396 protein-coding genes, 4 tRNA genes and 9 pseudogenes (2 of these 409 only partly in view) are annotated in these 461,373 nt (G+C 72.1%); 227 read left to right on the top strand and 182 right to left on the bottom strand.

Annotation, left to right across the window (positions count from 1 at the left end; genetic code table 11):
- The 3 genes from GA0070618_RS06900 to GA0070618_RS06885 all read right to left on the bottom strand — a co-directional run.
- Nucleotides 1-31, bottom strand: partial view of an HsdM family class I SAM-dependent methyltransferase gene (locus GA0070618_RS06900; RefSeq protein ID WP_231931638.1) — the 5' end (the start) only. It extends 1,652 nt beyond the left edge of the window; only the first 31 of its 1,683 coding nucleotides appear in the window; the start codon lies at nt 29-31; the stop codon falls past the left edge of the window.
- A gap of 628 nt (nt 32-659) precedes the next feature.
- On the bottom strand, nt 660-1,238 hold the full coding sequence (locus GA0070618_RS06890) for an HD domain-containing protein (protein WP_088980894.1): 579 nt from the start codon (nt 1,236-1,238) through the stop codon (nt 660-662).
- Entirely contained in the window at nt 1,235-2,365 is a 1,131-nt protein-coding gene (locus GA0070618_RS06885) for a helix-turn-helix domain-containing protein (RefSeq protein WP_088985338.1), read from the bottom strand. The genes GA0070618_RS06890 and GA0070618_RS06885 overlap by 4 nt, the downstream gene beginning before the upstream one ends.
- Nucleotides 2,366-2,771: 406 nt before the next feature.
- Between GA0070618_RS06885 and GA0070618_RS06875 the strand changes: the two genes are divergently transcribed.
- Nucleotides 2,772-3,980 carry a helix-turn-helix domain-containing protein gene (locus tag GA0070618_RS06875; protein ID WP_088980892.1) on the top strand — a complete coding sequence of 403 codons (1,209 nt, stop codon included), beginning with the start codon at nt 2,772-2,774 and terminating at the stop codon, nt 3,978-3,980.
- 434 nt (nt 3,981-4,414) lie between these two features.
- On the opposite strand, the gene GA0070618_RS06865 is transcribed toward GA0070618_RS06875, so the two are convergent.
- The gene (locus GA0070618_RS06865; protein ID WP_088980890.1) at nt 4,415-5,968 is read right to left on the bottom strand and encodes an alkaline phosphatase D family protein; all 1,554 of its coding nucleotides are present in this window, start codon (nt 5,966-5,968) and stop codon (nt 4,415-4,417) included.
- Nucleotides 5,969-6,213: 245 nt separating this feature from the next.
- On the opposite strand from GA0070618_RS06865, the gene GA0070618_RS06860 reads away from it, so the two are divergent.
- On the top strand, nt 6,214-6,564 hold the full coding sequence (locus tag GA0070618_RS06860; RefSeq protein ID WP_143740423.1) for a hypothetical protein: 351 nt from the start codon (nt 6,214-6,216) through the stop codon (nt 6,562-6,564).
- Between the two features lie 87 nt (nt 6,565-6,651).
- Here GA0070618_RS06860 and GA0070618_RS06855 read toward each other — a convergent pair whose 3' ends face one another.
- Nucleotides 6,652-7,728, bottom strand: coding sequence for a spore photoproduct lyase family protein (locus GA0070618_RS06855; RefSeq protein WP_088985337.1), 1,077 nt, complete (start codon nt 7,726-7,728; stop codon nt 6,652-6,654).
- Between the two features lie 114 nt (nt 7,729-7,842).
- On the opposite strand from GA0070618_RS06855, the gene GA0070618_RS06850 reads away from it, so the two are divergent.
- Together GA0070618_RS06850 and GA0070618_RS06845 are read left to right on the top strand one after the other, a co-directional pair.
- The gene (locus GA0070618_RS06850) at nt 7,843-8,598 is read left to right on the top strand and encodes a DNA-formamidopyrimidine glycosylase family protein (RefSeq protein ID WP_088980888.1); all 756 of its coding nucleotides are present in this window, start codon (nt 7,843-7,845) and stop codon (nt 8,596-8,598) included.
- Between the two features lie 116 nt (nt 8,599-8,714).
- The gene (locus tag GA0070618_RS06845) at nt 8,715-9,269 is read left to right on the top strand and encodes a sugar O-acetyltransferase (RefSeq protein WP_231931637.1); all 555 of its coding nucleotides are present in this window, start codon (nt 8,715-8,717) and stop codon (nt 9,267-9,269) included.
- Between the two features lie 65 nt (nt 9,270-9,334).
- On the opposite strand, the gene GA0070618_RS06840 is transcribed toward GA0070618_RS06845, so the two are convergent.
- Genes GA0070618_RS06840 through GA0070618_RS06835 form a run of 3 tightly spaced genes read right to left on the bottom strand, consistent with a single transcriptional unit; the run spans nt 9,335 to nt 12,068 of the window.
- Nucleotides 9,335-10,336 (bottom strand): LysR family transcriptional regulator, encoded by a 1,002-nt coding sequence (locus tag GA0070618_RS06840; RefSeq protein ID WP_231931636.1) that lies wholly within the window; start codon nt 10,334-10,336, stop codon nt 9,335-9,337.
- Nucleotides 10,329-10,463 carry a hypothetical protein gene (locus GA0070618_RS35145; RefSeq protein WP_269148478.1) on the bottom strand — a complete coding sequence of 45 codons (135 nt, stop codon included), beginning with the start codon at nt 10,461-10,463 and terminating at the stop codon, nt 10,329-10,331. Before GA0070618_RS35145 ends, GA0070618_RS06840 begins: the two co-directional genes overlap by 8 nt.
- Before the next feature lie 42 nt (nt 10,464-10,505).
- Nucleotides 10,506-12,068: a glycoside hydrolase family 43 protein gene (locus GA0070618_RS06835; protein ID WP_088980886.1), complete on the bottom strand. Its 1,563-nt coding sequence runs from the start codon at nt 12,066-12,068 to the stop codon at nt 10,506-10,508.
- Nucleotides 12,069-12,232: 164 nt separating this feature from the next.
- Here GA0070618_RS06835 and GA0070618_RS06830 point away from each other — a divergent pair, with 164 nt between their 5' ends.
- Nucleotides 12,233-12,841 carry a class I SAM-dependent methyltransferase gene (locus tag GA0070618_RS06830; RefSeq protein ID WP_088980885.1) on the top strand — a complete coding sequence of 203 codons (609 nt, stop codon included), beginning with the start codon at nt 12,233-12,235 and terminating at the stop codon, nt 12,839-12,841.
- A 22-nt stretch (nt 12,842-12,863) separates the two neighbouring features.
- Here GA0070618_RS06830 and GA0070618_RS06825 read toward each other — a convergent pair whose 3' ends face one another.
- Nucleotides 12,864-13,646: a M23 family metallopeptidase gene (locus GA0070618_RS06825; protein WP_157748922.1), complete on the bottom strand. Its 783-nt coding sequence runs from the start codon at nt 13,644-13,646 to the stop codon at nt 12,864-12,866.
- 292 nt (nt 13,647-13,938) lie between these two features.
- Between GA0070618_RS06825 and GA0070618_RS06820 the strand changes: the two genes are divergently transcribed.
- The 4 genes from GA0070618_RS06820 to GA0070618_RS06805 all read left to right on the top strand — a co-directional run bounded on the left by GA0070618_RS06820 (nt 13,939) and on the right by GA0070618_RS06805 (nt 21,480).
- On the top strand, nt 13,939-16,788 hold the full coding sequence (locus GA0070618_RS06820) for a BTAD domain-containing putative transcriptional regulator (RefSeq protein WP_170107910.1): 2,850 nt from the start codon (nt 13,939-13,941) through the stop codon (nt 16,786-16,788).
- 342 nt (nt 16,789-17,130) lie between these two features.
- Nucleotides 17,131-20,142 carry a hypothetical protein gene (locus tag GA0070618_RS06815; RefSeq protein WP_143740424.1) on the top strand — a complete coding sequence of 1,004 codons (3,012 nt, stop codon included), beginning with the start codon at nt 17,131-17,133 and terminating at the stop codon, nt 20,140-20,142.
- Nucleotides 20,143-20,348: 206 nt separating this feature from the next.
- Nucleotides 20,349-21,260, top strand: coding sequence for an SPFH domain-containing protein (locus GA0070618_RS06810; protein WP_170107911.1), 912 nt, complete (start codon nt 20,349-20,351; stop codon nt 21,258-21,260).
- A gap of 4 nt (nt 21,261-21,264) precedes the next feature.
- Entirely contained in the window at nt 21,265-21,480 is a 216-nt protein-coding gene (locus GA0070618_RS06805) for a type II toxin-antitoxin system antitoxin (RefSeq protein WP_088980881.1), read from the top strand.
- Between the two features lie 55 nt (nt 21,481-21,535).
- On the opposite strand, the gene GA0070618_RS06800 is transcribed toward GA0070618_RS06805, so the two are convergent.
- The 5 genes from GA0070618_RS06800 to GA0070618_RS06780 all read right to left on the bottom strand — a co-directional run bounded on the left by GA0070618_RS06800 (nt 21,536) and on the right by GA0070618_RS06780 (nt 26,746).
- A complete protein-coding gene (locus GA0070618_RS06800; protein WP_231931635.1) occupies nt 21,536-22,243 on the bottom strand; it encodes a hypothetical protein in 708 nt (235 codons plus the stop codon).
- On the bottom strand, nt 22,243-22,788 hold the full coding sequence (locus GA0070618_RS06795; RefSeq protein ID WP_088980880.1) for an RNA polymerase sigma factor: 546 nt from the start codon (nt 22,786-22,788) through the stop codon (nt 22,243-22,245). The genes GA0070618_RS06800 and GA0070618_RS06795 overlap by 1 nt, the downstream gene beginning before the upstream one ends.
- A gap of 187 nt (nt 22,789-22,975) precedes the next feature.
- Nucleotides 22,976-23,872: a hypothetical protein gene (locus GA0070618_RS06790; RefSeq protein WP_088980879.1), complete on the bottom strand. Its 897-nt coding sequence runs from the start codon at nt 23,870-23,872 to the stop codon at nt 22,976-22,978.
- A gap of 23 nt (nt 23,873-23,895) precedes the next feature.
- A complete protein-coding gene (locus tag GA0070618_RS06785; RefSeq protein WP_143740428.1) occupies nt 23,896-25,311 on the bottom strand; it encodes a hypothetical protein in 1,416 nt (471 codons plus the stop codon).
- 10 nt (nt 25,312-25,321) lie between these two features.
- Complete coding sequence (locus tag GA0070618_RS06780; protein WP_094978000.1) at nt 25,322-26,746, bottom strand: TolB-like translocation protein; 1,425 nt, start codon at nt 26,744-26,746, stop codon at nt 25,322-25,324.
- 684 nt (nt 26,747-27,430) lie between these two features.
- On the opposite strand from GA0070618_RS06780, the gene GA0070618_RS06775 reads away from it, so the two are divergent.
- The 3 genes from GA0070618_RS06775 to GA0070618_RS06765 all read left to right on the top strand — a co-directional run bounded on the left by GA0070618_RS06775 (nt 27,431) and on the right by GA0070618_RS06765 (nt 29,939).
- Nucleotides 27,431-28,414 carry a uroporphyrinogen decarboxylase/cobalamine-independent methonine synthase family protein gene (locus tag GA0070618_RS06775; RefSeq protein WP_088980876.1) on the top strand — a complete coding sequence of 328 codons (984 nt, stop codon included), beginning with the start codon at nt 27,431-27,433 and terminating at the stop codon, nt 28,412-28,414.
- 76 nt (nt 28,415-28,490) lie between these two features.
- A complete protein-coding gene (locus tag GA0070618_RS06770; RefSeq protein WP_231931634.1) occupies nt 28,491-29,174 on the top strand; it encodes an IS5 family transposase in 684 nt (227 codons plus the stop codon).
- Nucleotides 29,175-29,468: 294 nt separating this feature from the next.
- The gene (locus tag GA0070618_RS06765) at nt 29,469-29,939 is read left to right on the top strand and encodes a VOC family protein (protein WP_088980875.1); all 471 of its coding nucleotides are present in this window, start codon (nt 29,469-29,471) and stop codon (nt 29,937-29,939) included.
- Here the strand turns inward: GA0070618_RS06765 and GA0070618_RS06760 are convergent.
- The 4 genes and pseudogenes from GA0070618_RS06760 to GA0070618_RS06745 all read right to left on the bottom strand — a co-directional run bounded on the left by GA0070618_RS06760 (nt 29,908) and on the right by GA0070618_RS06745 (nt 35,206).
- Nucleotides 29,908-31,075, bottom strand: a pseudogene (locus tag GA0070618_RS06760) (IS3 family transposase). The gene GA0070618_RS06765 and the pseudogene GA0070618_RS06760 overlap by 32 nt on opposite strands.
- Before the next feature lie 431 nt (nt 31,076-31,506).
- Entirely contained in the window at nt 31,507-32,007 is a 501-nt protein-coding gene (locus GA0070618_RS06755; RefSeq protein WP_088980874.1) for a hypothetical protein, read from the bottom strand.
- Between the two features lie 111 nt (nt 32,008-32,118).
- Nucleotides 32,119-33,321, bottom strand: a complete 1,203-nt coding sequence (locus tag GA0070618_RS06750; RefSeq protein ID WP_088980873.1) for a NucA/NucB deoxyribonuclease domain-containing protein — start codon at nt 33,319-33,321, stop codon at nt 32,119-32,121.
- Nucleotides 33,322-33,388: 67 nt separating this feature from the next.
- Nucleotides 33,389-35,206, bottom strand: coding sequence for an RICIN domain-containing protein (locus tag GA0070618_RS06745; RefSeq protein WP_088980872.1), 1,818 nt, complete (start codon nt 35,204-35,206; stop codon nt 33,389-33,391).
- Between the two features lie 637 nt (nt 35,207-35,843).
- Here GA0070618_RS06745 and GA0070618_RS06740 point away from each other — a divergent pair.
- The 4 genes from GA0070618_RS06740 to GA0070618_RS06725 all read left to right on the top strand — a co-directional run bounded on the left by GA0070618_RS06740 (nt 35,844) and on the right by GA0070618_RS06725 (nt 38,910).
- A complete protein-coding gene (locus GA0070618_RS06740; RefSeq protein WP_088980871.1) occupies nt 35,844-36,674 on the top strand; it encodes an IS5 family transposase in 831 nt (276 codons plus the stop codon).
- Nucleotides 36,671-37,078 carry a hypothetical protein gene (locus GA0070618_RS06735; protein WP_088980870.1) on the top strand — a complete coding sequence of 136 codons (408 nt, stop codon included), beginning with the start codon at nt 36,671-36,673 and terminating at the stop codon, nt 37,076-37,078. Before GA0070618_RS06740 ends, GA0070618_RS06735 begins: the two co-directional genes overlap by 4 nt.
- A 256-nt stretch (nt 37,079-37,334) precedes the next feature.
- Nucleotides 37,335-37,410, top strand: a tRNA-Arg gene (locus tag GA0070618_RS06730).
- A gap of 1,218 nt (nt 37,411-38,628) precedes the next feature.
- Nucleotides 38,629-38,910 (top strand): hypothetical protein, encoded by a 282-nt coding sequence (locus GA0070618_RS06725; RefSeq protein WP_088980869.1) that lies wholly within the window; start codon nt 38,629-38,631, stop codon nt 38,908-38,910.
- A 391-nt stretch (nt 38,911-39,301) separates the two neighbouring features.
- Here the strand turns inward: GA0070618_RS06725 and GA0070618_RS06720 are convergent, their stop codons facing one another.
- Complete coding sequence (locus tag GA0070618_RS06720; RefSeq protein ID WP_143740507.1) at nt 39,302-39,613, bottom strand: hypothetical protein; 312 nt, start codon at nt 39,611-39,613, stop codon at nt 39,302-39,304.
- A 198-nt stretch (nt 39,614-39,811) separates the two neighbouring features.
- Entirely contained in the window at nt 39,812-40,111 is a 300-nt protein-coding gene (locus GA0070618_RS06715; RefSeq protein WP_088980867.1) for a hypothetical protein, read from the bottom strand.
- Between the two features lie 224 nt (nt 40,112-40,335).
- Here GA0070618_RS06715 and GA0070618_RS06710 point away from each other — a divergent pair, with 224 nt between their 5' ends.
- Nucleotides 40,336-42,309 carry an N-acetylmuramoyl-L-alanine amidase gene (locus GA0070618_RS06710; protein ID WP_088980866.1) on the top strand — a complete coding sequence of 658 codons (1,974 nt, stop codon included), beginning with the start codon at nt 40,336-40,338 and terminating at the stop codon, nt 42,307-42,309.
- Nucleotides 42,310-42,457: 148 nt separating this feature from the next.
- Here GA0070618_RS06710 and GA0070618_RS33925 read toward each other — a convergent pair whose 3' ends face one another.
- The 3 genes from GA0070618_RS33925 to GA0070618_RS34565 form a co-directional block, all read right to left on the bottom strand.
- Entirely contained in the window at nt 42,458-42,631 is a 174-nt protein-coding gene (locus GA0070618_RS33925) for a hypothetical protein (RefSeq protein WP_170107938.1), read from the bottom strand.
- Nucleotides 42,632-43,015: 384 nt separating this feature from the next.
- A complete protein-coding gene (locus GA0070618_RS06705; protein WP_088980865.1) occupies nt 43,016-43,594 on the bottom strand; it encodes an ATP-dependent Clp protease proteolytic subunit in 579 nt (192 codons plus the stop codon).
- A gap of 157 nt (nt 43,595-43,751) precedes the next feature.
- Nucleotides 43,752-44,273, bottom strand: coding sequence for a helix-turn-helix domain-containing protein (locus GA0070618_RS34565; RefSeq protein ID WP_231931633.1), 522 nt, complete (start codon nt 44,271-44,273; stop codon nt 43,752-43,754).
- A gap of 255 nt (nt 44,274-44,528) precedes the next feature.
- Here GA0070618_RS34565 and GA0070618_RS06695 point away from each other — a divergent pair, with 255 nt between their 5' ends.
- Entirely contained in the window at nt 44,529-45,542 is a 1,014-nt protein-coding gene (locus tag GA0070618_RS06695; protein ID WP_088980864.1) for a potassium channel family protein, read from the top strand.
- Nucleotides 45,543-45,773: 231 nt separating this feature from the next.
- Here the strand turns inward: GA0070618_RS06695 and GA0070618_RS06690 are convergent, their stop codons facing one another.
- The 3 genes from GA0070618_RS06690 to GA0070618_RS33315 all read right to left on the bottom strand — a co-directional run bounded on the left by GA0070618_RS06690 (nt 45,774) and on the right by GA0070618_RS33315 (nt 50,363).
- On the bottom strand, nt 45,774-46,808 hold the full coding sequence (locus tag GA0070618_RS06690) for a 2-oxoacid:ferredoxin oxidoreductase subunit beta (protein ID WP_088980863.1): 1,035 nt from the start codon (nt 46,806-46,808) through the stop codon (nt 45,774-45,776).
- On the bottom strand, nt 46,801-48,648 hold the full coding sequence (locus GA0070618_RS06685) for a 2-oxoacid:acceptor oxidoreductase subunit alpha (RefSeq protein WP_088980862.1): 1,848 nt from the start codon (nt 48,646-48,648) through the stop codon (nt 46,801-46,803). The genes GA0070618_RS06690 and GA0070618_RS06685 overlap by 8 nt, the downstream gene beginning before the upstream one ends.
- Before the next feature lie 296 nt (nt 48,649-48,944).
- A complete protein-coding gene (locus GA0070618_RS33315; RefSeq protein WP_143740510.1) occupies nt 48,945-50,363 on the bottom strand; it encodes a hypothetical protein in 1,419 nt (472 codons plus the stop codon).
- 123 nt (nt 50,364-50,486) lie between these two features.
- Here GA0070618_RS33315 and ndhC point away from each other — a divergent pair, with 123 nt between their 5' ends.
- Nucleotides 50,487-50,864, top strand: a complete 378-nt coding sequence (ndhC, locus tag GA0070618_RS06670; RefSeq protein WP_088980859.1) for an NADH-quinone oxidoreductase subunit A — start codon at nt 50,487-50,489, stop codon at nt 50,862-50,864.
- Between the two features lie 25 nt (nt 50,865-50,889).
- Here ndhC and folP read toward each other — a convergent pair whose 3' ends face one another.
- On the bottom strand, nt 50,890-51,759 hold the full coding sequence (gene folP / locus GA0070618_RS06665) for a dihydropteroate synthase (protein WP_088985333.1): 870 nt from the start codon (nt 51,757-51,759) through the stop codon (nt 50,890-50,892).
- A gap of 149 nt (nt 51,760-51,908) precedes the next feature.
- Here folP and GA0070618_RS06660 point away from each other — a divergent pair, with 149 nt between their 5' ends.
- Together GA0070618_RS06660 and GA0070618_RS06655 are read left to right on the top strand one after the other, a co-directional pair.
- Nucleotides 51,909-52,460 (top strand): DivIVA domain-containing protein, encoded by a 552-nt coding sequence (locus GA0070618_RS06660; RefSeq protein WP_088980858.1) that lies wholly within the window; start codon nt 51,909-51,911, stop codon nt 52,458-52,460.
- Complete coding sequence (locus GA0070618_RS06655; protein WP_088980857.1) at nt 52,457-52,954, top strand: SRPBCC family protein; 498 nt, start codon at nt 52,457-52,459, stop codon at nt 52,952-52,954. The genes GA0070618_RS06660 and GA0070618_RS06655 overlap by 4 nt, the downstream gene beginning before the upstream one ends.
- Before the next feature lie 16 nt (nt 52,955-52,970).
- Here GA0070618_RS06655 and GA0070618_RS06650 read toward each other — a convergent pair whose 3' ends face one another.
- The 3 genes from GA0070618_RS06650 to GA0070618_RS06640 form a co-directional block, all read right to left on the bottom strand.
- A complete protein-coding gene (locus GA0070618_RS06650) occupies nt 52,971-54,458 on the bottom strand; it encodes a UbiD family decarboxylase (protein ID WP_157748920.1) in 1,488 nt (495 codons plus the stop codon).
- 59 nt (nt 54,459-54,517) lie between these two features.
- Nucleotides 54,518-55,270 carry an HAD family hydrolase gene (locus GA0070618_RS06645; protein ID WP_157748919.1) on the bottom strand — a complete coding sequence of 251 codons (753 nt, stop codon included), beginning with the start codon at nt 55,268-55,270 and terminating at the stop codon, nt 54,518-54,520.
- Nucleotides 55,271-55,369: 99 nt separating this feature from the next.
- Nucleotides 55,370-55,795 carry a PPOX class F420-dependent oxidoreductase gene (locus tag GA0070618_RS06640; protein WP_088980854.1) on the bottom strand — a complete coding sequence of 142 codons (426 nt, stop codon included), beginning with the start codon at nt 55,793-55,795 and terminating at the stop codon, nt 55,370-55,372.
- Between the two features lie 530 nt (nt 55,796-56,325).
- On the opposite strand from GA0070618_RS06640, the gene GA0070618_RS06635 reads away from it, so the two are divergent.
- The 6 genes from GA0070618_RS06635 to GA0070618_RS06610 all read left to right on the top strand — a co-directional run bounded on the left by GA0070618_RS06635 (nt 56,326) and on the right by GA0070618_RS06610 (nt 60,618).
- Complete coding sequence (locus GA0070618_RS06635; protein WP_088980853.1) at nt 56,326-57,249, top strand: aminoglycoside phosphotransferase family protein; 924 nt, start codon at nt 56,326-56,328, stop codon at nt 57,247-57,249.
- A 239-nt stretch (nt 57,250-57,488) separates the two neighbouring features.
- Nucleotides 57,489-57,620 carry a hypothetical protein gene (locus tag GA0070618_RS35140; protein WP_269148477.1) on the top strand — a complete coding sequence of 44 codons (132 nt, stop codon included), beginning with the start codon at nt 57,489-57,491 and terminating at the stop codon, nt 57,618-57,620.
- Nucleotides 57,621-57,656: 36 nt separating this feature from the next.
- Nucleotides 57,657-58,517, top strand: coding sequence for an inositol monophosphatase family protein (locus tag GA0070618_RS06625; protein WP_197701729.1), 861 nt, complete (start codon nt 57,657-57,659; stop codon nt 58,515-58,517).
- A gap of 63 nt (nt 58,518-58,580) precedes the next feature.
- A complete protein-coding gene (locus tag GA0070618_RS06620; RefSeq protein WP_088980850.1) occupies nt 58,581-59,162 on the top strand; it encodes a DNA-3-methyladenine glycosylase I in 582 nt (193 codons plus the stop codon).
- Between the two features lie 4 nt (nt 59,163-59,166).
- The gene (locus tag GA0070618_RS06615; protein ID WP_088980849.1) at nt 59,167-59,760 is read left to right on the top strand and encodes a hypothetical protein; all 594 of its coding nucleotides are present in this window, start codon (nt 59,167-59,169) and stop codon (nt 59,758-59,760) included.
- Nucleotides 59,761-59,865: 105 nt separating this feature from the next.
- Complete coding sequence (locus GA0070618_RS06610; RefSeq protein ID WP_088980848.1) at nt 59,866-60,618, top strand: SDR family NAD(P)-dependent oxidoreductase; 753 nt, start codon at nt 59,866-59,868, stop codon at nt 60,616-60,618.
- A gap of 99 nt (nt 60,619-60,717) precedes the next feature.
- Here the strand turns inward: GA0070618_RS06610 and GA0070618_RS06605 are convergent, their stop codons facing one another.
- Nucleotides 60,718-61,509 (bottom strand): enoyl-CoA hydratase-related protein, encoded by a 792-nt coding sequence (locus GA0070618_RS06605; protein ID WP_088980847.1) that lies wholly within the window; start codon nt 61,507-61,509, stop codon nt 60,718-60,720.
- Nucleotides 61,510-61,513: 4 nt separating this feature from the next.
- A complete protein-coding gene (locus GA0070618_RS06600) occupies nt 61,514-62,332 on the bottom strand; it encodes a PaaX family transcriptional regulator (RefSeq protein WP_088980846.1) in 819 nt (272 codons plus the stop codon).
- Between the two features lie 191 nt (nt 62,333-62,523).
- On the opposite strand from GA0070618_RS06600, the gene GA0070618_RS06595 reads away from it, so the two are divergent.
- Together GA0070618_RS06595 and GA0070618_RS06590 are read left to right on the top strand one after the other, a co-directional pair.
- Nucleotides 62,524-62,691, top strand: a complete 168-nt coding sequence (locus tag GA0070618_RS06595) for a DUF3117 domain-containing protein (RefSeq protein ID WP_007455245.1) — start codon at nt 62,524-62,526, stop codon at nt 62,689-62,691.
- Between the two features lie 117 nt (nt 62,692-62,808).
- Nucleotides 62,809-64,275, top strand: coding sequence for a leucyl aminopeptidase family protein (locus GA0070618_RS06590; protein WP_088980845.1), 1,467 nt, complete (start codon nt 62,809-62,811; stop codon nt 64,273-64,275).
- A 118-nt stretch (nt 64,276-64,393) separates the two neighbouring features.
- Here the strand turns inward: GA0070618_RS06590 and GA0070618_RS06585 are convergent, their stop codons facing one another.
- Nucleotides 64,394-65,002, bottom strand: a complete 609-nt coding sequence (locus GA0070618_RS06585; RefSeq protein ID WP_088985332.1) for an O-methyltransferase — start codon at nt 65,000-65,002, stop codon at nt 64,394-64,396.
- 279 nt (nt 65,003-65,281) lie between these two features.
- Between GA0070618_RS06585 and GA0070618_RS06580 the strand changes: the two genes are divergently transcribed.
- Together GA0070618_RS06580 and GA0070618_RS06575 are read left to right on the top strand one after the other, a co-directional pair.
- Nucleotides 65,282-66,661 carry a S1C family serine protease gene (locus tag GA0070618_RS06580; RefSeq protein ID WP_088980844.1) on the top strand — a complete coding sequence of 460 codons (1,380 nt, stop codon included), beginning with the start codon at nt 65,282-65,284 and terminating at the stop codon, nt 66,659-66,661.
- Nucleotides 66,662-66,735: 74 nt separating this feature from the next.
- A complete protein-coding gene (locus GA0070618_RS06575) occupies nt 66,736-67,140 on the top strand; it encodes a Sec-independent protein translocase family protein (RefSeq protein WP_088980843.1) in 405 nt (134 codons plus the stop codon).
- Nucleotides 67,141-67,179: 39 nt separating this feature from the next.
- Here GA0070618_RS06575 and GA0070618_RS06570 read toward each other — a convergent pair whose 3' ends face one another.
- From GA0070618_RS06570 to GA0070618_RS06560, 3 genes and pseudogenes are all read right to left on the bottom strand, one after another.
- Entirely contained in the window at nt 67,180-68,328 is a 1,149-nt protein-coding gene (locus GA0070618_RS06570; RefSeq protein WP_088980842.1) for an Mrp/NBP35 family ATP-binding protein, read from the bottom strand.
- 126 nt (nt 68,329-68,454) lie between these two features.
- Entirely contained in the window at nt 68,455-69,027 is a 573-nt protein-coding gene (locus GA0070618_RS06565) for a DUF1003 domain-containing protein (protein ID WP_088985331.1), read from the bottom strand.
- Nucleotides 69,028-69,142: 115 nt separating this feature from the next.
- Nucleotides 69,143-70,378: pseudogene (locus GA0070618_RS06560) on the bottom strand (magnesium transporter MgtE N-terminal domain-containing protein); the annotation flags it as partial.
- Between the two features lie 33 nt (nt 70,379-70,411).
- Between GA0070618_RS06560 and GA0070618_RS06555 the strand changes: the two are divergent.
- The 3 genes from GA0070618_RS06555 (at nt 70,412) to GA0070618_RS06545 (ending at nt 73,087) form a co-directional block, all read left to right on the top strand.
- Nucleotides 70,412-71,281 carry a PhzF family phenazine biosynthesis protein gene (locus GA0070618_RS06555; RefSeq protein WP_088980841.1) on the top strand — a complete coding sequence of 290 codons (870 nt, stop codon included), beginning with the start codon at nt 70,412-70,414 and terminating at the stop codon, nt 71,279-71,281.
- 111 nt (nt 71,282-71,392) lie between these two features.
- Nucleotides 71,393-71,908, top strand: coding sequence for a hypothetical protein (locus GA0070618_RS06550; RefSeq protein ID WP_088980840.1), 516 nt, complete (start codon nt 71,393-71,395; stop codon nt 71,906-71,908).
- Nucleotides 71,909-72,109: 201 nt separating this feature from the next.
- Nucleotides 72,110-73,087, top strand: coding sequence for a DMT family transporter (locus GA0070618_RS06545; protein WP_088980839.1), 978 nt, complete (start codon nt 72,110-72,112; stop codon nt 73,085-73,087).
- A gap of 133 nt (nt 73,088-73,220) precedes the next feature.
- Here GA0070618_RS06545 and GA0070618_RS06540 read toward each other — a convergent pair whose 3' ends face one another.
- The gene (locus GA0070618_RS06540; protein WP_088980838.1) at nt 73,221-74,144 is read right to left on the bottom strand and encodes a sulfite exporter TauE/SafE family protein; all 924 of its coding nucleotides are present in this window, start codon (nt 74,142-74,144) and stop codon (nt 73,221-73,223) included.
- A gap of 825 nt (nt 74,145-74,969) precedes the next feature.
- Between GA0070618_RS06540 and GA0070618_RS06535 the strand changes: the two genes are divergently transcribed.
- The 12 genes from GA0070618_RS06535 to GA0070618_RS06475 all read left to right on the top strand — a co-directional run bounded on the left by GA0070618_RS06535 (nt 74,970) and on the right by GA0070618_RS06475 (nt 97,887).
- Nucleotides 74,970-82,613, top strand: a complete 7,644-nt coding sequence (locus GA0070618_RS06535) for a type I polyketide synthase (RefSeq protein WP_231931631.1) — start codon at nt 74,970-74,972, stop codon at nt 82,611-82,613.
- Nucleotides 82,614-82,618: 5 nt separating this feature from the next.
- A complete protein-coding gene (locus GA0070618_RS06525) occupies nt 82,619-87,415 on the top strand; it encodes a type I polyketide synthase (RefSeq protein ID WP_231931630.1) in 4,797 nt (1,598 codons plus the stop codon).
- Between the two features lie 39 nt (nt 87,416-87,454).
- Entirely contained in the window at nt 87,455-87,769 is a 315-nt protein-coding gene (locus GA0070618_RS06520) for an acyl carrier protein (RefSeq protein ID WP_088980837.1), read from the top strand.
- A gap of 2 nt (nt 87,770-87,771) precedes the next feature.
- Nucleotides 87,772-88,650, top strand: coding sequence for an alpha/beta fold hydrolase (locus GA0070618_RS06515; RefSeq protein WP_231931809.1), 879 nt, complete (start codon nt 87,772-87,774; stop codon nt 88,648-88,650).
- Between the two features lie 26 nt (nt 88,651-88,676).
- On the top strand, nt 88,677-89,636 hold the full coding sequence (locus GA0070618_RS06510) for a sulfotransferase (protein ID WP_088980835.1): 960 nt from the start codon (nt 88,677-88,679) through the stop codon (nt 89,634-89,636).
- 82 nt (nt 89,637-89,718) lie between these two features.
- Complete coding sequence (locus GA0070618_RS06505; RefSeq protein WP_231931629.1) at nt 89,719-91,536, top strand: hypothetical protein; 1,818 nt, start codon at nt 89,719-89,721, stop codon at nt 91,534-91,536.
- 139 nt (nt 91,537-91,675) lie between these two features.
- The gene (locus GA0070618_RS06500) at nt 91,676-92,764 is read left to right on the top strand and encodes an extracellular catalytic domain type 1 short-chain-length polyhydroxyalkanoate depolymerase (RefSeq protein WP_231931628.1); all 1,089 of its coding nucleotides are present in this window, start codon (nt 91,676-91,678) and stop codon (nt 92,762-92,764) included.
- Between the two features lie 39 nt (nt 92,765-92,803).
- Nucleotides 92,804-93,949 carry an ABC transporter ATP-binding protein gene (locus tag GA0070618_RS06495; protein ID WP_088980834.1) on the top strand — a complete coding sequence of 382 codons (1,146 nt, stop codon included), beginning with the start codon at nt 92,804-92,806 and terminating at the stop codon, nt 93,947-93,949.
- The gene (locus tag GA0070618_RS06490) at nt 93,946-94,767 is read left to right on the top strand and encodes an ABC transporter permease (RefSeq protein ID WP_088980833.1); all 822 of its coding nucleotides are present in this window, start codon (nt 93,946-93,948) and stop codon (nt 94,765-94,767) included. The genes GA0070618_RS06495 and GA0070618_RS06490 overlap by 4 nt, the downstream gene beginning before the upstream one ends.
- A 38-nt stretch (nt 94,768-94,805) precedes the next feature.
- Nucleotides 94,806-95,672 carry a 3'(2'),5'-bisphosphate nucleotidase CysQ gene (locus tag GA0070618_RS06485; RefSeq protein WP_088980832.1) on the top strand — a complete coding sequence of 289 codons (867 nt, stop codon included), beginning with the start codon at nt 94,806-94,808 and terminating at the stop codon, nt 95,670-95,672.
- Nucleotides 95,669-96,583, top strand: coding sequence for a sulfate adenylyltransferase subunit CysD (cysD, locus tag GA0070618_RS06480; protein WP_088980831.1), 915 nt, complete (start codon nt 95,669-95,671; stop codon nt 96,581-96,583). The genes GA0070618_RS06485 and cysD (GA0070618_RS06480) overlap by 4 nt, the downstream gene beginning before the upstream one ends.
- Nucleotides 96,583-97,887: a sulfate adenylyltransferase subunit 1 gene (locus GA0070618_RS06475; RefSeq protein WP_088980830.1), complete on the top strand. Its 1,305-nt coding sequence runs from the start codon at nt 96,583-96,585 to the stop codon at nt 97,885-97,887. Before cysD (GA0070618_RS06480) ends, GA0070618_RS06475 begins: the two co-directional genes overlap by 1 nt.
- A 115-nt stretch (nt 97,888-98,002) precedes the next feature.
- Here the strand turns inward: GA0070618_RS06475 and GA0070618_RS06470 are convergent, their stop codons facing one another.
- The gene (locus GA0070618_RS06470) at nt 98,003-98,824 is read right to left on the bottom strand and encodes an SDR family NAD(P)-dependent oxidoreductase (protein ID WP_170107934.1); all 822 of its coding nucleotides are present in this window, start codon (nt 98,822-98,824) and stop codon (nt 98,003-98,005) included.
- A 103-nt stretch (nt 98,825-98,927) separates the two neighbouring features.
- Here GA0070618_RS06470 and GA0070618_RS06465 point away from each other — a divergent pair.
- Nucleotides 98,928-99,883, top strand: a pseudogene (locus GA0070618_RS06465) (HpcH/HpaI aldolase/citrate lyase family protein).
- Nucleotides 99,884-99,941: 58 nt separating this feature from the next.
- Here the strand turns inward: GA0070618_RS06465 and GA0070618_RS06460 are convergent.
- Nucleotides 99,942-100,484 carry a DUF4190 domain-containing protein gene (locus GA0070618_RS06460; RefSeq protein WP_088980829.1) on the bottom strand — a complete coding sequence of 181 codons (543 nt, stop codon included), beginning with the start codon at nt 100,482-100,484 and terminating at the stop codon, nt 99,942-99,944.
- A 122-nt stretch (nt 100,485-100,606) separates the two neighbouring features.
- Between GA0070618_RS06460 and GA0070618_RS06455 the strand changes: the two genes are divergently transcribed.
- Nucleotides 100,607-101,509, top strand: a complete 903-nt coding sequence (locus GA0070618_RS06455; RefSeq protein ID WP_088980828.1) for an SDR family NAD(P)-dependent oxidoreductase — start codon at nt 100,607-100,609, stop codon at nt 101,507-101,509.
- 2 nt (nt 101,510-101,511) lie between these two features.
- Here the strand turns inward: GA0070618_RS06455 and GA0070618_RS34560 are convergent, their stop codons facing one another.
- The 3 genes from GA0070618_RS34560 to GA0070618_RS06440 all read right to left on the bottom strand — a co-directional run bounded on the left by GA0070618_RS34560 (nt 101,512) and on the right by GA0070618_RS06440 (nt 103,565).
- Nucleotides 101,512-101,886, bottom strand: a complete 375-nt coding sequence (locus GA0070618_RS34560) for a DUF4190 domain-containing protein (RefSeq protein WP_231931627.1) — start codon at nt 101,884-101,886, stop codon at nt 101,512-101,514.
- 526 nt (nt 101,887-102,412) lie between these two features.
- On the bottom strand, nt 102,413-102,817 hold the full coding sequence (locus GA0070618_RS06445; protein ID WP_088980826.1) for a CoA-binding protein: 405 nt from the start codon (nt 102,815-102,817) through the stop codon (nt 102,413-102,415).
- 22 nt (nt 102,818-102,839) lie between these two features.
- Nucleotides 102,840-103,565, bottom strand: coding sequence for a hypothetical protein (locus GA0070618_RS06440; protein WP_088980825.1), 726 nt, complete (start codon nt 103,563-103,565; stop codon nt 102,840-102,842).
- Between the two features lie 59 nt (nt 103,566-103,624).
- Between GA0070618_RS06440 and GA0070618_RS06435 the strand changes: the two genes are divergently transcribed.
- Nucleotides 103,625-104,044 (top strand): thiol-disulfide oxidoreductase DCC family protein, encoded by a 420-nt coding sequence (locus GA0070618_RS06435; protein WP_088980824.1) that lies wholly within the window; start codon nt 103,625-103,627, stop codon nt 104,042-104,044.
- Here the strand turns inward: GA0070618_RS06435 and GA0070618_RS06430 are convergent.
- The 3 genes from GA0070618_RS06430 to trxA all read right to left on the bottom strand — a co-directional run bounded on the left by GA0070618_RS06430 (nt 104,008) and on the right by trxA (nt 105,977).
- Nucleotides 104,008-104,946 (bottom strand): HTTM domain-containing protein, encoded by a 939-nt coding sequence (locus tag GA0070618_RS06430; RefSeq protein ID WP_143740488.1) that lies wholly within the window; start codon nt 104,944-104,946, stop codon nt 104,008-104,010. The genes GA0070618_RS06435 and GA0070618_RS06430 overlap by 37 nt on opposite strands.
- Entirely contained in the window at nt 104,943-105,383 is a 441-nt protein-coding gene (locus GA0070618_RS06425) for a hypothetical protein (protein WP_088985325.1), read from the bottom strand. The genes GA0070618_RS06430 and GA0070618_RS06425 overlap by 4 nt, the downstream gene beginning before the upstream one ends.
- Before the next feature lie 231 nt (nt 105,384-105,614).
- Nucleotides 105,615-105,977 (bottom strand): thioredoxin, encoded by a 363-nt coding sequence (gene trxA / locus GA0070618_RS06420; RefSeq protein WP_088980823.1) that lies wholly within the window; start codon nt 105,975-105,977, stop codon nt 105,615-105,617.
- A 737-nt stretch (nt 105,978-106,714) separates the two neighbouring features.
- Here trxA and GA0070618_RS06415 point away from each other — a divergent pair.
- The 10 genes from GA0070618_RS06415 (at nt 106,715) to GA0070618_RS06375 (ending at nt 114,632) form a co-directional block, all read left to right on the top strand.
- Complete coding sequence (locus GA0070618_RS06415) at nt 106,715-107,263, top strand: hypothetical protein (RefSeq protein ID WP_172900267.1); 549 nt, start codon at nt 106,715-106,717, stop codon at nt 107,261-107,263.
- A gap of 32 nt (nt 107,264-107,295) precedes the next feature.
- Complete coding sequence (locus GA0070618_RS06410; RefSeq protein ID WP_088980822.1) at nt 107,296-107,919, top strand: TrmH family RNA methyltransferase; 624 nt, start codon at nt 107,296-107,298, stop codon at nt 107,917-107,919.
- Between the two features lie 109 nt (nt 107,920-108,028).
- Nucleotides 108,029-108,712 carry a DUF6758 family protein gene (locus GA0070618_RS06405; protein WP_331253127.1) on the top strand — a complete coding sequence of 228 codons (684 nt, stop codon included), beginning with the start codon at nt 108,029-108,031 and terminating at the stop codon, nt 108,710-108,712.
- A gap of 133 nt (nt 108,713-108,845) precedes the next feature.
- Nucleotides 108,846-109,004: a hypothetical protein gene (locus GA0070618_RS33920; protein ID WP_170107933.1), complete on the top strand. Its 159-nt coding sequence runs from the start codon at nt 108,846-108,848 to the stop codon at nt 109,002-109,004.
- Between the two features lie 6 nt (nt 109,005-109,010).
- On the top strand, nt 109,011-109,886 hold the full coding sequence (locus tag GA0070618_RS06400) for a PH domain-containing protein (protein WP_088980820.1): 876 nt from the start codon (nt 109,011-109,013) through the stop codon (nt 109,884-109,886).
- A 97-nt stretch (nt 109,887-109,983) separates the two neighbouring features.
- Complete coding sequence (locus GA0070618_RS06395; RefSeq protein ID WP_088980819.1) at nt 109,984-110,733, top strand: SigE family RNA polymerase sigma factor; 750 nt, start codon at nt 109,984-109,986, stop codon at nt 110,731-110,733.
- Nucleotides 110,730-111,971 (top strand): hypothetical protein, encoded by a 1,242-nt coding sequence (locus GA0070618_RS06390; RefSeq protein WP_088980818.1) that lies wholly within the window; start codon nt 110,730-110,732, stop codon nt 111,969-111,971. The genes GA0070618_RS06395 and GA0070618_RS06390 overlap by 4 nt, the downstream gene beginning before the upstream one ends.
- A 69-nt stretch (nt 111,972-112,040) precedes the next feature.
- Nucleotides 112,041-112,922: a PHP domain-containing protein gene (locus tag GA0070618_RS06385; RefSeq protein WP_088980817.1), complete on the top strand. Its 882-nt coding sequence runs from the start codon at nt 112,041-112,043 to the stop codon at nt 112,920-112,922.
- 40 nt (nt 112,923-112,962) lie between these two features.
- Nucleotides 112,963-113,577 carry a MarC family protein gene (locus GA0070618_RS06380; protein ID WP_088980816.1) on the top strand — a complete coding sequence of 205 codons (615 nt, stop codon included), beginning with the start codon at nt 112,963-112,965 and terminating at the stop codon, nt 113,575-113,577.
- A gap of 215 nt (nt 113,578-113,792) precedes the next feature.
- Entirely contained in the window at nt 113,793-114,632 is an 840-nt protein-coding gene (locus GA0070618_RS06375; protein ID WP_088985323.1) for a RecB family exonuclease, read from the top strand.
- Nucleotides 114,633-114,662: 30 nt separating this feature from the next.
- Here the strand turns inward: GA0070618_RS06375 and GA0070618_RS06370 are convergent, their stop codons facing one another.
- Both GA0070618_RS06370 and GA0070618_RS06365 read right to left on the bottom strand, forming a co-directional pair.
- The gene (locus GA0070618_RS06370) at nt 114,663-115,526 is read right to left on the bottom strand and encodes an oxygenase MpaB family protein (protein ID WP_088980815.1); all 864 of its coding nucleotides are present in this window, start codon (nt 115,524-115,526) and stop codon (nt 114,663-114,665) included.
- Nucleotides 115,527-115,571: 45 nt separating this feature from the next.
- Nucleotides 115,572-116,000 carry a Fur family transcriptional regulator gene (locus GA0070618_RS06365; RefSeq protein WP_088980814.1) on the bottom strand — a complete coding sequence of 143 codons (429 nt, stop codon included), beginning with the start codon at nt 115,998-116,000 and terminating at the stop codon, nt 115,572-115,574.
- 180 nt (nt 116,001-116,180) lie between these two features.
- On the opposite strand from GA0070618_RS06365, the gene GA0070618_RS06360 reads away from it, so the two are divergent.
- Entirely contained in the window at nt 116,181-116,663 is a 483-nt protein-coding gene (locus GA0070618_RS06360) for a DUF2231 domain-containing protein (RefSeq protein ID WP_088980813.1), read from the top strand.
- A 94-nt stretch (nt 116,664-116,757) separates the two neighbouring features.
- On the opposite strand, the gene GA0070618_RS06355 is transcribed toward GA0070618_RS06360, so the two are convergent.
- Complete coding sequence (locus tag GA0070618_RS06355; protein WP_088980812.1) at nt 116,758-117,078, bottom strand: hypothetical protein; 321 nt, start codon at nt 117,076-117,078, stop codon at nt 116,758-116,760.
- Between the two features lie 168 nt (nt 117,079-117,246).
- Here GA0070618_RS06355 and GA0070618_RS06350 point away from each other — a divergent pair, with 168 nt between their 5' ends.
- Entirely contained in the window at nt 117,247-117,426 is a 180-nt protein-coding gene (locus GA0070618_RS06350) for a hypothetical protein (protein WP_088980811.1), read from the top strand.
- 54 nt (nt 117,427-117,480) lie between these two features.
- Here GA0070618_RS06350 and GA0070618_RS06345 read toward each other — a convergent pair whose 3' ends face one another.
- From GA0070618_RS06345 to GA0070618_RS06335, 3 genes are all read right to left on the bottom strand, one after another.
- Nucleotides 117,481-118,038 (bottom strand): flagellar biosynthesis protein FlgA, encoded by a 558-nt coding sequence (locus GA0070618_RS06345; RefSeq protein WP_088980810.1) that lies wholly within the window; start codon nt 118,036-118,038, stop codon nt 117,481-117,483.
- Between the two features lie 201 nt (nt 118,039-118,239).
- Nucleotides 118,240-118,623 carry an FmdB family zinc ribbon protein gene (locus GA0070618_RS06340; protein ID WP_088985322.1) on the bottom strand — a complete coding sequence of 128 codons (384 nt, stop codon included), beginning with the start codon at nt 118,621-118,623 and terminating at the stop codon, nt 118,240-118,242.
- Nucleotides 118,624-118,716: 93 nt separating this feature from the next.
- Complete coding sequence (locus GA0070618_RS06335; protein ID WP_088980809.1) at nt 118,717-119,334, bottom strand: 5-formyltetrahydrofolate cyclo-ligase; 618 nt, start codon at nt 119,332-119,334, stop codon at nt 118,717-118,719.
- An 82-nt stretch (nt 119,335-119,416) separates the two neighbouring features.
- Between GA0070618_RS06335 and GA0070618_RS06330 the strand changes: the two genes are divergently transcribed.
- From GA0070618_RS06330 to GA0070618_RS06305, 6 genes are all read left to right on the top strand, one after another.
- Nucleotides 119,417-121,597: a GGDEF domain-containing protein gene (locus GA0070618_RS06330; RefSeq protein ID WP_172900266.1), complete on the top strand. Its 2,181-nt coding sequence runs from the start codon at nt 119,417-119,419 to the stop codon at nt 121,595-121,597.
- Nucleotides 121,598-121,606: 9 nt separating this feature from the next.
- On the top strand, nt 121,607-122,569 hold the full coding sequence (locus tag GA0070618_RS06325; protein ID WP_088980807.1) for a UTP--glucose-1-phosphate uridylyltransferase: 963 nt from the start codon (nt 121,607-121,609) through the stop codon (nt 122,567-122,569).
- Nucleotides 122,566-123,882, top strand: coding sequence for a molybdopterin molybdotransferase MoeA (locus GA0070618_RS06320; protein ID WP_088980806.1), 1,317 nt, complete (start codon nt 122,566-122,568; stop codon nt 123,880-123,882). The genes GA0070618_RS06325 and GA0070618_RS06320 overlap by 4 nt, the downstream gene beginning before the upstream one ends.
- 115 nt (nt 123,883-123,997) lie before the next feature.
- Complete coding sequence (locus GA0070618_RS06315) at nt 123,998-124,642, top strand: GNAT family N-acetyltransferase (RefSeq protein WP_088985321.1); 645 nt, start codon at nt 123,998-124,000, stop codon at nt 124,640-124,642.
- A gap of 186 nt (nt 124,643-124,828) precedes the next feature.
- Nucleotides 124,829-125,695: a hypothetical protein gene (locus GA0070618_RS06310; protein ID WP_088980805.1), complete on the top strand. Its 867-nt coding sequence runs from the start codon at nt 124,829-124,831 to the stop codon at nt 125,693-125,695.
- A gap of 357 nt (nt 125,696-126,052) precedes the next feature.
- Nucleotides 126,053-126,129 (top strand) — tRNA-Ala (locus tag GA0070618_RS06305).
- A 29-nt stretch (nt 126,130-126,158) separates the two neighbouring features.
- Here the strand turns inward: GA0070618_RS06305 and GA0070618_RS06300 are convergent.
- Nucleotides 126,159-126,548: a tyrosine-type recombinase/integrase gene (locus tag GA0070618_RS06300; protein WP_231931626.1), complete on the bottom strand. Its 390-nt coding sequence runs from the start codon at nt 126,546-126,548 to the stop codon at nt 126,159-126,161.
- Between the two features lie 180 nt (nt 126,549-126,728).
- On the opposite strand from GA0070618_RS06300, the gene GA0070618_RS06295 reads away from it, so the two are divergent.
- Both GA0070618_RS06295 and GA0070618_RS06290 read left to right on the top strand, forming a co-directional pair.
- Nucleotides 126,729-127,523, top strand: coding sequence for an inositol monophosphatase family protein (locus tag GA0070618_RS06295; protein WP_088980804.1), 795 nt, complete (start codon nt 126,729-126,731; stop codon nt 127,521-127,523).
- 368 nt (nt 127,524-127,891) lie between these two features.
- Nucleotides 127,892-128,485 (top strand): hypothetical protein, encoded by a 594-nt coding sequence (locus GA0070618_RS06290; protein WP_143740487.1) that lies wholly within the window; start codon nt 127,892-127,894, stop codon nt 128,483-128,485.
- Between the two features lie 1,206 nt (nt 128,486-129,691).
- On the opposite strand, the gene GA0070618_RS06285 is transcribed toward GA0070618_RS06290, so the two are convergent.
- Both GA0070618_RS06285 and GA0070618_RS06280 read right to left on the bottom strand, forming a co-directional pair.
- The gene (locus GA0070618_RS06285; protein WP_143740485.1) at nt 129,692-130,123 is read right to left on the bottom strand and encodes a hypothetical protein; all 432 of its coding nucleotides are present in this window, start codon (nt 130,121-130,123) and stop codon (nt 129,692-129,694) included.
- Nucleotides 130,124-130,306: 183 nt separating this feature from the next.
- A complete protein-coding gene (locus GA0070618_RS06280; RefSeq protein WP_231931625.1) occupies nt 130,307-130,663 on the bottom strand; it encodes a lamin tail domain-containing protein in 357 nt (118 codons plus the stop codon).
- Between GA0070618_RS06280 and GA0070618_RS34555 the strand changes: the two genes are divergently transcribed.
- Both GA0070618_RS34555 and GA0070618_RS06275 read left to right on the top strand, forming a co-directional pair.
- Nucleotides 130,656-130,889, top strand: a complete 234-nt coding sequence (locus GA0070618_RS34555) for a hypothetical protein (protein ID WP_231931624.1) — start codon at nt 130,656-130,658, stop codon at nt 130,887-130,889. The genes GA0070618_RS06280 and GA0070618_RS34555 overlap by 8 nt on opposite strands.
- A gap of 281 nt (nt 130,890-131,170) precedes the next feature.
- Nucleotides 131,171-131,398, top strand: a pseudogene (locus GA0070618_RS06275) (cyclic-phosphate processing receiver domain-containing protein); the annotation flags it as partial.
- Nucleotides 131,399-131,432: 34 nt separating this feature from the next.
- Here GA0070618_RS06275 and GA0070618_RS06270 read toward each other — a convergent pair.
- Both GA0070618_RS06270 and GA0070618_RS06265 read right to left on the bottom strand, forming a co-directional pair.
- Nucleotides 131,433-132,173 (bottom strand): SAM-dependent methyltransferase, encoded by a 741-nt coding sequence (locus GA0070618_RS06270; RefSeq protein ID WP_088980800.1) that lies wholly within the window; start codon nt 132,171-132,173, stop codon nt 131,433-131,435.
- A 52-nt stretch (nt 132,174-132,225) separates the two neighbouring features.
- On the bottom strand, nt 132,226-132,645 hold the full coding sequence (locus GA0070618_RS06265; protein ID WP_088980799.1) for a VOC family protein: 420 nt from the start codon (nt 132,643-132,645) through the stop codon (nt 132,226-132,228).
- Nucleotides 132,646-132,846: 201 nt separating this feature from the next.
- On the opposite strand from GA0070618_RS06265, the gene GA0070618_RS06260 reads away from it, so the two are divergent.
- Nucleotides 132,847-133,749, top strand: a complete 903-nt coding sequence (locus tag GA0070618_RS06260; RefSeq protein WP_088985320.1) for a LysR family transcriptional regulator — start codon at nt 132,847-132,849, stop codon at nt 133,747-133,749.
- Nucleotides 133,750-133,933: 184 nt separating this feature from the next.
- Here GA0070618_RS06260 and GA0070618_RS06255 read toward each other — a convergent pair whose 3' ends face one another.
- Together GA0070618_RS06255 and GA0070618_RS06250 are read right to left on the bottom strand one after the other, a co-directional pair.
- A complete protein-coding gene (locus GA0070618_RS06255; protein ID WP_231931623.1) occupies nt 133,934-135,145 on the bottom strand; it encodes a S8 family peptidase in 1,212 nt (403 codons plus the stop codon).
- 127 nt (nt 135,146-135,272) lie between these two features.
- Complete coding sequence (locus GA0070618_RS06250) at nt 135,273-136,550, bottom strand: S8 family peptidase (RefSeq protein WP_088980798.1); 1,278 nt, start codon at nt 136,548-136,550, stop codon at nt 135,273-135,275.
- 318 nt (nt 136,551-136,868) lie between these two features.
- Here GA0070618_RS06250 and GA0070618_RS06245 point away from each other — a divergent pair, with 318 nt between their 5' ends.
- Nucleotides 136,869-137,270: a hypothetical protein gene (locus GA0070618_RS06245; protein WP_088980797.1), complete on the top strand. Its 402-nt coding sequence runs from the start codon at nt 136,869-136,871 to the stop codon at nt 137,268-137,270.
- Between the two features lie 78 nt (nt 137,271-137,348).
- On the opposite strand, the gene GA0070618_RS34220 is transcribed toward GA0070618_RS06245, so the two are convergent.
- From GA0070618_RS34220 to GA0070618_RS06215, 6 genes are all read right to left on the bottom strand, one after another.
- Nucleotides 137,349-138,026: a hypothetical protein gene (locus tag GA0070618_RS34220; protein ID WP_197701727.1), complete on the bottom strand. Its 678-nt coding sequence runs from the start codon at nt 138,024-138,026 to the stop codon at nt 137,349-137,351.
- A 324-nt stretch (nt 138,027-138,350) separates the two neighbouring features.
- Nucleotides 138,351-139,484, bottom strand: coding sequence for a DUF4352 domain-containing protein (locus GA0070618_RS33305; RefSeq protein ID WP_143740484.1), 1,134 nt, complete (start codon nt 139,482-139,484; stop codon nt 138,351-138,353).
- A gap of 193 nt (nt 139,485-139,677) precedes the next feature.
- Nucleotides 139,678-140,340: a 4'-phosphopantetheinyl transferase family protein gene (locus GA0070618_RS06230; protein ID WP_088985318.1), complete on the bottom strand. Its 663-nt coding sequence runs from the start codon at nt 140,338-140,340 to the stop codon at nt 139,678-139,680.
- A gap of 330 nt (nt 140,341-140,670) precedes the next feature.
- Nucleotides 140,671-141,324, bottom strand: coding sequence for an HNH endonuclease family protein (locus tag GA0070618_RS06225; RefSeq protein WP_088980794.1), 654 nt, complete (start codon nt 141,322-141,324; stop codon nt 140,671-140,673).
- Between the two features lie 431 nt (nt 141,325-141,755).
- On the bottom strand, nt 141,756-143,468 hold the full coding sequence (locus tag GA0070618_RS06220; RefSeq protein WP_414467563.1) for a dolichyl-phosphate-mannose--protein mannosyltransferase: 1,713 nt from the start codon (nt 143,466-143,468) through the stop codon (nt 141,756-141,758).
- Nucleotides 143,469-143,560: 92 nt separating this feature from the next.
- On the bottom strand, nt 143,561-144,256 hold the full coding sequence (locus tag GA0070618_RS06215; RefSeq protein ID WP_231931622.1) for a hypothetical protein: 696 nt from the start codon (nt 144,254-144,256) through the stop codon (nt 143,561-143,563).
- Between the two features lie 662 nt (nt 144,257-144,918).
- Between GA0070618_RS06215 and metG the strand changes: the two genes are divergently transcribed.
- Complete coding sequence (metG, locus tag GA0070618_RS06210; protein WP_088980792.1) at nt 144,919-146,721, top strand: methionine--tRNA ligase; 1,803 nt, start codon at nt 144,919-144,921, stop codon at nt 146,719-146,721.
- Nucleotides 146,722-146,815: 94 nt separating this feature from the next.
- On the opposite strand, the gene GA0070618_RS06205 is transcribed toward metG, so the two are convergent.
- Nucleotides 146,816-147,667, bottom strand: a complete 852-nt coding sequence (locus tag GA0070618_RS06205) for an alpha/beta fold hydrolase (RefSeq protein WP_088980791.1) — start codon at nt 147,665-147,667, stop codon at nt 146,816-146,818.
- 134 nt (nt 147,668-147,801) lie between these two features.
- On the bottom strand, nt 147,802-149,043 hold the full coding sequence (locus tag GA0070618_RS06200; protein ID WP_088980790.1) for a hypothetical protein: 1,242 nt from the start codon (nt 149,041-149,043) through the stop codon (nt 147,802-147,804).
- Between the two features lie 95 nt (nt 149,044-149,138).
- Here GA0070618_RS06200 and GA0070618_RS06195 point away from each other — a divergent pair, with 95 nt between their 5' ends.
- From GA0070618_RS06195 to GA0070618_RS06170, 6 genes are all read left to right on the top strand, one after another.
- Complete coding sequence (locus GA0070618_RS06195; protein WP_088980789.1) at nt 149,139-150,026, top strand: TatD family hydrolase; 888 nt, start codon at nt 149,139-149,141, stop codon at nt 150,024-150,026.
- 203 nt (nt 150,027-150,229) lie between these two features.
- The gene (rsmA, locus tag GA0070618_RS06190; RefSeq protein ID WP_088980788.1) at nt 150,230-151,102 is read left to right on the top strand and encodes a 16S rRNA (adenine(1518)-N(6)/adenine(1519)-N(6))-dimethyltransferase RsmA; all 873 of its coding nucleotides are present in this window, start codon (nt 150,230-150,232) and stop codon (nt 151,100-151,102) included.
- Between the two features lie 147 nt (nt 151,103-151,249).
- Nucleotides 151,250-152,200, top strand: coding sequence for a 4-(cytidine 5'-diphospho)-2-C-methyl-D-erythritol kinase (locus GA0070618_RS06185; protein WP_088980787.1), 951 nt, complete (start codon nt 151,250-151,252; stop codon nt 152,198-152,200).
- 165 nt (nt 152,201-152,365) lie between these two features.
- Nucleotides 152,366-154,165 carry an ABC-F family ATP-binding cassette domain-containing protein gene (locus GA0070618_RS06180; RefSeq protein WP_088980786.1) on the top strand — a complete coding sequence of 600 codons (1,800 nt, stop codon included), beginning with the start codon at nt 152,366-152,368 and terminating at the stop codon, nt 154,163-154,165.
- A 113-nt stretch (nt 154,166-154,278) separates the two neighbouring features.
- The gene (locus tag GA0070618_RS06175) at nt 154,279-154,734 is read left to right on the top strand and encodes a DUF4383 domain-containing protein (RefSeq protein ID WP_088980785.1); all 456 of its coding nucleotides are present in this window, start codon (nt 154,279-154,281) and stop codon (nt 154,732-154,734) included.
- Nucleotides 154,735-154,831: 97 nt separating this feature from the next.
- A complete protein-coding gene (locus GA0070618_RS06170) occupies nt 154,832-155,302 on the top strand; it encodes a DUF4383 domain-containing protein (RefSeq protein ID WP_088980784.1) in 471 nt (156 codons plus the stop codon).
- Between the two features lie 89 nt (nt 155,303-155,391).
- Here GA0070618_RS06170 and GA0070618_RS06165 read toward each other — a convergent pair whose 3' ends face one another.
- Nucleotides 155,392-156,081, bottom strand: a complete 690-nt coding sequence (locus GA0070618_RS06165) for a TetR/AcrR family transcriptional regulator (protein ID WP_088980783.1) — start codon at nt 156,079-156,081, stop codon at nt 155,392-155,394.
- 497 nt (nt 156,082-156,578) lie between these two features.
- Between GA0070618_RS06165 and GA0070618_RS06155 the strand changes: the two genes are divergently transcribed.
- The 9 genes from GA0070618_RS06155 to GA0070618_RS06115 all read left to right on the top strand — a co-directional run bounded on the left by GA0070618_RS06155 (nt 156,579) and on the right by GA0070618_RS06115 (nt 165,637).
- Nucleotides 156,579-156,649: transfer RNA gene (locus GA0070618_RS06155), tRNA-Gln, on the top strand.
- 73 nt (nt 156,650-156,722) lie between these two features.
- On the top strand, nt 156,723-158,249 hold the full coding sequence (gene glmU / locus GA0070618_RS06150) for a bifunctional UDP-N-acetylglucosamine diphosphorylase/glucosamine-1-phosphate N-acetyltransferase GlmU (RefSeq protein ID WP_088980781.1): 1,527 nt from the start codon (nt 156,723-156,725) through the stop codon (nt 158,247-158,249).
- 37 nt (nt 158,250-158,286) lie between these two features.
- On the top strand, nt 158,287-159,267 hold the full coding sequence (locus GA0070618_RS06145; protein WP_088980780.1) for a ribose-phosphate diphosphokinase: 981 nt from the start codon (nt 158,287-158,289) through the stop codon (nt 159,265-159,267).
- A 313-nt stretch (nt 159,268-159,580) separates the two neighbouring features.
- Nucleotides 159,581-160,270, top strand: coding sequence for a 50S ribosomal protein L25/general stress protein Ctc (locus GA0070618_RS06140; RefSeq protein WP_088980779.1), 690 nt, complete (start codon nt 159,581-159,583; stop codon nt 160,268-160,270).
- A gap of 118 nt (nt 160,271-160,388) precedes the next feature.
- Nucleotides 160,389-160,979: an aminoacyl-tRNA hydrolase gene (gene pth / locus GA0070618_RS06135; protein ID WP_088980778.1), complete on the top strand. Its 591-nt coding sequence runs from the start codon at nt 160,389-160,391 to the stop codon at nt 160,977-160,979.
- A gap of 86 nt (nt 160,980-161,065) precedes the next feature.
- Nucleotides 161,066-161,887, top strand: coding sequence for an inositol monophosphatase family protein (locus GA0070618_RS06130; protein WP_088980777.1), 822 nt, complete (start codon nt 161,066-161,068; stop codon nt 161,885-161,887).
- 73 nt (nt 161,888-161,960) lie between these two features.
- Nucleotides 161,961-162,872: a sulfate adenylyltransferase subunit CysD gene (cysD, locus tag GA0070618_RS06125; protein ID WP_088980776.1), complete on the top strand. Its 912-nt coding sequence runs from the start codon at nt 161,961-161,963 to the stop codon at nt 162,870-162,872.
- The gene (locus GA0070618_RS06120) at nt 162,872-164,167 is read left to right on the top strand and encodes a sulfate adenylyltransferase subunit 1 (protein WP_088980775.1); all 1,296 of its coding nucleotides are present in this window, start codon (nt 162,872-162,874) and stop codon (nt 164,165-164,167) included. The genes cysD (GA0070618_RS06125) and GA0070618_RS06120 overlap by 1 nt, the downstream gene beginning before the upstream one ends.
- A 378-nt stretch (nt 164,168-164,545) precedes the next feature.
- Nucleotides 164,546-165,637: a LacI family DNA-binding transcriptional regulator gene (locus tag GA0070618_RS06115; RefSeq protein WP_088980774.1), complete on the top strand. Its 1,092-nt coding sequence runs from the start codon at nt 164,546-164,548 to the stop codon at nt 165,635-165,637.
- A 54-nt stretch (nt 165,638-165,691) separates the two neighbouring features.
- Here the strand turns inward: GA0070618_RS06115 and GA0070618_RS06110 are convergent, their stop codons facing one another.
- The 5 genes from GA0070618_RS06110 to GA0070618_RS06090 are packed head-to-tail and all read right to left on the bottom strand — an operon-like array spanning nt 165,692 to nt 171,472.
- Nucleotides 165,692-166,534: a carbohydrate ABC transporter permease gene (locus GA0070618_RS06110; protein WP_088980773.1), complete on the bottom strand. Its 843-nt coding sequence runs from the start codon at nt 166,532-166,534 to the stop codon at nt 165,692-165,694.
- Nucleotides 166,524-167,471 carry a carbohydrate ABC transporter permease gene (locus GA0070618_RS06105; RefSeq protein WP_088980772.1) on the bottom strand — a complete coding sequence of 316 codons (948 nt, stop codon included), beginning with the start codon at nt 167,469-167,471 and terminating at the stop codon, nt 166,524-166,526. Before GA0070618_RS06105 ends, GA0070618_RS06110 begins: the two co-directional genes overlap by 11 nt.
- An 8-nt stretch (nt 167,472-167,479) precedes the next feature.
- Nucleotides 167,480-168,763: an ABC transporter substrate-binding protein gene (locus tag GA0070618_RS06100; RefSeq protein WP_088980771.1), complete on the bottom strand. Its 1,284-nt coding sequence runs from the start codon at nt 168,761-168,763 to the stop codon at nt 167,480-167,482.
- A gap of 27 nt (nt 168,764-168,790) precedes the next feature.
- Nucleotides 168,791-170,386 (bottom strand): FAD-dependent oxidoreductase, encoded by a 1,596-nt coding sequence (locus GA0070618_RS06095; RefSeq protein ID WP_088980770.1) that lies wholly within the window; start codon nt 170,384-170,386, stop codon nt 168,791-168,793.
- Nucleotides 170,387-170,425: 39 nt separating this feature from the next.
- Complete coding sequence (locus tag GA0070618_RS06090) at nt 170,426-171,472, bottom strand: LacI family DNA-binding transcriptional regulator (protein WP_088980769.1); 1,047 nt, start codon at nt 171,470-171,472, stop codon at nt 170,426-170,428.
- Between the two features lie 680 nt (nt 171,473-172,152).
- Between GA0070618_RS06090 and GA0070618_RS06085 the strand changes: the two genes are divergently transcribed.
- Nucleotides 172,153-175,107, top strand: a complete 2,955-nt coding sequence (locus GA0070618_RS06085) for a glycosyl hydrolase family 28-related protein (RefSeq protein ID WP_143740240.1) — start codon at nt 172,153-172,155, stop codon at nt 175,105-175,107.
- 99 nt (nt 175,108-175,206) lie between these two features.
- Here GA0070618_RS06085 and galK read toward each other — a convergent pair whose 3' ends face one another.
- Both galK and galE read right to left on the bottom strand, forming a co-directional pair.
- Nucleotides 175,207-176,424, bottom strand: a complete 1,218-nt coding sequence (gene galK, locus GA0070618_RS06080) for a galactokinase (protein WP_088980767.1) — start codon at nt 176,422-176,424, stop codon at nt 175,207-175,209.
- Complete coding sequence (gene galE, locus GA0070618_RS06075) at nt 176,421-177,404, bottom strand: UDP-glucose 4-epimerase GalE (RefSeq protein ID WP_088985316.1); 984 nt, start codon at nt 177,402-177,404, stop codon at nt 176,421-176,423. The genes galK and galE overlap by 4 nt, the downstream gene beginning before the upstream one ends.
- Before the next feature lie 283 nt (nt 177,405-177,687).
- Between galE and GA0070618_RS06070 the strand changes: the two genes are divergently transcribed.
- From GA0070618_RS06070 to GA0070618_RS06060, 3 genes are read left to right on the top strand one after another with little or no spacing between them, the layout of a single operon-like run.
- On the top strand, nt 177,688-178,680 hold the full coding sequence (locus tag GA0070618_RS06070; protein ID WP_231931806.1) for a hemolysin family protein: 993 nt from the start codon (nt 177,688-177,690) through the stop codon (nt 178,678-178,680).
- A 33-nt stretch (nt 178,681-178,713) separates the two neighbouring features.
- Nucleotides 178,714-179,739, top strand: a complete 1,026-nt coding sequence (gene trpS, locus GA0070618_RS06065; protein WP_088980765.1) for a tryptophan--tRNA ligase — start codon at nt 178,714-178,716, stop codon at nt 179,737-179,739.
- Nucleotides 179,740-179,749: 10 nt separating this feature from the next.
- A complete protein-coding gene (locus GA0070618_RS06060) occupies nt 179,750-180,349 on the top strand; it encodes a 2'-5' RNA ligase family protein (RefSeq protein ID WP_088980764.1) in 600 nt (199 codons plus the stop codon).
- A 93-nt stretch (nt 180,350-180,442) separates the two neighbouring features.
- Here the strand turns inward: GA0070618_RS06060 and GA0070618_RS06055 are convergent, their stop codons facing one another.
- Together GA0070618_RS06055 and GA0070618_RS06050 are read right to left on the bottom strand one after the other, a co-directional pair.
- Nucleotides 180,443-180,697, bottom strand: coding sequence for a hypothetical protein (locus GA0070618_RS06055; protein WP_088980763.1), 255 nt, complete (start codon nt 180,695-180,697; stop codon nt 180,443-180,445).
- Nucleotides 180,697-180,951, bottom strand: a complete 255-nt coding sequence (locus tag GA0070618_RS06050; RefSeq protein ID WP_414467598.1) for a DivIVA domain-containing protein — start codon at nt 180,949-180,951, stop codon at nt 180,697-180,699. The genes GA0070618_RS06055 and GA0070618_RS06050 overlap by 1 nt, the downstream gene beginning before the upstream one ends.
- Nucleotides 180,952-181,309: 358 nt before the next feature.
- On the opposite strand from GA0070618_RS06050, the gene GA0070618_RS06045 reads away from it, so the two are divergent.
- The 4 genes from GA0070618_RS06045 to GA0070618_RS06030 all read left to right on the top strand — a co-directional run bounded on the left by GA0070618_RS06045 (nt 181,310) and on the right by GA0070618_RS06030 (nt 184,496).
- Entirely contained in the window at nt 181,310-182,140 is an 831-nt protein-coding gene (locus GA0070618_RS06045) for a sigma-70 RNA polymerase sigma factor region 4 domain-containing protein (RefSeq protein ID WP_197701726.1), read from the top strand.
- 2 nt (nt 182,141-182,142) lie between these two features.
- The gene (locus GA0070618_RS06040) at nt 182,143-182,976 is read left to right on the top strand and encodes a protein phosphatase 2C domain-containing protein (RefSeq protein WP_088980760.1); all 834 of its coding nucleotides are present in this window, start codon (nt 182,143-182,145) and stop codon (nt 182,974-182,976) included.
- Between the two features lie 78 nt (nt 182,977-183,054).
- Nucleotides 183,055-183,990: a YihY/virulence factor BrkB family protein gene (locus GA0070618_RS06035; RefSeq protein WP_088980759.1), complete on the top strand. Its 936-nt coding sequence runs from the start codon at nt 183,055-183,057 to the stop codon at nt 183,988-183,990.
- Between the two features lie 62 nt (nt 183,991-184,052).
- Nucleotides 184,053-184,496: a hypothetical protein gene (locus GA0070618_RS06030; protein ID WP_088980758.1), complete on the top strand. Its 444-nt coding sequence runs from the start codon at nt 184,053-184,055 to the stop codon at nt 184,494-184,496.
- A 145-nt stretch (nt 184,497-184,641) separates the two neighbouring features.
- Here the strand turns inward: GA0070618_RS06030 and GA0070618_RS06025 are convergent, their stop codons facing one another.
- Together GA0070618_RS06025 and GA0070618_RS06020 are read right to left on the bottom strand one after the other, a co-directional pair.
- Nucleotides 184,642-186,285 (bottom strand): glycoside hydrolase family 13 protein, encoded by a 1,644-nt coding sequence (locus GA0070618_RS06025; protein WP_088980757.1) that lies wholly within the window; start codon nt 186,283-186,285, stop codon nt 184,642-184,644.
- 176 nt (nt 186,286-186,461) lie between these two features.
- Nucleotides 186,462-187,547: a LacI family DNA-binding transcriptional regulator gene (locus GA0070618_RS06020; protein WP_088980756.1), complete on the bottom strand. Its 1,086-nt coding sequence runs from the start codon at nt 187,545-187,547 to the stop codon at nt 186,462-186,464.
- A gap of 200 nt (nt 187,548-187,747) precedes the next feature.
- Between GA0070618_RS06020 and GA0070618_RS06015 the strand changes: the two genes are divergently transcribed.
- The 4 genes from GA0070618_RS06015 (at nt 187,748) to GA0070618_RS06000 (ending at nt 193,568) form a co-directional block, all read left to right on the top strand.
- On the top strand, nt 187,748-189,001 hold the full coding sequence (locus GA0070618_RS06015; protein ID WP_088980755.1) for a sugar ABC transporter substrate-binding protein: 1,254 nt from the start codon (nt 187,748-187,750) through the stop codon (nt 188,999-189,001).
- Nucleotides 189,001-190,641: an ABC transporter permease subunit gene (locus tag GA0070618_RS06010; protein ID WP_088980754.1), complete on the top strand. Its 1,641-nt coding sequence runs from the start codon at nt 189,001-189,003 to the stop codon at nt 190,639-190,641. Before GA0070618_RS06015 ends, GA0070618_RS06010 begins: the two co-directional genes overlap by 1 nt.
- Nucleotides 190,638-191,534 carry a sugar ABC transporter permease gene (locus GA0070618_RS06005; protein ID WP_088980753.1) on the top strand — a complete coding sequence of 299 codons (897 nt, stop codon included), beginning with the start codon at nt 190,638-190,640 and terminating at the stop codon, nt 191,532-191,534. Before GA0070618_RS06010 ends, GA0070618_RS06005 begins: the two co-directional genes overlap by 4 nt.
- A gap of 219 nt (nt 191,535-191,753) precedes the next feature.
- A complete protein-coding gene (locus GA0070618_RS06000) occupies nt 191,754-193,568 on the top strand; it encodes a glycoside hydrolase family 13 protein (RefSeq protein WP_088980752.1) in 1,815 nt (604 codons plus the stop codon).
- Nucleotides 193,569-193,618: 50 nt separating this feature from the next.
- Here GA0070618_RS06000 and GA0070618_RS05995 read toward each other — a convergent pair whose 3' ends face one another.
- Nucleotides 193,619-194,221 carry a TetR/AcrR family transcriptional regulator gene (locus GA0070618_RS05995; RefSeq protein WP_088980751.1) on the bottom strand — a complete coding sequence of 201 codons (603 nt, stop codon included), beginning with the start codon at nt 194,219-194,221 and terminating at the stop codon, nt 193,619-193,621.
- Between the two features lie 92 nt (nt 194,222-194,313).
- On the opposite strand from GA0070618_RS05995, the gene GA0070618_RS05990 reads away from it, so the two are divergent.
- The 9 genes from GA0070618_RS05990 to GA0070618_RS05950 all read left to right on the top strand — a co-directional run bounded on the left by GA0070618_RS05990 (nt 194,314) and on the right by GA0070618_RS05950 (nt 204,456).
- Nucleotides 194,314-195,318, top strand: coding sequence for a hypothetical protein (locus tag GA0070618_RS05990; protein ID WP_197701724.1), 1,005 nt, complete (start codon nt 194,314-194,316; stop codon nt 195,316-195,318).
- A gap of 127 nt (nt 195,319-195,445) precedes the next feature.
- Nucleotides 195,446-195,787 (top strand): hypothetical protein, encoded by a 342-nt coding sequence (locus GA0070618_RS05985; RefSeq protein ID WP_088985315.1) that lies wholly within the window; start codon nt 195,446-195,448, stop codon nt 195,785-195,787.
- A gap of 276 nt (nt 195,788-196,063) precedes the next feature.
- Complete coding sequence (locus tag GA0070618_RS05980) at nt 196,064-197,128, top strand: BMP family lipoprotein (RefSeq protein ID WP_088980750.1); 1,065 nt, start codon at nt 196,064-196,066, stop codon at nt 197,126-197,128.
- A gap of 171 nt (nt 197,129-197,299) precedes the next feature.
- A complete protein-coding gene (locus GA0070618_RS05975) occupies nt 197,300-198,883 on the top strand; it encodes an ABC transporter ATP-binding protein (RefSeq protein ID WP_331253153.1) in 1,584 nt (527 codons plus the stop codon).
- Nucleotides 198,880-200,223, top strand: a complete 1,344-nt coding sequence (locus GA0070618_RS05970) for an ABC transporter permease (RefSeq protein WP_088980748.1) — start codon at nt 198,880-198,882, stop codon at nt 200,221-200,223. Before GA0070618_RS05975 ends, GA0070618_RS05970 begins: the two co-directional genes overlap by 4 nt.
- 68 nt (nt 200,224-200,291) lie before the next feature.
- Nucleotides 200,292-201,572 carry an ABC transporter permease gene (locus GA0070618_RS05965; protein WP_088980747.1) on the top strand — a complete coding sequence of 427 codons (1,281 nt, stop codon included), beginning with the start codon at nt 200,292-200,294 and terminating at the stop codon, nt 201,570-201,572.
- A 179-nt stretch (nt 201,573-201,751) separates the two neighbouring features.
- Nucleotides 201,752-202,480, top strand: a complete 729-nt coding sequence (locus GA0070618_RS05960; protein WP_088980746.1) for a cytidine deaminase — start codon at nt 201,752-201,754, stop codon at nt 202,478-202,480.
- A complete protein-coding gene (locus GA0070618_RS05955; RefSeq protein WP_088980745.1) occupies nt 202,477-203,757 on the top strand; it encodes a thymidine phosphorylase in 1,281 nt (426 codons plus the stop codon). The genes GA0070618_RS05960 and GA0070618_RS05955 overlap by 4 nt, the downstream gene beginning before the upstream one ends.
- A 15-nt stretch (nt 203,758-203,772) precedes the next feature.
- Nucleotides 203,773-204,456: a DUF4272 domain-containing protein gene (locus GA0070618_RS05950; protein ID WP_088980744.1), complete on the top strand. Its 684-nt coding sequence runs from the start codon at nt 203,773-203,775 to the stop codon at nt 204,454-204,456.
- 131 nt (nt 204,457-204,587) lie between these two features.
- Here the strand turns inward: GA0070618_RS05950 and myrA are convergent, their stop codons facing one another.
- Nucleotides 204,588-205,475, bottom strand: coding sequence for a 23S rRNA (guanine(748)-N(1))-methyltransferase MyrA (gene myrA, locus GA0070618_RS05945; protein ID WP_088980743.1), 888 nt, complete (start codon nt 205,473-205,475; stop codon nt 204,588-204,590).
- Nucleotides 205,476-205,551: 76 nt separating this feature from the next.
- Between myrA and GA0070618_RS05940 the strand changes: the two genes are divergently transcribed.
- Nucleotides 205,552-206,391, top strand: coding sequence for an inositol monophosphatase family protein (locus GA0070618_RS05940; protein ID WP_088980742.1), 840 nt, complete (start codon nt 205,552-205,554; stop codon nt 206,389-206,391).
- Here the strand turns inward: GA0070618_RS05940 and GA0070618_RS05935 are convergent.
- The 4 genes from GA0070618_RS05935 to GA0070618_RS05920 are packed head-to-tail and all read right to left on the bottom strand — an operon-like array spanning nt 206,357 to nt 210,859.
- Nucleotides 206,357-207,616, bottom strand: a complete 1,260-nt coding sequence (locus tag GA0070618_RS05935; protein ID WP_088980741.1) for an MFS transporter — start codon at nt 207,614-207,616, stop codon at nt 206,357-206,359. The genes GA0070618_RS05940 and GA0070618_RS05935 overlap by 35 nt on opposite strands.
- The gene (locus GA0070618_RS05930) at nt 207,613-208,920 is read right to left on the bottom strand and encodes an amidohydrolase family protein (RefSeq protein ID WP_197701723.1); all 1,308 of its coding nucleotides are present in this window, start codon (nt 208,918-208,920) and stop codon (nt 207,613-207,615) included. Before GA0070618_RS05930 ends, GA0070618_RS05935 begins: the two co-directional genes overlap by 4 nt.
- Before the next feature lie 38 nt (nt 208,921-208,958).
- Nucleotides 208,959-209,558: a uracil phosphoribosyltransferase gene (locus GA0070618_RS05925; RefSeq protein ID WP_157748918.1), complete on the bottom strand. Its 600-nt coding sequence runs from the start codon at nt 209,556-209,558 to the stop codon at nt 208,959-208,961.
- 8 nt (nt 209,559-209,566) lie between these two features.
- Nucleotides 209,567-210,859 (bottom strand): 4Fe-4S cluster-binding domain-containing protein, encoded by a 1,293-nt coding sequence (locus tag GA0070618_RS05920; RefSeq protein ID WP_088980739.1) that lies wholly within the window; start codon nt 210,857-210,859, stop codon nt 209,567-209,569.
- A 337-nt stretch (nt 210,860-211,196) separates the two neighbouring features.
- On the opposite strand from GA0070618_RS05920, the gene GA0070618_RS05915 reads away from it, so the two are divergent.
- Nucleotides 211,197-212,276, top strand: a complete 1,080-nt coding sequence (locus GA0070618_RS05915) for an adenosine deaminase (RefSeq protein ID WP_088980738.1) — start codon at nt 211,197-211,199, stop codon at nt 212,274-212,276.
- A 27-nt stretch (nt 212,277-212,303) separates the two neighbouring features.
- Here GA0070618_RS05915 and GA0070618_RS05910 read toward each other — a convergent pair whose 3' ends face one another.
- Nucleotides 212,304-212,909 carry a uridine kinase family protein gene (locus GA0070618_RS05910; RefSeq protein ID WP_088980737.1) on the bottom strand — a complete coding sequence of 202 codons (606 nt, stop codon included), beginning with the start codon at nt 212,907-212,909 and terminating at the stop codon, nt 212,304-212,306.
- A 194-nt stretch (nt 212,910-213,103) separates the two neighbouring features.
- On the opposite strand from GA0070618_RS05910, the gene GA0070618_RS05905 reads away from it, so the two are divergent.
- The 4 genes from GA0070618_RS05905 (at nt 213,104) to GA0070618_RS05890 (ending at nt 217,963) form a co-directional block, all read left to right on the top strand.
- Nucleotides 213,104-216,484 (top strand): sensor histidine kinase, encoded by a 3,381-nt coding sequence (locus GA0070618_RS05905; protein ID WP_088980736.1) that lies wholly within the window; start codon nt 213,104-213,106, stop codon nt 216,482-216,484.
- Complete coding sequence (locus tag GA0070618_RS05900; RefSeq protein ID WP_067370442.1) at nt 216,481-216,885, top strand: roadblock/LC7 domain-containing protein; 405 nt, start codon at nt 216,481-216,483, stop codon at nt 216,883-216,885. The genes GA0070618_RS05905 and GA0070618_RS05900 overlap by 4 nt, the downstream gene beginning before the upstream one ends.
- Before the next feature lie 90 nt (nt 216,886-216,975).
- Nucleotides 216,976-217,365 (top strand): DUF742 domain-containing protein, encoded by a 390-nt coding sequence (locus GA0070618_RS05895; RefSeq protein ID WP_231931620.1) that lies wholly within the window; start codon nt 216,976-216,978, stop codon nt 217,363-217,365.
- 1 nt (nt 217,366) lies between these two features.
- On the top strand, nt 217,367-217,963 hold the full coding sequence (locus tag GA0070618_RS05890) for a GTP-binding protein (protein WP_088980735.1): 597 nt from the start codon (nt 217,367-217,369) through the stop codon (nt 217,961-217,963).
- A 674-nt stretch (nt 217,964-218,637) separates the two neighbouring features.
- Here GA0070618_RS05890 and GA0070618_RS05880 read toward each other — a convergent pair.
- Nucleotides 218,638-221,034, bottom strand: coding sequence for a transposase (locus GA0070618_RS05880; RefSeq protein ID WP_088980733.1), 2,397 nt, complete (start codon nt 221,032-221,034; stop codon nt 218,638-218,640).
- A 55-nt stretch (nt 221,035-221,089) separates the two neighbouring features.
- The gene (locus GA0070618_RS05875) at nt 221,090-222,088 is read right to left on the bottom strand and encodes a DNA primase (protein WP_088980732.1); all 999 of its coding nucleotides are present in this window, start codon (nt 222,086-222,088) and stop codon (nt 221,090-221,092) included.
- Nucleotides 222,089-222,166: 78 nt separating this feature from the next.
- Between GA0070618_RS05875 and GA0070618_RS05870 the strand changes: the two genes are divergently transcribed.
- Nucleotides 222,167-222,508 (top strand): PadR family transcriptional regulator, encoded by a 342-nt coding sequence (locus GA0070618_RS05870; protein WP_088980731.1) that lies wholly within the window; start codon nt 222,167-222,169, stop codon nt 222,506-222,508.
- Between the two features lie 99 nt (nt 222,509-222,607).
- Here the strand turns inward: GA0070618_RS05870 and cydC are convergent, their stop codons facing one another.
- The 9 genes from cydC to deoC form a co-directional block, all read right to left on the bottom strand.
- Entirely contained in the window at nt 222,608-224,404 is a 1,797-nt protein-coding gene (gene cydC / locus GA0070618_RS05865) for a thiol reductant ABC exporter subunit CydC (protein ID WP_088980730.1), read from the bottom strand.
- On the bottom strand, nt 224,401-226,221 hold the full coding sequence (gene cydD, locus GA0070618_RS05860) for a thiol reductant ABC exporter subunit CydD (RefSeq protein WP_088980729.1): 1,821 nt from the start codon (nt 226,219-226,221) through the stop codon (nt 224,401-224,403). Before cydD ends, cydC begins: the two co-directional genes overlap by 4 nt.
- 7 nt (nt 226,222-226,228) lie before the next feature.
- Entirely contained in the window at nt 226,229-227,236 is a 1,008-nt protein-coding gene (locus tag GA0070618_RS05855) for a cytochrome d ubiquinol oxidase subunit II (RefSeq protein WP_088980728.1), read from the bottom strand.
- 10 nt (nt 227,237-227,246) lie between these two features.
- Entirely contained in the window at nt 227,247-228,500 is a 1,254-nt protein-coding gene (locus GA0070618_RS05850) for a cytochrome ubiquinol oxidase subunit I (RefSeq protein ID WP_088980727.1), read from the bottom strand.
- Between the two features lie 154 nt (nt 228,501-228,654).
- Nucleotides 228,655-229,560, bottom strand: coding sequence for a M56 family metallopeptidase (locus GA0070618_RS05845; protein WP_088980726.1), 906 nt, complete (start codon nt 229,558-229,560; stop codon nt 228,655-228,657).
- Between the two features lie 10 nt (nt 229,561-229,570).
- The gene (locus tag GA0070618_RS05840) at nt 229,571-229,975 is read right to left on the bottom strand and encodes a BlaI/MecI/CopY family transcriptional regulator (RefSeq protein WP_088980725.1); all 405 of its coding nucleotides are present in this window, start codon (nt 229,973-229,975) and stop codon (nt 229,571-229,573) included.
- Nucleotides 229,976-230,175: 200 nt separating this feature from the next.
- Nucleotides 230,176-231,042: an aldehyde dehydrogenase family protein gene (locus tag GA0070618_RS05835; RefSeq protein WP_088980724.1), complete on the bottom strand. Its 867-nt coding sequence runs from the start codon at nt 231,040-231,042 to the stop codon at nt 230,176-230,178.
- Nucleotides 231,035-232,465, bottom strand: a complete 1,431-nt coding sequence (locus GA0070618_RS05830; RefSeq protein WP_088980723.1) for an aldehyde dehydrogenase family protein — start codon at nt 232,463-232,465, stop codon at nt 231,035-231,037. Before GA0070618_RS05830 ends, GA0070618_RS05835 begins: the two co-directional genes overlap by 8 nt.
- A 5-nt stretch (nt 232,466-232,470) precedes the next feature.
- Entirely contained in the window at nt 232,471-233,430 is a 960-nt protein-coding gene (deoC, locus tag GA0070618_RS05825; protein ID WP_088980722.1) for a deoxyribose-phosphate aldolase, read from the bottom strand.
- A 155-nt stretch (nt 233,431-233,585) separates the two neighbouring features.
- Between deoC and upp the strand changes: the two genes are divergently transcribed.
- Nucleotides 233,586-234,218: a uracil phosphoribosyltransferase gene (gene upp, locus GA0070618_RS05820; RefSeq protein WP_088980721.1), complete on the top strand. Its 633-nt coding sequence runs from the start codon at nt 233,586-233,588 to the stop codon at nt 234,216-234,218.
- 108 nt (nt 234,219-234,326) lie between these two features.
- Nucleotides 234,327-235,007 carry a GOLPH3/VPS74 family protein gene (locus GA0070618_RS05815; RefSeq protein ID WP_088980720.1) on the top strand — a complete coding sequence of 227 codons (681 nt, stop codon included), beginning with the start codon at nt 234,327-234,329 and terminating at the stop codon, nt 235,005-235,007.
- A gap of 83 nt (nt 235,008-235,090) precedes the next feature.
- On the opposite strand, the gene GA0070618_RS05810 is transcribed toward GA0070618_RS05815, so the two are convergent.
- Nucleotides 235,091-236,764 (bottom strand): phospho-sugar mutase, encoded by a 1,674-nt coding sequence (locus GA0070618_RS05810; protein ID WP_088980719.1) that lies wholly within the window; start codon nt 236,762-236,764, stop codon nt 235,091-235,093.
- A 47-nt stretch (nt 236,765-236,811) separates the two neighbouring features.
- A complete protein-coding gene (locus tag GA0070618_RS05805) occupies nt 236,812-239,013 on the bottom strand; it encodes a serine/threonine-protein kinase (RefSeq protein ID WP_088980718.1) in 2,202 nt (733 codons plus the stop codon).
- A gap of 207 nt (nt 239,014-239,220) precedes the next feature.
- Here GA0070618_RS05805 and GA0070618_RS05800 point away from each other — a divergent pair, with 207 nt between their 5' ends.
- Together GA0070618_RS05800 and GA0070618_RS05795 are read left to right on the top strand one after the other, a co-directional pair.
- Nucleotides 239,221-240,804: an acyl-CoA mutase large subunit family protein gene (locus tag GA0070618_RS05800; RefSeq protein WP_088980717.1), complete on the top strand. Its 1,584-nt coding sequence runs from the start codon at nt 239,221-239,223 to the stop codon at nt 240,802-240,804.
- 521 nt (nt 240,805-241,325) lie between these two features.
- Nucleotides 241,326-242,585: an amidohydrolase gene (locus GA0070618_RS05795; protein WP_088980716.1), complete on the top strand. Its 1,260-nt coding sequence runs from the start codon at nt 241,326-241,328 to the stop codon at nt 242,583-242,585.
- On the opposite strand, the gene GA0070618_RS05790 is transcribed toward GA0070618_RS05795, so the two are convergent.
- Nucleotides 242,560-243,660 (bottom strand): DUF4349 domain-containing protein, encoded by a 1,101-nt coding sequence (locus GA0070618_RS05790; RefSeq protein WP_088980715.1) that lies wholly within the window; start codon nt 243,658-243,660, stop codon nt 242,560-242,562. The two genes, GA0070618_RS05795 and GA0070618_RS05790, sit on opposite strands and share 26 nt — an antisense overlap.
- Before the next feature lie 144 nt (nt 243,661-243,804).
- Here GA0070618_RS05790 and GA0070618_RS05785 point away from each other — a divergent pair, with 144 nt between their 5' ends.
- The 3 genes from GA0070618_RS05785 to GA0070618_RS05775 are packed head-to-tail and all read left to right on the top strand — an operon-like array spanning nt 243,805 to nt 246,320.
- On the top strand, nt 243,805-244,437 hold the full coding sequence (locus tag GA0070618_RS05785) for an MBL fold metallo-hydrolase (protein ID WP_088980714.1): 633 nt from the start codon (nt 243,805-243,807) through the stop codon (nt 244,435-244,437).
- Between the two features lie 4 nt (nt 244,438-244,441).
- The gene (locus GA0070618_RS05780) at nt 244,442-245,512 is read left to right on the top strand and encodes a hypothetical protein (protein WP_088980713.1); all 1,071 of its coding nucleotides are present in this window, start codon (nt 244,442-244,444) and stop codon (nt 245,510-245,512) included.
- 43 nt (nt 245,513-245,555) lie between these two features.
- Complete coding sequence (locus tag GA0070618_RS05775) at nt 245,556-246,320, top strand: SCO6745 family protein (RefSeq protein ID WP_088980712.1); 765 nt, start codon at nt 245,556-245,558, stop codon at nt 246,318-246,320.
- A 134-nt stretch (nt 246,321-246,454) separates the two neighbouring features.
- Here the strand turns inward: GA0070618_RS05775 and GA0070618_RS05770 are convergent, their stop codons facing one another.
- Nucleotides 246,455-246,910: a gamma-glutamylcyclotransferase gene (locus GA0070618_RS05770; protein ID WP_088980711.1), complete on the bottom strand. Its 456-nt coding sequence runs from the start codon at nt 246,908-246,910 to the stop codon at nt 246,455-246,457.
- A 107-nt stretch (nt 246,911-247,017) separates the two neighbouring features.
- Between GA0070618_RS05770 and GA0070618_RS05765 the strand changes: the two genes are divergently transcribed.
- Entirely contained in the window at nt 247,018-248,421 is a 1,404-nt protein-coding gene (locus tag GA0070618_RS05765; protein ID WP_088980710.1) for an NAD(P)H-quinone dehydrogenase, read from the top strand.
- 18 nt (nt 248,422-248,439) lie between these two features.
- Here the strand turns inward: GA0070618_RS05765 and GA0070618_RS05760 are convergent, their stop codons facing one another.
- Nucleotides 248,440-249,063, bottom strand: a complete 624-nt coding sequence (locus GA0070618_RS05760) for a DedA family protein (RefSeq protein ID WP_231931619.1) — start codon at nt 249,061-249,063, stop codon at nt 248,440-248,442.
- A gap of 538 nt (nt 249,064-249,601) precedes the next feature.
- Between GA0070618_RS05760 and thrS the strand changes: the two genes are divergently transcribed.
- Nucleotides 249,602-250,867, top strand: a complete 1,266-nt coding sequence (gene thrS, locus GA0070618_RS05755; RefSeq protein WP_331253152.1) for a threonine--tRNA ligase — start codon at nt 249,602-249,604, stop codon at nt 250,865-250,867.
- A gap of 54 nt (nt 250,868-250,921) precedes the next feature.
- On the opposite strand, the gene GA0070618_RS05750 is transcribed toward thrS, so the two are convergent.
- The 5 genes from GA0070618_RS05750 to GA0070618_RS05730 form a co-directional block, all read right to left on the bottom strand.
- Nucleotides 250,922-253,003 (bottom strand): ABC transporter ATP-binding protein, encoded by a 2,082-nt coding sequence (locus GA0070618_RS05750; RefSeq protein ID WP_414467562.1) that lies wholly within the window; start codon nt 253,001-253,003, stop codon nt 250,922-250,924.
- The gene (locus GA0070618_RS05745) at nt 253,000-254,730 is read right to left on the bottom strand and encodes an ABC transporter ATP-binding protein (protein WP_088980706.1); all 1,731 of its coding nucleotides are present in this window, start codon (nt 254,728-254,730) and stop codon (nt 253,000-253,002) included. Before GA0070618_RS05745 ends, GA0070618_RS05750 begins: the two co-directional genes overlap by 4 nt.
- Nucleotides 254,724-255,242 (bottom strand): MarR family winged helix-turn-helix transcriptional regulator, encoded by a 519-nt coding sequence (locus tag GA0070618_RS05740; protein ID WP_088980705.1) that lies wholly within the window; start codon nt 255,240-255,242, stop codon nt 254,724-254,726. The genes GA0070618_RS05745 and GA0070618_RS05740 overlap by 7 nt, the downstream gene beginning before the upstream one ends.
- Nucleotides 255,243-255,354: 112 nt before the next feature.
- A complete protein-coding gene (locus GA0070618_RS05735; protein WP_088980704.1) occupies nt 255,355-256,794 on the bottom strand; it encodes a GuaB1 family IMP dehydrogenase-related protein in 1,440 nt (479 codons plus the stop codon).
- 136 nt (nt 256,795-256,930) lie between these two features.
- Complete coding sequence (locus GA0070618_RS05730) at nt 256,931-257,536, bottom strand: LysE/ArgO family amino acid transporter (RefSeq protein ID WP_088980703.1); 606 nt, start codon at nt 257,534-257,536, stop codon at nt 256,931-256,933.
- Between the two features lie 69 nt (nt 257,537-257,605).
- Between GA0070618_RS05730 and GA0070618_RS05725 the strand changes: the two genes are divergently transcribed.
- Entirely contained in the window at nt 257,606-258,502 is an 897-nt protein-coding gene (locus GA0070618_RS05725; RefSeq protein ID WP_088980702.1) for a LysR family transcriptional regulator ArgP, read from the top strand.
- A gap of 166 nt (nt 258,503-258,668) precedes the next feature.
- Here the strand turns inward: GA0070618_RS05725 and GA0070618_RS05720 are convergent, their stop codons facing one another.
- Entirely contained in the window at nt 258,669-260,420 is a 1,752-nt protein-coding gene (locus GA0070618_RS05720; RefSeq protein ID WP_088980701.1) for an acetyl/propionyl/methylcrotonyl-CoA carboxylase subunit alpha, read from the bottom strand.
- A 200-nt stretch (nt 260,421-260,620) separates the two neighbouring features.
- On the opposite strand from GA0070618_RS05720, the gene GA0070618_RS05715 reads away from it, so the two are divergent.
- Both GA0070618_RS05715 and GA0070618_RS05710 read left to right on the top strand, forming a co-directional pair.
- Nucleotides 260,621-261,580 (top strand): ATP-binding cassette domain-containing protein, encoded by a 960-nt coding sequence (locus tag GA0070618_RS05715; protein ID WP_088980700.1) that lies wholly within the window; start codon nt 260,621-260,623, stop codon nt 261,578-261,580.
- 18 nt (nt 261,581-261,598) lie between these two features.
- Entirely contained in the window at nt 261,599-262,354 is a 756-nt protein-coding gene (locus GA0070618_RS05710) for an ABC transporter permease (RefSeq protein WP_088980699.1), read from the top strand.
- A gap of 97 nt (nt 262,355-262,451) precedes the next feature.
- On the opposite strand, the gene GA0070618_RS05705 is transcribed toward GA0070618_RS05710, so the two are convergent.
- From GA0070618_RS05705 to GA0070618_RS05680, 6 genes are all read right to left on the bottom strand, one after another.
- Nucleotides 262,452-263,105 carry an O-methyltransferase gene (locus GA0070618_RS05705; RefSeq protein WP_088980698.1) on the bottom strand — a complete coding sequence of 218 codons (654 nt, stop codon included), beginning with the start codon at nt 263,103-263,105 and terminating at the stop codon, nt 262,452-262,454.
- A 52-nt stretch (nt 263,106-263,157) separates the two neighbouring features.
- Nucleotides 263,158-263,811, bottom strand: coding sequence for a Maf family protein (locus tag GA0070618_RS05700; RefSeq protein WP_231931618.1), 654 nt, complete (start codon nt 263,809-263,811; stop codon nt 263,158-263,160).
- Nucleotides 263,812-263,957: 146 nt separating this feature from the next.
- Complete coding sequence (gene mycP / locus GA0070618_RS05695) at nt 263,958-265,052, bottom strand: type VII secretion-associated serine protease mycosin (RefSeq protein WP_231931617.1); 1,095 nt, start codon at nt 265,050-265,052, stop codon at nt 263,958-263,960.
- A gap of 403 nt (nt 265,053-265,455) precedes the next feature.
- Nucleotides 265,456-266,445 carry a hypothetical protein gene (locus GA0070618_RS05690; protein WP_231931616.1) on the bottom strand — a complete coding sequence of 330 codons (990 nt, stop codon included), beginning with the start codon at nt 266,443-266,445 and terminating at the stop codon, nt 265,456-265,458.
- Nucleotides 266,442-266,906, bottom strand: coding sequence for a hypothetical protein (locus GA0070618_RS05685; RefSeq protein ID WP_088980697.1), 465 nt, complete (start codon nt 266,904-266,906; stop codon nt 266,442-266,444). Before GA0070618_RS05685 ends, GA0070618_RS05690 begins: the two co-directional genes overlap by 4 nt.
- A gap of 120 nt (nt 266,907-267,026) precedes the next feature.
- On the bottom strand, nt 267,027-267,248 hold the full coding sequence (locus GA0070618_RS05680) for an acyl-CoA carboxylase subunit epsilon (protein ID WP_088980696.1): 222 nt from the start codon (nt 267,246-267,248) through the stop codon (nt 267,027-267,029).
- Between the two features lie 92 nt (nt 267,249-267,340).
- Here GA0070618_RS05680 and GA0070618_RS05675 point away from each other — a divergent pair, with 92 nt between their 5' ends.
- Together GA0070618_RS05675 and GA0070618_RS05670 are read left to right on the top strand one after the other, a co-directional pair.
- The gene (locus GA0070618_RS05675; RefSeq protein WP_088980695.1) at nt 267,341-269,290 is read left to right on the top strand and encodes a serine/threonine-protein kinase; all 1,950 of its coding nucleotides are present in this window, start codon (nt 267,341-267,343) and stop codon (nt 269,288-269,290) included.
- A gap of 102 nt (nt 269,291-269,392) precedes the next feature.
- Nucleotides 269,393-269,650 (top strand): hypothetical protein, encoded by a 258-nt coding sequence (locus GA0070618_RS05670; protein ID WP_197701722.1) that lies wholly within the window; start codon nt 269,393-269,395, stop codon nt 269,648-269,650.
- Nucleotides 269,651-269,969: 319 nt separating this feature from the next.
- Here the strand turns inward: GA0070618_RS05670 and GA0070618_RS05660 are convergent, their stop codons facing one another.
- The gene (locus GA0070618_RS05660) at nt 269,970-270,521 is read right to left on the bottom strand and encodes a Uma2 family endonuclease (protein ID WP_088985310.1); all 552 of its coding nucleotides are present in this window, start codon (nt 270,519-270,521) and stop codon (nt 269,970-269,972) included.
- A gap of 112 nt (nt 270,522-270,633) precedes the next feature.
- On the opposite strand from GA0070618_RS05660, the gene GA0070618_RS05655 reads away from it, so the two are divergent.
- On the top strand, nt 270,634-271,377 hold the full coding sequence (locus tag GA0070618_RS05655) for a M50 family metallopeptidase (protein WP_088980694.1): 744 nt from the start codon (nt 270,634-270,636) through the stop codon (nt 271,375-271,377).
- A 79-nt stretch (nt 271,378-271,456) separates the two neighbouring features.
- On the opposite strand, the pseudogene GA0070618_RS34550 reads toward GA0070618_RS05655, so the two are convergent.
- A pseudogene (locus tag GA0070618_RS34550) lies at nt 271,457-271,790 on the bottom strand (GNAT family N-acetyltransferase); the annotation flags it as partial.
- Between the two features lie 105 nt (nt 271,791-271,895).
- On the opposite strand from GA0070618_RS34550, the gene GA0070618_RS05645 reads away from it, so the two are divergent.
- A complete protein-coding gene (locus GA0070618_RS05645; protein ID WP_088980693.1) occupies nt 271,896-272,396 on the top strand; it encodes a SigE family RNA polymerase sigma factor in 501 nt (166 codons plus the stop codon).
- Nucleotides 272,389-273,258 carry a hypothetical protein gene (locus tag GA0070618_RS05640; protein WP_088980692.1) on the top strand — a complete coding sequence of 290 codons (870 nt, stop codon included), beginning with the start codon at nt 272,389-272,391 and terminating at the stop codon, nt 273,256-273,258. Before GA0070618_RS05645 ends, GA0070618_RS05640 begins: the two co-directional genes overlap by 8 nt.
- 141 nt (nt 273,259-273,399) lie before the next feature.
- Here the strand turns inward: GA0070618_RS05640 and GA0070618_RS05635 are convergent, their stop codons facing one another.
- Complete coding sequence (locus GA0070618_RS05635; protein ID WP_088980691.1) at nt 273,400-274,983, bottom strand: acyl-CoA carboxylase subunit beta; 1,584 nt, start codon at nt 274,981-274,983, stop codon at nt 273,400-273,402.
- Nucleotides 274,984-275,094: 111 nt separating this feature from the next.
- Between GA0070618_RS05635 and GA0070618_RS05630 the strand changes: the two genes are divergently transcribed.
- Complete coding sequence (locus tag GA0070618_RS05630; protein ID WP_088980690.1) at nt 275,095-275,970, top strand: biotin--[acetyl-CoA-carboxylase] ligase; 876 nt, start codon at nt 275,095-275,097, stop codon at nt 275,968-275,970.
- A 116-nt stretch (nt 275,971-276,086) separates the two neighbouring features.
- Nucleotides 276,087-276,659: a PH domain-containing protein gene (locus GA0070618_RS05625; RefSeq protein ID WP_088980689.1), complete on the top strand. Its 573-nt coding sequence runs from the start codon at nt 276,087-276,089 to the stop codon at nt 276,657-276,659.
- Nucleotides 276,660-276,692: 33 nt separating this feature from the next.
- Here the strand turns inward: GA0070618_RS05625 and GA0070618_RS05620 are convergent, their stop codons facing one another.
- The 4 genes and pseudogenes from GA0070618_RS05620 to GA0070618_RS05605 all read right to left on the bottom strand — a co-directional run bounded on the left by GA0070618_RS05620 (nt 276,693) and on the right by GA0070618_RS05605 (nt 280,016).
- The gene (locus GA0070618_RS05620; protein ID WP_088980688.1) at nt 276,693-277,292 is read right to left on the bottom strand and encodes a signal peptidase II; all 600 of its coding nucleotides are present in this window, start codon (nt 277,290-277,292) and stop codon (nt 276,693-276,695) included.
- Nucleotides 277,293-277,390: 98 nt separating this feature from the next.
- On the bottom strand, nt 277,391-278,545 hold the full coding sequence (locus GA0070618_RS05615) for a MaoC/PaaZ C-terminal domain-containing protein (protein ID WP_197701721.1): 1,155 nt from the start codon (nt 278,543-278,545) through the stop codon (nt 277,391-277,393).
- A gap of 254 nt (nt 278,546-278,799) precedes the next feature.
- A pseudogene (locus GA0070618_RS05610) lies at nt 278,800-279,366 on the bottom strand (GtrA family protein); the annotation flags it as partial.
- A 62-nt stretch (nt 279,367-279,428) separates the two neighbouring features.
- Nucleotides 279,429-280,016, bottom strand: coding sequence for a GtrA family protein (locus tag GA0070618_RS05605; protein ID WP_172900261.1), 588 nt, complete (start codon nt 280,014-280,016; stop codon nt 279,429-279,431).
- A gap of 374 nt (nt 280,017-280,390) precedes the next feature.
- On the opposite strand from GA0070618_RS05605, the gene GA0070618_RS05600 reads away from it, so the two are divergent.
- The 5 genes from GA0070618_RS05600 to GA0070618_RS05580 all read left to right on the top strand — a co-directional run bounded on the left by GA0070618_RS05600 (nt 280,391) and on the right by GA0070618_RS05580 (nt 288,871).
- Complete coding sequence (locus GA0070618_RS05600) at nt 280,391-282,232, top strand: phosphoenolpyruvate carboxykinase (GTP) (RefSeq protein ID WP_088980686.1); 1,842 nt, start codon at nt 280,391-280,393, stop codon at nt 282,230-282,232.
- A 144-nt stretch (nt 282,233-282,376) separates the two neighbouring features.
- The gene (locus GA0070618_RS05595; protein WP_088980685.1) at nt 282,377-283,237 is read left to right on the top strand and encodes a hypothetical protein; all 861 of its coding nucleotides are present in this window, start codon (nt 282,377-282,379) and stop codon (nt 283,235-283,237) included.
- Complete coding sequence (locus GA0070618_RS05590; RefSeq protein ID WP_088980684.1) at nt 283,234-284,361, top strand: geranylgeranyl reductase family protein; 1,128 nt, start codon at nt 283,234-283,236, stop codon at nt 284,359-284,361. The genes GA0070618_RS05595 and GA0070618_RS05590 overlap by 4 nt, the downstream gene beginning before the upstream one ends.
- 46 nt (nt 284,362-284,407) lie before the next feature.
- Nucleotides 284,408-285,178, top strand: a complete 771-nt coding sequence (locus GA0070618_RS05585; RefSeq protein WP_088985307.1) for an isoprenyl transferase — start codon at nt 284,408-284,410, stop codon at nt 285,176-285,178.
- Between the two features lie 171 nt (nt 285,179-285,349).
- Entirely contained in the window at nt 285,350-288,871 is a 3,522-nt protein-coding gene (locus tag GA0070618_RS05580; RefSeq protein ID WP_143740239.1) for a ricin-type beta-trefoil lectin domain protein, read from the top strand.
- A gap of 175 nt (nt 288,872-289,046) precedes the next feature.
- Here GA0070618_RS05580 and otsB read toward each other — a convergent pair whose 3' ends face one another.
- The 3 genes from otsB to GA0070618_RS05565 all read right to left on the bottom strand — a co-directional run bounded on the left by otsB (nt 289,047) and on the right by GA0070618_RS05565 (nt 290,968).
- Nucleotides 289,047-289,871, bottom strand: a complete 825-nt coding sequence (otsB, locus tag GA0070618_RS05575) for a trehalose-phosphatase (protein WP_088980682.1) — start codon at nt 289,869-289,871, stop codon at nt 289,047-289,049.
- Between the two features lie 76 nt (nt 289,872-289,947).
- The gene (locus tag GA0070618_RS05570; RefSeq protein WP_088980681.1) at nt 289,948-290,301 is read right to left on the bottom strand and encodes a hypothetical protein; all 354 of its coding nucleotides are present in this window, start codon (nt 290,299-290,301) and stop codon (nt 289,948-289,950) included.
- A gap of 160 nt (nt 290,302-290,461) precedes the next feature.
- On the bottom strand, nt 290,462-290,968 hold the full coding sequence (locus GA0070618_RS05565) for a helix-turn-helix domain-containing protein (RefSeq protein ID WP_088980680.1): 507 nt from the start codon (nt 290,966-290,968) through the stop codon (nt 290,462-290,464).
- Between the two features lie 193 nt (nt 290,969-291,161).
- Here GA0070618_RS05565 and GA0070618_RS05560 point away from each other — a divergent pair, with 193 nt between their 5' ends.
- From GA0070618_RS05560 to GA0070618_RS05535, 6 genes are all read left to right on the top strand, one after another.
- Complete coding sequence (locus tag GA0070618_RS05560) at nt 291,162-291,506, top strand: hypothetical protein (RefSeq protein WP_088985306.1); 345 nt, start codon at nt 291,162-291,164, stop codon at nt 291,504-291,506.
- A 37-nt stretch (nt 291,507-291,543) separates the two neighbouring features.
- Nucleotides 291,544-291,984 carry a hypothetical protein gene (locus tag GA0070618_RS05555; protein ID WP_088980679.1) on the top strand — a complete coding sequence of 147 codons (441 nt, stop codon included), beginning with the start codon at nt 291,544-291,546 and terminating at the stop codon, nt 291,982-291,984.
- Nucleotides 291,985-292,444: 460 nt separating this feature from the next.
- Nucleotides 292,445-293,851 carry a PhoH family protein gene (locus GA0070618_RS05550; RefSeq protein WP_088980678.1) on the top strand — a complete coding sequence of 469 codons (1,407 nt, stop codon included), beginning with the start codon at nt 292,445-292,447 and terminating at the stop codon, nt 293,849-293,851.
- Between the two features lie 276 nt (nt 293,852-294,127).
- On the top strand, nt 294,128-294,826 hold the full coding sequence (locus GA0070618_RS05545) for an aggregation-promoting factor C-terminal-like domain-containing protein (RefSeq protein ID WP_088980677.1): 699 nt from the start codon (nt 294,128-294,130) through the stop codon (nt 294,824-294,826).
- 135 nt (nt 294,827-294,961) lie between these two features.
- The gene (locus GA0070618_RS05540; protein ID WP_088980676.1) at nt 294,962-295,603 is read left to right on the top strand and encodes a rhomboid family intramembrane serine protease; all 642 of its coding nucleotides are present in this window, start codon (nt 294,962-294,964) and stop codon (nt 295,601-295,603) included.
- Between the two features lie 96 nt (nt 295,604-295,699).
- Complete coding sequence (locus GA0070618_RS05535; RefSeq protein WP_088980675.1) at nt 295,700-296,668, top strand: NAD(P)/FAD-dependent oxidoreductase; 969 nt, start codon at nt 295,700-295,702, stop codon at nt 296,666-296,668.
- A gap of 14 nt (nt 296,669-296,682) precedes the next feature.
- Here the strand turns inward: GA0070618_RS05535 and GA0070618_RS05530 are convergent, their stop codons facing one another.
- Nucleotides 296,683-297,369 (bottom strand): TetR/AcrR family transcriptional regulator, encoded by a 687-nt coding sequence (locus GA0070618_RS05530; RefSeq protein ID WP_088980674.1) that lies wholly within the window; start codon nt 297,367-297,369, stop codon nt 296,683-296,685.
- A 142-nt stretch (nt 297,370-297,511) separates the two neighbouring features.
- Here GA0070618_RS05530 and GA0070618_RS05525 point away from each other — a divergent pair, with 142 nt between their 5' ends.
- Nucleotides 297,512-298,456 (top strand): NAD-dependent epimerase/dehydratase family protein, encoded by a 945-nt coding sequence (locus GA0070618_RS05525; protein WP_088980673.1) that lies wholly within the window; start codon nt 297,512-297,514, stop codon nt 298,454-298,456.
- 181 nt (nt 298,457-298,637) lie between these two features.
- On the opposite strand, the gene GA0070618_RS05520 is transcribed toward GA0070618_RS05525, so the two are convergent.
- Both GA0070618_RS05520 and glpX read right to left on the bottom strand, forming a co-directional pair.
- Nucleotides 298,638-299,579 (bottom strand): DMT family transporter, encoded by a 942-nt coding sequence (locus tag GA0070618_RS05520; RefSeq protein WP_088985305.1) that lies wholly within the window; start codon nt 299,577-299,579, stop codon nt 298,638-298,640.
- Between the two features lie 23 nt (nt 299,580-299,602).
- On the bottom strand, nt 299,603-300,634 hold the full coding sequence (gene glpX / locus GA0070618_RS05515) for a class II fructose-bisphosphatase (protein WP_088980672.1): 1,032 nt from the start codon (nt 300,632-300,634) through the stop codon (nt 299,603-299,605).
- Nucleotides 300,635-300,818: 184 nt separating this feature from the next.
- Here glpX and GA0070618_RS05510 point away from each other — a divergent pair, with 184 nt between their 5' ends.
- Entirely contained in the window at nt 300,819-301,454 is a 636-nt protein-coding gene (locus GA0070618_RS05510; protein ID WP_088980671.1) for a DUF4245 domain-containing protein, read from the top strand.
- A gap of 106 nt (nt 301,455-301,560) precedes the next feature.
- Nucleotides 301,561-302,385 carry a hypothetical protein gene (locus GA0070618_RS05505; protein WP_088980670.1) on the top strand — a complete coding sequence of 275 codons (825 nt, stop codon included), beginning with the start codon at nt 301,561-301,563 and terminating at the stop codon, nt 302,383-302,385.
- A gap of 49 nt (nt 302,386-302,434) precedes the next feature.
- Here GA0070618_RS05505 and GA0070618_RS05500 read toward each other — a convergent pair whose 3' ends face one another.
- Nucleotides 302,435-302,647 carry an exodeoxyribonuclease VII small subunit gene (locus GA0070618_RS05500; RefSeq protein ID WP_088980669.1) on the bottom strand — a complete coding sequence of 71 codons (213 nt, stop codon included), beginning with the start codon at nt 302,645-302,647 and terminating at the stop codon, nt 302,435-302,437.
- Nucleotides 302,648-302,672: 25 nt separating this feature from the next.
- Nucleotides 302,673-303,923 (bottom strand): exodeoxyribonuclease VII large subunit, encoded by a 1,251-nt coding sequence (xseA, locus tag GA0070618_RS05495; protein ID WP_197701720.1) that lies wholly within the window; start codon nt 303,921-303,923, stop codon nt 302,673-302,675.
- Between the two features lie 144 nt (nt 303,924-304,067).
- Here xseA and GA0070618_RS05490 point away from each other — a divergent pair, with 144 nt between their 5' ends.
- A complete protein-coding gene (locus GA0070618_RS05490; protein ID WP_088980667.1) occupies nt 304,068-305,057 on the top strand; it encodes a 4-hydroxy-3-methylbut-2-enyl diphosphate reductase in 990 nt (329 codons plus the stop codon).
- A gap of 57 nt (nt 305,058-305,114) precedes the next feature.
- Nucleotides 305,115-305,558 (top strand): hypothetical protein, encoded by a 444-nt coding sequence (locus tag GA0070618_RS05485; protein WP_088980666.1) that lies wholly within the window; start codon nt 305,115-305,117, stop codon nt 305,556-305,558.
- Nucleotides 305,559-305,768: 210 nt separating this feature from the next.
- Here GA0070618_RS05485 and GA0070618_RS05480 read toward each other — a convergent pair whose 3' ends face one another.
- The 4 genes from GA0070618_RS05480 to GA0070618_RS05470 all read right to left on the bottom strand — a co-directional run bounded on the left by GA0070618_RS05480 (nt 305,769) and on the right by GA0070618_RS05470 (nt 312,259).
- Nucleotides 305,769-309,062 (bottom strand): S8 family serine peptidase, encoded by a 3,294-nt coding sequence (locus GA0070618_RS05480; protein ID WP_088980665.1) that lies wholly within the window; start codon nt 309,060-309,062, stop codon nt 305,769-305,771.
- Nucleotides 309,063-309,299: 237 nt separating this feature from the next.
- Entirely contained in the window at nt 309,300-310,127 is an 828-nt protein-coding gene (locus tag GA0070618_RS33300) for a hypothetical protein (protein ID WP_143740238.1), read from the bottom strand.
- Between the two features lie 245 nt (nt 310,128-310,372).
- Complete coding sequence (locus GA0070618_RS33295) at nt 310,373-310,801, bottom strand: hypothetical protein (protein WP_231931613.1); 429 nt, start codon at nt 310,799-310,801, stop codon at nt 310,373-310,375.
- A gap of 312 nt (nt 310,802-311,113) precedes the next feature.
- On the bottom strand, nt 311,114-312,259 hold the full coding sequence (locus GA0070618_RS05470) for a DNA recombination protein RmuC (RefSeq protein ID WP_088980663.1): 1,146 nt from the start codon (nt 312,257-312,259) through the stop codon (nt 311,114-311,116).
- Nucleotides 312,260-312,313: 54 nt separating this feature from the next.
- On the opposite strand from GA0070618_RS05470, the pseudogene GA0070618_RS05465 reads away from it, so the two are divergent.
- Nucleotides 312,314-312,649 (top strand): annotated as a pseudogene (locus GA0070618_RS05465) (hypothetical protein); the annotation flags it as partial.
- A 126-nt stretch (nt 312,650-312,775) separates the two neighbouring features.
- Here GA0070618_RS05465 and ppc read toward each other — a convergent pair.
- On the bottom strand, nt 312,776-315,562 hold the full coding sequence (gene ppc / locus GA0070618_RS05460; protein WP_088980662.1) for a phosphoenolpyruvate carboxylase: 2,787 nt from the start codon (nt 315,560-315,562) through the stop codon (nt 312,776-312,778).
- 172 nt (nt 315,563-315,734) lie between these two features.
- Here ppc and GA0070618_RS05455 point away from each other — a divergent pair, with 172 nt between their 5' ends.
- Nucleotides 315,735-316,775, top strand: coding sequence for a S66 family peptidase (locus tag GA0070618_RS05455; protein WP_088980661.1), 1,041 nt, complete (start codon nt 315,735-315,737; stop codon nt 316,773-316,775).
- 135 nt (nt 316,776-316,910) lie between these two features.
- Here GA0070618_RS05455 and GA0070618_RS05450 read toward each other — a convergent pair whose 3' ends face one another.
- Both GA0070618_RS05450 and GA0070618_RS05445 read right to left on the bottom strand, forming a co-directional pair.
- A complete protein-coding gene (locus tag GA0070618_RS05450; RefSeq protein ID WP_088980660.1) occupies nt 316,911-317,147 on the bottom strand; it encodes a GntR family transcriptional regulator in 237 nt (78 codons plus the stop codon).
- Between the two features lie 82 nt (nt 317,148-317,229).
- On the bottom strand, nt 317,230-317,991 hold the full coding sequence (locus GA0070618_RS05445; protein WP_143740236.1) for a hypothetical protein: 762 nt from the start codon (nt 317,989-317,991) through the stop codon (nt 317,230-317,232).
- Nucleotides 317,992-318,228: 237 nt separating this feature from the next.
- Here GA0070618_RS05445 and mfd point away from each other — a divergent pair, with 237 nt between their 5' ends.
- The 4 genes and pseudogenes from mfd (at nt 318,229) to GA0070618_RS05425 (ending at nt 325,438) form a co-directional block, all read left to right on the top strand.
- The gene (mfd, locus tag GA0070618_RS05440; RefSeq protein WP_088985304.1) at nt 318,229-321,864 is read left to right on the top strand and encodes a transcription-repair coupling factor; all 3,636 of its coding nucleotides are present in this window, start codon (nt 318,229-318,231) and stop codon (nt 321,862-321,864) included.
- Nucleotides 321,865-321,914: 50 nt separating this feature from the next.
- Nucleotides 321,915-322,643, top strand: a complete 729-nt coding sequence (locus GA0070618_RS05435) for a hypothetical protein (protein WP_088985303.1) — start codon at nt 321,915-321,917, stop codon at nt 322,641-322,643.
- Between the two features lie 88 nt (nt 322,644-322,731).
- Complete coding sequence (locus GA0070618_RS05430; RefSeq protein ID WP_088980658.1) at nt 322,732-323,721, top strand: nucleoside triphosphate pyrophosphohydrolase; 990 nt, start codon at nt 322,732-322,734, stop codon at nt 323,719-323,721.
- A gap of 104 nt (nt 323,722-323,825) precedes the next feature.
- A pseudogene (locus GA0070618_RS05425) lies at nt 323,826-325,438 on the top strand (DUF885 domain-containing protein).
- Nucleotides 325,439-325,533: 95 nt separating this feature from the next.
- On the opposite strand, the gene GA0070618_RS05420 reads toward GA0070618_RS05425, so the two are convergent.
- Nucleotides 325,534-326,226: a hypothetical protein gene (locus tag GA0070618_RS05420; protein ID WP_088980657.1), complete on the bottom strand. Its 693-nt coding sequence runs from the start codon at nt 326,224-326,226 to the stop codon at nt 325,534-325,536.
- Between the two features lie 219 nt (nt 326,227-326,445).
- Here GA0070618_RS05420 and eno point away from each other — a divergent pair, with 219 nt between their 5' ends.
- The 10 genes from eno to GA0070618_RS05370 all read left to right on the top strand — a co-directional run bounded on the left by eno (nt 326,446) and on the right by GA0070618_RS05370 (nt 337,804).
- Nucleotides 326,446-327,729, top strand: a complete 1,284-nt coding sequence (eno, locus tag GA0070618_RS05415; protein ID WP_088980656.1) for a phosphopyruvate hydratase — start codon at nt 326,446-326,448, stop codon at nt 327,727-327,729.
- Between the two features lie 35 nt (nt 327,730-327,764).
- The gene (locus GA0070618_RS05410) at nt 327,765-328,403 is read left to right on the top strand and encodes an FtsB family cell division protein (RefSeq protein ID WP_088980655.1); all 639 of its coding nucleotides are present in this window, start codon (nt 327,765-327,767) and stop codon (nt 328,401-328,403) included.
- Between the two features lie 178 nt (nt 328,404-328,581).
- On the top strand, nt 328,582-329,139 hold the full coding sequence (locus tag GA0070618_RS05405) for a DUF501 domain-containing protein (protein ID WP_088980654.1): 558 nt from the start codon (nt 328,582-328,584) through the stop codon (nt 329,137-329,139).
- Nucleotides 329,136-329,648 carry an amino-acid N-acetyltransferase gene (locus tag GA0070618_RS05400; protein WP_088980653.1) on the top strand — a complete coding sequence of 171 codons (513 nt, stop codon included), beginning with the start codon at nt 329,136-329,138 and terminating at the stop codon, nt 329,646-329,648. The genes GA0070618_RS05405 and GA0070618_RS05400 overlap by 4 nt, the downstream gene beginning before the upstream one ends.
- Before the next feature lie 61 nt (nt 329,649-329,709).
- Nucleotides 329,710-331,047: a hypothetical protein gene (locus GA0070618_RS05395; protein ID WP_197701719.1), complete on the top strand. Its 1,338-nt coding sequence runs from the start codon at nt 329,710-329,712 to the stop codon at nt 331,045-331,047.
- Nucleotides 331,048-331,069: 22 nt separating this feature from the next.
- A complete protein-coding gene (locus GA0070618_RS05390; RefSeq protein WP_088985302.1) occupies nt 331,070-332,011 on the top strand; it encodes a Ppx/GppA phosphatase family protein in 942 nt (313 codons plus the stop codon).
- Between the two features lie 222 nt (nt 332,012-332,233).
- Complete coding sequence (locus GA0070618_RS05385; RefSeq protein WP_088980651.1) at nt 332,234-333,793, top strand: glycosyltransferase family 39 protein; 1,560 nt, start codon at nt 332,234-332,236, stop codon at nt 333,791-333,793.
- A 43-nt stretch (nt 333,794-333,836) separates the two neighbouring features.
- The gene (locus GA0070618_RS05380) at nt 333,837-335,162 is read left to right on the top strand and encodes a glycosyltransferase family 2 protein (protein WP_088980650.1); all 1,326 of its coding nucleotides are present in this window, start codon (nt 333,837-333,839) and stop codon (nt 335,160-335,162) included.
- Between the two features lie 37 nt (nt 335,163-335,199).
- Nucleotides 335,200-336,225 carry a glycoside hydrolase family 26 protein gene (locus GA0070618_RS05375; protein ID WP_088980649.1) on the top strand — a complete coding sequence of 342 codons (1,026 nt, stop codon included), beginning with the start codon at nt 335,200-335,202 and terminating at the stop codon, nt 336,223-336,225.
- 88 nt (nt 336,226-336,313) lie between these two features.
- The gene (locus GA0070618_RS05370; RefSeq protein ID WP_088980648.1) at nt 336,314-337,804 is read left to right on the top strand and encodes a glycoside hydrolase family protein; all 1,491 of its coding nucleotides are present in this window, start codon (nt 336,314-336,316) and stop codon (nt 337,802-337,804) included.
- Nucleotides 337,805-337,838: 34 nt separating this feature from the next.
- On the opposite strand, the gene mycP (GA0070618_RS05365) is transcribed toward GA0070618_RS05370, so the two are convergent.
- The gene (mycP, locus tag GA0070618_RS05365) at nt 337,839-338,996 is read right to left on the bottom strand and encodes a type VII secretion-associated serine protease mycosin (protein ID WP_088980647.1); all 1,158 of its coding nucleotides are present in this window, start codon (nt 338,994-338,996) and stop codon (nt 337,839-337,841) included.
- Between the two features lie 132 nt (nt 338,997-339,128).
- Between mycP (GA0070618_RS05365) and mycP (GA0070618_RS05360) the strand changes: the two genes are divergently transcribed.
- Entirely contained in the window at nt 339,129-340,418 is a 1,290-nt protein-coding gene (gene mycP, locus GA0070618_RS05360) for a type VII secretion-associated serine protease mycosin (RefSeq protein WP_269148475.1), read from the top strand.
- Between the two features lie 124 nt (nt 340,419-340,542).
- On the opposite strand, the gene GA0070618_RS35135 is transcribed toward mycP (GA0070618_RS05360), so the two are convergent.
- From GA0070618_RS35135 to GA0070618_RS05335, 5 genes are all read right to left on the bottom strand, one after another.
- Nucleotides 340,543-341,817 carry a WXG100 family type VII secretion target gene (locus tag GA0070618_RS35135; protein ID WP_143740234.1) on the bottom strand — a complete coding sequence of 425 codons (1,275 nt, stop codon included), beginning with the start codon at nt 341,815-341,817 and terminating at the stop codon, nt 340,543-340,545.
- A gap of 15 nt (nt 341,818-341,832) precedes the next feature.
- On the bottom strand, nt 341,833-342,393 hold the full coding sequence (locus GA0070618_RS05350) for a hypothetical protein (protein ID WP_088980645.1): 561 nt from the start codon (nt 342,391-342,393) through the stop codon (nt 341,833-341,835).
- 49 nt (nt 342,394-342,442) lie between these two features.
- The gene (mycP, locus tag GA0070618_RS05345) at nt 342,443-343,936 is read right to left on the bottom strand and encodes a type VII secretion-associated serine protease mycosin (protein WP_170107809.1); all 1,494 of its coding nucleotides are present in this window, start codon (nt 343,934-343,936) and stop codon (nt 342,443-342,445) included.
- A gap of 80 nt (nt 343,937-344,016) precedes the next feature.
- Nucleotides 344,017-344,295, bottom strand: coding sequence for a WXG100 family type VII secretion target (locus GA0070618_RS05340; RefSeq protein WP_088980644.1), 279 nt, complete (start codon nt 344,293-344,295; stop codon nt 344,017-344,019).
- 25 nt (nt 344,296-344,320) lie between these two features.
- A complete protein-coding gene (locus tag GA0070618_RS05335; protein WP_088980643.1) occupies nt 344,321-344,629 on the bottom strand; it encodes a WXG100 family type VII secretion target in 309 nt (102 codons plus the stop codon).
- 379 nt (nt 344,630-345,008) lie between these two features.
- Here GA0070618_RS05335 and GA0070618_RS05330 point away from each other — a divergent pair, with 379 nt between their 5' ends.
- Genes GA0070618_RS05330 through GA0070618_RS05320 form a run of 3 tightly spaced genes read left to right on the top strand, consistent with a single transcriptional unit; the run spans nt 345,009 to nt 346,494 of the window.
- A complete protein-coding gene (locus tag GA0070618_RS05330) occupies nt 345,009-345,314 on the top strand; it encodes a hypothetical protein (protein ID WP_088980642.1) in 306 nt (101 codons plus the stop codon).
- A gap of 46 nt (nt 345,315-345,360) precedes the next feature.
- On the top strand, nt 345,361-346,032 hold the full coding sequence (locus tag GA0070618_RS05325; protein ID WP_088980641.1) for a WXG100 family type VII secretion target: 672 nt from the start codon (nt 345,361-345,363) through the stop codon (nt 346,030-346,032).
- A 33-nt stretch (nt 346,033-346,065) separates the two neighbouring features.
- Complete coding sequence (locus tag GA0070618_RS05320; protein WP_088980640.1) at nt 346,066-346,494, top strand: YbaB/EbfC family nucleoid-associated protein; 429 nt, start codon at nt 346,066-346,068, stop codon at nt 346,492-346,494.
- 244 nt (nt 346,495-346,738) lie between these two features.
- Here GA0070618_RS05320 and eccCa read toward each other — a convergent pair whose 3' ends face one another.
- Complete coding sequence (gene eccCa / locus GA0070618_RS05315; RefSeq protein WP_088980639.1) at nt 346,739-350,692, bottom strand: type VII secretion protein EccCa; 3,954 nt, start codon at nt 350,690-350,692, stop codon at nt 346,739-346,741.
- A gap of 169 nt (nt 350,693-350,861) precedes the next feature.
- Here eccCa and eccD point away from each other — a divergent pair, with 169 nt between their 5' ends.
- Nucleotides 350,862-352,250 carry a type VII secretion integral membrane protein EccD gene (eccD, locus tag GA0070618_RS05310; RefSeq protein WP_231931804.1) on the top strand — a complete coding sequence of 463 codons (1,389 nt, stop codon included), beginning with the start codon at nt 350,862-350,864 and terminating at the stop codon, nt 352,248-352,250.
- Here the strand turns inward: eccD and GA0070618_RS05305 are convergent.
- The gene (locus GA0070618_RS05305; protein ID WP_088980638.1) at nt 352,240-353,412 is read right to left on the bottom strand and encodes a type VII secretion protein EccE; all 1,173 of its coding nucleotides are present in this window, start codon (nt 353,410-353,412) and stop codon (nt 352,240-352,242) included. The two genes, eccD and GA0070618_RS05305, sit on opposite strands and share 11 nt — an antisense overlap.
- Before the next feature lie 155 nt (nt 353,413-353,567).
- Here GA0070618_RS05305 and eccB point away from each other — a divergent pair, with 155 nt between their 5' ends.
- From eccB to GA0070618_RS05235, 14 genes are all read left to right on the top strand, one after another.
- Nucleotides 353,568-355,148 carry a type VII secretion protein EccB gene (eccB, locus tag GA0070618_RS05300; protein WP_088980637.1) on the top strand — a complete coding sequence of 527 codons (1,581 nt, stop codon included), beginning with the start codon at nt 353,568-353,570 and terminating at the stop codon, nt 355,146-355,148.
- 97 nt (nt 355,149-355,245) lie between these two features.
- Complete coding sequence (locus GA0070618_RS05295) at nt 355,246-355,614, top strand: hypothetical protein (protein ID WP_088980636.1); 369 nt, start codon at nt 355,246-355,248, stop codon at nt 355,612-355,614.
- Nucleotides 355,607-356,836: a WXG100 family type VII secretion target gene (locus GA0070618_RS05290; protein WP_088980635.1), complete on the top strand. Its 1,230-nt coding sequence runs from the start codon at nt 355,607-355,609 to the stop codon at nt 356,834-356,836. Before GA0070618_RS05295 ends, GA0070618_RS05290 begins: the two co-directional genes overlap by 8 nt.
- A 181-nt stretch (nt 356,837-357,017) precedes the next feature.
- Nucleotides 357,018-357,350, top strand: coding sequence for a PadR family transcriptional regulator (locus GA0070618_RS05285; RefSeq protein WP_088980634.1), 333 nt, complete (start codon nt 357,018-357,020; stop codon nt 357,348-357,350).
- Nucleotides 357,347-358,405 (top strand): HAAS signaling domain-containing protein, encoded by a 1,059-nt coding sequence (locus GA0070618_RS05280; RefSeq protein ID WP_088980633.1) that lies wholly within the window; start codon nt 357,347-357,349, stop codon nt 358,403-358,405. The genes GA0070618_RS05285 and GA0070618_RS05280 overlap by 4 nt, the downstream gene beginning before the upstream one ends.
- Nucleotides 358,406-358,543: 138 nt before the next feature.
- Nucleotides 358,544-359,215: an LppU/SCO3897 family protein gene (locus GA0070618_RS34540; protein ID WP_231931612.1), complete on the top strand. Its 672-nt coding sequence runs from the start codon at nt 358,544-358,546 to the stop codon at nt 359,213-359,215.
- Between the two features lie 144 nt (nt 359,216-359,359).
- Complete coding sequence (locus GA0070618_RS05270) at nt 359,360-360,046, top strand: dienelactone hydrolase family protein (protein ID WP_088980632.1); 687 nt, start codon at nt 359,360-359,362, stop codon at nt 360,044-360,046.
- Between the two features lie 19 nt (nt 360,047-360,065).
- Nucleotides 360,066-360,779: a uracil-DNA glycosylase gene (locus GA0070618_RS05265; RefSeq protein WP_088980631.1), complete on the top strand. Its 714-nt coding sequence runs from the start codon at nt 360,066-360,068 to the stop codon at nt 360,777-360,779.
- Between the two features lie 20 nt (nt 360,780-360,799).
- A complete protein-coding gene (locus GA0070618_RS05260) occupies nt 360,800-361,537 on the top strand; it encodes a DUF4129 domain-containing protein (RefSeq protein ID WP_088980630.1) in 738 nt (245 codons plus the stop codon).
- Nucleotides 361,534-362,124 (top strand): hypothetical protein, encoded by a 591-nt coding sequence (locus tag GA0070618_RS05255; protein ID WP_088980629.1) that lies wholly within the window; start codon nt 361,534-361,536, stop codon nt 362,122-362,124. The genes GA0070618_RS05260 and GA0070618_RS05255 overlap by 4 nt, the downstream gene beginning before the upstream one ends.
- Entirely contained in the window at nt 362,124-363,131 is a 1,008-nt protein-coding gene (locus GA0070618_RS05250; RefSeq protein ID WP_088980628.1) for an AAA family ATPase, read from the top strand. Before GA0070618_RS05255 ends, GA0070618_RS05250 begins: the two co-directional genes overlap by 1 nt.
- Nucleotides 363,128-364,507, top strand: a complete 1,380-nt coding sequence (locus tag GA0070618_RS05245) for a DUF58 domain-containing protein (RefSeq protein ID WP_088980627.1) — start codon at nt 363,128-363,130, stop codon at nt 364,505-364,507. The genes GA0070618_RS05250 and GA0070618_RS05245 overlap by 4 nt, the downstream gene beginning before the upstream one ends.
- Nucleotides 364,508-364,562: 55 nt before the next feature.
- On the top strand, nt 364,563-365,132 hold the full coding sequence (locus tag GA0070618_RS05240) for a hypothetical protein (RefSeq protein ID WP_088980626.1): 570 nt from the start codon (nt 364,563-364,565) through the stop codon (nt 365,130-365,132).
- A 103-nt stretch (nt 365,133-365,235) separates the two neighbouring features.
- Nucleotides 365,236-366,567 carry an NAD(P)/FAD-dependent oxidoreductase gene (locus GA0070618_RS05235; protein WP_088980625.1) on the top strand — a complete coding sequence of 444 codons (1,332 nt, stop codon included), beginning with the start codon at nt 365,236-365,238 and terminating at the stop codon, nt 366,565-366,567.
- Between the two features lie 98 nt (nt 366,568-366,665).
- On the opposite strand, the gene GA0070618_RS05230 is transcribed toward GA0070618_RS05235, so the two are convergent.
- Nucleotides 366,666-368,498, bottom strand: coding sequence for a hypothetical protein (locus tag GA0070618_RS05230; protein ID WP_231931611.1), 1,833 nt, complete (start codon nt 368,496-368,498; stop codon nt 366,666-366,668).
- Nucleotides 368,499-368,602: 104 nt separating this feature from the next.
- On the opposite strand from GA0070618_RS05230, the gene GA0070618_RS05225 reads away from it, so the two are divergent.
- The 3 genes from GA0070618_RS05225 (at nt 368,603) to GA0070618_RS05215 (ending at nt 370,241) form a co-directional block, all read left to right on the top strand.
- A tRNA-Leu gene (locus GA0070618_RS05225) sits at nt 368,603-368,686 on the top strand.
- 105 nt (nt 368,687-368,791) lie between these two features.
- The gene (locus GA0070618_RS05220; RefSeq protein WP_088980623.1) at nt 368,792-369,622 is read left to right on the top strand and encodes a Bax inhibitor-1/YccA family protein; all 831 of its coding nucleotides are present in this window, start codon (nt 368,792-368,794) and stop codon (nt 369,620-369,622) included.
- A 307-nt stretch (nt 369,623-369,929) separates the two neighbouring features.
- Entirely contained in the window at nt 369,930-370,241 is a 312-nt protein-coding gene (locus tag GA0070618_RS05215; protein ID WP_231931803.1) for a hypothetical protein, read from the top strand.
- A 26-nt stretch (nt 370,242-370,267) separates the two neighbouring features.
- Here GA0070618_RS05215 and GA0070618_RS05210 read toward each other — a convergent pair whose 3' ends face one another.
- The 3 genes and pseudogenes from GA0070618_RS05210 to GA0070618_RS05200 all read right to left on the bottom strand — a co-directional run.
- Complete coding sequence (locus GA0070618_RS05210; RefSeq protein WP_088980622.1) at nt 370,268-371,530, bottom strand: acetyl-CoA C-acetyltransferase; 1,263 nt, start codon at nt 371,528-371,530, stop codon at nt 370,268-370,270.
- A gap of 78 nt (nt 371,531-371,608) precedes the next feature.
- On the bottom strand, nt 371,609-372,412 hold the full coding sequence (locus GA0070618_RS05205) for an SGNH/GDSL hydrolase family protein (RefSeq protein ID WP_088980621.1): 804 nt from the start codon (nt 372,410-372,412) through the stop codon (nt 371,609-371,611).
- A 212-nt stretch (nt 372,413-372,624) separates the two neighbouring features.
- Nucleotides 372,625-373,611: pseudogene (locus GA0070618_RS05200) on the bottom strand (SGNH/GDSL hydrolase family protein); the annotation flags it as partial.
- A gap of 179 nt (nt 373,612-373,790) precedes the next feature.
- Between GA0070618_RS05200 and GA0070618_RS05195 the strand changes: the two are divergent.
- Together GA0070618_RS05195 and GA0070618_RS05190 are read left to right on the top strand one after the other, a co-directional pair.
- Nucleotides 373,791-374,147, top strand: coding sequence for a YkvA family protein (locus GA0070618_RS05195; protein WP_088980620.1), 357 nt, complete (start codon nt 373,791-373,793; stop codon nt 374,145-374,147).
- 74 nt (nt 374,148-374,221) lie between these two features.
- Nucleotides 374,222-375,592 (top strand): cystathionine beta-synthase, encoded by a 1,371-nt coding sequence (locus tag GA0070618_RS05190; protein WP_088980619.1) that lies wholly within the window; start codon nt 374,222-374,224, stop codon nt 375,590-375,592.
- A gap of 92 nt (nt 375,593-375,684) precedes the next feature.
- Here GA0070618_RS05190 and GA0070618_RS05185 read toward each other — a convergent pair whose 3' ends face one another.
- From GA0070618_RS05185 to msrA, 8 genes are all read right to left on the bottom strand, one after another.
- Nucleotides 375,685-375,936: a type II toxin-antitoxin system RelE family toxin gene (locus GA0070618_RS05185; protein ID WP_231931610.1), complete on the bottom strand. Its 252-nt coding sequence runs from the start codon at nt 375,934-375,936 to the stop codon at nt 375,685-375,687.
- A 59-nt stretch (nt 375,937-375,995) separates the two neighbouring features.
- Nucleotides 375,996-376,280: a type II toxin-antitoxin system Phd/YefM family antitoxin gene (locus GA0070618_RS05180; RefSeq protein ID WP_088980617.1), complete on the bottom strand. Its 285-nt coding sequence runs from the start codon at nt 376,278-376,280 to the stop codon at nt 375,996-375,998.
- Between the two features lie 134 nt (nt 376,281-376,414).
- A complete protein-coding gene (locus GA0070618_RS05175; RefSeq protein WP_088980616.1) occupies nt 376,415-376,933 on the bottom strand; it encodes a GNAT family N-acetyltransferase in 519 nt (172 codons plus the stop codon).
- On the bottom strand, nt 376,930-377,862 hold the full coding sequence (locus tag GA0070618_RS05170) for a ribonuclease Z (RefSeq protein ID WP_088980615.1): 933 nt from the start codon (nt 377,860-377,862) through the stop codon (nt 376,930-376,932). Before GA0070618_RS05170 ends, GA0070618_RS05175 begins: the two co-directional genes overlap by 4 nt.
- Before the next feature lie 318 nt (nt 377,863-378,180).
- A complete protein-coding gene (locus GA0070618_RS05165; RefSeq protein ID WP_088980614.1) occupies nt 378,181-379,386 on the bottom strand; it encodes an osmoprotectant NAGGN system M42 family peptidase in 1,206 nt (401 codons plus the stop codon).
- The gene (gene ngg, locus GA0070618_RS05160; protein WP_088980613.1) at nt 379,383-381,263 is read right to left on the bottom strand and encodes an N-acetylglutaminylglutamine synthetase; all 1,881 of its coding nucleotides are present in this window, start codon (nt 381,261-381,263) and stop codon (nt 379,383-379,385) included. Before ngg ends, GA0070618_RS05165 begins: the two co-directional genes overlap by 4 nt.
- 2 nt (nt 381,264-381,265) lie before the next feature.
- Entirely contained in the window at nt 381,266-383,050 is a 1,785-nt protein-coding gene (locus tag GA0070618_RS05155; protein ID WP_088980612.1) for an N-acetylglutaminylglutamine amidotransferase, read from the bottom strand.
- 387 nt (nt 383,051-383,437) lie between these two features.
- Nucleotides 383,438-384,100 (bottom strand): peptide-methionine (S)-S-oxide reductase MsrA, encoded by a 663-nt coding sequence (msrA, locus tag GA0070618_RS05150; protein WP_088980611.1) that lies wholly within the window; start codon nt 384,098-384,100, stop codon nt 383,438-383,440.
- 156 nt (nt 384,101-384,256) lie between these two features.
- Here msrA and GA0070618_RS05145 point away from each other — a divergent pair, with 156 nt between their 5' ends.
- Nucleotides 384,257-384,802 carry a GNAT family N-acetyltransferase gene (locus GA0070618_RS05145; protein WP_088980610.1) on the top strand — a complete coding sequence of 182 codons (546 nt, stop codon included), beginning with the start codon at nt 384,257-384,259 and terminating at the stop codon, nt 384,800-384,802.
- Here the strand turns inward: GA0070618_RS05145 and GA0070618_RS05140 are convergent.
- A complete protein-coding gene (locus GA0070618_RS05140) occupies nt 384,751-385,182 on the bottom strand; it encodes an HIT family protein (RefSeq protein WP_088980609.1) in 432 nt (143 codons plus the stop codon). The two genes, GA0070618_RS05145 and GA0070618_RS05140, sit on opposite strands and share 52 nt — an antisense overlap.
- Before the next feature lie 99 nt (nt 385,183-385,281).
- Between GA0070618_RS05140 and GA0070618_RS05135 the strand changes: the two genes are divergently transcribed.
- From GA0070618_RS05135 to ilvA, 4 genes are read left to right on the top strand one after another with little or no spacing between them, the layout of a single operon-like run.
- Nucleotides 385,282-386,424, top strand: a complete 1,143-nt coding sequence (locus GA0070618_RS05135) for a cystathionine gamma-synthase (protein WP_088980608.1) — start codon at nt 385,282-385,284, stop codon at nt 386,422-386,424.
- A gap of 16 nt (nt 386,425-386,440) precedes the next feature.
- A complete protein-coding gene (locus GA0070618_RS05130) occupies nt 386,441-387,850 on the top strand; it encodes an amidase (RefSeq protein WP_088980607.1) in 1,410 nt (469 codons plus the stop codon).
- A 52-nt stretch (nt 387,851-387,902) separates the two neighbouring features.
- Complete coding sequence (locus GA0070618_RS05125; protein ID WP_088980606.1) at nt 387,903-388,772, top strand: DUF4328 domain-containing protein; 870 nt, start codon at nt 387,903-387,905, stop codon at nt 388,770-388,772.
- Nucleotides 388,769-389,989 carry a threonine ammonia-lyase gene (gene ilvA, locus GA0070618_RS05120; protein WP_088980605.1) on the top strand — a complete coding sequence of 407 codons (1,221 nt, stop codon included), beginning with the start codon at nt 388,769-388,771 and terminating at the stop codon, nt 389,987-389,989. Before GA0070618_RS05125 ends, ilvA begins: the two co-directional genes overlap by 4 nt.
- A 118-nt stretch (nt 389,990-390,107) precedes the next feature.
- On the opposite strand, the gene greA is transcribed toward ilvA, so the two are convergent.
- Both greA and GA0070618_RS05110 read right to left on the bottom strand, forming a co-directional pair.
- Nucleotides 390,108-390,608, bottom strand: a complete 501-nt coding sequence (gene greA / locus GA0070618_RS05115; protein WP_088980604.1) for a transcription elongation factor GreA — start codon at nt 390,606-390,608, stop codon at nt 390,108-390,110.
- A 131-nt stretch (nt 390,609-390,739) separates the two neighbouring features.
- Nucleotides 390,740-391,174 carry a DUF4307 domain-containing protein gene (locus GA0070618_RS05110; protein ID WP_088980603.1) on the bottom strand — a complete coding sequence of 145 codons (435 nt, stop codon included), beginning with the start codon at nt 391,172-391,174 and terminating at the stop codon, nt 390,740-390,742.
- 204 nt (nt 391,175-391,378) lie between these two features.
- On the opposite strand from GA0070618_RS05110, the gene mca reads away from it, so the two are divergent.
- The 3 genes from mca (at nt 391,379) to GA0070618_RS05095 (ending at nt 395,314) form a co-directional block, all read left to right on the top strand.
- A complete protein-coding gene (mca, locus tag GA0070618_RS05105) occupies nt 391,379-392,260 on the top strand; it encodes a mycothiol conjugate amidase Mca (RefSeq protein WP_088980602.1) in 882 nt (293 codons plus the stop codon).
- Between the two features lie 48 nt (nt 392,261-392,308).
- Nucleotides 392,309-392,554 (top strand): hypothetical protein, encoded by a 246-nt coding sequence (locus GA0070618_RS05100; RefSeq protein WP_088980601.1) that lies wholly within the window; start codon nt 392,309-392,311, stop codon nt 392,552-392,554.
- Between the two features lie 228 nt (nt 392,555-392,782).
- Nucleotides 392,783-395,314, top strand: coding sequence for a putative bifunctional diguanylate cyclase/phosphodiesterase (locus GA0070618_RS05095; protein WP_088980600.1), 2,532 nt, complete (start codon nt 392,783-392,785; stop codon nt 395,312-395,314).
- 123 nt (nt 395,315-395,437) lie between these two features.
- On the opposite strand, the gene GA0070618_RS05090 is transcribed toward GA0070618_RS05095, so the two are convergent.
- From GA0070618_RS05090 to GA0070618_RS05075, 4 genes are all read right to left on the bottom strand, one after another.
- Nucleotides 395,438-396,469 (bottom strand): phosphatidylinositol-specific phospholipase C domain-containing protein, encoded by a 1,032-nt coding sequence (locus GA0070618_RS05090; protein WP_088980599.1) that lies wholly within the window; start codon nt 396,467-396,469, stop codon nt 395,438-395,440.
- A gap of 103 nt (nt 396,470-396,572) precedes the next feature.
- Nucleotides 396,573-397,277: an NUDIX hydrolase gene (locus GA0070618_RS05085; protein ID WP_269148474.1), complete on the bottom strand. Its 705-nt coding sequence runs from the start codon at nt 397,275-397,277 to the stop codon at nt 396,573-396,575.
- Nucleotides 397,278-397,323: 46 nt separating this feature from the next.
- The gene (locus GA0070618_RS05080; protein WP_088980597.1) at nt 397,324-398,160 is read right to left on the bottom strand and encodes a DUF5919 domain-containing protein; all 837 of its coding nucleotides are present in this window, start codon (nt 398,158-398,160) and stop codon (nt 397,324-397,326) included.
- Nucleotides 398,157-399,080: a 5'-methylthioadenosine/S-adenosylhomocysteine nucleosidase family protein gene (locus GA0070618_RS05075; RefSeq protein ID WP_088980596.1), complete on the bottom strand. Its 924-nt coding sequence runs from the start codon at nt 399,078-399,080 to the stop codon at nt 398,157-398,159. The genes GA0070618_RS05080 and GA0070618_RS05075 overlap by 4 nt, the downstream gene beginning before the upstream one ends.
- Before the next feature lie 570 nt (nt 399,081-399,650).
- On the opposite strand from GA0070618_RS05075, the gene GA0070618_RS05070 reads away from it, so the two are divergent.
- The 3 genes from GA0070618_RS05070 (at nt 399,651) to purE (ending at nt 403,555) form a co-directional block, all read left to right on the top strand.
- Nucleotides 399,651-401,690, top strand: coding sequence for a thioredoxin domain-containing protein (locus GA0070618_RS05070; protein ID WP_088985297.1), 2,040 nt, complete (start codon nt 399,651-399,653; stop codon nt 401,688-401,690).
- A 168-nt stretch (nt 401,691-401,858) separates the two neighbouring features.
- Nucleotides 401,859-403,019 (top strand): 5-(carboxyamino)imidazole ribonucleotide synthase, encoded by a 1,161-nt coding sequence (locus GA0070618_RS05065; protein ID WP_088980595.1) that lies wholly within the window; start codon nt 401,859-401,861, stop codon nt 403,017-403,019.
- 44 nt (nt 403,020-403,063) lie between these two features.
- Nucleotides 403,064-403,555, top strand: coding sequence for a 5-(carboxyamino)imidazole ribonucleotide mutase (gene purE, locus GA0070618_RS05060; protein WP_088985296.1), 492 nt, complete (start codon nt 403,064-403,066; stop codon nt 403,553-403,555).
- 236 nt (nt 403,556-403,791) lie between these two features.
- Here the strand turns inward: purE and GA0070618_RS05055 are convergent, their stop codons facing one another.
- Both GA0070618_RS05055 and GA0070618_RS05050 read right to left on the bottom strand, forming a co-directional pair.
- Nucleotides 403,792-408,735: an SCO7613 C-terminal domain-containing membrane protein gene (locus tag GA0070618_RS05055; RefSeq protein WP_088985295.1), complete on the bottom strand. Its 4,944-nt coding sequence runs from the start codon at nt 408,733-408,735 to the stop codon at nt 403,792-403,794.
- Between the two features lie 194 nt (nt 408,736-408,929).
- Nucleotides 408,930-410,357, bottom strand: coding sequence for a UDP-glucose dehydrogenase family protein (locus GA0070618_RS05050; RefSeq protein WP_088980594.1), 1,428 nt, complete (start codon nt 410,355-410,357; stop codon nt 408,930-408,932).
- Between the two features lie 243 nt (nt 410,358-410,600).
- On the opposite strand from GA0070618_RS05050, the gene GA0070618_RS05045 reads away from it, so the two are divergent.
- Nucleotides 410,601-411,764, top strand: a complete 1,164-nt coding sequence (locus GA0070618_RS05045) for an acyl-CoA dehydrogenase family protein (RefSeq protein ID WP_088980593.1) — start codon at nt 410,601-410,603, stop codon at nt 411,762-411,764.
- Here GA0070618_RS05045 and GA0070618_RS05040 read toward each other — a convergent pair.
- Nucleotides 411,736-413,079, bottom strand: coding sequence for an aKG-HExxH-type peptide beta-hydroxylase (locus tag GA0070618_RS05040; RefSeq protein ID WP_143740233.1), 1,344 nt, complete (start codon nt 413,077-413,079; stop codon nt 411,736-411,738). The genes GA0070618_RS05045 and GA0070618_RS05040 overlap by 29 nt on opposite strands.
- Nucleotides 413,080-413,249: 170 nt before the next feature.
- On the opposite strand from GA0070618_RS05040, the gene GA0070618_RS05035 reads away from it, so the two are divergent.
- The 4 genes from GA0070618_RS05035 to GA0070618_RS05020 are packed head-to-tail and all read left to right on the top strand — an operon-like array spanning nt 413,250 to nt 419,720.
- A complete protein-coding gene (locus GA0070618_RS05035) occupies nt 413,250-413,498 on the top strand; it encodes a hypothetical protein (RefSeq protein WP_143740232.1) in 249 nt (82 codons plus the stop codon).
- Nucleotides 413,499-413,525: 27 nt separating this feature from the next.
- A complete protein-coding gene (gene fxsT, locus GA0070618_RS05030; RefSeq protein ID WP_088980590.1) occupies nt 413,526-417,305 on the top strand; it encodes an FxSxx-COOH system tetratricopeptide repeat protein in 3,780 nt (1,259 codons plus the stop codon).
- The gene (locus tag GA0070618_RS05025) at nt 417,302-418,462 is read left to right on the top strand and encodes a hypothetical protein (RefSeq protein ID WP_088980589.1); all 1,161 of its coding nucleotides are present in this window, start codon (nt 417,302-417,304) and stop codon (nt 418,460-418,462) included. The genes fxsT and GA0070618_RS05025 overlap by 4 nt, the downstream gene beginning before the upstream one ends.
- 4 nt (nt 418,463-418,466) lie before the next feature.
- A complete protein-coding gene (locus GA0070618_RS05020; protein WP_088980588.1) occupies nt 418,467-419,720 on the top strand; it encodes a cation:proton antiporter in 1,254 nt (417 codons plus the stop codon).
- On the opposite strand, the gene GA0070618_RS05015 is transcribed toward GA0070618_RS05020, so the two are convergent.
- The 4 genes from GA0070618_RS05015 to GA0070618_RS05000 form a co-directional block, all read right to left on the bottom strand.
- Nucleotides 419,701-421,980, bottom strand: coding sequence for a BREX system ATP-binding domain-containing protein (locus GA0070618_RS05015; protein WP_088980587.1), 2,280 nt, complete (start codon nt 421,978-421,980; stop codon nt 419,701-419,703). The genes GA0070618_RS05020 and GA0070618_RS05015 overlap by 20 nt on opposite strands.
- The gene (locus GA0070618_RS05010) at nt 421,980-422,930 is read right to left on the bottom strand and encodes a hypothetical protein (protein ID WP_088980586.1); all 951 of its coding nucleotides are present in this window, start codon (nt 422,928-422,930) and stop codon (nt 421,980-421,982) included. The genes GA0070618_RS05015 and GA0070618_RS05010 overlap by 1 nt, the downstream gene beginning before the upstream one ends.
- Complete coding sequence (locus GA0070618_RS05005; RefSeq protein ID WP_157748917.1) at nt 422,927-423,760, bottom strand: hypothetical protein; 834 nt, start codon at nt 423,758-423,760, stop codon at nt 422,927-422,929. The genes GA0070618_RS05010 and GA0070618_RS05005 overlap by 4 nt, the downstream gene beginning before the upstream one ends.
- A gap of 213 nt (nt 423,761-423,973) precedes the next feature.
- On the bottom strand, nt 423,974-424,627 hold the full coding sequence (locus tag GA0070618_RS05000; protein ID WP_088980584.1) for a hypothetical protein: 654 nt from the start codon (nt 424,625-424,627) through the stop codon (nt 423,974-423,976).
- 23 nt (nt 424,628-424,650) lie between these two features.
- Between GA0070618_RS05000 and GA0070618_RS04995 the strand changes: the two genes are divergently transcribed.
- Nucleotides 424,651-425,169: an acyl-CoA thioesterase gene (locus GA0070618_RS04995; protein ID WP_088980583.1), complete on the top strand. Its 519-nt coding sequence runs from the start codon at nt 424,651-424,653 to the stop codon at nt 425,167-425,169.
- A gap of 216 nt (nt 425,170-425,385) precedes the next feature.
- Nucleotides 425,386-427,374, top strand: a complete 1,989-nt coding sequence (locus tag GA0070618_RS04990; protein WP_088980582.1) for an acetoacetate--CoA ligase — start codon at nt 425,386-425,388, stop codon at nt 427,372-427,374.
- A 95-nt stretch (nt 427,375-427,469) separates the two neighbouring features.
- On the opposite strand, the gene GA0070618_RS04985 is transcribed toward GA0070618_RS04990, so the two are convergent.
- From GA0070618_RS04985 to GA0070618_RS04975, 4 genes are all read right to left on the bottom strand, one after another.
- Nucleotides 427,470-428,690, bottom strand: a complete 1,221-nt coding sequence (locus GA0070618_RS04985) for a helix-turn-helix domain-containing protein (RefSeq protein ID WP_231931609.1) — start codon at nt 428,688-428,690, stop codon at nt 427,470-427,472.
- Nucleotides 428,687-428,836 (bottom strand): hypothetical protein, encoded by a 150-nt coding sequence (locus tag GA0070618_RS33910; protein ID WP_170107802.1) that lies wholly within the window; start codon nt 428,834-428,836, stop codon nt 428,687-428,689. Before GA0070618_RS33910 ends, GA0070618_RS04985 begins: the two co-directional genes overlap by 4 nt.
- A gap of 226 nt (nt 428,837-429,062) precedes the next feature.
- On the bottom strand, nt 429,063-429,872 hold the full coding sequence (locus GA0070618_RS04980) for a GntR family transcriptional regulator (protein ID WP_088980581.1): 810 nt from the start codon (nt 429,870-429,872) through the stop codon (nt 429,063-429,065).
- Between the two features lie 207 nt (nt 429,873-430,079).
- The gene (locus GA0070618_RS04975; RefSeq protein WP_088980580.1) at nt 430,080-430,760 is read right to left on the bottom strand and encodes a TIGR03089 family protein; all 681 of its coding nucleotides are present in this window, start codon (nt 430,758-430,760) and stop codon (nt 430,080-430,082) included.
- 137 nt (nt 430,761-430,897) lie between these two features.
- On the opposite strand from GA0070618_RS04975, the gene GA0070618_RS04970 reads away from it, so the two are divergent.
- Together GA0070618_RS04970 and GA0070618_RS04965 are read left to right on the top strand one after the other, a co-directional pair.
- Nucleotides 430,898-432,043 (top strand): glycosyltransferase family 4 protein, encoded by a 1,146-nt coding sequence (locus tag GA0070618_RS04970; protein ID WP_088980579.1) that lies wholly within the window; start codon nt 430,898-430,900, stop codon nt 432,041-432,043.
- 78 nt (nt 432,044-432,121) lie between these two features.
- Nucleotides 432,122-433,213, top strand: a complete 1,092-nt coding sequence (locus GA0070618_RS04965; protein ID WP_088985293.1) for a mannose-1-phosphate guanylyltransferase — start codon at nt 432,122-432,124, stop codon at nt 433,211-433,213.
- On the opposite strand, the gene GA0070618_RS04960 is transcribed toward GA0070618_RS04965, so the two are convergent.
- Entirely contained in the window at nt 433,182-433,880 is a 699-nt protein-coding gene (locus GA0070618_RS04960; protein WP_088980578.1) for an NUDIX hydrolase, read from the bottom strand. The two genes, GA0070618_RS04965 and GA0070618_RS04960, sit on opposite strands and share 32 nt — an antisense overlap.
- Nucleotides 433,881-433,919: 39 nt before the next feature.
- Here GA0070618_RS04960 and GA0070618_RS04955 point away from each other — a divergent pair, with 39 nt between their 5' ends.
- Together GA0070618_RS04955 and GA0070618_RS04950 are read left to right on the top strand one after the other, a co-directional pair.
- Complete coding sequence (locus GA0070618_RS04955) at nt 433,920-434,963, top strand: hypothetical protein (RefSeq protein WP_088980577.1); 1,044 nt, start codon at nt 433,920-433,922, stop codon at nt 434,961-434,963.
- Nucleotides 434,964-435,222: 259 nt separating this feature from the next.
- Nucleotides 435,223-436,212, top strand: coding sequence for an ArsR/SmtB family transcription factor (locus tag GA0070618_RS04950; RefSeq protein WP_088980576.1), 990 nt, complete (start codon nt 435,223-435,225; stop codon nt 436,210-436,212).
- Between the two features lie 80 nt (nt 436,213-436,292).
- On the opposite strand, the gene GA0070618_RS04945 is transcribed toward GA0070618_RS04950, so the two are convergent.
- A complete protein-coding gene (locus GA0070618_RS04945) occupies nt 436,293-437,381 on the bottom strand; it encodes a coenzyme F420-0:L-glutamate ligase (RefSeq protein ID WP_088980575.1) in 1,089 nt (362 codons plus the stop codon).
- The gene (gene cofD, locus GA0070618_RS04940; RefSeq protein WP_088985292.1) at nt 437,378-438,325 is read right to left on the bottom strand and encodes a 2-phospho-L-lactate transferase; all 948 of its coding nucleotides are present in this window, start codon (nt 438,323-438,325) and stop codon (nt 437,378-437,380) included. The genes GA0070618_RS04945 and cofD overlap by 4 nt, the downstream gene beginning before the upstream one ends.
- Before the next feature lie 101 nt (nt 438,326-438,426).
- Between cofD and GA0070618_RS04935 the strand changes: the two genes are divergently transcribed.
- The 3 genes from GA0070618_RS04935 to GA0070618_RS04925 all read left to right on the top strand — a co-directional run bounded on the left by GA0070618_RS04935 (nt 438,427) and on the right by GA0070618_RS04925 (nt 443,209).
- The gene (locus GA0070618_RS04935) at nt 438,427-439,518 is read left to right on the top strand and encodes a hypothetical protein (RefSeq protein WP_088980574.1); all 1,092 of its coding nucleotides are present in this window, start codon (nt 438,427-438,429) and stop codon (nt 439,516-439,518) included.
- 207 nt (nt 439,519-439,725) lie between these two features.
- Nucleotides 439,726-442,284: a bifunctional FO biosynthesis protein CofGH gene (locus GA0070618_RS04930; RefSeq protein WP_088980573.1), complete on the top strand. Its 2,559-nt coding sequence runs from the start codon at nt 439,726-439,728 to the stop codon at nt 442,282-442,284.
- A 667-nt stretch (nt 442,285-442,951) separates the two neighbouring features.
- A complete protein-coding gene (locus GA0070618_RS04925; RefSeq protein ID WP_088980572.1) occupies nt 442,952-443,209 on the top strand; it encodes a WhiB family transcriptional regulator in 258 nt (85 codons plus the stop codon).
- A 67-nt stretch (nt 443,210-443,276) separates the two neighbouring features.
- Here GA0070618_RS04925 and GA0070618_RS04920 read toward each other — a convergent pair whose 3' ends face one another.
- The gene (locus GA0070618_RS04920; protein ID WP_088980571.1) at nt 443,277-443,726 is read right to left on the bottom strand and encodes a metallopeptidase family protein; all 450 of its coding nucleotides are present in this window, start codon (nt 443,724-443,726) and stop codon (nt 443,277-443,279) included.
- A gap of 198 nt (nt 443,727-443,924) precedes the next feature.
- Between GA0070618_RS04920 and GA0070618_RS04915 the strand changes: the two genes are divergently transcribed.
- From GA0070618_RS04915 to GA0070618_RS04890, 6 genes are all read left to right on the top strand, one after another.
- Nucleotides 443,925-444,296, top strand: a complete 372-nt coding sequence (locus GA0070618_RS04915; protein WP_088980570.1) for a DUF3499 domain-containing protein — start codon at nt 443,925-443,927, stop codon at nt 444,294-444,296.
- A gap of 387 nt (nt 444,297-444,683) precedes the next feature.
- Nucleotides 444,684-445,868, top strand: coding sequence for a polyamine ABC transporter substrate-binding protein (locus tag GA0070618_RS04910; protein ID WP_088980569.1), 1,185 nt, complete (start codon nt 444,684-444,686; stop codon nt 445,866-445,868).
- Nucleotides 445,868-447,019, top strand: coding sequence for an ABC transporter ATP-binding protein (locus GA0070618_RS04905; protein ID WP_172900260.1), 1,152 nt, complete (start codon nt 445,868-445,870; stop codon nt 447,017-447,019). Before GA0070618_RS04910 ends, GA0070618_RS04905 begins: the two co-directional genes overlap by 1 nt.
- A 61-nt stretch (nt 447,020-447,080) precedes the next feature.
- On the top strand, nt 447,081-448,004 hold the full coding sequence (locus GA0070618_RS04900; protein ID WP_172900259.1) for an ABC transporter permease: 924 nt from the start codon (nt 447,081-447,083) through the stop codon (nt 448,002-448,004).
- A gap of 52 nt (nt 448,005-448,056) precedes the next feature.
- The gene (locus GA0070618_RS04895) at nt 448,057-448,866 is read left to right on the top strand and encodes an ABC transporter permease (protein ID WP_088980567.1); all 810 of its coding nucleotides are present in this window, start codon (nt 448,057-448,059) and stop codon (nt 448,864-448,866) included.
- Between the two features lie 61 nt (nt 448,867-448,927).
- The gene (locus tag GA0070618_RS04890; protein ID WP_088980566.1) at nt 448,928-449,602 is read left to right on the top strand and encodes a G5 domain-containing protein; all 675 of its coding nucleotides are present in this window, start codon (nt 448,928-448,930) and stop codon (nt 449,600-449,602) included.
- Between the two features lie 77 nt (nt 449,603-449,679).
- On the opposite strand, the gene GA0070618_RS04885 is transcribed toward GA0070618_RS04890, so the two are convergent.
- The 3 genes from GA0070618_RS04885 to GA0070618_RS04875 all read right to left on the bottom strand — a co-directional run bounded on the left by GA0070618_RS04885 (nt 449,680) and on the right by GA0070618_RS04875 (nt 453,055).
- Entirely contained in the window at nt 449,680-450,060 is a 381-nt protein-coding gene (locus GA0070618_RS04885; RefSeq protein WP_088985290.1) for a DUF779 domain-containing protein, read from the bottom strand.
- 143 nt (nt 450,061-450,203) lie between these two features.
- Nucleotides 450,204-451,709 (bottom strand): aldehyde dehydrogenase, encoded by a 1,506-nt coding sequence (gene adh / locus GA0070618_RS04880; RefSeq protein ID WP_088980565.1) that lies wholly within the window; start codon nt 451,707-451,709, stop codon nt 450,204-450,206.
- A gap of 44 nt (nt 451,710-451,753) precedes the next feature.
- Nucleotides 451,754-453,055, bottom strand: coding sequence for a sigma-54-dependent transcriptional regulator family protein (locus GA0070618_RS04875; RefSeq protein ID WP_088985289.1), 1,302 nt, complete (start codon nt 453,053-453,055; stop codon nt 451,754-451,756).
- A gap of 134 nt (nt 453,056-453,189) precedes the next feature.
- Between GA0070618_RS04875 and pglW the strand changes: the two genes are divergently transcribed.
- The gene (gene pglW, locus GA0070618_RS04870; protein ID WP_088980564.1) at nt 453,190-457,314 is read left to right on the top strand and encodes a BREX system serine/threonine kinase PglW; all 4,125 of its coding nucleotides are present in this window, start codon (nt 453,190-453,192) and stop codon (nt 457,312-457,314) included.
- 334 nt (nt 457,315-457,648) lie between these two features.
- A complete protein-coding gene (locus tag GA0070618_RS04865) occupies nt 457,649-458,461 on the top strand; it encodes a hypothetical protein (protein ID WP_143740230.1) in 813 nt (270 codons plus the stop codon).
- A gap of 89 nt (nt 458,462-458,550) precedes the next feature.
- On the opposite strand, the gene GA0070618_RS04860 is transcribed toward GA0070618_RS04865, so the two are convergent.
- Complete coding sequence (locus tag GA0070618_RS04860) at nt 458,551-459,321, bottom strand: DUF4352 domain-containing protein (RefSeq protein ID WP_231931608.1); 771 nt, start codon at nt 459,319-459,321, stop codon at nt 458,551-458,553.
- Nucleotides 459,322-459,636: 315 nt separating this feature from the next.
- Between GA0070618_RS04860 and GA0070618_RS04855 the strand changes: the two genes are divergently transcribed.
- Complete coding sequence (locus GA0070618_RS04855; RefSeq protein ID WP_088980561.1) at nt 459,637-460,914, top strand: DUF3696 domain-containing protein; 1,278 nt, start codon at nt 459,637-459,639, stop codon at nt 460,912-460,914.
- Nucleotides 460,904-461,373, top strand: partial view of a hypothetical protein gene (locus tag GA0070618_RS04850; protein WP_088980560.1) — the 5' portion only. Its footprint extends 373 nt past the window's final position; 470 of the gene's 843 nt are visible here — the first part of the coding sequence; the start codon lies at nt 460,904-460,906; its stop codon lies off the right edge, out of view. Before GA0070618_RS04855 ends, GA0070618_RS04850 begins: the two co-directional genes overlap by 11 nt.

Genomic DNA, 461,373 nt, shown 5'->3' with positions numbered 1-461,373 from the left:
GGGTTCGCTCGAGGCGAAGAGTCGAAGGCACCTCGAGACGATACGCCAACGATCACCATGCGTGCGGTCGCTGCCGCGACCTTGGCCTCCGTTTTGGTTGATCTTGGCGTAGGTGCCGCTCCCGCCGCACGTCCGCCTACGTAACTCCTCGGAATGACTCCATCACGCTGCGGCAGTGCCCGAGTGGGTGAGATGCGCCTGGCGTACCGGTCGGTGGCGGCCTCTGTGGGCAGCTGGGCCGGCCCGAGTATTCGATCAGCAGGGGCGCATCGGTGAGGCCGAGAGCGTCGAGGTCGGCGTCAGTCACCGACTTCTGTTCGGCGCGTGAGTGGGACAGCAGGTTCGCGGCAAGATCCCGCAGCCGGCTCGGCAGTTCGTGTCGAGCAGCAGCTTGCCAGTAAACGACGCCGCCAGGTACAGGTACGGAAGCGAGGTCGTCGCCGGCCAGCGCAGGCGGAAGCTTCGCCCATCGCAGCAGATCGTCACTAAACTGCACCGCAGCCGGGGTAGCGGCTGTGGTCCTCGGTGTACGACGGTCTTTGCCCGCCAATGTTGAACACCGGCAACCACCAATGATGTGAGCCCACGACGGGGCGCCTGCTACAGCGCCGGGAGTCGAAATCGTAGATCTCTGGGACCAACAACGGGCGAGGGGTCGGTTACTTCGGGTGCGGCGGCGGCGTGAGCCAGGCGAGGGGTTGTCCGGTCAGGGCGGCGTCGGCGAGGCGGTGCGCGGATGCGGTTTTGATTGCGGCGCGGGAGCTGTCGATCCAGCGTTGGAGGTTGTCGATGCCCTGGTGGCGGTATTCGACGGCTTGCACGAGGCATTCAAGTTTGTCGGCGTCGCGGGCGACGATGGCTTCGAGGGTTTCGCCGGCTTCGTATTCGGCGACGGCCGTGGTGATGGTGTCGGTGACGGCGGGTGGGCAGTCGGCGACCTGGTCTGCGGTGACGGTGGTGTTGGGTGCGGCGGTGAGGTAGCGCTTGGCGATGTGGGGGATGTCGGTGATGCGGGTTTCCTGGGTGTCGTGCAGGACGCAGAGCATCGTGACCCGGGCGGGGTCGGCTCCTTCCATGGCGGCGAGGATCATCCCGATCAGGGCGGTGCGGTGGGAGTGCTCGGCGATGGATTCGGGGTGCTTGACGCCGGCGAACCACCAGCCGGTTCGGGCCGCGCGTTTGAGGACGCCGGCCTCGAAGATGAACCTCATCGCGGCAGCATGCTGGTCGTCGCTCATCTGCCCGTCCCTGTGCCGGTGATTCCCTCTGTCCGCAGGCTGTAGACGATAGACGTTAGTTCCTGCCGGGACTGCGCGGAGATCCGGTCGCCGTCGAGGATGGCGACGGCGCGGTCGGCGAGGGTTTGTCCGGTGGTGGGGTGGTCGTGGACGAGTCCGCGTCGGGCGGTGAGCAGTGCCCACAGGTTGTGGATGTTGAGGTCTACGAAGGGGTGGTCGGCGTCGAGGCGTTCGACCAGGTGGCGCAGGAGTCGGGTGCCGCGCCAGTCGGTGATGGTCGTGGGCATGAAGGAGTCGTCGGGTTGGCGGTAGGGGATCTCGCCGACCCAGTACGCCGAGTAGTTGAGGGCGGCGCGCTGGCAGGCGTCGTCGGGGTGCGCGCGGGAGATGAAGTCCCGCAGTGGTTCGGGGTCTCCCTGGTTGGCCAGCGAGGTGACGACGGAGCGGGCGTCCGGCCACAGCGGTGACCAGGTACGGAAGGTGGTCACCCGATGTGTCTTGCGGGCGTTGCCCTGGGCGAGCCATGCGGCGGAGGCACCGGTGGGGTCCATGCCGGCGAGGAAGCATGCCTGCCGGTGGAGCAGCACGTTCGGGTGGCGCTGGTCTGCGGCGCGTTCGGCGAGGACGTGCAGGTTGGTGAAGAAGGCGTGTTGTTCCTCGGCGCAGAGGGTAGGGCCGGTGGCTACGGGCCCGCGTCGACGGTGGGGCGCGGGGAGGCTTCTGATGAAGGTGGGTGTCTGGCCGAGGACTGCCCAGAGGATCAGGTCGGACAGTCGGTGGGTGAGTACCGCGCATCCGAGCGGCTGCCCGGTGATGTCTGCCCCCTCGACTTTCGGACCGAGCAGGGCGGCGAGGATGGCATCGGCCTCGGCGGCGTCCGCGACGGCATCGAGCAGTATCGGGTTCGCCCCGAGGCTGCCGAGCCTCTGACGGATCCGGACGGCTTGACCGAGCGGGACGGCGAGGAACGGTCGCCGTCCTGACTCCCAGCTCTGGACGGTCGCGCGATCGACGCCGAGTTCCACGCCGAGCTGTTCCTGGGTCAGAGGTATGGATTCCCGAATGAGCTTCAGCAGGTAGCCGGTCACGTCGCCCCGCGTCGGTGCGGACCGTTCGAACTGCGTCATCGACATCCCTACGTTGACCGGCAGTCGACGTTTGCCGTCTTGGACAGCGACGTGAGGGAAGCCCTGACCAGCTCATTCGTACTGCGGGTGAGTCCAACGATCGCCGCTGTGATCGTAGCGTCACGGTTACTGAATGTGCCAGGTCTGGTCTGTTGACAGACCGGGCTGTTGCTCAGGGAGAGTGATGTTCGGTGACGACGCACGAGCCGGCTCCGCCACTGTGGACCTGCCGGGGCTGCGGTTGTTCTTGGCCCTGCCTCACTCGGAAACGGGAGTTGTTTGCCGAGTTCGACAAGGCTCGGGTGTCACTGTCGCTCTACCTCGGTGGGCAGTTGGTGCGGGCGGCGGAAGACTTGCCCTGGGTGCCCGCCGGGGTTCTGCACCACCGGTTCCTTGGCTGGGTCGGATGAGGGTGAACCGGCCGGAGGCTCTCCCGGTCGGCCGGCGGGTGGCGTACTGGCGGGTGCGGCGGAAGCTGTCGCAGCAGGTGTTCGCCGACCGGCTCGGCAAGTCCAAGAGTTGGGTGGACAAGATCGAGCGGGGTGTCCGCTCGCTGGACAAGGTGTCGACCCTCCAAGCCATCGCCGCTGTGCTGCGGGTCGACACGGCGGTGTTGCTGGGTCGGGATATTCACCCGGTCGAGGTGACCGAACGAGTCGAGGATGTGGAGCGAATCCGGGCGGCGTTGTCCCGGTACGAGATCCCGCTCGGCAGGCCGGCTGGACGCCGACCCGTCCTGCCTGTCGACCGGATGGCCCGAGAGGTCGCGCACGTGTGGACGACCTTCCAGTACGCCCGCTACCCGCAGGTCGTCGACCTGCTGCCAGACCTGCTGACCGACGCGCAGCGCACCCACGCCCACGATTCCGAGGCAGCCAGGGTGCCGCTGGTGGAGGCGTACCGGATCACCGCCGCACTGCTGGTGAAGCTCGGTGACGCTGACCTGGCGTGGCTGGCCGCCGATCGAGCGATGATCGCCGCCACGGGGGACCGGGTCCTGGTGGCTGCTGCTGCGGTGCAGCTCGGGCAGGTGCTACGCGAATCGGGGTGGGCGAGGGAGGCGACGTCGGCGATGCGGGCCGCCGCGTACCGGATCGCCCCACCCGTGATCGAGTACGGCAGCCCGATCGAGCTTTCCCTGTGTGGAACCCTGCTCGTCCAAGCCGCCCTGGCCGCCGCCCGCTACGGCGACGATGCTGCCGTTACCGAGTTGCTTGACGAGGCCGCCGACCTGGCCGAACGGGTCGGCGATGGCCAGGACCACCACCGCACCGGTTTCGGACCCACCGCCGTTGCCCTGGCCCGTGCCACCGCAGCCGTCGACCTGGGTGACGCCCGGGACGCGGTGACCTGGCACGAGAAGACCATCCAGCGGGGCGGCTGGCGGTGCCTGCCCGTCGAGCATCGCGCCGCGCACCTGGTCGACGCCGCCCGCGCCTATCTCGAAGTCGGCGACCCGGTCAACGCCGGCCGGGTACTGGTCGACGCCGCGCGGATCGCGCCAGCCGAGGTCCGCCATCGTCCCACCGCGCGGGACGTACTCGCCCAGGTTGCCCGCGACCCCGACGCGCCGGCCACGGTCACCCAGCTCGCCGACACCCTCGGGGTGGGCTGAACGGTGACCGGCCCGCACCTGTCCCTGGCCCAGATCCGCAACCGACTGATACTCACCGCCCGTGCCGTGCTCCGTCAGCACCGACCCGGGCCTGACGGCCGCTGCCCCATGTGCCGTACACCGGACTGCCCGGTGGCCACCGCCGCCCGCGACGTCCTCCGCACCGCCGAGGAAGCACAGCAGCACACCACAGCATCCGAGCTGACGACACGCGACCCGGACGACCCCCAGAAGGCCGGGTGACCTCGGACGACACCCGATCCGGCCGCCCGGCGGTGTCCAGTCGAGCGCCCTGATCCGGCCGGGTCCCCGGAATCCGGCCTGCGACGGGCCATCCAGGACACCGGGGCATCTACCGGGGTGCCCCGAGCAGTCCGGACGGAACGCCCGGTGCCGCGACCGTCCGTCCGGCCGCGGCACCGCGTCGACGGGACTCAGGCCGCCTGTGCCCCGGGCCGTCCGTCCTCCAGGACGTAGGACGCGCCCCGGCGTACCGGCGATCCGGCGTCGAGGACGTCGTCGACGAACCAGAGGTCGGCGGTCCACTGCTCCGGCGTCACCGTGCAGGACAGGTAGCCGCGCTGACGCCCGTTGTAGTACCGGACCTGCGGATTCTCCGGCAGCGCCGCCTCGAAGAGGTCGTTGTTGCCCTTCTCGCTCGTGATCGAGCTGCCGAGGAACTCGGTGGCGACCACCGGCGACGCCGGATCCGCGTCCAGGGTGATGTCGTTGACCATGGCGGCGTGCACGTCGCCGCTGAGCACCACCGGGTTGCGCGGCCGGCGCTGGTGGAGGAAGCCGGTGATGCGGGACCGGGCCGCCGGGTAGCCGTCCCACTTGTCGGTGTTGTAGAACTCGGCGTCCCCGGGTTCCATGTCGATCGCGGCGAAGTAGACCTGCTGGCCGATGACGTTCCACCGGGCCGACGAGGCGGCCAGGCCCGCCAGGAGCCACCGCTCCTGCTCCGGGCCGGTCATCGTACGCGCGACGTCGTACGCCGACGGCTTGAGGCGCTGGAAGGTCGGCCCGTCCTCCTGGGGGCTGCGGTACTGCCGGGTGTCCAGCAGGGTCAGCTGCGCCAGGTTGCCGTAGTCGAGCCGGCGGTACAACTGCATCGCGGGTCCCTGCGGCATGGAGGACCGGCGCAGCGGCAGGTGCTCGTAGTACGCCTGGAACGCCGCCGCCCGTCGCGGCAGGTACACCTCCGGCGTGCTGTTGCCGTCCGCGCCGAGGTCACCGGCGGCGTTGTTGACGACCTCGTGGTCGTCGGGCACGCAGAGGAACGGCGCGGCGGCGTGCGCGGCCTGGAGGTCCGGGTCGAGCCGGTACTGCGCGTGCCGGATCCGGTACTCCTCCAGGGTGCGGATCACCTTGAACGGCGCGTGTCTGCGGTCCGGCCCGGCGTTCGGGTTGGCCGCCCCGGCCGCCTCGTAGATGTAGTCGCCGAGGTGCAGCACCAGGTCGTGGTCGCCGGCGGCGAGGTGCCGGTAGGCGGCGTAGCGTCCGGCGGGAAGCGACTGGCAGGAGACCGCGGCGAGCGTCATCGACGTCACCGCCGCACCGGCAGCGGGGAAGGTGCGGGTCCGCCCGACGGGGCTGAGGTGCCGGCCGGCCCGGAAGCGGTAGTAGTAGACCCGGTCCGGCAGCAGGCCGCTCACCTCGACGTGCACCGAGTGCGCCCAGCCCGGCTCCGCCCGTACGCTGCCGGCGCGCACCACGTCGCCGAAGCGCTCGTCGGTGGCGACCTGCCAGTTCACCTGTACCGGAACCCCCGGCATGCCGCCGTCCGGGTCCAGCGGCGAAGGCGCCAGCCGGGTCCACAGCACCACCCCGTCGGGCGACGGGTCGCCGGAGGCGACGCCCAGCGTGAACGGGTCCGCCGGCAGGGGCACGGCGAGCGCCGGCCGCGCGGTGACCTGCGGGGCGACGAGGGCGGTGGCGACGGCCGCGCCGCCCCACCTCAACACGGACCGTCGGGTGACAGACATGCGGCTCCCATCGGATGATCTTTCGGGGACCTCGTCTGTCTAAGGGCCGCTGGTGACCATGTCCTGCCCCTACAGGTGAACGGCGTGCTCTCGGCCGCTGAACACTCCCAGGTCACTCGATCTTTCGGCGGTGGCGTGGCCGGCTCGGGGAGGGGAACGGTGTCCGCCCGGGATGCGTCGGACCGACGGTGGCTCCGGGAGGCCGAATGCGGGTGCGGTCGTTGGTTCTCTGTCCGTTGTTGTCGGTGTCCCTCGTCGCGGGGGCCTGCGCGGGAGATGGCGCACCCCCGGTCCCGTACGCGACGACGTCCCTGCCACCGCTGCGCGAGCTGCCCGCCGACGAGGCCCGACGGTACGAATCCCTGCCCTGGACGTTGGACTCGACCGACCCGAGCGGCACCGCCCTGACGGTGCGGGTACCCGGTGGGGCGTGCCGCCGGATCGAGGGCACCACGGTGCGGACGACCGCCACCACCGTTGTCGTCACGGTGCTCGGCGCGACCGGGGGGACGTGTTCGGCAGGAGGCGCGGCCGTCGTCCTGGTCAGGCTGCCGCAGCCGGTGGGGGACCGGTCGGTCGGGCCGCCCACCCCCTGATCACCGTGGCTGCGCCCGCCGGCACACGGCGCCGGTCACCAGCGGGCACTGCTGTGTCACCCGGTGCCCCGGCGGTGGGCCTCCGACTCAGAAGGCGTAGCGGATGCGGCAGTACGGGGTGCGGGCCGTGATCAGCTCGGTCAGCGCGGCGACGTAGCGGCCCTTGTGCCCAATCCGGTAGCGCACGTTCCAGCCGCCGGACTGCGACCGTTTGGGCTGCTGGAGGTCCGGGCGCCAGAGCACCTCCTCGGCCTTCGGGTGCCAGCCCAGGTTGACCTCGTGCAGCCGGTCGTTGTGGGTGAGGAAGACGACCTCGGCGGCGAGCTGTCCCTTGGCCCGGGGGCCGATCCCGGCGTCGAGTTGGTCGAGCAGCTCCGCCCAGTCGTCGAGCCAGCCGTCGCGTACCACCACCGGGCTGAAGTTGACGTGCACCTCGTAGCCGGCGGCGACGAAATCGTCGATGGCGGCGATCCGCTCGGCGACCGGTGAGGTGCGGATGTCGAGCAGCTTGGCGTCCCGGGCGGGCATCAGCGAGAACCGGATCCGGGTACGCCCGCGCGGGTCCCAGTCGAGCAGGTCCCGGTTGACGTGCTTGGTGGCGAAGCTGGCCTTCGCGCTGGGCAGGTCGCGGAAGCAGGCGACCAGGTCCCGGACGTTGTCGCTGACCCGGGCGTCCAGCGAGCAGTCGGAGTTCTCGCCGATGTCGTACACCCACGCGTGCGGGTCACACTGGTTCGGGGTGTCCTTCACGTCCTGCCGGGCCACGTGCCGGGACAGGTATCCGGTGATCCGCTCGATGTTGGCGAAGACGGTGACCGGGTTGCTGTAGCCCTTGCGTCGGGGGACGTAGCAGTAGGCGCACGCCATGGCGCAGCCGTTGGCGGTGGACGGGGCGATGAAGTCGGCGGAGCGGCCGTTCGGCCGGGCGGTGAGCGACTTTTTCACCCCGAGTACGAGGGTCTCGGTCTTGATCCGCACCCAGCGGGCCACGTTCGACTCGTCGCCGTACAGCTCGGGGATGCGGGTGTGGCTGTCGACCTCGACGCGCTCGGCGTCCGGGAACCGGGCCAGCACCTGCTGGCCGCGCGGAAGCGCGGCGGCCTCCGGCTCCACGAAGATCCGCCGGATGTCGAGCAGCCGGGAGTGCGGGACGACGTCAGTCACGAACCCGTACAACTACGGACCATCCATCCTCATTCCGCCGAAGGCCGAGGTTATCGGAGCGGTCGTGCCGGGTATGCGGCGCCATGCCCGCCGTGCCCTGCCCGGACCGCTGACATGCCCGAAGGGCACCTGGTCCACCGGTACGCCCGCGAACAGCACGCCGCACTCGCCGGGCAGGTGCTGGCCGTCTCCAGCCCGCAGGGCCGCTTCGACCCCGGCCCGTACGACGGACGGCGGCTGCGCGCGGTGGAGGCGTACGGCAAGCACCTGCTCTACCACCTGGACGACAGCCCGACCCTGCACGTGCACCTCGGCATGCGCGGGCTGTTCCTCCGGTACGACGACCCGGCCGCCGCCCCGCGTACCGGAGTGCGCCTCCGGTTGGTCGGCGTCAACGTCGCGTACGACCTGATCGCCCCGATCCGGTGCGAAGCGCTCCCGGCCGACGGCGAGCGGGCGCTGCGCGACTCGCTCGGGCCTGACCCGCTGCGCGCCGACGCCGACGCCGACCCGGCGGAGGCGGTGCGCCGGCTGGCCGCCGTGCGGGGCGCGGTCGGCGTCGCCGTGCTCGACCAGGCCGTCTGGGCCGGCATCGGTAACGCCTGGCGGGCCGAGCTGCTCTTCCTCGCCGGCCTCGACCCGGACACCCGGGGCGTGAGGGCACAGACGGCACAGGGGTTGTGGGACCTCGCGGTGCGGTACCTGGCCCTGGGTCGGGACGCCGGCCAGGTGGTCAGCGACCCGACCGCGCCGGACGAGCGGTGGGTGTACAAGCGGCCGGTGTGCCGACGGTGCGGCGCGCCCGTGCGGGTGTGGGAGCTGGGTGGCCGCTCGGCGTACGCCTGCCCGGTCGACCAGCCGCGCGCCTGATCCCGCCCGCCGGCTTCGACGAGGCTACGGCATCCGTGAACCTCACAACCGTTGGTTGTGGTGGCTGGCGTGTCGGTTGTTTGCTGCCTGGTCATGGCGTTTGGTGAGATCGTCACATGCCTGGTGCGACAACTCAGCGGATGTACGTCCAGACCCCGGAGTTCGCCCGCGTCGCGGAGCGGATCTATCAGGTCACCGACCTGACGTCGCGGTTGAACGTGCTGCCCTTCGGCGACGCGGAGGGACGCGCGGCACTGTTCGCGCAGATCTTCGCCGGGCCGCTTCCGGAGTCCGTGCGGATCTTTCCACCGTTCTTCACCGACTACGGCCTGCGCACCGAGTTCGCCGTGAACGTCTTCGTGAACCAGGGCTGCACGTTCCTGGACCAGGGCGGCATCCGGATCGGGGCCGGCGTGATGATCGGCCCGAAGACGAACCTCGTCACCTCCGGGCACCCGGTCCCACCGGCCCAGCGGCGCGAGTACACCGACGCGGCGCCGATCGTGCTGGAGGAGAACGTGTGGCTCGGTGCCGCCGTGACCGTCCTGCCGGGTGTCACGATCGGCCGCAACTCGGTGGTCGGCGCTGGGGCCGTGGTGACCAGGGACGTCGGGCCGAACACGCTCGTGACCGGCCCGGCGGCCGCCGAACGCAGGAGCTGGAACGCCTGAACCGGTGGGTCCGCGCCGAGCGTCCCGGCGCAGGCCCGCCGCAGGTGCCGTCCTTTGTGGTGCGGTCAGGGCGTGGCCGGCTCGGCCGCCCACACCGGGACCCAGGCATCGGTGGTGCGGTGGCGGTTCGGCACGGACGCGATGTGGCTGCGTAGCGCGGCCAGTCCCGGATGCGGGTTGTCGGTGTGCCAGACGAGGAAGTGCGGGTAGACCGGTGTGGGGTCGCGGACCGGGACACGGCGCAGGTCGTAGTCCTGCGGCCAGATCATGCGCGTCCGCTCACCGACCAGCGAGGTGAGCGTCGGTGAGTCGGCCAGCACGTCGAGAAGGTGGTCGGTGCCGAAATTGGGACCGATCCGTTCGATGGTGAGGCCGAACTCGGCGGCCAGGACGTCGTAGTAGGCGGCCCATTCGGTGCCGGGAACGATCCCGGGGATCCAGATCCGCAAGCCGGACAGGTCGGCCATGGTGACGTGGCGGGCGGCGGCGAGCGGGTGGGCCGGTCCGGTCAGCAGTTGGTGCGGGTCGTCCAGGACACGCGCGGCGCGAATGCCCGGCGGCAGCTCCTCCGGCGGTACGGTGACCGCCCGGAACGTCGCGTCGACCGTGCCGGCCTCGACGGCGGCGATCGCGGCGGCGGCGTCCGACTCGACCAGGGTCACCACGTCCAGCTCGGTCTCCGGTTGCGCCCGGTGGAAGTCGCGTAACAGGCCGGCCGGCCCGATCCGCCGGTTCAGCACGTCCACCCGCAACGCGCGCCGGCCGGGCCGGACCGAGCCGACGGCGCGCTCCGCGAGCCTCATCAGGTCGCGGGCGTGGGGCAGGAACGCCTGACCGTCGACGGTGAGGGAGGCACCCCGTGGCGCACGCGTGAACAGGCGCACCCCGAGGTCGCGTTCCAGTGCGGCGATGCGTTTGGACACCGCCTGCTGGCTCATCCGCAGGCGAGCGGCCGCCTCGCCGAAGTAGCGGTCGTCGACCACCGCGAGGAACGCCCGGACGGCACCCAGGTCGATGTCCGCGACAACTTGCGGTTGTGGCTCCTCGTCGTGCCGCTGCTCAGCCACTTCGACCTTCCGGTGGGGCGGTGCTCTCCCGGGCGGAGAGGGTGGTGGCCAGCTCCAGGCCGATCCGTGGCGTCCGCTCCCCGCGTCCGAGCGCGAGCGCCAGTTCGGTGGCGGTGGCGGTCAGCACGTCACGGGCCGGGTCGGATCGCCCTGCGGCCGGTGGGCCCGGTCAGGGGGCACGGTTGCTCTCCCCGGAGTCGGCGTAGTCGAACCAGTCGAAGTGGACGCTGCCGGCCGCCGCGTACATCCCGATCACGCGGCCGGTGAAGCCACCGGCGACCTCCGTCGACAGGTGCCGGCCGTCCAACTCGGCCAGCACGTCGAGGGTGCCGTCGGCCCGCTCGACGCCGAACCGGAGCGTGTCGGGCTCCTTGCCGGGATGCCAGTCGCCGGGGGACGGGGCGTGCACGTCGACCCGGAGCCGGACCGGACCGGCCGGGACCGGTCGGGTGGCCACCGTCGAGAGCACCGATCCGATCCGCGCGACCACCCGGACCTCGCCGTCGCCGACCTCGATCTCGTGGTGGTGGCGCTCGTCGAGGCGTACGGCGAGCCCGCCGCGTCCGCCGGCCGGGTCGACCAGCGTACGGGCCCGGCAGGAGAGGTGCTGCTGCCGACGGCCGACGAAGGTGACATCGCGCTCGTCCAGCGACGCGCCGCGCGCCCGCAGCGTGAGCCAGCCCGGCCGCTCGGTCAGCGACCAGACCTCGGCCGGCCGGGAGCGCAGCGAGACCCAGCGCGGGTGCAGGGACCCGGCGTCGAAGTCGTCCCGGGCCGGGGGCGCCGGCACGGGGCGGGCGGGCCACGGTGGCGCGGTCGTCACCGGGGTCACCCCGCCGACCACCGGCCAGCCGTTGACCCAGGTCACCGGGGCCAGGAACGTCTCCCGTCCGAGCACGTGCCAGCCGGGGGTGCCGCCCTGTGGCCGTACGCCGAGCAGCACCATCCACCACGACCCGTCGGCGGCCTCGACGAGGTCGCCGTGGCCGGTGTTCTGGATCGGACGGTTGGTGCCCCGGTGGGTCAGGATCGGGTTGTCCGGGCACGGCTCGTACGGCCCGTCGGGCGCCGACGCGCGGGCGATCGAGACGGCGTGCCCGCGCTCGGTGCCGCCCTCGGCGATCAGCAGGTACCAGTGCTCGCCGATCCGGTACAGGTGCGGCGCCTCCGGCGCCTGCGCGCCCGGTGGGCCGGACCACAACCGGCGCGGCGGCCCGAGCGCCCGCCCGGTGTACGGGTCGATGCGCACCTGCTCGATGCCGGCGTAGGTGCACCAGCAGTTGCCCTCGTCGTCCCAGGCCAGGTCGGGGTCGATGCCGGCGACGTCCGGCAGGCGGACCGGATCCGACCAGGGACCGGCCGGGTCCTCGGCGGTGACCAGCAGGTTGCCGCCGCCGTCCGCGACGTTGGTGACGATCAGCCAGAAGCGCCCGTCGTGGTGCCGCAACGTCGGCGCGTAGACGCCTCCGGAGGACGCCGTCGTCGCGGGCAGGACCAACTGGCCCGGCCGGTCCAGCACGTTGCCGATCTGCTCCCAGTGCACCAGGTCCCGGCTGTGGAAGAGGGGCACGCCGGGGAAGCACTCGAAGCTGGAACAGGCCAGGTAGTAGTCGTCGCCGACCCGGCACACGCTCGGGTCCGGGTGGAAGCCGGGGACCACCGGATTGGTGAACGTGCCGTCGGTCCAGCCGTCCGCGTTGGCCGTTGCCGTACGGGCCTGGGCCGGAGTCATCCGCTGCCTCCCTGCGCGCCCTGGGTCGAGAAAGTTACCAGGCCGCCACCACCTTCTGCAGCGGGACCCGCGTCACGTACCACATCACCAGGCCCCGTTCGTCGCACGCGCTGCCGGGGGCGGCTACGGCGTCAGGTGGCGTCCGGGGCTCGTATAGTCGCGCGGTGACCCTGGAGCGCGTGAGGCAGGCATACGGGTCCGTCGCGGATCTCTACATCGAGCTGTTCGGCACGAGCCAGCAGGTGCACGCCGACGACCTCGCCTTCATCGGGCGACACCTGTCGAACCGGTCCGGCACGGTGCTCGACCTGGGCTGTGGACCCGGCCACATCACCAACTACCTGCGTTCCCTGGGCGTCGACGCACAGGGGATCGACATGGTCCCCGAGTTCATCGCCCACGCACGGGCGGCCTACCCGGACGGCAGGTACCAGCTCGGGTCGCTGGAGAAGCTCGACGTGGCGAACCACTCCGTCGCCGGCATCCTGGCCTGGTACTCGTTGATCCACCTACCGTGGCAGCAGCTCGGGGGCGTGCTCGACGGGTTCCGGCGAGTGATGGCCCCGGCGGGGACGTTGGTGGTCGGCTTCTTCGACGGTGACGAGGTCGGCGCCTTCGACCACAAGGTCGTGACCGCCTATCGCTGGCCCGTCGAGGAGTTCTCGGCGCGGCTGGCGCGGGCCGGCTTCACGACGGTCGAGCATCGGCGGCGACCCGGCGACGGCACCCATCGGCCGCACGCCATGATCGCCGCGATCGCGGCCGACGGGTGAGGGAACCGGTGCCGGCGAGGGGTCAGGCCGGAACGTGCCCGTTGAGGTAGGCGTTGATCTGGTCGATCTCCAACTGGTTGAAGACCTCAGGCTGGGCGGCGGCCTGGTTCGAGTTGATGATCCGCTTGAACAGGTTGTAGTGCGCCATCGACCGCAGCCCGATGACGCGGTTGGGGGTGACCAGGTAGCCGGTGCCGCCGGTGCTCCAGATGAGGTACATCAGTCCGTCCTTGGTGAGAATTCCGGGTGGCTGTCCGGGCGCCCCGGCCAGCGGAGCGCCCGCGAGGATCGACTCGGGGTTGACTCTCGCCCCGTTCGGTTGGATGACCTCGAGGTGCAGGTGTGGACCGGTCGAGCGCCCGGTCGAACCGACGTTGCCGACGTGCTGCCCGGCGGCGACCTGGGCGCCCGTCCCCACCACGGGGGCCTCCCGCAGGTGCGCGTAGATGCTCCGCCAGCCGTCGGCGTGGGTGACGATCGCGTGGTGGCCGAAGCCGCTCGCGTTGTAGCTGACACCCGTCACCGTGCCTGCGGCGATCGACCGGGCCGGGTAGCCGAGGATCCCGGCGTAGCTGTAGTCCGTGCCGTTGTGCTGCCGGGTCTCGCCAGTGATCGGGTCCCGGCGGGGCCCGAACGGCGACGTGACCGGGACATGCTTGTCGAAGGGCCGGTTCCACCGGGGCGTGGCACCGTACGCCGCCTCCGCGAGCCACGCCTCCGGGATGACGCCGGCAGCGAGCGCGGCGGTGATCACCCCGAGCAGGTGGCGACGGTCGATCCGGTACGGCGACTGCCCGTCTTCCACCGCTGCTCCATCGGTTCGCCGCATGCGTTTCCTCGGTCACGTCGGGTCACGATCGCTCGGCGTGTCATGCGTGACTTCCAGCAACGACGACTCTCGATCGCAGGGGGTTTGGATCTTAAGTAGATCGATGCCCCTCCTGTCAAGGTCGTGGCTGCTCGGCTGTCCGGCCCGTACCCCAGCCGCACACCGCCCGGGAGCGTCTCATCAGCCGGACTGTCCATCCCTGATGGATCTCCAGGCGGCGCTGGTGGTGCCCGTAGCATCGTGTGCACCGGTGGGAGGTGGCGGGGACGTGGTGGACGTGCGAGTCGGGGTGCTCGGACCCATGGTGGCGACGGTCGACGGGCAACCGGTCGACCTGGGCGGCACCCGCCAGCGTGCGGTCCTGGCAGTGCTGCTGCTCGCCCGGCAACGGCTGGTGCCGGTCGAACGGATCATCGACCTGGTCTGGGCGGACACCAAGGCACCAGCACTGACCACTCTGTACGGCTACGTCAAGCAGCTGCGTCGGGCCCTCGACCCGGGGCGGAACGCCGGCCCGCAGGGCGAGCTGCTGGCCCGGCAGGGGCCGGGATACGTGCTGCGGCTGGCGGCGGACAACGTGGACGCGGAGCTCTTCGCCGGCCGGGTGGCTCTGGGCGTCCGGGCGTTGCGGCAGGGCGATCCGGCCGAGGCGCTCCACCTGCTCGACGAGGCGTTGGCCAGGTGGCGTGGCGAGCCGTACGCCGAGTTCGCCGGGTACGCCTTCGTGCAGCCCGAGGTGACCCGGCTGACCGGTCTGCGGCTGGACGCCGTCGAGGAGCGGTACGCCGCCCTGCTGGCGCTCGGTGAACACGCGGCTGTGGTCGGTGACCTGGCCGGGCACGCCGCCGAATACCCGTTCCGGGAACGCGGCCACGAGTTGTACGCCCTCGCCCTCTACCGGGCCGGCCGGCAGCGGGAGGCACTGGACGCCCTGCGTGCCGCCCGCGCGGTGTTCGCCGACGAACTGGGCCTCGACCCGGGGCCGGCGTTGCGGCACCTGGAGAGCGCGGTGCTGCGGCAGGATCCGGAGCTGGCCGGCCCGTCCGGGACGGCTGCGGTGACCGGGCCCGCCCCGACGCTGCCGGAGCGCACCCGCAACCTGCCGTTCGAGGTCAACCGGTTGCTGGACCGGCCCGGCGAGCGGGCCGCGGTGGACCGGATGCTCGGGCAGCACCGGCTGGTCACGTTGACCGGCCCCGGTGGGGTCGGCAAGACGACGCTGGCCCTTCAGGTGGCCCGGAGCCGACCGGACACCGACGGCCCGTGGCTGGTGGAGCTGGCCGGCCTGGGTGCACCGGAGCTACTGGTGGAGACCGTCGGGGCGGCGTTGGGCCTACCGGCGGTCGCGACGCTGGAGCAGCTCGCGACGGTACTCGGTGCGCGTGAACTGCTGCTGCTTCTCGACAACTGCGAACACCTGGTGGCCCCGGTCGGGACGGCGGTGGCCACGCTGCTGGCCCGGTGCGGCGGCTTGCGGGTCCTGGCGACCAGCCGCGAGCCGCTGCGGGTGGCGGGCGAGGCGGTGTTCGAGGTGCCGGTGCTCTCCGGCGAGCAGGCAGCGGAGCTGTTCGACCAGCGGGCGGCGGCGGTCGCGCCGGACTGGGCGCCCGGGCCGGGCGACCGGGAGAAGATCCGTACGATCTGCGCCGAACTGGACCGGCTACCGCTGGCCATCGAACTGGCGGCGGCACACTGCCAGGTGCTGTCGGTGGAGCAGATCGCCGGCGGGCTCGACGACCGGTTCGCGCTGCTGGCCGACGGCCCGACCGGCGTACCGGATCGGCATCGCAGCCTGGTGGACGCGGTGGACTGGAGCTACCACCTGCTCGACGCGGCGCAGCAACGGGTCTTCCGCTGGCTGAGCGTCTTCGGCGGCGGGTTCGACCTGGCGGCGGCCGGGGCCGTCGTCGGCGGGCCGGCGCTGGCCCCGGTCGCCGCGCTGGTCCGCAAGTCACTGGTGATGGTGGAGCCGGGCACCGATCCGCGCCGGTTCCGACTGCTGGAGACCCTCCGGCAGTACGGCCGCTCCCGGCTGGACCCGGCGGAGCTGGCCGCCGCGCAGGCCGCCCACCGGGACTGGGTGCTGCGGTACGCGGAGGAAGCCGAGCGGCAGGTCCGGGGCCCGGAATCGGGGGTGGTGCTGGCCGGCCTGGCGCAGCGGCAGGCCGAGATCCGGCTGGCGTTCGCCTCGGCGCTGGCGGCCGGTGACGGCCGGTACGCGCTGCGGCTGGGCGGGGCCCTGGCCATGTACTGGTACCGGACCGGGCAGATCGTCGAGGGGACCGGCTGGTTGCAGGCTGCGTCGGCGGCTGCCCCGGACGCCGAGCCGGGCGTACGGGCCCGCGCGCTGATCGGTCTGGGCGGGCTGGCGTACCTGGCCGGTGACCCGGCGGCTGCCGGCCGGTCTATGCGCGACGCGGTCGACGCCGCCGACGAGGCGGGGGACACCGTGACCGGGGCGCTGGCCCTGGCGTACCGGGCACTCTTCGAGACGGTGGCCGGCGTGACCGCCGTCCCGGACGCCATCGCCGATGCCGGCTCGGCAGTGGCGCTGGCCCGGCAGGTGGGGGAACCGGCGATCGAGGCGGAGGCCCTGTCGGCGTTGGGGATGCTGCGCCGGATCGCCGGCCAGGTCGACCGGGCGCGGGTCGACCTGGCGGAGTCCGTGCAGGTCGCGCGGCGCTGCGGGCACGGTTTCGTCGAGGCCTCGTCGTCCTGGTTGGCGATGAAGGTGGCTCTCGACCTGACCGATCCGGCCGGCGCGCTGGCTGCCGGGGTGTCCGTACTCGACCTGCTGGAACGCGACAGCGACGTCACCTCGTGGCTGGTCATCGTGCACACGGCCGCCGCGGCGCTGGCCGGTCTGGGCCGACCGGAGGACGGTGCCGCCCTGCTCGCGGCGGTGGAGCGGCACGGGTCCCGGTACGGCTTCGTGCCGGACCTGATGGACCCGGTGGACTCGCCCCGGCAGGTGGCGACCGTTCGGGAGGCGCTCACCGGGGAGCAGTGGGCCACCGCCCGGCAGCAGGGCTGGCAGCTCTCCCGGGACGAGGTGAATGCGCTGCTGCGCGTACACGCTCCCTGGCCGGGCGGTCCGGGCGGCCGGACCGTCGACTGAGGATCCCGTGCCCGGGGACCGGCACCCGGCCTCCCGGGTAGCGTGGGCCTGGCTTCCCGGGTAGCGTGGCACCGTCCGGTCGGCCCGATCCCGTCCGCCGGATGGCCCGACGCGTCCATCTGATGGACCCTCCGGCCCGGCGGTGGCCCGCAGCGGTAGCACCGGCCGGTGGGATCCCAGTGGGACCGTGCCGACTCCGGATCCCACCCGACTCCCATTGGCGTGCCTGACACTCGTTCCCGCCCACATCACTACGGGGGAAGACCTGTGTCACGAACAGCCGTGCCCGAGATCCGATATAGGAACCGCCGCCGCCGAGCCTTCTTCGGCCGGATGGTCGCCGTGGCGACCGCCGTGGTCGTCTCGCTGACCCTGGCCCAGCCGGTCCGCGCGGCCGGCGGGGTCGAGGTCAACAACCAGGAGTTGCAGAACCGGCTCTTCACCGCGTACGCCCGCCTGCACAACCCCGGCCCGAACGGGCTGCGGGACATGATGCTCAGCGCCGACCTCGTCGGGTACCGGGAGAAGAACCCGTACGCGACGACCGAGCAGCTGCACCAGCGGATGGCGTCCATGCGGTCCTGGTACGACCAGAACCTGACCGCCCAGGACCTGGAGCGGCCGGCGTTCGACTACGCCATGAAGCTGCTCAACCTGACCGCGCTGCATCCGGCTGGCGCGCAGGCCGCGCCGATCATCCGGGACCTGCTGGAGTCGACGATCGGCAAGGACATCAAGACCTGGGCGGTGACGTCCGACTACGTGGCGGGGAGCAAGTTCCAGCACACCGCCTTCAGTCAGCTCTACGCCATCCAGGACCTGATCTGGAGCCGGGTCAACCAGCGGGGCAGCATCGACAGCGCGTTCCGGGCGGCCTGGGACGGTGCCATCGGCGCCGGTATGAACATCAGCGCCAACGCGACCACCGACCAGTTGCTGGCCGACCCGGTCATCGCCACGAACGTCAACGTCCAGGCGTTGATGGACCAGCTGACCAACAGCACCGGGTACCTCCAGGAGGGGCAGGAGCAGCTCGCCGCCAAGCTCGAGCTGATCAGCGCCCAGAACGATGCCACGCTGGCGCTGATGAAGGAGCTGGACGCGAAGTACCCGGTCGCGCCGGGCGCACCGCGCCCCACCCTGGCCGAGCAGCAGAACCAGCGGGACCTCGCGGCCGAGCGGCAGAAGATCATCGACGGCGCGGCCACCGCCATCGAGATCCTCTCCACCCTGCTCGGCTTCGCCGACCCCCGGGCCGGCAAGATCGCCGCCGGCGTCGGCAAGGCGGCGGTCCAGGTCGCCACCGCGATCAACAACTTCATCCCGGCCGTGGCCGGTCTGGGTCTCGGAGAGGCCATCTTCTCGATGAGCACCCTCACCCTGACCGGGAACGTGCTGGGCGCCATCACCAGCGTGCTGCCGCTCTTCTCCGGGGTGCCGAGCCCGGAGCAGGTGATGCTGGACGAACTGGCCAAGATCCGGCAGGACATCGCCACGCTGAACACCAACATGCACAGCCGGTTCGACCGGTTGGAACAGGGCCTGACCAACCTGTACGGCGACATGATCAACCGGTTCGACGAGATGATGCGGTTGCAGAACGCCACGAACGCCCAGCTGGCGAACCTGGAGACGCAACTGCTGCGGCTCATGCCCCGGCTGGACATGTGGGGCGCCGAGATCATCAAGGGCCAGCAGGAGGACATCCTCTACGACACCAACCTGATGATGAACAAGTACATCGACTACGAGGAGCGGTACGGCCAGCCGATCCCCAGCTACAACGGTGGCGGGGACCGCTACACGGAGCCGGAGGGCATCCTCCGTACCGCCGCGACGACGCTCTCCACCCGGGCCCCGCTGACCGGCCCGAGCACCGGCTGGAGTACGACCGACCCGGTCCAGGCGCTGAACACCTGGGAGCCCAACGGCGCGCTCGGCTACCTGGAGTGGTACGCCGGCAACCAGTACGGGCTGCCCACCAGCAGTACGCTGACCAAGCCCAACCCGGCCACCTGGTCCTTCGCCGCCCGTGGCTACGGCGTGCTGGCCCTCCAGAACCCGGACTACGCCAAGCAGGTCTCGGCGACCGAGACCGCCCGGATCATCTCCACCGGGCAGGACATCCTGACCGTGAACCGGGCGCTGAGCAAGCCGAAGTCGACGCCGGGTGCCGACGGCAAGCGGACCAACGTGCTCTTCACCGGGCTGACCGCCGACTACCTGAACGCGGTCGGTGACCTGCGGCTCAAGCTCACCGCCGTGCGCAAGAAGTACAGCGACGACAAGGAGTACAACCTCTTCGGTCCGATCGACCAGGCGATGCCGGACGCCGGCAAGCTGACCGACCCGGCGGGCGTCCAGCCGTGCAACGGCGCGCCGGGGTACCTGAGCCGGCCGAACAACATCGCGCTGTCCTCGGCGCCGAGCGTGTTCGCCTTCGCCCAGTACGCCCACCCCGACAAGCCGAAGATGTCGCTCTGCTACGACGCCGGCATGGTCAACATCACGCGCAGCTCCACCACGAAGTTCTACATCACCAAGGCGAGCCTGCGGGTGCAGATGCGGCTGCGCGTGCAGTGGGGCAGCGAGGTGCGGGACTACCAGGTCCGGACCCTCACCACCCCGCTGGGCGAGACCTGCCGGGAGTACCGGGACACGGGTGAGTTCGCCTTCTGCTACGGGCTGGAGGACTACCTCGACAACTGGGACTCGGTCTACAAGCCGATGTTCGAGTCGGGTGCCACCTACTCGGGCAACGAGCAGGTCAACACGGACGTCCGGACCCGGATGACCAACTTCCTGGCCGGTCGGCAGGCGGCCTACTACGGCCAGGTGTACGACGATCTGAACAACGAGGCGTCGGACATCCACCGCAGCAACGCCGAGGTGACCAGGGTGGTGAAGCTGCTCAAGGCGTACACGCAGCTCGGCTTCGGCCGGACGCTCATGCAGGACGACCTGCTCAACGCGGCGCTGTTCGGCTCCGGCCGGATCGTCGGCGACGACAGTGACGCCAACATGGTCAAGGACACCTTCGCCACCGCCCTCGCGGCGTACGCGCACTGCAACGCACCTGCCCGGGGGGCGTCGTGCACGGCCGGTAACGGCGCCTTCGACCCGCTCGCCGGGCAGCGGCACCTGACCGACTGTGTGGCCGGCGGCTCGGAGGAGATGTGGGACCCGGTGGGCAACTGCATCGTGGCGAAGGCGAAGAGCCGGCACGGCCTGCTGACCGAGCGGTACGAGGCCGCGTCGGTGCGGATCGCCAACGGTGACTACGCCGAGGGGATGCCCGAGGTCGAGGCGGTCATCACCGGCCTGACCATGATCGACGCATCGGTCCGCGGCTGACCGACGGTCAGTCCGCCCGATCGGGTGGGCTGACCGGTCGCCGACCATGACGTGAGTCGTACCCCGGCCGGGGCGCCCCTGGTGGCGTCCCGGCCGGGCCGTTTCCGGCGGGTGCGGGACTTCCCTGGACATACGACATCCGGCCGCTTGTAAAAGTGATATCACATTGCTAACTTGATGCCCTCACTTCTCTGAGGGGGTCTCACGTGACACAACACCTCGACCTGCCCGCCCCGCAGGTACGCGAGCGCATCGCCCGGGACGCCTCGGGCTGGCCGGTCCTCGGCCTGTCCGTCCTGGTGTTCCTCCTGGGCGTCGCCGCCTTCGTCGTCGGCGTGCAGCAGGAGAACTCCACGGTCGTGACGAGCCTCGTCGGCGTCAGCGTCCTGTTGGTACTGGCCGCCCTGACTGCCCTGGCCGGGCTCACCGCCGTCGCGCCCGGCGAGGCCCGCGTCCTCCAGCTCCTCGGCCGCTACGCCGGAACCGTTCGCACCGACGGACTCCGCTGGGTCAACCCGCTCACCGCCCGGCGCAGGGTCTCCACCCGGATCCGTAACCACGAGAGCGACGTGCTCAAGGTCAACGACGCTGACGGCAACCCCATCGAGATCGCCGCCGTCGTCGTCTGGCAGGTCGAGGACACCGCCCGCGCCGTCTTCGAGGTCGACGACTTCATCGAGTTCGTCGCCATCCAGACCGAGACCGCCGTCCGGCACATCGCCAACAGCTACTCCTACGACTCCCACGACGCTGGCCAGATGTCTCTGCGCGACAACGCCGACGAGATCACCGCCCGGCTGTCGGAGGAGATCGGCGTACGTGTCGCCGCTGCGGGAGTGAAGATCATCGAATCCCGTCTGACCCGCCTCGCGTACTCACCCGAGATCGCCCACGCCATGCTCCGCAGACAACAGGCGAACGCCATCGTCGCGGCCCGTGCCCGCATCGTCGAAGGCGCGGTGGGTATGGTGGAGATGGCGCTGCTCCGCCTCGCCGAGAACCATGTCGTCGACCTCGACGAGGAACGTAAGGCCGCGATGGTCAGCAACCTGCTGGTGGTCCTCTGTGGCGACAGGGACGCCCAGCCCGTGGTCAACGCGGGCACACTCTACTCCTAGGCGCATGGCCACCGAACGGAAGAAACTCCTCCTCCGGCTGGATCCCGCCGTCCACGACGCACTCGCGCGCTGGGCCGGAGACGAACTCCGCAGCACGAACGCCCAGATCGAGTACCTCCTACGCAAGGCCCTCGCCGACGCCGGGCGCCTCCCCAGGGAAGTGGGGCAGATGCGCCGGCCCGGCCGGCCTCCCGCCACACCGGATCCGGAAGAGGAATGACGGGGGAGCACCCGACATTCCTCTTCCGGTGTCCGGCAGACGGTGCAGGACCTGCTCACTCTCGTGGCTGTGGCCAGGTGAAGCGAGTGGGACGCGGCCCGGGTCCGGTGAAGCGGGCGCTACCGAGCGTGCCGCTGATGGTGCAGGAGGTGGAACCAGTCGGTGCGAGGTACAGCAGCGTGTAGTCCACCTGCGTCGCCAGGTCGGAGTAGGTCGAGATGACCAGGCTGCTGCCTTCGGGAAACAGCTGCGGTCGCATCAGGTACCCGTCGAGGGAGGCCGGTTCGCCGCGCCGGTCCAGCTTGTTCAGGGCGTCGCTCGTCCGGTCCCGTTCCGCAGGACCAGCACAATAGCGGGTGGGCGGGCCGGACCCGACCTCCGTGGGCACGCCGGCCTGGCGGAGCTTGGCCGCGAGTGCACCCGCATCCTCCAGTTGTTCCCACCGCACCGTGAGTTCCACGGACCCGTCGGGCTTCGCGGTGACCGCATACGCGGCAGTGTGCCCGTCCGGTCCGCCGCTCCACACCGTCGACATCGCAACGCTGACCGCCACGGCCGTGGCGCCGCCGAACGCGATCCGCCGGCGCCATACCTGCCGCCTGGTGACGTGCCGCCGTTCCGGGACCGGCTCGGACCGTTCGGCGCTACCGGCCCGCGGTGTCGCGAGGATGCCGGCCAGCATCACCTGGGCCTGGGACGACTCCGGATCCACGCGCCAGCCGGCGGCGGGATCCGCGGCGCGCAATAGTCGGTCGCTCGTCATCACGATCCTCCTTCGTGAGCCAATGGGCGAAGCGCGGCATCCGCAGCCTCTCTGCCTGGTACGGGGTCCAACGCGGCCGCCAGCCGCCTCCGGGCGCGATACAGACGAACCTTGTACGCAGCGCGACTGCACCCCATCACCGTGGCAGCCGCGCTGGCGTCGAGGCCTTCCCAAGCGGCCAACCGCAGTGCCTCCTGGTCGCCCTCGGAAAGCTCGGCCAACGCGCGGCGCACTCTTACCTGGTCGACCATGAGATCGGCGTGGTCGGCCGCCACCATCTCGACGATCCCGCCCATCCGGGCAGCCAGCCTCGCCTGCCGGCCCCGACCCCGAATCTCGTTGCCAAGCAGGTGACGTGTCGTCGCGTACAGCCAGGGCAGCGGATCGTCGGCCGGCACATCGGCCATCCGCCGCCAGGCCACCAGAAATGCTTCACTGACAACGTCGGGCGCTCGGTCCTGTCCCACCCGGCGTGCTGCGTATCGCATGACGGCGCCGTAATGTCGTTGGAACAACTCCACGAATCTCGCCCGGTCGTCTTCCATGCCGACTCTGTTTCCACCTCAGCCACCGGGGTTACAGCCTGGCCGGAACCGCCAACTCGTTCGCGATCGTGGGCGGACGTCGGTACGACAACCGTTCGACGATCACGCAGACTTCCGGCCCTCGGTGAGAGCACTCCACCATCAGGCATCTCCGTGCCGGCAGCGGAAGCAGCCGGGCATGACCTGGTCAGTGCTGGGTGGGACGCGAAGGTTGCGGTGCCCCCGTGGTCGTTGGCCGGTCCCTTCCTCCGTCGACCGCGCCGGGGCGACGGAGGAAGTCGAGGAGTACGACCGCCAGGATCACAGCCTGGATCATCCAGCCGAGGTGGGTAGCACCTCGCACGCCCACGAACGTGTAGAAACCCCATGCCGGGTAGGCCGACTCGCCCGGCGACGCGAACAGGTAGGTTTCCACCGGCGTGGTCAGAACGGCGAGTGTGTTCGGAATCAGCAGCACGATACTCACCACCGCGCCGACGTTGACCAACTGCCGCACCTCCGGCGTGGTCGTTTCCGTTCGCCGATGGATCCTCCTGGTCAGGAGACTTCCCAGCAAGCCCCCTACGAGGAGCCCGGTAATGCTGAGTGCCGGGGCGAGGACGGGTTCGTCCCGGACGATCTCAAGGGTGGGAGCGGGGCGTGAGGCGAAGTCCGACGCGGGTAGGACGTACAGCAGCAGGCCGTCCTTGGCACCGACCAGACCGTCTGGGCCGGAGGTAGCGAGGACCTTCCAGCCGGCGGCGCGAAGCCGTTCCTGTGTCTCCGCCGTCGGTGGTAGCGGCGCGGCGAGCTGCACCTCGGTCGAGCCGAGATGGTAGTCGTCATCGCCGATGAGGAGCCTTACCACCGGATTGCTGTCCGGGGCTCCCTCGTGTTCGTAGTAGAACAACTTCGGGATCCGGACGACCTGCGCGATCCGTGCTCCGGGCAGGAGTTCGCCGGTGACTTCCCTCGCCTGTTCCTCCGTCGGCAGTGGCGGGGCGGACTGCCAGCCGAGCCAGGCACCGAGCATCGCCAAGGGGACTCCCACGGCGATCACCCCCACGGCCGCCAGAAGGAGCTTCAGCCGACGCCCGGCGATCACGTCACGCGTGGCGAGTGCAGTTCTCACAGTTGATCCTTCTCTGCGCGCCGGGTGCATTCTCGCTGCGGTGACGCCGCCTCCTTCGGTGTCATCACCGCGCCGTAGCGTGTGCCCTCTGGCGGCTGCCGGACAATCGGCGGTCCTGGCCGCGATGTCGTCGCCTGTCGCTTCCCAGCCGGTCCGAGCCGCCGAAATCGCCGGACCATGACCACCACCAGGGTGGTTGTCGCCAGCAGCGCGAGCGTGACCACACAGATCAGGATCTTGGTGTTCGGTCCGAGTCCGGTCGGTGGATGTCCACGCCGGATGGCCCCGCTGGCGATGAGGCCGCTCGCTACGTCCAGCGCCTGGACGCCGTCGACCGGGGTGGCGATCAGGACGCGTGGCTGCGCGCCGGGGTGTAGTGCGGTGACGTCGACCCGACTGACCCGGACCGAGTCGGTCATGCCGATGCCGGCTTCGAAGCCCACGACTTTCTCTGCCGGCTCGGGGTGGTACCGCGCGACCACGGCTTCGCCCTGCGGTGACCAGCCCATCAGGCGCAGCGCCGTCAGGTTCGCCTGTTCCGGCAGCACAGGCGCGGGCTGGTCCTGTCCGGTCACCGGATCAACGACATGTAGCCGCCAGCGCGACGGGTACGCCTCACCGGCGCAGCAGCGGCTCTGGGTGACCAGGGTCAGGCCACGACCGTCCGGGGTCCACGCCCCCTTACCGGCCAGTCGTGTGTCGTCGGGGACAGCGAACCGGCTGTGCTCCGTCCCGTCCACGTCCGCCACCACGACGGTGTTCCCCGACTGGTAGGCGAGGCGACGGCCGTCCGGGGCGAAGGCGACCACGAAGCCGTCGACCACGCTGCGCGGCTCCACGTCGGCGATCGTGGAGAGGCTGCCGGAGGTCAGGTTCACCAGGGCCAGCACGGCCCGGGTCACCCGGTACTCCTCCGCGCTGTCCGGCTGCACCACGTCCGCGCGGGTGGTCCCGAGCACCGCCAACTGGTCTCCCTGCGGGGACCAGGCCGCCGGCCCGATGGTCGCCACGCCCGACATCCGGGGTAGCCGTCGGCTCCGTCCGTCGCCGAGGTCGATGACCTGATCCGTCAGCGCGACCCGCGATCCGTCCGGAGACAGCAGCACGCGTTCGCCAGCACGGCCAAGCTCGTCGTCCCAGAACACCCGATACTCGTCACTACTGGCACCGACCGCCGCCACCGCGCCGTTGGCCTCACCCCACCACCACAACTCCGAGGTGAAGATCACCGACGCCCGCCCCAGCGGCCGTTTCCGCACCGAGTCGGTGCCCCACAGCGGTGCCGCCAACCGGTCCGGCACCGACCCAAGCCCGGGAGCGGCCGGACCTGCCGCCCGGATCGGTCCTACGAGCGGAAGGAACACCACAGCCGAGGCGAGGACAACAGCCACCGACAGCTTGCCGAGTCCCATTCCGAGGATCCTATGCCGCCCTGACTGTTCTGTTGCGGCGGCGTCTTCTGCGGAGAATCGAGTTCGTCAGCAATGCTCCGGCGATAAGCAGAGCCGCAGCGATGACCAGACCGAAAGCCTTGATGTACATCCGGTACTGCGGCCCGATGCCGCCGGGTGGCAGTTTGCCGGGATGGGTACGGCCGCTGGCGATCGCGTCGTCGGCGATGTCGACCCCGTGCATGGCTTCCCCCGTGCCGGATAGCAGTAGTCGGGTGTCGTCGTTGGTCAACGCCACCACGTCTGTTTCGTATTTTGTCCATGCGCCGTAGGTGATGCCGTCCTCGACGCCGAAGCCGACCACCTTGGCGCCGGGCTCGGGGCGGTAGCGGGCTACCACGGCTGCCCCGTCCGGTGCCCAGCCCAGCAGTCGTAGCGCGACCAGCCCTGCCTGTTCAGCGAAGGGCATCGTCGCCAGGTCCGCTCCGGTGCTGGCATCCACTACGCGCAGCTGCCATCTGGACTCGTACGGGTCACCGTCACAGCAGCGTCGCTGGGTCACCAGCGTCAGTCCGCGGCCGTCCGGTGTCCACGTGCCCTTGCCGGCGAGTTGGGTGCCCTCGGGCACGGTGAACCGGCTCCGCGCCTCACCGTCGACCGTCGTCACGGTAACGGTTCTCGCGGACTGGTAGGCGAGGATGCGTCCGTCCGGGCCGAACGCCGCGAGCCAGCCGTAGAAGAGGGTTCGTGGATCAAGATCGGCAATGGTGGTGAGCTGGTTGGTGGTGATCTCCCAGACTGCCAGCACCGCCCGGGTCTCGGTGTAGACCTCGACACCATTGGGCTGCCGTACGTACCGGCCATCGAAGCCGACAACCGCCAGCCGCCCACCATCCTTGGACCAGGCGACCGGGAAGGTTTCCTCGGTGCCACTGACCGACGGCAGGCGACGAACCTTTCCGGTACGCAGTTCCACCAGCTGATTGGCCATGGCCACGGTGCCGCCGTCGGCAGAGAGCAGTACCTCCTCGCCAGCCCGGCCGCCCCAGTCGTTGGAGAGCAGACGATATGGGTCGCTACCCACTGCGACTGCCGCCACCGAGCCCAGGCTCGGGGGCTCGTACCACCAGTTCTCGGCGGTGAAGATCAACGAGGCGGCGGGCACCGGGCGTCGTTGTACCGACCAGGCGCCCCACTGTGGGGTACCGACCCGGTCGGGCAAGGACAGGGATCCGGATACTCCGGCCACAGTCCCCACCGTTGCCGGTCGGGCCTGCCAGCCGACCAGCGGTGGTGCCACGATGACGCTGAGCATCAGTACCAGAACCACTGCGGCTGCGACGGTCGCCCGGTGCCGCCGCCGCAGGCCGGCTTCGGCGACCAGACCTTCGTACGAGACGTACGCCGGCACCCCGGCCGCGCTGTCCCGCATCGCCCCCGTCAGTTTGCTGTTCACCCGTCCACATCCTCGACAACCTGCGAATCCAACAGATGCGGTGCAACGAGACGAAGCCGTGCCAGACCCTCATGGCCGTATCGTTCGACTGCGCCAACGCTGCAGTTGGGTACCACGGCGACGTCAGCCTCGGCCAGATCCCGAAGGCCATGCCGGCTCCGGACCTGGCGAACCGACAGTTCACCGCTGCGGCATCGAATCGGCTGCGGGTCGCCGACGCTACCCGCATCCCTGAGGCCAAGGCGTGTTCTGGCTCGCCGTGGCGCGGGACGTCTTCTCCGACCGCATCGTGGGTTGGCACTGCCACGCCTCTTTACCTCGGCGGCACCGAACTCGCACTCACCACTGGCAGCACCCAACCTCCCCTGGGCGTGCCTGATCACCTGACTCGCACGACGGATATCATCGACATCGGTAGCTGCACCATTGGCGCCGGCTTGGCGCGACTCATCCGATGAGCGGCCGAAATGCAGATTACGCAACTGCGGCTGGATCTTGCTCGTGCCGCGTGGCGGGGCCGTGACGACCTTCCACCGCCTTGCTGGCCGGGCCGGCCATGCCGGCTGGAGGTCGCCAGCAGGTCGGGGCGCTGACCGGTTGGGGTGGAGGAAGGGGATAAGGGTGAAGAATAGACGGAGGACGCATCTGGTTGGCACCATCCCGGCCGAAAGCCCTCGGGGTGCGATGCAGTGGGCTCTGTCGCAGTTGGGGGACAGCCTCGACATGGTGCCCGACGGTGAGACGCACCGCCCGGATTGGGTGCTGCACATCGTGGAGGAGCTCCGCACTCATCCTGACTTCGAGTTGACGCGTGACGGCGACTGGTCGGACTACAGCAAGACACCAATGTTCAGGGTGCGTCGGGGCCACACGTTGCGAGGTGACGACATCAAGTTGGGCATCGAAGCAGCCTTCCGTGACAGCTATCCGATCTATCGAGAGCTGGCCGTGGCGCATGGCCGATCGGAGCTGCCGTTCCAGGTAGGCGTGCCGGGCGATCTCAATGTGGCGATGTTCGCCTTGGGCCCTGCTAGAGCGATTCGGCATCGAAGGGCGTTCACCGATGCGACGTTGCGCGAGATCCGCGCGATCCATGCCGAGGCTGGGGACCAGGTGGTGTTCCAGATCGAGGTACCGGCCGAGTTGGTTTTCGTGGCGAGTGTCCCGCGCTTCAGTCAGCCGGCTGTGGCGGGCTACTTGGCACGCGGGATCGCGGGCCTGGCTCGGCAGGCGCCCGAGGGCGCCCGCTTCGGCATCCACCTCTGCGTCGGAGACCTGCGACATCGGGCACTGGCGCGGATGAGGGATAGTGGCCCTCTGGTGCGCCTTGCCAACGCCATCGCGGCGAAGTGGCCTGCGGGTAGGCCGTTGGAATTCGTGCACGCACCGTTCTCCGCTGCGGTGGAGCCACCGCCCGTCAACCCTCGCTGGTACCGGCCGCTTGCGGGGCTCCGGCTTCCGACCACGACACGCTTCATCGCCGGCTGCGCGCATGAGCGCCAAGACCTCGCCGCCCAAGTCCACGTTCGCAACCTCATCGAGCGAATCGTCGGCCGCCAGGTGGACATCGCGACCAGCTGCGGCCTCGGGCGACGCGACCCTGCGGCGGCCGAACATGCGATGCGCCGCACAGCCGAGCTTGCCAGCAGCCCAGCGGCGACGGTGTGAGGCGGCAGCCGCGTCGACAATCTGCCAGGACGCCAAGCGGAGATGGCGCACCCCCACCGTCGTCCATCAAACCTGTGTGGATGGCCCGGTGGGCCCTGATCGCACCCCGCCTGAACGCCTGGCCCAGGCCCGCACCGAGGCCGGCGTCGGCGACCGCACCCCCACCCACGACCTACGCGACATCTTCGACGCCATTCTGTACGTCAACCGCACCGGCATCGCCTGGCGCTACCTACCCCACGACTTCCCGCCCCACCCGACGGTCTACGGCTACTTCGCCGCATGGAGCAAGGAAGGCATTTTCATCGAGCTGAACTACCAGCTCACCGGCCTCGTCCGCGATCACCGCGGCCGCACCATCGAACCCACCGCATCCATCACGGACAGCCAGAGCGTGAAGACCTCCACCAACGTTCCACTGGCCACCCAGGGCACCGACGGCGGCAAGAAGATCGTCGGCCGCGAACGCGGCGTCATCACCGACACCCTCGGCCTGTTCCTCGCCGTCATCGTCACCGCCGCCAGCGCCAGCGCCAGCGACAACGCCATCGGCATGGACCTGCTCGACCAGGCCACCACCACCTACCCCACCCTGACCAAGACCTGGGTCGACGCCGGATTCAAGAACCGCTCGCCGAACACGGCACCGCCCTCGGCGTCGGCGTCGACGCCAAAGGACCCACGCATCAAGGGCTTCGGCGTGGTCAAACGCCGATGGGTCGTCGAACGCACCCTCGGCTGGCTTATGCACCACCGCTGACTCGTCCGCGACTACGAAGCCCGACCCGACAACTCCGCCAGCATGATCACCATCGCCATGATCGACACCTTCGCCAAACGCCTCACCGACGAAACCACCCCAACCTGGCGAGACATCTGAACACGCATCACTCACAAAATACGTGAATCAGACGCCCTCTCAGGCCGCACCCGGCTGCTGACGTACCGCGGGCGACCACCGCGCAGCGTCCGACCGAAGAAACCTACGCGAGAAAAGTGTGCCAGCGCCGAAGGCGGGTAGGCAGCCGACCGGCGGGGACCGGGGGAGGCGTGGATGGCGAACGAGGCGCCGGACTACTTTCAGCCCGAGGGCGGGCTGGTGCTCACGCATCTGCTGATCGTGCGGGACGTGGACCGGTCACGGGAGTTCTATCAGCGGGTGCTGGGAGCCACGGTGGTGCGGGACCGCCAGCCGGCGATTCTGCGGTTCCACAACAGCTACATTGTGATCAACAGCGAGGGCGGTCCGACCGACGACAAGCCGGACGTACAGGCCCAGGCGCCGACAGCCTCGAACACCCTGAGCAGCGCGATGAACATCCGGGTCACGGACGTCCACGCTGTCTATGAGCAGTGGCGGTCCCGGGGTGGCGAGTTCCTGACCGAGCCGAAGGACCACGGCGTCGAGATCCGCTGCTACCTGCAGGATCCGGACGGCTACCTGATCGAGCTTGGCCAGGGCACCGGGATCCTCGCCGAGATGGGCCAGGCCGTCACGCGGCCTGACTGGCCGGTGGGTGCATGATGGTCTCGAATTCAACGGGGGTCAACCGGGACAGCGACCGCTGTCGACGACGACGGTGGTAGGTCCGTTCGATCCAGGTCACGATCGCGATTCGTAGTTGCTCGCGGGTGGCCCATGATCGCCGGTTGAGGACGTTGTTCTGTAGGAGTCCGAAGAAGGACTCCATGGCGGCGTTGTCGCCGGCGGCGCCGGCGCGGCCCATCGATCCGGCCATGTGGTGGCGGTTGAGGGCTCGGACGAACTTCCTGGATCGGAATTGGGATCCGCGTCGGTGTGCAGGATGCAGCCGTCCAGGCCGGCGCGTCTGGCGGCGGCGTTGTCCAGCGCGGTGACGGCCAGGCGGGACTTCATCCGAGAGTCGATGGAGTAGCCGACGATCCGGTGGGACCAGGCGTCCTTGATCGCGCAGAGGTAGAGCTTGCCCTCGGCGGTGTGGTGTTCGGTGATGTCGGCCAGCCACAGCCGGTTCGGGCCGTCGGCGGTGAAGTCCCGCTGGACCAGGTCGTCGTGCACCGGCGGTCCGGCCTTGCCGCCCTTGCCGCGACGCCTGCGTTTGCCGAAGGCGCTCCACCAGCCGTTACCGGAGCAGATCCGCCACGCGGTGCGATCAGCCATCGGCTGCCCAGCGTCGCGGGCCTCGTCGACCAGGAACCGGTAGCCGAATTCCGGATCGTCACGGTGAGCGTCGAACAACGCGTTGGCCCGATACGCCGCCACCTGCTCAGCGGTCGTGACGGGTCGGGCCTGCCACCGGTAGTAGGGCTGACGAGCGATCTTCAACACCCGGCACGTCACCGCCACGGGGATCCCGTCGGCGGCCAGCTCGCTCACGAGCGGGTAGAGCCTTTTCCCGGCAGATGCGCCTGCGACAAGTAGGCAGCCGCCCGACGCAGAACCTCGTTCTCCTGCTCCAACAACCTGATCCGCTTCCGCGCCTCCCGCAGCTCCGCCGACTCGCTGCTGGTGGTGCCGGACTTCACGCCGGCCTCAACGTCGGCCTGACGCAGCCACTTGAACAACGTCATAGGGTGCACCCCGAAGTCCTTCGCGATCTGCTCCACCGTCACGCCCGGCTCACGGTCACGAGCAACCCGAACGACGTCATCGCGGAACTCACGGGGGTACGGCTTGGGCACAACGATATCCTTCCAGCCCGCCGACAAGGCAAGCCAACTCAGATGTCACCTATCGGTGCAGCAGACCCGAGTACCGCCACCGGCATGAGCTACCAGCCGGGCAATCCCTGGCCTCCCCAGCGACACGACGGCGCTTCGCCGCCATGCCCCACATCCAATCCGGCAACTCAGCCTCGCGGGCCCTGGCGGAGCACCGTGACCCGGCCCAGGCAAGAGCCGCGAAACAGGCGACGATCGCCACCACTCACAGCAGCGAGTGAGCCGAGCACAGGAGGACGGAGTGGTCGCGTCGGCCCCGAATGTTGACGTGGCCCACGACCAAGACCGGACCCGGCTCATGGCAGCGGCTGTCCCTAACCCTTACGGCAACTCCTGTTGAAAACACGTATCGTTCAACACCAGCAGCGGCCGGTCGAGTTGCCGTAGAGGGATCACGCGGGCCGTAGCAAGATGCGGTATTCCTCGATACCCGCCCACTGCTCCCTCCACTCGATTGACTGCGGGGTAGGCATCGTCGCGAATTCCTCAGCTATCGACAGCGTCTGTGAAATCGCTTCATTGCGCCCTCGGTAGAGAACATCTACCTTGTAAATGCCCGGGTGGGGTAGCTCCATGACGACGGCGTTGCCGAAGCCATCGCCCATGTGGGCTTCGGCGCTAGGGAATGGAAGCTCGAACAAGAGTCTTTCCGTCCAGTCGCCCGGATTGGCTTCTGGTCTTTCGGTGTTGTGCAGCTCGATCACCGTGCGGATTTTCAGCATGTCCTGCGCACAGATGATGAAGATTTCGGCACCGTTGGATGCGGCTACGTGGTGCTGTGCTGCCGCGATGGCCTCACTGGTTCCCGCCTGGTCTGGCAGGGTGTAGTCGCGCACGGTCAAAGTTCTGTAGAGCGGAGCGAAGAGGAGTTCCTTGCGGCTCAGGGCAGCCATTGTTGTCCTTTGTTGCGCTGGCGGTGAGCGCCGGAAATTGTATCCGGTGCTCACCGCCAGGTTCAGTGGGTGTTGTGTGTGGATCCTATCCCTGCAGGTCTCCGGCTCAGGTCACGGGAGGCCGGCGCTGACGCGGACGTGGAATCCATCGCAGTTGAGGATCCTCTGTGTGCGGAAGAAGGCTGACAAGAGGCTGCCGGCATTCCCATTTTGAGTGCCGTCGATCGGTCGCGCTGATCCGTGCCATGCGCTCCAGTTGGGGTTTGAAGGCGCGCTGCCGTTGTCGTTGCCGCAGGTGATGCCAGAGGTGGAAGTGGCCGCGCCCTCGTAGGTCACCGCGAAGGGGTACTCGTCGCATTGGAGCCCTCCAGTGCTGTACTCGGGGCCCCAGATGGCTATGCAGGCTTTCCTGGCCTCATCCCGATTGAGATCGGAACGCGATCCCATGTGGCGATGCAGGGGCTGGCCGCCGACTTTCCCCGGCGGTGACTTGCCGAGGAAGCTCGGGAAGGTCCGGTAGGTTGAGTTGAGTGCGTCGTCAACGTGTATCGCCTCTTGCCGGTGATTGCTACCCGCGCTGCGGTCTAGCTCGAGAACGGGGGCGTGGTCCCGGAACACTGAGCCGTGCTGTGGAGCGCTCCCGATAGCCTGTCCAGCGGAGTCGTAGCGTGCCCGGGTGACTGCGATCGATTCGGTGTACTGGTTTGTTATGCCGTCCCGGTACTCTACTGTAATGGTCGTTGTGGCGGTCAGGTCGACGGTGAGGTAGGGTGCCGTCCCGGTGTCGTTGGTTGAAGTTGCGATGATTGGATTGAAGTAGGGCCTTTCATGCCATTCGGCGATTGAGTGCGATCGGTATGTTTCTCCTACGCAGTTGATGTTCGTCACGTTCTTGCAGCCGCTCATGTCAACGGTGATGTAGCCAAGCTCGTGATTGAGCTGCGGAGAGATCTTTACTTCTTCCAGGCTTAGTAGAATTTCGAATCTGCGCTCGGCGTACTGGGCGTATCCGAGAATCAAGTAATGGAACTGAATCTTGCCTCGGTACTCAAGCGTGTCCGCACGGTAGAGGTTAATCTCGCGTTCGTATATGTGGCACTGCTCGAAACGAGTTGGCGTCCAGCCTTGCGGTCTGGACGGCAGATCGCCTCCTTGCTCCCTACAAATTTTCTCCAGTTCAGCACCCTCGGCGACGGTAGCCGCGTTTACGGATGAGGCAGCCGATGCGGGCGACTGGGGTGCCGCTGTCACAAGTGTGAGAAGGGCGGTGAACGCCACCGCTAGCGTGCGGACTCTCATCGGTCGGTCCCTCATGGTGTCCCCTGCGTTATGTCGGTGTCGGGCATCAGATGGTCGTGGCCGGCAGAGTCGAAAGGCGCAGTCATCGCTGGCCTTGACAGCCGACACCGAGACACGCGTAGAGCAGGCGTTGGCTCGCCGCGTCGAAGACGGCGACGTAGCCGTCGTACGTGTTGGTGTTGGAAGCGGCCAACGAATGGACCCGCGCGGAAGAGGTCACCACATGCACCAGCTCATCTCGGGGAATCCCCTTGATCTGCGGGGTCGCCGCTGCCCGCTTCGTGGCGACCAGCGCGTCAGACACGTCACCGACCGTTCGGAAGGTTCTTCCAGCCTCACGAAGTGCCTGTTCGGCCGTCATCGGCGTGGTCTCCGAACGGCTCGGCTGGTTGTTGAGATTGTTAATATTGCAGACGAGCCGGGCGGAGACGCAGTCGGCCAGTCCTGGTACGCGGTCCAGGCAGTCAGTCGAACCACTCATCAGGCAGTCAGCCAAAGTACGCTGGTCAACACCGTTGTGAATTGCGGCCGCCGGTGCCGAAGATGGAGGTGGCCCGGCGGCCGTGGCAGCTGCGGTACCTGGCTTGCCGACACCGAATGAGTCAAGCACGGGCGGATCGGTGGACGTGGCACCGGCTACCGCCTTATAGGAGGAGGTAATGCAGTTCGGGGGAAGGTTCACCACGTCGTAGATCCAGTCCTCGTAGCGCGGTGGGGTGTCGCACTTCTTCGGCTCAGCCAAACCGATGTCGCTGAGGTAGGGCAAGCGCCACACCTGGTTTCCATCCAGCAACTGGGTCCTGTACCCGAATGGTTGGCTGGCCGTCACCGCGCGTGGATACCGGATGGCAGTGCCAGAGCGGGACAACCGCGTCGAGCCGCCTGCCTGGAGTGCGGTGGTAGCAACAGTGTTGTAGTCGTACAGCAGATCCCACTGGCCAGCGTCGCCATTGCCAAGCAGCATGAACGTGTGGTTGCGTTCGTCAGCGGTGTGGGACAGAGGTGCCTGCACAGGGCTCAGTTCGTGGTATTGCTCTGTACCGGAGTTGGCGTCCCACTCCATCCAGTAGGCCCCGTAAGAAACACTGCCTGTTGGCTGGACACTCCGATCAGCGCGTAGGCCGAACTCCACCCCAGTGGAGCCCTGGCTGCCGTCGGGCTTGAGCGGCCTCAACTGCGTGTAGTTCCTCACAGTGTTGCTGAGTACGTAGAGCTCAGGGTCAAGCCACGCCATGCTCAGCGGGTAGTGATGCCAGTTCGTGAACAGGCCCCGCATGCGACCGCTGCTTTGGATGGTGCACACCTCTGTCATCGTCCAGTCGCTACTACGGACGGTACAGTCATGAGGAGCAGGCCTGAGCTTCCAACGTTGTAACGCGCTGCCGTTGCAGACGGCCGTTGTCATCGACGCCCCAGAGTTGGGGTCGTTAAGCGTGGCCAAGCACTGCGAATTGCCGACGTTCACCAACGTCCACCCACCGTATGGATTGTCGAGTGGGGCACGCCACCGCTGTGAATTGGCCGTGCTGCAGTCGTTGATCACCAGACCCGCCGAGGTCCGATCGAGGCAGCGTGAACTCGCCACGTTGCGGATGCGGAAGGTGATTCCCGCAGTCGTGCTGGACGCTACGCGTTCCCACTGCCAACGCTGGGCGTCGACATTGGCGCCAGGAAGACCTACGCGATAGTTCCGTGCCCGGATCAGGGACCCAGCGGTGGTAGCGATCGCCTCCCACACCCTGGCGTCGCCCGGCGCTCCCACACCCACTGCCGTCGGTGCCGAGAACGCCGCTGCGGCCGGTTGAGCGGGCACGATCCAGAAGCCGAAAGCCATCATCATGGCAACCGCGTAGGCGAACGCTCGACGCCAGCGGCGGCCATCGTTCCAAGCCAGGCTCATCCCATGCTCCTAGCGCGCAACTCTCCACTGCCGTCGATCGATCTAGGGACGTGTTGGCAGACGTGCATGCAGGACTGATTCATTGTGGACCTCCCCGTGAGCGCAACCGTGATGGCGGTGCATGGCTTTGTGTCCTGACGTGCCGCCGACGCCGAGCGATCGGCAGCCCATCGAAGATCGATGATGCCGCCGCCCATGATGCACAAAGTGGCAAAATGGTCACGCTAGGGAGTTTGACCTGTGTGGTCGGTCCAGCCTGCCGGCTCCCACCTGCCAGCGGGCCTGGTGCGCCAAGGCAAGATCTGCGGGCTGATTGATCACGACTACCGTGAGTTGGAGATCGGCCCGCCTGAACCTCTCCTAGCCCGCGATTCCCCCGCCGAGCGCTGGCCCGGGGTCCGCGTAGTGCCCTGAGCCGGCGTTCGACGCCTGCGGGAGGTTGTCGCCAAGGCCCGTTCCTGCCGGCCTGCGGCTCGCGAGTCGGTGTAAGAGGCCGGTTCGAGGGCTTTTGATTTGATCTATGCTTTGCGTCCGGTTGAGGGTCCTTCAGCGGGTTCGCCACGGATAGCGGTCTCTCGATGTCGGGGAATGTGAATCCTGGTCGTGACCGTCGGGCGGTAGTGGCGTTAGGCCGTTCATGGGTGATCGGAAGCCGTACCCCAGCGATGTCACCGACGCGCAGTGGGCGTTGATCGGGCCGTTCCTGCGGGCGTGGAAGGCCAAGCGGGTCTCGGTGTCGGGGCATCAGGGTGACTACGACCTGCGGGAGATCGTGAACGCGATCCTCTACCAGAACCGGACCGGCTGTCAGTGGGCGTACCTGCCGCACGACCTGCCGCCGAAGTCCGCGACCTACTACTACTTCGCCCTGTGGCGGGACGACGGCACCGACCAGGCGATCCATGATCTGCTGCGCTGCCAGGCCAGGGAGAAGGCCGGCCGGACCGAGGATCCGACCGCGGTCGTGTTGGACAGCCAGTCGGTCCGGGCGGCGAACCATGTCCCGGCCGCCACGACCGGCAAGGACGCCGGCAAGAAGGTGTCCGGCCGCAAGCGCGCCCTGGCCGTGGACACCCTCGGTCTGGTCATCGCGGTCGTGGTGACCGCCGCCTCGGTCACCGACAACGCCATCGGCATCCGACTGCTCGACACAGTCGTCGAGCGCGCCCCGACGGTCACCCGGGCGTGGGTCGACGCCGGGTTCAAGCAGGACCTCGCGCTGCACGGCGCCGTCCTCGGGGTCGACGTCGAGGTCGTCAAACGATCCGACACCCGACCCGGGTTCGTGCCAGTACGCAAGCGGTGGATCGTCGAGCAGACCTACGGCACGTTGATGCTGCACCGCCGGCTCGTGCGCGAGTACGAGAGCCGCCCGGAATCGGCCGTGTCACGAACGTTGTGGGCGTCGATGGTCACCATCGTGCGCCGGCTGACCGGCACCAGCACACCGTCCTGGCGACACCGGTGAACCTCGCCGTAATCCTCGACCTGATCACCGCACGCGAAGCCACCGCCGATCAGGCCGCCGACCGGCTACGCGAGCAGATCACCGCCCTCACCGCCGACCTCGCCCGCATCGAGGGCGAGCTGGCTGACCTGAAGGTCACCCGCACCACGCTGCGCATCCTCACCGCCGCCGAGTTCACCGCCGATGACCCGACGATAGCCAGCGCCCCCTACCAGCAGATCCTGACGGTCCTCGACACCACGACCACCGGCATGCGGGCCAAGGACATCTGCCTCGCCCTCGGCGTCGACCCCATCCCGAAACACGTCGAGAGCGCCCGCGCGAAGCTCAAACGCATGGTCAAGCATCACGTCCTGACCGAGAACCAACCCGGAGTGTTCACCCTCACCCCGAAACGGACCTAACCTAACGAACCGGCCTCTAAGGGCGACACGCCAGATCTCGCCTGATGTGCGCGGTGTGTGCTCTCCAGCGGATGCCAACCCGGGTCAGCCCGTGCCCACACGCATCACCCCAGGGTGCCGTCGGTCGCAAACGGGGATTCGTGTGCTCGGGGTGTGGTCCTGGGCTGGGCGAACAGGGGTCCGGGTGACGTGGGCGAACGGGGGCCACTCCCTGCCACCCCAGGTGAACCCGCTGGTCGCTAGACTGGGCACTCGCGCCCTCGTAGCTCAGGGGATAGAGCATCGGTTTCCTAAACCGTGTGTCGCAGGTTCGAATCCTGCCGGGGGCACCAGCTCACAGCCTTGATCACCGATCATTGCTCCGGCTTCCGGGGCTTGCGTGTCCGCTGCGTGCCCGATCGCTTGGCGACCTTCGACCGGCTCACGTCCAGGTGCTGGGCGACCTCAGCGTCTCGGCCGTCGACGGCACCGCCAGTTCCCGGTTTCCGGGGCGGGGACGTGTCGGGTCATGCTAGCAGTCACCGGCCACCACCGAGGACGGCCCGCAGATCGACCCGGTCCGAGACGTCAAGGGCGACGACCGCCCATAGCCCTGCACGTTCCATAGGGGACTCGAGCGTTGACCTCGGTCGTCGTCCCCAGCGACACGAACACCCACTCGTTGCGTCCGCCGTGACCTGAGCAGGCGGTACATACCAACCAGGTCTGCCAACCCTCCTCGGTCTCGACCAGAATGGTGGATGGCTGATCCGACATGGCTTGGACTCCTTCGAATCGGTCACGGGGTCACGTCCGTTGCAGCGGACCGTGGCCCCACTTCTCTATGTGGCAGTCAACTCGTGACTACCGTTGGCTGGCGGGCCCCAGCGGCTGATCGCTGAGCGGGAGTAGCCGGTCAGCTCTGCGATGCGCCGGTAGGGCACCCCGACGGCTACCGCGTGCTGGACGCGGGGACGTAGCACCTCATCAACCTGCTCCAACTCCCGAAGCAGCCGACGACGCTCAGCCCCAAACCCGCAATCTTGCCTACGGCCGCTGCACGTTCGTGCTCGGGCAGGTCTGGCGCTGGAAGCAGGTCGTAGCGGTATCGCCCAGCGGTGAACGAGCGGCCCTCTGCGGAGATCGGCGTCTCGGACGCGTCCGGGGGTGTCTGCCGCTCACGTCGACGCTGGCGCTTGCCCATGTCCCGGCGATACATCACTTGTCCCAGCCGGGACAAGTTGTCCTCGATAGGTAGCGTTTGCCGAGCAGTTTCAGCAGACAGACGAGGCTGAGGCGGTGTTGTCTGATGCCGGGCTGGTCGCCTCGGAACGCTTCCTGTGACCTGTTGCCGAATTGACCTCTCAAGAATCAAGGCGGCCCGCAAGCGGCCCGCAGGCCGGCCGCGCTCGGCCTGCTGGCGGCGCAAGCGCCGGCATCGGCCGGCGCGCCGGCCCGATGTTGCGGACTGCGCCAGGTAGCCAAAACCGATGCCTCCGGCGGGGATCTTCGACAGAGATGGGCTTCAGGCAACGGGGCAACGCCGATAGACGCGAACATATAATGCGCCGATGACTACCCAGCCACAGACGGTGTGGGAGAACGCCGATGGCGTCCTCTCCGGCAGCACGGCATCGGTCCGAGCCGCCGCTATGCCACGCGGTGACCAGGTGTGTGGAGCCGTGACGCTTACGATCCGCGTGCCCGGGGGCTTCTTCCAAGTGGTGCCGCAGGACCAGTCCGGTGTCGCGACGATCCTGCTCAATCCCAATGAAGCTCGCGGCATCGCTGCTTGGCTGGACGAGGCGGCGCAAGCAGCAGACCGAGTAGGCCCGCCGCTGTACGAGAGCTAGGAGCAGAGCCGGCGACCTGGAGGACCCGGGTGACCGGCTCGGCACGTGCCCGTTGCGTGCCCGTTGCGTGCCCGTTGGGATGGGCGACGGCGGTCAACGGCGGTTAGCTCCAGGGCGTGGCTGCCGGCAGCGTGACGCAGGTCAAGCCAGGCTGTTGCCGAGCGACTTTCGCCTGTGTCCACACTTCCTAAACCGTGTGTCGCAGGTTCGAATCCTGCCGGGGGCACCAGGCCACAGCCTTTACCACCGATTACTGATCCGGTTCCCAGGGCTTCCGTTCGCCGCCTGTCCGACCACCTTCGCCCGGCTCACGTCGAGGTGTCGGGCGACCTCGGCGTCCCGGCCGTCGACGGCGCAGGCGGAGTGACGAGTCGTGGCTGGCTCGGAGTGATCAGGGCCGCGTTAGAGGTTTCACCACGTCTCGCCACAGCATGCCTGCCATCGCCTGCCGACGGGTCAGGTCCTGCGGCATCAGCCCACCTGCATACAACATGATCATGCCGGTGAGCGCGAGAACCACGCCGGGAAGCATGACGGCCACCGTGCAGCCGGCCAGCGCGGCTGTCAAGGCCGGAACGTCAACAAGCGTCGACGTCATCGTCAGCCCGCCCAGCACCAGGGCAACCGGATGGCAGCGAAAAGCCCATACGAGGAGGCGGTACGCCCTGGTGTGACGTAGCGGCAGAGCTTTCTTCTGGCGCACCGCTATGACCTACCCTCTTCGCTAGCGCGCGGCTGGACCGACGATCAGTATGTCGTTCCGGCCCCCGTTGGCGACGGCCCACGGCTGGGTCGCAGGTGGCCGGCGGGTAATGGGGGCTTGGCGTGCACTGGCGAGAAGCGTTGCCGTTGCTGGAGGGCAGCATACGCAGCTCCGCCACGGGTAACTTGACGTCGGCGGTCAGGCAAGGTCGGCGAGATGTTGCCGTGCCGTCGCCCGTTCGGCGGCGCACACCTCCGCGAGGTCGTCTGGCAGCGGCACGGCGAGACAGGACCGGAGCGTCTCGACGGCCTCCGTCCGCCGGCCCTGCTGGACCAGCAGCTCACCCAGGCAGCACAGGGCGGTCACCGCCGTCACGCTGTCGGCCGTCTCGGCGGATGACCCGGCTGCCTGGCGTAGCAGGGTCTCCCCTCCCTCGATGTCGCCGCGATCGAGCAGGTGAAGGGCTTTGGTCAGAAGCTGGCTGGCCGACAGGGGCATGCGTGGATGATCGCAGCTGCCGCCGTGCGCCCGGCCAGTGGCTTGTAGGCCGGAGTCCTTGCTGCGGAGCCGCCGTGACCGGTGCCGACGCAAGGGCTGATGGCCGTCCGGCCGTACCGCTGAAGCTTTCTTTCGTTAGGAGGCGACGCACCGAAGGGTATTGACCTCAGCCGATCGTCGGGTAAGGGTGGGCCTCGGAGCCATCAATACGATCGGGAGGCCCGATGCCCAGCGTGACGTCCCCGACGAGCAGACGCATCCTGCTCGCGGCCGTCGTGGCCGCTGCCACGGCGATCGTCCCCCTCACCACCACCCCGGCCGCCGCCGACCCGTCCGGCAGCCGGCAGCAGCAGTACGCCGCCGCGGCGGCGGAGTACGGCGTACCGGAGAGCGTGCTGCTCGGCGTCTCCTACCTGCAGTCCCGGTGGGACACCAACGCCGGCACGCCCAGCACCAGTGGCGGCTACGGCCCCATGCACCTGACCGACGCCGCGTACGTGGTGTCCCTGCCGGGGGGCAACCACCACGACGACGACGAGGACCCACGCGGCGACGACTCGCGTCCGGCACGCAAGGTCGACTCGGGCGGGGACGCACCGCCGGCCGGGTCGTTGCAGACCCTCGACGCCGCCGCCGTCCTCACCGGCAGCAGTGAGCAGGCGCTGCGTGGCGAGCCGACCGCCAACATCCGGGGCGGGGCGGCGCTGCTCGCGTCGTATCAGCGGGAACTGGCCGGTCCGACCGGGAGCGCGAGCGACCCGGCCGCCTGGTACGGCGCGGTGGCCCGCTATGCCGGCGCGGACAGCGCGGACGCGGCGGCGGCCTTCGCCAACGAGGTGTACCGGACGATCCGCGAGGGTGCGGACCGGACCACCGACGACGGTCAGCGGGTCACCCTGGCCCCGCACGCGGACCTGGTCCCGGCGACGTCCTGGCTGGACAAGCTCGGGCTGCGCAAGCTGGCCCGCCCGGACGGCCTGGAGTGCCCGGACGACATTTCCTGCGAGTGGATCCCGGCCCCGTACCAGGAGCTGGGTGGCGGCGACTACGGCAACCACGACCGCTCGGACCGGCCCGGCCGGCAGAAGATCGAGTACATCGTCATCCACGACACCGAGGGCAGCTACGCGGGCACGGTGCGGATGGTGCAGGACCCGACCTACGTGAGCTGGAACTACACGCTGCGCTCGGTCGACGGGCACATCGCCCAGCACGTGAAGAGCAAGGACGTCGCCTGGCACGCCGGCAACTGGTACGTCAACGCCAAGGCCATCGGTCTGGAGCACGAGGGCTTCGCCGCCCAGGGCACCTGGTACACCGAGGCGATGTACCGGACCTCGGCGAAGCTGGTGCGGCACCTGGCCACGCGGCTCGGCATCCCGATGGACCGGAACCACATCATCGGCCACGACAACGTCCCCGGCACGGTCGCGGCGAACGTGCGCGGCATGCACTGGGATCCGGGGCCGTACTGGGACTGGGACCACTACTTCGAGCTGATGAAGGCACCGGAGATCAACACCGGGACGCACCGGACCGGCCTGGTCCGGATCGAGCCGGACTTCGCCACCAACCGGCCGGCCTTCACCGGTTGTGTCACCGCCGGGGTGCCGTGCCCGTCACGCGGATCCTCCGCAGTGATCCTGCGCAACGCTCCCAGCCAGGACGCACCGCTGGTGAACGACATCGCCCTGCGTCCGGACGGCACGCCGAACACCATGCACATCTCCGACTACGGCGCGCGGGCGTCGACCGGCCAGACGTACGCGGTCGCGGACCGGCAGGGTGACTGGACGGCGATCTGGTACCTCGGCCAGAAGGCGTGGTTCCACAACCCGGCCGACGCGCCGACCGGGAAGTGGACCGTCGGCCTGGTCGCCACGCCCAAGCCGGGGAAGGCGACGATCCCGGTCTACGGGCGGGCGTACCCGGAGGAGGCGGCCTACCCGGCCGGCGTGCCGTACCAGACGATCTCGCCGCTCCAGTACACCCTCTCCGCCGGTCAGCGGTACGCCGTCGGCAACGTGCTGCCCAGCGAGTACTACCGGTCGTCCACCTTCGACGGCTCGACCCCGGGCGACTGGACGGTGATCCGGGGTGAGAAGCAGTATGTGCAGATCCAGTTCGGTCACCGGATCATGTTCGTGGACCGCGCCGACGTGGACCTGCTGCCCTCCGCCGTGGGAGCGCCCCGGTAGGCGTCCGGCCGATCGGAGGGTTCCCGGGCGGTGCCGGGAACCCTCCCCGCCGGGGCGGTCGGCACCGGGAACCCTGCCCGCCGGGGCGGGCGGTGCCGTTCGGAGGCATCGGGACGGCCCCGCGTCCCGGGGACGCGGGGCCTGCTGGTCAGCGGGCCAGGACGCCCACCAACGTCCCGATGCTGGCGACGATCGCGGCGATGATGGGGCCGAGCGCCTTGATGTACGCCAGGATGAGCCGGTGCCGTCCGTCGTGGTCGGTCGCGGGCTCGTCCTCGGAATCCGGCGTCTCGATGTCTGGCCCTTGAGGGGCTACAGTCAACACGACTCCTTCCGTTGCGTGCGGTCGAGTCGAATGCGGCGTCCGGTGCCAGCCGGGCGCCGCCTCTTTTGGGCGGCGCTGCGCCGTTCGACCGTTAGAGCATCCTCCCGCCGCGCAACTAGCACAAGGGTCGAATTTTCACTGTCGGGTAGGCGACAGTCCGATGAAACGGACTAAGAAAATTTCGGTTCAACTCCTTGCGTTACGCGAGATGCTCATGAAGTCGTACAGCGCAAGGTGACCGTCGCGTCACCGACGGTGGGGCGTCGCTTCGTGCGGGTCGAACCCTGGAGCGCAGAGCGCCGCCACCCTCGCGGTGGAGGGCGGCGGCGACGGTGGGACCGGTTCCCGCCGGCTGCCCCGTGCCGGCCGGCGGGGAACCGGTCAGTTCACGGGGAGCTGTCCGGCGTTCTCCAGCACCTGGTCGATCAGCCCGTACTCCCGGGCCTGCTCGGCGGTGAACCATCGGTCCCGGTCCGAGTCGCGGGTGATGTCAGCTAGGGAGTGGCCGCTGTGCTGGGCGATCAACTCCTGCATGGTGCGCTTGACGTGCAGCATGTTCTCGGCCTGGATGGTGATGTCGGCGGCCGTGCCGCCGAAGCCGCCGGAGGGCTGGTGCATCATGATCCGCGAGTGGGGGAGGGCGAACCGCTTGCCGGCCGCCCCGGTGCAGAGCAGGAACTGCCCCATCGAGCCGGCGAAGCCGAGCGCCAGGGTGGCCACGTCGTTCCTGACGTAGCGCATCGTGTCGTAGATGGCCAGACCGGCACTGACCGAGCCGCCCGGTGAGTTGATGTAGAGGAAGATGTCCCGCTCGGCGTCCTCGGCGGCGAGCAGCAGGATCTGTGCGCAGACCTGGTTGGCGGACGCCTCGGTCACCTCGGTGCCGAGGAAGACGATCCGCTCCCGCAGCAGCCGCTCGAAGACCTGGTCACCGAAGGACGGCTGGTTGACCTCCAACATGCGCACCGTGTATCCGATCGTCACCGTCGACCTCCCCGCGTAACTGCCGGCGGGCGGCGCGCACCACCCGGTGGACCGGCCCGTCAAGCGTGCGGGCGGGACGATCCATCGGACGAGGGTTTCTGCCGGCGGCGAATCTGCCGAGGGCAGAAGCCGGTCAGCAGCGGGGCGAGGGGCCGACGGCGAGCAGGACGCGGTGCTGGCCGACACCGCTCCGGACGGCCCGGGTGGCCCGCGCGGGGGCGCCGGCCCCGCGTCCGGTGGTCACGGCGGGACGGCGGCCGACCGCCGCCCGGGCGTTCGGGACCCGGCTCGTCGGGCAGGTGGATCCGCCCGCCGTCGGCCGGGCGGCCGGGGCGGGGCGGGGGCCGGTCGGGACGGGACGAGGGCCGGTCGGCAGCCGGCGGCCCGTCGGAACCCGGGGCGGCGTGACCGGGGTCCGGGGCTCCACCCGGCGCAGGTCGTCGCGCGCCTCCTCGAGCAGGTCGGAGAGGCGGATGCCGAGGGCCCGGCAGATCGCCGCGAGCACCTCCGACGAGGCCTCTTTGCGTCCCCGCTCGACCTCTGAGAGGTAGGGCACCGAGACGCCGGCCACCTCGGCGACCTCGCGCAGGGTGCGGCCCTGCCGGACGCGGAGCCGGCGCAGGACTCCACCGATCACCCGTCGTAGCAACGACATCCCGGCCTCCTCGTCGGTGGGCGGTATCCGACTCTGCTCATTGTGCCGGTTTCCGCCGGTTGCGGTGACCCGGCCGGCCTCGGTCGCCCCTGGCCGAGCCCGCCGGGCCTGCCGAGCCCGCCGGGTCCGCTGGGCCCGGGCGGTGCGGCGTCGGGCGGTGACGGGTGGGTACGTCGTCACCTGCCCGGCCGACCTTCTGCGTACCGGCTATGTTGTGCACGTGCAGGCGGTAGCGGAGGCGGGGCGGGCCCGACGGTGATTCATTTTCCCGCGCAGCGGCGGGGGCCGCTCAGCGCGCTCAGCCTGCGGCTGGCCGCCGCCGTCGCCCTGGTCTGCGCCGTGGTCGGCGTGGTCTACCTGGACCGCGCGGGCTACCGCGACGTCAACGAGGACGGCCTGACCCTCCTCGACTGCTTCTACTACGCGGTGGTCTCGCTCTCCACCACGGGCTACGGCGACATCACGCCGGCCTCGGACTCGGCCCGGCTGACCAACGTCCTCTTCGTCACGCCGGCCCGGGTGCTCTTCCTGATCATCCTGGTCGGCACCACCCTTGAAGTCCTGACCGAGCAGTACCGGACCGGCCGTCGGCTGAGCCGCTGGGGGAGAACCGTGAAGGATCACGTCATCATCTGCGGCTACGGCACCAAGGGCCGCAGCGCGATCTCCGCCCTGCTCGAGAACGGGCTGGACAAGTCCCGGATCGTCGTCGTGGAGCGCAGTGGCGCGGCGATCCGGCAGGCCACCTCGGCCGGGCTGGTCGCCATCGAGGGCTCCGCCACCCGGTCGACCGTCCTGAACGAGGCGCATGTCCGCAGCGCCAAGGCGGTGATCATCGCGACCGACAGCGACGACGCGTCCGTGCTGGTGGCGTTGACCGTCCGGCAGCTCACCGCCGGGCAGGTCCGGATCATCGCGGCGGTGCGGGAGGCGGAGAACGCGCCGTTGCTCAAGCAGAGCGGCGCCCACCACGTGATCGTCTCCTCGGCCACCGCCGGCCGGCTGCTGGGTCTCTCCACCTCGGCCCCGCCGCTGATCGACGTGGTGGAGGACCTGCTCACTCCCGGCCAGGGAATGGCTCTGGCGATGCGCTCCGCCGAGCGTTCCGAGGTGGGCCGATCCCCCCGCGAGTTGGAATCGTTGGTCATCGCCCTGGTACGTCGGGGCAAGGTGGTCACCCTGGCCGACAAGGCCGGCGCGGTCATCGAGACCGGCGACATGCTGGTGCACGTACGCGACGATCGTCCTCAGGCGACCGCCGCGCCCTGACCGGTCCCGGACCCCGAGGGTGCTCGTCGTCGGCGGCAGTCGCGGCCGAACGGCGAGCTGTACCGGTACGACACCGACGGCGCCCTTCGCGCCGGCGGGGCCAAGCTGATCGGCAGCGGCTGGGACTCCTTCAAACGGGTCTTCTGACCGGGCAGGTGGAACGGCCGGGGCCCGCAACCGATCGGTTGCGGGCCCCGGTCCTTGTTCTGCCGCCGGTGGTGGCGGGTCGGGTCAGAGGATCGTCCAGGTGTCTCCGCTGGCGAGGAGACCGGCGAGCTGCTGCTCCGGCGTTTCGGTGACCTTGGCCTTCGCCTCGGCGAGCTGCCCCTGCACCACGCTGTCGTAGGACGGCCGGTCCACCGAGCGGAACACGCCGATCGGGGTGTTCCGCAGGTCCGCCCCGGGCAGCCGGGACAGCGCGAAGGCGTACGCCGGGTCGGCGACCGTGGCGTCGTGCACGACGATCTGCTCGGCCGGGGTGGACGCGGTCTCCCGCACCTCCAGGCCGAAGCCGCCCGGCGGGTGCACCACGCAGAACCGGCCGTCCGCCCCGAACGTGATCGGCTGCCCGTGCTCCAGCCGGATCAGGTAGTCGTCGCGGGTGCCCGGCTCCTTGAGCTGGTCGAACGCGCCGTCGTTGAAGATGTTGCAGTTCTGGTAGATCTCGACGAACGCCGAGCCCTCATGCTCGGCGGCGGCCCGCAGCACCGACTGGAGGTGCTTGCGGTCGGAGTCGATGGTGCGGCCGACGAAGCTCGCCTCCGCGCCGAGAGCCAGCGAGATCGGGTTGAACGGCGCGTCCGCCGAGCCGGCCGGGGTCGACTTGGTGACCTTGCCGACCTCGGAGGTGGGGGAGTACTGCCCCTTGGTCAGCCCGTAGATCTTGTTGTTGAAGAGCAGGATCTTGAGGTTGACGTTGCGGCGCAGCGCGTGGATGAGGTGGTTGCCGCCGATGGAGAGGGCGTCGCCGTCGCCGGTGACCACCCAGACCGACAGGTCGGGCCGGCTGACCGACAGCCCGGTGGCGATCGCCGGGGCCCGGCCGTGGATCGAGTGCATCCCGTAGGTGTTCATGTAGTACGGGAAGCGCGAGGAACAACCGATGCCGGAGATGAAGACCGTTTTCTCGCGCGGGATCTTCAGTTCCGGCATGAACTGCTGCACGGCGGCGAGGATCGCGTAGTCACCGCAGCCGGGGCACCAGCGCACCTCCTGGTCGGACTTGAAGTCCTTGGCGGTGAGCTTGAGAGCGACGGGCTCAGACATTCTTCAGGACCTCTTCCAGCATCGTCTCCAGCTCCGCGGCGGTGAACGGCAGGCCCCGGACCTGGTTGTACGCGATCGCGTCGACCAGGTAGCGGCCCCGGATCACCTGGGCGAGCTGGCCCAGGTTCATCTCGGGGATGACCACGCGGTCGTAGGAGCGCAGCACCGTGCCGAGGTTCGCCGGCATCGGGGCGAGGTGCCGCAGGTGCGCCTGGGCGACGGAGAGCCCGCGCTGCCGCAGTCCCCGGCAGGCCGCGCCGATCGGCCCGTACGTCGAGCCCCAGCCGAGCACCAGCACCCGGGCGTCGCCGTCCGGGTCCTCCACCTCGACGTCCGGCACCGGGATGGTCTCGATGCGGGCGGCCCGGGTGCGGACCATGAAGTCGTGGTTGGTCGGGTCGTAGGAGATGTCGCCGGTTTTGTCGGCCTTCTCCAGGCCACCGATGCGGTGCTCCAGCCCGGGGGTGCCCGGGATCGCCCAGGGGCGGGCCAGGGTCTCCGGGTCGCGCAGGTACGGCAGGAAGCTCTTGCCGTCCTCGCCGTTGGGTTCGGTGGCGAACTCGACCCGCAGGTCGGGCAGGGAGTCCACCTCGGGCAGCAGCCACGGCTCGGAGCCGTTGGCGACGTAGTTGTCGGAGAGCAGCAGCACCGGGGTGCGGTAGGTCAGCGCGATCCGGGCGGCCTCGATGGCCGCGTGGAAGCAGTCCGAGGGCGACTTCGGGGCGATCACCGCGACCGGGGCTTCGCCGTGCCGGCCGTATAGGGCCATGTTCAGGTCGGCCTGCTCGGTCTTGGTGGGCATGCCGGTGGACGGGCCGGCCCGCTGCACGTCGACGATGACCAGGGGCAGCTCCAGCGCCACCGCGAGGGAGATCGTCTCGCTCTTGAGCGCGACGCCCGGACCGCTGGTGGTGGTGATGCCGAGCGCGCCGCCGTACGACGCGCCGAGCGCCGCGCCCACCGCCGCGATCTCGTCCTCGGCCTGCATGGTGACCACGCCGAAGCGCTTGTGCTTGCTCAGCTCGTGCAGGATGTCCGAGGCCGGGGTGATCGGGTAGGCCCCGAGGAAGACCGGCAGCCCCGAGCGGACCCCGGCGGCGACCAGCCCCAGCGAGAGGGCGGCGTTGCCGGTGATGTTGCGGTAGGTGCCGGGCTGCATCTTCGCCGGCTTGACTTCGTACCGCACGGAGAAGGAGTCGGTGGTCTCGCCGAAGTTCCAGCCGGCCTTGAAGGCGGCGATGTTCGCGGCGACCAGCTCGGGCCGCTTGGCGAACTTGCGCTCCAGGAACCGCAGCGTGGAGTCGTATGGCCGGGAGTACATCCAGGAGAGCAGGCCGAGGGCGAACATGTTCTTGGCCCGCTCGGCGTCCTTCTTCGAGACCGCCTGGTCGGCGAGCGCGCCGACCGTCATCGAGGTGAGCGCGACCGGGTGCACCACCCAGCCGGCCAGGGTGTCGTCCTCCAGCGGGTTGGCCTGGTAGCCGACCTTGGCCAGGTTGCGCTTGGTGAACTCGTCGGTGTTGACGATGATGTCCGCGCCCCGGGGCAGGTCGTGCAGGTTGGCCTTGAGGGCGGCGGGGTTCATCGCGACCAGCACGTTCGGCGCGTCACCCGGGGTGAGGATGTCGTAGTCGGCGAAGTGCACCTGGAAGCTGGACACCCCGGGCAGGGTGCCGGCGGGGGCCCGGATCTCGGCGGGGAAGTTCGGCAACGTGGAGATGTCGTTGCCGAGCTGGGCCGTCTCCGAGGTGAACCGGTCGCCGGTGAGTTGCATGCCGTCACCGGAGTCACCGGCGAACCGGATGACCACCCGGTCGAGTTGGCGGATCTGCTTGGTCACGCCTGCACCTCGTTTCGCGCGGTCCGGTCGCCCGGGCGGCCGAACCTGATGCTGGCCTCGCCTTGCCCGGCCACCTGACCTCCTTGGACGCACTGCTGGGGCGGGCCCTTCGGGAAACCGATGCGACCCGCTCCGCTCAACACCTAGGAGCCTACGTCGGGCAGGGGGTCCCACCGGGCCCGAGGTCCGTCGAATGGGACCGTCTCACCCCGCAAATTGTACGGTTTTGCGGGGTTTTGGGGCTAGGGCCGTAATCGAAATCACCGGTCGGGCATCCGTCACTCGATCGACGAAGATCACTTGGAGCTGTCGCCGGTTCCGGTCGCCCCACCCGGCGGTCCGGTCGACCGTCGACGCAGTGACGTGGTCGCCAGCGTCAGCGCGAGAGCCACCAGAAGACCGGAGACGACGATGAGGATGATCGCCGTCTGCTGCGCCGAACTCAATCCGTCGTCCGGGCCCGAACCTCTGGTCGAACCGGTGAGGACGCCCTGCGAGCCGGTCGGCTGGGGCACCCCGGCCACCGGGGTCAGCGCGGCGGCGGCGGTGATCCGGAAGCTCATCTGCACCCGGAGGCTCTGGCCGTGGCGCGGGTCGAGTTGGCCGACCGCGCCCCCGGAGAGCGGTGCCCGACGCTGCGCCTCCGGGGTCGCGACCACCGGCAGCCGCAGGACGGCCGTCCGGCCGGCCGCCACCGTCCCCGTGTCGCACCGGGTGCGCCCGGTGGCCGGTTGGGACGTGCAGCCGTCCGGTGGTCCGGTCACGCTCACGCCGTCGGGCAGGACCACCTCGACCAGGCCGGCCGCGTCCACCGCGCCGGTGTTGCCGAGCCGGACCTCCAGCGTGCTCGGCCCGCCACCGATGTCGAAGGCCACCTCGTCGGTCTCCAGCGCGATGCCGGGCACCGGCGGGCCGGGCGGGAAGAGGACCACGAAGCCCTCGTCGTCGCGGACCGGACCAGCCTCGTCCGGCGCGGTCGCGGTGACCGAGACGGTGCCGCCGAGCGGCATCTGCCGCCAGGCGTCCCCGCTGACCCGGACCCGGATCACGCTGCTGAACCGCGCGCCCGGCGCGGTCGTCCATGCACCGCACCGGTAGCTGCGGTCACCGGCCGGCGCGCACCCCGGCGTGCCGGCGTCGGTGACCCCCGCCGGCAGGGTGTACGCCAGACCGAGCTGGCCGGTCACGCCGCCGGTGTTGGTCACGGTGACCCGGAGGGTGGCCGTGGTGCTCGTCGCGTTCCAGTACCCGGCGGTCAGGTGGACGTCCCCGGTGGTGACCCGGACGCCGAGCCGGGCGGGGGCCGGCTGGCCCGGGGCGGACGCCGTCGGCGCGGAGTGGGTCGGCAGGGGCGGGGGCGTCGAGGTCCGGGTGGCGGTGGGCAGGGGTCCGGCAGTGGTAACCGTGGGTAGTGGATCGGGTGCGGCGGTGGTCGGCGGCGGTGGCGTCTCGCCCGGCGGCTCCTCGGTCGGCGGCGCGGTGGTGGGCGCCGGCTCGGTCGGGGCGGGTGGATCCGTCGGCGGCTCCGGGTCGCCGTTCTCGACCGGCTCGGTGACCGGCGCGTACGCCTGCCCGGCGGAGACCGGTGCGGCGGTGGCCAGGCGCGGGGACACGGCCGCCGCGGCGGCTCCGCCGACGGTCAGCGAGACCGACAGCGCGGCCACCACCCATCGGTGACGGAGGCGCTCACCGGGGCGTGCGTCGGGGCGCGTCATCTCTCCTCCGGTCACAGTGGGTGAGGGTTCATTATTCGGTAACAGTTGTCGCACGACACTGTTCCTCGGGGAAACAGTTGCGTAACGGGTTCGGTCGGCGGGTGGCCGGTAGGCTGTCGGATCGTGGGTGGATACCTGGGCTCGTACGCGACGCTCGGGCTGTTGCTGGCCGCGAGCGTCCTCTTCTTCGTAGTGGCGTTCTCCGCCAATCGGGTGTTACGTCCCGCCCGTCCGGCTGATCCCCCGGGCAAGCGCGCCAGCTATGAGTGCGGCCTCGACCCGGTGGGCGGCGACTGGGCCCAGATGCAGATCCGCTACTACGTCTACGCGTACCTGTACGTGCTCTTCGCCGTCGAGGCGGTCTTCCTCTTCCCCTGGGCGGTGGTCTTCGACCGGCCCGGATTCGGCCTGGTCACCGTCGCCGAGATGGGCATCTTCGTGGCCGTGCTGGCGCTCGGCATCCTCTACGCCTGGCGGCGGAACATTCTGCGCTGGACCTGACCGGCGACCGGCCGCGCGGTCCGGCTCAGGCCAGGCCGCGTCGGGTGAGGGTGGGCGGGCGGTCCCCCCGGATCGAGGCCACCATGTCCAGCACCCGCCGGGTCTGTCGCACCTGGTGCGCCCGGAACACCCGCGCGCCCAGCCAGGCCGACACGGCGGTGGCGGCGAGCGTCCCCTCCAGCCGTTCGGCCACCGGCAGGTCGAGGGTCTCGCCGACGAAGTCCTTGTTCGACAGGGCGACCAGCAGCGGCCACCCGGTCCCGGCCAGCTCGTCGAGCCGTCGGGTGATCTCCAGCGAGTGACGGGTGTTCTTGCCGAAGTCGTGCGCCGGGTCGATGAGGATGCCGTCGGCACGCACCCCGAGCGCCACCGCCCGGTCGGCCAGCCCGGTCACCGTGGTCAGCACGTCGGCCACCACGTCCTCGAAGGCGGCCCGATGCGGCCGGGTGCGCGGCGCCAGCCCACCGGCGTGCGAGCAGACCAGTCCCGCGCCGGTCTCGGCGGCGACCCGGGCCAACGCCGGATCCGCCCCGGACCAGGTGTCGTTGAGCAGGTCCGCCCCGGCGGCCACCGCCTCCACCGCCACCTCGGCCCGCCAGGTGTCGATCGAGATGACCACGTCCGGGAAGGCGCGGCGGACGGCGGCGATGGTGTCGACCGTACGGCGGATCTCCTCGGCGACGTCCACCTCGTCGCCGGGGCCGGCCTTCACCCCGCCGATGTCGATGATCTCGGCGCCCTCGGCTACCGCCCGCTCCACGGCCCGCAGGGCACTGTCGGCGGCGTAGGTCGCGCCCCGGTCGAAGAACGAGTCCGGGGTGCGGTTGACGATCGCCATCACCACCAGCTCGCCCGGGGCGAACGTACGCGCACCGAGCCGCAGCGTCCTGGCCATGTCGCCTCCCGAACCCCGCCCGTAACCGACCGTGCCGACGCTAGCCGGTCCGCCGCATGCCGGCGTGCCGAGGTCCCCGTCCGGGTTGATCGACGGCACGATGTGGTCCGGGGGTCGCCCGACGGCGATCGTCATGCCACGATCTGTGCATGGGTCAGCTTCTGCTCCTGCTGGTCGTGGCGTTGACCGTCGCGGCGGTGGTGTTCGGTGTGACGGTTCTGGTCACCGGTCGTGATCCGGGCCTGGTCCCGGTCGAGCCGGACGGTCGGGCGGTGCCGCTGCCCGGCGGTCGTCCGCTCGCCGAGCCGGACATCGGCGGGGTTCGTTTCGACACCGCACTGCGGGGGTACCGGATGGACCAGGTCGACCAGGCGTTGCGCCGGGCGGCCTACGACATCGGGTACAAGTCCGAGTTGATCGGGGTGCTGGAAGCGGAGGTCGCCGCCTTGCGGGAGGGACGTACGGCCGAGGCCGACGAACTGCGGGACACCCGACTGGCTTCCCTGGCCGGTGCCCCGGTCGCCGCCGACGGCACCCCGCCCGCCGGTCCCGTGCCGGCCGACGCGGACTCCCCGGCCGACACCGCCACCACCCCCGACGCCGGTGGGGGCACGGAGGAGGCCGGCGACACGGACGACGCCGGAACGGACCGCCGCCCGGCCGGCCAACCCGACGCGGTCGTACGGTCGGAGACGGCGTGAGCGCACCGGGAGGCTCGGAGGAGCTGCGGGAGGCCGCCCAGCCCGGCGCCGGCGAGGTCACCGCGACGGTGATCGTCGACGCGCCCGCCGAGCGGGTCTTCGCCGCCTTCACCGCGTGGGAACGCCAGTCGGAGTGGATCCCGTTCACCAGGGTTCGCGTCGTCGAGGGGGACGGCGGCGAGGGGAGCCTGATCGAGGCGGTCACCGCGATCGGGCCTGCCGCGCTCCGCGACGAGATGCGGGTGGTCCGGGTCGACGCGCCGTACGAGGTGGGTGTGGTGCACTGCGGGCGGCTGCTGCGCGGCCCTGGCGTGCTGCGCTGCACCCCGATGCAGGGCGGCCGGACCCAGGTGGTGTGGCACGAGTGGTTCCACCTGCCCGGTGGCGCGGCCGGGCGGGTCGCCTGGCCGGTGCTCTGGCCCGGCTCGAAGGTCAGCCTGACCGGGGCGCTGCGGAAGTTCGGCCGCCTCGTCGAACAGGGCCGCCTGCCCTGACCGGGCCAGGCGGGCGTCAGTCGGTCAACCTCTGTAGCACCCGCCGCTGCAGGTCCGGGGGAAAGTTGACGGAGAAGGCGGTGCTGCGCGGCGCTTTGTCTCCGATGGGCAGTAGGCAGTCCAACACTTCGACCGGACCGCGTGCCGCGCTGCGTTCCGCGTCCGAATAGAACACGACGCCGGCCGGGATCGGCTGGTCCATGACGATCACCCGGCCGGTGACCGGATGGCACCGGGTGGACCAGGCCCAGAGCAGGTCGCGCATGTCGGTGAGGTCGATGTCGTGGTCGACGACCATCAGCCTGTTGATCCACCATCCGGCGTGAGCGGCGTCCGGAGCCTTACAGACATCGAGGATGCGTCGCGCGAGGTCGATCGAGGTCAGCCCCGTGAGCTGCGCCCAGTCCGGAGAGACGCGAACGGCCAGCAGGGTGCAGGCGCTTTCTGGGACGACCCAGGCTGACATGGCTGGCAGGTTGACGCGACGCAACTCCTCCAGCAGGACAGCTGCGATTCCGGGGCCGCAGATCGTGTGGTCCTCGTCAACCGGTTTGCCAGCGCAGACGACGGGAAGGATCGGCTCGTCCCGGTGAGTGATCGCGGTGACGTGGTACACGGGGCGCTGTTTGCGTACATTCGGCAGATATCCGTGGTATTCGCCAGTAGGCCCCTCAAGCCAGGTCTCATCGTTGGCCAGGTAGCCCTCGATGACCAGCTCGGCAGATGCGGGAACCTCGAGATCCACGGTCTTGCAGCGCACGGTCTTCATCGGCTCGCCGAACAGTCCACCGAGGAAACCTGCTTCGTCCACCCCGTCGGGCAGCGGCATACCGCCGACGAACATCGCGCTTGGCTCGGGGCCCTGAACAAGTGCGAACGGCATCGGCTCACCGCGTTGCTGCCACATCCGACGGATCACGTTGTTGTGCTGGTTGGCACTGACGATGCCGGTCATCCGCTTGCCGTCGATCAGCATCGCCCGGGCGACCGACCAGTTCGTCCATTTCCGGTCCGGGCTGGCGACCACGAAGATGCCTATGGTGTTGACATAAGGGCCACCGTCTCCGACATGCAGCAACGGGCTCGGTAGACCCGTCAGGTCCGCCGCATCGCCGACCAGCACATTCTCCTGGCACGGCGCGTCGTCCACGACAACTGGTGCGATGGGCTCCCGGTGCATCGCCGCAGCGAGTACTTCGACGATGCGTCCGCCGGGGGTCGTCGGAGGCAGCCCGAGTGCGATCGCTACCCGGGCCATCCGGGTTTCGGCGGAGGAACTGTAAGCGAGGGGCGCCCCCGCCATGCGATACCCGCTGTGTCCGCGAATGTTGGTGAACAGCGGAACCGGTGCGCAGACCTCGCTGCTGTGGCGTGTGACCGCGCCGATTTCGAACGCAGTGTCCACCTCCCACTCGATCCTCCGCAGGTCTCCGAGCTCATCCAGACGGCCCAGGTATTCACGAAAGCTCCTGGGGCGGTCTTTCGGGGATGGGGGATCATCCATGGCGGGTTCTCCAATCATCTCTGTCTCCGGCAACTGGGCGGAACTGCTCGACAGCGACGTCAAACGGAGTGTGGCGCGAGCGGTTTCCGCCAATCCGGCCGACCTTGTCGTTGCGGAGGCGTTGCGGCCGGGCCGGAATCCAGCTCCAGCGTCGCAGCTAGCTGCCGGAGGTCGGTCAGCCCGTCTCCACCGGCACCGGACCTGTTGACCCACACACCAAGCAGGCCGGCCGCGTCGGCAGCAACTGCGTCTCCAAGCTTGTTGTCGCCCACATACGCGGTCACAGCCGGTGGGTACCCCAACGCCGCGCAGCCCGTGTGGAAGATGCGGGGGTGCGGTTTCGACACGCCCGCCGCGTCGACGCCGACAACACAGTTGAACCGGGAGAGCAGGCCGACCCGCTGGAGCTTGACCCGCGAAAAGGCGGTGTCGCTGTTGCTCACGATTCCCAAGGGCACGTTGCCCAGCGAGGCGAGCCCATCAAGGACATCGGGGAAGAGCCGCAGCGACGCTTCGTAACGCTCGCGATAACCCAGGAACCAGCGGTACGGATCACCCGTCGAGCGCACTTTCATCCAGGCAATCATGTCCTTTGCGAGCGAGCGCGCCTGCCCCACGTAGTCGGTTCGGCCGGCGAGGAAGCGCTTGAAGTGAAACTCCTGCAGCTCCCCGAACCTGGCCGCTGCAACATTGATATCGACCTCCACCCCTAGAGAGCGGAGGTAACTGACGATCCCGTCATACTCCGCACCTGCGTAGTCGATGAGCGTGTCGTCGACATCAAACAGCACTGCTCTTATCGTGCGTCGCACGTGCCCTCCTCGTATGGCGGCGTTGCCTGTGGAGTGGACGTCAGGCCGGCCGCCGCACGTGCCCTTCCTGTGCGGTGACGGTGCCTTGTGGAGCGGACGTCAGGCCCGCGAGAAGGTCTTCGTCGGGTTCACCCGAACCAAGACCCGCGTCTCGCCCGGCTGGGGGACCCAGTGCGTGCCGCGGTAAGCGAGCGACAGTTCGTCGATCAACTCCATCGCACCCTCAGGCGACATCGAGGCAGTGCCGCGTACTTCGATGTAGCTGCCCGGGACCTCCGGATCCCACGCCAGAAGGCTCACCCGGGGATTGATCAGCATGTAGCGGACCTTCAGCCGGTTCGCCGCTGTGGAGAACAGGAGCTGGCCATCGTCGAATTTGACCCACAGGGGACTGGACTGCGGCTGCCCGGCTGGACTCACTGTGGAAAGCGACGCGATGACCGGGGCCCGGAACAGGCGCGCCATCTTTTCCAGGTGCGAGGGAGCTACCGTGAGGCTGCCGTTCTTGAGTCTGGTGTCACCCATGAAAAGCTCCTCGTGCCCCTAGGTGCCAAGGGTGGCAACGTGCCTGTCTGGCCGTCAAGCACAGTGGGCATCGGCCCGCTGTCCCGGGCGGGCTCCCACGGTTCTCGACCATCTGCGCCCAGGCCAGTTCCCGTGCGGCAGAACGAGCCTGCCTCAACATCGTCAGGGTGGCAACGTCCATTATCGACAACGCCCGTCCGGTGGTCGAACCAGGCGGTGGGACCGGTAGCCCACCGCCTTCTGTGACGGGAGATTCCGACTTAGATCAGCACAAATTGTGCTGGTCTGCCATTTATCCATCTAGTATCGACGATTCCATCAATCAAGCGGAAAAGGCGACACATTTTCGGAGTCCTCGAATATCGGTGCCTGCCCGATGGAGCGCCTGCCTTACCGTTTCCGTGCGTGCCGAACACAGCGGGCGCCTTCCGGCGTCATCGACGTGACCCTGAGCGTTGCCCTCGCGGCAACGCGATGCGCGTGCGCATGGCGAAATCGCGGAAGCGTGGCGAACCGACAAGGAGCGTTTTATGGCACGGGTCCCGAACGACTCATTCGACGCAGAGCGCGCGTGGCTGATTCTGCGGGAGGCGTGCTCGACGAATCACGTGTGCACCTCCGGCGGGGAGTTGATCCGCCTCGGTGAGAACGCGGTTTTCTGGCTTTCCGCGCGAACTGTGGTGGCGCGAGTCGGGCGGGGGGACGCGCGCGCGGCCGAGGCCGAGCGAGAGATCAAGGTCGCCAGATGGCTGGCCGGGACGTCGGTTCCCACGGTTCGTCCGCTTGAGATAGCTCAGCCGCTGCGCGTCGGCGACCATTTCGTGACGCTGTGGGAGTCGGTGGGAGACGAGATCAGCTACGGCACCCCGGCGGAGTTGGCGTCCCTGCTCCGGCAGTTGCACGCTCTGGAACCGCCTGCCGACGTCGCGATGCCGCGTGCGGACCCGTTCCGCCGAGCGCATCGCTTTCTCGCGAACGCGACGGCGCTGGCCAACGAGGACAAGTTGTTCATCGGTGCTCTGCTGGACCGACTGGCGAACAGGTACACACGGCTGGCGTTCGCACTCCGGCCGGGTGTCGTCCATGGCGACGCGAATGTGTGCAACGTCTTCCGGGATCGCCGTGGCAGGCCGGTGCTGGGCGATCTGGGCACAGTGGCGGTGGGGCCGCGCGAGCTGGATCTCGTACCCGCCGCGCTCTACTACGACCGGCTCGGATGGCACTCGGTCGGCGAGTATCGGGAGTTCGCGGACAGTTACGGCTTCGACGTGCTCGACTGGCCTGGTTACGACCTGATGGCGGATGTCCTGGAAGTCGAGATGGTCACCTGGCTCGCGCAGAATGCGGGGCAGGACGAAAGGGCGGGGCAGGAGCTCGGCAACAGAGTCAGGACGTTGCGCACGGGATCCTCGCGAGCGCTGTGGGCGCCATTTCTCTGGCACCAGGATGGCTGAGGCAGGATTGGGCCTCCCGGCGCCGGCGCTCACGAGACGTGGCCACCGCCGTCTTGTCGGAAGCCTCGCCCTGCGTCGGCCCTCGCCCTGCCGCACCGTCCGTGACCGCGTCGTGACGACGAATGGATTCGTTGACAGGCCACAGGACCGCCGGTACAACTGACCAGCAGCGATGCTGGCCGGCAGGAAGGCCAAGCGAGCATTGGCTCTCGGGAACGCTCCGGTTCACGAAGATGGTCATGCCGGCTGCTCTGCTGCGGGCACTGCGCGACGGGACCGACGAGGTACATGTGGATCCTGACGTCGCGGTGCGGGCGCCGGCTTCGGTGCAGCGGATGATCGAGATCGGCACCCCAGGAGGCGGCGAGTGAGCGCTGTGTCTGCCGGAAAAGGACAGGGATACTTAGTTGCGTCAGCTCATGCCACGGCCTGATCCTGATGCGCTGTTGCCGGTCGCGCATGACGCCATCGACAAGGCAGTCGACTATGTCCTGACAAATCCCTTCACCGCTGTTCGGCAGAAGGACGCCCACGAGATCGTGACGGATGTCGACGTCGCCGTCGAACGCCTCGTGCACGCCGCGTTGTCCCAGGGGGCCACAGATATCGGCTTTCTCGGCGAGGAGACCGGCGCAGTGGGTGACCCCGACACCTACTGGGTGCTCGACCCCATCGACGGCACCACCAATTTCAGCCACGGTTTGCCGCTGAGCTCGATCTCGCTTGGCCTGGTGCACGACGGCTTTCCGATTCTCGGCGTGATCGCAGTGCCGTTCCTCGCGCGTCGGTACTGGGCCACGCGTGCTGGCGGTGCCTATCGCGACGGTGCGCGTCTACGGGTTTCCGCGACGGCCGATCTGTCCAAGGCGTTGGTTGCGCTCACCGATTACGGCGGACCCCAGCCGGAGATCGATGATCTGTTGTGCCGGGAGCTGGATCGCGAGTTGACCACTCGCGCCCAGGGGCTGCGCCGGTTGGGCTCGACGGCCATCGAACTGGCCTTCGTCGCAGAAGGTTCTCTCGATGCCAGCATCAGCATCTGGAACGGAACATGGGACACCGCGGCTGGCGCCGTCATCGCGCACGAAGCAGGTGCGGTCGTCATGGATGCTGACGGAAGCCCACACTCAACTCGATCACGGTGCGCCATTGCGGTTACCCCGGCACTGCGTGGCGCCATGTTGTCGGTTCTCGAGATCGTGCGCGGCACCCGCTACTGGCCGGTCGAGGCTGAGGACGTTTCGGCGCGCGATGGCGGAATCGCCTGATCGAAGGGACAGCCCGGCGGGCCGAGGCAACGGTCCGGAGCAGGGTGACCTACGGTGGATGCCGTGAACGACCTGGTGACCGGTGCCGACGGGCTGGCCCGCTGCGGTTGGGGTGCCGGCACCCCGGACTACGCGGCCTACCACGACGGGGAGTGGGGCCGACCGCTGCGCGGTGACGACGCGCTCTACGAGCGGATCACGCTGGAGGCGTTCCAGTCCGGCCTCTCCTGGCTGACCATCCTGCGCAAGCGCGCGGCGTTCCGGCGGGCCTTCGACGACTTCCGGATCACCACCGTCGCCGGCTACGGCGAGGCCGACGTGACCCGACTCCTCGGCGACGCGGGCATCGTCCGCAACCGGGCCAAGATCGAGGCGGCGATCGCCAACGCGCGGGCCGCGCTCGACCTGCCCGAGGGGCTCTCCGCGCTGCTCTGGTCCTTCGCGCCGCCCGCCCGGTCGATCCGGCCCGGCCGGCTGGCCGACGTGCCGGCGGTGACGCCGGAGTCGACCGCGTTGGCCAGGGCGCTCAAGAAGCACGGCTTCCGCTTCGTCGGGCCGACCACCGCGTACGCGTTGATGCAGGCCACCGGCATGGTCGACGACCACCTCGCCGGCTGTCACGTCGTCCTCGCCCCGGCGGCGTGATGGGATGACGGACATGACCGACACCGACCGCGCCTGGGCGGTGCTGTTGCCCGCCGACCGGTACGACGCCGAGCGGCTGGTCCACCACGACACGCTGGAGCTGACCGGGCTGGAGACCGCGCACCGGCCGGTTCCCGGCGACCCGGTCGCGGTGGTCGTCGACGGGGAACCGCCGTCGCTGGTCGCCCTCGGCCGCGTCGAGGCCGGCGTGGGGACCGAACCGGACCCGGACGACCCGGGCGCCGACGACGCGGAGACGCCGCTGGTGGTGACGTACGCCCGGCGGGTCTTCGACGAGCCGTTGCCGGTCGACAGGCTGGTGCTCGACGGCCCGGTCACCCCGCTCGCCGTCGACCGGTGGCGTGGCCTGGCCGACCGGCTCGGGCCACCGCCGCCCCGGCGGACCTGGCTGGTCAGCCTGGACCTGCCGATCGAGGCGGCCAACCCGGCCGAGGCGGTGCGGATCTTCTGGTCGTACGTGCACGAGCTGGGCCCCCGGGAACTGCCCGCGTACGTCTCGCCCAGCGGGGACGAACTGGCCATGCAGGCGTTCGTGCTGGGCGCCGAGGCCAACCAGGACCCGGAGGAGGACGACTAGCGTCCTGCGGCGCGGGTAACGGGCCGGTGCGGAGCCGGCGCGTCGCCGGCTTCCCAGTACGCGGCCTCGCGCCGGAAGCGCGTGGCGCGGGAAGAGGGGGCGCCGATGCGGTTCCAGGACAGGGTCGTCTTCGTCACCGGTGGCGCGTCCGGGCTGGGGGCCGCCGCCGCCCGGCGGTTCGCCGCCGAGGGGGCCCGCGTGGTGATCGCCGACATCGACACCGAAGGTGCCACACGGGTCGCGGCCGAGCTGCCGGACGCCGTGGCGGTGACCGTCGACACCGGTGACGCCAGCTCGGTCGAGCAGGGCGTCGCCGAGGCGGTCCAGCGGTACGGCCGGATCGACGTGATTTTCAACAACGCCGGCATCGACGGCAAACAGCAGCCACTGCACGAGATGGACCTGGACAACTGGGAGCGGGTCCGGCGGATCAACGGCGACGGTGTCTTCCACGTGCTCAAGTACGGCATCGAGGCGATGCTGCACGGTGGTGGCGGGGCGATCGTGAACACCTCGTCGACTACCGCGTTGGCGGCCCAGGAGAACATCTCGCCGTACACCTTCACCAAGGCCGGGATCGTCGGGCTGACCCGGTCGGCGGCCGTCGAGTACGCGGCGCGCGGCATCCGGATCAACGCGGTCGCCCCGACCGTGGTGATGACCCCGCTGGTCGAGCGTTTCATCGAGAACGCCCCGGACCCGGCGCAGATGCGCCGGGAGATGGAGTCGTTCAACCCGAAGCCCGGCATCCCCACCCCGGAGGACATCGCCGGGGTGGTCGCCTTCCTCGCCTCCGACGACGCCGCCTGGATCACCGGCCACACCGTCCCGATCGACGGCGGTTACGTTGCCCGCTGACTCATGACCCACTCTGATCGCGGCAGGTCGGGGTGCCCCGCGCCGGGTCGGGCCCGACCTGCCCCGATCCGGGAGCGCCCGACGGGGCGGGCGGGAGGCTCAGCGCCCCTCGTAGACCGGCTGCTCCTTGCGCACGAAGGCGTGGGTGGCGGCGCGGTGGTCGGCGGTGCCCCCGCAGATCGTCTGCGCCTGCGCCTCGGCGGCCAGCGCGTCGGCGAGCGTGCCCGCGTCGGCGATGGAAAGCTGGCGCTTGATCGCCCCGTACGCGACGGTCGGGCCGGCGGCCAGCCGGGCGGCGAGCTCCTGGGCGGTCGGCAGCACCTGCTCGTCGTCCGCCACGAGCTGGTTGAGCAGCCCCAGCTGCCGGGCCTCCTCGGCACCCACCGGCTCGGCCAGCATCAGCAGCTCGACCGCCTTGGCGTGACCGACCAGCCGGGGCAGGGTCCAGGAGGCGCCGGTGTCGGCGGCCAGCCCGACCTTGGCGAAGGCCATCAGGAACTTGGTCCTCGGCCCACCGATCCGGATGTCGGCGAGGAAGGCCAGCGACGCTCCGGCGCCGGCGGCCATGCCACGTACCGCCGCGACCACCGGCTTGGGCAGGTTGGCCAGGCGGGCGGCGATCGGGTTGTAGTGCGCGCCGACCGTGGCCAACGGGTCGCCCTTGGTCGACTCCAGGGTCTCCACGTGTTCCCGCAGGTCCTGGCCGGCGCTGAACTGCCCGCCCGCGCCGGCGAGCACCACCGCCCGGCAGGTCCGGTCGGTCTCCAGCTCGGCGAGGGTGTCGCGCAGGGCCTCCTTGAGCGCGACGTCGAGCGCGTTCATGGCCGTCGGGCGGTTCAGCGTCAGGGTGACGACGGCGTCGGTGCGGTCGACCAGGAGCGGCTCGGTCACGTGTCTAACGACCCTTCTGTCGTACGGCGCGGTGGCCCAGTTCGAGGCACTGCTCCACGTACCGGTCGGCGGCCGGGCGGAGCCGGGCCGCGTGTCGGTCGAAGAAACTGGCGGCGCTGGTGCCGGGCCAGCGCTCGGGCAGCAGGGCCGGGGGCAACTGCGGATCCTTGAACAGGAAGGTACGCCACGCGTGCACCAGTCGGAATCGTGCCGCGTACGCCTCCTCGTCGCCACTGCGTGCGTTGACCGTGGCCAGCAGGGGGCGCTGCTCGGCGACGAAGTCCTCGTACGCCTGGCCGATCTCGGCGAGGTCCCAGGCGCGACGGACCATGGCCACCGCGCCCGGCGTGCCGGCGGCGTGGGCGGCGCTGAACCGCTCGTACCGGACGCCGGCCTCGGCCAGCACGGCGTCGGTGTCCTCGGCCGCCCGGGTGGCGATCCAGGTCTGTTCGTCGAGGGTGCCGTAGCCGAGGAAACGCAGGGTCGTGGCGAGTCGCTGCCGCTCCCGGCGACCACTCGGCGCGTCGAGCACGATCAGGTCGAACCGGCCGTCCCAACCGGTCCGGGCGGTGCGGTAGATCCGGGACGCGGCCTCGTCGAGTCGGCGGGCCGCCTTCGGGGTGATCGCGTAGCCCGGTCCGGAGGCGAGTCGGAGCGGGTCCAACCAGCCCTGTCGCACCATCCGGGAGACCGCGGTACGCACGGCTGGGGGCGCGATACCGAGTGGTGCGAGCAGTTTGACCAGGGCGGCGACCGGTGCCCGGCCGCCCCGGGGACGGAGGTGGTCGCCGTACAGGTCGAAGAGTGCCGACCGTGCCTGCATGACCGCACATTGTGACAGGCCTACTCGGGATATGCTAGACGCTGTTACATCAATGCTGCTTCGGTTTGGGTCCGGCGGTGTTCATCAGGGAAAATCGTTGGTCAGCACCGCGCGTCGGCGCGTGGTGGGTTTAACGCGTAGTGGCTGTGGGGCAACCCACCGACCCTGGTGTAGGTCTGAGGGGAGACAACATGGCGGCGATGAAGCCGCGGACGGGCGACGGTCCGCTGGAGGTCACCAAGGAGGGCCGGGGCATCGTCATGCGGGTTCCGCTGGAGGGTGGTGGCCGGCTCGTCGTCGAGATGACTCCCGACGAGGCCAACGCGCTCGGTGACGCGTTGAAGGCAGCCGCCGGCTGATGGAGGAGTGGCCCGGGCGGCGTCCGCCGCCCGGGTGGTCCGGAAGAACCTGAGCCACCGGTACACCGGTGGCTCAGGCTCTTCGTGTCCTGAGAATCCCTGGAGGTACGGCAAAGCGTGCTGGACATCCGCCTGGTGACCGGTCCCGACCGGTTCGACACCCTCGTCCTACCTGTCCGAAGCGTCGAGGGGACGGACGCCCCGGCGGCGCTGGTCCCGACGGCGGCAACACTCTCCGACGACCTGGTCGCGGAGGCCACCGCGCTGGTGCCGGCGGCGGCACTGACCGGGGCCGCCGGTGAGACCCGGATCCACCTGCGCCCCCTGGCCACCCCCGTACGGCTGCTGCTGCTCGGCGTGGGCGACGGCGACGAAACCGGTTGGCGGGCCGCCGGGGCGGCGCTGGTGCGTGCCCTCGCGGAACAGAGCACCGCCACCGTGGCCCTGCCGGCCGACGCGCCGGCCGAGGCGGTACGCGGCCTGGCCGAGGGGGCGCTGCTGGCGTCCTACCGGTTCCGGCTGACCGACGCCGGCTCGACCCCCGCGTTGACCGGACTGGAGATCGCGGTCGCCGAGCCGGAGCGGTACGCTGCCGCGCTCGACACGGCCGGGACCACCGCCCGGATGACCTGTTTCGCCCGGGACCTGACCAACATGCCGTCGTCGGTGAAGAACCCGGAGTGGTTCGCCGACCAGGTCGCCGGGCTCGCCGCCGACCTGCCCGAGGTCGACCTGCGGGTCTGGCAGCCCGACGAGCTCGCCGAGGCGGGCTTCGGCGGCATCCTCGCCGTGGGCGGCGGCTCGGCCAAGGGGCCCCGCCTCGTCGAGCTGGGCTGGCACCCGGCCGGCGCGACGACGCACGTGGTGCTGGTCGGCAAGGGGATCACCTTCGACACCGGCGGCATCTCGATCAAGCCGTTGTCCGGCATGAAGCTGATGCGCAAGGACATGGCGGGGGCCGCCGCCGTGGTGGCCGCGACCCTCGGGGCCGCCGCGCTGCGCCTCCCCGTCCGGGTCACCGCCCTCGCGCCGCTGGCCGAGAACATGGTCTCCGGCTCGGCCTTCCGGCCGGGTGACGTGATCCAGCACTACGGCGGGCTGACCAGCGAGTCCACCAACTCCGACGCCGAGGGACGGTTGGTGCTCGCCGACGCGCTCGCGTACGCGGTGGACCGGCTCGCCCCCGACGTGCTGGTCGACCTGGCCACGCTCACCGGGGCGAACTCGATCGCGCTGGGCTCGCGGACCGCCGCGCTCTACACCGAGAACGACGGGCTGGCCGAGGCGTTGGTCTCCACCGCCGCCGAGGCGGGCGAGCGGTCCTGGCGGATGCCACTGGTGGGCGACTACGTGGAGTATCTCGGCAGCGACCTGGCCGACTTCTACAGCGCCCCGAACCGGGGCGCTGGCTCCGTGGTCGCCGCCCTGTACCTGCGGGAGTTCACCGGGGACCTGCGGGACCGCTGGGTGCATTTCGACATGTCCGCGCCCGCCTGGTCGTCCGACTCGAACGGGGAACTCGCCAAGGGCGCCACCGGCTGGGGCGTCCGGGGTCTGCTCCGCTGGCTGGCGACGCTGGCCTGAGTCGTCGGCTGCCGGTGCGGTTGGTTGCAGGGGGCCCTTCCTACCGTTTTTCGATGAGGAGGGGACCCCGGCAACCACCCGGAGCCGGTGGCGGATGGAGCGGGCGGCGGTGGGGCGGTCAGCAGCGGATGGCGGCGAGCAGGCCGTGGCCGACCGGGAGCAGGGCGGGCACCCACTCGTCCGACTCCCGGAGGGCCTTCATGGCCTCGCGCAGGGTCACCGTCTCCAGGTCGCGGGCGGCCGGGTCGCCGATCCGCCCGCCGGCCAGCGCGCCGTTGACGGCGAGCACCCCGCCCGGGCGGAGCAGCCGCAGCGCGGCCTCCACGCAGGCGCTCACCCCGGTCACCTCGGCATCGACGAACACCAGGTCGTACGCGCCGTCGGCGAGGCGGGGCAGCACGTCCAGGGCGCGACCGGTGATGATCCGGGTACGCCCCGCGGGGAAGCCGGCCTCGGCGAAGATCCGGCGGGCGATGCGCTGGTGCTCGATCTCCACGTCGATGGTGGTGAGCACGCCGTCGGCCCGCATGCCGCGCAGCAGCCAGATGCCGCTGACCCCGGTGCCGGTGCCGATCTCCACCACCGCCCGGGCGCTGCCGGCGGCGGCGAGCAGCCGCAGGGCGGCGCCGGCTCCGGTGGTCACCGCGTCGACGCCCACCTCCTCGGCGAGACTGCGGGCGGTGCGCAGGACGATGTCCTCGGCGACGTACGACTCGGCGAAATGCAGGGCCTGCGCCGTCGAACTGCCGGAACTGGCGGCCGTGGCGATGGGGCACCTCCGGGGCGGCGGGAGTGAATCGGGGCGGATTCGCGGTATGAGCCTAGAGGCGACGGTCGAGGGGCGCAGCCACGCGGTCGGGTCGGTGTGGTGTTCGCCGGTACGACCGCCGACCCGGGTCCGGGCATCCGTGCAATCCTGGATGGTGATCCCGTCCGTCGCGGCCGGGCCGGTGCCGCCGGCCCGCCCCCGGCGTACGGGGCTCGGGACGGACTGGGAGGCACCGACGTGACCGACGGCTGGGACTGGCGCCGGCCCGCCGCGAACGACTCCGCGCCGACGCGGCCACCGGTGGCCGGGGGAGCGCCGACGGGCGGTGCGTACGGGGGGCCGACGAACGGCGCGGGCGGTGCGTACGGGGCACCGACGCACGGTGCGGGCGGGTCGTACCCCACTACAGTTACCACCTCGCCGTGGTGGTCCGACGCGCTCGCCGACCCGTGGCGGGACCCGGCCGCGCCCACCGCCGTGGTGCTGCCGGCCGTGCCGGTACCGGGGACGGAACCGGAGCCGGTGGCCGACCCGGACACGCCCCGCCGACCGGTGCTGCGTCAGGTGCTGCTGATCGCCGTGGTCTCCGCGTTGCTCGCCGGCACGCTCGGCGGGGCACTGGGCTACACGTTCGCGGTGCGCGGTGGCGTGGGCGGGACGGTGCTCGGGGCCCAGTCGCAGGACCCGCCGGTGGCCGCCCAGCGCAAGCCCGATTCCCTGGCCGGGGTCGCCGCGCGGGTGCTGCCCAGCGTGGTCACCGTCCGGGTCGGTGGTGCCGCCGGCACCAGCGAGGGCTCGGGCTTCATCGCCAGCGCCGACGGCCACGTGATCACCAACGACCATGTGGTCGCCGGCGGCAACGGCCGGACGACCGTGATCTTCAACGACGGTTCCTCGGCCCCGGCCACCCTGGTCGGTCAGGATCCGGAATCCGACATCGCTGTCATCAAGGTCGCCCGGACCGGGCTGCGGCCGGTGGAGTTCGGCGACTCGGACGCCCTCGCGGTCGGCGACCCGGTGCTCGCCATCGGTTCGCCGCTCTCCCTGGCGAACACGGTCACCGCCGGCATCGTCAGCGCCCTGGACAGGACCATGCGGGCCGGTGAGCCGGGTGGACCGGTGCGCTACTACGCGGCGATCCAGACCGACGCCGCGGTCAACCACGGCAACTCCGGCGGCCCGCTGGTGGACGGCGCGGGGCGGGTCATCGGGGTGAACTCGACGATCAAGTCGTTGGTCTCCGACGGGCAGGAGGCCGGCAACATCGGTCTCGCCTTCGCCATCCCGATCAACCAGGCCAAGCGCATCACCCAGGACATCATCGGCACCGGCAAGGCCCGCCGCACGGTGATCGGCGCCGAGGTGCCCGGACCGGGTGCGGCCCCCGGCACCGGGGGCGTACGGCTGGTCACGGTCGAGCCCTCCGGGCCGGCGGCCGGGGCCGGGCTGAAGGCCGGGGACGTGATCCTCCGGCTCGCCGGGCGTCCGCTGTCCGAACCCACCGACCTGATCGCCCTGGTCCGCAAATTCGCCCCCGGTTCGGTGGTGACGGTCGAGTACCGGCGTGGATCGTCCCTGGACAGCGCATCGGTGACGCTCGCCGCAGACGCCAAGTAGGCGACGGCCACCCCCTCCCGGAAGCCCTCCGGCGTGCGTACGCTTGCCCGCAGATGCCGAGGAGGAGGTTGCGCGTGTTCGACAACCTGGGCGCGTTCGAGGTCGGTGCGCTGCTGCTGCTCGCGTTGCTGATCTTCGGCGACCGGCTGCCGGCGGTGATCAGCGACGGCCTGCGGATGGTGCGCAACCTGCGCAACATGGCCCGGAATGCCACCACCGACCTGAGCCGGGAGTTGGGCACCGACATCCAGCTGGAGGACCTGCATCCCAAGGCGTTCATCCGCAAGCACCTGCTCAGCGAGGAGGACGAGCAGGCGATCCGGAAGCCGTTGCAGGGCATCTACGACGACCTGCGCACCGACGTCACCGGCGTGCACCAGGAGCTGAAGGACGTGGCCGCCGCGACGGACCTGCGCTCCGGACCCGCCCCGGCCGCCACGCCGCCCCGGCCCCGCAGCTTCGACACCGACGCCACCTGACCCCCGGACCGCGAGACGGCGGGGGTCAGGTGGCGTCGGTCAGCGGCCGGCGGGCTTGAGCCCGAGGGGCTTTCCGAGCAGCGACTCACGGCGTACGGCCAGTCGGTCGGCGACCGCGTCCAGCGCCTTCGCAGCCGGGGCCGCCGGCTCGGCCAGCACGATCGGAGTGCCGGCGTCGCCGGCCTCACGGACCCGGGTGTCCAGCGGGATCTGCCCGAGCAGTGGCACCTGCGCGCCGATGGTCCGGGTCAGCGACTCGGCCACGGTCGTCCCGCCACCGGAACCGAAGACCTCCATCCGGGAGCCGTCCGGCAGCTCCAGCCAGGACATGTTCTCGATCACACCGACCACCCGCTGGTGGGTCTGGAGGGCGATCGCACCGGCCCGCTCGGCCACCTCGGCGGCGGCGGTCTGCGGGGTGGTGACCACCAGGATCTCCGCGTTCGGCAGCAGCTGGGCCAGGGAGATCGCCACGTCGCCGGTGCCCGGGGGCAGGTCGAGCAGGAGGACGTCCAGGTCGCCCCAGTAGACGTCGGCGAGGAACTGCTGCAACGCCCGGTGCAGCATCGGGCCGCGCCACACCACGGCGGCGTTGCCGGCGGTGAACATGCCGATCGAGATGACCTTCACGCCGTGGGACTGGGGCGGCATGATCATGTCTTCGACCCGGGTCGGACGGGCGTCCGCGCCGAGCATCCGGGGCACCGAGTGGCCGTAGATGTCCGCGTCGACCACACCGACGGAGAGCCCCCGGGCGGCGAGCGCCGCGGCGAGGTTGACCGTCACGCTGGACTTGCCGACGCCGCCCTTGCCACTGGCCACCGCGTACACCCGGGTCCGGGAGCCGGGCTGGGCGAACGGGATGACCGGTTCCTCGGTCGCGCCGCCGCCGCGCAGCTTCGCCTGGAGCGACTGCCGCTGCTCGGGGCTCATCACGCCGAACTCGATCTCCACACCGGTGACCCCGGGTACCGCCCCGACGGCGGCGGTGATGTCGGCGCGCAGCTTCTCCTTCAGCGGGCAGCCGGCAACGGTGAGCAGCAGCTCGACCCGGACGACGCCGTCGTCGCCGACGACCGCGGAGCGGACCATGCCGAGGTCGGTGATCGGCCGGCGGATCTCGGGGTCGTCGACGGTGGCCAGCGCGGCCTGGACGGCGTCGGAGACGGTGCTGACGGGTGCTGACATGCCGGCAATGCTACGTCGGCGACCCTTCGTGACCACGGGCAGCGGGGGCGGTGTGAGCGAGTCGGCGGCCCGCCGTGTGCCCCTGTCCGGTCGGCCGGAGCGGTTCCGGCGGCACCGGGTACGCGGTCAGCCCGCGTCCGGTTCGTCCCGGGGCTCGTCGAGGGGTTCGGGGCGCTGGCCGGACTTCTCCTGCTGCCGGCGTTCGAGCCGGTGGCGGCGCTGCTGTGCCTCGTCCAGCTCCTCGGCCAGTCGGGCCAGCTCGGAGCGGAGGAAGTCCCGGGTGGCGACCTCGCCCATGGCGATCCGCAGGGCGGCGATCTCCCGGGCGAGGTACTCGGTGTCCGCCTTCTGGGCGGTGGCGCGGCGGCGGTCCTCCTCCAGCGAGACCCGGTCCCGGTCGGCCTGCCGGTTCTGCGCGAGCAGGATCAGCGGGGCCGCGTAGGACGCCTGGAGGCTCAGCACCAGGGTCAGGAAGGTGAAGGTGTACGGGTCGAAGCGCAGGTGGGCCGGGGCCAGGGTGTTCCAGCCGAACCAGGCCGCGATCACCACCGTCATGTAGACGATGAAGTTGGCCGTGCCCATGCCCCGGGCGATCCCCTCGGACCAGCGTCCGAACGCCTCCGGGTCGAACCGGGGTAGCTTGATCTTGCGGGACTCCGCCGGCTGGTCCAGCCGTTCGGCGCGGCGCTGCTCAGCCATGCCCACCGTCCGTCAGCCGGTCCCCGGCCGGCGCTCCGGGCAACGGCCCACCGGGCAGGCTCACGTCCGGTGCGGCGGGCAGGTCCACGTCCGATGCGTCGGAGAGGTCCGCCGCCGCGTCCCGGTCCCGCCAGTCCCGGGGCAGGGAGTGGTCCAGCACGTCGTCCACGGTGACCGCGCCGACCAGCCGGTTGTTGCGGTCCACCACGGGCATGGCGACCAGGTCGTAGGTGGCCATCCGGCGGGTGATCTCCGGCAGGGGGGTGGTCTCCCGCAGCGGGTCGATGTCGTTGAGCACCACGCCGCCGAGCAGGTCGGCCGGGGGCTCCCGGAGCAGGCGCTGGAAGTGCACCATCCCCAGGTAGCGCCCGGTCGGGGTGGTCATCGGGGCCCGGGCGACGAAGACCTGCGCCGCCACGGCGGGCGAGAGCTGCGGCTCCCGGATCCGGGCCAGCGCCTCCGCGACGGTCGCGTCCGGCGGGAGGATGACCGGCTCGGAGGTCATCACGCTGCCCGCCGTGCCCGCGGTGTACTTCAGCAGTTGGCGTACCGGGTCGGCCTCGTCCGGTTCCATCAGGTCGAGCAGCACGTCCTGTTCCGGCGGGGGTAGCTCGTTGAGCAGGTCCGCGGCGTCGTCCGGGTCCATCTCCTCCAGCACGTCGGCGGCACGCTCCCGGCCCAGGGCGGAGAGGATCTCGACCTGGACGTGCTCGGGCAGTTCGCTGAGCACGTCCGCCAGGCGTTCGTCGTCCAGGGCCGCCGCCACCTCGTTGCGGCGCAGGTCGGGCAGGTCCTGAAGAGCGTTGGCGAGGTCGGCCGGGCGCATGTCCTCCAGGACGGCGAGGAGGTTGGCCGTGCCCCGGGTGTCGGCGAAGCCGGTGAGGCCCCGGACCTTCTCCCAGTCGACCTGGTGCAGGTGCCCCCGGCGGGTGAGCCGCCCGCTCTGCTCCCGGACCGCCACCCGGCTGAGCGACCACTCACCGCCCCGGTAGCACTCCATCGCCACGTCGACCACGGTGCCGGCCTGGCCGTTCGGATCGAGGTGCACCCGGCGGTCGAGCAGCTCGGAGAGGACCAGCAGCTCGTTGGGGCGCTTCTCGAAGCGGCGCAGGTTCAGCGTGCCGGTGCCGAGGACGACCGCCTCCGCGTCGAGCGAGGTGACCCGGTTGATGGAGAGGAAGATGCGCCGGCGCATCGGCATCTCGGCGACCAGTCCGACCACCTCGGGCGGGCGGTTGGTCGGCCGGAGCCGGGCCACCGCGTCGCGTACCCGCCCCACCTGGTCGCCGTTCGGGTCGAAGACGGCCACCCCGGCGAGTCGGGCGATGTAGACCCGGGTCGGCGTGCTCACGCCGACCAGCCTATGCGCCTAGTGTCTATCAACATGTCGACCTTGGCCTACGAGATCGTGGACGTCTTCACCGACCGCCCGTTCGCCGGCAACCCGCTGGCCGTGGTGTTCGGCGCGGAGGGGCTCGCCACCGAGCAGATGCAGACGCTCGCGCGGGAGTTCAACCTTTCCGAGACGGTGTTCGTGCTGCCCGCCACCCAGGTCGGCGCGACGTACCGGGCCCGGATCTTCACCCCGGCGGCGGAGCTGCCCTTCGCCGGACACCCGAGCGTGGGGGCGGCGGTGACCGCGTGCCGACGGGGCTGGTTCGACACGGGCCAGGTCACCCAGGAGTGCGGGGCGGGGGTGCTGCCGGTCGAGGTGACCGGGACGGGTGCCACGCTGTCCGGCGGGATGCCCACGCTGGGACCGGAACTGGACGTGGAACCGCTGCTGGAGGTGACCGGCCTGCGGGCCGCCGACCACGCCGGACCGGCGCCCCGGGTGGCCGGCTGCGGGCTGGAGTTCCCCTACCTGCCGGTCCGCCCGGACGCGTTGGCCCGCGCCCGGGTCGACGCGAGGGCGGCGGAGCGGTACGGAGTGGAGCATGTCAGCGTCTTCTCCTGGGACGCCGGTACGCAAACCGCCCGTTCCCGGGTCTTCGTGCCCGGCATGGGGGTTCCCGAGGATCCGGCCACCGGCTCGGCCGCCCTCGGCCTAGGCGTGTGGCTGGTCGCCAGCGGGCTGCTCCCCGGTGACCGGCGGTCGTCGTACACCGTCGAACAGGGCTACGAGCTGAACCGTCCGTCCGTGCTGACCTGCACGGTCACCGCGGCCGGCGGCGTCGCGCTGGGTGCCACGGTCAGCGGCCAGGTGATGCCGGTCGCCCGAGGCGAGATCAACGTTCCGCCCTTCCTCGGCTGACCCGCCCGGCCACGTGGACGGTGAGGTGGATCTCCTGAAGTACCCCGTCGACCCCGATCGGACGGCGGTCCGGCGGGCGTCCGGGGGCGGCGTAGGGCAGGATCTGCGGGTGTGAGCGACGAGGTGGAGGGGCGGGCGGCCACGCCCCTGGTCGACGAGGCGCTGAAGAAGGCCGCCGTGGCCTGGGTCCGGGTGCCGGACGGTCCGGCGCTCGCGCTCTGGTGCGTACCCCTGGAGGGCGCCCTGTTCGTGGTGAGCGGCCCGGGGGAGCAGACGGCGCCGGGCCTGGCCGGGGCGACGGAGGCCGAGGTGACCCTCCGGGGCGACCACGGCGGACGGATCGTGACGTTCCCGGCTCGGGTCTCTCGGGTGGAACCGGAGAGCGAACCGTGGGCCACGGTCGCCCCGGCGGTGGCCGGCAAGCGGCTCAACGCCTCGGGCTCCGTCACCGACCTGGTGCGCCGGTGGGCCACGGACGGCTGCGCGTTGAACCGGCTGGAGCCGGCGGGCACGCCGCTCGCCGGGTCCGCGTTGCCGGACGACTCCCTTGCCGAACCGCCCCGGGAGACCCCCGCCGTCCGGCAGACCCGTAAGCCCTTCCGCCTGCACCGGGTACGCCGCCGCTGACGCCGGCGTGGTCGACCGGAGCTGGTTCCGCCGGTCCCGCCGGTCGGGACGGTTCGGCTTACCACGCTGCTGCGTACGGTCGACCAGCTCAGAGCAGGGCTGGCGGTGACCGGACGCCGCAGGACGGTTCGGCCACCGGGCGCCGGCTGCGTCCGGTGCGCGCGTCCCGCCCCGACCGGCCCTGTGTGAGGATCGTCCTCCGTGCAGTCGTCACCGCCGCATCCGCCCCTCGACCCGCTGACCACCGGGGCGATCGTGCTGGCTGTCGCGGCGGTCTCCTCGTCGGCGCCGCTCATCGCGTTCGCGACCGCGCCCGCGCTGGCCATCGCCTTCTGGCGGAACCTCATCGCCACCGGTGTCATCGCACCGTGGTCGCTGGTCCGCCGCCGCGCCGAGTTCCGGATCCTGGCGTCGGACGCCGGGCGGCGCGAGGGCTGGTACTGCGTGCTCTCCGGGGTGGCGCTGGCGGCGCATTTCGCCACGTGGATGCCGAGCGCGCAGCTCACCTCGGTCGCCGCCGCGACCGCGCTGGGCGCCACCCAGCCGGTGTGGCAGGGGCTCATCGCCCGCTGGCAGGGCCGCCGGCTGCCGCGCACGGTGTGGGTCGGCATCGGCATCGCGGTGTCGGGTGCGGTGCTGGCCAGCGGCGCCGACATCGCCGTCTCCGGCCGGGCCTTCGCCGGCGACCTGCTGGCCATCGCGGGTGCGATCTTCATCGCCGGCTACACCGCCCTCGGCGAGCGGGCCCGCGCCACGCTGAGCACCACCACCTACACCACGATCTGCTACAGCGTCTGCGCGGCCGTCCTGCTGGTGGTCTGCCTGGCCGGCGGGGTGCCGCTCGGCGGGTACGACAGCGACACCTGGCTGGTGATCCTCGCGCTGGTCGCCGGGGCGCAGCTGCTCGGGCACTCGATGTTCAACTACGCGTTGCGCCGGGTCTCGGCCACCACCGTCAGCGTCCTGATCCTGCTGGAGGTGCCGGGGGCGGCGTTGCTCGGCTGGCTCTGGCTGGGGCAGTTCCCGCAGCCGCTCGCCCTGTCCGGTCTGGGTGTGCTGCTGGCCGGCACGGTCGTGGTGGTGCTGGGCGGGGCGCGGGCCGGCCGGCGGCCCCAGCCGGTGCCGTTGCCCGGGGAGGTGGGGCCGCCGCCGCCCGGTCGGGCCGGGCCGCCGGCCTGACGCGTCGCCCGCGCCCCTGCCGCCCCTCTGGGGCGCGGCACCGGGGTCGGCCGGGTCCCCGCCTACCTGGGTGACCCGGCCCGACCCCGGGGGCGACGCGTGCGCTCCGGCCTCAGGTGCTGGCCGGTCCTGGTCAGGAACTGACCTCGTCGGCCAGCCCGGCCCGTTCGGTGGGGGCGGGCGACGGCTCGTTCCGGGTGGCGAGGTACTGCCGGACCGACCAGACCACGGCTGCCGCCCAGGCCACCGTCACGATGGCGTAGCAGATGTACCGGACGGTGTCCGGGGCGTCGATCCACTCGCTGCGCAGCAGCGTACGGCCGTTGGTGAGGATGATCATGCCGCCGACCGCCGAGCCGAGCACCCGGGGTGGGACCTTCCGGACCAGCCACGCCGCGATCGGCGCGGCGGCCATGCCGCCGAGCAGCAGGGCGAGCACCCAGCCGTAGTCGATGTTCTGCGAGCCGAGCCCGAGCAGGAAGCCGAGGCTGGCGGCGACCGCCACCAGGAACTCGCTGGTGTCGATCGATCCGATGACCCGGCGCGGCTCCATCCGGCCGCTGGCGAGGATGGCGGGGGTGCCGACCGGGCCCCAGCCGCCCCCACCGGTGGCGTCGACGAATCCGGCGACCAGGCCCAGCGGGCCGAGGAACCGCTTGCGCAGCGGCAGCCCGACCCGGCCGGTGGGCAGGCCGGCGACGGTGAAGCGGATCAGCAGGTAGAGGCCGAGGGCGAGCAGGATCAGCGACATGATCGGCGCGGCCGCCGCGGTGGAGATGCTGGAGAGGAAGGTCGCGCCCAGGAAGGCCCCGAGGGCTCCCGGCACGCCGACCCGGCGCACCACCCGCCAGTCCACGTTGCCGAATCGCCAGTGGGCGGCACCGGAGACGAGTGTCGTGCCGATCTCGGCCAGGTGAACTGTGGCGGACGCGCTGGCGGCGCTGGTGTTGATGGCGAGCAGCAATGTGGTGGATGTCACTCCATAGGCCATCCCGAGACTGCCGTCAACAAGTTGGGCACCGAAGCCCACCAGGGCGAGCATGATGAGTTTACGCACTTTTAACCACCGATCATAAAGAGGTAATGAGAGTTAGCCGCCTGGACACGAGCGCGCTCCGGCAATCCCGTCGGGGCCGGAGGGTTGGCATTCGCGCTGGTGGCGGGGGTGTTGCCACGGTGGTGCGGCGAGTTTCGGGGGCGGATCGAACCGCCGAACGCCACACGTGGCGGTAAAACGATCGTTAAGGGTCGAATCGGTCGGCTGATGATCTGTGACACGAGCCACGTGTCATCAGGTGGGAGGCGGGGTGGGCGGCGCTGTCCCGGTGTCCCGGGATGCTCCTGCGGGTCTTCGGCCGGCCGAATCGGCAGGTGGTGGGCCGTCTTGGTCCGGCTGGTCAGGGCGTCGGGTCGTCCGGGTGCCTCACCTCGCTCTCGCGTAAGTCAGAGCAATTCGATAGGGAATGGCGGCTACGAGATGGAAAGGGATCGTCCACGGCTGCCGGTCGCTCTGACAAGAGCCCGTCCGGATATTGAGACAGGTTGATTCATCAACTGTCTCCCGTCAATGAGGCCCCTCGCGGGCCAGTTGTTTCGTGAGTAATTAACAACCTTCTTGCGGCCCGTTCCGGGTGCGCCTCTAGTGATCCTCGACCGGCTCTCGTCGGTTCTTCCTGGCAGCGGTTGAGGTAAATCCCGCCTGCTCGGTAGGAATTCTGAGACCGTCTCACGTTCGGGCTGGCGTTAATCATTCGGCAACAACCTGCCACTAGCTTGTTACGGAGCGCAACATCGATTCATGCGAATTCGGATCTGGTCACTCGCGGTTTGGCCGATCCAGCCCGTCGCAACGCGAGACCCTCGCGAACGAAGTGGGAGCCCGATGAGTACTGCAACGTACACGCGCGACCTCGTCATGGTCGTCAACCCCGGCGGCGCGGTAGAGCCCGCCCCGCGACTGGCCGCCGCCGCTCGCGTCGGCGGTGGGTTGGGAGTGTTGGACCTGGCGGGCGGCGACGACTGGGTGCTGCGCGCGCTCGTCCAGGCCGTCGCCTGGTCGTCGGGGCCGCTCGGGATACGGGTACCGGCCGGGTGCCAGGCCACGGTGGACGAGGTGGAACGCGTCGCGCCGGGTGGGGTCGACCTGGTCGTCCTGACCTCGGACTCCTCCTGGACGGTGGCCGAGGTGGCCCCGCGCTACCGGGTACTGGTCGAGGTGACCAGCCGGGACGAGGCGCACGCCGCAGCCGAGGCCGGCGCCCACGGCCTGATCGCCCGGGGTATGGAGGCCGGTGGGCGGGGCAGCGACCTCAGCTCGTTCGTCCTGCTCCAGCAACTCGTCGCCGACGAGACCCTGGACCTGCCGGTCTGGGTCGCCGGTGGCGTCGGCCCCCGCACCGCGGCCGCCTGCCTGGTCGGTGGGGCGGTCGGCGTCGTGCTGGACAGCCAGCTCGCGCTGATGCCCGAGTCCGAGCTGCCGACCGACGTGCAGAGCGCCATCCGGCGGATGGACGGCTCCGAGACGGTGCTGGTCGACGGGATCCGGGGAATCCGGCGCGGCGGCCCGCACGACGAGGACTCCGAGCTGGTGCCGATCGGCCAGGACGGCTGGCTCGCCAGCGTCTTCGCCGAGCGCTGGCCGGACACCGCCGCCGCCGTCCGGGGCATCCGGGCCATGATGCTCGACGCCGCCACCGACGACGCCGCCGGTGAGGTGCTGGCGCCGGGTTCGCCGCTGGCCGTGGACCTCGGCATCCGGGTGCCCGTCGCCCAGGGGCCGATGACCCGGGTCAGCGACGAGCCCGGCTTCGCCGCCGCCGTCGCCGAGGACGGCGGCATGCCCTTCGTCGCGCTCGCCCTCAACGGCGCGAAACAGACCCGCCGGATCCTCACCGAGACCGCCGCCCGGCTCGGCGACCGGCCCTGGGGCGTCGGCGTGCTCGGCTTCGCCCCCGAGGAGGTGCGCGAGGCGCAGCTGGAGATCATCCGCGAGCTGCGTCCCGCCTGCGCGATCATCGCCGGTGGCCGGCCCCCGCAGGCGAAGGCGTTGGAGCAGCAGGGGATCACCACGTTCCTGCACGTCCCGTCGCCGGGACTGCTGCGGCAATTCCTGCGCTCCGGGGCCCGCCGGTTCATCTTCGAGGGCGCCGAGTGCGGCGGCCACACCGGTCCCCGGGCCAGCTTCCCGCTCTGGGAGGCCCAGCTCATGGTGCTTGAGGAGTACCTCGACGCCGAACCCGACGCGGCCACGGCGCTCCAGGTCTTCTTCGCCGGCGGCATCCACGACGCCCGCTCGGCCGCGATGGTCGCCACCATGGCGTCGCCGCTGGCCCGCCGGGGCGCGCGGATCGGTGTGCTGATGGGCACCGCGTACCTCTTCACCGCCGAGGCGGTGGAACACAACGCGGTCCAGCCGCTCTTCCAGCGCGAGGCGATCGCCGCCGACCGGACCGCGCTGCTGGAGACCGCCCCCGGGCACGTCACCCGGTGCCTGCCCACCCCGTTCGTCGACGACTTCCACCGGGTCCGCGACGAGCTGCGCGAGTCCGGGGTGGAGAGCCGCGAGGCGTGGCAGGAACTCGAGAAGCTCAACATCGGCCGGGCCCGGATCGCCAGCAAGGGCATCGTCCGCGAGGGCGACACGCTGCGCTCGGTCGACGAGGACACGCAGGCCGCCGAGGGCATGTTCATGGCCGGACAGGTGGCGGTGCTGCGGGACAGCGCGACCACCATCGCCGGGCTGCACGACTCGGTCAGCGCGGGAGCCCGCGAGTACCACGGGAACAGCCTGGACGTGATCCGGGACCGGCTGGCGCCGCCCGCCGAGGTCGAGGACGCCCCCGCGCCGCTGGACATCGCGATCGTCGGGATGGCCTGCATCCTGCCCGGCTCGCCGGACCTGGAGAGCTTCTGGCGTACGGTGCTCAGCGGCGCGGACGCCGTCGGCGAGGTGCCCCCGCAGCGCTGGGACACCGACCTCTACTACGCCCCGGAGGTCGGCCCCGGGCAGACCGGCCGGATCAGCGTCTCCAAGTGGGGCGGCTTCATCGAGCCGGTGCCGTTCGACGCGATCGGCTACGGCATCCCCCCGGCCGCCCTGGCCAGCATCGACCCGACCCAGCTGCTCGCCCTGGAGATCTCCCACCGGGCACTGGTCGACGCCGGGTACGCGTACGACGCCCCGGGAGTCGACCACTCCCGCACCGGCGTGGTGTTCGGCGCGGAGGCCGGCAGCGACATGGGCCACGCGCAGACCCTGCGCACCATGCTTCCGGCGTACCTCGGCGACGTGCCCGCCGAGATGGAGGAACTGCTCCCCACGGTCACCGAGGACAGCTTCCCCGGCGTGCTGGCGAACGTGATCGCCGGCCGGGTGGCGAACCGGCTCGACCTGGGCGGTCCCAACTACACCATCGACGCGGCCTGCGCCTCGTCACTGGCCGCGATGGACGCCGCCTGCAAGGAGCTGGCCAGCGGCGACAGCGACATGATGATCTGCGGCGGCGCGGACCTGCACAACGGCATCAACGACTACCTGATGTTCACCTCCGCGCACGCGCTCTCGCCGACCGGCCGGTCCCGGCCGTTCGACTCGACCGGTGACGGCATCGCCCTCGGCGAGGGCGTCACCTGCATCGTGCTGAAGCGGCTCGCCGACGCCGAGCGGGACGGCGACCGGATCTACGCGGTGGTCAAGGGGCTCGGCGGCTCCAGCGACGGCCGTGCCCTCGGCCTCACCGCGCCCCGGACGGACGGGCAGCGCCGGGCCCTGGACCGGGCGTACCGCCGCAGCGGCATCTCGCCGCGCGAGGTCGGCCTGGTCGAGGCGCACGGCACCGGCACGGTGGTCGGCGACCGGACCGAACTGGAGACGCTCACCCGGATGTTCGCCGAGGCCGGCGCGGAGCCCGGAAGCTGCGCGCTCGGCTCGGTGAAGTCGCAGATCGGGCACACCAAGTGCGCCGCCGGCCTGGCCGGCGTGATCAAGGTGGCGCTCTCCCTCTACAACGGCATCCGCCCGCCGACCATCCACCTGGAACGGCCCAACCCGGCCTGGCACCCGGAGCAGAGCCCGTTCGCCTTCTACACCGAGGCCCGCCCCTGGGCGGCCCCGGCCCGGGAGCGGATCGCCGGGGTGAGCGCCTTCGGGTTCGGCGGCACCAACTTCCACACCGTGCTCGCCGCCTACGGTGACGCCCCGGAGCCCCGGCACGCCCGGCGCACCTGGCCGGCGGAACTGTTCTGCTTCCCCGGCGTCGACCGGGCCGCCGCCCACCAGGCGATCGTGCAGCTTGCCGACCGGCTGGCCGCCGACGGGGACCGGGACCGGCCCGGCCGCCTCGCCGAACTGGCCGCCCAGGTGGCCGGGGAGGCCGCCGGACGGCGGGGACCGACCCGGGTCGCGATCGTCGCCCGGGACGTGACCGAACTGGACACCCTGCTGCGGCGGGCCCTCGCCGGTGAGCACGACCCCGCCAAGGGACTGGTGCAACCGGCCGACGACGCCGACCCCGGCAAGGTGGCCTTCCTCTTCCCCGGCCAGGGCAGCCAGCGCCCCGGCGCGCTCGCCGAACTCTTCGTCACCTTCCCCGAGCTGCGGCACTACCTGGAACTGGACCGCGACGCGGCGGAGCTGCTCTTCCCGCCGACCGCCTTCGACCCGGCCAGCCGCAAGCGGCAGGAGGAACGGGTCCGGGACACCCGGGTCGCCCAGCCGGTGCTGGGCATCGGCGGCCTCGCCGTGGACCACCTGCTGCGCCGCCTCGGCGTCCGGCCGGACATGACCGGCGGGCACAGCTACGGCGAACTCGTCGGACTCTGCGTCGCCGGTGCGTTCGACGCCCGTACGCTGCTCGAACTCAGCCGGGAGCGGGCTGCGGCGATCCTCGGCGCGACCCCCGGCGAGGACCCGGGCACCATGGCCGCGGTCAGCGCCACGCCCGAGCAGGTCGCCCAGGTGCTGGCCAGCGCCGGGCTGACCAGCGAGGTGGTGCTCGCCAACCGGAACGCGCCGAAGCAGATCGTCATCTCCGGCCCGACCGCCAAGGTCGAGGCGGCGGTGGTGGCGCTCAAGGAGGCCCGTGTCTCGGCGAAGCTGATCCCGGTTGCCTGCGCCTTCCACAGCCCGCTGGTGGCCGGCGCGGTGGAGCGCTTCGCCGAGGTGCTCGCCGACCGGCGGATCAGCGAACCGCGCATCCCGGTCTGGTCCAACCTGACCGCCGCCCCCTACGTCGACAACCTCGACCAGCTCCGCCAGCAGCTCGCCGAGCAGATCGGGGAACCGGTCCGCTTCGTCGAGCAGATCGAGGCCATGTACGCCGCCGGTGCCCGCACCTTCGTCGAGGTCGGCCCCGGCCAGGTGCTCAGCAAGCTGGTGAAGGCGGTGCTCGGCGACCGGCCGTACCGGGCCGTCGCCACCGAGCGTGGACCGGCCGACGGACTGCGCGGATTCCTCATCTCGGTCGGCGAGATCGCCTGCGCCGGCGTGCCGGTCCGTACCGACTGGCTGTTCCACGGACGGGTCAGCGGCCGGCCCCGCGACGCCGCGCCGAACCGCCGTCCGGTCTGGACGGTCGACGGGCAACTCGTCCGCGACCAGAACGGCGACTGCCTCCCCGGCGGCATGACCCCTCCCCGAATCGTCAAGGAGTTGCCGATGAGCCCCTCGAACGGTGCCCACTCCCACGCCCCCGCCGCAGCCCCCGCGCCCGTCCCCGTCCAGCACGTCGTGCAGGACATCCGGGGCGAGCTGCTCGGCGAGTTCCTGCGGACCACCCGGGACATGATCGCCTCGCAGCGGGACATCATGCTCGCCTTCCTCGGTGACGGCGGCAGCGGCGGACGCCTGGTCTGGCAGCCGGCCGAACCGCACCGGACCGACGGGTACCCGAACGGCTCGGCGGTGGCTCCGGCCGCGCCCGTGCAGTACGCCCCGGCGCAGTTCGTCCCGGTGGCCGAGCCGGCGCCGGTCCCGGCGATGGCGGTCTCCACCAACGGCGGGTCCGCGACGACCGCGACGGCGACCACGTACGCCCCCGCGCCCGTCGCCCCGCCGGCACCCGCGCCGGCCGCCCCGGCCGGTCCCTCGCTGGCGGACTTTCAGAACGCGATCCTCGCCGTGATCAGTGAGCGGACGGGTTATCCGGTGGATCTGATCGAGTTGGATCTGGATCTTGAGGCGGATCTGTCGATCGACTCGATCAAGCGGGCTGAGGTGGCCGGTGAGGTCGCGTCGCGGCTGAGTCTCGCGGTGGAGGGTGACGAGTCGGAGCTGGAGGACCTGGTCAAGGCGCGCACCGTCCGCGCCATGGTCACCTGGCTCGACCAGCGGATGGGCAGCACCGCCGCCCCGGCCGCCGTCGCCGTGGCACCCGTGGCCGCGCCGGCCGCTCCGGCGGGTGGTGCGTCGTTGGCGGACTTCCAGGCCGCGATCCTGGCGGTGATCAGTGAGCGGACGGGTTATCCGGTGGATCTGATCGAGTTGGATCTGGATCTTGAGGCGGATCTGTCGATCGACTCGATCAAGCGGGCTGAGGTGGCCGGTGAGGTCGCGTCGCGGCTGGATCTCGCGGTGGAGGGTGACGAGTCGGAGCTGGAGGACCTGGTCAAGGCGCGCACCGTGCGGGCCATGGTCACCTGGCTCGAGGCGAAGATGTCCGCCACCGTCACGGTCTCCGCTCCGGTCGCCACCGCGCCCGCCGTCGCGGCTCCGGCCGTCCCGGCTGCTCCGGCGGGTGGTGCGTCGTTGGCGGACTTCCAGGCCGCGATCCTGGCGGTGATCAGTGAGCGGACGGGTTATCCGGTGGATCTGATCGAGTTGGATCTGGATCTTGAGGCGGATCTGTCGATCGACTCGATCAAGCGGGCTGAGGTGGCCGGTGAGGTCGCGTCGCGGCTGGATCTCGCGGTGGAGGGTGACGAGTCGGAGCTGGAGGACCTGGTCAAGGCGCGCACCGTGCGGGCCATGGTCACCTGGCTCGACCAGAAGATGAACGCCACGGCCGCCCCGGTCGAGGCTGCGCCGGCCCCCGCCCCGGCCGCGACCGAGGAACTGGCGAACCCCGGCATCCCGCCGAAGCGCCTGGTGCCCCGGGAGTCGGTCCGGCCCGCGTCCCTCGGCGACCCCGCCGAACTCCTCGCCGGCAAGCAGTTCCTGATCACCGGTGGCGGCGCGGTCGGGGCGTACCTGGCCGAGCTGCTCGGTGAGCACGGCGCGGGCGGCCAGCTCGGCGTCCTCGACAGCGAGCAGGCCGACCAGGGCTTCGACGGGTTCCTGTTGCTCGACGGGCTCACCCGCACCGAAGGACCCCTGCTGCCGTCGGTGTTCCCGCTGGTCAAGCGGGTGCTGGCGACCGGGCCGCGCTGGTTGATCGGCGCCGGCGCCCCGGCGGCCGGCGGCACCGCCGACGGCATGCCCGGCCTGTTCCGCACCATCGCCCGGGAGTACCCGGAGCTGACCGCCCGCTTCGTCGAGCTGGACGTCGAGACGGAACCGGAGGTCCTGGCCCGGCAGCTCCTCGACGAACTGCTGACCGTCGGCGAGGAGAAGCCCCCGGTGGTCGCCCGGCGTGGCGACGAGCGGTACGTCGCCGACCTGGTCCAGGTGGACCTGGGTGCGCTCGCCTCGCGGGGTGCCGGCCCGGCCGGTGAAGGAGCCTCGGAGGTCGCCGCGCTCGGCCTCAGCCACGAGTCGGTGGTCGTCCTGATCGGTGGGGCCCGGGGCATCACCCCCTGGTTCGCCCGTACCCTCGCCTCGGCCGGCCGGTGCCGGATCGAGCTGGTGGGCCGCACCCCCAGGCCGGCGGGTCCGGAGGACGCGGCGCTGGCCGCCGCCCGGGACAAGACCGAGCTGCGCGCCGCGCTGGTGAAGCAGGGGCTGCGCGCACCGGCCGAGATCGAGCGCCGGGCGCAGGCCATCATGGCCGGCCGGGAGGTCGAGGCGACCATCGCCGAGCTGACCGAACTCGGCGGCGAGGTGCGCTACCACACTCTCGACGTGCGGGACGCGGACGCGACGAAGGCCCTGCTCGCCGAGATCCACCAGCACCACGGTCGGCTCGACGGCCTGGTCTACGCGGCCGGCATCATCGAGGACAAGCTGATCGCCGAGAAGGACCCGGCGTCCTTCACCCGGGTCTTCGACGTCAAGGTCAACGGGGCCCGCGCGGTGCTCGCCGGTCTCGACGAGCTGCCCGACCAGCCGAAGTTCGTGGTCTTCTTCGGCAGCATCGCCGCCGCCTACGGCAACCGGGGCCAGTCCGACTACGCCGCCGCCAACGACGCCCTGGACACCATCGGCACCCGCTGGTCCACCCAGACCGGGATCCGCTGCCTGACCGTCCACTGGGGCCCGTGGGCCCCGGGCGCCGGCCACGGCGGCATGGTCACCGCCGAGCTGAGCCGGGAGTACGCCCGCCGCGGCATCGGCCTGATCGACCCGGAGGAGGGCGCGCTCAGCCTGCTCCGTGAGCTGGCCTGGGCCGAGCCGAGCGACACCTCCGTCGTCTACACCGCGTCGGGCTGGTGAGCGTCGTGACCAAGCCCGACCAGCAGATCGCGATCGTCGGTATGGCGGCGCTCATGCCCGGCGCCGCCGACCTGGACAGCTACTGGCGCAACCTGGTCGCCGGGGTGGACGCGATCACCGACGTCCCGGAGCACCGCTGGGACGAGGAGTTCTACGACCCGGAGCAGGCCCACCGGGCGGACCGGATGTACTGCCGGCGGGGTGGCTTCGTCGACGAGTACGCCACCTTCGAGCCGCTGAAGTTCGGCGTGATGCCCGCCTCGGTGCACGAGATCGAACCCGACCAGCTCATCACGCTGGAGGTGGCCGCGAAGGCCATCGACGACGCGGGCGGCCCGGACCGGCTCCCGTCGGGGGAGCGGGTCGGGGTGATCCTGGGCCGGGGCGGCATCCTCAGCCCCGCCCAGGCCCGGTACGCCCAGCGGGTCCGGATGTCCAGCCAGGTCATCAGCATCCTCCGGGAGCTGATCCCGGACGTCGACCCGGCCCGGCTGGAGATGCTCCGCAAGAAGTTCGACGAGCGGCTCGGCCCGTACCAGCCGGAGGGGACGATCGGCCTGGTGCCGAACCTGGCCGCCTCCCGGGTGGCGAACCGGCTCAACCTGCGCGGCCCGGCGTACACCATCGACGCGGCCTGCGCCTCGTCGCTGATCGCGGTCGACCAGGGCATCACCGAACTCCAGAACGGCCGGTTGGACGCGGTGCTCGCCGGCGGCGTGCACCACGTGCACGACATCAGCTTCTGGTCGGTGTTCAACCAGCTCCGGGCGCTGTCCCGGCAGGGCGAGATCCGGCCGTTCGACGCGAACGCCGACGGGCTGCTGATCGGCGAGGGCACCGGCATCGTGGTGCTCAAGCGGTACGCCGACGCGCTCCGCGACGGCGACCGGGTCTACGCGGTGATCCGGGGCAGCGGGGTCTCCAGCGACGGCAAGTCGGCGAGCATGTTCAACCCGGCGGTCTCCGGTCAGGTGCTGGCCATCGAGCGGGCCTGGGCGGCGGCCGGACTCGACCCGACCGCGCCGGACGCGGTGGGCCTGCTGGAGGCGCACGGCACCGGCACCCCCACCGGCGACGCGGCCGAGCTGACCACCATCGGGCAGACCTTCGGGGCGTACCGGGGCGGGCCGAAGCCGGTGATCGGCTCGGTGAAGTCGATGATCGGCCACACCATGCCGGCGGCTGGTGCCGCCGGCCTGATCAAGGCGACCCTCGCCGTCTACCGGGGCGTGCTCCTGCCCACCCTGCACTGCGACAACCCACGCGCCGAAATGGCCGGAACCCGGTTCGCGCCGATCACCGCCGCCCAGCCGTGGGAGAGCGACGGTCCGCGCCGGGCCGGGGTGAACGCCTTCGGTTTCGGCGGGATCAACGCCCACGTGATCGTCGAGCAGGTGACCGACTCGGCCGGGGTCGCCCTGCCGACGTCCGGGCTGACCGCGACGGCCGACGGGAAGGTCGTGGTGGACGAGCCGGACCAGGTCCTCTGGCTCGCCGCGCCGACCCCGGCCGCCCTGGCCGAACTGCTCGCCTCCGACGACGCGACGGTACGCCGGCTCGGCGCGGAGCGGGCCCAGGCCGCGCCCGGCCCGGTCGGCGACGCCGAACGTGTCCGGCTCGGCATCGTCAACCCCAGCGAGAAGCTGCTCACCGTGGCCCGCAAGACGGTGGCCCGGGGCCAGGCGTGGCGGGGCGGCCGGGACATCTGGTTCACCCCGGACCCGCTGCTGGCCGGCGGCGGCAAGCTCATCTCGGTCTTCCCCGGTCTGGAGGCGGAGTTCGCCCCGCGGACCACCGACCTGGCCGCCCACTTCGGGATGCCGAACCGCCCCTGGTCGATGGAGGACCTCGGGCAGCACGGCGCCGGCCTGATCGAGGTGGGCAAGATGCTGCACGAGGCGCTGCGCCGGATGAACGTGACGCCGGACGCGGTCGCCGGGCACAGCATCGGCGAGTGGACCGCCGCCGCGGTCAGCGGCCAGGCCGACGGGGCCAGCATGGACGAGTTCCTCGCCATGTTCAGCGCCGAGTCGGTGGAGATCTCCGGGTACGTCTTCGCCGCCGCCGCCACGGCGGCGGACCAGGTCACGCCCCTGCTGCCGGACTTCCCCGGGGTGGTGCTCTCGCACGACAACGCCCCACAGCAGTGCGTGGTCAACGGGCCGGAGGCCGAGGTCGACCGGCTGGTGGAGGTGCTGCGCGGGCGGAACGTCTTCTGCCAGAAGCTGCCCTTCAAGTCGGCGTTCCACACCCCGATCTTCGGCGACGGGCTCCGCTCGATCGGCGACGCGCTCGGCCGGCTGCGGGTGCAGCCGAGCCAGCTCCCGATCTGGTCGGGCACCCTGGCCGCGCCGTGCCCCGACGATCTCGACGAGGTCCGGCACCTGTTCATCCGGCACATGATGGAGCCGGTCTGGTTCCGGCAGACCGTCGCCAACATGTACGACGCCGGCTTCCGGGTCTTCCTCCAGGTCGGCGCCGGCCAGCTCGCCTCGCTCATCGACGACAACCTGCGCGGCAAGGACCACCTGGCGATCCCGGTGAACGTCTCGCACCGGGGCGGGCTCAACCAGCTCCGCCGGGTGGCGACCGCGCTCTGGGTGGAGGGCGGGTCGCCGGACCTGCGCGTCCTGTCCACCCCGGGCGGTCGCGCCCCGGTGGCGAAGAGCACCGTGGGCACCGGCAAGCGTGGTCCGACCATCAAGCTCGACCTGGGTGGACCGTTGGTCCGGCTCGGCGAGGACGCGGCCGGCATGCTCGGTCTCCCCACCCCGGGGAACGGATCTGCGGTCGCGGCGACGCCGACCGAGCCCGCCCAGCCCGCCGCACCGGCAGCGACCGGTGAGACCGCCGGGGCCCTGGCGGCGCTCAGTCAGCTCGCCGGCCACTCCCGGGCCGCCGCCGAACTCGCCGCCCTGCTCCGGGACACCGCCCAGGGCACGGCGAGCGTGCTGGCCCGGGCGGGCGGCACGGCCCCACCCGTCCAGCAGCGTCCGGCCGCACCGGCGACCCCGCCGGCCGCCGCTCCCCGGTCTCCCGTCGTGCCGCCGGCCGCCGCCCGCACCGGTGCCGCGCCGGCCGCCGCGCCCCGACCGGGCACCGCGCCGTCCGCCGCGCCACCGGCGCCGCCCCGGGCCGGCGTCCCGGCGGTCGCCCGTCCCGTCGCGCCGGCCGTCGCGCCGCAGCGACCGGCGACCCCGCCGGTTGCCCGCCCCGCCCCGGCCGCCAGCCGGGAGGTCGGTCGGGTCACCCTGCGGGTGTCCATCGAGACCATGCCGTACCTGCGGGACCACTGCTTCTTCGTGCAGCCGGACGACTGGCCGAACATCGAGGACCGCTGGCCGGTGGTGCCGGCGACCGCCCTGGTCCAGCACATGATGGACGCCGCCGAACAGCTGCTCCCCGGCCAGCGGGTGATCGAGGTGCACGACGCCAAGTTCAACCGTTGGCTGATCGCCGAACCGGCCCAGGACGTCGAGATCACCGTGCGGGAGGCCGGGGGGAACCGGTACACCTGCTCGATCGGCTCGTACGCCCGGGCCACCGTCGAGATGGGCGCCGCGTACCCGGAACCGACCGAGCAGCCCTGGACGCACGACCCGGCCACCGAGCGCCCGACCACGCTCCCCGCGGACGAGATGTACGCCGAGCGGCTGATGTTCCACGGCCCCCGGTTCCAGGGGGTCACCGCGATCCACGCCATCGGCGACATGCACGTGCGGGGCGTCGTGACCGCCCCGGTGCCGCCCGGCGCGCTGCTGGACAACGCGCTCCAGGTCATCGGCAACTGGCTGATCACCACGCAGCCGATCCGGACCGTGGCGCTGCCGGTCGGCCTCCGGAACGTCCAGTTCTTCGGGCCGCCCCCGCCGGCCGGGCGGGCGTTCGAGTGCGTCGCCCGGGTCCGTTCCATCGACGACGGGCAACTCGTCGCGGACACCCAGCTCAGCTACCAGGGGCGGGTCTGGGCGCAGATCAACGGCGCGGTGGACCGGCGTTTCGACAGCCACCCGCAGGCCCGGGTCGCGGAGCGCTTCCCGGAGCGGTACCCGATGTCGCAGTTCCAGCCGGAGGGCTGGACGATGGCCTTCGACTGCTGGACCGACCTGGTCACCCGGGGCATGGCCGCGCGGGGCATCCTCGGCGGCGCCGCCAACGCCGAGTACGAACGGCACCCGGCGAAGACCCGCAAGCAGTGGATGCTCGGCCGGATCGCGGCCAAGGACGCCGTCCGGGGCCGCCTCTGGGAGGACGGCCACACCGACATCTACCCGATCGAGCTGACCGTCGGCAACGACCCGTCGGGCCGCCCGTTCGTCCAGGCCCGGGAAGGCCGGGACTGGCGCGACTGCGACGTGTCGCTGGCGCACTGCCAGGAGATCGGCGTGGCCATCGCGAAGCCGCGTACCCCCGGGGAGCCGGTCGGCGGGCCGGGCGTCGGCATCGACGTCGCCGAGATCGCCGACCTGCCGGCGGGCTGCGCGCTCGACCCGGCGGAGACCGCGTTGCTGGCGTCGCTGGCCGGCGCGGACGCCGCCCGACGGCAGCTCTGGGCGACCCGCTTCCGGGCGGCCCGGGAGACGGTCGGCAAGGCGGAGGGCGTCGGCCCGGCCGGCGGCCCGCACCCGATCGTCGTCCGGGCGGCCACCGACGAGGCGCTGACCGTCGAGACGGCCGGTCGCACCTACCGGGTCGGCCACCGGGAGGTCGCCAACCCCGACGACCTGCCGCCCCGCCGCTACGTCGTGGCCTGGACCTGGGGTCCGGAGCCCGCCACCGCCCCCGGCGGAACCCGTTCCTGACCCCCGCACCGATCAGTCGAAACGCAAAGGAGCAACCCCATGTCCGCGACGCAGGCCAAGGTCCTCGCCGACATCACCCAGATGATCCACGCCGTGCTCGGTGACTTCGTGGCCGACCAGGAGATCACCATGGACACCACCTTCCGGGACGAGCTCGGCATGGAGAGCATCGACGTGGTCTCGCTCGCCGGCCGGCTCCAGACCCGGTACGGGGACACGGTCAACTTCGCGCACTTCGTCGCCAAGCTGGACCTGGAGAACGTCGCCGACCTGACCGTCGGGCACCTGGTCACGCACATCGCCGACGCGCTCGACGCGAAGGCCGGCGGCACGGTCGAGGTGGCCGCCCGGTGACCATGGTTCGGGCGAACGGGATCACGCTGCACGCGCAGCGCCTGGACCCGCCCCACCCGCCACCGGCGGACCGGTCCGCGTCGATGCCGACCGCCGTGCTGATCCACGGCATGGCCTCGGACACGATGGCGAGCTGGTACTTCACCCTCGCCGAGCCGCTGGCCACCGCCGGGTTCCCGGTGGTCCTGTACGACCTGCGCGGGCACGGGCGCAGCGACCGGCCCGCCACCGGGTACGCCCTCGCCGACTTCGTCGACGACCTGGCGGGACTGCTCACCGAGCTGGACGTGACCGGTCCGCTGCTGCTCTGCGGCAACTCCTTCGGCGGCACGATCGCCTTCGGGTACGCGGCGCGGCACCCGGACCGGGTCGCCGGCATCGTGGCGGTCGAGTCCGCTCCGCCCATCCCGGAGTGGATGGCCCGGGTGAAGGTCCGCCTCGCCCGGGTCGCCGACCGCCTGCCCCGGGAGGGCACGGTGGCCGAGATCGGGGTCCGGCGGGGGCGGCTCGCCGCCCGCCGGGCCGACGAGACCCGGCAGATGCTGACCACCACCACGCTCGCCGAGGAACTGCCGACCAGCGCGCTGCCGCCGGCCGACCGGCTGGCGGCCGTCGGCTGCCCGGTGCTCTGCCTCTACGGCGGCCGGTCGGCGGTGCACGAACTGGCCCCGAACGTCCGGCGGCTGCTTCCGCAGACCCGCTCGGTCGTTCTACCTGACGAGAAGCACACCGTCCTGATCGACCAGCCCGAGCAGGTACGCCGGCACGTCTTCGACTGGTTGGCCGCCGAGTGCGCGCTGCCGGTCGGGGCAGGGACGCCCGCCGAGCGCGGGGTCACCGTCGCCGGTGGGCTCACCGTCGACCACACCACCACCTCATGACCACGCAACGCGCAGGAGGACTCCCGATGGACACCCCGATCACCGGTCGGTCGATCATCATCAGCAGTGGACGGTGTGGGTCGACGCTCCTCTCCGACCTGATCGCGGAGGAGCCGGACACGCTCTCCGCCCAGGAGTTCTTCATGTCGGTGGCGCCCTGGGCGCGCAGCGCCGAGGTGATCACCGGGGCGGAGTACTGGGACGTGCTGTCCAGCCCCAAGGCGGAGCTGTCCACGCTGTTCCGGATCGGGCTGCCCCCGAAGGAGCTGCACTACCCGTCCACCGGCCGGTGGGGCGACCGGATGACCGAGCTGCCCCGGATCCTGGCGATCACCCTGTCGAAGGTCTCCGACGACCCGGACGCCCTCTTCGACGAGCTGGGCCGGCGGGTGCCCGACTTCCCCGAGCAGAGCGTGGCCCGGCACCACCAGGACTTCCTGGACCTGCTGGCCGTGCTGACCGGAAAGAAGCGCTGGGTGGAACGCTCCGGCGGCTCCAGCCACGTGGCGCCGTACCTGCTCCGGGGCTTCCCCGAGGCGAAGATCGTCTACCTGACCCGGGACTGGGAACCGACCGCGAAGTCGATGAGCCGGCACTCGTCGTTCCAGCTCATCCAGCTCCGGGTGGAGTTCCTCGGCCGCTGCGGGCTGGACCCGTTCCGGGTGCAGCCCGGCCAGGAGGTGCCGGCGGACATGGAGCAGTTCCTGCCGCACCGGCTGACCGCCGACGCGCTCCGCGAGCGCGGCCAGGACCTGCGCCGCTACCTCGGCCTCTGCGCGTTCATGGCGGCCCAGGCCGAGCAGGCGCTGGCCGACGAGAAGCCGGCCCACCTGTTGACGATGCGGTACGAGGAACTGGTCGCCGACCCGGTCGCCGAACTGGGCCGGCTCGGCCGCTTCCTCGACTTCGACAACCCGGAGACGTGGGCGGAGCAGGTTGCCGACCGGGTCGTCGACCCGTCCCGGGCCCGTCAGCCGGTCGGCTGACCGGACGTCGTCGAACCCCAGCCACGGTTCTGCCGTCCCGGCCGGAACCGTCTTTCGATAACCGGCACGAAAGCGAGACAGTGTGAAACCCATCCGGATCCACTCTCGGCGGCTCTGGGCGGCCGTCGCCGTACTGGGCCTCGGGGCCGCGCTGACAGCCCCGGCAACCGCGCTCGGCGCACCGACCGCCGAGGACGACCGGCACCACCAGCCGAAGCCGAACCCGCAGGTGATCGCGAAGGCCGAGCCGGACGAGTGCTTCGCGGGCGTCGGCCTCCCGTACCCGGCGGGCCCGCCGTGCGCCTCGGGGCAGGCCAAGGTGAACCAGGGGTACCTGTGGGGGATGACCCGGGCCGGCGAGAACCTCTGGTTCGGCACCGGCGCCAACGTCAACTGCCTCACCAGCGGACGGCAGTTGGGCAGCAACGAACCGGTCCTCAACGACGACTGGGTCTGCGAGTACCAGGAGAGCCAGGTCGTCAAGACCAACCCGCAGCTGCCGGGATACCTGGGTGACCACCGGATGCCCCGGTTCTACAGCTACGACACCAAGGCCAAGCAGCTCACCGAGAAGACCGCCCTGGTGACCGGTGCGGCCAAGGAACACTCGGACCGGCTGCGGAGCACGACCGGCATCCGGGCGGCCGGCAGCTTCGGCGGGGTGGCCCTGCTCGGTGGCCCGGCCATCGGCAAGAGCATCAACCTGTTCGCCTTCGACACCGACACCGGCACCTTCCTGGGCTCGCGGAACTTCCCCGAGTTCGGCAACATCCGGCACTTCACGGTCGCCGGAGACGCCCTGTACGCGGGCGTCGGCGTCGGCGCGAACGGTTCGCTGCGCGGTCACGTGCTGCGGTGGGTCGGCAGCAAGACCGACCCGTTCAACTTCCAGATCGTCGGCAACCTGCCGGCGCAGGCCGCCGACATCACCGTCCACGACGGGCGGATCGCCGTCAGCACCTGGCCCGGCTCGGACGGCGAGTTGAGCAGCGCCGCCGACGAGCCCGCCCCGCCGAGCAAGCTCGCCGCGGTCTGGACGAGCCCGGTGCTCGCCAAGGGCGCGCCCGGCCTCACCCCCGAGGACGCGGACAGCTGGCAGCAGGTCTGGGACGTCTCCGCGTACGAGCCGGATCCCGTGGTGGCCGCCGGCTACGGTCTGGGCGGTCTCGTCTCCTACCGTGGGTACCTCTACTGGGGCACCATGCACGTGCCGCTGAAGGCCACGAGGCAGCACCTGCTGGCCTACCCGCCGGCCACCGACGAGGCGAGGCAGGCGACGATCCAGAACACCCAGCGGGCGATCAGCATCTACCGGGGCAAGCGGCTGGGTGAGCGGGCGGAGAAGGTCGAGCTGCTCTACGGCGCGGCCGAGCTGCCCGCGTACGACCCGGCGGCGAACGGCGGCGCGGGCGCCTGGGCGAAGGTCTCCACCGGACAGACCCCGCTGTACGGCTCGTCCGGCTTCGGCAACCCGTACCTGAACTACACCTGGAAGATGGCGGTGGCCGGCGGCCGGCTCTACGTCGGCACGATGGACTGGAGCTACCTGGCCAAGGAACTCAGCCAGGAGGCCGCCGCGATGTCCGGCCTGTCGGTCGAGGCGGCCGCCGAGGCGCTCAGCGCTCCGTCGCTGGCGGCGGCGGCCGACGACGACCCGGCCCTGCCGGAGCCGGTCTACGGCGGCGACCTGCTGGTCTTCGAGTCCGCCAGCGAGCCCGCGAAGGTGGTCAGCGACTCCGGTGTCGGCAACTACCTCAACTACGGCATCCGCAACATGGTCACCGACGGCGCCACGCTCTACCTGGGCATGGCGAACCCGATGAACCTGCGGGCCGACCCGACCGACGACGTGCCCGAGGGTGGCTGGGAACTCATCCGGTACGACACCCGGGGCCGTTGACGCCCCGTCACGCCTCACCGGGTCCCGGCGGTGCTGCGCTCGCAGACCCCACCGCCGGGGCCCGACCCCGCCCGGAGTCCTTGCACGGTGCGTGGCAAGTCCTGACACTCCTCGAACATTTGTCAGTGAAAGTGGGCATATGATGCCTTTGACTGCCCGTCGCCGGGAGGCCACGACCTCCCGTCCTGCGGGTGCCCCGGGTGGCACCCGCCGGCTCCGCTCCCCGTCCCTGCTCGCCGGGTTCCTCGCCGCCCTGGTCGGACTGACCGGTGCCGTCGGGTGCACCGCCGACCGGCGTGACGACCGACGCGACGGCGACCGGGCGCCGGCACCGAACACCTCCACCGCGCCCGGGTCCGGCTCCGACGTGCCGACCGGGTCGAGCGCGCACACCCTCACCGTCGACGGTCGGGAACGCACCTACCGGCTGTACCGGCCGGCCTCGCTGGAGCTGACCGGTCCGGTGCCGCTGGTGGTCATGCTGCACGGCGCGGCCGGCACCGGCGAGCAGGCCGAGGAGGCGTACGGCTGGACCGAGGAGGCCGACCGGGGCGGCTTCGTGGTGGCCTTCCCGGACGGGGTGAAGCGGGCTTGGGCGGCCAGCGAACACTGCTGCGGCCAACCGGTCCGGCAGGGGGTCGACGACGTCGCCTTCGTCGAGGCGTTGGTCGGCACCCTCCGCGACCGGATGCCGGTGGACCCGGCCCGCACCTACGTCACCGGGATCTCCAACGGTGGGCTGCTGGCGTACCGGCTGGCCTGCGACACCGACCTCTTCGCCGCGGTCGGCGCGGTGGCGACCTCGCTGGCCGGCGAGTGCGCGTCGCCGGCACCGGTCAGCGTGCTGCACATCCACGGCCTGCGTGACGAGACCATGCCGTACCGGGGTGGTCCGGGCAAGCGTGACAACGACGGCACCGGACGCAACCCGGTGAAGATCGACGGGCCGCCGCTGACCGAGCTGATGGCGAAGTGGCGCGCGGTGGACGACTGCGCCGCGCCGACCGAGCGTGCCGACGGGCCGGTGACCCGGTCGACGTCGTCCTGCGCGCAGGGCCGCGCCGTCGACCTGATCACCATCGCCGACGCCGGTCACCAGTGGCCGGGCGGGAAGCCGAACCCCCGCGCCGAGCAACTCCTCGGCCTCGAACCCCCCTCGACCGCGTTGGACGCGACCGCGGAGATCTGGAAGTTCTTCGACGCGCACCCCCGACCGGCCGGCTCCTGACGCCGACCGGCACCCCGCACCCCCAGAACAGGAGAAGGCATGCCCAGCAGAGACGGTCCGGCGGTCGAGGTCGTCGATCTCGTCAAGTGCTACCCCCGGGCCACGACCAACGCCGTCGACGGACTGTCGTTCACCGTCGCGCCGGGCGAGACCTTCGGGCTGTTCGGGCCGAACGGGGCCGGAAAGTCGACCACCATCGGCATCCTCACCACGCGGCTGCGGGCCACCGGTGGCCGGGCCCTGGTCGGCGGCGTCGACGTCAGCCGGGACCCGGTCGGTGCCCGCGCCCACCTGGCGGTGGTGCCCCAGCACAACAACCTGGACCGCGCGCTGACCCCCCGGCAGAACCTCCTGTACCACGCCGCCTACCACGGGGTGCCCCGGCCCGAGGCCGAGGAACGGGCGAAGGAGCTGCTGGAACGCTTCGGCCTGGCCGAGCGCGCGGACCGCCGGATCGAGGCGTACTCGGGCGGGATGGCGCAGCGGCTCATGATCGCGCGGGCCTGGATGCACGAGCCCGAGGTGCTCTTCCTCGACGAGCCGACCAACGCGCTGGACCCGCAGACCCGGCTGCTGATCTGGAGCCGGATCCGGGAGATGCGCGAGCGGGGCGTCTCCATCGTGCTCACCACCCACGCCATGAACGACGCGGCCAACCTGGTCGACCGGGTGGGCATCGTGGACCACGGCAAGCTGCTCACCGTGGACACCCCGCAGAACCTCGTGCGGGGCCTGGCCGGGCAGGCCATCCTGGATCTCACGGTCACCCCGGCCGCCCGCGACGACGCCGACGAGGTCGTCGCCGCGCTGCGCGAGCTGGACGGCGTACGCAAGGCCGAACGGCGGCCGTTGCCCGTCGGCGCGGCTGGCGCAGCCGGTGCGGGTCGGGGTGCCGGCCTGGGCCCTGCGGGTCGGGCCGCACTCGCCAAGTTGGGACCGGGCGCGCTGGCGAAGCTCGCCGCCCGCGCCCGGGGCAACGGGAACGCGCCGACCGCTACCCTGTCTGCCGCAGGCGCCCAGGGCCGGATCCGGGTGCGCCTGCACCTCGCCACCGACCCCGCCAACCTGCTCGGCCCGACGCTGTCCCTGCTCACCGGCCGGTCGGCGGCGCTCAACGACATCCACATCGGCGAGCCGAGCCTGGAGGACGTCTTCATCGAACTCACCGGAAGGGACCCACGGTGACCGCCCTCGACACCCCCACCCCGGTACGCCGCGAGGTCCGGAACCGCCCACCCGCCGGCCGGGTCTTCCTCGCCCTGCTCCGCCGCGACCTACTGGTCACCGGCAAGGAGCTGTGGGTGATCCTGATCCAGGTCGGCATGACCCCGCTGTTCATGCTCTTCGTGTTCAGCCACATCCTCGGCGGCCAGGGCATCGTCGAGCGGTCGTTCGCCAACCTCTTCCTACCCGGCGTGATCGCGCTGGCCGCCCTCACCACCGCGCTGCAGAGCACCGCCCTGCCGCTGGTGAAGGAGTTCGGCTTCACCATGGAGATCGAGGACCGGCTGCTCGCGCCGCTTCCGACCAGCCTGGTCGCGGTGGGCAAGCTGGTGGTCGCCACCATCCGGGGCCTGCTCGCGGCGGTCCTGATGTACCCGCTCGGGGCCCTGGTGGTCGGCTCCGCGCCGTGGCGGCTGGAGGGCCTGCCGACCGCCCTGCTGGTGGCCCTGCTCGGTGCGTGGGTCGGCGGCGGCATCGGGATGACCCTCTCCACCATCCTCCCGATCCAGCGGATCAACGTCACCTTCTCGGTCATCGTCACGCCGATCATCTGGACCGGCTGCATCCACTACCCGTGGCCCCGCCTGGAGTCGATGCGCTGGTTCCAGGTGGTCACCGCCGCCAACCCGATGACGTACGTCTCGGAGGGTGTGCGGGGCGCGATGCTGCCCGACGTACCGCACATGCCGGCCTGGGTCTGCGTGCTGGTGCTGACCGGCATGGCGGTCGCCCTGACCTGGCTCAGCGTCCGGTCCTTCACCCGGCGGGCCGTCCAGTGACCGTGTCCACCGGCCCCGATCCCGCAGGAGGAGCGCACATGTCGATCAACCCACCGGAGTCCGACGGCGGGCTCGCCCAGTGGCTCGCGGCCCGCGCGGGCGAACTGCTGCTCGCGGTACGCGCCGAGCACGGTTACGCCGATCCGGCCGCGCTGAAGGCGGCCGGCGACCGGGCCTCCCACGAGTTCCTCCTCGCCGAGCTGGAACGCTGGCGGCCGACCGACACGGTGCTCTCCGAAGAGGACGACGACTCCCGCCGCTCGGTCACCGAGGGGGGTGGGCCGACCCGGCTGAACGCCGACCGGGTGTGGATCGTCGACCCGCTGGACGGGACCCGGGAGTTCTCCGAGGAGGGCCGTTCGGACTGGGCGGTGCACGTGGCGCTCTGGCACCGGCACGCCTCCACCCCGCACCGGTTGATCGCCGGGGCGGTGGGGTTGCCCGCCCAGGGACGCGTGTTGACCACGGAGTTCCCGTTGCGGTCGCGCACCGACCAGGCCGGCGACGGCCCGATCCGGCTGGCGGCGAGCCGGAGTCGTCCGCCTGCCTTCCTGACCGACCTGGCCGAGGAGATCGGTGCGGAGTTGGTGCCGATGGGGTCGGCGGGGGCGAAGATCGCGGCGGTGGTGACCGGTGAGGTGGACGCGTACATCCACGCCGGGGGGCAGTACGAGTGGGACTCGGCGGCCCCGGTGGCGGTCGCCACCGCGGCTGGCTTCCACGCCTGCCGGATCGACGGGACCGCGCTGCGCTACAACGAGGTGGACCCCCGCCTGCCCGACCTGCTGGTCTGCCGTCCGGATCTGGCCGCGCCGCTGCTGGAGGCCCTGAGCCGGCAGCTGTCGACGGCCGCCGCCGGGACGGCCGCACCGCAGACGTCCCTGCTCGGAAAGGAATCCCGATGAACGGCGGATCGGCGCAGTACCAGACCACCCACCTGGACGCCTTGGAGGCGGAGAGCATCTTCGTGATGCGTGAGGTGGTGGCGGAGATGGAGCGGCCGGTGCTGCTCTTCTCCGGGGGTAAGGACTCGATCGTGATGCTCCGGTTGGCGGAGAAGGCGTTCGCTCCGGCGAGCATTCCGTTTCCGGTGATGCATGTCGACACCGGTCACAACTTCCCGGAGGTGCTGGAGTACCGCGACCGGCGGGTCGACGAACTCGGCCTGCACCTCATCGTGGCCAGCGTGCCGGAGGCGCTGGTCCGGGGGCTGGTCACCGAACCGGCGGACGGCACCCGGAACCGGATCCAGACTCCGGTGCTTCTGGATGCGGTGGAGAAGCATCGGTTTGATGCGTTGTTCGGTGGGGCGCGTCGGGATGAGGAGAAGGCGCGGGCGAAGGAGCGGGTGTTTTCGTTCCGGGATGAGTTCGGGCAGTGGGATCCGAAGAATCAGCGTCCGGAGTTGTGGTCGTTGTACAACGGTCGGCATCATCCGGGTGAGTCGATTCGGGTGTTTCCGTTGTCGAATTGGACCGAGTTGGATGTGTGGCACTACATCGCTCGGGAGCGGATCGCCCTGCCGTCGATCTACTTCGCCCACGAACGCGAGGTGATCGAGCGGGACGGCATGCTCTACGCCGTCAACGAGTTCATCCAGCCCCGGGGGTCGGAGACGCCGTTCGTGGCGCGGGTCCGCTACCGGACGGTGGGTGACGCGTCGTGTACGGCTGCGGTCCGCTCGGATGCGGACACGGTGGAGAAGGTGATCGAGGAGGTCGGGGCGACCCGGATCACGGAGCGGGGTGCGACCCGGGGGGATGACCGGGTGAGTGAGGCCGCCATGGAGGACCGCAAGCGGGAGGGCTACTTCTGATGACCACCGACACCATGCCGCTGCTCGACAGTGATTCCGCGTTCCGGTCGATGGACCTGTTGCGGTTCGCCACGGCGGGCAGTGTGGACGACGGCAAGTCGACGTTGATCGGCCGTCTGCTGTATGACACGAAGTCGTTGTTCACGGATCAGTTGGAGGCGGTGGAGGCGGTTTCGGCTGCTCGTGGTGACGAGTACACGAACCTCGCCCTGTTGACGGATGGGTTGCGGGCGGAGCGGGAGCAGGGCATCACGATCGATGTCGCCTACCGGTATTTCGCCACCCCCAGGCGGAAGTTCATCATCGCCGACACTCCGGGGCACACCCAGTACACCCGGAACATGGTCACCGGCGCGTCCACGGCGGATCTCGCGTTGATTCTGGTCGACGCCCGGAAGGGTCTGGTTGAGCAGTCCCGCCGTCACGCGTTCCTGTGTTCCCTGTTGCGGGTGCCGCATCTGGTGTTGTGTGTGAACAAGATGGACCTGGTCGACTGGTCCCAGGAGGTGTTCGAGCAGATCGCCGACGAGTTCACCGCGTTCGCCGCGAAACTGGATGTTCCGGATCTGGCGGTGGTGCCGATCTCGGCGTTGAAGGGCGACAACATCGTCACCCGCTCGGAGAACACGCCCTGGTACGAAGGCCCCTCGTTGTTGCACCACCTGGAGCATGTGCACATCGCGTCGGACCGGAACCTCGTCGACGTCCGGTTCCCCGTGCAGTACGTCATCCGTCCCCAGTCCACGACGGTGACGGACTACCGGGGTTACGCGGGGCAGGTTTCCTCGGGGGTGTTGAAGCCGGGTGATGAGGTGATGGTCCTGCCGTCGGGGTTCACCTCCCGTATCGCGTCGGTGGAGACCGCTGACGGGCCGGTCGGGGAGGCGTTCCCGCCGATGTCCGTCACCGTCCGCTTGACCGATGAGATCGACATCTCCCGTGGGGACATGATCTGCCGGCCGAACAACGCTCCCACGCCGACGCAGGACATCGAAGCGATGGTGTGTTGGATGGACGAGACCCGACCGTTGCAGATCGGCGGCCGGTACACCATCAAACACACCACCCGCACCGCGCGGGCGATCGTGCGGGGATTGCACTACCGCCTGGATGTCAACACTCTGCACCGTGACGACACCGCGACCGAGTTGAAACTCAACGAGATCGGTCGGGTCCGGTTGCGGACCACGGTGCCGTTGCTCGCTGACGAGTACCGCCGTAACCGCACCACCGGCGGGTTCATCATCATCGACGAAGCCACCAACCGCACCGTCGCCGCCGCCATGATCGTCGAAACCACCTGAACCACCCGAACCACCAGTGGTTGCAGGGGACCCCTCCTCACCAGAAAACGGTAGGAAGGGCCCCCTGCAACCACCCCAAGCGCCGTTCGCCTCAGCCCGTGGACGTGACTCTGTCTCAGCCGCAGCCGACCGCCCGCGCACTGGCCTCCCAGAGCCGGGCGGCCAGCTGGCGGTCGGCGGCCTTCGGCAGCGGGCGGCGGGGCCGCCGGTCGGCGTAGTAGCCGCCGTCGACCAGCCGCGCGGGGTCCTCGTTGGCCAGCCAGACCAGCGTGTCCGCGCCCCGCTCCGGGCTTCGGAACGGCAGCATCCGCATGCCCAACGCCACCAGCCGGCTCTCGTTGCCGAAGCGGGTCCGCACCACGCCCGGGTGGAAGCAGTGTGCCGGCACATCCGGCCACCGGCGCGCGGCCTCGGCGGTGAACAGGATGTTCGCCTGCTTGCTGGTGCCGTACGCACGCATCGGGCGGTAGCGGCGCAGGGCGGCGTTCAGGTCGTCCGGGTCGAGCGCGCCGCTGCGGTGCGCTGCCGACGCGGTCACCACCATCCGGCCGATCCGGTCCCGGAGCAGGTTGCTCAGCAGGAACGGGGCCAGGTGGTTCGCCTGGATGGAGAGTTCGAAACCGTCGATCGTGGTCACCGGCTGCAACACGATGGCACCGGCGTTGTGGGCCAGCACGTCGATCCGGTCGTACGCGGCGCGGAGCCGCTCGGCCAGCCCGCGTACGTCGTCCAGCACCGCGAAGTCGGCCCGGAACAGGGCGGGCTGCTCGCCGCCTGCCTCCCGTACCCGCTCCCCGGCGGCGGTGAGCCGGGCCGGGTCGCGGCCGACCAGCACCACCTGGTCACCCCGGCGTGCCAGGGCCACGGCGGCGGCCAGGCCGATCCCCGAACTGGCACCGGTCACCACCACCAGTCGCCGCCGCGTGACCTCTTCCACAGGTGCGTTCTCCCGCGTCATGGCGCGAGGTTACCGTGACGTATCCGAGCCCCCGCGTCGTCACGTCCGCCGTCGTCGTCGGACGGGAAAAGGAGTGCAGTCGATGGCCGCAGTCGGGCGTCCCCGCCGGTCCTGCCTGGCGGTGCCGGGTTCCAGCGTCAAGATGCTCGGCAAGGCGCAGGGGCTCCCGGCCGACCAGGTCTTCCTCGACCTGGAGGACGCGGTCGCCCCGCTGGCGAAGCCGGACGCCCGGAAGAACGTCGTCGCCGTGCTCAACGAGGGCGACTGGGCCGGCAAGACCCGGGTGGTCCGGGTCAACGACCTCACCACCCCGTGGACGTACGGGACGTGATCGACGTGGTCGAGGGGGCCGGCGCCAACCTGGACTGCGTCATGCTGCCGAAGGTGCAGAACGCCGCCCAGGTCCAGTGGCTCGACCTCACCCTCACCCAGTTGGAGAGGACGCTCGGCCTCCCGGTCGGCCGGATCGGCATCGAGGCGCAGATCGAGAACGCCGCCGGCCTGGTCAACGTCGACGAGATCGCCGCCGCGTCGCCCCGGATCGAGACGATCATCTTCGGCCCGGCCGACTTCATGGCCTCGATCAACATGAGGTCGCTGACGGTCGGCGCGCTCATCCCGGACTATCCGGGCGACCCCTACCACTACATCCTGATGCGGATCCTGATGGCCGCCCGGACGCACGACAAGCAGGCCATCGACGGGCCCTTCCTCCAGATCCGCGACGTCGACGGTTTCCGCGAGGTGGCGAAGCGCTCCGCCGCGCTCGGCTTCGACGGCAAGTGGGTGCTGCACCCGGGCCAGATCGACGCCGCGAACGAGGTCTACTCCCCGGCCCAGGCCGACTACGACCACGCCGAGCTGATCCTCGACGCGTACCAGCACTACACCTCGGAGGCCGGCGGCCGGCTCGGCGCGGTGCTGCTCGGCGACGAGATGATCGACGAGGCGTCCCGCAAGATGGCGCTGGTGATCGCGGCGAAGGGGCGGGCCGCCGGGATGACCCGGACCTCCACCTTCACCCCGCCGACCGCCTGAGCGGCCCGGACGGTCGGAGGGCGCGGCCCGGACGCACCGGGCCGGCACCCGCCCCCGGTCAGTAGGTGCTGCTGCTCGACTGGGACACCACGAAGACGATGAACAGGACGTAGGCCACGATCGCCAGTCCGATGAGGCCGGTGAGCACCCAGCCGACGATGATGCCGGCCTTGGCCAGGCCGTCGCCGTCCTCGCCCCGTTCCCGGATCTGCCGCCGGGCGACGTGACCGAGGATCGCGCCGATCGGGGCCGTGATGCAGGAGGTGACCCCCAGCACGGACAGGATCAGCGACACCAGGGCGAGGCTGTTGGTCGGGCGGGCCGGCGGGTACGGGTAGACCGGGTAGCCCGCGGGCGGCGGGTAGCCCGCCGGAGCCGCGTAGCCCGCCGGTGGGTGGCCGGACGCCGGGTACGCCGGCACGGTGTAGGCGGGCACCGCGTACGGGTCGGCGACGGGCTGTGCCGGGGCGTACGGGTCGGGCCCGGTCGACTGCGCCGGCACGGGCGGATCGGCCATCGACCGGGTCGGGTCGAGCGGCGGGGCGGAGGACGGATCCGACCGGGCCGGGTCCTGCCACTCCGAGGGCGGGGGATAAGTCATGAGGTCTTCTTCTCCGTCGTGTCCTGGCTGCGCCGTCAGGGTAGTCACCCCGGGCGAAAGCCGAACATCGCGTTACCGGGTGCCGCGTTGCCCGGACCCTGCCGAGCGGGCAGGATCGCGGCATGGCGATTGACGCGCGTGCTGCGGACCGTTCCGGCCGATCCCGCCGGGACGTGAGCCGTCCGGGGGCGGCCCGACGGAGCCGTGGCCCCCTCCCGGCGGCACTGACCGACCAGGACGAGCCGGTGGCCCTGCCCGAGCCGGTGACCATGCGACTGGACGGGCGGGTGGCGCTGGTGACCGGTGCCGGCAGTCCGGACGGCATCGGGTACGCCACGGCCCGCCGGCTGACCGATCTCGGTGCCCGGGTCGCCATCGTCTCGACGACCCGGCGCATCCACGAGCGGGCCAGCGAACTCGGGGCCACCGGATTCGTCGCGGACCTCACCGACGAGGCCGAGGTCGGCGCGCTGGCCGACGCCGTCGCCGAGCAGCTCGGCGAGGTGGAGGTGCTGGTCAACAACGCGGGTCTGGCCAGCCGGGCCAGCCCGGAGGTGCTCCGCCCGGTGGCGCAGCTCAGCTACGACGAGTGGCGTACGGAGATCGACCGGAACCTGAACACCGCGTTCCTGTGCAGCCGGGCGTTCATCGGGGGGATGGCCGAGCGTGGCTGGGGGCGGATCGTGAACCTCGCGGCCACCGCCGGGGCGGTCAACGCCCTGCCGACCGAGGCGGCGTACTCGGCGGCCAAGGCGGGGGTGGTCGGGCTGACCCGGGCGCTGGCCATGGAGATGGTCGCCGACGGGGTGACGGTCAACGCGGTCGCCCCGGGGACCATCCACACCGCGGCGTCGACCGTGGCGGAGATCAGGCACGGCCTCGGCACCCCGGTCGGCCGCCCCGGTACGCCCGACGAGGTGGCCGCCGCGATCGTCTTCCTCTGCTCACCGGCCGCCTCGTACATCACCGGGCAGATGCTCGTGGTGGACGGCGGGAACAGCGTCCGGGAGGCGCAGTTCCGCTGACGTCAGGTGGTGGTGCCGCTGTTCGTGCCGGCCCACACCACCAGGCCGAGCCACCCGCAGCAGAACAGCAGGTAGAGCCCGGTGAAGACGTAGCTGAGGATCAGGCCCCACAGGGCGAGCTGCTCGCCCTGTTCGTGGGTCTGCCGGATCTGCTTACGGGCCATGTGTCCGAGGACGATGCCGACCGGAGAGAACACGAACGCGAAGACCAGCGAGAGGATGGCCATCACGTTCGTGTTTCCGCTGCTGGGGGGCGGTGGGCCGTACTGCCCGTACCCGGGCGGCGGCGTGTACGGCAACTGCTCGCCCCAGTGTGGCTGGTCGCCCTTGTGCGGCTGCTCGCCCCAACCCGGGCCGGACGGTGGCGGGTAACTCACGACTGCCCTCCTCGCCGCCCGTTGGCGGAACGGTCTCTCCTGCCGGACGCTAACAGTAGCGGTGAAGCTTTTCACAGGGATGCGTGGACCGGTCACCTTGGCCCGGCCGCATGCCGGGCAGGTACTGACCGAACGTTCAGTTGCCGCTCGGTAAGCCGTGGATCCCGGCGGCTGCTCCGGGAGTGCGGGCTCTGACCCGCGCCTCGCTGCCCCGCGTGCGGCCCGGTGGGGTCCCTAACGGGACGCTGTCGAGCTGCCCGCACAGACGGGGCAACACGCGCTCGCGTCCGTCGGCAGGGCAACCCCGCTGCGGTGCCGGCTGCGTGGTCCGATGGACGGGGCAGCTCCAAAGGGCCCGTCAGGTCATCTTCCGCTGCGGGCCGGATCGGGCCGCCCCGGCTGCGTGGTCCGACGGGCGGGGCAGGTCCAAAAGGCCCCGACAGGTGATGTCCCGCCACAGGCCGCTTTCAGCCCGGGTGGCCCCGAAGGCTGGACGCGTCGGTGCCGCCTCCCGCGTGGCGGTCGTTCAGCGGCGGGTGAGACCGGCGGCGGCCCGCTCGACGATCAGGCAGCGGTCCTCGACGTAGTCGATGCCCGCCTCCTCGGCGATCCGGCGGGCCTCGGGCGAGACGATCCCGAGCTGCAACCAGACCGCCGGCGCGCCGATGGCGACCGCCTCGCGGACCACCTCGACGGCGTCCTCGGCCGGACGGAAGACGTCGACCAGGTCCACCGGGTGCGGGATGTCGGCCAGGGACCGATACACCGGCTCCCCGAACAGCTCGTCGGCGGTCGGGTTGACCGGGATGATCCGCCAGCCGTACCGCTGCATCTGGGCCGGCACGCTGTGCGCGGCCTTGCGGGGGTCGCGGGACGCGCCCACGACGGCGATCACGGCGGCGTCGGCGAGGATCTGCTGGGCGGTACGCACCAGCCGACTGTAGCCCCGTCGCTCACTCCCCGCTGAGGGCCCGGCAGAGCCGGGCGTGCTCCGCCACCGTGCCGATGGCCGGGCGGTGAGCCGGATGGTCGAGGTAGTGGCGGATCGCGGCGGCGAGGAAATCCGGAGCCACGTCCACGTCGTGGGTGGGCAGCAGCTCCCGGTCCGTCCGCCGCCGCCGGCCGCCCTCCCGGCTCACCAGTTCGGGCCGGGCCAGGACCAGACGGAGCGCACGCGACTGCGCCGTCGGCAGGATCGGCTGCCCGGCCGCGAGGGCTGACCAGGGTACGAAGAACGTGCGTCGGGGTCGTCCGAAGCCGACGCCCTCCGGGCTGAGGTCGACCATCGGGACCTGTCGCCACCGGTCGACCACCACGAAGACGACCAACGCCATCGAGCCGACGACCAGCAGCCACCGGAACAGACCGAGTTCCCGCTCACCGCCGTACCGGACCAGTTGGAAGCAGAGCCAGGCGACGGCGAAGGCCGCGAAGGGCGCGGGGGCACGCGGTGGCGCGTACGTCACGACCGCGTCCGGGTCCACCCGCAGCGCAGCGCGGCTGGGGCCCCGGAAGAGCACCACCCCGGAGCCGACCAGCAGCAACAGCATCGGTACGACAGTGAGCAGACCGTCGTCACTCCTCGCCCGGACGAGGAGCCCCCAGGCCAGACCCAGCACGACCGCGCCGACCACGGTGATCCGTTGGCGGCGCAGGGCTCGGGTGATCACCGCGTGCATGCCCGCACGGTAGTGGCCCCGCACCAGCGCACCCCGGAGGCCGGGGGAGGATGGTTCACATGGAGAGGTCGACCTTCGTCTACGACGGGGACTGCGCGTTCTGCACCCGGTGCGCGGAGTTCATCGAGCGGCGTATCCCGACCGACGTCCGGGTGCTGCCCTGGCAGTTCGCGGAGCTGGCACCCCTCGGCCTGACCGCCGCCGAGTGCGAGGAGGCCGTGCAGTGGGTCGGCGCGGACGGCGGTCGCGCGGCCGGACCGGACGCGATCGCCCGGCTGCTCGGCACCAGCACCGTCGCCTGGCGGGCGGCGGGTGCGGTGCTGCGCCTGCCGCCGGTGCGCCTCGTGGCCTGGCCGGTGTACCGCTGGGTGGCCCGTAACCGGCACCGGCTGCCGGGCGGGACGGCGGCCTGCTCGCTGCCGCAGGAGGCCCGGGAGCGGCTCTACGGCCCGGCAGGTGGCCCGCCCACCACCGCCTGACCGGGATCGCCCACCACCGGGTCGGGCCCGGTCGCCGTCGTGCGCGCGGGGGCCGCCTCGGTCCGGCCTCCTCGGCGGGCCAGCCGACGCAGCAGGACGAGGGGACGGATCCGCTCCAGAGCCAGGAAGCTGGCCATCGCCACCAGGTGCGGCGCGAACGAGATGGTGATAGTCGCCATGGTGACCGCGTGGAACGAGTAGAAGAACCCGACCACCGTCGTGCGCCACCGGTCGGGCACGAGAAACACCACCGGGCTGAGCAGCTCGAAGGCCATGATCCCGAACTGCGCGGCGATCAGCAGGTAGGGCACCTGCGCGATCACGTCGGCCAGGTCGGTGCCCCGCCGGAGGATTGCGCGGGCCAGCACCGAGCCGGTCATCCAGTCGAGGCCGCCGAAGCGCAGCTTCGCCCAGGCCGCGAGGAAGTACGTGCAGACCACGGCGATCTGGGTCACCCGCAGCGCCCAGCCGCCCGCCTCGGTGCGGGTCGGGTCGCCGTGCCGTGCCCGTCCGGCGGTGGGGAGCACGGCGAGCGCCACCAGCAGGCCGAACCGGTCGTGGTCCACCTTGCCGTAGCTCATCGCGATGACCATCCAGTGCAGGTACAGCACGAAGACGGACCAGCCGAGCAGGCGGGGGGCCCGGCCGGTCGCGGCCAGCAGGGCGAGCGCGAGCAGCGTCCAGAAGATCCCGGTGATCAGCCATTCGGTGGGGGTGGGCAGGTGCAGCAGCCGGCTGACGAACAGCGGCCGGTACAGCTCACCCGGCACGCTGGCGTGGGTGCGCACCCAGGGGGTGAAGAAGACCAGGTCACCGGCGACGAAGAGGTAGACCAGGGTGCGGAAGGCGGCGATCCGGCCGCGCGGCACCGCCTCGGTCAGCCATCGGCCGAGGGCGGTCACCGGGCCGCCTCCCACCGGACCACCGTCTCGTCGACGTGCCGGCCGGTGGGGCGCCCGCCCTCGATGCCGTGCCAGCGCACCACGATCCGGACCTCGACCACCTCGGGCGCGCCGGGATGGCGGTCGGCGTAGGCGTCGGCGACCTCACGGAGCAGTTCCGGGTCGGCCTCGTACCGGCTCCGCTGGCCCTCGATCTCGGCGCGGCGGATGCCGGTGGCGTCCTGTCCCAGTTCGATCAGCGCGCCGGTCGCGTCGATCCCCTCGACCCGGGTGTCCGGAGCCGGTGTGTCGGAGGAGTCGCTGGTCGCGAACATCCGGAAGGGCCCGAACGGGAAGTGGTCGTCGGAACCGACGAGGGTGCCGGTGAGCAGCAGCGCGAGCCCGAGCGCGGTGGCGCCCAGCCGAACCGCCCGGCCCTGCGGGGTCAGAATCTCCATCGGATGGTGACGATACGGAATGTTCCGGCCGCGGGGGATCCCTCCGTCGTCCATCCCTGGCGGGCCGTGTCGTCAGGTGGTTGCAGGGGACCCCTCCTCGTCACCAGACGGTAGGAGGGAGCCCCTGCAACCACGCAACCACGCAGCCCTGCAACCACGCGTGCAGGCACCCGATCCCGGGCGCACGACAGCTCCGGACGGCGCGGGCCGTCCGGAGCCGGATGCGGTGGGTCAGTGCTGGTGCTCGGCCAGCTTCTTGCGAACGTCCGCCATGTCGAGCGCCTGAACCTGCTCGATCAGGTTCTCCAGGGCCGACTCGGGAAGCGCGCCGGGCTGCGCGAAGACGATCACCCCGTCGCGGATCGCCATGATGGTCGGGATCGACCGGATGTCGAACTGCGCGCCCAGGGCCTGCTGCGCCTCGGTGTCGACCTTGCCGAAGACGATGTCCGGGTGCTTCTCCGAGGCGCGCTCGTAGACCGGGGCGAACCGCTTGCACGGGCCGCACCACTCCGCCCAGAAGTCGACCAGGACGATCCCGTCCTGTCCGGTCACCTCGTCGAAGTTCGCCGTGGTCAGCTCAACGGTTGCCATTCCAGTCTCCGATCAGCGCGGATTACGTACGCCAGGTGGAACCAGGTGGGGTGACCCCGAATTCCCGGGAGCGTGGTGTCGAAACTCCACACCTGGCCAGTGAGATCGAAGCACGTCTGTTAACGGGTGGTGTGCCATCTGCACTTGCAGCCTGCACTTGCGTGACAAGCGGTGATGGGAGCGCTTCCAGGAAGATTGACGAGCGTGTCGCTCGACGTGTGATCGACGCCCTCTTGACAAGGGGGGATTCTAGCTGCGGTGATCGCTCCTCCGGTCGATCTCTGTCACTCTGCGTACTGTAACGAAAAGATAAATGTGACTTGCGTCTCTGTTCTGTGTTACATCTCGTGGGGCAGAATCTTTCCCATCAGAGCGTGGGCGGCGGGTGCCGGGGAGGGCCCCGCCGCTCATTGCGTCCGCACCCCTTCGGAGCTGCCTTAACCTTCGATAAGGCAGGCTGTGCCGAACGCCGTCGCCCTCACGTGAGGGGCCCCGGATGCAGTTGCGACCGGTGGCGTGGCCTCCGTGAAGACCCGGGGCACGCAAGCAGGACGGCAACCTGGTCTACGTCTTCCGCCGCCGGGCGATGGTCCCCAAGCGGGAGTGCGCGCCGGCGTCCGTCCCGGTGGGTGCCGACCCGGAGCGGCCCAGCTGTCCCGAACCCCGCTGACCCGGGCGGACACCCGGCTCCCGCCGCATCGGGGAGGTCCGGCGTCCGGTCGCCCGGTGGCCGGCATATGCTGGCGCCGGAGGTTCCCATGAGCCACTCCCTCGCCGGAGAGCCGCCCGCCGCCGGCCGTCGCGCCGCCCCGCTGACCACCGCCGCCTACTCCGCCACCGAGTGGGACCTGCTGACCGGGCTGCCCGGGCGGGTCGTGACCGTGGCCGCCGCCCCGGCCCCCGGCCGGCCGCCCCGTGGCGTCGCCGCCGGGCTCGCGGGACTGGAAGCGGTGGCCGCCGGACGGGCCTTCGACAGCGATCTGGTGCGCGCGGTGGTCGCCACCATCTACGCCCGGCACGACGAACCCGCTCCTCCCACTCGGACCGGTTGGGGGCGTCGACGCCGTGGACCGGCCCCGACCGACCCGGTGGTACTGCTCGCCGACTGCCGGACGGCCACCCGGGTGCTCCGCCGTCGCGCCGACCCGGCCGACTCGGCGGCGTACCGGCAGTGGGTGCAGTCGGTCGCGGCCCGGGTCTGCCGGGCGGACCCGGGTGGTGCCCCGCTCAGCCCGGTCGACCAGCGTCTCCTCGACCTGCTGGGAGTGGCGCTGGGTCTGCGCTGAGCCGGCGGGCGGGCACCGTACGCTGTGCCAGCGTGACCGGTGACCAGCTCGACGTCGGCGTGGGACCGTGGCCCGGGGATCCCCCCGACGACCCCCGCTACGACCCGGAGCTGCTCGCCGAGGGAGACCGGCGCAACGTGGTCGACCGGTACCGCTACTGGCGGCGGGAGGCCGTGGTCGAGGATCTGGACCGCCGCCGGCACGACTTCCACGTGGCGATCGAGAACTGGCAGCACGACTTCAACATCGGCACCGTGGTGCGCAACGCCAACGCCTTCCTCGCCGCCGAGGTGCACATCGTCGGGCGGCGGCGCTGGAACCGGCGCGGTGCCATGGTCACCGACCGCTACCAGCACGTCCGGCACCACGAGACGATCGAGGAGTTCGTCGCCTGGGCGGCCGGGCAGGGCCTGCCCGTGGTCGGCATCGACAACCTGCCCGGGTCCTGTCCGTTGGAGACCACCACGCTGCCCCGCCGCTGCGTGCTGCTCTTCGGGCAGGAGGGGCCGGGCCTCTCGGAGGCGGCCCGCGCCGCCTGCGGCCAGCTCTTCTCGATCGCCCAGTACGGCTCGACCCGGTCGATCAACGCCGGGGTGGCCAGCGGCATCGCGATGCACGCCTGGATCCGGGAGCACGCCGGCCCGCCCCCGGGCTGACCTGTGCTTTTGCCGGCCGTTACCAGGTCGGGGGCCGGACGTGACCGAAAAGGCCGCTCCGCTTGACGGGGTGGCGATCCGGGGTGACCGTGTGGATATGAGTGTTTCGGTGAGCTGTCCGCGGTGTGGCGGACCGGTACGGGGGCCGGACCTGATGCACACCGAGTCGCGTTGTCTGGCCTGCGGGCCGGTCCCCCCGTTGCACGTCCCGGAGCACATCGGTCCGGAGATCGTGTCGAGCGTGGTGGAGCGGATCACGGCCGGTCCGGTCGGGGACGCCCCGGCGGTCCCCCTCTGGTCCCCGTGGCCGCTGCCGCCCGGCTGGACCGTGACCGGAGTGGGCTGGGCCGGCGACGACCGCACCGGGGTCCGGGCCACCGTGATCGCCTGCGCCGGTCCCGCCCCGCTCGGCGGTGGCCCCGCCGACGTGGTCTTCGTCGCCGAGGAGCCCGGCGTGGGGCTCGGCACCCGCCTGGCCGGCACACCCGGTCCGGACCCGGGGCCCCGGCTCACCGAGGCGCTGGCCGATCCCGGCCCGGGACATCCCGGGCACGTGGCCACCGCGAAGATCCGGGTCGGCGGCCATCCCACTCCACTGTGGCTCGTCGATTCCTCGACGGATCGAAGCGCGTACGCCGGAGAGGCTCGGGGAATGTGGCTCCATGCGATAGCCTGGCCGGCGAGCGCGGGTCACCTCCTCGCGGAAGACGTCGTCCTCCACGACCTGACCGAGTGGACTCCGCCCGAGCTCGTGTACGGTGCGCCCTCTCCGTACCTGCACGGGAAGGCCTGATCAAGCAGCGAGGCTTGACAAGTCTCCCGGAATGCCGGAGAACTGACGCAGTATTCACCGTACGACACCTGACTGATACTCTGGGTGCCGCTGCGGTATGGGACCCGGCACCGCGCGAGAGGATGGGCCCGTCATGGTCAAGAAGGTCCTCACCTGGGCCGGAGTCGCGTTCTTGATTTTCTTCATCGCGTTCCAGCCCAACTCCGCCGCTGACGTCTTCAAGTCGCTCGGCGGGGGCATCATGGACATTGCGCAGGGCTTCGGCGACTTCTTCACCAACCTGTTCGCCTAGCCAGCGATGGGAAGCCCCTCCGGCCTGCCCCCCGACCCCGACGATCCCGACCGGGAGCGCCGGGAGCGCGACACGGAGCCCATCCCCCGGTACCGGGACGACGACCCGCCGCCGGGCTACGGCCCGGAGCGCGGCGAGCGCTCGTCCTATCCGGACGACGCCGGCTACCCGGTCGACGGGCCGCCCTATCCGGACGATGCCCGCTCCGGCCGCACGTGGGTCCGCGATCCGGAGGCCGAGTACCAGCCGCCGGTCTTCTCCGACGACGAGCTGGCCGGTCTCCGGGCGGACGCCGCCGGCTCGGCGCCGCGCCGGGTGCTGCCCCTGGAGGACGAGCCCAGCTCGCTGGTGGCCCGTTACCTCTTCCCCACCGAGCGGTACCGGGGCGAGTGGAAGCGGCACTGGATCCACCTCACCACCCCGATCCTCATCGGGGTGGCCGCGACCTTCGTCCTCGGCTACCTCTCCGGGGCGCTCGCCAACCGGAACATCGGGCCGCTGACCACCATCGCCGTGCTGCTCTGGTTCGCGGTGATGGGCTGGGTCGCGTGGAAGGTCGCGGACTGGTGGTACGACCGCTTCATCCTGACCAACAAACGGGTCATGGTGGTCAACGGCATCATCACCCGCAAGGTCGCGATGATGCCGCTGGCCCGGGTCACCGACATGAAGTACGAGCAGACCCCGACCGGCCGGGCCCTGAACTACGGCACCTTCGTGCTGGAGTCCGCGGGCCAGGACCAGGCACTCCGCGAGATCAAGAACCTGCCCAACCCGAACGAGCTCTACCTGCGTGTCGTCGAGGAGATGTACGAACCGCAGGCGGTCGAGGCGCGGTTGGGCAAGGAGGCCGACGAGGCGAAGGCGGACGACGGGGCGTAGGTGTTCGTCCGAACATCGGAGGAACACGCACCTATTTGCCGTCGACCCGGCCCTCCGGGCGTGGCAGCCTGCCATCTACAGGGGCGGGAGGTGGGCGGTGACCGGCAGGGACGGCCTGGAGGAGGAGTTCCGCGAGTTCGTCGCGGCCCGCTCCGGCGCCCTGCTACGGACCGCCTACCTGCTCGCCGGGGACTGGGCCACCGCCGAGGACCTGCTCCAGACCGCGCTGACCAAGACCTACCTGGCGTGGAAGCGCAACGGCGGGATCGACGCCGTGGAGCCGTACGCCCGGCGGGTGCTGGTCAACACCTCGACGAGCTGGTGGCGACGCCGCTGGCACGGCGAACGCCCCACCGAGGTGCTCCCCGAACGGGCCGCCACCGACGAGATCGAGCAGCAGCTCGACCGGGACCTGCTCTGGCGGCACCTGCGGGCCCTACCGGCCCGGCAGCGGGCGGTGCTGGTGCTCCGCTACTACGAGGACCTCTCCGAGGCGCAGACGGCGGCACTGCTCGGCATCTCCGTCGGGACGGTGAAGAGCCAGACCTCGCGGGCGCTGAACACGCTGCGCCGCCGGCTCGGCGACGAGGAGGCCCTCGACCTGTCCGCCCGAGCGGCCACCCCGGACGACACCGGGGCACCCGCCGGGCCGCCCGCCTCGGCGACGCGGGCCCGCGCGGTGCCGCGTACCCCGGCGCGGCCGGTGGCGCCGCGACCCGCCGCGGGCACCGGGGCCGGCGCCCCCGGGAACCCGGGTGTCGAGTCCCGGCCGGTGGCCCCCGTGTCCCCGGCCCGTCCGCCGGTGCTCGCCACGCCGCTGCCCGCGTCGACCGGGGAGCATCGGTGAACCGCCTCGACAACCCGCAGGGTGGTCCGCAGCGTCCATTCCGTGTGGCGCGGGAGGACCTGGAGCAGGCGTTGCGGGAGACCCTGGCCCGCCAGGCCGACACGCCCCGGCCGCTCGCGGTCGACCCGGCCGGTCAGGCGGTACGCCGCGCCGAGCGGCTGCAACGGCGACGGACCCTGACCGGGGTGGCCCTGGCCGCGGTCGCGACCGTGGCGGTCAGCACCGGCATGGCCCAGCTGAACACCGACCGCGCGCGCTACACCAGCCCGACCGTGGTGCTCGGTGACCCGGTCGGACCACCCGCCACGTCGACCGTGCCGTCGGTGCGCCTCGACGGGCCGGCCTTCGCGGGGCTGTCGCTGGTCGTCGGCTCCACCCTGGTCGTCGATGGCCGGGGAACGGACCTCGGTGGGATCGGCCCGGTCGAGCGGGGACTGCGCACCGGGGACGGCTGGCTGTTCGTCGGTACACCCGGCGCGGCCGGACGGACGGTCTGGGCGGTGGGGGGCAACGGCACCTCACGGGTGCTGCTCGCCGGGGCGGACGCGGTGGCGGTGGACCCGACCGGCCGGCGTCTCGCCTGGCGGGACGGGGCCGAACTCCTCGTCGCGTCGGTCGTCAACGGTCAACTGCTCCCGGGGCTGCGGACCCCGGTCCCCGAGTCGGCGGCGCCGGTCGGTTTCGTCGGTGACGACGTCCTGGTGCGGGTGCGTCCGGACCGGGCCGGCTTCGCCCTCTGGCGGGCCGACGGCAGCCCCTTCCAGGCCGGCGCGGACCGCAGGGTCCTCGACGTCTACGGCCGGCTGCCGGACGGACGGCTGGTCGCCCGGGTCACCGCGTCGCCCCGGCCGTGCCTGGCCCTGCTCGACCCGGCCCGCGCCCTGGCCGTCTCGGCCACCGGCTGCCCGGTGCCCGCGATCGGGGACGGGCCGGGATCGGTCTCCCCGGACGGGCGGTGGCTGCTGGTGAACGCCGCCGCCGACAGCCGGTCCGCCGAGACCACCGCCCTGCTGGTCGATCTCGCCACGGCCTTCGGCGCCGAGCCGGTGACCCGTCCGGTGGGGCCGGCGGTGGCCGGTCCGGCGGTGTGGCCGGCGGCCGAGGCCGCGTACCCGGCGGTCGACGGGACGCTGGTGCGGTTCGAGCCGGACCGGAACCCGGCGCGGGCCATCGCGGCCCTGGTGCCGGGGCTGCCGGCGGGCCTGCGCCCCGCGCTGGTCGCCGCGGCGTCCCGCTGACCGTCGTCGCCTCACTGCGGCGTCCCGCTGACCGTCGCCCGCGTCGCCGCAGCCGGTAGCGTCCGGATCGTGACTCCGCCTCCCTCGTCCGCCCCGCGCCGGATCGACCTGCACACCCACTCCACCGCCAGCGACGGCACGCTGACCCCGGCCGAGCTGGTGCGGGCCGCCGCCGAGGCCGGACTCGACGTGGTGGCGATCACCGACCACGACACCACCGCCGGGTGGGAGCCCGCGCTGCGGGCCCTGCCGCCGGGACTCACGCTCGTCCGGGGCGCGGAGATCTCCTGCCTGTGGAACGGGGTGCAGCCGGGTGTGTCGCTGCACCTGCTCGCGTACCTCTTCGATCCGGACTCCCCGGCGCTCGCCGCCGAGCTGGCCCGGGTGCGGGCCGCCCGGGAGATCCGTGGTCAGCGGATCGTCGAGCTGCTGCGGGCCGACGGGGTCGAGCTGGACTGGACGGAGATCCATACGGCGGCGGCCGGCGGCTCGATCGGCCGACCGCACATCGCGGCGGCGCTGATCCGGGCCGGGCTGGTGGCGACCACCACCGAGGCGTTCGGCCCGCAGTGGCTGGGCTGGCGGTACCGGGTCCCCAAACCCGACATCGACGTCTTCCGGGCGGTGGAGTTGGTCCGGGCGGCCGGTGGGGTGCCGGTCTTCGCCCACCCCCGGGCCAGCCGGCGGGGCCGGATCGTGCCGGACGAGCTGATCGTCGAGCTGGCCGAGGCGGGCCTGGCCGGGCTGGAGGCCGACCACGAGGACCACTCGCCGGCCGAGCGGGAGCACGTCCGGGCCCTCGCCGACCGGCTCGGGCTGGTCGTGACCGGGTCGTCGGACTTCCACGGCACGCACAAGACCGTCCGGCTGGGCGCCCACGTCACCAGCCCGCAGGCGTACGAGCGGATCGTCGCGCAGGCCACCGGGGTGGACCCGGTCGTTTCGGACTGACACTTCTGCGGCCCGCCCGGGGCGTGGCTACGGTGATCGAATGGACGCCAAGCTGTTCGGAGAGGTCTTCGTGACCCTGCTGGTCATCACCGACCCGCCGGGCATGATGCCGATCTTCCTCGCGCTCACCGGTCCGATGTCGGCCCGGGACCGAAACCGGGCGGCCTGGCAGGCGGTGGCGCTGGCCCTCGGCGTGATCGTGGTCTTCGCGGTGGCCGGGCAGACCCTCCTCGACTACCTGCACGTGGACCTGCCGGCCCTCCAGGCCGCCGGTGGGCTGCTGCTGGTGCTGGTCGCGCTGGAACTGCTCACCGGCAAGGCGGACGACCCCAGCCAGCAGTCCACCTCGAACATCGCCCTGGTGCCGCTGGGCACCCCGCTGCTGGCCGGCCCGGGCGCCATCGTGGCGACGATGCTCTTCGTGCAGCAGGCCGAGGGCGCGTCCGACGTCAGCGCCATCGCGGCGGCCATCGTCGCGGTGATGATCACCGTCTGGATCGTGCTCCGGTTCTCCGGCGGGATCGTCAAGGTGCTCCGACCCGGCGGGATCGAGGTGCTCACCCGGATCGCCGGTCTGCTGCTGGCCGCGATCGCCGTGCAGCTCATCGCGGACGCGATCGCCGCCTTCGTGACCCAGTACGCCGACCTGGCCTGACCCCCGCCGTCCACCGGCCCTCCGCCCGGGACGGCCCGGCGCGGCGGCCCCGCCGACCTTCGGCGCCCGTCCGACTCGCCGGTTTCCGACCTGTCGTACCGGGATGGCAGGATCGCGGGGTGCGACGTTCCCCAGCCGACCGGCCCGGCCGCGCCGCCGGAGGCCGTGCCCCCCGCCCCCGCGCCGGTGAGCCCGAGCAGCTCGGCTTCGCCGGCATGCCGGAGCGGCTCTTCGTCTGCACGCCGAGCAAGCTCGGGGCGTACGCCGACTGTCCCCGGCGCTACCGCTACTCCTACGTCGACCGTCCCGCCCCGCCGAAGGGGCCGCCGTGGGCACACAACTCGCTCGGCGCGAGCGTGCACACCGCCCTGAAGAACTGGTATGCCCTGCCCGTCGACCGGCGTCGCCCGGAGGCGCTGGCCGCCCTGCTCAAGGGCACCTGGGTCCGCGACGGCTACCGCGACGACGAGCAGGAACGGGTCGCCTACCGGCGGGCGCTGTCCTGGCTGGAGGCGTACGTCGACACCCTCGACCCGGCCGACGAGCCGGTCGGGGTGGAACGGACGGTGGCGGCGAAGACCGCCGTGCTGGCGCTCAACGGCCGCGCCGACCGGATCGACTCCCGCCCCGGCCCGGACGGCCCCGAGCTGGTCATCGTCGACTACAAGACCGGCCGCGCCGGGCAGGACGCCGACGACGCCCGGGGCTCCCAGGCGCTGGCCCTCTACGCGTACGCCGCCGAGCGGGTGTTCCGCCGGCCGTGCCGCCGGGTCGAGCTGCACCACCTGCCGACCGGCACGGTCGCCGCGCACGAGCACACCCCCGAGTCCCTCGCCCGGCAGGTCGGTCGGGCCGAGGACACCGCCCGGGACATCATGGCCGCCGAGCGGGCCGTCGCCGACGGGACCGAGCCCGACGAGGCGTTCCCCGCCCTCCCCGGCACGCACTGCGGCTGGTGCGACTACCGGCGGACCTGCCCCGACGGGGCGCAGGTCCCCGGCCGGGAGCCGTGGTCCGCCGTGGAGCGGCTCACCGAAGCCGCCCCCGGCGACTGACCCGGCGGGAGGCGGGCGTCGCCGGGCCCGTCAGCCCGGCAGAGCCGGGGCGGCGAGCCGGGCGGCGCGGGCCTTGGCCGCCTGCTGGAGCGGGCCCTCCCGGTAGCGCTGCGGCACGGCGGCCAGCGCCAGGCGCAACGCCCGCAGCCCCACCTCGGCGGAGAGGGCGGTGGTGGGCAGCCCGAGACCGCCGTAGAGCCGTCGGGCCCAGCCGGGCAGCAGGCCCAGCGCCGTACCGGCGACGCCGAAGTAGGCCCAGCGGGGCGGGCCGAGGGTGAGGCCGAGCCGCACCGGCAGGCTGAACCCACCGGGCAGCGGCGGGGCGGTGAGGAACAGCGCGGTCTCCGCCGCCTCCCGGGTCATCCGCAGCTCCGGGCGGATCCGCCGGTAGTACCCCGCCACCTCGGCGGCGGTGCCGGGGACGGTGTCCGGGTCCAGTCCGACCAGGGCCGCCGCCCGGCGCTGCTCGGTGTAGTAGCCGTCCACCTCGGCGTCGGTCAACGACAGCCCGGCCCGTCGGGCGGTGGTGACGAACGACTCGACCTCGGTGACGTGCACCCAGCGGAGGAGGTCCGGCTCGTCGACCCGGAACCGTTCCCCGCTGACCGGGTCGACGGCCCGGAGCCGGGCGTGCAGAGCCCGCAGCCGGCGGCCGGCCGCCTCCGCCTCGGCGGTGGTGCCGTAGATCGTGGTCGCCACGTAGGTGGCGGTGCGCAGCAGCCGTCCCCACGAGTCGCGGCGGTAGTTGCTGTTCTGTGCCACCCCGGCCATCGCCCGGGGGTGCAGGGCCTGGAGGTAGAGCGCCCGGAGGCCGGCGACGAGAAGGACGGGTTCCTCGTGCACCTTCCAGGTCACCGAGTCGGGACCGAAGAGACCGAGGTCGTCGGATTCCACCGGTCAAGAGTGCCACGCCCGTGGACGGGCCGCGCCCCCGCCGGATCAGACGTCGGCGCGACGGCGGGCCTGGCAGGCGGGGCAGAGCCCCCAGAAGGTCACCTCGGCCTCGTCGACCTCGAAGCCGTGCGCGGTGTTCGGGTCGAGGCAGGGGGCGCTGCCCACGGCGCAGTCGATGTCGGCGATGTCGCCGCAGCCCCGGCAGACCACGTGGTGGTGGTTGTCCCCGGCCCGCGCCTCGAACCGGGCGGGGCTGCCGGCCGGCTCGATCCGGCGGGACAGGCCGGCCCGGGAGAGCGCGCCGAGCACGTCGTAGACGGCCTGGGTGGAGACCGAGTCCAGCCGTTCGCGGACCCGCCGGGTGATCTCCTCGACCTCGAGGTGCCCGCCGGCGGCGAGGACGTCCAGGACGGCGAGCCGGGGTCGGGTGACCCGCAGGCCCTTCGACCTGAGCAGTTCCTCGGCACGGGACATGAACGCATCACAGCACGCCGCCCCGGGGGCGGCGAGCGGCCTCCGGGGACACGTGGCCCGGACCACAGCCCCAGGTCACCGTCGGTGGCATTGAACCGGTGTGGTGGCGGCCTGCGTGTATCCGGGCGGAACCCGGGCGCAACGTACGCTGGCGGGGCGCGAAACCATCGGAGGTGGCGGGTGTTCGAGAAGGTCGCGGGGTTGCCGGGACACGTCCTGGTCGTGCACGCCGTCGTGGTGTTCGTGCCGTTGCTGGCGCTGCTGGCCGTCGCCTACGGGGTGCTGCCCCGGTGGCGTGACCGCCTCGGTTGGGCGGTGGCGGCGCTGGCCGTGGTGACGCCGGTGGTCGCCTGGGTGGCGACCGAGTCCGGCGAGGCGTTCGAGCGAGTGCTCCGGGACGGCGGCTACCCGCCGGAGATCCTCTCCCAGGTCGAGACCCACGCCGCGTACGGCGACCGGCTGCTCTGGAGCACCGTGGCGCTGGCCGTCGTGGCGATCGCGCTGCTGCTGGCGACGAGCGGGCGGGCCCGCGCCCGGGCGCTGCCGTCCTGGCTGCCGGTGGTGCTGACGGTCGTGGCGGTCGGCCTGGCCGTGCTCGCGACGGTCTACGTCTACCTGACCGGCGAGACGGGTGCCCGCGCGGTCTGGGACGGCGTGGTCTGACCGGGGCCGGCGCCCCCACCCGGGCTCGACCCGTGGCCCCGGGAGCTGTTCGAGGCGGCCCGGACCGACGGGGCGAGCTACTGTCGGGCGCCGCTCAGAACAGCACCCGCGAGCAGATCAGGCAGATCACCCCCAGCAGCACCACCCCGACCACCGCTCCCACGACCTGGGTGACCCGCTGGGCCCGCTGTTCGGCGGCGTCCAGCGCGTCCGCGTCCTGCGGTGGGAGCCGGCGCGGCGGCGGGGCCTGCAGGTGTAGCGGGGGTCGCCAACCCGGCGGGGGCGCGGTGGTGGGCGGGGGACCGGTGTAGCCGCCGGCCGGCGGGGTGGCCGTCGGCGGTGGCGGCGGTGGCGTGGGCTCGCCGTCCGGCGGCCGACGCCAGTAGTCGTCCTCGGAACCGTGGGGCGTCGTCACGCCGTCCGACGCTACCGGGAGCCGGCGCGCGGCACCGGGACGCGGCTCGCGGAGACGACCGTGGCGGTGGCCGCGTGACCCGGGCCGGGGGCGACGTGGGGGCCGGAGCGGTGCCCGACCCGGCCGGCACCGGGCCGGTCGCCCCGCGCTCGGCTACGCTCTCTGCTCGTGAGCACGGAGGACCGGCGGCCGCACCCGCCCGGCGACGACGACCGCGTCGTCGACCTGGGCGACGACTTCGTGGTGCTGCCCGAACAGACCACCGACGACACCGACCGGGGGTGGGGCGAGGCCACCGGCGACAACGACGACCGGTTGCTCGCCGAGCGCCCGCCGCACTGGGACTGACGCCCCTGCCGCACCGGGACTGAGATCCGCCGCACCGGGACCGGGCGGGCCGCGTCAGCCGCGCACGATGACCGCGAACCGGCTGCCCTCCGGTTGCCCGACCACCCGTTCCGCCTGTGGCGGCGCGAGCGCCAGGTAGAGCGCGGACGAGCCGTCCAGGTCACCCGCGCCGACCACGTCGAGGACCAGCGCCCGGGAGGCGAGCAGGACGGTCGTGGCCGGTCCGGCGGCGGGCAGCGCCAGCAGGTCCACCCGGCTCCCCGGCCGGACGACGGCGAGGGCGGCCGGCTCGGCCAGGCGTACCGGCACGCCGACCGTGCCGCCGGGCAGCGGAAGCGCCCCACCGGTCCGGTCGTCGGTTCCCGCGTCGGCCACCACCGGGGGCGCGTCGTCCGGGGAGGAGGCCGGGGCGGGACCGGTCGGTGCGGAGGCCGTCGCGGCGGGAGCCGCGCCGGGGGCCGGATCGCAGCCGGGCGGGGCGTACAGGACGGTGGCGGCCAGGCCGAGGAGCGTGGCGACGAGCCCCGCCCGCAGCAGCGGGCCCGCGCCGGGCCGGCCCGGCCACCGGACCGGACGTAGTGACCGTTCGCCGACCGTGCGGCCGAAGCCCATGCCCGCCTCCCTCACCGGTGGTGGCGGCGTCGGGGCGGTCGAGCCGGCCCCGTCGTCGCCGTGTCGACGCGGGAACGCGTCGGGTCAGCAGGTTAGGCGGTGGGAAACGGCGACGCGGGCCGCCTGTGGACGACCCGCGTGCCTGTGGACGACGCCCGGCGGCGGAGTGGATCTGCTATGGCAGGGCCGCCGCCGGTGCGGTCAGGAGGAGGAGCTGGCGGCGGGGGCCTTGGCCGCCGACGAGCCGCCCGAGGAACCGCCCGACGACCCGCCGGAGCCGTTGCCGCCGGTCGTGCCGGAGGAGGACGACGAGGACGAGGAGGACGACGAGCCGGAGTCGCCGCCGGACGACCCGTTCGACGAGTCGGACTTGCCCGCCTTGCTGCCGGTCAGCGAGTCCGAACCCGAGGAGCGCGAGTCGGTGCGGTAGAAGCCGGAGCCCTTGAAGACGATGCCGACCGAGTTGAACATCTTGCGCAGCCGACCCGTACACGCCGGGCACTCGGTCAGCGGCTCGTCAGAGAAGGACTGCACCGCCTCGAGCTGGTGGCCGCACGCGGTGCAGGCGTACTGGTACGTGGGCACGTTCTCCTCCGGATCTGGCACGGCCTGTTGGCACTCGACCTGTTCGAGTGCCAATGGTGCGTCATCCGACCCGGGTTCGTCCAGCCGGGGCGGTCAAGGTGTGGTCAACTCCCGCAGCCCGCCGGTCGGCGTGACCACCGCCCGGACCGGCCGGTCGTGCGGCTCGGCGGGCAACCGGTCGACCAGTTCACCGTCGTGCAACAGGGCGACCGTCCACGCCCCGGCGGGCACCCGGGCCAGCGCCCGGTCGTACGATCCGCCGCCCCGACCGAGCCGGATCCCGCGCCGGTCCACCGCCAGCGCCGGCACCACCACCAGCTCCGCCCCGGCCACCGCCGCCCGCCCGAGCCGGGGGCCGGCCGGCTCCCGCATCCCCCGGCCCGCCGCGACCAGGCCCCCCGGACCGGTGTACCCGGCCCAGTCCAGGTCCAGGTCGTCGCGGAGCACCGGCAGCAGCAGCTCCGCCCCCGGCGGGAGCGTCGCACGCAGCAGCTCCGGCAGGTCGCCGCCCGGCTCGGAGCCCACCGGCACGTAAGCGGTGATCCGGCGCGGACGCAGCCGGCGTACCAGATCGACCAGCACGCCCCCGACGGCGGCTGCGGCGGCGGCCCGCTCGGCCACGCCCAGGGCCCGACGGCGCGCGAGCAGGTCAGCGCGGGTCTGCCGCTTCGTCCCGGTGGCCGCTTCCGCTTCATCAGAAAAATCCGTCACGCAACACTCCTGACGCAACGCTCGTCCAACGGTGCCGCTGTGTCAGCATCGCAGCATCGGGCGTAATACTTCCGGGGGAAGAGTGACGCTACGCGGGCGGTTGACCGCAGCCTTCCTCACGGTGGTGCTCGGTCCGGTCCTGCTCGGGGCGTTCTTCGTGGGCACCACCCTGGCCACGGTCGACCAGCGGCGCTCCACCGAACGGCTGGGACTGGCCGTCGGGGCCGTCCGGACCTCCGTCGACGCCCTCTGCCAGCAACTGCGTGCCGCCGCCGACGCGGTCGCGCTGGCCGGCGCGGACCCGGTCGGCCGGGCGGGCGCCGCCACCCAGGTGGTCAGCCGGGGACTCGCCGCCGCCGTCCTGGTCACCGACGTGACCGGGCGGGCCGTCTACACCACGCCCGGCGCGCCGGAGCGTCCCTGGCTGGACTGCGCCGGCACCCGCCGGCTCGACGGCCCGGTGCGGGCGCTCACCGCCGAGGTGGAGCTGCGCGACCGCGCCGGAGCCGAGCTGGGCCGGGTCGCCGCCGCCCACCTCGTCGACCCCGGCTTCGTGGCCCGGCTCGCCGCGGTCACCGGGGTCGAGGTCACCCTCACCGGCGACGCCGGCATCGTGCAGACCACCGAGGCGACCGGGGTACGCGACGAGGTGCTGGCCGCCGCCGCCCCGGCCGGCGACGACCGGGTCACCGGCACCGGGCACGGGCGGTACGTCCGCCGGGCCGGACCGGCCCCCGGCCAGCCGTTGCCCCTGGTCCTCTCCGTCCCCGGCGACCAGTCTCCGGGCCTGCACGCCGCCCTGGTCGCCGCGGTCCTGCTCGCCGGCCTCCTCGCCGTGCTCGCCGCCGCGCGGCTGGCCCGGGTCACCACCCGACCGCTGGCCGAGCTGGCGCACGCCGTCGACCGGGTCGCCCGGGGGGACCTGACCGTCCGGGTGCCGGTGCGCAGCTCCGACGAGATCGGCCGGCTGGCCGGCACGTTCAACCGGATGACCCGGGAGACCCAGTCCTACGTGGCCGCCCTGACCCGGAGCCGGGACCAGATGCGCGGCCACCTCACGGTGCTCGGCGACACCCTCGCCAGCACCCACGACCTGGACCGCATCCTGCGGGTCATCCTGCACAGCGCGATCGCGGCGACCGGCGCGCGGTCCGGCGCGGTGCTGCTGGTCGAGGAGGACGGCGTCCTCGTCGGGCGGTGCGTGACCGGCCCGGACGGCGACGAACCCACCGGAGAGCCGACCGCGCTGCGGGTGCCGGTGGGCAGTGGCATCGTGGGGACGGTGGCGGCCACCGGCGAGCCCCGGCGGGGGCGGGTCGAACCCGGCGACGGGCCGCCCGGCGGGGCGGACGGCCGGACGTACGTGGCGGTGCCCTTCGCCGCGCCCGGCGCGGCGGCCGACGTGCCCTGGCGCTCCGCTCCCACCGGCGAGGCCGCCCCCGGCACACTCGGCGTGCTGGTCCTCTACGACCGGCTCGGCGCGGACGGGTTCGACGACCACGACCTGGTGACCCTGCGGACGTTCGCCGGCCACGCGGCGGTGGCGGTGGAGAACGTCCGGGTGCACGAGGAGGCGCAACGGCTCTCGCTGACCGACCCGCTCACCGGGCTCTGGAACTACCGCTACCTGCGCGAGTCGATCCGCCGGGAAGTGGAACGGGCCAGCCGCTTCGGCCGGATGCTCAGCGTCCTCGCCCTGGACCTGGACCTGTTCAAGAAGGTCAACGACACGTACGGGCACGCCGTCGGCGACGCCGTGCTGGTCGAGTTCGCCCGCCGGGTGCGCGGCGAGATCCGTGAGGTGGACCTCGCCTTCCGGCAGGGCGGCGAGGAGTTCGTGCTGCTGCTGCCGGAGACCGACGCGCGGGGCGCGGCGATCGTGGCGGAACGGCTGGGGGCGGTGGTCCGGGACGGCCCGTTCGAGGCCGAGTCGCACTCGGGCGTGCCGGCGGCCACGTCCGTGCGGATCGCGGTGACCGTGTCGGTGGGCATCGCCGTCTACCCCGACCACGGCAGCACCGCGCAGCAGGTGCTCGACGCCGCCGACGACGCCCTGTACGCGGCGAAGGCGGCCGGCCGGGACACCTACCAGGTCGCCCCGGTGCCGGTCCGCCCCACCGCCGAGGAGATCACGGTGCGGGCGGCGGCGGTCCCGCCGGAGGACGGGATGCCCCGCGCCGGCGCCGGTGGAGGCGTGCGTCACGCCGCCGACGGCGGCGCGTCTTCCGGGCCACACCCGCCACGGCAGAGCCGTGGCCGATAGTCTCGCGACATGTCGGAGCAACCAGCGAATCCTTCAACGGCGCCCACCTCGACCGGCCGCCGGAGGGCGGTCAAGGCCGTCATCCCGGCCGCCGGTCTGGCCACCCGCTTCCTGCCTGCGACGAAGGCGGTGCCCAAGGAGCTGCTGCCGGTGGTCGACCGGCCGGTGTTGCAGTACATCGTCGAGGAGGCCACCGCAGCCGGGATCGGCGACGTCCTGCTGATCACCGGCCGGGGCAAGACCTCGATGGTCGACCACTTCGACCGCCGCCCCGACCTGGAGACGCGGCTGGAGGAGAAGGGCGACGCCGAGCGGCTGGCCGCCGTCCGCCGCCCCAGCGAGCTGGCCGAGATCTACACCTGCCGGCAGCCCGAGCAGCTCGGCCTCGGCCACGCCGTCGGGTACGCCGAGTCCCACGTCGGCGACCAGCCCTTCGCGGTGCTCCTCGGCGACGAGTTCGTCAAGCCGTCCGAGCCGCTGCTGCCGGCCATGTTGGAACTCCAGGCCCGCACCGGCGGCATCGTGCTCGCCTTCTTCGAGGTCGACCCGGCCGAGACCAAGCGGTACGGCATCGCCTCGGTGGAGCCGGCCGAGGCGGAGCTGACCGACGTCGGCGAGGTCGTCAAGGTCACCGGCATGGTGGAGAAGCCCAAGCCGGAGGATGCCCCGAGCAACCTCGCCGTCCTCGGCCGGTACGTCCTGCCCGCCACGATCTTCGACGCGATCCGGCGCACCGGGCCCGGCAGCGGCGGGGAGATCCAGCTCACCGACGCGATGGAGCTGCTGCGCAGCGAGGGCACACCGGTGCACGCCATCGTCTACCGGGGCACCCGCTACGACACGGGCATGCCCCTGGGCTACCTCCAGACCGTCGTGCAGATCGCCTGCGAACGGGAGGACCTGGGCGACGAGTTCCGCAAGTGGCTGGGGGAGTTCGTGGCCTCCGACGCGTCGGGCGGTCCTAGTACATGACCGCGACGGCCGACGCCGAGGCGGCCGCGAACGAGTTGACGCCGCTCGCCGACTACCTGGGCAGTGTGCTGCGCAGGTTACGCGCGCTGCCTCCGCTCGACCTCGACCTCACCCAGGCGTACGGCAACGTCCTCGCCGAGGACGTCGTCGCGCCGCACTCGTACCCGGCCTTCGACCAGGCCGCGGTCGACGGGTACGCGGCCCGCTGGGAGGACATCGGCTCCGGCACGGGCCGGGGCGTCGGGTACGCCCCGGGCCGCGCCGGCTCGCCGAGCGGCCGTACGGTCCGGCTGAACGTGGTCGGTGACCTCGGCGCGGCCAGTTGGCGGCCGGTCCGGCTCACCCCCGGCTCGTGCTTCTCGGTGGCGGCCGGCGCGCCGTTGCCGTCCGGCGCGGACGTGGTGGTCCCGGTGGAGTGGACCGACCAGGGCATGGCCGCCGTCGAGATCTTCCGCGTCCCCAAGCGCGGGTACGGCGTCCGCCGCGCCGGGGAGGAACTGCCCGCCGGCACGCTGCTCGCCCGCGCCGGCACGTACGTCTCCCCGGCCCTGGTCGCGGTCTTCGCCGCCACCGGCCTCGGGCACGTGGTGGTGCGGCCCAGCCCACGGGTGGTCATCGTGGCCACCGGTGACGAACTGGTCGACGTGGGCCGGGGCAGCCAGCCCGGTCAGGTGGTGGACGCCAACTCGCACGCGCTGACCGCCGCCGCCGCCGAGGTGGGCGCGCTGGCGTACCGGGTGGGTATCTGCGACGACGACCCGGAGGCGCTGCGCGGCCTGCTGGAGGACCAGACGCTGCGGGCCGACCTGATCATCACCACCGGCGGCACCGGCACCGGGCCGGGCGACATGGTCCGCCGGATCCTCACCCGGCGGGAGGGCGGCCGGGCCGGACCGGTCACCTTCACCGAGGTCGCCCTCTACCCCGGCACGGCCCTCGGATTCGGTACGGTCGGAGCCGAGGAGGTGCCGGTGGTCTGTCTGCCCGGTGAACCCGGTGCCGCGATGATCGGTTTCGAGGTGCTGGCCCGTCCCGCGATCAACCTGCTCGCCGGTGCGGAGCCGGTGTTTCGGCCGAGCGTCCGCGCGCACCTGCTGGAGACCATCACGTCCCCCGGCGGGCTGCGGGAGTTCCGTCCCGCGCACGTGGCCGAGCGGCGCGGCGGCGGCTACACCGTCCAGCCGCTGCCGGGCGGCCCGTTCACCCTCTCCGGACTGGCCGAGGCGAACGGCCTGATGGTGCTCGGCGAGCGGGTCACCACCGCCGCCGCCGGCTCCACCGTGGACGTGCTGCTGCTGGACCGTCGGCGGTGAGCGTGGACGGTGGGCCTCCGGGCATGGACGGTGGGCCCCCAGGTGTGGACGGTGGGCCTCCGGGTGTGGACGGTGGGCCTCCGGGTGTGGCCGTGGACGGAGGGTGGACCGGGCGATGACGTGGTTCGGCAACGCCCCCGGCTGGCCGGTCGTCCTCACCGACGGCCCGGTGACGCTCCGGCCGTACCGCCGCTCCGACGCGGCAGCCTGGTCGGAGGTCCGCCGGGCGAACCGTGACTGGCTGGCCCCCTGGGAGTCCTCGGTGCCCGGTCGCTGGGACGAGATGAACTCGCCCGCCGCGTTCCGCTACGTCCACCGTGACCAGCGCCGGTCCGCGCGGATCGGCGAGGGGATGCCGTTCGCGGTCTGCGTGGTCGAGGACGGGCGGGAGCGCCTGGTCGGGCACCTGAACATCGGCAACATCGTCCGGCGGGCGTTCTGCTCCGGCTACGTCGGCTACTGGGTGGACAGCCGGGTGGCGGGGCGCGGGGTGATTCCCACCGCGATGGCGCTCGCCGTCGACCACGCCTTCGGCCCCGGCGGGCTGCACCGGGTCGAGGTGAACATCCGTCCGGAGAATGGGCCGTCCCGCCGGGTGGTGGAGAAACTCGGCTTCCGCGAGGAGGCGCTGCACCGGCGGTACATGCACATCGACGGTGCGTGGCGCGACCACATCGGCTACGCGATGACCAGCGAGGAGGTGGCCGCCGAGGGCGGCCTGCTGGCCCGCTGGCACCGGGTACGCGCCGCCGCCGGATGATCTGTCCCACCGTCGGTAATCCGGCGCGGCGCACAATCTTCCTGCTCGGTCGCCCGTAACCTCAAGTAACTGCAAGCTGTGGCAAGCGCTGCGGTGGCCGCATGATCGGCGAAACGGGCGATGTCCGGTCGAAGATCCTGCGGCCGGCGCGCGAATGTCCGAACTTCGGTGACGGGAGGGGTGAGGGTGCCGACCTCGGTGCTCCTCGCCGTCCTCGCCGCCGCCGGCCTGCTGGCTCTCGCCCCGGCGCTCGTCCGCCGGTACGACGCCACCGAGCGGCTGGTGGCGGAGCGGGCGCAGTCGACGGCGCGGGTGCTCCAGCGCCGCCGGCGGCGTCGTACTGTGCCCGGACGCCGCCCGGTGAACCCGTCCCGCTCCCTGGTGGTCACGCTCGGTCCGGACGGCGCCGGCGGAACCACCACCACCGCGGCCACCTCCGCCTCCGCCGCTGCCCGCTCCGCGACGAACGCCGGCCCGGCCGCCGCGTCACCCGCCACCGGCCCGGCCGCCGACCCCCCGGGCACCACGCCCGGCCGGGGCGCCGGCCGCCGGTCCGGACGGCTGCGCGCCGTGCCCCCGGCCCCCGGACGTCCCCGCCGCCGCACGCCACGCCGGCAGCACGCCCCGGTGGTCTACCGCCGCCGCCGGGTGCTCGCCGCGCTGTTGCTGCTGAACTTCGTCGAGCTGATCGGCGTGGTCGTCGCCGGCCCCGGCTTCTGGATCAGCGTCTCGGTCACCGGCACCCTGCTCGTCGCGTACGTCGTCCACCTGCGGGCGCGGGCGGTGGCCGAGCGCCGTCGGCGGCGGGCGCAGGCCCGGGAGGCGGCCTGGCTGGCCGCCCGACAGGCCGAGGTACGCCGCGAGCAGGCCCGCCGCGCGGCGGCCCGCCGGGAGCAGCAGCGCCGCCTGGCGGCCCAGCGCGAGGCGGTACGGCGTACCGCCATGGGCCTGGACCGCCCCGACGACCTGCCGGCGGCGGCCAGCGGAGGCGGCTCGGTCTCCTACCGTCGCAGCGGTGGCCTGCGGGGCCGCCCCTACCAGTCCCGCCGCTGAGGGCTGCTCGGCCGGGACGCGGGCGTGGCCCGGTGGGCGGCGACCCGTGGACGGCGGGTGGTCGGGCCTCCTGGCGGGTCGAGTCCTGTCGCGTCGGCCCTCCGGCGGGTCGCGCCGTGCCAGGCGGGTGGTCGGGTAGTCGGCCCTTTAGAGCTGCCCGCACAGATGGGGCACCGGCCCGTGGCTGGGTGGTCGTCCGGGATCGTGGTGGCTTCCGGCCCCTCTGGGGGCCGTTTCCCACCACGCTCCCGGCTGAGAGGGGTGGGGCGATTCGCTCTCGGGGCGGGGAACCTGTTAGCCTTGTCGCCGGCCCGCCCGGTGAATGCCGGGTGGGACCGAAGCCGGTTCGCCGGTGGAGGGGCTGTGGCGCAGACCGGTAGCGCACCTCGTTCGCATCGAGGGGGTCAGGGGTTCAAATCCCCTCAGCTCCACCAACACCATCAATGGCCAGCGGAAACGCTGGTCATTGATCATTTGGGCGCAGATCCGGCACAACTCGGCCCGGAAGCCTCACCGCAGAGCGGCTACCCGCAGCCTCCCGAAGTGCCGTGCTGACGATGTTGCGACGCCGGTTCTTCTTCGGCCGCCAGTGCACGTACGTCTCCAGCATGATCCGCAAGCTGGAGTGGGGTAGGGCGTTCTGCACGTCGGTCGGGTCAGCACCCGAGGTGATCAGACGAGTAGCGAAGTAGTGCAGCAGAGAGTGAAAGGTGCCTTCCTCGGGCCACCCCGCCGCCCTCCGCCAACCACACCAAAGGTCCGACCAACGCTGATCATGAATCGGCTTGCCCTGTTCGTCGGTGAACAACAGCGAGACCGCCATAGCCGTCACGGTCAGGTCAAAGGCGGTCACTGCGGCGGTGTCCGCCGGGGGCCGGGTCCGAGACAAAGCCGACTCCGACACCGGGCACTGCTGGGGCATGTGTCGAAGCCGGTGTCAAGGCTTGGGCTTGATTCTCGCGTGCCGGAGTATGAGCAAAGCCACCGCCCGAATGGCGGGAATCGTCTCGTGGCAGGCCGTTACTCTCCCTGCGTGTCTATCGCGGATCATGACCTTGCCATTGCTGCGGCACAAGCTGGTGCTGCGGTAGTTCAGGCAGAATTTGGCAGCCCACTGACCCACTACGCCAAGGCCCCTGGCGACTTCGCCACCGAAGTCGATCTCGCTGCGGAAAGAGCCATTCTTGACCTTCTGCGCACCGCTCGACCCGGTGACGCGGTGCTGGGTGAGGAGACCGGGCACACCGGAGTCACACATGGCGAACGCACCTGGCTGGTCGACCCGCTCTGCGGAACCCTCAACTATGCCGCGCACACCACCATGGTGGCTGTCAACGTCGCCTTACGCATCAAGTCCGCGATCACGACCGGGGCCACCGCTGACCCATTCACCGGCGAAGTGTTCTGGACCGATCGACAGCAGGCATACCTACGCCGCAACGGCGACGATGAAAAGCTGACGCCCTCGGCCAAGACCCGGCTAGTCGACATCAACCTCGATCCGTTACCTGACACGCCAACGCTCCGGGCGACCGGGCTGCTCGCAGACGCTCAGTTCAACCAGCACTTCCGGCCGCGCGTGCTCTCCACGACGCTAGCCGTGGCATGGGTGGCCGCCGGACGCCGCGCTGCCTACCTCACCGCCGGCGATTTACGCGACAGCGTGCATTTCGCCGCAGGGATCGCGCTCTGCCAAGCTGCAGGATGCATCGTCACAGGAATCCACGGACAGCCATTGCACACCGGCGTTGGCGGACTGATCGCCGCCGCCGACGAAGCCACCCACGCGACCCTTCTGAACATGATCAGCCGTCACAAACGCGAGTGAAGGCACCCAGGGCGGCCGTGGTTATCGATGCTGACAGCATGATCATCGGGCGCAGATCCAGCACAACTGAGACCGGAAACCCCTGTAAGGCGTGAAGAGGCGTTGGGGGTCGCCGCCCTGGTCACGGGCCGGATCTGTCCGATTCGGGGCGATCTATCGACGGCGTTCGGCATTAGGGGCTCGAATCCCCTCAGCTCCACCCAGTTCAAAGGCCGTTTCCGCTAGCCGGAGACGGCCTTTTCGATCTTGTGCAGCAGCGGCGCTTCCAGGTGTCGAACTGATTCTGCGGCTTCGAGTCGATTATCTGACAGAGTGGTGGCGCAAGTCACGTGCCGAGAACAAGGATGGGCTGCTTCGATTGTCTGGACGTGAGGGCGGGCTCGATGCTGGGAGTTTCGCGGAAAGCACTGCAGCGCTCCTACCAGTGGTCTCCAGAGATCACAGATTCCTTTCCGGCCGGTGCTGAGCTGATCGACAAGTTCCTTACCCTGCGCCGGAGGCGCTACCGGCGGCTCGCAAGCTTGCACGTTGTCTGGTTCAAAGTAATTGGCGCGATCGAGATTGTTCTGAGTATCACGCTGCCCCTGTTGTTCGTCGTTCCGATCATGCGAGATGAACGTGCAAACTACGTCTTCCTCGCGGTGGTCAGTGTGGTGGTTGCTATAGCTGCTGGCCTTCGGAACTTCTACTCCTGGGATACGAACTGGCGACTGTACCGATCGCAGGAGTTCATTTTGGCCGGTATGGTTGCGCAGTGGGAGGTGGCCATGTTGCAGATCCTCCAGAGCGGATCACCCGACGCTCAACGGGCCGCGCTCGATGAGACCGCCTCTGTTCTTGCTGAGTTGACCGAGCTCTTTGATCACGAGAACAGCACGTTGTTCAACGCTGTCGTTCCACCGGAGAGTGTCAAGAAAAAGGTGCGGGCAGTCCATCCGCCAAACCCGCCGGTGGTGCCTTGATCAAGCTGCTTCTACAGCAGCCGACGCCTTGGCGCGTCCTGCTGACGCAGAGACGCCGACCGTGCCCGCCTACTCGATTCCTCGCAACCACCAGGGTAGGTCGGTCGTGCTGAACGGGTTGGGAAGTGTCTGGGCCTGCCAGGTCTGGTCAGCGCGGCTGACGACCTGCCGGAGATTTCGGCGAACGCGGTTCGGCAGCCGGCCCAGGGCGATCTCGATGGTCGTGCGGGGATGTAGCCAGTCCGCGCGCCAGTCGGCACACCCGTCATGCCAGGGAACCGTGTCAGCGTGGCGGGTTCGACGGAGCGGACCAATCCACTGGAGCACCGCTCCAGCGGCCCAGCCGTCCGGCCAGCCGAAGTGTCGATCGACCTTCCCCAGCGCACCCATCGCGGAGCCTGACAGCCCTGGCACGTTCGGGCGGAATTGCGGCCGTCGACGGTGGTGTCGGCGGAGACTACGTCGGACAGCGGCAGGCGGCCGGCGTGGCATGGGACTTCCTGGCCTGGTTGGTGCTGCTCATTATGCCGGGGACGGTCTTTCGTGTTGATGCCGGTGATATGGCCGGGTGACAGCCGTGACCCGGTGGGCGGGCCGTGCGGGCTACAGTCCGGCATCGTCCAGGACTCGGTACATCTGCCAGGCTGGCAGAGCGGAGTTGGCGGCGGTGTTGCGACCTCGGCGTCCTCGTCGCCGAGGAGCGTGTCGATCAGCCCGGCCCCGTCCACACCACGGTGGTAGGCAGCCGCCCGGCGCACGTAGACGTCCGGGTCGGCCACAAGCCGGGCGAGCAGGTGACCCGGCAGGTCGAGGTCCCTGAGCGCGACGCGCCGTACTGCTGGCTCGGTCCCGTCGATGAAGGTGCGCAGCCTTGCGCGAGGAAAGTTGGGGTGGTCGACCTGGGCTGGTAGACGCTTGTCTTCGTCGCCGAAGGTACGGACGAAGTCTTCCAGCACGGCTGTGGGTGCGTCCGGGCGTAGCGCGGCGTGGTGCCGGACCCTCCGATCCGGGTCGTGGTCGAGTCGTCTCCACGCATGCGGTGACAGGTCCGTGCTCTGCGCCAGGGCACGGCGGATGCAGCCTCCAGCGAGCCATCGACATCCTTGTGGAGCGGTACGAGCTTCTACGGCGGAGACGCGACCGGACGATTTCGATGCCTCCCGTGACGAGTACCGGGAGGGTGTCTACACCTGATCGGGTGGGTGACTAGCTGGGTGACGACCGGCACGTACCGGGGCGGGCGGGTGTGGACGCCTGGGGGACCGTCGCTGCAGTTCCCGGGAGTTGACCAGAGTGCGGAGTCGGTGGGTCCGATTCCGGCAAGAGTTCTGCGGCCTCGGCGGCCAGACGGTCGATCGTCTCGACGGGCATGAGGAAAGCGATATGCCAGGTCTCGTCGTCGTGGCCGATCAGGGCGGTGACGGTGTCGTCGTGGATGGCCCAGTGCACAGGTATGCCGGCGGCGTCGCCGATCTGCAATGCGCGTCGGGCGGACCAGTCGGCCTGGCGGATGGACCGCAGGCGGGCGAGTTCGCGGAGGTGGGCCCGGAAATGGAACTCCCACGACGCTGCTTGCAGCATCACCATGACGACGGCGGGATCATCATCGCTGCTGGGATGAATCGACGCGTTGGCCATCGACGACAGGATGGCAGACGCGGCCCGGTAGCGGGGACCGGGCCTGCGGTGCTCTTGATGCTGTCACTCAGAGCGGACTCCGCTGAGCCCACCACGCTCATCCACAGGGTCGGCGAGCAGACCCGACCGAGAACGCCGGCCCACCTGCTGGGCAGGCCGGCGCTCGGCGCGGAGCGCGGAGGGTCAGCAGTTGGTGTAACCGCTGCCCTTGCCCCAGCTGCAACTGTCGACGAGGCTGCCGGAGGAATTCCGCAGGTAGGCGGCGTCGCCGTCGTTGTTCCACACGTACCAGGAGCGGCCCCAGTAACGCTTGGTGCCGGCGTTGGTCCCCTTGCCGGTGTAGATGATGATGCTGTTTCCGGCGGCGACCTTGAAGTCGCTCGTGAACGAGTAGACGTAGCCCGCCTTGTCGCGGACGTAGTAGCCCTTCAGGTTGATGACCGTGCTGCGCTTGTTCGTCAGCCGGATGTACTCGCCGTTCAGGCTCGCATTGGAGCCGGTGTCGCTGCCCGGCGAGTCGTAGTAGACCTTCGTGATCATCACGGGCGGCGTGGCGGCCTGTGCTGGGCTGGCAGCAGCGAAGGCCCCGCCGACGGCAAAGGCGAGCGCCGACATCATGCTGATCCACCGTCTGGTCAAGCTGTCCCCCTGGGCTGGAAGTGACGAACCGAAGAACCTGATCACCGGCAAGAGCACAGTGGAATCACGTGGGCCAGAGCGTAACGACAAAGGACCTGCACCTCTGCGTCAGCGGGGGCGAACTTGACGTTTACGACCGGCCAGACCCCGCGATGTGACCTTCCGGGGATCAGCAGCAGACCGACCGGAGGGTCAGGGATCGACTACCGGCAGGCCGTTTGTGGCCCCTTGTCGGGTGGGGCACGGCGACATGGAGAAAACTGTTGCCGGCCCAATTCCGCGCCGTGCCGGTGCGGGTGTCTGTGGGGCGGCCGTATCCGGGAAAGATCGGGTCGTCTGGTGGCTCCGACGCCGGTACGGGCCCGATTTGCGGTGGCGGTGCGGAAACAAGGCGCGAAGGATGGCGCGGTGGTTACCGGAGAACAGCCCCATCTTGTGCTGGTCGACGACCTTCGGTCGTTCGTGGACGGCCGTGCGGCGCAGGTGGCGCGCACCAGTGCGGCCGGTATCGAGGTGTTGGAGCGCCATCGCGGACATCGGCTGGACGAGCTGTGGCTGGATCACGACCTCGGCGGGGACGACACGATCTGGCCGGTCTTCGAGGTGCTGGAGAAGGCTGCGTTCGAGGAGCAGCCGGGGTTCGCGTGGCCTCTCGTGACGACCGGGCAGGTCAGTGGCCGAGGACGAGATAGGCGAAACCGAGAACGCCCCGGTAAACGCCGACGTACTGGCGTAACTGGGTGTCGAGTTCGTCGCGGATGCCGGTCGCCCGAGGGTCGTCGGGATGCGCGAGCAACCATTCCTGCCGGCCCGCCCGCCACGTGGCCTCGAAGTCGTCCCATTCCCGCTGGTCGGCGGTGCTGAGGTGCAGCACCCGCCAGCCTGACGCCCGTGCCTGCTCGACGAGATCCGCCAGCGTCATGGTCTGGTCGCCGAAGATCTCCTTGGCCTCGGCCGTGGGCGGACGCTCCCAGAATCCGTCACCGAACAGGAGACGGCCGCCCGGCGACACGAGTCCGGTGAGCGCGTCGAGGGCGGCAGCCGAGCCACCGAAGGCGTGCGACGCGCCGACGCACAGCACCCGGTCTGCCGGCTCCTGCCAGGCGGATGCTTCCCGGTCCACGAAGGTCACCCGCGTGTCCAACGACCGTTCGGCGGCGAGCGCGCGGCCCCGGGCGAGAGCCGCGTGGTTCGTGTCGACACCGGTGCCTGTCGTCGAGGACGTGCCCGCGCCGCCGGTGGCGACCGCCCGGAGGAGCAGTTCACCCCAACCGCATCCGAGGTCCAGCACCCGGGCGCCCTCGGGGATGGTGAGCCGGTCGAGGAGCAGGGCGGCGTGCTCCTCGGACAGCGGCGCGTTCCACCGCATGTGTGCGTAGCGCGCGGCGGCAAGGTCGTCGGGGGAGGTCATCGATGCAGTTTGCCGGGTTCCCGAGCGACCGCGCGACGGGTTTCGCCGGTGTTCAGGCGAGGTCCTCGACGGTGGCCTTGTCCTCGTCTGAGAGTTGGTCCTGGGGGTACCAGCGCAGTTCGACGGTGTTGCCGTCCGGGTCGCGGACGTAGAGCGACTCGCCGTCGCCCCGCGCGCCGAACCGGGGACCGGGGCCGTCGACGACGTCGAACAGGCCGGAGTCGACCACCGTCTGCCAGTCGAGCGGCTCCACCACCAGGCAGAGATGGTCCAGCGTCGACGTGCCGTCGCCGCGTACCAGGTCGATGATGGTCTCCGCGTTGACCCGGACCGACGGGAACGGGGCCGTCCCGGCCCGCCACTCGGCGACCCGGACCGGCTCCAGCCCGAGCCGTCCGCAGTAGAAGTCCAAGGCCTGTTCCACGTCGTGCACGCGGACCACCAGGTGGTCGAAGGCCGTCACTCGGAGCATGGTGTTACCTCATCTTCAGGTCGCGGGTCAGGTGGGTTGACGAGTTCCACTGTTCGCCCTGCCGGCCCGGGCACCAAGACCCGATCACGCTACGATCGTTTAGCAGGAGTAAACGGCGGGTCGGTGAGGGGCGGTCGGGTGGAAGAGACGCCGGGCGGTGCCGGAGGGGATCCGGGCACCACCGTGCCGGGCGGACTGCCACTGGAACGGCACGAGGTCGAGATCTTCCTGACCCTCGCCGAGGAGCTGCACTTCGGCCGTACTGCCGAACGCCTCCGGGTCACCACCGGGCGGATCAGCCAGGTGATCAGGAAGCTGGAACGCCGGATCGGCGCACCGCTCTTCGCGCGGACCAGCCGCGTCGTGCGGCTCACCCCGATCGGCCGGCAGTTGGCGGACGACCTGACGCCGCTGGTCGCCGGCATGACCGAGGCGGTACGCCGGGCCGTCGAAGCCGGGCGGGGGGTCACCGGACGGCTGCGGGTGGCGTTCCTGGGCGAGTGGACGGCGCCGACGCTGCTCCGGGCGGTGAACCTCTTCGAACGGCGTCATCCGGAGTGCGCGGTCGAGGTCCACGAGGCGCAGCTCGCGAACTCCCGGGCCAGCCTGGTCGACGGCTCGGTCGACCTGCTCATCGCCTCGTTCCCGTTCGACGGGATGGCGTGCGGACCGCCGCTGCTGGCGGAGCGCCGGCTGCTGGCCGTCCCCGCCGACCACCCGTTGGCCGGGGCGGAGTCGGTCTCCCTGGAGGTGCTGGCCGACCATCCGGTAGTGCAGTATCCGGCGGTCACGTCGACCGCGTTCAAGCGTGACCGTACGCCGGACCGGACCCCGTCGGGGCGGCCGGTGCCGAAGGGGCCGGCGGGCCGTACCTTCGCCGAGATGATCTCCCTGGTGGCGCTGGGGCGGGGCGTCCTGCCGGTCGGCGAGCACACCCGCCGGTACAACCCACGTCCGGATGTCGCGTACGTGCCGATCCACGACGCGCCGCCGATCCACCGCGGCCTGGTCTGGCTGGAGAGCAACACGACGGCCCGGGTACGGGAGTTCGTCCGGGCCGCCACGGACGCCAACCCGGCACGCCAGGCCGACGAGGGGGTCTGACGCGCCGGGGCGACGCGGATCGTTCAGTACGTCGGCGCCAGGTACGCGATGCGGTTGGGGGAGCCGGTACCCGGGTTGGTGACCGAGGCCCGCGGTGGCGACGCTGAGGAGGCGACTGTGCACCTGGGCGGGCGTCCAGGTCGGTACTCGGGACGGTGGTGCACGGCGGTTGTCGGCCCAGCTGTCAGAGCAGGGGCGACATGTGCAGGAGGAGGTTGGGCGAGCCGGTGCCCTGGTTGGTGACGACCGGAACGGCGACGCTGGTCAGGTAGGCGTTCACCTGGGCCGGGGTCCAGGTCGGGTTGTTGCTGCGCACCCGCGCGGCGATCCCCGCCGCGGCCGGCGAGGCGTGGGACGTCCCGCTCAGTGTCGCGACGGCCGTGTTCGACGTGTGCATGGCCGACGGGATGTTCACCCCGGGGGCGAAGAGGTCCAGGCAGCTGCCCCAGTTCGAGAAGGTGGCCCGGCTGTCGTTGGACTGGGTCGCGCCGACGGTGAGGGCGGTCGGCACCGAGGCCGGCGAGACGTTGCAGGCGTCGACGTTGGAGTTGCCCGCCGGGACCGTGACCACGACCCCGTCGGTGACGAGGTTCGCCACCGCCGTGTTCAACGAGACGTTCGGACTGCTCGTCAGTCCGACGTTCGCCACGGCGGGCGGCCCGGTGGGCACGTTGTTGGCGATCACCCAGTTGATTCCGCTGAGTACGCCGGAGATGGTGCCGGCGCCCGCACAGTTGAGGACCTTGACCGCGATCAGGACGACGTCCTTCGCGGCGCCGTACGTCGTGCCACCGATGGTGGCGGCCACGTGGGTGCCGTGGCCGGCGCAGTCGTCGGCGGGCAGCGTGCCGTCGGTCGCGTCGTAGCCGTAGTAGGCCTGGCCGCCGAACTCCTGGTGGGTGATCCGGATGCCGCTGTCGATGACGTACGCCCGGACCCCCGTGCCCTGGCTCTGGCTGTTGTACCAGGTGTCGAGGCCGGAGAACGCGTCGAGCCGGTCCAGGTTCCACGGGGCGTTCGGCTGGTTGGCCGCCTGGACGGTCTGGTCGGCTTCGACGTAGGCGACGGCGGGGTGGGTGGCGATGCGGCGCGCGACGGTTTCGGAGGCGCGGACGGAGAAGCCGTTGAGGGCGTCGCCCCAGACCTGTACGGGCTTGGTGCCGAAGCGGCTGGTCACGTCGGCGGCCAGGGTGGACACGGCGGACCGCCGGGTGCCGGCCGGGCCGCCGACCGCGCTGTCCTTCAGGACGACGAGGAAACTGCCGGGGACGGCGGTCGGACCGTCGGCGCCCAGGATCGCTCCGGTGGCGCTCGACGTTCGGGTGGAGCGGGGGTCGGCGGCTGCCGGGGTGGCGAGGACGGCGGCGGCCAGGGTGCCGGTCGCGAGGACCGCCACGGCTGCCAACCCACGTCGACGGGTGGACGTCACCCTGCGCGATGGTTGCATCTCCACGTCTCCTTCTGCTCGGGTCGCCCACCGCCGTCCGGTGGGCGACCTGGGGCTTCTCGTCGGGTCGGTCGGTTCAGAGCAGCGGTGACATGTAGAGGAGACGGTTGGGTGAGCCGGTGCCGGGGTTTATCACGGCGGGGTTGGCGACGCTGGTCAGGTAACCGGCCACCTGGGCGGGGGTCCACGTCGGGTTGTTGCTGAGCACCCGGGCGGCCATGCCGGCGACGTGGGCCGAGGCCTGCGACGTGCCGCTCAGCGGCGTCGTGGCGGTGTTCGACAGGTGCACCGCCGACACGATGTTCACGCCCGGGGCGAAGAGGTCCAGACAGGTACCGAAGTTGGAGAAGCTGGCCCGGGCGTCGTTCGACTGGGTCGCGCCGACGGTCAGGGCGGTCGGCACGGAGGCCGGCGGGAAGTTGCAGGCGTTGGCGTTCGAGTTGCCCGCCGCCACCGTCACGGTCACGCCGTCGACGACCAGGTTCGCCACCGCCGTGTTCACCGCACTGCTCACACCGGTCAGCAGGGCGATGTTCGCGACGGCGGGCGGATCCCAGGGCTGGTGGTCGGCGGCCACCCAGTTGATGCCGTTGATCACCATCGCCAGGGTGCTGGGGATTCCGGTGCAGTCCCCGACCACCTTGACCGCGACCAGCGCGACGTTCTTGGCCACGCCGTACGTCGTCCCGCCGATGTTCGCGGCCACGTGCGTGCCGTGACCGGAGCAGTCCTCGGCGGGCAACGTCCCGTCGATTGCGTCGTAGCCGTAGTAGGCCTGGCCGCCGAATTCCTGGTGGCTGATATGAATCCCGGAGTCGATGACGTACACCGGGATTCCGCTGCCCTGGCTCTGGTAGCTGTAGGTGACGTCGAGGCCGGCTGTCGCGTCGAGGCGGTCCAGGTTCCATGGCGCGTTGAGTTGGGTGGTGGCGAGTTGGACGGTCTGGTCGGCTTCGACGTAGGCGACGGCGGGGTGGGCGGCGATGCGGCGGGCGACGGCTTCCGAGGTACGGACGGAGAAGCCGTTCAGGGCGTCGCCCCACACCCGGTCCGGTTGGACGCCGAAGCGGCTGGTCACGTCGGCGGCCAGGGTGGACACGGCGGCCTGCCGGGTGCCGGCCGGGCCGCCGACCGCGCTGTCCTTCAGGACGACGACGAACGTGCCGGGGACGGCGGTCGGAGCCTCGGCGCCCCGGATCTCCCCGACGGGGCCCGGGGCCCGCACGGATCCGGGTGCCGAGGCGGCCGGGGTGGCGAGGACGGCGGCGACCAGCGTGGCGGCGGTGACGACCGCCAGGGCGGCCAGTCCACGTCGACGTGATCGAGCGAGGGACGCCCGGCGCGGAAGATCCATCTCCAAGCCCTCTTTCTGCTCAGGCCGGTCCGACACTCGCTGATCGAGTGGATGGCCTCGGATGGGTTTTCGGAATCTACCGAGGCAGACGGGGTCGGAAGAACAGCCAACGCATCGTCGGGCGTCTTTTTGTCGCAGGGTGACAGAGAAGCGGCCCGGATGTATCAGAACGTCGTCTGGCGCATCGGGTGGGCCGTCGTGGCGAAGTCGCCGCGCTGGACTGGTCGAGCACCGGCGGGTTCCGTCCGCATGGGAGCGGTCGTGACCGGGTATGCGTACTCTTCTCGTGTTCGACTCGGGATCGGCAGGGTGGATCGCATGGACGAGAAGTCGCGTCGACCGGCCCGGCCGGTGCTCTGGATGGTGGGGCTCGGCGTCGCCGCTGCCGTGGCCTACCTGGCGTTCCTCGGTTGGGACCGGGAGAAGGATCTGGACCCGGTCACCGGTGCCGAGACCGGGCCGTACGAGGCGTGGCAGGTCGTCGGCCTGGCCCTGGTGGTGGGGGCGCTGGCGTTCGTGGCGGGACGGATGCACCAGGTGGTGCCGGCGCTGGCAGCGATCCCGGTCGTGCTCACCCTGGCTTTCGTCATCACCGCCGTCACCGGCCCCGAGCCCGGTCTTTGGCCGATCGGCGCGGTGCTGATGGCGCTGGGTTCGGCCGCCGGCACGGCGGTCATGGCGTTGATCGGCCGGAGCACCGCGAAACGTTCCCCGGACTGAGCCATCGGCCCGCTCTGGGCGGGCCGATGCCCGGCGGCGACTCGTCGTCACCGCCGGGCTCGCCAGGGTCCGGACCGGTCAGCTCCGGCGGCGACGCAGGCAGAGCAGCGCGGCACCGGTCACGATGGACGCCGTCCCGAGGGTGAGCAGCGGCACCAGCGTCGAGATGCTCGACTCGCCGGTGACTGGCAGGTGCGTCTTGGTGGGTGTCGGCTGCCCGGTCGGGGTGGACGTCGGGGCCGGTGGCTGGGTGGGGGTCGCCGTGGGTGTCGGTGTCGGCTGCCCGGTCGGGGTGGGCGTCGGTGTGGGCGTGGGCTGCGAGGCCGCGCAGGTGTGGGTGAGCACGAAGAAGTCGGCGCTGCCGGAGATGACGGCGGTTGCGCTCACCAGCGTGTAACCGGCCGGGAGGACGATCCACGCCTTGCTGGTCCCCATGTTGTTCACGATGGTGCCACCGTCGTCCGGGATGGTGACCGTCAGCGGTCCGCTCGGCGTGTCGAAGGTGGCCGTCACCGACTCGAAGACACCAGTGATCTGCGCGTCGCCCGGCAGGTTGAACACCCAGACGTCCTGGCCCACGTAGGGGCCGCCACCGAGGCCCGGTTCGCACATCTGTCTGGCCTCGGCAGCGGTGGTGGGCACGTTGCCCGGGTCGATGTCGATCGTCGTCTGGGCTGCCGCGGGCGCTCCGGCCGTCAGTAGCAGCCCGACCGTGATCGCTCCACCGGCGAGCAGGCGGCTCAGCATCGTTCTCATCGTGTCTCCTGGAACCTGGTCGAAAGCCTCGTGAGGGAGGCGCAGCAGCGACGCTACCGACGGTTTGGGGACCTTTGAGGGGTTTGCGGGCAAATAAGCCTATTTGCGTCATTAGTGCGGCTCGCCGGTCGGCGCGCCGCTCGGGGCGGGTCCTACAGTCGGGGGCATGAGTCGGCACGACGAGGTGTGCGCGTGGTTAGGGGATCGCGGCACGCGCGCCGACTCCTCGCCGCCTCGCCGTGACCACCTGGCCGTAGCCGGCTCGCCGGGGAATGCGGGCGGGGCCGGTCCGTCGCGCGGACCGGCCCCGGTGGGGTACGACCGTCAGGGCTTCCAGGAGCCGGCGGCCTCGAAGTTGTGCTGGTACTCGACGACGCCCTTCTTGTCGGCCACGTCGAAGACGACCGTGCCGCTGCGCTTGCTGCCGGTGCGCAGGTTCACGCCGGAGGAGAGCGGGGTGCCGCAGCCGGAGAGCGCGCCGACCAGCCCGTTGGCGGTCTTGCCGTCCTGGGCCACCCACTCGAAGTAGAACGGGTTGACCGAGGCGGTGCCCTTCGTGACCCGCACGGTCACGTCGGCGATCAGGTACATCCCCTCGTCCGGGTCGGGCGCGAAGGACCGGCAACCCTTGTTCGAGGTGGTGAACCGGCTGACCGTGATCTCGACGGTCCCCTCGTCATCGGTGATCACCAGCGTGTCGCCGACCTTCATGTTGAAGGTCTCGCCGTTCTTCCCGCTGTTGCTGGGCTGCGGCGCGGCGGTGGTCGGGACGGTTGCGCCGAACGGCCGATCCTCGGTCGGCCGGGCCAGCGGACCGGAGGAACTCCCCGACGACGCCCGGCCGATGCCGGTGTTCTGGCTGGCGCTGTCGTCACCGGCCAACGCGAGGACCACACCACCGACACAGCAGAGCAGGAGGAGCACGACAGTGACGAGGATCACGATCAGCACCGTGCTCTTTCCGCCGGAGGAGGTCGACGGTGGCAGGGGCAGGCCAGGGTACGGCCCGGCGGGGCCGGGCGGGTAGGACGCCATCGGCGTCGGCCCCGGCGGGTAGGGCACACCGGAGGCCGGCGGGTGGCCCGGATAGCCGGGCGCCCCCGAGGCCGGCGATGGATAGCCGGGCCCACCCGAGCCGGGCGGCGGGTAGCCGGGGGCACCGGAGACCGGCGGGTAGCCGGGGGCACCCGAGACCGGCGGGTATCCGGGTGCGCCGGAGACCGGCGGCGGGTAGCCCGCCTCGGGTGCCCCGCTGGTCGGGTGCGGGGGCACCGGCGTGCTCTGCTCCGGCGGATATCCGGGGTACGACGAGCCCGCCGGCGGGTACACCGGCGGCGGAGCTGTGGGGTCCGGGTAGTACGGCGGATCGGCGTACGCGTACGGATCAGGGTCCGGCTGGAAGGGATCCTGGGGCGGACCCGGGAAGGGCTCCTGCGGCGGGCCTGGGGGGTGACTCACGGTGCTCCCGGATGCAGAGGGTCAGGGCTCGACGCGCTCCCGACCGGGTGCGCCGAGGCACCGAACCATCCTTCCCTGCCTCGCTCCGGCGGTCGTCGGCTGAACGGATCATTCGTCCGGTCTGACCGACCCGGCCTGTCCAGGACCCCGTCCCGGGGTCGGGCGTCCCTGCGGCTCGCGCCGGGCGCGCCGGTCAGCGGTGCGGCAGCACGGCGGCGGTGCGGACCAGGCCCGCGTCCACGGTGAACCGTCCGGTGATCACGCTGGGCGGATCGGTGACCTTCTCCCGGGCCGCCTCGACCTTCGCCGGGGAGATCCGGGCGACCCAGGAACCGGTGTCCGGGTCGATCTCGACCAGCGCGTCCTGGAAGTCGAGCCAGGTGCCGACCACCGGGTGCCAGACCTTGTAGACGGTCTCCTTGGCGCTGAAGATCAGTGCGGGCCAGGAGACGCCGGTCGGCAGCCGTCCGCAGTGCTCCACCTCCTCCTTCCGGAGGATCAGCCGGCGTACCCCGGCGTCAAGGATCTTGTGCTGCTCGGCGTCCATGCCGACCGACCGGACCTCGTCGGCGCGGGCCGCCGCGGCGGCGCAGTAGCCCTTCGTGTGGGTGATGGTGCCGACCACGTCCACCGGCCAGGCCGGGGACCGGTCGGGGGCCGACGGCACCGGAACCGGATCGAGCCCGAGGGCGGCGATGGCCCGCCGGGCACACACCCGGCCGGCGGTGAAGTCGCGACGCCGGCTCTCCACCGCGCGTTCGCCGAGGCAGGCCCGTTCGGCTTCGAGCAGCTCACCGGTGAAGTCCGCCGGCCCGGCCACGACCACGGCGACCGGCGGTGGCAGCAGCTCCCGCATCACGCTCCCCTTCCAGGTACGACCGCAACCGGGCCACGTCGACGTCGAGCCGGTCCCACGGTACCGGCGGAGACTCGGGCCGGACATCGACGCCCGGCTCGTCGTCGCGCCGCTCCCGGCGCGGACCAGCGTCCACCCCTCCCTGGCACCGGTCACCCGGGTCCGCTCGTCACTGGTGCACGACCGCCGGGGAGATCCCGGCCAGCCGGGCGGCGACGGGCACGCGTCGCCGCCCGGCTGGCCGGTCCGGCAGGTGTCGGGTCGGTACACCTGGTCGATGCTCAGCCCCGCGCTCGCCACCCCGGAAGACGTCCGGCCGCGGCGGGTGCGTCAGAAGGCGTGGGTCACCGTGACCAGGATGTTCGAGCAGGAGGCGGCGTGGCTGGTGAGGGCGTTCTTCTCGGCGGTGTCGACGGTCAGCCGCCAGCGGGTCTTCACCGCGGCCCACTCGGTGACGTACCGGCACCGCTCCTGGGTCGGCATCCAGCTCGCCGGGTCCTGGTCGCCCTTGGACTGGTTGACGTTGTCGGTGACGGCGACCAGCGAGCGGACGTCACCCAGGTCGTTGGCGAAGGACTGGCGGCGGGAGGTGGTCCAGTTCCGGGCACCGGAGTCCCACGCCTCGGCCAGCGCCACCATGTGGTCGATGTCCAGGTCGGAGGGGTTGGTCCAGTACGCGGCGTCGTAGTAGGAGTACCACCGGCCGCCGGAGAGCTGGCACCCCGAGCCGACCGACGGCCGGGTGGTGGCCTCGGCGATCAGCACTTCGTACCGGGTGTTGCAGCCGTCGCCGTCGGTGTCGATCCAGTGCGGGAAGAGGTCCCGCGAGTAGCCGGTGCGGTTCTCCGTGGCGACGGGAAGGTCGGCGACGAGGGTGCGCAGCGGCACCGACACGGTGGCCGCCTGGGCGGGGGCGGGGAAGCCCAGGGAGGCGACGGTGACGGCGGCGAGCAGGCCGCCGACCCAACGAAGGGTGCGGTTCATAACATCTCCATCCGATCGCGGTATTGCCGTCATTCGACGTGTCGGAGGTGCCGAAGGATCCCCGACCGCGTGAACTGATAGAGAAAATTATCGATACTTTGCTCGGCATTCAATAGGGGTGTGTCTATGTTGCCGGGCTGTCGGGGGCCCGCTCCGTCCACGCCGGGCCACGTACCGTTATGTGCCGGATGTAAACTATTTGCCCGGCGGGGCGGGGGACGGGAATCTGGACCGGGTGCACCCGTTGTGTCGGTGAACCAGGGGTGGTTAAGCTCTCTCTTGCGCGCCCCAATCGCCCGCTTCCCCCGTGGCAGGCGATCGGGGCGCGCTTCTTCGTGCCCACCCGCCTCCGGTGGTAGCAGGGGGCCCCTACAGGTGGTTTTCGCCCTGCAAGGGCCCCCTGCTACCACCGCGGCGGCAAGCCGCGCGGGTCAGATCCAGCGGCCGCCCAGCCACATCCGCGCCGACCAGTCGACGTAGGGAATCGACGTGCCCACGAAGATCGGGTGGAAGTAGGCGAAGCAGAGCGCCACGAGCAGCACGTACGCCCCCACGACGACGCCGCCGAACAGTCGACGGTCGTACGCCTCCTGGGCGGCGGGTGACCCCGGTGGAGCCGGCGCGCGCGCCTCGGCGGGCGAGATGATCGCGCCCAGCACGTAGACCACCGCCAACACCAGGAACGGCAGGGCCGGCGCGGCGTAGAAGGAGAACATCACCCGCCCGTCGAGGGCGAACCAGAACCACGGCAGCAGGCCGCCCGCCGCAGCGAGCAGGATCGCCCCGGCCCGCCAGTCCCGCCGGGCGATGCCCAGCCAGACCACGGCGACCAGCGCCGGCAGGAACGACCACCAGAGCAACGGGGTGCCGAGCAGCAGGATCTCGCTGGTGGGGGTGGTTCCCGCACACGTACCCGCGCACGTCCAGTGGAACGCGACCGGACGGCCGAGCAGCAGCCACTGCCACGGCCAGGACTGGTACTTGTGCGGGGTGCTCAGCCCGGTGTGGAAGTCGAGCGCCGCCCGGTGGTACGTGTACAGGTTCTGCAACGCGCCGAGGACCGGGGTGTCGCTCAGCCCGGGGGTGTTCGGGTAACGCTCGGCGAGGCGGTAGTAGCCGTCGTCGGAGAGGAACCAGCCCGTCCAGGTGGCGAGGTAGGCGAGGACCATCGCCACCCCGGCGAGCACCAGCCAGGGCAACTCGTCGAGGAGGGCGTCCCGCCACGGGCGACGCACCCCCGCCGACCGGCGGACCCCGACCTCCCAGAGGACCACCAGCAGCGCGAAGACGGGCACGAAGTAGAGGGCGCTCCACTTGACCCCGACCGCGCAACCCATCAGCACCCCGGCGGCCAGCCGCCACCAGGGGACGGTGAACGGTGGCCGACCGGCGCGGCCGGGGCGGGACGGGTCGAGGCCGGCGTCGAGCGCGGTGGCCCACCGCCGCCGTCGCGCGTCCCGGTCCAGCACCAGCGCCCCGAACGCGGCGAGGACGAAGAAGAGCAGGAAGATGTCGAGCAGGGCGGTGCGGGAGAGCACCAGGTGGAAGCCGTCCAGGGCGAGCAGCAGGCCGGCGGCGCAGCCGAGCGCGGTGGACCGGAACATCCGGCGGCCGATCCGCACCAGCAGCAGTACGGAGAGCGTGCCGATGACGGCGGCGGAGATCCGCCAGCCGAACTCCGGGGTCGTGGTCAACAGATGGCCCGGCACCGAGATGTTGTGCTCGGTGTCCTGGTAGCCGAAGGCCCACTCGCCGAGCCCGATCAGCCACTTGCCCAGCGGCGGGTGGACCACGTACGACGGGGCGTTGTCCTTGAAGTTCCACTCGACGCCGTGCTCGATCAGGCCCCAGCCGTCCCGGGCGTAGTAGATCTCGTCGAAGATCTTGCCCTTGATGTCGCCGAGCCCGACCAGTCGCAGGATCGCGGCGATCGCCACCACCACGGCCGTGGCGAGCCAGGAACGCCCGTCCAGCCGGTCGTCGACCGTGGCCAGCCGGCGACGGACGAAGTCCGGCAGCCGACCACCCCCGGCGTCGCCGGGCGGGGTGGTCCCGGGCCGTCCGGTGGAGTCGTCGATCCGCTCGGGCGGTCCGCTCTCCGGCTGGCCTTCGCTCGCGCTCTGCGCTGTCGACGCCTGGGTCACGACGGAATCGTAGGCCGCGTGGGTGCCGTGTGGAGGCCTTGTCTCCATTACCGGGAAGCCTGTCGATGAGGTTTCCGGTGGCCGAGGACGGTTCAGAACGCGGTGACCAGGAATCCCACGGTCACCAGCAGTGGTCCGCTGACGGCCGCCGTGATCGCCCACCGGCGGGCCCGCTGGCCGGACAACCCGGCTGTGCCGGTCACCCGGGCGATGCCGGTCGCGCACGCTGCCACCAGGCCGAACCCGAGCAGCCAACGCAGGTGCAGGGTGCCGCCACGGTCCGCGTACGCCGTGGCGCCCTCCGGCCCGGTCATCCGGGCCGGCACCGCCGTCACGGTCCGCTGACCGGCGGTGTCGAGCCCGCCGACGCGTACGCCGTGCGCGACGAACCGGCCGTCGGTGGCGACGAAGGTGCCCCGGCACCGCTGGGTCAACCCGCTGCCGGTGCAGTCGCCCACCACCGTGCCGGTCGTGCCATGCCCCACGGCCAGCCAGAACGGTTCCGCGCTCACCCAGGCGAAGAAGGCCACCAGGAGGCTGAGGCCGAGTAGTCCGGCCAGCCCGGGGAGGGGGTCCCGCTGCCGGAGCACCCGGGGTCTCGTCCGGCGACGGGCGCGGTCCCGGACGGCCGACGCCGCGCGTCCGTCGTCGGTCGACTGCTCGACCCGGATCGGGGTGCCGTCCCAGTGCACCTCCTCGATCGGCAGCCAGAAGTCGCTCCCGTCGGTGCCGCCGCCCTCGTCCGGCGCGTCCGGTCGCGGCCAGCCGGGGTGCTGCCGGATCGGCACCCGGTGTGGCACCGCCCCGACCGGTGCCCCGGTGGTGGGCTCGACCCCGGTCGCCGCGGTCAGCGTCGGCCCGCCGGTCGTCGTCCCGGTTCCGGTGGTCGTGGCGTGCGCCCCACCGGTCGTCGTCCCGGCCGCCGTGGTCGTGGCGTGCGCCCCGCCGGTCGTCCCGGTTCCGGTGGCCGTGGCGTGCGGTCCGCCCGTTGTCCCGGTTCCGGTGGCGGTGGCCGCCGGTGCGCCGGCCGTCGTCTCCGCCGGTGGCTCCTCCGGAGGGTGCGGGCGGGGCCGTGGGGGTCCTCCGCCCTGACTCCGTCGGTCGTGAGGTGGGCGGCTGTGTCGATCTTCAGGAGCCCGGTCGGCCCCGTGATCGGCGTGCTCGCCAGTGGGCAGCCCGGGTTCGGGTTCGGCGCGGCCGGGGGATGGTCCCCCGTGCTCGCGGTCGACGCGACCGGGGGGTGGCTGCTCGTGCTCGCGGGCGGCTCCTCTGCCAGTCACGACGTTCATTGGACACCGAGTGGTGGCTGCGAACACGCAGCTCAGGCCGCGTGTCGACGACAAAGCGGACAGGAAGTGCGGCGCTCGTCCAGCTGGCGCGAACGGGTCGACCGGCCGGGACGGGCTATTGGTTCGCGACCGGTTTCCGGTGGTCACTAGGCTTGCTGGTCATGAGTCACGTACTTGCGGCGGTAGCCTGGCCGTACGCCAACGGCCCGCGCCACATCGGCCACGTCTCCGGTTTCGGCGTCCCCTCCGACGTCTTCGCCCGGTACATGCGGATGGCCGGCCACGACGTGCTCATGGTCTCCGGCACCGACGAGCACGGCACCCCGATCCAGGTGCAGGCCGACGCGGAGGGGGTCACCGCCCGTGACCTCGCCGACCGGTACAACCGGGTGATCGTCGAGGACCTGCACGGCCTCGGACTGTCATACGACCTCTTTACCCGGACCACCACCCGCAACCACTACGCGGTGGTGCAGGACCTCTTCGAGGGGATGTACCGCAACGGGTACATCGTCCCGAAGGTGACGATGGGGGCGATCTCTCCGTCCACCGGCCGGACCCTGCCTGACCGGTACATCGAGGGCACCTGCCCGATCTGCGGGTACGACAGCGCCCGGGGCGACCAGTGCGACAACTGCGGCAACCAACTCGACCCGGTGGACCTGATCAACCCGAAGTCGAAGATCAACGGCGAGACCCCGCAGTTCGTCGAGACCGAGCACTTCTTCCTCGACCTGCCGGCCCTCGCCGACGTGCTCCGACGGTGGCTGGACACCCGGGAGGGCTGGCGGCCCAACGTGCTGCGGTTCTCCCGGAACCTGCTCGACGACCTCCAGCCCCGGGCCATCACCCGGGACCTGGAGTGGGGCGTGCCGATCCCGCTCGACGGCTGGCGGGACCGTCCCGACAAGCGCATCTACGTCTGGTTCGACGCGGTCATCGGCTACCTCTCCGCCTCCATCGAGTGGGCCCGCCGCTCCGGCGACCCCGAGGCGTGGCGGAAGTGGTGGTCCACCGACGCCGAGGGGAAGGACGCCCGGGCCTACTACTTCATGGGCAAGGACAACATCGTCTTCCACTCGGTGATCTGGCCGGCGCTGCTCTCCGGCTACTCAGGGGACGGGGCGAAGGACGGCGAACCGGGCGCGCTGGGGCGGCTCAACCTGCCCACCGAGGTCGTCTCCAGCGAGTTCCTGACCATGGAGGGGCGGAAGTTCTCCTCGTCCCGCCGGGTGGTGATCTACGTCCGGGACTTCCTCGAACGGTACGACGCGGACGCGCTGCGTTACTTCATCGCCGTCGCCGGCCCGGAGAGCAACGACACCGACTTCACCTGGGCCGAGTTCCTCCGCCGTAACAACGACGAGCTGGTCGCCGGCTGGGGCAACCTGGTCAACCGGTCCATCTCGATGGCGGCGAAGAACTTCGGCGCCGTCCCGCCGATCGACCCGGCCGGGCTCACCGAGGCCGACGAGGCGCTGCTCGCGGTGGCCCGCGCCGGGTTCGACACGGTCGGCGACCTGATCGCCCGGCACCGGCAGAAGCAGGCCATCGGCGAGGCGATGAGAGTGGTCGCCGAGGCCAACCGGTACCTCTCCGACCAGGCCCCGTGGAAGCTCAAGGGGGAGGACGAGAAGCCCCGGATGGGCACCGTCCTGCACGTCGCCCTCCAGGTGGTCAGCGACGCCAACACGCTGCTCACCCCCTTCCTGCCACACTCCGCGCAGAAGGTGCACGAACTGCTCGGCGGCACCGGGGTGCACGCGCCGATGCCGTCCATCGTCGAGGTCGAGGACCTCGACGGCGGACCGGGGTACCCGGTGCTGACCGGTGACTACACGCAGGGCACGCGCTGGGCGTCCGTACCGCTGGAGGTGGGCCGGCCGTTGGCCGCGCCGAAGCCGGTCTTCCGCAAGCTCGACCCGTCGATCGTCGACGAGGAACTGGCCCGCCTCGGCGGCTGACCGCCGAACGCCCCCGGGGCCGCTGGCCCCGGGGGCACCCCGACCGCCGACCGCCGGACGCCGGATCCGGATGCCGGTCAGGTGGACGGTCGGGTCAGGCGTGGGCCATGGCCCGCGTGCCGATGAATTCGATCATGGCTCGGTTGACCTCGTCGGCGTTGGTCCACGGGATACCGTGCGGCGCGCCGCGCAACGTGATCAGGTTGCTGTCCGGCAGCATCGGCGCCAGCCGCTGGCCGGTGGCCGGGAACGGCAGCACGGCGTCCGCGTCGCCCTGCACGATCAGCACCGGTACGTCGATCCGGGGCAGGTCGGCGCGGAAGTCGGTCAGCCAGGCGTCCACGCAGTCCAGGGTCCCCTTCGCCGACGCCTGCGCGCCGATGTGCCAGTGCGCCCGGTACGCCTCCTCGCTGACCAGCCGGCCCTTGTTCTGCTTGTAGTTGAAGAAGTTGTCGCAGAAGCTGGTCAGGAAGGCGAACCGGTCGGCCATGATCGCCTGCTTGAAGCCGTCGAAGAGCTTCTGCTCGACGCCCTCGGGGTTGTCCGGCGTCTTCAGCAGGAACGGCGCGAGCGGGGCCAGCAGCACCGCCCGGCTCACCCGCTCCGACCCGTACGCGCCGAGGTAGCGGGTGACCTCGCCGGTGCCCATCGAGTGCCCCACCAGCACCGCGTCGCGCAGGTCGAGCTGGTCCATCAGCATCTTCAGGTCGGCCGCGAACGTGTCGTAGTCGTACCCGAAGGTGGGCTGGCCGGAGTTGCCGAAACCCCGCCGGTCGTACGTGATGACGCGGTAGCCGGCGTTCAGCAGGGCGAGGGTCTGCTTCTCCCAGGTCGCGCCGTTGAACGGGAAGCCGTGGATGAGCACCACCGGTCGCCCGGCGCCGTGGTCCTCGAAGTAGATGTCGATGGGCCCGGAGTTCTCCGAGCCGACGGTGATGAAGGGCATGCGGCCTCCCCGAGACGTGACGGTCCGACGTCGGCGTCTTCCCGTACCGCGCGGGGTTATGCCCGCCCGGTCGGCGCTTCCGGCGCTTCCGCCGAAGGCTTCCGGCGCTCCCGGCGAAAGCTTCCGCCGAATTCTCAGAGCGGATACGGCAGGTCGACGATCCGGTCGTCGGTGACGTCGGTGGCCGGGGCCCAGGTCTCGTAGACGCCCCGCTCGTGGCACTGCGCGCCGGTGGCCGCCGCCGCCTCCGGTCCCGGCCGGCACAGCCGAAGCCGCAGCCAGCCCGTCTCCTCCCGCAGCACCACGCAGTCCACGTCGCGCCAGCGGGCGTACCGCAGCCGCCGGGCGACCGACTCCACCGGGTAACGGGCGGTCCGGGTCAACGCCTGCACCCGGAACCCGCCGGGCAGGTCGGCCACCGCCTCGTACTCGTTGCCCGCGTAGCCGCCGACCAGCCGGGTCGACGCGGCCGGCTCGGCGATCGGCACGTACTCCTGTTCGGCGGAGATCCCGGGCACTGCGGCGAGCAGGTGCCGCCAGCGCGGCCCGACCATCCGCAGCCAGCCCCGCTGCTCCGCCTGGTACGCGTAGAGCACCACCTCGACCCCCTCCGCCGGGTAGGCGACCAGGGTGGCGTTCGCCGGCATCGGCAGGTCGGCGAAGTCGCGGGTGACGAACTCCGGGACCACCTGCGTGCTGCTCGGCGCGAACCCGGTACCGAGCACCGCCGCGCCGACCCGGTCGCCGGCCGCCAGCTCCACCAGTCCCCGGTGCGCCGCACCGGTGGGCGAGTCGTAGTCGGTGGGGTCGACGGCCCGCCAGCGCAACGCGTACACCACGTCCTGGGCGGTACCGCCGTCGGTGCGCAGCACCGCCAGCGCCGACGGGGTACGCAGGTGCGCCACGTCGTGCTCCCGGTGGCAGAAGCCGTGCGGCAGCAGGCCCCGTACGTACCCGGCGAGCTGACGGGCGGAGAGCACCTTCACCATCCGGGTGCCCCGACGCACCACGGCCGAGGCGCGCAGCGTGGCGAGCACCGGGTCCCCGGCGGCGGACGGCTGCTGGGTGAGCTCCTGCACCTGCGACCAGGTCCGGTCCCGGTGCAACGGCACCAGCAGGGGCGCGTCCGGTTCCTCGTCCGCCGGCCCCGGTCCGTCCTGCACGGCGGTCACCTCGGTCGCGTGGACGAAGCGTCGCCACGGCAGGGGAGCGCCGGGGCGGGGCGCCCAATCGAAGCCGGGCAACTCCACCCCGCTGAAGATCTCGTACGCGGCGCCCCGGGCGACCACCTCCGCCGGGTACGCCGTCCCCCGGTACGTCACGCGCGGCCCGACGCGTGGCGGGGCGGCGTCGCCGAGCTGGGTGGGGACACTCACCGGCCGAACGGTAAACGCCCTGGGTACCGCAGGGATGAACAACGGATTGCCGGTCGGATACGGCGGGCGCGGGTGGTGTGTGATGCTCATCGGCGATGAGTGAGCCGACCGAATCCCGCCGCCAGCGTGCCGCCCGTCGGGCCGGGGAGTTCCCGCCCGCCCCGGAGCGGCTCCCCCACCCCGTTCCGGACAGCCACACCCACCTCGACATCACCGTCAGTGAAGCCGGTACGCCCGGCGGCCCCGCCGACGACCCGGTCGCGGCGGCGATCGAGGTGGCCGCCGGGGTGGGTGTCGACCGGATGGTCCAGGTCGGCGTGGACGTCGACTCCTCCGGTTGGGGGGCCGACGTCGCTGACCGCTACCCGGCGGTGGTCGCCACCGTCGCCCTGCACCCCAACGAAGCCCCCCGGCTGGCCGACCTGGACGAGGCGTTGCGCCGGATCGAGGCGCTCGCCGCCCGGGACCGGGTGCGCGGCATCGGCGAGACCGGGCTGGACTTCTTCCGGACCGGGGAGGAGGGGCGCGCCGCGCAGGAGGAGAGCTTCCGGGCGCACGTCGCCATCGCCAAGCGGTACGCCAAGCCCCTGGTCATCCACGACCGGGACGCGCACGCCGACGTGCTGCGCGTCCTCGACGACGAGGGCGCGCCGGACACCGTCGTCCTGCACTGCTTCTCCGGCGACGCCGAGTTCGCCGCCGAGTGCGTCCGCCGGGGATACCTGCTCAGCTTCGCCGGCACGGTCACCTTCGCCAGCGCCCAGGCGCTGCGGGAGGCCGCCGCGTCGACCCCGCCGGAGCAGATGCTGGTGGAGACCGACGCGCCGTACCTCACCCCGATGCCGCACCGGGGCCGGCCCAACGCCTCCTACCTGGTGCCGCTGACCGTCCGTGCGCTGGCCGCCACCACCGGCACCGACCTGGCCGAACTGTGCGCGCACCTGTCGGCGAACGGGGAGCGGGTCTTCGGCCCGTGGCGGTGAGGTCGCGGGGCGGGGGGTCGCGGGGCGGCGCGGGCGGCTGGGCTGCCTGCAGGGGCCCCTTGTTCGACAAAAAGCGGTAACAGGGGACCCCTGCTACCACCCCAGCCGCAACCCCAGCTACCACCCCGGCCCGGCAGCGCGGCAGGCCGGCACCCCGGCACCCCGGCGGAGGGTGGGCGGCGGCCGACGTAGGGTGTGGGGCCATGGCCGCAGACCTGCTCGGCCCGGCGGAGATCCGGGATCTGGCCGCCCGACTGGGCGTGGCACCGACCAAGAAGCTCGGCCAGAACTTCGTGCACGACCCGAACACGGTGCGCAGGATCGTCACCGCCGCCGGGCTGACCCCGGACGACGTGGCCCTGGAGGTCGGCCCCGGGCTCGGGTCGCTCACCCTCGGGCTGCTGCCGGCCGCCGCGCACGTGCACGCCGTGGAGATCGATCCGACGCTGGCCGGGGCACTGCCGGAGACCGCCGCCCGGTTCGCCGGCCCGGACGCCGCCCGGCTGACCGTGCACCGCGCGGACGCGCTGCGGGTCACCGCCGCCGAACTGGCCGACCCGGCGCCGACCGCGCTGGTGGCCAACCTGCCATACAACGTCGCGGTGCCGGTGGTGCTGCACCTCCTCGCCGAACTGCCCAGCCTCCGTAGCGGCCTGGTCATGGTGCAGAAGGAGGTCGCCGACCGGCTGGTGGCCGGCCCCGGTTCCCGGGTGTACGGCATCCCCTCGGTGAAGCTCGCCTGGTACGCGTCCGCCCGGTCGGCCGGCCGGGTCCCGCCGAACGTGTTCTGGCCGGTCCCGAACGTCGACTCGGGGCTGGTCGCCTTCACCCGGCGCGAGCCGCCCCGGTCCGACGTGTCCCGGACGCGGGTCTTCGCCGTGGTGGACGCGGCGTTCGCGCAGCGCCGCAAGACGCTGCGGGCCGCGTTGGCCGGCTGGGCGCAGGGCGCGGACCGGGCCGAGGCGGCGCTCACTGCGGCCGGCGTGGACCCTGGCGCGCGGGGGGAGCAGCTGACCGTCGAGCAGTTCGCCGCGATCGCCGCGTCGGCTCCCGCCGGTACGTCGCCCGCACAGTAGGCTGACGCGCGAGTCCGCCTCCGCCAGGAGGACTCGGGTACCGACGACCTGGTCGACGGCCGCCACGAGCCGGCCGGGAGACTTCGCCGAGGAGCTGATCGTGGAGAAGCCGTTCGACAACCGCCTGCGCGTCCGGGACGTCACCCGGTGACCGGGGCGTGGCGACCGGACGAGGACGACCAGCAGCGGGGGGCCAGCGGCCCGGTCCGGGTCCGGGTACCCGCCAAAATCAACCTGCATCTCGGGGTCGGCCCGCTCCGGGCCGACGGCTACCACGAGCTGAACACCGTCTACCACGCCATCTCGATCCACGACGAGCTGACCGCCCGTCGGGGGGACACCCTCACCCTCACCATGGAGGGCGAGGGCGCCGGTGAGCTGGCTCTGGACGACTCCAACCTGGTGATCCGGGCGGCTCGGGCGCTGGCCGCGCAGACCGGCCGTCCCGCCCACGCCCGGCTGCACCTGCGCAAGCAGATCCCGCTCGCGGGCGGGCTGGCCGGGGGGAGTGCCGACGCGGCGGCGACCCTGGTGGCCTGCGACGCGCTCTGGGGTACCGGCCTGTCCCGCGACGACCTCGCCGCGATCGCCGCCGGCCTCGGCTCCGACGTGCCGTTCCTCGTCCACGGTGGCACGGCGCTGGGCACCGGCCGGGGTGAGGCGGTCAGCCCCGTCCTGGTCCGCCCCACCTCCTGGCACTGGGTGGTGGCGATCGCCGACGGCGGCCTCTCCACCCCCGAGGCGTACCGGGAACTCGACCGGCTCCGCGACACCGGCGACGCGCCCGCGCCGATCGGCAGCACCGACGCGCTCCTCGCCGCCCTGCGCCAGCGGGACCCGGCCGTGCTCGCCGCCGTGCTCGGCAACGACCTCCAGGCCGCCGCCCTGTCCATGCGGCCGACGCTGGCCGCCACGCTCCGGGCCGGGGCGGCGGCCGGCGCGCTCGCCGGCATCGTCTCCGGCTCCGGCCCCACCTGCGTCTTCCTGACCAGGGACGCCGACGACGCGGAACGGGTGGCCGGGGAGCTGACCGCCGCCGGGGTGTGCCGCCAGGCGCGTCCCGCCCACGGCCCGGTCGCCGGCGCGCGCGTCTGCTGACGCCCGGCCGGGACGCCGTCGACACCTTCGTCACCGGCCCGCCGCCCCGTCCCCGGGGCGGAGTCGATCTCGTGTCGGGGCGCGGCGGTCCGGGCGGCTACGCTTGGGGCCTGGCGTCCCGAGGTGCCCCGGCACCGGGGCGCCTTGATCATGGAGGGTGGGGGAGTGGCCAACATCGTCAACCTGGACCGCGTGTCCAAGGGGTACGGCGCCGCCGGGCCACTGCTCACCGACGTCTCGCTCGGTCTCGACGACGCCGACCGGATCGGCGTGGTCGGGCTCAACGGGGCCGGGAAGTCCACCCTGCTGCGGATGCTCACCCGGCAGGAGGAGCCGGACGACGGCCGGGTCACCCACCGGCGCGACCTGCGGGTCGCCTGGCTGCCGCAGACGCTGACGCTGGCCCCGGACGCCACCGTGCGGGACGTGGTCCTCGGCACCGCCTGGCTCGACGAGGGCATGGGGGCCGAGCACGAGTGGGCCGGCGACGCCGGGGTCCGGGCCATCCTCGACGGCCTCGGCATGCCGCACCTCGGCCTCGACCAGCCGGTCGGTCCGATGTCCGGTGGCGAGCGCCGCCGGGTCGCCCTCGCCGCGCTGCTGGTCCGTGAGTCCGACCTGCTCATCCTCGACGAGCCCACCAACCACCTCGACGTCGGTGGCGTGGACTGGCTGGCGAGGCACCTTCTCGGGCGCAAGGGCGCGCTGGTCGTGGTCACCCACGACCGGTGGTTCCTCGACGCGGTCTGCACCACCACCTGGGAGGTCGCCGACCAGACCGTCCGCGCCTACGAAGGCGGCTTCGCCGCCTGGACGCTGGCCCGCGTGGAGCGGGAACGGGTCGCCGCCGCCACCGAGGCCCGCCGGCAGAACCTGCTCCGCAAGGAGATCGCCTGGCTGCGGCGGGGTCCGCCGGCCCGGACCTCCAAGCCCCGGTTCCGGATCGACGCCGCCAACGCGCTCATCGCCGACGTGCCGCCGCCGCGCGACACCATGTCGCTGCAACGGCTCGCCACCGCCCGGCTCGGCAAGCAGGTGTACGACCTGGAGCAGGTCACCCTGCACGCCGGCCCGAAGGAGATCCTGCACGACGTCACCTGGCAGGTCGGTCCCGGCGACCGGATCGCCATCCTGGGCGCGAACGGGGCCGGCAAGACCACCCTGCTGCGGATGCTCGCCGGGGTGACCCGTCCGGACGGCGGTCGCCTGGTCACCGGGTCCACGGTCCGGCCGGCGTTCCTCTCCCAGGAACTGGCCGAACTCCCCGGCCACCTGCGGGTGCTGGAGGCGGTCGAGGAGGTCGCCCGGCGGGTGCAGCTCGGCGACCGGGAGCTCTCCGCCGCCCAGCTCGCCGAGACCTTCGGCTTCGACGACCGGCGGCTCTGGACCCCGGTCGGCGACCTCTCCGGCGGCGAGCGGCGTCGGCTCCAGATGCTCCGCCTGCTCGCCGGGGAGCCGAACGTGCTCCTCTTCGACGAGCCCACCAACGACCTGGACACCGACACCCTGGCCGCCCTGGAGGACCTGCTCGACTCCTGGCCCGGCACGGTCGTCGTGGCCAGCCACGACCGGTACCTCGTCGAACGCGTCACCGACGTGGTCTACGGGATGTTCGGCGACGGCCACCTGGTGCACCTGCCCGGCGGTGTCGACGAGTACCTCACCCGGGCCGCCGGACGGATCGCCCCGGCACCGGCCGTGACCGCCGCGACCTCCGCCGCGTCCGCCACCACCGGCATGTCCGCCGCCGAGGCCCGGCAGGCGCGCAAGGAACTCGCCCGGCTGGAACGGCAGATCGGCAAGCTGGAGCAGAAGGAGACCACCCTGCTCGACCAGCTCGCCACGAACGCCACCGACTACGCCCGGGTCGCCGACCTCGACGCCCAGCTCAAGGAGGTACGCGCGGAGCGGGAGCGGACCGAGGAGTCGTGGCTCGCCCTCGCCGAGGAGATCCCGGAGAGCTGACCCCTGACGGGTCGCCCGCCGTCACAAAGCCGGGGTCCGTTGCGGCGTCACCACACCGTATGCGGGAGAATCATTCGCGAACCCCTCAACCAACCGGCGTTGGAGACTCAGACATGGCCCACACCCCCGTCAACCACCCCGCGCGGCCGATCTACCGGGCGATCGGCGGGCTGACCGGTCTGTACCTGGTGGTCTTCGGTGTCCTCGGCGTCGTCACCACCATGGGCGACGAGCTCTTCGCCCAGGATGACACCAAGGTCCTCGGCCAGGGGGCGAATCTCGGATTCTCCCTCCTCGCCATCGTGATCGGCGCTGTCGTGCTGGCCGGCACCGCCCTCGGCCGTAACCGCGACGTCGCGATCAACCAGTGGACGGCGTACGGACTGATGGCGCTCAGCCTCTTCGAGCTGGCCTTCCTCCAGACCGACGTCAACATCTTCAACTTCAGCATCGCCACCGTGGTCGTGACCATGCTCCTCGGCCTGGTCCTGCTGATGGTCGGCATGTACGGCAAGGTCGGCACCGAGGAGGAGCACAAGGCCTGGCAGGACGCCCGGCTGCTGCTCTGAGGCCGATTCCGGCGCCGGTCTCGGCGGTTCGTCGGACACCATCCCCCGATCCGGGTGACAATCCGGGAGATTGCTCCCGGATTCGGAGGAGGGTGTCATGCCGCACTTCCCGGTCAACCATCCGGCACGCCCGCTCTACCGGGCCTTCGCCGGCCTGGTCGGTCTCTACATCCTGATCTTCGGCGTCTGGGGCGTCGTGCAGACGTGGGGCGAGCCGCTCTTCGACCGGGGCAGCGACTGGGTCCTCGGGCTGCGCACCAACCTGGCCTTCTCGCTGGCCTCGGTGGTCTTCGGCATCGTGCTGCTGATCGGGGCGTCCCGCCGGAGCAACCTCGGCCACTACATGAACCTGACCGCCGGGGTGGTCTTCATGGTCACCGGCGTGGCGATGATGAGCGTGCTCCAGACCGACGCGAACTTCCTGAACTTCTCGATGTCCACCGTCGTCGTGTCGATGATCTTCGGCTTGCTGCTCCTCGCCACCGGTCTCTACGACAAGGTCGGCCCGCCCGAGCAAGCCGAGACCGAACGGCACCAGCGGAGCCACCTCATCACCCGTCCCCGCTGAGGGTCCGTACCGCCGGCACGGCCACGTGGTACGCCGGCGGTGGCGCGAAGCCGATCCGGTGCCAGATGCGGGAGGTGCCGTAGGGCCCCTCACCGGCTGCGGACGGTGATCATCCCCGGCTTCGCCTCCAGGTGGGACAGACCGTTCCAGGCCAGGTTGACCAGGTGCGCGGCCACCGTCTCCTTGCGTGGCTTGCGCACCTCCAGCCACCAGCGGCCGGTCAGCGCCACCATGCCCACCAGCGCCTGCGAGTACAGCTCCGCCAGCTTCGGGTCGTACCCCCGGCTCTTGAACTCGGCCCCGAGGATGTGCTCCACCTGGTGCGCGACGTCGTTGAGCACGCTGCTGAAGTTTCCCGTGGCAGAGAGCAGCGGTGACTCCCGGACCAGCACCCGGAAGCCGCTGGCGTCCTCCTCGATGTAGCCGAGCAGCGCCATCGCCGCCTGTTCCAGCAGCTCACGGGGGTGGCCGGCGGTCAGTGCGGTGGTGATCCGGTCCAGCAGGGCGGTGACCTCGCGGTCCACCACCACCGCGTACAGGCCCTCCTTGCCGCCGAAGTGTTCGTAGACCACCGGCTTGGAGACCTTCGCGCGGGCCGCCACCTCCTCGATCGAGGTCGCGTCGAACCCGCGTTCGGCGAAGATCTGCCGCGCGATCGAGATGAGCTGCTCCCGGCGCTGGGCCGCGGGCATCCGCACCCGGGACGCCGGTTTCGTCGCGGCTGCCGGGACGGACCGCCGCCGGCCTGTACCGCCGTCGCCGCCGGAGACGCTCGCCATGTCATCACCTCGCGGACGCTCGGTGACGCCCTGTCGTGGAACGGAGCCTCCGCTGTGCGTGCTCACGCGCTCGCCCCGCTGGCGCCCGTCCGGATCACGGTCCTGGAAGATCCGACCGTACCCGGACGGTGCCTGTCGGCGGTGCCCCTCGGCCGCCCGAATGTGCCCCCGTTGCCCTCTGTCACCCGGCAATACTGCCAGGCACGGCCAGGTGACACCGCTCGGTTTACCGCCCGGCGGCCGGTTTACGCGGTTTGGTGGTCCTGGCCCGTCCCCGGTTCGCCACGCGGAAGGACGCCCCGGTCGCGAGGGCGGGCGTCGGCGGGGCGGCGTCGGGGTTCGGGAGGTGGTGGGACCGCAGGACGTCGTCCGGGTCGCGGGCGGGGCGGCCCGACGGGAAGATCGGATCCGGGTGGGAATGAGCGATGAGCATCCGCAGCCGGGGCGCTAAGGTGTAGGGAGCGTTGCGCCTGCGGACTCTTGTCTGCTTTAGACCTTCCCGGGTCGTCTAATGGCAGGACGTCAGGTTTTGGTCCTGATTGTAGGGGTTCGAGTCCTCTCCCGGGAGCTTGTACACATGAGTGGTTGATGCGTGGATAGCATGGCCGCAGACTGTCCGACTGCCGACGGGAGCATTCGTCGTGTCCCAGCCGCACCCCCGCATCGTTGTCGTGCTCGCCGCTGGTGAGGGCAAGCGGATGAAGTCGGCGTTGCCCAAGGTGCTGCACCCGCTCCTGGGTCGCACCCTCCTCGGCCACGTCCTGACCGCCGCCGCGCCACTGCGCGCGGAACGCACGGTCGTCGTGGTCGGGCATGGCGCGGACCAGGTCCGGGCGCACCTGGCCGACGTCGCCCCGGAGGCGACCCCGGTCCTCCAGGCCCAGCAGCTGGGCACCGGGCACGCCGTGCGCATCGCGCTGGAGGCGGTGCCCGACGCGACCGGCACGGTGGTCGTCATCAACGGCGACGTGCCGCTGCTCCGGCCGCAGACGGTGGCGGAGCTGGTCGGGGCACACGAGGAGGCGGGTGCGGCAGCGACCGTGCTGGCCGCCGAGGTGCCCGACCCGACCGGCCTCGGACGGATCGTCCGCGACTCCGCCGGCCGCCTGGAGCGGATCGTCGAGGAACGGGACGCCACCGCCGAGGAGCGGGCCGTCCGGGAGATCAACGCCGGCATCTACGCCTTCGACGTGGTGCGGCTGCGGGACGCGCTCGGCAAGCTCTCCACCGACAACGACCAGGGCGAGGAGTACCTCACCGACGTCTTCGGGCTCTTCGCCTCGGCCGGGGAGCCGGTGGCGGTGCACGTCGCCGCCGACCACACCGAGACCCTGGGCTGCAACGACCGGGTCGAGCTGGCCGGACTGCGCCGGCTGCTGCGGGACCGGGTCAACGAGGACTGGATGCGCACGGGTGTCAGCCTGCTCGACCCGGAGACCACCTGGATCGACGTGACGGTCACCCTGGAGCGGGACGCGGTGGTCGACCAGAACACCCAGCTCAAGGGCACGAGCGTGGTCGGGGCCGGTGCGCTGGTCGGGCCGGACGTCACGCTGGAGGACACCGTGGTCGGCGCGGGCGCGACGGTGGTGCGCAGCCACGCGGTGGGCGCCGAGGTCGGCCCCCGGGCCAGCGTCGGCCCGTACGCGTACCTGCGCCCGGCGGCGAGGCTGGCGGAGAAGGCCAAGGTGGGCACCTTCGTCGAGGTGAAGAACTCCGAGATCGGGGCCGGCTCCAAGGTGCCGCACCTGACCTACGTCGGGGACGCCACCATCGGCGAACAGAGCAACATCGGCGCGGCGACGGTCTTCGTGAACTACGACGGGGTGAACAAGCACCGCACCGTGATCGGCAGCCACGCGCGGACCGGGGCGGACAACATGTTCGTCGCCCCGGTCGAGGTGGGCGACGGCGCGTACACCGCCGCCGGCTCGGTGATCGACAAGGACGTGCCGCCGGGGGCGCTGGGGGTGGCCCGGGCACGGCAGCGCAACATCGAGGGCTGGGTGGAGATGCGCCGGGGCGGGACGGCCGCCGCAGAAGCCGCACGGCGGGCCACGGAGGGTGCTTCCGGACAGCCGTCGGGGGCGCGCGGGGGTGAGGCAATCCACGGCGGTGCCGAGCCGGTTCGAGCGGCCGTCGGCGAGGTAGATACTGCAACCGAGTAGTCCCGGATCACCACCTACCCACGGGAGCAGACGGGCCATGGGCAGCATCGTCGCCGAAAACCGCAAGAGCATGATGCTCTTCTCCGGACGCGGCTTTCCGGAGTTGGCCAGGGAGATCGGTGAGGTGCTCGGCGTCGCGCCGACTCCCGCCGACGCGTACGAATTCGCCAACGGCGAGATCTTCGTACGGTACAAGGATTCGGTACGTGGGTCGGACGCGTTCGTCGTGCAGTCCGTGACACACGGCGTCAACACCTGGGTCATGGAGACCCTGATCATGGTCGACGCGCTGAAACGCGGGTCGGCCAAGCGGATCACCGTCGTGCTGCCGTTCTACCCGTACGCGCGGCAGGACAAGAAGCACCGGGGACGGGAGCCGATCTCGGCCCGGCTGATCGCCGACCTGCTCAAGACAGCGGGGGCCAACCGGATCCTCACCGTCGACCTGCACACCGCGCAGATCCAGGGGTTCTTCGACGGCCCGGTGGACCACCTCTTCGCGATGGACATCCTCGCCGAGTACGTCGAGCGCAAGTACGCGGGCCGGCCGATGACCGTGGTCGCGCCGGACTCCGGCCGGGTGCGTGTGGCGGAGCGGTGGACCGACCGGCTGGGCGGCTGCCCGCTGGCCTTCATCCACAAGACCCGGGATCCGCTGAAGCCGAACCAGGTGGTGGCGAACCGGGTGGTCGGTGACGTCGAGGGCCGGGTCTGCCTGATCGTCGACGACATGATCGACACCGGTGGCACGATCGCCAAGGCGGCCGACATCCTCCAGGAGTCGGGCGCCGCCGACGTCATCGTCGCCTCCACGCACGCCCTGCTCTCCGACCCGGCCACCGAGCGGCTGAAGAACAGCCCGATCAGCGAGGTGGTGGTGACCAACACGCTGCCGCTGCCGCCGGAGAAGCAGCTCGACAAGATCACCGTCCTGTCGATCGCGCCGCTGCTGGCCCGGGCCATCCGGGAGGTCTTCGACGACGGGTCGGTGACCACCCTCTTCGGTGGGCTGAGCTGACCCTCGCGGCGGCGGGGCACGGGGCTCCGCCGCCGGTGCGGCCCACGTCGCGTCGCTGTTCCCCGCCGGCCGGAGGCCGGCGGGGCGGTGATGTGCGGGGACTGGTGAAGGGCGCGGAATGCGCTCGGGTAGACTAGTGCGGTTGCCACGGCGAGGGTGCCCTGCGGGCCGCTGAGAAGCGCCGCACGGAGGCACCGTCATCGACGCGGTGCTCCGGGCAGTCGTTCCGACTCATGCGCCCCAGCGAGCCCCTCGCCCCAGCACCGCCAGACGACTAAAAGCCGCCGCAGCGAACGCATTCAGGAGTTTCCCCGTGTCCGAGGTAAAGATCAGCGCCGAGCCCCGTACCGAGTTCGGCAAGGGTGGTGCCCGTCGTACCCGCCGGGCCGGCAAGGTGCCCGCCGTGCTGTACGGCCACGGCGAGAAGCCCAAGCACATCGCGCTCCCGGCTCGCGAGTTCGCCGCGGCGATCCGCAAGGGTGGCGCCAACCAGCTCTTCGCCATCGAGGTCAGCGACGGCACCCAGGTGCTCGCCCTGCCGAAGGCGATCCAGCGTGACCCGATCAAGGACACCTTCGAGCACGTCGACCTGCTGCTGGTCCGTCGGGGCGAGAAGGTCACCGTCGAGGTGCCGGTGCAGCTGACCGGTGAGGCGGCGCGGGACACCCTGATCGTGCACGACCACGACACCCTCACCGTGACCGCCGAGGCCACCAAGGTCCCGGACCACCTGGAGGCGTCCATCGAGGGTCTGGAGGCCGGCAACCAGGTCACCGCCGCCGACGTCGAGCTGCCGGCCGGTGTCGAGCTGGCCGCCGACCCGGAGATGTCGGTCGCCGCGGTGACCGCCGCGCCGACCGCCGAGCAGCTCGAGGCGACCCTGCCCGAGGTCGAGACGGCGGCCGAGGAGGCCGAGGTCGTCGAGGGCGAGGCCGCCGAGGGTGCCGAGACCCCGGCCGCCGAGGGCGAGGAGACCCCGGCCGAGGCGCGCACCGAGGCCTGATCGAAGCCGTGCGACAGGCGTCCCCGATCGCTTCGGGGGCGCCTGTCGGCGTATCACGGCCAGCGGAACCGCCGGACGGGGAACGTGGGTGTGGCTGTCGGGACGGAAAGGGCGGAACGTGACGGACGAGGACCGGCCGTGGCTGGTGGTCGGCCTGGGTAACCCGGGCCGGGAGTACGCCGGTCACCGGCACAACGTCGGTTTCATGGTGGCCGACCTGCTCGCCGGTCGGGCGGGCGGGAAGTTCGGGCGGCACCGCCGGGCGGTGGCCGACGTCGCCGAGGGGCGGCTCGGGTTCGGCGGGCCGCGGCTCGTGCTGGCCAAGCCGTTGACGTACATGAACCTCTCCGGTGGCCCGGTCGCCGCGCTGACCCAGTTCTACAAGATTCCCCCGGCGCAGGTCGTCGCCGTGCACGACGAGCTCGACATCGGCTACGGCCAGCTGCGGGTGAAGTGCGGTGGCGGCGAAGGAGGCCACAACGGCCTGCGCTCGATGACGAAGTCGCTGGGCACCAAGGACTACGTCCGGGTGCGCTTCGGTATCGGCCGCCCACCGGGGCGGCAGGATCCGGCCGACTACGTCCTGTCCGACTTCTCCGGCGTCGAGCGCAAGGAGCTGGAGTTCCTGGTCGACCGGGCGGCGGACGCGGTGGAGTCGGTCATCACCCGGGGCGTCGAGTGGACCCAGAACGCCTACCACGGCGGTTGAGGGCGGGGCGTGCCGGTGAGCGTCCCGACGGCCGGTAGTCTGCGGCTTTGGCGTGGCCCGAACGGGAGTGTGGCATGAGTCCTCCGATGATCGACGGTGCGTTCGCCCGCTGGTTGGCGGCACGAGCCGGGCAGGCTCTGCTGGACCTCCGGGGCGAGATGGGCTTCACCGACCAGGGAGCGTTGAAGGCGGCCGGGGACAAGGTCTCGCACGACCTGATCCGTACCGAACTGGCCCGCTGGCGCCCGGCGGACGCGGTGCTCTCCGAGGAGGACGAGGGTTCCCGGATGGCCTGGGCGGCCGAGGTGAGCACGGAGGCGGTCTCCCGACTCACCGCCGACCGAGTGTGGATCATCGACCCGCTGGACGGAACCCGGGAGTTCTCCGAGGAGGGCCGTTCGGACTGGGCGGTGCACGTGGCGCTCTGGGCCCGGAACGGCTCCACCCCGCACAAGCTGGTCGGTGGGGCGGTGGCGCTGCCGGCGCAGCACCGGGTGCTCGGCACCGACCAGCCGCCGGCGTACCCGCCGATGACGGTGGAAGCGGCGACCGCGCGGGGCCGGACGCTCCGGCTGGCGGCGAGCCGGAGCCGCCCACCGGTCTTCCTGACCGACCTGGCCGAGGACGTCGGTGCGGAGTTGGTGCCGATGGGGTCGGCGGGGGCGAAGATCGCGGCGGTGGTGACCGGTGAGGTGGACGCGTACATCCACGCCGGAGGGCAGTACGAGTGGGACTCGGCCGCCCCGGTCGCTGTGGCGACGGCCACCGGGCTCCACGCTTCCCGGATTGACGGATCTGCGCTGAAATACAACGAGGCGGATCCGCGCCTGCCCGACCTGCTGGTCTGCCGCAAGGATCTCGCCAGCCGGTTGCTTGCAGCGTTGCAGAGGCATTCCGGGGTAGCCTGACCCGACTTCCTGAGGTGTCCGACCGGAAAGGTCTGGAATCCATGAGCCGATCCGCACGAATCGAGCCCGCGTCATGACCGCACCAGCGACCTACCGCGTCTCCCATCTGGATGCGTTGGAGGCGGAGAGCATCTTCGTGATGCGTGAGGTGGTGGCGGAGATGGAGCGGCCGGTGCTGCTCTTCTCCGGGGGTAAGGACTCGATCGTGATGCTCCGGTTGGCGGAGAAGGCGTTCGCTCCGGCGAGCATTCCGTTTCCGGTGATGCATGTCGACACCGGTCACAACTTCTCCGAGGTGCTGGAGTACCGCGACCAGCGGGTCGCCGAGCTGGGTCTCCACCTGATCGTGGCGAGCGTCCCCGAGGCGCTGGAGCGTGGTCTGGTGCGGGAGAGCCCGGACGGGCTGCGCAACCGGATCCAGACGCCGGTGCTCCTCGACGCGGTGGAGAAGCATCGGTTTGATGCGTTGTTCGGTGGGGCGCGTCGGGATGAGGAGAAGGCGCGGGCGAAGGAGCGGGTGTTTTCGTTCCGGGATGAGTTCGGGCAGTGGGATCCGAAGAATCAGCGTCCGGAGTTGTGGTCGTTGTACAACGGTCGGCATCATCCGGGTGAGTCGATTCGGGTGTTTCCGTTGTCGAATTGGACCGAGTTGGATGTGTGGCACTACATCGCTCGGGAGCGGATCGCCCTGCCGTCGATCTACTTCGCCCACGAACGCGAGGTCATCGACCGGGACGGCATGTTGTACGCCGTCAACGAGTTCATCCGACCCAAGGCCGGGGAGGAGCGCCTGAAGGTGCGCGTCCGCTACCGGACGGTGGGTGACGCGTCGTGCACGGCTGCCGTCCGCTCGGATGCGGACACGGTGGAGAAGGTGATCGAGGAGGTCGGGGCGACCCGGATCACGGAGCGGGGTGCGACCCGGGGGGATGACCGGGTGAGTGAGGCCGCGATGGAGGACCGCAAGCGGGAGGGCTACTTCTGATGAGTGCCGAGACGATCGCCCCGGAGACCTCGGCCCGTCCGATGGACCTGCTCCGCTTCGCCACCGCCGGAAGCGTCGACGACGGCAAGTCGACCCTCATCGGCCGTCTGCTGTATGACACGAAGTCGTTGTTCACGGATCAGTTGGAGGCGGTGGAGGCCGTTTCGGCTGCTCGTGGTGACGAGTACACGAACCTCGCCCTGTTGACGGACGGGTTGCGGGCGGAGCGGGAGCAGGGCATCACGATCGATGTCGCCTACCGGTACTTCGCCACCCCCAGGCGGAAGTTCATCATCGCCGACACCCCCGGGCACACCCAGTACACCCGGAACATGGTCACCGGCGCCTCCACCGCCGACCTCGCGTTGATTCTGGTCGACGCCCGGAAGGGTCTGGTCGAGCAGTCCCGCCGCCACGCGTTCCTGTGCAGTCTGCTCCGCGTCCCGCACCTGGTGTTGTGTGTGAACAAGATGGACCTGGTCGACTGGTCCCAGGAGGTGTTCGAGCAGATCGCCGACGAGTTCACCGCCTTCGCCGCGAAACTGGATGTTCCCGACCTCGCGGTGGTGCCGATCTCGGCGTTGAAGGGCGACAACATCGTCACCCGCTCGGAGAACACCCCCTGGTACGAAGGCCCCTCGTTGTTGCACCACCTGGAGCATGTGCACATCGCCTCGGACCGGAACCTCGTCGACGTCCGGTTCCCCGTGCAGTACGTCATCCGTCCCCAGTCCACGACGGTGACCGACTACCGGGGTTACGCGGGGCAGGTTTCCTCGGGGGTGTTGAAGCCGGGTGACGAGGTGATGGTTCTGCCGTCGGGGTTCACCTCCCGTATCGCGTCGGTGGAGACCGCTGACGGGCCGGTCGGGGAGGCGTTCCCGCCGATGTCCGTCACCGTCCGCCTGACCGATGAGATCGACATCTCCCGTGGGGACATGATCTGCCGGCCGAACAACGCTCCCACCCCGACGCAGGACATCGAAGCGATGGTGTGCTGGATGGACGAGACCCGACCGTTGCAGATCGGCGGCCGGTACACCATCAAACACACCACCCGCACCGCGCGGGCGATCGTGCGGGGATTGCACTACCGCCTGGATGTCAACACTCTGCACCGTGACGACACCGCGACCGAGTTGAAACTCAACGAGATCGGTCGGGTCCGGTTGCGGACCACGGTGCCATTGCTCGCTGACGAGTACCGCCGTAACCGCACCACGGGCGGGTTCATCATCATCGACGAAGCCACCAACCGTACCGTCGCCGCCGCCATGATCGTCGAAACCACCTGAACCACCCGAACCACCAGTGGTTGCAGGGGACCCCTCCTCACCAGAAAACGGTAGGAAGGGCCCCCTGCAACCACCCCAGCCCGCGACCGGACCACGGTCGGGGAAGGTTCGCTTCCCGTGCGTGCCCGATGCACGGGGCCGGCCGGCGACCATTGGTCATGCGCACTACGTCGGCTTCTTCCGGGCCGGTCCGTGGGCCGGTGCGTCCGGGGGAATCCCGCTGCGGACGTAGCATGGGGTCGACCGATGACGACGCCGATCGCGGGGCGGTCCGCCGCCCGAGGCAATGCCATCGAGATCCTGCGGTCATGCGCATGACCGACACGCGGTCCGGAGCGGGCCACCGGTCACCGCCCGGAACACAGGAGGTGGAAGGCGATGGGACGTGGCACCGGGCGGGCGACCCAGGCCGACGTGGCCCGGCTCGCCGGGGTGAGCCAGGCCACCGTCTCGCTGATCCTGAGCGGGGGCGAGAACGGCCGCCGCCGGGTGGGCGAGCAGGCCCGTCAGCGCGTGCTCGACGCCATCCGGCTGACCGGCTACGTCGCCAACCCCGCCGCGCAGCGCCTGGCCGGCGGACGGACCCGGATCGTCGGCGTCTTCACCTACGAGCCGGTCTTCCCGCGTGACAGTCGGGACTTCTACCACCCGTTCCTGATCGGGGTCGAGGCGCAGGCCGAGGCCCTCGGGTGTGACCTGCTGTTCTTCACCGGCACCCCGTCACCCCAGGGGGGCCAGCGGCTGCTCGGCGACGGCTCCCGTCGGCTGGGCATCGCCGACGGCTGCGTGCTGCTCGGCCGCTACGACGACAAGCGGGACCTCGCCGACCTGCTCGACCGGGACTTCCCGTTCGCGTTCATCGGCCGCCGCGAGTCGACCGCCGGCCCCGTCCCGTACGTCGGCGCGGACTACCGGACCGCGACTCGGGAGGTCGTCGAGAGGCTGTTCGCTCTCGGCCACGAGCGGGTCGGGTTCCTCGGCGACCTCCGCCGCGACGAGCCGTCCGTGGACCGCGCGCAGGGTTACCACCAGGCGGTACGCGCCGCCGGGCGTCGCCCGGTGGTCCTCGACGGCACCGGGCTGACCGGCGGGGAGGCGCTCGACCTGCTTGGCGACAACGGTCTCACCGCAGCGGTGATCTGGCCGTCCGGACTGGCGCCCGCGATCCGGGCGGCGGCACTGGCCCGGGGGTTGTCGGTGCCCGGTGACCTGTCGCTGGCCCAGCTCGGTGACGCCGAGAGCGAGACGCCGGACGACGTCGAGTGGACCGGTTTCCGGATCCCCCGCGAGGAGATGGGTGCCGCCGCCGTACGACTCCTGTACGAGCAGTTGGTCAGCGCCACCCCCCTCACCGCCGACGCGCTCCAGCGGAGCCTGCCCTGCACGGTGCTGACCGGTACCACCGCCGGCCCGCCGACGGCGTCCGCGTCGGGCTTCTCGTCCCGACCCCCGTCGCGCTCCGCCGGTTGACCGGGGCGGGTCGGCGGGTCGTCGCGGACCCGGTCCGACCCGGCCCCGACGGCGTCATCCCTTCAGACCGGTGTGCGCGAGGCCCTCGACGAACTGCTTCTGCGCGACCACGAAGACCACCAGCACGGGCAGGGCGGTCATCGATGCGGCGGCGAGCTGGACGTTCCACATCGGTCCGCCGTACGCGTCGACGAACTGGGTGAGTGCCTGCGGCAGGGTGAACTTCTCCGGTGAGGAGAGGAAGACGATGGGTTCGAGGTAGAGGTTCCAGCTGTGCAGGAAGGTGAAGATCGCCACCGCGCCGAGGGCGGGCCGGGACAGTGGTAGGGCGATCTTCCAGAACGTGGCGAACCGGCCCAGTCCGTCGATTCGGGCCGCCTCCTCCAGCTCGCCGGGAAGGGCGAGGAAGAACTGCCGCATGATGAACGTCGCCAGCACGCTGGGCGCCCCGAGGATCGGCACCAGGATGAGGGGCCAGTGGGTGTCGACCAGGCCCAGCTTGAAGAACATCTGGAACAGCGGGACGATGGTGACCTCGCTCGGGATGAGCAGGCCGGCGAGGACGACCAGGAACAGCAGGTTCTGACCACGGAACCGGATCCGGGCGAAGGCGTACCCGGCCAGCGCCGACACGGCCAGGGTGCCGACGGTGACCACCAGGGCGATGTAGAGGCTGTTCAGGTACTGCTGCCCGAACGGCTGCAACTCGAACACCCGTTGATAGGCGTCGAACTTCGGGTTGACCGGTAGGAGTTGTGGCGGGAAGGCGAAGATGTCCGCGATCGGCTTGAGCGAGGACGTGACCATCCACCAGGTCGGGAAGACGAACGGGATCGCCAGGACCATCAGTACCGCGTAGAGCGCCAGTTTCGTGCGACGCGACAGCTCACGATTCATGGTGGACCCACCTTTTGCGCATCTGCCACTGGAACACGGTGAGGGCGAGGACGATGCCGAACAGCACGATCGACAGGGTCGCGCCGTAGCCGAAGTGGTGGAACTGGAACGCCTGTTGGTAGAGGTAGTAGACGAGGACCGTGGTGGAGGTGCCGGGTCCGCCCTGGGTGAGCACCGCGATCTGCGCGAAGACCTGGAGCGAGCCGACCACCGTGATGATCGAGGTGAGCAGGATGGTCGGGCTGATCATCGGTACGGTGATCCGCCAGAACTGACGTGGCCGGCTGGCGCCGTCGACCTCGGCGGCCTCGTACAGGTCGGCCGGCACGCCCTGAAGGGCGGCGAGGAAGAGCACCATGTTCAGGCCGACGTTCTTGAACACCTGGACCACGATGACGGAGATCATGGCGGTGGTCTCGCCGCGGAGCCAGTTCGGCCCGTCCACGCCGATCGTGTCGAGCAGACCGTTGATGCCGCCGTTGTCCTGGAGCAGGAAGCCCCAGACGATGGTCCAGGCGACCAGCGAGACGACCACGGGTGAGAAGAACAGGGTGCGGAACAGGACGGTGCCGCGGAACTTCTGGTTGAGCAGGAGGGCGAGCAGCAGCGCCAGGCCGAGGTTGAACACCACCAGCCCAATCGAGAACAGGCCGGTGGCGCGGAGTACCGCGCCGAGGTTCGCGTCGTCGGCGAGGGCGGTGTAGTTCTCGGTGCCGACGAAGTCGAACGTGCCGGCCAGCACGTTCCACTCGTGCAGGCTGTACCAGACCACCAGGATCAGCGGCAGGATCACGAAGACGGCGCTGCCGAACAGTTGCGGCGCGATGAACAGGTAACCGGTGAGCTGGTCGCGGCGGCGGGAGGTCCAGTACGGCCGCGCCCGGCCCGGGGCGGGCCGGGCGTCGGCCCGACCCACCCTGGTGTCCGTACGGGTCATGATTCGCCTTACTTCGCCAGCAGCGGCTGGATCTTGGTGCAGACGCCTTCCAGAACCGCCTTGACGTCCGCGTCGGGCTTCCACAGCGGGTCGAGTCCGGCGCGTACCTGCTGGCTCAGTTCGGCCTGGCCGGCGTGGCTGGGCTTGACCACTCCGGTGCTGATGCCGTCGATGACGACCTTCTGCAACTGCTCCGGCTTGAGCTGGGGGTTCGACTTGGCCAGCGTCTCGGCGTTGAGCAGGGACTGCCGCGGCGGCGGGAAGAACTGGGAGAGCTTCGCCGAGTTGGTGGGGTTGGTGAAGAAGGCGAGGAAGTCGGCCGCCTTGTCGGCGTTCTTGCTCTGCTTCAGCACCCCGATGCCGGCCTGGCCGACCACGGCGTAGTTGCCCTTCGGGCCGGCCGGCAGCGGGACCAGGTCCCAGGCGAAGCCGTCCGCCTTGAGCAGCGACGCGCGGGAGATCTGGGTGACCGTCATGGCCGCGTCACCGGCGAAGAAGTCGGCGGTGGTGCCCGGGCCGGGCAGCGCCTTGGCGGTGAAGATCGCCTTGTGCAGCGTGGTCATCGCGTCGACCATCTCCGGCGCGGCGAAGCCGCAGGACTTGCCGTCGGCGCTCCACGCCTGGGCACCCCAACCGGTCCAGAAGGTGGAGAGGTTGTCCCAGCCCTTGTAGTCGAAGTCGCGTACCACCAGACCGGCCTTGCCGGTCGCGGCCTGGGTGGCCGCGGCGGACGCCAGCGCGGTGTCCCAGTTCCACTGCCCGGCGGCGATCAGCTCGGCAGGGGTCTTCTGACCGGCCTTCTTCAGCATGTCGGTGTTGACGAAGACACCGAACGGAGAGGTGGAGAACGGGTACGCGTACAGCTTCCCGTCGTTCTGCCAGAGCTTCAGGGTGGCCGGCGAGAGGTCGTCGTACTGGTAGCCGTCGGCCTTCTTGAGCGTGTCGTCCAGCGGGTGGAGCGCGCCGGAGGAGACGAAGTCGGGGGCGGAGTTCTCCAGCACCCAGGCCAGGTCGGGCGCGTTCCCGCCGGCGATCTGGGTGGTCAGGGTGGTGGTGTAGTTCTCGAACGGCAGCGGGTCGAAGGTGATGCCGGCGACGTCCGGGTTGGCCTTCTTGTATTCGTCGGCGATCTCGTTGAACAGCTTCAGGTGCGCCTCGTTGGCGCTCCAGATGGTCATCCGCAGATTGGCCGGACCGCTCTCCTCGGCCTGGTCACCGCCACCGCAGGCGGTCAGCGCGAGCACGCCGGCCAGGGCGACGGCGGCGCCGCGCAGGCCTCTTCCTGTTCTCATGGTGTTTCTCCTCAACCGGGGGTGGTGTCAGTAGCCCGCGATCTGCGGCCAGCGCAGTTCCACGCCGGCCGCCGTGATGCGGTCCTGGAAGTCGGCCAGCAGACGGGGGGTGTTGCGGACCGCGCGCGGGGACTCGCCCCGCGCCAGACAGAAGTCGGCGAGCAGACCGGCGACCTCGCCGACGTTCCACTCGACCGGGTGCAGCCGGTAGCTGCCGTTGGTGATGTGGGTGGTGCCGATGTTCTTGCCGGCCGGCAGCAGGTTCTCCATCCGCTGCGGGACGAGCGCGCCGAGCGGGATCTCGAACGGGCAGGAGCCGACGTCGATGTAGTTGTCGCCACCGGTGGACGGGTGCAGGTCGATGCGGTACATCCCCACGCCGACCGAGTCCGGGTAGTTCACCGCGCCGTGCTCGCCGCGTACCGCCAGCGACAGGTCCTGCTCGACCACCGTGTACTCGGCCCGGATCCGGCGTGACTCCCGGATGTAGGGCGCCTGCGCCAGGCCGTCCCGGCTGCCGGTGACGTCGCCGCGCAGCCGCAGGCCGGGGAAGCCGGTGCCACCGTCCGGCCGGGGTGCCTCGGTCTGCAACCAGTAGAGGACCGAGAACGACAGCTCGCGCGCCTTCGACAGGTGCCAGGACGCGTTCGGCACGTCGATGACCGGGCCCTCGAAGTAGTCGATCATCGGCCAGTTGACCAGTGTGATGTCGCTGGCGTACGCACCCTCGGTGAAGTTGCGCCGGGCGGCGATCCGCCGGAACGTCCAGAGGTTGCCGTCACCGGCGTTGAGCCGCTGGTCGGCGTTGACCAGCAGCGGGTCGTCGTCCGGGTTCGGCGTGAAGCTCCGTTCGAGGATCTCCAGCGTGCGCGGGTTCGGCGACCGCCAGGAGAGCAGCCGGTCACCCCAGAAGTCCGGCTTGTAGTCCCGCCAGAATTCGTACCCGGCCGGGCGGTCGATGGTGTGGTCGCCGTCGACGTGGTCGAGGGCGAAGCAGACCGAGACGGCCTGCATGTTCATCGGCTGCGCCTGCGCCGGCGCGCTCGGCTCACCGGTCTCGGTCTGCGCCTCGAAGCCGGTGACGTACTCGGTGCCGGAGAGCGGCAGCAGCTCACCGGTCTCCGTGGCGTCCAGGACGTACGGTGCGACGATGTCGATCCGGTCGTCCCGGTCGCGGTGCGCCACGGTCACCCCGACCACCCGGTCCCCGTCGGTCTCCGTCGCGACCGGCCGGTACGGCTGGAGGACGGTCAACCGGCCGGAGCCGCGGTAGGGCGCCAGCATCGCCTCGATGACCGCGACGGCGACCCGGGGCTCGTGGCAGAGCCGACTCACCCAACCGGCCCCGGGGTTCAGGTCCGACCAGGCACGGGACCGCTCGGTCAGCGGGTAGTGCCGACGGTAGTAGTCCCGGACGCCGGTGCGCAGGGCCCGGTAACTGGCGGTGGCGCCGAACTGCTCGATCCAGGAGTGCTCGTCCGGCGGGACAGCCTGGCTGGTGAGTTGCCCGCCGAGCCAGTCGAACTCCTCGGTCAGGATGACGGACCGGCCGGCCCGGGCCGCGGCCAGCGCCGCCGCCACCCCGCCCAACCCGCCGCCGACGACGAGGACGTCCGCACGCATCTGTACCACTTGCTTCCTTCCAGTTTCACGGCCACCGCTTCAGCTGCGGTCGACCGCCGGATTCGGGGGGCCGAGGGTCTCGCCCTCGACGGGTTCGCAGGGAAGGAGCCGTTGATGGACGCCGGTGGCGCCGCCGTCGACCAGGTCGGCCAGCATCCTCACGGCCTGGCGGCCCATCTCCTCCCGGGGGATGTGGAACCCGGTGAACGCGACGTCGCTGGGTACCGCGACGGTCGGGTCGCCGAGGGTCACGATGGAGAGGTCGCCGGGAACGGCCAGTCCGCGCCGGCGGGCGGCCAGTTCCAGCGCCACCGCGTAGGCGAAGTCCTCCACGAAGACGACGGTGGCCCGGTCGGCGTGCAGGTCGTCGAGGAGCGTGTCGGGCTCCTGCCCCGTGCCGGGGATGTGCCGGGCGCTCTCCGCGCCGGCGGCGTGCTCCTGGAAACCGCGGTACCGGTCAGCGGACGATTCGGCGTCCAGCCCCACGCTGAGGTAGGCGAGCCGCCGATGCCCGTGGGCCAGGGACATCCTGACGAGTTGTCCCACTGCCTCGGCGTAGTCGGCTCCGACGTACGGCACCGGGCCACCGGCGTCGTCCCGGCGGCCGACGGCGACGTACGGGAAGCCGTCCGCGTTCAGGCGACGCAGCTCCGTGCCGTCGATTTCCCGGCCCAGCAGGATGCACCCGTCGGCCAGGCGGAGCCGGTTGTCCTGGTGGAAGACCCGACGCCGACCGTCGACGACCGGCGCGCTGGTGAAGAGCAGCAGGTCGCAGCCGACCCGCTCGGCGTACTCCTCGATGCCGAGCAGGAACGGGTGGTAGAAGTCGCGGGTACCGCTGGGAAAGGCCGGCTCGTAGGTGAAGACACCGATGATCCGGTTGAACCGGGAGGCCAACCGGCGGGCCACCGGGTCGGCGACGTAGCCGGTGTCGGCGATCGCCTGGAGCACCCGCTCCCGGGTCTCCGGAGCGATCCGGACGTCGGCGTCGGACCGGTTGTTGAGCACCAGCGAGACGGTCGCCTGGCTCACACCGGCCAGGCGTGCGATGTCACGCTGGGTGACGCGCCTCGATGCAGAGGTCACGGGGGTCGGCCTTTCCTGGGGGAGCTAATACGCATTAGCGGGGTGCTGGAGGGAGCTTCGCCCCTCGGCTGAGCCGCTGTCAAGAGTCAGCCGTTAACTTGCCCGAAACGAAATTCTCTAGCTAATACGGATTAGTGCGCCTCGGCGGCCCGGTCGACCCGCATCCTGGGCGGTGTCACCGTCGATCGCCGGACCGGAGGTCACTCGCCGTGACCGTCCCCCCTGTACGTCGGTGGGCGGCGGGGGTTGCTCGGGCGGGCGGGTGCGCGTCGGCCCGTCGGCGGCCGGTGGCTGCGGGGAGGGGTCGGGCCGGGTGGGCGTCGGGTGGTCGGGCCGGCGTCGCGTGGCCGGGTGGCGGGTTGGCCGTCGCCCGGCCCGCCCCCGGGTCGCCATCCGGATTGGTCATGCGCACGACCATGCGATCGCGCGGTGGTGTCCGGGAGCGGATTTCCTGCATGTTGCTGGCACTGCGCCGCAAAGTCAACGTCCTAACCAGACAGGCACGATCCGGTTCCGCCCTTGACACTCCACCGCCCGGAAAGCAGGGTGGTAATGCGCATGACCACCTGGTCGCCGACCCAGCCCCGAGGGGCAGGAAGGCCTCACTGATGACCGAACCTCCATCCCCACGGGCAACCGGCCTCCGAGGTGGCCGGACAGGTCTCCTGGCGGGTCTCCTCGTGACCGCTGTGGCCCTGGTTCCGGCGATCGTCACCGGCCCGACCGCCGTCGCGTCACCGGCCGGCGTGACCTCCGCCGCCGCGCCGCCCCGCTCGGCGCCGGCCGGTACCTCGGTCTACCGGACCATGCCGACCGATCCCACCGCGGTCGTCCTCGGCAGCACGCAGTTTCCGGTGCACGGCGACGGCGTCGGCGACGACACCGCGTCGGTGCAGGCGGCCATCGACGAAGCCTCCCGCCGCGGCGGCGAGAACGGCCTGGGCAACATCGTCGGCGGGGCCCGTGGCGTCACCGTCGGCGACGGCGGCGGTGTGGTCTTCGTGCCAGAGGGGCGTTACCGGTTGTCCCGCCGGGTCGACCTGCACGCCTCGGTGCGGCTGATCGGCTTCGGGGCGAAACGTCCCGAGTTCCACCTCGGCGAGTCGACCCCCGGTTTCCAGGAGGGCAACCAGTCCTTCCTGTTCGTCGCCACCCGCCGGCCGTACCAGCCGGGGACCACGCCGACCTTCGGCAACAACGACACCTTCGGCACCGGACTGGTCAACCTGGACATCCGCATCGGCGCGGGCAACCCGGCGGCCGTCGCGGTGCGGTTCAGCGGCGCGCAGATGTTCGTCCTCCAGGATCTCGACATCCACGTCGGCGACGGGTACGCCGGTATCGACCACAACGCCAACCTGATCCAGCGGGTCCGGGTCGACGGTGGCGCGGTCGGCCTGCTGGCGTACGCCGCCTCCCCCGGCTGGCAGACGACCCTGCTCGACACCACCTTCACCGGCCAGCGTGAGGCCGCGATCAGGCTGCACACCGACAGCAAGCTCAGCCTGGTCCGCAACCGGTTCGCCGACGCGCCCGCCGGCATCGTCGCCACCCCCGGCCAGACCCAGCGTCTCTACGTCCAGGACTCCGTCTTCGAGGACATCGCCGGGCCGGCGATCACCCTCAACGACAACGAGGCGATTCCCGGCGGCACCGAGCCGGACCTGATCCGGGGCCAGAACCAGCTCAACGTGGTGAACACCGGCGTGACCCGGGCCGGCGCGCTGCTGACCACCGTGCCCAGCGGGCGTACCTGGGCCGGGCCCGGCCCGTCCTACCTGGTCCGGGACGCGACGCTCGGCCTGCGCGTGCACGACGCGCTCGGTGCCGACGAGCGGCGTGCGGCAGGAGTGGTGGTCTCGGCCGTGCCCGCCGCGCCACCGAGCTTCACCCGGCTGCTCACCTCGGACGTCCCGCTGCCGCCGGCCAGCGACAGCTGGGTGAACCTGGCCGAGTACGCCGCCGCCCGTGGCGTCACCGTCGGCACCGGCACCAGCGACGACCACGCCATCTTCCAGCAGGCCATCGACACGCACGACACGGTGTACGTGCCGATGGGCCAGTACCTGATCGGGGACACCCTGCGGCTGCGTCCGCAGAGCAACCTGATCGGCCTGCACCCCCGGCAGACCTGGCTGAAACTGCCCGACCGCGCACCCGCGTTCGGTGACCCGGACCGGCCGAAGGCGATGATCGAGACCCCGCGCGGGGGAACGAACCAGGTCACCGGCCTCGGTCTCGACTCCGCCCGGCAGACCCCGGGCGCGGTGCAGGTGCTCTGGCGGTCCGGCGCGCGCAGTCACCTCGCCGACACCCTGACCCAGTTCGTCAAGTGGCACCCCGAGCAGACCCAGCCCGGTGACCCGACTGCCGGCGACCCGGGCTACCAGTACCGGGGCCGGCACAAGTACAACTTCTGGGTGCAGGGCGGGGGCGGCACCTTCGTCAACCTGTGGAGCGTCGCCGGCTGGGCGGACAACGGCTTCCTCGTCGAGGACACCGCGGTCCGGGGCCGGGTGTACGAGGTCTCCGTCGAGCACCACGAGCACCGTGAGGTCGTGCTGCGCCGGGTGCGCAACTGGGAGTTCCACGCCCTCCAGACCGAGGATCACATCTACGGCTGGCGGTCGCAGGCCGTCGAGTTGGACGACGTGCACGACGTGCTCTTCGGCAACACGGTCTTCTTCCGCGTCGCCACGGTGCTCGGGCCCTACCCGTACGCCGTCGGTATGCGGAACAGCAGCGGCATCGTGATTCGCGGCACCCGTGGCTACCGTCCGGACAACACGGCGAACACCCGCTGGGGCGCCACCGTCGCCGACGTGGTGACCGGCCGCACCGTTCCCGAACTGGAGGTGGCCTACCTCGGGGTGGGCGTGCCCAACGAGGTGCCCGAGCCGGCCGGCGTGTACGCCGCGCCGGACGACCCGGGGCTCACCGTCGTACCCGGACACTCGGGCAGCACCACGGTGCGGCTGCGCAACGACGGTCCGGGGACGCTCACCCGCCTCGCGGTCGGTGTCCGGGCCCCGACCGGGTGGCAGGCGCGGGCGGCGCTCGACACGGCGACGCTGCGCGCCGGTGGCACCGCCACGGCCACTCTCGACGTGCGGCTGCCAGCGGACGCGGAGGGCGACGGCGTCGTGGCGCTGACCCTGGCCTACAGTCGGGCCGGGCAGCAGCAGGAGATCCCGCTGACCCTGCCGGTCCGGGTCGGCGGCGAGAACCTGGCGGTGGGCGCCACGGTGACGGCCAGCTCGACGCTCTCCACGAACGTCGCCGGCAACGCCGTCGACGGGAACCAGACCGGCGGCCGGTGGATCTCCGGCTCGGCCGACCCGTCCCCGACGCTCACCATCGACCTGGGGGAGCCGGCGGACCTGCACCGGCTCGTCCTCTACAGCGGGGTGGCCGGCTCGGACAGCCTCCGGGTGCGGGCCTTCCGGGTCGACGGCCTGGTCGGCGGGGTCTGGACGCCGATCGGAACCGTGGCGGAGAACTCCGCCAGTCCGGTCCGGCTCGACCTGGCCGACGCGCCGCGCGGCATCCAGCAGGTACGCCTGTCGTTCACCGAGCCCAGTCCGACCGACGGGCTGGCCCGCGTCTTCGAGGTGGAGATCCATGGCACCCGGTGACCGCTGGACGTCCGGCCGGGGCCTGCCGGAGAGGTTCCCCCGGGTGGGCGTGCCGGTCCACGGGCACCGGCGACCGGCACCCCTCCCGCGACCGGCGGCTCAGAGCCGGGCAGCGCCCGGGGCGGGCCGCACCCGGACGTGACCCGGCGCGGCGAAGCCGTGCTCGGCGTACGCGGCCGTGACGGCGGTGGCGACCGCGTCGACTGAGGTCGCCTCCACCAGCGCCAGGACGCAGCCGCCGAAGCCGCCGCCGGTCATCCGCGCGCCGAGCGCCCCGGCGGCCAGCGCCGTCTCGACCGCGAGGTCGATCTCCGGCACGGTGATCTCGAAGTCGTCCCGCATGGACGTGTGCGAGGCGGTCAGCAGCGGCCCGATCTCGCGTACCCGGCCGGCGCGGAGCAGCGCGACGGTGTCGAGGACCCGCTGGTCCTCGGTCACCACGTGCCGCACCCGCCGCCGGGTCTCGTCGTCACCGAGCCGCTCCAGCGCGGTCGCCAGCCCGTCGGTGGGCACGTCCCGCAGGGCGGGCACCCCGAGCAGTTCGGCCGCCTGCTCGCAGGACCGCCGACGGGCCGCGTACTCGCCGTCGGCGTGCCGGTGCGGGGCCCGGCTGTCGACGACCAGCATGGCCAGACCGGCGGCGTCGAGGTCGAACGGGATGTGCTCGACCGCCTCGGTGCGGCAGTCGAGGAAGAGGGCGTGCCCGGCCCGGCAGCGGATCACGGCGGACTGGTCCATGATCCCGGTCGGCGCGCCGACGTAGGCGTTCTCGGCGCGCTGGGCGAGCCGGGGCCGCTGCTCGGCGGGAAGGTCCAGCCCGCCGAGGTCGACCAGGGCGGCCAGCACGGCGGCCTCCAGCGCGGCCGACGAGGAGAGGCCGGAGCCGAGCGGTACGTCACTGGCGACGGCGAGCCGTGCGCCCGGTACGGCGTGGCCGGCCTCGCGCAGCGCCCAGACCACCCCGGCGACGTACGCCCCCCAGCCGGTGACCCGGCCCGGGGCGAGGTCGTCGACGGTGAACCGCACCGGTTCGTCGGTGAGTTCCGAGCAGACCGTCCAGACCTGGTCGGGCTCCGGGGCGGCGGCCACCACCGTCCGCAGGGACAGGGCGAAGGGGAGCACGAAACCGTCGTTGTAGTCGGTGTGTTCGCCGATCAGGTTGGCCCGCCCGGGAGCCGCCCAGCGGCCGGCCGGCTCGGCGGCGTACCGCTGCCGGAAGCCGGCGGTGGCGCGGTCGGCGACGTCACCGGCGGTGTCACGGGCCGGGAGGTCACCGGGGGCGCGGTCGGCGACCTCACCGGTGGGGCGCCCGGTCACGGCCGCTCCAGGACGTGCGCGCGGTAGAACGCCCAGGCGTCGCCGACCATGTCCCGCAGGGTCGGCTTCTCGGGTGTCCAGCCGAGTTCCGCGCGGGCCAGCCGGGACGAGGCGACCAGCTCGGCCGGGTCGCCCTCGCGGCGCGGGGCGACCTCGACCGGAACGGGGTGCCCGGTGACCTCGCGGACCACCTCGACGACCTGCCGGTTGGTGAAGCCGTTGCCGTTGCCGAGGTTGTAGATCCGGTGCTGGCCGGGGGTCGCCGCGTCCAGCGCGAGCAGGTGGGCGCGGGCGAGGTCCTCGACGTGGATGTAGTCGCGTACGCAGGTGCCGTCGACGGTGGGGTAGTCGTCCCCGAAGAGCTGGAGCTTCTCCCGGCGTCCGGCGGCGACCTCCAGCGCGATCGGGATCAGGTGGGTCTCCGGGTCGTGCCGCTCGCCGATGGCCTTCCCGCCGCGCAGGTACGCCCCGGCGACGTTGAAGTAGCGCAGCGAGACCGCCGCCAGGTCGTGTCCGATCGCCTCGGAGGTGAGCGCCATGTCGACGGCGAGCTTGGTCGCGCCGTACGTGTTGGTGGGGGCCTTGACCGCCGTCTCCGGGATGGGCAGCTCGACCGGGTTGCCGTAGACGGCGGCGGTGGAGGAGAAGACCAGGCGCGGCACCCCGGCGGCGCGGACGGCGTCGATCAGCGCCAGCGAGCCGACGGTGTTGGTGTGCCAGTACAGCTCCGGCCGCACCATGGACTCGCCGGCGGCGATCAACGCGGCGAAGTGCAGCACCCCGTCGAACCCGGCCTGCGGGGTGAGCACACCGGCGGCCTCGTGCACCGGGGCCTCGACGTGGGTCGCCTCGGGGGCGAGCGCCGCCCGGTGGCCGGTACGCAGGTCGTCGAGGACGACCACCTCGTGACCGGCGTCCAGCAGCATCCGGGTCACCACACTGCCGATGTAGCCGGCCCCACCGGTGACGAGCAGTTTCACGTCGGTCCCCTCCTGACCGGCCACCGGTGGCGGCCGTCCCGTAGCTCACCCTACGGCCGCCGCTCGTAGCCGATGCGGCCCGCCGCCGGGATATTCCACCACAACCTGTCAGGATCGAACAGAGTCAAACACAGGGGATCGGCCGAGGGCTCCGGTGTCTACCATCTCTGGTATGCGGGAGACGGGTGGTTCCCGGCCCCGGCGGCGACGGCCGGGGCGGTCACGACGATCGGGGCGGCCACGACCCGAACCCGGCCCGGTGGCACGGGCCGTGGCCGGAATCGTGGTCCGCGCCGCCGACGGCGCGACCCGACTGGTGACCCACCTGCTGGGCGCCGGCCCCGCCGCCGGGCGGGAACGGATCAGCGAGGCGGATCTGCGTGACCTGGTCGCCGCGAACACCGTTCTCGACGCGGACGAGCGCCGGATCATCGACGAGGTGCTGGTGGCCGGGGCGAGCCTGGTCCGCGAGGTGATGATGCCCCGCACCGAGGTGGTCTTCCTCTCGGCGCGGCTCACCGTCGCCGAGGCCGCCGAACTGGCCCGCACCGCGACGCACACCCGCTACCCGGTGGTCGACGGCACCCACGACGACGTGGTCGGCTTCGTGCACCTGCGTGACCTGCTGCTCCGGCCCGACCCGGATCCGGATCCCCGGGCCACCGTCGGCGAGCTGACCCGTGAGGTGAAACGTCTTCCCGGCAGCAAGCGGGTGCTGGCGGCGCTGACCGAGATGCGCCGGGAACGGCACCACCTCGCGGTGGTGGTCGACGAGTACGGCGGCACCGCCGGCATCGTCACCCTGGAGGACCTGATCGAGGAGCTGATCGGGGAGATCCACGACGAGTACGACACCGACCCCGACCCGGTGCACGCCGGCCTTCCCGCCGTGGTGGACGGCCGGCTGAACCTCGCCGACTTCGCCGAGCGCACCGGCGTGGTGCTGCCCGTCGGTCCGTACGAGACGGTGGGCGGGCACGTGATGGCGGCCCTGGGCCGACTGCCGGTCGTCGGCGACGAGGTGTCGGTGGCCGCCGAGCCCGGTGAGCGCCCCGCCGGTGGCGCGAACCGTCCCCCGAGCGGCGGAACGGGTCACCCCGTCGCGGAACCGGCTCCGCTGGCCGGCTGGTCGCTGCGGGTGCTCGCGGTGGAGGGACGCCGGGTGGCCCGGGTGGCAGTCGCGGTGGCCCGCCCCGCCGAACCGCGTCGCCCGCTTCCGGCCAGCCCCGCCCCACCGGCCGCCGTCGGGGCGAAGCCGAACGCCGGCCCGTCATGACGTACGTCGGGCGTTGCTGACAGAATTGCCGGCATGTCCGACGTGCCTGCCCGCCCCCGCGTCCTCTCCGGCATCCAGCCGACGGCCGACTCGTTCCACCTCGGCAACTACCTGGGCGCGGTCCGGCACTGGGTGGCCCTCCAGGACACCCACGACGCCTTCTACTGTGTCGTCGACCTGCACGCCATCACCGCCGGACACGACGCGAAGACGTTGCGCCAGCGCAGCCGGACGGCCGCCGCGCAGCTGCTCGCCGTCGGACTGGACCCGGAGCGCTGCGCGCTGTTCGTCCAGTCCCAGGTGCCCGAGCACGCCCAGCTGGCCTGGATCCTCTCCTGCGTCACCGGGTTCGGCGAGGCCAGCCGGATGACCCAGTTCAAGGACAAGTCGCAGAAGCAGGGCAGCGACCGGGCCAGCGTGGGCCTCTTCACGTACCCAATCCTCCAGGCCGCCGACATCCTGCTCTACCAGGCGGACGCGGTGCCGGTCGGCGAGGACCAGCGCCAGCACCTGGAACTCACCCGGGACCTGGCCCAGCGCTTCAACACCAGCTTCGGCCGGACGTTCACCGTGCCGGCGGCCCACATCGTCCGGGACACCGCGAAGATCACCGACCTCCAGGACCCGACCGCGAAGATGTCGAAGTCGTCGTCCTCGCCGGCCGGCATCATCAACCTCCTGGAGGAGCCGGCCCGCTCGGCCAAGAAGATCCGCTCGGCGGTCACCGACACCGGCCGGGAGATCGTCTTCGACGCCGAGGCCAAGCCGGGCATCGCCAACCTGCTGACCATCTACTCCGCGCTGACCGGCCGGAGCATCGACGACCTGGTCGCCGCGTACGCCGGCAAGGGCTACGGCGATCTCAAGAAGGACCTCGGCGAGGTGGTGGTGGAGTTCGTCCGGCCGGTGCAGGAGCGCACCCGCAGCTACCTGGACGACCCGGCCCAGCTCGACAAGCTGCTCGCGCAGGGGGCCGAGAAGGCCCGCGCGGTCGCGGCCCGAACCCTCGCGACCACATACGAGCGGGTCGGGTTCTTCCCGCCGGTACGCATCGGGTGACGTCGGTGCCATGAGGTCGACGGTGGACGGGTCAGCGACCGGAGGGACGGCGCGGGGCGTGGATCGCAGGGGCGCAACGGCAGGCACGGCCGCGACCACCCAGATCGGCGTGGCGGTCGACATTCCGGAACCGTGGGGTTCCTTCCTCACCCGTCGGCGGGCGGAGGCGGGTGACCCGCTGGCAGCCCACATCCCCGCGCACGTGACACTCCTCGGGCCCACCGAGATCCCGGTCGACGCCATGCCGGTCGTCGAGGCACACCTGGCCGCGGTGGCCGCCGCGCACCTGCCGTTCAGCCTGCACCTGCGGGGCACCGGCACCTTCCGCCCGGTGACCCAGGTGGTCTTCGTCGCGGTGGCCGCCGGGATCAGCGAGTGCGAACTGCTCGCCGAGGCGATCAGCGCCGCCCCGGAACTGCACCGGGAGACCCGGTTCCCGTACCACCCGCACGTGACGGTCGCCCAGGACGTCGCGCCGGAGGCGCTGGACCGGGTCTACGAGGACCTGGCCGACTTCTCCGCCATCTTCGAGGTGGAGGCCTTCACCCTCTTCTCGCACTCCGGCCAGATCCGCTGGCAACCCCGCCGCGACTTCCGCCTGGGCCCCTGACCCGGCGCGCTGCCGTGGGCGGTGTTGTGAATCTTGGACAGTTTCCGTCGTATGCCAGCGGAAACTGTCCAAGATTGCGTGCTCCCGGTCCCGTCAGCGCGGGGTGAGGCGGCGGGTGCAGGGTCCGTCGTGGCGGACGCGGAGCAGGCAGCGCCGGCCGTCGGGCATCCTCGCGTCACAGAAGACCCGATGCCGTACGCCCTGCTCGTCCTCGTGGGAAACGGTGGTCTCGCCCGGGTCTGTGTACGGCAGGACTCGCGCCCAGCGGGCGAGGACCCGGGCGAGACGGACCGCGTCGGGCAGGTCGCTGGCGATCACCGGCAGGTGGATGACGAAGCGGTCGGGCATCAGCGGTAACTCTGTTCGTTGACCCGGGGCGCGTACTGCGACTGCCACCGCCGTAGCGCCTCCTTGACCCGGATGGTCTCCTGTTGGCTGCGGTGCAGCAGCTCGTAGGCGGTGGCCAGGTCGTCGGCGACCCGGTCGAGGAAGTCATGCACCTCGTCCGGGTCAAGCCCGCGCCGCCACCGGTGGGTCAGCGAGAACCGCCGCCCCCGAACCTGCCATGGTCCCAGCGGCGCGCATACCGCCGACCGGTACAGTCCGCCACCCGGCCTGGCCTCGCTCCCAGGCCGGTGGTGCCGACCACCGCACGACCGCCACCGTCGCTGCACCAACGTCTGCATACCCCGCTGCCTCTCTCCCGACCGAACGACGTGGAAGGGGTGGCCCACCCGCCCGCCGCGTACGGGTGGGCCACCCCGCCCTGCCACCGCAGCCACGATCGGCAGTACGACAGCAGAGCTGACTCTTGAGGGCGTCTATCCCCCTAGACATCCGAGGCTGGTTTCTGTTCGAGGATGTCTAGGGGGATAGACGCAACGATACGAAGGGTATGGTGAGTCGTCAAGGGGGCTAGACGCTCTTACGTCGACCGCGAGAGGCGATATGCCAGGCGAAGTGGACAGGATCGCTGCGATAGGCGATCCGTTCGATCTGCTGCGGGAAGCCACGGCCCGCATGGCGGCAGCTCAGGAAGAGGTGACCGAGCTTGCCCGCCTGCGCCGGAAGGTCATCCAGGAACTGCACGACGCGGGCGTGTCGTATGCCCAGATCGCGCAACGCGTGGGGCTCACCCGGGGTCGCATTCACCAGATCCGCCATGGTGGTCCCGCTCCCGAGGGTGCCTTCTTCGGATCGGGTCGCGTGGTCGTCGCTACGCCGCTGAAGGAAGAGGCGATCAGAGGCCGGCCCGTCATCGCCATCGAGGACGTTGCCGCAGCACAACGGCTCGGCGAGCTTGCGCGGAGTCTGGGACTGGAGCCCTCGTTCGAGCACATCCCGGCCGGGGGAGCGATCGACCTCAACCGGCCGAACCTGGTGGTGATCTGCGGACCCCGCATCTCCGAGCCCGTCGCCCAGGTCCTCGCCCAGGACCCGGTCCTGCAGTTCGAGCGAGTCAGCGAGGGCCCGTGGACACTCGTCGACCGGGAGACCGGTGCTGTCTACCGGTCCGGGCAGGACCAAAACCCACCGGTCGCCTCGGACGTCGCCTACCTCGGTCGGCTACCACGGCCCGACGGACGTGGCTCACTGATCGTCCTCACGGGTATCCACCCGCCCGGCTCACTCGGCGTGATCCACCTGATCTGCACGCGACTCACCGAACTCTTCGCCCAGGTCGACACGGCCAACTTCTCCGTACTGATCGGCACGGAGTACGAACCGGAAACGAACGAGCCCCGCGAGGTCACGATCCTCACACCGTTCTACCGGCTGCCGGAAGGCTGAGCATGCAGGTCACCATGGCGACCAGTCCTGCCCAGCGCGGCGAGCCCAACGAAGACTTCGCCGGCGCGGTCCCGAACGCCGTCGTGCTGCTCGACGGCGCGGGCGCGTCGGGCACGACGTCGACCTGTTCGCACGGCGTCGCCTGGTACACCCGCCGTCTCGGTGGCGCGTTGCTCTCCCGGTTGGCCGCCGACGACCACGACCTCACCGCTCTCCTGGCCGATGCCATCACCCAGGTGACTGACAGCCACCGGCACACCTGTGACGTTCATGATCCGAGCAGCCCGTCCGCAACCGTCGTCATCTTCCGGGTCATCGGCGACCGTGCCGACTACCTGGTTCTCGCCGACTCCGTTCTCGTTGTCGAGCGGGACGAGGGCAAGCCCCTCGTTATGACCGACGACCGCGAGGCGGAAATTGGTCGCCGCTACCGGGCCGCCATGGATGCCGCAGTCAACGACACCCCAGAACACCACCAGGCCCGCCGGGAGTACATCGAGGCCATGCGCGGCCATCGGAACCAGCCCGGCGGATTCTGGGTCGCCGCCGACGACCCACGAGCCGCTGCCCAGGCGCTGACCGGGGACCTGCCCACCCACGGCATTGCCTCCGTGACCCTGCTGAGTGACGGAGCCAGCCGACTCGTCGACCGGTTCCGGCTCGCGGACTGGCCCGGAGCCCTCGCGCTACTCGCCACAGCGGGTCCGACCGAGGTCATCCGGAGGGTTCGTGACGCGGAAACCAGCGACCCGCGCGGCGCGAAATGGCCACGTGGAAAAACCTTCGACGACGCCACTCTCGCGTACTGCGTTGGACTCGACCAAGTGGTGCGGTGACGAATCCCGGGATGGGGTGATTGACGCGGCTCGCCGTACCGGAGGGCGGCGGGGACATGGATCGGCGAGGATGACCGGGTGAACGTGTTCGGGCGGATCGAGGCCGGGGCCAACCGGCGGATCACGTCGGCGCGCCGACGGTCCCGGCTGTTCGACCACGTCTGGCGGGCCGGGGTGCGCTACAACGACGTGCTCGCCGGACGGCTCGCCGCGGCCATCGCCTACTACGGGTTCTTCGCGGCCTTCGCTCTCGCCCTGATCGGGTACGCGGTCTTCGGCGCGGTCGTCGAGGACAACGACGAGGTCAGTGAGGCGGCGGCCGGCTTCCTCCGGGAGAACCTGCCCTTCCTCGACCCGGTGCAGATCGCCGACAGCAGCGGCCGGGTCGGCGTGATCGGTCTGGTCCTCCTGGCCCTCACCGGCATCGGCTGGGTCGAGGCGATCCGTTCCTCGCAGCGGCTGATCTACGGCCTCAACGAGCAGCCGGGCAACCTGGTGGTCCGCCGTCTGGTGGACCTCGGCATCCTGGTCGCGCTCTTCGTGCTGCTCGGGGTGTCCGTGGCCGCCGTCGACGCGCTGGAGTCCCTGCTGCGCTTCCTGCTGCGCAGCACCGGCTCGGTGGGGCTGACCACGGTGAGCGCGCTGCTCAGCGTCCTGATCAACCTGGTGCTGGCCAGTGCCTTCCTGGTGCTGGTGCCCCGGCTGCGGATAAGTCGCCGTCGGCTGCGGCCGGTGGTCCTGGTGGTCGCCGTCGGCATCACCCTGCTCAACACGGTCGGCCGCTACTACGTGGTCCGGACCGAGCGGAACCCGGCCTACACGGTGGTGGCCGGCGCGGTCGGGCTGCTGCTCTACCTCTACCTGCTCAACCAGTTGGTGCTCTTCGGCGCGGCGCTCGCCGCGACCAGCCGGACCGGGCAGGTGCTCGACATGGCGGACGGCGCCCGTCCGGTCGCCCCGGTCGGCGACCCGGCACCGGATCCCCCGGAGCGTCCCGCCCCCGCGACCGGCTGACGTACCCGGGAATTAGCGTGAATCCGGCTCGCCATCCCGCCACGGGGGACCATGATGGGCGCGTGGGCGCACTCGTGACGTTGGACCTGCCGGACGACTCGCCGATGCTCAGCCTGCCGTGGATCATCACGTTCGGCCCGCTGGGCGACGCCGAGGAGTGGGAACCGGTGGTCTGCGGGCCGTACGAGCGCCCGCACGCGCTGGCCCTGGCCGAGTCGGTGGTGGCCGACGAGCAGTTGATGGCGGTGGTCGAGCCGCTGTTGCCGGCGGTCTCCGCCGACGAGATCCGGGGCGAGATCACCTCGGCGCGGATCGCCGCCGAGGACGAGACCGCCGAGGTCGAGGAGGCGGACCTGTACGGCGACTTCGAGGACACCATCGACGAGGAGCTGGAGGAGGCGGCGGCCCGGGAGCCGCACGGCGAGCCGCGCACCCCGCCGACCGAGGAGCAGTTGCGGGCCGGGTTCCGGCGGATCGCCGCCCGGCTGACCGGCCCGGAGGACTGACCCGCCCCGAGCGGGGCCCGGACGAACACCGGCGCCCCGGGGAACGCTCCCCGGGGCGCCGGTGCCCTCACCCCCCACCACAAGGGGTCGTCAGCCCCAGTCGCCCGCCGGCGCGGAGCACGGCGAACGACCAGGTGAGTCAGGTCTACCCGACCAGAGGCCGCTCGAACCACACTGCGGCGTCGATCGGCAGGAGATGCCCGTCACCCTCCTCGGCGAGCGGCGCGCTGGCGACCATCGGGGTGCCGTACCCGCTGATCCGCGCCGGGGCGCCGCTGAGGTTGACCACGCAGGTCAGCTCGACGTCGCCGGCCGAGCGGCTGAACGCCAGCACACCGGGGTCGGTCTCCCGCCAGGTGATCCCGCCGTCGCCGAGGGCCAGCGCCGGGTGGTCACGCCGGATCCGCAGCGCGGTGCGGTACAGCTCCAGGGTCGATCCGGGCACCCCGGTCTGGGCGGCGACCGAGAGGGCGGCCCAGGTGGCGGGGGCCGGCAGCCAGCTCAGCTCGCTGCCGGCCGGGCCGAAGCCGTACGGGGCGAGCTGACCGCTCCACGGGATCGGCACCCGGCAGCCGTCCCGGCTCTCCCCGGTGCGCAGGAACGACGGGTCCTGTCGCAGCTCGTCCGGGAGGTCGAGCACCTCCGGCAGGCCCAGTTCCTCGCCCTGGTAGATGTACGCGCAGCCGGGCAGGGCGAGCATCAGCAGGGTGGCGGCGCGGGCCCGGCGCAGGCCGACCTCGCCGTCGCCGTAGCGGGTGACGTGCCGCTTCTTGTCGTGGTTGGAGAGCACCCAGGTGGTGGGCGCGCCGACGATGGTCGACTCGGCCAGGGCGGTGTCGATGACCTTGCGGAACGAGTCGGCCGACCAGGTCGCGTCGAGGAAGTCGAAGCTGAAGGCCTGGTGCAGCTCGTCCGGGCCGATGTAGCGGGCGAGCCGCTGCGGGGTCTCCGCCCACGCCTCGGCCACCGCCATCCGGCCGCCCGGGTAGCTGTCCAGGATCGGTCGCCAGGACCGGTAGATGTCGTGTACCTCGTCCTGGTCGAAGTAGGGGAGCCGGCCCTTGCCGAGCAGCTCCACCTGCCGCTGGCCGGTGGTCATGGTGCTGAACCCGACGTCCGGCAGGCCCTCCTCCTTGATCATGCCGTGGGCCACGTCGATCCGGAATCCGTCCACGCCCCGGTCGAGCCAGAACCGCAGGATGTCCTCGAACTCGGCGCGGACCTCGGGGTGCCGCCAGTTCAGGTCGGGCTGGGCCGGGTCGAACAGGTGGAGGTACCACTGGCCGTCGGCGACCCGGGTCCAGGCCGGCCCCCCGAAGATGCTCTCCCAGTCGTTGGGGGGCTCCTCGCCGGTCGCGCCGCGGCCGTCGGCGAAGAGGTACCGCTCCCGCTCCGGGGAGCCGGGGCCGGCGGCGAGGGCGGCCTGGAACCAGGCGTGCGCGTCGGAGGTGTGGTTCGGCACCAGGTCCACGATGATCCGCAGGCCGAGGGCGTGCGCGTCGGCGATCATGTTGTCGAAGTCGGTCAGGTTGCCGAACATCGGGTCGACGTCGCGGTAGTCGGCCACGTCGTAGCCGCCGTCGACCATCGGGGAGGTGTAGAAGGGGGTCAGCCAGAGCGCGTCCACGCCCAGGTCCCGCAGGTAGGGCAGGCGTTCCCGGATGCCCTGGAGATCGCCCACGCCGTCGGCGTTGGAGTCGGCGAAACTGCGGACGTAGACCTGGTAGACGACCGCGGAGCGCCACCAGTCGAGGTCGGTGGCGGACGGCGTCGGGTGGGTGGCGGTCACGGTGGCGTACCCCGTTCTGTGGCGCGGGACGGTGACGCACCGCACGGAGTCGGTGCGGGCGCGGTTGTGGGTGCAGAATGCCGGCCCGGCGCTGCAAGAGTCAAGCAGGACTTGCGCAAGAAATGTCGCGGGTTGCCGTCATCCGCTGGCGCGCGCCGGCCCCGGCCGGTCCCTTCTCAGGCCGGTACGGCCAGCGCCGGCGGCACCGGACGCTGCCGGGTCGGGGGCGGCCCGGGCCGGGTCGCGTCGGCCGGGGCGACCGCGGTGGAGCCCCGGACCACGAGTTCCGGGCGGAAAAGGTACTCCGAGTGCGGGGCGCCATGCCCGTTGATCTCGTCGACCAGGGCCCGGACGGCGGCCACCGACATCGCCACCACCGGCTGCCGCATCGTGGTCAACGGCGGGTCGGTGAAGGCCATCAGGGGAGAGTCGTCGTACCCGACCACGGAGAGGTCCGCCGGGACGGAGAGCCCGCGCTGCCGGGCGGCCCGGATCGCGCCCAGCGCCATCAGGTCGGAGCCGCAGACGATGCCGGTCACGCCCCGGTCGAGCAGCCGGCTGGCGGCGGCCTCGCCGCCCTCCACACCGAAGAGGGAGAGCTCGGCCAGCGGCTCCAGCTCGGTGTCGTCCAGTTCGACCAGACGCCGCATGGCGGCCTTGTAGCCGGCGACCCGGCGCTGCACGGGCACGAACCGGTCCGGGCCGGTGATCAGGCCGATCCGCCGGTGTCCGAGGGCGACCAGGTGGGCCACGGCCAACTCGGTGGCCTCCCGGTCGTCGCAGGAGACGAAGGGCGCCGCGATGCCGGGCGCCCACCCGTTGATCATCACGATCGGCAGCGGGCGACCGATCAGGGCGCGGTACCGGTCGTGGTTGGCGGCCGTGTCGGCGTGCAGGCCGGAGACGAAGACGATCCCGGAGACCTGCCGGTCCAGCAGCATCTCGACGTACTCGTCCTCGGTGACCCCGCCGGGGGTCTGGGTGCATAGCACCGGGGTGAACCCGCTCTGCGCCAGCGTCGACTCGATGGTCTGCGCGAAGGCGGGGAAGATGGGGTTGTCCAGCTCGGGCACGACCAGGCCGACCAGTCCGGCGCTGCGCTTGCGCAGCCGGGCGGGACGCTCGTAACCGAGCACGTCGAGGGCGGTCAGCACGGCCTGCCGGGTCTCGGGGGCCACGCCGGGGCGGTCGTTGAGCACCCGCGACACCGTGGCCTCGCTGACTTCGGCCTGTTGGGCGATGTCGGACAGTCGAGCGCGCATGGGCCGCACTCTAGCTCAACCGCAACTTCTTGCGAACACTTCTGCAAGCCCTTCCATTATCTGCAACCTCTTGCTAACGTCCCCGCAACACGCGAGAGCAGCGGCGCGGCACTGCGCCGGTTGGCACGAAATTCTACCGATGTTTACCCTGGCGGGCCGCCCTTCCCCCGGGCGGGCCTGCCATGACGACAGGAGTACCGATGCGCATCCGTACCGCGGGTGTGGTCGCCGCCGTCGCCCTGGCGCTCGCCGCGTCCGGCTGCGGCGGCAGCGACGACAACGACGAACCGGCCGCCAAGGAGTCCGCCAAGGCCTCCGGCGGCGAACTGGTGATCTGGGCCGACGACAAGCGGGCCGCCGCCCTCCAGCCCTTCGCCGAGAAGTTCGGCCAGGAGAACGGCGTCACCGTCAAGGTCGAGGCCGTCTCCAAGGACCTCCAGACCAACTTCGTGACCGCCGCCCAGCAGAGCAGCGGCCCGGACGTCGTGGTCGGCGCACACGACTGGATCGGCAACATGGTGCAGAACGGCGCCATCGAGCCGGTGCAGCTCGCCGCCGAGCAGAAGAGCGCCTTCAACGAGACCGCCGTCAAGGCGGTCACCTTCAACGGCCAGCTCTACGGCGTCCCGTACGCGATGGAGAACCTGGCGCTGATCCGCAACACCGAGCTGGCCCCCGAGGCGCCGAAGACCATCGAGGACCTCGTGGCCGCCGGCAAGAAGCTCAAGGCCGAGAAGAAGGCCAGCGAGATCCTCTGCCTCCAGTCCGGCCAGAACGGCGACGCGTACCACATCTACCCGCTGTACACCTCGGCCGGCGGCTACCTCTTCGGCACCGCGGCCAACGGCGACTACGACCCCAAGGACCTGGGCGTCGGCAAGCCGGAGTCGATCGCGGCGTTCCAGAAGATCGCCAAGCTGGGCGAGAAGGGCGAGGGCGCGCTCAAGCGCTCGATCACCGGCGAGAACTCCATCGCCACCTTCACCGGCAAGAAGTGCGCCTTCCTGGTCTCCGGGCCGTGGGCCATCACCGACGCCAAGAAGGCCGGCATCAAGTACGACATCTCCCCGGTCCCCGGCTTCGCCGGTGGCAAGGAGGCCCAGCCGTTCGTCGGTGTCCAGGCGTTCTACGTCGCCGCCAAGGGCAAGAACAAGGCCCTGGCCCAGGAGTTCGTCGCGAACCACGTCACCACCGCCGACCTGGCCGTGGCGCTCTACAACGCCGAGCCACGCCCGCCGGCGCTGACCGCCGCTCTCGACCAGGTCAAGGGCAGCGACCCGGACCTGGCCAAGTTCCAGGAGGCCGGCAAGAACGGCCAGCCGCTCCCGGCGATCCCGGCCATGGCCGCGATCTGGGACCCGTTCGGCAAGGCCGAGGCCGCCATCATCGGTGGCGCCGACCCGGCGAAGACCATCACCGCCGCCGGTAAGACGATCTCCGAGCAGATCAAGTAATGAGCACGTCGCTGTCCGGCTCGGGGTCTGGCACACAGACCCCGGGCCGGGAGCCCACCGGCTCCCGGCCCGCGCGCACGCGCCGCGCCGCGCGCAACGACACGCCGATCACCGCCACCGGCCTCGCGGTGAAGGTGGTCCTGCTCGGGCTGACCGCCGGGATCGCGGTCTGGGCGGCCTTCCCGCTCATCGAGGCCGAGAAGTGGGCCGGGCTGGCCCTGCTGCTGGCGACCACCGCCGGCCTGTTCTACCTCTACCTGAGCCGCCGGCACGTCCCGGCCAAGTACCTGGTCCCCGGCACGCTCTTCCTGATCGCGTTCCAGATCTTCCCGGTGCTCTACACGGCGAGCACCGCGTTCACCAACTTCGGCGACGGCCACCGGGGCACCAAGGACGACGCGATCGTCGCCATCCAGACCGCCTCGGTCAAGCAGGTGCCCGGCTCCACCGAGTACGCCCTCTCCGTCGCCACCCAGGGCGACCCGGCCACCGGCCCGTTGGTCTTCCTGGTCAGCGACCCGCAGAGCGGGAAGGTCTCCGCTGGTGACGCGAACGGCCTGCGGGAGCTGGACGCGGCGGACGTCACCGTCGCCACCGGCGGCAAGGTCACCGCGGCCGAGGGCTACACCGTGCTCAACTTCGGCCAGGCCAGCGCGCGCAGTGCGGAGATCACCGGGCTGGTGGTGCCGACCGAGTCGGGCGCGCTGCGTTCGTCCGGCCTCTCCCGCGCCTACGAGGGCAAGGCGGTCCGGGCGTACGACGAGGGCTGCGACTGCATCCGGGACACCGAGAGCGGCAAGACCTGGACGGCCGACGCCGAGACCGGCGCGTTCGTCGCCGCCGACGGCGAGCGGCTGGCCCAGGGCTGGAAGGTCAACGTCGGGCTGCGCAACTTCAGCCGGGTGCTCACCGACCCGAACATCTCCGGGCCGTTCTTCGGCACCCTGCTCTGGAACTTCGCCTTCGCGCTTGGCTCCACTGGACTCACCTTCGTCCTCGGCATGGCCATCGCGCTGGCGCTGCACTCGCCCCGGATGCGCGGCACCAACATCTACCGGGTCCTGCTGATCCTGCCGTACGCCATGCCGTCGTTCGCGATGCTGCTGGTCTGGCGGGACATGTTCAACACCGACTTCGGCCTGATCAACAACCTGTTCGGTCTCGGCGTGGACTGGTTCGGGCAGGACTGGTCGGCCCGGGCGGCGGTGATCCTGGTGCAGCTCTGGCTCGGCTACCCGTACATGTTCCTGGTCGCCACCGGAGCGTTGCAGGCCATCCCCCGGGAACTGACCGAGGCGACCTCGGTCGACGGGGCGTCACCCTGGCAGTCGTTCCGGTCGGTCACCCTGCCGCTGCTGCTGGTCGCCCTCTCCCCGCTGCTGATCTCGTCGTTCGCGTACAACTTCAACAACTTCAACGCGATCTACCTGACCACCGAGGGTGGACCGTTCCCGGCGGACAACCCGACCAGCGGCGCCACCGACCTGCTGATCACCTACACCTACCGGTTGGCCTTCGGTGCGCAGGGCGCGGAGTACGGTCTGGCGGCGGCGGTGTCGATCTTCATCTTCACCATCGTGGCGGTGGTCTCGGCGGTCAGCTTCCGACGCACCCGGCAGCAGGAGGAGGTGTACTCGTGACGGTCGCACAGACACCGGTCGCCGACCGGACCGCCGGCCGACCCCGGGGCCGCTGGTTCGCCCAGGTCGGCTGGCGGCACCTGGTCGGGGTGCTCGCGGTGGTGTTCAGTCTCTTCCCGATCCTGTTCGTGCTCTCCGCCGCGCTCAACCCGCTGGGCACCCTCAGCTCCACCGGCCTGGTGCCCACCGAGGGCGTGTCCTTCGAGAACTTCACCGGCCTGTTCGAGCGGACCGCCTTCGAGCGGTGGTTCCTCAACTCCCTGCTGGTGGCCGGGGTGGCCAGCTTGGTGTCGGTCTTCCTCTCCGCGCTGGCCGCGTACGCGTTCTCCCGGATGCGGTTCGCCGGCCGGCGGCCGGGGCTGCTCGCGCTGCTGCTGATCCAGATGTTCCCGCAGTTCCTGGCGATCGTGGCGATCTTCCTGATCTTCACGACGGTCACCGACCTCTGGCCGGCGATCGGCTTCAACACCCCGTGGGGCCTGCTCCTGCTCTACCTCGGTGGGGCGCTCGGGGTGAACACCTGGCTGATGAAGGGCTTCTTCGACACGCTCCCCCGGGAGCTGGACGAGTCGGCCACCATGGACGGCGCCTCGCACGCCCAGGTCTTCTTCCGGATCATGCTGCCGCTGGTGGCGCCGATCCTGGCGGTGACCGGTCTGCTCGCCTTCATCGGCACGATCAACGAGTTCCTGATGGCGAACGTGTTCCTCACCAGCGCCGAGTCGAAGACCCTCGCGGTCGGCATGTTCGGCCTGGTGGCCGGGGAGCGGAACAACAACTTCGGCATCTTCGCGGCGGGCACCCTGCTCACCGCGATCCCGACGGTGCTGGTCTTCCAGTTCGTCCAGCGTTACATCGTCTCCGGCCTCACCGCCGGAGCGGTCAAGGGATAGATCGGATAGGTGGCCGCTCGCCGTCGTGGGCGAGGCGAGGGGTGCTGGTTCGCGGGCATCCTGAGGCGAGTGGCGCCGCTCCGTGGACATCCCTACCGGCAAGGGCGTCGTCGGCGACGGCGTACACCGGAGCAGTCGAGAGCTGCCCGTCGGGTCACCCGACCCGGCGGGCAGTTCGCCTCTTCCCCGTACCCGACCCGGAAAGGGCCGACCATGTCCATGTCCCATCCCGTCGCACCGCACCACGACGGATCCGCCCGCTACGTGCCCGAGCAGGCCCCGGAACTCGGCGACGCCGTGCCGGTCCTCGTCCGGGTGCCGGCCGGCGCCGACGTCCGCCAGGTGCACGTGCGTACCACCCCGGACGGGGAGCCGCGCTTCACCGAGGCCGTCGTCGACCACACCGACGGCGACACCGTCTGGTGGCGGGCCCAGGTGGACGTACGCAACCCGGTCACCAACTACCGCTTCATGCTGACCGGCCGGCGCGGCTACCGGTGGCTCAACGCCGCCGGGCCGGTCGACCACGACGTGCCCGACAACGCCGACTTCCGGCTGGTCGCCCACGACCCGCCGCCGGCCTGGGCCCGGGACGCGGTGATCTACCAGATCTTCCCGGACCGGTTCGCCCGCTCGGCGGCGGCGGCGTCCCGGACGGCCCCCGACTGGGCGATCCCCTGCGACTGGGACACCCCGGTGATCGGGCGCGGCCCGGAGACCCCCTACCAGTTCTACGGCGGCGACCTGGACGGGATCACCGAACACCTGGACCACCTGGACCGGCTCGGGGTCAACACCGTCTACCTCACCCCGGTCTTCCCGGCCCGCTCCAACCACCGGTACGACGCGGCCGGCTTCGACCGGATCGACCCGCTCCTCGGCGGGGACGCCGCGCTGGCCCGACTCGCCGACGCGGTGCACGCCCGGGGCTGGCGGCTGCTCGGCGACATCACCAGCAACCACACCGGCGACGGGCACGAGTGGTTCACCCGGGCCCGCGCCGACGCGCACGCTGTCGAGCGGGAGCTGTACTACTTCGACGCGGACGGCGACTACGAGTCCTGGAACGGAGTCCGGTCGCTGCCGAAGCTGAACTGGGGGAGCGCCGAGCTGTGCCGCCGGTTCGCCACCGACCCGGACTCGCTGCTGCGGCGCTGGCTGCGCCCGCCGTACGGACTGGACGGCTGGCGGGTGGACGTGGCGAACATGACCGGCCGGCGGGGCGCCGACGCGTACACCCACGAGGTGGCGGCGCTACTGCGGGCGGTGGCCACCGACACCCGCCCGGACGCCCTGGTGATGGCCGAACACGGTCACGACCACACCGGCGACCTGGACCGGAACGGCTGGCACGGGACGATGAACTACGTCGGCTTCACCGACCCGGTGTGGAGCTGGCTGCGCGCCGGGGACGAGCCGCTGCCCAACTTCCTCGGCACCCCGGGCGGGGTGGTGCGGCGGGACGCGGACGTGGTGCTCGCCACCATGAACACCTACCGGTCGCTGGTGTCCTGGCGGTCGTACACCCACTCGTGGCAACTGCTCGGCTCGCACGACTCGGCCCGGATCCGCACCGTGGTCGGGGACGCGGCCCGGCAGGAGGTCGCCGCCGGGCTGCTCGCCACCATGCCCGGCACCCCGATGATCTTCGCGGGGGACGAGCTGGGCCTGACCGGCACGAACGGGGAGGGGTCGCGTACCCCGATGCCCTGGCACCGGCCGGAGACCTGGGACAGCCGGACGTTCGAGACGTACCGGTCGTTGATCGCGCTGCGCCGGGCCGAGCCCGCGCTGCGCCACGGCGGCCTGCGCTGGCTGTACGCCGACGCCGATACGCTGGTCTTCGCCCGGGAGGCGGTCGAGGGCAGCGCCGTGGTGCTGGCCCGCCGGGCGCCCGGCCGTCCGGTCCGTCTCACCGGCCTGCCCGCCGCCGACAACGTCCACGGCGGCGCGCCGTCCCTGCGTCCGGCCGCCGACGGCACCGTCACCCTCCCCGGCGACGGCCCCACGTTCCAGGTCTGGCGCCAGGGGTGAGGCCCGGCCACCGGGCTGCCGCCGGTGCTGCCGTGGTCGGGGCCCCGGGGTCAGGCGTTGGCGAGGAGGGCCCGGACGCCGGCGAGGTAGCTGGCCCGGTCCGGGCGACCGGTGAGGATCCGCTGTAGCAGGTAGCCGAGGATCATGCCGAACAGCGCGGCGGCGACTCCCTCGACGTCGGCGTCGACGGGCAGTTCGCCGCTGCGCTGGGCGCGCCGGACGACCACCGCGAAGTGGCCACGGATGCCGGTGTACTTCGACGCGACCAACTCGGCCAGTGCCGGGTCGCGCAGCGACTCCGCCCACACCTGGAGGCCGATCCGGAGCTGGCCGTCCGGACCGGTGTGGGTGTCGACGTAGTCCAGCGCCCGGCTCAGCACCTCGATCACCGGGAGCGGCGGCTCCACCTCGGCCAGCTCGGCGAAGATCCGGCCGGCGCCGCCGACGACCGACTCGGCGATCGCCGCGATCAGGTCGTTCTTGCTGCGGAAGTACCGGTAGACCGCGCCCACCGAGAGCCCCGCCTCGGCGATCACGTCCTGCATGGTGGTCTGGTGGAAGCCGTTGCGCAGGAAACAGCGCCGGGCCGCGTCGAGGATCTGCTGGCGGCGGGCGGCGAGGTGTTCCTCCGAGACGCGGGGCACGCCACACATTGTAGAGCGAACGTTCGTTCTTGATTTTTCGTCACCGGGGGAGGAGCCTCGACTTAAAAGAGAATGAGCGTTCGTTTTGGAAGGAGCGGGAGATGCGTGCCCGGTCGCCCCTGATGCTCGCCCTGCTGGTCGCCGGCTTCGTGGTCGGTGTGCAGGCGTTGCTGGTACCCCTGTTCGCGGCTCCGGCGGCGAACCTGGCCCCGCGTGACCTGCCGGTCGTCGTCGCCGGGCCAGCCCCCGCCGTGGACGACATCGTCGCCCGGCTGACCGCCGCCCGGCCGGGTGGCTTCGCGGTCACCACCCGCCCGGACGCGGCTGCGGCCGACGAGGCGCTGCGCGACCGCGAGGCGTACGCGGCCCTGGTCGTCGGTCCGGACGGGTTGGCGCTGCACACCGCCCCCGCGGCCAGCCCCACGGTCGCCGCGCTGCTCACCGAGGCGGTCGGCGGTCTGGCCGGGGGTCGACCGGTGTCCGTGGTGGAGGTGGTGCCCGCCGCGCCCGACGACCCGCGTGGCACCGGCCTCGCCGCCGGGTTCCTGCCGCTCACGTTGACCAGCCTGGTCGCCGGGGCGGCGCTCGCCCTCCTGGTCGCCGGTCGCGTCGCCCGGCTGGTCGGCCTGCTCGGCTACGCGGTGCTGGCCGGGGCGGGTGGTCTTCTCGTGCTGCATGGCTGGCTGGGCGTCCTCGACGGCGGGCTGCTCGCCGAGGCGGGCGCCATGGGGTTGTTCGCGCTGGCCGCGTCCGCCACCGTCGCCGGCCTCGCCGCGCTGCTCGGGCGAGCGGGGATCGGTCTCGGCGCGCTGCTGGTGTTCCTGGCCGGTAACCCGCTCTCGGCGGTTTCCGCCGCCCCCGAGCTGCTGCCGCAGCCGTGGGGCGCGGTCGGGCAGTGGCTGCCGGCCGGTTCCGGCGGCACCCTGCTCCGCTCGGCCGCGTTCTTCGACGGTGCCGGCGCCGGTCACGCGCTCGCCACGCTGGCCGGCTACGCCGTGATCGGAGTCGGTCTGACCCTGCTCGGCCGGCGCGCCCCGGCGGACGCCACCCGGGCGCTGCCCGCCCCCGTCCCCGGGCGGGCGAAGCCGGCGACGGTCACCGGCTGACGCCCGCCTGGGGTGGTTGCAGGGGGCCCTTGCTACCGCTTTTTGCCGAGGAAGGGCCCCCTGCAACCACGAATCGCACCCCGGGGCGGCTACTACGACGTGTCGTTGATGGGGGAGGATGTACGGCGTGGAAGCTATCCGGCTCGTACTCCTCTATGTCCACCTGATCGGTTTCGCCTTGCTGCTCGGCGGTGGCGTCGCCCAACTCGTCTCCGGACGGATCAGGATCAATCCCGCGATGCTCTGGGGATCGATCATCCAACTGGTGACCGGCCTGGGTCTCTCCGCCCCGCTGCGGGACGGTGACGAACCGGCGCCGGCGAAGCTTGTTACCAAGTTGGTGCTCGCGCTGCTCATCTTCGTCATGGTTTTCTTCTCCCGGAAGCGGGAGGCGGTCAACCGGGGGCATTTCCTGGCAATCGTCGGGTTGACCCTGGTCAACGCGGCGGTGGCGGTCTTCTGGCGGTGACGCTCCGGGTGGCCGGACGCCGGGTGGAAGCCCACGTCCGGCAGCGCCCGGCGGGTTTCCGGGAACCCGGCGAGTGACCTGCCGCACGCGACGGTTACGTACCGGTAACAGCCGTTCAACAGTCGTGCACGATTGTCGGCCGGCGGGAGGGCGTGCGGCTACGCTTCGCGTCCGTAACGTGAGACGCCGGCGGCAAGGCGCAGGCCGGCTTGATGACTGTCACCGTCGTAACGCGGTGGCGATGGGGAGGGAGTCGTCTTGCGCTCTGTGCGTGGGATGCGGGTCGTCTCGGCCCTCGCGGTCGGCGGGCTGGTGCTCGGCGCCGCCGCGTGTGGTGAGGCTCCGGAGGAGAACACCGGTGCCGGCGAGGGGGGCGAGAAGTACACCGCCTGCATGGTGACCGACGTCGGCGGCATCGACGACAAGTCGTTCAACACCTCGGCCTGGGCGGGCCTGGAGGCCGCCAAGGCCAAGAACAGCAACATCGAGATCAAGTACGTGGCGTCCAAGGCCGAGGCCGACTACGAGCCGAACCTGACCCAGTACGTCAACCAGAAGTGCAACTTCGTCCTGGCCGTCGGCGGCCTGATGCTCGACGCCACCTCGAAGATCGCCAAGGCGAACCCGAACCAGCAGTTCGGCATCGTGGACGCGAAGGTGCCGGAGACCAACGTCTTCCCGATGCAGTTCGACACCGCCCAGGCCGCCTTCCTGGCCGGCTACCTGGCGGCGGGTATGACCAAGACCGGCACGGTCGGCACCTACGGCGGCATGAAGATCCCGCCGGTGACCATCTTCATGGACGGCTTCGTCGACGGGGTCGCCCACTACAACAGGGCCAAGGGCAAGACCGTCAAGGTCATCGGCTGGGACAAGGCCACCCAGAACGGCTCGTTCACCAACGACTTCGTCAAGCAGGACGAGGGCAAGAAGGTCGGCGACACCCTGGTCGCCCAGGGCGCGGACATCATCATGCCGGCCGCCGGTGGCTCCGGCGTGGGCACCACCGCCGCGGCGCTGGCCTCGGGCGGCAAGTTCTCGACGATCTGGGTGGACAGCGACGGCTGCGAGAGCACCCCGCACTGCGCGGCGATCATCACCACCGTGATCAAGAACGTCAAGGACGCGGTGACCGAAGCGGTGACCCGCGCCGCCGATGGCGAGAAGCTGGACCAGGCCAAGGGCTTCCTCGGCACGCTGGAGAACAACGGTGTCGGCCTCGCCTCGTACCACGAGTTCGACAGCAAGGTCCCGGCCGAGCTGAAGGCCGAGATCGACAAGCTCAAGGCCGACATCGTCGCCGGCACCGTCACCGTCACCTCCGCGGCCCAGCCGAAGTGACCCCGGACCGGCCGTCGGCGGCGCGACCGCCGATCCGGTGGCCGGCCGGCATAGCGGTATGAGCATGCGGTCGCCGCGGGTGCTCCGAGCCAGCTCGGAACGCCCGCGGCGACAACGCTGCGGATCGACGAACCTGTTCCTCGCCGGGCCGCCCGGCGGCTAGGCTGCACCATCGCTCGGACTCGGGAGGTTCCGCTGAGACTCGAACTGCGTGGCATCACCAAGCGGTTCGGTGATCTGGTTGCCAACGACCACATCGACCTGACGGTGGAGCCTGGAGAGATTCACGCCCTGCTCGGCGAGAACGGCGCGGGCAAGTCGACTCTGATGAACGTCCTCTACGGGCTCTACCAGCCGGACGAGGGCGAGATCCTGGTCGACGGGAAGCCGCTGAAGCTGCGTGGGCCGTCGGACGCGATCGCGGCCGGCATCGGCATGGTGCACCAGCACTTCATGCTGGTGCCCGTCTTCACCGTCACCGAGAACGTGATGCTCGGCGCCGAGCAGGTACGCGGCGGCATCGCCGGCTTCCTCGACAAGCGGCGTGCCCGGCGTCAGGTGGTCGAGGTCTCGGAGCGCTACCACCTGCGGGTCGACCCGGACGCGGTGATCGAGGACCTGCCGGTCGGCATCCAGCAGCGGGTCGAGATCGTCAAGGCGCTGACCCGAGAGGTCGACCTGCTCATCCTGGACGAGCCGACCGCGGTGCTCACTCCGCAGGAGACCGAGGAACTGCTCACGGTCATGCGGTCGCTCAAGGCGGCCGGTAAGTCGATCGTCTTCATCACCCACAAGCTGGGTGAGGTCAAGGCCATCGCCGACCGGATCACGGTGATCCGCCGGGGCCGGACCGTCGGCACCGCCTCACCGGAGGCGAGCCGGGACGAACTCGCCGCCCTGATGGTCGGGCGGCACGTCCAGCTCACCGTCGACAAGACCCCGGCCCAGCCCGGCGAGCCGGTGCTGGAGGTGAGCGGCCTCGTCGTCGACGACGAACGGCAGTGCCGGGCGGTGGACGGGGTGGACCTGACCATCCGCGCCGGTGAGGTGCTCGGTATCGCCGGCGTACAGGGCAACGGCCAGACCGAACTGATCGAGGCGATCATGGGGCTGCGGCCGGCGCTCGCCGGTTCGGTGACCCTGGCCGGGGAGCGGATCGACGGCTGGTCGCCCAAGCAGGTGCTCCGCGCCGGGGTCGGCTACGTGCCGGAGGACCGCAGTGTCGACGGGGTGGTCAAGGAGTTCTCGGTCGCGGAGAACCTGGTTCTCGACATCTACGACCAGCCGCCGTTCAGCAGCGGGCTGGCGCTGAAGCCGGACGCGATCGCCCGGTCGGCCGCCGAGCGGATCGACCAGTTCGACATCCGTACGCCCAGCGCCGACGCCGCGGTGGGCACCCTCTCGGGCGGTAACCAGCAGAAGGTGATCGTGGCGCGGGAACTGTCCCGCCCGCTGAAGCTCTTCGTGGCCGCGCAACCCACCCGGGGGGTGGATGTCGGCTCGATCGAGTTCATCCACCGGCGCATCGTGCACGAGCGGGACGTCGGAACGGCGGTGCTGGTGGTCTCCAGCGAGCTGGACGAGGTGATCGGCCTGGCCGACCGGATCGCGGTGATGTACCGGGGCCGGATCCTACGGATCATCTCTCCGGACACCCCGCGCGAAGAGATCGGTCTGTTGATGGCTGGTATCACCGGCGAGGCGGCCACCCCCACGACTCCTGATTCCCTTTCAGCAATCGAGGCATCACGATGAGCGAGCTCGGCGGCGGGACGGCCCCGCCGGTCAAGGAGCGGGCGGACCAGGCGGCGGGCGCCGACCCGGGCACCCGTACCCCGGCCGGGACGAAGGCGCCGGACGGCGCCGGCGAGGCGCCCGGCTCGTTGGGCAGCCGGTTCCTGCACAACCTCTGGGCGGCCAACACCGTCACGGTCACCGTGCTGGCCATCCTGTTGGCGATGGTGATCGGCGCCATCTTGATCATCATCTCCGACCCGGAGGTGCTGGGCGCCTACGCCTACTTCACCGCCCGTCCGACCGACGCGCTCAGCTCCAGTTGGGCCGTGGTCAGCGAGGCGTACGCCAACCTGTTCAAGGGCGCGGTGGTCGACCCGGCCGCGGTCTCCGCGTGGATCGACGGCTCCGGCGGCTGGCAGCCGGTGTTCGCGCCGATCTCCGAGACGCTCACCTACACCACGCCGCTGGTCTTCACCGGTCTGTCGGTGGCCCTGGCGTTCCGGGGTGGGCTGTTCAACATCGGCGCGCAGGGGCAGGCGACCCTCGGTGTGATCATGGCCGCGCTGGCCGGCTTCCTGCTGCCGCTGCCGCCGGTGGTGCACCTGTTCGTGGCGCTGGCCGCCGGTGCGCTGGGCGGGGCGGTCTGGGGATTCGTCCCGGGCTTCCTCAAGGCACGGACCGGCGCCCACGAGGTGATCAACACGATCATGCTCAACTACGTCGCGTTCTACCTGCTGTCCTGGGTGATCATGCAGGACGGCGTGCACGCGCCCGACCGGTCCGACGCGATCAGCCGCGCAGTCGACTCGTCGGCCCAACTGCCCCGGTTGCTCGGCGGCGATCTGCGGGTACACGCCGGCATCCTGTTGGCCGTAGTGGCGACCGGGGCGGTCGCCTGGCTGCTCAACCGCTCGACCTTCGGGTTCGAACTGCGTGCCGTCGGCGCCAACCCGGACGCCGCCCGGACCGCCGGGATCAGCGTGACCCGCACGTACGTGCTGCTCATGGTGATCGCCGGTGCGCTGGCCGGGCTCGGCGGGGCGAACATGGTGGTCGGCTCCACGGCGAACTCGCTCACTCCGCTCGTGGTGGCCCAGATCGGCTTCGACGGCATCCTGGTCGCCCTGCTGGGCCGGGTCACCCCCTGGGGGGTCGCCATGGCCGCGCTGCTGTTCGGCGCGCTACAGGCCGGCGGCAACCGGATGCAGTCGTACTCCGGGATCTCACTGGAACTGGTCACCGTGCTACAGGCGTTGATCGTCATCTTCATTGCCGCGCCGGCACTGGTGAAGGCGATCTTCCAGCTCCGCGCCGCACGGGCCGCCCGCCTCCAGACCAGCCTGGCGAAGGGCTGGTAGCCGTGGCGGGCACGAGGAACCGACGAGCAGGGCGCATGAACTCCGCAGTTGCGAACGGAGATGGGTAGATGTCGACGATGACTGTCGGGGAGGTCGTGGTCGCCCCCGTGCATCGTGGGTTCTGGACCCGGGACCGTAAGGTCGGCCTCGGACTGGCGGTGTTCGGGGTCCTGGCGACCGTGCTCTTCGGAGCGCTGGCCACCGGGGAACAGGCCCGGTTCACCCTCAGCGAGGATGCGGGTGGCGCCGCGCTGGAGATCAACGGCACTCTTGGCGCGGTCGTCTTCGGGCTGGTCGCGACGGCGGCCGGGGTGGCGCTGCTGTCCGGTGCCGCCGCTGGCTGGTTCCGGCTGCTGCTCGCCGTCGGTGTGATCGGTTTCGTGTTCTCGTTCCTCTGCTGGCAGGTCTCGGCCGCGCCGGTGGGGCAGAACTTCATGCCGATGGTGAACATCGTCCGGAACACCTTCCTGCTGGCCCTGCCACTGATCTTCGGGTCGCTCGCCGGGGTGCTCTGTGAACGCTCCGGCGTGGTGAACGTGGCGATCGAGGGCCAACTGCTGATGGGCGCGTTCGCCGGGGCACTGTTCGGCACCCTCTCCGGCAGCCTCTGGGTGGGCCTGTTCGCCGCCGCGCTGGGCGGCGCCTTCATCTCGCTGCTGCTGGCCGTCTTCACCATCCGTTACCTGGTCGACCAGGTGGTGATGGGGATCGTGCTCAACCTGTTGGCGGTCGGCCTGACCGGGTTCATCTACGAACGGCTGATGCAGCCGGACGCGCCGACCTACAACCAGCCGCCGCATGCCAAGACCTGGTCGATCCCGCTGCTCTCCGACATCCCGGTGATCGGTCCGGCGCTGTTCGAGGGCAACTTCTTCCTCTACCTGGCGCTGATCCTGGTGCTGGTGGTGCAGTTCGGGCTGTTCCGTACCCGGTGGGGCCTGCGGACCCGAGCCGTCGGCGAACACCCCACCGCCGCTGACACCCTCGGGGTGCAGGTGCTCCGGGTGCGGTACCGCAACGTGCTGCTGGCCGGGGTGGTCGCCGGGATCGGCGGTGCCTCCTACACGCTGGCCCTCTACTCGTTCAGCAAGAACATGATCGGAGGTAAGGGCTTCATCGCGCTGGCCGCGCTGATCTTCGGCCGGTGGAGTCCCACCGGGGCGCTGCTCGCCTCCCTCTTCTTCGGCTTCGCCGACCAGCTCGGCACCTACCTGAGCGCGATCAACAGCGTGATCCCGGGCGAGTTCCTGGCCATGCTGCCGTACCTGGCCACGATGCTGGCGGTGGCCGGCCTGGTCGGTAAGGTCCGCGCGCCGGCCGCCGACGGCAAGCCGTACATCAAGGGCTGACCGCTCGCGTCCGTGGGCCCGGTGGGATCGATCCCACCGGGCCCACGCGCCTTCCGGTCGGCGATCCGACGGTACGTCCCCGGGCCCGTCCGCCGTCGCTAACGTGTCGAGGACGACCCGGAACCGGGCAGGCCGGGCCCCGCCGCAGGCCGCCGCAGGAGTGGGGCAGAATCGCCGGCATGGACATCGACTGGGAGCGGCTGCGCGCCGCCGCCACCGAGGCCATGCGGCACGCCTACGTGCCCTACTCGAGGTTCCCGGTCGGGGCCGCAGCCCTGGTCGACGACGGTCGGGTGGTGGTCGGCTGCAACGTCGAGAACGCCGCGTACGGGGTGGTGCTCTGCGCCGAGTGCGGCGTGGTCTCCGCGCTGCACTCCTCCGGCGGCGGGCGGCTGGTGGCCCTCTCCTGCGTGGACGCCACCGGCGAGCCGCTGATGCCGTGCGGCCGGTGCCGGCAGATCCTCTGGGAGCACGGCGGACCGGAGTGCCTGATCGAGGCGAAGGGCGGCCCGCTGCGGATGGCCGAACTGTTGCCGCACGCGTTCGACGTGGCCGACCTGGAGGCGGTGGTCGGCGAGGTCCCGGTGCCGGTGGTGCCGGAGCGGCTGGCCGCCTGGCGGGGCCGGGGCACCGTCTTCGTGCATCCGGACCTGAACGCCGGGCAGCAGGTCTGGACGGCGTACTGGGAACGGTCGGCCGGTGACGACGTGGGCGCCGAGACCGGCGTGCTGGAGGAGGGCCCCACCTGGGACGACCCGGCTGCGGCGATCACCTGGGGACACGCCCGGACGCCCCGGGTGGTGGTGGTCGACGCGACCGGCACCATGTACTGGGCCGGCGAGGGCGAACCGCCGACGGAGATCCCGGCCCGCTGGCCCGGCCAGCAGGCTGGGGAGGGGGAGCGATGAGCGGTTTCGCGGCGGTCGACGTCATCCGCGCCAAGCGGGACGGCGGCGTGCTCTCCGACGCGCAGATCGACTGGGTGGTCGACGCGTACACCCGGGGGCTGGTGGCCGACGAGCAGATGTCCGCGCTGGCCATGGCGATCCTGCTGCGCGGCATGACCCTTCCGGAGATCGCCCGCTGGACGGCCGCGATGATCGCCAGCGGCGAGCGGCTGGACCTCTCCGCCGTGCATCGACCCACCGTCGACAAGCACTCCACCGGCGGGGTCGGCGACAAGATCACGCTCCCGCTGACCCCGCTGGTCGCGGCCTGCGGGGCGGCGGTGCCGCAACTCTCCGGGCGGGGCCTCGGGCACACCGGCGGCACCCTCGACAAGCTGGAGTCGATCCCCGGCTGGCGGGCCGCGCTGACCAACGACGAGTTCATCGCCCAGCTCCGCGACGTCGGCGCGGTGGTCTGCGCCGCCGGGGAGGGGCTCGCCCCGGCCGACCGCAAGCTCTACGCGCTGCGCGACGTCACCGGCACCGTCGAGGCGATCCCACTGATCGCCAGCTCGATCATGAGCAAGAAGATCGCCGAGGGCACCGGCGCGCTGGTGCTCGACGTGAAGGTCGGCTCCGGGGCGTTCATGAAGTCCGTCGACCAGGCCCGGGAACTGGCCCGCACCATGGTCGGGCTGGGAGACGCGCACGGCGTGCGGACGGTCGCCCTGCTCACCGACATGTCCACCCCGCTCGGTCTCGCGGTCGGCAACGCGGTCGAGGTGACCGAGTCGGTGGAGGTGCTCGCCGGGGGCGGCCCGGCCGACGTGGTGGAGCTGACCCTCGCCCTGGCCCGGGAGATGCTCGACGCCGCCGGACTGCCGGACGCCGACCCGGCCGCCGCGCTCCGCAGCGGTCGGGCGATGGACGCCTGGCGGGCGATGGTCCGGGCCCAGGGCGGCGACCCGGACGCCCCGATGCCGAAGGCCAACGAGGTCGAGGTGGTCCGTGCCGAGGCAGGCGGGTTCGTCGCCGCGGTCGACGCGTACGCGATCGGGGTGGCCGCCTGGCGACTCGGCGCGGGCCGGGCCCGCAAGGAGGACCCGGTCAGCGTCCCGGCCGGGGTGGTGCTGCACAAGCGCCCCGGTGACCCGGTCCGGGCCGGTGAACCCCTCTACGAGTTGCGGGCCGAGGACGCCGGCCGGATCCCGGCCGCCCGGGCCGAGGCGGCGGAGGCGGTCCGGATCACCCCGACCGCGCCAGCGGCGAACCCGCTGGTGATCGAGCGGATCGCCTGAGGCGGGCGGGCCGAGGTGACCGCCGTACCCGCGCCCGACCCGGGTGACGTCCGGGAGGCGAGTCTCGACGAGCTGAGCCGGCTCGGGCTGCCGTTGCCGCCGGAGAACTTCCCGCTGGTCTGGGAGCCGGGGGACGAGATCGATGTGCGGCCGGTCAGCGAGGTCGAGGCGCGGATCGCCGTCCTGCACCTGATCCTGGCCCGCTGCTTCGGCATGCCGGCCGAGGCGGCGATGGGCTGGCTGCTCAACTCGCGGCTGATGGACTCGGTCACCCCGCCGGAGTGGGACTTCGTCACCGCCGGCAAGGGCGACCACCGCTCGTTCGTGCTGCACCACGACGCCCTCTTCGCGCTGACCTGGGTGCTCGGCCTGACCCGGCAGCTCGACCCGTCCCTGCCGGTCGACGACGACCTGGTGGCGAAGCTGCCCAACATCGCCGGCGGGGAGACGTTCGACGGTTGGCGGGCACGGCTGCTCGTCGCCCCGCAGCATCCCGCCGACGCGGCGGCCCTGCTCGACCTGCACTACTGCCTGGACTGGGCGTACCTGGAATCGGAGCGGGAAGGGCTGCCGTTGCCGGGGGTGATCGACTCGCACGCCATCGGCCAGCGTCGCTGGGCGTTGGAGTGGGCCGTGGTGCTGCGCGGTCCGTACCACGACCCGCCCCCGGGCTGGGAAGAGGTCGACCTCTCCACCTGAGGACCTCGCCGCCCGAGACACCCGGGGCTGCCGGCCCGGTTCGGCGCGCGGGGCTGCCAGCTTCGGCCCGCCACCTGGGGCTGCCGGCTTCGGCCCGCCGACCCGGGACGGCCGGGTGGCGGGCCGGGCGGTCAGGTCGGGCGGTAGTGGGTGAGCCGGACGGCGGCGGTCACCGTGACCGGCTCGGGCAGGGTGGCGATCCGCGCGGTGAGCCGGGCCGGGTCGGTGTGCCAGGCGCTCGGCCCCATACCGACCAGGGTCCGCACCTCCTTCCGGGTCAGCTGGAGCCGGTGCCGGTGGGTGCTCTGCCCGGCCGGTTCGAAGTGTTTCGCGAGGCTGCCGGCCACTCGGGCGTCCTTGGTCGGGTCGACCCGCAGCAGCCCCAGCCGGTCCACCAGCTCGACCAGGTGTTCGGCGGTCGGTGTCACCACGAGCAGGACGCCGTCCGGCCGGAGTACCCGACGGAATTCCGGCCCGTTGCGCGGGGCGAAGACGTTGACCAGTACCGCGACCGTGGCGTCGGCCAGCGGCAACCGGCCCCAGGTGTCGCAGACGGCCGCGCCGGCCCGGGGATGCGCCCGGGCCGCCCGGCGTAGTGCGGGCTTCGAGACGTCCAGCGCCAGGCCGACGGCGGTCGGCACGGCGTCGAGCACCGCGGCGAGGTGCCGGCCGGTGCCGGCTCCGGCGTCCACCACCAGATCCGGGTACGCCACCGGTTCGGCCACGCCGTCGCCGGACCGGACAGGACGCGGCACCGCCCGTGCGGCCACGGTGGCGAGTGCCGCCGAGAACGGGTCGTAGTGCCCGGCGGCCAGGAACTCCTCCCTGGCGGCGATCATCTCGGCGGTGTCGCCGACGTGCGGTGCCCGGCCCGTCAGCAGGTTGACGTAACCCTGTCGGGCGATGTCGAAGCTGTGCCCGGCCGGGCACCGCAGGGCGCGGGGCGGCGCCGCGTCGGCCTGGTGCAGCGGCTGGCCGCAGACCGGGCAGCGGAGGTGGGGGAGCAGGTCGGGGTGCACCCGGTCAGCCTAGGGTCGTCGGCCGGCGACGCTGAGCGGGTCAGCCGGACGCGGCGCCGACCACTAGCATCGGGCGATGCTGGATCTCGCCCGGTTCACCGCAGTGGGTCAGTTGGTCAGGCGGGTCGTCGACGAGGTGGTGATGACCCGGTTCCGCCGGCTGGACGCCGCCAGCATCGCGGAGAAGGCCCCCGGCGACCTGGTGACCGTCGCCGACACGCTGACCGAGCAGCGGCTCACCGAGGAACTGGTTCGGCTGCTCCCCGGCTCCACCGCCGTCGGTGAGGAGGCGGTCGCCCGCGACCCGGCCGTGCTGGCTGCGCTCGGCGGGCCGGCGCCGGTCTGGATCATCGACCCCGTCGACGGTACGGCTGGTTTCGTCGCCGGCGGCACCCGGTTCAGCACCATGGTGGCACTCTCCGTGGCCGGACGGACCGTGGCGTCCTGGGTCTACGCCCCGGTCAGCGGGACGTTGGCCACCGCCTCGGCAGGGTCGGCGGGTGGTGCCTGGCTGGACGGCCGGCCGGTCACCGTCCCCGCTGGGGCCGGGTGGCCGGGGCTGCGGGTGGTCAACACCGATCCGCGCTACCACACCCCGGTCGACCAGTTGGTGGTCGACCGGCTCGCCGGACTCGGCGCGACCGTCGTCCCCTGCGACGGGATCGGTCACAGCTATCTCGACCTGGTCACCGGCCGGGCCGACGCGCTCGCGGTGAGCTGGGAGAAACCGTGGGACCACGCGGCCGGGCTGTTTCTGTACGAGCGGGCCGGTGGCTGCGCCGGTGCCGCTGACGGCACCCCCTACCGGGTCACCGGCGGCAACGCCCTGCCACTGCTGGCCGCCGCCGACCGTCCCACCTTCGACCAGCTCTGCGGGCTGTTCACCGCCGGGGCGCCGGAGACCGGTGGGCGATGAGGAACAGGACCAGGCCGAGGACGGCGGCGACGCCGACCACGACCGGCACCGGCCCCCAGCCGAACCGGTCCACCGTGGCGGCGAACAGCGGCGGCCCGAGCAGTGACCCGCAGCTGCCCAACTGCACCAGCAGCCCGTTGCCCATGCCGAGCTGATCCGCGCCGTCGACCACCTGCGGCACGGCGGCGAACGCCACCGCCACCAGGATCCCGTTGACGAACAGCAGCACGGCGGCGGCCCCGATGGCCAGGGCGGGGATCCGGGCTCCGCTGAAGATCACGATGGCCAGGAGCGGCATGGTGAGGGCCAGCGGGCCGAGCACCGGGATCCCGGCCAGGCGGCGTAACAACCATCCGGCGACGATCCCGCCGGGCACGCTGACGAGCGAGACCAGCGCGACGGCCAGCCCGGCTGTCGACGAGCCGAGACCCACGTCGGTGGAGAGGAACGTGGGCAGCAGGGTCAGCATCGCCACGCTGATCATCGACACCGCGCCGAACCCGGCGGAGAGCGCCAGTATCCGGGCCAGCACAGCCGCCCGGATCCGGGGACGGGTGGCCGGAACGCCGGTGTGGCCGTCCGGCTTCCCGACCGTCAGGTCTGGTCCTTCGTCGGCTCGTCCCGCCCGGCCGGCGTACCGGCCGGGGCCGGGGAGCCGGACCGCTGCGACCGCCGCGACCGCCGCGACGCCCGCGCCGAGCAGGAGGAACCAGGAGCGCCAGCCCACACCACCGGCGACGACTCCGCCGGCCCCCGAGCCGACGGCCAATCCGACCGGGATGAACGTCCCCCACACCGAGAGCGCGGTCACCCGGTCGGCGCCGGTGGTCAGCCGCATGATCAGCGCTGGCGCCGCGACCACGACCAGCAGGTATCCGGTGCCTTCGAACAGCCGCAGGACGAGCAGGCTCGTCGCGTCCCAGGCGAGTGCCCCGGCGGCGCCGGTCACGGCGAGCAGGACCAGCCCGGCCAACAGGCTGCGCCGGTCGCCCAGCCGGTCGGTCCACACGCCACCGATCAGACCCAGGGCCGCCGCGACCCCGGTCATGGCGGACGCCGCCCAGCCGACGGCGGGCAGCGAGAGGCCGAGATCCGACTGGAGCGGCCCGAACACCGGGCCGATCTTGCCGAGGGCGGCCGCTGCCAGCACCCCGGCGAGATAGGTGAGCAGCACCCGGCTCCAGTTGGTCCGGAGCACCGGACCGGCGGACATGGTGGCCGTCATCGCCGGGCCGCCGCCGGCAGCGGCGGCGAGAAAGTGCGTTCCACCCGTGTCCGGCTGACCAGCCGGCCCCGATGAATCACCATTCGGTCCATGTTGGCCGCTGCGATCGCGTCGGTCAACGATTGCGCCCGGATCGCCAGCAACTCGGCCGGCGCACCCGCCTCGATCCGTACGGCCGGCAGGCCCATCACCGTACGGGCCTGGGCGCTGACCGCGTCATAGGCCTCCGCGGGGTCCAGGTGCCCTGCGGTGACCAGCAGCGACGCCGTCTCCAGTGGATCACCCCGGCCGACCGGGTTGAACGGGTCCCGCATGTTGTCGCCAGCACCGGCGACGGCCACCCCGGCGGCCCGCAGCGCCACGATCGCGGTCAGGCCACGGGGTACGGAGTGCCCGTGCCCCCGGCCCTGGAGGAAGAGGTTGGTGGACGGGCAGGTGATCACACCGATCCCGGCGGCGGCCACCCGGGCGACCACCGCGCGGGTGGCTTCCTCCCCGCGTACGCCCAGGCTGACGCAGTGGCTGGCGGTGACGGCCGGTCGGAAGCCGGTGGCCAACACCAGCTCGGCCAGCTCGCTCAGGGTGTCGACGGCCGGGTCCAGTGTCTCGTCGGTGTGCAGGTCCACCGGCCGACCGAATTCCGCCGCGACGTCGAGCAGCAGCCGCAGGCAGGCGGGCGGATCCGGGTGACTGTAGGGCGCCGCCCCGATCACGTCGGCGCCCGACCGTACCGCCTCGACCAGCATCGCCCGGTTGCCCGCGCCGTCGGGGCCGGTCACGGGGCGGTCGACCATGGCGACGACCTGTAGCTCCACCTGTCCGGCGAGTTCCTCACGCACCTCGAGCAGCGCCTCCAGCATCCCCAGCCCGGTGGCGACACCGACGTCCACGTGGGTACGGATCGCGGTGGCCCCGCTGCCCAGCAACTCGTACGCCGCGCGTAGCGCCCGTTCGCGGACGTCCGACCGGGACACCGACCGCCGGTACGCGTACCAGGCGTCGACCGCGCCGGCCAGGTCACCGGTCCGGTTGCCCAGCACCGTACCGGTGAGCACCTTGTCGAAGTGCGAGTGCGGTTCGGCCGGGGCCGGCAGCAGCAGATGACCCGAGAGGTCGAGCCGCGGTACTCCGTCGGCGACCGGGGTGCCCGCCGGCCGGACGACAGCGATCCGCCCGCCGCTCAACAGGACGTCGACCACCTCGCCGGTGGCCAACCGGGGGCCGGCCAGCAACAGCCCGTCGGCCTCCGGGTCGGGTGCCCGGCTGACCGGCACCGGCCGCTCACCGGTCTCCCGGCGGTCCACCGCAGGACCCTGGCGGTCGCTCGTCGACGGAGGAAGGCTCACCGCTCCGGCTCCTCCTGCCGGCCCGGGAACCCGACACCGCTCAGCAGGTCACCGGCGTCCAGTTCACCGAGGTCGGGCAGGACGAGGCCACCCTTGAGCGACTCGTACAGGCTCAACCCGACGACGGCCACCCCGGCCTCGCGCAGCAGTCTGGTCGCGGACGCGGAACTGCTGATCACCGCCGCCACCTCGTACCTGCCATCGCATTCCTTCTGGACCAGTCGCCGGGTCTCCAGCAGGGTGCCGCCGGTGGCGCACACCCCGTCCAGGTAGATGACCACGTCGTAGTCGTCCTGCGGAACGGGGGTCATGTAGTCGGCCCGGACGGACCGCATCTGCGCGTCGCGGCTCATGCCGACGAAACAGAAGTCGGCGTCCTCGAACATGGCGACGAAACCGGGGTAGAGCAGCGCGCCACCCCGCAGGATGACCACGGCGAGCACCCGGCTGTCCGGACCGGACCAGGTCCGTACGGAGTCGCGCGTGTGTCGGGCGAGCAGCGTCCCCAACTCGGTGGTGCGACGCCGGATCTCGCCACTCGGTCGGCGGGCCCGCAGAATCCGCGCGTACAGGTGATCCGGGTCGCCGATCTCCACCGCCGGCATCATCGCCGGGCCCGACGTTCGGCGATGAGCGCCCGGCATTCGGCGAGCAGGTCCCGGTGCGGGGCGGCCAACACCGCACCGAGCGGGTGCGACCCGTCCAGCGTGGCCCGATCTTCGGCCAGGAGCTTCTGGGTGGCCACCAGAGTCACCGCGAGTCGGACGTCCTCGGCGTCGAGCAGGTCCTCGACCAGCGACGCGACGTCGTTCTTCGCCATCGCCGCGGCGTGCGCCTCCTTGTCCAGTTCGATCACCAGGTCCGACAGGGACCACACCCCCTCCTCCACGAGCAGATGGGTGATCGGGTCCTGGAAGAAGGTGGCGACCGCCTCGGCGAAGCTCTCCTGGCCGAGCAGCAACCGCCGGTCCGGCGCGGTGCCGCAGAAGATCCAGAAGGTGCCGTCCGAGTTCAGGGTGACGGCCACCCCCGAACTCGCGGCATAGTTGCCGCGGATGGCGTCGTTGACCGTGGTCGCCAGGGAGAGCCGCCTGCTGCCGGTCTCGAAGGGGTTGTAGTACTCGTGGATGGAGCGGGACGTGTCGTGGTGGCCCTCCGCCAGCTCGCTGGCCTTGCCGCTGCGGCGGAACACGTTGAACGTGATGGGTATTTCCCGGCCGTCGGGGAGGACGAGCTTGCGGTTCCAGTCGTTGACGTCGACGAGACGGGCCCCGAGCTCCTCGGCGATCTGCCGGTCGACGATGTTCCAGTCCGGCTCGATGCTGCGGAAGCCGAGCCCGAAGCCGGGCCGCTGCTCGGCCCACGCCCGGGCGACGTTGCCGTAGTGCTCCAGCCGTACCGGTCGGGGCGCTTCGAGGTGGTAGCGGTCCAGGCTCAGCCGCAGGATGACCTCGGGCCCGGCCGGGTTGTCCGCCAGGGCGGCGTCGAGTCGGCGGATGAGCGTGTTCGCCCGCGTCGGCTCCTTGCCCCAGTAGCCGGCGCTGACGACATCGATCTTCGGCGTGGTCACCTCGGTGAGCAGCCGCAGGATGCTGTTGAATTTGAGGAACGGCTCTCCGCCGCCGGTGATGTTGAGCTTCTGGGATCGAGATTCGTTGATGAAATCGATCGCCTTGGTCAGCTCGTCCCGGGACAACGAGTCCTTCGCCGACTTGCGTTGCAGGTCCGAGGAGTACATGCAGTGCAGGCACGCGACCGGACAGAGCTCGCTGAGGTGGATGAAGAAGCTCGACCCGGTGGTCGGCAGTTCCGAGCTCCGCGGCTTGAAAGCCCCGATCAGGCTCTCCCGGGTCGACTGCGGTGTGACGAACGCGGCTTCGAGCGCGGTTTCTGACACTTCTACCTCCCCCGTCGCCGCCAGCAGGCGGCGCAGAAAATTGGCGGGCCTGCGTGACCCCGTCCGACGGGTTCAGGAAGCGCCTGGCGGCAGTCGCCCGATAGTCCGGTCGTCAGGGCGGTCACCAGCGGAACCAGGCGTCGCCGATCATGGATGTGAGCCATCACTTCGAAGTGCAACCCATCGTAGGTTGTCGATTACTCTTTGGAAAGCGGCGGTGCGCTCGGGCAGGGGTCGCGCGGGCGCACCGGGCGGTGGACGGCCGGGCTGACCTCTGTCGCGGGTGGCCCGGCGTGCTCGGCGCGGTGCCGTGGGCACCGACCACTAGAGTCGGGTCATGGTGGCAATCGGATACGAAGAAATCGTCCAGGCGCCCAAGGCGCTGCTCCACGACCACCTGGACGGCGGGCTGCGGCCGACCACGATCATCGAGCTGGCCGCCGAGGTGGGCCACGAGCTGCCCAGCACCGATCCGGACGAACTCGGCAGGTGGTTCGTCGAGGCGGCGAACTCCGGTTCGCTGGAGCGTTACCTGGAGACCTTCGCGCACACGGTGGCGGTCATGCAGACCGCACCGGCGCTGGCCCGGGTGGCCCGGGAGTGCGCCCTGGACCTGGCCGCCGACGGAGTCGTCTACGCCGAGGTGCGCTTCGCCCCCGAGCAGCACCTGGAACAGGACCTCACCCTGGACCAGGTGGTCGAGGCGGTGCTCGCCGGCTTCGCCGAGGGCAGCGAGCTGGCCGCCCAGGCCGGCAACCCGATCCGGGTCGGCACCCTGCTGACCGCGATGCGGCACGCCGCCCGGTCGCAGGAGATCGCCGAACTGGCCGTCCGGCACCGGGACACCGGCGTGGTCGGCTTCGACATCGCCGGCGCCGAGGCCGGGTTCCCGCCCACCCGGCACCTGGACGCCTTCGAGTACCTCCAGCGGGAGAACTTCCACTTCACCATCCACGCCGGTGAGGCGTTCGGTCTGCCGTCGATCTGGCAGGCGATCCAGTGGTGCGGCGCGGACCGCCTCGGGCACGGGGTACGGATCGTCGACGACATCACCCTCACCGACGACCGTCCGCAGCTCGGCCGGCTGGCCGCGTACGTGCGGGACAAGCGGATCCCGCTGGAGTTGTGCCCGTCGTCCAACGTGCAGACCGGGGCGGCCGCGTCGATCGCCGAGCACCCGATCGGTCTCCTGCGCGACCTGCGGTTCCGGGTGACGGTCAACACCGACAACCGGCTGATGAGCGGCACCTCGATGTCACGGGAGATGGCGCTGCTGGTGGACGCCTTCGGCTACGGCTGGAAGGAACTCCAGTGGTTCACCATCAACGCGATGAAGAGCGCCTTCATCCCGTTCGACGAGCGGCTGCGGATCATCGACGACGTGATCAAGCCGGCGTACGCGAAGCTGCTCTCCTGACCCGGCCGGGTCGCCAGCGGGCGGGATTCAGGACCGGCGGGGGTGGCCGGCGAGCAGCATGGCCACCCGCCGCAGCACCTCGCGGGCCCGCGCCGCCTCCGCGCCCAGTCCGGTCTGCCGGCGCAGCACCGCCGGCTCCTCGCGCAGCAACGTCAGGCCGCGCCGGAGAAGCACCCCCGGTGCCTTGCGCTGTTCGGCGAGGTCCCGGGTGAGTCGGCGGAGGAATGTCGCGCCGCGCGGCCGACGAAGGGCGTACGCGCCGGCGAGAAGACCCCGATCACGGCATTCGGCGACGATCTCGGCGGCGAAAATCCCCTCGGCGACGAAGAATGGCGCTCCGGCGAGATCGAACGTCCGGGTACCCACTCGGCGGTCTTCGCCGATTGCATAAACCGGCACTTCGGCCTTGCCGTCACGAGCCAGTCGAGCAATGGTTTCCACGGCGAAGCCGGCATCCCAGGCATGCGGCGAATCCCAGTCGATTCGGTCGTGCCGACGTGGCAACGTAGGGTCGTCGCCGTCCTTGTAGAAATCGTCGAGACAGAGCACGGGGAGTCCGGTTCGGCGTGCGACGTAGGACTTTCCGGAGCCCGAAGGGCCGGCGAGCAGGACGACGCGGTGCGGGGGCTTCATTACGGTAGGTGACTCCGGCCAGACGGGCTGCGATCAAACTGTCTCAACATCTCATCACACCCCGGGCGAGGGACAGCCTGGGCTTTCTCTTTGAGAGGCGGCGTGATGGAATCTCGGAGGTCCGACCCGCCGGGTCGGTCGCTGGGCGTTGCCCGGGGCAACACGGCGGACGCTGAGATCGCGAGGGCGGTGACGTGAGCAAACGACCAAAGACGGCGGGCTCCTTCCTGTCGCGAATGCGCCGGCCGGCTGGTCGGCTCCGCGACATGCCGATCTGGTCGAAGCTCGGCCTCATCATGATCGTGCCGACCATCGCCACGGTGGTCGTCGGCACCAACGGCCTGATCGACCACCTTGACACGCTCAACGGTGCCAACCGCGCCGGCGACCTGGCGCACCTCACCGGTCACTCCGGTGAGCTGGTCGACACCCTCCAGGACGAGCGGGCCGCCGCCGTGCTGTTGCTCGGGGCGAACGCGCAGACCCGGGAGCAGTACAACAAGGCCTACACCGACGTGCACGAGCGGGTCGACCGGGCCCGGGCGCCGTACTCCCGGCAGCGGGCCGAGCTCGACGGGCTCCCCGGCAACCTCGAGAAGGTCCTCGACCGGATCGACCAGAGCCTGCAGGACCTTCCCGGCACTCGCAGCCAGGTCTTCAACAACCGGCTGCCGCTCACCGACGCCGCCCGGTCCTACGAGGGTCTGATCAACGACCTGCTGGACATCCGGGACTCGGCCAGCCAGCTCGCCGGGGACACCGACCTGAGCGAGCGGATGCGCGCGGTGGCCGCCAGCGCCCGGGCCAAGGAGTTCCTCTCGGTCCGTCGGGTCGTGGTGCACAGGGCGCTGATCCAGGGGTCGATGAGCCCGGTGTTGCGCACCGACTACATCGCCACCGGCACCGGCCAGCAGCAGGCGCTACAGAGTTTCCAGGCGGTCGCCAACCAGGCCGAGTCCGAGCTGTACCAGCAGACCGTCGCCGGATCGGACCAGCGCCAGGTCGAGAACTACCTCGGCTGGATCAACGGCAACACCAGCGACAGCATGGCCGGCGCGCCGTTCGGGGCGAACGAGTGGGACGCCGCGATGGTCGCCAACGCCAAACTGATCCGTACCGTGGAGGCCAAACTCGACGGCGACGTGATCGGCCTGGCCGACCAGCTCCGCTCCGACGTGCAGCGCCGGGTCTTCCTGGAGACCGGCCTGCTGCTCAGCATGCTGCTACTGGCGATCTTCTTCGCCTACCTGGTCGCCCGGTCGATGGCCCGCTCCCTGCGCGACCTGCGGCAGGGAGCGCTCTCCATCGCCCAGTACGGCCTGCCCCATGCGGTGGCCCGGCTGCGGGATCCGAAGGTCACCGGCCAGCTCACCCCGATGCAGCTCGCCAACCAGATCGCCGAGCCGCTCCCGGTGCGCAGCAAGGACGAGTTCGGCCAGGTGACCGAGGCGTTCAACGCCGTCCACCTGGAGGCGGTCCGGACGGCGGCCGAGCAGGCCGCGCTCCGCGCCTCCGTGGCGACCATGTTCGTCAACCTGGCCCGCCGGTCCCAGATCCTGGTCGACCGGCTGATCGGTCACCTCGACCGGCTGGAGCGCGGCGAGGAGGACCCGGACCGGCTGGCCGAGCTGTTCCAACTCGACCACCTGGCCACCCGGATGCGCCGCAACGACGAGAACCTGCTGGTCCTCGCCGGTGCGGACTCCACCCGGGTGCAGCGGCAGCCGGCCGCCCTGATCGACGTGCTCCGGGCCGCGCAGTCCGAGGTCGAGCACTACACCCGGATCGAGTTCGGCGTGATCGACCGGGACATCGAGGTCGCCGCGCACGCGGTCAACGACCTGGTCCACCTGGTCGCCGAGCTGTTCGACAACGCCACCGCGTTCTCGCCGCCGGACTCCCAGGTCATGGTCGAGGCCCGCCGGGTCGGCGACCGCGCGTCGCTCTACGTCGAGGACCGGGGCATCGGCATCAGCGCCGAGCAGATCGCCGACCTGAACGAGCGGCTCGCCACGCCGCCGCAGGTGGACGTCGCGGTCTCCCGGATGATGGGCCTGGTCGTGGTCGCCCGGCTGGCCGCCCGGCACGGGGTCCGGGTCGAGCTACGGCCGGGCACCGAGCGGGGCACGGTCGCCGAGGTCGACCTGCCCACCACGGTCCTGGTGCCACGTGCGCTCTCCGGCCGGGTGCAGCAACCGCCGGGGCTGCCCGCGTCCGGTCCTGCTCCAGCGACCCCGCTGCCCACCGTCGGCACGCTGCCGGCACTGGGCAACGCCCCGGCGCCGGCCCCCCGTCCGGGAGGCTCCGGCAACCAGGTCACCCTCGGTGGGCGGCCCTTCGAGCCGGAGCCGCGCAACGGCACGCCGGGCGCCGGCCGACCGCTGCCCGCCTGGTCCGACCTGACCGGTGCGGACGTGCGGGCCAGCGGCGGCGACGCCTTCACGCCCCGTCCGGCGAACGGACAGCAGGTGGACGCGCTGCCGCAGCGGCGCGCGACCGGTGACGAGGAACCGGCCGGGTTCGGTCAGCCACCCGCCGTGCCGCGGCAGGTGCCGTCGAACCCGGAGGCGCGCACCGCCCATCCGCAGGTCCCGCCGCCGGTGTCGGCCCCGCCGGCCCCGCCGGTCTCCGGCCCGCCCGTGTCGGCTCCGCCGGTCTCCGGGCCACCGATGTCCGCGCCGCCGACCCGACCGGCTCCGGCCACGCCGGCTCCACCGGTCTGGCCGCCGGTGGCCGGAACGGAGCGGGAGGCGCCCACCCCGCCCGTGCCCGAGCGGCTCGCCGCAGCGCTCGACATGACCACCGAGCTGCCCCGCGTGCCGCGCTCGGCAGGCGAGTCACCGGCCGGAACGGCCGGCCACCCCAGCCCGGCCGGGCAGCCCGCACCGGCCCCGGCGGTCCCCGACCGGCAGCGGTACGCGGACGAGACGATGGAACTGCCGATCTTCCGGGAGCTGGAATCCGCCTGGTTCCGCACTCGGCGACCGGTCAACGACGAGACGGCCGCCGGTGGTGCCCGGGTCACCCTCGGGAGCCCGGACGCTGCCCAGACGCAGCAGCTCGCCGCAGTCGAACGGGGCCGTCCGGCCGCCAAGGAACCAGCAGGGACGACAGGTAACGCACCGATGGCAACGAACACCGGAGGCGCGTCGCACGACAACGGTGCGGCGACCAACGGGAGCGACCGTTCCGCGTACGCCGAGAGCCTCGCCGGCCGGCGCACCCCGCAGCCACCCGGCGGTTGGCAGACCGCCGCGGACGACGGCTGGCGTGCCGCCAGCGCGGCCAACGAGGTGCCGGTGGTCGAGACCACCCAGACCGGCCTGCCCAAGCGCAAGCCCATGGCGCAGCTCGTGCCGGGCGGGATCGAGAAGCCGGTGACGTCGGTGCAACGACGTACGCCGGAGGCGGTACGCGGACTTCTCTCGGCATACCATCGTGGCGTGCAACGCGGCCGAAGCAACCACGCTGACAGCCACTCGTCCGGCCTGGGGGCGACTCCGGGTGGGCAGCAGTCCTCGCAGTCTGGCTCAGGCCCCCTGGCCGGGAGCAGGCAGAAGGAGCAAGAAGGATGACAACTACGCAGGATCTCGGTTGGCTGCTGGCCAACTTCGCCGACCGGGTGCCCGGTGTCGCGCATGCGGTCGCCGTCTCCGCGGACGGCCTGCTCCTCGCGTCGTCACGGGACCTGCCGCGTGACCGCGCCGACCAGTTGGCCGCGATCGCGTCCGGCCTGGTCAGCCTCACCCAGGGAGCGGCTCGCTGCTTCGAGGGTGGTGCGGTGCTCCAGACAGTGGTCGAGATGGACAATGGCTTCCTGTTCCTCATGTCCATCTCGGACGGGTCGTCGTTCGCGGTGCTCGCCGCCCGGAGCTGCGACGTGGGGCAGGTCGGGTACGAAATGGCGCTGCTGGTCGACCGGGTCGGCGACGCGCTGACCCCGCAGCCGCGCGCCGCCGCAGGAATGCTGGGTTGAGACGGGCGCTGACCGTAGGGTCGGCGGACCAACAACGGAAAAGTCGACGAGTTCCACCGGAGCGAGCCGGTGGCGGGTACGCGGGAGGAGGTGAGCGGCGACGTGGTCGATCGTGATGAGCCCACCGGGGCTCTGGTCCGTCCATACGCCGTCACCCGCGGTCGTACCCGTCCCCGTCTCGACATCGCGCTGGAGGCGCTCGTCGAGACGACGGTGCGCGGTCGGACCGCTGCCAACGGCAACGGTGGTCAGGGCCGGGAGCACCAGTACATCGCCGCGCTGTGTGACGGACGGTTGCAGTCGCTCGCCGAGATCGCGGCGCGGATGCAGCTGCCACTCGGGGTGGCCCGGGTGCTCATTGCCGACATGGCTACGGACGGCCTGGTCGCGGTGCACGAGCCGACCATCCTGGACGACTCCGATGACGCGGTGGGCACTGAACTGCTGGAGAGGGTGCTGAGTGGACTTCGCAGGCTCTGACATGTCGCACCGGCCGCCGACTCCGTCGAGCGGGCGCGTGACATCGGCGAAGATCGTTATCGCCGGTGGCTTCGGCGTTGGCAAGACGACGCTGGTCGGCTCGGTTTCGGAGATCACGCCACTGACCACCGAGGCGATCATGACCTCGGCCGGTGTGGGCGTCGACGACACCCGGCAGGTGCCGGGCAAGACGACGACCACGGTGGCGATGGACTTCGGTCGTATCTCGATCGACCGTGACCTGATCCTGTACCTCTTCGGTACACCCGGTCAGACGCGGTTCTGGTTCATGTGGGACGAGCTGGTCCGGGGCGCCATCGGCGCCGTGGTCCTGGTCGACACCCGCCGGTTGGCCGACTGCTTCGCGGCCATCGACTTCTTCGAGCACCGGCGGCTGCCGTACCTGATCGCCATCAACTGCTTCGACGGGATGCAGTACCACGACCCGCAGGACGTCCGGGACGCGCTGGCGATCTCTCCGGAGGTGCCGGTGGTGGCCTGTGACGCCCGGCAGCGGGAGTCGACCAAGCACGTGCTGATCTCGCTGGTCGAGTACGTGCTCACGATGCGCCGTTCGCGCGCGGTCGCGCCGGCCTGAGGCGACCTGCGTACCGCCCGGTGCCGGCTCCGGCCGCGCACCGGGCGGTACGTCGTTCCCGAGGCGCTACGTCCCGTTGTGCCGCTGGACGTAGCGGAACACGGAATCCGGGTGGGTCGTCGCTGCCGTGGTGTTGGTGAGCGTGGACGGGGCCAGGCCGATCCGGTGCACCCCGAAGGCCCCTCGACCGCCTCCGCGTTCCGGCCGGCCAGGTGTCCTCCGCGACGCGGATGTGACCCGTCGTACCGACGGGCAACACCGGACCGTCCGGAGCAGGTCCACCCTGGTCGCCCGCAGCGCCTCCGGAACGGCCCGTACGCCCGAGTCGCCGGGTAGCCCGGCTCTCGGCCACCAACGTCATCCGCCGGGCTCCCTGCGCGCGGATCAGGCGGCCCAGCCGCCCCGCCGTCGGTGGCGTCCGGGGCGAGTTCGCAGACGAAGGCGCGCTCGGTGGCCGGCGGCACGACAGTGTCGCCCGCCGCGAGCGAGACGAGGGATCCGCTGCTCCTCGGCCACCGTCACGACGGCCATCGAGACCTCGGCGAGCACCCCGCCGACCAGGACGTGGACCCCGCCGAGCCGGCCAGCCGGGCGGCCAGACGCGGATCGCCGGCGTCGTCCCGGATGTCCGGTCGTACGGTCCGGCGGTCCGGCGGTCCGGCGGTCCGGTCCGCTCAGGAGCGGTAGCCGGCGGAGCGGTACTCGTACTCCCTGTCATCGTCGCGGTCGCCGTGATCGCGAGTGAAGTCCCAGCCGCCGGCCGCCTCACGACCGGGTCGGCCACCCACCGCGAACCCGCCGATCTCCTGCCCGCGGCGCCAGCCCCGGAAGTAGCCGGTGGTGTTCTCGGCGATGCGCGCCGCGTCCCGGACGATCCGCAGCGGACGCTCCTCGCGCAGCGGCGAGCCGGGCACCAGGTTGGCCTGCGGAACCCGGCGGGGGAGCCCGGCCGGCGTCTCGTCGCCCTTGACCGGCTGCGCGGCCTGCTCGGCGGCCTGCCAACCGGTGTCGGCCATGCTGGACCAGTCGAGGTCGGTCTCGTCCGAGTGCCCGACGAACCAGGCCGACTTCGCCTGCGCGAAGATGAGCAGGTCACCGTCGTTCTCGTCGGAGATCGGACCCCGGCGGCGTTCGGCGGTGGGCCGCTCGGGAAGAGGCGGCGCGTCCTTCCGGTCCACCAGCCGCAGCGGTGGGTTCTCCGGGCGCAGCGGTGGGTTCTCCGGACGGGAGCCGGAGGTGGGATGGAGGACGGTCCGGTCGTCGGCCGGGGCCTCGAACGCGGGGCGGGCGCTCCGCTCGGCGTTCGGGTCGACCCGGTCACCGCCGCGCTCCGGGCGGGGGACGGTGCGTGCGCCACGGTCGACCGGCGCGGCCGTCCGGTCGTGCAGCGGTGGCTCCACCAGGCGCAGCATCGGCGGCTCCTGGGGCAGGTCGTCCGCCAGCCAGGGCGGCGTGATCCGGCCCTCGGGGCGGCCCGGGTCGGTGTGCGCGTCGATCTGCCGTTCGTCCCGCTCCGGTGCGGACTGCGCGACCGGGTTGCGCGGCGAGCTGTCGGCCGGGTCCTCCGGATTGTTGACCAGCGGCCAGTTGGCCCGGGACCCGGGTGCCGGAGCCTCCTGCTCCGGACGCGGGGCCGGCACCGGCACGCTGAGGTCGGTGACCGCGAACCCGCCGGTCGGGGTGTCGCCGGTGGTCTTGGGACGCGGCGGGATGACGGTCCGCTGCCGCTCGGCCCGGGCGTTGTTGATCGCGGCCGTAGTGAGGGTGGGCCGGAACGGCTCACCCGCGTCGGCCGGCGAGTTGCTCCGCTGCGCCGGGGCGATCGGGGTGATCCCGGGCGGGGGCGGTGGCGAGGAGACCGGCCGGTTCGTCGGCCCGTCCACCTGACGTGCTGCCGGGAGAGCAGGGGTGTCGCCCCGGCCCGGCACCCCGTTGACCGGCGGCTTGACCGAGGCGGCCGGGGTGACCGGAGCCGGTGCGGACGGCGGCGGCGCGATCGGGGCCGGCGCCACCGGGGGCGGGCCGAGCGGACGCGGTGGGGTGGGCGGAGTGCCACCGACCGGCTCCGGTCGGCTGCGTCGTCCGGTCGGCTGCGGTGGCACCGGGTCGACCGCGCGGAGCCCGCCACCGGTCCCGAACTCGGCGCGGTCGTCGGACGGCGCGGCACGCCGGCCGGGGGAAGGGGCGCTGACCCGGGCACGGAGCGCCCCGACCAGGGCGTCGCACCCGGCGTCGCAGGCGCGGACGGCGGCGACGGCCTGGCGTACCGTCTCGGCCACCGCCGAGGTGAGCGCCCGGCTGACCGCCGCCCGGCGCGGGGTCTCGGCGATGGCCACCCGCAGCGCGGTCACCGCGTCGTTGATCGAGTCGGCGTCGGCCACCCCGTCGGCGGCCAGGTGGGCGACGATGGCGTCCGCGGCGACCGAGACGTCCCGGCCCCGGGCGACGGTGCCGCCCAGCATGCCGGGCTCCGGGAGCGCGTCGAGCACGGCCAGCGAGACCGGCTCGGCCGGGTCGGGGTAGGCCCGCAGGGCGGCCGGGTAGAGCTCACGCAGCACCTCGCGGAGCGCCACGGCGGCGGTGTGCCGGCCGTTGGCGAGCGCGGCGTGCGCGGCGAGGACCTGCTTGTAGCCGGCGAGGTCGCGGGGCACGGGCAGGGTGACCGCGGAGAGCGCGCCGGCCTGGAGGGCCCGCGCCAGCCCGACCGCCCGGCGCTCGGCCGGCGGCGACTGCATCTCCTCCAGCGAGTCGTCGTCGGCGAACCGCTCGGCGAAGTCGTCGACGGAGTCGTCGTCGGCTATCGCGAGCGGCCGACCGGCCGCGCTGAGCAGCGAGGTGACCGTGTGGTCGTCACTGTCGGCGGCGATCGCCGCACCGCTCGGGCCGCCTGACCGTTCCACGAGCAACGCCACGAGCCGGGCGTAACCGGCCGGGTCGTCGCTGATCTCGCAGACGTGGAGCAGCCGGCCTGCGTCGTCGACCACAGCGGACGTCAGCGTCGAACTGGCCGAAGCCGGTCGGTCTGCCGAGTCGGCCGAGGCAAGACCGCAGTACACGCGCACGAGCGCCACGGCGTCGTCCTCCTCCCGGGTTTCTGTGCCAGAGACTGATGCTCCCTGTTACAGCTCAGTCGCGCCAGTCCACGACCGCAGAGATCTTCCCGACAATGGTCCGCCACCCCAGGCTGGCGGTCTGGGCGCCGATTTTCTTGAGCCGCCGCCGGCCCATGAAACCGCCGATCCCGCCGCCGACCGTGGCCCGCAGCGCCTCGTCCAGGTCGTCCAGGCTGGATCCGGCGGAGAGCATGTCGAGCACGGCGGGGAGCCGCAGCGCGTACGCCAGGTCACGGGCCGCCTCGCCGGCCTCGATGAGCAGGGTCGGGTCCCAGGTGTCGTGCCCGCCGCGCAGGTTCTCCACCACGAGGTCGAGCTCGTAGGTGTCCTCGTCGAGGGGGGCGATGTCCGCCGGCTCCACCCGTTCGGACAGTTCATTCCAGCCGTCCAGCTGGGACATGTCGTGCGGAGCGCCGGAACGGATGAAGCTGACCAGGGACTCGGGCGTCTTGAACAGCAGCAGGCGACCCCGGTGGCTGAGGAAGAGGGGCACCTCCTCGTCAGCGGCGGCGTCCTCGTCCTCGCTCTCGTCCTCGGCGTCCGCCTCGGCCTTGTCGCCCTTGCGGGCCGACTGCTTCTCCTCCTCGTCGGCCTCGGCGAACTCCTCGGCGAGCTCCTCGTCGAGGATCACGACGGTCTCGTCGTCGTCGTCGTCATCCTCGACGACCTCCCGGCCACGCGCCAGGAACGGGTCGTCGGCGTCCCGCTCGGCGACGTCGGTGGGGGTCAGCTCCCGGGCCGGCCGGTACGCCCGCAGCGTGAAGCCGGAACCGGCCGGCAGCGCGATCTCCACCGGATCGATCCGCAGCTCCTCCCAGAGCGACCGGTCCGCCTCGCCGGAGCTGGCGGCGGTGTCGCCGGCCTCCTCCGACTCGGTCGCTGCGGTCGCTTCGTCGAGCTGGGGCTCGTCGGCGTCGGGCCGTTGGGGCGACTGGCGGGCCACGCTGACCTCCGTGTGCTTCGGGCTGCTGACCCGGCGGTAGTCCGTGCCGTCGGGTGACTCTGCGCACATACCCTAGTGGGCGATCCGGCGGGACCGGTGCCCGCACCCCGTTGGCTACGTCCCGGACAGTCAGTAGCGTGGTGTGCTGTGAGGGGCCAGACGCTGCACGGACACCTCGACGCCCTGCTCCTGGCGGTGCTCGAGGACGGTGCGCTGCACGGATACGCGATCATCGAGGCACTGCGGGTGCGCAGCGGCGGCAGCCTGGACCTGCCCACCGGCACGACCTATCCGGCGTTGCGCCGGCTGGAACGCGCCGGTTACGTGGCCAGCTCCTGGCACACGGTCAACGGGCGAGAACGGCGCACCTACGAGCTCACCGACGCGGGACGGCGGGCGCTGGCCGGCGAGCGGGCCGGCTGGCGTGAGTTCAGTTCCACCGTCGGTCGGTTCCTCAACCCGGACGTGCCGCCGCCGGCGACCGCCTGACCCGTCTGGCCGCCGCCGGCGACCGCCTGACCCGTCCGGCCGCCGGCAGCCACCCCACGTCGGTGGCTCCCGGGCTCCGGGTGAACGACGCCGACCGCGTCAGGGGGCCAGGGCCAGATAGCCCTGCTCGGCCGCCACCTGGATCAGCCACTGGTCGCGGTACCAGCCCGGCGCCGCCACCAGCTCGTCGTGGTGCCCCCGCTGGGTCACCCGGCCGGCGTCCAGCACCACGACCTCGTCGAAGCCGGCGAGGCCGCTGAGCCGGTGGCTGATCAGCAGCACCGAATGGTCGGCCGGCACCGCGGCCAGGGTCGAGGCGAGCACCGCGTCGGCGGCGGCGGGGTCCAGTCCCTCGGTCGGCTCGTCCAGCACCAGCAGGCCCGGCGCGGCCAGCAGCGCCCGGGCCAGCGCCAGCCGCTGCCGCTGGCCGCCGGAGAGCTGCCCGCCGTCCTCGCCCACCACGGTGTCCCACTGCTCCGGCTGGGCGCGTACCCAGTCGAGCAGCCCGGCCGCCCGGGCGGCCGAGTCGAGCGCCACGTCGTCGGCCCCGCCCCGGCCGAGGAGGAGGTTCTCCCGGACGGTGGCGTGGAAGACGTGTGCCTCGGCTAGCAGGCCGCCGACCGCCCGGGGCAACTCCTCCACCCGGTACGCCGACAGGTCGGCCCCGTCCAGGGTCACCCGGCCCCGGTCCGGTTCCACCGCCCCGGTGAGGACGGCCGCCAGGGTGCTCTTGCCCGCCCCGCTCGGCCCGACGACGGCGATCCGCCGGCCAGGGGGCAGGTCCAGGTCCACCCCGTCCAGCGCGGGCGGGGCACCCTCCCGGTAGCGGACCCGTACCCCGTCGAGCCGTACGTGGTGGGCTGCGGTGGGCACCGGCCGGTCCCCGGCCGTCGGGGCGTCCGTCGGGGCGGTCAGCAACGCGGCCACCCGGGTCAGCCCGGCCCGTAGCCCGCTCCACTGCCGGGCGGCGCCGACCAGTGCCGACGCCACCTCCACGGCGGCGAGCGTGCCGACCGCGAGGACGCCGACCAGCACGCCGGAGACGTCGGCCCGGAGGGCGGCGACCACCACCGCCGCGCTGGTCGCTCCGGCGACCAGCACCCCGAGGGCGTCCACCGCGAAACCGGTCGCGGCGAGGCGACGCTCCAACCGGGCGAGCCGGTCGGCTCGTCCGGTCGCCGCGCGCAGGGCCGCGTCGGTCGCCCCGAAGGCAGCCAGGTCGGCGGCTCCGTGGGTCAGGTCCACCGCGTCCGAGGCGAGCGCGCCGCGCAGTGGCGCCACCTCGGCGGCACCGCGCCGGGTCAGCACCGTCGCCAGGACCGGCAGCGCGACGCCGGCCAGCAGCAGTCCCACCGCGAGCACCCCGGCCGCCGCCGGGGACACCACCGCCGCCCCGCCGATCGCGAGCACGCTGACCAGGGCCGCCGCCGTTCCCGGCACGAGCACCCGCAGCATCAGGTCCTGGACGGTGTCCACGTCGGAGACCAGCCGGCTGAGGGTGTCCCCGGAGCGCTGGTCGGCGGTGGCCCGGCGGGCCGCCAGGGTGGCGAAGACCCGGGTGCGTACGTCGGTGACGATGCGCAGCACCGCGTCGTGCCCGGCGAGTCGTTCGGTGTAGCGCAGCACGCCCCGGCCGATCGCGAGCGCCCGGACCGCGACGATCGCCACGGTCAGCCGGTCCAGGGGCGGCCGACCGGCGGCGCTCATCAGCAACCAGGTGGCGGTGGACATCAGCGCCAGCGCGGCCAGTTCGGTGGCGGTGGCGAGCAGCCCCGCGCCGAGCAACCGGCGAAGGTACGGCCGGGCCAGCCGCAGCACGGCCCGCTCGGCCCCCAGCCGCCCCGTCGACCCCACGGGCGTGGCGGGCTGGGGCGACGGCCCGCTGTCCCGGCTCATCCGACCACCTCCCCGGTCCGGGTCAGCTCGACGACCCGCCCGTCGACCACCCGCAGGATCCGGTCGGCGTCGGCGAGCAACGCCGGGCGGTGGGCCACCAGCAGGGCGGTACGCCCCGCGACGAGTCGACGGGTCGCCTCCAGCACCACGGCCTCCGAGGCGGTGTCGAGTCGGGCGGTGGGCTCGTCGAGAAGGACGACCGGGGCGTCCCGCAGGAACGCCCGGGCCAGCGCCACCCGCTGCCGCTGGCCGCTGGAGAGGCCGTGGCCGCGTTCGCCGAGCCGGGTCTCCAGCCCGTCGGGCAGGGCGGCGACCACCTCGTCCAGCGCGGCGGCCCGGACCGCGGCGGTGAGCGCCTCCGGGCGGGTCTCCGGTGCGCCGAGGCGGATGTTGTCGGCCAGGGTGGCGGCGAACAGGTGGGCCCGCTGGGGCACCCAGGCCAGCCGGCGACGCCACTCGTCCAGGTCGACGGTGGCCAGGTCGACCCCGTCCACGGTGACCCGCCCGCCGGTCGGGGTGACGAAGCCCAGAAGGAGGCCGAGCAGGGTGCTCTTGCCCGCCCCGCTCGGCCCGACGACGGCGATCCGCTCGCCGGGGCGGATGGTCAGCGTGACGTCCCGCAGCGCGGTGGTCCGCTCGTACGCCACGGTGACCGCCTCGAACCGGATCTCACCGGGCCGGGGTGGTAGCAGGGGTCCCCTGTTACCGCTTTTTGTCGAACAGGGGGCCCCTGCAGGCACCTCAGCCGCAGCCGGTGCACCCGGCACCTCAGCCCTCGCCGGCACCTCAGCTCCTGCCGGCATCTCGGCCCCGGCCGGCATCTCGGCCCCGGCCGGCGTCTCAGCTCCAGCCGGCGCGCGCGGCGCGTCGGGCCCCTCCAGCACGGCGAAGGCGTCGCTGAGCGCGCTCAGTCCCTCCATGCTGGCGTGGAACCGGGCGCCGGCCGCCCGCAGGGGGAGGTACGCCTCCGGGGTGAGCAGGAGCACCAGCAGCGCGGTGGTGAGGGTGAGGCCGCCGTCGAGCAGCCGGATGCCCACCGGGACGGCGACCAGCGCCACCGACAGGGTGGCGACCAGTTCCAGCACCAGCCCGGAGAGGAAGGCGATGCGCAGGGTCCGCATGGTGGCGACTCGGTGTCCGTCGGCCATCCGCCGTACCACGTCCACCTGGGCCCGGGAGCGCCCGAAGGCGCGCAGGGTGGCCAGTCCGGCCACCATGTCGAGGAAGTGCCCGCCGAGGCGGGAGAGACGACGCCACTGCCGTTCCGTGGCGGCCTGCGCCTGCCAGCCGAGCAGCGCGCCGAAGATCGGGATCAGCGGCAGCGTCACCAGGATGATCAGCGCCGAACTCCAGTCGGCGAAGACCAGCCGGGCCAGCACCGCGACCGGCACCGTGACGCTCAGTACGAGCTGGGGAAGGTAGCCGGTGAAGTAGGCGTCCAGGGCGTCCAGCCCTCGGCCGGCCAGGGTGGCGAGTTGCCCGGCCCGCTGCCCGGCCACCCAGCCCGGCCCGTGCCGTCCCACCGCGCCGAGCAGGTCGGCGCGGAGGGTGGCCTTGACCGTCGCCGCGGCCCGCGCCGCCACCGCCCCCTGGGCCCAGACCACCGCCGCGCGGGCGGCGACCGCCGCGACGAGGCCGGCGAGCGCCTCCCGGTGCAACCGCCCGTCGAAGGCGGTGGCGAGGAGGACGGCCAGCGCGGTGGCCTGGGCGATGACCAGGAGCGCGGTGAGCACGCCGAGCCCGGCGAGCACGGCGAGATGGCGCCGGACCGCGGGGACCCGGCGCAGCAGACGCGGGTCGAAGGGACGACGGTTCACCGATGCATCACCAGTACACCGGTGCCCTGCCGCCGGTCCGTCCCCGGAACACCCACCACAACATCACCTGGAAGCCTAGTAGGGCCGGCAGGAGGGGCACCGTCAGCCAGGTCAGCAGCCGCAGGGTCGGCCCGCTGGCCGCCGCGTCGGCGACGGTCAGGCTGGCCGCCGGGTCGATGGTGGAGTACAGCGCGTTGGGCCAGAGGGTCGCCCCGACCAGCAGCACCGGCAGCGCCAGCGTCACGCTGGTGGCGGTGAAGGCCAGGCCGGGGCTCCGCCGACCGAAGCCGACCCACGCCACCAGCAGGGCCACCACCAGCAGTACGGGCATGGCGATCGCGGCGAGCGGCTGCTGCGCCGCGTCGCGTACCCGGTCGGAGAGCAGCGCCACGACGGTGGTCACGACGCCCGCGGCGAGGGCGACCGGCACCAGCCGGCGGCCCAGCGCGGCGACCGGTCCGGCCTCGTCGACGGGGAGCCGCAGGGCCAGGAAGGCCGCGCCGTGCACGGCCACCAGCGCCACCATGGTCACCGCTGCGGCCAGCGCGAACGGCGTGAAGAGGTGACCGATGCCCTCCACCCGTCCCTCCTCGTTGAGCGGTACGCCCTGGAGCATCCCGGCGAGCACCGCGCCCCAGCCCAGCGCGGCGAGCGCGGAGCCGACGACGATCACGCGGTCCCAGGCGGTACGCGCCCACCGGCTCGCCGGACGGCTGCGCAGCTGCACGGCGGCGGTGACCAGGATCACGCCGGTGACCGCGCCGGCGAAGGCCGGGTAGAGCCCGGCGAGGAGTTCCCCCTCCAGGATCGGGAAGGCCCCGAAGAGGATGCCGACGGCGGCGATCAGCCAGACCTCGTTGCCGAGGAAGAACGGGCCGACCGCGTTGAGCAGGCCACGCCGGGCGGCCGGGTCACCGGACCGGGCGAGCATCAGGCCGGTCCCGTAGTCGTAGCCGCCGAGCACCAGGTAGGCGGCGAAGAAGACGCCCAGGAGGGCGTACCAGGCGAGTTCCACGGTCGGCTCCTCAGACGAAGGCGGGGTCGGGGCGGTCGTCGGCGGGCTCCTGCTCGGGCGGCCGGCCGAGGGCGAGGTCGTCGTGCGCGCCCCGCGCGGCGTGCTTGGCGATCAGCACCCAGTTGGTGATCGCGAGGGTGCCGAGAAGCAGGGTGAAGCCGAGGAACGAGGTGAACATCACACCGCCACTGACCGGTGAGACCGCGTCCTCCACCCGGAGCAGCCCGTAGACGGCCCAGGGCTGGCGGCCCACCTCGCGGGTGATCCAGCCGAGGATGGCCGCGACGAAGGGCAGCGGCAGGGCGAACAGCAGGATCCAGAGCGGGAAGCGGAGCCGGATGAGCAGGTCCTTGGGGAGCAGCACGAACTGGAGGCAGATCAGCACCAGCAGGAAGCCGATGATGAACATGAAACTGAGGCTGCTCAGGAAGATGGTCGGCGGTTCGTAGTCGCCGGGACCGAAGGCGGTGGTCAGCTCGGCAATTTTGGCTTCCTTCTCCTCCGGGGTGCCGTACTTGGTCGGCTGGAGCGGAGCCATGTCGGCGAGCTGGATGAAGCCGAAGTGCAGCAGCGGGCCGACGGTGAGCGCGGCGGTGACCAGGCCGATCCGCAGCGACTTGCGGAACAGCTCGAAGTCGGCGGTGCGCCGGATCAGGTGCCAGGAGCTGATCGAGGCCATCAGGATGCCGCCGGTGACCAGCGCGGCGAGCATCGTGTGCACGAACGCCATCCGGAAGGCGGGGTTGGTCACCAGGGCGGAGAACTCGGTGAGGTGGGCGATGCCGTCGCGCATCTCGTACCCGACCGGGTTCTGCATCCAGGCGTTGCCGGCCATGATCCAGAAAGCCGAGATGTACGCGGTCAGCGCGACGCCCCACAGCAGCGCCAGGTGGACGCCCCGGCGCAGCCGGTGCCACCCGAAGATCCACATGCCGAGGAAGGTGGACTCCAGGAAGAACGCGGTCAGCGTCTCGATCGCCAGCGGGGCGCCGAAGACGTTGCCGACGTACTTCGACAGGCCGCTCCAGTTGAGTCCGAACTGGAACTCCATGACCACGCCGGCGGCGATGCCGAGCACGTAGTTGATCACGTAGAGCGTGCCCCAGAAGCGGGTGAGTCGCTCGTACACCGGCTTCTTGGTGACCACCCACGCCGTCTGGAGATAGACGAGTAACGTGATCAGGCCGAGTGTCACGAGGACGAAGAGGAAGTGGATCGAGGTCGTGGTGGCGAACTGCAGGCGGGCTAACAGGAGCGGATCCATGGCCGGCTCTCCAATGGGGGGAGTCGCATTTTGCCGGCAGCCTACAGGTAGTTAGCCTACTCATCCACATCTTTACTACTTGTCGTAGTACTTTGGCGTGTCGCGGGATCGGTTCGACACCGGTCCATGCCGGGAGGATCGCCCCCGACCGACGTCAGCTCAGGAAGAGGCTGATCGGCAGCGCGGCCAGCGTGGTGGTCAGGGCGAGCACCGTGGCCCCGAGGACCCGGGGCGGCCGTTCGGCGACCAGCAGGCGGCGTACCCGCAGGTCGAGGTCACGGTCACCGAGCCCGAGCGCGCCGGCCGGGGTGACCCGGTTGCCGGCGGCGGCGAACCGGCGCAGCGCGCCGGCCAGCGGTGCCTCGGCGTGTGCCTGGCGGGCCTTGTCGTCGGCGCGCATCTCGACCAGCAGCGCCACCCGCTCGTGCGCCGCGCGCACCCAGCCGAACCAGGGCAGCGCCCGGCACAGCGCGGTGAACGGCAGCAGCACCAGGTCGTGCCGCTCCTGCGCGTGTGCCCGCTCGTGGGCGAGCACGGCAGCCAGCTCGGCGTGGTCCAGCAGGTCGAGGGTTCCGGCACTGACCACCACCCGGGGCCGCATCCCGGGCAGGCAGTACGCCGCCGCGCACGGATGGTCGAGCACCAGCGCGCCGGGGGCCGCCGGATCGTCCCGGGCGACCAGGGTGAGCAGCTCCCGGTGCCGGCGCTGGGCGCGTACCGTGCCGAGGATGCTGCGGAAGGTGGTGGCCAGCAGCATCGTGCCGATGCCGAACCCGATGCCGACCCCCGCCAGGTGGAGCACCCCCAGGCCGGGCGGCAGGGTGTCGTGGACCAGGTCGTCGGCGAGGGCCAGCAGCGCGCTGCCGGTCGGCAGGTCGTACGGCGCCAGCCCGAGGGCGATCGGCACCCCCATCGCGGAGAGGCCGAGCGCCAGCCCGACCCCCTGCCAGCAGAGGATCGCCACCCGGGGGCTGCGCCCCGGCCAGGTGGCGGCGGCGAGCACCTGGGCGGTCAGCCAGCAGGCCAGCACCGTCACGGCGAAGTGCAGCGCGTACGCCACGGCCCGCGCCCTACCGGTCCGGGCCCTCGTCGACCGGGACCGCCGCCCGCGTCGCCTGCGCGTTCAGGGCGGCCCGGAGCACGTCCGCCTCGGTGCCGGTGACGGACCGGGCGAAGCGCACCAGGGCCGCGTCCCGGCTGCCGCCGAGGTCGAGCGCGTCGAGCATGAGCTGGGCGATGTGCGCCTCGCGGGTGGCCGCCGCCCGGTAGCGCCAGGCCCGGCCCTCCCGCTCGCGTTCCACCATGCCCTTGCCCGCGAGCCGGTCCAGCACGGTCATCACCGTGGTGTACGCCAGCTCGCGTCCGGCCAGCGCGTCGGCCACCTCGCGGACGGTCACCCCGCCCCCGGTGTCGCCGGACGCGCCGTCCCACAGCACGTCCATCACCGCCCGCTCAAGGTCCCCCAGCCGCGTCACGCCCCAATCCTACCCCCCGTAGTAGAACCCCTCCCCACGGCAGCACCCCGGAGCCCGTTCACCCCCAGCGGACCGCAACCGGAACAGGTTTCCGGGGGAGCCTGCCCACGCAGGGACCAAGCCTGACCGCCCGGAGTGGGCGGGCTCCCCCGGAAACCCGCGCGCGACCCCGGAAACCCAGACCCGGACGAACCCGCGACTCACACCCCCTTGGGATGCCACACGGTCTTCGTCTCCAACAGGCTGGTCATCCGGGTCAGACCGGGATCGGTGGACCAGTCGTGGTCGGGCGACGCCGGCCGCAGGACACGCTTGAGGTTCTGCGCGGCGGCGACCTCCAGCTCGGCGGCCAGCTCGGAGTCGGCGACACCGGTCAGGTCCAACGCGTTGACGTCCATGTGACCGGCGAGCGGCGGTGCCGTCTCGGCGACCCGACCGGTGAGCAGGTTGACCACCCCACCGGGCAGGTCGGAGGTGGCGAGCACCTCGGCCAGGGTGATCGCGGCCAGCGGCTCGGTCGGCGAGGCGAGCACCACCACCGTGTTGCCGGTGACGATCGCCGGGGCGATCACGCTGACCAGGCCGAGCAGCGCCGGCCGCTCCGGGGCCACCACGCCGACCACGCCGGTCGGCTCCGGCGCGGAGAGGTTGAAGTACGGCCCGGCGACCGGGTTCGCGCCGCCGTACACCTGGGGGAGCTTGTCGGACCAGCCGGCGTACCAGACCCAGCGGTCGGTGGCCGCGTCCACCTCGTCGCCCGGCACGCCGAGCGCGACGAACTGCTCGCGCCGCCCCTCCAGCATCTCGGCGACCCGGTAGAGGATCTGCCCCCGGTTGTACGCGGTCGCACCGGACCAGCCCTTCACGGCGGCGCGGGCGGCGACCACCGCGTCCCGGACGTCCTTGCGGGAGGAGAGGGCGACATTGGCGTTCTGCACCGGATACGACCGTCCCGACTCGCTGCGGGGGAACTTCCCGCCGATGAAGAGCTTGTACGTCTTGCGTACCGTGACCCGCTGCGGCGCTGGCGGCTTCGCCTTGGCCTTCGCACCCGACCTGTCAGACATTGAGGTACGCCTCCAGCCCGTGCCGGCCGCCCTCGCGGCCGTAGCCCGACTCCTTGTAGCCGCCGAACGGCGAGGTCGGGTCGAACTTGTTGAACGTGTTGGCCCAGACCACCCCGGCGCGCAGCCGGTCGGCCATCCACAGGATCCGGGAGCCCTTCTCGGTCCAGATCCCGGCCGACAGCCCGTACGGCGTGTTGTTGGCCTTCTCGACGGCCTCGGCCGGGGTGCGGAAGGTCAGCACGGACAGCACCGGGCCGAAGATCTCCTCCCGGGCGATCCGGTGTGCCTGGGTGACCCCGGTGAAGATGGTCGGGGCGAACCAGAAGCCCCGCTCGGGCAGCTCGCACGCGGGCGACCAGCGCTCGGCGCCCTCGGCCGCGCCGGCGTCGGACAGCTCGGTGATCCGGGCCAGCTGAGCGGCCGAGTTGATCGCACCGATGTCGGTGTTCTTGTCCAGTGGGTCACCGACGCGGAGCTGCGCCATCCGCCGCTTCAGCGACTCCAGGACCGGCTCGGCGACCGATTCCTGGAGCAACAGCCGGGAACCGGCGCAGCAGACATGCCCCTGGTTGAAGAAGATGCCGTTGACGATCCCCTCGACCGCCTGGTCGACCGGGGCGTCGTCGAAGACGATGTTCGCCGCCTTGCCGCCCAGCTCCAGGGTGAGCTTCTTGCGGGTGCCGGCCACCGCGCGGGCGATGGCCCGGCCGACCTCGGTGGAGCCGGTGAAGGCGACCTTGTCGGCGCCGGGGTGCTCGACCAGCGCGCGGCCGGTCTCGCCGGCCCCGGTGACGATGTTGACCACGCCGGGCGGCAGGTCGGCCTGCTGGCAGATCTCGGCGAAGACCAGCGCGGTCAGCGGGGTGGTCTCGGCCGGCTTCAGCACCACCGTGTTGCCGGCGGCCAGCGCCGGGGCGATCTTCCAGGCCAGCATGAGCAGCGGGAAGTTCCACGGGATGACCTGGGCGGCCACGCCGAGCGGCTGCGGGTTCGGGCCGAAGCCGGCGTACGGCAGCTTGTCGGCCCAGCCGGCGTAGTAGAAGAAGTGCGCGGCGACCAGCGGCAGGTCGACGTCCCGGGACTCCTTGATCGGCTTGCCGTTGTCCAGCGACTCCAGCACCGCCAGCTCGCGGGAGCGCTCCTGGATGATCCGGGCGATCCGGAACAGGTACTTCGCCCGGTCCCGACCCGACATCGGACCCCAGACCTTCTCGTACGCCTTCCGCGCGGCCCGGACCGCGCGGTCCACGTCCGCCGTGCCGCCCTCGGCGACCTCGGCCAGGACCTCCTCCGAGGCCGGGTTGATCGACTTGAGGCTGCCGCCGTCGGCCGGGTCGACGAACTCACCGTCGACGAAGAGCCCGTACGAGGCCTTGATGTCCACCACCGAGCGGGACTCGGGGGCGGGTGCGTATTCGAACATCGCTCCTAGTCCAGGGTGAAGTAGTCGGGACCGGAGTAGACGCCGGTCGTCAGCTTGGTGCGCTGCATGAGCAGGTCGTTGAGGAGGCTGGACGCGCCGAACCGGAACCAGTCCGGGTCGAGCCAGTCCGCGCCGACGGTCTCGTTGACCATGACGAGGTACTTGATGGCGTCCTTGGTGGTCTTGATGCCGCCGGCCGGCTTCACGCCGACCTGCCGCCCGGTGGCGGCCCGGAAGTCGCGGACCGCCTCCAGCATCACCAGCGTCACCGGCAGGGTGGCCGCCGACGGGACCTTGCCGGTGGAGGTCTTGATGAAGTCGCCGCCGGCCAGCATCGCCAGCCAGGACGCCCGCCGCACGTTGTCGTAGGTGACCAGCTCGCCGGTCTCCAGGATGACCTTGAGGTGGGCCTCGCCGCAGGCCTCCTTGACCGCCACGATCTCGTCGTAGACGGCCCGGTACCGGCCGGAGAGGAAGTCGCCCCGGCTGATCACCATGTCGATCTCGTCCGCGCCGGCCGTGACGGCGGCCCGGGTGTCGGCGAGCTTGACCTCCAGCGGGGCCTGCCCGGACGGGAACGCGGTCGCCACGCTCGCCAGGTGCACGTCGCTGCCGCGCAGCACCTCGGCCACGTACGGAACCATCGCCGGGTAGACGCAGACCGCGCCGACGTGCGGGCAGGACGGGTCCGCCGGGTCGGGGCGCAGCGCCTTGGCGGCCAGCGCCCGTACCTTGCCCGGGGTGTCCGCTCCCTCCAGGGTGGTCAGGTCGACCATGCGGATGGCCAGGTCGATCGCCTGGGCCTTGGCCGTGGTCTTGATGGAGCGGGTGCCGAGCTGGGCCGCCCGCTGCTCCGCGCCGACCTGGTCCACGCCCGGCAGGCCGTGCAGGAAGGTCCGCAGAGCGGTCTCGGATCGTCCCAGCTCGGAGAGGTCCGACCGGGCCGACGTCGTTGTCGCCGTCATGCCGGGAAGTCTACGCATCCCAAGACATCGGTGATCCTCATCACGTGCCCCGGCTGCCCGGACCGGGGGAGCGGGCCGGGCACGGCCGCGAAAGCGCTGGTCGGCTCTGCCGGGCCGGTGCCCGTCCGCAGCGGAGTTCGGTAGGTTGGACGACCGTGGACGTACACGTGATCGACCATCCGCTCGCCCAGTCGCGACTCACCGCGATGCGCGACGCCCGCACCGACTCCTCCACGTTCCGGGCGGCGCTGCACGAACTCACCACCATGCTGGTGTACGAGGCCGCGCGCTCCTTCCCGGTGGAGAAGTACCCGGTGAGCACGCCGGTCACCGACACCGAGGGCACCCGGCTGGCCAACCCGCCGCTGCTGGTGCCGGTGCTCCGGGCCGGCCTGGGGATGGCCGACGCCGCGCTCGGTCTGCTGCCGGAGTCCTCGATGGGCTTCGTCGGGCTTGCTCGCGACGAGGAGACGTACGAGCCCCGCGCGTACATGGAGTCGCTCCCGCGCGACCTGGCCGGGCTGCCGGTGCTGGTGCTCGACCCGATGCTCGCCACCGGCGGCTCGCTGGAGCACTGCTGCCGGCTGCTCGCCGACCGGGGCTGCACCGACATCACCGTGCTCTGCGTGCTGGCCGCGCCGGCGGGCATCGAGCGGCTGGAACGGTCCGGCCTGCCCCTGCGTCTGGTCACCGCCTCGATCGACAAGGGGTTGAACGACCAGATGTTCATCGTGCCCGGGCTCGGGGACGCCGGCGACCGGCAGTTCGGCGGGATGCCCCGCTTCTAGTCGGCGACCCCGTTGACCAGCGGTTCCGTCGCCCGGTACGGGCATCCGGGCGACGGCTCGCGCCAGACGGGTGCGGGAGGCGGTGTGCACCCGCTACCGTCTCGGGCCATGACTGGTGTTGCGCTTGCCGAAGAGCTGCTGCTCCTCGCGTACGACGACGAAACCGGCAAGGCGACGATGCCGCGGATCAGCCTGGACCTCGGCATGGCCGCCGCGGTCCTGGTGGAACTCGCCCTCGCCGGCCGGATCGCCTACTCCGACGGCTCCCTGGTGGTGGCCGACCCGTCCCCGACCGGTGAGCCGATCATCGACGACGTGCTGGCGCGGATCGCCGCCGACGACAGCCCCCGCAGCCCCTCCTCCTGGGTGCAGCGGCTCCGCCACGGTCTGCGCGACCGGATCCTCGGGGATCTCTGCGGGCGCGGGGTCGTGCGGGACGTCGACGAGACCGAGCTGGGTTTCATCCACGTCCACCGCTACCCGATGGTCGACCCGTCGGTGGAGCAGGACACCCGCCGCCGCCTCGCCGAGGCGCTCACCGGTGGCCCGGTGCCGGACGAGCGGACCGCCGCCCTGGCCACCCTGGTCTGCGCGGTGCGGATGGAGTACGTCCTCGGGCTGACCGGGGAGGCCGCCGCCGACGCCCACCGCCGGCTGGAGGAGATCGCCGGTGGGGCCGGCTTCTCCGGCACCGTGGGCATGGACGACTCCGTCGTCCGTCCGTCGGTGGCGCTGGTCATCGCCGCCCTCGGCCAGGCCGTCGACCAGGCGCTCGGCAAGCGCGCCTGACCCCCGTCTGTCCGCCCGCGGTCATCGCCCCCGGTCCGGCGTCGCGGTGTCTGGCACCGCGACGCCAGGAGGCCGGACGTTGCCTACAGGCCGAGCGCGGCGGCGATCTCGGTGCGCAGGGCGGCGACGGCGGTGCCGGCCCGCTCCCGCGCCGCAGCGACGTCGCCCTCCGCGACCGGCTGCACGACCTCCAGGTACGCCTTGAGCTTCGGCTCGGTGCCGGAGGGCCGGATCACCACCCGGGCGGTGTCGGTCCGCAGGATCACCACGTCGGCCTCGGGGAGCAGGTCCCGGGTCTCGGTGACCGGACGGCCGAGCAGCGTCGTCGGGGTGGCGGCCCGGACCCGGGCCATCGCGTCGGCGATCAGCCGCAGGTCGGTCACCCGGACGCTGTACTGGTCAGTGTGGTGCACACCGAACTCGGCGGCCAGTTCGTCCAGCCGGTCGGTGAGGGTCCGGCCCTCGGCCTTCAGGCCGGCGGCCAGTTCGGCGACGGTCAGCGCGGCGGTGATGCCGTCCTTGTCCCGGACGTGTTCCGGCGCGACGCAGTAACCGAGCGCCTCCTCGTACCCGAAGACCAGCGGCGCGCTGCCGTCGCCGGCCCGGACGATCCACTTGAACCCGGTCAGCGTCTCGTCGTACGGCAGGTCCCGGGCCGTGCACATGGCCCGCAGCAGCGCGGACGACACGATCGTCGTGGCGTACAGGCCACGGACACCCCGGCGCATGAGGTGGTCGGCGAGGAGCACGCCGACCTCGTCCCCGCGCAGCATCCGCCACCCGCCGGCGGCGGGGTCCGGGACGACCACGGCGCACCGGTCGGCGTCCGGGTCGTTGGCGATGGCCAGGTCCGCCCGGGTCGACTCGGCGAGCGCGACCAGCCGGTCCACCGCGCCCGGCTCCTCCGGGTTGGGGAAGGAGACGGTCGGGAAGGTTCCGTCCGGCTCGGCCTGGTCGGGTACCACCCCGGGCACGCCGAAACCGGCCCGGCTGAAGGCGGCGGTGAGCACCGCCGCGCCCACCCCGTGCAGGGGCGTGTACGCGACCCTCAGGCCCCGGGGGCCGTTTGGGTCGACCACCTCCGCCGCCTGCTTGACGTACGCGACGGCCAGGTCGTCGCCGAGCACCTCGCCGGGCGGTCCGAGCGGCACCTCGGCGAGCGGTCCGACCGCGCGGATCGCCGCCTCGATGCCCCGGTCGGCGGGCGGCACGATCTGCGCGCCCGCGCCGGTCTCCCCGCCGAGCCGCGCGCCGAGGTAGACCTTGTATCCGTTGTCCTCGGGCGGGTTGTGGCTGGCGGTGACCATCACCCCGGCCGCTGCGTCGAGGTGGCGGACGGCGTACGCGAGCACGGGGGTGGGCAACGGTCGGGGCAGGAGCATCGCGGCGCGACCCGCTCCGGTGGCGACCTCGGCGGTGCGCTCGGCGAACTCCTTGGAGCCGCGCCGGGCGTCGTACCCGATCACCAGGGGGCCGGTGGCGCCCTCGGCGGCGAGCCAGGTGACCAGCCCGGCCGCAGCCTGGGTGACCACCGCGAGGTTCATCCCGTTCGGGCCGGCGCGCAGCGGACCGCGCAGCCCGGCGGTGCCGAAGGTCAGCGGCCCGGCGAACCGGTCGGCCAGCTCGGGGCCGCTCTCCGGGAGCCGGTCGAGCACCGCCTGGAGTTCTTCCCGGCTGGCCGGGTCGGGGTCGTCGTCGAGCCAGCGCCGGGCGCGCTCGCGAAGGTCGTCGATGGTGTCAGTGAGATCCGCCGCCATGCCTCTTGATAGCACGGCGGCGGATCACCACGTCCTGTCGGTTCGACTCAGCCGGCGCTGCTCAGTTGGAACGACTTCACCATCTCGTCGAAGATCGGCTTGCTCTCGGCGAAGCGGGAGTCGTTTGCGGTCAGGTAGAAGGAGTACGCCTTGCCGTCGTGCACGACGCCGCGCCACACCCCGTGCCGCATGCCGTCGCCCTCGCCGCAGGTGTACTCGAGCTGGGCGGCCGGCTTGCCGGCCAGTTCCTGCTCCTCCAGGGCGAGCTGGTTGTACGGCTTGGCGCAGGAGTCCCGGGTGCGCAGACCGTCCGCGGCGACCTCCGCCCACCGCATCGAGGTGGTCCGGAACGGCTCGATGATGATGCGGACCCGTCGGCCGCTGTCCTCCGGGTCGGTGTAGTCGGTGTAGCTGCCGCCGCTGGCCCGGGTCCAGCCCTTGGGCACCATCATCGTGACGCCGCGCGCCGAGTGCTCCTGAAAATCGAGGGCGGGCGCGGCCGGCTCGGAGGCGCTCGGCTGGGCCTGCGGCGTGGTCGGTGGCTCCGGGTCGTCGCCGCTGAACATGGCGACCAGGCCGATCAGCAGCACCACGGCCAGTCCACCGGCGGCGGCGAGCTGCACCTTGCGGGGCCAGCGGCGGACCTGGTCCAGCACCCGTCCGACGCCGCCGCTCCGGCCGTCGCCGCCAGCAGCGGGGACGGCGGACGGCCCGGTGGCGGCCGGCACGGCCCACGGCTGGCCGGTGCCCGGCACCGACCACTGGTTACCGGCCGGTGCGCCGTAGGTGGAGCCGTACGGCGAGCCCAGGCGCGCGGTGGACTCCGGCGGACGACCCGCCGGCACCTGCTGGGTGGCGTCCGCCGACCGGCCGTAGGTGACCGGGCGGGGCGTCTCGGTCTGCCGGCCGAGCGCGACGGTCGGGTCGGCTCCGAAGCCGCCCTTGGCCCCGGGCGCACGCCCGAGGTTGACCGTGGGCGCGGTGTCCTCCCGGACGGCCGGCGGCGGGGCGTCGGTGGTCGCCGGACCGGCGTCGGCGCGCGTGCCGTAGGTGGTGCCCGGCCGGTCGGCGTGTGCGCTGGGCGCCGGCATCGCGCCGGTCGGGGTGTGCAGCGGCCCGGCGAGCGCGTCCGCGCTGGTGTCGTCGAGCGCGGCGGCCGGCTTCGGGGTGACCCCCTGCGGCGTCTCGCCCCGCCGCAGCGCGGCGAGCCGGTCGGTCAGGGACTCGCCGGGCGCGAGCATCGCCCGGCCGCCGATCTGGCCGGTCGGCTTCGGCTCCTCGGCCTCCACCGGGACCGGGGGCGGCGTGGCGGGCCGCTGCACCGGCACCACCGCGTACGGGTCGGTGACCGAGTTGACCGCCGCCGCGTTGCTCGCCAGCGGGCCGGCGAGCAGTTCCCGCAGCATGGCCCGGGAGGTGTGCACGTCGAAGCGGCGGGCCGGATCCTTCTCCAGCAGCCCCATCAGCACCCGGGTCAGCGGCCCGCTGCGGATCGGCGTGGCCGGCTCGTCCTCGACGACCGAGTGCATCGTCTCGATCGGGTCGCCCTTGTCGAAGGGGGGTCGCCCCTCGACCGCCGTGTAGAGGGTCACGCCCAGCGAGAACAGGTCGCTGGGGGGACCGAAGTCCTGCCCCATGGCCCGTTCGGGGGAGATGAAGTGTGGTGAGCCGAGCACCATCCCCGGGGTGGTGAGCTGGACGTCGGTGGGCATCCGGGCGACGCCGAAGTCGGTGAGCACGCAGCGACCGTCGGTGCAGATCAGCACGTTGGCCGGCTTCACGTCCCGGTGCAGCACGCTCATCGCGTGCGCCACCTCCAGTGCGCCGAGCAGCGCGATGCCGATCTTGGCGACCGCGCGCGGGGCGACCGGACCGTCCTCGATGACCATGTCGGCCAGGCTGCGGGCGTCGAGCAGCTCCATCACGATCCACGGCCGGCCGCCCTCGGTGACCACGTCGTAGACCTGCACCACGGCAGGGTGCTGGATGGCTGCGGCGGCGCGCGCCTCCCGGAGTGTGCGTTCGTACATCGCGTCGCGGTCGCTGGGCGCGAGGCCCGGCGGGAGGACGACCTCCTTGACCGCCACGTCACGTCGGAGAAGGGTGTCTGTGGCCCGCCAGACCGTGCCCATGCCACCGTTACCCACCGGGGAGCGCAGCTCGTAGCGACCACCTATGGTGGTGCCGGGGGCTGCGCGGCCGCTGGGAGGACTGGCCGGTCCGCCGCTCCACGTCGGGATCTGAGTCACAGAAAAGCCACCGGAGTAAATCGAGGGGGCTGGGACACAACCCCTCTATCTTGCGGGTTCCGACACCCGATGCGAAAGCCGACGCGGCGGGCGTTCTTTCACCGTCGACCATACGTGCTGCTCCCGGGGCCGCCCGTCCGGGCTCGTCCACCGGGGTGTGCGCTATCCCTCATCCGCGGGTCGAGCTGCGCGTCCTACCATCCGGGGATGAGCGAACGGCGGTCAAGCGAGTCCGGCTTCCCGATCAAGGACGTCTACACGGCGGCCGACCTTCCCGAAGACCTGGACGCCCGCCTCGGTGAACCGGGCGGGTTCCCGTACACCCGCGGGGTCTACCCGACGATGTACACCTCGCGTCCGTGGACCATGCGGCAGTACGCGGGCTTCGGCACCGCCGCCGAGTCGAACGCCCGCTACCACCAGCTCCTGCGCGCCGGCACGATGGGCCTCTCGGTCGCCTTCGACCTGCCCACCCAGATGGGGTACGACTCCGACGACCCGATCGCGCACGGTGAGGTCGGCAAGGTCGGGGTGGCGATCGACTCCATCGAGGACATGCGGACCCTCTTCGACGGCATTCCGCTGGACAAGGTCTCGACCTCGATGACGATCAACGCGCCGGGCTCGGTGCTGCTCCTGCTCTACCAGCTCGTGGCCGAGGAGACCGGGGTCGCCGGCGAGGCGCTCAACGGCACCATCCAGAACGACATCCTCAAGGAGTACATCGCCCGGGGCACGTACATCTTCCCGCCGAAGCCCTCGCTGCGGCTGGTGGCCGACACCTTCGCGTACTGCCGTGCGGAGGTGCCCAAGTGGAACACCATCTCCATCTCCGGCTACCACATGGCCGAGGCCGGCGCGACGCCCGTGCAGGAGATCGCGTTCACGCTGGCCAACGGGGTGGAGTACGTCCGTGCCGCGCTCGCCGCCGGGCTGGCCGTGGACGACTTCGCCCCCCGGCTGTCGTTCTTCTTCGTGGCCCGCACGACCCTGCTGGAGGAGGTCGCCAAGTTCCGCGCCGCCCGGCGGATCTGGGCCCGGCTGATGCGCGACGAGTTCGGCGCGAAGAACCCGAAGTCGATGATGCTGCGCTTCCACACCCAGACCGCCGGCGTGCAGCTCACCGCCCAGCAACCCGAGGTGAACCTGGTCCGGGTGGCGATCCAGGGGCTCGGCGCGGTGCTCGGCGGCACCCAGTCGCTGCACACCAACAGTTTCGACGAGGCGATCGCGCTGCCCACCGAGAAGGCCGCCCGGCTCGCCCTGCGTACCCAGCAGGTGCTGGCGTACGAGTCGGACCTGACCGCGACCGTCGACCCGTTCGCCGGGTCGTACGTGGTGGAGGCGATGACCGCCGAGATCGAGGCGGCGGTCGACGAACTGATGACCCGGGTCGCCGACCACGGCTCGGTGGTGGACGCGATCGAGGCCGGATTCCAGAAGCGGGAGATCGAGCAGTCCGCGTACCGGATGGCGCAGGAGATCGACTCCGGTGAGCGGGTGGTGGTGGGCCTCAACCGGTTCCGGATCGACGAGGAGGAGCCGTACGAGCCGCTGCGGGTGGACCCGGCGATCGAGGCGGCCCAGGCCGAGCGGCTGGCGACGCTGCGGCGCTCGCGGGACGCCGGCGCCGTCGAGCGGGCCCTGGCCGACCTGCGCGCCGCCGCCGAGGGCACGCAGAACGTGCTCCATCCGATGCGTGAGGCGCTGCGGTCCCGGGCCACGGTCGGCGAGGTCTGCGGGACGCTGCGCGAGGTCTGGGGGACGTACCGGCCCAGCGACCGCTTCTGACCCCCACCGCGCCGCTTTCCTCGTCCGCCGCCCCGGCCTCCGGGGCGGCGGATGTCGTCGCGCGTCGAAACCGCACTGGACGGGTGAGTGTTACGGACGGGACGGGTAATCCCACCCGGTGACGGGAACGGACAGGATGTGTGGTGGGGCACCGTCCGTTGGTGGGATCGTCGGGATCTGCCTCGCGTCCGGAGCTTCCCGGGTGCCGGGAAGTCCCGGTGTCGGGTCCTTGTCGGAGGCGTCGTTCCGGAACCGGCCAATGCGACAATTCGGGAGCAATGGTTTGTTGGTCGACGCGCTCGTCGTCGGTTGACAGACGGTTACGGGGTGTAGGAGGTGTGGGGCGGATGGAGGCTCCCGAGGGTGATCTACCTGCTGTCCCGCAGGTCTGCGAGCGCTCCCACCAGGCTTTTCGTGACGCTGCGCGCACTGACGATCACCGTAACGAAGTTGCGCAGCGTCACCGTCGAAGGTCTAGGCTGTCCGAGTCCCATCCCATCCACAGTGATCGAGAAATCGACGTGACGAGTGCGTTGACGCTGCCCAACGGCAGCCACCTGGCGTCGTCCTGGCACGAGGCGCCGCCGGGATCCCAACCCCTGCCGTTCGAGCTCGACCATCTGCTCGCGCTCCGGACACCCGGCCTCATCGCCACCCGTCGGCACCTCCACTCGCACCCGGAACTCTCCGGTGAGGAGTTCGAGACGGCCGCGCTGATCGCCCGGGAACTCTCCCTGGCCGGGCTGCAACCCCGCATGCTGCCCAAGGGCAACGGGGTGATCTGCGACATCGACGGACGCCCGGACGGCCCGGTGGTCGCGCTGCGCGCCGACATCGACGCGCTGCCGCTGACCGACGTGAAGGACGTGCCGTACCGCTCCACGGTCGACGGGGTCTGCCACGCCTGCGGACACGACGTGCACACCACCGTGCTGCTCGGCGTCGGCATGCTCCTCGCCCAGCTCGCCGACCTCGGCGAACTGCCCGGCCGGGTCCGGCTGATCTTCCAGCCGGCCGAGGAGATCCTGCCCTGCGGCTCGCTGGAGGTCATCGAGGCCGGCGGGCTGGAGGACGTGACCCGGATCTTCGCCCTGCACTGCGACCCCAACCTGCCGGTCGGCAAGATCGGCCTGCGGGTCGGTCCGATCACCGCCGCCGCCGACAACGTCACCGTCCGGCTGAGCGGGCCGGGCGGTCACACCGCCCGGCCCCACCTCACCGTCGACATGGTCGACGCCCTCGGTCGGCTGGTCACCGAGGTCCCGGCGCTGGTCAGCCGCCGGGTGCCGGCCAACAGCGGCCTGCTGCTGGTGTTCGGGCAGGCCTCGGCCGGCACCCGCTACAACGTCATCCCGTCCGAGGCGGTCGCCTCCGGCACCCTGCGCGCCATGACCCGGGAGGCCTGGGAGGAGGCGCCGAAGATCGTGGGCCAGGTGGTCCGGGACGTCCTCGCCCCCACCGGCGCCACGGTCGACCTGGAGTACCTGCGGGGACGCCCGCCGGTCAGCAACGACGCGCGGGCGATCCAGGTGCTCACCGCCGCCACGGTCACCGCGCTCGGCCCCGACGGGGTCGCCGAGACGCCGCAGAGCATGGGCGGCGAGGACTTCTCCTGGTACCTGGAATACGTCCCCGGCGCGCTGGCCCGGCTCGGGGTCGGCCGGTCCGGGCCCAGCCTCGACCTGCACCGCCCCTCGTTCGACGTGGACGAGCGGGCCATCGCGGTCGGCGTCCGGCTCATGGTGCAGACCGCGCTCAGGGCGCTGGCGGAGACTCGCTGACCCCACCCGGCGACGGCGGCGTACCGCCTCCGGTCGACGGCGGGGCGGGCGTCGCCGGCCGGGGTGACGTGCCGCTCCCGGGCGACCGCTGGGCGGGCGGCGCCGGCCGTGGCGCGGCACCGACCCCGGCGGGCACCGGGCCGGGCATCATCGGGTACGCCGGAGCGCCGGGAACGACCTGCGCGCCACGCCGCTGACGCCGTCGACGCGCCAACCGCCAGACCAGCACCACCGGTACGGCGAGTACGACCAGCCACGGCAGCAGCGCGCCGAGCACGGTGACCAGGACGGTCACCGAGTCCAGGAAGGTCCGCCAGCCACTGGCGAGCCCGGCCAGGAAACCGGTCTCGTCCGTGTCGCTGGTCCGGGTGTTCTCGGTGACCAGCGAGACGTTGATGGTGGAGAGCGCGGTCAGGTCGGCCAGCCGGCGCTTCTTCGCCTCCAGCGAGGCGAGGTCGGCCTCCCGCCGGCCCAGTTCGTTCTCCAACTGGACCAGGTCGCTGATCGAGGAGGCCCGGGCCAGCAGCCGGCGGGCGCTCTCCACGCGGGCCCGCTGCGTGGTGATCCGCGCGTCCAGGTCGACCGTCTGCTCGGTCACGTCCTCGGTGCGGATCTCCCGCCACTGCTGCTCGCCCAGCTTGGCGATCCCGTCGACCACCCCGGTGAACCGCGCCGCCGGCACCCGCAACTCCAACTGGGCGCGGGCGTCCTCGTCGACCCCGCGCCGCTCGTCCCCACCGACGAAGCCGCCGGCCGCGGTGACCAGCGCGACGGTGTCCTGGGCGGCCCGGTCGACATCGTCGACCTGCACCCGTACCGATCCGGTGTAGACGATGGCGCGTTGGTCCACCCGCAGGTCCACGCCTCCGGCTCCGCCCGGCGCGGCGTCCGATCCGGCGGCGTCCCGGCCCGCCTCCGGTGCCGCCGGCGCCGGGGCACCGCCAGCCGCGTTGTCCGAGGCGGCCCGCTCGCTGTCGCTGCCCCGGTCGGCCGAGCATCCGCCGACAGCGACCAGTGCCACCAGGCCGAGAGCCACCAGCGGTGCGCCCCACCGCCGTCGTCCGTTATCCACCATTGTTTTCTCCGATCCTCGCGGTCCCGGCGGTTCGGGTCCGTTGACCCGACCCGCCGGAGCGTTCGATCAGACGAGGCGCGGTGCCGCCTTCGTTCCGGCAAACTGCGGTCAAGAGATCACGATTTGGTTGTCGAGGAGTCACGAATGCGGCTGACGAAGTACGGCCACTCCTGCGTCCGGGTCGAGCACGACGGGGGAGTGCTCGTCATCGACCCGGGAACGTTCAGCGAGACCGCCGAGGCGCTTGACGGGGTCGACGCGGTGCTGATCACCCACCAGCACCCGGACCACGTCGACGTGGCGGCGCTGACTCGCCAGCTCGACCGGCGCCCCTTCACCCTGTACGGGCCGGCGTCGCTGGCCACCACCGTGGACGGCCTGCCGGACGTGCTGACCCCGGTCGAGCCGGGGCAGTCGTTCACCGCCGCCGGTGTCCCGGTCCGCGCCTACGGCGGCCGGCACGCGGTGATCCACCCGGACATCCCGGTGGTCGACAACCTCGGGTACCTGGTCGGCGAGGTGGTCTACCACCCCGGTGACGCCCTGGTCGCACCGGACGACGTGGCGGTCGACACCCTCTTCCTGCCGATCCACGCACCGTGGGTGAAGTTCTCCGAGTCTCTGGACTTCCTTCGGGCGGTCGCCCCGCGCCGGGCGTACGCCCTGCACGACGGGCTGCTCAACGCCAACGGGCTCACCGTGCTGGAGACCAACTTCCGGCGGCTCTCCACCGTCGACTACCAGCGGTTGACGCCGGGTACCCGGATCGACGTCTGAGCCGATGCCCGGCCCCTCCCGAGAACTGGTCGAACGGCTCTACGGCACGCCGCCGGACCGGTTCGTGGCCGCCCGCGACGCCGCCGTGGCCGAGGCCCGCCGGGCCGGCGACCCGGCGACGGCCCGGGAGGTCGCGAAGCTGCGCCGGCCCACCGTCGCGGCCTGGCTGGTCAACCTGCTCGCCATCCGGCGTCCCGAGCTGGTGGCCGGCCTGGTGGAGTTGGCCGAGGCGCTCCGGTCGGCCCAACGTGACCTGCGCGGGCCGAAGCTGCGGGAACTCTCCGCCCAGCGGCGCGCGGTGGTCGCCGCCCTGGTGGCCGAGGCCCGGACGCTGGCCACCGGCACCGAGGGCGCGCCCCCGGCCGGTCGGTTGCCGCTGGCCGAGGTCGAGGCGACCCTCAACGCCGCGCTCGCCGACACGGAGGTGGCCGCCCAGGTGCGTGCCGGCCGGCTGCTCCGGGCCGCCAGCTATGCCGGGTTCGGCGAGGTGCCCCGGCCGCAGCTCCGGCTGCTCACCGGTGGTGCCGGGGAGCCGCCGGAGGGCGGGGAGCCCACCGGGCGTGCGGCTGCGGGAGGGCGGACGGGGCGGGGCGGCCGGGCCGCTCAGGCCGGCGAAACCGATCGGGCCGCCCGGGCCGGCGAGACAAATCGGGCCGCCCGAGCCGGAAAGGTCGACCAGGCGGAACGGGCCAGGAAGGCCGACCGGGCGGCCCGGGCGGCCGAGCGAGCGGAACGGGCCGAACGGGCCGAACGGGCGAAGCGGCGGCGGGCGCTGGAACGGGAATTCGCCAGGGCGCGCGCCGACCAGGAACGGGCCGAGGAGGAGCTGGGCAGCGCGACGACGGCCGAGCGCGACGCCGCCGACACGCTGACCGCGGTCGAGGCCGAGCTGGCCGAGGTGGAACGCCGACGGGCCGTCGCCGAGCAGGAGGTGAGCCGGCGCAAGCTGGCTCGCCGGGCCGCCGAGCGGGCGGTCACGGCGGCCCGCCGGCACACCGGTGAGGTCGAGGGGGCGTGGGAGACGCTTCTCGCCGAAGAGGGGACTGACGGGACGGACGACGACACGGCAGACTAAACCGGATGGACGTACGGCTGGAGACCCGTCGGGGACGGGCCGGATGACACCGGAACAGGCCGCCGCGGCGAGCCGGGCGATCGTGGTGGAGCTGGGGGAGGCGTACACCCGGTGCCCCACCACCCGCCGCCGGGCGCGGCTGCTCGGCATCTCCGGGTGGGCCTTCTACGTCACCGCCCGGGGCGGCGCGCTCGGTGCCGTCGGGTCGGAGACCGCCGCCGCCTGCCTGGGCTTCATCGCCCCGGACGCGGTCGCCGAGGGCTGGGACGCGGCAGCCCGGGTGGTCGCCCCGCGCGAGGTGGCCGAGGCCGGCCTCGCCGAGTGCTGTCGCTGGGGTCGTCAGCACCTGGCCGACGCCCCCGGCGTGAACCGCCTCGCCGACCTGCTGCACCGGGCGGTGGCCGCCGCGGAGGCGCACGGCCTGCCCCTCTTCGCGGCCTGGCGGGCGATGCCGGTGCCGGACGACGCGCCCGGTGCGCGCGCGGCCGTGGGGCTGCACCTGCTGCGGGAGTTGTACCTCGGCGCGTACCTGCTCGCCGTGCGGGTCAGCGGCATGACCCCGTTGGAGGCGGTGCTCGCCGGGGCGGAGGGCGAGGCCGGGGCGATGGCCGGCGGTTGGCCCCGTCCGTATCCGCCGGTGGGCCCGCTGGTGCGGCGGAGGCTCTGGGCGGAGGCGGCGACCGACCGCCTGGTCTCCTCCGCCTTCCGGGCCCTGGGGTCGGCGGAGCGGGTCGAACTGGTCGACCTGCTGACCGTCACCCACCGGCGGGTGCGCGCCGCCGACGGGTGCCCGCCGACCGGCCACTGACGTCCTGGCTGGTCGGCGCAGCGTGACGGCTTCTCCACCCTCCGGATGGATTACGTGTGCGCCAGCCGACCCGAGGTGGGGGCGGTCGGTCGGGCGGGTGACGACCAGCGCAGACTGAGGGGGTGTCAGACGTGCTACGCGGACGCGGTGCCGGTGGGCCGGGACCGCAGTTCCTTGACGTAGTCGTCGGGCGCACCCGCCTTCTCGGCGGCGTTGGCGATCTCGGAGAGATACCACGCGGTGGGGAGCCCGCCCTCGTACCCGGCGAAGACGTAGACCCCGGCGGTCACGTCGCCGTCCAGGGTCGAGACCCGGACGTGCAGTTTCCGGTACGTGCCGGCGGTCACCCCCTCGATCTCGTCGAGTTGGGCGGCGTCGTACGGGTGGATGTCGTAGAGCGCCACGAACACCCGGTCGCCGGGGGACTCGACGATGGTGCTGACCGCGCCCTCCCAGCCGATGACGCCCTCACCCGCGAAGGTGAGTCGCCAGCCTTCCAGCCAGCCGACGCCGACCATCGGCGAGTGCGGGCAGTAGGCGCGCATCCGGGCGGGGTCCAGGTTTGAGCCGTAGGCGGCGTAATGACGCACAGCGATGACGATAGCCCGGCGGACGGGCGGGGGAGAATACGAACGGTGCGTGTCGGGCAGTCTGGGGTAAAGAAAACCATCATGGGAAGTGACGGAGGGCGAGCGCTGTGAGCCGGATCGTGATCATCGGCGGTGGGCCGGCCGGATACGAGGCGGCGCTGGTCGCCGCCCAGCTCGACGCCGATGTCACCGTGGTGGAGGCCGAGGGGGCCGGCGGTGCCTGCGTGCTCTGGGACTGCGTCCCCTCGAAGACCTTCATCGCCAGCTCGGAGGTGGTCACCGGTTACCGGGACACCGAGGAGTTCGGGGTGGACTCCGACGGCCTGGAGGCGGTCACCGTCGACGCGCGGGCCGTCCACGAGCGGGTCAAGCGGCTGGCCCTGGCCCAGTCCGCCGACATCCACGCCAAGCTGGTCAAGGCGGGCGTCAACGTCGTCACCGGCCGGGCCCGGCTCGGCGAGGACACCCTCGGGCACACCCACCGGGTCGTGGTCACCCCGTCCGACGGCGAGCCGGAACACTCGATCGCCGCGTCGACCGTGCTGATCGCCACCGGGGCCACCCCGCGCCAGCTCCCCACCGCCGTGCCCGACGGCGAGCGCATCCTCACCTGGCGGCAGGTCTACGACCTCCCCGACCTGCCCGAACACCTGATCGTGGTCGGTTCCGGCGTGACCGGTGCCGAGTTCGCCAGCGCGTACCTGGCGATGGGGGTCGAGGTCACCCTGGTCTCCAGCCGGGACCGGGTCATGCCCCACGAGGACGCCGACGCGGCGATGGCCATCGAGCGGGTGTTCCGCTCCCGGGGCATGAGCATCCTCAACAACTCCCGCGCCGAGGCGGTCCGCCGCACCGACGACGGGGTCGAGGTGCAGCTCTCCGACGGACGTCTCGTGGCGGGTTCGCACGCGCTGATCGCGGTCGGCTCGGTGCCGAACACCGCCGGCCTCGGTCTCGCCGAGTACGGCGTCCAGCTCGCCCAGGGCGGGTACGTCACCGTGGACCGGGTCTCCCGCACCACCGTGCCCGGCATCTACGCCGCCGGTGACTGCACCGGGCTGCTCCCGCTGGCCAGCGTCGCCGCCATGCAGGGCCGGATCGCGATGTGGCACGCGCTCGGCGAGGCCGTCCGGCCGCTGCGGCTGCGGACCGTCTCGGCGAACGTCTTCACCGACCCGGAACTCGCCACCGTCGGGGTGTCGCAGAACGAGGTGGACGCCGGGAAGGTGCCGGCGCGGCAGGTGATGCTGCCGCTGGCCGGCAACCCCCGGGCCAAGATGGCCGGGCTGAACGACGGCTTCGTCAAGCTGTTCTGCCGGCCCGCCAGCGGTCAGGTGGTCGGCGGGGTGGTCGTCGCGCCGAAGGCCAGCGAGCTGATCCTGCCGATCACCATGGCGGTGGAGAACAACCTCACCGTCAACGAGTTGGCCCAGACGTTCACCATCTACCCGTCGCTGTCCGGCTCGATCGCCGAGGCGGCCCGACAGTTGATGCTGCACGAGCTGGAGTGACCGCCGGGCGGGGCGTCGTCAGCGGGAGGAGGTGCCCACTGTCGTCGTCTCCGCCCCGGGGGCGGCCCCGGCGACGCGCGCCTGGCGGGCGGCGACCTGGTTCAACGCCCAGCCGGCCGCCGCGAACCCGGCCGCCGCCCCGGCCGCGATCAGCACCAGCAGCCAGGCCGACCGGGTCAGCGCCGCGCCGCCCAGGTGGCCGACGAGTCCGCCGTACGCCGCCCAGCCCAGCGCGGCGACCGCCTCGTAACAGAGGAAGAGGCGGTACGGGTAGCGGCTGCGGCCGGCGGAGAAGCACGCCGCCATCCGTCCGCCGGGCACGAACCGGCAGAGCAGGATCACCAGCGGGCCGGGACGGCGCAGCCCCTGGGTGAACCGGCCGGCCGCCCGGCGGGCCCGACCCGGTCGCCGCTGGCGGGGCGCCACCCGCTCCGGGGTCCGTCGGCCCAGCAGGTAGCAGGCCAGGTCGCCGGCGAACACCCCGGTCGCGCCGATCCCGATGGTCAACGGGAGGTTCAGTTCGCCGTACACGGTCAGCGCGCCGCCGGTGATCATGATGGCCTGCGTCGGGATCACCGGGACGAAGGCGTCCACCGCCAGGAGGCCGAGCAGGATCAGGTAGGCCCACGCGGGTGACGCCACGTCGGTGAGTAGGTCGGGCGCCACTGCCACCTCGCGGTTCGGCCGATCGGGGTGTACCGAGCCTGACGGCGTGTGCCGCGTCACCACGGACAGCCCCGGCCGGTGGTGACCCCCACCACGGGTGGAGCCACCTGGGTACAACGTCGAGCTACCGCAGAGGTTACGGAAAACGACGCCTTCGCGGGGGACCGGCATGGTCGGCGGATCGGTCGCCGCGCGCGTACCGTTGACAGCGCGGCCCGATCGCGTCGGGTCCCCCGTTCCCGACGAGCGGGTCGCTCGCGGACCGCCGGCAGGTCCCGTGCCGGCGGTCCGCCTCGCCCCGCCACCCCGTCGATCATGGACTTTGGGCACCACCCAAAACCCGCGATCGTCACCATCCGCACACCACAACCCCCTGATCGACGGGGGTGGAAAACGGGTGCGTGGCGGGCGAGGGGCGGCGTACGGTCGCGGCATGCGCAGTGCGGTGGTGACGACGACGCCGGGTGACCCCGGCACGCCGCGCTGACCTGATCCGTCGACGAGGCCCCGGGCGATCCGCCCGGGGCCTTCGCCGTGCTCCGACCGGTCGCTTCCGGGGTCGTACCCGAACCAGGAGACCCCGATGAACGACCACCGCAGGCTCGGCCGTGACCTGGACCTCTTTGCCTCCGACCCGCTCAGCGGCGCCGGGCTGCCGCTCTGGCTGCCGGCCGGCGCAGCCGCCCGGCACGCGGTCGAGGAGTACCTCCGGGAGGTGGAGCGCCGGGCCGGCTACCAGCACGTCCACACCCCGCCGCTGGGCCGGCGGGACCTCTTCGACCGCTCCGGTCACCTCGGCTACTTCGCCGACGACATGTTTCCGCCGATGCGACTGGGTGCGGACGAGTTCGTCCTCCGGCCGGCGCTCTGCCCGCACCACGCGCTGGTCTACCAGTCCCGGGGCCGCTCCTATCGGGAGCTGCCGCTGCGCGTCGCCGAACTGGGCGGCATGTACCGGGCGGAGCGTTCGGGGGTGCTCGGCGGGCTCTCCCGGGTACGCGCCATCTCGCTCAACGACGCGCACAACTTCTGCGCCCCGGAACAGGTCGGCGCGGAGGTCGCGGAGATCCTCGGGCTGATCCGGGCGGCGCACGCCGCGCTCGGCGTACGGGCCGCCGGGTTCCGGCTGTCGCTGCGCGGGCCGGGGGAGAAGTACGTCGGCGAGGAGGAGCAGTGGCGTCGGGCCGAGGAACTGCTGCGGGCCGCCCTGGTCGGGATCGAGCACACCGAGGCCCCCGGCGAGGCCGCCTTCTACGGCCCGAAGATCGACATCCAGGTGCGGGACGCGGCGGGGCGGGAGTTCACCCTCTCCACCGTGCAGCTCGACTTCGACAAACCGGAGCGGTTCGACCTGTCGTACGTCGACGGGGGCGGGAAGCGACGTCGACCGGTGATGGTGCACCGGAGCCTGGTCGGCAGCATGGAACGCCTCTTCGCGTACCTGATCGAGGAGCACGCCGGCGCGTTCCCGGCCTGGTACGCCCCGGTGCAGGTGGTGGTGCTCCCGCTGGACGACCGGCAGGCCGACCCGGCGGCGGGGTTCGCCCGGGACTGCCGCCACGCCGGGTTGCGGGCCGAGGTGGACGCCGCCGGTTCCCTCGGCGCGCGCATCCGGGACGCCGCCCGCCGCCGGATCCCGTACGTGGCCGTGGTCGGCCCCCGGGAGGCCGCCGAGGGCCGGGTGAGCCTGCGTCAGCGCGACGGCCGACGGCTCGACCCCCTGCCCGGCTCCGCCGCCCTCGACCTGGTCACCGCTGCCGCCCGTCCACCGCTGGGGTGACCGTCACCGGTGGTGCCGCCCGCCGTCGACGGCCGGCGGCACCACCGGTGGGCGTCACGGCACCGGCGACGGGTCGTCCTGGACCGGGGCGGAGAACTGGGCGTGGTGCAGGCGGTGGTACGCGCCCCCGGCGGCGAGCAACTCCTCGTGGGTGCCCTGCTCGACGATCCGGCCCTGCTCCATCATCAGGATCAGGTCGGCGTCCCGGATGGTGGAGAGCCGGTGGGCGATGACGAAGCTGGTCCGGTCCGACCGGAGCGCCGCCATCGCGTGCTGCACCAGCACCTCGGTACGGGTGTCCACCGAGCTGGTCGCCTCGTCCAGGATGAGCAGCGACGGCTCGGCGAGGAAGGCCCGCGCGATGGTGATCAGCTGCTTCTCGCCGGCGCTGACGTTGCCGCCCTCGGAGTCGATGACCGTGTCGTACCCGTCCGGGAGGCTCCGGACGAACCGGTCCACGAAGGTCGCCCGGGCCGCCGCCAGGATCTCCTCCTCGGTCGCGTCCGGCCGGCCGTAGGCGATGTTCTCCCGGATGGTCCCGCCGAAGAGCCAGGTGTCCTGGAGCACCATGCCGATCCGGCCGCGCAGCTCGTCCCGGCGCATCGTGGTGACGTCCACCCCGTCCAGGGTGATCCGCCCGGAGTCCAGCTCGTAGAAGCGCAGGATCAGGTTGACCAGGGTGGTCTTGCCCGCGCCGGTCGGCCCGACGATCGCCACCGTGTGCCCGGGTTCGGCGACCAGCGACAGGTCCTCGATCAGCGGCCGGTCCGGGTCGTACCGGAAGGAGACCTTCTCGAACTCGACCCGGCCGGTGGCGACGCGCCCGGCCGGCCGGCCGGTCCGCTGGGTCACCACCGGACCGACCCGTGCGCCGGCGGCCGGCAGCTCCGGGGTCCGGGTCACCGGGTCCGGGGTCTGCTCGGGCGCGTCGAGGACGGCGAAGACGCGTTCGGCCGAGGCCACCCCGGACTGGAGCAGATTGATCATCGAGGCGAACTGGGTCAGCGGCTGGGTGAACTGCCGCGAGTACTGGATGAACGCCTGCACCTCGCCCAGGCTCATCGCCCCCGCCGCCACCCGCAGGCCGCCGACCACCGCGACCAGCACGTAACCGAGGTTCCCGATGAACATCAGCGACGGCATGATGATCCCGGAGACGAAGTGGGCGCCGAACCCGGCCCGGTACAACTCCTCGTTCTTCGCGGCGAAGTCCGCCTCGACCTCCCGCTGCCGACCGAAGACCCGGACCAGCTCGTGCCCGGTGTACGCCTCCTCGACCAGGGCGTTGAGTTGCCCGGTGTGCGTCCACTGGGCGACGAACTGCCGCTGTGAGCGCTTGGCCACCTGCCGGGTGACCAGCACCGACGCCGGTATCGCCAGCAGGGTGAGCACAGTCAGCAGCGGCGAGACCACGATCATCATCACCACCACCCCGAGCACGGTCAGCACCGAGGTGAGCAACTGGCTCAGCGTCTGTTGCAGGCTCTGCGCGACGTTGTCGATGTCGTTGGTGACCCGGCTGAGCAGCTCGCCCCGGGGCTGCCGGTCGAAATAGGGCAGTGGCAGGCGGTGCAGCTTCGCCGCCACGTCGGCGCGCAACTGCTGCACGGTCCGCTGCACCACGCCGGTGAGCATGTGCGCCTGCACCCAGGTCAGCAGGCTGGCCAGCAGGAACAGTCCGAGGGCCAGCAGCAGCACCCGCCCGAGGCGGCCGAGGTCGATGCCCGCGCCGGACACCACGTCCATCCGGGCGAGCAGATCGGCGAGGGTGTCGTCACCGGCCGCCCGGGCCCGCGCCACGGCCTCCTCGGTGGTCAGCCCGGCCGGGACCTGCCGGCTGAGCACCCCACCGAAGATCAGGTCGGTGGCGTACCCGAGGATCAGCGGCCCGACCACGGTGAGCCCCACGCCGGCCACGGCGAGGGCGACCACCGCGAGGAGCCGGCCCCGGTGCGGCCGGAGCAGGCCGAGCAACCGGCGGGCCGACGGCCCGAAGTCCAGCGGCTTCTCCGCCGGCACGCCCACCCCGGTCGCCGGCCCGCCGCGCCGGGCGCCCGGCGGCAACCGCCGGGGCGTCCGTTCGTTCCCGCCCATCTGTCCCTTCCGCTTTTCCTCGGGTACGGCCTGCGCGCTCACGCCGACGCTCCCGCGGTCTGCTGGGAGGAGACGATCTCCGCGTACGTCGGACAGGTGTCCAGGAGGTCGGCGTGGCGACCGATCCCGACCACGGCCCCGTCCTCCAGCACCACGATCTGGTCGGCGTCCACGACCGTGGAGACCCGCTGCGCCACGACCAGCACGGCGGCGTCCCGGGTCACCGGGCGCAGCGCGGCGCGCAGCCGCGCGTCGGTGCCCAGGTCGAGGGCGGAGAACGAGTCGTCGAAGAGGTAGATCCCGGGCCGGCGGACCAGCGCGCGGGCGATGGCGAGCCGCTGCCGCTGGCCGCCGGAGACGTTCGTCCCGCCCTGCGCGATCTCGGCGTCCAGCCCGCCCGGCATCGCCGCGACGAACTCTCGGGCCTGGGCGATCTCCAGCGCGGCCCACAGCTCCTCGTCGTCCGCGTCCGGGTTGCCGTACCGCAGGTTGCTCGCCACCGTTCCGGTGAACAGGTACGGCCGCTGCGGCACCAGCCCGATCCGTCCCCACAGGGTCTCCGGGTCCAGGTCGCGGACGTCGACCCCGTCGACCAGCACCGAGCCTGCGGTCACGTCGACCAGCCGGGGGATCAGCGACAGCAGGGTGGTCTTGCCGGCGCCGGTGCTGCCGACGATCGCCGTGGTGGTGCCGGCGGTGACCCGGAAGGAGACGTCACGCAGCACCGGGGCCGCCGCGCCCGGGTACTGGAACCGCACGGCACGCAGTTCCACACCGGCCGGCCCGGTGGGGGCGACCGGTTCCCGGGGCGGGACCACCGACGGCTCGGTGTCGAGGACCTCGGTGATCCGCTCCGCGCAGGCCGCCGCGCGGGGCACCATCATCAGGATGAGCGTGGCCATCATGACCGCCATCAGCATCTGGGTGAGGTAGGCGACGAACGCGGTGAGCGCGCCGACCTGGATCTGGCCGGCCTCGACCCGCAGCGCCCCGAACCAGAGCACCGCGACGCTGGAGACGTTGAGCACCAGCAGGATCACCGGGTAGATCGTCGCGAGCAGCCGGCCGGCGCGCAGCGCGGTGTCGGTCAGGTCGGCGTTCGCGGCGGCGAAGCGCTCCGTCTCGTACGGCTCGCGGACGAAGGCCCGGACCACCCGGATGCCGCTGATCTGCTCGCGCAGCACCCGGTTGACCACGTCGATGCGGGTCTGCTGTCGCCGGAACAGCGGGACCAGCCGCCGGGTGATCAGACTGATCGCCACGGCCACCGCCGGGATGCTGACCACCACCAGCCAGGAGAGCCCGACGTCCTCGCGTAACGCCATCACCAGCCCGCCGACGCTCATGATCGGCGCGGTGACCAGCATCGAGCCGGCCACCAGCACGAGCATCTGCACCTGCTGCACGTCGTTGGTGTTCCGGGTGATCAGGGACGGTGCCCCGAACCGGGCCACCTCGCGGGCGGAGAAGCGGGTGACATGCCGGAAGACGGCGGCCCGTACGTCCCGGCCGAAACCCATCGCGGCGAGCGCGCTGTACCGGACGGCCACGATCGCGCAGACCACCTGGACCGCGCTGACCAGGAGCATCCACCCGCCGAGTCGGACGATGAGGTCGGTGTCGCCCCGGGCGATGCCCCGGTCGATGATGTCGGCGTTGAGGCGCGGCAGGTAGAGCGAGGCCATCGTGCCGACGAACTGGAGCACGACCACCGCCAGCAGCGGCTGGGCGTACGGGTGCAGGTGCCGCCGCAGGAGCCCGATCAGCACGACGCGCCCCCCGCCCGTACGTCGCCCTGCGGGCCGGCCTCCCCGCGCGTTCCTGACCGGTCGTTCCCGCAGGGCTCCGGCTCGCCGCTGCCGATCACCTCGAGCAGGAACTCCCGGATCACGGCGGCCCGGTCCGGGTCGGCGTCGACCGAGGTCAACGGCGGGTTGGCGGCGACCAGCCCGGCAGGCCCGGCGATCTTCTCCCGGCCGGCGGGGGTGATGGTCAGGCGGACCGACCGGCGGTCGGTCTCGTCCCGCTGCCGGCTGACCAGTCCGTCCCGTTCCAGGGTGTCGACGATGCCGGTCAGGGTGGCCGGACGGACGAAGCACCGTTCCGCGACCGCGCGGTGGGTCAGCGTGCCGTACCGGTCGAGGGTCATCAGGGTGGCCAGGCCGGCCTGGGTGAGGCCGTACTCCTCGGTGAGCCTGCGGTTCCACCGCTGGGCCACCAGATGCCCGGCCACCACGAGCAGGCGGCCGAGGGGCGCGTCCCGCAGGTCGTGGAGGTCCATGGGTGCAGGTTAGCCCCCGTACAGTCAGGGGCCGAATCGATTTCCGCCCGCACGCGGTGGGCTGTCGCCTTCCCGACGGACGCCGCCGCCCCGGCGGACGGCGGGCACCCGTTCACCAACTCGTCGGCAGTGGCATCCCCTCGGTGTAGCCGGCGGTGCTCTGCACCCCGACCACCGCCCGCTCGTGGAACTCGGCGAGGTTGCGCGCCCCCGCGTACGTGAACGCGCTGCGCACCCCGGCGACGATCTCGTCGATCAGGTCCTCCACCCCGGGGCGGTTCGGATCCAGGTACATCCGGGCCGAGGAGATGCCCTCCTCGAAGACCGCCTTGCGGGCCCGGTCGAACGGGCTGTCGTCGGCCGTCCGCGCGCTGACCGCCCGCGCCGAAGCCATCCCGAAGCTCTCCTTGTACCGCCGGCCGTCGGCGTCGGTGTAGAGGTCGCCGGGGGACTCGTAGGTGCCGGCGAACCAGGAACCGACCATCACGTTGGACGCCCCGGCGGCCAGCGCCAGCGCCACGTCCCGGGGGTGCCGCACCCCGCCGTCGGCCCACACGTGCCGCCCCAGTTCCCGGGCCGCCGCCGCGCAGTCCAACACCGCGGAGAACTGCGGACGCCCCACCCCGGTCATCATCCGGGTGGTGCACATCGCGCCCGGACCGACCCCGACCTTGACGATGTCCGCGCCGGCCTCGACCAGGTCGCGTACCCCCTCGGCGGTGACCACGTTGCCAGCCGCCACCGGCACCGCCGGATCCAGTCCGCGCACCGCCCGCAGCGCGGTGAGCATCCGTTCCTGGTGGCCGTGGGCGGTGTCCACCACCAGCGTGTCCACCCCCGCCTCCAGCAGCGCCGCCGCCTTGCCCCGGACGTCGCCGTTGATGCCGACCGCGGCGGCGATCCGCAGCCGCCCCCGGTCGTCCGTCGCCGGGCGGTAGAGGGTGGCCCGCAGCGCGCCCTGCCGGGTCAGCACCCCGACCAGGCGGCCCCCGGCGTCCACCACCGGGGCGAGCCGGCGGCGACCCGCCGACAGCCGGTCGAACCCGGTACGCGGATCCGCGTCCGCCGGCACGGTGTGCAGCTCGGTCGACATGACGTGCCGGAGCTGGGCGAACCGGTCGACGCTCACGGTGTCCGCCTCGGTCACCACCCCGACCGGCCGGCTGTCGTCGTCGACCACGACCACCGCCCCGTGCGCCCGCTTCGGCAGCAGGTGGATCGCGTCACCGACGGTGTCGGTGGGCCCGAGCGTGATCGCCGTGTCGTGCACCAGGTGCCGTTGCTTCACCCAGGCGACGACGTTCGCCACCACCTCGATCGGGATGTCCTGCGGGATCACCGCGATGGCGCCCCGCCGGGCCACCGTCTCGGCCATCCGCCGGCCCGCCACGGCCGTCATGTTCGACACCACCAGCGGGATGGTGGTGCCGGTGCCGTCGGCCGTGGACAAATCGACGTCGAGCCGGGAGCCCAGGTCGGAACGGACCGGCGCCATGAAGACGTCGTTGTAGGTCAGGTCGTGCGCGGGAGCCGCGCCATGAAGGAACCGCACCCGGCCATCATTCCTGTTCGCGGCCGGTCCCGCCGGTCGGCGCGGTGGGCGACCCGTGCGGTGGCGGCTCGGTGACCCGCGTGCTGCGGCTCGGTGACCCGTGCGGTGGCGACTCGGCGACGCGGACGGTGGCGCGTCACCCCAGCAGCAGCGCCACCGCCAACGCGACCATCACCACCGCGACCACGCCGTCGAGCACCCGCCAGGCGGCGGGACGGGCGAGCAGCGGTGCGAGCCGGTGCGCCCCCACGCCGAGCGCGGTGAACCAGACCACGCTGGCGGACGTCGCACCGACCCCGAACAGCCACCGGTGCTCGTGCTGCTGGGCGATCCCGCCCACCAGCAGCACGGTGTCCAGGTAGACGTGCGGGTTCAGCCAGGTGAAGGCCAGACAGGCCAGCACGGTCGCCCGGAGGGTGGCGGGTGGCCGTGCGGTGGGCACGAGGCGGCCCGGACGCAGCGCCCGGCGGGCGGCCAGGGCGGCGTAGCAGAGGAGGAACGCCGCCCCGCCCCAGCGGATCGCGGTGAGCAGCCCCGGCCGGCCGGCCACCGCCGTGCCCAGGCCGGCGATCCCGGCGACGATCAGCAGCGCGTCGGACGCGGCGCAGGTGACCACCACCGGCACGACGTGCTCCCGGCGCAGACCCTGGCGGAGGACGAACGCGTTCTGCGCGCCGATGGCGACGATCAGCGCGATGGCGACCGAGAACCCGGCGACGGTCGAAGTGAGTACGGCGGACACGAAGCGAGGCTAGGAGCCGGGCTGCCCTTAAGTCCAATTAATGTTTTTGCGTATTGTTAAGATCTCCTAATGAGTGGTCTCGACCCGGCCCAGCTCCGGACGTTCGCCGCCGTCATCGGGGAGGGCAGTTTCGAGGCCGCCGCCGCCCTGCTGCACGTCACCCCGTCGGCGGTGAGCCAGCGGATCAAGGCCCTGGAGGAGGCGGTCGGGCAGGTCCTGGTCCGACGGGCCAAGCCGTGCCGGGCCACCACCGCCGGGCAGCCACTGCTGCGCCTCGCCGGGCAGGTCGCGCTGCTCGAACAGGAGGCACTGGCCGAGGCCCGCGCACCGTTGGCCGGTGGTCGCGAGCGGGTCCGGGTCGCCGTGGTGGTCAACGCCGACTCGCTCGCCACCTGGTTCCCGGCCGCCCTGGCCCGCCTGCCCACGGACCTGTCCTGTTCGTTCGACCTGCGCCAGGACGACCAGGAACACACCGCGCGGCTGCTCCGCGACGGCACGGTGACGGCGGCGGTGACCGCCGAGCGCGAACCGGTGCAGGGCTGCCGCTCCCAACCACTCGGCGCGATGCGCTACCTCGCCCTGGCCGCCCCCGGCTTCGCCGCCCGACACCTCACCGACGGGCTCACCCCGGCGGCCCTGGCCGAAGCCCCGGTGGTCGTCTTCGACCGCAAGGACCGGATCCAGCACCGCTTCGTCGAGACCGTCACCGGGCAGCGGCTCGACCCACCGGTGCACTACGTCCCGTCGGTGCCGGCCTTCGGGGCGGCGATCCGGCTCGGGCTCGGCTGGGGCCTGGTGCCCGAGCAACTCGCCCGGGACGACCTGGCCGGCGGCCACTGTGTCGACCTCGCTCCCGGCCGGCACCTGGACGTGCCGTTGTACTGGCAGCACTGGCGGCTGGAGGCGACCGTGCTGGGCGCGCTCACCACCGCCGTGCACGCCGTGGCCGCCGAATCCCTCCGCTGACCGCCGCCACCACTCCCGCCCCGCCACCCCGCACCGCCGAGGCTCGGCCTGGTGGTAGCAGGGGTCCCCTGTTACCGCTTTTTGATGAGGAGGGGTCCCCTGCTACCACCTCAGGCAGGGCTGCGGCGGCGCAGAGAGGGCTGCTACGTGACAGGGCTGTGGTCGGTCAGGCGATCGTGCAGATGGCCGCGCCGGCCGTGATCACCGCGCCGACGTCTGCGGAGAGCCCGCTGACCGTACCGGCCTTGTGGGCGTGGATCGGCTGCTCCATCTTCATCGCCTCCAGCACCACCACCAGGTCGCCCTCGGCAACGGTGTCCCCCTCTGCAACGGCGATCTTGACGATGGTGCCCTGCATGGGGGAGGCCAGCGTGTCACCACTGACCGCCGCGCCCGGCTTCGCCGCACCGCCCCGTCGGGCGGGCTTCCGCGCGGCCGGCGACGCGGTGGTCGTACCCGCGCCGAGGCCGGCGGGGAGGGTGACCTCCAGCCGCTTGCCACCCACCTCGACCACGACGGTCTCGCGTTCGGCCGGCGCCTCGGCGGGACCGGCGGCGGCGGTGAACGGCGGCACGGTGTTGTCGAACTCGGTCTCGATCCACCGGGTGTGCACGGTGAACGGCTCGGCGGTGAACGCCGGATCCCGGACGACGAGACGGTGGAACGGCAGTGCGGTGGCCATCCCCTCCACGACCATCTCGTCCAGGGCACGGCGGGCCCGCTCCAGCGCCTCGGCGCGCGTCTCGCCGGTGATGATCACCTTGGCCAGCAGCGAGTCGAAGTTGCCGCCGATCACGTCCCCGGCCGAGATGCCGGTGTCCACCCGCACGCCGGGGCCACTCGGCAGGCGCAGCGCGGTCACCGTGCCCGGGGCGGGCAGGAAGTTGCGACCCGGGTCCTCGCCGTTGATCCGGAACTCGATCGAGTGCCCGCGCGGCGTCGGGTCGCCGGTGAACCGCAGCTTCTCGCCGTCGGCGATCCGGAACTGCTCGCGGACCAGGTCGATGCCGGCGGTCTCCTCGGTCACGGGATGTTCCACCTGGAGCCGGGTGTTGACCTCCAGGAAGGAGATGGTGCCGTCCGCGCCGACCAGGTACTCCACTGTGCCCGCGCCGTGGTAGCCGGCCTCCCGGCAGATCGCCTTGGCCGAGTCGTGGATCTGGGCGCGCTGCGCGTCGGTGAGGAACGGCGCCGGCGCCTCCTCGACCAGCTTCTGGTGCCGTCGCTGGAGGGAACAGTCGCGGGTGCCGACCACGATCACGTTGCCGTGCTGGTCGGCGAGGACCTGCGCCTCGACGTGGCGCGGCTGGTCCAGGTACCGCTCGACGAAGCACTCGCCCCGGCCGAACGCGGCCACCGCCTCCCGGGTGGCCGACTCGAACAGCTGCGGGATCTCCTCCATGGTCCGGGCCACCTTCAGGCCCCGTCCGCCACCGCCGAAGGCGGCCTTGATCGCCACCGGCAGGCCGTGGTCGACCGCGAAGGCCATCACCTCGTCCGGGCTGCCCACCGGGTCCGGGGTGCCCGGCACGAGCGGCGCGCCGGCCCGCTGGGCGATGTGGCGCGCGGTCACCTTGTCGCCGAGGTCCCGGATCGCCTGCGGGGTCGGACCGATCCAGGTCAGGCCCGCGTCGATGACCGCCTGGGCGAAGTCGGCGTTCTCCGAGAGGAAGCCGTACCCGGGGTGGACCGCGTCCGCGCCGGCCCGCGCGGCAACGTCGATCAGCTTGTCGATCCGCAGGTACGTCTCGCCGGCGGTGTCGCCGCCCAGGGCGTACGCCTCGTCGGCGAGCGTGGCGTGCAGAGCGTCCCGGTCGGAGTCGGCGTAGACGGCGACGCTGCCCAGGCCGGCGTCGCGGCAGGCACGGATGACGCGGACGGCGATCTCGCCTCGGTTGGCGATGAGTACCTTGCGCACCTTCGGTGGCTCCTCCCGGGAGGCTACTGCCCGGGAGTGTATCGGCCGCCGGAAGAGCACCCTAACGATCGCTCAGTGTGGTACGCCGCACTGGCCCGATCCCTACGCTCCGGATCCCGGTCACCCCGTCGGAGCCGGTCTGCTGAACTGGACCGAACCGGTTTCGGGACTACCAAACCGACGAACGGGCGGGAGCAGGCATGATCAGGACCAGAGGACTGCGCAAGTCGTACCGATCCCGGGCGGGTCGCAAGGCCGGGACGGTCGACGCGGTCCGAGGGGTGGACCTCGACGTCGCCGAAGGGGAGATCTTCGGGTTCCTCGGTCCGAACGGGGCCGGCAAGACCACCACGCTGCGGATGCTCGCCACCCTCATCGAACCCGACGGCGGCGAGGCCACCATCGCCGGCGCGGACCTGCGCGCCGACCCCGCCGGGGTGCGCCGCCGCATCGGGTACGTCCCGCAGGGCGGCAGCAGTTGGGACGAGTCGACGGCCCGCGAGGAACTCGTCCTCCAGGCCCGGATGTACGGCCTCGGCAAGGCCGAGGCGCAGCGTCGTACCGACCGCGCCCTGGCCGCGTTCCAGCTCTCCGAGTACGCCGACCGCAAGTGCAAGACCTACTCCGGCGGTCAACGGCGACGCGTGGAGATCGCCCTCGGCATCATCCACGAACCGAAGATCGTCTTCCTCGACGAGCCCACCACCGGCCTCGACCCGCAGAGCCGCGCCCACATGTGGGACGAGATCCGGCGACTGCGTGGCGACGGCATGACCGTCTTCATCACCACCCACTACCTCGACGAGGCCGACGCCCTCTGCGACCGGATCGCGATCATGGACCACGGCGAGATCGTCGCCGAGGGCACCCCGGGCGAACTCAAGCGGGAGATCTCCGGGGACGTGGTGGTCGTCGGCCTCGACGCGGCCGACACACCTGCCGCGTACCGCCTCTTCGAGGGCGAGGTCTACGTCAACCGGCTGGAGCGCCTCGACGAGGGCGGCCTACGGCTCTGGGTCGGCGAGGGCGCGACCACCATTCCGCAGATCCTCCGCCGGATCGACGGCGCCGGGCTCGACCTGCGCTCCATCGAGCTGCACCGTCCCAGCCTCGACGACGTCTTCCTCACCAAGACCGGCCGCTCGCTGCGCGAGTCCTGACCACCTAGGAGACCGCACGTGAAACTCGCCCGCGACACCTGGCTGATCTTCCAACGCCAGCTCCAACTGCTGCTCCGCAACCCGGTTTGGGTCTTCGTCGGCGTCTTCCAGCCGGTGATGTACCTGCTCCTCTTCGCTCCACTGCTCAAGCCGGCCCTGAACGCGCCCACCCAGGCGGATGCGTACAAGATCTTCGTACCCGGCCTGCTCGTGCTGCTCGCCATCTTCGGCGGGCTGTTCCAGGGCTTCGGCCTCCTCGCCGAACTGCGCGCCGGACTCATCGAACGCTCCCGGGTCACCCCGGTCAGCCGCCTCGCCCTGCTGCTCGGCCGCTCCCTGCGGGACGTCGTCTCACTGCTGGTGCAGGCCGTCATCATCACCCTGCTGGCCCTGTTCTTCGGGCTCAGCGTGATCCTCGGCGACCTGCTCCTGGCGTACCTGATGCTCGCCCTGATCGCGCTGATGACCTCGGCCGTCTCCTACGGCGTCGCGCTCAAGGTACGCAGCGAGGAGGCGCTCGCCCCGCTGATGAACACGGTCGCCCAGCCGGTTCTGCTGCTCTCCGGGATCCTGCTGCCGCTCACCTTCGCCCCCGGCTGGTTGCAGGGCATCGCCAAGTGGAACCCGTTCTCCTGGGCGGTCGAGGGCACCCGCGCGCTCTTCGCCGGTGACCTCGGCAACGACCGGGTCTGGCAGGGGCTCGGCATCATCACCGTGCTGACCCTGCTCGCCGTCACCTGGGCGGCCCGCGCCTTCGCCCGCAGCGTCCGCTGACGGCGGGGTTTGGTGGTAGCAGGGGTCCCCTGCAGTCGTTTTCTGCCGAGCAGGGGGCCCCTGCAAACACCCGAGGAAGGCGGTGCCCAGCCGAAGTTCAGCGCACCCGGGCGAGGGTGAGACCGTCGGCGACCGGCAGCATCACCAGGTCCACCCGGACATCCGCCAGCACCTCGTCGTTGAACGCGGCGATCGCCCGGTCCGACTCGTCCTGCGGGGCGAGCACCCGGCCGCCACGTAGCACGTTGTCCACCGCGATCAGCCCGCCGGGACGCATCCGGGGCACCAGCTCCGACCAGTACACCGGGTAGCCGACCTTGTCCGCGTCGATGAAGGCGAAGTCCAGGTAGCGCTCGTGCGGCAGGTCGTGCAGCCCGTCGGCGGCCGGGCCGATCCGTAGCTCGATCCGGTCGTCCACCCCGGCCCGCGCCCAGTACCGCCGGGCCACCGACGTGTACTCCTCGGAGATGTCGAAGCAGGTCAACCGCCCGCCGTCGGCCAGACCCCGGGCGATGGCCAGCGAGGAGAGGCCGGTGAAGGTGCCCACCTCCACCGCCTGACGCGCGCCCAGCAGCCGGGTCAGGAACGTCAGCAGGGCCGCCTGCTCCGGGGCGACCTGCATCTGCGCCTCGGCCGGCAACGCGGCCCGGGTCTCCTCGACCAGTTCGCGGACGATCTCGTCCGGCGGGGCACCATGGGCGACCAGGTATTCGTGCAACTCGTCGGTCAGTGGCAGTGACTTCACACTCATGACCGGACGCTAGCCGAACCGCGCGCCCCGGCCCGCCCCGACCCGCTGCTGGTCAGGGCAGCGACGTCACCGTCTGGCCGCCCGGCGCCGGCTGCGTCCACAGGTCGGTGACGCTCAGCTCCAGCTCGATCAACAGGTTGCGCAGCAGCGGCATGGAGAGCCCCACCACCGTCCCCGGGTCGCCCTCGATCCGCTCGACGAACGCCCCGCCCAAGCCGTCGATGGTGAACGAACCCGCCACCGCCAGCGGCTCACCCGTCGCCACGTACGCGGCGATCTCCTCGTCGCTGATCTCGGCGAAGTGCACGGTCGTCGCCGCGACCGCCTCCACCCGACTCTCCATCGTCAGGTCCATCAGGCAGTGTCCGGTGTACAGCACACCGCTGTTACCGCGCATCCGCTCCAGCCGGCGGGTGGCGTCCGCCGCGTCGTCCGGCTTGCCGAGGATCTCGCCGTCGAAGGCGAGCACCGAGTCACATCCCAGCACCAACGGCCGGTCGCCGACGGCCGGACGTAGCCGCTCGGCCACCGCCACGGCCTTGAGCCGGGCCAGCGTCAGGCACAACTCCTCCGGCTGGTCGGTCTTGACCTGGGACTCGTCGACTCCACTGACCAGGACTTCCGGTTCGATACCGGCGGCCTGGAGGAGCTTGCGGCGGGCGGGGCTCGCCGAGGCGAGCACGAGGCGGAGTGTCTGGTTCGGCACGCCCGGGAGGGTACCCACCCCCAGCCAGCGGCAGATCGCCGGCACGCCGAAAGCCATGCCGGCGTCCGTTGCCGTCCGCTCGTCTCCGGCGCCGTCGTAACTACCGGTCCGCCAGGGGCGGTGCGATCTCGCCCGGGTGCCGCCGGTCAGCCACCCGCCGGTGGGGACGCCGCGCCGGTCCGCCGGCGCCGTCGGGCGGCCAACGCCCACGCCGCGCCCACGCCGAGAGCCGCCAGGCCACCCGTCGCGAGCAGCCACCCGGCCGGGCCGTCGCCACCCGACCCCGGCCCGGCCGCCGTCGTGGTCGGCGTGGCGTCGGCCGGAGCGCTCGCCGTCGGCGGTTGCGCCGCCAGCGGTGGTACGTCTGCCGTCAGCGCTGCCACCAGGTCAATGACGCCGTACCCGTACTGGTCGTCCCGGCCAGGCGGGCCTTTGTCGATGGCGGTGGCGGTGAGCCGGTGTACGACTTCCGTCGCCGGCAGTTCCGGGTACCGAGCCCGAATCAACGCCACCGCCCCGGCCACGATCGCGGTGGCACTCGACGTTCCGCTTCCTTTGGCGTACTTGCCGTCGTAGCTTGTGCTGTAGATGTCGGTGGCTGGTGCAACCACGTCGATCTCTCGGCCGGTGACAGATATGGCAGCATGGTTCCCGTCGCGGTCGACCCCGCCCACCGCAATTACGCCAGGATGGCGTGCCGGGTAGCCAACGACAAAGTCCTCGGGTTGGTTGCCGGCTGCGGCAACGATAATCACATTCGCTTGGAGAGCTGCGTTGATTGCCTCTTGAAGGCGAGCGCTCGAACCACCAACGGAAGAGATGCTGATTACATCGGCACCTTCATGTAAGGCATGCTCGACGCCTGCGGCGAGATAGTCTGCCGTGCTTTGTTCGTTAGCCGAGGAGACGATCGGAAGGATCTTCGCTGCGGGAGCCATGCCGAGAGCACCTGACGAGCCTCTACCATGCGCGGCGATCAAGCCGGCCATCGCAGTGCCATGACTGTTGCGGTCTCGGCGGCCATCATTAGAACCGTCGGCGGTTATATCTCTACCAGGCAACAGATTGTTGCGAAGGTCGGGGTGCGGGTCCACGCCGGTGTCCGGAACAGCGATGAGTATGCCCTCGCCTTGGGAAAATCGATGCGCCTCAGACACCTTGAGAAATTGCAAATGCCACTGGTCATTGCGGATGCGATCCGCTTGCGCTGGGCTGGCTGGCAGAACAACAAAAACTGCCATGCCTGCCACCGCCAGCGCGATACGTGACATCACCGATCAAGGCCGATCGCCGGGCCTGGGTCGATTGGACCATCCTCGTCTGGTGGCCGGACCACTGGGTCGACGCCTTGAGCGGTCTCCCAGGGATTGTTGGGATCCCAGTGGCGTGGGTCCATGTCGTCCCGTTCGCCGCGCCTTGGACGGCCCGTTTGTGCGGCAGGGCCAGATGGCCCGCCAAAAGGACCCATGCCGTGTACGCCACTGATCGACGGTCCCCGCCCGGAGCCAGGTCGGGATCCTGCACCACCACTTGGAGCAGTACCCGCGCCTCCGCCGCCGATTACGCCACCGATCGGGTTTACCCTGCGTGGCGCAGGGGTTCCGGGAGCAGGCTGACCAAGCCCCATGCTCGGAGGCCCACCAATTAATCCACCTGGTGGCATCGGCCGAGGTCCGGTCGGGGTGCCGCCGGCATGGTGCTTGCCAACAGGACCGGCTGCACTGCCCCTACCCGGTGCGTCTGGGGGACTTGTGGTGAAGGGCTGGACAGCGGGGGAAGAGGCACTGCCGCAGGATTGATGCCCGGAAGTGCTGGTTGCGCTGGAGGCATCGCCGGGTTCATCTGCGGCGGCGTCACGCTGGGGCTAGTCCCACCGAGGACCGGACCTAAACCATGAGCGGTCGGCGCTGGCGCGGGCCGCGTCACCATTTTGGACGTGTTGGCCTTGCCGCTCGAACCGGAGGGCGGCAGCGGCACCGGCACGATCGGTGGGATGACTGGTGTTGAGCCAGCCCCATACACATCGGGGTTGTTGTCTTGGCGGATTGGTCGTGCTGGGGCTGGAGGGGGTGGTTTGAGCATGGCTTGGGCTTGTTGGAGTTCGCCGCTGAGGCCGTACATCAGGGAGCGGGCCTGACCGTTCAACTGCTCCAGTTCGGCATCGGTGACCGGTGGTCGGGCGGGGGTGGCCCGTCCGGCCCGGTGCAGCGGACGCTGGTCGAGCGTTGTCTCGTACGCCTGCTTGAGCCGCACCTTCTCGGCGTACCGGTCGTGGAGTTTCTTCAGTTCGGTGCGGGTGCTGCCGATGGCGCTGGTGGCGGCGGAGAGCGCCGTGTAGTTGGCGACCGCAGCGTCGTACGTCTGCTGCACGGTGTCGATGAGCTGGTCCAGTTCGGCGAGATACGTCCGCGAGGCGGCGCTCTTCTCCGGCGGCCACGCCTGGGCAAGCCCTCGTCGGTACTCCCGGAGCCGGCTCAGGTGGGTCTGTGCCAGCTCGCTGGTCTTGCGCCAGCCGGCGACCTGCCGCCAGTGGTTGTCCGTCTGGTGGTCCTGGATGGTGGCCCACATGGTTGCCACGTCCATGTTGTGCCAGTTGGTCAGGCCGGCCGTTGGGCCACCGCCAGGGTCGATCATGGCAGTACCTCCGGCGAGGTGGGCGCACCGGCCGGATCCGGCGCGGCGCGTGGGGGCGGAAGCGGGTCACCGGGGGCTGGCATCTGCCCGCCGCGCAGCGCCCGTTCGACGTCCTGGACCTGTGCTTTAGCGAACGCGTCGCTGCCTTCGTACCGCTGACTGATCGTGCCGGCGGCGTGGGCGAGGCCGCCGGTGTAGCTGGCGACGTCGTAGACCCGGTTCGTCGAGTCCTGCTGGACCTGCTGATGTGCGGTAAGAAAATGGACCAGCTCGATGAAGGCGTCACACGGGTCGGGCAGTTTCACCGACATGTCGTCCGCGATGTACGCCAGGTGGGGCGCGTAGTTACGGCGTACCTCGGCTTCCAGCCGGGTGGCGAACTCCCGCATCTGGCGGATGTCGGCCTCGATGTCGCCGTAGTCGCGTAGCCACTTCGGTCCGAGGTCTTCCTCAGGGATCATCGGCCCTCCCGCCCGTCACAGCCCGGTGCCCCTGAGTGAGGCTAATCGCTCGGTGCGGCGGCGGGCAGTCCCACGCGCGGTGGATCTGGTCACTCTATGTCAATGCATCGATACGCTTCGTCAGTGCGGCAGGCCAGAAGTGCGCCATGCTCCGGGGCCGGCGGCGGGGGTCGCGGTGCCCGGTCGGCCGCTGCGTGCCCAGGTGGACGGGACGGAGGCGACGGCGGGGGCGGGTGCGGAGGCCGGGCGGGACCGGACGAGGATCGCGCCCACCAGGGCGGCCAACTCCTCGGCGGTGGGGACTCCCCGAACCACCCGGAACTGAGGCTCGTCGGCAGACATGTTGTCAAGGGTACGCGTCGTCGAGTTGACCTATCCCGCATAGTGGCGTGCCGGCGGTGTAAGGGTCCACCGCTCCGGGTACCGTCTCGGCAATGTCGAACGCGCTTCCCCAACTCGTCGCCAACCGATACCGGCTCATCTCGCCGCTCGGTCAGGGCGGCATGGGTCGGGTCTGGAAGGCGCGCGACGAGGTGCTGCACCGCGACGTGGCAATCAAGGAACTGGTCCCGCCGCCCAGCCTCACCGACGAGGAACGTCGGGAGATGCGGGAACGTTCCCTGCGGGAGGCGCGAGCCATCGCCCGACTGAACCACATCAACGTCGTCCGCATCTTCGATGTGCTGCGTACCGACGGCGACCCGTGGATCGTCATGGAGTACGTCCCGTCGAAGTCGCTTCAGGACACCCTCGCCGAGGACGGTCCGGTATCGGTGGCCCGCACCGTCGAGATCGGTCTCGGGGTGCTCGGCGCGCTCAAGGCGGCGCACAAGGCCGGCGTGATGCACCGGGACGTGAAGCCCGGCAACGTGCTGCTCGGCGACGACGGCCGGGTGGTGCTGACGGACTTCGGGTTGGCCACCATCCCCGGTGACCCGAACGTGACCCGGACGGGCATGGTGCTCGGCTCGCCCGCGTACATCGCGCCGGAGCGGGCCCGGGACGGCACGGCCGGCCCGGAGGCCGACCTGTGGTCGCTCGGCGCGACGCTCTACGCGGCCGTGGAGGGCAAGTCCCCGTACGCCCGACCGTCGGCGATCGCCACCCTGGCGGCGCTGGCCACCGAGCCGATGCCGCCACCGAAGAACGCCGGTCCACTGAAGCCGGTCCTCAACGGACTGCTCCGCAAGGACCCGACCGAGCGGATCGACGCCGAGGTGGCCGAGCGCATGCTGCGCCGCGCGGGCGGCAAGCGCAGCCGGGGGATCTCACTGCTCGACGGGGTACGCCGTCCCGGCCCGAACGGTCCCCGGGAGCCACGTCCTCCGGTGGTGCCCGGCCCACGGCCCGCCGAGCAGAGCGGCGACCGGTCGGCTTCCTCGTCCGCCGCAGCAGTCGCGGGTGTTGCCGCCGTCGGTGCCGCCGACAGCGATGCCACGGTGAAGGCCACCACGTCCGACGTGACCGGCTCCGGTGACGACGCGACGGCGAAGGTCGCCGCTCCGGAGAACGCCGCGTCCACCTCGGACGCCGCGCCCACCGCCGTGGTGCCGGCCGATCAGGGTACGCCTGCGGAGCCGCCGACCAGGGTGACGCCACCCGTGGGAAATCCGACCGCGGTGATGCCGGCCCCGGTAAGCCCACCGGCGTCGACGCCCGGACGGGCCGCCGTGCCGCCGCCGTCCACGACGAAGCCGGACAACCGCCGCCGCAACCTGCTGATCGGTGCGCTGGTGGCGGTGCTGCTGCTCGCGGTGGTGCTCGTCGTGCCGCTGCTCAACGACGACTCCGACGACCCCGGACCGGGCCCGCAGACCGGCGGTACGACCGGTGCCACCGGTCAGCCGTCCACCGCGCCGACGAGCGCGTCGGCCCCGGCGTCGCCGACCACGCCGCCGCCCAGCCCCACGCCCAGCCCGAGCGCCTCCGGGGGTATCACGCTGCCGGCCGGCTGGAAGATGCACAAGGACCGGTACGGCTTCGAGTTGCCGTTGCCGCCGGGCTGGGTCCGCCGGGACGTCGGAAATAGCACGGTCGTCTTCGACCAGGCCGACGGCGTGGGCGAACTGCTCGTCCAGTGGACGCCCAGCCCGAAGTCCGACGCGTACGCGGACTGGAAGCGCCTCGAGCCGGCCCGCAAGAACTACGTCCGGGACTACCAGTACCTCAGCATCGAGCGGTGTGACTTCTGGAAGACCTGCGCGGACTGGGAGTGGCTGGAGACCCGGGACGGCACCCGGATCCACGTCCGCAACCGGGGCTTCGTGACGGCCAGTAACCGGGGGTACGCCATCCGCTGGGAGGTCGCCGCCAGTGAGTGGGAGCAGAACCTCGACGAGTTCGACCTGATCGCGAAGGGTTTCAAGCCCGACCGACAGGACTGATCGGGCTGCCCAGCCCTGGGAATCGTGCCGGTGTGACATTCGTTCGCATGACTTTCCGTCGATCGGGGTACCTCATCCGTGACGACGGAAGGAGGTAGACCGATGGGTTACCGACGGAAGGTCACGAAGTCCTCGGTGGCACTGTGGATGCTCGTCGCCCTCGGCGACACCGTCCTGCTCCTCGCGAGTGTCGGCATTTCGGCGCTGGTCGCCCTGGTCAGCGTCGTAGCCATCGCCGCCGCCGTGGTGGGCGGCCGGATGGTGCTGCGGCGTGGCGCGTCCGTACCGGACAGCGTGTCCGCCGCCGAGGGTGTCTCGGTCCCGGTCACCGTGCCGGTCACCCGGCACCGGGAAGCCTGACGCGGAAAGCTCGACGAGCCGGGAACACCATGTTGGCGGCAGCCGGACCGTGGTGGCTTTCGGCCCTCCTGGGGGCCAGTTGCCACCATGAGTCCCGCGCGGGGACTGGCGGTACGGATCAGCGGGTGTGTTCGCCAGCGCGATCAGGCGGGTGCGATCACCGTTCCAGTGGTTACGGTCGACGCCACGGTTGATGCCGGAGGCGCTGCCCGAGTCGGTGTACTGCCAGAAGCTCCAGACCGCGGCCCCGGCCGGCAGCGCGCCCGGGGTTGAAGATTTACCGGAGGGTGCTCGGCACCCGTCGCAGAGCGAACCGAGCTCAGCGCAGGGATGCCGGGTCGAGCGAGAGCGGGAAGGGCGTGGCGAGGGCCAGGCGCTCACCGGCCTTGGCCACGGCATGCTCGACGTAGTGCGTGCCGTCCAGGCGGAACAGCCGCAGGGTGTGGCTGTCGCCCTCCGGCTCGACCAGCAGGTACCAGGGGATGCGGGCGATCGCGTAGAGCTGCATCTTGAGCACCCGGTCAGCGGCGGCGTTTCCGGGCGACACGATCTCCCCGACCAGAGTGACCTCGGCGGCCTCCACCACCGAGCCCTCGTCGTCGGTGTCCGCGACGACCAGGTCGGGGATCGCGATCCGATCCGTGCCCAGCCGGACGTTGACCGCCTCGAACACCACGAGTCCCTGCTGCTCCGCGGCAGCCTCGAGGATGTTCGCCAGGCGCCGGGAAACCAACTGGTGCCGCTTACTCGGGGCAGGGCTCACGATCAGGCTCCCGTCGAGCAGCTCGATCCGGTCAGGGGTCTCGGCCATGGCGAGGTACTCCGCCTCGGTCCACGGGCCGACGTGCGGCTCAAGCGGTGCTGCGGTCATCCCGGTCACCTCCAACTCGGGTCGTCACCGGGCCAGTTTCCCATGGTCAGCCGGCCTGGACCGGGAAGCGGCGGGGTGGTGGGGGTGCGCGGAGGCGGTAGGCTGCCGGCCCATGACGCCGATCGACGGACTGGGCAGCCTGTGGGACCGGCTCCTCGGCGCGCAACCCGACCCGCCACCGTGGCTCGTCCTCGCCACCGCCGCCGTCGCGCTGGTCGTGGTGTCGACCCGGCTGCCCTGGCGGGTCGCCCGTAACGCGATCACCATCGCCCACGAGGGCGGCCACGCGCTGGCCGCGTTGCTGACCGGCCGCCGGCTGCACGGCATCCGGCTGCACTCGGACACCTCCGGGCTCACCCTCTCCGCCGGGCGGCCCACCGGCCCCGGCATGATCCTCACTCTGCTCGCCGGGTACGTCGCCCCGCCGCTGATCGGGCTCGCCGGGGCGTGGCTGCTCGGCGGCAACCGGATCACCCTGCTGCTCTGGGTGGCGGTGGCGCTGCTGCTGGCCATGCTGGTGATGGTGCGCAACGCGTTCGGCGTGGTGTCGCTGGTGGTCACCGGCGGGCTGGTGCTCGCCGTGTCCTGGTACGCGTCGCCGCAGGTGCAGGCGGCGTTCGCGTACACCGGGGTCTGGTTCCTGCTGCTCGGCGGGGTGCGCCCGGTGGTGGAGCTGCAACGGCTGCGCGGCCGGGGGCGGATGCCCGCGTCCGACGCCGACCAGCTCGCCGGACTGACCCCGTTCCCGGCGTTCTTCTGGGTGACGTTCTTCGCCCTGGTCAACCTGGTCACGCTGGCGGTCGGGGCGGCCCTGCTCGCCGGCCCGGTGCTCTCCGAGGCCGGCCTGACCCCCTGAGCGGCGCGGGCCGGCTGGAGCGGCGGCATCCGCCCGCCGGGGCCGGACCGGAGGGACTCAGGCCGGACCCGGTCGCACCATGCCCGGTGGCGGGGAACTTCTCGTTGCCGGCCAGCCGGCCGGTCCTGGTCGCCACGATCCGGAAGCCCTCGGCGAGGTAGAGCGCGAGCCCCACCCTCGTTGCCGACCAGGACGGTCAGCTCGACGGGACGGTCTCCCGCCGCAGCCAGGGCGTGCCGCAGCAACGTGCGTCCGTGCCCCTGCCGGTACCGGTCCGGGTCCACGTACAGCGCGGCCACGTCGGCGCCCTGCCGGAGTTCGTCCAGCCGGGCGGCATCGTGGATCCGGGCGATCGCCGCCCAGTCGTCCGGACCGTACGGACGGATGACACGGTCGGTCGGCATGTCCGGCATCGTGCCGGTACGCCAGCCCGCGCGCGGGTCATTTTCCGGCGTCGACCGGCAACCGTGCCGGTGTCCGGGCGCGTGTCACCTGGGAGTGGCCACGGGAGGTGACAGGTGCCCGACGTCGACGGGTTCGACGAGTTCTACCGGGGGAGCCGGCAACGGCTGCTCGGATTCGTCTACGCGCTCACCGGCGACCTCGCCGAGGCCCAGGACGCGGTCCAGGAGGCGTACGTGCGCGCGTGGCAGCGCTGGTCGACCGTCGGCCGGTACGACGACCCGGAGGCCTGGGTGCGGGTGGTCGCCAGCCGGATCGCGGTGAGCCGCTGGCGTAGCCTGCGCAGCCGCGCCCGGGCGTACCTGCGGCACGGGGCCATCGAGGCCGTTCCCGCCCCGAACACCGACACCGTCGAGGTGGTGGCCGCGTTGCGCCGGCTCCCCGAGGAGCAGCGCACCGCACTCGCCCTGTACTACCTGCTCGGCATGCCGGTCGCCGAGGTCGCCCGGGAGACCAACGCCCCGGTCGGCACGGTCAAGGCCCGGCTCTCCCGGGGGCGTACCGCGCTCGCCGGACTGCTCGCCGTCCCGGATCTGGAGGAGGCCGCCGATGCGTGAGCACGAGCCCACCCTGGCCGACCGGCTCGCGGTCGACCTGACGGCCGTCCGCTGGCCGGAGCCGGCGGAGATCCGGGCGCGCGCCCGACGGCGGGCCCGCCGGCAGGTGGCCGGGGCGGCGGTCGCCCTGGTGCTGGTGGTGGGAGGGACCACCGCCGTGCTCCGTCCGACGGACGGAGCCGCACCACCCCCGATTGCCGTACCGGTGATGGATCCGGGTCCGAGCGGGGAGATCCCGCTGGAGGCGCTGCTGCAACCGGCCGACCTACGGGAGCAGTCCGAGCCGCCGCTGACCGCGTCGGATCTCGGCGAGTCGATTCGCCTCGACGACCACCTCGGGGCCTGTCGGACGGACCAGGGCCAGTCGACGCGGTGGGAGACGTCGCTCTGGTCCCGCTCGCAGGCGATCCTTCGGGACCGCCCGGACGGTTACGACCATCCTCCCAGCGACCTGTTGGTCGGCCAGGACATCTACCGGGTCACGCCCGAGGTGGCCGGACGCTTCTTCCGGGGTCTGGAACAGCTCATTGCCCCGTGCGCCGCGTGGCGCTCGGTCGGCCCGATCGAATGGCGGGGCCGGACGATCAACGCGGAGGCGGTGCACAACTGGGCGCTGGTGGACCGCGACTTCGTCGGCGACGAGGCAGCCCTGCTGCGCCACTCGGTGTCCCAACCCCGTGACCGGGCCACTGGGGAGCCGCTCGGCGAGGTATCCCGGTCGACGACCAGCCTGGCGATCGTCCGGGTCGGGGATCTGGTGACCGTGATCGTGCCGGGAAGCTCCACGCCGGACGACGAGTTGCGCCGGCTCGCCCGGGTCGCCGCCACCCGGATGTGCCCGTCCGCGAACCCGTCCTGCTGACCACTGGCCGTTTCGGGCAGCTCGGGGAGGGGCGGGTGCATGCCCGGGCTGGGGTGGTAGCAGGGGTCCCCTGTTACCGCTTTTTGAGTAACAGGGGACCCCTGCTACCACCCAACACCCGCCCCAGCGAGCCAAGCGCCGCTACAGCGGGATGTTGCCGTGCTTCTTCGGCGGGAGCGTCTCCCGCTTGGTGCGCAGCATCCGTAGCCCCCGGACGATCTGGGTGCGCGTCTCGCGCGGCGGGATCACCGAGTCGACGTAGCCCCGCTCGGCGGCGATGTACGGGTTGGCCAGGGTGTCCTCGTACTCGGCGATCTTCTCGGCGCGGAGGGCGGCCGGGTCCTCGGCGGCGGCCAGCTCGGCGCGGTACAGGATGTTCACCGCGCCCTGCGCCCCCATCACCGCGATCTGCGCGGTCGGCCAGGCGAAGTTCAGGTCCGCGCCGAGGTGCTTGGAGCCCATCACGTCGTACGCCCCGCCGTACGCCTTGCGGGTGATCACGGTGACCTTCGGGACGGTCGCCTCGGCGTACGCGTAGAGCAGCTTCGCGCCCCGGCGGATGATGCCGTCCCACTCCTGGTCGGTGCCGGGCAGGAAGCCGGGTACGTCAACGAAGGTCAGCACCGGGATGTTGAACGCGTCGCAGGTGCGCACGAACCGGGCCGCCTTCTCCGAGGCGGCGATGTCCAGGCAACCGGCGAAGTGCATCGGCTGGTTGGCGACCACGCCGACCGGACGCCCCTCGACCCGGCCGAAGCCGACCACGATGTTCTGCGCGTAGAGGGGTTGGACCTCCAGGAACTCCCCGTCGTCGAGGACGTGCTCGACGACCCGGCGGATGTCGTACGGCTGGTTCGCCGAGTCGGGGATCAGCGTGTCGAGTTCCCGGTCCTCCTCGGTGACGGTCAGGTCCGCGTCGACGGGGAAGGCCGGCGGCTCGTCCAGGTTGTTCGCCGGCAGGTACGACAGCAGCGCCTTGACGTAGTCGATCGCGTCGTCCTCGTCGCTGGCCAGGTAGTGGGCGTTGCCGCTGCGGGTGTTGTGGGTGCGCGCCCCGCCCAGCTCCTCCATCGCCACGTCCTCGCCGGTCACCGTCTTGATCACGTCGGGACCGGTGATGAACATGTGCGAGGTCTGGTCGACCATCACGGTGAAGTCGGTGAGCGCCGGGGAGTAGACCGCACCACCCGCGCACGGTCCCATGACCAGCGAGATCTGCGGGATCACCCCGGACGCGCGGGCGTTGCGGAAGAAGATGTCGGCGTACAGGCCGAGGCTGACCACGCCCTCCTGGATGCGCGCGCCTCCGGAGTCGTTGATGCCGATGATCGGGCAGCCGATCTTCATGGCCAGCTCCATCACCTTGACGATCTTCTGGCCGAAGACCTCGCCGAGGGACCCGCCGAAGACCGTGAAGTCCTGTGCGAAGACGCAGACCTGCCGGCCGTCCACGGTGCCGTAACCGGTGATCACCCCGTCCCCGTACGGGCGGGTGCGGTCGAGGCCGAAGTTGGTCGAGCGGTGCCGGGCCAACTCGTCCAGCTCGACGAAGGAACCCTCGTCGAGCAGCAGCCCGATCCGCTCCCGGGCGGTCTTCTTGCCCCGCGCGTGCTGCTTCTCCACGGCGCGCGCCGAGCCCGCGTGCACCGCCTCGTCGACCCGTCGCTCCAGGTCCGCCAGCTTGCCGGCGGTGGTGTGGATGTTGATCCCGGTCTCGGTAGTCACCCACGGAATATAACGATGGTTCAGGTGACGCGCCGGTGTGCACTTCGCCTCACGCCCGGTCGTCGGCGTCCGCTCTCCGGCGCGTCGAGGACGGGGCCGTAGGCTGGCGGGATGCCGGGCTCCCCGTACACCGACCTGGACCGACCGCCGCTGAGCGCGGCACGGCTGCGGCGCGCGCTGGTCGCGCCGTACGGGCCGTGGCGGCGGTTGGAGCTGCGGGCGGAGACCGGTTCGACCAACGCCGACGTCGCCGAGGCCGCGCGGGCCGGCGAGCCGGAGGGCCTGGTCGTGGTCGCCGAGCGGCAGACCACCGGGCGGGGCCGCCGCGGCCGGGTCTGGCAGTCGCCGCCCCGGGCGGGCATCGCGACCAGCGTCCTGCTCCGGCCCGGCGAGGCCGTCCCGGAGCGTGGCTGGTCACCGGTTCCCACCACCGGGTACGGCTGGTTGCCGCTGCTCGCCGGGGTCGCCCTGGTCGAGGCGGTGATCCGGCTGGCCGAGCTGGACGCCCGGCTGAAGTGGCCCAACGACCTGCTGCTCGACGACGCCAAGTGCGCGGGGGTGCTGGCCGAGGCAGTGCCCGGCGGCACCCTGGCCCAGCCGTCCGCGGTCGTGCTCGGCGTCGGTCTCAACGTGACGCTCCGCGCCGACGAGCTACCGGAGAACCCGACCGGCCTGCCCGCCACCTCGCTGCAACTCGCCGGGGCCACCGCCACCGACCGGGATCCGCTGCTGCGGGCGCTGCTCCGGGCGGTCGCCGACTGGTACGACCGCTGGCGGTCCGCCGGGGGTGACGCGGTCACCAGTGGACTGCGTGACGCGTACCTGGCCGCCTGCGGCACGATCGGTCGTCCGGTCCGGGTGATCCTGCCCGGTGGCGAGGAGCTGACCGGTACGGCCACCGGCGTGGACGCCGATGGGCAGCTCCTGGTGGAGACCGCGCGGGGGGAGCGGAGCCTCGCCGCCGGGGACGTCCTGCACCTGCGCTGAGCCGGCGGTTCCCGCCGCCGGTACGAACGTCCGGCCGTGCCGTCCGGCCGGTTGCGGCGCGTACGGGCGGCGGCAGGCTACCGTCAGCGCGTCGGTGTACCTGCGAGGAGGTTCGTGTGGCGTTTCCCGATGACGTCCTCACCGAGGACGAGGAGGTCGTGCTCCACCTGCACCCGCACGGGAAGGCCCTGGTCCGACCCGTTCTGGTGCTGGTGCTGAGCGTGGCGGCGGTGGTGGCCGCCTGGGTCCTCCTGCCGGACGGCGAGGCCGGCCGGATCGGTCTCTACCTGGTCGCCGGGTTGGCCGTGGTGCTGGCCGTGGTGTTCGCGCTCGTGCCGTACCTGACCTGGCGCAGCACGCACTACCTCTTCACCACCGAACGGGTGCTGCTCCAGCAGGGCATCCTCTCCCGGGAGCGGCGGGACATCCCGCTGGGCCGGATCAACGACCACTCGATGAACCAGCGGTTCGTCGAGCGGTTCTTCGGCTGCGGCACGCTGACCATCGAGTCGGCCGGGGAGCGCGGTCAGTCGGTGCTGGTCGACGTGCCCCGGGTCGAGCAGGTGCAGACCCGGCTGTACGAGTTGGCCGAGGCGCACCACGACCGGCACTCGTTGGGCGACGGCGAGATGCGGGACATCCTGGCCGACATGCGGGACGGTCACCCGCTGCGCGACCCCACCGCCTGACCCCGACCCGGGGTGTCCGTCGTGTCCGGCCGGCTAGCGTTCGACGCCCGGCACGGCGGCCGGCTCCGCCGTCTCGGCGTCCTCCGGGCGCATGGTGGTGCCCAGCGCGGTGAGGAGGAGGAACATACCCGCCCCGACGACGATCGCGATGTCGGCCACGTTCCCGATGAACCAGTCGAAGTACGCGATGAAGTCGACCACGTGGCCCTGGCCGAACGACGGCTCGCGTAGGAGCCGGTCGCCGAGGTGGGTCGTCGCCCCGCCGAGGATCAGCCCGAGGGCCACGGCCCAGGCGCGGGACCGCACCCGCCACGAGTACCAGAGGCCCGCGACCACGCCGATGGCCGTGGCGATCGTGAAGATCCACGTCGAGCCCGCGCCGATCGACAGGGCCGCGCCGGGGTTGTAGATGAGCTGGATGCCCAGCGCGTCACCGAGCACCGGGATCCGCTCGCCCCGGGTGAGACTGCTCTCGGCCCACAGCTTGGTGAGCTGGTCGGCGACGACCACGACGAGCGCCGTGCCGCCGGCCAGCCAGGGAGCACGGCGTGTCCACCGCTGCGTCCGGGGCGCGGGGGCCGGTGCGTCACCGGCGACCGGTGGCGACTCGTCGGTCGCGGATTGCTCGCTCATCCCGGCAAGTCTCTCACGCGATCGGGACTCCGCCGACCGTCGTCAGACGCCCCGACCTGAGGGTGCGCCCGCCGACCGGCGGCCGGCGTCACGCGCCTTCAGATGGCCTCCGGCGGCGTGGACCCTCGGGTGGCCTCCGGCAAATGGTGCAGGTGGGACGGGTCGGGGTGGTCGTGCGGGTCGCGGGCGGCCGGGATGACGGCGGTGGGGGCGTCCAGACCGTACCGGCCCGTCGGCCCCGTCGGTGCCGGCGGGGCGGAGACCACCGGGCCGGGCAGAACCGCGGTGGGGGCGTCGACCGAGCTGGCCGACGCCACCATCCGGCCGGGCACGCCGGGCGGCCCGTCCGGCAGCGGTGGCGCGGAGACGGGTGCGCCGACCTGCGTGGCAGGCCCACCGGGCAGAGGCGGCGCGGAGACGGGCGCGGGCGCTCCACCGGGCAGGGGTGGCGCGGAGACGGGCGCGCCGATCGGGGCCGGTGGACCGGAGACCGGTGGACCGGAGACCGGTGGACCGGAGACCGGTGGACCGGACGGCCGGGCGTCGGTCGCCAGCACCGGCAACGGGCCGGTTCGGCTGGCCGCGACCGTGGCCGGATGGCCCCCCGGGGCGGGAACGGCATCGGGGCCGGCGGCCGGAGCGGCGCCGGCCATCGGATCGGGACCGGTGGTGACCGCGACCGGATTCGGGTCGTCGGGCAGTGGCTCGTCCCCGTCGACCACGCTGTCCGGTTCGGTGACGTCGTCGGGGTCGTCCTGGTCTCGGAGGGTGAACCAGCCACGGAACCGGGTGCGGAGCACCTCGCACTCCGGGCGTCCCTCCACGTCGAGACGGAGCATCGTGCCGCTCAGGGTGACCGTGCCGAGCCCCGGACGGGCGGTGGAGGGCTTGCTCCCCATGACGTCGAGGCGTACCGCCAGGCGGTCGCCGGCCCGTACCGGAGCCAGCCAGCGCAGCTCTTCCAGGCCGGGGGAGGCGTCGGCCGCCGCGCGGGAGAGCACGTGGTCGACGTACGCCCGCATGAAGAGGCTGACCGTGTAGAAGCCGCTGGCGATCAGGCCGCCGTGGTGGCTCTGCCGGGCCAGCTCCTCGTCGACGTGGTACCACTGCGGGTCGAACCGTCGGGCGAAGGCGACCATCTCGTCCCCGTCGACGGTGAGCATGCCGAGGTCGAACCAACGGCCCGGGGTGAGGTCCTCGAAGAACAGCTCGGCTGAGGCCCCGGTCCCCGAGCGGACCGGTTCGGCGCTCACCGGCGCGGAGCACGCCGGGACACGGCGTGCAGCTCGGCGGCGAGGTCGGCTTCCAGTTCGCTGTCGATCGCGACGAGCCCCGGGTCGAGCGGCGTGAGCTGCTCCAGCGGGGTGGGGCCGGGTCGGGTCTCCGCGCCGGTCGTCCGGGGCGGGAACGGGTCGCCGACGCCGGCCGGACGCGGCTTGGCCGCCCGACCGGGGCCCGCGGTCGGGCTCGGCGCGACCCGCGAGCGGGGCCGGAGCGTCGGGCGTGGCCGGACCTCGGGTGGTGCGGTCGGCTCCGGCTGGGCCTGCTCGAGTTCGGTGACCGACTCGGCGAGTTCGGCCACCGGATCCATTTCGGCGACCGTCTCGTGCTCCTCCCGTTGTGGGGTGGAGTCGGTGGCCGGAACGGGCTGGAAGACGAAGGTCCGGTACGACCAGAACCGGAACAGCGTGGCGAGCACGACACCGCCGGTCTTCGCCACGTTGAGCGCGAGCAGGCCGGTCACGCCGAGGCCGTATTTCGCAGCGGCCAGGACGCCCAGTTCGATGAGCAGACCGGTCGCGTTGAAAAGGAAGAAAAGGGCATACTCCCGACGCATCGCCGATCTCGGTCGATCCCGGTACGTCCAGTGCCGATTCATCAGATACGACGTGATGGTGGCGACGACCGTCGCGGCGACCGCGGCCTTGAGTTGGCCGTCGGAGAACACGGTGAGTGCCAGTGCGTTGAACACCGCGTAATTGATGACGGTGTTGATGCCACCGACGATGCCGAATTTGAGCGCCTCGTGGACGAACTTCTGCCAGCGCTCGGGCAGGAGGCGAACAAGACGCATGCGGAACACCTTAAGGTCGGTCGTGGCTTCCGGCCTGTTGGCCGGACGGGATGGGCCCCAGGTCACGCCTGGGATTCTGGGTCGGGTCCTCGCGGAACCCGTCGGGTTCCCGCTTCGACGAAGACGAACCGTCGGTACGACCAGAACCGGAACAGCGTGCCGAGGCCCGTGCCGACGATGAAGCTGGCGATGTTGTCGGCCAGCGTGGTCTGGAAGACCTCCGGCCAGATGCTGCCCAGCCCGTAACGGCTGATGGCGAGGCAGGCAACCGCGATCCCCAGCCCCACCCCGTTGAAGAAGAAGAACAGGGCGTACTCGCGGACCGGGTTGGAGCGCTCCCGGTGCCGCCAGGTCCAGAACCGGTTGCCGAGGAAGGCGACCGTGGCCGCGATGACCGTGGAGATCGTCTTCGCGGTGACCGGCTCGATGCCACGGCCCGTGGTGAAGAAGTTGAACAGGGCGAAGTCGATGAGGAAGGCGATCCCGCCCACCGTGGCGAACTTGCTCAACTCGCGCAGGAGGTGACCGAACCGGTCGAACAGCGACCGGAGCAGACCCGGGCGCGTATGCGGGGTACCCGGTTGGTCCCCGGTCACGGTCGCAGCCACGGGGGAAGCGTACCGGCTGACCGCTTCCCGGACGGGTAGCAACGTCGACAGCGGGTAAACGCCTCCCGACGATGACAGAGGGTGATGTCGGCGGTGCCGTGGGAAGCGGTGGTCGGCGGAGGTGGTGTGGTGCCGGGTCCGTGCGGCCCGCGCCCGGCCGGGTTCCACTTCCTGCGGCGCATTGAAGGTCAACAGGGGAATGTGCGTGAAACTGAGCGGGAAAGCGGGTATCAGCTCGTGAAGCCGCAGGTTAGCCGTACTTTGTGCAGTTCTTCACAACCAGTCCCACTGACGCCTGGGGCCGCCCGGTTTACGCTGAGCGGAATCCCAGGTTTCCACGAAGGCGACGCGGTTCCCGCCCGCCACGACTCGTGCATCCCATAGATCGGTCAGCGTCGACCACAAGGAGATGTGTCATGGTTGCTCCGGCTGCTGTTCGGGGTATCGATCAGGCCCCGACGTCCCACGCCAAGCTGCTCGCCTGGGTCCGAGAAGTCGCGGAACTGACCACTCCCGACCGGGTGGTCTGGGTGGACGGTTCCGACGAGGAGTGGCGTCGCCTCACCGACGAACTGGTCGAGGCGGGCACGCTGATCCGCCTCAACCCGGAGAAGAAACCGAACTCCTTCTACGCGCGTACCGACCCGGGCGACGTCGCCCGGGTCGAGGAGCGCACCTTCATCTGCTCCGTCGACGAGGCGGACGCCGGCCCCACCAACAACTGGATGGCGCCGGCCGAGATGAAGCGGGTGATGACCGACCTCTACCGCGGGTGCATGCGCGGCCGGACGATGTACGTCATCCCGTTCTGCATGGGCCCGGTCGAGGCCGAGAACCCCATGTTCGGCGTGGAGATCACGGACAGCCCCTACGTGGTCGCCTCGATGCGCATCATGACCCGGATGGGCGCGAAGATCCTCGAGGCGATGGGGGACGATGCCGACTTCGTGCACGCGCTGCACTCGATCGGCGCGCCGCTCGAACCGGGCCAGCAGGACGTCCCGTGGCCGTGCAACGAGACCAAGTACATCTCGCACTTCCCGGAGACGCGGGAAATCTGGTCCTTCGGCTCCGGCTACGGCGGCAACTCGCTGCTCGGCAAGAAGTGCTACTCGCTGCGGATCGCCAGCGTGATGGGGCGGGACGAGGGCTGGCTCGCCGAGCACATGCTGATCCTCAAGATCACTTCCCCGGAGGGGAAGGTCTACCACATCGCCGGCGCGTTCCCGTCCGCCTGCGGCAAGACCAACCTGGCCATGCTGGAGCCGACCATCCCGGGCTGGAAGGTCGAGACCATCGGTGACGACATCGCCTGGATGCGGTTCGGCCCGGACGGTCGCCTCTACGCGGTCAACCCCGAGTACGGCCTGTTCGGTGTCGCGCCCGGCACCGACTGGAAGACCAACGCCAACGCGATGCGCACGCTGGACCGGGGCAACTCCGTCTTCACCAACGTCGCGCTCACCGACGACGGGGACATCTGGTGGGAGGGGATGGGCGAGCCGCCGGCCCACCTCACCGACTGGAAGGGCAACGACTGGACGCCGCAGAGCGACACCCCTTCCTCCCACCCGAACAGCCGGTTCTGCACCCCGATCACGCAGTGCCCGATCCTCGCCGAGGACTACTACGACCCGAACGGCGTGCCGATCGACGCGATCCTGTTCGGCGGTCGGCGCAAGGACACCGTCCCGCTGGTCACCGAGGCCCGCGACTGGGTGCACGGCGTCTACCTGGGCGCCACGCTCTCCTCGGAGACCACCGCCGCCGCGTCCGGCGCGGTCGGTGTGGTGCGCCGCGACCCGATGGCCATGCTGCCCTTCATCGGGTACCACGCCGGTGACTACTTCCGGCACTGGATCGAGATGGGCAAGGGCGCCGACGGCGACGCCTCCAAGCTGCCGCAGGTCTACTACGTCAACTGGTTCCGCAAGGACGCCGACGGCAACTTCCTCTGGCCCGGCTTCGGCGAGAACGCCCGGGTGCTCAAGTGGATCGTCGAGCGGATCGAGGGGCGGGCCGAGGCGGTCGAGACCCCGATCGGCATGGTCCCGGCCCAGGACGCGCTGGACGTCGACGGCCTCGACATGACCCCGGAGGACGTCCGGATCGCGCTGAAGGTCGACCCGGAGGAGTGGCGGGCCGAGCTGCCGCTGATCAACGAGTGGTTCGAGAAGTTCGGTGACAAGCTGCCCGGCGTGCTCTGGTCCGAGCTGGACGCCCTGCGCGCCCGACTGGACGCCACCCCCGGACGGTAGTCCCGCGCGCCCGAGGTGGTAGCAGGGGACCCCGGTTACCGCCTCGGGCCGAGCAGGGGTCCCCTGCTACCAAGAGTCCGAGCCGGGCACCCGCCCGTCCCGGACAGGTGTGCGGGTGGACCGCCGGGGGCATCATCAGCAGTCATGAGGACGGCCGCCGCGACCGAGGTCCGGCGGCCGTCCGCCGTCCGCGCGCTCACCGCCCTACTCGCCGTGACCGCGGCGGCCACCGTCGCGGTCGACCTGCTCAACTGGTGGTACGCCCCGGAGCAGGGCTTCGGCCTGGCCGTCCGGACCGGTTGGGCGCTGCTGCGGGCGTTCGGCTTCGTGCTGCTGATCGGGCACGTGCGCCGGGGCCGGACGCTGGCCCGGCCGCTCGGGCTGATCCTCGTCGTCACCACCGTCTTCGCGGTCGGACGGCTGATCGTGCCCCGGCAGGGAGTGCCCCCGCTGCCCGGAATCCTCGGGTTTGTCCTGCTCCTGGCGCTCTGCCTGGCCGTGCTCTGGCTGTTGTACCGCTCCCCGGCGGTCGCCGGGCACCTGACCCGGCACCGGGGGCGTCTGGTCATCGACCGGCAGGGCATCTCCTGGCGGGAGACGCCGCCGCGTCGTCCGGCGGTCGCCGGCTGGCTGCTCACCACCCGGGTCGCCGCGTTCACGTACGCCCCGCTGATGCTCGTCCCCGCTCTGGTCGCGGCCGGCACGATCCTGGACGGCCGGCTCGCCGCCGGGCCGGCCGTGCTCTTCTGGTTCGGCTTCGCCCTCGCCACCAGCTACGCGGTGCTGTTCTGCACCTTCTTCCTGTTGCGGGGCAGACGCTGGGCGCGCGGACTGCTGGTGGCGGTCACCCTCGTCGTGCTCGCCGTCGACCTGCCGCTGTGCTGGTGGCTGCTCGGGGCCGACGGTCTGGTCCGGGACGGCGCGCCGCTGGTGACCGCCGGTGGTCTGGCCCTCTACGGTCTGTGGCGGAGCGGTCGGGTCGGACCTGGAGGTGACGCCGCATGAGCGAGGCGTACGACGTCGCCGTGGTGGGGGCGGGGCCGGCGGGGGCCGCCGCCGCGCTGGCCGCCCGTCGGGCCGGGGCCCGGGTGCTGCTGCTGGACCGGGCCGACTTCCCCCGGGACAAGGCGTGCGGGGACGGTGTCGCCGCGCATGCGCTGGACGTGCTCGCCCGGCTCGGGGTCACCGACGCGGTGGCCGGGTACCCGCCGCTGTCCGCGTTGCGACTGGTCGCCCCGGGCGGCGACACGGTGGCCCGGACGCTGCCCCGGCCGGCGTACACGGTGCCCCGGACGGTGTTCGACGCCCGGCTGGTCGCGGCGGCCGTGGCGGCCGGCGCGGAGCTGCGGCGGCACACCGTGCGCCGGGTCGTCGAGCGGGACGACCGGGTGCTGCTGGACGACGTGTTCGCCGCCCGGGCGGTGGTCGGCGCGGACGGGGCCGGTTCGGTGGTGCGCCGGCTCCTCGGTCACCCGATCAACCCGGAACGCCATCTCGCGCTCGCCATCCGGGGGTACGCCACGGCCCGCTCCGGTCCGCCGGAGCAGCTCATCGTCACCTCGGCCGCGCGCTGGCCGGCGTACGCCTGGTCGTTCCCGATCGGCGACGGTCGCGCGAACGTCGGGTACGGGGAGGTGCTGCGCGGCGAGCCGCTGAGCCGGACGCACCTGCTCGACCGTCTCGCCGCGCTGCTGCCCGGCACCGACCTGGCCACGGTGGCCGACCTGCGCGCCCACCACCTGCCGCTGTCCACCTACCGACCGTCCCCCGGGCGGGGCCGGGTCACGTTGGCCGGCGACGCGCTCTCGCTGATCAACCCGTTCACCGGGGAGGGGATCTTCTACGCGGTGCTCTCCGGCGCGCTGGCCGGCGCGTCGGCGGCCCGCAGCCCGGACCGGGCCGCCGACCGGTACGCCGCCGACCTGCGCCGCCGTCTCGGCACCCACCTGCGGCACAGTTCCGCGGCGGCCTGGCTCGCCCGGCGGCGGCGGGTGGTGGACGGGGCCGTCCGGGCGGCCCGCCACGACGACCGGGTCTTCCGCACGGTGGCGGAGTTGGGGCTCGGTGACGGTCGGTTGGACGCGCGAACCCTGGCGATGATCGGCTGGGGACTGTCCGGGCGGGTTTGAGGTGGGACGTACCCCTTCCCGGTCCGGGTCGCTACGCTGCATGGTGATGACTCTGCGGAACCTGCTCTATTCGGTGTACGAGCGTCGACTGACGGCGAAGCTCGCGGGCAAGCCGGTGCCCCGGCACGTCGGCGTGATGTGCGACGGTAACCGCAGGTGGGCCAAGGAGATGGGTTTCGTCGATCCCAACGACGGGCACCGGGTCGGCGCAGCCAAGATCAAGGACGTGCTCGGCTGGTGTGACCAGGCCGGCATCGGGCACGTCACCCTCTACCTGCTCGCCACCGACAACCTGCGCCGCCCGGCCCGGGAACTCGACCCGCTGTTGCAGATCATCGAGGATCTGGTGGTCGAGTTGGCCGAGGAGGGCAACCCGTGGCGGTTGCGCATGGTCGGCGCGCTCGACCTGCTCCCCGCGCAGACCGCCGCCGCCCTGAAGGCCGCCGAGGAACGCACCCGGGAGCGCAGCGGCGGCGCCCAGGTCAACATCGCGGTCGGGTACGGTGGCCGGCGCGAGATCACCGACGCGGTCCGCTCGCTGCTGCTGGAGCACGCCGCCACCGGTGGCACCCTGGAGGAACTCGCCGAGGTGCTGGACGTCGAGCACATCGCCGAACACCTCTACACCCGGGGCCAGCCCGATCCGGACCTGGTCATCCGCACCAGCGGGGAGCAGCGCCTCTCCGGTTTCATGCTCTGGCAGTCGGCGCACTCGGAGTTCTACTTCTGCGAGTTGAACTGGCCCGACTTCCGCCGCGTGGACTTCCTTCGGGCACTGCGCTCGTACGCCAGTCGGCAACGCCGGTACGGCATCTGACCGTCCGACCCGAGCCGTTGTCGTAGGACAACTGTCAACAAACCGCACCGGGGAACTGTCGGCGTTCCGACGTGCCCGGCTGCCCGGGACACCTGTCCCTTCCGGCTGGGACGATCCTCCGGCGAACCTCCCCGTGCCGTCCGACCGTGGGCGGCACCGGGAGGAGAGGTAATGATCCACAGAGGATCGACAGCGAGACGGCGACGCGGGTTCGCCGGTCGATGGGGGCGGCTCTGTGCCGTGGCGGCGGTCGCGCTGGTTGCCGCCGTGGGCAACGTCGTGGTGTCGCCGTCGGCGTACGCGTCGGGCGGGGTGGTCGTCATCGACGAGGACACCCAGCGTCGGGGACTGTTCGCGGCGTACATGCGGTCCCGGGCGACCGGGCACGAGGGACTGCGGCAGATGTTCCTCAGCGCGGCGATGGTCGGCCACCGGCAGCGCAACCCGCAGGCCACGTCGCAGCAACTGGTGCAGTACACCGCGTCGATGAACCAGTGGTACACCAGCCAGCTCGGCGCGGAGGACCTGGCCCGGCCGACGTACCAGTTCATGGTGAAGCTGCTGGAACTGTCCGCGCTGCACCCGTCCGGCGCGGTGGCCGCGCCGATCTTCAAGGAACTGGCCGAGTCGACGCTCGGCAAGGAGATCAAGGCGCTCGGCGAGACGCTGGACGACATCCACGCCGCGCAGCGGCACAACTCCGTGATCAGCCAGGTCTTCGAGCACCAGAACAGGATCTGGGGTGAGGTGGCCGGCCGGGGCGCGATCGACCCGGCCTTCACCGAGGCCTGGAACGGCTACTTCGGCGCGAAGTACAACATCGTCGCGAACGCCACCCAGGAACAGCTGATGGCAGACCCGCTGATCGCGACGTACGTCAACGTCGACGCGTTGCTCCAGCACACCCAGAACGTCCAGAACTACATCGACGAGGGCAACCGGCAGATCGCCGCCCTGATCAACGAGATCAACGGGCAGACCGAGGCCGCCAACCGGGACATCGAGGCGGCGAACGCCACCCTGCCGGTGGACGGGCGACCGGCGACCCAGGCCGAGATCGACCAGGCCAAGGCGAAGGCCGAGGAGCGCCGGAAGTGGCTGGAAGGTGCCGCCGGCGCGGTCGACCTGCTGGGCAAGCTGATCGGCGTTGCCGACAAGAAGGTCGGTGCCATCGTGACCGGCACCGGCCGGGCCGCCATCCAGATCGCCACCGCGGTCAGCGACTGGCTCCCGACGCTGGCCGCCAACGGCCTGAAGGCCGCGCTCTTCTCGGCGAGCGGGATCGGCATGGCCGGCGCGGTGCTCGGCGCGATCCAGTCGCTGGTGCCGCTCTTCGGCGGCACCGGTCCGACCGTCGACGAACAGATCCTCACCGAACTGAAGGAGCTCCGGGCGGAGCTCGGCGAGTTCCGCGCGGAGATGAACACCCGGTTCGACCGGATCGAGCTGGCCCTGGTGCAGATGTTCGACCAGATGGACCAGCAGTTCAACCGGCTGCTCACCGAGGTGTGGCTGACCCAGGAGCAGCTGGTGCAGGTCGTCAGGCAGCTCGCCCTGGTGACCGAGCGGGTGGACTTCTGGGGCAGCTCGATCATGCGGTCCCTCCAGGAGACCCAGGTCACCCAGCTCAAGGGGCTGATCAACCAGCGGGTCAGCCACGCGGCCCGCTACCCGGAGACCCCGCTGACCTGGGAGGAGTACAAAGCGACGGTGGAGGCGCTGAACACGGCGGCGAGTCTGCAGAGCAAGGCCGCGCCGTTCACCGCCGGCCTCGGTGACCCGAACCCGGAGAACAACCTCGGCGCCTTCGGCTACCAGGGCTCGATCCGCTACCTGACCGACTACGCGGAGCGGAACCTGAACCTGCCGCCGGGCACCAGCAACGGCGTGCCGGTGCAGGCGCCGGCCGTGCCGGCGGTGGAGCACTGGATGCTGGCCGCCGAGGGCTACAAGCACATGGTGGCGCAGAACCCCCAGTTCGCGGCGCAGGTGAACCTGACCACCGGCGAGATCCTCGCCGCCGGTCAGGCGATCCAGACCGCGGTCCGGCGGTTCAGCCAGCCGCAGGGCTGGGACAAGCCGGAGCAGTTGGGCCCGGTCTACGTCAAGCTGCTCGACAGCTATCGCGCCACCGGCTTCGAGCTGGTCGGCAAGCTGCAGGAGAAGCGGAACGCCATCCAGCAGGACCGGCTGGGCTACACCATGTTCGGCCTGCCCAACCAGGACGTCGAGGGGGCCAGCACGGCCGAGCCGACGACCATCTCGCCGTGCGCCGGGACGGCCACCTTCAAGCCGAGCCGGCCGACCAACGTGGTCAGCAAGGGCCTCAAGGAGATGTGGCTCGCCGACTACGGCCGCCCGAACACCCCGGCGCAGACCTGTTACCAGGCCTCCTGGGTCAACATGTCCGAGCCGCCGGACCCGGATGGGGACAAGCCGTACGCGGTGTACGCCGACCTCCAGATCACCTTCCAGGTGCGGCAGAACTGGGACGGGCAGTGGCTCACCGTCCATGAGTGGAGCAAGGTCTACCCGTACGGCAAGATGCAGCAGTACTACCCGCCGAACGACCCCCGGCAGGGCTGGATCCGTGCCGCCTGGCAGGGCATGTCGGAGAAGTGGGGCACGGTCAAGCCGGACTTCGAGACGGTACAGGGCACCGCGCCGGGCGAGGCGACGCTCAAGACCCGGGTGCGGGACTGGCTCTACGGCCAGGCCGGGCAGTACTACTACGAGATCGTCCGGGACCTGGACAAGCCGGGTACCGACCTCCACCGGTTGAACACTCAGCTCACCCGGACGGCGCTGCTGCTTCAGTCGTACACCAAGCTCGGTTTCGCCCGTTCGCTGGAGCACGACCAGACCATCGGCATCCACCTGCTCGGCCAGTCCCGGATCCCGTTCGACCAGGGGCAGTTGGAGGCCAACGTGGTCAACGGTCGGGAGGGCCTCTCCGGTGGCATCACGCCCGCGAAGCGGGTCAGCGACGGCTTCCGGCAGGCGCTCGCCAACTACTGCGCGAGGATCGTCAACGACCGGTGCGAGGTGAAGCCGCCGAGCGGGACGGAGCCGAACCCGCGCACCGGCCAGAACGAGCACGTGCTGCCCTGCACGTCGGCGGAGCGGTGGGACCCGGTCGAGCGGTGCCTGAACTGGGCGCTGGACTACCGGTCCACGCAGCTCCGGCAGCGGCTGGAGGCGGCCAGTGAGCGGCTGCTCGACGAGCCGCCCGTGCCCGAGGGCATCCCGGCGGTGGACGAGCTGATGCAGGGCATCCGGATCGCCGAGGCGGTGGCCAAGAACGGGCCGACCGGCGACACCGCCCGGATCGGCGCGGTCACCGCTCAGAGCGGGAAGTGCCTGGACATCCGGTCGCCGTTCAACGACGGCGCGCAGATCGAGGTCTCGACCTGCGACGCGTCCGACCCGCAGGGCTGGGCGCTGATGCCCAACCGCAGCGTCATGTCCATGGGCAAGTGCCTGGACGTGCACAGCGGCGGATCGGCGGACGGCAACCAGATCATCCTCTGGCGCTGCCACGGCCTCGGCTCCCAGCAGTGGGTGGCCCACGGTGACGGCACCCTGCGCAACCCGCAGTCCGGCAAGTGCCTGACGGTCGCCCCCGACGGCGCCATCGTGCACCTGTGGACCTGCAACGGCGGCGCGAACCAGAAGTGGACCCTGCCGGCGTGACCGTCGCCGGGATCTGCTGACCGGGATCCTCCGCCCACCCCGGGCGGGGGATCCCCTCGCGTCCGGTCCGGCCGCGCGGAAGCGCCGATGGCGACCGCCCGGGCGAGCTGGACCGGTCCCCTTCTCGGCGTCCTGGCCGTAGTAGGCGGACCGACCGCCCGGCGGGCCGGACCGGTCAGCGCAGCCGGGCGGCGGCGTCGCTGAGGAAGTCGCCGAGGGCGGACGGGGAGTCGATGGTCAGGTCGGCGGCCCGGGCGACCTCCTGCCCGGTCTCCGGGTTGGCCACCGCGACGCAGACCCCGACGAACTCGGGATCGGCGGCGGCCCGGGCGCGCAGCGCGGTGAACGCCTTGATGTCGGAGACGTCGTCGCCGAAGTACCAGGCCCCGGCGGCGGAGCGGACCGCCTCGTCGATCACCATGCCCTTGTCCCGGTCGACCGGGGGCTTGAGCTCCAGCACCATCCGACCGGCCTGCACCCGCAGCCCCAGCCGGTCGGCCTGGGCCCGGCCCCAGCTCTCCACCGCCTCGGCCAGGTGCGGCGCGGTGCGGTAGTGCAGGGCGACGGAGAGCCGCTTGAACTCGACCAGGGTGCCCGGGGGAAGTTCGGCGCGGGCCAGGTCGGCCAGTTCGGCCATGGTGGGCACCCAGGGCAGGGCGGCCGGCTCGGTGACGGTCTCGCCCCCGGAGTGGCTGTGCTCCAGCCCGTAGAGGCCGTAGAGGTCGATGCCGACGAGCCCGCCGAAGTGGTCACGCAGGAACTCGACCGGGCGGGCGGAGACGATCGCGACCCGCCGTACGACGGGGGCGAGCGCCTCGAGCGCGGCGAGGACCTTCGGGGCGGGCTTGACCGCGTTGGGGTCGTCGTCGACCGGGGCGAGTGTGCCGTCGAAGTCGAAGAAGAGGACGTACTCTCCCGCCCGCTCGGCGGTCGCGGCCCACGCGTGGGCGGCGTCGAGCGGGCTCTTCGGCTCCTGGTTGCCCAGATTCAACGGCGGCACGCGCGTCAGCGTACCCCTCGAAGGGCCGGACATTCGTGGTCGCGAGAAGCTCTCCCGGAACGCCGGCCCGCGGTCCTCAGCGTTCGGCGGCCCCGCGTCCGCGCCGCCCGAACGGCACCACCGTGGCCTCCCGCTCGTGGCTGAGCAGGTAGCCCTCGACGAAACCGGCGTTCCGGTCCCCGGTGTGCGCCTCGATGTCGTTGAGCCGGGCCACCAGGAACTCGGTGAGCGCGGTGAGCCGGTCGTTGAGCCGGTCGTAGAGCTCGGCGAGGACCGCCAGCACGACCGCCGTGCCGGCCGTGGTCAGCGCGAACAGGTTGACGACCAGGGGAAGCTGCCCGCCGTCGATCGCGCCGACCACCACGTTGCCGGTCACGGACAGTGTCACGGACACGGTCGCGACCAGGACTGCCAACCACTTCAGGGTCATGGACAGACCCCTCCTTCTGTCCCGCAGGGCTGGGTTCGGCCTTGTCCCGTCCCCCCGCCGACGACGAGCCCAAGCAGTTAGGGGGACGCTAGCGCGCGAACCCGTCGTCCGGTGCGGAACGGGGATTTCCCGGTCCGGGTTCTTTTCGCCATCTGAGGAACTAGCCGGCTTGTTTGTCCGGATCGCGGGTGTTGTTGGGAAGTATGGGGCGATAAGCGAGGTATCGAACGGTTTCTCGGATGTGGAACTTCTCAAGATCCGAGACGCCGGGATCGACCAGGCGGCGTAGCAGCGCCTCGACGTCCGGGTCCATCGGCGGGGTCTCCGGCCGGCGACGGGCCGGGCCGGTCCGGTCCCAGCCGAGGGCGGCGAAGGCCCCCGCCGGGTCCAGCCCGAGCCCCTCGCAGAAGGAGACCACCCGTGCGGCCTCGGGGTCACTGCTCCAGTCGCCCCGGACCCACCGGTTGATGGTCTGCCGGGAGACGCCCGTCCGGCGGGACACCTCGGTGCCGCTCCAGGCCCGGGCCGTCCGCGCGTCGTCGAGCGCCCGACGCACGAAGTCGGCGAATTCGATCTTGCGCGCATGGGCGTGGGTCACCCGACGACGGTACGACCGGCCGTCTGCCGCGTCGTCGTGAGACGCGCTCTTGTCACGTGTATGTGACATCCTCTTCGCATTCGACAGCTGTCGAGCGGGGTGCTCCCAGGTGCTCCGACGTGGGCGAACGATCGATCACCGAGTGTGGTCCCAAAAGCACCGGGAGCTGCTACTGTCACGCCCATGGGACAATTTGCGGTGTGCGGCGTGCCCGGGATGGCCTGTCCCGGAGGGGCCGCGCACCAGGTACGAGGGAGGTGTGGTGACTGAACTCGCAACCCGTGCCCAGGCGTTCGGCCTGGTGGCGGAGGGAGTGGCCGCGGGTCTGAGTGCCCCGTGGCGCCTCTACCTCGCCCGAGGGAGCCGGCACGTCTCGCTGAACGTGGCCGATCGCGTCGAGTGGGACGCCTGGCGTGCGCACCTCGGCTGCCCGGAGTTGAGCGTCCGGGTCTACGACGCCGGAGGCGAGATCCGGCGCACCTCGGTGGCGGAGGTCCTCCTCGACGGCTGCCGGATCAGCGTCGAACTGGTCGAGGAGGTCGGCACCGACGACCTGGACCGGCTGCTCGTCGCCGATCCCACCCGGCCCGGACCGGAGGAGCGATGACGTCCCGCCCCGGCCCGAGTGACGCCGGAGCCGCCGGATGAGCCCCTTCTTCGCGGTCTTCCTGGTCCTGCTGCTCGGTTCGACCAGCTACGCGGCCGGACGGCTGCACGGCCAGCTCAGTTACCGGATCGGGTACCGGTTCGGCTACCGCCAGGGCTACTTCGACGGGGACCGGGGCGCGTGGAACCGCAGGCGCCGGGAGGCGCAGGTGGCCCTCGCCTCGGCACTGGCCGTCCCGTCCGGTCCCGCCGTCCGGGCCGGTGTGCCGGTCACCCGGACGGGCACCACGTACACCGGCTCGGCGTTCGCGGCGGGCGGAACCACCCGGGGGGTCGCGGCCGAGCCGCACCCCCGAGGACGTCAGCCGGGCGTGGCGGTCGGCGTCGGCCGATCCACCGTGACCGTCGGCGCGGGCCAGTCGACCGTGACCGTCGGCGGACGGTACCCGACCGGGACGCTGGCCGGCCGGCACGGCTGAGCCGACGAGACCGCCGCCCGGCGGACCCGGCGCGTCGCCCGCGACGCGTCGTGGACCCGCGTCCCGTCCCCGGGGCGCGGGACCGGGGCCGGCCGGGGTGCGCGCAGGGGGCACACATCCCGGCCGGCGTCCCCGGAGGCGCGTGCCCACAGCCCGTCCCGGGGTGGGTGCCACGGGGTCTTCCCCGGTCTCCCGCCGAGGCCGCTCCGGTGGCCGTCGACGCCGTCGACATACCGGTCGAACAGGATGTTCGTGCACTGCTCGATTGAGATCCATCTTCGCCTCTAGCCGGAACGGGCGCGGCGACGCTAGCGTCTAGTCATGGCGCGGGGTTCTCCCGGGCCAGCCGGCCAGCCCGGATCTGCGACCTCGCGCACGGGGCCCGCATCCGACCCCGTGTCCCCGGGCACCGGAGGAGGCGGAACGCGGGTGGCGGGTGCCCATCCGTCGGAGCAGGCCTGTGACGACTCGTCGTACCCCCGCCGGTGGCGATCAGACCCCGGCCGCGACCACGACCACCCGCCGGACGTCCCGGAGCCGCCGTGCGGCGACGGCGCCCGCCGAGCCCGGGGAGCCCCGACCAGAGGTCTTCGTCCTGGACACCTCGGTTCTGCTCTCGGACCCTGCGGCGTTCCACCGGTTCGCCGAGCACGAGGTGGTCCTCCCCCTCGTGGTGATCTCCGAGTTGGAGGGCAAGCGACACCATCCGGAACTCGGCTGGTTCGCCCGGCAGTCGCTCCGCATGCTCGACGAACTGCGGATCACCCACGGCCGGCTGGACCATCCGGTGACCGCCAACGACGAGGGCGGCACGCTGCGGGTGGAGTTGAACCACACCGACGACCGGGTGCTTCCGCCCGGGTTCCGCACCGAGTCCAACGACGCCCGGATCCTCGCCGTGGCGCTCAACCTGGCCGCCGAGGGGCGGCGGGTGACGCTGGTCAGCAAGGACATGCCGCTGCGGGTCAAGGCCGCCGCCGTCGGGCTGCGCGCCGACGAGTACCGGCACGGCCAGGCGAGCGATCCGACCTGGACGGGCATGGCCGAGCTGGAGGTCGCCGAGGAACAGGTCGGTCAGCTGTACGGCGGCGAGACGCTCGACCTGGACGGCGCGGCCGGGCTGCCCTGCCACACCGGCCTGGTGCTGCACTCGGGCAACGGCTCGGCCCTGGCGCGGGTCCAGCCGGACAAGACCGTCCGGCTGGTCCGGGGCGACCGGGAGGCGTTCGGCCTGCGCGGGCGTTCGGCGGAGCAGCGGATCGCCCTGGACCTGCTGCTCGACGAGTCGGTGGGGATCGTCTCGCTCGGCGGTCGGGCGGGCACCGGGAAGTCCGCCCTGGCGCTCTGCGCCGGCCTGGAGGCGGTGATGGAACGCCGCCGGCACCGGAAGGTGGTCGTCTTCCGTCCGCTCTACGCCGTGGGCGGCCAGGAACTGGGCTATCTGCCCGGCTCGGAGGCGGAGAAGATGTCGCCCTGGGCCCAGGCGGTCTTCGACACCCTGGGCGCCGTGGTGCACGAGAACGTGCTGGAGGAGGTCACCTCCCGGGGCATGTTGGAGGTGCTGCCGCTGACCCACATCCGGGGTCGGAGCCTGCACGACGCGTTCGTCATCGTGGACGAGGCGCAGTCGCTGGAGCGGGGGGTGCTGCTCACCGTCCTGTCCCGGATCGGCCAGGGCTCCCGGGTGGTGCTCACCCACGACGTCGCCCAGCGGGACAACCTCCGGGTGGGGCGGCACGACGGGGTGACCGCCGTCATCGAGGCCCTGAAGGGGCATCCCCTCTTCGCGCACGTCACGCTCAGCCGTTCGGAACGGTCGCCGATCGCGGCGATGGTGACCGATCTCCTGGAGGACATCCCGCTCTGACTGTCGCTTAGGCCCGTTTTTACCACTATTTGCATAGTGGCGCAGGTCACATTTGCGGCGTGTGGTTTCCCAACGGTCCCATGGTGCGCGATGGTGTCCCACGAGCGCCCGCGCACCAGAAAGATCGTTGGTGGTCATTCGTCACAGGGGCCGGGAGTCACCGGCCCACGGTGCCGGCGGTGACCGGCACGGTCGGGGCGCTCACGGCGCGGGTCCGCCCGGTGCTGACCGGGATCGGCCGCGCCGTGTCCTTGCCCCCGATGAAGGGACCTCTTCGTGAGTCGGCTGTGGAGCCGGTTGGGTGCCCGAACCGCCGCCGTCGCGTTGCTCTCCGTGGGCGTCGCCGGCGGCTTCTACTTGGGCGAAGACCGCCAGACCCGGCCATCGGACCCGACCGCGCAGGTCGGCCAGGTCGAGATTGAGCAGTCGCGGTACGTGCAGACCGAGCACGTCGTCGAGTCCGCCAGGTACCAGACCGAACTGCTGCACGCGCAGCGGGCCGAGGCCGCCGCCGAGATGGCCGCCCGTAAGGCCGCCGCCGAGCGTGCGGCCCGCAAGAAGCGCGAGGCCGAGGCGAAGGCCAAGGCGGAGGCCGAGGAGGCCGCCAAGGAGGCGGCGGAGAAGGCTGCCTCCAAACCGTACGACGGCCCGATCCCGGCCTCGTGCAACGAGTACAGCGGGAACCGGAAGACCGGCTGCGCCATGCTGCTCAACTCCGGGTTCGGCATCGACCAGATGCCCTGCCTGGACCGGCTCTGGAAGAAGGAGAGCGGCTGGAACCACAAGGCCGAGAATCCCTCCTCCGGCGCGTACGGGATCCCGCAGGCGCTGCCGGGCAGCAAGATGGGCTCGGTCGGCGACGACTGGCGGACCAACCCGGCCACCCAGATCGAGTGGGGCCTCGGCTACATCAAGGGCCGGTACGGCACCCCGTGCAAGGCCTGGGCGCACTCCCAGGACACCGGCTGGTACTGATCGCCCGGAACTGATCCGGCGGGGATGGGTGGCGCTGTCACCCATCCCCGCCGTCGTCTGCGCGGAGGGTGAATCCGCAGCCCGACGGGCAGGTGTGGGTGGCGGTCCGCCGTCAGAGCTGATAGCTACTTGTGGGTGACTTTCGACGGCGGCTCGTCGGGCGACCCCAACCGGTTCGGCAGTGAGGCGTTCTACGCCTCGCTGGGCCGGGCCTTCGTCGCCATGTGCGCGGTGGTACCGGTGCTCTTCCTCGTCGAGGCGCTGGATGTCTGGCTGGGCGCCGGCTTCGACCCGGCCGCCGGGATCATCCCCAAGCGCATCGACGGGCTGGACGGCGTCTTCTTCTCGCCCTTCCTCCACCACGGCTTCGACCACCTCTACAGCAACAGCATCCCGCTGATCCTGCTCGGCACCTTCGTGCTCGCCGCCGGGGTCCGCCGCTTCCTCTGGTCGACACTGGTGATCATCCTGGTCAGCGGTCTGGGCGTCTGGTTCACCGGATCGCCCAACTCGATCGTGGTCGGCGCCAGCGGAGTGATCTTCGGGTACCTCGGCCTGTTGCTCACCCGGGGTGTGGTGGAGCGCACATGGTGGAACTTCGCCGTCGTGCTCCTGGTCGGCCTCCTCTACGGCTGGCAGTTGGTCGGCATCCTCCCCACCGACGAGCGAATCTCCTGGCAGGGGCACCTGTTCGGGTTGGTCGGCGGAGTGCTCGCCGCAGTGCTCTTCCGCCGTCGGCCCGGGGTCGACGCGGGATATCCGCTCACCACCTCGTGAACGTTCCGTACGGGAGGTGCTTGCTCAGCGCAACCGTCGCCCCTACCGTCTGAATCGGCATGTGTTGATCCCCGGGCGGAGAGTGACGGTACGCGGATGCGAGAGGTCGATGTCGCCATAATCGGGGCCGGTCCGTCCGGCCTCTTCGCCGCCTACTACGCCGGGTTCCGGGGACTGTCGGTGGCCGTCGTCGACGCCCTGCCCGAGCCGGGCGGGCAGATCGCGGCGATGTATCCGGAGAAGATGATCTACGACATCGCCGGGTTTCCCGCGATCAAGGGGCGGGACCTGGTCGCCAACCTGGTCGCGCAAGCGGCCACCGCGACACCCGAGTACCTGCTCGGCGTCCGTGCCGAGCACCTGGAACACCAGGACGGCAAGCCCGTGCTCACCCTCGTCGGCGGCGAACGGCTGCACTGCGGCGCGGTGATCATCACCGGTGGGCTGGGCAGCTTCACCCCGCGTCCGCTCCCGGCCGCCGTGGGCTTCGTCGGCACCGGGCTGGTCTACTTCGTTCCGCAACCGACCGACCTGGCCGGCCGGGACGTGCTCATCGTCGGTGGCGGTGACTCCGCCTTCGACTGGGCGGCAGCGCTGGCCCCGCTGGCCCGTTCGGTGACCCTGGTGCACCGGCGGGAGCGGTTCCGCGCGCATGCCGCCACCGTGGCCCGGGTCCGTGAACTGCCGGTCCGGATCGTGGTCAACGCCGAAGTCACCAAGCTGCACGGGGACACCGTGGTGACCGGCGTTGACGTCGCCGTGCGCGGCGGGGTCGCCGAGACCATGCCGGCGGACGCGGTGATCGCCGCGCTCGGCTTCACCGCCGACCTGGGGCCCCTCGTCGACTGGGGGTTGCGGCTGGACCGGCGGCACATCGTGGTCGACAGCGCGATGGCCACCAACCTGCCCCGGGTCTACGCCGCCGGGGACATCACCGAGTACCCCGGCAAGGTCCGGCTGATCGCCACCGGCTTCGGCGAGGCGGCCACGGCGGTGAACAACGCGGCGGTGGCGATCGACCCGGCGGCGCACCTCTTCCCCGGTCACTCCTCCGACGGCACCTGACGCTCCACCCCTGGTCAGGGGAGGCCGATCAGGTCGGCCATCAGGGTGATCTGGTGGTCGAAGTAGTCGTCCCGGTGGGGCAGGGCGTTGTTGATCCGGCCGAAGATCTCGAAGCTGATCAGCCCGAAGAGCTGGGTCCAGCCGGCCATGCCCCGGGCCAGCAGCGCCTCCGGCATCCTGGTCTGCAGGGCCGCGCCGACCTCGGCGAGGTCGGTTCGCAGCGGCTCGGGCAGTTCGTCCGGAGGTGCGCTCAGCCGTCCGCTGGCGAGCCCGTCGTGCAGAATGCCGACCAGGGCGGCCGGCGGGCGCTGGGCCGGTCCGACGGTGTCGGCGGGGGCGGAGTACCCGGGCACCGGGCTGCCGTAGAGCAGCGCGTACTCGGCCGGGTGGGCCAGCGCCCAGTGCCGGGCCGCCCGGCAGCAGGCCGTCCAGCGTCCGCGGAGGTCGGCCGGGTCGTGGTCCGTGTCGGCCGCCTCCACCGCCGCGCCCAGCGCGTCGTACGCCTCGATGATCAGCGCGGTGAGCAGCTCGTCCCGGCTGGGGAAGTAGCGGTAGACCGCCGAGGAGACCATGCCCATCTCCCGGGCCACCGCGCGCAGCGACAGGTTGGCGCCGTCGGTGGCGAGATGTCGACGGGCGACGGCCTTGATTTCGGCGATCATCTCGGCACGTACCCGGGCGCGGATGGAGGGTGCGGGCATGGGTCCACTCTGCCATGGCGAGAGCGGCATCCAAAACAAAGAGCACTGCTCTTGACGGAGTGCGCTGGTCGGGCGCAGGATGGGAAGGCCCAATGAGAGCGGTGCTCTCTGAGTGAAGCGCTGTTGCGAAAGGTGGCCGCCTGTGTCCACTCATGTGATCGTTGGTGCCGGGCCGGTCGGTCTCGCCACCGCCCGGCTCCTCGCCGACCAGGGATGCCGGGTGCGCCTGGTCAGCCGACGCGGCCGGGGACCGGAGCACCCGGCCGTCGAACGGATCGCCGCCGACGCCGCCGACGTCGACCGGCTGACCGCCCTGACGCAGGGAGCGGTCGCCCTCTACAACTGTGCCAACCCGGCGTACCACCGCTGGCCGACCGACTGGCCCCCGATCGCGGCGGCGTTGCTGGCGGCCGCCGAGCACACCCGCGCGGTGCTGGTCATCGCCGGCAACCTCTACGGGTACGGTCCGGTCACCGGGCCGATGACCGAACAGACGCCGCTGCGGCCGAACAGCGTCAAGGGGTCGGTACGCGCGCGGATGTGGACCGAGGCGCTGGCCGCACACCGGGCCGGACGGATCCGGGCCACCGAGGTGCGTGGCTCGGATTACCTCGGGGCCGGCGCGCACTCCGCCGCCACCACGCTCGTGCTGCCGCGAGCGGCGACCGGCCGGCGGATCGCCGTACCGGCCGACCCGGACGCCCCGCACAGTTGGACGTACGTCGGCGACATGGCCCGTACCCTCGTCACGGTCGCCACCGACGAGCGGGCCTGGGGCCGGGCCTGGCACGCGCCGAGCCCGCCACCGATCTCGGTACGCGGTCTCGCCGCGCGGGCGGCGGCCCTGGCGGGTGCCCGACCGCCCCGGATCACCCGGCTGCCCGCACCGGTGCTCACCCTCGGTGGCCTGGTCAGCCGGGAGATCCGGGAGATCCGGGAGATCGCCTACCAGTTCTACCGGCCATTCGTGCTCGACTCGACCGCCGTCACCGGGACGTTCGGGCTGACCTGCACCCCGCTCGACGAGGCACTGACCGACAGCCTGCCTGCGCTGGCCGCCGCCGGCCCGCCCACCCCCGTCCGCTGAGGCGGGCTCTCCGCTCCCCGATGTCCACACACCCGGGTTGTGGGTGGTTGCGGCTGGCGTTGGGTGGTTGCAGGGGTCCCCTGCTCGGCAAAAAGCGGTAACAGGGGTCCCCTGCTACCACCGCAGCGGTGCGCGGCGTGCCCGCGAGCAGTTCGGCGGCGTACGGGTACCCGCCACCGTCTCAGCGGCGTACCGGTGGGCCGAGCGCGGCGATCAGCACGGCGACCAGGGTGAGGGCGGCCCCGAGCAGGGTGGCCGGCCCGGGGTGCGAGGCCGCCGTGGGCAGCAGCACGTCCAACAGCACCGCCCCGACGATCTGGCCGGCGATGGTCGCCAGTCCGAGCAGGAGCACCCCGGTGAACCGGACGACCGCCGCCGCGAGCGCGATGAACAGGATGCCGATCGGACCGCCGAGGTAGAACCAGGGTTCGGACGGGAACCCGCCGGTCGGCAGACCGCGGACCAGCAGGTCGACGGCGAGCGTCACGAGCAGCGCCAGCGTCCCGACCGCGAAGTTGACCAGCGTGGCGGTCAACGCGCTGCCCGAGGCCGCGCGTACCTGGCCGTTGACCGCCTGCTGCCAGGCGATGGCGATCCCGCCGAGCAGGGGCAGCAGAGCCAGGGCCAGCGTGCCCGGGTCGCCCAGCCGGTCGCCGACGGCGATGAGCACCGCCACCACGGTCAGCGCCGCTCCGGCCAGCCGGTTGGCCGTGACCGGTTGGCGGCCGGTCGGACCGAGACCGGCCCGGTCCACGGCGAGGCTGCTGCCGGTCTGGCCGGCCACCACCGCGACGGTGAAGACCGCCACGCCGAGCGTGCCGATGGTGAGCCCCTGCGTGGCGACCAGCAGGGCGCCGCAGACCCCGCCGAGGCACTGCCACGGGCGCAGGGTCCCGGCGGCGAGGGCGCTCCGCAACCGGCGCAGTCCCCGCCGCCCGGCCGGGACGACGGGGACCAGCACCAGCAGGACGAGCAGCCCCAGACCGAACGAGACCACCGCGGCGGCGATGCCGTCGCCGAGGCGTACGCCCAGCTCGCCGTTGATCCGCGACTGGAGTGCCACGGCGAGGCCGGAGAGGACGGCGAGCCCGACTCCGGTGACCCGCAGCGCCGCCGACGGCACCGCGTCGGCCCGGGGCGGCGCGGTCACTCCTGTTCGGCCAGGGGACGGCCGTCGAAGTCGATCGCCGAGTAGAGCGCCAGCTTCTCCAGACGGTGGTACGAGTCGATCACCCGGATCGTGCCGCTCTTGGACCGCATCACGATCGACTGGGTGTACGCCCCACCGGCCCGGTAGCTGACCCCGCGCAGCAGGTCCCCCGAGGTGACGCCGGTGGCCACGAAGAAGCAGTTGTCCCCGGTGACCAGGTCGTCGGTGGTGAGCACCCGGTCGAGGTCGTGACCGGCGTCGAGGGCCTTGGCCCGCTCGGCGTCGTCCCGGGGCCAGAGCTTGGCCTGCATCATCCCGCCCATGCACTTCAGGGCGCAGGCGGCGGTGATCCCCTCCGGGGTGCCGCCGATGCCCATCAGCACGTCGACGTCGGATTCGCCCCGGGCGGCGGCGATGGCCCCGGCGATGTCACCGTCGGAGATGAACCGGATGCCGGCCCCGGTCCGGCGGATCTGGCCGACCAGGTCGTCGTGGCGCGGGCGGTCGAGCACGCAGACCGTCACGCCGGAGACGTCGGTGCCCTTGACCTTGGCGATCCGGCGCAGGTTCTCGGTGACCCCGGCGTCGATGTCGACCACGTCCGCGTACGCCGGCCCGACGGCGAGCTTCTCCATGTAGAAGACGGCGCTCGGGTCGAACATCGCGCCCCGTTCGGCCACCGCCAGCACCGCCAGGGCGTTCGGCATGCCCTTGCTCATCAGCGTGGTGCCGTCGATCGGGTCGACCGCCACGTCCACCTCGGGGCCGCTGCCGTCACCGACCTCCTCGCCGTTGAACAGCATCGGGGCGTTGTCCTTCTCGCCCTCGCCGATCACCACGACGCCCCGCATCGGGATCGAGTTGATCAGTTTGCGCATGGCGTCGACGGCTGCCCCGTCCCCGCCCTCCTTGTCGCCCCGTCCGACCCACCGCCCGGCGGCCATCGCCGCCGCCTCGGTGACGCGGACCAGATCGAGGGCGAGATTTCGGTCGAGATCCTGGGGGATCCGCGTCCTGGTGTTCGTCATGACGGCTTCCTCCTCGCGACGGTGCGGGGTGGACCGGCGGGATGCGGCCGTCGCCGCCGCCGGCTTTGTCACTGATCCTCACATGATGGCCAGCGAAACGCCCTCACACGGTGGTCAACCTAACGCCGTCGTGGGGGCGTGGTGGCCCGGAACCGGCTGACCCGGAAGCTGCGAAGATAGAGGGGTGGAGACCGCAGACCGCGTACCCGCCGATTCGACCCCGCCGGACGGCCAGCCGCCGCTGACCCCGCCCGGGCCGGCGACGACCCCACCGCAGGGGCAACCGCCGGTGCCCGGCGGCGGGCCGGCGGGACGTTCCGGACGTTCCCCGAAGGACATGGCGATCTCGCTGCTGGTGCTGCTCGTGCCGATCGCCCTGCTGCTCGCCTTCTACCGGGGTTTCCTCGGCGGCGAGGAGCCGACCACCGTCGACCCGGCCCCCGCCGTCGAACAGGCCCGGGCGGCGAACGTCTTCCCGGTGGCCGAACCGTCCGGTCTCGGTTCCGACTGGCAGACCATCACGGCCCGGTTCCAGCAGACCGAGCAGGGGGCGAGCCTGCGCCTGGGCTACCTGACGCCGGAGGGACGCGGCGTCCAGCTCGTGCAGAGCAACGTGCCGGTGGAACGGCTCCTGCCCCAGGAACTCACCGACCAGAGCCAGCCGCAGGGCGCGCTCGACCTGGAGGGCCGGAGCTGGCAGCGCTACACCGCCCGGGGCAACGAGCGTGCCCTGGTGCTGCTGGAACCCGCACGGACGGTGATCGTCGTGGGGGACGCGACCGAGAACGAACTACGCGAGTTGGCCGACTCCGTACGGTAGGGTGCGCGCCGGACCGGGTAAGTAACCCCCGGACGGGCACCCCCGTTTCCCGGTATCCCCCTTTCCGGCGCCGGTGTCGCGCCGGACGACAACTGGAGACGTCCACGTGAAGATCCGACGGTGGAGCGCCGGCGTCCTCGCCGCCTCCCTGCTCGTACCCGGCCTCACCGCCTGCAAGTCCGACGGTACCGAGTCGACGGCCGAGCCGGCCGCCAGCGGTTCCGCGGCCTCCTCGGCGGTCCCCTCGGACGCGAAGGAGGCGCTGCTCGCCTCGACCAAGGAGATCAGCAAGGGCAACTTCAGCTTCACTATCAACGGTGGCGAGCTGAACGGCGCCGGCAAGGTGCACGCGCCGACCAAGAGCGCCGAGATGTCGATGACCGGCGGCGACGCCGCCTCGGCCGACCTCACCATGGAGATGCATCTGGTCTTCATCGACACCGACAGCTGGGTCATGGTGCAGTTCGGCGGCGCGATGGCCACCGCCATGCCGAAGCAGGCCACCTCCGGCAAGTACCAGCACCTCGACCGGTCCCGGATCAAGGGCATCGACCAGTTGGAGTTCAGCTTCGACGACGTCGACCCGGCCGGCAGCGAGGCGCTGACCAAGGCGATCACCGAGGTCCGCAAGACCGGCGACGGGCTCTACGCGGGCACCATCGACGCCACCAAGGCCACCGACTCGGACATGCTCGACGCCGACGTGGTGAAGGCGCTCGCCGGCCAGGCCTCGGCGGTGCCGTTCACCGCCAAGCTCGACGCCCAGGGCCGCCTGGTCGAGCTGGGCCTGGAGGTGCCGGCCGCCGGGGACAGCGCGGCGCAGAACCTGGTCGTCACGTACGCCGACTACGGCACGACCACCCCGGTGCAGAAGCCGCCGGCGGACCAGGTGGTCGAGGCGTCCGACGACGTGTACGAGATGTTCAAGTAGGCACCCCACGAACGGGTGCGGGGCGGACGCGGTCCGCCCCGCACCCGTTTCAGGCGTCGGCGTCCTGGCGGGCGGCGTCGATCCGCGCGCGTGCGCCGTCCAGCCAGTGCTGGCAGATCTCGGCGAGCCGCTCGCCCCGTTCCCAGAGCGCCAGCGACTCCTCCAGTGACGTACCGCCGGCCTCCAGCCGTTCCACCACCGAGGCCAGCTCGGCGCGGGCCTGCTCGTAGCTGAGGTTCTCGGGGTTCTTCTCCGCAGTCATCGCCTGCCATCCCACCACACGCGGCTCAGTCGTCCACCGTCGCGGCGAGTTCACCGGCGGCGAGGCGTACCCGCAGCGGGTCCCCGGGGGCTACCTCGGTCGCCGCCCGGACGACGTGCCCGTCGGCGCGCTGCACGATCGCGTAGCCACGGTCCAGGGTGGCGGCGGGGGAGAGGGCCCGCAGGCGGGCCAGGGTGTGCCGCAGGTCGTTCTCGGCGGTGCCGAGCCGGTGGTCCAGGCAGCGGCCGGTCCGGGCGCGCAGCGCGGCCAGGTCGGCGGCCCGCTGTTCGACCATGACCTGTGGGCGGGCCAGCACCGGACGGGACCGGAGCAGGTCGAGCCGGTGCGACTCCCGGTCGACGAGGTTGCGGACCGCCCGTTCCACCCGGTGCCGGGCCTGCCGGATGAGGCGCACCTCCTCGGTGAGGTCGGGCACGACCCGCTTGGCGGCGTCGGTCGGGGTGGAGGCGCGCACGTCGGCGACGTAGTCCAGCAGCGGGGTGTCGGTCTCGTGGCCGATCGCGCTGACCACCGGCGTACGACAGGCGAAGACCGCCCGGCAGAGCGCCTCGTCGGAGAAGGGCAGCAGGTCCTCGATGCCACCGCCGCCCCGGGCGATGACGATCACGTCGACCGACGGGTCGGTGTCGAGCACCTTGAGCGCGTCCACGATCTGCGGCACCGCGCCCGGTCCCTGCACCGCCACGTTGACCGTGCGGAACTCGACCGCCGGCCAGCGGCGGCGGGCGTTGGTCAGCACGTCCCGCTCAGCGGCGGAGGCCCGGCCGGTGATCAGCCCGATCCGGCCGGGCAGGAACGGCAGCCGGCGCTTGCGGGCCCGGTCGAAGAGCCCCTCGGCGGCGAGCAGCTTCTTGAGCTTCTCCAGCCGGGCCAGCAGCTCACCGAGGCCGACCTGACGGATCTCGTCGGCGCGGAGGCTGAGCGTGCCCCGGGCGGCGTAGAACTCCGGCTTGGCGTGCAGCACCACCCGGGCGCCCTCGCGCAGCTCCGGCGCGCCCGCGTCGAGCACGTCCCGGTTGGTGGTGACGGTGAGGCTCAGGTCGGCGGACGGGTCACGCAGGGTGAGGAAGACCGTGGAGGCGCCCGGCCGCCGGCTGATCTGCGCCACCTGCCCGTCGACCCAGACCCAGCCGAGCCGGGCGATCCAGGCCCCGACCTTCTGGCTGACCACCCGGACCGGCCACGGCTCCTCGGCCGTGCTCCGGGGCACCCCGCCACCCTCGCCGCCCGCGTTTCCGGCACTCTGACCACTCACCCGCCCACCCTAAGCCCCACCCGGACCACCCCCACCCGGCGCCGCCCCGCAGCCCCGCGCGCCCGTTCCGCCACAGGCCTCCCCGGCCGTGGCGACGGGTGCCACACGAAGTGCGCCCCTGTCGGCGGCACGTACGATGGGCGGGTGACCGAGGCTCAGGCGACTCCCCAGACCGGCAAGCGCGTGCTCCTGGCGAAGCCCCGTGGCTACTGCGCCGGCGTCGACCGCGCGGTGCAGACCGTCGAGGAGGCGCTCACGCTCTACGGTGCCCCGATCTACGTGCGCAAGCAGATCGTGCACAACAAGCACGTCGTGCAGACGCTGGAGGCCAAGGGCGCGATCTTCGTCGAGGAGAACGACGAGGTCCCCGAGGGCGCGACCGTCATCTTCTCCGCGCACGGCGTGGCCCCCGAGGTGCACGAGCAGGCCCGGGCCCGATCGCTGCGGGCCATCGACGCGACCTGCCCCCTGGTCACCAAGGTCCACCACGAGGCGAAGCGGTTCGCCGCCGAGGACTACGACATCCTGCTGATCGGGCACGAGGGGCACGAGGAGGTCGTCGGCACCACCGGCGAGGCCCCCGCCCACATCCAGCTCGTGGACGGCCCCGAGGACGCCGACCGGGTGACCGTGCGTGACCCCGAGAAGGTCGTCTGGCTCTCCCAGACCACGCTGTCGGTGGACGAGACGCTGGAGACGGTGGCCCGGCTGAAGAAGCGGTTGCCGATGCTCCAGTCCCCGCCGAGCGACGACATCTGCTACGCCACCTCCAACCGGCAGCAGGTGGTCAAGGAGATCGCGCCGCAGTGCGACGTGGTGATCGTCGTCGGCTCGCGCAACTCCTCGAACTCGGTCCGCCTGGTCGAGGTCGCGCTGGACGCGGGGGCCCGCGCCGGCTACCTGGTCGACTTCGCCTCCGAGATCGACGACGCCTGGCTGGCCGGGGCCCGTACGGTCGGCCTGACCTCCGGCGCGAGCGTCCCGGACGAGCTGGTGCAGGAGGTGCTGGCCCACCTCGCCGTCCGGGGCTTCGCCGACGTGGAGGAGATCGTCACCGCCAACGAGCGGCTGACCTTCTCCCTCCCGCAGGAGCTGAAGCGGGACATGCGGGCCGCCGCCGCTGCCCGGAGCTGACCGTCCCCCGGCGGTTCGGGGAGGAACGATTCCGCCGCCCGGTGCGTCTGAGGCGGTATGAAGACGTATCGGATCGCGCTGCCGCTCCTGGTCGCCTGCCTGGCGCTAGGCGCCTGTGCCGGCCAGGACGGCAGCGGTAACCAGGATGGCGGCACGGCCGCCAGCCCGAGTCAGACGGGAGCGCCGGTGACCACCCCGACCGACGGGACTGCCGATCCGGCCACCCCCGGCGTACCGCCGACCGAGAGCAAGCCCACCGCGTGGCCGCCGGGCGGGCCGGGCGCGTCCTCCGCTCCGGGCGGCGCGACGATCACCGGAACCGTCACCTCCGGCGTCGAGCCGGGCTGTCTGCTGCTCGGCGAGTACCTGCTCGTCGGCGGCCCACGCGACGTGATCAAGTCGGGTGCCAAGCTCACCGTCACCGGCCGGGTCCAGCCCGACCTGATGACCACCTGCCAGCAGGGCACTCCGTTCCTGGTGGACCGGGCCACGCCCGCCTGACCGGCGCGCCGACCACTGGGGCCGGTCAGCGGGCCACCGGGAGGGTCGGTCAGTGGGCCACCGGGAGGGTCGGCCACCGGGCCACCGGGATCGGTCACCGGGCCACCGGGGCTAGACAACGCCACCAGGGTCGGACAGCGGGCCACCGGAAAGGGTGGAGCCCGCCCCCGCGACGAGCGGGGACGGGCTCCGGTGGTGCTCAGGAACGGGTCAGTTGACCGCGCCGATGGAGACCGAGCCACGGCCGACGACCGCGCCCTCGCTGGTCACCACGGCCAGCTCGCCGAAGAGCGACCGGCCCGCCTGCGGCGTCGACGCCGCCGTCACCGTGCCGGTGAGGCTGGCGGTGGCGCCGTGCGGCATCGGGGTCGCCGTGGTCGGGGCGGACAGGGTGCCCAGCGCCGGCGCCGAGAACGAGTCCCGGTAGTCGTAGGCGGTGGTGGAACCCGGGCCGTTGACCGCGTAGCCCTCGACGACCACCCGGTAGGTGCCCGCCGGCGGGTTGTTGATGGTCACCGCCTCCTCGGAGTCACCGTCGGCCTGGCGGCCGACCTCGGTGGTACCCCGGAAGACGAACAGGTCGAGGTCGGCGCCGACCTCGGCCGGGTTGCCGATCCGGGCGGTGAAGGTGGTCGCACCGGCCGGCACCTCGACGACGTACTCCTGCGAGGCGCCCTCACCGATCGTCGGACGCGCGGCGTTGACGCTGGAGAGCGGGGCACCCCGGCCGGAGACCGAGACCGGGCCGAAGGTGTTCTTCAGCGACCAGGTCACCTGGGTCGGCTGACCGGCGGGGACCGACGGCAGCTCGACGATGGCCGGCTCCACCTTGACGCCCTGGACCCGCACGTCGAGCTTGAACGGGTTGTTCAGGGCCGGCGAGGTCCGCCGCGACTCCACCTCGATCTCCCAGACCCCGGCGATCGGGTTCTGGTAGTCCCGCTCCTGCGGCTTGCAGGCGGCGGCGTCGGAGAAGTTGGTGTAGCAGCTCAGGCTGGAGGTGGGGTCGACCGGCACGCCGTACGGGTTGAAGGCGATGAACCGGGTCTGCGAGCCGGTGGCGATGCCGGAGAGGTTCACCTGGAGCGCGCCCGCGCCCGGCGGAACGGTCACGAAGTACGAGGTGAAGCTGTTCCGGTTCACCGAGCCCGAGGCCGAGTACGCGAAGTCCGGGGCCTTCACGTCGTTCGAGGCGACCACCACGGTGGAGACCTCGAAGTCGACGACGCTGGTCGCCGGGTCGTCGATCGTCATGATCGCGCCGTGCGCCCCGGTGGTGGTCGCCTTGGCGGTGACGTCGACCGTGACGGTCTTGTTCAGCGGCAGCGAGACGGACTTCGGCGCCTTGAAGGTGCCGTCGTTGCCGCGCAGCTCGATGTCGTGCTTGATCGTGCCGGCCGGGCCGCTGGTACGGGTGATCTTCACCGGGTAGGTCTTGCTCTGCCCGACCTTGTGGCCACCTGCGTTCGCGGCGCAGCGGTTGTAAACACCCACGCCCCGGTGCGGGTTCGGCACGAACTGGCCGAGCGAGGAATCGTACCGGGTCAGGTTGCCCGACAGCTCGGTGCAGACCGCCGCCTCGGAGGTGTAGGAGCGGGTCTCCACGCCCTTGCGGAGCAGGTTCCACGCGCCCGGCACGTTGACCATGCCGTAGCCCTGCCCGTAGGTCGGGACGTCGGCGATCGGCTTGGCCGAGGTGTACAGCGCGCGGCGCAGCGCGGCCGGGGTGACGCCCGTGCCGGTCGCCTTGGCGGCCGAGAGCAGCAGCGCGGTGGCACCGGCGGCCTGCGGGGCGGCCATCGAGGTGCCGTTGATCATCGCGTAGCCCGGGGGCAGCGGGTAGCCGGCCTCGGCGACCGGGCTGCCGGCCTGCCAGGTCGGCGCGGTGGAGATGGCCGAGCCCGGCGCGGTGAGCTGCGGCTTGAGACCGCCGTCCTCACGGGGGCCACGGGACGAGAAGTTGAACAGGGCGTTCTTCGTCGTCACCACCGAGCCGTAGTTGGCCAGCCAGGTCTCCTTGCTGATGCTGGCCGCGGTGCTGATCACGTTGGTGGCGACCGACGGGTCGCCGACCGTGTTCACACCCGGACCGGAGTTGCCGGCCGAGAGGACGAGCTGGACGCCGTAGACCTCGACCAGCTCGTTGTAGAGCACCGCGCGGGCGTTCGAGCCGTCGTTCAGGGTCGGCAGGCCACCGATCGACATGTTGACCACGTCGACCTTGCGGTTGATCACCAGGTCGGCCATACCGGTGGTGAGGGCGGCGAAGGTGCAGCCACCGCCCCACGAGCAGGCACGGGCGGAAACCAGCTTGGCACCGGGGGCGGCGCCGTCGAAGGCGCTGTTGCCGAGCATGTCGTTGGCGGCGGTGATGCCGGCGACATGGCTACCGTGGGTGCTCTCGACGATGCCGATGTTGACGTAGTCGACCAGGCCGGGGCCGCCGACCGGGCGGGTGTCCACGTCCTCGCGGTACTCGACCACGAACGGGATCTGCTCCCGTACGGCGGTGGCCGGGTTGTCGGTGCCGAAGCGGCCGACGTCGAACTTCTCCTTGTAGGGCCGCATCACGGCCTCGTCGGTGAAGTCGTTGTCCTGGTCGACGTCCACCCAGATGTTGTGGGTCACCGGGTCGTAGAGGATGCCCCAGGTGTCGGTGGTGTCGCCGTCACGGTTGACGTCGCCGGCCGGGTCGCTGGCCCGCGTGATCGACTCGCTGAACCGGTTGAACCGGTAGGTGCCGGCCGGGGCCTTGAAGGTGGAGGTGCCGACGGTGAAGGTCGGCCCGGTCACCTCAGTGATCATGGCCCGCCAGGTGGCGTCCTCCAGCGGGTCGGTCGCGGTCACCCAGTCGACGATCTTGCGCTCGCCGGTGGTGGTCTTCTGGAGCGCCGGGTGGTCGAGGTCCACACCGGAGTCCATGATGCCGATGGTGATGCCACGACCGTCCCACTCGGGGTTGCTGGCCTTGAACTTCTCGGCGCCGGTCTCGTGGGTCGGCATGTACGGGTTGACCGCTCCGGTGTCCGCGCCGGGGCCGCTGAGGGTCGCCCCCTGCTTCGCGGACCGGCTGCCGGCCGGGGCCGCCTCCGGCGTCGGGTCGGGCAGCTGGATGACCTCGTCCAGGTCCACCGCGGCGACACCGGGCAGCCGGGCCGCCTTGAGCGCCTTGTCGGTGGGCACCTTGGCCAGGACGTAGCCGATGCTGTCGAAGCGCTGGCTGATCGCGCCGCCCAGCTTCTCCATGCCGTCGGCGACCTTCTTCGCCTGCCCCTTGTCGGTGGCGACGATCATCGTGACGGTGGGGGCCTTCTTGGCCTCGGCCTCGGCGAGGAGCTTGGCGTCGTGCGCGCCCAGCGTCTCGGCGGCGGTGGCCGGAGCGGCATCGGACGGAGCGGCGCTCGCGGTGGCGGCACTGCCCGCGCCGGTCATGGCGCCAGCCGCCACGACGGACGCGAAGAGCGCGGCGGAGGTACGCCGGCCCAGGTTGCGGGGTTTACTCACGTTCTCTTTCCTCCAGAGAACCAGGGCTCTGCGATGCAGAGCACTCGTGAGCGTGATCCTTCGTGGTGCCGGGAGTCGATGTCACTACTCCGAAGTAGGTTGTGACCACCTCGTGACGTGAATCGGTCCACCCCGTCACGAAAAAAGTGCTAGTCGTCGATGCCGGTGGGCCGAACGGACGAAGTGGACGTAGCCGTACCCGGTGCTGCCAGCATGCCGACCGGTCGTCTGTCCTGATCAGCGCTGGGCCGGTCGGGTTGATGCCAGGGCGGTCGCGGCGGCGACCATCAGTGCTGCTCCGGTCAGGGCGCCGGTCCGAAGGATCACGAACGTGTACCCGATCCAGACCGGCATCGGCTCACCTGGTGCGGCGAGACTCTGGCCGAGCGCGAGCGTGCTGACGGCGGTGGCCGGTAGCAGTGCTGTGGCACCAGCGGTGAAGAGCCCGGCTACCAATAAACGTCCGGTGGGAGGGCGGCTCCGTAGTCGGCGGGCCATGACTGCGGTCAGCCACCAGCCGGCCAGTCCGCCGAGAAGCGCCCCAGCGATCGTCAGCGGGGTCACCACATGCGGAGGCGTTCGGGTCACCGACGTTTGGACGCTGGCCCGCTGGTCGTCGAGCAGTCCCTGGGACTCCACCACCACCCGCCATTCGTCCTGATGCGCCACAAACCGTGGGCAACAGTCGGAGTCCTGGATCGCGCCGACCTGCCAGCCGGCTAGGCGCAGGTCGGCGCGGGCCTGGCTAACCGCTGTCGCGGCGGACGCTCGCGATGGCCAGGTGCTCGTCCAGTGCACTGACCCCGGACGGTAGTCATCAACCCCTAGTAGTAGGTCACGCCAGTCCTGCCCCGCGTTGCCGGCAGCGAAGGCAGGTTCGAGCCGACGCGGATCGGTCGGCTGTGCAGGCAGGGCTGGTCCGGCTATCCGCCGGGCCTCGCCGTTCTCGGGTAGCGGTGCGGCGGTCTGCCAGCCCAGGAACGCGGCCAACGACGCGGTGGCGACCGCAGCCAAGACAACACCGATGACGGCTGCCGTGATCTCGCCGATGCCGCGAACGGTCAACCCGCCGCCGATCTGGTTCGTCCACGCTAGTGGGCGTGGTCGCCGTTCCGGCTGCGATCGGGACATGGTGTCTCCCTGGAGGCGTGCGGTTGCGGCGAGCGTAAGCCATTCGTTCGGTGCTGGTAGTGGCGATTCGACGTTGAGCGGTGAACTGCGCGAGGGTCGGATCCATTGCTGAATCGATGGGCCGGGCCGGGATTGGGGTCCCGACCCGGCCTATTGATCCGATGTGCGGGAAGCTGATGTCAGTAGATCCAGACTCCGTTGTAGATGCGAATCCAGCTGCCTGCACTGTAGAACCATCCCCGGTAGTAGATCCGGTGGGTGGTCGATCGGAAGCAGTCGGTGTCACGCCATCCGAGATAGGTGTTTGAACTCTTTCCCGTGGGGAGGTTGGCGTAGGGTCCCGTCGGCGAACAAGACGTGTGACTTGAGGAGCTTCGGCTCAAATTCAAGGTCTTTCCGCTTCGATTGTGAACGACCCCGCAGAGGATGTTGCACGAGGTGCCATCGGGACAATCTGGGGGTGGCGCGAGGGTGCCGGAGGTGCGTAGGGTGCCGAAACCCTCCTCGCAATCGAGTGGTGGAATGGCCTGCTTGGCCTCCTCGACATCGAGAACGAGGCCGGCGGCGTCGATCTCCTCCTGGGTGGTCGAGGGCTCGATGATGATCACCGTTGGCTCAGGGTCGTCTGCCTGCGCCGGAGTTGACGGCGAGAGGCCGATTCCTCCGATGGTTACAGCAAGCGCCCCCAGTGTCGCGATAATTGCGCGACGGATTCCCCGCATGGCGCCTCATTCAGTTGAAGGGTCTGCAGGAATCTTATATCGAAGAGATCTTTACTTCAATCATACGTTTGGATGTGCCACTGTATGGAAATTGCCTCTTGTTTTGCGCGAGACTGTGTGCCGTGGGAATTTTGTTCAGTTGTTGCCCGTTCCGTCCTTTTGGTTCGCCTGATGCGGCGGGGGGTGGTCAGGGTGGCTCTACTCTCGAGACTCCGTCAGCTCCGGGGCCTGCGGCTGCCGGGGGGCCACCTCCACCTGCGACGGTGTGGTCAACTCCTGGTCGGAGACCCCCAGCTCGGCCAGTTTGCGGGCACTGACCAGCACCCGCGCCTCCAGCGAGCCGACCGCCCGGTTGTACGCGGTCACCGCCGCACCCAGCGAGCCCCCGAGCCGGCCGACGTGCTCGCCCAGCGTGGACAGCCGGCTGTACAGCTCCCGGGCCAGCGAGTGCACCGCCACCGCGTTACGGGCCAGGGCCTCCTGCCGCCAGGAGTAGGCCACCGTCCGCAGCAGCGCCACCAGGGTCGCCGGGGTGGCCAGCACGACGTTCCGGCCGAACGCGTGCTCCAGCAGCGTCGGGTCGTGCTGCAACGCCACGTCCAGGAACGGATCGGCCGGCACGAAGAGCACCACGAACTCCGGCGTGTCGTCGAACGCCGCCCAGTAGGACTTCGCGGCCAGCGCGTCCACATGGGCCCGGAGGTGTTTCGCGTGTGCCCGCAGGCGGGTGTCCCGCTCCCGGTCGTCACGTGCCTCCATCGCGGTCAGGTACGCGTCGAAGGGCGCCTTGGCGTCCACCACCACCGAACGCCCGCCGTGCAACCGGACCACCAGGTCGGGGCGGACCTGCCGGTCGTCGACGGCGGCGGTGACCTGCTCGGCGAAGTCGCAGTGCTCCAACATGCCGGCCGCCTCGACGATCCGGCGGAGCTGGTGCTCACCCCACCGCCCGCGTACCTGGGGCGCGCGCAACGCCGCCACCAGCTGCTTGGTCTCGGTGCGCAGCTCACCGGAGACGGCGCCCATGGCCCGCACCTGCTCGCGCAGTTCGGCGTAGGCGTCCACCCGGTCACGCTCCAGTTCGGTCACCCGGGACTCGTAGCGGCGCAGCGTCTCGTGCAGCGGCGCGACCGCCCGGGCCACCGCCTCCTGCGACTGGGCGGTCGCCTCGTAGTTCAACGCCCGCATTGACTGCTCCAGCCGGCCCTCGCCCTCGCGGGCGGCGTGCAGTGTGGCGTCCAGCCGGGCGATCTCCGCCGCCGCGCGGGCCCGCGCCGCGAACCAGCCGACCGCGCCGCCGGCACCGAGGCAGACCACCACCACGGCCAGCGTCGAGAAGTCCATCCCCCGAGCTTGCCAAAACCGGTACGACGTGACGACCAGGGGTACCGTCGGGCCATGGACACGCTGATCTTCCTCGGCGTCGTCGCGCTGCTGCACGTGGCGGGCTTCGTCTGGTGGCAGTGGGACAGCGCCCGGCGTCGGGCCCGGGAGACCGCCGACGCCCGGGCCGAGGCGCTGCGCTGGTACGAACGCCTCGGTGGCCAGGTGATGAACCTGCACGGCGACGCCCCGGCGGTCCGTCAGGCCTTGGTCGACGCGGGTGAGCGGTACAACGCGGCCGGCAGTCAGTTGGAGCAGGCCCGGACGGTTCGGCAGTACGAGATCGCCCGGGACACCGCCCTGGAGGGGCTCGCCCACGTCCAGGCGGCGCGGACGGCGCTCGGGCTCGACGCCCACCAGCCTGCCCGGCCTGCCCACCCGCCTGCGCCCGAGTGGTAGCAGGGGACCCTTCCTCCTCAGAAAACGGTAGGAAGGGTCCCCTGCTACCAACCCGTCGGTGCTGGTGCCGCCAACCCGTCAGCCGGTGTTGCGCATCCCGGCGGCGATGCCGTTCACCGTGGTGAGCAGCGCACGCTCCAGGGCCGTACCGTCGCTGGGGGCCCGGCGACCGCCCGGCGCGGTGGCCACCGCACGTCCGGCCGCCCCGGAGTCGCGGTACTGCCGCAGCAGCGCCACCTGGAGGTGGTGCAGCGGTTCGAGATAGGTGTCCCGTACGGCCAGGGTGCGCTGGAGCACCGGGGAGTTCTCCAGCAGGGCGGGGGAACCGGTCACCGCCAGCACCTCCTGCTTGGTCAGCTCGTACTCCTGCTCGATCTTGCCGAAGATCGGTTGCAGGGGCTCCGGGACCAGGGTCTCGACGTACCGGCGGGCGATGGTCAGGTCGGTCTTGGTCAGCATCATCTCGACGTTCGACAGGAACGTCCGGAAGAAGTGCCAGTTCCGGTGCATCTCGGCGAGCACGTCGGAGAGCCCCGCCTCACGGGCGGCGGCCAGCCCGGAGCCCACCCCGTACCAGCCGGGGACGATCTGCCGGGTCTGGGTCCAGCCGAACACCCACGGGATCGCCCGCAGCCCGGCCAGTCCCGCGCCGGTGTTCGGCCGCTTCGCCGGCCGGGAGCCGATGTTCAGCGCGCCGAGCAGCTCGGTCGGGGTGGACGCCCAGAAGTACGCCGGCAGGTCCGGGTCCTCCACCAGGGAGCGGTAGCGCCGGAACGCCGACTCGGAGACCACGTCCATCGCGGCGTCCCAGCGTTCCAGCATCTCGGCTGGCTGCCGGGGCGCGGTGTGCAGCAACGTCGCCTGGAGCACGGCGGCCAGGGTCAGTTCCAGGTTCTCCCGGGCCAGCGACGGCAGGGTGTACTTGTCGGAGATGACCTCGCCCTGCTCGGTGACCTTGATCGCGCCGTCCAGCGTGCCGTACGGCTGGGCCAGGATCGCCTCGTGGGTGGGGCCGCCGCCCCGGCCGACCGTGCCGCCCCGGCCGTGGAACAGCCGCAGGTGCACGCCGTGCCGGGCGGCCACGTCCCGCAGCGCCCGCTGCGCCCGGTGGATCGACCACTGGCTGGTGGTGATGCCGGCCTCCTTGTTGGAGTCGGAGTAGCCGAGCATCACCTCCTGCACGTCGTCGCGGGCCGCCACCAACTGCCGGTACGCGGGCAGCGACAGCAGCTCGTCGAGCAGCTCGCCGCCGGCGTTCAGCTCGGCCGGGGTCTCCAGCAGCGGTACGAACCCGATCCGCGCCCGGCCGCTGTGCACGTCGACCAGCCCCGCCTCGCGGGCCAGCACCACGGCGGCGAGCACGTCGTCCACGCCGAGCGTCATTGAGACGATGTACGACTCGATGACCTCGGCGCCGAACCGGTCCTGGGCCTCCCGGATCGCGCCGAAGACGTCGAAGGTCTTCCGGGCCCCCTCGGTCAGCGGGGTGTCCGCGGTGGAGAGCGGCCGGCGTCCGGTCAGCTCGTCGGCGAGGAGCTTCGTCCGCTCCAGGCGGGTCAGCGACGGGTAGTCGTCCACCTCGCCGACGGCCTTGTAGAGCTGGGCGAGCACGGCGTGGTGCGCCTCGGCGTGCTCGCGGATGTCCATCGTCGCCAGGTGCAGGCCGAACGCCGACACCGTCCGGATCGTCGAGGCGAGCCGCCCCACGGCGGTGAGCTGACCGGAGTTGCGGGCCAGCGAGGCGCGCAGCAGCTCCAGGTCGGCGACCAGCTCGGCGGAGCCACGGTAGTCCCGTCCCGGCACGTGCGGGGTGCCCTGGCGCAGCCGCTGCCGGGTGTTGGCCAGCTTCGCCTTCACGCACCGGGCCTTGAGCCGGTACGGCTCCTCGGCGTTGACCCGGCGGAACCGGGGGGCAACCTCGGGCAGCGCGTCAAGGTCGGTGGCGAGGCTGGCGGACAGGTCGAGCGAGACGCCGCGCAGCCGACGGGAGACCGACACCTCGTTGATCAGGTGGTCCATCGCCCGCTCGGTGGCGGCGATGCCGTGCTCGTGCTGGATGACCAGCACCTCACGGGTCACCGCCGGGGTGACGAACGGGTTGCCGTCCCGGTCGCCGCCGATCCACGTGCCGAAGCTCAACGGCCGGGCGGTCGGCGAGGTCTCCACGCCCAGGGTGCGCAGCGTGTCGGCCAGGTCGTCGAGGACCTGCGGCGCGGCCTCGGCGTACAGGTCGCGCAGGTAGTAGATGGCGTTGCGGGCCTCGTCGGTCGGGTCCGGCCGGTCCAGCCGCAGCTCGTCGGTCTGCCACATCAGGTCGAGCAGTTCGGCGAGGCGGCGGTTCGCCGGTCCCTCGTCGCTCGCGCCGTAGAGGATCGCGTTGGCCGTCTCGGTGTCCAGCTCGTCGGCGATGGCGCGGAGCTTGGACAGGATCGAGCGGCGGGCCGCCTCGGTCGGGTGGGCGGTGAAGACCGGCCGGACCGCGAGCCGGCGGGCCGCTCCGGCGATCTCCTCCGCCGGTACGCCACGCTCGGAGATCATGGTGGCGGCCTGGTCCAGCCAGCCGCCCTGCACGGCGCGGCGACGGCGCAGGTCCCGCGCCCGGTGCACCTGCTCGGTGATGTTCGCCAGGTGGAAGTAGGTGGAGAAGGCCCGCGCCAGCTTGGTGCCGGTGGTGACGTCGAGGCCGCCGAGGCGGTGCGCGGCCGCCGGGGCGTCGGTGCGGACCAGGGCGCGGATCTCCTCGACCAGGTCGAGCAGGGGGCGCCCCTCCTGCCGGGCCAGGGTCTGTCCGAGCAGGGTGCCCAGTCGGCGGATGTCGGCCCGCAGCGCGGCGTCCGGGCCGTCGTGGTCGTGCTGGTCGGTCACGGGGTGCGCTCCTTACGTGAGGACGAAGGACTGCGCTGTCCGACTCCCTGGATCGTATCCGCGCCACCTCCCTGCGGGGGGAGCGGCCCTGAGATGTCGCTCATTGCGTGGGAATCCCCAGCTGTGCTGCGGCGCCGGGAAAACCGGTTGGGGCGGCCGATAGCGTCGGACCATGGTCGACCGCACGTACCCGCCCAAACCGCGCCCCGGCGACCGGGTCGCGGTGGTCTCCCCGTCCGCCGGACTGCCGGCGGTCTTCCCGCACGTGTACGAGCTGGGCCTGCGCCGGCTCCGGGAGGAGCTCGGGCTGGAGCCGGTCGAGTACCCGACCACCCGGCTGATGGACGCCGACCCCCGCGACCGGGCCCGGGACGTCACCGCCGCGTTCGCCGACCCGACCGTCACGGCGGTGCTCGCCACCATCGGCGGCGACGACCAGATCACCGTGACCCCGCACCTGGACGACGCGGTGCTGCGCGCCAACCCCAAGCCGTACTTCGGTTACTCGGACAACACCAACCTGCTCAACCACCTGCACCGGCTGGGCATCGTGGGCTACCACGGCGGATCGGTGCTGGTGCACCTCGGCCGCCCGGGCGCGCCGCATCCGCTGACCATGGAGTCGTTGCGCGCCGCCCTGTTCACCTCGGACTGGTACGAGCTGCGCCCGGCCCGGGAGTGGGGCGACGAGCCCCTCGACTGGGGCGACCCGTCGACCCTGGACACCGAGCCGCCGATGTTCCCGGGCACCGGCTGGACGTGGGCCGGGCCGCAGCGCGCCGTCGAGGGGCCCGTGTGGGGCGGCAACCTGGAGATCCTGCACTGGCTGGCCGCCGCCGACCGGATCGCCCCGGCCGCCGAGCTGGTCGGCTCGGTGCTGCTGGTCGAGACGTCCGAGGAACTGCCGTCGGCCGTCGAGGTGTACCGGATGCTGCGCAACCTGGGGGAGCGGGGGCTGCTCGCCGGCTTCCCCGCCGTCCTGGTCGGACGGGCCAAGGCCTGGGACTTCGCCCGCCCGCACACCGTCGAGCAGCGCCACGGGTACGCCGAGGCGCAGCGGGCGGCGGTCACCCGCGCGTTGCGCGAGTACGCCCCGGACGCCGTGGTCGTCTTCGACGTCGACCTCGGTCACACCGACCCGCAGTTGATCGTCCCGTACGGCGGGCAGGTGCGCGTCGACGCCGTGACCCGCCGCATCACCGTCCGCTACTGACCCCGCCCGGCCCCGGATCGGCCTGGGCCGGCTTGATCCACTCCGGCGGCATGATCCACTCCGGTTCGCCGATGTCGGGGTGTCCACCCGACCGGACACCGCGATATCGCCAAAACCGAGGGGGCGTCTGGTCTGCTACTGGGTGGCCCGCTCCCGGACGAACACCCCGGCACCAGGCGCGCCGTCGACGAGTCCCCGCGCCTTGAGCCAGTCGATGGCGGAGCGTACGACCTGGCGGGACACCGTGAACTCGGCGCAGAGTTCGGTGCCCGAGGGCAGCTTGTGCCGGACCGGGTCCGCCGCCTCGGCCCCTTGCCCGCGAGCCTGGCCGCCTGACCGCCCGCCGCCCTTGATCCACTCTGATTGCGGCATGTCGGGGTGTCCGGCGTCGGGGTGGCCCCGACTTGCCGCGATCAGTGGCCGCCCTCTCTGAGACGGGGCGGGCGGGGAAGGGTCAGGGGGCGACGGGGCAGCGGCCGGCGCTGAAGTGGGTCACCGCCGCCATGATCTCCTGCTCCGAGCGGTCCGCGAAGTTCAGCGTCGACACCAGACCCGAGCCGTAGAACGCGTTCAACATGCTGCTGTCCAGCGCGGTGTACGCCCCGAGGTTCTGCAACATGCGCGGATCACGGAGCTGGACGACCAGCATCTTCTCCAGGCTCCACCGGCGGCGACGGATCTGCGCGACCGCCTCCCAGGGCACCCAGACCGCCTGGCCACGCGTCGGTCGCGTCCGGATCCAGAGCCCGGCCGGGCTCAGCGCCAGCACCGGACCGCCCGAGGCGATCAGCCACAGTTGGATCCCGAGCGGCAGGCCGATCGCGGCGAGCAGGCAGACGAAGATGCCGACGATGCCGAGGGCGGCGTTGGCGCGCATGTCCGGGTCGGTGGAGCCCGCCAGGCCGAGGCCGGCGAGGCAGACGATCGGGCTGAGCAGGACCAGCGCGACCGCGCCCATGACCAGGCCCCGCTTGGCGACGCTGGGGCGGACCACGAAGGGTTGGTCCTCCGGGATGCGCTTGGCCGTCGGGGCCGGCGGGGGCGGGTAACCCGGATGCCCCGTCGGGTACCCGGGCGCGGGGGGTCCGGGCTGCGGGTATCCCGGCGACGGGGTGCCGTATGGCGGCTGCGGCGAGTGGCCGTGCGGCGGCGGGCCGTACGAGGGCTGGCCGTACGGGGGCTGCGGCGGGTGGCCGGGCGGAGGAGGGGTGGTCACCGGGTTGCTCCAGCTCTCGGGCGGGACAGGGGCGCCCAGCGTACGACGGGTCCGCGTGGAACGTCTGCGGCACCGATCCTCCCCCGGGACGGTGGCGCCGGCACCGGTCAAATCGTTCGTACCGCGAGATAGGCTGGCACTCGCACACCCCCGTCCGGACGGACTCGGGGTACCTGTTCGTGTGCCAGCAGCCCACCGGGCGTGCTCTCTCGGCGACACTCACTGGAAGTGATGCAGATGCTCACCGGCCTCTTCTCCGCCGCCCTGGCCGACCCGGGGCTGGCCCGGGCGCGTGACCTGGCGCGCTCCGGTGCCGCGCAGGTCGACGGACTCGACCTGACCGCCCCGCCGGCCCTGCGCCCGTTCGCGGTGGCCGCCGTGGCCGCCGATGCGGCCGGGGCGCAGGGCGGGGCCGGGCGGCCGGTGCTCGCGGTCACCGCGACCACCCGGGAGGCCGACGACTTGGCCGCCGCGCTGGGCAGCCTTCTTCCGCCGGAGCAGGTCGCGGTCTTCCCCTCCTGGGAGACGCTGCCGCACGAGCGGCTCTCGCCCCGTTCCGACACCGTCGGCCGGCGGCTGGCCGTGCTGCGTCGGCTCGCCCACCCGGCCGCGGTCGACGCGCACGGCCGCAGCGGGCCCCTGCGGGTGGTCGTCGCGCCCGTCCGGTCGCTGCTGCAACCGCAGCTCAAGGGCCTCGGCGACCTGGAACCGGTGCAGCTCGCCCCGGGCGAGGAGGCCGACCTGGAGGGGGTCGCCCGCCGGCTGACCGACATGGCGTACGCCCGGGTGGACCTGGTCACCAAGCGAGGCGAGTTCGCCGTCCGAGGCGGCATCCTCGACGTCTTCCCGCCCACCGACGAGCACCCGTCCCGGGTCGAGTTCTGGGGCGACGAGGTGGAGGAGATCCGCACCTTCGCCGTTGCCGACCAGCGCACCATCGAGGCGTCCCCCCGGCTGTGGGCCCCGCCGTGCCGGGAGTTGCTGCTCTCCCCGGCGGTGCGGAAGCGGGCCGCCGTCCTGGCGCAGGAGCACCCCGAGCTGGCCGAGATCCTCGACAAGCTGGCGGAGGGCATCCCGGTCGAGGGGATGGAGTCGCTCGCGCCGGAACTGGTCGGACCCGACTCGATGGAACTGCTGCTGCACAGCATGCCGGCCGGCACCCACGTCCTGCTCTGCGACCCGGAGCGGATCCGCACCCGGGCGCACGACCTGGTCCGTACCTCGGACGAGTTCCTCCAGGCCAGCTGGGCCGCGGCGGCCGTCGGGGGCCGGGCCCCGGTCGACCTCGGCGCCGCCGCCTTCAAGACCCTGGCCGAGGTACGCTCGGCCGCCGCCGCCCTGGGGCAGCCCTGGTGGACGCTGTCGCCGTTCGGCCTGGTCGAGTCGGACGGCGCGCCGGCGCGCCAGCCCTGGGAGGACGAGCCGGCCGACGTCGACGTCTCCCCCGACGACGCCATCGCGGTGACCCTGGCCGCGCAGCCGGCCCCGCTCTACCACGGCGAGACGCCCCGGCTGGTCGACGACCTGAAGCGCTGGGCCGGCGAGGGCTGGTCGATCGCCCTGGTCTTCGAGGGGCACGGTCCCGCCCAGCGGGCCGTCGAGGTGCTCCGCGACGCCGGCCTGGGCGCCCGGCTGACCGAGGAGGTGCCGACCGCCCCGGAGCCGGGCGAACTGCTGGTCACCTGTGGCTCGCTCAGCCAGGGCTTCGTCGACGAGGCGTCCCGGTTCGTCCTGCTCACCGGCAACGACGTCACCGGCGGCCGGGGCACCTCGACCCGGGACATGCGCAAGCTGCCGAGCCGGCGGCGCAACACCATCGACCCGCTGGAGCTGAAGGCCGGCGACCACGTCGTGCACGAGCAGCACGGCATCGGCCGGTACGTCGAACTCGTGCAGCGGACCGTCAACGGCGCGTCCCGGGAGTACCTCGTCATCGAGTACGCCCCGAGCAAGCGCGGCCAGCCCGGCGACCGGCTCTTCGTCCCCACCGACCAGCTGGACCAGCTCTCCCGGTACGTCGGCGGCGAGCAGCCGGCCCTGCACAAGATGGGCGGCGCGGACTGGCAGAAGTCCAAGGCCCGGGCCCGCAAGGCGGTCAGGGAGATCGCCGCCCAGCTCATCCAGCTCTACGCGGCCCGCAAGGCGTCCAAGGGACACGCCTTCGGGCCGGACACCCCGTGGCAGCGGGAGCTGGAGGACGCCTTCCCGTGGCAGGAGACCCCCGACCAGCTCGCCGCCATCGAGGAGGTCAAGCGGGACATGGAGCAGACCGTCCCGATGGACCGGCTGATCTGCGGCGACGTCGGCTACGGCAAGACCGAGATCGCGGTACGGGCGGCGTTCAAGGCGGTGCAGGACGGCAAGCAGGTGGCCGTGCTGGTGCCGACCACGCTCCTGGCCCAGCAGCACTACAACACCTTCGCCGAGCGGATGAACCAGTTCCCGATCGAGATCCGGCAGCTCTCCCGGTTCCAGACGCCGAAGGAGGCCGAGCGGACCATGGAGATGGTCGCCGAGGGGAGCGCCGACATCGTGATCGGCACCCACCGGCTGCTCTCCGCGGCCACCCGGTTCAAACAGCTCGGCCTGGTGATCGTCGACGAGGAGCAGCGTTTCGGCGTCGAGCACAAGGAGCACCTGAAGACGCTGCGCGCCTCGGTGGACGTGCTCAGCATGTCGGCCACCCCGATCCCCCGGACCCTGGAGATGGCGATCACCGGCATCCGGGAGATGTCCACCATCGCCACCCCGCCGGAGGAGCGGCACCCGGTGCTCACCTTCGTCGGGGCGTTCGACGAGCGGCAGGTCGCCGCCTCCATCCACCGCGAGCTGCTCCGCGACGGCCAGGTGTTCTACCTGCACAACCGGGTCGAGTCGATCGACAAGGCGGCCCGGCGGATCCGGGAGATGGTGCCCGAGGCCCGGGTCGCGGTCGCGCACGGCCAGATGGGCGAGGACGCCCTGGAGAAGGTGATGGTCGGCTTCTGGGAGAAGGAGTTCGACGTCCTGGTCTGCACCACGATCGTGGAGTCCGGCATCGACATCCCGAACGCGAACACGCTGATCGTGGAGCGGGCCGACCTGCTCGGCCTGGCCCAGCTGCACCAGATCCGGGGCCGGGTCGGCCGGGGGCGGGAGCGGGCGTACGCCTACTTCCTCTACCCGCCGGAGAAGCCGCTCACCGAGCACGCCCACGAGCGACTGGCCACCATCGCCCAGCACACCGAGCTGGGCGCGGGCATGTACGTGGCGATGAAGGACCTGGAGATCCGGGGCGCCGGCAACCTGCTCGGCGGCGAGCAGTCCGGCCACATCGAGGGGGTCGGCTTCGACCTGTACGTCCGGATGGTCGGCGAGGCGGTGCAGGCGTTCAAGGGTGAGCGCCCCGAGGAGGAGACCGACGTCAAGATCGACCTGCCGGTCGACGCGCACCTGCCGCACGACTACGTCGGCGTGGAGCGGCTGCGCCTGGAGATGTACCGCAAGCTCGCCGAGGCGCGTGACGAGGAGCGGCTGCGCGAGGTGGCCGCCGAGATGACCGACCGGTACGGCGAGCCGCCCGCCCCGGTGCAGAACCTGATCGCGGTGGCGAGGTTCCGGCTCCTGGCCCGCCGGTACGGCCTGACCGACGTGAGCATGCAGGGCAAGCACATCCGGTTCGGCCCGCTGCCGCTGCCCGACTCCAAGCAGCTGCGGCTCAAGCGGTACCACCCGGACTCGGTCTACAAGTCCGCGCTCGACCAGGTCAGCGTCCCGCGGCCCAGCACCAGGAGGGTCGGCGGCGAACCGCTGCGCGACCAGGCCCTCCTGGAGTGGTGCGCCCAGCTCCTTGCCGACGTCCTCGGCGCCCCGACCCCCGTCCCGGCGCGTTGAGGGGCAGGCCGGGGCGGGGGTGGGGGTGCCGACGTGAGAGAGTGACGGTCATGCGTGCTCGCCGTCTTGTCGCCGTCGCCAGCGTGGCGGTCGGCCTCGTCGCCCTCTCCGGTTGCCGTTCCGAGCCCGGGGTCGCCGCCTACGTCGGCGACCAGCGGATCACCGAGGAAGCGGTGACCCGCATCCTGGACGAGCTGCGGGACGACGCCGCCACGTCGACCCCGGAGCAGCCGGCCCCGGGCCAGCCCACCGGCCAGCCGGGCGCGCCCGGCGAGCAGCGGCTGCCCGGCCGTGGCGAGGTGGTCAGCACCCTGGTCCTCGGTGAGGTGTGCCAGCGTCTCTCCGCCGACAAGGGCTACCGCCCGCAGAACCAGGTGCCGGTCGAGCAGGTCAGCCAGCAGCTCGGCTACCCGACCGACACGACGTACCCGCAGCGGGTGGCGGAGCTCTACACCTGCCTCTCCGGGGTGCCCTCCGGCCAGCCGGTCGCACCGACCGAGCAGGAGATGGCCGACCTGGTCAAGGCCGGCAAGGCAGCCGGCGCCATCCCGGAGGAGGTGACCGTCGAGCAGGCGGCGACCCAGCTCGACGGGCAGCAGCTCCGCACCGCGCTGGCCACCCGTAACGCGCTCGCCGAGGCGGTCGAGGGGTACGACGTCACGGTCAACCCGCGCTACCGTCCGCTCGCCTTCCCGGTGCTCAGCTTCGCCGGCAACGTGGCGGCGGTCAGCGTGCCGCTGGGTGAGGCCGGCTCCGACGCGGTGACCGACGCCGCCTGAGCATGACCGCTGTGACACCCACGACCGCCCGGCTTCCGACGAACGCCGGGCGAGTCGCCGGGGCGGGCGCGACAGCCCGGGAGGACCGATGACCGGGCGGATCGTGCTGCTGGTCACCTCGCCCCGGCTGCCGGCCGGGCTGCTGACCGCCGCGGCCTGGGACGTCGTACGCGCGCATCCGGTGCTGACCGGTGCGGAGAGCGCGGTGACCACGGCGCTGCGGACGACGGGCGCCGAGGTCACCGTGGTCGACGGAGCGGCCACCCAGGCGCTGCTCGACGTGGCGGCCCGGCACGGCACGGTGGTCTGGTTGGCCGGCCCGACCGGCGACGAGACCCTCGCCCGTGAGCTGGGCCTGCGCCTGGCCCGGGAGCCGGGCCTGGCCGAGCTGGAGCTGATGTACGGCTCATGGGACCCACCGGGCGCGCGACTGCTGGACGCGGTCGAGGTGATGGACCGGCTCGCCTCGCCCGGCGGGGACCCGTGGAAGCGGGCGCAGACCCACCGCAGCCTCTCCGGCTTCCTGCTGGAGGAGTGCTACGAGGCGTACGACGCGATCAGCGCGGGGGACACCGACGCGCTCCGCGAGGAGCTGGGTGACGTGCTGCTCCAGGTGGTGCTGCACGCCCGGCTCGCCGAGGAACTGCCCGAGGACGAGCGGTGGGGCATCGACGACGTGGCCGGTGGCCTGGTCGACAAGATGGTCCGGCGCAACCCGCACGTCTTCGCCGGTGCCGAGGCGGGCACCCTGGAGGAGATCACCGCGAGCTGGGAGCGGATCAAACGGGCCGAGAAGGCCCGGGACTCGGTGCTGGACGGCATCGCCATGAGCCAGCCCGCCCTCGCCCTGGCCGCCAAGATCCTGGAGCGCGCCGGGCGGATCGGCCTGGCCGTGCCGCCTCCCGTTCCCGCCGGGGACGCCGACCCGGAGACCCGACTCGGCGCGGAGCTGCTACGGATCGTCGCCGAGGCCCGCGCCGCAGGCCTGGACCCGGAGGCCGCCCTCCGTCGGGCCACCCTCGCCCACGCCGCCACCATCCGCGCCGCCGAATCCTCCACCCCGCCCCCGTCGAGTTGATCCAGGCCGTGCGTCGGACCTGCCACCGGATCCCGACGCGAACTTCTTGATCGACGCGGACGCCGGAGTCGGGCGGAGGCGGGACGGGCGGTTAGGGTCGGAGGATGTTCACCGAGCGGGCCGAACGGATCGTCGACGCGTTGCTGGAGAGTCGCCCGGAGCTGGCCTCCGGCGCGGGGGACCACCGGTACGACGACCGGCTGCCGGACTGGTCCGCCGACACCGTCGCCGCCGACCGCCGCATGCTGACCGAGGCCGCGCACGCCCTCGCCGAGGTGGACGGCGACTCCCTCCCGGTCGAGGAGTCGGTCGACCACGCCCTGCTCACCGCCCTGGTCGACCGGGAACTCTTCGAGTCGACCGAGATCCGGGCGCACGAGTGGGACCCGCTGCGCCACAACCCCGGGCTGCTGCTGCACGCCGTGCTGTCCCGCCCGTACGCCCCGGTCGAGGTGCGGCTGACCCACCTGGCCGGGCGGTTGTCGGCCGTACCCGACGCCCTGGCGACCGCGCGCGCGACGCTGCGGGACATGCCACGCATCCACGCTGAGACGGCGGTCGGGCAGTTCACCGGTACGGCGGCGCTGGTGCGCCAGGAGGTGCCGGCGCTGCTGGCGCAGGCCCCGCGCTCGGCGGCCGGGTGGAGCCGGCGGCGCGGGCGGCGGTGGCCGCGCTGGAGGAGTTCGCGGACTGGCTGCGGGCCGGGCTGGCCGCCGACGACGGACCGGGCCCGGATCCCCGGCTCGGCCGCCGCCGGTGGGAGGCCCGGCTCTGGCACACCCTGGACACCGAGCTGACCGCCGCCGAGGTGCTGCGCCGCGCCTGGGCCAACCTGGAGCGGGTGACCGAGGAGATCCGCGTGGCGGCCGTCGAGCTGGTCGGCGGTCCGGCCGACGACGAGACGGTACGCCGGGCGCTGGACCTGCTCGCCGCCGAGCACCCGGACGACCACACCATCGTCGACCTGGCCTCGATCACCCTCGACGAGGCCACCGACTTCGTCCGGGCACACGACCTGGTCTCCCTGGTCGACGACCCGTGCGTGATCCAGGAGATGCCCGAGTTCGCCCGGGGCGTCGCGGTGGCGTACTGCGACTCGCCCGGCGGGCTGGAGACGGCGGACCTGCCCACGTTCTACTGCATCGCGCCGACCCCGGCGGACTGGCCGGCACCGCGGGTGGAGTCGTTCTACCGCGAGTACAACGACCACATGATCCGCAACCTGACCGTGCACGAGGCGATGCCGGGACACTTCCTCCAGCTCGCCCACGCCCGGCGGTACGCCGGCGGCACCCGAGTTCGGGCCCTGGCCCGCTCCGGGCCGTTCGTCGAGGGCTGGGCGGTCTATGCCGAGGAGCTGATGGCCACCGCCGGCTTCGGTGGCCTGCCGGTGCGGTTGCAGCAGCTCAAGATGCAGCTGCGGATGACCATCAACGCGCTGGTCGACCAGTTGACGCACTGCGAGGACCTGCCCGAGGCCGAGGCGATGGCGTTGATGACCGGCCGGGGCTTCCAGGAGGAGGGGGAGGCGGCCGGCAAGTGGCGGCGGGCGCTGCTCACCTCGACGCAGCTCTCCACGTACTTCGTCGGTTACGCCGAGATCGCGGAGATCGCCGCGGCCCGCCCGGTGGAGGTGCCGGTGCGGCGCTGGCACGACGCGATGCTCGCCCACGACTGCCCGCCCCCGCGCCATCTGCGCACGCTGCTCGGGGTCTGAACCCGCCCGCCGCACGCGCGCCGGGGTGGTTGCCGGGGACCCTTCCTACCGCTTCTCGACGAGGAAGGGGCCCCGGCAACCACCCGAGCAGCGCGTCAGCTCCGGCTGGGACGGCGGTCGACCACGCCCGCGCCGGGCGGCAGGTCGAAGGCGGCGTCGTCGACGGAGTCGCGGATGCTGCTCAGCGCCAGCTCGGTCGGCTTGCCGTCGACCGCGCCGGTGAAGCTGCCCAGCACGCCGTCGCTGGTCACGCAGGCGGTGAACGGGGACACCTCGGCGGAGCGGACGTCGACGCAGGTGGCCGGATGCCCGGCCAGCGTGGTGTCGCTCTGCTCGATGACCGCGTTCGGGTCGAGGGCGGCGGTGGTCAGCAGTCCCATGACCGCCGGTGGCGTGACCATGCCCCGCCGCTCGGCCTCGGTGAAGACGGCCACCGAGGGGCGGTTGGACGGGGTCGGCGGCACGGTCAGCGTGCACACCGGCTTGCCGGTGGTCTCACAGGTGGCGAGGGATTCGGCGCTGACGCTGATCTTGCCGTCGGGGTACGTGTACGCGGTGCGGACCGGGTCCCGGGACTGGGCGATGGACACGGTACGACCACCGGGTAGCTGGTACTCGGCGGAGTAGGTCAGCTCGTGCGCGCTGTCCAGTCGGGCGGCCAGTTCGTTGACGAGGTCACCCCGGCCGATCACGCGTCCGGTGTCCTCCAGGGCCTGGCAACCCGTGACGGTGAGCGACGCGACGACCGAGACGGCGAGCACGCGGAGAACAGTCGAGGCGGCGGGCATGATGCTCAGCCTTGCCGATCGGGTCCACCGATCGCAAACCGGTTGCCGGTTGAGCGGTGAGAATCCGGGAATGTCCGCCGGAACCACCACCGGTGGTACACCGGGCGACGCGGTGCCCGCGAGCGTCGCCCGATACGCTGCGTTCAACGTCTGCCTCAGCCGCACCGTCGCGGCCCTACCGGACCGGACACTCTCACACGAACAACGAGGAGCGACTCAGTGGCAACCATCGAGGGAATCGTCGCCCGGGAGATCCTCGACTCGCGGGGCAACCCGACGGTCGAGGTCGAGGTCGGCCTGGACGACGGCACGGTGGCCCGCGCCGCGGTGCCCTCCGGCGCCTCCACCGGCGCCTTCGAGGCGATCGAGCTGCGCGACGGTGACTCCGACCGCTACCTGGGCAAGGGTGTCGAGAACGCGGTCGCGAACATCGAGGACAAGATCGTCGACCAGCTCGTCGGCTACGAGGCCAGCGAGCAGCGGCTGATCGACCAGAAGATGCTCGACATCGACGGCACGGACAACAAGTCCGAGCTGGGCGCGAACGCCATCCTCGGCGTCTCGCTGGCCGTGGCGAAGGCGGCGGCCGGCAGCGCCGAGCTGAGCCTCTTCCGCTACCTGGGCGGCCCGAACGCGCACCTGCTGCCGGTGCCGATGATGAACATCCTCAACGGTGGCGCGCACGCCGACTCGAACGTCGACGTCCAGGAGTTCATGATCGCGCCGATCGGCGCGCCGAGCTTCCGTGAGGCGCTGCGCTCCGGCGCGGAGGTCTACCACGCGCTCAAGTCGGTGCTGAAGAAGCAGGGCCTCTCCACCGGCCTCGGCGACGAGGGCGGCTTCGCCCCGAACCTGCCCACCAACGCCGCCGCGCTGGACCTGATCGCCGAGGCGGTCGAGAAGGCCGGCTACCGGGTGGGCAGCGACATCGTCTTCGCCCTGGACGTGGCGGCGACGGAGTTCTTCGACAACGGCACCTACACCTTCGAGGGCTCGCCGAAGAGCGCCGAGGAGATGAGCAACTACTACACCAAGCTCGCCGGCGACTACCCGATCGTGTCGATCGAGGACCCGCTGGCCGAGGACGACTGGACCGGCTGGGCCACCCTGACCGCCGCGGTCGGCGACCGGATCCAGATCGTCGGCGACGACCTGTTCGTCACCAACCCGCAGCGGATCGCCCGCGGCATCGCCGAGAAGGCCGCGAACGCGGTGCTCGTCAAGGTCAACCAGATCGGCTCGCTCACCGAGACCCTCGACGCGGTCGACCTGGCCCACCGGGCCGGCTTCAAGTGCATGATGAGCCACCGGTCCGGCGAGACCGAGGACACCACGATCGCCGACCTGGCGGTGGCCACCGGCTGCGGCCAGATCAAGACCGGCGCTCCGGCCCGTTCCGACCGGGTCGCCAAGTACAACCAGCTCCTGCGGATCGAGGAGGAGCTGGCCGACGCGGCCCGGTACGCCGGTGCGGGTGCCTTCCCGCGCTACCGTTCCGCCTGAGGGCGCGTGACGCGTCGGGGAGGGGTGTGACGACGATGCAACCGCGCCGCACACCGGGCGGGCAGCGTCCCACCCGCCGGCCGGGTCACCCCGGCCGGCCGGGTGGGGCCCGCGTGCGGACCACCAGCCGGGAGGGGGTCCGCGCCGAGTCGCGCGGCACCGCCGGTCGCGCTCCGGGCACCGCCCGGGGCACCGAGGGCGTACGCTCGGCGAGCCGCCCGGCGGCCCGCCGGACCGCCGCCGGTGGCACCGTCAAGCGGCTCTCCGCACCCCGTCCCCGACGCTTCACCGGGCGGGCCACCGTGCTCTTCGCGGTGCTGATCGCGCTCGCCCTCGGCTACACCTATCCGGTCCGGGTCTACCTCGACCAGCAGGCCGACATCGAGCGGATGGAGGCGGCCCAGGCCGCCCAGCGGGAGCTGATCGAGGATCTCTCCGTCGAGGCGGCCAAGTGGCAGGACGACGCGTACATCGAGAGCCAGGCCCGGCAGCGGTTCTTCATGGTCTACCCGGGCGAGGTGCCGGTGCTGGTGCTGAAGGGCCGGTCCGCGACCGACCCGGGGACCGCCGGTCCGCTGCCGCCCCGGTCCGAGCGCCCGCGCAGCGACGACCCGTGGTACGACACCCTCTGGTCGAGCATCGAGGCGGCCAACGCCGAGCGACCCGACCGGTGAACCCCGCGACGCCGGACGCCGGACCGGCGAACCCCGCGACGCCGGACGCCGGACCGGCGAACCCCGCGACGCCGGACGCCGGACCGGCGAACCCCGCGACGCCGGACGCCGGACCGTGCCAACCGACCCGGACCAGGTCGTCCACCCGACCGAACAGCACCGACGAGAGATGACGACTGTGCCACTCGTACCCCCGCCGGAGCCGGCTGCGGACTCCGTACCCCCGCCGCGGCGCGAGCCGGCGACCGAGGCCGACCTGGCAGCGGTGGCCGCCCAGCTCGGACGCCCGCCCCGGGGCACCCGCGCGGTGGCCCACCGCTGCCCGTGCGGCCTGCCCGACGTGGTGGAGACGACCCCCCGCCTGGCCGACGGCACCCCGTTCCCGACGCTGTTCTACCTCACCTGCCCCCGGGCCACGGCGGCGTGCAGCCGGCTGGAGTCGGCCGGGCTGATGAAGGAGATGGCCGAGCGGCTCGCCACCGACCCGGAGCTGGCCGCCCGCTACCGGGCGGCGCACGAGGACTACCTCGCCCGGCGGGAGGCGATCGGCCAGGTGCCGGAGATCGCCGGTATCTCCGCTGGGGGCATGCCGGGGCGGGTGAAGTGTCTGCACGTGCACCTGGGGCACGCCCTCGGCGCGGGACCGGGGGTGAACCCGTTCGGCGACGAGACGTTGGCGCTGGTGGAACGGTGGTGGGCCGCCGGGCCGTGCGTGGACGTGCCGGCGGACGAATGAGCGCCGACGGGTACGTCGTCCGGCGGGCGCGCACCGGGGACGTCCGGGGCATCCGCCGGCTGGTGGACACGTACACCGACGACCGGCGGCTGCTGAGCAAGGCCACCGTCACCCTCTACGAGGACGTGCAGGAGTTCCGGGTCGCCGAACGGGTCGCCGACGGCGCGGTGGTGGGCTGCGGCGCGCTGCACGTCATGTGGGAGGACCTGGCCGAGATCCGGACGGTCGCGGTGGACCCGGCGTGCCGGGGCCGGCGGCTCGGCCACCGGATCGTCGCCGAACTGATCGACGGGGCCCGCGAGCTGGGGGTGGCGCGGATCTTCGTGCTGACCTTCGAGACCCGGTTCTTCGGCTCGTTCGGGTTCGAGGCGATCGACGGCGCGCCGGTCCCGCAGCCGGTCTACGAGCAGCTGCTGCGCTCGTACGACGAGGGTGTGGCGGAGTTCCTCGACCTGGAACGGGTCAAGCCGAACACCCTCGGCAACACCCGGATGCTGCTGCGCCTGTGACGACCGGCTGCCCCAACCGCCACCCATTAGCCGCTTGACCCGCCCCGGCACCCTGGTCCCCGTGATCGTTCTCCGTCGGATGGCCAGGGTCGCCGCCGCGTTGCTGAGCCTGGCCGCCCTGGTCGGGGTGGTCCGCCTGGTCGCGCCGGCCACCGCCGCCGGCGGCGAGCCACCCGGAGTGGCTCGCCAGTTGGCCTTCCTGCGGGCCGCCCTCGACGACGGCACCGGCGAGGACGCCCAGGCCCTCTTCCCTGAGGGGTACTTCTTCGCGCACGTCCTCTACGGGCTCGCCCGGGTGGAGCTGGGCATGCGCGAGCCCGCCCGTCGGGAGGAGTCGGCGCGGGAGGCCCGCTGGGCGCTGGCCCGACTGGAGTCACCGGCCGGGGTGGCTCCGTTCAGTCCGGAGCTCACCCCGCCGTACGGGGTGTTCCACCAGGGCTGGACGAACTGGCTGCGCGGCGGGGTGCTCGCCCTGGCGCCGACGGAGCGCCGCGACCCGGCCGAGGTACGCCGATTCGCCGAGGCCTCCGCCGCGCTCGGCGCGGCCTTCGACGCGTCGGCCACCCCGTACCTGGCCGCCTACCCGCAGCAGGCGTGGCCGGTGGACTCCACCGTGGCGGTCGCCTCGCTGCGGCTGCACGACACGCTGCTGCCGCCCCGCTTCCGGGGCACCGTCGACCGGTGGCTCGACGGGGTCCGGCAGCGGCTGGACCCGCGTACCGGGCTGCTGCCGCACCGGGTCGACCCGGTCACCGGCGCGCCGGCCGAGGTGGCCCGGGGAACCTCGCAGAGCATCGTCCACCGGTTCCTGCCCGAGATCGACCCGATCTTCGCCCGGCAGCAGTACCTCGCGTTCCGGGACCGCTTCCTGGCCACGCCGCTCGGGCTGGGCCCGGCGGTACGGGAGTACCCGGCGGGGCTGGACGGCCCGGGGGACGTCGACTCGGGCCCGCTGCTGCTCGGGGTGAGCCTCTCGGCCACCGTGGTCACCCTCGGCGCGGCCCAGCGGCACGGCGACCACCGGCTCGCCGCGGCCCTCGCCAACTACGGCGAGTTCGCCGGGCTGCCGGTGCAGACCCCGTGGACGAAGCGGTACGCCCTCGGGGCGATGCCGATCGGGGACGCCTTCCTGGCCTGGGCCAAGACGGCCCGCCCGTGGGTGCCGGACACCACGTCCCAGCCGACGCTGTCGTCCGGCGTCCCGTTCTGGTGGCGGCTGCCGCTGCTGTCCCTGCTGGTGGCGGTGGGCGTCGCGCCGTGGCTGCCGGTGCTGCTGCTCCGGCGGCACCGCCGACGGACCGGTTCGTCGTCCGCCGGTGGAGGTGTGCCGGCTGTCGTCGGTGGAGGTCTGCCGGCGACCGCCGCCGGTCCGCCGGCACCGGTCCGGCCGCTGCCGTAGGGTTGCTGCCGTGACGACGCGCGTGGCGGCCATCGACTGCGGCACCAACTCGATCCGACTCCTGATCGCCGACCTGCCAGACCCGTCGGCCGGCCCGACGGCGCCGCTGACCGACATCACCCGTCGACTTGAGATCGTCCGGCTCGGTCAGGGGGTGGACCAGACCGGCCGGCTCGCCCCCGAGGCGATCGAGCGGACCCGCGTCGCGTTGGCCGGGTATGCGGCGGAGATCCAGAAGCAGGGCGTGGACCGGGTGCGGATGTGCGCCACCTCCGCCTCCCGGGACGCCTCGAACGCCGCCGACTTCCGGGCGATGGTGGAACGGACCCTCGGCGTCGCGCCGGAGGTGGTCACCGGCGACGAGGAGGCCCGGCTCTCCTTCACCGGCGCGGTGCGTGGGCTGCCGGCCGACGCCGAACCGCCGTACCTGGTGGTCGACATCGGCGGCGGATCCACCGAGTTCGTCCTCGGCACCCGCGAGGACGGGGTGGAGGCGGCGATCTCGGTGGACATCGGCTGCGTCCGGATGACCGAGCGGCACCTGCATGGGGATCCGCCCACGCCGGCGGAGGTGGCCGCCGCCGAGGCGGACATCGCGGCGGCGGTGGACCGGGCGCTCACGGTCGTGCCGGGGCGGCGGGCCGGCACCCTGGTCGGGCTCGCCGGTTCGGTCACCACCGTGGTCGCCATCGCCCAGGGCCTGCACGAGTACGCTCCGGAGCGGATCCACCACGCCCGGGTGTCGTACGAGACCGTGGCCGGGGTGACCGCCGACCTGCTCGGCCGGACGCGCGCGGAACGGTTGGAGATCCCGGTGATGCATCCGGGCCGGGCGGACGTGATCGGGGCCGGGGCCCTGGTGCTCCGCGTGATCATGGAGCGCGCCGGGATGTCCGCGCTGGTCGCGAGCGAGCACGACATCCTCGACGGGATCGCCTGGAGCCTCGCGCCGTCGCCGAGCTAGGCAACCGCCCTGGTGGCAGCCGGCCGGCACGAACCATGCGACGCGGTGCCCCCGGATGCCGGACGGCATCGCCGAGGGCCCGGACGGGGGGCTGACCGCGGTCGCCGTTCGCGCACGGTAGCGCCCTGGCCACCTGCCGGCGCCGTCCGATGGCAGCAACCGACGTGAAACGTTGGCCGAGTACCCTGGCGCTGGCCAGCGCCCCTCCCCCTCGAGAGCACGATGGTGGACGACAGAGACCGCACCATGTTCATTCCGCGCGTGCGGGCGGCGGATCCCCCTGCGGAGATCCGCCCCACCGACGGGTGGGACGAGGGTGCGGCGTCGGATCCGGACGGCCCTGGTGAGCGGGCCGGGCAGTCCCTCGGGCGGCTGGCCTGGATCGCCCCGACCCTGCTGATGGCCGTGCTCGGGCTGGTCCGGGTCACCTGGCCGGCACTGTGGGGCGACGAACTCGCCACCTGGGGCATGTCCCGCGCGTCCTGGAGCGACCTGTGGGCCGTCGTCCAGAACTTCGACGCGGCCATCGGCCCCTACTACGCGTTCATGCACGTGGTGACCGGCCTGCTCGGCGATTCGGAAGTGGCCCTGCGGCTGCCGTCGATGCTGGCCATGGCGGGGGCGGCCGGCCTGGTCGGAGCGCTCGGCACCCGGCTGGCGAGTCCCCGGGTGGGGCTGACCGCCGGCCTGATCTTCGCCGTGCTGCCCAACACCTCCCGGTACGCGCAGGAGGCCCGCCCGTACGCGATCGCCCTGTTCGCTGCGGTGCTCGCCACCTGGCTGCTGGTCCGGGCCATCGACCGGCCCGGGGCGGCGCGGTGGGTGGCGTACGCCGGCGCAGTGGTGCTGCTCGGCCTCAGCCAGTTCGTCGCGCTGCTTCTGCTCGCCGGGCACGCGCTGGTGATCCTGCTGATGCGCCCCCGGGCGTGGTGGGCGTGGCTGTTCGCCGCGCTGGTCGGCGCGCTGCCGGTGCTACCGGTGGTCTATCTGGCCCGGTCCCAGCGGGTGCAGGTGTCCTGGGTTCCCGAGGCGACCCTCCAGCGGGTGGCGGACCTGCCCGGCGGGTTGACCGGCCAGGCCCTGCTCGGCGGGGTGATCCTGGCCCTGGCCCTGGTCGGGATGTCGCTGCGCCGACCCGCGGTGGTCTACACCGCGTGGGCGTTCGTCCCCGTGCTCGGGCTCTACGTGGTCAGTCAGTTCACTCCGCTCTGGCTGCCGCGTTACCTGCTCTTCGTGCTACCGGCGTTCGCTCTGCTGGCCGCGACGGCGCTCAGCCGGGCACCGGTGCTGCGCGGGCTGGCCGTGGTGGTCGTGGTCGCCCTGGTCGGCCTGCCCGCCCAGCTGAACCTGCGCGACACCGACGGGCACACCCAGGCCAGCCGCGACCTGGGCGCGCTGCTGGTGAAGGAGGGCCGCGCCGACGACGTCGCGGTCTACGGCGGCAATGTCGGCGGCGACCAACGGATCGCCCGGGACGCGGTGGCCCGGTACACCCCGACCCGGAACCGACCCAAGGACGTGCTGCTGGCCCAGGCGCCCCGCACCGGTGGTTCGTTCACCGCCCAGGAGTGCGCCGAGGTCGCCACCTGTCTCGGTACACCGCAGCGGGTGTGGGTGGTTCGCACCGGCCGGCTCGACGATCCGCTGCGTGGCCTGGGCGACTCGAAGGAACCGCTGCTACGCGGCCAGTACGACGTCGAACGGGTCTTCCGGCCCACCGGTTACACGGTCGCGCTGCTGCTGCGCCGGCCGGCGACGGTCGAGCAACCGACGGTGCGCTGACCACCGGTCGGTCCGTCGTCGAGCCTCACGGGGGAGAGCTGACATGCTGGCGTTCCTGCTCCAGGTGAACTCCTGGCTGAACAAGGGACAGCTGTACCTGTTCGCCCTGTTCATGATCATGATCTGGGCGCTGTGGTTGATGCGGGTGGTGCTAGCGTCGTCCTACAAGCCCTGGACGGCCCCGTACGCGACGACGACCTCCGTCATCATCCCGGTGGTCGACGAGCCGGAGGAGTTGTTCCGGTCGGTGCTGGACCGGATCCTGGAGCAGCGTCCGACCGAGGTGATCGTGGTCATCAACGGGCCCCGCAACGCCACGCTGGAGAAGATCTGTGCCGAGGTGGGGGTGCGCTGGGCGTGGACGGAGATCGCCGGCAAGCGCAACGCCCTCCAGGTGGGGGTGGGCATGGCGACCGGGGACATCGCCGTGCTCGTCGACTCGGACACCATCTGGACCCGGGGCACCCTGCCTGAGCTGATCAAACCGTTCCGGGACCCCCGGGTCGGCGGCGTCACCACCCGGCAGCGGATCCTCAACCCGGAACGCACCGTGTTGACCCGGTGGGCGGACTGGCTGGAGAACGTCCGCAACGAGTACTCGATGCCGGCCATGAGCGTGCTCGGCACCGTGGGCTGCCTGCCGGGACGGACCATCGCCTTCCGCCGGTTCATCCTGGTCCGGTGCATGGAACGGTTCATGTCCGAGCGCTTCCTCGGCGTGTTCCTCGAGGTCAGCGACGACCGGACGCTGACCAACTACACGTTGCAGGCCGGGTTCCGCACGGTCTTCCAGTCGACCTCCCTGGTCTACACCGACGCGCCCCTGGAACTGCGGAAGTTGGTCAAGCAGCAGTACCGCTGGGCCCGGGGCTCGCAGTACAACACCCTGCGGATGTTCGGGTGGATGGTCCGCCGGGCACCGGTGCTCGCCGTGTTCTACGCCGCCGACATCCTGGTCCCGTTCGTGCTGGTCGGCTCGTACTTCGCCTGGGCCTACTCACTGCTGGTCGGGGACACCGTCAACGTCTACGACGAGTTGCGGCTGCCCGGCAGCCTGGTCGGCTGGCAACTCGTCCTGACCATCCTCGGGCTCAGCGCGATGATGACCGCCCTCTCGCTGATGATCCGGTTCGCTCGCCACTTCGCCTTCCGGCCCCGGGACCTGGCCTACCTGCCGGCCTTCATGATGATCAACACGTTCGTGCTGATGCCGGTCCGGGTGCTCGGGTTCTTCCGGTTGGCCCACAACGCCGGATGGGGTACCCGGGCCGGCGGCTTCCAGGGCGAGCGGCAGCGCAACCCGCTCGTTCTGGTGCCCTACCTGCTGGGAGGAGCGATGCTCGTGACATCGGTGATGATCGGTGTCTGAACACACCCGGCGGCGACCCCGACAGTTCCATCTCTGGATGGGTGTCAACACCCTGGTGCTGCTCCTGCTGAGCGGCTGGGTGGTGCACCACTCGCTCGGCACGCCGCCCACCTCGGTGCCGCCGGCCGGCACGTCGGTGACCGGCGACGGGTCGGCCGACGGCGCCACCCGGATCCCCACCAAGCAGGAGGTCATGTCGGCGAAGGGCTACCGGTTCGGCCTGAGCGCACCCCAGGTGCCGTGGTCGAAGGCCGAGATCGACGCCGTCGCGGCGAAGGCCGGGGTTCGGCCCAACCTGCTCCAGTACTTCGTCAAGTGGACCGAGGAGTTCCGGCCCGACGCCGTCGACGCGGCCTACCGCCAGGGTGCCGTCCCGGTGGTCTCCTGGGAGCCGTGGAGCGGCGGCAAGGACCGCGTCAACCAGCCGGACTACGCGCTGCGGCGGATCATCGCGGGGGAGCACGACGAGTACCTGGTGCGCTTCGCGACCGCGGTCCGGGACCAGCGCTGGCCGGTCGCCCTGCGCTTCGCGCACGAGATGAACGGCAACTGGTACCCGTGGTCGGAGAAGCGGTCCGGCAACCGGCCCGGCGAGTACGTGAAGGCGTGGCGGCACGTGCACGACGTCTTCAGCAAGGTCGGTGCCACCAACGTCATCTGGATCTGGAGCCCGAACATCATCCGGCCGGTGCCCAACGTCAGCCTGAAGGCGCTCTACCCTGGTGACAAGTACGTCGACTGGATCGGGATGGTCGGCTACTCGACCAGTGAGCGGACCGCCGCCGCGCTGTTCGAGCCGACCCTGCGCAAACTCCGCGCGTTCACCGACCGGCCCCTCCTGATCACCGAGACGGCCAGCGAACCGGGAAGCTTCCGGCTGCCGTGGATCCGCGACCTGTTCGTCTGGCTGGCCGATCGGACCGACGTGATCGGGTTCGTCTGGTTCGAGTACGACCAGGTGGACGGCGGCAGCGGCGACTGGCGTTTCACCACCGACGCCAAGGCGGTCGAGGCATTCCGGACCGGCATCGCCAAACTGCCGTTGGCGCCGACGCCGTCCTGAGCATCGGCGCTGGCCGGTCGTCGGCCGGTACCGCCCGAGTGTGGCAGCGGGCGTTCCACCGCAGCCGAGACTGAGAGGAGACGTCGGGATGAGGATCCCGCTCCGGCTTGGCCTGCTGGCCGGCTTCATGATCATGGTGAGCCTGCTGGCCTCGGTCGCCGCGCTGCGGGAGTACTCCGACGGGCCCGACGGCCGGGGCGCGGGCGAGGCCGTCACGTACGAGACGGCGCTGGTCACCGTGGACGCCGGGGTGACCCGGGGCATGCTCAACAACCCGGCCGCCTACCACAACCAGGCCGGGCCGTCCGCCCCGCTCGGACCGGAGGGCGTCCGGCTCGTGGAGGACCTGAAGCCCGCGCTCACCCGGGTCTGGTCGGCCCCCGGCGCCTACCACGACCCGGCCACCGACCGGTACGACTACAACCCCGCCGCAGCCGACGGCAGCACCGTGTACGGCTACCTGGACCAGGTCACCGGGTACTCGGACCGGATGCTGATGAACGTCGACCAGTGCGAGCAGGAGCTGATGACGACGGCCGCGCCTCAGCGCTGCCGGGAGGTGCTCAAGAACGGCATCCGGCACTACAAGCAGCGTTACCCGGGCCTGCGCTACGTGGAGGTCTTCAACGAACCGGACCGCCCCTGGGAGACCCGCCCCGACGAGCCGCGGGCGATGCCGGCGGCCGAGTACTACGAGTGGTACCGGATCGGCTACCAGGTGGTCAACGAACTCAACGCCGAACTGCGCCCGGAGCAGCCGCTGCGTGTCGGTGGTCCGGTCACGCACACCTTCAACGGGGCGTACCTCCAGGAGTTCCTCGACCGGTACCGGGACGACCCCGACCCGAGCAAGCGGCTCGACTTCATCTCGTACCACCAGTACCAGCGGCGGGACGACGTGGCCGCCGTCGCCGCCGAGAAGGACACCGTGCAGCGCTGGCTGCGCGAGCGGGGGCTGAACGACAAGACCCCGACCTTCGTCACCGAGTACGGCGTCTTCCCCGGCAGCAACAGCGGCTCCTCCTTCGAGGCGGACGTGCTCACCCACGCGGCGGCCATGGCCGCCCTCGGCTACTTCTACGTCGAGGGCGGCACGGACATGCCGATGCACTGGGTCTTCAACCACAGCAGCAACGACCGCAAGTCCATGTTCGTCGACGGTACGGACGGCGCGGTGTACCCGTACTACAACCTGGTGCGGATGCAGCGGATGTTGAAGAAGGTCCGGGTCTCCGCCGACTCGGACGCGCTCACCCCGGCCGGACTCGGCATCAACGCCCTGGCGACCCGGGACGCGTCCGGGGTGGCCGTGCTCACCACCAACTACCAGTGGACGAACCGGGTCACGCACGGTGTCACCGTGAACGTCGGCAACCTGCCGGCGGAGTTCGCCAACCGGCGCATCCTGGTCGAGCGCTACCTGGTGGACGCGGTGACCAGCAACTACGCGCACGACCCGGCGACGGCCTCCCTCCAGCGGGTGCAGCGGTACACGCTGGACGCCACCGACGCGGTGAGCGTCAACTTCGAGCTGGGGCCGAATGCGATGTCCCTGCTCGTGCTCACCCCGGTGGCCTGAGCCGGGTCGCCGCGCCGCCGGGCCGAACGACCGGCTACCGCCGGGCGGGGCGGTTGGCCCGCCGGACGACCAGCAGCACCACGACCAGCAGCACCACCAGGGCCGCCACCACCAGCAACCCGATAACGAACGGGACGAGCAGACCGAGGTCGACGCCGTCGTTGCTGTCAGCCGCCGTCTCCTCCGACTCCGCCACCGGCACCGTGCCCAGCGGGTTCGCGTCCACCGGAGGCACGTCGGCGGTCAGTGCCCGGACCAGGTCGAGCCGGCCGAAGCCGTACTGGTCGTCCCGGCCGGACGGTCCGGCGTCCCGGGCGGTGGAGACCAGCCGGTTGACCACCTCCGCCGCGCTCGCCTCGGGGTAACGGGCCCGGACCAGCGCCGCCGCCCCGGCCACCAGCGGCGCCGCCGCGCTCGTACCGTCCACCGTGACGTAGCCGCCCTCGGTGAGGTCCGACCAGCGGCCGGCGGTGGTGGAAACGTCCACGCCGGGGGCGGTGACGGCGATCTGCTCGCCCCGGGTCCCACCCGACCACGGCTTCCCGTCCCGGTCGGTCGCGCCCACCGCGATCACCCCGGGAAGTCGCGCCGGATAGAGCACCCCGGTGTCGCCCTGCTCGGCGTTGCCCGCCGCGGCGACCACCACGACGTCCTTCGACTGCGCGTACCGCACCGCCTCATCCAGGGCGGAACTGGTCGTGGGGCCGCCGTTGGAGATGTTCACGACCTTCGCGCCGTGATCGACCGCGTACCGGATGCCCTCCGGCAGGTTGCTGCCGGCGAAGGTGTTGGTCGCGACGGTGACCGGCAGGATCCGCGCATCCGGGGCGATGCCCAGGGCCCGACCGTGGCCGCCACCCCGGGCGGCGATCAGCCCGGCCACCCCGGTCCCGTGGTTGCGTTCGTCGACCTTGCCCTTGTCGTCCCGACCGATCAGCCGCCGGCCGTCGAGGATCCGACCGGCCAGGTCGGGGTGCTCCGCGTACACCCCGGTGTCGACCACCGCGACGGTGACGCCCTCACCGGTGGAGATCCGGTGTGCCTCGGTGACCCGCAGCGCGTCCAGGTGCCACTGCCGCTCCAGCGGGGGGGCCGCGGCCACGGCGGGGACGGGCGTCCCGGCGGCGGTCAGCGCGAGCCCGGCCGTGACAGCGAGAACACTCCGGCGCAGGGCCGACAGCCGCGCACTCATTCGTCTCTCCTCATCGATCGGCACGCCTGGTCGCCGGTGACCCTATCGGACGGTGACCGGGCCGTTCCGCCCCACGCGCACCCCGGCCGCCCGGCCGCCCGGCCCGGGTACCACCTCGGTAACCTGGGGCCCGTGCAGGGACGCTCCGGGAACCGCCGCCCGCTCCGGGCGGGTGCCGCGCGAGGACCGGCCCGGTGGCGGGCGGTGTTCTGCGGTGCCGTGGTCGCGCTGCTGGCGACCTTCGTCGTACCCCCGGCTCCGGGTCGCGCCGCGCCGCAGTGCGGCCCCTCCGGCGAGCCCGCGCCCACGGCGACGCCGTGGCCTCTGCGCCGGTTGGAGCCGTCGGCCGCCTGGCGGCTGACCCGGGGCGGCGGCGTCATCGTCGCCGTCATCGACTCGGGGGTCTCCGCCACCCATCCCGCCCTGAAGGGGCAGGTCCGCGCCGGCCGCGACTTCAGCGGCCTGCCGCAGCGCGCCGGGCAGTGCGACCTGGCCGGTCACGGGACCATGGTGGCGGGCATCATCGCCGGCCGGACGGAGGCCGGGACGCCGTTCAGCGGCATCGCACCGGCCGCCCGGATCCTGCCGATCCGTGTGCTGCCGGACACCCGGCGCACCAACGACGAGAGCCTGCCCGGCCAGATCGCCCAGGCCATCCGGTACGCGGTCGACAACAACGCCAAGGTCATCAACCTCTCGCTGGAGACCCTGCCCCGGCCCGAACTGGCCGCCGCCATCAGGTACGCCCTGGACAACCGGGTCGTGGTGGTCGCCGCCGCCGGCAACCAGCAGCAGCAACGGGACCAGCCCGCCTACCCGGCCGGCTACCCCGGAGTGATCGCCGTCGCCGGCGTCGACGAGCAGGGGGGCCACGTCGGCACCTCGATCAGCGGTGACTACGTCGACATCGCCGCGCCCGGACACAACATCGTCGCCCCGGCACCCGGCGGCGACGGCTGGCTCACCGAGCCCGAGGGGGGCACGAGCTTTGCGGCGGCGTACGTCTCCGGGGCGGCCGCACTGGTCTGCGCGGCGTACCCCGAACTCAGCCCGGCGCAGGTCGCCGAACGACTGACCAGCACTGCGGACAGCCCGCCCGAAGGGCGCAACCCGCAGGTCGGCTACGGGGTGGTCAACCCGTATCGGGCGGTCACCAACCTGCTCGGCACGCGCAGCGATCCGCCGCTGGGGGCGATGGCCGAACCGGTGCCCGTGACCGACCCGTGGAGCCGGGAACGGGTCGTGGCGATCTGGGCCGCCGCGATCGGCGCGCTCCTCGCCATCGTCCTGCTGGTGTCCCGGCCGGTCGTCCGCCGGGGACGGCGGCGCGGTTGGCGGCCCGGCCGGCGGCGACTCGACGCCCCGGACGGCTCCGGCCCCGAGCCGACGACCGCCTGGCCCCAGCACCGCTCTCCCCGCTGAGGCCGGCACCCCGTTGCCTGCCGGGGCCCCCTCCTACCGCCCGGGTGTCTGCAGCTGTAGCCCGGGTGGTTGCAGGGGTCCCCTGCTCCGCAAAAAGCGGTAGCAGGGGACCCCTGCTACCACCTCAGCGGAGGATGCCCGGCAGGCTGTCGCCGTCCGCGCCCCAGATGTCCTCGTCCTCGTCGAGCCAGGTGCTCCGGGTGGCCTCGTCCTCCCCGTAACCGGCTCCGGCGCCCGCGCCGACCAGGCCACCCCGGCCGCCGGCCGCGCCCCGCGTCCCGGCGGTCGCCGCGCCGACACCCCGGTTGCCACCGGCACCCCGGCCACCCGCGCCACCGGCTCCGCCGAGCATCCCGGGGGCCCCGCCCGCGCCCAGGCGACCGCCCGCACCGAGCTTGCCGCCGCCCCGGCCGCCACCGGCGGCACCGCCCCCCATCATCGGCGGCATCATCGTGGCGACGGGCCGGCCGAGCGCGCCGCCGCCGGGAACCGACCCCGAACCGGCGCCACCGCCGAGACCACCGCTGCCCAGTCCGGAGGTGCTGGGCAGACCGCCGGTACCGGTCGTCGGGGCGGCACTGGCCAGGCCGGACCCGTACCGGTCCTCGTCGAGGCCGGGGGTGTCGTCGAAGCCGGGGGTGGTGGTGCCGGGCAGGTCCGTGCCGGGATCCCGGCCGAGGTCCGGGTCGGGCGTGGACGGCACGTCGGGGTTGGCCGTCGACGGGAGGTCCGGCGTGCCGGGCGTCCGGCCCGTGCCGGGGCCGCCGGGCAGCGAGGGCACCGAGCCCGCGCCACCCCCGCCGCCGCCGGTTTCCAGGTTCGGGGTCTCCAGGTTGGGGTTCCGCTGGGTCGGCACGTTGCTGGTCTGGCCCGGCATGGTGTCGGCCTGGCCCTGGTACTGGTTGTTGACCTGGTTGTAGACCTGGGCGGCCTCGTCGGTCCGGTCGTTGAGCCAGTCGGCGAGCCCGGCGATCGGGTCCAGCAGGCCGAGGAAGTCCGGAGCCACCTTCGCCTCGAAGAAGCCGACGCCGATGGTGAGGTGGCCGTTGCGGGCCTCCAGCACGTCGTTGACGCAGGAGGCCGGGATCGGGAACTCCGACTGTGCCGCGGTCAGCTTGTCCGCGGCGGCGTTCAGGGAGTGGACGATCCCGTCGCCCTCCTCGGCGTCGTCGATCAGCCGTCCGGTGGACTTGGCGATCTCGTCGACGTGCGTCTTGAACGCGTCGTACGCCGGTCCCTTCCAGACCGTCCCCAGGTCCGAGGCGTTCTTCTCCAGGCTCTCCTTGACGCTGCGCAGGTTCTTCAGCAGCTCCGTCCACCCGAGGGCGGCACTGGCCACGTCACCGGGCCGGCCGTCGATGACGACCTGCTGGCACATCTCTTCCCAACTGACACCCATCAGGCCGCTCCCGCCCTAGCTCTCGCCGCCACCGGCGACGTCCGCGAAGATCTGTCGGATCTGTTCGGCGGTCATCTCGTTGGCCCGTTCCGCCGTCTGGTAGTTCTCCTTGACCTTGCGCAGCACCTCGACCGCGTCCTCCAGCCGGGTGGCCAGGTCGAGCACCCCCGACTCGGTGCCGGTGTAGAGGTTGGCGTGCTTCTGGGTCAGCCGGCCCGCCCAGGGGAAACCGCCCAGTGGGCTCTTCTGGACCCCGCTCACGCCCGACGGCATGCCGGCGGTGGCGGCGGCCCCCGCGCCACCCATCAGATCCTGGATGTCGGCCATCCCGTGGTAGAGCCGGCGCAGGTAGGAGGCGTGCGACTCCAACCACTGGATCGCGCCGTCCAGCGTGGACGCGTCCCACTCGGTCTTGACGCCGGCCTCGTTCGGGCCGGCGACCAGGTCCGACGGCGTCTGGGCACGGTTGACGTTGTCCATGCCGAAGCCGTTGATGCTGACCGGAAGGGTCGGCGACAGCGGGAGGCGCGGCGTCTCGACCTCGATCTGATCCGGCTGCGAAGTTCTGTCAGTCATCCGTGTCCTCCCCGTTGGCTTGTGGTGTCGTCCCGCTCGGCGGCGGACCCTACCGGTCCGTGTCGGCGTGCGGTGGCGCGGCCGGGGCCGGTGGCACCGGGCCGGTGCCCGGCTGGGCCGCTCCGGGCACCGGCGCGGCGTGCGGATGGGCGGTGAACGTCGGCGGCTGTCCCGGGTACTGCTGCCCGGACGGTGGCTGCCCCGGGTAATGGCCGGACGGTGGCTGTCCCGGGTACTGCCCGGGTGGTGGCTGCCCCGGGACCTGGCCGGCCGCGGGGTGCCACGCGGGGCCGCCCGGTGGGGGACCGGTGGGCGACCAGCCACCGGGAGGCGGCGGGGGACCGGGCGGACCGGCGGGGGTCCGACGCCGCGCGGACCGGCGGGCCACCACGATGAGGACGATCACGCCGACGACCACCGCCAGGCAGAGGCCGACCTGGAGGGCCGCACCGGCCTTGTTCGTCACGCTGAATCCGTAGATGCCCTGCTCGTCCTGCTGGTCGGCGGGCTCCTCCGCCGGGTCGGCCGTCGACGCCTGGGTCACCAGCGGGTTGGCGCGTACCGTCGGCACCGTGCCGCTGAGCGCGGCCACCGGGTTCACCGCACCGAAGCCGAACTGGTCGTCCCGACCCGACCGGCCCTCGTCGTCGGCGGTCCGGATCAGCCGGTTGACCACGTTGGCCGCGTCGAGGTCCGGGTAGCGGGACCGCACCAACGCGGCCACCCCGGAGACGATCGCGGCGGAGTCGCTCGTACCGCTGGTCAGGCCGTATCCGTTCTTCGACACCGCGAACGGGCGGGGGCTGATGATGCGTTCCTGCGGGGCGGCCAGCACGACCTCCGGGCCACGCACCGAACCGGCGAAGAACCCGCCCTTCTCGGCCAGCCCGGAGACCGCGACGACGCCGGGGATGTTGGCCGGTGACGTGACGGCCGTGTCGCCCTGCTCCCGGTTGCCGGCCGAGGCGACCACGACGACGTCCTTCTCCAAGGCGTACCGGATCGCGTCGAGTTCGGCGCGGTCGGGTCGACCGGGGGTGCCGAGCGACAGGTTGACGACGTCCGCTCCGTTGTCCACCGCCCAGCGGATCGCCGTGGTCAACTCGCCCGGGTCGAACCGCGCCCCGATGGACACCGGCAGGATCTTCGCCGCCGGGGCGATGCCCAGGAGTCGATCGGTGCCTCCGCCACGGCCGGCGATCAGTCCCGCCATGCCCGTGCCGTGCCCGATCCGGTTGGCGTCCCGGCGACCGTCGGCGGCGGCGTCGCCACCGATCCCGTGTCCCGGCAGGACCTGACCGCGCAGGTCCGGATGGGAGGCGTCCACCCCGCCGTCGATCACCGCGACGGTGACCCCGCTGCCCTTGCTGAGCTTGTGCGCCTGGGGGATCCGCAGGGTGTCCAGGTACCACTGGTATCCGCGGACGGTCTCGGCGCGGGCCGGACCGGGGGTGGTCAGCAGCCCGGTGCCGGTCGCGACCAGGACGGCCAGCACGGCCGCCGCGGACCGTCGGCCCGTGTGGAAGCCGTCTCTCCTGCGCATCGTTCTCCCCGGACGCCGACCACTCGACACAGTGCGGCTCCGGCCGGTCGGACCGGACCGGAGCCGCGCTGGCGGTTGTCTCAGTGCCACATCTTCGAGTTGCTCATCTCGGTGGTCACGTAGTTCTCGCGGGCGATGCCCACCGCCCCGCCGATGTCGTTCAGGATCTTGTTGATGTCCCGTACGGCGGCGTCCCACTGGGCCTGGTGCTGCTCGTACGCGGTCCGGTCCTCACCGTCCCACTGGAGCTTGCTGAGCATCTGCCGGAGCGTGTCCAGCTTCTCGTCGATGGTCCGCGAGATGGTCTGCATCTGCGCGTTGCTGGCCTCGAGGACCGCGTAGTCAACCTTGATCGTCACGATGTACCTCTCTGCGGTCGCCGGGTCACGGGTTCAGGGCAGCGTGGAACTTGTCCAGCATCTGCTGCTGCTCTTCGTCGTTCACCTGGTGCGTGGTGCCCGACTTGTCGAGCAGGTCGGCGATGTTGTCCATCGCCGTCAGCAGCTTGCCGGTGTCCTCGTTCCACCGCTGCATGAGTTGCTGGAAACCCGTGGACGCCCCGCCCTTCCAGGCGATGGCCAGGTCGTCGACGACGTTCCACAGCTTCTTCAGCTCACCGTCGACCTCGCTGCGCGTGGAGCGCACGTCACTCGCGGCGGTATGCAGGGTCGCAGCTTCGACCTCGAACGCCATGTCACACCCTTCCGTCTTCTGTGGCGGCTTGACGCGCCGCGCCTCCCCCCGCGGCAGAGCGGTCTCACCCCACCGACGGACACTTCCGCCCAGACGGTAACCCACGCGGTCGATGGGGTGTAGCCCGGAACGGGCTGTTCACGACCGGGGCGGAGCCCGGCGGGTCGCTGTGTGACGGCGGCCGGACGGTCCGTGTCCGTGCCGGCCCGGGTGTCCGTGCCGGCCCGGGGTGGTAGCAGGGGCCCCCTGCACGACAGAAAGCGGTAACAGGGGTCCCCTGCTACCACCGCGGCAGGTCGCGCGGGGACGTACCGACGAGCCTCTTTGCTACAGTTCCGCCCGTGCCGCCCGCAGGCCGTCGACCAAGGAGCGATCCCGGATGACCAGCAAGCACATCTCCTCCGAAGCGATCGAGGCGATCCGGGAACACCTGCGCAGGAACGCCCTCTCCGGCCCGAACGGAGTCGACGCGATCAAGGCCAAGCTCGCGGACACCGAGATCGGTTTCCCGCACTTCGGTGTCGTCGGCGTCCCGATCGCCGTGGCCTACGGTGACGCCCGGGAGAAGGCCTCGACGGCGCTGACCGAGATCCGGGAGACCGTCGACGACTACCTCGACGAACTCGCGACGGCCCGGGACACCTGGATCCGGGCCGAGAACGCGAACACGGTCGTGACCACGTGAGCGACACGGTCCTGACGAAGCAGCAGAGTGAGACGGGGAGCGGAGCATGGTCAGCGTCGCCAACGCCGTGATGTTCGCGGCCGTGAAGACAGCGGTCGAGGCGAACGCGAAGATCGCGAAGACCGCGGTCATTGCCGTGGTCGCCGTGGGCACCATGGCGGCCAATCCGATGGACATGTCCGACGCGGCGTCGGTCTGGAAGGAGATCGCGAACGACCTCGGCACGTTCGCCACCCACCTCGACAACGCGCTCGGCAAGGGTGACGACTGGACGGCCGACGACAAGGACGCGTTCGCCGACTCGCTGACCAACTTCAAGGGCGAGATCGAGCAGTTCCGCACCGCCGCCGGCGACATCTCCAGCACGTTGGACACCGTCTCCAACGCGTACATGGTCTCGTTCGTGGCCGTGCTGGCCTTCGCCGGCGCCTGCCTGGTCATCCTGATCGGTCTGGTGGTGCTCCTCTTCATCCCGCACACCTCGGCCGCCGCCCGGGCGATGATCGAGTTCGTCGGGCTGGCGTTGACCGCGCTCTCCGCCAAGGTCGCCGTCCTGCTCGGTGGCCTGGGCACGGCCGTCGCGGCCATGCTGGCCGCCGTCGCCTACGGGTCGATCAACATGGGCTCCAAGGGCGACAGCATCCCCACCGCGCCGGACTTCGAGCAGATCCGCATCGACTACGAGGCGCCCCGGCGCTTCGAGGTCCAGGGCGGCTGACCCGCCTACGCGACGACGACGAAAGAGCGTGACATGAACACCCCGAACGTGGACGACCTGGAGCGCGTGGTACGCGACAGCGAGCAGCGGATGCGGCAGCTGTCCGAGGTGGAGACGCTGCTGGCGGAGATCACCAGCCGGTACGACACCGAGGACGGGATGGTCTCCGTCGAGCTGGGCGCGGACGGCAGGCTCCGCCAGCTGGAGATCAACTCGCGGGCGATGCGCCTGGACTCCTACACCCTCGCCGAGCTGATCACCGAGGCCTTCAACGGGGCGCAGCAGGGGGTGCAGGAGGCGGTCGCCAAGGCCATGTCCGACACGATGGGCACCTCCGACCTGGGTGACGTGCTCGGCGAGGCGCGCGACATCCGAAAGAGCATGGACGGCATGCTGGAGGCCGTGTCGCGTTCGGTCAACGACGCGATCGTGCAGGCCAGCCGGTTCAACAACCGCCGCTGATCGACGGGAGGGACACCAGTGGGCGACCTGCTTTTCCTGGCGATGTGGATCCTGCTGTTCCTGGGGCTGCTGCTGCTCGGCGTGTGGTGGGTCCAGCGGGACCGCAAGCGGCGGTAGCCCGGCCGGTGGCGTGGGGGCCGGGACGACCGGACCGCCCACCCGCCGGAAGCGCAACCGGCTCTCGTGCCCGTGGTTCGTCACGTGGGGGAGGACCCGCCGACCGGCGGATCCTCCCCCACGTCCGTCACGGCTCGCACCAGGCGGTCTGGATCAGTTGCTGACCGTCGCGCCGGCGTACCAGCGTGCCCCGGCCCGGCGGCTGCGGGCTCGGGCGCAGCGTCCCGAAGACCGCTCCCTCCTCGCGGTTGCCGGACATCAGCAGGCCCGGTGAGTCCAGTTCCCGCAGGCGTTGCAGCACCGGCTCGTAAAGGGCCCGCGCGACACCGCCGGCCCGCCGGGTGACGATCAGGTGCAGGCCGATGTCGCGGGCCTGCGGCAGCAGCTCGTGCAGCGCGCTGAGCGGGTTGTTCCCACCGGAGGCGACCAGGTCGTAGTCGTCGACCAGGATGTAGAGGTCCGGTCCCTTCCACCAGCTCCGGTCGCGCAGCTGGGCGGTGGTGACGTCCGCTCCGGGCAGCCGGTTCTGCAACGCGCTGCGGATCGACGCCAGCCCCTGGCTGAACACCTGGTTGGACGGGGCGAAGTCGAGCAGGTGGTCGCCCTCGACGGCACCGAGCAGCCCCCGGCGGTAGTCGGCGATCACCAGCCGGGCCTCGGCCGGGGTGTACCGCTCGACGATGCCCCGGGCGATCAGCCGCAGCAGGTTCGTCTTGCCGCACTCGACGTCGCCGAAGACGGTCAGGTGCGGTTCGCTGGCCAGGTCCAGGTAGACCGGGGCCAGCGCGGACTCGTTGACGCCGATCGGCACGCCGGGCGCGGCGCGGTCCACGACCCGGGCCAGCTCGGTCACCGGCAGCTTGCGGGGGAGCAGGCGGACCTTCGGCGCGGGCGCTCCGGGCCAGGCGGCGGCCACCTGCTCGGCCAGGGCGGCCGACGCCTCGGTCAGGTCCTCGATCGCGTTGCCGCCGTCGATCCGGGACACCGCGGCGAGGAACTGGAGTTTGGTGGGGGTCAGACCCCGACCGGGGGACTTCGGCGGCACGTTGACCGCCGCCCGCCGGTCGATCTCGGACTCGGTCGGGTCACCGAGCCGCAGTTCCAGCTTGGTGCCGAGCAGGTCCCGCATGTTGATGCGGATCTCCGCCCAGCGGGCCGCGGTGAGCACCACGTGGACGCCGAACCCGAGGCCCCGGCCGGCGAGGTTGGTGATGGTCTGCTCCAGCTCCTCGTACTCCTGGCGCAGCGTGTGCCACCCGTCGACGACCAGGAAGACGTCGCCGAACGGGTCGTCGGCGAACTCGCCGGCCGCCCGGCGACGCCGGTAGCCGGCCACCGAGTCGATGCCGTGCTGGGCGAACCGGGCCTCGCGTTCGTCGATGATGGTGACCACCTCGGCGACCGTCCGGCGGACCGCCTCGGTGTCCCGGCGTCGTGCCACGCCCGCCATGTGCGGCAGCCGTTCCAGGCTGCGCAGCGCCCCGCCGCCGAAGTCGAGGCAGAAGAACTGCACCTCACGGGGGGTGTGGCTGAGCGCCAGCGACGCCAGCATCGACCGCAGCATGGTGCTCTTGCCGCTCAGCGGCGCGCCCACGATGACCACGTTGCCGCCCGCGCCGGCCAGCTCCACCATCATCGGGTCCCGGCGCTGCTCGTACGGCCGGTCCACGACACCGACCGGCACGGTGAGCTGCCCACGTCCGGCCCAGCCGGGCACCGTCAACCCGAACCTCGGGTCGGCGGTGAGGGTGCCGTACAGCTCGCCCAGGCTGGGCGGTGCCCCCAGCGGCGGCAACCACACCTGGTGCGCCGGGGTGCCCTTCCCCCGGAGCTGCTCCGTGATCACGTCGAGCATCGTGGTCACCTTGCCGGACTCCGGCTCCTCCGGCGCGGTGGCCTCCACCGGGGTCTCGACCCGCTGGATCGGCACGAAGTCCACCCCGTACGGCACGATGCTGCGCTGGAGGGCGGCCTGCGAGGTGGCGTTGCGGCGGCCCGGGGCACGGTACGGGCCGGACACGTAGGCGGCCCGGAACCGCAGCATGGTGGCGGTGTCCGACTTCAGGTAGCCGTGACCGGGCGCGCTGGGCAGTTCGTAGGCGTCGGGCACGCCGAGCACGATCCGGCTCTCCACCGCCGAGAAGGTCCGCAGACCGATCCGGTACGACAGGTGGGTGTCCAGGCCGCGCAGCTTCCCCTCTTCCAGCCGCTGGCTGGCCAGGAGCAGGTGGACGCCGAGCGAACGGCCGAGCCGGCCGATCATCACGAACAGGTCGATGAAGTCCGGCTTGGCGGCGAGCAGCTCGCTGAACTCGTCGCAGATGATCATCAGGCTGGGCATCGGCTCCAGCGGCTCACCGGCGGCGCGGGCCTTCTCGTACTCGTACCGGGAGATGTAGTTGCCGGCGGCGCGCAGCACCTCCTGCCGCCGGTTCATCTCCCCGGCGAGCGCGTCCCGCATCCGGTCGACCAGCGTCAACTCGTCGGCGAGGTTGGTGATGACGGCGCTGGTGTGCGGCAGGACGTCCAGGGAGGCGAAGGTGGCGCCACCCTTGAAGTCGACCAGGACGAAGTTGAGCTCCTCGGACGAGTGGGTGACCGCCAGACCGGCGACCACCGTCCGCAACAGCTCGCTCTTGCCGGAGCCGGTGGCACCGATGACCAGGCCGTGCGGGCCCATGCCCTCGTGCGCCGACTCCTTGAAGTCGATCTCCACCACGTTGCCCTCGGGGCCGACCCCGAGCGGGATGCGCAGCCGTTCGCGGTGCGCGCGGGGACGCCACGTCTGCCGGACATCCACCGCCGCGGCGTCCCCGATGCCCAGCAGGTCCGGCAGCTCCATGCTGCGGGCCAGCGGCTCCTCGCTGACCGTCTGCCGGGACAGCCGGTAGGGCGCGATCTGTCGGGCCAGCCCCTCCGCGGCGACGGCGCCGAGCTGGTCCGGGCGGCCCAGCCGTGAGGTGGACTTGCCCTGCACCAGGTCCAGCGCGGAGCCGTCGGTGACGTCCAGGCAGATCAGCCAGCGGCCGACGTCCCGGGGCACCGAGCCGGAGAGGTCGACGACGGTGGTGCCGAGCAGCCCCATCCCGACGAGCTGGCAGGTCGGCGGGACCTCGCCCCCGTCCAGGACGACCACGACGTGCGGCCCGTTGGTGAACGGCTTCGCCTCCCGGCTGTACCTCGGGCGGCTGGACAGCTCGTTGGTCAGGGCCTGCTCCGCCTCGGCGAGGTTGGTGAAGACCAGCCGGCGCGCGCCGGCCGCGTCGGCCCGGCCGGGGTGCTGCGCATGCGGCAGCCACTTGACCCAGTCCCAGGTCGGGTGCCGGTCGGGGGCCGCGACCACGGCCAGGACCAGGTCGTCGGGGGCGTGGAACGTCGCGAGCTGGCCCAGCACCGCCCGGGTCAGCCCGAGCACCGCCTCGCGCTCGCCGCGCAACGCCACCCGGCTGAACGACCGTACCGACAGCGCGGTGGGCAGGTCCGGCACGGTGGAGTGGGCACGGACGAACCGGCGCAGCGCGATCGCGCTCATCGGCTCCAGGTCCTCCACCGGCTTGGTCTCCGGCGGCACGATCTGCACCGCCAGCCGCTGCGGCCCGGTGGCGATCCGCGCCTCGCCGAAGTCGTCCTCGGTGACCCGGCGCTCCCACAGCCGACGCGACGCCGCGATCGACCAGAGCGCGTCCGGCTCCGGGTGCCGCCACCGCATGGCGGACCGCTGCTGCTCCGCCGCGCGCCGGGTCTTGCGGCGCACCTGGGTGAGGTACCGCATGTAGTCGCGCCGCTCGGCGTTCAGCTCGGCCTTGTCGTTGCCGCCGTTGCCCATCGACCCGAGGAACATGCCGAGCATCGAGACGCCGAAGAGACCACCGGCGATCCAGGTCATCGTCCCGCCGGAGCGGCCGGCGTAGAGGAAGGCCATCGCGCCCACGCCGCAGAGCATCGGCAGGATCATCAGCAGCTGGCCCAACCCGCGGGGCATCTGCTCGGGCAGCTCAGGTGGGGACTCCAGGAGCACCTCACCGCGCGGCAGGGTCGGGCCGGCCTGTCGCGGAGGGCGTCGGAAGACCACCGTGCTCACGTCGTAACTCCCCCGATCGCGCATGACGTCCGGCTGCCCGGGACGGGACACGTCAGGTGGCATCGTACGTGCCGGTCCCCGTGGGTAATCTCCCCTGGGCATGGTGGGCCGGCGGCGACGCCGCCGGTCGCCACCGGTGACGAGCGAGTGCGAGGAGGCCCTGGTGACGATGACGGGGACCGGTGAACTGAGCCGGGTCACCATCGTGGCGCCGAGAACCCGGATGGATCTCGCCCTACCGTCCGACGTACCCCTGGCCGACCTGCTGCCCACCCTGCTCCGGTACGCCGGGGAGGACCTCGCCGACCAGGGCGTGACGCACGGCGGCTGGACCCTGGCCCGGCTGGGCGGGCAACCGCTCGACGGCGGCCGGACGGCGGGTCAGCTCGGGGTGCGCGACGGTGAGGTGCTCTATTTCAACCCCCGGGACGCGGCGACGCCGGAGGTCGTCTTCGACGACGTGGTCGACGCGGTGGCGACCGCCACCAACCGGCGGCCCGGCGGCTGGCAGCTCGCCACCACCCGGCGGTTCTCCGTCCTGTTCGCCTCGGTGGCGCTGCTCGGCGGCGCGGCCGTGGCACTGCTCGCCGGGCCACCGCAGCTCCCCGGCGCGCTGGTCGCCCTGGTGGTCGCGATCGCCGCGATGGTGACCGCGGCCGTGCTCTCCCGGGCGTTGGGGGACGGCTGGACCGGCTCGGCACTGGCCCTGGTGAGTCTGGTGTACGCGGGTGCCGGCGGGCTGCTCCTGCTCGCCGGTGACCGGGAGCTGACCGCGCTCGGCCCCCCGCACGTACTGGTGGCCGCCACCGCCCTGCTCGTCTTCGGCGCGGTGGCCGCGCTGGCGGTGGGCGACCGCACGCCGCTGTTCCTCGGCGCCACGGTGGTCGGGGCCGCCCTCGGGCTCGCCGCGACGGTCTGTCTCGCCTTCGGCGTGGACGACGCCGCGTCCGCCGCGCTGCTGGCCACGATCGCGTTCGCGGTGCTGCCCGCGTTGCCGATGACGGCCTACCGGCTGGCCCGGCTACCTGTCCCGTCCATCCCGACCGGCCCGGAGGACCTCAAGTCCGACGACGAGTCGTTCGACAGCCGCCAGTTGCTCTCCCTCAGCGACCGGGCGGACCAGTTCCTCACCGGTCTGCTGTGGACGGTCTCGGTCGTCGTCCTCGGCGGCGAGGTGGTCCTCGCCCTCGACGGCCGGCTGCCGGCCGTGCTGCTCTGCACGGTGCTGGCCCTGCTCTGCCTGCTGCGCGCCCGGCCGCTCGCCAGTCGGGCGCAGCGCATCCCGGTGCTGGTCGCCGGTTCCGTCGGCCTGGCGCTGGCGACGGCGGCGACCTTCACCGAGCTGTCCGCGCTGCTGCGCCTCGGTGCGCTGCTCGGCGGTCTGGTGCTGGTGGCGGTGATCAGCCTGGTCTACGGGCTGGCCGTGGCCGGCAAGCACATCTCCCCGGTCTGGGGCCGGGTACTGGACATCCTGGAGATCCTGCTGATCGTCGCGGTGGTGCCGTTGGCCGCCTGGGTCTGCGGCCTCTACGGCTGGATCGTCAACATCAACCCCTGACCAGCGCGGCGCTGCCGGTCACCGTGTCTCCCACGGCGACCGGCGCGCACGCGTAGGCCGCCGGCCCGTGCCGCCCGTCGAGCCGCCGGGACGCGAACGAGTGTCGCCGGGCCACGTCCCGGACCGTCGCCACCAGGTCGGCGGCGCGGCTGTCCGGGGCGGCGACGCGGAGCAGCGGGGCGGAGACCCGGCCACCCGGAGCGACCGTCACGGCGAGGGTGTGCGACATCACCGGGATGGCGGTCACCGCGTCGGCGAGCGCGCCGACCGGAGCCTCCGCCCGCCCGCGCAGCTCCAGGCACTGCTGCGTCCAGCCCCGGCCCGCCAGGCCGGTCCAGTTCTCCACCTGCGGATCGGGGGCCACGTCGAGACCGGCCGCGGTGAGCAGGGCCGCCGCCAGATCGTCCGGGTCGAGCATCCGGTACGTCAGCCCCGCGCCGGTGAGCGCCTTGCCGAGCCGGCCGGCCGCCGCCGCCATCGTCCGGCGTACCCCGTCGACGCCGCCGCCCCGGTTGACCGCCTCGGTACGGGCGTCCGCCACCCGGAGGCGGGCGGCCACCCAGACGTCCCGCCGGTAGGCGGCCTGCCCACCCGGATTCGGATACCAGACCAGGCTGCGCGCGACCAGCTGGACGGCCGAGGCCGGCCCGGTCGACCCGGCCAGCACCCGCAGCACCCGGTCGATCGCCGCCCCGGGCAGCGGCCCGCCCGATCCGTCCGGCAGGGTGACCGCGCAGGCGACGAACCAGCCCTGGTCGTCCTGCCCCAGCCCCAGCCGGTTGCCCCGGTCCTCGAACCCGGTGACGGTCAGGTCCGGGGCCAGCGCGGACAGTCGCGGGTCGGCCGTCGCCGGGGACAGGGCGGCCCGGCGGGCGGCCCGGCCACGTCGCTGGAGCCGACGGCGCAGGACCACGTCCTCGTACCACCAACGGCCGCCCCGCCGGGCGAAGGTCGCCAGCACCACCACGAGCACCAGCACGGCGACGGCAGCGGTCACCCAGTCCGGCCCACCCGACACCGCGCCCACGGTCAGCACGCCGACCTCCAGGACGACGAGCTGTCCGACGGCCACCGGACCGAGTCGACCACGGCCGGGCCGGTCGACCCGTGTGCCGGCCGACGCGACCACCTCGCGGCTGCGGGCCGTCTCTACCTGGGTCATCGCTGCGCTTCCTCCTCTGGATCGGGTCGCCCTGCCGTCCGCCGCCGGCCGGCGGACGGCGAATCCCGTCGTCGGTGGGGGGCCCTTATCGTAGATAGGCCCGGAACGGCCGTCGCTGTTCGTCCGGGAGCCCCCACCCCTGCCGGAGGTAGCGCATGCGGACCCGCCGTGACCAGGTTCAGGCGTACCGGTTCGTCACCCGCCGCATCGTCTCAGCCCTGCTGTCGGGCGACCCCGAGACGACGGACCTGCCGATGCGGCGCCTGGGGCTGGCGGTCTTCGGCAGCGCCATGGTCGCGGCGATCGTGCTCGCCGGTGCGGGCGTGTACGGCCTGCTCACCAAGGGCGGCGCCCCGCTGGAGCCGAACACCCTCGTGATCGAGAAGGAGACCGGAGCGACCTACGTCTTCGTCGACGGGCGGCTGTACCCGACGTTGAACTACGCCTCCGCCCGCCTCATCCTCGGCGAGGAGAACCCGCAGACCCGGTCGATGTCCCAGGCGTCCATCCGGGAACGGCCGCGCGGCCGGACGGTGGGCATCGCCGGCGCCCCCGACGGCCTGCCGGACCGGTCGTCGCTGGTCGGCCTGCCCTGGTCGGTCTGCAACACGCCGGACACCGCCGGCCCGCGCCGGTCGACCACGCGCCTGGTCGTCGACCGGCAGCTCTCCGGCGGCTCGCCCCTCGGCGAACAGGCGATCCTGGTCTCGGTCGGTGGACAGCGCCACCTGCTGTTCCGGAACACCCGGATGCAGATCCTCGGCGGTGACGCGGCGATCGCCGCGCTGAAGATGGCCTCGGTCCGGCCGATCGAGGTCGGTCAGCAACTGATCAACGCGGTGCCGGCCGGGCCACGGCTGAAGGAGCCGTTCATCGCGGGGGACAAGGAGCGCAGCCGGTTGCAGGTGGGCAACGGGCCGGCCTGGGTCGGGCAGATCTTCCGCGCCGCCGACCAGCACTACGTGCTGACCCGGGACGGCCTGGCGTCGATCGGTGAGATCACCGCGCTGCTGCTGCGCCAGGACGGGGGCGGGGTCAAGGACATCACCCCGGAGCAGGCGGGCCGGGCGCTCAGCGACCAGCGCCTCGAGGACGAGGGCGTGCCGCAGAAGCTGCCCGAACTGCGGCAGGCGGGATCGGGCCGGGCGGCCGTCTGCGCGACGTACCGGGCGGGTGCGGCGGGGGAGCGCACCACGACGATCGAGGTGTTCGACCGTACGCCGCCCGAGCTGTCCCCGTCCGCGCCCGGCTCGATCGAGGTGCGCCAGGGTGACCGGGACGCCGTCCGGACGGCGGAGCGGGTGGTCATGCCGGGCGGCAAGGGGGCGCTGGTCCAGGCGATGCCCGGGGTCGGCGAGGGCGGGCAGGGAGCGGCGGCCTCCACCGTCTACCTGGTCACGTCCCAGGGAATCCGCTACCCCCTCGGCACCCGCTCCGGCGACGCGGCGGCCGCCCTCGGCTACGGCGGGGTGACCCCGCTCGCCGTCCCGGCCTCGTTGCTGGCGCTGATCCCCACCGGGCCGGCCCTGGAACGCGACGCGGCCCGCAGTTACTTCGACGCCAGCGCGCCCGCCGCCACCCGGTCCGCTCGGCCCACGCCGTCCGGATCCCCCGGGCCGCAGCGGACCGACGGGTCGACGGGGGACGACGGTCCGCGGGAGACCTCCCCCGCTGGTTCCGCCGGACCCACCACCGGCTCGTCCCCGTCCCCGGGCGACGGGTCGGGCGACCGTTGACGCAGGCAGCCCGGCGGGACGGCCGGGTCGCCTGACTTGCCTTGGTCAACTACGCTGAGGCCCGCGACGAGTGCCACGACGACCACGGGGATGCTGCATGGGTACGAAGACCAGTGTCGACGTACTGTCGCTGGAGGATTTCCACCGGCGACTGGCCGGCCGGATCACCGAGGCCGACCAACTGCTCAGGAAGCTGAACACCGAGCTGCAGTGCCGGCCGCCCGCGCTCGGCTCGTTCGCTGACGCGGTCAGCAGCACGCGGCAGTACACCGACCTGCACACCCGCTACGTCGACCGGGTCCAACGACTCCGGCGGTCCCTGCTGGCAACCCAGGCGGCGACCCAGAAGATCCTCGACAACTACCGGACGACCGAGGCGCGGAACAGGGCCAACGCCGCCGACATCGCCCGGGTCCTCGGTGGTGTCGACGAGCCGCTCGGTCTGGAGGGGACGCCACGTGTCTGACGAGTACGTACAGCGCTACCAGCCGGTCAGCCACGAGCAGCTCTACCAGGGCGTACAGGCCGGCGACGCCGAGCAGATCGACACCCTCGCCGCGGCGTGGAGTTCGATGAAGGACACGGTCGACGGGCTCGGCCGCGCGCTCCGCGAGGACCTCGACGCCCTCGACCGCACCTGGACCGGTGACGCCGGTGACGAGTTCCAGCGCCGGGTCGGCCTCGTGGTCCAGTACTCGACCAGCCTGGCCAGCGGGATGGGCTCGGTCCACGAGGGGCTGTCGCTGATGTCGGGACCGCTGCGGACGGCGCAGCGCGAGGCCGAGAGCCCGGACGAGACCGACGACCACGACAAGACGATCAGCGGTGCCGCGAAGGGCGCGCTTTTTGGGCCGGTCGGCGCGGTCATCGGCGGGATCGCCGGACACCAGCAGGACCAGGAGGAGAAGGAGAAGGCGCACCAGCGGATGGTGAAGGTGGTGGCCGAACTGGCCGCCAGTTACGACCTCTCCACCTTCGACCGCTGGAGCCCGCCGGCCCCGCCGCCGGTGGACACCCCGGGCGGGGTGAGCGAGACCTCGAACACGCCACGCAGCGGGCCGGGAGCGACCACGCCGGCCAGGGCACCGGGCACCGGCTCCCCCGGACACACCGGCACCAGCCGGGCCGACGGGCCGCGCCCGGTCGGGAACGGCGACCTCGGCGACCCGGATCCGTCGCGGGACCCGGGCTCCGACCTCGCCGCGCCGACCGGCCCGGGATCGGGCACCTCGCTGGCCGGGGCCGGTCCCTCCCTCGGCACCGGAGCCCTGCTCACCGGCTGGGCCGCCGGAGCGGGTGGCATGGTGGCCAGCGCGGCGGGTGGCACCCGGACCTCCGCCGCCGCCGGTCCGTCGTGGGGCTCCTCGACCGCGCTGCCGGCCGGTGGCGTGCTCGGCACCGGAGCCCTGGCCGCCGGCGCCGGTTCCTCCTCCCCGGTGCCCCGGCCCACCGGTGGCACCGGTCTGGAGAGCCGGGCCGCGGTCGGCGGGGGCGGCCGGCTGGGCGGGGCGGGCAACCGTCCCGGCGCGGCCGGGGGGATGCGCCCCGGGGTGCTCGGTGGCGCACCGATGTCCGGTGGCGACGACGACGAGTCGGCCACCCGTAGCACCTGGCTGACCGAGGACGACATGGACTGGCACGCCGGTTCCGGCAGCACCCCGCCGGTCCTCGGCCCGAACGGCAACTGAGACGGTAGCGGCGGGGGCCTGACCAACCGGTTTGTCCGGCGGGTCGGCCTCCGCCGTCGCATGTCCGGCGGGTCGTGCCGCACCGTGGCCCGCCGTGCCGGCCGTCGCTGCGGAGGCGGAACGGCCCGTACCCGGGAGCGCCGGTTGACCCTACTGTGCATCGCACAGTAGTGTGCAGCGCGTGGACACCACCCAGCTCCTGAAGGGCGTTCTGGATCTCGCGGTCCTCGCCGTTCTCCGCGAGGAGGACGGCTACGGCTACGACATCCTGCGCCGGCTGCGCGCGGCCGGGCTGGAGGAGGTCGGGGACGCCTCGGTCTACGGCACGCTGCGGCGACTCTTCGCCGCCGGACTGCTGACCGCGTACGTCGTACCGAGCGAGTCCGGTCCGCACCGGAAGTACTACTCGCTCAACGCGGCCGGGCGGGACCAACTGCGCCGTTCCGGCAAGCTCTGGCACTCGTTCGCCACCACCATGGACGCACTGCTCGACGATCGGGGGGCGACGGCATGACCGTCACGGAGCAGGAGATCACGGCGTACGTCGAGCGGGTCCGGGCCGCGCTGGCCGACCTGCCCCCGGCCCAGCGGGACGAGTTGACCGAGGACCTGTCGGAGCACCTCGCCGAGGTGGCCGCCGAGGATGGGGAATCGCTGGTCGGCCGCCTCGGTGAGCCCGAGGCGTACGCGGCGGAGCTTCGGGCCGCCGCCGGCGCTCCGGTGCGCACCGGACGGAACCTGGACCAACGGGTCGCCGGCCTCACGCTCGGGGTCCGCACCCGGCTGCGCGCCCTCGACGTCCGGCTCGGTCCGTCGCTCGGGTACGCCACCGCCTCGGACTACCTGCGGCTGCTCCGTCCCGCCTGGTGGCTGGTCCGGGGCTACCTCGCCGCGATGCTGGTGACCGCGATGAGCACCGGTGGCACCTTCGGGGTGCTGCCCAGCCTCGGCGACAGCCACCTGGCCGGCCTGGTCCTCCTGGCCGCCTGCGTGGTCGGCTCGCTCTGGCTCGGTCGCAACGCGGAGCGGCTCTCCCGGTGGCCGCGCCGGCTCGTGCTCGTCGGGTCGCTGGGGCTGGCCTTCTTCGGGCTGGTCGGGGCGGCCACCGTCGACGGCCGGGCCCGGTGGGGCGGCTACCAGGGCTACGACTCGGTGTCGGTGGACAACCAGTACTCCAACATCCAGGACGTCTTCGTCTACGACGGCGAGGGGCGGCTGGTGCGGGACGCCCGCCTCTTCGACCAGAACGGGACCCCGATCCGGCTCGGCTGGCCGGGCTACTGCCAGGTGCCGGGCACGAAGCCGGTCGACGACTCGGTCCGCCGGACGTACCCGTACTGCCCGGAGCAGGCCCCGTTCCAGTTCCGTACGGATCCGGCCCCGGCACCGACGTCCGGTGCCCCGACCACGACGCCGGACGCCACGCCGACCGACCCGACGACGCCGGACGCCACGCCGAGCGGTACGACGACGCCGGAGTCCACGCCGAGTGGTGCGGGCTCGCCGGACGCCCCGGCGGGGCCGGGCGACGCGCCGGCCCCGGCCCCGACGGAGTCCGCCGCCCGGTGACCCGGTAGGTCCGGGGAGCCGGCGACCGGTCAGCCGGCCGCCGGGTCGACAAGGGACGGAGGTCACGTTCCGGGGGACAGCGCGAGCGGTGCCACGTGGCTACCGTTTCCGCTGTCGATCTTCCTGGAAGGACCGCCCGTGACCGAGCAGGCCGTGCCCCCCGCGCCGACCGAGGACGAGAGCGCCGGAGGAGAGCCGACCGACGCCCGGAGCGACGCCACCCCGACCGCCAGTACCACCCCGGCCGGTGACGCCGTCCCGGCTGACGGCGTCACCCCCGCCGCCGCCACTCCGGCCGACGGCACCACCCCGGCCGCCGCCACCCCGGCCGCCGACGCCACTCCCGCCGGGATCGGGCCGGACCCCACCGGCGACGAGCCCGAACCGGGAGACGACGACGCCGAGCCGGGCGGAGGCGGATGGCACCCGCTGCTGCGGGTGCTGGTCACGCTCGGGGTGGTCGCCGTGCTGGTGGGCGGGCTGGTGGTGGCCGGGCTGCGGTACGACGTCGCGGGCCGCCTGCTCAACCCGGACCGGACCGCCGAGGCGCGCGTGGGTGACTGTCTGGGTCCGCTGCCCGACGTCGCGGAGACCGGGCAGCGCCGTGCCGCCGAGGCGCGGGTGGTCGCCTGTTCCTCCCCGGACGCCGCGTACGACGTGGTCGGGCGGGTCGACAGGCAGACCGAGGAGAAGGTGCGCGACGGCCGCCAGTGCGAGCCGTTCGTCGCCGAGGGCGGCACCTACTACACCTACAGCAGCATCCCGCCCGGCGGCACCGGGTACCTGCTCTGCCTGGTGCCCCGCAGTTGACGCCCCCGGGCCTGGTGGAGCCCGGTCGAACAGGAGGTGAATCCCACTCTGCCGGCGTCTTCCCCGGCCGGTCGGCGCGTGGCACGCTACCCGCACGTAACCACGCGACCAGCCAACGATGACTGACCGCCAGGAGGATGCCCGATGGGCGAGATGGTGAGCTACCGCCACGACGGTACGACGAGCGAGGGGTACCTCGCGATACCCTCCGGCGGTGCGACCAGTCCGGCGGTCATCGTCATCCAGGAGCGGTGGGGTCTCGTCCCGCACATCACCTCGGTCGCCGACCGGTTCGCCGAGGCCGGCTTCGTGGCGTTCGCACCGGACCTCCACCCCGGTGCCGCGCCGGACGACGCGGACGAGGCGGGGCGACTGATGACGGCGCTGCGGATGGACGACGCGGCGGCCGACGTCGCCGCCGCCGCCGATTACCTCGCCGGCCGACCCGAGGTCACCGGCGGGATCGGCTGTGCCGGCTTCTCCGCCGGTGGCAGCCTGGCGCTCCGGTCGGCGACCAGCTCCGCCCGGATCGTCGCCACCGCCGGCTTCTACCCGATGCTGCCCTGGGAGAAGATGCGCCCGGAGTGGGCCGACTACGCCGGCAAGGCGGCGGTCGTCCACTGTGCCGAGGCGGACGGCGCGTCCGCCGCCGAGGGGGTGCAGACCGCGCGGCGGGCGATCGAGTCCGCCGGTGGCACCTGCGTCCTGTACGACTACCCGGGCACCGCGCACTCGTTCTTCAACGACGACCGGCCGGAGGTCTTCGACCAGCGGGCCGCCGCCAGCGCCTGGGCCCGTACCCTCGAACACTTCCGGAGCCGGCTTGGCTGAGCCCCGTACCGCCGACGAGGTGGCCGCCCGTGCCCGGCGGGCGGCCGACCTGCCCGACCTCGACGGCGCGATCAGCGGGTGCTTCGCCTGCCCGCGCCTGGTCGCCTGGCGCGAGGAGGTGGCCCGGACGAAACGGGCGGCCTTCCGGGACCAGGAGTACTGGGGTCGCCCGGTGCCCGGCCTCGGGGCCCCCGACGCCCGCATCGCCATCCTCGGCCTCGCCCCCGCCGCGCACGGCGGCAACCGCACCGGACGGATCTTCACCGGGGACCGCTCCGGGGACGTCCTCTTCGCCGCGTTGCACCGGGCCGGCCTGGCCAACCAGCCGACCAGCGTCGCCCGGGACGACGGGCTGACCCTGCGGGCGACCCGGATCTTCTCCGCGGTGCGCTGCGCGCCCCCGGACAACAAACCCACCCCCGGCGAGCGGGACACCTGCGCGCCGTGGCTGCACCGCGAGCTCGAACTGATCCGCCCCACCCTGCGCGTCGTGGTCGCGCTGGGCGCGTTCGCGTGGGCCGCGTGGTGGCCGGCGCTACGCGCGGTGTACGGCGTCCGGCCGCCCAGCCCGCGACCGGTGTTCGGCCATGGGGCACACTGGTCCGGCACAGCCGTACCGGAGCTGCTGGGCTGCTACCACGTCAGCCAGCAGAACACCTTCACCGGACGGCTCACACCACAGATGCTGGACGAGGTGTTCACCCGGGCGAAGCAGGTGGCCGGGGTGGACTGACACTGCGCGGGGCGGTGACGATGGATTTCAGCGTGCTGCGCAGGTGGTGGCCGGTCCTGGCCGTAGCCGCCCTGCTCGCCGTCGCCGCGGTCGCGGCGACGCACTCCGCGCTTGGTGCGACCCGTATCCCACCCGCTGCGGAGAACGTCCCGTTCATCCCGGAGTACCCGGAGACCCAGCCCTCCCCGTCGTTCCCGGTCGAGCCCCGGGAAGCGGCCCGGGAGACCGCCGCGCGCATCCCCGGCTGGGTCACCACCGCCGCGGTCGTACTGCTGGGACTGACCGCACTGCTGGCCCTCGGCTACGGGCTCTGGACGGTGCTACGCGGTGCGCTGCGCCGGACCAGGCGGCGCGGGCTGCCCGCCACCCGGCCCCGCCCGTCGGCCGAGGGGACCGCCCGGGACGTGGTCGCCGCGCTCGACGCCGGCCTGATCGAGCTGGACGACCGGTCGAGCGACCCGCGTACGGTGGTGATCGCCTGCTGGGTGCGGCTGGAGGAGGCCGCCGCCACCGCCGGCGTGTCCCGCCGGGCCGGTGACACCCCGACCGACCTGGTCTCCCGACTGTTGCGGGGAGACACCGACAGTGGTGTCCCGGCGATCGTCAGCGCCGACGTGCTGGCCGAGTTCGCCCACGTCTACCGGGCCGCCCGGTACGCCACCAGCACCGTCGACGAGCGGATGCGTGACCAGGCCCGCGCGGCGCTGCGTCGGATCCGGGCCGAGCTGACCGTCTTCGCCGACGAGGTGCCGACGTGAGCGAGTCGGCACCGCGCGGCGGCGCGAGCATCGACGACCTGCTCCGGTTCGAGGAGGAACCGGCCGGCCAGCCGGAACGACGCCGGGGCGGCTGGCTGCGCTGGCTGCTGCGTACCGTCCTGGTGACCGGTGCGGCCACGGCGGTGCTGGTCGCCGTGCTCCGGGCGGTCGGCTTCACCGTCTCGTTGCCGGTGCTGGTGGCCGGGGTGCTCGCCCTCCTCGGCGTCCGGACGGTCACCGGCCGGCTGGCCCCACCGCCGCCGTCGCGCCGGAGCACGCGGGTGACCGGCCCGGACGAACCGCCCCCCGCCGGGGACGCGCTGCGGACCGCCGTGGACGGCTGGGCCCTGCCCCTGGCCTGGGCGACCAGCGAGCCGGAACGTTTCGCCCGGGTCGTCCTGCCCCGGATCACCGAACTGGCCGACGAACGACTGCGCCAACGGCACGGGGTGACCCGCGAGTCCGATCCGGCCCGTGCCCGTGCCCTGCTGGGCGAGCGGCTCTGGACCTTCCTCGCCGTTCCCGGCCGCCGCCCCCCGTCGCCGCGCGACCTCGCGGCGATCGTCGCCGAACTGGAGAAGATCTGATGAACGACGTGGACCGGAACGTCACGCCCGCCGAGGCCGGCCGGCTGGCCCGCGAGGTGCTCGACGCGGTCGGGTCGGTCGTGGTCGGCAAGCGGGAGGCGTTGGAACTGGTCCTCGCCGGGATCCTGGCCGGCGGGCACGTGCTGCTGGAGGACCTGCCGGGACTCGGCAAGACGCTCACCGCGCGCTCCTTCGCGCAGGCTCTCGGCCTGGACTTCCGCCGGTTGCAGTTCACCCCCGACCTGCTGCCGGCCGACGTCACCGGCTCGTTCCTCTACGACCAGCGCAGCGGTGACTTCACCTTCCGGGCCGGTCCGCTCTTCACCAACCTGCTGCTCGCCGACGAGATCAACCGGACCCCGCCGAAGACCCAGTCCGCCCTGCTGGAGGCGATGCAGGAGAAGCAGGTCTCGGTGGAGGGCGTCACCTACCGGCTGGACGAGCCGTTCCACGTGCTCGCCACCGCCAACCCGATCGAGTACGAGGGCACGTACCCGCTGCCCGAGGCGCAGCTCGACCGGTTCCTGCTCCGGGTCTCCTTCGGTTACCCGGAGCGCGAGGAGGAGTGGGAGGTGCTGCGCCGCCGGATGGCCCGTCGCCGCGAGGAGGCGGAGATCAAGCCGGTGGTCGACGCGACCACCCTGCGCGCCATGCAGTCCGCGCTGGAGGACGTGGCGGTCGAGGACTCCGTCGGCCGGTACATCGTCGAGCTGGCCGCGGCCACCCGGGACCACCCGTCCGTGCTGGTCGGCGCGTCGCCGCGCGGGTCGCTGGCGCTGCTGCTGCTGGCCCGGGCCCGGGCCGCGTTCGGCGGCCGGGACTACGTGGTGCCGGAGGACGTCAAGGACGTCGCCGTGCCGGCCCTCGCGCACCGGATCACGCTGCGCCCGGAGATGTGGCTGCGCCGGGTCGACCCGTCGTTCGTGGTGGGCGAGGTCCTCGATGCCACCCCGGTGCCGGCGAGCGGCGCGCTGCCCAGCTACGCCGCCGGTCGGGGCGGACGTTGACCGGTACGCCCGCCGGGTCGTCCCCGGACCCGCAGCCGTCCGCCTGGGTGCCGACCCGGGCGCTCGGCCGGGCCGTGCTGCTCACCGGCCTGCTGCTGGTGGCCGGCGTGGTGCTCGGCCGGGTCGACCTGGTGGTGCTGGCCGCCCCGTTCGCGCTGGGCACCGCGTACGCGCTGCGCCGCCGGCCGGCCGCCCCGCCGCAGGTGTGGCCGGGGGCAGCCGAGGGGCACCTCGTCGAGGGCGGGGACCTCGCCGCGACGGTGACCGTGGGCAACCCCGACCGGGTCGGCTACGACCTGGCGGTGGTCCGGACCCGGGTGTCGCCGTGGCTGCGTGTCGAGCGGTCCGGGTTCGACGCGGACGCGCCGCGCGAGGGGGCCGCCGACCGCCCCTTCGCCACGTTCGTCCCGGCCGGTGAGGCGGTCGACCTGACGCTGGCCGGCACCGCGTTGCGGTGGGGCCGGCACCCGGTCGGTCCGGCCGGCGCCCGGGCCGCCGCCGCCGACGGGCTGTTGGTCTCCCGGGTGGTCGTCGCCGAACCGGCCCGGGTGACGGTTTATCCGAAGACCGAGCCGTTCGAGGCGGTCGAGGCGATGCCCCGGGCCGCCGGCCTGGTCGGCGCGCACCACTCCCGCCGCCCCGGCGAGGGTGGTGAACTGGCCGGGGTGCGTGTCTTCACCCCCGGCGACCGGCTCCGCCGGATCGACTGGCGGGTCTCGCTCCGGGCCAAGCAGCTGCACGTCGCGGCGACCCTCTCCGACCGGGACGCCGAGGTGGTGCTCCTGCTCGACGTGCTCGCCGAGGCGGGACGCTCCGGCGGCGTCGACGGCACCGCCTCGGTGCTGGACACCACGGTCCGGGCCGCTGCCGCGATCGGCGAGCACTACCTGCACCGGGGTGACCGGGTGTCGATGCTGGAGTTCGGCCCGACCGCCCGACGGCTGCGTCCGGCCACCGGCCGCCGGCAGTACCTCACCGTGCTGGAGTGGCTGCTCGACGTCCGCGCCGAGTCCTGGCCGGACGAGGCGGACGACCAGGTCTTCGGCCCCCAGCTGCTCTCGTCGGACGCGCTCGTGGTGGTGCTCACCCCGCTGTTGCAGGAGCGGTCCGCGCAGATGCTCGCCCAGCTCGCCCGCTCCGGTCGGTTCGTGGTGGCGGTGGACACCCTCCCCGCCGACCTGCCCCCGCCGAGGGGCGGGCGGCGGGACTGGGCCGAGGTGGCGTTCCGGCTCTGGCGACTGGACCGGGACGTGATGGTCGAGCAGTTGCGCGAGCACGGCGTACCGGTGGTGCGCTGGGCCGGTGCGGGCAGCCTGGACCAGGTGCTGCGGGACGTGGCCCGGCTCGCCACCGCCCCCAGGGCCGGTGCCCGGTGAGCGTGAGGAACGTAGCGGAGCGGAGTCCCGCAGTCGCGAGCGAAAGGCGACAGCGGTGAGCGCTGTTCGACAGGTCGTCGGCCGGGTGCGTGGGGCGCGGGAGGCGGCCCGCCGGGCCACCCTGCTGCCGTTCCTGGTCCGGGTCGGGGTCTTCCTCACCGTGCTGGTCGGCTTCACGGTGGCGTTCCCGGTCGACATCTGGTTCGGCGACGCCCTGCCGGCGCTGCTGGTGACCGCGGTGCTGCCCGCGCTCGGGCCGCACCGGTTCTGGCCGACCTTCGCCGCCCTGGTCACCGTCGCCGGCTGGCTCCACGGCACGTTCGACCAGGGCGAGCGGATCGCCCTGTGGCGGTTGTTGCTGCTGGCCGTCCTGCTCTACCTGGGGCACAACCTCTGCGCCCTGGCCGCGCTGCTGCCGTACGACGCCGTGGTCGACCCCGCGCTGGTGGTCCGCTGGCTGGCCCGGACGGCCGGGGTGCTCCTCGCCGCCGGGGTCGTCGGGGTGCTGCTGCTGACCGTCGCCGGTGTCGGCGGGGACCGGGGACTGCTGCCCGTGACGATCGGCGGACTCGCCGTCGCGGTCGTGGTGACGGCGTTGCTGGGGTGGCTCCTGCGTCGCCGGTGAAACCCGCCCGTAACGAAGGTCATGCAGGTCACAGGGGGGTGCTGCGTCACAGAGAAGGGGCGCGAACGGGATTACCCGGGCCGGTAGGGGAAAGATAGAAGACGTGAATCCGAAGCGGATCCTTGTGGTAGGTGCCGGCCACGTCGGGCTCTACGCGGCCCTGCGCCTCTCGAAGAAGCTGAGCTCCCGTGAGGCCGAGGTCATCGTCGTCGACCCGCAGCCGCACATGACGTACCAGCCCTTCCTTCCGGAAGCGGCGGCCGGCAACATCTCTCCCCGGCACAGTGTGGTGCCGCTGCGGCGGGAGTTGCGTAGGTGCACCATCGTCGCGGGCGCGGTGACGCGGATCGAGCACTCCCGGAAGACCGCCACGGTCCAGCCGATCACCGGTCCGGTCCGGGAGATCCGGTACGACCACGTGATCATCGCGCCCGGCTCGGTCTCCCGCACCCTGCCGATTCCCGGCCTGCACGAGCACGGGATCGGCTTCAAGACCATCGGCGAGGCCATCTACCTGCGTAACCACGTGCTCGACCGGTTGGACGTGGCGGCGGCCACCACCGACCCGGACGTGCGCCGTCGCGCGCTGACCTTCGTCTTCGTCGGCGGCGGGTACGCCGGCATCGAGGCGCTCGCCGAGATGGAGGACATGGCCCGGGACGCGCTGAAGTACTACCCGGAGCTGACCCCGGAGGACATGCGCTGGGTGCTGGTCGAGGCGACCCAGCGGGTGCTGCCCGAGGTCGACCGGGACATGGGCGCGTACACGGTGCAGCAGCTGCTCAAGCGGAACATGGACATCCGGCTGGACACCCGCCTGGAGTCCTGCGTCGACGGGGTGGTCACGCTCTCCGACGGCGACAGCTTCCCCTCCGACACCATCGTCTGGACGGCCGGCGTGAAGCCGTCGCCGCTGCTGGACGCCACCGACTTCCCCCGCGACGAGCGGCGTCGGGTCACCTGCCTGCCCACCCTCCAGGTGGTCGACGGGGACCGGATCGTCGACGGCGCCTGGTCGGCCGGTGACTGCTCGGCGGTGCCCGACCTGACCGGCCCGCCCGGGACGTACTGCTCGCCGAGCGCGCAGCACGCGGTGCGGCAGGCCGCCCGGATGGCGGACAACATCGCGGCGGTGATCCGGGGCCGGGAACCGGTCAACTACCGGCACAAGCACGCGGGCAGCGTGGCCAGCCTCGGCCTGCACAAGGGCGTCGCCCAGGTGTACGGCATCAAGATGACCGGCTGGCCGGCCTGGTTCATGCACCGGACGTACCACATGAGCCGGATCCCCTCGTTCAACCGCAAGGTCCGCGTGGTGGTCGACTGGTCGCTGGCGTTCTTCCTCCGCCGGGAGGTCGTCGCGCTCGGTCAGCTGCACGACCCGCGTGAGGAGTTCGTCGAGGCGTCCCAGCCGGTGGGCGCCCCCCGCGCCTGAGGTGGTAGGAGGGGTCCCCTGTTACCGCTTTCTGCCCTGCAGGGGGCCCCTGCTACCAACCAGGCGACCGGCCAATCGCCCAACCAACCGGTGAGCGCTCAGGGACGCCAGATCCAGGCGTCGGCGACCCGGGTCGCCGGTCCGTAGAGCTGTTCCAGCGTGCCGCGCAGGCTCTCGGCGTGCCGCTCGTTGGCGGCGAGCACCACGCAGGACGCGTTCCAGAAGTCGGCGTCCCGGGCCGCCTGCCGGCGCTGCCCCTCGCTGACCACGGGCTGCTCACCGTGCCGGGCCACCTCGGCCAGCAGCGCCGACGTGGGCTGCTTGTAGGTGCCCATCGCCGCCGTGCCGTCCCGGCCGTACGAGCCGATGAAGAAGCCCTCGGGCAGGGCGAACGCCGCGTCCGCCGCCACCGCCCAGCGCATCGGCCAGGGCTCCCTCGGGGTGGGTGCGGGCACCGGCACCAGCACCCCGCCGGGGCGTACGCAGTCGCGCCAGTGCCCGGCGGTAATGAACTCCGGCACCGGCGGCCGGTCCTCGGTGGCCAGCGGGGTGGGCGCCGCCGGCAGCAGTGCCGCCACGACGGCGGCCGGGACGACCACCCGCCCCCGACCCCCGCCGCGCCGCGCCCGGTCGACGGCGAGCACGAGCACCGTGGCCAGCAGCGGGGGCACCGCCAGCGCGAAGCGCATCGGCAGCGCGCCGTCCACCACCGGCACGTCGAGCAGGAACCGGAACGGCCCCGGGACGCCGGTCCGCGTACCGTCGACCACCACGTCCGGGCCGAGGGACAGGGCGCCCATCACCAGTGCGCCGGCCACGCAGGCGACCACCAGCGGCTGGCGACGCAGCCAGATCGCGCCGGCCGCGCCGACGAGCAGCAGCGGCCAGCCGAGGAAGGTGTTGTACTCGGCGGGTCCGGTGGTCAGCCGGGCCGCCGTGTCGTCGCCGGCCAGCGACAGCGGCGAGAACGTCCACCAGCTCGTCAGGTCGGCGGAGAAGTAGTACGGGCTGAACATCCCGTCGGCCACGCCCTGCGGCCCGGCGAACTGGAACCAGAGCGGGTAGGCGAGCACGACCAGGGCGAGCCCGGTGGCGAGCAGCATTCCCGCCGCGAAAGCCGGGAACGCCCGCCGGGCGAGTCGCCGGTCGGCGACGGCGTGGGCGACGGTCATCACCGCCAGGGTCAGCGCGGCGAGGAACAGCACCTCCTCACCGACGAAGACCTGGACGGTCACCACGACCGCCAGCCCCACGGCCGAGGTCACCAGCCGCCGGTCCGCTCCGCCACCGGCCCGGGGAGCACGGTCGGCGGCCCGTAGCATGCGGACCACCAGCCAGATGATCACCGGAACCAGCCACTGCGCGGTCATGTGCAGGTGGCTGTTGGTCTGCGACACGATGCCCGGCCCGAAGCCGCAGAGGCCGGCGCCGAGCGCGGCGGCCAGCCGGCCGGCGCCGAGCACCCGGACGTAGAACGCGTACCAGGCGATCGCGGTGCCGGCCAGGTTCAGCGCGGCGAGCAGGGCGAACGTGGTCGGCGCGCCGAAGACCAGGGTGACCGGGGCGAAGATCACTCCGAGCGCGATGACCGTCGTGTTGGCCATCAGGTTGACCCCGTCGGGGGCGTTGAGCCGGTCGGTGAGCAGGCTGAAGTCACCGAGCAACGCGCGTGAGTCGACGGCCAGGAACCACTCGTAGAGAGTCTGGTCCTCCGGGTTGAGCGCCAGCACCCGACCGGACGGGTCCGGCCAGAGCCCGTGGGTGAGCACTCCGGCGAGGACCAGGAAGCCCAGACCGGCCAGCAGGTCCACCCGGTTCCGGTGGGCCGCGGCGAGGAGCCGGGCGCGCCGGGAGCCGGGCACCGGCGGGAGGTCCCGGGTGGCCTCCCGATCGGGTCCGGCGTCCTGATCGGCACAGGCTGCGCTGCTCACGGCCTCGACCATAGTGCCGGAGTGGTATCGGGGTACGCCGGGTTCGGCGAGACCGGTTACCGTGACACTGCACCGCCGCGTGTCGACGCGCCGGTGGGTCACCCGCCCGGGTGGTGGAACGGCAGACACGGCCGCCTTAAAAGCGGCTGCCGCAAGGCGTGCGGGTTCGACCCCCGCCCCGGGCACCAGACTCTCAGCTTCCCTTCAGCCTGGTGATCACCAAGAGGTCGGCCCGGCGGTTTACCCTGGATAGGCACGTCGAACGTGCATCGACCCCCTGAGGGAGGCTGAAAGTGAAGACCTCGAACCCGGTGCTCGCCCGGCTCGGCCAGGCGGCTGAGCGGGAGCGGGCGGCCGGGTACGCCCCGACCGGGCCGTACGGACAGCCCGGTTACCCCCAGCAGTACCCGGGTGCGGGCTACCCGGCGGCCCCCGGTTACCCGGCCGCACCGCCCACCGTGACGCCGATGTCGCTCGACGACGTCGTGGTCAAGACCGTCATGCTCCTCGGCATCCTCGCCGCCTCCGCTGCGGCTGCCTGGGTGCTCGTGCCCGACGCCCTGGTCGGTGTGGCGTGGATCGGGGCCGCCGTCGTCGGCCTCGTGCTCGGTATGGTCATCTCGTTCTCCCGGATGGCCAACCCGGCGCTCGTCATCACGTACGCGGTCGTCGAGGGCGTCTTCGTCGGCATGGTGAGCAAGGCCTTCGAGTCGCTCTACGACGGCATCGTGCTCCAGGCCACCACCGCCACGTTCGGCGTGTTCTTCCTGATGGCCGTGCTCTACAAGGCGCGCGTCATCCGGGCCACCCCGAAGTTCGTGCGCGGCATGATCGCCGTGATGGTGGGCCTCTTCGCCGTCATGCTGATCAACCTGGTGCTGGCGCTGTTCGGCGTCAACACCGGCCTGCGGGACGGCAGCCCGCTGGCCATCGGCTTCAGCCTGGTCTGCATCGTGGTGGCGTCGCTCAGCTTCATCCTGAGCTTCCACGAGGTGGAGGAGGGCGTCCGGATGGGGCTGCCCCAGCGCTACTCCTGGGTGGCCGCCTTCGGCATCCTGGTCAGCCTGGTCTGGCTCTACATCGAGATCCTGCGCCTGCTGAGCTACTTCCAAGGCGACGACTGAGCAAACAGTCAGCGCTGACTGGGCAGACAGTCAGAGAGCAACTGGTCGACCGGTGCGCCCGTCCCTTCCCGGGGGCGGGCGCCCGTCGTTGTGGGGCGTGGCCACCGTCTCCGGTCGCGTCGGACCCGACCGGGAGTCCGGCAGGCGACCGAGTCCGGGGCGGGTGACGTGACCGTAGACTCGCTCCGGTGAGCAGCACGCGGGCCGGGGCGTACCCGGCGGACCAGGCCGGTGTCCGGTGAACCCGGCGGCCGACGACCCGGGCTCCGCCACCGGGCCGGACCGGGCGACGGACCCGGACCGGGCGGTGGAGCTGGACCGGGCGGTGGAGCTGCTGGTCCGGCAGGTCGGGCACTGGCAGCCGCCGCGCTGGTCGGCGCTGGCCGCCGACGGCAACGTCTCCCGCGCCGACCTGGTGCACCGGCTCGTGCAGGAGGTCGCCAACCTGGCCGCCGACGCCGAGGGCCAGCCCCGCCGGACCGTGCCCCGGCTGGCCAACGACCTCGCCCTGCCCGACCAACTCCGGGTGGTCGCCGCCGACCTGGTCGCCGCAGCGCCCACGCCCGAGATGCTGGTCCGGGCCGCCGCCGAGGTGACGGCGACCCGGAACGCCCTCTGACCGACCGCTGTGGGCCGGCAGCGACGTCAGGAGAGGCGTTCGAGGACCATCGCCATGCCCTGACCGCCGCCGACGCACATGGTCTCCAGGCCGATGGACTTGTCGTGCCAGTCGAGGGCGTTGAGCAGCGTGCCGGTGATCCGGGCCCCGCTCATGCCGAACGGGTGGCCGACGGCGATCGCGCCACCCATCACGTTCAGCTTCTCCAGCGGGATGCCGAGCTGCCGGTACGAGGGGATCACCTGGGCGGCGAACGCCTCGTTGATTTCCACCAGGTCGACGTCGTCGATGGTCATGCCGGCCCGGTCGAGTGCCTGTCGGCTCGCCTCGACCGGCCCGAGGCCCATGATCTCCGGGGAGAGGGCGGTGACGCCGGTGGAGACGATCCGGGCCAGCGGGGTGATGCCCAGGTCCCGGGCCCGCTGGGCGCTCATGATCACCACGGCGGCGGCCCCGTCGTTGAGCGGGCAGCAGTTGCCGGCGGTGATCCGACCGTCCGGGCGGAACACCGGTTTCAACCCGGCCACGCCCGCCAGGGTCACCCCGGGGCGGGGGCCGTCGTCGGTGCTGACCACGGTGCCGTCCGGGGTGGTGACCGGGGTGATCTCCCGTGCCCAGAACCCGTCGGCGATCGCCTTCTCGGCGAGGTTCTGGCTACGGACACCGAACTCGTCCATGTCGGCGCGGGTCACGTCGTACGCCTGGGCCAGGTTTTCGGCCGTCTGCCCCATGGCGAGGTAGATGTCGGGCAGCTCGCCGGCCTCGCGCGGGTCGGTCCAGACCTCCGCGCCGCCGGCCGCCCGGCGGGCCGACCGCTCCTGGGCCGCCGCGAAGCGCGGGTTCTCCCAACCACCGCCGACCAGTGCCTGCGCCTCCGACGGCAGGGCGTCGGAGCTGCCCCGGGCAAACCGGGAGACGCACTCGACCCCGGCGGAGACGAAGACGTCCCCCTCGCCGGCCCGGATCGCGTGCATCGCCATCCGGGTGGTCTGGAGCGACGAGGCACAGTACCGGGTCAGGGTCGCGCCGGGCACGGTGTCCAGTCCGAGCAGGGTGGCCACCACCCGGGCCATGTTGAAGCCCTGCTCGCCCCCGGGCAGACCGCAGCCCAGGTGGAGGTCGTCGATCTCGGTCGGGTCGAGCTGGGGAACCTTGTCCAGCGCGGCCCGGACGATGGTCGCCGCGAGGTCGTCCGGGCGGACGTCGCGGAGGGAACCCTTGTGCGCCCGGCCGATGGGGGAGCGGGCGGTGGCGACGATGACGGCGTCGCGGGACGACTCAGTCGGCATGAGCCAACGTTAACCCGTCGGTAACTTGTGGTGGAAGTGGCCCGGGGCGACGGCTGTCGGTCTGCGCGGTGCGCCCGGTCAGCGGGACGAGGCGACGGCTGCGGCGGCGGCCACCGCCGGGAGCAGCGCGTGCGCCCAGACCCGGTAGCCGTCGGCGGAGGGGTGGTATCCGTCGTGGCAGAGCGTCCCGGCGTCGGCCCGGAAGACCGCTCCGGTCTCGGTGGCGAGATCCACGACCGTGCCCCCGGCCTCCAGCACCGCCATGGTCTGCGCCCGCGCGGTGCGTCGCCCGGACCAGCCGATCACCTGACGCAGCGGCGGGGCGACGGCCCGGACCGCGCCGAGGTCGGGACAGGTGCCGACGACGACCTCCACCCCGGCGTCGCACAGCCGGCGGACCGCGCCACCGAGGTACGCCGCCGCGTCGGACGGCCGCCGCAGGGTCGTCGCGTCGTTCGCTCCGATCAGGATCACCGCCACGTCCGGACGGCCTCCGAGGAGGGCCCGGGCCACCTGGGTGGCCAGGTCGGTGGAACGGGACCCGGAGACCCCGACGCTGGACAGGTGCACCCGACGGCCGTTCGGCCCCTCGGCGAGCAGGTGGGCCAACTGGCCGCCGACCGTCTCGCCGAACTGCTGCACGCCGACCCCGAGGGCCGCCGAGTCACCGAGCAGGACCAGCCGCAGCGGGGGCGCGTCCGTCCGCCCGACCGTCGCCCGCAGGGCGAGGCCGAGTTCCGGTTCGGCGTACCGGCGGGTGCGGGCGACGAAGGCCTCCCCGGCGAGGACGGCCGCGCCGCCGACCGTGCCGGCCAGCAGGGAGAGGGCCGCGACCCGGCCCATGCGGGCCGCCAGTTCGGTGCGGGTGTTCCGCTCGCTCATGCTCGTCCCTCCACTGCTGTCTGCGTGCCCCCGGCCGGTCGGACCACGTCGCCTGTCTCCGGCCTTCCCGCCGGTCGGACCACGTCGTCTGTCTCCGCCCTCCCTGCCGGTCGGAGCACGTCGCCGCTCTCCGGTCCGCCGGGTGCGGGGACCGCGTCGGCGCGGTGCGGCACCGGTTCACCCGCGTGCGCGGGAAGCGCGCCGACCGCGACGAAGGCCCGCCGCCGCAGTTGCGCCCAGCGCCCGGCCGGGCCCCGGTCGCGACCGCTGACCTGGGTGCCGCTGACCTCGGTGCCCGGGTGCCGGGCGGCCTCCTGCGCCGCCTGTGGCAGCGACCGTACGCCCTCGCCCCGGGTCAGCGCGGGCCGGCGCTCCGGACCCGCGCCGAGCGCCGAGAGGACCGTCGGCAGCAGCACGGACGCGGCCACCGCGTACCCCTCGGCGGACGGGTGGAACCGGTCCCAGGCGAACATCCGGCCCGGCTCCGCCGCGAACCGGGGGCCGAGCAGGTCGCCGAGGGAGACCGTCCAGCCGCCCGCCTCGACCACCGCCACCGTCTGGGCGGCGGCGAGCTGCCGACCCCAGCGGCGGGCCAGCCAGCGCAGCGGCGGTTGGATCGGCTGGATCGCCCCCAGGTCGGGACAGGTGCCGACGACCACCTCCGCGCCGGCCGCGCGCAGGTCGCGGACCGCGTCGGTGAGGTAGCGCACGGCCACGGCCGGCGGGGTGCGGTTGGTCACGTCATTGCCGCCGACCAGGATGACCGCGAGGTCAGGCTGCTGCTCCAGGGCGGCCTCGACCTGCGGTCGCAACCCCGCCGAGAGGCTGCCGACGACCGCGAACCGGTGCAGCCGCACCGGCCGGTGCAGCCGGCGGGACAGGCCGGTGGCGAGCAGCGCGCCGAGGGTCTCCCGACGCCGGTGTACGCCGTAACCGGCGGCGGAGGAGTCGCCGAGGATCACCGTGGTGAGGGGGCGGCCGGGGAGCTTGGGACCGTAGACGCCGTCGCAGCGGGGTGGGGGCGCCTCGGCCATCGGGATCGTCCGGCGGGCCTGCTTGGCCTGGCCGAGGAGGACGCCGGTCGTGGTGGCGAAGGCCGCCACCGTGGCACCCGCGCCGATCGCCGTGTAGCGGGCGACCTGCCGGGCGCGTCGCCAGCCGGCACCGGTCGACACGACGGGTCCCGTCACCTCCTCCATGAGCCGACAGTACCGCGCGGGAGCGACACGTCGCTGTCCCCACGATGGCGCTCCGGTGCCTGGCCGCGGGACATTCTGGGTACGTCATCCATCGACCGCCGCCCCGTCCGGAACGGGCGGCGGCACCGGCGGCGGTTGCGCCGGCCCGGCACGCTGGTCGAGGAGAGAGGGGCACTGACATGGCGAGGACGTTGAAGCGGAGTGCGGCGTTCGCCGCGTTGGCCCGGGCGCTGATGGCCGGGGCCCGTGGTGGGCCGTCCCTGGGCGCCCGGGTGGCGGCGCTGCCCCGGATGATCAAGGCCACCGCCCGTGGCGAGTACGACGGCGGCCTCCGGCTGGCCCTGATGACCGCGGCGGCGGCGTACGTCGTCTCCCCGGTCGACCTGGTGCCGGAGATGTTCCTGGCCGTCCTCGGCCTGGTCGACGACGCGGTCATGGTCACCTGGCTGGCCGGGAGCGTGCTGGCCGAGACGGAGCGGTTCCTGGAGTGGGAGGCGCGCCGCGCGTCCGTGATCCCTGGGAGTGTCCTGTCCTGACGCCACGTACCCTGGGCCTCGACCAACCGTCGCCCGGCGCCGCCGCCGGCACCGTGGGAGAAGGGCACAACGAGGTGCAGTACTACGACAACGTCGTCGAGCTGATCGGCAACACCCCGCTGGTGAAGCTCCGCAACGTCACCGCCGGCATCCAGGCCACCGTGTTGGCGAAGGTGGAGTACCTCAACCCCGGCGGCTCGGTGAAGGACCGGATCGCCATGCGGATGGTGGAGGACGCCGAGGCCGCCGGGATCCTGAAGCCGGGCGGCACCATCGTCGAGCCGACCAGCGGCAACACCGGCGTCGGACTGGCCCTCGTCGCGCAGCTCAAGGGCTACCGGTGCGTCTTCGTCTGCCCCGACAAGGTCAGCCAGGACAAGCAGGACGTGCTGCGGGCGTACGGGGCCGAGGTGGTGGTCTGCCCGACGGCGGTCGCCCCGGAGGACCCCCGCTCCTACTACAACGTCTCCGACCGGTTGGCCCGGGAGATCCCCGGCGCGTGGAAGCCCAACCAGTACAGCAACCCGGCCAACCCGCGTTCGCACTACGAGACCACCGGCCCGGAGCTGTGGGAGCAGACCGGTGGCGGGCTGACCCACTTCGTCGCCGGGGTGGGCACCGGCGGCACCATCTCCGGCATCGGGCGCTACCTCAAGGAGGCGTCCGACGGTCGGGTGAAGGTGATCGGCGCGGACCCGGAGGGCTCGGTCTACTCCGGCGGCACCGGCCGGCCGTACCTGGTCGAGGGGGTCGGCGAGGACTTCTGGCCGGAGACGTACGACAAGTCCGTGGCCGACCAGATCATCGAGGTGTCCGACAAGGCCTCCTTCGAGATGACCCGGCGGCTGGCCCGGGAGGAGGGGCTGCTCGTCGGCGGCTCCTGCGGCATGGCCGTGGTGGCCGCCCTGGAGGTGGCCCGCGCCGCCGGTCCGGACGACGTGGTCGTGGTGCTCCTGCCGGACAGCGGCAAGGGCTACCTGTCCAAGATCTTCAACGACACCTGGATGGCCCGGTACGGCTTCCTGACGGCCGGCGGTGACGAGCCGACCGTGGCCGACGCGCTCGCCGCCAAGCCGGGCGGCCTGCCCGAGCTGGTGCACGTGCACCCCACCGAGACGGTCCGGGACGCGATCGACTACATGCGTGAGTACGGCGTCTCGCAGCTGCCGGTGCTCAAGGCCGAGCCGCCGGTGGTGACCGGCGAGGTGGCCGGCTCGATCGCCGAGCGGGACCTGCTCGACGCCCTCTTCACCGGCCAGGCCCACCTGCACGACACGATCGAGCGGCACATGGGCGAGCCGCTGCCGATGGTCGGCGGTGGGCAGCCGGTCAGCGAGGCGGTGACGCTGCTGGAGAAGTCCGACGCGGCGCTGGTGCTGATCGACGGCAAGCCCAAGGGCGTGCTCACCCGGCAGGACCTGCTGGCCCACCTCGGCGGTCGCTGAGCACGGCACCCGGCCTGTCCTGGGGCAGGCCGGGTGCCGCCCTACCGACGCGTCTGGGCACGCCAGCCCGGTGAAGCAGGGCCTGGCGTGTCCTAGAAGCGGTAGGCGTCGCGTCGGTGGCGGATCGAGTGGATCTCCACGATCCGTTTGGCCTCGTTGATCCGGTAGATGATCCGGTACGTGCCGCGGCGGGCGGAGTGAAAGCCGTCGAAGGGCTCGTCGAGTGGTTTGCCAGCCCGATAAGGGTTGACCGCTATCGCGTGCTCGATGGTCTCCGTCGCCGCGACCGCGACCTCCAGTGGCAGATCCTCGTGTAGGTTGCGGCGGGCCTGCCGAGAGAACATCACTGTGTACGGGCTGGGCGCCTCGTGAGTGCCATCCCCCCGCCCGCCTTGCGAAGGCATCAGGCCGTCCTACCGCGACGCCGCTCCAACTCGGCGCGAACCTCGTCCATGGAGAACGTGTCGCTGGCCGCGAAATCCTCCCGCGACTGGCGCAGATCCGCGAGGGTCTCGTTGTCGGAGAGCAGGTCGAGCGTCTCCCGCATCGACTCGTACTCGGCAACCGAGATCAGCATCACGTCGGCGCGGCCGTTCCTGGTGATCGTGAAGTGGTCGTGCTCCCGAGCGACGCGGTCGGCAAGCTCGGCGATCCGGGCCTTGGCTTCCGTGATAGGAATGGTCTCCATAGCGACCACTCTAACGACTGGTCAGAATTATGACCACCTTCTCCGATTCGCTCGACTGAAGGTGGCGCGCCCTGTGCGGGGCTCGAACCCGCGACCGAGGGATCATGAGTCCACCGTCCGGGTTGCCGTGCCGGTCAGAGGGGGCGGGCGTAGCGGAGTTGACGGGTGACGACCGGGCCGAAGTGTTCGTCGCGTTCCCGGCCTTCCGGTGCCCAGCCGCCGCGCTCGTAGAAGCGCCGGGCGTGGGCGTTGTCGGCCAGCACCCAGAGCGTGGCCCGGGTCCGCCCCCACGACCGCATGGTGCGCAGGGCGTCACGCATCAACGCCCGGCCGGTGCCCCGGCCCTGCTCGGTCGGGTCCAGGTGGATGGCGCGCAGCATGGCCGCGTGCGGGTCGACCACGCCGTCCAGCTCGTCCGGGCCGACGTAGGTGAAGCCGACCAGCCGGCCGTCCCGCTCGCCGACGGTCATCAGGTGGTCGTCGCGCTCGTACGACCAGCGCTGCGCCCAGTAGTCACCCATCATCTCGGGTGTGGGCAGGGCCAGCGCCTCCGGGGGAAGGAACGACGAGTAGGCGGTGACCCGGGACCGCTGGTGCAAAGCACCGACCGCCATCAGGTCGTCGGCGACGGCATGGCGGAGAGTGAGGGTCACCCGGGCGAGGGTACCCGCCGGGGCGGCACCGCGACCGTGCCCAGGTCCTCGGCGACCACCAGGTCACCGGTGAAGTGCTCGCGGGCCTCGGCGGCGAACCGGGCCGGGTCGGCGTACCGCTGGGAGAAGTGGGTGAGCACGAGCCGGCGTACCCCGGACTCGGCCGCGACCCGGGCGGCCTGGGCGGCGGTGAGGTGCCCGACCTCGGCGGCGAGCGCGGTCTCCGAGTCGAGGAACGTCGACTCGATCACCAGCAGGTCGGCGTGCTCGGCCAGGGCGTAGACCGCGTCGCAGAGGCCGGTGTCCATCACGAAGGCGAACCGCTGGCCGGGCCGGGGTTCGCTCACCTCGTCGGTGCGCACGCGGCGTCCGTCGACGTCCAGGTGACCGACGCGGAGCAGCTCGCCGACGGCCGGGCCGGCGATGCCGTACGCGGCCAACCGCTCCGGGAGCATCCGGCAGCCGTCCGGTTCGACCAGCTGGTAGCCGTACGTCTCGATCGGGTGGCGGAGCCGGCGGGCGGTCAGGGTGTGGCCGCCGCGCAGGGCGATCCGCTGCCCGTCCGCGTCGACCGGCTCGGGACGCAGCTCGGCGGCCTCGTGGAAGCTGGTGGCGTGCCGCAGCCGGGCGAAGTACTCCGCGCCGCCGGCCGGGAAGTGCACCGCCACCGGGTGCGGCACCCGGTCCAGGGAGAGGCGCTGGATGATGCCGGGCAGCCCGAGACTGTGGTCGCCGTGGAAGTGGGTGACGCAGATCCGGGTCAGGTCGGTGGCGGTGACCGTGGTGTGCAGGAGCTGCCGTTGGCTCCCCTCGCCCGGGTCGAAGAGGATCACCTCGTCGTCCCAGCGCAGCACGTACCCGTTGTGGTTGCGCTGCCGGGTCGGCGTCTGACTGGCGGTGCCGAGCACCGTCAGCTCGCGCATCGACACGGCCTACACCCTCCGTACATGGGTCGACCCCCGGGGCTTCCGCGCTGACGCGCGGGCCGGCTGGACTGGGCCGGCACCCCGGGGGTCGGGTGGCTGTTCTGGATTCGCCGCACCGCTGCCACACGGTCTCGACGATCTTTCTGAGCCCGCCCCGGAGGGCGGACGGTCGACTGTCAAGGACAGCGGCTAGCGGACAGCCACCTCACGAGTCCGATAACTACACAAAGCTTCGGATCACCTCCCTTCCCGTGTACCGCCACGCTATCCACTTCCCGACTGCGGCGGCAACGGTTTTACGTCACCCGCTGGGGAGGCGGGTCAGGACGGGTCCGACGCCTGGTCGGCGATGCCGATCGGCCCCTCGCGCGGCCCCTCCTCGGAGGCCGGCTGCACCGCCAGCGACGGGAAGTCGGCCAGGTCGCCCTCGGGCTCGGCGTCCCACTCGGGGAAGACCAGGTCGCTCTGGAGGTAGAGGCAGAGCAGTTGGGTCAGGTGGCGCAGGCCGTCCAGGTGGGTGCGCTCGTGGCCGTGGGTGGCGTCCACCCCGAAGCCGAGCAGCGCCACCCGGGCGTGCGCGCCGGCCTCGACCGCCGCCGCCACGTCCGAGCGGTAGTAGTCGAAGACGTCCCGGACCAGGTCGACGTCGTGCTCGGCGGCGATCGAGGCGAGGTTGCGGGTCAGGTGGTAGTCGAACGGGCCCACCCCGTCGCCCATCGCCAGGGTCGCCGCGTTCTCCCGGGACTGCTGCCCCGGGGCGACCACCGCCGCGTCCACCGAGACGATCTCGGCGACGTCCGGGTCGAGGCCGTGGCTGGCCCCGTGCCCGATCTCCTCGGTGACGGTGACCAGCAGGTGCGCGGTGACGCGGGGCTGGACGCCCGCGTCGACCATCGCCTTGAACGCGGTCAGCACCGCCGCCACCCCGGCCTTGTCGTCCAGGTGGCGGGACTTGACGAAGCCGCTCGGGGTGATCGTCGGGTTGGGCAGGAACGCCACGAAGTCCCCCGCGTCGATGCCGAGCGCGCGTAGCCCGGCGATGTCCTCGACGGGCTCGTCGACCCGGACCTCCACCTGCTCCCAGCCGACCCCCTGGAGGTCGACCGCCTCGTTGTAGCGGTGACCGCTGGCCTTCAACGGCAGCACCTGACCGGTGACCACCCGGTCCAGGTCGTCGGTGAAGATCCGCACGTGCGCCCCCTCCGCGAAGCGGGCGCTGTGCGTGCCGATCGACTTCAGTTCCAGCCGGCCGTTCTCCTTCAGTCGCTTCACCATCCCGCCGATGGTGTCGGTGTGCACCACGATCGCCCGGTCCGCCCCGGTGGCGCGGGGGCCGGGCAGGCAGGCGCTCAGCGCGCCCCGCCGGGTCAGCGTGGAGGAGATGCCGAGGGCGGAGAGCCGCTCGCCCACGTACTGCTGCACGTGGTCGGTACGCCCCGACGGGCTGGGGATCTCCAGGAGTTCCAGCAGCACCTGCCGCAGGTAGTCCAGGTCGAGCGGGAGCGGGACGGGACGACGTTCGGTCATGCCGTCGAGGATGCCGTACCCGCCGGGGACCAGAGTCGGTGCGGTGCCCGGGTGCCCGGGAACAGCAGGTCCACGAAGCGCTCGGCGGTCGGCTGGGGCTCGTGGTTGGCCAGGCCGGGCCGCTCGTTCGCCTCGATGAAGACGTGCTCCGGCCGGTCGGGTGCCTCGACCAGCAGGTCCAGCCCGGTGACCGGGATGTCCAGCGCCCGGCTGGCCGCCACGCACGCCTCGGCGATCTCCGGGTGCAGTTCCCCGGTGACGTCGTGGATCGTGCCGCCGGTGTGCAGGTTGGCGGTCCGCCGGACGGCGAGCACGGTGCCCTCGGGGAGGACGTCGTGCATGCCGTACCCGGCCTCGGCGACCACCTCGCGGGTCATCTCGTCGATCGGGATGCGGGACTCACCGCCGGTGGCGGCGGCCCGGCGGCGGCTCTGCCGTTCGATCAGCTCGGTGACGTCGTGCACCCCGTCGCCGGTGATCGAGGCGGGCCGCCGGACGGCCGCCGCGACCACCTCGTGGTCGATGACGACCACCCGCAGGTCCTCGCCGGCGCGCAACTCCTCGACCAGCACGTCCGGGCAGTACCGGCGGGCCAGCTCGACCGCGGTCCGCAGGGCCTCCGGGGTGCGTACCCCGACCGTGATGCCGTTGCCCTGCTCGCCCCGGGCCGGCTTGACCACCACCGCGCCGATCTCGGCCAGGAACGCCTCGTCGGCGTCGTCGCCGGTGGCCGTCCGGCCGCGTGGCACGGCGAGCCCCGCCTCGGTGAGGATCCGCCGGGTCACCCGCTTGTCGTCGCAGCGGCTCATCGCCACCGCCGAGGTCAGCTCGGAGAGCGACTCGCGGGTCAGGATGGTCCGCCCGCCGGTGGTCAGCCGCAGCTCACCCCAGGTCGGGTCGGTGACCTCCACCCGGATGCCCCGGCGCATCGCCTCGTCGGCGATGATCCGGGCGTACGGGTTCAGCTCGTCGTAGCCGGCGGGCAGGGCGGGCAGGAACAGCCGTTCGTTGATCGGGTTCTTCCGCTTCACGCAGAGCGTGGCGGTGCGGTAGAAGCCCAGCCGCTCGTAGAGCCGGATCGCCCCGACGTTCTCCGCCAGCACGGACAGGTCGACGAAGGCCCGACCCCGGTCGGTGAGCCGGGCGGCCAGCTCGGTCAGGAGCGCCTGACCGGTGCCGGGCGGGGCCTGGTTGAAGTCCACGGTCAGGCACCACAGGCTCGCGCCCTCGTCCGGGTCGTCGAAGACCTCGACGTGGTCCACGCCGGTGATCGTGCCGACGATCTCCCCGGTGGCCGACTCGGCGACCAGGTGCAGGAAGGACGGGGTGGCGGCGTTGGCCACCAGTACGTCCACCGGGGCGGTCACCATCCCGTTGCTGGCGTAGATCCGGTTCACCGCCTCGGCGTCCGCCGCGTCGCGGAGCTGGCGGATCCGCAGCCCCGGCAGATCCGCGCCGGTGTCCCCGGACGCCTCGCCGCCGATCGGCCCGGGGCCGGGGGCCGCGTCCGGGCTCAGCGGCAGCCGGTAGGTCAGCGACGGGTCGATGAACAGCTCGTCGTGGAGCCGGGACACCAGCACGTGCGGGTCGCGCAGGTAGATGCAGATGTCCCGGGAACCGGCGGCCTCCGAGCGGAGCACGTCGGCGACGGCCGCCGGGTCGCGGAACGTCTGGCCGAAGACCAGCCGACCCCAGCCGCAGTCGAGCACCACGTCGGTCCGGCCGGCCCGGTCCGTCGCCTCCGGGTCGGTCGACCGTCCGCCGGGCTCGCCCGGGGCGACCGGGTCACCGCCCGGCCCGACCCGTTCCCGTTTCCGGGCCATCCGGGCCCGCTGCCCCTCGGTCAGGGCCGCCCCGGTCGCCAGGGTGTCGGTCACGGTCAGTCGATTCCGTGGCTCTGGAGCCACATTTCCAGGAGTCCGAGCTGCCACAGCTTGTTTCCGTTCAGCGGGGTGAGTTCGGCGTTCGGGTCGGTGAGGAGGGCGTCGACGTAGCCGGCGCGGAACAGGTCGCGACGGCGGGCCTCGGGGGCGTACAGGGCGTCACGTACCCGGTCGAGGACCTTGCCCTCCAGGTGGGTGAGGCCGGGCACCGGGAAGTAGCCCTTCGGGCGGTCGATGACCTCCCAGGGCAGCACCCGGCGGCCGATCTCCTTGAGCACGCCCTTGCCGTCCTGGGCGAGCTTCAGCTCCGGCGGGCAGGACGCGGCGAGCTCCACGAACTCGTGGTCGAGGAAGGGCACCCGGGCCTCCAGGCCGTGCGCCATCGTCATGTTGTCGACCCGCTTCACCGGGTCGTCGGTGAGCATGATCTGGGTGTCGATCCGCAGGCCCGCGTCGACAGCGGTCTCCGCGCCCGCCCGGCCCAGGTGGGCGGCGACGAACTCCCGCGCCGGGTCGCCGTCGGCCAGCCGGTCCGGGTTGAGCACGCGGGCCAGTCCGGCCGCGTCCCGGTCGAAGAACGCCTTCGCGTACGTGTCCACGGCGTGCGCCCGGTCGACGCCGGCCAGCGGCGGGTACCAGTGGTAGCCGCCGAGGATCTCGTCCGCGCCCTGCCCGGACTGGACCACCTTGACGTGCCGCGCGACCGTCTCACTGAGCAGGTAGAACGCCACACAGTCGTGGCTGACCATCGGCTCGCTCATCGCCGCGACCGCCGCCTCCAGCGGCGGGACGAGGTCACCGGTGGCGACCCGGATCTGGTGGTGGTCGGTGTCGAAGGTCTTCGCCACCAGGTCGGAGTAGCGGAACTCGTCGCCCTCGCGCCCGCCGACCGCCTCGAAGCCGATGGAGAAGGTGGCCAGGCCGCGCTGCCCCTGCTCGGCGAGGAGCGCCACCACCAGGCTGGAGTCCAGGCCGCCGGAGAGGAGCACCCCCACCGGCACGTCGGCGACCATGCGCCGCTTGACGGCGGTGGTGAGCGACTCCCGCAGGGCGTCCTGCCAGTCCCGCTCGGACCAGTCGGCCCGGTCCTGGTGGCGGGTGAACGCCGGGTCCCAGTAGAGCCGCTCGGTGACCCGGCCGTCCGGCTCGTACACCCGGACGGTGGCCGGGGGCAGCTTGGCCACGCCGCGCAGGATGGTCCGGGGTGGCGGCACGATGCTGTGGAAGCTCAGGTAGTGCGCGAGCGCGACCGGGTCGATCGTGGTGTCGATCCCGCCGCCGGCCAGCAGGGCGGGCAGGGTGCTGGCGAACCGCACCCGGTCGGGGGTCTCGGCCAGGTAGAGCGGCTTGATGCCGAGCCGGTCGCGGGCCAGCACCAGGCGGCCGGTGGCCCGCTCGGTGATCGCCACGGCGAACATGCCGACCAGGTGGTCGACGAAGTCGTCCCCCCACTCGGCGTACGCCTTGAGCACCACCTCGGTGTCGCCGGAGGAGAAGAAGACGTGCCCCTTCGCCTGGAGTTCGGCGCGCAGCTCCCGGTAGTTGTAGATGCAGCCGTTGAAGACGCCGGTGAGCCCGGCGGCCGGGTCGACCAGCGGCTGCCCGCTCGCGGCGGAGAGGTCGATGATTTTCAGACGCCGGTGACCCAGGGCGACCGGTCCCTGTGACCAGACGCCGCTGTCGTCGGGGCCCCGGTCGTGCATGGTCGCCGCCATCCGCTCCACCGCCGCGACGTCGGCGCGTGAACCGTCCCGACGGAGCTCCCCAGCCAGTCCGCACATGCCAACGAATGCTGCCAGAGGATGGTGCGCTTCGCCTGTTGAGCTGATGGCTGGCAGGCAGGCGGGTTGCTAGAATGCGCAACCTTTGGCGAGTTGAAGTGGATCATCGGCGCTTCCGTGTCCGTCAGGCGCGGAGTGACCCTTTTGCGAGTGCGGCTCGCTGTGAGGAACCTCCCAGCATCGGGCCGCCCCCTTCGGCTGGCCCGGCCGCGCGCCGTGGACGTCCCCGGGGACACCCGGTCCGGGTGGTCGTAGGCGAGGGGCGACGTGGACGCCGGGACGTGGACCGCGCTGCGCCCTGTGGAGCTGCCCGCACCGACGGGGCAGCTCCACAGGTGGCCTACCTGGCGTTGCTCGGCGCGACCACCGCCGCCGTCCCGCCCGCGCTCAGCCGGCCGTACGGGCCACGCCGACCGGGCAGCTCATCCCGTTCGGGCCGTGGTTGCAGTAGCCGTTCGGGTTCTTGGTCGGGGCGAGGTACTGCTGGTGGTAGTCCTCGGCGAAGTAGTACTCGCCGAGCGGGGCGATCTCGGTGGTGATCTCGGCCCGGCGGGCCTGGGCCACGATCGGGGCGAAGGCGTCCCGCGACGACGTCGCGGCAGCGGCCTGCTCGTCGCTGGTGGTGTAGATGGTCGACCGGTACTGGGTGCCGACGTCGTTGCCCTGGCGCATGCCCTGGGTCGGGTCGTGGTTCTCCCAGAAGACCTTGAGCAGGTCCTCGTAGGCGATGGTCGACGGGTCGTAGACCACCTCGACCACCTCGGCGTGTCCGGTACGCCCGGAGCAGACCTCCTCGTACGTCGGGTTCGGGGTGTAGCCGCCCGCGTAGCCGACGGAGGTGGTGATCACGCCGGGGAGACCCCAGAACAGGCGCTCCGCGCCCCAGAAGCAGCCCATCCCGAAGACGGCCACCTGCGCGCCCGGCGGAAACGGGCCCTTCAGCGGGGTGCCGAGCACCTCGTGCCGGTCGCTGACCGGCATCGCGATCGGTCGGCCGGGCAGGGCCTGGTCGGGCGTGATCATTTCGGCCTTCATGCGGCGCAGGAACACGATGACTCCTCTCGTATCTGTCTATCCTGCAACGCCGGCGGGTCCCCCGTCCTTACCCGTCCACCCGAAGATCAGGCCCCCGGCCCCGGCCTTTCCACGTCGATCGTGGTGGGGTAGGGCCCCCTGGCGAGCCGATTGCTGCCACGATCTCCTGCGATGGACATCAGGGAGATGAAACCGGGCAGGGACGAGACGGTGGCGCGGGCGCTGCTCCGGATACAGCGGGCCGCGTACGCGGTGGAGGCGGCGCTGATCGGCGACGACCGCATCCCCGTGCTCCACGAGAGCCTCGACGACCTGCGGGCCGCGTCGCTGCGCTGGCTCGGGGCCGTCGTCGCCGAGGGCGAGCCGCCCGTCGTGCCAGCAGAGGCGGTTCCCGCCCGACCGTACGAGGCCGGTCGGCTGGTCGGCGCGCTGGCCTGGACCGAGGACGCGACGACGGTGGACATCGACCGGCTCGTGGTCGACCCGGTCGCGCACCGACGGGGCATCGGCCGGGCGCTGGTCGACGCGGTGCTGACCCGGGCCGGTGATCGTACGGTGCTCGTCGCCACCGGCCGGGCCAACCGGCCGGCGCGGGCGCTCTACGAGTCGTTCGGCTTCACCACGCTCGGCGACGCCGAGCCTGTCCCCGGCCTCTGGATCACCCGCTACACTCGCCCGGGGGCGGACGGGAGGGCGGCGGCCACCCGCCCGGCGTAGGAGCGCGCCTCGTCGTCGTCGGCGTAGCGCGTCCGTGGCCAGAAGAAGCCGCGCAGCCCGTCCCCCTTCGTCCGGGGCACCACGTGGGTGTGCAGGTGCGGCACCGACTGGGAGACCTTGTTGTTCATCGCCACGAAGCTGCCACCCGCGTCCAGCCCGGTCTCGACCGCCAGGGCGACCCGGCGGACCAGCCCGAAATAGCCGGCGAGGGACTCCGGCGGCAGGTCGGCCAGGGTGACCAGGTGGGTCCGGGGCACCACCAGCACGTGCCCCTTGAACACCGGTCGGGTGTCCAGGAACGCCACCCCGTCCGCCTCGTCGGTCACCCGGAACGAGGGCACTCCACCCGCCACGATCCCGCAGAACACACATGCCGCCACCGGCCCAAGGCTAGTTCGGCGTACGGGTGCACCCGTGGACGTGCCCGGCTCGGTCGGGTCGCCCCGGTCGGTCCCGGTGGAGGGACTAGCGTCTGGGGAATGAGTCACGGCTTCGAGACGCTCGCGATCCACGCCGGCCAGGACCCGGATGCCCGCACCGGCGCGGTGATCCCACCGATCTACCAGACCAGCACCTACGCCCAGGACGCCGTCGGCGCGCCCCGGCTGGGTTACGAGTACAGCCGGTCCGGCAACCCGACCCGGGACGCCCTCCAGGAGTGCCTCGCCGCGCTCGAGGGCGGTCCGGTCGGGCTCGCCTTCGCCAGCGGCCTGGCCGCCGAGGACACCCTGCTGCGCACCGTCTGCAAGCCGGGTGACCACGTGGTCATCCCGGACGACGCGTACGGCGGCACGTACCGGCTCTTCGCGAAGGTCGCCGAGCGCTGGGGGCTGGCGTACACCCCGGCGAAGGTCTCCGACCCGGACGCCGTGCGGGCGGCGATCCGCCCCGGCAGCACCCGGATCGTCTGGGTGGAGACGCCGACCAACCCGCTGCTCGGCATCGCCGACATCGCCGCCCTGGCCGGTGTCGCGCACGACGCCGGGGCGCTGCTGGTGGTCGACAACACCTTCGCCTCGCCGTACCTCCAGCAGCCGATCGCGCACGGCGCGGACGTGGTGGTGCACTCCACCACCAAGTACGTCGGCGGCCACTCCGACGTGGTCGGTGGCGCCCTCGTCGTCGCCGACCGGGAACTCGGCGAGCAGCTGCGCTACCACCAGAACGCGATGGGCGCGATCAACGGCCCGTTCGACGCCTGGCTGACCCTGCGCGGCATCAAGACCCTCGGCGTCCGGATGGACCGGCACTGCGACAACGCCGAGCGGATCGCCGCCTACCTGGACGGGCACGCCAAGGTGGCCGAGGTGATCTACCCCGGCCTGCCGTCGCACCCGGGACACGAGGTGGCCGCCAAGCAGATGCGCCGGTTCGGTGGGATGATCTCCTTCCGCGCCACCGGCGGTGAGGAGCACGCGGTCGAGATCTGCAACCGGGCCAAGCTGTTCGTGCTCGCCGAGTCCCTCGGCGGGGTGGAGTCTCTGATCGAGCACCCGGGTCGGATGACACACGCGAGCGCTGCCGGCTCGCCGCTTGAAGTTCCCGGCGATCTCGTGCGACTGTCTGTCGGCATCGAGACGGTCGACGACCTGCTCGCCGATCTGGAGCAGGCGCTGGGCTGACCGCTGGCTGGGGAGGGTGGCCGTGCAGGACATCATGCCGACCTGGGTCGGGGCGACCGCGAAGCAGATCGCCCGGGGCGTACGCCGGGGGGACGTCTCGGCGACGCAGGTGGTGGCCGACCACCTCGACCACGTCGCCCGCGCCGACGCCGACCTCGCCGCGTTCCGCACGGTACGCGGCGGGGAGGCGATCACCGAGGCGGAGAAGGTCGACGAGCAGGAGGACCTGGCCAACCTCCCGCTGGCCGGGGTGCCGGTCGCGGTGAAGGAGAACACCCCGGTCGCCGGCCTGCCCACCTGGCGCGGCTCGGCCGCCGTGCGTACCCCGGTGGCCGAGGGCGACCACGAGGTGGTCCGTCGGCTGCGCGGCGCGGGCGCGGTCATCCTCGGTGTCACCCGGATGCCGGAACTCGGGTTGTGGGCGGTGACCGACGACGAGACGGCGGTCACCCGCAACCCGTGGGACCCGGCCCGCACCCCGGGTGGATCGTCCGGGGGCGCCGCCGCGGCGGTGGCCGCCGGGCTGGTGCCGATCGCGCACGCCAACGACGGCCTCGGCTCGATTCGCATTCCGGCGGCCTGCTGCGGCCTGGTCGGGCTCAAGCCCGGCCGGGGCGTGGTGCCCTGGCAGCTCGGCGAGGAGGGCTGGTTCGGCCTGGCCGAGCACGGCATGCTGACCACCACGGTCGCGGACGCGGCGGTGGGTTTCCAGGTGCTCGCCGGACGTCCCCAGGAGAAGCTGGTGCCGCCGCAGCGGCTGCGGGTGGGTGTGTCGCTCCGCTCGCCGGTGCGCGGCATCGCCGCCGACGAACCCAACCGGGACGCGGTGGCCGCCGCCGGCCGGCTGCTCGCCGCCGCCGGGCACGACACCGTGCCGGCCGACCCGGTGTATCCGACCGCACTCGGTCTCAAGGGCATCGCGACCTGGTTCGCCGCCGCCTCCGCCGATGTCCGCGCCGGCGGGGTGGAGCGCCGGCACCTCCAGCGGCGCAGCCGGCGGCACGTCGCCCTGGGGGAGTGGGCGCAGCGACGGGGCTACGTCCGCCAGGCCGACCGGGACGCCTGGCGCGAACGGTCGATCGGTTTCTTCGCCGACCACTCGGTCGACCTGCTGCTCACCCCGGCGCTGGCCAGCGCGCCACCGGCGGCGCAGAGCTGGTCGGGCCGGTCCTGGCGGTCGAACATGAGCACCAGCATCCGGTACGCCCCGTTCGCCGCGCCGTGGAACATCGCCGGACTGCCGGCGCTGGTGGTGCCGGTGGGTCGGCGTCCCGACGGGCTGCCGGTGGCGGTGCAACTGGTCGGCCCGCCCGGGTCGGAGCTGCTGCTGCTCGGCGTGGCGGGCCAGTTCGAGATGCAGGCCCCGTGGGCGCGGCACGCCCCCGGGTACCCGCGCGTCGGAACAGGGTCGCCCGCCCCCGCATGATCGTCTAGTGTGGGCCGGCCCGGAGACAACTGCACAGTGAGGACGACCGGCCATGCGGTGTGCGACCTGCGACGGCGAGACCTCGCCCCGGGCGAGTGACTGCTCGACCTGCGGCACGCCGGTCGGCGCCCCGCCGGTGAATCCCGAGGTGCCGATCCGGTCGGTACGCGGGATCGGCCTGGCCGCCTCGGTGGCGGTCGCCGCCACCACACTGTGCTACCTGCTGGTGTCCCTCACCGCGCTGGTCGGCCGGTCGATGGCCGAGCGGGCCGCGCGCACCGAGGACCAGGACATGCTGCTGGTCGCCGGGTTCGTCGAGTTGGCCGCGAGCATCCCCTACCTGATCGCGTACCTGACCGCCGTGGTGCTGGTCATCGTCTGGACCTACCGGGTACGGATGAACCTGGACGCCTTCCCCGGCTCGGCGCCCGGCCTCGGCGCGGGCTGGGCGATCGGCGGTTGGCTGGTGCCGCTGGTCAACCTCGTCTTGCCGTACCGGGTGGTCGCCGATGTCACCCGGGCCAGCGTGTGGCGTCCGGGCACCGGCCGGCTGGTCGGCGTCTGGTGGGCGGCCTGGCTGGTCTTTCTGGTCTCCGAGTGGTGGACGGAGCGGGCCTCGGAGCGGGAGTTCGAGCAGCTGCCGGCGTACCCGACCATCCGGCGGGAGTTCCTCGACTACGCCGACCAGTACTCGGCGGCACTGAACCGGAGCATCCTGCCGATGGTGGCCTGTGTCGTCGCCGGAGCCACCCTGGTCGTGGTGATCCGGCGGGTCTCGGCCGCGCAGCAGGCCCGGATCGACCGGGGAGGCCCGGCCGGCCCGTTGGCCCCGGGGACGGTCGTGCCGTATCCGGTCACTCCCGGCACCACCGTGCCGTCCCCGATGACCTCACCAGGGGCAGATGGCACCATCAGGGCATGACGGAGCTGGTCGGCCTCGCCGACGTCCAGGCAGCGCGGGAACTGTTGGCCGGGATCACCCGGGCCACCCCGCTGGAGCCCTCCCGCCCGCTCACCGCCGCGCTGGGCGGGCCCATCTGGCTCAAGTGCGAGCACCTGCAACGCGCCGGGTCGTACAAGGTGCGGGGGGCGTACGTGCGGATCGCCCGGCTCAGCGCGGCGGAGCGGGCCCGGGGCGTGGTCGCCGCCAGCGCCGGCAACCACGCGCAGGGCGTGGCCCTCGCCGCCGGCCTGCTCGGCACCACCGCCACCGTCTTCATGCCGGTGAACGCGCCACTGCCCAAGGTCGCGGCCACCAAGGGGTACGGCGCACAGGTGCAGCTCGTCGGCGCGACCGTGGATGAGTCCCTGGTGGCGGCGCAGACCTTCGCCGAACGGACCGGGGCGGTCTTCATCCACCCCTTCGACCACCCGGACGTGATCGCCGGGCAGGGCACGGTGGCGCTGGAGATCCTGGAGCAGTACCCGGAGGTGCGGACCATCGTCACCGGGGTCGGCGGGGGCGGCCTGGTCTCCGGGATCGCCGTGGTGGTCCGGGCGCTCCGCCCGGACGTGCGGGTGGTCGGGGTGCAGGCCGCCGAGGCGGCGGCTTTCCCGCCCTCGCTGGCGGCCGGCGAGCCGGTACGCCTGCCGGCGTACAGCACCATCGCCGACGGCATCGCGGTCGGCCGTCCCGGTGACCTCACCTTCACCCACGTGCACAAGCTCGTCGACGAGGTGGTCACGGTGGGCGAGGAGGACATCTCCCGGGCGCTGCTGATGCTGCTGGAACGGAACAAGCAGGTGGTGGAGCCGGCCGGCGCGGTCGGGGTGGCGGCGCTGCTCGCCGGTGTGGTCGAGGTGGGCTCACCGACGGTGGCGGTGCTCTCCGGCGGGAACATCGACCCACTGCTGATGCTGCGGGTGATCGAGCACGGCCTCGCCGCCGCCGGGCGCTTCCTGCGGATCACCGTCCGGTGCGTGGACCGCCCCGGGCAGCTCGCGTCCCTGCTGACCGAGATCGCCGAGCACCGGGCCAACGTGGTGGACGTGGTGCACCAGCGGGTCCACCCGCACCTGCGCCTCGGTGAGGTGGAGGTGGCGCTCTCGGTGGAGACCCGGGGGCCCGAGCACTCCGACATGCTGATCAGCGCGCTCCGCGCCAGCGGTTACCAGGTCTTCGCCGCCCCGGAGGCGTGACGCGGGTCTTCGCCGCCCCCGGAGGCGTGACGCGCCGCCGGCACGGTGATCACCGGGGGCGACTGGCCGCTCGGGCCACCCGCCCCCGGTGCACGACGTGGGGAAGATCCGGGCCGGCTCAGCCGGTGAAGGGCTCGAAGGAGACGACGGTCACCTTGATGTCGGCGCCGCTGGGCGCGGTGTAGGTGACGGCCTGTCCGGCGCGCGCGCCCAGGATGGCCTGCCCGAGCGCGGACTCCGGGCTGTAGACGGTCAGGTCGGTGGTGGACGCGATCTCCCGCGAGCCGAGCAGGAAGGTCTCGCTGTCGTCGGCGTCGTCGTCGAAGTAGATCGTGACGACCATGCCGGGGGTCACCACGTCGGCGCTGGGTGCCTCACCGACCTGGGCGGTGCGCAGGAACTCCTGGAGGTAGCGGATGCGCCCCTCCTGCTTGCCCTGCTCCTCGCGGGCGGCATGGTAGCCACCGTTCTCCCGCAGGTCGCCCTCCTCGCGCCGGGCGTTGATCTCCGCAGCCATCGCCGGGCGGTTGGCGATCAGCTCGTCGAGTTCGGCCTTCAGGCGGTCGTACGCGTCCTGGGACAGCCAGGTGGCGGGCGCCTCGTTGCCAGTGGTGGACACAGGCGTTCTCCTCGATTGTGCGTGGCTGGCTGACAGGTGAACTACCAAGTTACCAGTGCCACACCCGGCTCCGGGACGGCGAATACCGCCGGTGACCGGCCAATGCCTCTGCGTGGAGGAGTTTTCCCAGCTCAGGCCGGCGGCCGGCAGCGGACGACCTCGCCGATGAACGGCTCGGCGGAGGTGGCCAGCCGGTGCCGGGTGGTGATGCTCCGCTCGTCGCCCGGGGCGGTCACCGTCACCTCCTCGCGGGACACCTCCGCGCCGGCGACGTCCCGGGCCCGCAGCAGGCACACCGCCGACCCGCCGGGCGGTACGGTGACCTGGAACTCCACCACCACCTGCGTGTCGGTGATGTCGGTGTAGGTGATCACCTGGGCGTCGTAGGTCGGGTCGCCGTACTGCTGGTAGAGGCGGAACGTGACCAGTCCGGAGAAGGCGAGTGCGACGGCCAGCAGCGCTCCGGTCAGCCACGGGCGACGCCGGCCGGGATCCCGGCGCCGGCCGTACCGACCGGGTGGGAATACCGGTGCACCCGGTGTAGTTGTGGCGTGCGTCTCGGTCACCGGCGGGCATCTCCTGGCGTCGTCGTCACAGGCTTCGGGAAGAATGGACCTGGTCCATCCTCTCAGCCCGTCCACGGTGTGATGTCGGCAGGTCAGCGCCCATACTGACAGGTCGGCAGCCGGTTCGCCGGGGCTGATGGAGATATCGGCAGCTCACCCGCCCGACCCGTGGGGTCCGGCCGGGTACAGACGAGGAGTGCGGCTTTGGCAGAGCAACTGCGTCTCATGGCCGTCCACGCCCATCCCGACGACGAGTCGAGCAAGGGCGCCGCGACCACGGCCAAGTACGTCGCCGAGGGGGTGGACGTACTGATCGTGACGTGTACCGGCGGGGAACGCGGCAGCGTGTTGAACCCCAAGCTGGACCGGCCGGAGATCTGGAACAACATCGGCGAGATCCGGCGGGCCGAGATGGACGCCGCCCGGGCCATCCTCGGTGTCGAGCAGGCCTGGCTCGGTTTCGTCGACTCGGGGTTGCCCGAGGGCGACCCGTTGCCGCCGTTGCCGGAGGGGTGCTTCGCCCTCCAGGACGTCGAGGTGGCGGCCGGCGCGCTGGTCCGGCTGATGCGCGAGTTCAAGCCGCACGTGGTGACCACGTACGACGAGGACGGCGGGTATCCGCACCCCGACCACATCATGTGCCACAAGATCAGCGTCGCGGCCTTCGAGGCGGCCGGCGACCCGGAGCGCTACCCGGACCTCGGCGACCCGTGGCAGCCGTTGAAGCTCTACTACGACATGGGCTTCTCCAAGAGCAAGGTCACCGCCCTGCACGAGGCGATGATCTCCGCCGGCCTGGAGTCCCCGTACGCGCAGTGGCTGGAGCGTTGGGAGGACCGGGAGGACAAGGGCCCCCGGGTCACCACCCGGGTGGAGTGCGGGGAGTACTTCCCGGTCCGCGACGACGCCCTGCGCGCCCACGCCACCCAGGTCGACCCGGACGGCTTCTGGTTCCACGTGCCGATGGAGCTACAACGGCGCGCCTGGCCGACCGAGGACTTCGAGCTGGCCCGCTCGCTGGTCGACAGCCCACTGCCCGAGTCGGACCTCTTCGCCGGGGTGCGGGAGAGGGCCCATGCCTGCTGACCACCCGTGGGGCTACCCTGGTCGTAGTCCGCAGACCGGAGGAAACCCATGCTGACCGCCGCGCAGGTGCTCGCCCAGAACAACTTCGGGGACACCCGTACCGGTGGCCTCGCCGGCCCGATGGGCCTGTTCCTCATCCTGGTCCTCGGCACGGCCACCGTGCTGCTGATCCGCAACATGAACGCCCGGCTGCGCCGCCTGCCGGACCGCTTCCCGAGCCAGGGCCCGTCGCCGGACGCCATGAAGAGCGAGCGCGTAGTCGTTGATCCGACAGATCGGTCGACGTCACCGTAAAAACCCGACGAACGCTCGGTCCGGGTGCCAGCAGCGCCGTAAGTCGTTCGTCCGGGCATGATCCGGGTCGAACCAGGGCGTCACCCCCTGTTGCGGTCCCCCGGTTTGGCTTAGCCTTCCGCCGGGGGACCATCCGCCCCCGAGCCGTGCGCGGAAGGGGGCGCCAGTGACCAGCACAGCACCGGCTGCCCGCCGACGGGCCGGACAACAGCCGCCCGGAGGGACGTCGTGACCTCCGATCCGGGCCACCGGGCACCGGACCGGCTCGGTCTCCGCGACGTCCCGATCCGGGCCCGCCTGCTCGTCGGTGGGCTCCTGCTGGCTGCGCTGAGCGCCGCCGTGGTCGGGTTCGCCGTCCCCGTCCGGCTCGCCCCGGACGATGCGCTGCCCCCGTGGGCCCGGTTCGGCATCGCCGTCGCGGTGTTCGGCACCGCCCAGCTGGCCCGGCTCCGGTTCCGCGCCGTCGCCGGGATGGTCAGCATCACCTGGGGCGAGGCAGCTCTGATCGTCTCCCTGTACCTGGCCCCGGCCGGATGGCTCCCGGCAGCCGCGCTGGTCGGCACGGCGCTCACCTGGGGGCTGCTGTCGCTGCTGGCCGACCGCCGATCCGTCGTGGACCTGGTGCGGATAGTGGCCACGGCCACCACCGCGACCGCCGCCGCCGTGGTGGTCACCACCGCCCTCGGGGAGCCGTTCCTCGCCCCGCCCACCCCGGCCCTCGCTCTCGCCCTGCTCGCCGGTGCGGCCACCTACCTGCTGACCAGCGTCGCGTTCAGCATGCTCGCCCTCACGCTGCGGCACGGCACCACGGTCGCGCCGCCGCTGCTCGCGGCGCTCCGGGGCAAACTGCTGATGTTCGTCGGCAACGTCGTGGTCGGACTGCTGGTCATCGCGCTGATCCGTCTCGACCCGCGCTGGCTGCTGCTCCTGCCGCCGCCGTGCTGGCTGCTCCAGCAGACCTACCGGCACCGGCTGCGCGCCGAGGAGGAACGCCGTACCTGGCGGATGTTCGCCGAGACCACCGGGACGCTCAACCAGCTCGACGAGCGCGGCGTGGCCACTGCTGCGGTCACCGGTGCGCTCGCCCTCTTCCGGGCCGAGCTGGTCGACGTCCACGTGGCCCGCAGCGACGGCCGCTGGCGGCGGTACCGGGGCGACGTCGGCGGCCAGGTGACCGAGCGCGAGTGCGACCCGCCGGAGCCCGCCCCGGCCACCGGACACGAGCTGGCCCGCACCCTCGCCGTCGGCACGACCCGCGTCGGCGAGCTGCGGATCAGCTTCGCCGGCTCGACCGGCCCGAGCGACTCCGAACAGGACGCCTTCACCGCCTTCGCCGACGCGCTGGCCGCCGCGCTGCACGACGCGGCGACCCACCGGGAGCTGCGCCGGGTCACCGCGCGGTCGTCGTACGACGCGGTGCACGACCCGCTCACCGGACTGGTCAACCGGGCGGCCCTGCTCGCGCGGGGGGACGAGACGCTGCGGCAGCTCGCACACGGCCACCCGGTGGCGTTGCTGCTGCTGGACGTCAACCACTTCAAGGAGGTCAACGACACCCTCGGGCACGCCGCCGGCGACGACCTGCTGCAACTGACCGCGAACCGGCTGGGTGCCCTGGTCCGCCCCGGTGACCTGCTCGGCCGGCTCGGCGGCGACGAGTTCGCGCTGCTGACGACCGCCCTGCCGGTGGTCGACCACGGCAGCGCCCCGATGGCGTCCGCGCTGCGCCGGGCCCGGGACATCGTGGAGCGCCTCGCCGCGCCGGCCGAGGTGGCCGGGGTGCGGATGTCGACCGAGGTGTCGGTCGGGGTGGTGGTGGCCGGCGCCGGCACCGCCGACCTGGCCGAGCTGCTGCGTCGGGCCGACATCGCGATGTACCAGGCGAAGAAGGGCGGCGGCAGCGTCGCCCCGTACGACAGCTCCCGGGACGGGGCCAGCACCGACCAGCTGACCCTGCTGGCCGAACTGCGGGAGGCCCTGGCCGTCGACGACCAGCTCCAACTCGCCCTGCAACCGGCGGTCGACCTGGCCACCGGCGCGCCGACCGGGGTGGAGGCGCTGGTCCGCTGGCTGCACCCGCGCCGGGGCCTGCTCACCCCCGCCGACTTCATCGGCCCGGTCGAGCACAGCGAACAGCTCGGCGCCTTCACCCGGTACGTGCTGGACAAGGCCCTGGCCATCGCCGCCGGCTGGGCCCGGGACGGGCTGGACGTGCCGATCTCGGTGAACATCTCGGCGCGCAGCCTGCTCGACCCCCGCCTGCCGGCCGAGATCGCCGAGGCGCTGCGCCGGCACGACGTCCCGCCGCGCCGGCTCGTGCTGGAGATCACCGAGACGGTGGTGATGAGCGAGCTGGAGGTCGTCGACGAGGTCCTGGGCGCGCTCCGCGCGATGGGCGTGCAGATCGCCGTGGACGACTTCGGCACCGGTTTCTCCTCGCTGACCTTCCTGACCCGGGTGCCGGTGGACGAGGTGAAGGTCGACCGTTCCTTCGTGATCCGGATGGCCGACTCGCCGGAGGCAGCGGCGATCGTCCGGACCACCGTCGGTCTCGCCCACGAGTTGGGGCTGCGGGTCGTCGCCGAGGGGGTGGAGACCGCCGAGCAGCGGATCGCCCTGGCCGAGCTGGGCTGCACCGCCGCCCAGGGCTACCACTTCTTCAAGCCGATGTCCGCCGACAAGATCTCCGCGGTGCTCGGCTCGCTGCTGGACTCGGCCACCGCGAACGTCTTCCCGCTCCGCGCCGACGGGGCCTCCTGACCGCCGGGGCGTCCTGAGGGACGGGGAGTCGACGCCGCGTCCGACCCGTCGTCGCGTCAGCAGGCGCGGTCGCGGCCTGTCCGCCGGCTGGCGCGACGACGAGCGCTCCGCTCGGTCTCGACGTCAGCCGCGGTCGAGGACGTCGTCGACCACCTCGGGGATGGCGGCCCAGTCGGCGGAGGCGACGCTGGCGTACTCGGCGGCCAGCTCGGCCACCCGGGCGCGGGCGGCGACCGGGTCGGTGTCGCCCACGGCGGGCGGGACGTTCTGCGCGTCGGTCATGACCAACAGGTAGTGGTTGGTGTGGTACCAGGCGGTGTCGATCCCGCCGGTGACGTACGCGGTGGCGTCCCCGTCGAAGACGACGAACCAGGGGCGCAGGGCGGTGTCGGCGTACCGGGTGCGGGGGTCGCCGGCCTGGGCCTTGTGCACGGCGGGGAACGCCTGGGCGTTGGCCAGGGTGCCGGCGGCGGCCAGCGCGTTCAGGTGGCGGGCGTACTCGACGTCGGTCCAGAGGCTGTCGGTCGGGTTGCCCTGCTCCACCGTGCCGGGGATCAGGTGGACGATCACCCGGTCGGCGAGCTGCTGCCGCGTCGGCCAGGCGTCGGCGCGGGCGGCGGCGTCGAGTGAGGCGTGCCCGCCGCGCAGCTCCGCCGGGCGGTACACCCGGTTGCCCAGTCGGGCGGCCAGCACCGCGTCGAGCTGTGCCGGCCCCTGGCCGGTACGGGCGCTGAACCCCGTCTTCAGCTCCAGCTTGAGGTGCAGCGGGCCGGCGTCCGGGTGGGCGGCCAGCCAGAGTCGGATGTTGTCCAGGCAGTGTTCGAGGTTCTTGTTCCGGGTGCCCGTGTAGAGCTGGTCGGCGCTGGTCGCGGCGACGCAGTTGTTGTCGTTGCCGAGCGGGTTGGAGTGGCTGACCCGCCACTGCTTCGTGATGATGTCCGGCCAGACGTCCAGCTCGATCATGCCGGGCCGGGCGTCGAGCGCCTGGGCGAGGTAGGTGTACGTGGCGCGCTCGTACGCGTTGTGCGTGCCGACCGTGGTGCTGGCCGAGATCCGGGTGGTCGGGCCGGCGGCGGTGGCGGGGGAGCCGGTGACGAGCAGGGCCACGACCAGGGCGGCCGAGGTGAGCACCGGCCAGGGACGGGATCCGCGCATGCGTGCCTCCTGGGGGAGAGAGCCGACGACGACCGCCGGGCATGCACTGATGAAAGTCGATGAATGTTGTCGAGGGAAGGCCCCCGGTGGGTCGGGGTGCGGTCTACTGTCGGCCGGTGCCCGGACGCAGCATCGCCGGGTGGAGCATGGTCGCGTCGCCCCGCCGGTACAGCGCCGCCGGACGTCCCGTCGGCGGGTTCCGGCGCTCCCCGGTCGGCACCACGAAGCCGCTCACCCCGGTGACCTTGCGGTGGAAGTTGCGCGGGTCGAGGCGCACCTGCCAGACGGCCTCGTAGACGGCGCGCAACTCGCCGATGGTGAACGTCTCACCGCAGAAGGCGGTGGCGAGCGGGGAGTACTCCAGTTTGGCGCGGGCCCGTTCGAGGGCGTCCCGCAGGATGGTGTCGTGGTCGAAGGCGAGCCAGCCGTGACCCAGCCGGTCGAGGTCGACCGGCTCCCAGCGGGCCCGCGCCGCGTCGGTGCCCGCCACCGGCACCGGCAGGTCCGGGGCGATGGCGAGGTAGGCGACCGAGGCGACCGGGTAGCGCGGGTCCCGCCCCGGCGTGGCGTAGGTGCGGACCTGCTCCAGGTGGAGGCTGCGACCGTCCAGTCCGGTCTCCTCGGACAACTCCCGGACCGCGGTGTCGTCGAGGTCCTCACCGGCCCGGACGAACCCGCCGGGCAGCGCGGCGCGGCCCTCGAACGGCGCTTTTCCTCGCTCGATCAGCAGGACCGCCATCCGGCCGTCACGGATCGTGAGGATCGCCAGATCGACGGCGATGCGGAAGACGGTCGGCTGGTCGGACACATCGGAAGGGTATCGGGCGCGTCGTCTCCGACTCGGACCATCCCGATCAGGTGAGTTTCCGCTCATGGCGGGTCTGGCCGCCGGCCCAGATCCGGTCGAACTCCCGCACGAAGTGCCGGTGCCAGAGAGGATCCCGATCGGCACGTAGGGTGATCGTTGCTTCATGTCCGTCCGGGCGGTGCGAATAGATGTCGATGACGATCTGGCCGGTCGGGTCCTCCGGGTCGACCAGCATCATGCCGAATGCGGGCACGAACCGGAGCAGCCGCACCTCCAGCCGCCCGGTGCCGGTGTTCTGGGCGGCCAGGTAGTCCAGCAGGTCGATGGTGGGCCGGATGCGGTGCCTGAAGATCTCGCCCCCGCCCGAGGTCTCCAGGCCGTTGCGGCGGGCCGCCTCGTCGGCGGCGGGCCCCACCGGGTCGATGAGCGCGACCCGCACCGTCGCGCCCATCGCCAACTGCTGCCGCAATTCGTCCAGGTGGTTGCGGATCGTTCGGTTCAGGGTCACCCCGACGAGCCGGACGTCCCGGGCGCCGGTCAGTCCGACCGCCGCGCCCGGGACGGCGACGGCGAGCAACCGGTCCACCGAGTCGGGTGCCTCCGCGCGCAGGCTGCCGACGACCGTCCGGAGGCTGGACTCGATGCGTCGCATCCGTCGGCGGCTGGTGAGCAGGTCGAACGTGATGACGCCGAGTACGGCAAGGGTGGCCGCGGCGACCACCTCCGGGCTGGTCACGTTGAGGAGATTGAGCGCGCCGACGACCAACGCCGCCCCGGAGACGAGGTAGGCCTCCAGGTGCCGGTCGGTCAGCGTGTGCAGCAGCGCCTGGCGGGGACGCCTCGTGGTCGTTCCGGTGCGGCGTCGGGCGTCGGCGTGGGTCACCGCTCGTCTTCGATCAGGCACAGGTGAGGCAGGAGTCGTTCCATGACCAGCGCGGCGTGCCGGGCCGCCAGTTCGTGGTCGGCGTGTCCCCTGTGCCGGTCGGCCCGGTCCGAGATGCCCCGCACGGTCATCCAGCCGCGCAGGCCGTTGTCCTCGTCGATCTCCTCGTAGAACGCCTGGGCCAACCCGACCGCCTCGGTCTCCACGGCCAGGGTCTTCTCGTGCGTCTCCACCAGCCACGACCGGATGGCCGAGCCGGAGTCGGTCACCACCGCGTTGCCGGAGCCGATCGGCCCCCGGTGGATGCGGAACTCCCGCCCCGCCTCCGGGCGGACCACGGTGCCGTGCCGGACCAGGAAGTCGCTGACCCGATGCCGCAGCACCGGCGCCGTGGCCTGGATCCGGCCCCCGCACCGGGGACCCTCGGCGGTCTCCCGCCGGTTGTCGTACCAGATCACCTCGTCGGAGAGGACCACGTCGCCGACCGCCAGGTCCGCGTGGACGCCACCGGCGATGCCGACCAGCAGGACGAGTGGTGGCCGGAAGTAGCGGCGCAGCTGTTGGTAGGCGAGCGCGGCGGAGTGCGTACCGGGTTCGAGGGTCTGGGTGGCCACGACGCGGACCGGTCCGCCCTCGGCGGCGAAGGTGGCCCGGTGTACGGCGGCGCCCCCGCGCATCCGCTCGGTCCGGTGGTCCGGAGCCCGTCGGAGCACCTCCACGACCGCGGCCATCTCTTCCCGCAGGACGGTGAGGATGCCGACGTCCGCCGACCGGCCGGCCTGGTCCCACGTCTCCCGACGGAACGGTCCGGTCCGCGCGGAGTCGCGCCCGTTGTGCTGGACGGCGGTCACGTTGCCGCCGACCGAGACGGTGCCCCCGCTCACCGTCATGCCCGTGTTGTACGACGGGTGCGCGTTCATCGGTGTCCTCCTCGTCGAACTGTCCGATGTTGGTCTGGGTGCTGGTCACGTCGCCCTGCACGATCAGCGACCCGCCGGAGACGACCGTCCCCGCGTTGAGCAGGGTCATCGCCTGCCGGTACTCGCTGGCGGGCCTGGAGGCAGTGCCAGAGCACCAGGGGCAGGTCGAAGCCGTGGGACGGAGCGACCAACCGCTGACGCTGGTGGTACACCTGGTTCAGGTATGCGCGCCGGAAGCCGTCATCGAGGTATGCGCCGGCGCAGAGGTGCCGGGTCGCGGTGGACGAGGGCCGCGGGCCGGACGGTGCGACCCGGGGAGGTGGCACCGCATTCGGTGGTACGGGACTTCTCATGACATCCGTTCTCGCTGGTTCGGATCGGTCCACTGTGGACTGCTGTAAGAGGAGGCGTCGGCCGGGACCGTGATGTGACATCACCCCGTTTACGTCACTCTGACGATAACTGGACGATACAAAGCCTCGGCCATTTGTGTCAATCAGACGACAAGTGGTGTGGTGGTTCCTGGAGGACCGGGATGTCGCCGTACCGGTGGCTGGTTATGGTCGTGCGGTGAACCGACTCGCCGAAGCCACCAGTCCGTACCTCCTCCAGCACGCCGACAACCCGGTCGACTGGTGGCCCTGGTGTGACGAGGCGTTCGCCGAGGCGAGACGGCGGGACGTGCCGGTGCTCGTCTCGGTCGGCTACTCGGCCTGCCACTGGTGCCACGTCATGGCACACGAGTCCTTCGAGGACGAGGCCGTCGGCCGCCTGCTCAACGAGGGCTTCGTGGCGATCAAGGTGGATCGTGAGGAACGCCCGGACGTCGACGCGGTCTACCTGACCGCCACCCAGGCGATGACCGGGCAGGGTGGCTGGCCGATGACCGTCTTCACCACCGGAGACGGCACCCCGTTCTTCTGCGGCACCTACTTCCCCAAGCCCAACTTCCTCCGGCTGCTCGACTCGGTCGGCACCGCCTGGCGGGAGCAGCGGGACGCCGTGCTCCGGCAGGGGGCCGCGGTGGTCGAGGCGATCGGCGGCGCACAGGCCGTCGGCGGCCCCACCGCCCCGCTCACCGCCGAGCTGCTCGACGCCGCCGCCGAGCAGCTCGCCGGGGAGTACGACACCACGAACGGCGGTTTCGGCGGCGCGCCGAAGTTCCCGCCGCACATGAACCTGCTCGCCCTGCTGCGGCACCACCAGCGCACCGGCTCCCGGCAGTCGTTGGAGATCGTCCGGCACACCTGCGAGGCGATGGCCCGGGGCGGCATCTACGACCAGCTCGCCGGCGGATTCGCCCGGTACTCGGTCGACGGGCACTGGACCGTGCCGCACTTCGAGAAGATGCTCTACGACAACGCCCTGCTGCTGCGGGCGTACACCCAGCTCTGGCGCCTCACCGGCGACCCGCTGGCAGCCCGCGTGGCCCGGGACGTCGCCCGCTTCCTCGCCGACGAGCTGCACCGCCCCGGCGAGGGCTTCGCCTCCGCCCTCGACGCGGACACCGACGGCGTCGAGGGGCTCACCTACGCCTGGACCCCGGCCCAGCTCGTCGAGGCCCTCGGCGAGGAAGACGGCCGCTTCGCCGCCGACCTGTTCGGGGTCACCGAGGCTGGCACCTTTGAGCACGGCACGAGCGTGCTGCGGCTGGCCCGGGACGTCGACGACGCCGACCCGGCGGTACGCGCCCGGTGGCAGGACGTCGCACGCCGGCTGCTCGTCGCCCGGGACACCCGCCCCCAGCCGGCCCGCGACGACAAGGTGGTGGCCGCCTGGAACGGCCTGGCGATCACCGCGATCGCGGAGTTCGTCCGCCTGGTCGAGACCCGGGGCGTCAGCGGCGAGGAGGGGGACGACAACCTGCTGGAGGGCGTCACCATTGTCGCCGACGGCGCGATGCGCGACGCGGCCGAGCACCTCGCCGGCGTGCACCTCGTCGACGGTCGGCTGCGCCGGGTCTCCCGCGACGGCGTGGTCGGCGAACCGGCCGGCGTGCTGGAGGACTACGGCTGCGTGGCCGAGGCGTTCTGCGCGATGCACCAGCTCACCGGCGAGGGACGCTGGCTGGAGCTGGCCGGGCAGCTGCTGGACACCGCGCTGGCCCGGTTCGCCGCCCCCGGCGGCGGTTTCTACGACACCGCCGACGACGCCGAGCAACTGGTCACCCGGCCCGCCGACCCCACCGACAACGCCACCCCCTCCGGCCGGTCCGCGATCGTCGCGGCGCTGGTCACCTACGCCGCGTTGACCGGGTCGACCCGCTACCGGGAGGCCGCCGAGGCGGCGCTCGCCACCCTCGCCCCGCTGGTCGGTCGGCACGCCCGGTTCACCGGGTACGCGGCCGCCGCCGGCGAGGCGCTGCTCTCCGGGCCGTACGAGATCGCCGTGGTCACCGACGACCCGGCCGGGGACCCACTGGTCGCCGCCGCGTACCGGCACGCCCCGCCCGGCGCGGTGCTCGTCGCCGGCCGACCGGACCAGCCCGGCGTGCCGCTGCTCGCCGACCGGCCGATGGTCGACGGCCGGTCCACCGCGTACGTCTGCCGGGGTTTTGTCTGTCGACGCCCGGTGACCACCGTCGACGACCTCGTCGCCCAACTCACCTGACGCCGCGCCGTCCGCGCCCACCCGGTGGTTTCCGTACCCACCTACCTGGCTGAGGTGGTAGCAGGGGACCCTTGTTACCGCTTTTTGCGTAGCAGGGGACCCCTGCAAACCCCAGATCAGGCGGCGAGTGCCGGCATCTCCGACGGCCCGGATAGGCTGGGCGCCGCTATGGACTCCCGTACCGGTCTCCCCGTTGTCGGCATGGTGGGCGGTGGCCAGTTGGCCCGGATGACCCACCAGGCCGCGATCGCCCTCGGCCAGTCACTGCGTGTGCTCGCCCTCAGCCCTGACGACGGCGCGGCCCTGGTCGCCGCCGACGTGCAGTACGGCGACCACACCGACCTGGCGGCGCTGCGCACCTTCGCCAAGAACTGCGACGTGGTCACCTTCGACCACGAGCACGTGCCGAGCGAGCACATCCGCACCCTGGCCGGCGAGGGGGTGAAGCTCTACCCGCCGGCCGACGCGCTGGTCCACGCCCAGGACAAGCAGGTCATGCGGGAACGGCTCACCGCCCTGGGCGCCCCGGTGCCCGCCTGGCAGCCGGTCACCGTCCCGGACGACCTGGTCGCCTTCGGTACGCGGACCGGCTGGCCGGTGGTCCTCAAGGCGGCCCGGGGCGGCTACGACGGCCGGGGCGTCTGGCTGGTCGACGGTCCGGAGCAGGCCACCGAGTTGGCCGGCACGCTGCTCGCGGGCGGCACCCCGCTGATCGTCGAGGAGCGGGTCCAGTTGCGCCGCGAGCTGGCCGTGCAGGTGGCCCGTTCGCCGTTCGGGCAGGTCGCGGTCTATCCCGTGGTGGAGACGGTGCAGTCCGACGGCATCTGCGTGGAGGTGCTGGCCCCCGCGCCCGACCTGCCGGAGGAGGTGGCTCTCGCCGCCGGACAGCTCGCGATCGACCTGGCCACCGCGCTGGGCGTGGTCGGTCTGCTCGCGGTCGAGCTGTTCGAGACCCCGACCGGGCTGGTGGTCAACGAGCTGGCCATGCGACCGCACAACTCCGGGCACTGGACCATCGAGGGGGCCCGGACCTCGCAGTTCGAGCAGCACCTGCGGGCGGTCCTGGACTACCCGATGGGGGACACCTCGCTCACCGCCCCGGTCGTGGTGATGGCGAACGTGCTCGGCGGCGAGCCCGGCGGCATGAGCATCGACGAGCGGCTGCACCATCTCTTCGCCGCCGAACCCGGCGCAAAGGTGCACCTCTACGGCAAGCAGGTCCGACCGGGCCGGAAGATCGGGCACGTCACGGTGCTCGGTGACGACCTCGACGACGTACGGGCGCGGGCCGCGCGGGCCGCCCGTTGGCTGCGCGAGGGCCGGGCGTGAGCGTGGAGGTCGGCTTGGAGAGCCGGGGACGAGGGGACGGTGCGGTGCCGACGGTTGGGCTGATCATGGGCAGCGACTCGGACTGGCCGACCATGCGGGCCGCCGCCGAGGCGCTCGACGAGTTCGGCGTGGCGTACGAGGTGGGCGTGGTTTCCGCGCACCGGACCCCGGTCAAGATGATCGAGTACGCCCGCTCCGCCGCCGACCGGGGCCTGAAGGTGGTCATCGCCGGTGCCGGCGGGGCCGCCCACCTGCCCGGCATGGTCGCCTCCGCCACGCCGCTGCCGGTGATCGGGGTGCCGGTGCCGTTGAAGCACCTGGACGGGATGGACTCCCTGCTCTCCATCGTGCAGATGCCGGCGGGGGTGCCGGTGGCCACCGTGTCCATCGGCGGTGCGCGCAACGCCGGGCTGCTCGCCGTCCGCATCCTTGCCGCTGCGGATCCGACCCTGCGGGAGCGGATGACGGCGTACCAGGCCGGGCTGGAGCAGCTGGTCGCCGAGAAGGAAGCCGCGCTCCGCGCCTCGCTGGCCTGAGCGAGTGACCGCGCGGCGGGGGCGTCAGCGTCCGCCGCGCTCCGCGCCGCACTGGCCTGAGCGCCGTTCCCGCCGTGCCGCCGAACCTCCGCCAGCTCTCGCCGGGGTGGTAGCAGGGGACCCCTGCTACTCAAAAAGCGGTAACAAGGGTCCCCTGCTACCACCTCGGCTGCGACGGCGGTGGGGGCGGGCGCGGCGCACGGGGCTGGCGTGGTGGGCGGGGGCGGGGTGCTGGGTCAGCGCATGCCACGGAGGGCGGTCTGGAGGCGGTCCTGGGCGCGGCGGCGTCGCTCGTTGCTCGCGCCCAGCACCAGCAGCACCAGGCCGACCAGGAGCAGCGCCAGCCAGGGCCCGAAACTGAACAGCGCGTGCAGCGCGGCGAACGTGGTGACCACCGCCCCGACGATCACCGGGGCCTGCTGCTGGGTCATCGAACCCCAGACCAGCACGGCCACCGCGCCGAGCAGCAGGAGCACCTGCCGGAGCATGCTGGATTCGGTGGCCAGCACGATCGCCAGGGTGGGCACGAACGCGGCCACCAACGCCGGCCCGTACGCCACCCAGCTGCTCAGATCTGGCCGCTCCCGTAGCTCCATCACGCCGACCAGCAGGGCGAGCGCCGCGAACGGCAGAGTGTAGGCCTCGGGGAGCGCCACGTCGGCGACCCGCATCAGGATCCACCAGGCGACGATCTCGCAGCCCACCACCGACCAGAACAGGATGCGTCGCTCGGTCGGGCGGCGACCCGGCCGGGTGGCGGCCACTCCGAGCACCGCGCCCCAGCCGGCCAGCAGGGCGGCGATGTGCCGTGGCGAGTCGAAGGCGAGGGCCAGCGCGATCAGCGCGGCAGCGTACCCGCTCCACTCCACGGTGGCCGCCTCGCGGTGCGCCTCCGGTCGGCGCAGCCGGGGCAGGCGGGCGGCGAACACCTGGAGCGCCGCGCCGACCGCCAGCACCCCGAACGCCGACCAGACCGGGGCGAGTCCGGCGACCAGGCCGATGGTGAGCACCAGCAGTTGGGCCATCAGGGAGGCGAACAGCCAGCCGAGGATGCGGGCGCGCTCGGTGCTGCCGAACAGCGCCGCGATCGTGCCGACCGCGACCGCCCCGGCGAGGGTGAAGACGGTGAGGTCCCGGGTGGCGAGGCTGCCGGCCAGTCCCGCCCCGCCTCCGGCGAGCCCGATGGCGAAGGTCAGGATCCGGGTCCAGCGCAGCGACCGGGCCCGCTCGACCCCGGGCGGCGGTGGGGTCAGCGCCAGCCCGAGCATCGCCAGGGTGAACACCGCCAGCGCGGCCAGGGTGGTCTGCGGCCAGCCCAGGCCGAGCGCGATCGGCGCGATGAGCACGGTGACCGCGAGTCCGGGCAGCACCACCGGAACCGCCCGGAAGTACTGCCCGCCGCTGAACGCGGTCGCGGCGAGCGCCGCGCAGATGGTGAGCAGCAGGGCGGTCAGCACGTGGGTCGGGTCGGCCGCCCCGGCCGGTGGGGTGAACAGCTGCGGCGGTGGTCCCTCCCAGACCCGCGACAGCGTCGCGTACGGCTCGACCAGCGCGACCACCAGGGCCGGCGCGATCGAGGCCACGGCCAGCGCGACCGGCAGCGCGGCGGCGGCGAGGGCACCGGCCGCCGGGCTGACCCGCCAACGCCGGTCGGCGAGCCGGTCCGGCATCCGGCGCAGCGCCCCGTCGATCATCACCGCCCAGCGGCCGACCGGCTGGGCCGAGGTGGCCGGTGGCACGGTGGCGGCCCGGACCAGCTCGGCGAGGACCCCGAGCAGGGCGGCCGCCGCCGCGAAGACGCCGACCGGCAGGCTGGTGGGGATCGCGGCGAGCGCGCTGACGGTGGCCCCGGCGGCGATGCCGAGGCTCGCGTACGGCAGGTACTGCGGCACCCGTCGCCGGAGGGCGGCCACCGCCGCCAGGCCGAGGCTGGAGGCGGCCAGCGCGGCGGTGAGCAGCACCTCGGGACCGTGCCCGGCCTCGGCGCCGAGTGCGGCGACCACGCCGGGAAGGGCGAGCAGGGCCGCCGCCGTGCCGAGGCCACCCATGGTGACGAGGTGCGGCGGCATGCCGTCGATCTCGACGCGCTCGGTCTGCCGGGCGGCGAACATCCGGGCCAGCCCGGCGACCGTCGCCCCGACCAGCACCACGATGCTCAGCGCCAGCGCGGTGGTCCACGGCCGGACCAGCCCCGCGCCGACCCCGTGCAGCGCCACCAGCGCGGCGACGGTGGCCCGGGAGAGCGCCGCCCGAGGATCGGCCGCCGCGACCGCGGCCATCCCGAAGACGGTGGCGACCGTGCCGCCGACCAGCACCGGCGACCACCAGGGCAGGTCGAACGCGGCGGGTGCGCCGATGGTGGCCAGCACCGCCGCCGCGCCGGAGACGTCGTGCTTCCACGGCTCGGGCAGGAGGATCGCGGCGGCGACGCCGAGCAGGACCAGCGCGACCGGGGCCTGGGCGGTGGTGCCGCCGGTGGGCGCGGCCGGCCAGCCGGTGAGGTCACCCGCCCAGATCGGTCCGGGCACCGCAATCACCCCGAACCCGCCGCGCAGCGCCATCCAACCGGCCAGCGCGCCGACGATCGCCCCGGCGACCGCCATGCCCAGGACCGGCCCCCGTCGCCACTCGTCGGGCAGCGTCCGGGCGGCGACCGCGACCAGCAGCACCAGCGCCGCCGCGACCACCAGTTGCGCACCGGGGGCGAGCACCGCCGCGATCCGCAGCAGGGTGGCGACGAGCGCGGCGGTGGCCGCCGCCGCGGCGAAGTCGGAACCGTCGAGGGCGAAGTCGCCCCGGCCCCGGGCGTCGATGGCCGGGGCGAGGAAGAGCAGCAGCGCGGCGACCAGCAGCAGCGCCGCGACCCAGGCGTCGGCGGAGGTGCTGCCGGGGGCGACGAAGGCCGCCGCGGCGACGACCAGTGCCCCGAGTCCGGCCCCCATCGCCAACGGTGGGCTGATCTCCCGCTGGGACACCTGCACGATCGCCGAGTAGCCGAGCGTGACGCAGACGGCCAGGAAACTGGAGGCGAGGATCGGGACGGTGAGTTCCCGCAGGGCGGCCGGGGTGAGTACCGGACCGGTGGGGGTCAGCGCGGCGACGAAGGCGGCCACCGCTCCGGGCAGGGCGAACGCCGCGCCGCCGGCGGCCCAGGCGGTGAGGGTGTCCGCTGCCGCCGCCGAGGCGACCCGTACCCGGGGGGCGAGGGTCACCAGCACTCCGCCCGCGAAGAGGGTGAGCAGCACGGCGGCGGTGAGCGCCGGCCGGGCCAGCGACGCCCCGGCGCCGATCAGTCCGACCACGGCGGCGGCGACGACGTGTGCCCGTACGGCCCGGGTGGTGCGGGCGGAGAGCCCGACCAGCCCGAGGCCGATGGCGGTGAGCACCAGCGGCCACGGGGCGAGCACCCAGCTCAGCCCGAACGAGGCCGGCACGGCCAGCGCGGTCACCGCGGCCCCGGCCACCGCGAACTCCCGCCGGATCTCGGCCGGGAGGGCGAGCACCGCCGCGACGGTGAGCAGCAGCGCGCTGACCGCGAGCTGCCAGCCGGCCGGTCCGGCGGCGGTGGCGAGCACCGCAGGGTACCGGTCGAGGTCGGCGGACCAGGCGGGGAGCGCGGCGCGGACCGGGGCGAGCCCGGCGTACAGCGCGCCGGCCCCGACGAACAGGCCGGTGACGGTCAGCGCGACCGCCGAGGCCAGTTGCGGGCCGCGCCGGATCCGGTCCGGTACGGCCCGGACGGCGACGCTGGTCAGCGCGATGACGAGGGAGACCAGCAGCACCACCTGGCCGGGCAGGGCGACTGCGGCGAGCCGGCTGAACGCACCGATCACGGCGAGGGTGGCGATCGCGGCCCCGAGGTCCGGCAGGGGCGGGCGGCGGGTGGCCATCGTCCCGACCAGGGTCACCCCGGCGGCCAGCAGGAGCACGACCGCCGCGCCGAGGGCGGCGGGCCCGGTGTCCGCGCGCAGCAGCGCGGTGACCGCGTACGCCAGGGCGAGGGCGAGCGCCACGGCGTGCAGGGCCCAGGCCAGTTCCCTGAGCCAGGGCACCGGCCGGGCCGGGGCGGCCGGCCGGGCGCCGACCCGGTCGGGCCGGGTGGCCCTCGGGTCGCTGAAGACCTCGTCGGCCTCCTCCGGCGCGCCCTCCGGCCGGGCCGTGGCCCGGCGGTCCGGGTCGGGACCGGGCGGCGGGGTGACCGGGCGCTCGGTGGTCAGCGGGGAACGGGCCAGCCAGAGGTCGATCGCGGCGACCAGGGTGAAGACCAGCGCCCATCCGGTGGCGCCGTGCACCAGGCCGGACACGAGCAGCGGGAGCACCGGCTGTACGGCGAGCACGGCGGCGAACCGGGGCACCCGCAGTCCCGTCCAGCGGGCGTAGCCGTAGCCGACCCCGGCGGTGACCGCGAAGATCAGTCCGGCGAAGACCGTGCCGGGGACCGTGCCCGAGTCGGACGATGCCACGGCGTAGAGCGCGTACCCGTCCAGCGGCACCAGGATCAGTCCGACCGCGGCGATCGTCTCGGCCGTGGACACCAGCCCCCGGCGCGCGACCACGGGTGCGCTGAACAGCATCAGCGCGGTCGCGGCGAGGAGGACGAGCAGCCGGGCCAGCGCGTCCATCGAGGATGTCGCCACCCCCGCGAAGACCACTGCGGCGACGCCGATCAGCAGCGCGCCCAGGCCGAGCGGGATGTTCTGCACCTCGCGCGAGGAGGCCTCCGGCGGGTGCTCCGGGTCGTCCGCGTCGAGCCAGGTGGCGGTGGTCGTCGTGGGCGGATCGTCCGGGGGACGGTTGCCCTGGCGGGGGACCCGGGGCGGGGCGTCGGTCGGTGCGCCGCCGGAGGCGCCGGGCGGGGCGTCGGTGGAGGCCGCCGGCGCGCCGGGGGGCTGGCGCGGGGCCCGGCGGCGCAGCAGCACCCGGCGGGTCTTGGTGGCCTGTTTCAGCTTCTCCTCGCCGGCGTGCGCGAGGATGTCCCGCTGGAAGAGGGCCGCCTGCATCTTCTGGGCGATCTGCCGCTGCTCGCGGGCGATCTCGGCGTCCCGCGCCTTCATCTCCGCGATGGACCGTTCGACCTCGGCGATGTGGGCCGCCCACTGTGGCTGCTCGGCACCGCACGCCGGGCAGCGGCGCGCCGGCTTGATCTCCCGACCACACGAGGAGCACTGGAAGCTAGCCACGAACAACTCCTCCACCCGGTCGCCCCGCACTGTGGAATCCCACTGTGGCAGCATGCCCAAACCCGGCACGGATTTCGATAGTTGCCGCCGCGTCGCGGCCAGAAAAGTCGCGGACAGACACGGAACCGGTCGCGGAGCGTGTTCCGCGACCGGTTCCGGTCACCTGTTCGGGGGCGGTGCGCCCCGTCGGCGGGTCAGGGTCGACCCATGCCCCGGTACTCCCAGCCGGCCTGGAGCCAGAGGGTCGAGTCCAGGCAGTTGCGGCCGTCGACCACCCGGCGCTGGGCGACGAGTTCGCCGAGGACGACCGGGTCGGCGTTGCGGAAGTCCGCCCACTCGGTGAGGACGCAGACCAGGTCGGCTCCGGTGACGGCGTCGTTGATGCTCGGCTCGTAGTGCAGCTCGGGCATGGCCCGGCGGGCGTTCTCCATGCCCTCCGGGTCGAAGACGCGCACGTCCGCGCCGGCCTTGCCGAGCAGCGCGGCCACGGCGAGCGCCGGGGCGTCGCGGACGTCGTCGGTGTTCGGCTTGAAGGTGGCCCCGAGCACCGCGATCCGGGTGCCGGTGAGGTCCGGCCCCGCCGGACCGTACCGGCGGCCGAGCAGGTCGGCGGCGAGTTGCAGCACCCGGCTCCGGCGGCGCAGGTTGATCAGGTCGACCTCGTGCAGGAAGCGCAGCGCCTCGCCGGCCCCGAGTTCCTGGGCCCGGGCCTGGAAGGCGCGGATGTCCTTGGGCAGGCACGCGCCGCCGAAGCCGAGTCCGGCCTGGAGGAAGCGGTTGCCGATCCGGGGGTCGTACCCGATGGCCCGGGCGAGCTGGGTGACGTCGCCGCCGGCGACCTCGCAGACCTCGGCCATCGCGTTGATGAAGGAGATCTTGGTGGCGAGGAAGGCGTTCGCGGCGACCTTGACCAGCTCCGCGGTGGCGAAGTCGGTGACCACCAGCGGCACCTCGCGGTCCTCGGTGGCGGCCAGGTCGAAGACTCCCTTGTGGGCGGCGTAGAGCATGCCGTTGGCCCACTCGCTCTTCACCCCGACCACGATCCGGTTGGGGCGCAGCACGTCGTCGACGGCGAAGCCCTCCTGGAGGAACTCGGGGCTCCACGCCACCTCGACGCCCAGGTCGGGGGAGCTGTGCTTGCCGACCAGCTGCTCGACCCACTCGGCCGTGCCGACCGGCACGGTCGACTTGCCGACGATCAGCGCCTTGCGGGTGAGGTGCTGGGCCAGGCTGCTGACCGACGCCTCGACGTAGGTGAGGTCGGCGCCGAGACCGTCGGCGCGCTGCGGGGTGCCCACGCAGATGAAGTGCACGTCACCGAAGTCGGCGGTCTCGGCGATGTCGGTGCTGAACCGCAGCCGTCCGGCGGCGAGGTTCCGCTTGAGCAGCTCGTCCAGGCCGGGCTCGTGGATCGGCACCTCGCCCGCGTTCAGCTTGGCGATCTTGTCTACGTCGACGTCGTAGCCGAGCACGTCGTAGCCGAGTTCGGCATAGCAGATCGCATACGTCGCACCGAGGTAGCCGGTGCCGAGGAAGGTGACCCGGGGCCGGGGGGCACCGGAGGGGGGAGTCACCGCCGGGATCGCCGGCATCGGCTGGGTGTTCGGGTACGGGATCGTCACGCCTGTCTTCTCCGCTCGCGCTGGCGGCGCTTCGTCGCGTCGCAATCGGCTGCGGCGCCTGGCCGGGCACCGGGTGACAATTCTGTCGTCTCCATGGTCCGCTGGCTCTGTAGGGGCCGTTGGGGCAGGAGCCTACGCGCCGGTAGGCGTCACCTGAACTCTGGTCGCTATTCTCAGTCTGCGTGGTCGGTGGCCCACGAAGCCACGGTCTGCGCATGATAGCGGCGAAGGGGAGGGGCCAACATGCCCGCAGAGCAGTCGTTCGACGTCTACCGGTTGCCCGAGGAGCACGACGCGGTCCGGGAGGCGGTCCGGGAGGTCTGTGAGGCGAAGGTCGCCCCGCACGCCGCGGAGGCCGACGAGACCGGCGAGTTCCCGAAGGCGTCCTACGACGCCCTGCGGGCCGCCGACTTCCACGCCCCGCACATCCCGACCGAGTACGGCGGCGCCGGCGCGGACGCGTTGGCCACGGCCATCGTGATCGAGGAGGTGGCCCGGGCCTGCGCCTCGTCCTCGCTGATCCCGGCGGTCAACAAGCTGGGCACGATGCCGCTGCTGCTGGCCGGCTCCGAGGAGCTCAAGCGCCGCTACCTGACTCCGGTCGCCGCCGGGGAGGCCATGTTCTCGTACTGCCTCTCCGAGCCGGAGGCGGGCAGCGACGCGGCCTCGATGACCACCCGCGCGGTACGTGACGGGGATCACTGGGTGCTCAACGGGGTCAAGCGGTGGATCACCAACGCGGGCGTCTCGGAGTACTACACCGTCTTCGCGGTGACCGATCCCGCCGCGCGGTCCAGGGGGATCTCCGCCTTCGTGGTGGAGAAGTCCGACCCCGGGGTCAGCTTCGGCGCCCCGGAGAAGAAGCTCGGCATCAAGGGCTCGCCCACCCGCGAGGTCTACTTCGACCAGGTGCGCATCCCGGCGGACCGGATCATCGGCGCCGAGGGCACCGGGTTCGCGACCGCCATGCGGACGCTGGACCACACCCGGGTCACCATCGCCGCCCAGGCGCTCGGCATCGCGCAGGGCGCGCTCGACTACGCCAAGGGGTACGTGCGGGAGCGCAAGCAGTTCGGCAAGCCGGTGGCGGAGTTCCAGGGCATCCAGTTCATGGTCGCCGACATGGGCATGAAGCTGGAGGCCGCCCGGCAGCTCACCTACGCCGCCGCCGCCCGGTCCGAGCGTGGGGACGTCGACCTGACCTACTTCGGCGCGGCGGCGAAGTGCTTCGCCTCCGACGTCGCCATGGAGATCACCACCGACGCGGTGCAGTTGCTCGGCGGCTACGGCTACACCCGGGACTACCCGGTCGAGCGGATGATGCGGGACGCCAAGATCACCCAGATCTACGAGGGCACCAACCAGGTGCAGCGGATCGTCATGGCCCGTCAGCTCCTGCGCGACTGACCCGCCGCCGAGGGACCGGTCCTCCGGCCGCCCCCGCCCGCTCCCGGGCGCGGGGCGGCACCGGGTGCGGCACCCGCCGGTCCCAGCCCGTCGCCACCCGGTGCAGCTGCTCCACCAGCAGTCGGCCATGGGAGGTGAGCCGGTCACCGGCGAGCAGCAGCTCGGCGACCTCCCGGCAGGCGACGCCGGTCCGGCGGAACTCCGTCCGGGCCCGGTGCCGTCCTTCCGGCCGGGTCTCGTGGTGCTGCTGGCGACGCCAGAACCGGGCCACGCCGATGTGCGCGTAGAGGCCCTGGAGCAGCGCGGGCAACGGACGCGGCCCCACCCGCCAGGGGGCGGGGAGCCGGACGTCGTCGCCGGGCCGCAGGAGCGGGAAGAGGTTCTCCAGCGCGGCGAGCTTGTTGTGGGCCAGCTCGTGCACCAGCGTCGCCGCCGTGGTCGCGGCGTCCCCGCCGCCGGAGAGCGCGACACAGCCCACCCCGGCCGGGAACGTCCCACTGACCAGTGCCGCCCCGGCCTCCGCCGGCACGCCGGAGCCGGTCAGCTCGGGCGCCCCGGGCGACAGCGGCATGACCACGGAGATCGCGGCGGCCAGCTCCTCGGCGTACCCGCGGTGGCGGGTGGCGAGCAGTCGCCAGCCCGGGGCGAGCGCCGCGCGCCACCGGGCCGCCTCGTCCGGGGACACCGGGGCGGCCGGGCGGGAGAGTGACCAGAGGTCGTCCAGCCACAGCTCCAGTCGCCCACCGGCGTGCAGCCGGGGCAGCGGCCACCAGTCCACGCCGGGACGTGGTGGCACACCGTCGACCGTCAGGCCGTGCGCGGTGACGGTCAGCGTGACCCTCGCCGGGCCGTCCGGGTCGAGCCGGACATGACCGGCCATGGGCAGCGGGAACGCCGACCCGGGCGGTGTCGGAAACCCGACGGTGGCCGACGATCCGGCGTACCGGGCCGCCGCCGCGGCGACCGGCGCGAGCATGGCCGGCCACGCGCCGGTCGGTGGGGCGCTCCCCGTGGCGTCCGGGCGCCCGTGGTCCGTCGGCGCAGCCAGTCGGGCGAGGGTCTCCGCCGCCCACGCGCTCACGCTGGGGTACGTCAGCACCCGGCGGACCGCGTCGGGGTCGGTCCGGCGGAGCCCGCCGAGCAGTCGCCAGGCCTGCCGGACGGCGTCGGTGTGCGGGTGGTCGAGTTCGGCGCACCGCTCCACGACCTCACGCAGAGTCAACAGGTTCCGGCTGTACTGGGCGGCCAACAGGATCTGGACGGCGGACCGTCCGCCGCCGCCCCGGGCCAGCGCCAGAAACGTTCCGGGAGGCATCACGTGCCGGTCGGCTCGCCCCGTCGACCGTTCCGGGTCACGCACGGTTCCCCCGAAATGACTGCTGAATATCGATGAACGCTACGATAGGTTACTGGCGGAGCGCTGGCTGTGCTGCATGCGGTGCGGTTCTCAATAGATCGAAGGTGGGGCAAAGCATGCCGGAAAGGATGAGCAGTCATGACGGCCCCCTGATATCTGATCTTCTCAATGCTGAGGAACTGGACCCGTCGGATCTCGACGCGCTGCCCCGGGAACTCCTGCGGCAGTCGTTGCGGCGACTCATCGACGAGACCGGCGAGCCCCGTGGGCACTTCCTGTGGTTCCCCAACCAGACCAGCGACCCGGGCGTCGCACCGGCCACCGGGCGGAGGCGAGCGGAGGTCGAGCGAACGGAGAGGGATGGACATGACGGGTGACCGCCGTCCAGACAGGTCGGAGCCGCGATGACCGGATCGGGTCCGTCCCGGGCGGACAGCGGTCCGACCGGCACCAACGTGGTGGCCTTCCTGGCGCCGACCAGCCGGACCGGGCGTACCAACCTGGTCAGTAACCTGGCCTGGATCCTGGCCCGGTCCGGACGCCGGGTGCTCGTCGTCGACGCCGGTCGGGGCACCGTACGCGTGCACGAGCACCTGCGCATGTTCCACACCGACGAGTGGCCGGTCACCGACCAGCTTCCGCCGGAACTCGCCCGGTCCCTCTTCCCCGCCTCGGCGGGGGTCGCCCGGCAGTTCGCCGAACAGCCCGTCCTGCGCCGGTACGCGGCCCCGCCCGGCCGGCTCGACGTGGTGTGGATGCCCGACTCCGCCCCGTGGCCGCCCCCCGGGGAACTCGGCGAAACCTCCTTCACCGAGCTGCGCCGGCAACTGCGCCTCACCGAGTACGACGTCGTCCTCCTCGACCCGGTCGACACCGACCCGACGGTGGACCGTTGGGCGGCGGTGCTCTGCGAGACGGTGGTGCTCTGCTTCCCGTACCGCTATCCCCGGCTGCCCGAGGTGGCGGCGCTGGCCCGGCGGGTGCACCGGGCCGCGCCCGCCGGGGTCCGGCTGGTCGGCGTGGCGACCGCCGTGGACGAGCCCGACCCGACCCGCGCCGCGCAGCGGCGGGACGCCATCCGCCGGGGCCTGGGCGGCGTGCTCGACGAGCCGTCCGGATCGTTCGAGATGCCGCTGGTGGAGGTGCCCGGGAGCCCGACCGGGCAGACACTCGCCCCGCTGTTGGAGGAGTCACCCCACCGGGACCGGGTGCTCGCCGCCTATGGCGAGCTGCTGCGGCTGGTCACCGACGGTGCGGTCGGCACCGCCCGCCCGGAGCCGGAGTCGTTGCGCACCCGCTACCGGTACGGCCTGGGCCGGCAGGCCGCCGACGACCAGAGCGAGGTCCACCTGGCCCACCCGGCGCGCCAACGGCCCTGGGCGGACTGGCTCCGCGCCGAGCTGGCGGCGGTGGGTGTCCGGGCCCGCCCGTGGCTTCCGGACGACGAGGGCCGGCGCGCCCGCCGGACGACCGTGCTGGCGGTGGCCCCGGCGGACGACGCGGAGGAACAGTGGCTCACCGGCGTGCTCGGCGCGGTCCGCGCCGACCCGGAGACCGAGCTGCTGGTCGCCCGGACCGGCCCGGTCACCGACGACGCCCTGCCGCACGACGACGTCCGGGTGGTCGACCTGACCGGATGCACCGAGGAACAGGCCCGCGAACGGCTGCGCGGCACGCTCGGGCTCGCCGGGATCCGTCCGGTTCCGGTCAGGGACTCCTGGCGGCCGGGCTTCCCCGGCGACCCGAAGGAACCGCCCCGGGAGTTCCAGCTGCCGTCCCGGCCCCGACTCTTCGTCGGCCGTGACCAGGATCTGGCCGAGCTGCGCGACCTGCTGCTGGCCGGTCCTCCCGGGCGTCCGGTCGTGGTGACCGGGCCGGCCGCCGTGGGCAAGACCAGCCTCGTCGGCGAGTACGCCCACCGCTTCCGCTGGGACTACGACCTGATCGTCTGGATCAGCGCGGGCGGGCTGCACGACGTCCGGGCCGCGCTGACCGAACTCGCCGCCGAACTGGGCGTCGAGCCCCGGGGCAACCCGGTCCAGGAGGTGCTGCACGAGCTGGGTCGGCGCAGCGGGCAGTGGCTGGTCGTCTACGACGGCGCGGGGGACGAGGAACTGTCCGACCTGCTGCCGAGCGGCTCCGGCCACGTCGTGGTGACCCGCCGCTCCGACGCCGCCCTGCCCCCGGGCGCGGTTACGGTCACCGTGGGCGACCTCGTCGAGGCCGACGCCGTACGCCTGCTCACCGCGCGGGTGCGCGGGCTCTCCCGGGTGCCGGCGACGGCGGTGGTGGAGACCATCGGGGCGTCCCCGCTCGACCTGCGGCTCGCCTCGGGTCTGCTCGGGCAGGCCGGCATCCTGCTCAGTTCGGGGCACGCGGTCGCCGACTCCCGTGGTGCCGACACGGCGGTGCCCGCCTTCTGCGCGGCGGTCGCCGGACCGGCCGGGGAGCCCGCCGCCGCCCGGATCGTGCGCGTCGCGACGGCCCTGATGCGGGAGGACTTCAGTGGTCGGGTCGCGGTGGTGGTGGCGCAGATGTGCGCCTTCGCCTCCCCGCTGGGGCTCTCCCTGTCGATCCTCGGGTCGCGGTCGATGCGGGCACAGGTCGCGCGCGGCCTCTCCGAGGCCGACGGGGCGACGTTGTGCGCCGACGGCTGGGAGATGGACCGGGCGTTGGCGGCGGGGGTCCGGTTCCGGCTGCTGGAGGTCGCCTGGGGACGGGGCGGTGTGGTGCGGATGCACCCGGCCGTGCAGGCCGTCGTCCTGGCCGGGATGTCCGCCCAGGAGCGTGAGGAACGGCGCGGGCAGTTCCTGCGCGGCCTGGCCGAGGTGGCGCCCCGGACGATCGCCGCCGACTCACCGGTGCGCCGCGAACTGCACCGGCACCTGATCTCCTCCGGCGCGCTCGACGTGGACGGTCCCGACGAGGTGCGGCGGTGGCTGGTCGAACAGCTCGAACACCTCATCGCCCGGGGCGACGGCGAGGCCCCGGACGCGCTGCGCCGGTGGCGCCCGGCGCTGGACCGGTGGCTGGCCCGGCACGGCTGGCGTGACCGCTTCACCCTCCGCCTGGCCACCCGGCTGGCCGACGTCACCCGCTCGCTCGGTCGTGGCGGGGAGGCGCTGGAGCTGAGCCGGACCGCGCTGCGCGAGGGGACGGCCCTCTTCGGCCCCGACCACCCCTGGGTCCTGGTGACCCGCCGAGGGCTGGCCGGCGACCTGCGCGGACTGGGTCAGTTCCGGGCTGCCCTGGTCGAGGACCAGGCCACCTGGCGTGGTTTCCGGGACCAGTTCGGCAACGACCACCCGGAGACGCTGATCGCGGCGCACAACCTGGCCAACTCGTTCCACCTGGCCGGGCGGACCGACGAGGCGCTGCGGGTCGCGGAACGGGCCCGAGACCGCCGGTCGCGGCTCTTCGGCGGACACAACGCCGACACCCTCTGGCTGGTCAGCGACATCGGCAGCTTCCGACGCGAGCTGGGCGACCTGGAGGAGGCCCGCCGCCTGCTCGCCGAGGCGTACCGGCGGCGGGGCGGCCGGGGTCGCGGCGACGAGGACACCCTCCTGCTGCGGATCCTGCGCAACCTCGCGGTCACCGAGCGGCGGCGCGGCCAGCCCGACAAGGCCAAGGAGCTCAACAGCCGGGCGTACCTCGCGCTGCGGCGGCTGGTCGGGGAGCAGAACCCGCTGACCCGGTCCTGCCGGCTCAGCCTCGCCGTCGACTACCACCTGGCCGGGGACGGCGAGTACGCGACGCGGCTGATCGAGGAGAGCCTCGCCGGGTACGAACACGACCTGGGCCCCGAGCACCCGTTCGCGCACATCTGCCGCAGCCTGCGCGCGGTCGTGCTGGACTCCCGGGGGCGGACCGACGAGGCGGTCGCCGATGCGGAGAAGGCGGCGGCCGGACTCGCCGCCACGCTCGGCGAACCGCACCCGTGGGCGATCGGCGCGCTGGTCAACCAGGCCGTCGTCGTCGCGGCCGGTCGGCCGGCGGTGGCCGAGGAACTGCTGCGGACGGCCGTCGAACAGGGGCGGGACTTCCTCGGACCGGACCACCCGTGCCTGCGAACCGCCCGCCGGGCGCTGGCGGCGGTGGTCAGTGCCGGCGAGGTCACCGGCCCGGGCCGCGAGGGCCGGGTGCCCTTCGACTTCGTCGACATGGAGGTGCCGGAAACATGAGCGGGCAGACGCCGGCCGACGCGACGGCCACCGGAACGACCCCGCCGGTCGACCGGCCGACACCGTCGGCGGCGGCCGAACCTGCCGCCGCCCATGGGGACGCGCCCCGGCGGCGGGTCAGCGTCACGCTCGGCACCCACCTCGGGGACCGGCGGCCCCCGAGCCTCGGGGCGTGCGAGGAGCTGATGAACGAGGTGGGAAGCATCTCCCACCTGGCCCGCTACCGCACCGGCACCTGCGACTTCGCGCTCGACGCGTGGGAACCGGCCGGCCCGCACGGCCCGCTCGGCCTCACCGCCGACGAGCGGCAGCTCATCGGCCGGGACGTGGTGCACGTGATGACCGACCTGGACGACCAGCTCCGCCCGGCGCGCACCGGCGACCTCGTCCGGCTGCTGCTGCACACCGACCGGGGCGCCCTGTTCGGTCTCTCCGTGCTGCGGGAGCAGTTCCTGGTGGCGTTGGGCTGGTCCAGCGGCACCCGGGACGAGTTGCCGCCGCAGGACCCGGCAGTCCGGGCCGCCGACATCGAACTGGCCGGGCTGGCCAACCGGATGCGGGAGACGGTCAGTCAGCAACCCACCGACTACGGCGGCTGGCTCGGGTTGAACGAGCCGACGCTCAGCTCCGGCATCCGGGACATCCGGCCCAGTTCCGGCCCACCCGCGACGCCGGTGACCCCGGTGCCGACCCAGACGCCGGCGGATGGACGGCCGCCCGGCGGTACGTCGCCGGTGTCCCGGCCCGGGGCGGTACCGTCCACGTCGTCGCCCGCCGTGACCTGCCGCCGCCACCTGAGCGTCGAGGACCTGCACTACGTGGCTCTCTGCCGGGCCGGCCGGGTGGAGGTCACCGAGGACATCCTGGACGACCCCGGGCTGGCGCGCTTCTTCGACGACGTCACCCCGCGCGGGCGCCGGCAGTTCTACGCCCTGCTCGGGCAGCGCATCGACGTCCACCTGCGCACCCTGGTCCGGGCCACCCACCTGGCCCTCGGCTCGCGGGTCCGGCGGCTGGTGCTCGACGTCGAGCAGGGTGCCCTGTTCTGCTACCCGGTCGGACTGGACCGCTACCTGCTCGCGGTCACCCTGGACCAGCACCTGGTCTGGGCGGCCGACGACAAGGCGGCCCAGCTCGCCCACCAGCTCGGCGGGTGACGCGGTGCCACTGCGGCAGGCCGGGCCCCTCCGCGGAACGCGGGGATCCGCCCGGGCCCGGTTCCGGCGTCGGCAGCGCCCATCCGGTCCGACCGCGGACCGGTCCGGACACCGGGCCGGGCTGCGCGAGGCGGTCCTGCCGTCGCTGACGCGTACCGGCACGTTCGTGCTGGTGGCGGCGCTCGGCTGGCTGCTCGCCGAGAACCGGGACTGGGTCGGGACGTACCGCTCGGACGCGTACCTCGCGTTGGCCGGGACGCTGCTCGCCGTCGGCCTCTACGCCAGCACGTACGGCATCGACCTGGGGGCCGCCCGCCGGAACGCCCGCCTGGTCGTGCTCGCCGTCAGCGGCGGCGTGGTGGTCAAGGCCGCACTGATCTCGGCGGTGATGTACCTGGCCTTCCAGGAACCGGCGTACCTCGTGCTCGGTGTCGCGGTCGCCCAGATCGACCCCGTCTCGTTCGCCGCCGCGCGGCTCACGTCCCGGATGTCCGCACAGGCCAAGACGATCCTCTCCGCGTGGGCGTCGTTCGACGACCCGATCACCGTCCTGCTGACCGTGTACGCCGCCGCCTGGGTCTGGCCGCTGGTGCCCGCCGATCCGGCGGCGGCCCCCGCGCCCCCGCACACCGGGTTCGAGTCGTTCGGGCTCTCCCTGGCGCAGAACCTGGCCCTGGCAGCGGTGGCCGCGCTCGTCTGGTGGGGCACCGAACGGCTGCGCCGGTGGGTACGCTCCGGCCGGCTCGTGACCGCCCTCCAGATCGTGGTGCTGGCCGGACTCGCCGCCTTCGCGGTGTGGCAGTTCCTGATGCTGGCCCTCGCCGTGGCCGGGCTGTTCTACCGGCCGCCCCTCGGGGCCGTGCTGGACCGACTCACCCAGGGGGCGTTCCTGGCCGCCAGCTTCGCGCTGGGGTTGGTCCTGGTCGGTGGGATCAGCCCGCTGGCCGGTGTGGTGCTGGGCCTCGCGGCGGTCGGCGCGCACGTGGTGGTGGCCCTGGTGATCGGCGGGCGGCTGCCCCGTTCCGACCGCGTCGACGTGCTGCTCGGCCAGCAGAACGGGATCACCGCGATCATCCTCGCGCTGGTGCTGGAGCGCCAGTTCGTCGGCACGGTGGCGGTGGTCGCCCCGGCCATCCTCACCATCAACGTGCTGCACGCCCTCACCAACGGGCTGCGCGAGGCGTACCGGCGACCGGGGCCGGCGGTCGACCTGCCGGCGCCACCGATCCGGCCTCCGCTCAGCCCTCGACGGGGGTGAGCGCGACCAGCAGCTCCGTCCGGACCCGGGAACTGAAGTCGCCGAGGAGGTCCTCCGCCTCCTGCTGCTGTCGGTCGGGCACCGTGTAACCGACCATGCCCTGGAGGCTGCGTAGCTGGTAGAGGGGGAGGTACTCGTAGACGACGTCGAAGACCCGACAGATCGTGTCGAGCCGCTCCCGGTGCCGTGCGGTCAGGCCGCTGCCCGGCGGCTGGTCGATTGATCCATACCACTCGACCACGGCGTGCCCGAATGCCTCGATCAGCGAGGTCAGCAGGGCGGTGACCCCGGTGGCGGCGTGCACCTCCGAGGTCCGCATCCGGGCCCGCACCGACTGCCGTGCCCCGCGCCCGCCCTCGTCCTCCTGAAAGGCCCGGCGCAGCAGTTCCCGGGCCGGGGTGAGCAGGTCGACCGCGGAGAAGGCGGCGTCGAAGAGGCTGACCACCGGCGCGGGCAGGGTGGCGACGACGGCGACGTGCCCGCGACGTTCGCCACCCGTGCTGGAGAGCCCACGCTGGATGTCGTGCAGCTCCCGGTAGATCGCGGCGAGCTGCTGGTCGTTGCGCCCCCGAAGCTCCTCCAACGAGCCGGTCAACACGGTCAGCAGGTGCTGGGTGGCCGACTGCCGCCGGTCGAGCCGGGTCAGGTGCGGGGCGACCGCGGCGAGCGGACCGTCCTGTGGGTACCGCTCCTCCAGCCGGCTCGCCATCGCCTTGAACTCCAGAGCGAACTGGTCGACGAAGGAGCGGGGATGGTAGGTCAACGGCTCCCGGCCGACCGCCTCCCGCAGCCGTTGGCGGTACCGGGCCGGAGGCGGCTCCAGCGCGACCAGCAGCAGTTCGCAGTCGCGGTGCGCGCGGATCGACCGGCACCGGCGTTCCACCGCGGCGATGTCGGTGTCGTCGAGCAGCGGCTCGGAGAGCAGGATGGCGCAGCCCACGTCGTTCGAGGCGACCGGCACCCAGTAGTCCACCCGGCTGTCCACGCCGCTGTCCAGGAAGTGGTCCGGTACGTACGTGTCGTATCCCGCGCCGACCAGGACCTGACGGATCTCGGCGCGGACGTTCTGCGCGTTGCCGGCGTCGTAGATCTCCCGCGCGGTCTGCCGGACCATCGGGGGCGTGACCAGGGACCGCTGGTCGTGGGCCCGCCGCCAGAGCCGGTGGCAGAGCGAGATCACCTGCCGGGGGACCCCGCTGGTCAGGTCGACGATCTGCGCGACCGTCTGCTCGGTGAACGGCTCCAGCCGGCCGCCCTGCCGGTTCAGGACGTAGTCCTGCACCTCGGCGGCGGTCAGCGTGGACATCGTGATGTGCTCGGTGATCCGGTCGCGCACGTCCCGCCGCAGGGAGCCGAGCAGGTCGGGCAGCCCGGCCAGGATCAGGAAGGTGTTCGAGGCGGCGAAGACCCGCAGCATCTCCTTGAACGCGTCGATCGCCTCGTCGGCGCGCAGGCCGGCGGCGGTGAGCAACTGGTCCAGCTCGTCGATCACCATCACGAACGGGTGGTCGCCGTGTCCGATCAGCAGGGCGAAGACCCCCATCGCCTGGAGCGCGGTGGTCTCGCTGCTGGTGATCGCCTCGGTGATGCCCCGCTCGCGGAGGACGTCGGAGGGGGACGCGCCGCTGAACCACTCCCAGACCGCGTCCTCGAAACCTCCCCGCAACAGCAGGGTGAGCGCCTGGCTGAACTCGACGTTGTCGGTGACCTCCCGGAGCCGTTCCCGCAACTGCCGCAGGAACGCGCTCTCCATCAGCCCGAACATCTCCACCAGCGCGACCGGGTCGATCGTCCCGGCACGCAGCTGCTCGGCCACCGGCGCGGTCGCCGAGGAGACGCGCAACTCGTCGGCGAGGATCTCGGCGTACAGGCTGCGGACCCGCTCGTGGACCAGCTCCCGCCGCTCGGCCAGCTTGTCGGCGAAGGCCCGGTAGAGCGAGGCGAAGGTGTCCGGCGGGGCGTTCAGGTGCACCGACTGCACCGCGCCGCCGAGGCTGGCGGCGGCGTGCCGGATCAGGTACGACGCGAGGTGGGTCTTGCCGGTGCCGTAGTCGCCGACGATCGCCAGCACCTGTCCCGACGGGGTCTGCGGGCGGGCCCGGACGGCGGAGAGGTAGGAGTCCATGGCGTTGACGGCCCGCCGGACGGCGACTGTCGGGATGGTGACCGAGGTCGATCCGGCGTCCGCGATCTGGGCGACGGCGCTCGACGGATAAGGATTCACCTCACCGCTCAGGTCCAGGTGGTCGAAGGCGTCCATCAGCGCGGATTCTCCAGCAGACTCACGGCGATACTTAGAAAGTGTTGACTGATGTGCTGGTAGGTCACCTCATCCGGTCGGTCAGCTTGTACGCGTAGTTTCTCGTACATGCCGTAGAGTAGCCGCTGCACCTCACCGATGGACACATGTCGACGGAACGTCGTGTAGTCGTCAAGAGCCTTTGCGGCGACCCGGGGCAGTTCCCCCTCGGGCACGGCGCCGAGCCGCTGTTCGGCGAAGCGGGCCGCGTCGTGTTCCCGCAGCCCACCCACCTCCAGGAAGACGGGCGGGGCGTGGCCGGCCTGGTCGAGCCGCTGGCGTCGCTCGTCCGGCAGTTGGTACGACGTCTCGCCGAAGAACACGATCCGCGCCCGGGCGTCGGTGGCGTAGGTGACCAGCTCCTCGGTCAGGTCCGCCGAACGGGGCAGCAGCACGATCAGCACCAGGTCCGTCGGAAGGCAGCTCGCCAGGTTGAAGTACGCGTCGTCGGGTTGCTCGCGCATCTGGTGGGCCAGTTCCGAGGTGAACAGCTGCCGCTGGAACACCGTGTCGACCAGGGCCTTGCACACCTTGGCGCGCCGCTCGGCCATCGGCTCGTTCTCCCGGGCCTGCCGGGTCACGTCCACGACCTCGCCCCGCAGGCCGGCGGTGGCCAGCTGCTCCCGCAGCCAGTGCGCGCAACGGTTGATCAGGGCGGTCTTGCCGCATCCCCGGTCGCCGGTCACCACCACGAGCCGCCCGGTGTCGACCAGGTACGACGGATCGTGGAACTCCGCCCGGCAGCGCGCGAAGGCCGCCTCCGTGTTGTCCACCGGCACGTAGAGCGAGAGGTGCCTGTCGTTGCGGACCGGGTTCAGCGGGTCCACGTCCCGCATCAGTCCCGGCACCGCGAACGGGTTCGTCGGCACCTTCTCGGTCGGCTCGTGCCGTGAGCTGATCACCCCGGTCATCGCCGGCCCGCCGGGGTCCGCGTCCGGAACCGTGGCTCCTGCATCGCCTCCGCCACCTGCGCCACCTCCGCCTCCAACCGGCCCAGCGCCACCCGTGTCTCGGCGACCCAGCCGGGCCGCTCCTGCGGGCTCCGGGCGGTCCACCGCGCCGTCATCCCCGCACCGAGCGGCTCCCGGTCCAGCGTCTCACCGAGCGTGCGGGGCAGCGACCAGTGACGGTACGCCGTCGCCGCCGCCCGGAGCCGGGTCGCCAACTCCAGCCGCCGGTCCTGCACCTCGCCGTCGTCCGGCGCCATCCCGGGCCGTCGCTGCTCCAACTCGCGCAACAGCCGCTCGACCGCCGCCCGGTAGGCGCGGGCGGCGGCGCGTAACGCCTCCGCCTCGACCCGCCGGGCGTCCGCGGCGGCCGACCGCCGGCTGAACCAGGCGGCCAGCGCGGCACTGACCACGGCGAGCAGCAACGCCGGGGTGAAGCCGGACCACGGGGACGACCCGCCTCCCGACGGCCGCTGTTCCGCACCGAGCAGCGCCCGACAGGTCCGGGCGAAGTCCGCCGGACGCTCGCCGCGCCACCGCTCCGCGCCGCCGCTTCCGCCCGGCCAGTCCAGCCGTTCGGCGGTCGACTCCGGGCGGACCACGCCGAGCGCGTGGGCGGCCTGGACCAGGGCGGGACGCCGGTCGGCGGCCAGACACCAGACGGCGGCCGCGTCGTCGACCGTGCCCGCCCGGTGCCGCCGGTACGCCCAGACACCGGTGACCGCCACGGCGACCAGGGCGAAGGCCACCGCGGCGGCCACCGCGCGCCGACCGATGACGGATGGCACTCGCATAGCGGCTGACTGTAGTGAATGGCGGCCGGTCGGGGTACTGCCCGCCCGGCCGGAGATCCGACACCGACGACGCCCGCCGGCTACGCCGCCCGTCCATCAGGGACGGTCGCCGCACCGGCCCCGGTCGACGTCGTCGGGCCGCTTCTCCCGTGTCGGTCGACGTGGTTCCGCTGTCGTCGGCCCCGCTCGACGTCGCCGGCCGTCGCGTCTGCCTCAGTCGGCGTCGTCCCGCTCGGCCGACCGTGGTGGCTGGGACCAGGGCGAGGCGCCAGCGGTACGCCGGGGCAGGGGCTCGGTGGGCGGCTCGTCCGGGTAGCCGAGGCTGAGCGGGGGCGTGTCCCGGTCGTCCGTCCGGGCCGGGCTGTCGAAGTCGGTCAACGCGAAGGGCGGCTCCTCCGCCGACGTCGCCGGTCCGGTCTCCGGGACGGGTGCGGGAGCGGGCCTCGGCCAGCGCCGCCAGCGTTGTCCGCTGAACACGGCCAGCAGCAGTGCGACGCCGATCAGGAAGAGAGTGCCGTTGCGCACCGGCAGCAGCAGCGGCAGCGGGTCGCCGAACACCTTCCAGTTGTCCGGTAGCCGGTCGCGCACGTCGAACGGGGCGACGAGCATGCCGACGTACGGGGTGACCAGCAGCAGGCCGGCCACGAGCGGCCCGAGCGGCGAGACGCGCAGCATGCCGACCAGCCCGAACAGGAGGCCGGCGACACCGAGGTACACCGCCGGTTCGATCAGGTTCGCCGTGTTGAACGTACCCAACTCCACCCAGCGGTCGATCGTGCGGCCTGACCCGTCCTGACCGAGGGCGACCAGCACCCAGGTGACCGGTGCCACCACCAGACCGGCGAGGAAGCTCCAGAGATGTCGCATCCGCGCACCGTACCGTCTTCGTCATGACCGAGCACCCCACCGCCGCGCCCCCGGGCAAGCCGACCTCCTACTCCCGGGTCACCCTGAGCCGCATCATGACCGCCGTGGACGTCAACCTCTACGGCACGGTCCACGGCGGTGTCCTGATGAAGTTCGTCGACGACGTGGCCGGGGCGGCGGCGGCCCGACACAGCGGCGGCACCGCGGTCACCGCCGCGATCGACGAGATCGTCTTCGCCGAACCGGTCCGGGTGGGTGACCTGGTGCACGCCCACGCCCAGGTCAACTGGACCGGACACAGCTCGATGGAGGTGGGCGTCCGGGTCGTCGCCGAGCGGTGGGACTCGGCCGAGGACGAGCCGGTCCCCGTCGCCACCGCCTACCTGGTCTTCGTCGCGGTCGACGTGGGTGGCGCGCCGCGTCCGGTCCGTCCGGTGCTGCCCGAGAACCCGGAGGACGAACGCCGGTTCCGGGAGGCGGAGATCCGTCGGGCGCACCGACTGGCCCGCCGCCGCGCCATCCAGGCCCACCGCGCCACCTGACCCCACCCTGTGTCGCCGGCCGCCACGGCTGAGGTGCCTGCAGGGGCCCCTTGTTCGGCAAAAAGCGGTAACAGGGGACCCCTGCTTGAACTTTGTGTGGGATGAGCACACATCGATCAAGGCAATGGCGGCGGAGAATGGTGGGGTTGAGGTAGGGCAAGATGGCGTCACGGCCCACGCACAGTGTCGTGACGGGTCGCGGGGAGGGATGGAACCGTGCCTGACGTGCTCTGGACGCCACCGGCGGACGTGCTCGAACGGTCCCGGATCGGCGACTACCTACGCTGGTTGCGGGCGCACCGGGGGCTGGAGTTCACCGGCTACGCCGAGCTGTGGCAGTGGTCGGTCACCGACCTGTCGGCGTTCTGGGGCTCGGTCTGGGACTACTTCCAGGTGATCGCCCACACTCCGGCCACCGATGTGTTGGCCGACGCCACCATGCCGGGGGCACGCTGGTTCCCCGGCGCCACCCTCAACTACGCCGAGCACGTGCTGCGGATGCCCGGCCTGGCCGACGACGACCCGGTGGTGATCGCGCACGGGCAGACCCGCGCGCCGCAGACGCTGACCGCCGCCGACCTGCGCGAGCAGGTCCGCCGGGTGGCCGCCGGGCTGCGCCGGCTCGGCGTCGGCACCGGCGACCGGGTGGCCGCGTACGCCCCGAACATCCCCGAGACGTTCGTGTTGATGCTCGCCACCAGCAGCCTCGGCGCGGTCTTCTCCTCCTGTGCCCCCGAGTTCGGCACCCGCAGCGTCACCGACCGCTGGCAGCAGATCGAGCCGACGGTGCTGGTCGCCGTGGACGGCTACCGGTACGGCGACAAGCCCGTCGACCGGCGGGGCGAGGTGGCCGCCATCCGGGCCGCCCTGCCGTCGCTGCGGCACACCGTCGCGATCCCGTACCTCGACCCGACCGGCACGCCTTCGGAGGGAGCGATCGGCTGGGCCGAGTTGGCTGCCGCCACCGACGAGCCGTTGACCTTCACCCCGGTCCCGTTCGACCATCCGCTCTACGTGCTCTACTCCTCCGGCACCACCGGCCTGCCCAAGCCGATCGTGCACGGCCACGGCGGGATCCTGCTGGAGCACCTCAAGATGCTCGCCCTGCACCACGACCTCGGTCCGGGCGACCGGTTCTTCTGGTTCACCACCACCGGCTGGATGATGTGGAATTTCCTCGTCTCCGGTCCGGCGGTCGGCTCGGCGATCGTGCTCTTCGACGGCAACCCGGGCCACCCGGATCTCGGCACGGTGTGGCGGCTGGCCGAGGAGACCGGCATGACGTACCTCGGCACCTCGCCGCCGTTCCTGCTGGCCTGCCGCAAGGCCGGCCTGGTGCCGAAGGAGGTCGCCGACCTCTCCGCGCTGCGCGGGCTCGGCTCCACCGGCGCGCCACTGCCGCCCGAGGGCTTCACCTGGGTGTACGAGGCCGTCGGCGAGACCCTCCAGCTCCAGTCGCTCTCCGGCGGCACGGACGTCTGCACCGGCTTCGTCGGCGGCGTGCCGCTGCTGCCGGTGTATCCCGGGGAGATCGCCTGCCGGGCGCTCGGCACGAAGGTCGAGGCACGGTCGGCCGACGGCACCCCGGTCGTCGGCGAGCTGGGCGAGCTGGTCATCACCGCGCCGATGCCGAGCATGCCGGTCGGATTCTGGAACGACCCGGACGGCCGGCGCTACCGGGAGGCGTACTTCGACTTCTACCCGGGCGTGTGGCGGCACGGCGACTGGATCACCGTCAACTCCCGGGGCGGCTGTGTGATCACCGGCCGCTCGGACGCCACCCTCAACCGGGGCGGGGTCCGGCTCGGCACCGCCGAGTTCTACTCCGTGGTCGAGGGGCTGGACGAGGTCGTCGACTCGGTGGTGGTGCACCTGGAGGACGCCGACGGCGGCCCCGGCGAGCTGCTGCTCTTCGTGGTGCTCGGCGAAGGGCTGGAGCTGGACGACACGCTCCGGAAGAAGATCGCCCGCGAGCTGCGGACCGCGCTCTCCCCCCGGCACGTGCCCGACGAGATCCACCAGGTCCGGGCGGTGCCGCGCACCCTGTCGGCCAAGAAGCTGGAGGTGCCGGTGAAGAAGATCCTCACCGGTACGCCGGTGGACTCCGCCGCCGCCAAGGGGGCGCTGGCGAACCCGGAGTCGCTGACCGCGTTCGCCGCCTTCGCCCAGCGCCGCGCGAGCGACGAGGACGCCACGGTCGGCTGAGACGGCCGAAGGGACTGCCGATCCGTTTCGGCGACAACGCGGTGTCCCGCTGCATGCACACCGCGTTATCGCCGAACTCGTCGGCAAGCATGCCGTCAGGTCCGGGTCAGGCCGATGATGGTGGCGAGGCGGGTGACGTCGGCCGGGGTGGGGCCGGCGCGGAGGACGGCGGTCAGCGTGGCGTGGGCGACGGGTCGGAGTCGGACTTCGGCGGGGGCGATGTGGTCGGCGATGAGCAGGGCGCGGCCGGCGGCGTGGTGGTTGCCGGCGTCGAGGTGAACTCGGGCGATGTCGATCAGGTGGGCGGCCCGGTGTTCGGCGGGAAGCCGCTGCCGAGCGTCGCTGCTGGTGGCGCGCTGGTGGAGGTCGATGGCGCGGTGGCTGTCGCCGAGGCGCGCGGTGGTCAGCGCGCGGGCGAGGTCGACCACGATCAGCCCGAAGCCGTCGTGGTGGTGTTCGGCGTGGGCGGCAGCGAGGTGGGCCGCGCGGTCGATCAGGTCGTCGACCGTGGCGGCATCTGCGTAGGTGGCGGCGGCGAGGGCGGCCTCGGTGAGCAGCATCCCAGCCAGGGCGAGATCGTCCGGCGGGGAGGACGGTGCCGGGTCGAGCGCGTGTACGGCGGTGGTGGCGGCGGCCGTCGCCAGCCGGCCCCGGTTCAGCGCGCGCAGCGCCTGCACCAGGGGCGTGGCGGCGAGGGCGGTACGCCGGGGGTCACCGGCGGCGGTGGCCATCGCCCGGTCGGCGGCCAGCCAGGCGAGGTGTGCTTCGCCGAGTTTGACCAGCACCTGGGCGGTGAGCCGGTACACCCGTACCAGCAGATCGGCGGCCGGCCGCACGCCGTCGGTGGCTGCTTCGGGGGCTGCCGCGTGGCGGGTGGCGGCGAGGAGACCGGGCAGCATCCGGAGTACCTGAACGTGGTGGGCGTGCCGGTATGCCGTGCAGGCGTACCCGATCTGGTGGTCAAGCTCGGCGACTGACGACGGCCAGTCGCGGCCGATGGCACCGGGGATGTCGTAGCATGCCAGCGCCTCGCGGACCCGTTCGACGGCGGTCGTGGCGTCGGTGACCGGCGCCCGTTGGACCTTCCGGCCGACCAGGACACCTGAGGCGACGCCGAGGGCGGCGGCCACCGTCTCGATCATCGGGAGCCGGTCGAGGGTACGCACGCCGCGTTCGACCTTGTCGACCCAGCTCTTGGACCGGCCGATGCGGTCGGCGAGGACCTGTTGGCTCATGCCCCGGCGTACCCGCAACTGCGCCATCCGCCGTCCGATCGGCAGCTCCCGGTGACCGTCCTGGCGGCTCCGGCCGGTCACCGCCGGACCATCCGTCGCAGATCCTCGGTGGAGTGCCCGCAGCGCGGACACCACCTGGACTTGACCACGAACGTGAGTAGTCCGATCAGGAACCCCAGCACCAGCCCACCGAGCACCATCAACGAGATCGCGAGCACCACGGACACCCTCACCTTCTGGCGAGGTCGATCGCTGGGATGTTGGTCGCCCCGGCTTCCGGGGAGCGGGCGTCACCGGTGGCAGTTGCGAGGTCGAGCGAGTGGTCGTTGTCGGGTACGACCTGGAAGCGGAGCGCAGAGCGCGCTCGGCGGTGGATGTCGGGCTGTGGGCGCGCGGCAGTAATCACAGGACTAACCATGATGGATTGTCAGCAGACAATCAAGCAGTCCGCTGTCACTTCTTTTTCGGGTCGTCGCCCTTCTCGACCGGCAAGACGTACACCAGCTCGTACGCCTCGGCGTCGAGCACCATCACCGACACCTCGACACAGCGGTCGCCCGCGTAGGTGTACCTCGTGATCTCGAAGACCAGGCTGCCTTCTCGGCGTAGACCCAGCCCTTCCTGACCGTCCACCCCGTCGATCTCCTCGGGCGTGGGTGCGCGGCCGATGACCCGCTCCACGAACCTCGTCGGTCCGAAACCCTGCTCGGCAAGTCGGGCGAACGTGCCGCCGGGTCCGGTGTCCGTGTGCTCGACGCGCGTGCCACGGGTCAGGTCCGTCGGGAGGTAGGCGGTGGCGAGCTGGACCGAGCGGCGATCCCGCACGTACCGGCGACGCCTCGACAACACCACCTCGCCAGGCTGTACCCCGAGAGCGTCGGCGACCTGTGGAGGCGGCACGACATCGCCCACCGTGACATCTACGACCTGTGGCGGGTTCTCGGTGTCGTGTGCCTGGATCGACAGCCCACGCCCCCACTGCTCCTGCGACAACCGACCTGGCGAGGTGCGAGGGATGCGGCCCGCCCGCACATAGCTACCGGAGCCCCGGCGTGACTCGACCAGTCCTTCCGCGCGCAGGCGGTCGATGGCCTTCTCCGCCACACCGCGTGCCACGCCCTCTTCGCTGGCGGCGAACTCGCGAAGCGTGGGGAGTTTCGCGCCGGCCTCGTAGCCCTTGACGCCCTCCCTGATCCTGCGCCTGAGTTCGGCGGCGAAGGTTTCGGCGCTGTGCTTCTTCTTCGGGTCGCTCGCGTCGTCCATCGGATCTCCAACTGTCGCCTGACGGAAGGCTACTTGCGGCGTGGCCGCGACACCGTAGCGATCCTCCTGTCCTGCTGAACCAGGGCGAACCGGGAACTTCCGGCAGGCCTCTCCCGCCGGAGCGAGACCGCGTCATCGCCGATATCGCGATGTCCTGCCGGGCGGACACCGCGATATCGCCGAAACGGCGGCCGAAGCGACGGCCGGTCAGGTCAGCGAACGGGTGACCTTCTCCGATGCCGTGCGGGACTCGACGCGGGCCGGGTCGAGGTTGCCGCAGAGGACGACGCTCGCCCCCGCGCTCAGCGGGGCGAGCAGCCAGTCCAGCGGGTCCGGGTGGCGGGCCGCGTCGACCAGCACGCGGTCACCGGCGGCGAGGCCGAGTTCGCCCGCGCGTTCCGCCGCGCGGGCCACCAGGTCCGCACCTCCCCCCGGGTACGGGGAGAAGTGGTCGCCGTGGACGCGGACCTCGACCACGTAGTCGGCGAAGCCGGCCGGCACCTCACGCAGCGGCAGGGCGAACGGGGCGAGCGCCAGCGCGTAGCGCTCCCCGGCCGACCAGGCGTCCGCCTCGGGCACCCGGTCGGCGGCGGCGAAGAGCACGTCCACCGGCCCCGGCTTCTCACTCACCGCCAGCCCGGCCGACCAGCAGCCGAGCAGCACGGCGGCGGTCTGCCAGTGCGGGGGGAGCAACACGCCGGCGATGCTGCCGGGGCCGGCGGCCACGTCGTCGACGAGCAGGTTGGCGGTCTTCGCCACCCAGTTCGCCAGCGTCGCGCCGGAGAGTTCGGTGCGCTCACCGGTGGCGTCGTCGTACCAGGTCAGCAGGGGGCGGGTCGGGTCGGCCGCGATCGCGTCGGCGAAGACCCGGGGAATGTCGTCGGCCACCGGGCGAAGGATACGCCCCCGCCGCCCGGCCTCGATGCCAACTCGAGACCGGCTGACCGTCGGGTCGCAGTCACCGCACGGGGCGGCGGGCGGCGTAGGCTTGCACCGAGTGTTGTTCCCCACAAAGGAGTTGCCCCGTGACCGCCGGTCGCCCGCCCCGCGTGCTCATCGACGCCACGAGTGTCCCCGCCGATCGTGGGGGCGTCGGTAGATACGTCGATGGCCTGCTCGGCGCCCTCGGCAAGGTCACCGGCTCGGCTGTCGACCTGGTCGTGGTGAGCCTCCGCACCGACCAGGAACGCTACGCCCGGATGCTGCCGGGGGCCGAGGTCATCCCCGCCCCGGCCGCCGTGGCCCACCGCCCGGCCCGGCTCGCCTGGGAGCAGACCGGCCTGCCGTTGCTGGCCCAGCAGGTCGGCGCGCAGGTGCTGCACTCGCCCTTCTACACCTGCCCGCTCCGGGCCGGCTGCCCGGTGACGGTGACCCTGCACGACGCCACGTTCTTCACCGAGCCGGAGCACTACGACAAGTCCCGGCGCACCTTCTTCCGCAGCGCGATCAAGACGTCGCTGCGTCGCGCCAGCCGGGTGATCGTGCCGAGCAAGGCGACCCGCGACGAGCTGATCCGCCTCCTCGACGCCGACCCGACCCGGATCGACGTGGCCTACCACGGTGTCGACCACTCGGCCTTCCACGCCCCGAGCGACGAGGAGAAGGCCCGGGTGCGCGCCCGGCTCGGCCTCGGCTCCAGCACCTACATCGCCTTCCTCGGGGCCAAGGAGCCGCGCAAGAACGTACCCAACCTGATCCGGGGCTGGGCCCGGGCGGTGGCCGACCGGACCGACCCGCCGGCGCTGGTGGTGGCCGGTGGCCAGGGGCACGACGACGACATCGACCGCGCGGTGGCCGACGTCCCGGCGCATCTGCGCCTGCTCCGCCCCGGCTACCTCCGCTACGCCGACCTGCCCGGGTTCCTCGGCGGGGCGTTGGTCGCGGCCTATCCCTCGTACGGCGAGGGGTTCGGCCTGCCGATCCTGGAGGCGATGGCCTGCGCCGCCCCGGTGCTGACCACGCCCCGGCTCTCCCTGCCCGAGGTGGGCGGTGACGCGGTCGCCTACACCAGCGAGGACCCGGACCAGATCGCCACCGACCTGGCCGCCCTGCTCGACGACGAGTCCCGCCGGCTGACCCTGGCCAAGGCCGGTTTCGACCGGGCCAAGGAGTTCACCTGGGAGTCCAGCGCCGAGGTGCACATCGCGGCGTGGAGCCGGGTCCGGGCCTGACCGCCCGCATCGATCCGGTCGGCGGCCGGGTCGGTGCGGCAGGCGTCCGTCCCGTGCCGGTTCGGGCATGATGTGCTGATGCTCTACGCCGTCATCCCGGCGGGAGGAAGCGGCACGAGGTTGTGGCCGCTGTCCCGTGCCGGGCATCCCAAGTTCCTCCACCCGCTGACCGGCTCCACCCGGTCGCTGCTCCAGGCCACCGTGGACCGTCTCGCGCCGCTCACCACACCGGAGCGGACCCTCGTGGTCACCGGAGCGGCGCACGTCGCGGCGGTGGCCCGGCAGCTCACCGGCCTGCCGGAGGAGAACATCCTGGTGGAGCCCTCGCCCCGGGACTCGTGCGCGGCCATCGCGCTCGCCGCCGCCGTGATCGCGGAACGCGACCCGGACGCGGTGATGGGATCGTTCGCGGCGGACCACCTGATCGGGCAGCCGGACCGTTGGGCGGACACCGTCCGCGAGGCGGTCCGTGGCGCGGAGCGGGGCCTGCTCATGACGGTCGGGATCACCCCCACCCGGGCGGAGACCGGCTACGGCTACCTGGAGACCGGCGACCCGGTCGACGGCGGGCCGCTGCGCCCGGTCGCCGAGTTCAAGGAGAAGCCGGAGGCCACGGTCGCCGAGGCGTACCTCCGTTCCGGCCGGCACCTGTGGAACGCGAGCATGTTCGTCTGGCGGGTGGACGTCTTCCTCGCCGAGCTGGCCCGGCAGCAGCCGGCGCTGCACGCCGGAATCACGGCCATCGCCGCCGCCTGGGGCACCCCCGAGCAGGACGACGTGCTCGGCACGGTCTGGCCGACCCTGCCGAAGATCTCCGTCGACTACGCGGTGATGGAGGGCGCGGCCACGGCCGGACGGGTCGCCACCGTCCCCGGTGACTTCGGCTGGAACGACGTCGGCGACTTCCACACCCTCGGCGAGGTGCTTCCGGCCGACGGCCGCGGCAACGTGGTGCTCGGCGGCGAGACCAAACCGGGCGTGCTGCTGCACGACACCGACGACATGGTGGTGGTCGCCCAGTCCGGTCGGCTGGTCGCCGCGCTCGGCGTCCGGGACCTGATCGTGGTGGACACCCACGACGCGGTGCTGGTCTGCCCCCGCGACCGGGCCCAGGACGTCAAGAAGCTCGTCGACGAACTCAAGGAGCGGGGCGAAGAAGGCCACGTCTGAGCGCGGCCAGCCCCGGTTCGAGGAGCTGGTCGACCCCGCCGAGCCGGGGCGTGGGCAACCGGTCCGGCGGGAACCAGCCCAGCGCCTCGGACTCGTCGCTGACCCGCTCCACCGCCCCGGGCGGCGCGACGACCGCGAACCGGACGTCGTGGTGGAACGAGCCGCCCTGGCAGGGCACCGGGTGGATGTCCACGTCGATCGGGACGGGATCGATCCGCAGGCCGGTGATCCCGGACTCCTCGGTCGCCTCGCGCAGGGCGGCACCGGCCAGCGTCCGGTCGGTCGGCTCGCAGTGCCCGCCGAGCTGCACCCACTGCCGGAACTTGCCGTGCAGGCAGAACAGCAACCGCTCGCCGGTGGCGTCGACGATCAGCACGCTCGCGGTGACGTGACCGGGACGGTGCGCCCGGGTCACCGCCACCGGTCCGGCGGCGAGCAGCGCCAGCGTACGGTCCCGGGCCTCGGCGGCGGCAGGGCTGGTCGGCTCCCAGCGGGTCAGGACAGCGGTGGCGTCGGCGTGCAGGGCAGCGGTGCTGTCGACCGGCGGGGCGGCGTCGCCAGCCGGGGCGGCGCCGACGGGCTGCGTCCCGGCTGCGGCCGGGACGGCGTCGACGGAGGGCGTCCCGTCGGCGGGCGGGGCGGTGGAGTCGGCAGGGGCGTCGGGCATCCCGACACTCTACGAGCACCCGGTCTCTACCCTGGCCGGGTGACACTTGAGCTGCTGGAATTCGTCGTCGCCGGCAACGAGGCGAGCGATCTGCTGCCGGTCCGCTCCGCCGCGCTGCTGCGCCGGTACGGGGCGCTTCGGGGCTTCTGGACCGTGCTGGACGAGGGGCCGGTGGAGGAGTGCCTGGCCCTGCTGCTGGAGCGGGAGGGCGGCGAGTGGACCGCCGAGCACGTACGCGCCGACGCCGGAGTGGAGAACGGTCGTACCGAGGACGGTGAGGCCCTGGCCCACCACGACGGCTGGGTGTACGTCTTCGGCTCGCACTTCGGCTCCAAGGGCGGGCCGCTGCGTCCCCGCCGGGCCTTCGTCGCCCGGTTCCGGGAGGACGACGCGGCGACCGACGGCCCGTTGCCGGTACGGGTGGTCCGCAACTCGTTCCGCCTGCACCGGGTGCTCAACGACGCGCTCGCCGCCGCCGACCTGGACACCCTGCCGCCGGGGGAGCAGGTCCGCGCCCGCTTCATCGTGGAGACCCTGGCCCGGGGCACGTCGCGGGAGAAGCGCTGGACGCGCCGGCTGGCCGAGGGGGACCTGCCGCTCAACGTCGAGGGCGCGGCCTTCACCCCGACCGGCTCCGTCCTGCTCGGGCTGCGCTTCCCGGTCACCACCGACGGCGAGCCGATCCTGGTCGAGGTGACCGGGGTGGCGGAGATGTTCGCCGAGCCCCGGGCCTGGCCCCGGGCGGTGCGGGCGTACGCGCTGACCGGGGTGACCCCACCCGGCGTGCTCACCGGCTTCCGGGCCGTCGCCCCGACCGACGACGGCGGCTACACGGCGGTGATCGGCTCCATCGACGCGCTCGGCAAGGGTTCCGTGCTGCTCGACGACCACCCGCACGGCGGCGAGGTGACCTCCCGACACGTCCGGTTCCGGCTGCCGGCGGAGCCGACCCACCTGGTGCCCGGCGAACTCGTCGCCGACCTCGCCCCGTTCCACCACGTGGAGGGGATCGCCGAGACGGACGGCCGGTGCTTCTACGTCACCGACGAGGACCACCGGGTGGCGCTCTGGCTGCGTGGGTGAATCGCCGGGAGTGACCGTCCGGCCGGGTGGCGGTCGGAGATGCCGGGCAGGGCGCACACGCTGAAGGGCCGGGCGACGGTCCTGCGGACGCGGTCGGCCGCAGACCCTCGTGCCATCGCCCGGCCGGATACCAGCATGCCGAAGCGGCGACCGGACGTCGATGCCTTTCAGCTCACACTTAAAAGCCGAGATCACGGCCGGTACAGTGCAGACGGTCGCGGGGTGGCAAGCGCTGTCCCGCGCCCACGGGAGCGCTCCGATGCTGACAATCCACTTCTCCCGCGAGGACGTCCTCCGCACCCGGGTGGCACCCTCGGCGGACCCGTTGTGGGAACTGGTTCTCAGTCTGCACCTGTTGCAGCAGCGCCAGGCCGACCCGCTGGTCAACGGCTGGCGACGCGCCGTCGCCGCGCGGCTGCGCCAGGAGCAGGACGTCGACCGGCTGCGCCTGCTGCTCACCCTGAACCCGCCGAAGGGCTACTTCCCCGACTTCCTCACCCCGTACCAGAGCGTGGACGGGTTCGAGGCCGGGCTGGACGCCGTCCGGGCCACGTCACCGGAACTGCTCCGGCGGGACCTGGCCACACTGGCGGGCGGACGGGAGCTGCCCGCCCGGGCCGCCGCCCTGGCCCGGGGCGAGCCGGAGGCGTTGCACCACCTCGCCGACTCGTTGCAGCGGTACCGGTCGTTGGCGCTGTGCCCGTACTGGGGTCGGATCCAGGCCGCGGTGGAGGCGGACCGTACCCGTCGGGCCCGGGCCATGCTCGACGGCGGCGCGGAGGGGCTGCTGGAGAGCCTGCGCCCGACGATGCGCTGGGAGTCCGGGGTGCTGGAGGTCCCCGACTACCCGGCCAGCCGGCAGCTGCACCTCGACGGGCGTGGGCTGCTGCTGGTGCCCTCCTTCTTCTGCGCCCGGACCCCGGTGGCCCTGCTCGACCCGACCCGGCCGCCGGTGCTGGTCTACCCGGTGGACCGGCTCGGCGCGCTCGTCCCGGCCGCCGGTCCGGCCGGCCGCGACGACCGGACGGCGCTCGCCGCGCTGCTCGGCCGGACCCGGGCGGCGGTGCTGGAGGCGAGCGACGCCGGGCTGACCACCAGCGAGGTGGCCCGCCGGCTGGACATCTCACCGGCCGCGGTCAGTCAGCACACCTCCGTGCTGCGCAACGCCGGCCTGCTGGTCAGCCACCGGGACCGCAACACCGTCCTGCACACGCTGACGCCGCTCGGCCGCGCCGTCCTCAACGGCTGATCCGCGCGGATCCGTCGCTTGCGTGGGCTCGGGCTCGGGCTCGGGCGTGCGCGGGGTGCGGTAGAAGCGGGCTGGCCGGGTCAGACTGCCAGGGCGGCGCTGGCGGTGCCGCCCGTCGGGGGAGGCAGCAGCAGCGACGGCACCCCGTGGGCGGCCAGCGCGGACCGCAGCCGCTGCGTGTCGGCCCCGAACCGCACCAGGTCCGGCTGGCTGACCGGCGTGGGGGCCTCGCCGAGGATCAGCCCGGTCGCCGTCGCCGGCCAACCGGGGACGGCGGCCGTCATGACCGCACGGGTCTCCGCGTCGGTGACCAGGGTGAAGACCGTGCCGGACGCGACCGCGCCGGCCACCGCGTCGATCGCCCGGCGCACCGCTGCCGGGTCGGCCGGCTCCGGGCCGGGGCCGTCGTCGAGCGTGGCGGCGGCGAGCATGCCGGCGACCTTCGCCTCGGCAGTGCCGAGCGAGAAGAGGTCCTGCTCGGCGTCGCGGACCAGCATCCGCGCGCCCGGCCCGTCCGCCGCGCCGCCGCCGGTGAGGTAGCCGCGCACCACCGCCACCGGCACCTGGTCGCACTTGCCCTTGATCAGCTCACCCGCGCCGGCCAGTTCGTCGACCACCGCCATCTGGGTGACGTGCAGTTCGTTGCCGTACGGGTCGATCTCGCCCCGGTGGTCGCGGATGGCGGGCAGCCCGGCGACACCGAGCGCGACGTCGGTCAGGCCGTTGCGCCAGGGGCGGCCCATGGTGTCGCTGACGATCACCGCGACGTCGACGTCGTACCGCTCCCGCAGGGCCGCGCGCAACGCGCGGGCCGAGGCGTCCGGGTCCTCGGGGAGCAGCACCAGCCGGGTCTTCTCCACGTTGGACGCGTCGATCCCCGCCGAGGCCATCACGAAGCCGTGGTGCGTCTGCACGATCCGGGTGGCGCCCCGGGTCGCCACCACCCGGGCGGTCTCGGCGGCGAGCACCTCGTCCCGGGCGGTGAGCCGTTCCGGCCCGTCCGCCGGGACGTCCACCAACCGGCCCTCCGCCTTCGACACGACCTTGCTGGTCACCACCAGTACGTCGCCGTCGCGCAGCCACGGGGCGGCGGTCGCGATCAGGGCGGCCAGGTCGTCGCCGCGGGCCACGTCGCCGATACCGATTACCGGCAGGATCTCCAACCTCATGACAGCTCCACCGCGGCCCGGACCATGCCGGCTGTCGCCGCCTCGTCGGTCATCCACAACGGCACCGCCCGGACGGTCACCTCCGGCACGGCCGCCTGCTCGTCTTCCGGGGCGACCAGCCAGCCGTCCAGCAGCCCGCCGGCCCGCCGCCCGCCGTAGAGGCGCCCCACCCCGGCCGCGCTGCACTCCACGTCGAGTACGGCCAGGCACCGGTCGGCCATCCCGCGCACCGGTGCGCCCCCGATGATGGGCGAGACCCCGACCACCCGGCCGGGAGCCTCGGCCACCGCCTCCCGGAGCCCCGGCACGGCGAGGATCGGCGCGATGCTCACCACCGGGTTGCTCGGCGCGACCAGCACCACGTCGGCCGCGCCGAGCGCGTCGAGGACGCCGGGCGCGGGTTTGGCGCTCTCCGCGCCGACGAAGACGAACCGGTGGGTGGGTACCTCGGCGCGGTGGCGTACCCACCACTCCTGGAAGTGGATCGCGCGCTGGCCGCCGTCGAGGTCGACCACCGCGTGGGTCTCCAGGCGGTCGTCGGTCGCCGGCAGCAGGTGTACGCCCGGCTGCCAGCGGGTGGCCAGCGCCGTGGTGACGGCGGAGAGCGGGTACCCACCGTTGATCATGTTGGTGCGGACCAGGTGGGTGGCGATGTCCCGGTCGCCCAGGCCGAACCAGGTCGGCTCCGCCCCGTAGGCGGCGAGTTCCGTCTTCACCGTCCAGGTCTCGTCGGCCCGCCCCCAGCCGCGCTGGGAGTCTGCGCCACCGCCGAGGGTGTAGAGCACACTGTCCAGATCCGGGCAGATCTTGAGTCCGTGCAGGTAGAGGTCGTCGCCGACGTTGACCACGGCGGTCACCTCGGCACCCACCTCACGGGCGTACGCCCGGACGCCGAGCAGGAATCGGGCGCCCCCGATGCCGCCGGCCAGAACCACGATGCGCATGCCGACCATCCTCGCGCACGCGGCGTCCCCGTTCGGGCCTGGTCCGGAGAGACTAGGCTCACGTCGCACCTGTCCGACATCGCCCGAAGAGGGGGAGCCCCTTGACCAGCCCCGCCGAGCCCGCGTCGACTCCCGACGCGCCGCAGGCCGCCCAGCACACCAAACCACTCCGGGAACTCGTCGCCCTCGTGCTCCTCGGCGCCAACGCGGTGCTGCTCTTCGTCGGGTTGATCCGGCTCCTGGTGCCGATGTCCGAGTACAGCACCCTGACCGGCCGGGCGGTCAGCGTCGTCCACACCTTCCTCGGCGTCGAGGCGATCGTCCTGCCCGTGCTGGCGTTCCTGCTCGCCACGCACGTCCAGCCCGCGGTGCCGAAGGCCAAGCAGATCACCCAGATCGCCCTGGTCGAGTACGCGGTGAGCGCCGTGCTCGGCGTGCTGGCCTTCCTGATCGGCGTGATCGGCCAGCTCGCCGAGGGTGAGGTCGGCAACGCCTTCCTGCTCCTGCTGACCTCGGTCGCCCTCCTGGCCGTCCTCGCAGTCGCCGCCGTCGTGGTGCACAAGGTGTGGCGGGCGCAGTACCACGTCCCCAAGCCGAAGCCGCAGCCCGGCGTGTACGGCCAGCCCCAGCCGGGTTGGCCGCAGCAACAGCAGCAGGGCTACCCGGGGTACCCGGCCCAGCCCGGCCAGTACGGCGCGCAGCCCGGCTACCCGGCCCCGCCGTACGGCCAGCCGACCCCGCAGTCCGCTCCGCCGTACGCCGGCGCACCGCAGTCGGCTCCGCCGTTCGGCGCTCCGCCGCAGTCCGCTCCGCCGTTCGGTGCCCCGCCGCAGTCCGCGCCGCCGTTCGGTCAGCCGGGTGCCCCGTCCTCCTTCGGCACGGCGGCCCCGTCCGCTCCGTCCTTCGGTGCCCCGGCGGGCGGCACGCCGTCCGCGCCGCCCTTCGGGCAGCCGCCGTCGGCCGACCCGACGCAGGCGATCCCGCGCCAGTCCACCGACTCCACCCTGCCGCCGGCTCCGACCACCGGTGCCGACAGTGACCGTACCCAGGTCGTGGCACCGGGTGCTGACGGTGACCGTACCCAGGTCGTCTCGTCGGGCACCGACGGTGACCGTACCCAGGTCGTCTCGTCGGATGCCGACGGCGACCGTACCCAGGCCGTTCCGCGCGACCCCGGTTCCGAGGCCCGCTGACCTCCGGTCCGCGATCCCGCACCCTCGCCGCCGTTCCGGCTCGGTCCGGGGCCGGTCGACGTCCCACCGGACCTCGGCCGGCCCCGAACTCGTCCGTCCCCCGGTACTCGTCCGTCCCGTGTTCCGTCCACGCCCCCCGGATCGACCGGCGTGACCTGGTAGGGAGGACGGCGCAGCCGGGGGAGCGGGCCGGAATAGGGTTGTGCAATGCGGGAGAACACCGAGGCGGGGGCGGCCGGCGGGGCGGACACGACGGCTGGCGGGCCGGACATCGCGGACGCGGTGACCGGGGCGGGCGTGCGCCGCGCCCTGCGCCGTGCGGCAACCGGGCGGGCGCTGGACACCGACGAGGCCGTCGCGCTGCTGACCGCCCGGGGCGACGCGCTGGCCGAGCTGTTCGCCGTCGCCGCCGGGATCCGTGACGCCGGGCTGCGCGAGGCGGGCCGCCCCGGGGTGATCACCTTCTCCAAGAAGGTCTTCGTCCCACTGACCCGGCTCTGCCGGGACCGTTGCCACTACTGCACCTTCGCCACCGTGCCGCACCGGCTCCCGGCGGCCTTCCTCGACCGGGACGAGGTGCTGGCGATCGCCCGCGAGGGCGCGGCACAGGGCTGCAAGGAGGCCCTGTTCACCCTCGGTGACCGCCCCGAGGAGCGGTGGCCGGCGGCCCGGCGGTGGCTGGACGAGCGGGGCTACGACTCCACCCTGGACTATCTGCGGGCCTGCGCGGTCGCGGTGCTGGAGGAGACCGGCCTGCTGCCGCACCTCAACCCGGGCGTGCTCACCTGGTCGGAGCTGCAACGGCTCAAGCCGGTCGCGCCCAGCATGGGCATGATGCTGGAGACCACCGCCACCCGGCTCTGGTCCACACCCGGTGCACCACACTTCGGTTCGCCCGACAAGGAGCCCGCGGTGCGGCTACGGGTGCTCGACGACGCGGGGCGGGTCGGGGTCCCGTTCACCACCGGCATCCTGATCGGCATCGGCGAGACCCTCGCCGAGCGGGTGGACGCGCTCTTCGCGATCCGCCGGGCGCACCGCGAGTACGGCCACCTCCAGGAGGTGATCGTGCAGAACTTCCGCGCGAAGCCGGACACCGCGATGCGGGGCATGCCCGACGCCGAGCTGCACGACCTCGCCGCCACGGTGGCGGTGGCCCGGGTGCTGCTCGGCCCGAAGGCCCGGATCCAGGCCCCGCCGAACCTCATCGCCGGCGAGTACGACCTGCTGCTGCGGGCCGGGATCGACGACTGGGGCGGGGTCTCCCCGGTGACGCCGGACCACGTCAACCCGGAGCGCCCCTGGCCGCAGCTCGACGAGTTGGCCAAGCACACCGCCGCCGCCGGGTTTACGCTCCGCGAGCGGTTGACGGTCTACCCGGAGTACGTCCGGGCCGGCGACCCGTGGCTGGACCCGCGTCTGACCCCGCACGTGACCGCGCTCGCCGACCCGGAGACCGGGCTCGCCGTCGAGGCGGCCCGCCCGGTGGGCCTGCCGTGGCAGGAGCCGGAGGAGGCCGGCGGCGGACGGGTCGACCTGCACGCCACCATCGACACCACCGGCCGGACCGGCGACCGGCGGGGCGACTTCGACAGCGTCTACGGCGACTGGGCGCAGGTCGCCACCCGGGTCACCGCGGCGGCCACCGCCGGGGGCGGTGACGCGGACCTGCGTACCGGACTGCGGTTGGCCGCCGACGACCCGGCGGCGCTGCTCGACCCCCGGCACGCCGACGCGGCGCTGGCGCTCTTCTCCGCCGACGGCGCGGCGTTGGAGACGCTCTGCCGGCTCGCCGACGACGTACGCCGGGACACCGTCGGCGACGACGTCACCTACGTGGTCAACCGCAACATCAACTTCAGCAACGTCTGCTACGTGGGCTGCCGGTTCTGCGCGTTCGCCCAGCGTGAGCGGGACGCCGACGCGTACCGTCTCTCCGTCGAGCAGGTGGCCGACCGGGCCGAGGAGGCGTGGGCGGCCGGCGCGACCGAGGTCTGCATGCAGGGCGGCATCGACCCGAAGCTGCCGGTCACCGCGTACGCGGACCTGGTCCGGGCGATCAAGCGGCGGGTGCCCGGGATGCACGTGCACGCCTTCTCCCCGATGGAGGTTGTCACCGCCTCGGCGAAGGCCGGCGTGTCCATCCGGGAGTGGTTGAAACAGTTGCGCGAGGCCGGCCTGGACACCATCCCGGGCACCGCCGCCGAGATCCTCGACGACGAGGTGCGCTGGGTGCTCACCAAGGGCAAGCTGCCCACCGCCGCCTGGGTCGAGGTGGTGACCACCGCCCACGAGCTGGGCATCCGGTCCAGCTCGACGATGATGTACGGCCACGTCGACCACCCGGCGCACTGGTTGGCCCACTTCCGGGTGCTGGCCGGGGTGCAGGACCGCACCGGCGGGTTCACCGAGTTCGTGGCGCTGCCGTTCGTGCACACCAACGCGCCGATCTACCTGGCCGGCATCGCCCGCCCCGGACCCACCCGACGGGAGAACCGGGTGGTGCACGCAATGGCCCGACTGTTGCTGCACGGTCGGATCGACAACATCCAGTGCTCCTGGGTGAAGCTCGGCGACGAGGGCACGGTGGCGATGCTGCGGGGCGGCTGCAACGACCTGGGCGGCACGTTGATGGAGGAGACCATCTCTCGGATGGCCGGGTCCGGTAACGGGTCGGCGCGTACCGAGGAGCAGTTGCGCGCCATCGCCGCCGGGGCGGGTCGTCCGGCCCGGCGGCGGACCACGGCCTACGGTCAGCCGTCCTGACTGGTGAACCCTTCCGGGCCGGCGACGGTTACGCCGTGGGCGGGGAGGGGGGAGGGGCACCAGACCCGTCGCCCCCGTTCCCCGGGCGGTGGTCCGTACCGTTTGGTGGGACGAAATGGAGCGATCAGTCAGGTTTTCCCGGCCCGGACGCGACGTCGATTCAGGTGTCGCGAGCAGCGCAGGTCTCCTGTCGCGGTCAGTCGGACGGGCGGTGGTCGGTGTCTTTTGTCCACATGGTGGGCGGCGCCTCGGCGCTGCCCGGGGCTCGGCGGGCGGTGCCGGGAAAGTCGCGTTAACCTGTGCCCCACCAAGATCGCTGATCTTGGCGAGGGTTCTCCGGCCGTCCATGACGACGGCGTGGTCCGGGTCGGACGGTGGAGCGCCACGGGAGAAATCTCGACCAACTCGCCGGAGAGGGCGTTACTCCTCAGGGGTCTGAATCGATAGGGCAGGTTGCGGGGTCGGGCGGCCCGGATGGCCGTCCGGAGCGTGTCGGGAGGACGACTCCATTATCAAGTCCGGCTTGACGGCGCACGTATTACACGCGTGTAATTTGAATGGGGTTGTCTACACGGAACGCAACAAATCGGTACCGGAGGGACAAACGCGCCTTTCCGCGTGGGGGTTGCAGCGGCGATGACGTCGGTGCGCGACAAGGAGGCATTCGATGGACGGCCAGCTTGAGGTGGCCGACCTGCTCGGAAACGCGCCGGAGTGGCAGGAGCGGGCGCTCTGCTCGCAGACCGATCCGGAGGCGTTCTTCCCCGAGAAGGGCGGCTCGACCCGCGAGGCGAAGCGGATCTGTTCCCGATGCGAGGTCAAGACAGAGTGCCTGGAGTACGCACTCGGTCACGACGAGCGGTTCGGGATCTGGGGTGGCCTCTCCGAGCGGGAGCGCCGCAAGCTCAAGCGGCGGGTGGCCTGACGTTCCCGGTGCCGGGCGGTGGGGGCCGCCCGGTCCGGGCCCCCGACGGGCCCTCGGGCCGGGCCACTCAGGCCAACTCGTCGGGATCGACCCCGAGCAGGTTCGCGACCTGCTCGATGATGACATCGTGGACCAGGTCGGCGAGATCCTCCCGGTCCATTGCGCGGAACTCCAGCGGACGCCGGTAGAGCACGATCCGCGGCGGGATCTCCTGCCGGCCGGGACGTCCCGGCAGCAGCCGGGCGAGGGGCACCTCCCCGTCCTCCAGCACGTCGGAGTCGTAGACGTTGAGATCCGGGGGCACGTCCTCGACGGCGAACTCGACCCCGGCCAGTTCCTTGGCGAAACGGCGCTCCAACGTCTCCACCGTGTCCAGCACCAGGTCGTCGAAGACCTCCGCCTTCGTCCGGGCCAGCGGCACGGTCGCCGGCACCAGCCGCCCGCGCAGACCGCGGCCGTGCCGGTCGCGGTGCACCCGCCGACCGGAGCCGGGGCGGCGGTGTTCCGGACTGGTCATGGGGCAAGGGTAGTCCCCGTCCCCGCTGGCCTGCCGCTCCGGCACTCCCGTGAGCGCGGGCCGGGTGTGTCGCGCCCGTTCTGCGGCGATCCTTCCCCGCCGCCGGTGCCTCCGGCGGCCGAATTGTGATCTCGCTGACGGGCGTGTCGCACCGTGAACCAGTGCGGCGGACCCGGTAATGGAGATACCCTGCCGCACGTGAGGTCATCACGGCGCTGCTCCAGAAACGGCTGCCCCCGGCAAGCGGTCGCCACATTGACCTATGTCTACAACGAGTCGACCGCCGTCGTCGGTCCGCTCGCGGCCTTCGCCGAGCCGCACACCTACGATCTCTGCGAGCCGCACGCGCGGAACCTCACCGCACCCCGGGGCTGGGACGTCGTTCGGCACGAGGGCGAGTTCGAGCCGCCCCCGCCGACCACCGACGATCTGGTGGCGCTCGCCGAGGCGGTCCGCGAGGCGGCCCGCCCCGCCCCCCGCCCCCCGCAGGACCACTCGAACCAGGACCAGCCCCAGGCGCCCCAGACCGGCCGCCGGGGTCACCTCCGCGTCATCCCTCCCACCCACTGACCCACCCTTTCGTCCCGCACGTTCCGTCCCGCGCGGCTCGTTCCGGGCAGGGCACCTTTTCGGCGCAGGGCACCGTTTCCGGGGTGGTGGCCACCTGGGTGTTCGGATCCTGTGGAGCTGCCCCGCTGGTGCTACCGCACGGTCACGGGCGGGCAGGTGGGCCGGCGGTAGCGAAGACGGGGCAGCTCCAAAGGACCCACATGACACGGTGTCTGGGCTGCGCCCGTCGCTCGTCACGGCGTGCGTCCAGGGCGGAGGGGCAGAGGGATGGCCCGGTCCGCACCCGCTGGCGTACCCCGAGGGTTTTGCATGCCATTATCGTTCGACCCGTCGCCCGGCCCCTCCGCCGGCGCACCCCTCGCCGACGACGACCCCAGGAGCCGTCACATGCGTAGTCACCCCCGGACGGTTTCCCGGCGTGGCCTGCTCTCCGGTGCGCTCGGCTCGGCCGCGCTGCTCGCCGGGGGCGGGGCCCTCGCCGGCTGCGGCACCGAGGCGGCCCAGCAGACCGAGGCGGGCTGTGTCAGCGAGGACCGCTCCGCCACCGAGAAGAAAGTGATCTTCTCGAACTGGCCGCAGTACCTGGACGTCGACTCCGCCGACGAGTCGAAGCGGCCGACCCTGGACGCGTTCCAGGCCGAGACCGGGATCCAGGTCACCTACACCGAGGACATCAACGACAACAACGAGTTCTTCGGCAAGGTGCGCAACCAGCTCGCCGGCTGCCAGAGCATCGACCGGGACCTCATCGTGCTGACCGACTGGATGGCCGCCCGGATGATCCGGCTCGGCTGGATCCAGAAGCTCGACCCGGCGAGGCTGCCCAACGTCCAGGCGAACCTGCTGCCGTCGTTGAAGGGGCGCTCGTTCGACCCGGAGAACCGGATCGCCGTGCCATGGCAGACCGGCCTCGCCGGCCTGGCTTACAACGGCAGTGTCACCAAGGAGATCCGCACCGTCGACGAGCTGCTGACCCGCCCCGACCTCAAGGGCAGGGTCACCGCGCTCAGCGAGATGCGCGACACGATCGGACTGCTGCTCCAGGCCAAGGGGCACGACCCGGCCAACTTCACCGAGGCCCAGTTCGACGACGCCCTCGCCACGCTCAAGCGCGCGGTGGACAGCGGGCAGATCCGCCGGTTCACCGGCAACGACTACGCCCCGGAACTGGCCCGGGGCGACATCGCCGCCTGCATCGGTTGGTCGGGTGACATCATCCAGCTCGGCTTCGAGAACGAGAAGATCAGGTTCGTGGTGCCGGACTCCGGCGCCATCCTCTACTCCGACGACCTGCTGGTGCCGAACCGGGCCACCCACCGGGCCAACGCCGAACAGCTGATCGACTACTACTACCAGCCGGCGGTCGCCGCGAAGCTCGCCGCGCACGTCAACTACATCTGCCCGGTGCAGGGCGCGCAGGCCGAGATGGAGAAGATCGATCCGGAGCTGGCCGCCAACCCGCTGATCTTCCCGGACGACGCGATGCTCGCGAAGTCCACGGTCTTCATGGCGCTCAGCGAGGAGCAGGAGAAGACGTACGAGTCGAAGTTCCAGCAGGTCGTCGGGGCGTGATGGCGACCCAGACACCCCCCGGGGACCTGAGACTGGTCGACCTGACCAAGCGGTTCGGTGCCGTCACCGCCGTCGACGACCTCACCCTCACCGTCCCGCAGGGGTCCTTCTTCGCCCTGCTCGGGGCATCCGGTTCCGGCAAGACCACCACCCTGCGCATGGTCGCCGGGCTGGAGGAACCAACCGCCGGGCGGGTCCTCCTCGGCGAGCAGGACATCAGCCGGCTGCGCCCGTACCGGCGGCCGGTCAACACCGTCTTCCAGAGCTATGCTCTCTTCCCGCACCTCGACGTCGCCGAGAACGTCGCCTTCGGTCTGCGCCGGCGGGGCATCCGTCAGGTCCGCCCCCAGGTCGAGCGGATGCTCGCCCTGGTGCAGCTCGACGGGTTCGAGCGGCGTCGCCCCGCGGAGCTCTCCGGCGGGCAGCAGCAACGGGTCGCGCTGGCCCGCGCACTGATCAACCAACCTCAGGTGCTCCTGCTCGACGAGCCCCTCGGCGCGCTCGACCTGAGGCTGCGCCGGCAGATGCAGAGCGAACTGAAGCGGATCCAGACCGAGGTGGGCACCACCTTCGTACACGTCACCCACGACCAGGAGGAGGCCATGACGATGGCCGACACGGTCGCGGTGATGGACGCCGGGCGGATCGAACAGATCGGCACCCCCGCCGACCTCTATGAGTTCCCCGCCACCGTGTTCGTGGCGAACTTCCTCGGCCAGTCCAACCTGCTCGCCGCCGAGGCCGCCGGGCCGACCGGGAGCGAGGTCGCGGTGACCGCGCACGGCGCGCGCTTCACCGTGCCCGTCGCCCGCGCCCGCGTCGACCGGGGGCCGGTCCACCTCGGGGTACGCCCGGAGAAGCTGCGTCTCGCCGCCTCCGCCGACCAGGTCCCCGCCGGGCACCAGCACGTCGCCGGAGTGGTCGGCGACGTCGCCTACGTCGGGGTGAGCACCCAGTACCTGGTCCGCACCGGTGCCGGAGCCGACCTGTCGGTGTTCTCGGCCAACAACGGCACCGAGGGGCGGTACCCCGTCGGCGCGTCCGTGGTCGCGTACTGGCGACCGGAGCACGCCTTCCTGCTGCCCCGCGCCACCGGTCCGGCCGACCGGCGCAGCCCGTCGCGGGACGAGCCGGTGACGGTGGCCCCGTGACCGCCCCCGCCAACGCCGCACCCAGGTCACCCCACCGGGCCGGACCCCGCCGGGTCCTGGCGTGACCGCGTTCGCCCACCTGCCGGGCGGCACCGGCCCGACCACCGGGACCACCTCGGCCCGTCCACCGCGCCCCGGGCGGCACCGGCTGCTGCCGTACCTGCTCCTGCTGCCGGGGGCGGCCTGGCTGACGGTCTTCTTCGTCGTGCCGCTGGGTCAGCTCGCCGCCGCCAGCCTCTACGACCCGGCCGGCTCGCTGGCCACCGGGTACGCGATGACCTGGGCGTTCGGCAACTATCCGGACGCGGTGGCGACGTACTGGCCGCAGTTCGGACGCTCGTTCCTCTACGCCGGCGCCGCGTGCGCGCTGGCGCTGCTGCTCGGCTACCCGCTGGCGTACGCGATCGCCCGGAAGGCGGGACGCTGGCGCAACGTCCTGCTGGTGTGCGTGGTCGCCCCGATGTTCACCAGCTTCCTGGTCCGTACGCTGGCCTGGAAGACCATCCTGTCGGACAACGGCGCCCTGGTCGGGCTGCTGCGCGACGTCGGTCTCCTCGACGCCGACGGGCGGCTGCTGGCCACGCCGGTCGCGGTGGTGCTCGGGCTGACGTACAACTTCCTGCCCTTCCTGGTGCTGCCGCTGTACGCGAGCCTGGAGCGGCTCGACCCGCGGCTGCTGGAGGCGGCGGGCGACCTGTACGCCGGCCCGACGCAGACGTTCCGCCGGGTCGTGCTGCCGCTGTCCATGCCCGGCCTGACCGCCGGGACGCTGCTCTTCTTCATTCCGGCCAGCGGCGACTACATCAACGCCGAACTGCTCGGCACGCCGAACGAGTACATGATCGGCAACGTGATCGACTCGGCGTTCCTGGTCCGGCTGGACTACCCGCAGGGTGCCGCGCTCTCCTTCCTGCTGATGGCGGCGGTCCTCGCGGTGGTCTTCGGCTACCTGCGCCACAGCGGCGCTGGGAAGGGGCTCCGGTGAGCGCGAGGAGCGCAGCGCGGAGCCCTTCAGCCGCGAACGAAGAGTGGCCCCGATGACGCGCGCCCTCCGCTGGCTGGCCGACCGATGGGTGGTCGGGGTGGCCGTGCTCGTCCTCGGTTACCTGCTCCTGCCGGTCGCCGTGGTGGCCGCCCTGTCGTTCAACCGGCCGGCGAGCCGTCTCTCCTACGACTTCCAGGAGTTCACCCTCGACAACTGGCGGAACCCGTGCGCGAGCGTCGAGATGTGCGACGCGGTGGTCCGTAGCGTGCAGATCGGCTTCCTCGCCACGGTGGCCGCCACCGTGCTCGGGACGCTGATGGCGTTCGCCCTGACCCGGCACCGGTTCCGTGGCCGGGCCACCGTCGACGTGCTGGTCTTCCTGCCGATGGCGACCCCCGAACTGGTCATGGGCACGTCCCTGCTCGCCCTCTTCGTCTCCGCCGGTGTGCCGCAGGGCTTCTGGACCGTCGTCGTCGCCCACGTCATGTTCTGCCTGTCGTTCGTGGTGGTGACGGTGAAGGCGCGGCTGACCGGCATGGACCGGCGGCTGGAGGAGGCCGCGATGGACCTCTACGCCAGCGAGTGGCAGACCTTCCGGCGGGTCACCCTGCCGTTGGCGCTGCCCGGGATCGTCGCCGCCGCGCTGCTCGCCTTCTCCCTCTCCTTCGACGACTTCATCGTCACCAACTTCAACGCCGGCAGCACGGTCACCTTCCCGATGTACGTCTGGGGTGCCGCCCAGCGGGGCATCCCGCCGCAGGTCAACGTGGTCGGCACCGCCATGTTCGCGATCGCCCTGCTCCTCGTGCTGTCCACCACCGTCCGCACCTCCCGATCCGCCAGCCGCCCGACTCCCGGCTAGCCGGTGGGGTGGCAGCAGCTTGGCCATTGCCACCACGTGCGATGCGATCGAAACTTCCTTCATGACGTCTTCTCGGTCGTCCCGTCGCAAGGGCGCCGACCGGCCGCGTCCGGCCAGCGGCGGCTCCGGTGGCCGGACCACGGTGGCGCTCCTCGCCGGGATGCTCACCTTCGTGCTCACCTGCGGCGCGGAGCTGACGGTGGTCGGCGCGCTGTTCGGCATCCGCCCCGGCGGGGCACCGGCGGCACAGGGACCGCTCGCGGAGTGGTCCGGCCCGGACACGCCGCCGCCCACGCCGGCGACCGGGAGCCCGTCCCCGCCGGGAAAGGTGGAGACGAAGCAGGTCACCGAGACGGCCCGGATTCCCTTCCCGGTGCAGATCGTGGACGACCCGGCCCTGCCCGAGGGGCAGCAGAAGGTCCGCATCCGGGGGGTCACCGGGGTGAAGACGCTGACCTACGAGGTGATCCATGTCGACGGTGAGCCGACCGACAAGCGGCTGCTCCGCTCGGCGGTCACCCGGGCCCCGGTCACCCAGGTGGTGGCGGTCGGGACGGCCACCACGGCGGCGTGCGACCCGAACTACAGCGGCTGCGTGCCGGTCGCCGAGGACGTCGACTGCGCCGGACGGGGCGACGGCCCGGCCTGGGTCACCGGCACCGTCAAGGTGACCGGTTCCGACGTCTACCGCCTCGACCGCAACGGCAACGGCGTCGGCTGCGACGAGAAGAACTGATCCGTCCCGGAGACGATCGTGGTGACGACCGGCCCCTCCGGGGGCACGTCGCCACCACGATCCACGCCCGCGAAGCGTCAGGTGGCCAGATCGGAGCGGATGAGGAAGCGGACGCCCTCCGGGGCCTCCAGTGAGAATCCGCTGCCCCGGCCGGGCACCACGTCCACGGTCAACGTGGTGTGCCGCCACAGCTCCCACTGGCTCGCCGACATCCAGAACTCGACCGGCTCCGGAACCCCCTCGACCTCCAGAGCCGCCAGCCGGACGTCCGACGCCCCGGTCCGGAACTCGCCGGCCGGGAAGCACATCGGCGCGCTGCCGTCGCAGCAGCCCCCGGACTGGTGGAACATCAGCGGCCCGTGCTGCCCCCGTAGCGACCGGATCAGCTCGGCCGCCGCGGGGGCCAGGGTGACGGGTGACGCGGTGGCACCCGACCGTCTCCCCGGGCCGGGCGACACCCCGCCGCCCGGCCCCCCGGGCACCACCGCGTCGGGACCGCTGGGCACCACCGCGTCGGGACCGCCGGACACCACCGCGTCGGGACCGCTGGGCACGACCGCGCCCGGCCCGCCGGGCTTCGCCGCGTCGGGGCCGCCGGACATCAGAAGAAGCCGAGCTTCTTGGTGGAGTAGCTGACCAGCAGGTTCTTGGTCTGCTGGTAGTGCTCCAGCATCATCTTGTGGTTCTCCCGGCCGATGCCGGACTGCTTGTACCCGCCGAACGCGGCGTGCGCCGGGTACGCGTGGTAGCAGTTCGTCCAGACCCGGCCGGCCTGGATGGCCCGGCCCGCCCGGTACGCGGTGTTCATGTCCCGGGTCCAGACGCCGGCACCCAGCCCGTACAGGGTGTCGTTGGCGATCTTGACGGCGTCGGCCAGGTCGGCGAAGGAGGTCACCGACACCACCGGGCCGAAGATCTCCTCCTGGAAGATCCGCATCGAGTTGTCGCCCTCGAAGACGGTCGGCTGCACGTAGTACCCGCCGGACAGCTCACCGCCCAGGTCGGCGCGCTCGCCGCCGGTGAGCACCTTCGCGCCCTCCTTCCGGCCGATGTCCAGGTACGACAGGATCTTCTCCAACTGGTCGTTGGACGCCTGCGCCCCGATCATCGTCTCGGTGTCCAGCGGGTGCCCCTGCCGGACGGCCTTCGTCCGCTCGACGGCGGCGGGCAGGAAGTCGGCGTAGTGTCCCTGCTGGACCAGCGCCCGCGACGGACAGGTGCACACCTCACCCTGGTTCAGGGCGAACATGGTGAACCCTTCCAGCGCCTTGTCGAAGAAGTCGTCGTTCGCCGCGCTGACGTCGTCGAAGAAGATGTTCGGGCTCTTGCCGCCCAGTTCCAGGGTGACCGGTTTGATGTTCTCGCTGGCGTACTGCATGATCAGCCGCCCGGTGGTGGTCTCCCCGGTGAACGCCACCTTCGCCACCCGGGGCGAGGACGCCAGGGGCTTGCCCGCCTCGACGCCGAAGCCGTTGACGATGTTGACCACGCCGGGCGGGAGCAGGTCGGCCACCAGCGAGAGCCAGTAGTGGATCGACGCCGGGGTCTGCTCGGCCGGCTTGAGCACCACCGCGTTTCCGGCGGCCAGCGCCGGGGCGAGCTTCCAGGTCGCCATGAGCAGCGGGAAGTTCCACGGGATGATCTGCCCGACCACGCCGAGCGGCTCGTGGAAGTGGTACGCCACCGTGTCGTCGTCCAGTTCGCCGAGGGAACCCTCCTGCGCCCGGATCGCCCCGGCGAAGTACCGGAAGTGGTCGATGGCGAGGGGGATGTCGGCGGCCAGGGTCTCCCGGACCGGCTTGCCGTTCTCCCAGGTCTCGGCGACCGCGAGGTCCTCCAGGTGCTCCTGCATCCGGTCGGCGATCCGGTTGAGCAGCAGGGCCCGCTCGGCCACCGGCGTGCGTCCCCAGGCGTCGGCCGCGCCGTGCGCCGCGTCGAGTGCCTTCTCCACGTCCGCGGCGGTGCCCCGTGCCACCTCGCAGAACGTCTGTCCGGTCACCGGCGTCGGATTCTCGAAGTACCGGCCGCCGTGCGGTGCGACGTATTCACCGCCGATGAAGTGGTCGTACCGGGACTGCCAGTGCGTCGGCGCGTCGTAGCGCGTCATGGGTACCTCCGCCGTCCGTCCGGAAGGATGTGACGGCGGCCACGCTAGTTACCGGGACGTTGCAACGACGTTGCGCCGGTGAGTCCGTACTCCCGCATGAGCTGCTGGACCCGGGCCGTCGCGAGCGGCCGGCGGGGCGCGCCCGGCGGCAAGGCCCGCGCCAGCGCCTGCCACGCGGCCAGGTCGTCGGCCCCGGCGGGCGTGGTGGTCCAGGCCGTGAGCAGCGCCGGGTCATCGCCGGCCAGCACCGCCGCGCGTACCTGCCCGTCGACCAGCCGGCGCAGTCGCGCCACTCCCGGCGCGTCCGAGGCGGGCAGCAGACTTCCCGGGTACGCGTCGAGCGCGCCCGCCACCTCACCGCGTTCCAGCAGTTCCACGACGGTACGGAAGTCCGCCCGGACGGTCCCGCGCAGCCGGTACGGGCGGGAGTCGAGCAGCTCCGGGCCGAGGATGCGGCGCAGCCGGGACATCTCGGCGCGCAGGGTGACCGGGTGCAGCCGGTCGTCGCCGTAGAGGTCCAGGCCGAGCTGCTCCCCGGTCCGCCCCTCCGGATGCTGGAGCAGCAGCACGAGCAGTTCGCTGTGCCGGCGACCGAGCCGGACCCGCCGCCCGGCGACCCGCAGTTCCGCCTCGTCCCGCCCGAGCGCGGTCACCGTGACCACGTCCGGCTCGACCGGCCCGCCCTGGCCCAGCGGCCCGGCCAGCCACGCCTCGGCCGCCCGCGCGGTGGCCCGGACCAGCGCCAGGCTCTGCGGGTTAGCCAGGTGGTCGCCGCCGGTGATGTCGACCGCGCCGAGCAGTCGCCCGGTGAGCGGGTCGTGGATCGGCGCGGCGGCGCAGGTCCAGGGCTGGACCGGCCGGCTGAAGTGCTCGGTGGCGAAGATCTGCACGCTGTGGTCGACCGCGAGGGCGGTGCCCGGGGCGTTGGTGCCGGCGTGCGCCTCGTCCCACCGCGCGCCGGGCACGAAGTTCATCCGCTCGGCCCGCCGCAGCACCCCCGGATGCCCCTCCACCCAGAGCAGCCGCCCATACGCGTCGCAGACCGCCATCAGGTGGGCCCCGTCCTCGGCGATCCCGCCGAGCAGGTCCCGGAAGAGCGGCAGCACCCGGGCCAGCGGATGGGCCGCCCGGTAGCTCTCCAGGTCGTCCCCGGTCAGTTCGACCGGCGGGGTGCCTTCCGGGTCGAGGAGCGCCCCGACCGAGCGCCGCCACGACCGGTGCACCACGTCGCGTACCTGTCGTTGGCTGGTGCCGCCACTGAGGAAAGCCTCGTGGGCAGCACCGACCTGGGCGATCCGTTCGCCGGGATCGGCACCGAATTCCAGGGCGAGCCACGGGTCAGCCACGGCCACCTCCTCCCGCCCATCGTGACCCAGCTCACCGCCGGTCGCCAAGGGCAGCCCCGGACACGGTCCGTGCCCAGCGTCCGGTCACCCCGGTAGTCTCCCGGCAGAAACCGAGGGAACGGAGGAGCGACCGGATGCGTGAGGACTCGCCGCGCTGGAAGCAGATCAACCCGAGTTCCCACGTGCACGAGCAGGACGGCCTGCGGGAGCTGGCGAGTTACCTGCCGGACATCGACCCGTACCACGTCTGGGCGAACGTCGAGTTCGTCGGCACGGACGGCTCGATCAACGAGGTCGACGCCCTGGTGCTCACCCCCAGCGGGCTCTACGTGCTCGAACTCAAACACTGGCAGGGCACGATCAGGGGGGACGGCACCCAGTGGGTGCGCCGTTTCTCGTCGTCCCGACTGATCCCCGAGGACAACCCCGCCATCCTGGTCAACCGCAAGGCCCGGCGGCTGGCGAGCGTGATGCGCTACTACGCCCGGCAGCAGGGCCGCCAGGACCAGGTGCCGTACGTCGGCGCGGCGGTCTTCCTGCACGCCCGGGACATGCGCGCGGAGCTCGACCCGATCGGTCGCCAGCACGTCTACGGGTTGGACGGCCATCCGTCGTCCGGGCTGCCCAGCCTCAAGCAGGAGCTGCTGCTGGCCCAGCCGCGTGACCCGGTGGACCGGATCGACCCGGATCGGGGTCGACAGATCGTCGACCTGGTCCGTGCGGCGAAGATCCGGTCGTCGGTGGCCGACCGCAAGGTGGGGCAGTTGCTGCTGCATCCCCGCCCGTTCGCCGAAGGGCTCGGCTGGCAGGATTTTCTGGCTGGTCACACGCTGGACACCGGCCTCGTCCGCCGGGTGCGGTTCTACCTGGCCAGTCGGGCTGCCGAACACGAGGTGCCGGCGATCCGCAGGGCAGCCGAGCGGGAGTTCCGGCTGCTCCAAGGCATCCACCACCCGGGCATTGCGCGGGCGTACGACCTTGTCGACCACCCGTGGGGGCCGGCAGTCGTCTTCGACCACGACCCCGGGTGGGTGCGCCTGGACCAGTGGCTGCGCCGGCGCGGGGACACGCTCACGTTGGCGCAGCGCCTACGGCTGGTGCAGGACCTCTGCGAGATCATCGAGTACGCCCACGCGCGGCGGCTGGCACACCGGGCGCTGTCGCCCCGCGCGGTCCACGTCGACGACCCGGACGGCCCCCGGCCGAAACTGGTGGTCACGGACTGGCAGGCTGGTGGCCGGCTGGCCCACGCGACCCGGCTGACCCGGCTCGGCCCGTCCAGCGACCCGGCCAACCTGGAGCTTTTCTTCGACGACGAGGTGCGCCGTTACCAGGCACCGGAGGCCAGCACCGCCGCTCCGTCGCCGGGGCACCAGCTCGACGTGTTCGCTCTCGGCGCGTTGGCGTACCGGATCTTCGCCGGGGTGGCACCGGCGAACACGCCGGAGGAGCTGGCCACCGCGGTCCGTGACAGCGGCCTGCACCTGGACGCGGCGGTGGACGGCATGCCGGACGCCCTGGTCACGACGGTCTACGACGCGACCCGGGGCGACCCGGCGCAGCGGCTGGCCGGGGTGTCGGCGATCCGGGCCCGGTTGGAGAAGGTCTGGGAGGACCTGACCGCCCCCGAACCGGAGCCGGTGATCGACCCGCTGCACGCCCACCGGGGCGACGTGCTCGACGGCGGCCTGACCGTGAAGGCCCGGCTGGGCTCGGGGGCGACGGCCGTCGCCCTGTTGGTCACACCGCCTTCCGGTGGTGAGCCGCTGGTGCTCAAGGTGGCCCGGGACGAGCAGCACTCCGAACGGCTGGTCGCCGAGGGACGTACCCTCGCCAAGCTGAAGCATCCGCAGGTGGCCGCGCTGGTCGGCGAGCCGCTCCAGGTCGGCGGGCGGACGGCCCTGCTGATGGAGAGCGCCGGTGCGCGCACCCTCGCGGAGGACCTGCGGGGCGGCCGGCTCGCGCTGGACCTGCTGGAGCGCTACGGCCGGGATCTGCTCGACATCGTCGCCTACCTCGACGGCCAGGGCATCTGGCACCGGGACCTGAAACCGGCGAACCTGGCGGCCCGGCCGCGCCCGAAGGACAAGCAGCCACACCTGTGCGTCTTCGACTTCTCCCTTTCGTCGGCTCCGGCCGACCAGCTCGTCGCCGGCACGGTCGGCTACCTGGACCCGTTCCTCGGGCCGCCGGCCCGGTTGCGGTACGACGCGGCGGCGGAGCGCTTCGCGGCGGCGGTGACGCTCTACGAGATGGCCACCGGAACCCTGCCGAAGTGGGGGGAGAACGCCAACCCGGCGGCGGTCAGCGACGAGGTGACCCTCGATCCGGCGGCGTTCGATTCGGCGGTGGCGGACCGCCTGGTGGAGTTCTTCGCTCGCGCGCTGGCCCGGGACGCCGCCCGACGCTTCGACACGGTCGACGAGATGACCGACGCCTGGCGGGCCATCTTCCAGCAGGTCCCGCAGTCCGCGCCGACCCCGGGTCGACCGGCGGTCGGGTTGAACCGGTCGTCACCGCTGGCCGCCGCCGAGCTGACCGCCCGTGCCCGCTCGGCGCTGGAACGCCTCAACGTACACACCGTCGGGGAACTCCTCGACGCCGAACCGTCCGCGCTGACCCGGGCGAAGGGCGTGCCCGACGCCACCCGCAAGGAGATTCTCGCGCAGGCCCGGGTGCTGCGTGCCCTACTGCCCGGCGGGGAGCAGCCGGACAGCGACACCGGGGACTCCGGGGACCGGCCGCTGGCGCACGGCGTCGAAGCGCTCGCGGACACCCTGTTGCCGCCACCGTCGTCACGCAACCGTCGGCTCGTCGCGGTGCTGCTCGGGCAGGCGCCCACCGAGGACGGTGCGTTCCTGCGCTGGCCGTCGCAGAGTGAGGTGGCCCGCGCGACCGGACGGACCCAGCCACAGGTCTCCGTCCTGCTCGCCAAGCAGGCCCGGACGTCGTGGTCGACGAACCCGGCGTTGCGGGCGGTGCGCGAAGAGATCGTGACGCTGCTCGACTCCCGGGGCGGGGTGATGTCCGCCGAGGAACTGGCCGAGGCGGTGATCGCCGCCCGAGGTTCCCACACCGAGGGTCCGCGCCGGCTGCCCCAGGCGATCGGGCTGGTCCGGGCGGCCGTGGAGGCGGAACTGACCACCGGTGGTGACGCCCGGGTGGCGATCCAGCGGCTCCGCAGCTCCAGTACGGTCCTGGTGGGCCGGGAACCGGACGACCCGTCCTCCGACGTCACCGCCGCCGACCTGCTCGGCTACGTGGTGCGTCTGGGGCGGCGGACCCGGGAGCTGGTCGCGGCGGATCCGCTGCCCACGCGGCAACGCGCCGTCGAGGAGCTGCGCCGGCTACCCGCTCCGTCCGGCATGGCGCTCCCCGGTGAGCTGCGCCTGCTGCAACTGGCGGCGGCGGGCAGCAACGGCGAGGCAGACGTCAACGCGCAGGGGCAGCTCTACCCGGTGGGGATGGCGGCCGAGCGGGCACTACGGCTCTCGGCGGGCATCCTGCTCGGGCAACGGCTCACCCCGGACCAGATCCGCGACCGGGTCCGCACCCGCTTCCCCCGGGCGGAGGAGCTGCCGGGCCGCCCGACGTTGACCGACCTGCTCGCCGCCGCCGACATCCCGCTGACTTGGTATCCGGCGGACCGCCACTATGGCCCGCCGGCCGCGCCGGCCGCGCCGACCAGCACCCGGCTGGTTACCACGCACGCCCCGCTGCTGACCCTGGACGCCGCCGACGAGGTGGGGGCGAAGCTGACCTCGGCGGTGGAGCGGCGGGCGTTCCTGGCCGTGCTCGCCCCGAGGCGCCGGCTCGCCCAGGCCCGGCGGGCGCTGCTGGACCGGCTGCCGTTGACCGAGGTGGACGTCACCGCGACCCTCCTGACCGAACTACGGGCGCTCGGCTTTCCGTGGGAGGCGATCGTCGCCGCCGACAACGGCTCCCCGACCGACGCCGACTTCCGCAGCCTGACCGAGCTGGTACAGCACCACGTCGTACCGGCGGTGTCGGCGGCGGTGGCCGCCGCCGACGGCCCGGTGCTGCTCACCGAGGCCGCGCCGCTGGTCCGCTACGGCCAGCTCCGGCTGCTCCAGGAACTGGCCGACCCGACCCGTTCCCGCCCGGCGGCGCGGTTGCTGCTGGTGGCCGCCCGGCGGGCCGAACCGGCGATGCTGGACGGCGTGCAACTGCCGTTGACCGCCCCGGCCAGCCAGTCGGTCTGGCTGGCCGACCCCTGGCTGGACCGGGTCACCGCCTGAGGTCGCCCCGCCGCTGTCAATACCGTCTACTTCGGACCTGGTCAGGCCTAGACTGATGTCCGGTCCACCAGACGAGGGCCGGACACAGTGGCCGGAGGGAAAGACGACCAGGCGGGGGCACCGGTAACGCTGGTGTCGGCGCGTGGCGCGGCGGGGAAGAGTAAGTTGGCGGTCGAGCTGGCGACCAGGCTGGACGCCCCGCTGTGGCGACTGGAACGCGACAAAGCGGTCAGCGCGCGGTCCCTGGAGTACGTGCTCGGTGGCTATCTGGGCACCTACGACGTACGGAGCCGGTTGGGCGGGGGGGGGGGGGGGGGGGCAACAGCCGCTCATCGTGGTCGACTCGCTGGACGAGGCGCGCGCCCGGGTTTCCGGGGTCGACGAGGTCAGGACGGACGAGTACGAGGTGACCTTCCTGATCAGAGGCGGCAGCGGGGGAGTGAGGTCAGCCACCTTCGTACTCCTGCCGGAGAACGCCGGGGAGTTGCACATCCTGGGTCCGCTCGCCGAGCTGTCGGTACGCGGCAGCGGCACGGTCGTGGTGCCGGGGCAGCCTCAGGGCACCGTACTCGGCCCCGAGCTGTTCATCCGTGCGGCGAACGTCCGCGTCGACGGCCCGGCGCTGGAGTTCGCCCGGAGACCCGATGGCAGGGTCTCAGGTGGTTCGGCGGAGCCGTCGGTGGTGATTGAGGCGACCAGCTCGCTTCAGCTCCCTCACGCCGCGAGCCAGTTGCCGGTCGACGGTGAGCTCGAATTCCGCGTGCCTTCGACGATCAAGCTCTCCTATCCCTGGGTTGCTTTCCGCGCGGAGCTCGTCGAGGACGAGAACCCGGACCAGAAGGTGATCCGCTTCCTGAACAAGCTCATGAACCTCACGCGCAGCCACGGACATACCGGCGAGCGGGGCGTGTACATCAAGAAGTTCGAGGGCCGCCAGCCGTTCCTGCCCGCAGAGTTCAACAAGGCCATCCAGGTGCTCGTCGAGGAGAACGTGGTGCGTCGTGACGGCTACATGGTCTTCCTGCGGGACGAGTGGGAGGCGCACCGGTACAGCGGCAAGGCGCTGAAGGGGCAGCGGCAGCTTCACGAGGTGTGGAACATCTGGGCACCCGTCGCCAAGCTCATCGAACAGCGGATCGCAGGGTAACGCGGGTGGTTGCTCGCGTCTTGCTCTCCTGAGTAGCCGGAAGCCGTCCCACCGGCCCTGGTGCCGGCGACGGCTTCCGGCGCGGCGGGTCAGAGCGTGACGACGGCGTCCTCGGCGAGGGTGAAGAGCCCGGCGTCGAAGGTGATGCTGGTCAGCTTCGTGCCCTTGGGCACGTCGAAGAAGACGAACGCCCGGATCGAGTTGCCGGGGTTGATCTCTTCGAGGAAGCCCGCGCCGCTCTTGTTGCCGTACATGCCGGCGGTGCCGTCGGCGCTGTACTCGCGTCCGCCGCCGTCCTGGGCGGTGACCGTCCCGTCGGCGTGGAAGAGATGCGCCTTCTTCGTCACGTTCTTCACTGAGATGTCGGCCCGGCAGAACGTGCCCTGCGCCTTCGTGTTGAGGAACGAGTCGCCGACGGACCCGATCCCGCACTTCACCCCGTGGATGGTGAACTGGAAGTCGCCGCCGCGCACCGGCTGGCCGATCTTGTACGTCTTCGGGCCGTCCTCGGTCGGCGACGGCTTCGGTTTGGTCGGTGCCGCTGTGGTCGGGGCGGCCGACGGCGGTTCTGCCTCGGTGACGGGCGGTGGGGCGGTGGTGGCCGTCGCCCCGGTGGTGGTGTCGGGGTCGCTGGCGAGGGCGATGACCATCGTCCCGCCGCAGCAGAGCAGCACCGTCACCGCGCCGCCGATCAGGGCCGGGACCAGCCACCGCTTCTTCCTGGCCGGGGCCACCGGGAACGGCTGGCCCGCAGGGCCGGGGTACGCCATCGGTGCCGGCGGCTGCTGACCCGGCGGATATGCGGGAGGCAGGTCGCCCTGGTGCGGCGGCTGCTGGTCGGGGTGGCCCGGAACGCTCACGATAATCTCCACAATGGTTGCCGCGCCCGTCCCCACAACGGTGGCGCCGGAACGACCCTGCCAGAGCGCTTCCAGGTCGCCATCAACCTGTCCGGCCGGACAGTTCACCATGTGGCTTATCGAAGTTGACCGGACGCGGACAAACGGCGGAGCGTTCATGTGACAGTCCGCGAATATCCCCAGGCCACTCGGTGTGACCCCGCCGGGCGTCGGAGCTGCGACGGGCGGCCGGTGTCAGACTGCCGACACTGCGCTGGTCCCGAGGTCAGTCCTGCGACTCTACAAGGGACCGACTGATGTGATACGACTTCACGAATGCCGCTGCGCAAGATCGTGCTGGAGAACTACCGCTGTTTCCGGGACCGCCAGGAAATCGAGCTGGCCCCGGTGACCGTAGTGCTCGGCAAGAACAACTCCGGCAAGAGTGTCCTGACCCGCGCCCCCCTGGTCATCGCCACCGGCCTCAACACGACGAGTTCGGCTCCGCTCGATCTGGACAGCCTCGATCCCCAGCCGGTGGACGGCTTTGCCGACCTGATCTTCGAGCAGAGCCCGCACGGCAGGTTCCGGATCGGTGTCGAGGTGGACGGGCGAGACGGTTTCAGCCTCGAAGCGACGATCCAGAACCTCGACGACCTGCGGACCGCCTTCGTCCGGGACCTGACCCTCCGCAACAAGAATCTTGACCTGTCGCTCGCCTGGACCGGCGCGAGTTCGGGTTCCGACCGCTTTGACTACCAGCTCAGCCTGGCGGGCCAGGAGCCCGTCGTACGCCCGATGATCTTCCATGGCCTGGTGCCAATGCAGCTGAAGGGCTACCTAGGGCCAGGGATGTCTATCCGAGATTTCGGCACGATTTCGCCACCCGAGCTCACCCTTGGGCAGGTCCGCTACCTCAGTTCCTTCCGGCAGCGGCCGGAACGGCAGCACCGGCTGCCGCTCGGTACCCCCGGTGCGATCGGCGAGCAGGGGCAGGGCGTCGCCGGACTCCTTGCCGACGACCAGGCACGCCGCAACGGCGAGTTGCTCGCCCGGGTCAACGAGCATCTCCAACTGATCGTGCCCGGCTGGCGGATCGAGGAGATTGAGTCCGGCCCGCTCTGGTCGACGGTGCTGACCCGGGAGGGCAGTCCGGTTCGGGTCAACCTGGCCGACGCCGGGACAGGGCTGTCGCAGGTCCTGCCGATCATCGTGCAGTGCGCGTCGGACGGGCTGTACGGCCGGAAGGCAGCCCTCCAGATCGTCGAGGAGCCGGAGATGCACCTGCATCCGGCTGCCCACGCGGAACTCGCGGACGTGTACCTGCGGACCGCACAGAAGACCGGCACCCGCTTCCTGATCGAGACGCACAGCGAGACGCTGCTGCTCCGGCTGCGACGGCGGATCGCCGAGCAGAAGGACGGCATCACGCCGGACATGGTCAAGGTGTACGTCGTCGAGCAGATCGACGGAGTGTCCACGGTCCGGCAGGTCGGCATCGACCGGTTGGGCAACCTCGACGAGGACTGGCCGGAGGGCTACTTCTCCCAGGACTACCACGAGGTGCGGGCGCTCGCCGCCGCCCAGTTGAAGCGGGGCGGCTATGCGTCTTGACATCGAACCGGAAGTCTTCCGTTCCGGCGACCCGACCACCGTCACCCACCTCATCGCATTGGTCGTTCAGGGCCAGCACGACTGGCGGCCGGGGCTGACGGTCGCGCTCCTGGCGGGCCGGTTCATACAGAGGCATGCGCCGGTGTACGCCGAATTCATGGAGAAGGCGCTGGTGGAAGCCGCCAATCCGGTGCCGCCTGCCCCACGGGTCGCCCGGGTCGAGGCGGCGAACCTACGCGAGATCTTCCTCGACCTGCGGAAGGCCGCCGTCCTGATCGTCGAGAACGTGCTCGGTGAGGGAAACTTCGTCGGAGCCGTCGCGGCAGCCCTGGGCGACCAGCGGATCGTCGAGGCGCTGAAGGACGAGAACGGCTGGCTTCGGCTGGGCGGTCCGGGTGGCTTCGGCCAGATGCCCGCGCTGGCGGTCCGGGAGTGCGACGGCTTCAAACTGGTGAAGCG

The sequence above is a fragment of the Micromonospora echinospora genome, assembly GCF_900091495.1.
Taxonomy (GTDB): domain Bacteria; phylum Actinomycetota; class Actinomycetes; order Mycobacteriales; family Micromonosporaceae; genus Micromonospora; species Micromonospora echinospora.
Note: the sequence above shows the minus strand (reverse complement) of the source record. Positions and strands in the feature narration are given on the sequence as shown.

Bases quoted from the DNA above. Each gene is read 5' to 3' on its own strand.
- GA0070618_RS05270 (WP_088980632.1), top strand. From the start codon at position 359,360: ATGGGCGAGATGGTGAGCTACCGCCACGACGGTACGACGAGCGAGGGG.
- GA0070618_RS06205 (WP_088980791.1), bottom strand. From the start codon at position 147,667: ATGCCCTTCATCACCGTCGGCTCGGAGAACTCCGGGCCCATCGACATC.
- GA0070618_RS06600 (WP_088980846.1), bottom strand. From the start codon at position 62,332: ATGCAGGCACGGTCGGCACTCTTCGACCTGTACGGCGACCACCTCCGT.
- pglW (WP_088980564.1), top strand. From the start codon at position 453,190: ATGCGTGAGGACTCGCCGCGCTGGAAGCAGATCAACCCGAGTTCCCAC.
- GA0070618_RS05530 (WP_088980674.1), bottom strand. From the start codon at position 297,369: ATGCCCGCACCCTCCATCCGCGCCCGGGTACGTGCCGAGATGATCGCC.
- GA0070618_RS34220 (WP_197701727.1), bottom strand. From the start codon at position 138,026: ATGAGAACGATGCTGAGCCGCCTGCTCGCCGGTGGAGCGATCACGGTC.
- GA0070618_RS05500 (WP_088980669.1), bottom strand. From the start codon at position 302,647: ATGACTGCGGAGAAGAACCCCGAGAACCTCAGCTACGAGCAGGCCCGC.
- GA0070618_RS05670 (WP_197701722.1), top strand. From the start codon at position 269,393: ATGGGTTACCGACGGAAGGTCACGAAGTCCTCGGTGGCACTGTGGATG.
- GA0070618_RS06250 (WP_088980798.1), bottom strand. From the start codon at position 136,550: ATGGATCTTCCGCGCCGGGCGTCCCTCGCTCGATCACGTCGACGTGGA.
- GA0070618_RS06015 (WP_088980755.1), top strand. From the start codon at position 187,748: ATGCGCATCCGTACCGCGGGTGTGGTCGCCGCCGTCGCCCTGGCGCTC.
- GA0070618_RS06565 (WP_088985331.1), bottom strand. From the start codon at position 69,027: ATGGCTGAGCAGCGCCGCGCCGAACGGCTGGACCAGCCGGCGGAGTCC.
- GA0070618_RS06165 (WP_088980783.1), bottom strand. From the start codon at position 156,081: ATGGCGAGCGTCTCCGGCGGCGACGGCGGTACAGGCCGGCGGCGGTCC.
- GA0070618_RS05940 (WP_088980742.1), top strand. From the start codon at position 205,552: ATGCTGGATCTCGCCCGGTTCACCGCAGTGGGTCAGTTGGTCAGGCGG.
- GA0070618_RS05165 (WP_088980614.1), bottom strand. From the start codon at position 379,386: ATGACCGAACGTCGTCCCGTCCCGCTCCCGCTCGACCTGGACTACCTG.
- GA0070618_RS06285 (WP_143740485.1), bottom strand. From the start codon at position 130,123: ATGGCCAACGCGTCGATTCATCCCAGCAGCGATGATGATCCCGCCGTC.
- GA0070618_RS05900 (WP_067370442.1), top strand. From the start codon at position 216,481: ATGACAACTACGCAGGATCTCGGTTGGCTGCTGGCCAACTTCGCCGAC.
- GA0070618_RS05180 (WP_088980617.1), bottom strand. From the start codon at position 376,280: ATGGAGACCATTCCTATCACGGAAGCCAAGGCCCGGATCGCCGAGCTT.
- mycP (WP_231931617.1), bottom strand. From the start codon at position 265,052: ATGGCAGTTTTTGTTGTTCTGCCAGCCAGCCCAGCGCAAGCGGATCGC.
- GA0070618_RS06875 (WP_088980892.1), top strand. From the start codon at position 2,772: ATGAGGGTGAACCGGCCGGAGGCTCTCCCGGTCGGCCGGCGGGTGGCG.
- GA0070618_RS06145 (WP_088980780.1), top strand. From the start codon at position 158,287: ATGGGCAGCATCGTCGCCGAAAACCGCAAGAGCATGATGCTCTTCTCC.
- GA0070618_RS06495 (WP_088980834.1), top strand. From the start codon at position 92,804: ATGCCCAGCAGAGACGGTCCGGCGGTCGAGGTCGTCGATCTCGTCAAG.
- mycP (WP_088980647.1), bottom strand. From the start codon at position 338,996: ATGAGTGCGCGGCTGTCGGCCCTGCGCCGGAGTGTTCTCGCTGTCACG.
- GA0070618_RS06265 (WP_088980799.1), bottom strand. From the start codon at position 132,645: ATGCTCCGAGTGACGGCCTTCGACCACCTGGTGGTCCGCGTGCACGAC.
- GA0070618_RS05205 (WP_088980621.1), bottom strand. From the start codon at position 372,412: ATGAGCGAGCGGAACACCCGCACCGAACTGGCGGCCCGCATGGGCCGG.
- GA0070618_RS05005 (WP_157748917.1), bottom strand. From the start codon at position 423,760: ATGCGAGTGCCATCCGTCATCGGTCGGCGCGCGGTGGCCGCCGCGGTG.
- GA0070618_RS05590 (WP_088980684.1), top strand. From the start codon at position 283,234: ATGAGCGAGGCGTACGACGTCGCCGTGGTGGGGGCGGGGCCGGCGGGG.
- GA0070618_RS05430 (WP_088980658.1), top strand. From the start codon at position 322,732: ATGACCGGGCGGATCGTGCTGCTGGTCACCTCGCCCCGGCTGCCGGCC.
- GA0070618_RS06225 (WP_088980794.1), bottom strand. From the start codon at position 141,324: ATGAACCGCACCCTTCGTTGGGTCGGCGGCCTGCTCGCCGCCGTCACC.
- GA0070618_RS06740 (WP_088980871.1), top strand. From the start codon at position 35,844: ATGGGTGATCGGAAGCCGTACCCCAGCGATGTCACCGACGCGCAGTGG.
- GA0070618_RS05835 (WP_088980724.1), bottom strand. From the start codon at position 231,042: ATGTCTGACAGGTCGGGTGCGAAGGCCAAGGCGAAGCCGCCAGCGCCG.
- GA0070618_RS05040 (WP_143740233.1), bottom strand. From the start codon at position 413,079: ATGCCTCCCGGAACGTTTCTGGCGCTGGCCCGGGGCGGCGGCGGACGG.
- GA0070618_RS06325 (WP_088980807.1), top strand. From the start codon at position 121,607: ATGTCGGAGCAACCAGCGAATCCTTCAACGGCGCCCACCTCGACCGGC.
- GA0070618_RS04960 (WP_088980578.1), bottom strand. From the start codon at position 433,880: ATGCCCGACGCCCCTGCCGACTCCACCGCCCCGCCCGCCGACGGGACG.
- GA0070618_RS04920 (WP_088980571.1), bottom strand. From the start codon at position 443,726: ATGACCAGTCCGGAACACCGCCGCCCCGGCTCCGGTCGGCGGGTGCAC.
- GA0070618_RS06365 (WP_088980814.1), bottom strand. From the start codon at position 116,000: ATGTCCCGTGCCGAGGAACTGCTCAGGTCGAAGGGCCTGCGGGTCACC.
- GA0070618_RS06040 (WP_088980760.1), top strand. From the start codon at position 182,143: ATGCAGGTCACCATGGCGACCAGTCCTGCCCAGCGCGGCGAGCCCAAC.
- GA0070618_RS06115 (WP_088980774.1), top strand. From the start codon at position 164,546: ATGGGACGTGGCACCGGGCGGGCGACCCAGGCCGACGTGGCCCGGCTC.
- GA0070618_RS05010 (WP_088980586.1), bottom strand. From the start codon at position 422,930: ATGACCGGGGTGATCAGCTCACGGCACGAGCCGACCGAGAAGGTGCCG.
- GA0070618_RS06245 (WP_088980797.1), top strand. From the start codon at position 136,869: ATGGACGAGAAGTCGCGTCGACCGGCCCGGCCGGTGCTCTGGATGGTG.
- GA0070618_RS05775 (WP_088980712.1), top strand. From the start codon at position 245,556: ATGACACCGGAACAGGCCGCCGCGGCGAGCCGGGCGATCGTGGTGGAG.
- GA0070618_RS05810 (WP_088980719.1), bottom strand. From the start codon at position 236,764: ATGGCGGCGGATCTCACTGACACCATCGACGACCTTCGCGAGCGCGCC.
- GA0070618_RS06765 (WP_088980875.1), top strand. From the start codon at position 29,469: ATGGCGAACGAGGCGCCGGACTACTTTCAGCCCGAGGGCGGGCTGGTG.
- GA0070618_RS05065 (WP_088980595.1), top strand. From the start codon at position 401,859: ATGGACTCCCGTACCGGTCTCCCCGTTGTCGGCATGGTGGGCGGTGGC.
- GA0070618_RS04925 (WP_088980572.1), top strand. From the start codon at position 442,952: ATGGACGGCCAGCTTGAGGTGGCCGACCTGCTCGGAAACGCGCCGGAG.
- GA0070618_RS05320 (WP_088980640.1), top strand. From the start codon at position 346,066: ATGAACACCCCGAACGTGGACGACCTGGAGCGCGTGGTACGCGACAGC.
- GA0070618_RS04950 (WP_088980576.1), top strand. From the start codon at position 435,223: ATGCTGACAATCCACTTCTCCCGCGAGGACGTCCTCCGCACCCGGGTG.
- GA0070618_RS34565 (WP_231931633.1), bottom strand. From the start codon at position 44,273: ATGTCGTTGCTACGACGGGTGATCGGTGGAGTCCTGCGCCGGCTCCGC.
- GA0070618_RS06595 (WP_007455245.1), top strand. From the start codon at position 62,524: ATGGCGGCGATGAAGCCGCGGACGGGCGACGGTCCGCTGGAGGTCACC.
- GA0070618_RS05330 (WP_088980642.1), top strand. From the start codon at position 345,009: ATGACCAGCAAGCACATCTCCTCCGAAGCGATCGAGGCGATCCGGGAA.
- GA0070618_RS05850 (WP_088980727.1), bottom strand. From the start codon at position 228,500: ATGGATCCGCTCCTGTTAGCCCGCCTGCAGTTCGCCACCACGACCTCG.
- GA0070618_RS05555 (WP_088980679.1), top strand. From the start codon at position 291,544: ATGAGCCCCTTCTTCGCGGTCTTCCTGGTCCTGCTGCTCGGTTCGACC.
- GA0070618_RS05915 (WP_088980738.1), top strand. From the start codon at position 211,197: ATGGTGGCAATCGGATACGAAGAAATCGTCCAGGCGCCCAAGGCGCTG.
- GA0070618_RS05295 (WP_088980636.1), top strand. From the start codon at position 355,246: ATGGGTACGAAGACCAGTGTCGACGTACTGTCGCTGGAGGATTTCCAC.
- GA0070618_RS06475 (WP_088980830.1), top strand. From the start codon at position 96,583: ATGACCACCGACACCATGCCGCTGCTCGACAGTGATTCCGCGTTCCGG.
- GA0070618_RS05620 (WP_088980688.1), bottom strand. From the start codon at position 277,292: ATGAGCGAGCAATCCGCGACCGACGAGTCGCCACCGGTCGCCGGTGAC.
- GA0070618_RS05990 (WP_197701724.1), top strand. From the start codon at position 194,314: ATGCGTGCCCGGTCGCCCCTGATGCTCGCCCTGCTGGTCGCCGGCTTC.
- GA0070618_RS05125 (WP_088980606.1), top strand. From the start codon at position 387,903: ATGCGGTGTGCGACCTGCGACGGCGAGACCTCGCCCCGGGCGAGTGAC.
- GA0070618_RS04855 (WP_088980561.1), top strand. From the start codon at position 459,637: ATGCCGCTGCGCAAGATCGTGCTGGAGAACTACCGCTGTTTCCGGGAC.
- GA0070618_RS05025 (WP_088980589.1), top strand. From the start codon at position 417,302: ATGAGCGGGCAGACGCCGGCCGACGCGACGGCCACCGGAACGACCCCG.
- GA0070618_RS05335 (WP_088980643.1), bottom strand. From the start codon at position 344,629: ATGGCGTTCGAGGTCGAAGCTGCGACCCTGCATACCGCCGCGAGTGAC.
- GA0070618_RS06375 (WP_088985323.1), top strand. From the start codon at position 113,793: ATGCCGGAGCGGCTCTTCGTCTGCACGCCGAGCAAGCTCGGGGCGTAC.
- GA0070618_RS06320 (WP_088980806.1), top strand. From the start codon at position 122,566: ATGACCGCGACGGCCGACGCCGAGGCGGCCGCGAACGAGTTGACGCCG.
- GA0070618_RS05400 (WP_088980653.1), top strand. From the start codon at position 329,136: ATGAGCGCCGACGGGTACGTCGTCCGGCGGGCGCGCACCGGGGACGTC.
- trpS (WP_088980765.1), top strand. From the start codon at position 178,714: ATGTCCGACGTGCCTGCCCGCCCCCGCGTCCTCTCCGGCATCCAGCCG.
- GA0070618_RS05420 (WP_088980657.1), bottom strand. From the start codon at position 326,226: ATGCCCGCCGCCTCGACTGTTCTCCGCGTGCTCGCCGTCTCGGTCGTC.
- GA0070618_RS05100 (WP_088980601.1), top strand. From the start codon at position 392,309: ATGCTGACCGCCGCGCAGGTGCTCGCCCAGAACAACTTCGGGGACACC.
- GA0070618_RS06755 (WP_088980874.1), bottom strand. From the start codon at position 32,007: ATGGCTGCCCTGAGCCGCAAGGAACTCCTCTTCGCTCCGCTCTACAGA.
- GA0070618_RS04965 (WP_088985293.1), top strand. From the start codon at position 432,122: ATGCTCTACGCCGTCATCCCGGCGGGAGGAAGCGGCACGAGGTTGTGG.
- GA0070618_RS06060 (WP_088980764.1), top strand. From the start codon at position 179,750: ATGAGGTCGACGGTGGACGGGTCAGCGACCGGAGGGACGGCGCGGGGC.
- GA0070618_RS06890 (WP_088980894.1), bottom strand. From the start codon at position 1,238: ATGAGCGACGACCAGCATGCTGCCGCGATGAGGTTCATCTTCGAGGCC.
- GA0070618_RS06885 (WP_088985338.1), bottom strand. From the start codon at position 2,365: ATGACGCAGTTCGAACGGTCCGCACCGACGCGGGGCGACGTGACCGGC.
- GA0070618_RS05370 (WP_088980648.1), top strand. From the start codon at position 336,314: ATGAGGATCCCGCTCCGGCTTGGCCTGCTGGCCGGCTTCATGATCATG.
- GA0070618_RS05780 (WP_088980713.1), top strand. From the start codon at position 244,442: ATGCCCGGCCCCTCCCGAGAACTGGTCGAACGGCTCTACGGCACGCCG.
- GA0070618_RS05325 (WP_088980641.1), top strand. From the start codon at position 345,361: ATGGTCAGCGTCGCCAACGCCGTGATGTTCGCGGCCGTGAAGACAGCG.
- GA0070618_RS06315 (WP_088985321.1), top strand. From the start codon at position 123,998: ATGACGTGGTTCGGCAACGCCCCCGGCTGGCCGGTCGTCCTCACCGAC.
- GA0070618_RS06415 (WP_172900267.1), top strand. From the start codon at position 106,715: ATGCTGGCGCCGGAGGTTCCCATGAGCCACTCCCTCGCCGGAGAGCCG.
- GA0070618_RS06615 (WP_088980849.1), top strand. From the start codon at position 59,167: ATGACGGACATGACCGACACCGACCGCGCCTGGGCGGTGCTGTTGCCC.
- GA0070618_RS06380 (WP_088980816.1), top strand. From the start codon at position 112,963: ATGGACGCCAAGCTGTTCGGAGAGGTCTTCGTGACCCTGCTGGTCATC.
- GA0070618_RS04905 (WP_172900260.1), top strand. From the start codon at position 445,868: ATGGCGACCCAGACACCCCCCGGGGACCTGAGACTGGTCGACCTGACC.
- GA0070618_RS05980 (WP_088980750.1), top strand. From the start codon at position 196,064: ATGCGGGTCGTCTCGGCCCTCGCGGTCGGCGGGCTGGTGCTCGGCGCC.
- eccD (WP_231931804.1), top strand. From the start codon at position 350,862: ATGACGGGGACCGGTGAACTGAGCCGGGTCACCATCGTGGCGCCGAGA.
- GA0070618_RS05815 (WP_088980720.1), top strand. From the start codon at position 234,327: ATGACTGGTGTTGCGCTTGCCGAAGAGCTGCTGCTCCTCGCGTACGAC.
- GA0070618_RS33315 (WP_143740510.1), bottom strand. From the start codon at position 50,363: ATGACGCGCCCCGACGCACGCCCCGGTGAGCGCCTCCGTCACCGATGG.
- GA0070618_RS05565 (WP_088980680.1), bottom strand. From the start codon at position 290,968: ATGTCACATACACGTGACAAGAGCGCGTCTCACGACGACGCGGCAGAC.
- GA0070618_RS05955 (WP_088980745.1), top strand. From the start codon at position 202,477: ATGAGCGGTTTCGCGGCGGTCGACGTCATCCGCGCCAAGCGGGACGGC.
- folP (WP_088985333.1), bottom strand. From the start codon at position 51,759: ATGGCCAGGACGCTGCGGCTCGGTGCGCGTACGTTCGCCCCGGGCGAG.
- mycP (WP_170107809.1), bottom strand. From the start codon at position 343,936: ATGCGCAGGAGAGACGGCTTCCACACGGGCCGACGGTCCGCGGCGGCC.
- GA0070618_RS05830 (WP_088980723.1), bottom strand. From the start codon at position 232,465: ATGTTCGAATACGCACCCGCCCCCGAGTCCCGCTCGGTGGTGGACATC.
- GA0070618_RS06425 (WP_088985325.1), bottom strand. From the start codon at position 105,383: ATGGAGATTCTGACCCCGCAGGGCCGGGCGGTTCGGCTGGGCGCCACC.
- ilvA (WP_088980605.1), top strand. From the start codon at position 388,769: ATGACGGAGCTGGTCGGCCTCGCCGACGTCCAGGCAGCGCGGGAACTG.
- GA0070618_RS05705 (WP_088980698.1), bottom strand. From the start codon at position 263,105: ATGAGTGTGAAGTCACTGCCACTGACCGACGAGTTGCACGAATACCTG.
- cydC (WP_088980730.1), bottom strand. From the start codon at position 224,404: ATGAGCCGGGACAGCGGGCCGTCGCCCCAGCCCGCCACGCCCGTGGGG.
- GA0070618_RS04995 (WP_088980583.1), top strand. From the start codon at position 424,651: ATGACCGAGCACCCCACCGCCGCGCCCCCGGGCAAGCCGACCTCCTAC.
- GA0070618_RS06650 (WP_157748920.1), bottom strand. From the start codon at position 54,458: ATGGATGATCCCCCATCCCCGAAAGACCGCCCCAGGAGCTTTCGTGAA.
- GA0070618_RS05630 (WP_088980690.1), top strand. From the start codon at position 275,095: ATGCCGGGCTCCCCGTACACCGACCTGGACCGACCGCCGCTGAGCGCG.
- GA0070618_RS05375 (WP_088980649.1), top strand. From the start codon at position 335,200: ATGGGTGTCAACACCCTGGTGCTGCTCCTGCTGAGCGGCTGGGTGGTG.
- cofD (WP_088985292.1), bottom strand. From the start codon at position 438,325: ATGCGCATCGTGGTTCTGGCCGGCGGCATCGGGGGCGCCCGATTCCTG.
- GA0070618_RS06455 (WP_088980828.1), top strand. From the start codon at position 100,607: ATGGCGATTGACGCGCGTGCTGCGGACCGTTCCGGCCGATCCCGCCGG.
- GA0070618_RS06835 (WP_088980886.1), bottom strand. From the start codon at position 12,068: ATGACTCCGGCCCAGGCCCGTACGGCAACGGCCAACGCGGACGGCTGG.
- GA0070618_RS05875 (WP_088980732.1), bottom strand. From the start codon at position 222,088: ATGTGCGCAGAGTCACCCGACGGCACGGACTACCGCCGGGTCAGCAGC.
- GA0070618_RS05435 (WP_088985303.1), top strand. From the start codon at position 321,915: ATGCGTGCTCGCCGTCTTGTCGCCGTCGCCAGCGTGGCGGTCGGCCTC.
- GA0070618_RS06000 (WP_088980752.1), top strand. From the start codon at position 191,754: ATGTCCCATCCCGTCGCACCGCACCACGACGGATCCGCCCGCTACGTG.
- GA0070618_RS06130 (WP_088980777.1), top strand. From the start codon at position 161,066: ATGATCGACGGTGCGTTCGCCCGCTGGTTGGCGGCACGAGCCGGGCAG.
- GA0070618_RS05485 (WP_088980666.1), top strand. From the start codon at position 305,115: ATGAAGACGTATCGGATCGCGCTGCCGCTCCTGGTCGCCTGCCTGGCG.
- GA0070618_RS06785 (WP_143740428.1), bottom strand. From the start codon at position 25,311: ATGGGACTCGGCAAGCTGTCGGTGGCTGTTGTCCTCGCCTCGGCTGTG.
- GA0070618_RS06555 (WP_088980841.1), top strand. From the start codon at position 70,412: ATGTCGACCTTGGCCTACGAGATCGTGGACGTCTTCACCGACCGCCCG.
- GA0070618_RS05015 (WP_088980587.1), bottom strand. From the start codon at position 421,980: ATGGACGCCTTCGACCACCTGGACCTGAGCGGTGAGGTGAATCCTTAT.
- GA0070618_RS06690 (WP_088980863.1), bottom strand. From the start codon at position 46,808: ATGTCTGAGCCCGTCGCTCTCAAGCTCACCGCCAAGGACTTCAAGTCC.
- GA0070618_RS06865 (WP_088980890.1), bottom strand. From the start codon at position 5,968: ATGTCTGTCACCCGACGGTCCGTGTTGAGGTGGGGCGGCGCGGCCGTC.
- GA0070618_RS06010 (WP_088980754.1), top strand. From the start codon at position 189,001: ATGAGCACGTCGCTGTCCGGCTCGGGGTCTGGCACACAGACCCCGGGC.
- GA0070618_RS05350 (WP_088980645.1), bottom strand. From the start codon at position 342,393: ATGACTGACAGAACTTCGCAGCCGGATCAGATCGAGGTCGAGACGCCG.
- GA0070618_RS05195 (WP_088980620.1), top strand. From the start codon at position 373,791: ATGGCGAGGACGTTGAAGCGGAGTGCGGCGTTCGCCGCGTTGGCCCGG.
- GA0070618_RS05595 (WP_088980685.1), top strand. From the start codon at position 282,377: ATGAGGACGGCCGCCGCGACCGAGGTCCGGCGGCCGTCCGCCGTCCGC.
- GA0070618_RS06640 (WP_088980854.1), bottom strand. From the start codon at position 55,795: ATGGGTGACACCAGACTCAAGAACGGCAGCCTCACGGTAGCTCCCTCG.
- metG (WP_088980792.1), top strand. From the start codon at position 144,919: ATGAGTCACGTACTTGCGGCGGTAGCCTGGCCGTACGCCAACGGCCCG.
- GA0070618_RS05145 (WP_088980610.1), top strand. From the start codon at position 384,257: ATGGACATCAGGGAGATGAAACCGGGCAGGGACGAGACGGTGGCGCGG.
- GA0070618_RS05470 (WP_088980663.1), bottom strand. From the start codon at position 312,259: ATGGACTTCTCGACGCTGGCCGTGGTGGTGGTCTGCCTCGGTGCCGGC.
- GA0070618_RS04945 (WP_088980575.1), bottom strand. From the start codon at position 437,381: ATGAGGTTGGAGATCCTGCCGGTAATCGGTATCGGCGACGTGGCCCGC.
- GA0070618_RS06535 (WP_231931631.1), top strand. From the start codon at position 74,970: ATGAGTACTGCAACGTACACGCGCGACCTCGTCATGGTCGTCAACCCC.
- GA0070618_RS05890 (WP_088980735.1), top strand. From the start codon at position 217,367: ATGTCGCACCGGCCGCCGACTCCGTCGAGCGGGCGCGTGACATCGGCG.
- GA0070618_RS05450 (WP_088980660.1), bottom strand. From the start codon at position 317,147: ATGCCGCAATCAGAGTGGATCAAGGGCGGCGGGCGGTCAGGCGGCCAG.
- GA0070618_RS05380 (WP_088980650.1), top strand. From the start codon at position 333,837: ATGCTGGCGTTCCTGCTCCAGGTGAACTCCTGGCTGAACAAGGGACAG.
- GA0070618_RS06705 (WP_088980865.1), bottom strand. From the start codon at position 43,594: ATGTTGGAGGTCAACCAGCCGTCCTTCGGTGACCAGGTCTTCGAGCGG.
- GA0070618_RS05155 (WP_088980612.1), bottom strand. From the start codon at position 383,050: ATGTGCGGACTGGCTGGGGAGCTCCGTCGGGACGGTTCACGCGCCGAC.
- GA0070618_RS06120 (WP_088980775.1), top strand. From the start codon at position 162,872: ATGAGTGCCGAGACGATCGCCCCGGAGACCTCGGCCCGTCCGATGGAC.
- GA0070618_RS05935 (WP_088980741.1), bottom strand. From the start codon at position 207,616: ATGACGGCCACCATGTCCGCCGGTCCGGTGCTCCGGACCAACTGGAGC.
- GA0070618_RS06805 (WP_088980881.1), top strand. From the start codon at position 21,265: ATGGCCACCGAACGGAAGAAACTCCTCCTCCGGCTGGATCCCGCCGTC.
- GA0070618_RS06510 (WP_088980835.1), top strand. From the start codon at position 88,677: ATGGACACCCCGATCACCGGTCGGTCGATCATCATCAGCAGTGGACGG.
- GA0070618_RS05725 (WP_088980702.1), top strand. From the start codon at position 257,606: ATGAGTGGTCTCGACCCGGCCCAGCTCCGGACGTTCGCCGCCGTCATC.
- GA0070618_RS05210 (WP_088980622.1), bottom strand. From the start codon at position 371,530: ATGCCGACTGAGTCGTCCCGCGACGCCGTCATCGTCGCCACCGCCCGC.
- GA0070618_RS05685 (WP_088980697.1), bottom strand. From the start codon at position 266,906: ATGATCCCTGAGGAAGACCTCGGACCGAAGTGGCTACGCGACTACGGC.
- GA0070618_RS05090 (WP_088980599.1), bottom strand. From the start codon at position 396,469: ATGCGCGGATCCCGTCCCTGGCCGGTGCTCACCTCGGCCGCCCTGGTC.
- GA0070618_RS05580 (WP_143740239.1), top strand. From the start codon at position 285,350: ATGATCCACAGAGGATCGACAGCGAGACGGCGACGCGGGTTCGCCGGT.
- GA0070618_RS05455 (WP_088980661.1), top strand. From the start codon at position 315,735: ATGGTCGACCGCACGTACCCGCCCAAACCGCGCCCCGGCGACCGGGTC.
- GA0070618_RS06055 (WP_088980763.1), bottom strand. From the start codon at position 180,697: ATGCCCGACCGCTTCGTCATCCACCTGCCGGTGATCGCCAGCGACCTG.
- GA0070618_RS06775 (WP_088980876.1), top strand. From the start codon at position 27,431: ATGCAGTGGGCTCTGTCGCAGTTGGGGGACAGCCTCGACATGGTGCCC.
- GA0070618_RS05260 (WP_088980630.1), top strand. From the start codon at position 360,800: ATGGATTTCAGCGTGCTGCGCAGGTGGTGGCCGGTCCTGGCCGTAGCC.
- GA0070618_RS06710 (WP_088980866.1), top strand. From the start codon at position 40,336: ATGCCCAGCGTGACGTCCCCGACGAGCAGACGCATCCTGCTCGCGGCC.
- adh (WP_088980565.1), bottom strand. From the start codon at position 451,709: ATGACGCGCTACGACGCGCCGACGCACTGGCAGTCCCGGTACGACCAC.
- GA0070618_RS06100 (WP_088980771.1), bottom strand. From the start codon at position 168,763: ATGAGAACAGGAAGAGGCCTGCGCGGCGCCGCCGTCGCCCTGGCCGGC.
- GA0070618_RS06345 (WP_088980810.1), bottom strand. From the start codon at position 118,038: ATGGGCTTCGGCCGCACGGTCGGCGAACGGTCACTACGTCCGGTCCGG.
- GA0070618_RS06570 (WP_088980842.1), bottom strand. From the start codon at position 68,328: ATGTCAGCACCCGTCAGCACCGTCTCCGACGCCGTCCAGGCCGCGCTG.
- GA0070618_RS06845 (WP_231931637.1), top strand. From the start codon at position 8,715: ATGCCTGGTGCGACAACTCAGCGGATGTACGTCCAGACCCCGGAGTTC.
- GA0070618_RS05585 (WP_088985307.1), top strand. From the start codon at position 284,408: ATGACTCTGCGGAACCTGCTCTATTCGGTGTACGAGCGTCGACTGACG.
- GA0070618_RS06515 (WP_231931809.1), top strand. From the start codon at position 87,772: ATGGTTCGGGCGAACGGGATCACGCTGCACGCGCAGCGCCTGGACCCG.
- GA0070618_RS06175 (WP_088980785.1), top strand. From the start codon at position 154,279: ATGGCCCACACCCCCGTCAACCACCCCGCGCGGCCGATCTACCGGGCG.
- GA0070618_RS05600 (WP_088980686.1), top strand. From the start codon at position 280,391: ATGGTTGCTCCGGCTGCTGTTCGGGGTATCGATCAGGCCCCGACGTCC.
- cysD (WP_088980831.1), top strand. From the start codon at position 95,669: ATGAACGGCGGATCGGCGCAGTACCAGACCACCCACCTGGACGCCTTG.
- GA0070618_RS05000 (WP_088980584.1), bottom strand. From the start codon at position 424,627: ATGCGACATCTCTGGAGCTTCCTCGCCGGTCTGGTGGTGGCACCGGTC.
- GA0070618_RS05410 (WP_088980655.1), top strand. From the start codon at position 327,765: ATGCAACCGCGCCGCACACCGGGCGGGCAGCGTCCCACCCGCCGGCCG.
- GA0070618_RS05960 (WP_088980746.1), top strand. From the start codon at position 201,752: ATGGACATCGACTGGGAGCGGCTGCGCGCCGCCGCCACCGAGGCCATG.
- GA0070618_RS05970 (WP_088980748.1), top strand. From the start codon at position 198,880: ATGAGCGAGCTCGGCGGCGGGACGGCCCCGCCGGTCAAGGAGCGGGCG.
- GA0070618_RS05800 (WP_088980717.1), top strand. From the start codon at position 239,221: ATGAGCGAACGGCGGTCAAGCGAGTCCGGCTTCCCGATCAAGGACGTC.
- GA0070618_RS04895 (WP_088980567.1), top strand. From the start codon at position 448,057: ATGACGCGCGCCCTCCGCTGGCTGGCCGACCGATGGGTGGTCGGGGTG.
- GA0070618_RS05785 (WP_088980714.1), top strand. From the start codon at position 243,805: ATGCGGCTGACGAAGTACGGCCACTCCTGCGTCCGGGTCGAGCACGAC.
- eccB (WP_088980637.1), top strand. From the start codon at position 353,568: ATGCGGACCCGCCGTGACCAGGTTCAGGCGTACCGGTTCGTCACCCGC.
- GA0070618_RS05250 (WP_088980628.1), top strand. From the start codon at position 362,124: ATGAACGACGTGGACCGGAACGTCACGCCCGCCGAGGCCGGCCGGCTG.
- GA0070618_RS05680 (WP_088980696.1), bottom strand. From the start codon at position 267,248: ATGTCTGCCGACGAGCCTCAGTTCCGGGTGGTTCGGGGAGTCCCCACC.
- GA0070618_RS05965 (WP_088980747.1), top strand. From the start codon at position 200,292: ATGTCGACGATGACTGTCGGGGAGGTCGTGGTCGCCCCCGTGCATCGT.
- GA0070618_RS06195 (WP_088980789.1), top strand. From the start codon at position 149,139: ATGAGTGAGCCGACCGAATCCCGCCGCCAGCGTGCCGCCCGTCGGGCC.
- GA0070618_RS06715 (WP_088980867.1), bottom strand. From the start codon at position 40,111: ATGCCCCTGTCGGCCAGCCAGCTTCTGACCAAAGCCCTTCACCTGCTC.
- rsmA (WP_088980788.1), top strand. From the start codon at position 150,230: ATGGCCGCAGACCTGCTCGGCCCGGCGGAGATCCGGGATCTGGCCGCC.
- cysD (WP_088980776.1), top strand. From the start codon at position 161,961: ATGACCGCACCAGCGACCTACCGCGTCTCCCATCTGGATGCGTTGGAG.
- fxsT (WP_088980590.1), top strand. From the start codon at position 413,526: ATGACCGGATCGGGTCCGTCCCGGGCGGACAGCGGTCCGACCGGCACC.
- GA0070618_RS06110 (WP_088980773.1), bottom strand. From the start codon at position 166,534: ATGAATCGTGAGCTGTCGCGTCGCACGAAACTGGCGCTCTACGCGGTA.
- deoC (WP_088980722.1), bottom strand. From the start codon at position 233,430: ATGACGGCGACAACGACGTCGGCCCGGTCGGACCTCTCCGAGCTGGGA.
- GA0070618_RS05740 (WP_088980705.1), bottom strand. From the start codon at position 255,242: ATGGACCTCCACGACCTGCGGGACGCGCCCCTCGGCCGCCTGCTCGTG.
- GA0070618_RS05305 (WP_088980638.1), bottom strand. From the start codon at position 353,412: ATGACCCAGGTAGAGACGGCCCGCAGCCGCGAGGTGGTCGCGTCGGCC.
- GA0070618_RS06660 (WP_088980858.1), top strand. From the start codon at position 51,909: ATGGGTCAGCTTCTGCTCCTGCTGGTCGTGGCGTTGACCGTCGCGGCG.
- GA0070618_RS06725 (WP_088980869.1), top strand. From the start codon at position 38,629: ATGACTACCCAGCCACAGACGGTGTGGGAGAACGCCGATGGCGTCCTC.
- GA0070618_RS06485 (WP_088980832.1), top strand. From the start codon at position 94,806: ATGTCGATCAACCCACCGGAGTCCGACGGCGGGCTCGCCCAGTGGCTC.
- GA0070618_RS05675 (WP_088980695.1), top strand. From the start codon at position 267,341: ATGTCGAACGCGCTTCCCCAACTCGTCGCCAACCGATACCGGCTCATC.
- GA0070618_RS06745 (WP_088980872.1), bottom strand. From the start codon at position 35,206: ATGAGCCTGGCTTGGAACGATGGCCGCCGCTGGCGTCGAGCGTTCGCC.
- GA0070618_RS04980 (WP_088980581.1), bottom strand. From the start codon at position 429,872: ATGGACGACGCGAGCGACCCGAAGAAGAAGCACAGCGCCGAAACCTTC.
- GA0070618_RS05655 (WP_088980694.1), top strand. From the start codon at position 270,634: ATGACGCCGATCGACGGACTGGGCAGCCTGTGGGACCGGCTCCTCGGC.
- GA0070618_RS05570 (WP_088980681.1), bottom strand. From the start codon at position 290,301: ATGACCCTGAAGTGGTTGGCAGTCCTGGTCGCGACCGTGTCCGTGACA.
- GA0070618_RS05690 (WP_231931616.1), bottom strand. From the start codon at position 266,445: ATGATCGACCCTGGCGGTGGCCCAACGGCCGGCCTGACCAACTGGCAC.
- GA0070618_RS05660 (WP_088985310.1), bottom strand. From the start codon at position 270,521: ATGACCGCAGCACCGCTTGAGCCGCACGTCGGCCCGTGGACCGAGGCG.
- GA0070618_RS04910 (WP_088980569.1), top strand. From the start codon at position 444,684: ATGCGTAGTCACCCCCGGACGGTTTCCCGGCGTGGCCTGCTCTCCGGT.
- GA0070618_RS05135 (WP_088980608.1), top strand. From the start codon at position 385,282: ATGAGTCACGGCTTCGAGACGCTCGCGATCCACGCCGGCCAGGACCCG.
- GA0070618_RS06750 (WP_088980873.1), bottom strand. From the start codon at position 33,321: ATGAGGGACCGACCGATGAGAGTCCGCACGCTAGCGGTGGCGTTCACC.
- GA0070618_RS06435 (WP_088980824.1), top strand. From the start codon at position 103,625: ATGGAGAGGTCGACCTTCGTCTACGACGGGGACTGCGCGTTCTGCACC.
- GA0070618_RS06270 (WP_088980800.1), bottom strand. From the start codon at position 132,173: ATGACCTCCCCCGACGACCTTGCCGCCGCGCGCTACGCACACATGCGG.
- GA0070618_RS35135 (WP_143740234.1), bottom strand. From the start codon at position 341,817: ATGGGTGTCAGTTGGGAAGAGATGTGCCAGCAGGTCGTCATCGACGGC.
- GA0070618_RS05185 (WP_231931610.1), bottom strand. From the start codon at position 375,936: ATGTTCTCTCGGCAGGCCCGCCGCAACCTACACGAGGATCTGCCACTG.
- GA0070618_RS04930 (WP_088980573.1), top strand. From the start codon at position 439,726: ATGCGGGAGAACACCGAGGCGGGGGCGGCCGGCGGGGCGGACACGACG.
- GA0070618_RS05640 (WP_088980692.1), top strand. From the start codon at position 272,389: ATGCGTGAGCACGAGCCCACCCTGGCCGACCGGCTCGCGGTCGACCTG.
- GA0070618_RS06850 (WP_088980888.1), top strand. From the start codon at position 7,843: ATGCCCGAAGGGCACCTGGTCCACCGGTACGCCCGCGAACAGCACGCC.
- GA0070618_RS06610 (WP_088980848.1), top strand. From the start codon at position 59,866: ATGCGGTTCCAGGACAGGGTCGTCTTCGTCACCGGTGGCGCGTCCGGG.
- GA0070618_RS06800 (WP_231931635.1), bottom strand. From the start codon at position 22,243: ATGACGAGCGACCGACTATTGCGCGCCGCGGATCCCGCCGCCGGCTGG.
- GA0070618_RS05075 (WP_088980596.1), bottom strand. From the start codon at position 399,080: ATGAACGCGCACCCGTCGTACAACACGGGCATGACGGTGAGCGGGGGC.
- GA0070618_RS05790 (WP_088980715.1), bottom strand. From the start codon at position 243,660: ATGGTGGATAACGGACGACGGCGGTGGGGCGCACCGCTGGTGGCTCTC.
- GA0070618_RS06500 (WP_231931628.1), top strand. From the start codon at position 91,676: ATGATGCCTTTGACTGCCCGTCGCCGGGAGGCCACGACCTCCCGTCCT.
- mfd (WP_088985304.1), top strand. From the start codon at position 318,229: ATGCTCACCGGCCTCTTCTCCGCCGCCCTGGCCGACCCGGGGCTGGCC.
- trxA (WP_088980823.1), bottom strand. From the start codon at position 105,977: ATGGCAACCGTTGAGCTGACCACGGCGAACTTCGACGAGGTGACCGGA.
- GA0070618_RS06460 (WP_088980829.1), bottom strand. From the start codon at position 100,484: ATGACTTATCCCCCGCCCTCGGAGTGGCAGGACCCGGCCCGGTCGGAT.
- GA0070618_RS05910 (WP_088980737.1), bottom strand. From the start codon at position 212,909: ATGAAGCCCCCGCACCGCGTCGTCCTGCTCGCCGGCCCTTCGGGCTCC.
- GA0070618_RS06280 (WP_231931625.1), bottom strand. From the start codon at position 130,663: ATGATCACGAAGGTCTACTACGACTCGCCGGGCAGCGACACCGGCTCC.
- GA0070618_RS05535 (WP_088980675.1), top strand. From the start codon at position 295,700: ATGCGAGAGGTCGATGTCGCCATAATCGGGGCCGGTCCGTCCGGCCTC.
- GA0070618_RS06795 (WP_088980880.1), bottom strand. From the start codon at position 22,788: ATGGAAGACGACCGGGCGAGATTCGTGGAGTTGTTCCAACGACATTAC.
- GA0070618_RS06230 (WP_088985318.1), bottom strand. From the start codon at position 140,340: ATGCGGGAGCTGCTGCCACCGCCGGTCGCCGTGGTCGTGGCCGGGCCG.
- GA0070618_RS05385 (WP_088980651.1), top strand. From the start codon at position 332,234: ATGGTGGACGACAGAGACCGCACCATGTTCATTCCGCGCGTGCGGGCG.
- GA0070618_RS05995 (WP_088980751.1), bottom strand. From the start codon at position 194,221: ATGTGTGGCGTGCCCCGCGTCTCGGAGGAACACCTCGCCGCCCGCCGC.
- GA0070618_RS06520 (WP_088980837.1), top strand. From the start codon at position 87,455: ATGTCCGCGACGCAGGCCAAGGTCCTCGCCGACATCACCCAGATGATC.
- GA0070618_RS06020 (WP_088980756.1), bottom strand. From the start codon at position 187,547: ATGCGCGCTCGACTGTCCGACATCGCCCAACAGGCCGAAGTCAGCGAG.
- GA0070618_RS06170 (WP_088980784.1), top strand. From the start codon at position 154,832: ATGCCGCACTTCCCGGTCAACCATCCGGCACGCCCGCTCTACCGGGCC.
- GA0070618_RS06440 (WP_088980825.1), bottom strand. From the start codon at position 103,565: ATGCACGCGGTGATCACCCGAGCCCTGCGCCGCCAACGGATCACCGTG.
- GA0070618_RS35140 (WP_269148477.1), top strand. From the start codon at position 57,489: ATGCCGGCTGCTCTGCTGCGGGCACTGCGCGACGGGACCGACGAGGTA.
- GA0070618_RS06635 (WP_088980853.1), top strand. From the start codon at position 56,326: ATGGCACGGGTCCCGAACGACTCATTCGACGCAGAGCGCGCGTGGCTG.
- GA0070618_RS33920 (WP_170107933.1), top strand. From the start codon at position 108,846: ATGGTCAAGAAGGTCCTCACCTGGGCCGGAGTCGCGTTCTTGATTTTC.
- GA0070618_RS06095 (WP_088980770.1), bottom strand. From the start codon at position 170,386: ATGCGTGCGGACGTCCTCGTCGTCGGCGGCGGGTTGGGCGGGGTGGCG.
- GA0070618_RS04890 (WP_088980566.1), top strand. From the start codon at position 448,928: ATGACGTCTTCTCGGTCGTCCCGTCGCAAGGGCGCCGACCGGCCGCGT.
- GA0070618_RS05035 (WP_143740232.1), top strand. From the start codon at position 413,250: ATGAGCAGTCATGACGGCCCCCTGATATCTGATCTTCTCAATGCTGAG.
- GA0070618_RS05045 (WP_088980593.1), top strand. From the start codon at position 410,601: ATGCCCGCAGAGCAGTCGTTCGACGTCTACCGGTTGCCCGAGGAGCAC.
- GA0070618_RS05715 (WP_088980700.1), top strand. From the start codon at position 260,621: ATGATCAGGACCAGAGGACTGCGCAAGTCGTACCGATCCCGGGCGGGT.
- GA0070618_RS05280 (WP_088980633.1), top strand. From the start codon at position 357,347: ATGACCGTCACGGAGCAGGAGATCACGGCGTACGTCGAGCGGGTCCGG.
- glpX (WP_088980672.1), bottom strand. From the start codon at position 300,634: ATGACGAACACCAGGACGCGGATCCCCCAGGATCTCGACCGAAATCTC.
- GA0070618_RS06105 (WP_088980772.1), bottom strand. From the start codon at position 167,471: ATGACCCGTACGGACACCAGGGTGGGTCGGGCCGACGCCCGGCCCGCC.
- GA0070618_RS06400 (WP_088980820.1), top strand. From the start codon at position 109,011: ATGGGAAGCCCCTCCGGCCTGCCCCCCGACCCCGACGATCCCGACCGG.